The organism is Hymenobacter segetis, from assembly GCF_054776495.1.
In genome coordinates, this window is the sequence record NZ_BAAHBV010000003.1 from 1 (window position 1) to 461373 (window position 461373).

General features: G+C 60.6%; 381 protein-coding genes and 5 tRNA genes (1 of these 386 only partly in view). 186 read left to right on the forward strand and 200 right to left on the reverse strand.

Features of this window, described 5'->3' with window-relative positions; all coding sequences use genetic code 11:
• Nucleotides 1-168: 168 nt before the first annotated feature.
• Entirely contained in the window at nt 169-633 is a 465-nt protein-coding gene (locus ACYU70_RS17025; RefSeq protein WP_460616052.1) for a hypothetical protein, read from the forward strand.
• Between the two features lie 75 nt (nt 634-708).
• Here the strand turns inward: ACYU70_RS17025 and ACYU70_RS17030 are convergent, their stop codons facing one another.
• The 5 genes from ACYU70_RS17030 to tsaB all read right to left on the reverse strand — a co-directional run bounded on the left by ACYU70_RS17030 (nt 709) and on the right by tsaB (nt 6262).
• A complete protein-coding gene (locus ACYU70_RS17030) occupies nt 709-2049 on the reverse strand; it encodes a serine hydrolase (RefSeq protein WP_342300962.1) in 1341 nt (446 codons plus the stop codon).
• A 68-nt stretch (nt 2050-2117) separates the two neighbouring features.
• Complete coding sequence (locus tag ACYU70_RS17035; RefSeq protein ID WP_342300963.1) at nt 2118-3389, reverse strand: hypothetical protein; 1272 nt, start codon at nt 3387-3389, stop codon at nt 2118-2120.
• A gap of 114 nt (nt 3390-3503) precedes the next feature.
• Nucleotides 3504-4832: an APC family permease gene (locus ACYU70_RS17040; RefSeq protein ID WP_342300965.1), complete on the reverse strand. Its 1329-nt coding sequence runs from the start codon at nt 4830-4832 to the stop codon at nt 3504-3506.
• A gap of 121 nt (nt 4833-4953) precedes the next feature.
• Complete coding sequence (locus tag ACYU70_RS17045; protein WP_342300966.1) at nt 4954-5481, reverse strand: DUF2480 family protein; 528 nt, start codon at nt 5479-5481, stop codon at nt 4954-4956.
• A 79-nt stretch (nt 5482-5560) separates the two neighbouring features.
• Nucleotides 5561-6262 (reverse strand): tRNA (adenosine(37)-N6)-threonylcarbamoyltransferase complex dimerization subunit type 1 TsaB, encoded by a 702-nt coding sequence (gene tsaB, locus ACYU70_RS17050; protein ID WP_342300967.1) that lies wholly within the window; start codon nt 6260-6262, stop codon nt 5561-5563.
• A 36-nt stretch (nt 6263-6298) separates the two neighbouring features.
• Between tsaB and ACYU70_RS17055 the strand changes: the two genes are divergently transcribed.
• Nucleotides 6299-6850 (forward strand): suppressor of fused domain protein, encoded by a 552-nt coding sequence (locus ACYU70_RS17055; protein ID WP_342300969.1) that lies wholly within the window; start codon nt 6299-6301, stop codon nt 6848-6850.
• A 51-nt stretch (nt 6851-6901) separates the two neighbouring features.
• Here the strand turns inward: ACYU70_RS17055 and ACYU70_RS17060 are convergent, their stop codons facing one another.
• The 3 genes from ACYU70_RS17060 to rpmH all read right to left on the reverse strand — a co-directional run bounded on the left by ACYU70_RS17060 (nt 6902) and on the right by rpmH (nt 9390).
• A complete protein-coding gene (locus tag ACYU70_RS17060; protein ID WP_342300971.1) occupies nt 6902-8596 on the reverse strand; it encodes a S41 family peptidase in 1695 nt (564 codons plus the stop codon).
• Nucleotides 8597-8626: 30 nt separating this feature from the next.
• Nucleotides 8627-9073, reverse strand: a complete 447-nt coding sequence (locus ACYU70_RS17065) for a ribonuclease P protein component (RefSeq protein WP_342300973.1) — start codon at nt 9071-9073, stop codon at nt 8627-8629.
• 158 nt (nt 9074-9231) lie between these two features.
• A complete protein-coding gene (gene rpmH / locus ACYU70_RS17070) occupies nt 9232-9390 on the reverse strand; it encodes a 50S ribosomal protein L34 (protein WP_035563087.1) in 159 nt (52 codons plus the stop codon).
• 143 nt (nt 9391-9533) lie between these two features.
• Between rpmH and ACYU70_RS17075 the strand changes: the two genes are divergently transcribed.
• Nucleotides 9534-11267 carry a M61 family metallopeptidase gene (locus tag ACYU70_RS17075; protein WP_342300977.1) on the forward strand — a complete coding sequence of 578 codons (1734 nt, stop codon included), beginning with the start codon at nt 9534-9536 and terminating at the stop codon, nt 11265-11267.
• 78 nt (nt 11268-11345) lie between these two features.
• On the opposite strand, the gene ACYU70_RS17080 is transcribed toward ACYU70_RS17075, so the two are convergent.
• The 3 genes from ACYU70_RS17080 to ACYU70_RS17090 form a co-directional block, all read right to left on the reverse strand.
• Nucleotides 11346-11594: a hypothetical protein gene (locus ACYU70_RS17080; protein ID WP_342300981.1), complete on the reverse strand. Its 249-nt coding sequence runs from the start codon at nt 11592-11594 to the stop codon at nt 11346-11348.
• Nucleotides 11595-11734: 140 nt separating this feature from the next.
• Nucleotides 11735-12676: a PfkB family carbohydrate kinase gene (locus ACYU70_RS17085; RefSeq protein ID WP_342300982.1), complete on the reverse strand. Its 942-nt coding sequence runs from the start codon at nt 12674-12676 to the stop codon at nt 11735-11737.
• 109 nt (nt 12677-12785) lie between these two features.
• A tRNA-His gene (locus tag ACYU70_RS17090) sits at nt 12786-12859 on the reverse strand.
• Between the two features lie 238 nt (nt 12860-13097).
• Between ACYU70_RS17090 and ACYU70_RS17095 the strand changes: the two genes are divergently transcribed.
• Nucleotides 13098-14507 carry a DEAD/DEAH box helicase gene (locus tag ACYU70_RS17095; RefSeq protein ID WP_342300983.1) on the forward strand — a complete coding sequence of 470 codons (1410 nt, stop codon included), beginning with the start codon at nt 13098-13100 and terminating at the stop codon, nt 14505-14507.
• Nucleotides 14508-14606: 99 nt separating this feature from the next.
• Here ACYU70_RS17095 and ACYU70_RS17100 read toward each other — a convergent pair whose 3' ends face one another.
• Both ACYU70_RS17100 and upp read right to left on the reverse strand, forming a co-directional pair.
• Nucleotides 14607-15056, reverse strand: coding sequence for a hypothetical protein (locus ACYU70_RS17100; protein WP_342300984.1), 450 nt, complete (start codon nt 15054-15056; stop codon nt 14607-14609).
• Between the two features lie 118 nt (nt 15057-15174).
• Nucleotides 15175-15885, reverse strand: a complete 711-nt coding sequence (gene upp, locus ACYU70_RS17105) for a uracil phosphoribosyltransferase (RefSeq protein ID WP_342300985.1) — start codon at nt 15883-15885, stop codon at nt 15175-15177.
• Nucleotides 15886-16153: 268 nt separating this feature from the next.
• On the opposite strand from upp, the gene ACYU70_RS17110 reads away from it, so the two are divergent.
• From ACYU70_RS17110 to ACYU70_RS17135, 6 genes are all read left to right on the forward strand, one after another.
• Nucleotides 16154-18166 (forward strand): capsule assembly Wzi family protein, encoded by a 2013-nt coding sequence (locus tag ACYU70_RS17110; RefSeq protein WP_342300987.1) that lies wholly within the window; start codon nt 16154-16156, stop codon nt 18164-18166.
• Between the two features lie 6 nt (nt 18167-18172).
• Nucleotides 18173-20017, forward strand: coding sequence for an ABC transporter ATP-binding protein (locus tag ACYU70_RS17115; protein ID WP_460616054.1), 1845 nt, complete (start codon nt 18173-18175; stop codon nt 20015-20017).
• A 38-nt stretch (nt 20018-20055) separates the two neighbouring features.
• On the forward strand, nt 20056-20565 hold the full coding sequence (locus ACYU70_RS17120; RefSeq protein WP_342300622.1) for a hypothetical protein: 510 nt from the start codon (nt 20056-20058) through the stop codon (nt 20563-20565).
• A 140-nt stretch (nt 20566-20705) separates the two neighbouring features.
• Nucleotides 20706-21296, forward strand: coding sequence for a D-sedoheptulose 7-phosphate isomerase (gene lpcA, locus ACYU70_RS17125; RefSeq protein ID WP_342300620.1), 591 nt, complete (start codon nt 20706-20708; stop codon nt 21294-21296).
• A gap of 251 nt (nt 21297-21547) precedes the next feature.
• Nucleotides 21548-23083 carry a YifB family Mg chelatase-like AAA ATPase gene (locus ACYU70_RS17130; protein ID WP_342300619.1) on the forward strand — a complete coding sequence of 512 codons (1536 nt, stop codon included), beginning with the start codon at nt 21548-21550 and terminating at the stop codon, nt 23081-23083.
• Between the two features lie 6 nt (nt 23084-23089).
• Nucleotides 23090-24124, forward strand: a complete 1035-nt coding sequence (locus ACYU70_RS17135; RefSeq protein ID WP_342300618.1) for a quinone-dependent dihydroorotate dehydrogenase — start codon at nt 23090-23092, stop codon at nt 24122-24124.
• Here the strand turns inward: ACYU70_RS17135 and ACYU70_RS17140 are convergent.
• Together ACYU70_RS17140 and ACYU70_RS17145 are read right to left on the reverse strand one after the other, a co-directional pair.
• Entirely contained in the window at nt 24066-24752 is a 687-nt protein-coding gene (locus ACYU70_RS17140) for a DUF2306 domain-containing protein (RefSeq protein WP_342300617.1), read from the reverse strand. The genes ACYU70_RS17135 and ACYU70_RS17140 overlap by 59 nt on opposite strands.
• A 132-nt stretch (nt 24753-24884) precedes the next feature.
• The gene (locus tag ACYU70_RS17145; RefSeq protein WP_460616055.1) at nt 24885-26036 is read right to left on the reverse strand and encodes an acyloxyacyl hydrolase; all 1152 of its coding nucleotides are present in this window, start codon (nt 26034-26036) and stop codon (nt 24885-24887) included.
• A gap of 200 nt (nt 26037-26236) precedes the next feature.
• Between ACYU70_RS17145 and ACYU70_RS17150 the strand changes: the two genes are divergently transcribed.
• From ACYU70_RS17150 to ACYU70_RS17170, 5 genes are all read left to right on the forward strand, one after another.
• Nucleotides 26237-26926: a porin family protein gene (locus ACYU70_RS17150; RefSeq protein ID WP_342300615.1), complete on the forward strand. Its 690-nt coding sequence runs from the start codon at nt 26237-26239 to the stop codon at nt 26924-26926.
• 205 nt (nt 26927-27131) lie between these two features.
• Nucleotides 27132-27734, forward strand: coding sequence for a porin family protein (locus ACYU70_RS17155; protein ID WP_342300614.1), 603 nt, complete (start codon nt 27132-27134; stop codon nt 27732-27734).
• A gap of 148 nt (nt 27735-27882) precedes the next feature.
• Nucleotides 27883-28485 (forward strand): porin family protein, encoded by a 603-nt coding sequence (locus ACYU70_RS17160; protein ID WP_342300612.1) that lies wholly within the window; start codon nt 27883-27885, stop codon nt 28483-28485.
• Between the two features lie 143 nt (nt 28486-28628).
• A complete protein-coding gene (locus ACYU70_RS17165; protein WP_342300610.1) occupies nt 28629-29273 on the forward strand; it encodes a porin family protein in 645 nt (214 codons plus the stop codon).
• A gap of 91 nt (nt 29274-29364) precedes the next feature.
• Entirely contained in the window at nt 29365-30021 is a 657-nt protein-coding gene (locus ACYU70_RS17170) for a porin family protein (protein WP_342300609.1), read from the forward strand.
• A gap of 55 nt (nt 30022-30076) precedes the next feature.
• Here ACYU70_RS17170 and ACYU70_RS17175 read toward each other — a convergent pair whose 3' ends face one another.
• Entirely contained in the window at nt 30077-31441 is a 1365-nt protein-coding gene (locus tag ACYU70_RS17175) for a dipeptidase (RefSeq protein ID WP_342300608.1), read from the reverse strand.
• A gap of 239 nt (nt 31442-31680) precedes the next feature.
• Here ACYU70_RS17175 and ACYU70_RS17180 point away from each other — a divergent pair, with 239 nt between their 5' ends.
• Nucleotides 31681-33201 carry a serine hydrolase gene (locus ACYU70_RS17180; protein ID WP_460616056.1) on the forward strand — a complete coding sequence of 507 codons (1521 nt, stop codon included), beginning with the start codon at nt 31681-31683 and terminating at the stop codon, nt 33199-33201.
• A gap of 35 nt (nt 33202-33236) precedes the next feature.
• On the opposite strand, the gene ACYU70_RS17185 is transcribed toward ACYU70_RS17180, so the two are convergent.
• The 3 genes from ACYU70_RS17185 to ACYU70_RS17195 all read right to left on the reverse strand — a co-directional run bounded on the left by ACYU70_RS17185 (nt 33237) and on the right by ACYU70_RS17195 (nt 40300).
• Nucleotides 33237-33803 carry a hypothetical protein gene (locus ACYU70_RS17185; RefSeq protein WP_342300605.1) on the reverse strand — a complete coding sequence of 189 codons (567 nt, stop codon included), beginning with the start codon at nt 33801-33803 and terminating at the stop codon, nt 33237-33239.
• Between the two features lie 24 nt (nt 33804-33827).
• Nucleotides 33828-34472, reverse strand: a complete 645-nt coding sequence (gene plsY / locus ACYU70_RS17190) for a glycerol-3-phosphate 1-O-acyltransferase PlsY (RefSeq protein WP_342300603.1) — start codon at nt 34470-34472, stop codon at nt 33828-33830.
• A gap of 209 nt (nt 34473-34681) precedes the next feature.
• The gene (locus tag ACYU70_RS17195) at nt 34682-40300 is read right to left on the reverse strand and encodes a hypothetical protein (protein ID WP_342300602.1); all 5619 of its coding nucleotides are present in this window, start codon (nt 40298-40300) and stop codon (nt 34682-34684) included.
• Nucleotides 40301-40633: 333 nt separating this feature from the next.
• Between ACYU70_RS17195 and ACYU70_RS17200 the strand changes: the two genes are divergently transcribed.
• Complete coding sequence (locus ACYU70_RS17200; protein WP_342300600.1) at nt 40634-41665, forward strand: Gfo/Idh/MocA family oxidoreductase; 1032 nt, start codon at nt 40634-40636, stop codon at nt 41663-41665.
• 77 nt (nt 41666-41742) lie between these two features.
• Here ACYU70_RS17200 and ACYU70_RS17205 read toward each other — a convergent pair whose 3' ends face one another.
• From ACYU70_RS17205 to ACYU70_RS17290, 18 genes are all read right to left on the reverse strand, one after another.
• Nucleotides 41743-43758 carry an alpha/beta hydrolase family protein gene (locus tag ACYU70_RS17205; protein ID WP_342300599.1) on the reverse strand — a complete coding sequence of 672 codons (2016 nt, stop codon included), beginning with the start codon at nt 43756-43758 and terminating at the stop codon, nt 41743-41745.
• A gap of 4 nt (nt 43759-43762) precedes the next feature.
• A complete protein-coding gene (fbp, locus tag ACYU70_RS17210) occupies nt 43763-44773 on the reverse strand; it encodes a class 1 fructose-bisphosphatase (protein WP_342300598.1) in 1011 nt (336 codons plus the stop codon).
• Between the two features lie 154 nt (nt 44774-44927).
• Nucleotides 44928-45395 (reverse strand): nuclear transport factor 2 family protein, encoded by a 468-nt coding sequence (locus tag ACYU70_RS17215; protein ID WP_460616057.1) that lies wholly within the window; start codon nt 45393-45395, stop codon nt 44928-44930.
• A 118-nt stretch (nt 45396-45513) separates the two neighbouring features.
• Nucleotides 45514-46878, reverse strand: coding sequence for an MFS transporter (locus tag ACYU70_RS17220; protein ID WP_342297789.1), 1365 nt, complete (start codon nt 46876-46878; stop codon nt 45514-45516).
• A 72-nt stretch (nt 46879-46950) separates the two neighbouring features.
• Entirely contained in the window at nt 46951-47607 is a 657-nt protein-coding gene (locus ACYU70_RS17225) for a beta/alpha barrel domain-containing protein (RefSeq protein WP_342297787.1), read from the reverse strand.
• Between the two features lie 12 nt (nt 47608-47619).
• The gene (locus ACYU70_RS17230) at nt 47620-48630 is read right to left on the reverse strand and encodes a sugar kinase (protein ID WP_342297785.1); all 1011 of its coding nucleotides are present in this window, start codon (nt 48628-48630) and stop codon (nt 47620-47622) included.
• 121 nt (nt 48631-48751) lie between these two features.
• Entirely contained in the window at nt 48752-50185 is a 1434-nt protein-coding gene (gene uxaC / locus ACYU70_RS17235; RefSeq protein WP_342297784.1) for a glucuronate isomerase, read from the reverse strand.
• A gap of 148 nt (nt 50186-50333) precedes the next feature.
• A complete protein-coding gene (locus tag ACYU70_RS17240) occupies nt 50334-51986 on the reverse strand; it encodes a UxaA family hydrolase (RefSeq protein ID WP_342297783.1) in 1653 nt (550 codons plus the stop codon).
• A gap of 139 nt (nt 51987-52125) precedes the next feature.
• Nucleotides 52126-53661 (reverse strand): tagaturonate reductase, encoded by a 1536-nt coding sequence (locus ACYU70_RS17245; RefSeq protein ID WP_342297781.1) that lies wholly within the window; start codon nt 53659-53661, stop codon nt 52126-52128.
• Nucleotides 53662-53716: 55 nt separating this feature from the next.
• Complete coding sequence (gene pelA, locus ACYU70_RS17250; protein WP_342297779.1) at nt 53717-54832, reverse strand: pectate lyase; 1116 nt, start codon at nt 54830-54832, stop codon at nt 53717-53719.
• Between the two features lie 29 nt (nt 54833-54861).
• Nucleotides 54862-56631, reverse strand: coding sequence for a RagB/SusD family nutrient uptake outer membrane protein (locus ACYU70_RS17255; RefSeq protein WP_342297777.1), 1770 nt, complete (start codon nt 56629-56631; stop codon nt 54862-54864).
• A gap of 22 nt (nt 56632-56653) precedes the next feature.
• Nucleotides 56654-59908, reverse strand: coding sequence for a SusC/RagA family TonB-linked outer membrane protein (locus tag ACYU70_RS17260; protein WP_342297775.1), 3255 nt, complete (start codon nt 59906-59908; stop codon nt 56654-56656).
• A 42-nt stretch (nt 59909-59950) separates the two neighbouring features.
• Nucleotides 59951-60793, reverse strand: a complete 843-nt coding sequence (gene kduI / locus ACYU70_RS17265; RefSeq protein ID WP_342297774.1) for a 5-dehydro-4-deoxy-D-glucuronate isomerase — start codon at nt 60791-60793, stop codon at nt 59951-59953.
• 72 nt (nt 60794-60865) lie between these two features.
• Nucleotides 60866-61636 carry an SDR family oxidoreductase gene (locus ACYU70_RS17270; RefSeq protein WP_342297772.1) on the reverse strand — a complete coding sequence of 257 codons (771 nt, stop codon included), beginning with the start codon at nt 61634-61636 and terminating at the stop codon, nt 60866-60868.
• 415 nt (nt 61637-62051) lie between these two features.
• Nucleotides 62052-63008 carry a pectinesterase family protein gene (locus ACYU70_RS17275; protein WP_342297771.1) on the reverse strand — a complete coding sequence of 319 codons (957 nt, stop codon included), beginning with the start codon at nt 63006-63008 and terminating at the stop codon, nt 62052-62054.
• 404 nt (nt 63009-63412) lie between these two features.
• Nucleotides 63413-65104 carry a sodium/sugar symporter gene (locus tag ACYU70_RS17280; RefSeq protein WP_342297769.1) on the reverse strand — a complete coding sequence of 564 codons (1692 nt, stop codon included), beginning with the start codon at nt 65102-65104 and terminating at the stop codon, nt 63413-63415.
• Between the two features lie 254 nt (nt 65105-65358).
• Nucleotides 65359-67287: a glycoside hydrolase family 88 protein gene (locus tag ACYU70_RS17285; protein ID WP_342297768.1), complete on the reverse strand. Its 1929-nt coding sequence runs from the start codon at nt 67285-67287 to the stop codon at nt 65359-65361.
• Between the two features lie 147 nt (nt 67288-67434).
• Entirely contained in the window at nt 67435-69798 is a 2364-nt protein-coding gene (locus ACYU70_RS17290; protein ID WP_342297766.1) for a glycosyl hydrolase family 28 protein, read from the reverse strand.
• A 401-nt stretch (nt 69799-70199) separates the two neighbouring features.
• On the opposite strand from ACYU70_RS17290, the gene ACYU70_RS17295 reads away from it, so the two are divergent.
• From ACYU70_RS17295 to ACYU70_RS17305, 3 genes are all read left to right on the forward strand, one after another.
• A complete protein-coding gene (locus ACYU70_RS17295; RefSeq protein WP_342297764.1) occupies nt 70200-71276 on the forward strand; it encodes a T9SS type A sorting domain-containing protein in 1077 nt (358 codons plus the stop codon).
• A gap of 270 nt (nt 71277-71546) precedes the next feature.
• Entirely contained in the window at nt 71547-75335 is a 3789-nt protein-coding gene (locus ACYU70_RS17300; RefSeq protein ID WP_342297762.1) for a beta strand repeat-containing protein, read from the forward strand.
• A 186-nt stretch (nt 75336-75521) separates the two neighbouring features.
• Nucleotides 75522-78131: a pectinesterase family protein gene (locus ACYU70_RS17305; RefSeq protein WP_342297760.1), complete on the forward strand. Its 2610-nt coding sequence runs from the start codon at nt 75522-75524 to the stop codon at nt 78129-78131.
• A gap of 208 nt (nt 78132-78339) precedes the next feature.
• Here ACYU70_RS17305 and ACYU70_RS17310 read toward each other — a convergent pair whose 3' ends face one another.
• On the reverse strand, nt 78340-80856 hold the full coding sequence (locus ACYU70_RS17310; RefSeq protein WP_342297758.1) for a TonB-dependent receptor: 2517 nt from the start codon (nt 80854-80856) through the stop codon (nt 78340-78342).
• A gap of 397 nt (nt 80857-81253) precedes the next feature.
• On the opposite strand from ACYU70_RS17310, the gene ACYU70_RS17315 reads away from it, so the two are divergent.
• Nucleotides 81254-82285 (forward strand): LacI family DNA-binding transcriptional regulator, encoded by a 1032-nt coding sequence (locus tag ACYU70_RS17315; protein ID WP_342297756.1) that lies wholly within the window; start codon nt 81254-81256, stop codon nt 82283-82285.
• A 78-nt stretch (nt 82286-82363) separates the two neighbouring features.
• On the opposite strand, the gene ACYU70_RS17320 is transcribed toward ACYU70_RS17315, so the two are convergent.
• From ACYU70_RS17320 to ACYU70_RS17330, 3 genes are all read right to left on the reverse strand, one after another.
• Nucleotides 82364-84913 (reverse strand): TonB-dependent receptor, encoded by a 2550-nt coding sequence (locus ACYU70_RS17320; RefSeq protein WP_342297754.1) that lies wholly within the window; start codon nt 84911-84913, stop codon nt 82364-82366.
• Between the two features lie 158 nt (nt 84914-85071).
• Nucleotides 85072-86508, reverse strand: coding sequence for a hypothetical protein (locus tag ACYU70_RS17325; protein ID WP_342297753.1), 1437 nt, complete (start codon nt 86506-86508; stop codon nt 85072-85074).
• 134 nt (nt 86509-86642) lie between these two features.
• A complete protein-coding gene (locus ACYU70_RS17330; protein WP_342297751.1) occupies nt 86643-87059 on the reverse strand; it encodes a hypothetical protein in 417 nt (138 codons plus the stop codon).
• Nucleotides 87060-87388: 329 nt separating this feature from the next.
• Between ACYU70_RS17330 and ACYU70_RS17335 the strand changes: the two genes are divergently transcribed.
• The 3 genes from ACYU70_RS17335 to ACYU70_RS17345 are packed head-to-tail and all read left to right on the forward strand — an operon-like array spanning nt 87389 to nt 90754.
• On the forward strand, nt 87389-88669 hold the full coding sequence (locus tag ACYU70_RS17335; protein WP_342297749.1) for an efflux RND transporter periplasmic adaptor subunit: 1281 nt from the start codon (nt 87389-87391) through the stop codon (nt 88667-88669).
• 24 nt (nt 88670-88693) lie between these two features.
• Nucleotides 88694-89515 (forward strand): ABC transporter ATP-binding protein, encoded by an 822-nt coding sequence (locus ACYU70_RS17340; protein ID WP_342297747.1) that lies wholly within the window; start codon nt 88694-88696, stop codon nt 89513-89515.
• A gap of 18 nt (nt 89516-89533) precedes the next feature.
• On the forward strand, nt 89534-90754 hold the full coding sequence (locus ACYU70_RS17345; protein WP_342297746.1) for an ABC transporter permease: 1221 nt from the start codon (nt 89534-89536) through the stop codon (nt 90752-90754).
• Nucleotides 90755-90956: 202 nt separating this feature from the next.
• Here ACYU70_RS17345 and ACYU70_RS17350 read toward each other — a convergent pair whose 3' ends face one another.
• The 11 genes from ACYU70_RS17350 to uvrA (ACYU70_RS17400) form a co-directional block, all read right to left on the reverse strand.
• Nucleotides 90957-91850, reverse strand: coding sequence for an alpha/beta fold hydrolase (locus ACYU70_RS17350; protein WP_342297744.1), 894 nt, complete (start codon nt 91848-91850; stop codon nt 90957-90959).
• Between the two features lie 179 nt (nt 91851-92029).
• Nucleotides 92030-93529: an acyl-CoA synthetase gene (locus ACYU70_RS17355; protein WP_342297743.1), complete on the reverse strand. Its 1500-nt coding sequence runs from the start codon at nt 93527-93529 to the stop codon at nt 92030-92032.
• A 136-nt stretch (nt 93530-93665) separates the two neighbouring features.
• A complete protein-coding gene (locus ACYU70_RS17360) occupies nt 93666-95282 on the reverse strand; it encodes a sodium:solute symporter family transporter (RefSeq protein ID WP_342297741.1) in 1617 nt (538 codons plus the stop codon).
• Nucleotides 95283-95390: 108 nt separating this feature from the next.
• Nucleotides 95391-96395: a 3-oxoacyl-ACP synthase III family protein gene (locus ACYU70_RS17365; protein ID WP_342297740.1), complete on the reverse strand. Its 1005-nt coding sequence runs from the start codon at nt 96393-96395 to the stop codon at nt 95391-95393.
• A 4-nt stretch (nt 96396-96399) separates the two neighbouring features.
• Complete coding sequence (gene fabG / locus ACYU70_RS17370; RefSeq protein ID WP_342297739.1) at nt 96400-97143, reverse strand: 3-oxoacyl-ACP reductase FabG; 744 nt, start codon at nt 97141-97143, stop codon at nt 96400-96402.
• Between the two features lie 330 nt (nt 97144-97473).
• Nucleotides 97474-99255 carry a T9SS type A sorting domain-containing protein gene (locus ACYU70_RS17375; protein WP_342297737.1) on the reverse strand — a complete coding sequence of 594 codons (1782 nt, stop codon included), beginning with the start codon at nt 99253-99255 and terminating at the stop codon, nt 97474-97476.
• 236 nt (nt 99256-99491) lie between these two features.
• A complete protein-coding gene (prmA, locus tag ACYU70_RS17380; protein ID WP_342297735.1) occupies nt 99492-100322 on the reverse strand; it encodes a 50S ribosomal protein L11 methyltransferase in 831 nt (276 codons plus the stop codon).
• Nucleotides 100323-100446: 124 nt separating this feature from the next.
• Nucleotides 100447-100797: a hypothetical protein gene (locus ACYU70_RS17385; RefSeq protein ID WP_342297733.1), complete on the reverse strand. Its 351-nt coding sequence runs from the start codon at nt 100795-100797 to the stop codon at nt 100447-100449.
• 107 nt (nt 100798-100904) lie between these two features.
• Nucleotides 100905-101669 (reverse strand): triose-phosphate isomerase, encoded by a 765-nt coding sequence (tpiA, locus tag ACYU70_RS17390; protein WP_342297732.1) that lies wholly within the window; start codon nt 101667-101669, stop codon nt 100905-100907.
• An 85-nt stretch (nt 101670-101754) separates the two neighbouring features.
• Nucleotides 101755-102636: a hypothetical protein gene (locus tag ACYU70_RS17395; protein ID WP_342297731.1), complete on the reverse strand. Its 882-nt coding sequence runs from the start codon at nt 102634-102636 to the stop codon at nt 101755-101757.
• 196 nt (nt 102637-102832) lie between these two features.
• The gene (gene uvrA, locus ACYU70_RS17400) at nt 102833-105676 is read right to left on the reverse strand and encodes an excinuclease ABC subunit UvrA (protein ID WP_342297729.1); all 2844 of its coding nucleotides are present in this window, start codon (nt 105674-105676) and stop codon (nt 102833-102835) included.
• A 165-nt stretch (nt 105677-105841) separates the two neighbouring features.
• Here uvrA (ACYU70_RS17400) and ACYU70_RS17405 point away from each other — a divergent pair, with 165 nt between their 5' ends.
• The 7 genes from ACYU70_RS17405 to ACYU70_RS17435 all read left to right on the forward strand — a co-directional run bounded on the left by ACYU70_RS17405 (nt 105842) and on the right by ACYU70_RS17435 (nt 114951).
• Entirely contained in the window at nt 105842-107239 is a 1398-nt protein-coding gene (locus ACYU70_RS17405) for an alpha/beta hydrolase family protein (RefSeq protein ID WP_342297728.1), read from the forward strand.
• A 179-nt stretch (nt 107240-107418) separates the two neighbouring features.
• Nucleotides 107419-108903 (forward strand): alpha/beta hydrolase family protein, encoded by a 1485-nt coding sequence (locus ACYU70_RS17410; RefSeq protein ID WP_342297727.1) that lies wholly within the window; start codon nt 107419-107421, stop codon nt 108901-108903.
• Nucleotides 108904-109010: 107 nt separating this feature from the next.
• Entirely contained in the window at nt 109011-110066 is a 1056-nt protein-coding gene (locus tag ACYU70_RS17415) for a ComEA family DNA-binding protein (protein ID WP_342297726.1), read from the forward strand.
• Nucleotides 110067-110230: 164 nt separating this feature from the next.
• Nucleotides 110231-110872, forward strand: a complete 642-nt coding sequence (locus tag ACYU70_RS17420; RefSeq protein WP_342297725.1) for a (2Fe-2S)-binding protein — start codon at nt 110231-110233, stop codon at nt 110870-110872.
• A gap of 6 nt (nt 110873-110878) precedes the next feature.
• Nucleotides 110879-111865 (forward strand): FAD binding domain-containing protein, encoded by a 987-nt coding sequence (locus ACYU70_RS17425; protein ID WP_342297723.1) that lies wholly within the window; start codon nt 110879-110881, stop codon nt 111863-111865.
• 13 nt (nt 111866-111878) lie between these two features.
• Nucleotides 111879-114212 (forward strand): xanthine dehydrogenase family protein molybdopterin-binding subunit, encoded by a 2334-nt coding sequence (locus ACYU70_RS17430; RefSeq protein ID WP_342297721.1) that lies wholly within the window; start codon nt 111879-111881, stop codon nt 114210-114212.
• 127 nt (nt 114213-114339) lie between these two features.
• Nucleotides 114340-114951, forward strand: coding sequence for a nucleotidyltransferase family protein (locus ACYU70_RS17435; protein ID WP_342297719.1), 612 nt, complete (start codon nt 114340-114342; stop codon nt 114949-114951).
• A gap of 123 nt (nt 114952-115074) precedes the next feature.
• On the opposite strand, the gene ACYU70_RS17440 is transcribed toward ACYU70_RS17435, so the two are convergent.
• Complete coding sequence (locus ACYU70_RS17440; RefSeq protein ID WP_342297717.1) at nt 115075-116349, reverse strand: MFS transporter; 1275 nt, start codon at nt 116347-116349, stop codon at nt 115075-115077.
• A 130-nt stretch (nt 116350-116479) separates the two neighbouring features.
• On the opposite strand from ACYU70_RS17440, the gene ACYU70_RS17445 reads away from it, so the two are divergent.
• From ACYU70_RS17445 to nth, 4 genes are all read left to right on the forward strand, one after another.
• The gene (locus tag ACYU70_RS17445; RefSeq protein WP_342297715.1) at nt 116480-116884 is read left to right on the forward strand and encodes a hypothetical protein; all 405 of its coding nucleotides are present in this window, start codon (nt 116480-116482) and stop codon (nt 116882-116884) included.
• A 298-nt stretch (nt 116885-117182) separates the two neighbouring features.
• Nucleotides 117183-117821, forward strand: a complete 639-nt coding sequence (locus ACYU70_RS17450) for an RNA polymerase sigma factor (RefSeq protein ID WP_342297713.1) — start codon at nt 117183-117185, stop codon at nt 117819-117821.
• Entirely contained in the window at nt 117799-117990 is a 192-nt protein-coding gene (locus ACYU70_RS17455) for a hypothetical protein (RefSeq protein WP_342297711.1), read from the forward strand. The genes ACYU70_RS17450 and ACYU70_RS17455 overlap by 23 nt, the downstream gene beginning before the upstream one ends.
• 210 nt (nt 117991-118200) lie before the next feature.
• A complete protein-coding gene (gene nth, locus ACYU70_RS17460; protein ID WP_342297710.1) occupies nt 118201-118878 on the forward strand; it encodes an endonuclease III in 678 nt (225 codons plus the stop codon).
• Between the two features lie 99 nt (nt 118879-118977).
• On the opposite strand, the gene ACYU70_RS17465 is transcribed toward nth, so the two are convergent.
• A complete protein-coding gene (locus ACYU70_RS17465) occupies nt 118978-120180 on the reverse strand; it encodes a glycosyltransferase family 4 protein (RefSeq protein ID WP_342297708.1) in 1203 nt (400 codons plus the stop codon).
• Nucleotides 120181-120193: 13 nt separating this feature from the next.
• Complete coding sequence (gene gldB, locus ACYU70_RS17470) at nt 120194-121216, reverse strand: gliding motility lipoprotein GldB (RefSeq protein ID WP_342297706.1); 1023 nt, start codon at nt 121214-121216, stop codon at nt 120194-120196.
• 79 nt (nt 121217-121295) lie between these two features.
• On the opposite strand from gldB, the gene ACYU70_RS17475 reads away from it, so the two are divergent.
• On the forward strand, nt 121296-121988 hold the full coding sequence (locus tag ACYU70_RS17475; RefSeq protein WP_342297705.1) for a porin family protein: 693 nt from the start codon (nt 121296-121298) through the stop codon (nt 121986-121988).
• 78 nt (nt 121989-122066) lie between these two features.
• Here the strand turns inward: ACYU70_RS17475 and ACYU70_RS17480 are convergent, their stop codons facing one another.
• From ACYU70_RS17480 to ACYU70_RS17490, 3 genes are all read right to left on the reverse strand, one after another.
• Nucleotides 122067-123674 carry an Rne/Rng family ribonuclease gene (locus tag ACYU70_RS17480; RefSeq protein ID WP_342297703.1) on the reverse strand — a complete coding sequence of 536 codons (1608 nt, stop codon included), beginning with the start codon at nt 123672-123674 and terminating at the stop codon, nt 122067-122069.
• Nucleotides 123675-124017: 343 nt separating this feature from the next.
• Nucleotides 124018-124938, reverse strand: a complete 921-nt coding sequence (locus ACYU70_RS17485) for a tetratricopeptide repeat protein (RefSeq protein ID WP_342297701.1) — start codon at nt 124936-124938, stop codon at nt 124018-124020.
• Nucleotides 124939-125065: 127 nt separating this feature from the next.
• On the reverse strand, nt 125066-125407 hold the full coding sequence (locus ACYU70_RS17490; RefSeq protein ID WP_317170162.1) for an HU family DNA-binding protein: 342 nt from the start codon (nt 125405-125407) through the stop codon (nt 125066-125068).
• A gap of 157 nt (nt 125408-125564) precedes the next feature.
• On the opposite strand from ACYU70_RS17490, the gene mutY reads away from it, so the two are divergent.
• From mutY to recG, 4 genes are all read left to right on the forward strand, one after another.
• Complete coding sequence (gene mutY, locus ACYU70_RS17495; RefSeq protein ID WP_342297700.1) at nt 125565-126647, forward strand: A/G-specific adenine glycosylase; 1083 nt, start codon at nt 125565-125567, stop codon at nt 126645-126647.
• Between the two features lie 140 nt (nt 126648-126787).
• Nucleotides 126788-127222: a single-stranded DNA-binding protein gene (locus ACYU70_RS17500; RefSeq protein WP_342297698.1), complete on the forward strand. Its 435-nt coding sequence runs from the start codon at nt 126788-126790 to the stop codon at nt 127220-127222.
• Between the two features lie 157 nt (nt 127223-127379).
• Nucleotides 127380-127964, forward strand: coding sequence for a gliding motility lipoprotein GldD (gene gldD / locus ACYU70_RS17505; protein WP_460616058.1), 585 nt, complete (start codon nt 127380-127382; stop codon nt 127962-127964).
• 9 nt (nt 127965-127973) lie between these two features.
• A complete protein-coding gene (gene recG / locus ACYU70_RS17510) occupies nt 127974-130073 on the forward strand; it encodes an ATP-dependent DNA helicase RecG (protein ID WP_460616059.1) in 2100 nt (699 codons plus the stop codon).
• A gap of 63 nt (nt 130074-130136) precedes the next feature.
• Here recG and ACYU70_RS17515 read toward each other — a convergent pair whose 3' ends face one another.
• Nucleotides 130137-130364, reverse strand: a complete 228-nt coding sequence (locus ACYU70_RS17515; protein ID WP_460616060.1) for a hypothetical protein — start codon at nt 130362-130364, stop codon at nt 130137-130139.
• 361 nt (nt 130365-130725) lie between these two features.
• Between ACYU70_RS17515 and ACYU70_RS17520 the strand changes: the two genes are divergently transcribed.
• Together ACYU70_RS17520 and ACYU70_RS17525 are read left to right on the forward strand one after the other, a co-directional pair.
• A complete protein-coding gene (locus ACYU70_RS17520) occupies nt 130726-132180 on the forward strand; it encodes a hypothetical protein (protein ID WP_460616061.1) in 1455 nt (484 codons plus the stop codon).
• Between the two features lie 214 nt (nt 132181-132394).
• A complete protein-coding gene (locus ACYU70_RS17525) occupies nt 132395-136993 on the forward strand; it encodes a fibronectin type III domain-containing protein (protein WP_460616062.1) in 4599 nt (1532 codons plus the stop codon).
• A gap of 79 nt (nt 136994-137072) precedes the next feature.
• On the opposite strand, the gene ACYU70_RS17530 is transcribed toward ACYU70_RS17525, so the two are convergent.
• The 8 genes from ACYU70_RS17530 to ACYU70_RS17565 all read right to left on the reverse strand — a co-directional run bounded on the left by ACYU70_RS17530 (nt 137073) and on the right by ACYU70_RS17565 (nt 147777).
• A complete protein-coding gene (locus tag ACYU70_RS17530; protein ID WP_342297128.1) occupies nt 137073-138542 on the reverse strand; it encodes a fibronectin type III domain-containing protein in 1470 nt (489 codons plus the stop codon).
• Nucleotides 138543-138789: 247 nt separating this feature from the next.
• The gene (locus tag ACYU70_RS17535; protein ID WP_342297127.1) at nt 138790-140580 is read right to left on the reverse strand and encodes an acyl-CoA dehydrogenase family protein; all 1791 of its coding nucleotides are present in this window, start codon (nt 140578-140580) and stop codon (nt 138790-138792) included.
• A 174-nt stretch (nt 140581-140754) separates the two neighbouring features.
• Entirely contained in the window at nt 140755-141069 is a 315-nt protein-coding gene (locus ACYU70_RS17540; protein ID WP_342297125.1) for a 50S ribosome-binding protein YggL, read from the reverse strand.
• Nucleotides 141070-141507, reverse strand: a complete 438-nt coding sequence (locus ACYU70_RS17545; protein ID WP_342297124.1) for an energy transducer TonB — start codon at nt 141505-141507, stop codon at nt 141070-141072.
• A gap of 131 nt (nt 141508-141638) precedes the next feature.
• Nucleotides 141639-142823, reverse strand: coding sequence for a thiolase family protein (locus tag ACYU70_RS17550; RefSeq protein ID WP_201983696.1), 1185 nt, complete (start codon nt 142821-142823; stop codon nt 141639-141641).
• A gap of 23 nt (nt 142824-142846) precedes the next feature.
• The gene (locus ACYU70_RS17555) at nt 142847-145252 is read right to left on the reverse strand and encodes a 3-hydroxyacyl-CoA dehydrogenase/enoyl-CoA hydratase family protein (RefSeq protein WP_342297121.1); all 2406 of its coding nucleotides are present in this window, start codon (nt 145250-145252) and stop codon (nt 142847-142849) included.
• A gap of 108 nt (nt 145253-145360) precedes the next feature.
• Nucleotides 145361-145840, reverse strand: a complete 480-nt coding sequence (locus ACYU70_RS17560; RefSeq protein ID WP_342297119.1) for a MarR family winged helix-turn-helix transcriptional regulator — start codon at nt 145838-145840, stop codon at nt 145361-145363.
• A 137-nt stretch (nt 145841-145977) separates the two neighbouring features.
• Nucleotides 145978-147777: an AMP-dependent synthetase/ligase gene (locus tag ACYU70_RS17565; RefSeq protein WP_342297117.1), complete on the reverse strand. Its 1800-nt coding sequence runs from the start codon at nt 147775-147777 to the stop codon at nt 145978-145980.
• Nucleotides 147778-147975: 198 nt separating this feature from the next.
• Between ACYU70_RS17565 and ACYU70_RS17570 the strand changes: the two genes are divergently transcribed.
• The 4 genes from ACYU70_RS17570 to ACYU70_RS17585 all read left to right on the forward strand — a co-directional run bounded on the left by ACYU70_RS17570 (nt 147976) and on the right by ACYU70_RS17585 (nt 150953).
• Nucleotides 147976-149133 (forward strand): formimidoylglutamase, encoded by a 1158-nt coding sequence (locus ACYU70_RS17570; RefSeq protein WP_342297115.1) that lies wholly within the window; start codon nt 147976-147978, stop codon nt 149131-149133.
• A 9-nt stretch (nt 149134-149142) separates the two neighbouring features.
• Entirely contained in the window at nt 149143-149388 is a 246-nt protein-coding gene (locus ACYU70_RS17575; RefSeq protein WP_342297114.1) for a cytochrome b5 domain-containing protein, read from the forward strand.
• Between the two features lie 72 nt (nt 149389-149460).
• Nucleotides 149461-150261, forward strand: a complete 801-nt coding sequence (murQ, locus tag ACYU70_RS17580; RefSeq protein ID WP_342297135.1) for an N-acetylmuramic acid 6-phosphate etherase — start codon at nt 149461-149463, stop codon at nt 150259-150261.
• A 107-nt stretch (nt 150262-150368) separates the two neighbouring features.
• Nucleotides 150369-150953: a hypothetical protein gene (locus tag ACYU70_RS17585; RefSeq protein WP_342297112.1), complete on the forward strand. Its 585-nt coding sequence runs from the start codon at nt 150369-150371 to the stop codon at nt 150951-150953.
• 125 nt (nt 150954-151078) lie between these two features.
• Here ACYU70_RS17585 and ACYU70_RS17590 read toward each other — a convergent pair whose 3' ends face one another.
• The 3 genes from ACYU70_RS17590 to era form a co-directional block, all read right to left on the reverse strand.
• The gene (locus tag ACYU70_RS17590) at nt 151079-151351 is read right to left on the reverse strand and encodes a hypothetical protein (RefSeq protein ID WP_342297110.1); all 273 of its coding nucleotides are present in this window, start codon (nt 151349-151351) and stop codon (nt 151079-151081) included.
• 157 nt (nt 151352-151508) lie between these two features.
• Entirely contained in the window at nt 151509-152837 is a 1329-nt protein-coding gene (gene der / locus ACYU70_RS17595; RefSeq protein ID WP_342297109.1) for a ribosome biogenesis GTPase Der, read from the reverse strand.
• Between the two features lie 158 nt (nt 152838-152995).
• Nucleotides 152996-153892, reverse strand: coding sequence for a GTPase Era (gene era, locus ACYU70_RS17600; protein WP_342297107.1), 897 nt, complete (start codon nt 153890-153892; stop codon nt 152996-152998).
• 227 nt (nt 153893-154119) lie between these two features.
• Here era and hemH point away from each other — a divergent pair, with 227 nt between their 5' ends.
• Both hemH and ACYU70_RS17610 read left to right on the forward strand, forming a co-directional pair.
• Nucleotides 154120-155166, forward strand: coding sequence for a ferrochelatase (hemH, locus tag ACYU70_RS17605; RefSeq protein ID WP_342297106.1), 1047 nt, complete (start codon nt 154120-154122; stop codon nt 155164-155166).
• Nucleotides 155167-155298: 132 nt separating this feature from the next.
• A complete protein-coding gene (locus ACYU70_RS17610; protein ID WP_342297104.1) occupies nt 155299-156492 on the forward strand; it encodes a T9SS type A sorting domain-containing protein in 1194 nt (397 codons plus the stop codon).
• Nucleotides 156493-156504: 12 nt separating this feature from the next.
• Here ACYU70_RS17610 and ACYU70_RS17615 read toward each other — a convergent pair whose 3' ends face one another.
• The 4 genes from ACYU70_RS17615 to glmM all read right to left on the reverse strand — a co-directional run bounded on the left by ACYU70_RS17615 (nt 156505) and on the right by glmM (nt 160611).
• A complete protein-coding gene (locus ACYU70_RS17615; protein WP_342297102.1) occupies nt 156505-156957 on the reverse strand; it encodes a PRC-barrel domain-containing protein in 453 nt (150 codons plus the stop codon).
• A gap of 93 nt (nt 156958-157050) precedes the next feature.
• Complete coding sequence (locus tag ACYU70_RS17620) at nt 157051-157728, reverse strand: hypothetical protein (RefSeq protein ID WP_342297101.1); 678 nt, start codon at nt 157726-157728, stop codon at nt 157051-157053.
• A 174-nt stretch (nt 157729-157902) separates the two neighbouring features.
• Nucleotides 157903-159072, reverse strand: coding sequence for a cysteine desulfurase family protein (locus ACYU70_RS17625; protein ID WP_342297100.1), 1170 nt, complete (start codon nt 159070-159072; stop codon nt 157903-157905).
• A 141-nt stretch (nt 159073-159213) separates the two neighbouring features.
• Nucleotides 159214-160611, reverse strand: coding sequence for a phosphoglucosamine mutase (glmM, locus tag ACYU70_RS17630; RefSeq protein ID WP_342297099.1), 1398 nt, complete (start codon nt 160609-160611; stop codon nt 159214-159216).
• Nucleotides 160612-160686: 75 nt separating this feature from the next.
• Between glmM and mazG the strand changes: the two genes are divergently transcribed.
• The 8 genes from mazG to ACYU70_RS17670 all read left to right on the forward strand — a co-directional run bounded on the left by mazG (nt 160687) and on the right by ACYU70_RS17670 (nt 168165).
• On the forward strand, nt 160687-161544 hold the full coding sequence (mazG, locus tag ACYU70_RS17635) for a nucleoside triphosphate pyrophosphohydrolase (RefSeq protein WP_342297098.1): 858 nt from the start codon (nt 160687-160689) through the stop codon (nt 161542-161544).
• 267 nt (nt 161545-161811) lie between these two features.
• Nucleotides 161812-162693 carry a MotA/TolQ/ExbB proton channel family protein gene (locus ACYU70_RS17640; protein ID WP_425293324.1) on the forward strand — a complete coding sequence of 294 codons (882 nt, stop codon included), beginning with the start codon at nt 161812-161814 and terminating at the stop codon, nt 162691-162693.
• A gap of 89 nt (nt 162694-162782) precedes the next feature.
• On the forward strand, nt 162783-163415 hold the full coding sequence (locus ACYU70_RS17645; protein ID WP_198069142.1) for an ExbD/TolR family protein: 633 nt from the start codon (nt 162783-162785) through the stop codon (nt 163413-163415).
• Nucleotides 163416-163468: 53 nt separating this feature from the next.
• Nucleotides 163469-164005, forward strand: a complete 537-nt coding sequence (locus ACYU70_RS17650; protein WP_342297095.1) for an ExbD/TolR family protein — start codon at nt 163469-163471, stop codon at nt 164003-164005.
• On the forward strand, nt 164002-164829 hold the full coding sequence (locus ACYU70_RS17655; RefSeq protein WP_211532026.1) for an energy transducer TonB: 828 nt from the start codon (nt 164002-164004) through the stop codon (nt 164827-164829). Before ACYU70_RS17650 ends, ACYU70_RS17655 begins: the two co-directional genes overlap by 4 nt.
• Before the next feature lie 380 nt (nt 164830-165209).
• Entirely contained in the window at nt 165210-165482 is a 273-nt protein-coding gene (locus ACYU70_RS17660; RefSeq protein ID WP_342297093.1) for a hypothetical protein, read from the forward strand.
• Nucleotides 165475-166467 carry a PstS family phosphate ABC transporter substrate-binding protein gene (locus tag ACYU70_RS17665; protein ID WP_342297091.1) on the forward strand — a complete coding sequence of 331 codons (993 nt, stop codon included), beginning with the start codon at nt 165475-165477 and terminating at the stop codon, nt 166465-166467. The genes ACYU70_RS17660 and ACYU70_RS17665 overlap by 8 nt, the downstream gene beginning before the upstream one ends.
• 54 nt (nt 166468-166521) lie before the next feature.
• On the forward strand, nt 166522-168165 hold the full coding sequence (locus tag ACYU70_RS17670; protein ID WP_342297089.1) for a tetratricopeptide repeat protein: 1644 nt from the start codon (nt 166522-166524) through the stop codon (nt 168163-168165).
• 75 nt (nt 168166-168240) lie between these two features.
• On the opposite strand, the gene ACYU70_RS17675 is transcribed toward ACYU70_RS17670, so the two are convergent.
• The 14 genes from ACYU70_RS17675 to ACYU70_RS17740 all read right to left on the reverse strand — a co-directional run bounded on the left by ACYU70_RS17675 (nt 168241) and on the right by ACYU70_RS17740 (nt 181727).
• On the reverse strand, nt 168241-169293 hold the full coding sequence (locus tag ACYU70_RS17675) for an RluA family pseudouridine synthase (protein ID WP_342297088.1): 1053 nt from the start codon (nt 169291-169293) through the stop codon (nt 168241-168243).
• Nucleotides 169294-169366: 73 nt separating this feature from the next.
• Entirely contained in the window at nt 169367-170008 is a 642-nt protein-coding gene (locus ACYU70_RS17680; RefSeq protein ID WP_425293323.1) for an OmpH/Skp family outer membrane protein, read from the reverse strand.
• Between the two features lie 41 nt (nt 170009-170049).
• A complete protein-coding gene (locus ACYU70_RS17685; protein WP_342297084.1) occupies nt 170050-170727 on the reverse strand; it encodes an OmpH/Skp family outer membrane protein in 678 nt (225 codons plus the stop codon).
• Nucleotides 170728-170765: 38 nt separating this feature from the next.
• The gene (gene bamA / locus ACYU70_RS17690; protein WP_425293322.1) at nt 170766-173291 is read right to left on the reverse strand and encodes an outer membrane protein assembly factor BamA; all 2526 of its coding nucleotides are present in this window, start codon (nt 173289-173291) and stop codon (nt 170766-170768) included.
• Between the two features lie 9 nt (nt 173292-173300).
• Nucleotides 173301-174047 (reverse strand): isoprenyl transferase, encoded by a 747-nt coding sequence (locus ACYU70_RS17695; protein ID WP_342297080.1) that lies wholly within the window; start codon nt 174045-174047, stop codon nt 173301-173303.
• A 132-nt stretch (nt 174048-174179) separates the two neighbouring features.
• Nucleotides 174180-174893 carry a type IX secretion system protein PorG gene (gene porG, locus ACYU70_RS17700; RefSeq protein WP_342297078.1) on the reverse strand — a complete coding sequence of 238 codons (714 nt, stop codon included), beginning with the start codon at nt 174891-174893 and terminating at the stop codon, nt 174180-174182.
• A gap of 90 nt (nt 174894-174983) precedes the next feature.
• Complete coding sequence (locus ACYU70_RS17705; protein WP_342297076.1) at nt 174984-175865, reverse strand: DUF6089 family protein; 882 nt, start codon at nt 175863-175865, stop codon at nt 174984-174986.
• Between the two features lie 138 nt (nt 175866-176003).
• Nucleotides 176004-176897 carry an NAD kinase gene (locus ACYU70_RS17710; protein WP_342297074.1) on the reverse strand — a complete coding sequence of 298 codons (894 nt, stop codon included), beginning with the start codon at nt 176895-176897 and terminating at the stop codon, nt 176004-176006.
• 80 nt (nt 176898-176977) lie between these two features.
• On the reverse strand, nt 176978-178408 hold the full coding sequence (locus ACYU70_RS17715; protein WP_342297072.1) for a BamA/TamA family outer membrane protein: 1431 nt from the start codon (nt 178406-178408) through the stop codon (nt 176978-176980).
• Nucleotides 178409-178438: 30 nt separating this feature from the next.
• Nucleotides 178439-179113, reverse strand: coding sequence for a CBS domain-containing protein (locus ACYU70_RS17720; RefSeq protein ID WP_342297070.1), 675 nt, complete (start codon nt 179111-179113; stop codon nt 178439-178441).
• Nucleotides 179114-179248: 135 nt separating this feature from the next.
• Nucleotides 179249-180031, reverse strand: coding sequence for an alpha/beta fold hydrolase (locus ACYU70_RS17725; protein ID WP_342297068.1), 783 nt, complete (start codon nt 180029-180031; stop codon nt 179249-179251).
• 11 nt (nt 180032-180042) lie between these two features.
• Nucleotides 180043-180639, reverse strand: coding sequence for an anthranilate synthase component II (locus tag ACYU70_RS17730; RefSeq protein WP_342297067.1), 597 nt, complete (start codon nt 180637-180639; stop codon nt 180043-180045).
• Nucleotides 180640-180641: 2 nt separating this feature from the next.
• Nucleotides 180642-181172, reverse strand: coding sequence for a CvpA family protein (locus ACYU70_RS17735; RefSeq protein ID WP_342297066.1), 531 nt, complete (start codon nt 181170-181172; stop codon nt 180642-180644).
• Between the two features lie 93 nt (nt 181173-181265).
• Nucleotides 181266-181727: a GatB/YqeY domain-containing protein gene (locus ACYU70_RS17740; protein ID WP_342297065.1), complete on the reverse strand. Its 462-nt coding sequence runs from the start codon at nt 181725-181727 to the stop codon at nt 181266-181268.
• Nucleotides 181728-181889: 162 nt separating this feature from the next.
• On the opposite strand from ACYU70_RS17740, the gene ACYU70_RS17745 reads away from it, so the two are divergent.
• The 3 genes from ACYU70_RS17745 to ACYU70_RS17755 all read left to right on the forward strand — a co-directional run bounded on the left by ACYU70_RS17745 (nt 181890) and on the right by ACYU70_RS17755 (nt 186225).
• Nucleotides 181890-182603 (forward strand): pyridoxine 5'-phosphate synthase, encoded by a 714-nt coding sequence (locus tag ACYU70_RS17745; protein ID WP_342297064.1) that lies wholly within the window; start codon nt 181890-181892, stop codon nt 182601-182603.
• A 114-nt stretch (nt 182604-182717) separates the two neighbouring features.
• Nucleotides 182718-183755 carry a tRNA 2-selenouridine(34) synthase MnmH gene (gene mnmH / locus ACYU70_RS17750; RefSeq protein WP_342297063.1) on the forward strand — a complete coding sequence of 346 codons (1038 nt, stop codon included), beginning with the start codon at nt 182718-182720 and terminating at the stop codon, nt 183753-183755.
• Between the two features lie 160 nt (nt 183756-183915).
• Nucleotides 183916-186225 carry a T9SS type A sorting domain-containing protein gene (locus ACYU70_RS17755; RefSeq protein WP_342297062.1) on the forward strand — a complete coding sequence of 770 codons (2310 nt, stop codon included), beginning with the start codon at nt 183916-183918 and terminating at the stop codon, nt 186223-186225.
• A gap of 74 nt (nt 186226-186299) precedes the next feature.
• On the opposite strand, the gene ACYU70_RS17760 is transcribed toward ACYU70_RS17755, so the two are convergent.
• The gene (locus ACYU70_RS17760; protein WP_342297060.1) at nt 186300-187295 is read right to left on the reverse strand and encodes an AAA family ATPase; all 996 of its coding nucleotides are present in this window, start codon (nt 187293-187295) and stop codon (nt 186300-186302) included.
• 310 nt (nt 187296-187605) lie between these two features.
• Here ACYU70_RS17760 and ACYU70_RS17765 point away from each other — a divergent pair, with 310 nt between their 5' ends.
• Genes ACYU70_RS17765 through ACYU70_RS17775 form a run of 3 tightly spaced genes read left to right on the forward strand, consistent with a single transcriptional unit; the run spans nt 187606 to nt 188965 of the window.
• A complete protein-coding gene (locus tag ACYU70_RS17765; protein ID WP_342297059.1) occupies nt 187606-187824 on the forward strand; it encodes a PID-CTERM protein-sorting domain-containing protein in 219 nt (72 codons plus the stop codon).
• Nucleotides 187825-187881: 57 nt separating this feature from the next.
• A complete protein-coding gene (gene xrtX, locus ACYU70_RS17770; protein ID WP_342297058.1) occupies nt 187882-188466 on the forward strand; it encodes an exosortase X in 585 nt (194 codons plus the stop codon).
• Nucleotides 188459-188965: an XrtX-associated membrane protein gene (locus ACYU70_RS17775; protein WP_342297056.1), complete on the forward strand. Its 507-nt coding sequence runs from the start codon at nt 188459-188461 to the stop codon at nt 188963-188965. The genes xrtX and ACYU70_RS17775 overlap by 8 nt, the downstream gene beginning before the upstream one ends.
• A 224-nt stretch (nt 188966-189189) precedes the next feature.
• Here the strand turns inward: ACYU70_RS17775 and ACYU70_RS17780 are convergent.
• The 3 genes from ACYU70_RS17780 to mutS all read right to left on the reverse strand — a co-directional run bounded on the left by ACYU70_RS17780 (nt 189190) and on the right by mutS (nt 192259).
• Nucleotides 189190-189272: transfer RNA gene (locus tag ACYU70_RS17780), tRNA-Leu, on the reverse strand.
• A gap of 86 nt (nt 189273-189358) precedes the next feature.
• Nucleotides 189359-189434 (reverse strand) — tRNA-Gly (locus ACYU70_RS17785).
• A gap of 131 nt (nt 189435-189565) precedes the next feature.
• Nucleotides 189566-192259, reverse strand: coding sequence for a DNA mismatch repair protein MutS (mutS, locus tag ACYU70_RS17790; protein ID WP_342297133.1), 2694 nt, complete (start codon nt 192257-192259; stop codon nt 189566-189568).
• Between the two features lie 249 nt (nt 192260-192508).
• Here mutS and ACYU70_RS17795 point away from each other — a divergent pair, with 249 nt between their 5' ends.
• Both ACYU70_RS17795 and ACYU70_RS17800 read left to right on the forward strand, forming a co-directional pair.
• Nucleotides 192509-193042: an RNA methyltransferase gene (locus ACYU70_RS17795; RefSeq protein ID WP_342297054.1), complete on the forward strand. Its 534-nt coding sequence runs from the start codon at nt 192509-192511 to the stop codon at nt 193040-193042.
• Between the two features lie 45 nt (nt 193043-193087).
• Complete coding sequence (locus ACYU70_RS17800; protein ID WP_342297053.1) at nt 193088-193498, forward strand: hypothetical protein; 411 nt, start codon at nt 193088-193090, stop codon at nt 193496-193498.
• Between the two features lie 87 nt (nt 193499-193585).
• Here the strand turns inward: ACYU70_RS17800 and ACYU70_RS17805 are convergent, their stop codons facing one another.
• Nucleotides 193586-194359: a TerC family protein gene (locus tag ACYU70_RS17805; RefSeq protein ID WP_342297052.1), complete on the reverse strand. Its 774-nt coding sequence runs from the start codon at nt 194357-194359 to the stop codon at nt 193586-193588.
• Between the two features lie 94 nt (nt 194360-194453).
• Nucleotides 194454-194945 carry a YajQ family cyclic di-GMP-binding protein gene (locus ACYU70_RS17810; RefSeq protein ID WP_342297050.1) on the reverse strand — a complete coding sequence of 164 codons (492 nt, stop codon included), beginning with the start codon at nt 194943-194945 and terminating at the stop codon, nt 194454-194456.
• Between the two features lie 104 nt (nt 194946-195049).
• On the opposite strand from ACYU70_RS17810, the gene ACYU70_RS17815 reads away from it, so the two are divergent.
• Entirely contained in the window at nt 195050-195508 is a 459-nt protein-coding gene (locus ACYU70_RS17815) for a GNAT family N-acetyltransferase (protein WP_342297049.1), read from the forward strand.
• Here the strand turns inward: ACYU70_RS17815 and ACYU70_RS17820 are convergent.
• Complete coding sequence (locus ACYU70_RS17820; protein ID WP_342297047.1) at nt 195505-195810, reverse strand: Mpo1-like protein; 306 nt, start codon at nt 195808-195810, stop codon at nt 195505-195507. The genes ACYU70_RS17815 and ACYU70_RS17820 overlap by 4 nt on opposite strands.
• A 113-nt stretch (nt 195811-195923) precedes the next feature.
• Between ACYU70_RS17820 and ACYU70_RS17825 the strand changes: the two genes are divergently transcribed.
• On the forward strand, nt 195924-196403 hold the full coding sequence (locus ACYU70_RS17825; RefSeq protein WP_342297045.1) for a PaaI family thioesterase: 480 nt from the start codon (nt 195924-195926) through the stop codon (nt 196401-196403).
• A gap of 75 nt (nt 196404-196478) precedes the next feature.
• Here ACYU70_RS17825 and ACYU70_RS17830 read toward each other — a convergent pair whose 3' ends face one another.
• Both ACYU70_RS17830 and ACYU70_RS17835 read right to left on the reverse strand, forming a co-directional pair.
• On the reverse strand, nt 196479-197486 hold the full coding sequence (locus tag ACYU70_RS17830; RefSeq protein ID WP_342297043.1) for an NYN domain-containing protein: 1008 nt from the start codon (nt 197484-197486) through the stop codon (nt 196479-196481).
• 386 nt (nt 197487-197872) lie between these two features.
• Nucleotides 197873-198613, reverse strand: a complete 741-nt coding sequence (locus ACYU70_RS17835) for a metal-dependent hydrolase (protein ID WP_342297041.1) — start codon at nt 198611-198613, stop codon at nt 197873-197875.
• A 243-nt stretch (nt 198614-198856) separates the two neighbouring features.
• Here ACYU70_RS17835 and mfd point away from each other — a divergent pair, with 243 nt between their 5' ends.
• Genes mfd through ACYU70_RS17855 form a run of 4 tightly spaced genes read left to right on the forward strand, consistent with a single transcriptional unit; the run spans nt 198857 to nt 204976 of the window.
• Nucleotides 198857-202276 (forward strand): transcription-repair coupling factor, encoded by a 3420-nt coding sequence (gene mfd / locus ACYU70_RS17840; RefSeq protein WP_425293321.1) that lies wholly within the window; start codon nt 198857-198859, stop codon nt 202274-202276.
• A gap of 9 nt (nt 202277-202285) precedes the next feature.
• On the forward strand, nt 202286-202975 hold the full coding sequence (locus tag ACYU70_RS17845) for a DUF6624 domain-containing protein (protein ID WP_342297038.1): 690 nt from the start codon (nt 202286-202288) through the stop codon (nt 202973-202975).
• A 10-nt stretch (nt 202976-202985) separates the two neighbouring features.
• A complete protein-coding gene (locus ACYU70_RS17850; RefSeq protein WP_342297036.1) occupies nt 202986-203438 on the forward strand; it encodes a GNAT family N-acetyltransferase in 453 nt (150 codons plus the stop codon).
• Between the two features lie 59 nt (nt 203439-203497).
• The gene (locus ACYU70_RS17855; protein ID WP_342297035.1) at nt 203498-204976 is read left to right on the forward strand and encodes a PAS domain-containing protein; all 1479 of its coding nucleotides are present in this window, start codon (nt 203498-203500) and stop codon (nt 204974-204976) included.
• Nucleotides 204977-205034: 58 nt separating this feature from the next.
• On the opposite strand, the gene ACYU70_RS17860 is transcribed toward ACYU70_RS17855, so the two are convergent.
• On the reverse strand, nt 205035-205739 hold the full coding sequence (locus ACYU70_RS17860; protein ID WP_342297033.1) for a DsbA family oxidoreductase: 705 nt from the start codon (nt 205737-205739) through the stop codon (nt 205035-205037).
• 286 nt (nt 205740-206025) lie between these two features.
• Between ACYU70_RS17860 and ACYU70_RS17865 the strand changes: the two genes are divergently transcribed.
• From ACYU70_RS17865 to ACYU70_RS17880, 4 genes are all read left to right on the forward strand, one after another.
• Nucleotides 206026-207024 carry an aldo/keto reductase gene (locus ACYU70_RS17865; RefSeq protein ID WP_342297032.1) on the forward strand — a complete coding sequence of 333 codons (999 nt, stop codon included), beginning with the start codon at nt 206026-206028 and terminating at the stop codon, nt 207022-207024.
• A gap of 307 nt (nt 207025-207331) precedes the next feature.
• A complete protein-coding gene (gene proB, locus ACYU70_RS17870; RefSeq protein ID WP_342297030.1) occupies nt 207332-208423 on the forward strand; it encodes a glutamate 5-kinase in 1092 nt (363 codons plus the stop codon).
• 1 nt (nt 208424) lies between these two features.
• Nucleotides 208425-209675: a glutamate-5-semialdehyde dehydrogenase gene (locus tag ACYU70_RS17875; protein ID WP_425293320.1), complete on the forward strand. Its 1251-nt coding sequence runs from the start codon at nt 208425-208427 to the stop codon at nt 209673-209675.
• A gap of 89 nt (nt 209676-209764) precedes the next feature.
• Nucleotides 209765-210250 (forward strand): YdeI/OmpD-associated family protein, encoded by a 486-nt coding sequence (locus ACYU70_RS17880; RefSeq protein ID WP_342297028.1) that lies wholly within the window; start codon nt 209765-209767, stop codon nt 210248-210250.
• A 9-nt stretch (nt 210251-210259) separates the two neighbouring features.
• Here ACYU70_RS17880 and ACYU70_RS17885 read toward each other — a convergent pair whose 3' ends face one another.
• Complete coding sequence (locus ACYU70_RS17885; protein ID WP_342297027.1) at nt 210260-211906, reverse strand: hypothetical protein; 1647 nt, start codon at nt 211904-211906, stop codon at nt 210260-210262.
• Nucleotides 211907-212156: 250 nt separating this feature from the next.
• A complete protein-coding gene (locus tag ACYU70_RS17890) occupies nt 212157-212603 on the reverse strand; it encodes a DUF2141 domain-containing protein (RefSeq protein ID WP_342297026.1) in 447 nt (148 codons plus the stop codon).
• A 196-nt stretch (nt 212604-212799) separates the two neighbouring features.
• On the opposite strand from ACYU70_RS17890, the gene ACYU70_RS17895 reads away from it, so the two are divergent.
• The 3 genes from ACYU70_RS17895 (at nt 212800) to ACYU70_RS17905 (ending at nt 215292) form a co-directional block, all read left to right on the forward strand.
• Nucleotides 212800-213252: an META domain-containing protein gene (locus ACYU70_RS17895; RefSeq protein WP_342297025.1), complete on the forward strand. Its 453-nt coding sequence runs from the start codon at nt 212800-212802 to the stop codon at nt 213250-213252.
• A 76-nt stretch (nt 213253-213328) separates the two neighbouring features.
• The gene (locus ACYU70_RS17900; protein ID WP_342297023.1) at nt 213329-214660 is read left to right on the forward strand and encodes an NAD(P)/FAD-dependent oxidoreductase; all 1332 of its coding nucleotides are present in this window, start codon (nt 213329-213331) and stop codon (nt 214658-214660) included.
• Between the two features lie 164 nt (nt 214661-214824).
• Nucleotides 214825-215292: a DUF2721 domain-containing protein gene (locus ACYU70_RS17905; RefSeq protein ID WP_342297022.1), complete on the forward strand. Its 468-nt coding sequence runs from the start codon at nt 214825-214827 to the stop codon at nt 215290-215292.
• 110 nt (nt 215293-215402) lie between these two features.
• Here ACYU70_RS17905 and ACYU70_RS17910 read toward each other — a convergent pair whose 3' ends face one another.
• Nucleotides 215403-215999, reverse strand: coding sequence for a DUF4136 domain-containing protein (locus ACYU70_RS17910; protein WP_342297021.1), 597 nt, complete (start codon nt 215997-215999; stop codon nt 215403-215405).
• 205 nt (nt 216000-216204) lie between these two features.
• Between ACYU70_RS17910 and ACYU70_RS17915 the strand changes: the two genes are divergently transcribed.
• Complete coding sequence (locus ACYU70_RS17915; RefSeq protein WP_342297020.1) at nt 216205-216987, forward strand: amidohydrolase; 783 nt, start codon at nt 216205-216207, stop codon at nt 216985-216987.
• 177 nt (nt 216988-217164) lie between these two features.
• Here the strand turns inward: ACYU70_RS17915 and ACYU70_RS17920 are convergent, their stop codons facing one another.
• The gene (locus ACYU70_RS17920) at nt 217165-219468 is read right to left on the reverse strand and encodes a T9SS type A sorting domain-containing protein (RefSeq protein WP_342297018.1); all 2304 of its coding nucleotides are present in this window, start codon (nt 219466-219468) and stop codon (nt 217165-217167) included.
• Between the two features lie 108 nt (nt 219469-219576).
• Between ACYU70_RS17920 and ACYU70_RS17925 the strand changes: the two genes are divergently transcribed.
• Nucleotides 219577-220875 carry a UDP-N-acetylmuramoyl-tripeptide--D-alanyl-D-alanine ligase gene (locus tag ACYU70_RS17925; protein WP_342297017.1) on the forward strand — a complete coding sequence of 433 codons (1299 nt, stop codon included), beginning with the start codon at nt 219577-219579 and terminating at the stop codon, nt 220873-220875.
• A gap of 219 nt (nt 220876-221094) precedes the next feature.
• On the opposite strand, the gene rfbC is transcribed toward ACYU70_RS17925, so the two are convergent.
• Entirely contained in the window at nt 221095-221640 is a 546-nt protein-coding gene (gene rfbC / locus ACYU70_RS17930; protein WP_342297016.1) for a dTDP-4-dehydrorhamnose 3,5-epimerase, read from the reverse strand.
• A 189-nt stretch (nt 221641-221829) separates the two neighbouring features.
• On the reverse strand, nt 221830-222945 hold the full coding sequence (locus ACYU70_RS17935; RefSeq protein WP_342297015.1) for a glycosyltransferase family 4 protein: 1116 nt from the start codon (nt 222943-222945) through the stop codon (nt 221830-221832).
• 171 nt (nt 222946-223116) lie between these two features.
• On the opposite strand from ACYU70_RS17935, the gene ACYU70_RS17940 reads away from it, so the two are divergent.
• From ACYU70_RS17940 to ACYU70_RS17950, 3 genes are all read left to right on the forward strand, one after another.
• A complete protein-coding gene (locus ACYU70_RS17940) occupies nt 223117-223413 on the forward strand; it encodes a c-type cytochrome (RefSeq protein WP_342297013.1) in 297 nt (98 codons plus the stop codon).
• A gap of 172 nt (nt 223414-223585) precedes the next feature.
• A complete protein-coding gene (gene hflX / locus ACYU70_RS17945; RefSeq protein WP_342297012.1) occupies nt 223586-224917 on the forward strand; it encodes a GTPase HflX in 1332 nt (443 codons plus the stop codon).
• 115 nt (nt 224918-225032) lie between these two features.
• Nucleotides 225033-226130: a hypothetical protein gene (locus ACYU70_RS17950; protein WP_342297011.1), complete on the forward strand. Its 1098-nt coding sequence runs from the start codon at nt 225033-225035 to the stop codon at nt 226128-226130.
• 105 nt (nt 226131-226235) lie between these two features.
• Here ACYU70_RS17950 and ACYU70_RS17955 read toward each other — a convergent pair whose 3' ends face one another.
• Nucleotides 226236-229094 carry a TonB-dependent receptor gene (locus tag ACYU70_RS17955; protein WP_342297009.1) on the reverse strand — a complete coding sequence of 953 codons (2859 nt, stop codon included), beginning with the start codon at nt 229092-229094 and terminating at the stop codon, nt 226236-226238.
• 359 nt (nt 229095-229453) lie between these two features.
• Here ACYU70_RS17955 and ACYU70_RS17960 point away from each other — a divergent pair, with 359 nt between their 5' ends.
• Complete coding sequence (locus ACYU70_RS17960; protein WP_342297007.1) at nt 229454-229891, forward strand: CHRD domain-containing protein; 438 nt, start codon at nt 229454-229456, stop codon at nt 229889-229891.
• 117 nt (nt 229892-230008) lie between these two features.
• Here the strand turns inward: ACYU70_RS17960 and ppk1 are convergent, their stop codons facing one another.
• The 3 genes from ppk1 to ACYU70_RS17975 form a co-directional block, all read right to left on the reverse strand.
• Nucleotides 230009-232081, reverse strand: a complete 2073-nt coding sequence (gene ppk1, locus ACYU70_RS17965; RefSeq protein ID WP_342297006.1) for a polyphosphate kinase 1 — start codon at nt 232079-232081, stop codon at nt 230009-230011.
• A 164-nt stretch (nt 232082-232245) separates the two neighbouring features.
• Nucleotides 232246-232740: a SixA phosphatase family protein gene (locus ACYU70_RS17970; RefSeq protein ID WP_342297005.1), complete on the reverse strand. Its 495-nt coding sequence runs from the start codon at nt 232738-232740 to the stop codon at nt 232246-232248.
• Between the two features lie 212 nt (nt 232741-232952).
• On the reverse strand, nt 232953-236252 hold the full coding sequence (locus ACYU70_RS17975) for a right-handed parallel beta-helix repeat-containing protein (RefSeq protein ID WP_342297003.1): 3300 nt from the start codon (nt 236250-236252) through the stop codon (nt 232953-232955).
• Nucleotides 236253-236490: 238 nt separating this feature from the next.
• On the opposite strand from ACYU70_RS17975, the gene ACYU70_RS17980 reads away from it, so the two are divergent.
• A complete protein-coding gene (locus tag ACYU70_RS17980; RefSeq protein ID WP_342297002.1) occupies nt 236491-237438 on the forward strand; it encodes an HNH endonuclease in 948 nt (315 codons plus the stop codon).
• A gap of 58 nt (nt 237439-237496) precedes the next feature.
• On the opposite strand, the gene ACYU70_RS17985 is transcribed toward ACYU70_RS17980, so the two are convergent.
• Both ACYU70_RS17985 and ACYU70_RS17990 read right to left on the reverse strand, forming a co-directional pair.
• Nucleotides 237497-237925 carry a hypothetical protein gene (locus ACYU70_RS17985; protein ID WP_342297000.1) on the reverse strand — a complete coding sequence of 143 codons (429 nt, stop codon included), beginning with the start codon at nt 237923-237925 and terminating at the stop codon, nt 237497-237499.
• Nucleotides 237926-238123: 198 nt separating this feature from the next.
• The gene (locus ACYU70_RS17990) at nt 238124-238450 is read right to left on the reverse strand and encodes a hypothetical protein (RefSeq protein ID WP_342296999.1); all 327 of its coding nucleotides are present in this window, start codon (nt 238448-238450) and stop codon (nt 238124-238126) included.
• A gap of 278 nt (nt 238451-238728) precedes the next feature.
• Between ACYU70_RS17990 and ACYU70_RS17995 the strand changes: the two genes are divergently transcribed.
• Nucleotides 238729-239310: a hypothetical protein gene (locus ACYU70_RS17995; protein WP_342296997.1), complete on the forward strand. Its 582-nt coding sequence runs from the start codon at nt 238729-238731 to the stop codon at nt 239308-239310.
• 367 nt (nt 239311-239677) lie between these two features.
• On the forward strand, nt 239678-240331 hold the full coding sequence (locus tag ACYU70_RS18000) for a hypothetical protein (RefSeq protein ID WP_342296996.1): 654 nt from the start codon (nt 239678-239680) through the stop codon (nt 240329-240331).
• Nucleotides 240332-240467: 136 nt separating this feature from the next.
• Here the strand turns inward: ACYU70_RS18000 and ACYU70_RS18005 are convergent, their stop codons facing one another.
• The gene (locus ACYU70_RS18005) at nt 240468-240776 is read right to left on the reverse strand and encodes a hypothetical protein (RefSeq protein ID WP_342296995.1); all 309 of its coding nucleotides are present in this window, start codon (nt 240774-240776) and stop codon (nt 240468-240470) included.
• Between the two features lie 71 nt (nt 240777-240847).
• Complete coding sequence (locus ACYU70_RS18010; RefSeq protein ID WP_342296994.1) at nt 240848-241270, reverse strand: hypothetical protein; 423 nt, start codon at nt 241268-241270, stop codon at nt 240848-240850.
• A gap of 128 nt (nt 241271-241398) precedes the next feature.
• On the opposite strand from ACYU70_RS18010, the gene ACYU70_RS18015 reads away from it, so the two are divergent.
• Together ACYU70_RS18015 and ACYU70_RS18020 are read left to right on the forward strand one after the other, a co-directional pair.
• On the forward strand, nt 241399-242163 hold the full coding sequence (locus ACYU70_RS18015; RefSeq protein WP_460616063.1) for a DUF6348 family protein: 765 nt from the start codon (nt 241399-241401) through the stop codon (nt 242161-242163).
• A 41-nt stretch (nt 242164-242204) separates the two neighbouring features.
• On the forward strand, nt 242205-242666 hold the full coding sequence (locus tag ACYU70_RS18020) for a hypothetical protein (protein ID WP_342298604.1): 462 nt from the start codon (nt 242205-242207) through the stop codon (nt 242664-242666).
• A 51-nt stretch (nt 242667-242717) separates the two neighbouring features.
• Here ACYU70_RS18020 and ACYU70_RS18025 read toward each other — a convergent pair whose 3' ends face one another.
• Nucleotides 242718-242990, reverse strand: a complete 273-nt coding sequence (locus tag ACYU70_RS18025; protein WP_342298602.1) for a hypothetical protein — start codon at nt 242988-242990, stop codon at nt 242718-242720.
• A 168-nt stretch (nt 242991-243158) separates the two neighbouring features.
• Between ACYU70_RS18025 and ACYU70_RS18030 the strand changes: the two genes are divergently transcribed.
• The 5 genes from ACYU70_RS18030 (at nt 243159) to ACYU70_RS18050 (ending at nt 246416) form a co-directional block, all read left to right on the forward strand.
• Nucleotides 243159-243623: a phage tail protein gene (locus tag ACYU70_RS18030; protein ID WP_342298600.1), complete on the forward strand. Its 465-nt coding sequence runs from the start codon at nt 243159-243161 to the stop codon at nt 243621-243623.
• A 12-nt stretch (nt 243624-243635) separates the two neighbouring features.
• Complete coding sequence (locus ACYU70_RS18035) at nt 243636-244073, forward strand: phage tail protein (RefSeq protein WP_342298598.1); 438 nt, start codon at nt 243636-243638, stop codon at nt 244071-244073.
• A gap of 570 nt (nt 244074-244643) precedes the next feature.
• A complete protein-coding gene (locus ACYU70_RS18040) occupies nt 244644-245396 on the forward strand; it encodes a hypothetical protein (protein ID WP_342298597.1) in 753 nt (250 codons plus the stop codon).
• 141 nt (nt 245397-245537) lie between these two features.
• Nucleotides 245538-245867: a hypothetical protein gene (locus ACYU70_RS18045; RefSeq protein WP_342298595.1), complete on the forward strand. Its 330-nt coding sequence runs from the start codon at nt 245538-245540 to the stop codon at nt 245865-245867.
• 144 nt (nt 245868-246011) lie between these two features.
• Complete coding sequence (locus tag ACYU70_RS18050) at nt 246012-246416, forward strand: hypothetical protein (RefSeq protein WP_342298592.1); 405 nt, start codon at nt 246012-246014, stop codon at nt 246414-246416.
• Between the two features lie 71 nt (nt 246417-246487).
• On the opposite strand, the gene ACYU70_RS18055 is transcribed toward ACYU70_RS18050, so the two are convergent.
• From ACYU70_RS18055 to ACYU70_RS18085, 7 genes are all read right to left on the reverse strand, one after another.
• A complete protein-coding gene (locus ACYU70_RS18055) occupies nt 246488-247207 on the reverse strand; it encodes a hypothetical protein (RefSeq protein ID WP_342298591.1) in 720 nt (239 codons plus the stop codon).
• A 541-nt stretch (nt 247208-247748) separates the two neighbouring features.
• Nucleotides 247749-248105 (reverse strand): hypothetical protein, encoded by a 357-nt coding sequence (locus ACYU70_RS18060; protein WP_460616064.1) that lies wholly within the window; start codon nt 248103-248105, stop codon nt 247749-247751.
• 539 nt (nt 248106-248644) lie between these two features.
• A complete protein-coding gene (locus tag ACYU70_RS18065; protein ID WP_342298589.1) occupies nt 248645-248953 on the reverse strand; it encodes a hypothetical protein in 309 nt (102 codons plus the stop codon).
• A 501-nt stretch (nt 248954-249454) separates the two neighbouring features.
• Nucleotides 249455-250141 carry a hypothetical protein gene (locus ACYU70_RS18070; protein WP_342298587.1) on the reverse strand — a complete coding sequence of 229 codons (687 nt, stop codon included), beginning with the start codon at nt 250139-250141 and terminating at the stop codon, nt 249455-249457.
• A 389-nt stretch (nt 250142-250530) separates the two neighbouring features.
• The gene (locus tag ACYU70_RS18075) at nt 250531-252546 is read right to left on the reverse strand and encodes a GEVED domain-containing protein (protein ID WP_342298585.1); all 2016 of its coding nucleotides are present in this window, start codon (nt 252544-252546) and stop codon (nt 250531-250533) included.
• 290 nt (nt 252547-252836) lie between these two features.
• Nucleotides 252837-254135, reverse strand: a complete 1299-nt coding sequence (locus ACYU70_RS18080) for a M43 family zinc metalloprotease (RefSeq protein ID WP_342298583.1) — start codon at nt 254133-254135, stop codon at nt 252837-252839.
• A 198-nt stretch (nt 254136-254333) separates the two neighbouring features.
• On the reverse strand, nt 254334-258470 hold the full coding sequence (locus ACYU70_RS18085; protein ID WP_342298582.1) for a metallophosphoesterase: 4137 nt from the start codon (nt 258468-258470) through the stop codon (nt 254334-254336).
• Between the two features lie 209 nt (nt 258471-258679).
• On the opposite strand from ACYU70_RS18085, the gene ACYU70_RS18090 reads away from it, so the two are divergent.
• Nucleotides 258680-260035, forward strand: coding sequence for a Pycsar system effector family protein (locus ACYU70_RS18090; protein WP_342298580.1), 1356 nt, complete (start codon nt 258680-258682; stop codon nt 260033-260035).
• Between the two features lie 55 nt (nt 260036-260090).
• Nucleotides 260091-260164, forward strand: a tRNA-Arg gene (locus tag ACYU70_RS18095).
• A gap of 28 nt (nt 260165-260192) precedes the next feature.
• Here the strand turns inward: ACYU70_RS18095 and ACYU70_RS18100 are convergent.
• Complete coding sequence (locus ACYU70_RS18100; RefSeq protein WP_342298579.1) at nt 260193-260681, reverse strand: HNH endonuclease; 489 nt, start codon at nt 260679-260681, stop codon at nt 260193-260195.
• Nucleotides 260682-260727: 46 nt separating this feature from the next.
• Between ACYU70_RS18100 and ACYU70_RS18105 the strand changes: the two genes are divergently transcribed.
• The 5 genes from ACYU70_RS18105 to ACYU70_RS18125 all read left to right on the forward strand — a co-directional run bounded on the left by ACYU70_RS18105 (nt 260728) and on the right by ACYU70_RS18125 (nt 265712).
• On the forward strand, nt 260728-263058 hold the full coding sequence (locus ACYU70_RS18105; RefSeq protein ID WP_342298578.1) for a GH92 family glycosyl hydrolase: 2331 nt from the start codon (nt 260728-260730) through the stop codon (nt 263056-263058).
• Between the two features lie 33 nt (nt 263059-263091).
• A complete protein-coding gene (locus ACYU70_RS18110; protein ID WP_342298576.1) occupies nt 263092-263751 on the forward strand; it encodes a hypothetical protein in 660 nt (219 codons plus the stop codon).
• 274 nt (nt 263752-264025) lie between these two features.
• Nucleotides 264026-264832: a PhzF family phenazine biosynthesis protein gene (locus ACYU70_RS18115; protein WP_460616065.1), complete on the forward strand. Its 807-nt coding sequence runs from the start codon at nt 264026-264028 to the stop codon at nt 264830-264832.
• 27 nt (nt 264833-264859) lie between these two features.
• Nucleotides 264860-265321: a DinB family protein gene (locus tag ACYU70_RS18120; RefSeq protein ID WP_342298574.1), complete on the forward strand. Its 462-nt coding sequence runs from the start codon at nt 264860-264862 to the stop codon at nt 265319-265321.
• A gap of 82 nt (nt 265322-265403) precedes the next feature.
• Nucleotides 265404-265712 (forward strand): hypothetical protein, encoded by a 309-nt coding sequence (locus ACYU70_RS18125; RefSeq protein WP_342298573.1) that lies wholly within the window; start codon nt 265404-265406, stop codon nt 265710-265712.
• Between the two features lie 12 nt (nt 265713-265724).
• Here ACYU70_RS18125 and ACYU70_RS18130 read toward each other — a convergent pair whose 3' ends face one another.
• Nucleotides 265725-266303 (reverse strand): YdeI/OmpD-associated family protein, encoded by a 579-nt coding sequence (locus ACYU70_RS18130; protein ID WP_342298571.1) that lies wholly within the window; start codon nt 266301-266303, stop codon nt 265725-265727.
• Between the two features lie 504 nt (nt 266304-266807).
• Here ACYU70_RS18130 and ACYU70_RS18135 point away from each other — a divergent pair.
• The 4 genes from ACYU70_RS18135 to ACYU70_RS18150 all read left to right on the forward strand — a co-directional run bounded on the left by ACYU70_RS18135 (nt 266808) and on the right by ACYU70_RS18150 (nt 271012).
• Complete coding sequence (locus tag ACYU70_RS18135; protein WP_342298570.1) at nt 266808-267854, forward strand: hypothetical protein; 1047 nt, start codon at nt 266808-266810, stop codon at nt 267852-267854.
• A 12-nt stretch (nt 267855-267866) separates the two neighbouring features.
• On the forward strand, nt 267867-268313 hold the full coding sequence (locus ACYU70_RS18140; protein WP_342298568.1) for a hypothetical protein: 447 nt from the start codon (nt 267867-267869) through the stop codon (nt 268311-268313).
• A 42-nt stretch (nt 268314-268355) separates the two neighbouring features.
• On the forward strand, nt 268356-269999 hold the full coding sequence (locus tag ACYU70_RS18145; RefSeq protein WP_342298567.1) for a sensor histidine kinase: 1644 nt from the start codon (nt 268356-268358) through the stop codon (nt 269997-269999).
• Nucleotides 270000-270178: 179 nt separating this feature from the next.
• Nucleotides 270179-271012: an alpha/beta fold hydrolase gene (locus ACYU70_RS18150; protein WP_342298566.1), complete on the forward strand. Its 834-nt coding sequence runs from the start codon at nt 270179-270181 to the stop codon at nt 271010-271012.
• A gap of 166 nt (nt 271013-271178) precedes the next feature.
• On the opposite strand, the gene ACYU70_RS18155 is transcribed toward ACYU70_RS18150, so the two are convergent.
• Complete coding sequence (locus ACYU70_RS18155; protein WP_342298564.1) at nt 271179-274052, reverse strand: hypothetical protein; 2874 nt, start codon at nt 274050-274052, stop codon at nt 271179-271181.
• Between the two features lie 224 nt (nt 274053-274276).
• Here ACYU70_RS18155 and ACYU70_RS18160 point away from each other — a divergent pair, with 224 nt between their 5' ends.
• Together ACYU70_RS18160 and ACYU70_RS18165 are read left to right on the forward strand one after the other, a co-directional pair.
• A complete protein-coding gene (locus ACYU70_RS18160) occupies nt 274277-274828 on the forward strand; it encodes a YceI family protein (RefSeq protein ID WP_342298562.1) in 552 nt (183 codons plus the stop codon).
• Nucleotides 274829-274960: 132 nt separating this feature from the next.
• The gene (locus ACYU70_RS18165; RefSeq protein WP_342298560.1) at nt 274961-275362 is read left to right on the forward strand and encodes a hypothetical protein; all 402 of its coding nucleotides are present in this window, start codon (nt 274961-274963) and stop codon (nt 275360-275362) included.
• 77 nt (nt 275363-275439) lie between these two features.
• On the opposite strand, the gene ACYU70_RS18170 is transcribed toward ACYU70_RS18165, so the two are convergent.
• The 3 genes from ACYU70_RS18170 to ACYU70_RS18180 all read right to left on the reverse strand — a co-directional run bounded on the left by ACYU70_RS18170 (nt 275440) and on the right by ACYU70_RS18180 (nt 277407).
• Nucleotides 275440-276444: a fatty acid desaturase gene (locus tag ACYU70_RS18170; RefSeq protein ID WP_342298559.1), complete on the reverse strand. Its 1005-nt coding sequence runs from the start codon at nt 276442-276444 to the stop codon at nt 275440-275442.
• Between the two features lie 88 nt (nt 276445-276532).
• Nucleotides 276533-276952, reverse strand: coding sequence for a hypothetical protein (locus tag ACYU70_RS18175; protein WP_342298558.1), 420 nt, complete (start codon nt 276950-276952; stop codon nt 276533-276535).
• Between the two features lie 56 nt (nt 276953-277008).
• The gene (locus ACYU70_RS18180; protein WP_342298556.1) at nt 277009-277407 is read right to left on the reverse strand and encodes a hypothetical protein; all 399 of its coding nucleotides are present in this window, start codon (nt 277405-277407) and stop codon (nt 277009-277011) included.
• A 320-nt stretch (nt 277408-277727) separates the two neighbouring features.
• On the opposite strand from ACYU70_RS18180, the gene msrA reads away from it, so the two are divergent.
• From msrA to ACYU70_RS18195, 3 genes are all read left to right on the forward strand, one after another.
• Nucleotides 277728-278402 (forward strand): peptide-methionine (S)-S-oxide reductase MsrA, encoded by a 675-nt coding sequence (msrA, locus tag ACYU70_RS18185; RefSeq protein WP_342298554.1) that lies wholly within the window; start codon nt 277728-277730, stop codon nt 278400-278402.
• Nucleotides 278403-278570: 168 nt separating this feature from the next.
• Nucleotides 278571-282803, forward strand: coding sequence for a PAS domain-containing sensor histidine kinase (locus tag ACYU70_RS18190; protein WP_342298552.1), 4233 nt, complete (start codon nt 278571-278573; stop codon nt 282801-282803).
• A 193-nt stretch (nt 282804-282996) separates the two neighbouring features.
• On the forward strand, nt 282997-284151 hold the full coding sequence (locus ACYU70_RS18195) for a methionine aminotransferase (RefSeq protein ID WP_342298550.1): 1155 nt from the start codon (nt 282997-282999) through the stop codon (nt 284149-284151).
• Between the two features lie 33 nt (nt 284152-284184).
• On the opposite strand, the gene ACYU70_RS18200 is transcribed toward ACYU70_RS18195, so the two are convergent.
• Nucleotides 284185-284454, reverse strand: a complete 270-nt coding sequence (locus tag ACYU70_RS18200; protein WP_342298549.1) for a hypothetical protein — start codon at nt 284452-284454, stop codon at nt 284185-284187.
• A gap of 291 nt (nt 284455-284745) precedes the next feature.
• On the opposite strand from ACYU70_RS18200, the gene ACYU70_RS18205 reads away from it, so the two are divergent.
• Nucleotides 284746-286284 carry a family 43 glycosylhydrolase gene (locus ACYU70_RS18205; protein ID WP_342298547.1) on the forward strand — a complete coding sequence of 513 codons (1539 nt, stop codon included), beginning with the start codon at nt 284746-284748 and terminating at the stop codon, nt 286282-286284.
• A 213-nt stretch (nt 286285-286497) separates the two neighbouring features.
• Here the strand turns inward: ACYU70_RS18205 and ACYU70_RS18210 are convergent, their stop codons facing one another.
• The 3 genes from ACYU70_RS18210 to ACYU70_RS18220 form a co-directional block, all read right to left on the reverse strand.
• Nucleotides 286498-287184 (reverse strand): hypothetical protein, encoded by a 687-nt coding sequence (locus ACYU70_RS18210; protein ID WP_342298545.1) that lies wholly within the window; start codon nt 287182-287184, stop codon nt 286498-286500.
• 129 nt (nt 287185-287313) lie between these two features.
• On the reverse strand, nt 287314-293478 hold the full coding sequence (locus tag ACYU70_RS18215) for an alpha-2-macroglobulin family protein (protein WP_342298544.1): 6165 nt from the start codon (nt 293476-293478) through the stop codon (nt 287314-287316).
• Between the two features lie 242 nt (nt 293479-293720).
• A complete protein-coding gene (locus ACYU70_RS18220) occupies nt 293721-294317 on the reverse strand; it encodes a DinB family protein (protein ID WP_342298542.1) in 597 nt (198 codons plus the stop codon).
• Between the two features lie 171 nt (nt 294318-294488).
• Here ACYU70_RS18220 and ACYU70_RS18225 point away from each other — a divergent pair, with 171 nt between their 5' ends.
• A complete protein-coding gene (locus ACYU70_RS18225; protein ID WP_342298541.1) occupies nt 294489-295412 on the forward strand; it encodes a hypothetical protein in 924 nt (307 codons plus the stop codon).
• Between the two features lie 151 nt (nt 295413-295563).
• Here ACYU70_RS18225 and ACYU70_RS18230 read toward each other — a convergent pair whose 3' ends face one another.
• Nucleotides 295564-296790 carry a putative sodium/potassium/calcium exchanger gene (locus ACYU70_RS18230; protein ID WP_342298539.1) on the reverse strand — a complete coding sequence of 409 codons (1227 nt, stop codon included), beginning with the start codon at nt 296788-296790 and terminating at the stop codon, nt 295564-295566.
• Nucleotides 296791-296987: 197 nt separating this feature from the next.
• Between ACYU70_RS18230 and ACYU70_RS18235 the strand changes: the two genes are divergently transcribed.
• On the forward strand, nt 296988-297182 hold the full coding sequence (locus ACYU70_RS18235; protein ID WP_198069229.1) for a cold-shock protein: 195 nt from the start codon (nt 296988-296990) through the stop codon (nt 297180-297182).
• A 136-nt stretch (nt 297183-297318) separates the two neighbouring features.
• Here ACYU70_RS18235 and ACYU70_RS18240 read toward each other — a convergent pair whose 3' ends face one another.
• Together ACYU70_RS18240 and ACYU70_RS18245 are read right to left on the reverse strand one after the other, a co-directional pair.
• Nucleotides 297319-297810, reverse strand: a complete 492-nt coding sequence (locus ACYU70_RS18240; protein WP_342298537.1) for a gliding motility lipoprotein GldH — start codon at nt 297808-297810, stop codon at nt 297319-297321.
• Between the two features lie 37 nt (nt 297811-297847).
• Nucleotides 297848-299515 carry a regulatory iron-sulfur-containing complex subunit RicT gene (locus ACYU70_RS18245; RefSeq protein ID WP_342298535.1) on the reverse strand — a complete coding sequence of 556 codons (1668 nt, stop codon included), beginning with the start codon at nt 299513-299515 and terminating at the stop codon, nt 297848-297850.
• 479 nt (nt 299516-299994) lie between these two features.
• Here ACYU70_RS18245 and ACYU70_RS18250 point away from each other — a divergent pair, with 479 nt between their 5' ends.
• Entirely contained in the window at nt 299995-300804 is an 810-nt protein-coding gene (locus tag ACYU70_RS18250) for a M57 family metalloprotease (protein WP_342298533.1), read from the forward strand.
• 202 nt (nt 300805-301006) lie between these two features.
• The gene (locus ACYU70_RS18255; RefSeq protein WP_342298532.1) at nt 301007-301771 is read left to right on the forward strand and encodes a M57 family metalloprotease; all 765 of its coding nucleotides are present in this window, start codon (nt 301007-301009) and stop codon (nt 301769-301771) included.
• A gap of 85 nt (nt 301772-301856) precedes the next feature.
• Here the strand turns inward: ACYU70_RS18255 and ACYU70_RS18260 are convergent, their stop codons facing one another.
• From ACYU70_RS18260 to rsfS, 7 genes are all read right to left on the reverse strand, one after another.
• Complete coding sequence (locus tag ACYU70_RS18260) at nt 301857-304343, reverse strand: S8 family peptidase (protein WP_342298531.1); 2487 nt, start codon at nt 304341-304343, stop codon at nt 301857-301859.
• A gap of 314 nt (nt 304344-304657) precedes the next feature.
• A complete protein-coding gene (locus ACYU70_RS18265) occupies nt 304658-305824 on the reverse strand; it encodes a zinc-dependent alcohol dehydrogenase (protein ID WP_460616066.1) in 1167 nt (388 codons plus the stop codon).
• A 114-nt stretch (nt 305825-305938) separates the two neighbouring features.
• Nucleotides 305939-306832 (reverse strand): hypothetical protein, encoded by an 894-nt coding sequence (locus tag ACYU70_RS18270; protein WP_342300700.1) that lies wholly within the window; start codon nt 306830-306832, stop codon nt 305939-305941.
• A 55-nt stretch (nt 306833-306887) separates the two neighbouring features.
• A complete protein-coding gene (locus ACYU70_RS18275; protein WP_342300702.1) occupies nt 306888-307670 on the reverse strand; it encodes a UDP-2,3-diacylglucosamine diphosphatase in 783 nt (260 codons plus the stop codon).
• Complete coding sequence (locus ACYU70_RS18280) at nt 307667-308329, reverse strand: LutC/YkgG family protein (protein ID WP_342300703.1); 663 nt, start codon at nt 308327-308329, stop codon at nt 307667-307669. Before ACYU70_RS18280 ends, ACYU70_RS18275 begins: the two co-directional genes overlap by 4 nt.
• Nucleotides 308330-308452: 123 nt before the next feature.
• Nucleotides 308453-310576, reverse strand: coding sequence for an ATP-dependent zinc metalloprotease FtsH (gene ftsH / locus ACYU70_RS18285; RefSeq protein ID WP_342300705.1), 2124 nt, complete (start codon nt 310574-310576; stop codon nt 308453-308455).
• A gap of 238 nt (nt 310577-310814) precedes the next feature.
• A complete protein-coding gene (gene rsfS, locus ACYU70_RS18290) occupies nt 310815-311195 on the reverse strand; it encodes a ribosome silencing factor (RefSeq protein WP_342300707.1) in 381 nt (126 codons plus the stop codon).
• Nucleotides 311196-311262: 67 nt separating this feature from the next.
• On the opposite strand from rsfS, the gene ACYU70_RS18295 reads away from it, so the two are divergent.
• The 5 genes from ACYU70_RS18295 to rlmB all read left to right on the forward strand — a co-directional run bounded on the left by ACYU70_RS18295 (nt 311263) and on the right by rlmB (nt 318751).
• On the forward strand, nt 311263-312021 hold the full coding sequence (locus ACYU70_RS18295; RefSeq protein ID WP_342300709.1) for a biotin--[acetyl-CoA-carboxylase] ligase: 759 nt from the start codon (nt 311263-311265) through the stop codon (nt 312019-312021).
• Between the two features lie 257 nt (nt 312022-312278).
• Nucleotides 312279-312941, forward strand: a complete 663-nt coding sequence (locus tag ACYU70_RS18300) for a T9SS type A sorting domain-containing protein (RefSeq protein WP_342300711.1) — start codon at nt 312279-312281, stop codon at nt 312939-312941.
• A gap of 194 nt (nt 312942-313135) precedes the next feature.
• Nucleotides 313136-316147 (forward strand): DUF2723 domain-containing protein, encoded by a 3012-nt coding sequence (locus ACYU70_RS18305; RefSeq protein WP_342300714.1) that lies wholly within the window; start codon nt 313136-313138, stop codon nt 316145-316147.
• A 319-nt stretch (nt 316148-316466) separates the two neighbouring features.
• Nucleotides 316467-317738: a GWxTD domain-containing protein gene (locus ACYU70_RS18310; RefSeq protein WP_342300716.1), complete on the forward strand. Its 1272-nt coding sequence runs from the start codon at nt 316467-316469 to the stop codon at nt 317736-317738.
• Nucleotides 317675-318751: a 23S rRNA (guanosine(2251)-2'-O)-methyltransferase RlmB gene (gene rlmB / locus ACYU70_RS18315; RefSeq protein ID WP_342300717.1), complete on the forward strand. Its 1077-nt coding sequence runs from the start codon at nt 317675-317677 to the stop codon at nt 318749-318751. The genes ACYU70_RS18310 and rlmB overlap by 64 nt, the downstream gene beginning before the upstream one ends.
• A 189-nt stretch (nt 318752-318940) precedes the next feature.
• Here the strand turns inward: rlmB and ACYU70_RS18320 are convergent, their stop codons facing one another.
• A complete protein-coding gene (locus ACYU70_RS18320) occupies nt 318941-320023 on the reverse strand; it encodes a mannose-1-phosphate guanylyltransferase (RefSeq protein WP_342300718.1) in 1083 nt (360 codons plus the stop codon).
• Between the two features lie 91 nt (nt 320024-320114).
• A complete protein-coding gene (locus ACYU70_RS18325) occupies nt 320115-321128 on the reverse strand; it encodes a KpsF/GutQ family sugar-phosphate isomerase (protein ID WP_342300719.1) in 1014 nt (337 codons plus the stop codon).
• Between the two features lie 350 nt (nt 321129-321478).
• Between ACYU70_RS18325 and recQ the strand changes: the two genes are divergently transcribed.
• Complete coding sequence (gene recQ, locus ACYU70_RS18330) at nt 321479-323683, forward strand: DNA helicase RecQ (RefSeq protein ID WP_342300721.1); 2205 nt, start codon at nt 321479-321481, stop codon at nt 323681-323683.
• Nucleotides 323684-323846: 163 nt separating this feature from the next.
• On the forward strand, nt 323847-324347 hold the full coding sequence (locus tag ACYU70_RS18335; protein ID WP_342300722.1) for an EamA family transporter: 501 nt from the start codon (nt 323847-323849) through the stop codon (nt 324345-324347).
• An 8-nt stretch (nt 324348-324355) separates the two neighbouring features.
• Here the strand turns inward: ACYU70_RS18335 and ACYU70_RS18340 are convergent, their stop codons facing one another.
• Nucleotides 324356-324778 carry a BrxA/BrxB family bacilliredoxin gene (locus ACYU70_RS18340; protein ID WP_210516910.1) on the reverse strand — a complete coding sequence of 141 codons (423 nt, stop codon included), beginning with the start codon at nt 324776-324778 and terminating at the stop codon, nt 324356-324358.
• Between the two features lie 225 nt (nt 324779-325003).
• Here ACYU70_RS18340 and ACYU70_RS18345 point away from each other — a divergent pair, with 225 nt between their 5' ends.
• On the forward strand, nt 325004-328987 hold the full coding sequence (locus tag ACYU70_RS18345) for a S8 family peptidase (protein WP_460616067.1): 3984 nt from the start codon (nt 325004-325006) through the stop codon (nt 328985-328987).
• A gap of 91 nt (nt 328988-329078) precedes the next feature.
• Here ACYU70_RS18345 and ACYU70_RS18350 read toward each other — a convergent pair whose 3' ends face one another.
• A complete protein-coding gene (locus tag ACYU70_RS18350; RefSeq protein ID WP_342300473.1) occupies nt 329079-330743 on the reverse strand; it encodes a M28 family peptidase in 1665 nt (554 codons plus the stop codon).
• Between the two features lie 357 nt (nt 330744-331100).
• Between ACYU70_RS18350 and ACYU70_RS18355 the strand changes: the two genes are divergently transcribed.
• The 3 genes from ACYU70_RS18355 to ACYU70_RS18365 all read left to right on the forward strand — a co-directional run bounded on the left by ACYU70_RS18355 (nt 331101) and on the right by ACYU70_RS18365 (nt 334334).
• Nucleotides 331101-331457, forward strand: a complete 357-nt coding sequence (locus ACYU70_RS18355) for an ASCH/PUA domain-containing protein (RefSeq protein ID WP_342300474.1) — start codon at nt 331101-331103, stop codon at nt 331455-331457.
• Nucleotides 331458-331611: 154 nt separating this feature from the next.
• Nucleotides 331612-332775: an ABC transporter ATP-binding protein gene (locus ACYU70_RS18360; RefSeq protein WP_342300475.1), complete on the forward strand. Its 1164-nt coding sequence runs from the start codon at nt 331612-331614 to the stop codon at nt 332773-332775.
• Nucleotides 332763-334334 (forward strand): ABC transporter permease/substrate-binding protein, encoded by a 1572-nt coding sequence (locus ACYU70_RS18365; protein WP_342300477.1) that lies wholly within the window; start codon nt 332763-332765, stop codon nt 334332-334334. Before ACYU70_RS18360 ends, ACYU70_RS18365 begins: the two co-directional genes overlap by 13 nt.
• A gap of 216 nt (nt 334335-334550) precedes the next feature.
• On the opposite strand, the gene ACYU70_RS18370 is transcribed toward ACYU70_RS18365, so the two are convergent.
• On the reverse strand, nt 334551-338636 hold the full coding sequence (locus ACYU70_RS18370; RefSeq protein WP_342300478.1) for an HYR domain-containing protein: 4086 nt from the start codon (nt 338634-338636) through the stop codon (nt 334551-334553).
• Between the two features lie 474 nt (nt 338637-339110).
• Here ACYU70_RS18370 and ACYU70_RS18375 point away from each other — a divergent pair, with 474 nt between their 5' ends.
• A complete protein-coding gene (locus ACYU70_RS18375; RefSeq protein WP_342300481.1) occupies nt 339111-339632 on the forward strand; it encodes a GNAT family N-acetyltransferase in 522 nt (173 codons plus the stop codon).
• Nucleotides 339633-339650: 18 nt separating this feature from the next.
• On the opposite strand, the gene ACYU70_RS18380 is transcribed toward ACYU70_RS18375, so the two are convergent.
• Nucleotides 339651-340709 (reverse strand): ferredoxin--NADP reductase, encoded by a 1059-nt coding sequence (locus ACYU70_RS18380; RefSeq protein ID WP_342300482.1) that lies wholly within the window; start codon nt 340707-340709, stop codon nt 339651-339653.
• Nucleotides 340710-340739: 30 nt separating this feature from the next.
• The gene (locus ACYU70_RS18385; RefSeq protein WP_342300484.1) at nt 340740-343400 is read right to left on the reverse strand and encodes a M1 family metallopeptidase; all 2661 of its coding nucleotides are present in this window, start codon (nt 343398-343400) and stop codon (nt 340740-340742) included.
• A 44-nt stretch (nt 343401-343444) separates the two neighbouring features.
• Between ACYU70_RS18385 and pxpB the strand changes: the two genes are divergently transcribed.
• The 16 genes from pxpB to ACYU70_RS18465 all read left to right on the forward strand — a co-directional run bounded on the left by pxpB (nt 343445) and on the right by ACYU70_RS18465 (nt 361489).
• Nucleotides 343445-344191: a 5-oxoprolinase subunit PxpB gene (pxpB, locus tag ACYU70_RS18390; RefSeq protein ID WP_342300485.1), complete on the forward strand. Its 747-nt coding sequence runs from the start codon at nt 343445-343447 to the stop codon at nt 344189-344191.
• On the forward strand, nt 344188-345189 hold the full coding sequence (locus ACYU70_RS18395) for a 5-oxoprolinase subunit C family protein (RefSeq protein WP_342300487.1): 1002 nt from the start codon (nt 344188-344190) through the stop codon (nt 345187-345189). The genes pxpB and ACYU70_RS18395 overlap by 4 nt, the downstream gene beginning before the upstream one ends.
• A gap of 165 nt (nt 345190-345354) precedes the next feature.
• Nucleotides 345355-346137: a LamB/YcsF family protein gene (locus ACYU70_RS18400; protein WP_342300489.1), complete on the forward strand. Its 783-nt coding sequence runs from the start codon at nt 345355-345357 to the stop codon at nt 346135-346137.
• On the forward strand, nt 346134-347330 hold the full coding sequence (locus ACYU70_RS18405) for an NRAMP family divalent metal transporter (protein WP_342300491.1): 1197 nt from the start codon (nt 346134-346136) through the stop codon (nt 347328-347330). The genes ACYU70_RS18400 and ACYU70_RS18405 overlap by 4 nt, the downstream gene beginning before the upstream one ends.
• A gap of 143 nt (nt 347331-347473) precedes the next feature.
• Nucleotides 347474-349087 (forward strand): glycerol-3-phosphate dehydrogenase/oxidase, encoded by a 1614-nt coding sequence (locus tag ACYU70_RS18410; RefSeq protein ID WP_342300492.1) that lies wholly within the window; start codon nt 347474-347476, stop codon nt 349085-349087.
• Nucleotides 349088-349204: 117 nt separating this feature from the next.
• Nucleotides 349205-350674 carry an NCS1 family nucleobase:cation symporter-1 gene (locus ACYU70_RS18415; protein ID WP_342300494.1) on the forward strand — a complete coding sequence of 490 codons (1470 nt, stop codon included), beginning with the start codon at nt 349205-349207 and terminating at the stop codon, nt 350672-350674.
• A 149-nt stretch (nt 350675-350823) separates the two neighbouring features.
• A complete protein-coding gene (locus tag ACYU70_RS18420; protein WP_342300495.1) occupies nt 350824-351561 on the forward strand; it encodes a hypothetical protein in 738 nt (245 codons plus the stop codon).
• A gap of 145 nt (nt 351562-351706) precedes the next feature.
• Complete coding sequence (gene uvrA, locus ACYU70_RS18425; protein WP_342300496.1) at nt 351707-354241, forward strand: excinuclease ABC subunit UvrA; 2535 nt, start codon at nt 351707-351709, stop codon at nt 354239-354241.
• Nucleotides 354242-354500: 259 nt separating this feature from the next.
• Nucleotides 354501-355778 (forward strand): tyrosine-type recombinase/integrase, encoded by a 1278-nt coding sequence (locus tag ACYU70_RS18430; RefSeq protein ID WP_342300497.1) that lies wholly within the window; start codon nt 354501-354503, stop codon nt 355776-355778.
• 32 nt (nt 355779-355810) lie between these two features.
• The gene (locus tag ACYU70_RS18435) at nt 355811-356647 is read left to right on the forward strand and encodes a hypothetical protein (RefSeq protein WP_342300498.1); all 837 of its coding nucleotides are present in this window, start codon (nt 355811-355813) and stop codon (nt 356645-356647) included.
• A gap of 124 nt (nt 356648-356771) precedes the next feature.
• On the forward strand, nt 356772-357098 hold the full coding sequence (locus ACYU70_RS18440; RefSeq protein ID WP_342297906.1) for a helix-turn-helix domain-containing protein: 327 nt from the start codon (nt 356772-356774) through the stop codon (nt 357096-357098).
• A 460-nt stretch (nt 357099-357558) separates the two neighbouring features.
• Entirely contained in the window at nt 357559-358650 is a 1092-nt protein-coding gene (locus tag ACYU70_RS18445; RefSeq protein WP_460616068.1) for a hypothetical protein, read from the forward strand.
• A 170-nt stretch (nt 358651-358820) separates the two neighbouring features.
• On the forward strand, nt 358821-359909 hold the full coding sequence (locus ACYU70_RS18450; protein WP_342297910.1) for a DUF6371 domain-containing protein: 1089 nt from the start codon (nt 358821-358823) through the stop codon (nt 359907-359909).
• Nucleotides 359910-359977: 68 nt separating this feature from the next.
• A complete protein-coding gene (locus ACYU70_RS18455) occupies nt 359978-360565 on the forward strand; it encodes a hypothetical protein (RefSeq protein ID WP_342297911.1) in 588 nt (195 codons plus the stop codon).
• 175 nt (nt 360566-360740) lie between these two features.
• Nucleotides 360741-361109 carry a hypothetical protein gene (locus tag ACYU70_RS18460; RefSeq protein ID WP_342297913.1) on the forward strand — a complete coding sequence of 123 codons (369 nt, stop codon included), beginning with the start codon at nt 360741-360743 and terminating at the stop codon, nt 361107-361109.
• An 11-nt stretch (nt 361110-361120) separates the two neighbouring features.
• Complete coding sequence (locus ACYU70_RS18465; RefSeq protein WP_342297915.1) at nt 361121-361489, forward strand: hypothetical protein; 369 nt, start codon at nt 361121-361123, stop codon at nt 361487-361489.
• A gap of 222 nt (nt 361490-361711) precedes the next feature.
• Here ACYU70_RS18465 and ACYU70_RS18470 read toward each other — a convergent pair whose 3' ends face one another.
• The gene (locus ACYU70_RS18470) at nt 361712-362602 is read right to left on the reverse strand and encodes a hypothetical protein (protein WP_342297917.1); all 891 of its coding nucleotides are present in this window, start codon (nt 362600-362602) and stop codon (nt 361712-361714) included.
• 593 nt (nt 362603-363195) lie between these two features.
• On the opposite strand from ACYU70_RS18470, the gene ACYU70_RS18475 reads away from it, so the two are divergent.
• The 3 genes from ACYU70_RS18475 (at nt 363196) to ACYU70_RS18485 (ending at nt 365688) form a co-directional block, all read left to right on the forward strand.
• On the forward strand, nt 363196-363573 hold the full coding sequence (locus ACYU70_RS18475) for a hypothetical protein (RefSeq protein WP_342297919.1): 378 nt from the start codon (nt 363196-363198) through the stop codon (nt 363571-363573).
• Nucleotides 363574-363640: 67 nt separating this feature from the next.
• Nucleotides 363641-363808: a hypothetical protein gene (locus ACYU70_RS18480; RefSeq protein ID WP_342297921.1), complete on the forward strand. Its 168-nt coding sequence runs from the start codon at nt 363641-363643 to the stop codon at nt 363806-363808.
• A gap of 470 nt (nt 363809-364278) precedes the next feature.
• Nucleotides 364279-365688 (forward strand): T9SS type A sorting domain-containing protein, encoded by a 1410-nt coding sequence (locus ACYU70_RS18485; RefSeq protein ID WP_342297922.1) that lies wholly within the window; start codon nt 364279-364281, stop codon nt 365686-365688.
• Between the two features lie 88 nt (nt 365689-365776).
• On the opposite strand, the gene ACYU70_RS18490 is transcribed toward ACYU70_RS18485, so the two are convergent.
• The gene (locus ACYU70_RS18490; protein WP_342297924.1) at nt 365777-367171 is read right to left on the reverse strand and encodes a T9SS type A sorting domain-containing protein; all 1395 of its coding nucleotides are present in this window, start codon (nt 367169-367171) and stop codon (nt 365777-365779) included.
• Nucleotides 367172-367702: 531 nt separating this feature from the next.
• Here ACYU70_RS18490 and ACYU70_RS18495 point away from each other — a divergent pair.
• The gene (locus ACYU70_RS18495; RefSeq protein WP_342297926.1) at nt 367703-369478 is read left to right on the forward strand and encodes a T9SS type A sorting domain-containing protein; all 1776 of its coding nucleotides are present in this window, start codon (nt 367703-367705) and stop codon (nt 369476-369478) included.
• A 72-nt stretch (nt 369479-369550) separates the two neighbouring features.
• Here the strand turns inward: ACYU70_RS18495 and ACYU70_RS18500 are convergent, their stop codons facing one another.
• Nucleotides 369551-369985 carry a hypothetical protein gene (locus tag ACYU70_RS18500; protein ID WP_342297928.1) on the reverse strand — a complete coding sequence of 145 codons (435 nt, stop codon included), beginning with the start codon at nt 369983-369985 and terminating at the stop codon, nt 369551-369553.
• Between the two features lie 135 nt (nt 369986-370120).
• Here ACYU70_RS18500 and ACYU70_RS18505 point away from each other — a divergent pair, with 135 nt between their 5' ends.
• The gene (locus ACYU70_RS18505; protein ID WP_342297929.1) at nt 370121-370588 is read left to right on the forward strand and encodes a hypothetical protein; all 468 of its coding nucleotides are present in this window, start codon (nt 370121-370123) and stop codon (nt 370586-370588) included.
• Between the two features lie 82 nt (nt 370589-370670).
• On the opposite strand, the gene ACYU70_RS18510 is transcribed toward ACYU70_RS18505, so the two are convergent.
• Complete coding sequence (locus tag ACYU70_RS18510) at nt 370671-370964, reverse strand: hypothetical protein (RefSeq protein ID WP_342297931.1); 294 nt, start codon at nt 370962-370964, stop codon at nt 370671-370673.
• Between the two features lie 122 nt (nt 370965-371086).
• Here ACYU70_RS18510 and ACYU70_RS18515 point away from each other — a divergent pair, with 122 nt between their 5' ends.
• Nucleotides 371087-371224: a hypothetical protein gene (locus ACYU70_RS18515; protein ID WP_342297933.1), complete on the forward strand. Its 138-nt coding sequence runs from the start codon at nt 371087-371089 to the stop codon at nt 371222-371224.
• An 18-nt stretch (nt 371225-371242) separates the two neighbouring features.
• Here the strand turns inward: ACYU70_RS18515 and ACYU70_RS18520 are convergent, their stop codons facing one another.
• On the reverse strand, nt 371243-371512 hold the full coding sequence (locus tag ACYU70_RS18520) for a hypothetical protein (RefSeq protein ID WP_342297935.1): 270 nt from the start codon (nt 371510-371512) through the stop codon (nt 371243-371245).
• Between the two features lie 143 nt (nt 371513-371655).
• On the opposite strand from ACYU70_RS18520, the gene ACYU70_RS18525 reads away from it, so the two are divergent.
• The 4 genes from ACYU70_RS18525 to ACYU70_RS18540 all read left to right on the forward strand — a co-directional run bounded on the left by ACYU70_RS18525 (nt 371656) and on the right by ACYU70_RS18540 (nt 373383).
• Entirely contained in the window at nt 371656-371895 is a 240-nt protein-coding gene (locus ACYU70_RS18525; protein ID WP_460616069.1) for a hypothetical protein, read from the forward strand.
• Between the two features lie 134 nt (nt 371896-372029).
• A complete protein-coding gene (locus ACYU70_RS18530) occupies nt 372030-372515 on the forward strand; it encodes a hypothetical protein (RefSeq protein WP_342297938.1) in 486 nt (161 codons plus the stop codon).
• 122 nt (nt 372516-372637) lie between these two features.
• A complete protein-coding gene (locus ACYU70_RS18535; RefSeq protein WP_342297939.1) occupies nt 372638-372898 on the forward strand; it encodes a hypothetical protein in 261 nt (86 codons plus the stop codon).
• A 2-nt stretch (nt 372899-372900) separates the two neighbouring features.
• The gene (locus tag ACYU70_RS18540; protein WP_342297940.1) at nt 372901-373383 is read left to right on the forward strand and encodes a hypothetical protein; all 483 of its coding nucleotides are present in this window, start codon (nt 372901-372903) and stop codon (nt 373381-373383) included.
• 56 nt (nt 373384-373439) lie between these two features.
• Here the strand turns inward: ACYU70_RS18540 and ACYU70_RS18545 are convergent, their stop codons facing one another.
• From ACYU70_RS18545 to ACYU70_RS18565, 5 genes are all read right to left on the reverse strand, one after another.
• Nucleotides 373440-375281, reverse strand: coding sequence for a hypothetical protein (locus ACYU70_RS18545; RefSeq protein WP_342297941.1), 1842 nt, complete (start codon nt 375279-375281; stop codon nt 373440-373442).
• A gap of 208 nt (nt 375282-375489) precedes the next feature.
• Nucleotides 375490-375762 carry a hypothetical protein gene (locus ACYU70_RS18550; protein ID WP_342297942.1) on the reverse strand — a complete coding sequence of 91 codons (273 nt, stop codon included), beginning with the start codon at nt 375760-375762 and terminating at the stop codon, nt 375490-375492.
• Between the two features lie 34 nt (nt 375763-375796).
• Nucleotides 375797-376936, reverse strand: coding sequence for a Fic family protein (locus tag ACYU70_RS18555; protein WP_342297944.1), 1140 nt, complete (start codon nt 376934-376936; stop codon nt 375797-375799).
• Between the two features lie 505 nt (nt 376937-377441).
• A tRNA-Met gene (locus ACYU70_RS18560) sits at nt 377442-377514 on the reverse strand.
• 149 nt (nt 377515-377663) lie between these two features.
• Nucleotides 377664-378764 carry an acyltransferase family protein gene (locus ACYU70_RS18565; protein ID WP_342297945.1) on the reverse strand — a complete coding sequence of 367 codons (1101 nt, stop codon included), beginning with the start codon at nt 378762-378764 and terminating at the stop codon, nt 377664-377666.
• Nucleotides 378765-378883: 119 nt separating this feature from the next.
• Between ACYU70_RS18565 and ACYU70_RS18570 the strand changes: the two genes are divergently transcribed.
• From ACYU70_RS18570 to ACYU70_RS18600, 7 genes are all read left to right on the forward strand, one after another.
• Nucleotides 378884-380140 (forward strand): TCR/Tet family MFS transporter, encoded by a 1257-nt coding sequence (locus ACYU70_RS18570; protein ID WP_342297946.1) that lies wholly within the window; start codon nt 378884-378886, stop codon nt 380138-380140.
• A gap of 68 nt (nt 380141-380208) precedes the next feature.
• Entirely contained in the window at nt 380209-380637 is a 429-nt protein-coding gene (locus ACYU70_RS18575; RefSeq protein WP_342297947.1) for a hypothetical protein, read from the forward strand.
• A gap of 154 nt (nt 380638-380791) precedes the next feature.
• Nucleotides 380792-381172, forward strand: a complete 381-nt coding sequence (locus ACYU70_RS18580) for a BlaI/MecI/CopY family transcriptional regulator (protein WP_342297949.1) — start codon at nt 380792-380794, stop codon at nt 381170-381172.
• A 2-nt stretch (nt 381173-381174) separates the two neighbouring features.
• Complete coding sequence (locus tag ACYU70_RS18585; protein WP_342297950.1) at nt 381175-382767, forward strand: M56 family metallopeptidase; 1593 nt, start codon at nt 381175-381177, stop codon at nt 382765-382767.
• Between the two features lie 156 nt (nt 382768-382923).
• On the forward strand, nt 382924-385020 hold the full coding sequence (locus tag ACYU70_RS18590) for a M13 family metallopeptidase (RefSeq protein ID WP_342297951.1): 2097 nt from the start codon (nt 382924-382926) through the stop codon (nt 385018-385020).
• A 178-nt stretch (nt 385021-385198) separates the two neighbouring features.
• Nucleotides 385199-387043 carry a T9SS type A sorting domain-containing protein gene (locus ACYU70_RS18595; RefSeq protein ID WP_342297952.1) on the forward strand — a complete coding sequence of 615 codons (1845 nt, stop codon included), beginning with the start codon at nt 385199-385201 and terminating at the stop codon, nt 387041-387043.
• A gap of 189 nt (nt 387044-387232) precedes the next feature.
• Nucleotides 387233-388996 carry a T9SS type A sorting domain-containing protein gene (locus ACYU70_RS18600; protein WP_342297954.1) on the forward strand — a complete coding sequence of 588 codons (1764 nt, stop codon included), beginning with the start codon at nt 387233-387235 and terminating at the stop codon, nt 388994-388996.
• Between the two features lie 214 nt (nt 388997-389210).
• Here the strand turns inward: ACYU70_RS18600 and ACYU70_RS18605 are convergent, their stop codons facing one another.
• The 4 genes from ACYU70_RS18605 to ACYU70_RS18620 form a co-directional block, all read right to left on the reverse strand.
• A complete protein-coding gene (locus ACYU70_RS18605; protein WP_342297956.1) occupies nt 389211-390281 on the reverse strand; it encodes a chorismate mutase in 1071 nt (356 codons plus the stop codon).
• Between the two features lie 53 nt (nt 390282-390334).
• On the reverse strand, nt 390335-391180 hold the full coding sequence (locus ACYU70_RS18610; RefSeq protein WP_342297957.1) for a prephenate dehydrogenase: 846 nt from the start codon (nt 391178-391180) through the stop codon (nt 390335-390337).
• Nucleotides 391177-392355 carry a pyridoxal phosphate-dependent aminotransferase gene (locus tag ACYU70_RS18615; RefSeq protein WP_342297958.1) on the reverse strand — a complete coding sequence of 393 codons (1179 nt, stop codon included), beginning with the start codon at nt 392353-392355 and terminating at the stop codon, nt 391177-391179. The genes ACYU70_RS18610 and ACYU70_RS18615 overlap by 4 nt, the downstream gene beginning before the upstream one ends.
• 143 nt (nt 392356-392498) lie before the next feature.
• On the reverse strand, nt 392499-393401 hold the full coding sequence (locus ACYU70_RS18620) for a prephenate dehydratase (protein ID WP_342297960.1): 903 nt from the start codon (nt 393399-393401) through the stop codon (nt 392499-392501).
• A 571-nt stretch (nt 393402-393972) separates the two neighbouring features.
• Here ACYU70_RS18620 and ACYU70_RS18625 point away from each other — a divergent pair.
• The gene (locus tag ACYU70_RS18625) at nt 393973-395064 is read left to right on the forward strand and encodes an NADH:flavin oxidoreductase/NADH oxidase (protein ID WP_342297961.1); all 1092 of its coding nucleotides are present in this window, start codon (nt 393973-393975) and stop codon (nt 395062-395064) included.
• Between the two features lie 86 nt (nt 395065-395150).
• Here the strand turns inward: ACYU70_RS18625 and ACYU70_RS18630 are convergent, their stop codons facing one another.
• Nucleotides 395151-395690, reverse strand: a complete 540-nt coding sequence (locus tag ACYU70_RS18630; RefSeq protein ID WP_342297963.1) for a DinB family protein — start codon at nt 395688-395690, stop codon at nt 395151-395153.
• A gap of 48 nt (nt 395691-395738) precedes the next feature.
• Here ACYU70_RS18630 and lysA point away from each other — a divergent pair, with 48 nt between their 5' ends.
• The gene (gene lysA / locus ACYU70_RS18635) at nt 395739-396983 is read left to right on the forward strand and encodes a diaminopimelate decarboxylase (protein ID WP_342297965.1); all 1245 of its coding nucleotides are present in this window, start codon (nt 395739-395741) and stop codon (nt 396981-396983) included.
• Between the two features lie 148 nt (nt 396984-397131).
• On the forward strand, nt 397132-397821 hold the full coding sequence (locus tag ACYU70_RS18640) for a DUF1345 domain-containing protein (protein ID WP_460616070.1): 690 nt from the start codon (nt 397132-397134) through the stop codon (nt 397819-397821).
• A gap of 55 nt (nt 397822-397876) precedes the next feature.
• Here the strand turns inward: ACYU70_RS18640 and ACYU70_RS18645 are convergent, their stop codons facing one another.
• From ACYU70_RS18645 to ACYU70_RS18660, 4 genes are all read right to left on the reverse strand, one after another.
• Nucleotides 397877-398209 carry a hypothetical protein gene (locus ACYU70_RS18645; RefSeq protein ID WP_342297968.1) on the reverse strand — a complete coding sequence of 111 codons (333 nt, stop codon included), beginning with the start codon at nt 398207-398209 and terminating at the stop codon, nt 397877-397879.
• 157 nt (nt 398210-398366) lie between these two features.
• Complete coding sequence (locus tag ACYU70_RS18650) at nt 398367-398783, reverse strand: hypothetical protein (RefSeq protein WP_342297971.1); 417 nt, start codon at nt 398781-398783, stop codon at nt 398367-398369.
• A gap of 128 nt (nt 398784-398911) precedes the next feature.
• Complete coding sequence (locus ACYU70_RS18655; RefSeq protein ID WP_342297973.1) at nt 398912-399763, reverse strand: pirin family protein; 852 nt, start codon at nt 399761-399763, stop codon at nt 398912-398914.
• A gap of 163 nt (nt 399764-399926) precedes the next feature.
• Nucleotides 399927-401270: a Gfo/Idh/MocA family protein gene (locus tag ACYU70_RS18660; RefSeq protein ID WP_342297975.1), complete on the reverse strand. Its 1344-nt coding sequence runs from the start codon at nt 401268-401270 to the stop codon at nt 399927-399929.
• A 190-nt stretch (nt 401271-401460) separates the two neighbouring features.
• On the opposite strand from ACYU70_RS18660, the gene ACYU70_RS18665 reads away from it, so the two are divergent.
• From ACYU70_RS18665 to ACYU70_RS18680, 4 genes are all read left to right on the forward strand, one after another.
• Nucleotides 401461-403551 (forward strand): ExeM/NucH family extracellular endonuclease, encoded by a 2091-nt coding sequence (locus ACYU70_RS18665; RefSeq protein ID WP_342297977.1) that lies wholly within the window; start codon nt 401461-401463, stop codon nt 403549-403551.
• Between the two features lie 188 nt (nt 403552-403739).
• Nucleotides 403740-404348, forward strand: a complete 609-nt coding sequence (locus ACYU70_RS18670) for a pentapeptide repeat-containing protein (protein WP_342297979.1) — start codon at nt 403740-403742, stop codon at nt 404346-404348.
• A 248-nt stretch (nt 404349-404596) separates the two neighbouring features.
• Entirely contained in the window at nt 404597-405634 is a 1038-nt protein-coding gene (locus ACYU70_RS18675; protein WP_342297981.1) for a LacI family DNA-binding transcriptional regulator, read from the forward strand.
• A 144-nt stretch (nt 405635-405778) separates the two neighbouring features.
• A complete protein-coding gene (locus tag ACYU70_RS18680; protein WP_342297982.1) occupies nt 405779-407440 on the forward strand; it encodes an MFS transporter in 1662 nt (553 codons plus the stop codon).
• Between the two features lie 92 nt (nt 407441-407532).
• Here ACYU70_RS18680 and ACYU70_RS18685 read toward each other — a convergent pair whose 3' ends face one another.
• The 8 genes from ACYU70_RS18685 to ACYU70_RS18720 all read right to left on the reverse strand — a co-directional run bounded on the left by ACYU70_RS18685 (nt 407533) and on the right by ACYU70_RS18720 (nt 413179).
• Nucleotides 407533-407964 carry a hypothetical protein gene (locus ACYU70_RS18685; RefSeq protein WP_342297983.1) on the reverse strand — a complete coding sequence of 144 codons (432 nt, stop codon included), beginning with the start codon at nt 407962-407964 and terminating at the stop codon, nt 407533-407535.
• Between the two features lie 95 nt (nt 407965-408059).
• On the reverse strand, nt 408060-408404 hold the full coding sequence (locus ACYU70_RS18690) for a DUF433 domain-containing protein (RefSeq protein ID WP_342297984.1): 345 nt from the start codon (nt 408402-408404) through the stop codon (nt 408060-408062).
• Nucleotides 408405-408451: 47 nt separating this feature from the next.
• Nucleotides 408452-409090, reverse strand: coding sequence for an HAD family hydrolase (locus tag ACYU70_RS18695; RefSeq protein ID WP_342297985.1), 639 nt, complete (start codon nt 409088-409090; stop codon nt 408452-408454).
• A gap of 69 nt (nt 409091-409159) precedes the next feature.
• Nucleotides 409160-409927: a creatininase family protein gene (locus tag ACYU70_RS18700; RefSeq protein ID WP_342297987.1), complete on the reverse strand. Its 768-nt coding sequence runs from the start codon at nt 409925-409927 to the stop codon at nt 409160-409162.
• Between the two features lie 32 nt (nt 409928-409959).
• Nucleotides 409960-410511 (reverse strand): GNAT family N-acetyltransferase, encoded by a 552-nt coding sequence (locus tag ACYU70_RS18705; RefSeq protein ID WP_342297989.1) that lies wholly within the window; start codon nt 410509-410511, stop codon nt 409960-409962.
• A 108-nt stretch (nt 410512-410619) separates the two neighbouring features.
• A complete protein-coding gene (locus ACYU70_RS18710; protein WP_342297991.1) occupies nt 410620-411861 on the reverse strand; it encodes a TPM domain-containing protein in 1242 nt (413 codons plus the stop codon).
• A gap of 73 nt (nt 411862-411934) precedes the next feature.
• Entirely contained in the window at nt 411935-412558 is a 624-nt protein-coding gene (locus ACYU70_RS18715) for a NanQ anomerase/TabA/YiaL family protein (RefSeq protein ID WP_342297992.1), read from the reverse strand.
• A gap of 69 nt (nt 412559-412627) precedes the next feature.
• On the reverse strand, nt 412628-413179 hold the full coding sequence (locus ACYU70_RS18720; RefSeq protein ID WP_342297993.1) for a GNAT family N-acetyltransferase: 552 nt from the start codon (nt 413177-413179) through the stop codon (nt 412628-412630).
• Between the two features lie 178 nt (nt 413180-413357).
• Between ACYU70_RS18720 and ACYU70_RS18725 the strand changes: the two genes are divergently transcribed.
• Together ACYU70_RS18725 and ACYU70_RS18730 are read left to right on the forward strand one after the other, a co-directional pair.
• Nucleotides 413358-415418 carry an ExeM/NucH family extracellular endonuclease gene (locus ACYU70_RS18725; protein ID WP_342297994.1) on the forward strand — a complete coding sequence of 687 codons (2061 nt, stop codon included), beginning with the start codon at nt 413358-413360 and terminating at the stop codon, nt 415416-415418.
• Between the two features lie 47 nt (nt 415419-415465).
• A complete protein-coding gene (locus tag ACYU70_RS18730; RefSeq protein ID WP_342297996.1) occupies nt 415466-415894 on the forward strand; it encodes a hypothetical protein in 429 nt (142 codons plus the stop codon).
• A gap of 30 nt (nt 415895-415924) precedes the next feature.
• Here the strand turns inward: ACYU70_RS18730 and ACYU70_RS18735 are convergent, their stop codons facing one another.
• The 3 genes from ACYU70_RS18735 to ACYU70_RS18745 form a co-directional block, all read right to left on the reverse strand.
• Entirely contained in the window at nt 415925-416839 is a 915-nt protein-coding gene (locus ACYU70_RS18735) for a bestrophin family protein (RefSeq protein WP_342297998.1), read from the reverse strand.
• A 106-nt stretch (nt 416840-416945) separates the two neighbouring features.
• Nucleotides 416946-417329 (reverse strand): DUF6799 domain-containing protein, encoded by a 384-nt coding sequence (locus ACYU70_RS18740; protein WP_342297999.1) that lies wholly within the window; start codon nt 417327-417329, stop codon nt 416946-416948.
• Nucleotides 417330-417369: 40 nt separating this feature from the next.
• Nucleotides 417370-418767 carry an FAD-binding oxidoreductase gene (locus ACYU70_RS18745; protein ID WP_342298001.1) on the reverse strand — a complete coding sequence of 466 codons (1398 nt, stop codon included), beginning with the start codon at nt 418765-418767 and terminating at the stop codon, nt 417370-417372.
• 226 nt (nt 418768-418993) lie between these two features.
• Between ACYU70_RS18745 and ACYU70_RS18750 the strand changes: the two genes are divergently transcribed.
• Both ACYU70_RS18750 and ACYU70_RS18755 read left to right on the forward strand, forming a co-directional pair.
• Nucleotides 418994-419218, forward strand: coding sequence for a DUF433 domain-containing protein (locus ACYU70_RS18750; RefSeq protein WP_342298003.1), 225 nt, complete (start codon nt 418994-418996; stop codon nt 419216-419218).
• Nucleotides 419215-419559: a DUF5615 family PIN-like protein gene (locus ACYU70_RS18755; protein WP_241936341.1), complete on the forward strand. Its 345-nt coding sequence runs from the start codon at nt 419215-419217 to the stop codon at nt 419557-419559. The genes ACYU70_RS18750 and ACYU70_RS18755 overlap by 4 nt, the downstream gene beginning before the upstream one ends.
• Nucleotides 419560-419630: 71 nt before the next feature.
• Here ACYU70_RS18755 and ACYU70_RS18760 read toward each other — a convergent pair whose 3' ends face one another.
• From ACYU70_RS18760 to ACYU70_RS18790, 7 genes are all read right to left on the reverse strand, one after another.
• A complete protein-coding gene (locus ACYU70_RS18760; protein WP_342298005.1) occupies nt 419631-419990 on the reverse strand; it encodes a hypothetical protein in 360 nt (119 codons plus the stop codon).
• A 146-nt stretch (nt 419991-420136) separates the two neighbouring features.
• Complete coding sequence (locus tag ACYU70_RS18765) at nt 420137-420589, reverse strand: hypothetical protein (RefSeq protein WP_342298007.1); 453 nt, start codon at nt 420587-420589, stop codon at nt 420137-420139.
• Between the two features lie 136 nt (nt 420590-420725).
• Nucleotides 420726-421433 carry a hypothetical protein gene (locus tag ACYU70_RS18770; protein WP_342298009.1) on the reverse strand — a complete coding sequence of 236 codons (708 nt, stop codon included), beginning with the start codon at nt 421431-421433 and terminating at the stop codon, nt 420726-420728.
• A gap of 311 nt (nt 421434-421744) precedes the next feature.
• Nucleotides 421745-423343: an RNA-directed DNA polymerase gene (locus ACYU70_RS18775; RefSeq protein WP_342298010.1), complete on the reverse strand. Its 1599-nt coding sequence runs from the start codon at nt 423341-423343 to the stop codon at nt 421745-421747.
• Nucleotides 423344-423438: 95 nt separating this feature from the next.
• Nucleotides 423439-425820 carry a ribonucleoside-diphosphate reductase subunit alpha gene (locus tag ACYU70_RS18780; protein ID WP_342298011.1) on the reverse strand — a complete coding sequence of 794 codons (2382 nt, stop codon included), beginning with the start codon at nt 425818-425820 and terminating at the stop codon, nt 423439-423441.
• 368 nt (nt 425821-426188) lie between these two features.
• Nucleotides 426189-426818 (reverse strand): YceI family protein, encoded by a 630-nt coding sequence (locus ACYU70_RS18785; RefSeq protein ID WP_342298012.1) that lies wholly within the window; start codon nt 426816-426818, stop codon nt 426189-426191.
• Between the two features lie 137 nt (nt 426819-426955).
• A complete protein-coding gene (locus tag ACYU70_RS18790) occupies nt 426956-427915 on the reverse strand; it encodes a ribonucleoside-diphosphate reductase small subunit (protein WP_342298013.1) in 960 nt (319 codons plus the stop codon).
• 16 nt (nt 427916-427931) lie between these two features.
• Here ACYU70_RS18790 and ACYU70_RS18795 point away from each other — a divergent pair, with 16 nt between their 5' ends.
• From ACYU70_RS18795 to rpmA, 3 genes are all read left to right on the forward strand, one after another.
• Entirely contained in the window at nt 427932-428207 is a 276-nt protein-coding gene (locus ACYU70_RS18795) for a hypothetical protein (RefSeq protein ID WP_460616071.1), read from the forward strand.
• 216 nt (nt 428208-428423) lie between these two features.
• Nucleotides 428424-428729, forward strand: coding sequence for a 50S ribosomal protein L21 (rplU, locus tag ACYU70_RS18800; protein ID WP_342298016.1), 306 nt, complete (start codon nt 428424-428426; stop codon nt 428727-428729).
• Between the two features lie 81 nt (nt 428730-428810).
• Nucleotides 428811-429086: a 50S ribosomal protein L27 gene (rpmA, locus tag ACYU70_RS18805; protein ID WP_168671389.1), complete on the forward strand. Its 276-nt coding sequence runs from the start codon at nt 428811-428813 to the stop codon at nt 429084-429086.
• 78 nt (nt 429087-429164) lie between these two features.
• Here rpmA and ACYU70_RS18810 read toward each other — a convergent pair whose 3' ends face one another.
• From ACYU70_RS18810 to hemW, 5 genes are all read right to left on the reverse strand, one after another.
• Nucleotides 429165-429872, reverse strand: a complete 708-nt coding sequence (locus ACYU70_RS18810; protein ID WP_342298017.1) for a hypothetical protein — start codon at nt 429870-429872, stop codon at nt 429165-429167.
• 252 nt (nt 429873-430124) lie between these two features.
• Complete coding sequence (locus ACYU70_RS18815) at nt 430125-430901, reverse strand: cyclase family protein (protein WP_342298019.1); 777 nt, start codon at nt 430899-430901, stop codon at nt 430125-430127.
• 42 nt (nt 430902-430943) lie between these two features.
• Nucleotides 430944-431624, reverse strand: a complete 681-nt coding sequence (locus ACYU70_RS18820; protein ID WP_342298021.1) for an alpha/beta hydrolase — start codon at nt 431622-431624, stop codon at nt 430944-430946.
• Nucleotides 431625-431630: 6 nt separating this feature from the next.
• On the reverse strand, nt 431631-432062 hold the full coding sequence (locus ACYU70_RS18825) for a hypothetical protein (protein WP_342298022.1): 432 nt from the start codon (nt 432060-432062) through the stop codon (nt 431631-431633).
• Nucleotides 432059-433207 carry a radical SAM family heme chaperone HemW gene (gene hemW, locus ACYU70_RS18830; protein WP_342298024.1) on the reverse strand — a complete coding sequence of 383 codons (1149 nt, stop codon included), beginning with the start codon at nt 433205-433207 and terminating at the stop codon, nt 432059-432061. The genes ACYU70_RS18825 and hemW overlap by 4 nt, the downstream gene beginning before the upstream one ends.
• Before the next feature lie 205 nt (nt 433208-433412).
• Here hemW and ACYU70_RS18835 point away from each other — a divergent pair, with 205 nt between their 5' ends.
• Both ACYU70_RS18835 and ACYU70_RS18840 read left to right on the forward strand, forming a co-directional pair.
• Nucleotides 433413-435275, forward strand: a complete 1863-nt coding sequence (locus ACYU70_RS18835) for a BamA/TamA family outer membrane protein (RefSeq protein ID WP_342298025.1) — start codon at nt 433413-433415, stop codon at nt 435273-435275.
• A gap of 216 nt (nt 435276-435491) precedes the next feature.
• A complete protein-coding gene (locus tag ACYU70_RS18840; protein WP_460616072.1) occupies nt 435492-435878 on the forward strand; it encodes an Hsp20/alpha crystallin family protein in 387 nt (128 codons plus the stop codon).
• 200 nt (nt 435879-436078) lie between these two features.
• On the opposite strand, the gene ACYU70_RS18845 is transcribed toward ACYU70_RS18840, so the two are convergent.
• Entirely contained in the window at nt 436079-436402 is a 324-nt protein-coding gene (locus ACYU70_RS18845) for a hypothetical protein (RefSeq protein ID WP_342301511.1), read from the reverse strand.
• A 5-nt stretch (nt 436403-436407) separates the two neighbouring features.
• Complete coding sequence (locus ACYU70_RS18850) at nt 436408-436683, reverse strand: VF530 family protein (RefSeq protein ID WP_342301513.1); 276 nt, start codon at nt 436681-436683, stop codon at nt 436408-436410.
• Between the two features lie 97 nt (nt 436684-436780).
• Between ACYU70_RS18850 and ACYU70_RS18855 the strand changes: the two genes are divergently transcribed.
• A complete protein-coding gene (locus tag ACYU70_RS18855; protein WP_342301515.1) occupies nt 436781-437629 on the forward strand; it encodes a glycoside hydrolase family 25 protein in 849 nt (282 codons plus the stop codon).
• Between the two features lie 186 nt (nt 437630-437815).
• On the opposite strand, the gene ACYU70_RS18860 is transcribed toward ACYU70_RS18855, so the two are convergent.
• Nucleotides 437816-438034 (reverse strand): hypothetical protein, encoded by a 219-nt coding sequence (locus tag ACYU70_RS18860; RefSeq protein WP_342301516.1) that lies wholly within the window; start codon nt 438032-438034, stop codon nt 437816-437818.
• A gap of 72 nt (nt 438035-438106) precedes the next feature.
• On the opposite strand from ACYU70_RS18860, the gene ACYU70_RS18865 reads away from it, so the two are divergent.
• From ACYU70_RS18865 to ACYU70_RS18875, 3 genes are all read left to right on the forward strand, one after another.
• Complete coding sequence (locus tag ACYU70_RS18865; RefSeq protein ID WP_342301518.1) at nt 438107-438544, forward strand: septal ring lytic transglycosylase RlpA family protein; 438 nt, start codon at nt 438107-438109, stop codon at nt 438542-438544.
• Nucleotides 438545-438599: 55 nt separating this feature from the next.
• A complete protein-coding gene (locus ACYU70_RS18870; protein WP_342301520.1) occupies nt 438600-438797 on the forward strand; it encodes a hypothetical protein in 198 nt (65 codons plus the stop codon).
• Nucleotides 438798-439105: 308 nt separating this feature from the next.
• Nucleotides 439106-440668, forward strand: a complete 1563-nt coding sequence (locus ACYU70_RS18875) for an alpha/beta hydrolase family protein (RefSeq protein WP_342301521.1) — start codon at nt 439106-439108, stop codon at nt 440666-440668.
• An 11-nt stretch (nt 440669-440679) separates the two neighbouring features.
• Here the strand turns inward: ACYU70_RS18875 and ACYU70_RS18880 are convergent, their stop codons facing one another.
• The 3 genes from ACYU70_RS18880 to glgP form a co-directional block, all read right to left on the reverse strand.
• Nucleotides 440680-441093 (reverse strand): hypothetical protein, encoded by a 414-nt coding sequence (locus ACYU70_RS18880; RefSeq protein ID WP_342301522.1) that lies wholly within the window; start codon nt 441091-441093, stop codon nt 440680-440682.
• Nucleotides 441094-441199: 106 nt separating this feature from the next.
• Complete coding sequence (locus ACYU70_RS18885) at nt 441200-441862, reverse strand: SOS response-associated peptidase (RefSeq protein WP_342301524.1); 663 nt, start codon at nt 441860-441862, stop codon at nt 441200-441202.
• Nucleotides 441863-442028: 166 nt separating this feature from the next.
• Entirely contained in the window at nt 442029-443681 is a 1653-nt protein-coding gene (gene glgP, locus ACYU70_RS18890) for an alpha-glucan family phosphorylase (protein WP_342301526.1), read from the reverse strand.
• 521 nt (nt 443682-444202) lie between these two features.
• On the opposite strand from glgP, the gene ACYU70_RS18895 reads away from it, so the two are divergent.
• The 5 genes from ACYU70_RS18895 (at nt 444203) to ACYU70_RS18915 (ending at nt 451943) form a co-directional block, all read left to right on the forward strand.
• The gene (locus ACYU70_RS18895) at nt 444203-445642 is read left to right on the forward strand and encodes a hydrolase (protein ID WP_342301528.1); all 1440 of its coding nucleotides are present in this window, start codon (nt 444203-444205) and stop codon (nt 445640-445642) included.
• A 173-nt stretch (nt 445643-445815) separates the two neighbouring features.
• Nucleotides 445816-447708 carry an alpha-amylase family glycosyl hydrolase gene (locus tag ACYU70_RS18900; protein WP_342301530.1) on the forward strand — a complete coding sequence of 631 codons (1893 nt, stop codon included), beginning with the start codon at nt 445816-445818 and terminating at the stop codon, nt 447706-447708.
• A gap of 75 nt (nt 447709-447783) precedes the next feature.
• Entirely contained in the window at nt 447784-448491 is a 708-nt protein-coding gene (locus ACYU70_RS18905) for an SDR family oxidoreductase (protein WP_342301532.1), read from the forward strand.
• Nucleotides 448492-448607: 116 nt separating this feature from the next.
• Nucleotides 448608-450431, forward strand: coding sequence for an alpha-amylase family protein (locus ACYU70_RS18910; RefSeq protein WP_460616073.1), 1824 nt, complete (start codon nt 448608-448610; stop codon nt 450429-450431).
• Between the two features lie 93 nt (nt 450432-450524).
• Complete coding sequence (locus tag ACYU70_RS18915) at nt 450525-451943, forward strand: MFS transporter (protein WP_342296760.1); 1419 nt, start codon at nt 450525-450527, stop codon at nt 451941-451943.
• A gap of 77 nt (nt 451944-452020) precedes the next feature.
• Here ACYU70_RS18915 and ACYU70_RS18920 read toward each other — a convergent pair whose 3' ends face one another.
• From ACYU70_RS18920 to thrA, 5 genes are all read right to left on the reverse strand, one after another.
• Nucleotides 452021-453325 (reverse strand): protoporphyrinogen/coproporphyrinogen oxidase, encoded by a 1305-nt coding sequence (locus ACYU70_RS18920; protein WP_342296762.1) that lies wholly within the window; start codon nt 453323-453325, stop codon nt 452021-452023.
• A 247-nt stretch (nt 453326-453572) separates the two neighbouring features.
• The gene (locus tag ACYU70_RS18925) at nt 453573-454274 is read right to left on the reverse strand and encodes a c-type heme family protein (protein ID WP_342296763.1); all 702 of its coding nucleotides are present in this window, start codon (nt 454272-454274) and stop codon (nt 453573-453575) included.
• Between the two features lie 59 nt (nt 454275-454333).
• The gene (gene thrC, locus ACYU70_RS18930) at nt 454334-455629 is read right to left on the reverse strand and encodes a threonine synthase (protein ID WP_342296764.1); all 1296 of its coding nucleotides are present in this window, start codon (nt 455627-455629) and stop codon (nt 454334-454336) included.
• Between the two features lie 159 nt (nt 455630-455788).
• On the reverse strand, nt 455789-456721 hold the full coding sequence (locus tag ACYU70_RS18935) for a homoserine kinase (RefSeq protein ID WP_342296766.1): 933 nt from the start codon (nt 456719-456721) through the stop codon (nt 455789-455791).
• Between the two features lie 89 nt (nt 456722-456810).
• Nucleotides 456811-459285, reverse strand: coding sequence for a bifunctional aspartate kinase/homoserine dehydrogenase I (thrA, locus tag ACYU70_RS18940; RefSeq protein ID WP_342296767.1), 2475 nt, complete (start codon nt 459283-459285; stop codon nt 456811-456813).
• 349 nt (nt 459286-459634) lie between these two features.
• Here thrA and prfA point away from each other — a divergent pair, with 349 nt between their 5' ends.
• Nucleotides 459635-460708 carry a peptide chain release factor 1 gene (gene prfA / locus ACYU70_RS18945; protein WP_342296769.1) on the forward strand — a complete coding sequence of 358 codons (1074 nt, stop codon included), beginning with the start codon at nt 459635-459637 and terminating at the stop codon, nt 460706-460708.
• 228 nt (nt 460709-460936) lie between these two features.
• Nucleotides 460937-461373, forward strand: partial view of a hypothetical protein gene (locus ACYU70_RS18950; RefSeq protein WP_342296770.1) — the 5' portion only. It continues 1126 nt past the right edge of the window; 437 of the gene's 1563 nt are visible here — the first part of the coding sequence; its start codon is at nt 460937-460939; the stop codon falls past the right edge of the window.

Consider the following 461373-nt stretch of genomic DNA (forward strand, 5'->3'; position numbering starts at 1 on the left):
CTTGCATGTATTAGGCCTGCCGCTAGCGTTCATCCTGAGCCAAGATCAAACTCTCCATTGTAAAATGTTCTACACCATGGCGAACCATGGCTGATGTCGAGTGCGAATCCGACTCGTATTGACGAGTTCTATGTATTCGTGTTACGCTTGTAATTTTTACTACTTGTCTTGCGACTCGTAGCCCTTACTATTTGTCTTTTCCAAACATTCAAAGAACGTATGCCTCTTCCATTTGAAGTGACCGTGTGGCTGTTAGCAGCCGGTGTTTCTTCTTTTCGTCTCCCTTCTTGCGATTGGGAGTGCAAAGGTAAGAGGATTCTTTTAACCGACAAGCAAAAGAGAAAACTTTTATTTTTCTTCGTCTCGCTTTTCAATCCGTTTCCGCCTCCTGTCGAAGCGGGCTGCAAAGGTAAGGCGCTTTTTCGGCTTTCGCAAGCACTTTCGAACTTTAATTTTCGAAGGCTTTTGCGAAGCGGCACGGCGGGCAATACAAGTACGGCGAGCGTGAAGTTCCTTACCGATCAACTTTCTGTTGGAGCAGTTGCTTTGGCAGAACCCGTAGTCCGTTTGACGATTTGGGACTGCAAAAGTAGGGGGATTTTCTGGGTTTACAAGATGTGGTGTGAAGATTAGGGCTTGCGGGGGCTTGGGTGACGAGGGTTTGGTGTAATGGGGTTTTAGGAATCAGTGACTTAGCGGGAGGGAAATTTAACGAATTGGCTCGGGGGCGAAGAATTCGGTAAGGTTGGGATGGTATTGGCGGGGGCGCTGGGACTCATATTGCTGGATTTGATGGCCTAGTTGGGCGAGGAATGGGAGGCCGATGCTGTCGTATTCGTAGGCACCGTCGTTGATGATGCCGTCTTGGTTGACGTAGAGGACGGCGCTGAGGAGGAATTCGGACTGGTGGAGGGAGTCGGCGAAGTAGGCGACATCGGCGAGGTAGCCGTGCGACATGCCGACGATGTTGTAGATGCGGAGGGCGGATTGGTGGGGGATTTCGGGGTTGCGGCCGTAGTAGAGGTATTTTTTGTAGGCGTCGAAGTAGCGGGCGGGGACGTAGGGATGGAAGCCGGACTCGTGGGGGGTGGCGTGGAGGTAGCGGCGGAGGAAGGCGTAATCGGTTGGGGTGAGGCGGAGGCGCTGGTCGGCGGGGACGGATTCGGGGAAGAGGATACTTTGGAGGAGGGCGGTGATGGCGGGGAGTGGGAGGTGGTTGGCGGTGGTGAAATCGTAGGGTTCGGGGATGATTCGGCGGCCGGCTTGGTGGGCGCGGCCTTTGAGGACGCGGCCGAGGGGACTGGTGTAAGGGATGGGGTTGAATTTGGCGGGCTCCTTATATAGGGTGTCGCCTTGGGGGGTGTGGAAACTGATGGGGTTGGTGTGGCGGTTGGCGGCGGTGTCGCAGGGGGCGAAGCGGCGGGTGATGCGGGTGGTGGAGTAGCCTAGTTCCTGCAGGCGCTGGTTGAGAGGGCGTTGGCCGAGAAATTCGTAGAGGCGGTTGTAGGCGATGTTGTCGCTGACGAGGAGCATTCGCTTGATGTAGTTGCCGACGGTGGCGGTGCGGTCGGAATCAGCGGGGGCGGCGAAAGGGACGGGGGTTTGGCAGCGGTAGGCGGTACCGGTGGCCATGATGGTGCGGCGATTTATTCCCGGTTTGTGGAGGTCATTGAGCTTTTCGAGGGAGAGGGCGACTACGGGGAGTTTGACGAGGCTGGCTGGGTTGAAGTATTGCTGGGGGTTAAGGTGGTAGGTATGGGGGGTGAAGGTGGGGTGGTTCTGGGCGTCGCGGTTAATTTGGGTATAGATGATTTGAAGCTCGTATTGGGGATTAGTGGCAACTCTCTTTAATATGGGACTGGTTTGTATTAGGGAGTCTAGTAGTGGGGAGTCTCCTGGCGTTAACCTCACCCCCCGGCCCCCTCTCCAAAAAAGAGGGGGTGCCAGACGACTTGTGGCGGCTAGGGTTATTAGGGTGGTTATTGTTAGCAGGAAGGCTACTCCTATTATATAGTATAGAGTTGAGCTGGATTGGCGGGGTGTCTTCATAGGATATTGAAACAGAAAGGGCCGTGATGTTGCCACCACGGCCCTGTGGGGCTGATTTTATACGAAGGTTAGTCGGCTAGGGGGACCAGGCGCTTGGCGAGGAGGAGGTTAGAGTCGGTTTGACGCCAGTTGTAGCCGGTGCCGAAGGGGAGCGGCTTGGGTTTGTGGAGGGTGTCGCGGTAGGCCGCGGTGAGTTCGGGTTGGTATTGCTTGGCAAAGAGGTTGATGGGGCGGCGGTAGGTGCCGTAGTAGTTGAACTGCCAGGCGCCTTTCTGGAAGTACTTCATGGCGATGCCGGAATCATCTTGCAGGATGTAGCGGCTGCGGCGGAGGACGGTGCGACGGACTTTATTGAAGTACGACTTGTGCATGAGGTAGGTGGCCGACTTCACGTAGGTGGTGAGGGGACCGAGGTGGCGCACAAATTCCAACGGGGCGCTTTTGGCGGTGAGCTTCCAGTCGCTGAGGTCGGCGGAGAAGTAGTAGACGGTTTTGGGCTGGCCGTCGGGGCCACGGAGCTTCATTTCGACGCCGGGGATGGATTTCGGGTCGGGGGTTTGGGTGGTGTCGGTGGGGGCGTCGAGGAGTTTGCCGGCGGCATCGAGCTGCACGGGGCGGATGGCGGTGATTTGGTTGCCAGTGCGGGCGGCGAAGAGCATCATTAATGGCAAAGCGCCGTCCAGTTCAACGGATTTCAGGTCGACGGCCATGTCGTTGGTACGGAAGAAGCTGAAATTGAGCACCGACCAGAGCGATGTTTTGACGGTGGGCAGCAGCTTGGGGTTCTCGAGAGAGGCGCGGGCGGGGACGGTGCCGACGGGCTCCAAGCCCATCAGGACGTAGGTTTGGCTGGTGGGGAACATCGTGACGACGTTCAGGAAATCGGGGCCGCTGAAGGGGTAGAAGATGGTGGGGCTGCTGGCGTGGACCGAATCGAGCTCGGTATTGGCCCACTGGGTCATGCGGGTGGTGTGGGTGGCGCGGTATTTATCCCAGCTTTTGTCCTGGTCTTTGGCGAATGCCTGCCAGGCGGGCGTGGCGGCCAGAGCGGTGAGGTCGCTGTGCCGGCTGGGCTGGAGGCCGCCGAGAAACATGGCCACGTCCTGAGCGTAGGCAGTATCCGGGGCGGTGAGGCGGTTGGGGCGCGCCTGAATGGCTTTGGCGTCGGCGGCGACTGGCGATGCTGATTTGGTGGAGTCGATGGCATCGGCCGTAGTGGCCATGGTTTCTTCCTTAGCGGAAGAAGTGGCGGTTTCCGTTTTTTTATTCGACTCGGAGCAAGCGGAAAGCAGGAGCAAGGCGGCGGGCAGGAGCCGAAGCGCGGCGGTGCGGAGGAGCATTATATAAAGGAGTGATTGAAGGTGCAAGTTACGGAGGGCTCACCCCCCGGCCCCCTCTCCTTGGGGAGAGGGGGAGCCAAGCGGGTTGTGTCGGCGCTAACGTTTTTGTCGAAATCAGCCTTGAGAAGCGGGTGATGGCACCGCCAGCCGCGTGGTGATGAAGTAAACCAGCGCGCCGACGGCCAGTGTAGCCAGTCCGTAGAGCGACTCCCACGGCTTATCGCGCAGGATGAAGGCCAGCGTCCACCCGCTCAGCACGAGGAAAATGAGGGGCGTAACGGGGTAGCCCCAGGCTTTATAAGGACGCGGCAAATCGGGCTGACGGAAGCGGAGCACGAACAAGCCCAGCACCGTGAGGAAGGTGAACAGGTTCAATACAAAGCCCGCATAAACCAGTACGCCTTGGAAACTGGGCTTCAGAATAAAGGCCAAGGTAATGGTCGTTTGCAGGAACAATGCCCGCACGGGGATGCCGGCGCGGCTTTTGGGGGCCAGGAAGCGGAGGGCGAAGATGTCCTCACCCATCGTCTGGACGATGCGGGGGCCGGCGAAAATCATCGAACTGATAGTGGAAACGAGCAGCGCCGCGATAACGCCGCCCATCAGCCGCCCGCCGAGGGGGCCAAAAAGCGAAGTAGCGGCTACGAAACCGACTTCGACCTGCCCCTTCAACCCGGCCAGCGGCGTGGAACGCAGGAACACATAATTCAACCCTACATATAATAGGAGCACGACGGCAGTGCCCGCCAACAGGATGCGCGAGAGGTTGCGCTTGGGGTTTTCGATTTCGCCGGTGACGTACACGGCGGCGTTCCAGCCGGAGTAGGCGTAGCTCACATACACGAGGCTCACGGCGAAAGCGGGGCTGAGCAGGGCTTGCCAGCCGGCGGCATCGGGCAGGAAACTAATAGGCTGCCCCTCCCCCATCACCATGCCCGCGCCGATGAATATCACCAAAACGACCACTTTCAGGGCGGTGATGATGATTTGGAGGCGACTGCCGACACGGGTGCTACTCCCGTGTACTAGCGTAAGAGCCAATACCACGGCTACCGAAAGCCACTGTGGATGCAGGCCCGGCCATACGCTTTTGGCGTATTCGCCCAGCGCCAGCGCGGCCAGGGCCGTGGGGGCCGCGAAGCCCACCGTGGCCGATACCCAACCGGAGAGGAAGCCTAGCGCCGGGTGGTAAATCTTACTCAAATAGTGGTATTCGCCCCCAGAACGGGGCATGGCCGCCGCCAGCTCGGCGTAGCTCACGGCCCCACAGAGGGCAATGAGGCCGCCCACCAGCCATAGCATAAGCAGCGCAAAACCGCTTTGGATGCCCATTACCTGGAAGCCGAGGCTGGTGAAAACGCCCGTGCCCACCATGTTGGCAATGACGATGGCCGCGCCGGTGAGGAAAGTGATTTTATATAGAGTGCGGTTAAGCTCGGGCATGATGCAAAGATGCGAAGCATTATTGCGGCCATCTGTCATGCTGAACGCAGTAAAGCACCTTACCGCGTCCGAACGAGTGTTCCAACGTAAGGTGCTTCACTGCGTTCAGCATGACAGATGACTATTCCACCACGCTGGCGGCTTTTGGCTTTTTGTAGAGCGGCACGGTGCTGCACGGCTCGCCATACATCACGCTGCTGGTCACGGGGAGGAGCTTTTGCATGATGGCCACGTAGGCGAAGGTGGGCACGGGCACGTTGCCGCAGCCTTTCACCACCACTTTGGCGTCGCGGTATTCTTCGGTATCAATGGCGGCGATGGCTTCTTCGAACAGCGACTGCTCCAGGGCATCGAGGTTGCCGAAGACGTAACGGTGGGCGTGGTTCTGGAGTTTGGTGGCGAGCAGCATGTACGCCCAGGTGGGCACAATGGCATCGGCCGAGCAGATGATGGCGACGTTTTTGCCGTCGTACTGCGTCCAGTCGTTGGTTTTCACGAACTCGCGGAAGTCCTTTTCGCGCAGCATGAGGCCGTGGAAGAGGTTGTCCTTAATGTCGTACACCACCCGCTCGCCGGGATGGAGCATTTCTTCCAGGTTGAGGGTGACGAGGCCGGAGTTGGCGACACGGTTGACGAAGAGGGGTTCCATATAGTAGCGCGGACTTTTAGTCCGCGATGGGTAAGGATTGATAAAGGTTCGGCGTTGACTCGCGGACTAAAAGTCCGCGCTACTTCGCTTTCGGCGTGGTCGTGTACACTTCTTTCAGATAAAACGGCTCGTAATACGCTACGTCCTGAAATTCCTGCCGATGATAAGCGGCGACGGCCAACGCCCCCACCGCTACCGCCGACGGCTCGATACCCGCCAAAAAACCAGCCTGCACCGACTCGCCCAGCACCGCCTGAAACTTCGCCGCGCCGTTGCCGAAGAATAACACGGAATGGTGGGCCAATTGTTCGGCCAGCGTATCGGCATCGAGGATGAGTGGCGTGGGCGCGAGCACCTCCCGGCCGTCGTGGGTGTACAGCGCGGTGTACACTTCCTGCCGCCGGGCATCCAGCATCGGGCAGAACAGGAAATTCTCGGGCCGGGCGGTGCCGGCGGCCACCTGCGCGGCCAGCGCCCGCAGCGTGCTCACGGCCACCAGCGGAATATCAAGCGCGAAGCACAGGCCCTTGGCGGCGGCGGCCCCGATGCGCAGGCCGGTATAGGAACCGGGCCCGTCGCTCACGGCCACGGCGGCGAGGTCGGCCAGCTGGTGACCGGTATTTTCAAGCAGCTGCTCGATGAGCACGGTAAGGTGGGTGGAGTGCGACTTATCGAGCCGCAGCTCGGACTGGCCGACCAGGGAGCCGTCGGCCACGCGGTGCAATGCTACCGAGCAGACGGGCGAAGAGGTTTCGAGGGAGAGGAGGAGGGATTTGCTCAATGTAGATTTGAAATTTCCGGCGCAAAATTATTGACGATGTATAATCTGGAGCTACTTAAGCAGCACTTAGAAACTAATTGGGGCAAGAGTACCGATAAGAAAGACCAGATTCCAGACCCGCTTGAGAAGATGTCGGAGGATTTTTCTGTACTGGAATTTCCTCCATCGGAAAAGCACGACTTCTGGATTTACTCTACGCTTGGAATGTCAACTGATAATCCAGACAACTTGATTGAGTTGCATGTTTATTCTAACAAGCAAGATTCGGCGCTGATTGAGTTGCTTACCATTTCTGCTTCCTTCCACCGGAATGAGGCTCCTCTTGGCTTACATCATACTGTCAATTTCGGACGGCCTTGGCAAGATGATTCGGCATGCAGCTTCGGTTTCATTTCGCTTCCTTATATGGATGGCGAAGCTTTAGAGATATTCGATTTTGAAGATAGTCATCTGCACAACCTTTGGCTTCTACCAATTACAGAAAGCGAAAGGGATTACAAGATTGAGAATGGATGGGATGAGTTGGAGCAACGTTTTGAAGACAATGGGCTTGATTACCTGAATCCACAACGCTATTCATGTGTATAAAAAAAGCAGGCACCTTTCAGCGCCTGCTTTTCTACTTAACGCAGTTCAAAATTACTTCGTACCAGCCGACTTGCGGGCGCTGGCGGCTTGGCCCGTGGGCTTCAACAGCGCGGCGTAGCGATTCGGGTCGTTCAGGACGGCCACGGCGGCGATGATGTTGGGGTCGTCGTCGAAGCCGGCTTCGGTGCGGCCCTTCTCAAAGTAGTAGCGCGACACGATTTCCTGCTCCAGCAGTTCCTTGATTTCGGGCTTGAAGCGTTGCAGGTCGTTGGCCTTGTTCACGGTCACTTTCTTGCGGATGGCTTCGAGCTCCAGCTTCACGTCGTCGTAGTGCTTTTCCTCTTTTACCTTCTTGCTGAGGTCGGTGAGGGCCTTTTCGGCATCGGTGCTGTAGCTGATGTTCTTGCCTTGCAGGTAGGTTACGAACTTCTGGTAGTCCACGTCCGAGAGCTTGAACTGGCGGGCGGGCACGATGGTGGAGTGCTCGGCGCGGTAGCGGGTGGCGTAGTCGAAGAGGTAGCTTTTCTGGAGCAGGATACGGGTGATGTCGGCGATTTCGCGGTCCTGCACCTCAATATCGGGGGCTACGCCGCCGCCGTCGTACACGGTGCGGCCGGCGGTGGTTTTGAAGGCCGTGCGCAGCGAATCGGGGAATTTGCCCAGCGTGCCATCGTCAGCGCGGTGGGCATAGTCGATTTCCTGGATGCAGCGGCCGCTCGGGATGTAGTATTTGGCGGTCGTCACCTTCAACTGCGAGTTGTAGCTGAGGGGGCGGGTGGCCTGCACGAGGCCCTTGCCGAAGGTGCGCTCACCCACCAGCACAGCGCGGTCATAATCCTGCAACACGCCCGATACGATTTCCGAAGCCGACGCCGAGCGGTTGCTCGTGATGATGGCAATCGGAATCTGGGTATCGAGCGGCACGTCGAGGGCCTTGTATGTTTTGTTCCACTCCGTCACCTTTCCTTTGGTACTTACCACATCAAGTCCCTTGTCGATGAACAGGTTGGAGATGTTCACGGCCTCATTCAGCAGGCCGCCGGGGTTGTCGCGGATGTCGAACACGATTTTCTTCGCGCCCTGCTCCTTGAGCTTGGTCACGGCGGCGCGCACTTCCTTGCCCGCATCCACCGTGAAACCGCCGAGCTGGAAGTAGCCCACATCGCCGGAAATCATGCCAGTATAAGGCACATTATCCACCTGGATTTTATCGCGGGTGATGTCGATTTGGATGGGTTTATCCTGGCCGTAGCGCGTCACCATCAGCTTCACCATCGAATTGGCTTGGCCCTTGAGTAGCTTGCTGATGTCGGCGTTCGACTTTTTATCGACCACCACGCCGTTGATGTCGAGGATTTCATCGCCGGGGAGCAGGCCGGCTTTTTGGGCCGGATAGCCTTCATAGGCGCTTTGCACCACGGTTTTGCCGTTGCGCTTCACCACCGAGGCCCCGATGCCGCCGTACTGCCCGGTGGTCATGGTGCGGAAATCCTCAATGTCGTCCTCCGGAATGTAGTTGGTGTAGGGGTCGAGCGAGCGCAGCATGGCGTCGATGCCCGTTTTCACCAGCTTGGCGGGCGTGACCTCGTCAACGTAATAGGTGTTGACTTCCTTGAAGAGCGTGGCGAAAATGTCCAGGTTCTTGGCAATCTCGAAGTACCGCTCATTATCGGAAGCGGCTCGGAAAGAAACCAAACCCAGCGTGCCCACAGCCAGGGTAGCGAGTAGCTTTTTGCGGATAGTCATACGAAATACAGGTAGCGGGTCAACACGAATCTAGGGGGTCGGCGGTGAAGCGGGTACTTCAATAGTCGTGCCCAGCAAACGATGGAAAGCGGAAATTAATTTTTTTTCCACCAACGTTAGCGGACTTTTTTCCTTCCCCGTGAAGATAATACCCAGCAGAGCGATTTCGTGCCCGTTGGGTTGCTCCGTAAGCCGATATTTATTGAGCCGATATGCCTCGCGGATGAGCCGCTTGAGCCGGTTGCGGTCGACCGCCCGCTTGAACGTGCGCTTGCTCACGCTGATGAGCACCTGTGGCGGGGCCGTGGTGGGCGCAGCCGCTTTTATCCAGACGATGCGCAACGGGTAAACGCCAAAAGAGGAACTCTGCTTGCTGAAAAGCTCTTCGATGAGCTTCTTGCGGCACAGGTGTTCCTCTTTCGGGAAGGTATATTTTCGGGCCGCCAGCGGGGCGCTGGTAGCAGTTGGCTCGTTCACGTTGCTTACCTGTTGGGCCGCTGTTTCGGCAGCAAAGCCCTATGTTGGAAACGCCTAAAATAGCGAAGCCGCATTGCAGCGACAGAAATAACGCTGTCTCAGCAATGCGGCAATCGGCTAGCTTACAGCCCGAAGCTGTGCGCTAACGGCTAAAAAGACTAGCGCTTGTGCTTGCCTTCGTCGGATACGGTGAGGCGCTTGCGGCCTTTGGCACGACGACGAGCCAGCACGTTGCGGCCGTTAGCGGATTCCATGCGGAGACGGAAGCCGTGCTTGTTTACACGCTTGCGCTTCGAGGGCTGATAGGTACGTTTCATATCAAAAAATCTTAAAAAGACGAGTTTCGAGTTGGGCCGGCAAAGGTACGGGCTTTGTCTGGAAAAGACAAGGGCCTCAGCCACTTTTACGTGGAGGACGTTAGCCGGCAGTAGCTTTAGGCCCGTTTAACCCCGTTTTGGCGATGATTCACTACCACGTTTCCTTCGAAAACCCGCTCACGTTTTACCTGCAAATCCAGCTCACGCTGGACGTTGCGGCCGATGCCACCGCCCCGCTGGAGCTCCAGCTGCCCGCCTGGCGCCCCGGCCGCTACGAGTTGCAAAACTTCGCCCAGAAGATTCAATGCGTGGTGGTTGAGGATGCCGCCACCGCCCAGCCCCTCCCCTACCGCAAGCTCACCAAAGACCGGTGGGAGGTACCCAACGCCGCCGGCCGTACCGTGCGGGTGCGCTACAACTTCTACGCCCACCAGATGGACGCCGGCGGCTCCTGGCTCGATGAGACGCAGCTGTACCTGAACCCCGTGCAGGCGCTGATGTACGCCGAGGGCCGGCAACTGGAGGAATGCGAATTGACGCTGGCTATTCCCGAGGGCTGGCAGGTGGCTTGTGGGTTGAAGCAAATCACGCCGAATGTGCTTTCCGCAAGGGATTTCGACCAATTGGCGGACTCGCCGCTGATTGCCAGTCCCACGCTCACGCACCAGGAATACGAGGCGGGCGGGCTGCCCTTCCACGTCTGGGTACAGGGCGAGGCGCTGGTGAACTGGCCGAAGCTACTGGCTGATTTCAAGGCTTTTTCGGAGGAACAGTTGACGCTATTCGGCGGCTTTCCGGTGGCGGATTACCACTTCCTGAACCAGTTTCTGCCCTACAAGCACTATCACGGCGTGGAGCATCATAATTCAACGGTAATCACCTTGGGGCCGGCTGAGCTAATTATGAGCGAGGGCTTGTATAAGGAATTGCTGGGCGTGAGCTGCCACGAGCTATTCCATACTTGGAATATCAAGAGCATCCGGCCCGCCGAGATGCAGCCCTACGACTACAGCCGCGAGAACTACTTCCGCACCTGCTTCATCGCCGAGGGCATCACGACTTACTACGGCGAGTACCTACTGGCCCGTAGCCACGTCCGCACGCCCGCGCAATATTTTGAGGAGTTGAACATCGTACTCCGCAAGCACTACGACGACGCTGGCGGCGAAAACCTCTCCCTGGCCGATGCCAGCATGGACCTCTGGCTGGACGGCTACAAGCCCGGCGTGCCCGACCGTAAGGTGTCGGTATACCACAAGGGTGCGCTGGCGGCTATGCTGCTTGATTTGACGCTCCGGCAGCTTTCCGGCCACGCCCGTAGCCTCGATGACGTGATGCGGCGGCTGTACGAGGAGTTCGGTAAAACCGGCATCGGCTACATGGAGGCCGACTACGTTCGCATTGTGAACGAGGTGGCCGGGCGCGACATGCACCCCTATTTCGACAAGTTCATCTACGGCACCGCGCCGCTGCAGGAGCCGCTGGACCGGGTGCTGCACACCGTGGGCTGCCAGCTGCTGGTGGGCGAAAACGCCTCCGCATCGGAAGGCCACTTTGGTTTCCGCACGGTAGTGAAAAACGAGCGCACGGAGGTAACCGCCATCTGGCCCAACTCGCCCGCCGCCGCGGCCCTGACCGTGGATGATGAAATCGTGGCCGTGAATGGCCGCCGCGTAGACATGAACCTGCAAAGCCTGCTCAGCACCGGCGCGCCGGCTTACGAGGTGAGCGTGTTCCGCCAGAACCGGCTGCTGACGGTGACGCTGGCCGCCACGCCGGGCGTGAGCTTTGGTCAACGCTATGCCATTGATAAGCTGGAAACGGCCGATGCGGCGCAGCAGCGCGGGTTCGAGCAGTGGCTGGGGTGGGAGTTTTGAGGGAGGACCAAAACACAGAAAGGCCCTGCTGGAATGCTCCAGCAGGGCCTTTCTGTGTTCTTTAATGAAGCTGGCGGCTTAATGCTTTGAGTCGCCGCCCTTGCCCACTTTGCCCGTATCGACGGACATCGGATTGTTGCGCTGGGGATTACTCCGAATATTCTTTACCCCTTTTCCAGCGGTGTTGCCGTCGGTGGTGTTGCCGTGGGCCGAAACATTGCTCACGTTCGGGGCCTGCACTTGCGTGCTCTTCCGTTTCGTGTTAGCCGCCGGATTGACGGACGTTTTATCGTTTTGCAGGTCAGTGTCTTTCTTAGCGTGTCCCATGGCGAGTTCAAGGTTAGATGGACGATAGAAAGTTGTACCCTTCTGCGGCAAAAAAAGTTGCGCCCCAAGGCAATACGTCGTAACGCATTTCCTTGGGGCGCAGCTTTCAAAATCAACCTATCAGAACCGTGTCAGGCGGGTTACGCGGGCTGGCTGGTCAGCACCGAGGCTGGCATCACCTTCACCAGCTCGGCAAACTGCGCTTCACGGGCTTCTACTTCTTCAGCGCTGAGATTCAGCAGACGCTCGGTGCCGAATTTCTCGACGCAGAACGAGGCCATGGCCGAACCATGAATCACGGCGCGCTTCATGTTTTCGAAGCTGATGTCGTCCGTCGCGGCCAGGTGGCCGATGAAACCACCCGCAAAGGTGTCGCCGGCACCAGTTGGGTCGAATACTTCTTCCAAAGGCAGCGCGGGCGCGTAGAAAATTTTGTTTTTATGAAAGAGTAGCGCGCCGTGCTCGCCCTTCTTGATGATGAGGAATTTCGGTCCCATGCCCATGATTTTCTTGGCGGCTTTCACCAACGAATACTCGCCGGAAAGCTGGCGCGCCTCCTCATCGTTGATGCTCAGCACGTCTACCATTTCAATGGTGGCGATGAGCTCTTCGAGGGCGATGTCCATCCAGAAATTCATCGTGTCCATCACAATCAGCTTGGGGCGGTTCACGAGGCGCTGGATGACGAGGCGCTGCACCTGCGGGGCCAGGTTGCCCAGCATGAGGTACTTGCAGTCCTGATAAGCATCCGGGATAATGGGGTCGAAATCGGCCAGCACGTTGAGCTCGGTCACGAGGGTTTCGCGCGAGTTCAGGTCTTTGGAATAGATGCCCGACCAGAAGAACGACTTCTCGCCCTGCTTGATTTGCAGGCCTTCCACGTCCACGCCGTGCTCTTCGAGCAGCAGGATATCGGACTGCGGAAAGTCATCGCCCACCACGGCCACCAGCTTCACGGGCTTCAGCGAGTAAGACGCCGAGAGGCTGATGTAGGTGGCGGCACCGCCGATGATTTTATCGGTTTTGCCGAAAGGCGTTTCCAAGGCGTCGAATGCGACGCTGCCGATGACGAGCAGGCTCATGCAGGTAAAATGTGGTGAATAAAAACGGTCGAAGTTAAAGCCGCATTAAAACGGATTCATTGCAAGCAACAAAAAAGTCCCCGGATAATTCCGGGGACTTTTTCTGATGGGTAAATAATGGGGCTCGAACCCACGACCTTCGGAATCACAATCCGACGCTCTAACCAGCTGAGCTATATCTACCAGGTTGGTTTTGGTGGTGCAAAGATAGAAAAAGAAGCGGGATTGAACAAAAAAAGTTCTTCGCTGAACAGCTGATGCTTTTGAAAGAACGTCATGCAGAGCATAGCGAAGCATCTTTACCGCTATAGTAATCAGCCGAATTGCAACGAAGCGGTAAAGATGCTTCGCTACGCTCTGCATGACGGTCAATTTTCATCCTGCTACCAGTTGGCCGCCGCAAAATCCCGACCTTTGCCGGATGGAACCCAATATCACCCCATCGTTCAACGATTTCAAACTCAACAAACAACTGCTAACCGCCGTGGCGGCGGCTGGCTTCACCGACCCCACGCCGGTACAGATTCAGACTATCCCGCTACTGCTGGCCGGGCACGACGTGCTGGGCATCGCCCAAACTGGCACCGGCAAAACGGCGGCCTTCGGCCTGCCGCTGTTGATGAAGGTAAAATATGCTCAGGGCACCAACCCACGGGCGCTGGTGCTGGCTCCTACCCGCGAGTTGGCCATGCAGATTGAGAAGCATTTGAAAGCGCTGGCGGTGAACACCGACCTGCGCATTTTTGCCATTTACGGCGGTCTGGGGCCGAAAACCCAGATTGAAACCATCGCCGAAGGCTTGGATATACTGGTGGCAACGCCGGGCCGACTGCTCGAAATTTACCTGAAAGGCGCGGTGCGCCTCACCGACCTAAAAACGCTGGTGATGGACGAGGCCGACAAGATGATGGATATGGGCTTCATGCCCCAGATTCGGCGAATTTTGGAGATTATTCCACGCAAGCGGCAGAATGCGCTATTTTCGGCCACCATGCCGGAACGGGTGACGACGCTGAGCGAGGAATTCCTGGAATTCCCGGTGCGGGTGGAGGTGAGCCCGCCGGCCAAAACGGCCTCCACGGTTTCGCAGGTGATGTATGAAGCGCCCAACCTGCTCACTAAAATTAACCTGCTGCACTTCCTGCTGCACCGCGACATTGACACCATGACGCGGGTGCTGCTGTTCTGCCGCACCAAGCAGCATGCCGACCAGGTGGCCCACTTTCTGGAGCGCAAGGCTCCGGCCGGCGAGGTGCGCGTGATTCACGGCAATAAGGGCCAGAACGCGCGGATGAACAGCATGGACTCGTTCAAGGCGGGGGAGGTGCGCTACATGGTGGCCACGGACGTGGCCGCCCGCGGCATCGACGTGCCGCAGGTGACGCACGTTATCAACTTCGACGTGCCGATTGTGCACGACGACTACGTGCACCGCATCGGGCGCACGGGCCGGGCGCTGCACACGGGCGCAGCCATCACCTTCGCCAACGAGGCCGAGATGGTGCACATCACCGAAATTGAGGCGCTCATCAACCAGAAAATTGAACTATTGCCGCTGCCGGAGGAAGTGGTGATTGAAGAAACGCCTTTCGAGGAGCAGCAGAAGATGGGGCGCGAGCTCGACGACCGCCGCAAGAAGCTGGACCCAACCTTCAAAGGCGCTTTCCACGAGAAAAAGGAGTGGATTAAGCCCGGCGTGACGATTGACAAGCGCACCGGCAAGGCTTTCGCCGAAGGCAAAAAGAAGAGCACCAAGGGCTCGAAGGCCTTTGTGGGCAAGAAGGGCGGCTCGAACCCCGGCGTGAAGGCGCTAAAGCGGCGCGGACGCTAGGTGAATTATAAATTAAAAATTATGAGTTATGAATTGAAACATTGGCATCTTCAGGAGCCCACGTTTCAATTCATAACTCATAATTTTTAATTTATAATTCTACTTGTGGTGTATCAGATGCCCGAAGTGGATGCTGGCGAAGGTGAGGGCCGCGCCCCAGAACACCGCGCTCAAAAACATGTGCAGCAGGATGCGCTGCCGGGGCACGCCCAATAGCGTGGCGATGACCGTGCCGCCGATGGGCGACAGCAGAATGGGCGTGAGGAAGGCGATGCCGCCCATCCCGAACTTGCGGAACACCTTGATGATGTTGCGCGACTTCTTAGAGAAGATGGGCTCCCGGCGCAGGCGGCGTTGCTTCTGGCGGTGCTGCATCCAGACGCGGCCCACGCCGGAAAAGATGAACACACTGGTCATCATTCCGCCCACGGTGAGGGCCAGCGTGGGCCAGAAGTGCAGGCCCATGGAAGTACCGGCCAGTGGGCCGCCCAAAAACTTGACCGTGCTCAACAGGAACACGGACGCGCATTTAATGGCGGGGTGAAGCACGACGAAACGAAAAGGCAGGCGGCGGGTGAGAGGGAAACTTCAACGCGGGGTGGGCGCATTGCAAAGATACCCCGTTTGGCGGGGCAGGGTTCCATTATCAGTACCCGGAAATTGAAGGCTACAGCTTGCTGCCGTAGGAAAGGTCGCCGGCATCGCCCAGGCCGGGGATGATATAGGCGTGCTCGTTCAACTTTTCATCGATGGCCGCTACCCAGAGGGTGGCTTCGGGAATTTCGCGGGCCACGTAGGCCAGGCCCTCGGGCGAGGCGATGACGGCGGCGATGTGCACCTGGCGCGGCGTGCCGAAACGCAGCATAGCGCGGTAGGTTTGCACCAGGCTTTTGCCGGTGGCCAGCATGGGGTCGGCCAGGATGAGGACCCGCTCGTCGAGGCTGGGGGCTGAGAGATAATCGACCTGGACCTGCACCTGGGCGGTGCCTTCGATGCGGTAGGCGGCCACGAAAGCGCTGGGCGACTGGTCGAAATAATTCAGGAAACCTTGATGAAATGGTAACCCGGCGCGCAGCACGGTGGCCAGAATGGGGAAGTCGTGGAGGAGCTTGCCGGTGGTTTCGGCCAGCGGCGTCTGGATGGCTTTGTCGGTGTAGCTGAGGTGGGCGCTGATGCGGTAGGCGATGATTTCGCCCAGGCGCTGGAGGTTGCGGCGGAAGCGGAGGCTGTCTTTCTGCACGTCTTTGTCGCGCAGCTCGGCCAGGAAATGGTTGGCAATACTAGGTTCGGCGCAGACTACGTGGATGTTGGCCATAGCCTCGGCAGCATCGTGGGCGGCGGGGGCCGAAGCGGCGGAGGAAGGAAGCGGCGTGGCCATACAAACAGGATTTTGGTGAAGGATGCCGGACAGAAGGCTGGGCCGGCACCCCGAAGTTGGCACAAAAACGGGCGGCAGGCAAGAAAGCGTACCGGAATTCGTCTTCATGGTCACGGCTCTGCGGCGGATTTGGACAGGATTCGAGGCGGGGCAACGGCGACCCTTTTCTACCCGCCAACGGCTGGCTGCGTAGGTTTGTTAAAAAATGGTGATGCCTGGCTTTTATCAGGGAAGCAAAGCATCGGTTTTATTCGGATTATCTGATTTTATGCATAAATCTCTGCTACTAACGGCTATTACGGCGCTGCTGGCCGGCGCGGCAGCGGCCCAAACGCCGGCGACTACTCCCGCTGGTGCACCCGCGCCCGCCGCACCCACCGAAAAGTCACCCTGGCTGATTTTCGACCAGCCGCTGGATACGATAGCCACCCCAAGCACCAAGCGTCAGCCCCGGGCAAAAGCGGTGCGCAACGCCACCGCGCCCCAGGCTCCGCGTTCCACCGCGCCGCGCCCGGCCCGGGTTTCGCGCAACGGCTTTGAGGCCACGCAGGGCACGAACTACGTGCCACTCGACCAGGATACTTACCGGCTGATTGACCGCTACGCCATCAAGTTTGGCTCCGATTCGCTGCGCGACCCGCACACCAGCGTGCGGCCCTACACCCGCGCCGGCGTGGCCCACCTCGGCGAGCGCATCCTGAGCCCGGACAGCGCCCAGGCCTACCGCGCCGGCAGCCTCTCCCGCGCCGACCGCTTCAACGCACAATACCTGCTGAAAGACAACTGGGCCAACTCGGCCCAGGGTGCCGACCTCAACCAGAGCGCCCGGCCGTTTCTCAACTACTTCTACCGCGACCAGACCGATTTCTACCACGTCGACAACCCTGATTTCACGCTGCGCGTGAACCCGGTGGCGCTGCTTGCTATCGGCAAAGACAATAAGGGCACCGACGGAGCCAGCTACGTGAACACCCGCGGCGTGCAGATTGAGGGCACGATTGACCAGCGGCTGGGCTTTTATGCGTTTCTGGCCGATAACCAGGAGGGTGTGCCGCAGTACGTGCGCAACCGTGTGGAGCGCGATACCATCGTGCCGCACGAAGGCTATTTCAAGCCGTATAAAGTGGCGCAACTGCGCCAGAACAGCCAGTATGATTTCTTTTCGGCGCGGGGCTACGTGACCTACGCGGCCACCAAGCACATCAACGTGCAGTTGGGGCACGACCGGAATTTCATCGGCAACGGCTACCGCTCGCTGATTCTGTCGGACTACAGCGCACCGTATTTCTTCCTGAAGCTGAATACCCGCATCTGGAAATTCAACTACCAGAACCTATTCGCCGAGCTGGCGGCGCAGAAGCGCAACGCCGACCAGGTGTACCCCAAGAAATACCTGGCGCTGCACCACCTGAGCCTGGATGTGACCGATAATTTCAACATCGGCGTGTTTGAATCGGTGATAGCCGGCTCGGCCAGCAACCGCTTCGAGTTGCAATACCTGAACCCGGTTATCTTCTACCGGGCCATCGAGCAGAACGTGGGCTCGCCCGATAACGCCATGCTGGGCATGGATTTCAAGTGGAACATTCTGCACACGGCGCAACTCTACGGGCAGGTGGTGCTGGACGAGTTCAAGCTGAGTGAAATCCGGGCTGGCAACGGCTGGTGGAGCAACAAGCAGGCGGTGCAGGTGGGGGCGAAGTACATCGACGTGGCCGGCATCCGCAATCTGGATTTGCAGGCCGAAGTGAACTACATCCGGCCCTACACCTACCAGCACGTATCCTATTACACGGCCTACACCAACTACCAGCAGCCCCTGGCCCACCCCATGGGGGCCAACCTGACGGAGGTGCTGGGCGTGCTCAGCTACCAGCCCCTGCCCCGCCTGAACCTGGTGGCCAAAGCCATTTACACCGAGCAAGGACTGGATTACGGCTACAATGCCGCGGGCACTGTCATCACCACCGGCCCGCTCAGCAACGATGCGCCCGACACCGGCCTCACCACCGGCCGCCTGGCCAACTTCGGCGGCAACCCGCTCGTGCCATACAACTCGCACCCGATGGACTACAACAACCGCACCGGCCAGGGCAACAAGAGCAGCCTGCTCCACACCGATTTTACGGCCACCTACCAGCCCCGCCTCAACCTATTTCTGGATGCCAAGCTCATTGCCCGGCACCAGACCTACTCCCTCACCCCGGCGGCTAATGTGAACGAGGTATACGCCTCGCTGGCCGTGCGCTGGAACATTGCCCAGCGTCTGCACGAATTTTAATCGGTTATGAAAACGTACCTCCGCATCTTACAGTACGCCCGGCCGCTGCTGGCATTTCTGCCGCAGTACCTGCTGTACACGGTGCTGACCATCTTCTTCAGCATCGGCAACTTCACGCTGATTATCCCGCTGCTGAGCGTGCTGTTCGACAAAACGGACAAGGTGCCGGCCCACGCGCCCGACCACCTTCCCGGCTTCAAGCCCACCATTCAGTGGGTGACGGACACGTTCAATTACTTCTTTGCCGATGTGCTCACGGCCCACGGCAAAATGGGCGCGCTAGCCTTCGTGTGCGGCGTGGTGGTGGTGTCGGTGCTGCTGAGCAACGTGTTTCGCTACATGAGCCTGCGCCTGCTGGCCAAAGTACGCGCCCGCGTTATCCGCAACCTGCGGCGCGACTTGTACCACCGCATCATCGGGCTGCAGCTGAGCTTTTTCGCGGGCGAGCGGAAGGGGGATTTGATGTCGCGCTTCACAGCCGACGTGCAGGAAGTGGAAACCTCGGTGGTGAACACCTTCACGGCCGTTATCAAGGAGCCGCTCACCATCATTGCCTACTTTCTGGTGCTGTTCCACATGTCGGTGCCGCTCACGCTATTCACGCTGGTGCTGCTGCCGATTTCGGGCGGCATCATTGCCACCATCGCCAAGCGGCTGCGCACCCAGGCCAAGCAAAGCCAGAAAACGCTGGGCACCATGCTTTCGGTGATTGACGAGACGCTGGGCGGCATTCGCGTCATCAAGGCGTTTAATGCGCAGGAGTACATCAAGGGCAAGTTTGAGGAGCAGAACGACCAGTACGCCCGCACCTCGCGCAACATTGATAACACCCGGGATTTAGCCTCGCCATTCTCCGAGTTTGCGGGGGTTTCGGTGGTGGCCGGCCTGCTGTATTTCGGCGGCACGCTCATTCTGGGCGGGCAGTCGGCGCTCGATGGCGAGACGTTTATTGGGTATGTGATTCTGTTTTCGCAGGTACTGACTCCCGCCAAAGCCTTGTCCAGCTCCTTCGGCAACATCCAGCGCGGACTTGTGGCCGGCGAGCGGGTGCTGAGCATCATCGATACCGAGCCCGCCATCCGCGACCGGCCCGATGCTATCGTACTTCCACCCTTCGAGCGCCAGATTGAGTTCTACAACCTCAGCTTCAGCTACGGCGAAACGCCCGTACTCTACGACATCAACCTGACCATTAAAAAAGGCCAGACCGTGGCGCTGGTGGGCGGCAGCGGTGGCGGCAAAAGCACCCTGGCCGACCTCCTCCCCCGCTTCTATGACCCCAGCGCCGGCCAGATTCTCATCGACGGCCACGACCTGCGCGCCTGCTCCCTGCACTCGGTGCGCGACCAGATGGGCATCGTCACTCAGGAAAGCATCCTGTTCAACGACACCATTTTCAACAACATCCGCTTCAACACCGCCGCCACCGAGGCCGAGGTAATGGAAGCCGCCCGCATCGCCAACGCCCACGAGTTCATCATCGCCAGCCCCGATGGCTACCAGACCGTCATCGGCGACCGGGGCTCGCGCCTCTCGGGCGGGCAGCGCCAGCGGCTGAGCATTGCCCGCGCCATCCTGCGCAACCCGCCCATCCTCATTCTCGACGAAGCCACCTCGGCCCTCGACACCGAGAGCGAAAAACTCGTACAAGAAGCCTTACAGCGCCTGATGCAGAACCGCACCTCGCTCGTCATCGCCCACCGCCTAAGCACCGTGCAGCACGCCGATGAAATCGTGGTGCTCCAGCACGGCCGCATCGTGGAGCGCGGCACGCACGATGAGCTGTTGCGGCGCGAGGGTGGCGTGTACCAGCGCCTGAGCTCGATGCAGACCAACGCCGCGCTGGTCTGAGAAACACCTATCTTTCGCCCTAAACCAACTTTTTCGCCATGCTCGCCCTCAAACGCATTGTCACCGTCGCCGTCATGATTTACCTGCTGTTGGCGCTGCTGTTCATTCTCGTTCCCGCCGTGCGCACCTCGGTGGCGGATATGGGCGCGGGCCTGTCGGTTCCGGAAAAGGAGCGGCAATTTTTCTACGTCATGTTCGTGATTGGTGCCGTGCTAATGGCCCTGCACCTGGTCACCGAAAACCTCGACAGCGTGATGCTGCGCCGCACCGTAACCCAGTACGAAGGCAAAATCAACGAGCTGAAAGCCAAACTCTACGACCAGCAGCAGCGCACCAGCATCACACCTCCGACTACTGGCCCGCGCACCATCGACGGCCGCAACCTCGATGCGCCCGTGGTGCGCGACCAGCCCACGCAAAGCCAGGCGGCCGGCACTACCAGCACCACTGAAAATCGGACGGTTGACCACCTGCCCCAGCCCACCTTCCCCCAGACCGACCCCAGCCTGAGCAACACCCCGCCGGCCGACCGACCACCGCTGGCCTAGCTGAATGAACTAATCGTCTGTCATCCTGAGCGGAGCGAAGGACCTTATCACGGCTGAAAGAATACCGCTCAGCCGTGATAAGGTCCTTCGCTCCGCTCAGGATGACAGATTTGAAAAACTAATTACCGACTACCCAAAAAGTGCCTGACGCCTCTCTCCCCGACCTAATCCGCGCCGAGCTGACCGAAGCCCGCGCCGTGCTCGACCGCTTTTTGGCCGACCCGGCCCACGTGGCTAGCATCGCCGCCGCCGCCGAGCTCATCGCCGCCAGCCTGCAAAGCGGCGGCAAAGTCCTCACCTGCGGCAACGGTGGCAGTCTCTGCGACGCCCAGCATTTCGCCGAAGAGCTCAGCGGCCGCTACCGCCAGAACCGCCGCGCCTTGGCCGCCATCGCCCTCACCGAAGCCTCGCACATGACCTGCGTGGCCAATGATTTCGGCTTTGAGTTCGTCTTCAGCCGCTTCGTGGAGGCCCTGGGCCGCCCTGGCGATGTGCTGCTGGCCATCAGCACCAGCGGCAACTCGCCCAACATCCTGCGCGCCGCCGAAGCCGCCCGCGAGCTGGGCATGACCGTAGTTTCCCTCACCGGCAAGGACGGCGGCCAGCTCGCCGGGCTGAGCGACGTGGAGATTCGCGCGCCGCACTCCGGCTACGCCGACCGGATTCAGGAAATCCATATCAAGGCCATTCACATCATGATTCTGATGATTGAGAAGCTAGTGATTGGTTAAAAGCCATCATGACAAGCCCCAGAGGGGCGGCATGTCGGTAGTAAAACAGCATTCCCTTCAAGTTTAAGCCCCAGCGGGGCGACACTCGTTTGCGCAAGTGTCGCCCCGCTGGGGCTCAATCGTTCTTAGTGGCACCATTGCTACCAATATGTCGCCTCTCCGAGGCTTAGTGACGGATAGTTGTAGTTGCTTCCTAGCTTTACAGCTCCGTTGCTTTCCATCATCGCCATTCCCTAACTCTACCCAACCTCATGCTTACCAAAACCTTCGGCTCAGCCGTGCAGGGCGTCAATGCCTACACCATCATCATCGAAGTGGTGGTTTCGGCGGGCACTGGTTTTAATGTGGTGGGCTTGCCGGATAACGCCATCAAGGAGAGCCAGCAGCGGATTGAGGCGGCGCTGAAGTTTCGCGGGTACCGCATGCCGCGCACCAAAACGGTGGTGAACATGGCCCCTGCCGACATCCGCAAGGAGGGCGCGGCCTACGATTTGCCCATCGCGCTGGGCATCCTGCACGCCTCACAGCAGCTGACGACGGAACGCCTGACGGAGTACGTGATAATGGGCGAAATGGCGCTGGATGGTGAATTGCGACCTATAAAGGGCGTGCTGCCCATTGCCATTCAGGCGCGCAAGGAAGGCTTCAAGGGCATCATTCTGCCCAAGGAAAACGCCGAGGAAGCCGCCATTGTCAACAACCTCGACGTGATTGCCGTGAGCAGCATGCAGGAGGCCATTGACTTCTTCGAGGGCCGGCTGGAAATCACGCCCACCGTGGTGGACACCCGCGACCTGTTTCAGCACACGGTGAACAAGTATACGGCCGACTTTGCCGACGTGCAGGGCCAGGAAAACATCAAGCGGGCGCTGGAAATCGCGGCGGCCGGCGGCCACAACGTCATCATGATTGGCCCGCCCGGCGCGGGCAAAACTATGCTGGCCAAGCGCCTGCCCAGCATCCTGCCGCCGCTGAGCATGCAGGAGGCGCTGGAAACCACGAAAATCCACTCCGTAGCCGGCAAGCTGGCCGGAGGCGGGCTGCTGAGCACGCGGCCCTTCCGCGCCCCGCACCACACCATTTCGGATGTGGCACTGGTGGGCGGCGGCGGCAACCCGCAACCGGGCGAAATCTCGCTCTCGCACAACGGCGTGCTGTTTCTGGATGAGCTGCCCGAGTTCAAGCGCACGGTGCTGGAGGTGATGCGCCAGCCGCTGGAGGAGCGCCGCGTAACCATTGCGCGGGCCAAGCTCAGCATTGAGTTCCCGGCCAATTTTATGCTCATAGCTAGCATGAACCCCTGCCCCTGTGGTTATTATAATCATCCTGAGAAAGAATGCGTGTGCGGCCCCGGCGTGGTGCAGAAGTATTTGAACAAGGTTTCCGGGCCGTTGCTCGACCGCATTGATTTACATGTTGAAGTCACGCCTGTGACGTTTGACCAGATGACGGAATCGCGCAAATCCGAAACCAGCGCCGACATTCAGGCACGTGTGGATAAGGCCCGTCAGGTGCAGGAAAAGCGGTTTACAGATTACGTCGACATCCATTCCAACGCCATGATGCCGCCCCAGATGGTGAAGGACATCTGCCAAATTAGCGAAGATGGCCGCCAGCTGCTGAAAACGGCCATGGAACGCCTCGGCCTCTCGGCTCGCGCCTACGACCGCATTCTGAAAGTAGCCCGCACCATTGCCGACCTGGCCGGCACCGATGATATTGAGATTAACCACCTGGCCGAAGCCATTCAATACCGCAGCCTCGATAGAGAGGGCTGGGCAGGATAACTCGTTATGTATAAAGCCCTCGTCAAACCCCTCCTCTTCAACCTCGACGCCGAGCGCGCCCATCACCTCGTTTTCGATAACCTGCGCCGGGCGGCGCGGGTGCCGGGCACGCCAGCTCTGCTGCGGGCGCTGTACGATTTCCAGCACCCAAGCCTGGAGCGCGAGGTTTTCGGGCTGAAATTTCCGAACCCAGTGGGGCTGGCGGCGGGGTTTGATAAGAACGCGGCCCTGACCGATGAGCTAGCCACGCTGGGCTTTGGCTTTGTGGAAATCGGGACGGTGACGCCCCGGCCGCAGCCCGGCAACCCCACGCCACGCCTATTTCGGCTGCCGCAGGATGAAGCGCTGGTGAACCGCATGGGCTTCAACAATGACGGGGCGGCCGTGGTAGCGGCGCGGCTGGCCCGGCGGCGCAACCGCCAGCTTATCATCGGCGGCAACATTGGAAAAAACAAGGACACGCCCAACGAGCGGGCCGCCGAGGACTACGTAGCCTGCTTCGAGGCGCTGGCCGAGGAGGTGGATTACTTCGTGGTGAACGTGAGCTCGCCCAACACGCCTAACCTGCGCCAGCTGCAGGAGAAAAAGCCGCTGATTGAGCTGTTGCAGCAGGTGCAGGCCCGCAACCACGCCCGCGCCACGCCGCGCCCGCTGCTCCTGAAAATCGCGCCCGACCTGACGGATTCGCAGCTCGATGACATCTTGGAAATTGCCCGCGAAACCCGACTCAGCGGCCTCGTAGCCACCAATACCACCATCAGTCGTGATAATCTGAGCACCGAGGCTAGCTACGTGGCCTCGCTGGGCGCGGGCGGTTTGAGCGGCAAACCGCTCCGGGCGCGGGCCACCGAAGTCATCCGCTACCTGCACCGGAAATCCGACGGCGGGCTGCCGATTATTGGCGCGGGCGGCATCCACTCGGCTGCCGATGCGCAGGAAAAGCTGGATGCTGGGGCTTCGCTCATTCAGCTTTACACCGGCTTTATCTATGAAGGGCCGGCGCTGGTGAGCCGGATAAATCGGAGCCTGGTGCGAGGCTAGCGCGCTGCACCCGCACGCGCTGGTGCCAGTAGCGGATAAGTGGGACTCCCAACACCGTAGGCCAGAGGAAATTGTAGGGAAACGGAATGAAGTGCAGGCTGGTGACCGAAAACGCCGATACCGCCGCGATATAAGAGGCCAGGAAGCCAGAAATGTGGTTCAGTAGCCATTGGTTTTTGGTCCAGCGGCCGGCGTTGGCGTAGCCGCGCAGCTGGCGGAAGGCCGTGCCCGCGCCGAGCACGCCGAACACGCCAACCGGAATATTGCGGGCGAAAACCGCATAAGCCACCGTGCCCAGAAACACCGCCAGCCCTACGCCTGCCACCGCCCAATCGAACGCAGCCACGCGGGCATCCCAGGCCAGTGGTTTCAGAAACAAAGAGCGGTAGCCGAAGCCCGCCATGTACAGGCTGAACACCGCCGTGAGCAGCAAAAATAGGCTGTGAATGTGCTGCGCTCCCACCAGTGCCGTGGTGCCAGCCACCGCCATCGCCCAGAAAAACACCCGCCCCCAAAGACGATGCGCGGCCCCGCCCTTGCGCACAGCCAGCGCCACCGGGGCCACAAAAAAGCCCGTGAAGCCGGCGGCAATGTGTATCCAGCGGTTGATTTCGAAGAAGGTTTCCATGCGATGCAGTCGGCAGGTGATGAATACAGCCGAAAGATGGCGCACATCCCCAGGTTTGCCACGCAAGAGTTGCCCGAAGCGTCGCCGATGGCTGCCGAAGCGGCAGAATACCTTTCCGAAAGACCTACGGCGTTAGCGGAAGTCTGCGATATGCTCGGGCCGGTGACCGGGCAGCCGGGCTCCAACTTTGAACTCGATGACATCGGCCGCGCCGCGGTGAATCTTCAAATCAACGGCCCCAAATACGGCATCGGTGAAGTGGTATTTCAGGCCCAGGCGCTCGTAGTAGGCGGTGCTCGATTTGTAGGGCGCGTACACGTAGAAGCCCAGGTGCGACACGAATGCCAGCCGGCCAAACAGCAATTCGTGGCCCACAAATACGCCTACTTTCTTCACGTCGGGCTGCTGGCCGCCGGCGCGGGTGGTATCCTCCAGGGTGGCTTTCAGGCTGCGGTCGTTGAAGCCTTCCACGCCCAGCAGCAGGTTGGATTTGCGGTTGACGCGGCGGCCCACGGCCAGCGTCAGCGAGTTCACGAGGTATTTGTGCTTGTCGCCTTCGGTGCGCTGCTTGAAGCCCAGGCTGGTGCTCACGTTGATAAAATTGGTGCCGATTTCGGCCGGCAGCGGCCCGCCCGCATTAAACGTGGGAGCCGGGCGCAGCTCGTGATAGTTCAGCCCCAGCACCACCGAGGGCAGGTTCACGCCGAAATTGGGCTTGGTGGTGGCCCCATTGGAATAGTGGTTCAGGCCGGCCCCCACCAGCAGGCCCAGGTGTGGCGTGAGGGCGTAGTCGTACTCGAACCGGAACTGCAGCGTGGCGTTCAGGGCCGAGCTGGCGATGGTGTTCTTGTGGTTGGTTTCTTGGTTGTAGGGGTTGGTGAGGTAGGCCAGGCCCGCGCCCAGCCGGAAGCTGAAATCGTGCTTCGGCCCGCGCGAAAACGTCTTGCTGATGTAGGGGCTGGCCGCGAAAGCGTAGCCCAGCACCGGGTTATGAAAGTCGTAGTACGTGAGCGCCAGGCCAATTTTGGGAAACTTGTACCAGGCGTGCCAGGGGGCCGCGCCGGTGGTCTGGCGCTGCAAATTGATTTCGAACCCCGTGGGGTGCGAGGCCACCAGGTGCCGGATGGCGTAGGTGTGCGCCATGATGATGCTGCCCTGCGCATAAGCACCTACTATAAACGGCGCGTGCGGAGCCACCCGCGCCACGGAATCCGGAGCCTGGGCGGAGGCGGCCCAGGGCATGGCCAGGCTCCACAGCAGTCCCGGCATTATAATCTTACTCACCTTCAAAATAGCGTCACCCTTCATATCGATATACTGGACCGACGTCAAAAATAAGCCTCTGTAACGCTGATTGATAGATTCGAACCAAAAAAATAACGCACCCTTTCCACAACCCTTGGCCACTGGGACCGATATACACCCTGATTTTGAGCCAAGACAACAGATTGTCTTCAGAATTCATCTTATCATTTTTATCCCTCATGAAAAAAACCATCCTATCGCTGGCGCTGCTGGCTGGGCTATCCAGCGCGGCGAAAGCCCAAACCGGCCTCAAACTCGGCCTCAAAGGCGGCTTCAACGGCGCCACATTCTCCGGCAACGACTCGAAAGGCAACCAATACAAGGCGGGCTTCACGGCGGGCGGCCTTATCAACTACGGCTTTTCGGACCTGATTTCGGTGCAAGGCGAGCTGCTGTATTCGCAGAAGGGCGCTTCCATTGACGGCATCAACTACACTACGGCCTCGGCCAGCACCACCAACGGCACGTTCAAATCGACCATTGGCTACATTGATGTGCCGATTTTGCTGAAAACCACCATTGGCGAGGACGGCAAAGGGCTGTTCTTTGAACTGGGGCCGCAGGGCAGCTTTGTAATCAACAACCGCGACTTCATCGAGGATGGCGGCGGCAAGCAGATTAGCTCCTCCAACACCAGCACCGACGACCTCAACAAAGTGGTAATTGGTTACGTGGGCGGCATCGGCTACCAGATTACCAGCGGCTTGGGCATTGGCCTGCGCTACGCCGGCGACATCTCGCAGGTCTACAAGGACGGAGCTTCCAAAAACCTCTTCTCCTCGGCGGCCAGCGGGTTCAAGGGCCAGAACCCCAGCGTGCGCAACTCGGTGTTCCAGTTGCAGGTGCACTATATGTTTGGCGGCAACTAGCCTTCGGTTTATCCGCTTAAAAAGAGGCCCGACTTCCCCGTGAAGTCGGGCCTCTTTTTTTGTTAAATCGCCGGGGCAGGCACTTTTCTGTGCGCCGGGCGCAGCAAAATCAGCAACCTATTATCACTGCGCCGGGTATAAGCCCCAAGCCTATTTATTCAGCGTTTTTGACACTGACTATCAATATCTTCACCATTTCTTCATCATGAAAAAATTCATCCTTCCCATCGTGTTGCTGGTCAGTACCATTGGCGTGGCGCAGGCGCAGCAGCCCGCCAATACGATTGGCATCAAGGCCGGCTACGGCATCACCAGTCTGTCGGGCAGCACCAGCAACGGCTATTCGTCGGTGACCCACTCGGCCTACCAGGCCGGTCTCATGGGCGACGTGTATTTTGGGGAAGCCATTTCCTTCCACCCCGAAGCGCTGTACACCAAGCAGTATTTCGATGCCAAAGACCTGCTCAACCAGAGCCGCGACGTGGACTACATCAACGTGCCGCTGCTGGCCCGCTACCACGCCGATGGCTTGTTCTTTGAAGCCGGCCCGGAAGTCAATTTCGCCCTCTCGGGCAAGGACGAAGCGGGCGCGGACATCAAAAGCCGCGACGTGACGCCGGTGGCTTTCGACTACGTGGTGGGCCTGGGTTACGAGCTGCCGGTGGGCCTTTCGCTGGGCGTGCGCTACGACGGCGGCATCAGCCACACCTACAAGGACACGGCCAACAATGGCCTGGGCGCTGGCAACCTGCGCTCCAGCACGTTCTGGTTCAACCTGGGCTACGCCTTCGGCGGCACGGGCCGCTAATAAGCTATTCCGGCACAACACCAAAAGCCCGGTTTCCGCAATGGAAACCGGGCTTTTGCGTTACAAAAGGCTTGGCCGATGGTTGCCGGCGGGCAAACGCACGCCCGGCCCGACCGTAGCTTTGCGGCATCACCTATCTACTTCGCTTATGAAAAAGACTCTTTTTACCCTCGCGCTATTGGCCGGGCTCACGGGTGCGGCACAGGCCCAGAACGTTTCGCTGGGCCTGAAAGCGGGCGCTACGTACTCCAACTTTGTGGGGGCCGATGCCGCTGGCTACAAGGACATTTTTGGTTTTCACGGCGGCGTATTTGCCAATATTGGCATCACGGATATGTTTGCCTTTCAGCCCGAATTGCTGTACTCCCAAAAAGGAGCCAAATCGCCGGCTTTAGCGGGCGGCGATGTTACCCGGCGCTTGCATTATATAGACGTGCCGCTGGCCTTCCATGTCAATGCCGACGGGCTGTTTTTTGAAGCCGGGCCACAGGTGGGGTTTCTGCTGGCGGCCCAGGATAAGTATAACGGCTCATCAACCGCCCTCGACCGCTCCAACTTCAATACCATTGATTTGGGCTACCTGGCGGGCCTGGGCTACCAGCGCAAAACCGGGCCGGGCATCGGGCTGCGCTACAACGGTGAGTTCACCAACTACCGGCAGGCCCTTACGGTGGGCAGCACCACTTTCCAAAGCCGCATCCGCAACAGCGCATTTCAGCTGTACCTGACCTATTCATTCGGCGGGCGTTAAGCCCCGGCACCCACGCAAAAAGCCCGGTTTCCGCAATGGAAACCGGGCTTTTGCGTTACCAAAGAAGTGGCAGCCGTTGGCCAGCGGGCAAACGCCCGCCCGGCCCAACCTTAGCTTTGCGGTATCACCTATCTACTTCGCTTATGAAAAAGACTATTTTAACCCTCGCGCTGCTGGCCGGGCTCACGGGTGCGGCGCAGGCGCAGCACAGCATCCGGTCGCGCAGCGAGCCTTCGAGCGGCTTGTCATTGGGCGTGAAAGCCGGAGGCTCCCGCTCCACGCTGAGAACCTACGATGGCACGGCCTACGAAGGCATTTACGGCTACCACGCCGGCGTTTTTGCCAACCTGAAGCTCAGCAAGCACTTCGCTTTTCAGCCCGAACTACTGTACTCGCAAAAGGGCGCAAAAGTCCCCACCAGTGACGCGGGCTATTTGGTTACCCGGCGCTTGCACTGCGTAGACTTGCCCCTGCTCTTCCACGTCAACACCCATGGCTTCTTCCTGGAGGCCGGGCCGCAGGTGGGCGTGCTGGTGGCCGCCCAGGACAAGCAGGGCGACGCCACCGCCACACTCAACCGGGGGCGGTACTTCACGACGGCCGATGTTGGCTTTGCGGGCGGCCTGGGCTACCAGCGCAGGTCCGGCCTGGGTGGCGGCCTGCGCTACGTGGGTGGAATCAGCAGCATCAGCAAAGACACTTCGCAAGGCACCACTGCGGTGCAGAAAGAGGCCCGCAACAGCGTGCTTCAGCTGTACCTGTCCTATTCCTTCAATGCCCTGAACTAGCCCCGCTGCCCCAGTAAAAAGCCCGGTTTCCGTTGCGGAAGCCGGGCTTTTGCGTTTGATTTGCAGCAACTTCATTTATCATCCTTTCCCCATGCCTCAAACCCGGCTCCTGATTCCCTTTTTGATAGTACTAGCGGCGGTGCCAGCCTGGGCGCAGCGCACGGGCCGGGTGGGCCTCAAGCTGGGTGGCAGCCTGACCAGCTACCGGGGCGAGGACGCGTACGCGGGCGGCAGCAACCGGGGCGGCTTTTGCGGCGGGGGTGTGCTGCATTTGCCCATCAGCCCGGCTTTTTCGGTGCAGCCCGAGTTTCTGTATTCGCAAAGAGGGGCCAGCAGTCAGTTTTTTGTGCTGCCGAATAACATGTCCGCAACGGGCAATCAGCGGCTGGCCTACCTGGAAATGCCGGTGCTGGCCAAGCTGCGCAGCCACACGGGCATTTTCGTCGAGGCAGGCCCCACCCTATCCTATCTGATAAGCGCCAGCGCCGAACTAGGCGGGCAGAACAATTACGACAACCGCTTTAATTTCAAAGACCTGGAGGTGGGCTATGCGGCCGGCGTGGGGTATCAGGGGCAGGGCACCAAGGGGCTCCTGCTCGGCGTGCGCTACACCCGGGGGCTGACGTCGGCGTTCAAAGCCGGGGCCTACCGGGGCGTCACCGGCGAGCCCGACATCTACAATCAAGGCTTTCAGCTCTACGCCGGGTTTATTTTCTTTGGCCGGCCCCAAGCCGAATTCCCGCAATAAAGCCCCGCTTTCGGGTGAAAACGGGGCTTTGCATTGAGAACTTGCTGATGGCCGCTTACTTGGCCGCCGCGTAGTTGCGGTAGAAATGCGGGATGGTTTCGATGCCTTTCAGGAAGTTGAATACGCCGAAATGCTCGTTGGGCGAGTGGATGGCATCCGAATCAAGCCCGAAGCCGAGCAGCACGGTGTCCAGGCCCAGCTCCGACTTGAACATGGCCACGATGGGGATGGAGCCGCCGCCGCGCGTGGGCACCGGGCGCTTGCCGAAGGTGGTTTCCATGGCATCGGCGGCGGCTTTGTAGGCCACGGAGTTGGTAGGAGTCACCACGGGCTCGCCGCCGTGGTGGGGGCGCACTTCCACCGTCACGCCCTGCGGCGCGATGCTGGTGAAATGCTTTTGGAACAGCGCCGTGATTTCGTCCGAAGTCTGGTGGGGCACCAGGCGCATCGAGATTTTGGCGTGGGCCTGCGAGGCGATGACGGTTTTGGCCCCCTCGCCGGTGTAGCCGCCCCAAATGCCGTTCACGTCGAGCGTGGGGCGGATGCTGGTGCGCTCCATGCTGCTGTAGCCTTTTTCGCCGTAGCTGTCGGGCAGGCCGATGCTCTTTTTAAATTCTTCTTCCGAGAATGGGGCTTTGGCCATTTCGGCGCGCTCGTCGGCGCTCAGCTCGTCCACGTTGTCGTAGAAACCGGGGATGGTGATGTGGCCGTTGGCGTCGTGTAGGCTGGCAATCATCTCGCACAGGGCATTGATGGGGTTTTGCACCGCGCCGCCGTAGAGGCCGGAATGCAGGTCGCGGTTGGGGCCGGTCACGGTTACTTCGTGGTAGCTCAGGCCGCGCAGGCCCACTTCGATGCTGGGCACGTCGTTGGCCAGAATGCCGGTGTCGGAGATGAGAATCACGTCGGCTTTCAGCTTCTCCTTGTTGGCCTTCACGAAGATTTCGAGGTTGTTGGAGCCAATTTCCTCCTCGCCCTCAAACATGAACTTGATGTTGCAGGGCACGCCGCCCTGGCCGTCGCGCATCATCATTTCGAAGGCTTTGACGTGCATATACACCTGGCCTTTGTCGTCGCAGGCGCCACGGGCGTAGATTTTCTCGTCTTTGATAACCGGCTCGAAGGGTGGCGAAGTCCACAGCTCGTAGGGGTCGGCGGGCTGCACGTCGTAGTGGCCGTACACGAGGACGGTTTTGGCTTCGGGGCTCACGATGTAGTCGCCGTACACGATGGGATTGCCGGCCGTGGGGCAGATTTCGACGTTCTGGACGCCGGCTTCTTCGAGGCGGGTTTTGAGGAAGTCGGCGGCCTTCAGCACGTCGGCGTGGAACTTGGGGTCGGCCGACACGGACGGGATGCGGAGCCAGTCCATCAGCTCGTTGAGGAAGCGGGTTTGGTTATCGGCGAGGTAATTGGCCATGCGGAGCAAGTGTGTAGGTTGGGAATGCGGAAGTAAAAGTAGCGGGCTGCGGTGGAATGAGTCTGCCGACTGGTGTAGGCTTTGGGGAGCGGAAGAATAAATATTGAGAATTCTCGATGTTTTTTATCCCATTAGTATGTATTACAAAGTACCTGACATATGTTTGTACTATCTATTACAAACCACCGCCTCAGCCGGCGACTGCCCCTCGTTTCCAATCCTCCTTATTTCCTGCGAACATGAGCCAGCCCATCAATCCCACCCGCCCCACGAACCGCCACCGGCTACCATTATTCGTCTGGGGATTTATGTTGGTTTTTTTACTGGCCGGCACCTGTTTTCAGCGCGCTGAGGCGCAGACCCCAGCCGACAGCGTGGACCTTTTCCTGGCAGCGAAAATGCGGCAGCTCCGCATTCCGGGCTTGCAGCTGGCCGTCATTCAGCACGGGCAGGTGGTGAAGCTGGGGCAATACGGGCTGGCCAATATTCAGGACTCCATCCCCGTGAGCCGCAAATCGCGCTTTACCATCAATTCCATTACGAAGGCCTTTGTGGGGGTGGCGGTGATGCAGCTGGTGGAAGCCGGCAAGTTGGACGTGGCCGCGCCCATCTCGCGCTACCTGACCGGCCTACCCGCCGCGTGGCAGCCCGTGACGGTGCGGCAGCTGCTGACGCACACCTCCGGCCTGCCCGAAATAATGGGGGATGACGACATGGTGACGGAGGCCAACGAAAACGCCGCCTGGGCCAATGTGCAGCAGAAACCAATGGAGTTTGCCCCCGGCGAAAAGTTCAGCTACAACCAGACCAATTACCTATTAGTCGGCAAAATCATCGACCAGCTCAGCGGGCAGCCCTTCGCCACATTCATCCAAAAGCGGCAGCTGAACGTGGTGGGCATGCCCCGCACGGCCCTCGGCGACTCGCACGACGTGCTGCCCAACACCACCCGCGGCTACTCCTATTCCAAGGTGGTGAACGGCGAATGGCAGCGGTCACGCGAGCCGCGCAACCTGTTTGAGGTGTACGCGCCCTCTATGCGCACGGCCTCGGGCATGACCTCGACGGCGGAGGAAATGGCCCACTGGCTAATTGCCCTGCAACAGGGCAAGCTGCTGAAACCTGCCAGTCTGCCGGTGCTCTGGGCCCCGGGCCTGCTCACCAACGGCCGGCCACAGGGCTTCAACCGCCTGCAAAACGGCTACGCGCTGGGCTGGCCCACTGTATTGCGCCCCGAGCACCGGGCCGTGGCCCCCACGGGCGGCGGCCGCTCGGCCCTATTCATCTACCCCGAAGATGACCTGGCCATCGTAGTCCTGACCAACCTGATGGGGGCCAACCCCGACATGTTCATCGACGAAATTGCCGGGTATTACCTGCCTGACATGCGCCCGGCCACCGGCTTTGGCCTGCCGCCTACCATTCGGGCCCTGCATACCCAGCTGCGCAAACGCGGCTTCAATCAGGCCGAAACCTTGGTGAAGCAGGCCCGCAAAAAGAGCCCCACGTACCAGCTGCCCGAAACCGAAGTAAACGCCTGGGGCTACTCTCTGCTGAAACTGGCCCAGCCCCAGAATGCCCTGGAAATCTTCAAGCTCAACGTGAGTCTGTACCCTCAGAGCGCCAACGCCTACGACAGCCTGGGCGAGATGTACGCCGAAATGGGCAACCGCGAGCTGGCCCGTAAAAACTACCAACGCTCGCTGGCGCTAAACCCAAAAAACACCGGCGCCGCTGAGTATCTGAAGAAGTCTTTGTAGTAACTCCTTTCCTTTTGGGCTGGATGCGCGGAAATTCACTGCCGCGCATCCAGCACCAACTCGCGTATCATTAACTCGCCCAACTGCCAGGCTTCGGACCAGTCTTTCTCGGGACTTTCGAAGGTGAGCAGGTAGAGAGTATCCGTTTTGGCGTTGGCCAGGGCCAACTGGTACACGATGCGCGGGTCGGCATCGGGCGGAGCATCGCGGTAACGCACCGTCCATTTATGAAACTGGCCTTCGACGGAAGCAGCCTTTTCCAGCACCTGCTGACCCCGGCCGAAGCCCGTGCGCATCATCAGCAGTTCGGCGTATGCGGCGGCGGCGCGCTTGGTGTGGGCCGTGGCCTTGCGCACCACTTGCAGCGAGAGTCCCGTCTGAAACTCGTCGCTTTCGCCGATTTGCTCCTGGGTGAGGTAGTAGGTAGGCGCGCCCTTCTGGCCCTCGGCCCGGTAGTACCAGCCGGCGGGCAGCAGCGCGGCGGCCTTGCCATCGGGCAGCGCCTGCCAGGCAAAGCCGGCGGGTGGATTGGTCAATTTAGCATCGTACTTCTGCGCAATAGCCGGCAAGGCAAGGAGCAGCAGAACAATAATGCGGAGCATAGGCGAGGAAGCAATAATCATCCCCTACTTCGCCCACGGCAGCGGCACCCTACTCTCCGTCCCACTCCGCAGACGGCCGATATTGGCCCGGTGGGTGTAGATGAGCAGCGCGGCCAACAGAAACCCCACGTACACCAGAAACGGCTGCGCCGGCCGGAACTGCGGCAGCAATTGCAGCAGCGCGAAGGTGACGCCCGCCGTCATGCTGGCCAGGCTCACGTAGCGGAACAGCAGCAGCATCACGATAAAGACGAGCATGCATACGCCCACCGTGGCCGGGGCCACGCCCAGCATCATACCCAGGATGGTGGCTACGCCCTTGCCTCCCCGGAACTGCGCAAATACCGGGTAGATGTGCCCCACCACGGCCATCGCGCCGCAGGCCAGCCGGTAGTACAGCTCGTGCTCGGGCGCGATGGCCCCTTGCGCCACCAGCCACTGCGGCAGAAAATACGCGGCCACAAAACCCTTCAGCGCATCAATGAGCAGCACGAAGGAGCCGGCCTTGGGGCCGAGGACGCGGAAGGTATTGGTGGCCCCGGCATTGCCGGAGCCGTGCTCGCGGATATCGGCCAGGTTGAAGAAGCGCCGGCCCACCCACAAGGCCGTGGGAATGGAACCGAGTAGGTAGGCGGCCAGGAGCGCCAGGGCGATGTAGAGGAGGTTCATAAGTTAAAGGAGGAAGTGAACGTCACTCCCCTCCTTACAAAGGAGGGGATATTTTGCTGAAAGCAAAATTGGGGTGGTTGAATCGTTGAACGTCTTGCGGCCGCAATGTCCGGGTATCGTTCAACGATTCAACCACCCCAATTTCAGCTTTACTGAAATATCCCCTCTCCGCTTGATGCGCGGAATCATCTGAGGAGGGGAGTGACGTTCTAGCTGTCGCCGAAGGGGTCGTCGGCTTTTTTCTTCTTCTGCTGCTCCTCCTCCTTCTTCCTTTTCTCCTCCTCCTTTTTCGCCTTCTCCTCTTCCTTTTTCAGCTTTTCGGCTTCTTTGGCCTGGCGAGCGGCTTCTTTTTTAGCGTCGGCGGGGTCGGGAGTAGCATCGGTGGCGGGCGTGGTCGCGGCGGGCGGGGTGGCGGCTGGAGTGGTAGCACCAGCAGCAGCCGGCGTGGTGGCGGCGGGGGTAGTGGCAGCGGCCGGCGTGGTGGTAGCCGGCGTAGTAGCAGACGGGGCCGGGGCATCAGCCGCCTTTTCCTTCGCCTTCTCTTTCACCACGGGCGGAGCCGGGGCAGGCTCGTCCAGCACGCCATCGCCGAAGGGGTCGTTGGCTTTGGCTTTTTTCTTCTTCTTGGAGGCCGGCTCAGCCGCCGCCTCGGCGGGGGCGCTGCCAGGGTTGGCGCTGGCATCGGCATCACCGAAAGCGTCGTCGCCCTTGCCCTTTTTCTTCTTCTTCTTGTCGTCCACGGTGTCAAACTTCTCGGCCGGCGGCGGGGCCGATGGGCGAGCGGCCAGCTTGCCGCTCTTACCCAGGAAATCCTTTTGGAAATGCGAACGGAAGGCATCCACGTCCGAGTAATCGCCCAGGAAGGCGCCGTAGCTGGTAGCCGTCTGGTAGTCGCCTTTGGCCTTGCCGCCTACTTCGGCGTCGAAGGCCTCGTTTTGCGACTTGGCCAGCAGGATGTTATTGGCGTAGCGCAGGTAGTACCAGCTCTGGGGCTCGGGCTCCAGGTAAATCTCGACGAGGTCGGTGCCGTTTTCGCGGCGGATTTCAATCAGGCCGTCAATCAGGGCATTCAGCGGCTGCTTGCCTACGCCCGCGATGCCAATCTGGCCCACCGAGTACCAGGCGCGCTTCTTCTCGTTCCAGCGCAGGTTCACCTTGCTCAGCAGCAGGGTGTGCATGAATTTGGGCGAGAGCTTCATGAGCGGGTCGGCGGTGCCTTTGCGCATGGTGTAGGCTTCTACCCCTTTGTCGCCGATAAACTGGCCGATTTTGTAGAGCTCATTGGTGGAGCCGTCCTGCGCTTCGGGCGAGTTTTTGGTGATTTTGGCAATCTCCAGGCCCATCGCATCAATGGCCTTGGGCGGCATGTTGATGTCGATGCCCAGCAGCGCGTCGATGGTGTAGCGGGCGCTGTCGGGGTTGGCGGTGCCCACGCCGCTGCCCATCATTTTGTAGTCCTTGCTGGAATTGATGAAGGACATTGGCCCCCGGAAGCTGATGGTGTTGGTGGAGTCGGCGTAGGTGAGCGACGCGCCTTCGTAGGCATTCACGTCGGTGGGGTCGTTGCGCGAGATGCTGTACTGGCCCTTGCGGTCGTCGTAGCGCAGCTTGCCATCTACTTTGAAGATGGGCACGTCGGTGGTATTGGGCAGGGTGGCGGCGTAGAGCGGGTACACCTTGTTGGTCTGGTCCGACATAAACAGGCCGGTCACGAGCGGCGTGCCGTCCTCGGCCTTAATGTCCTTCAGGTTCAGGCTAAAGTTCTTGGGGTCGATGGAATCCTTCACCGCAATCCACTCGGCCGAAGCGCGGTTTTTGCCGAATTGCAGCTGCACCTCGCCATCAAACACGAAGCCCCGGCGCTGCGAGTTCAGCTGCACGGCGCCCCGGTAGCCGATGCGCGGCGTGAGCTTAAACTTGGCGTTGGCATCCACGTTGGCACTAGCGATGGTGGCCGGGCCGGCGGCGGGTTCGGCGTTGTCGTCGGTCTTTTTGCGGCCCAGCAGGCCTTTGCTGCCTTTGGTGGTGCCGGCCAGCACGGCGTTGGGGTCGGGCTCGAAGTTGGTGAAGCGCAGGGCCACCGAGTCACGAGCCGTTTTGAAGCTGTAGAGGGCATTGCCGGTGAATGCCACTTTCGACAATACTTCGATGCTGCCCTTGTAGAGCTTGTGGAATTTGGCCAGCGAATCGAGTTCGATTCCGGCGTTTTTGAAGCGCTGCAAGCGGCCGTTGGCCAGAATGTTCACCTTGCCCGAATCGGGGATAATCCAGGCATCGGCGGCGGCGATGTGAGGCACGCCGCCCACCTTCATCTGGTACTTAGCCAGGTCATACACACCGGAGGAAGCCTTGAACTTGAGGCCCATCTGGTCGGGGTTGGTGGAGTAGAACGACGACTTGGTGGAGTCGGCCCCGGGCGCTACGCGCAGCTGCACCAGCTTCTTCTTGAAGTCCCAGTGCCCGCCGCTGAGCGTGGTTTTGAATTTCGAGTAGGGCAAATCGATGCTGGCCTTGCTGCCTTCCTCGCGCTTGAAGTCGGCAAAGCCGCGCTTCAAATCGTAGTCGAATGCCACATCGTTGGCCGTAAGAGCGGGCTTGTTGGCCTCACCCGATTTGATGCTGAGGGCAGCCTTTTTGCCCGAGTAGCTGTCGGATTTAAACGTGAATTCCGGCGACTTTATGAAGGACTGCGGCCCATCCAGTCGGCCGTTGCCGCCGGCATTGTGCGGCGTGAGCAGGGCCGTGCCCTTGAAATTGTAGCCGCCGGCCGTAGTGGGCGTCTTGCTCTTGGGGTCGGCTGCCGCCGAGTACAGCCGGATGGCCTCGCCCGAGCGCGGCGTGGTGAGGTACATGGAATCCTGGCGCACGTTCCAGTTCATGAGGTAGCCGGTGGGCAGGCTCATTTTGGGGATGTCGACGCCTTCAGCCTTTTTAGCCGCGATGGACCCGGTCTTGCCCACGGTCACCACCGAGTCGCGGTAGAACACGAACTGGTCGGAGGTAAACGTGCCGGTCTGGTACGTGATGGTGCCATTGGCCTGCAGGCCTTTGCCGTCCATCTTCACCTTGTTAAACACGCGGCCCCGGCCCTTGTAGAGCGGGAAACCGTCCTTCGGCACGTCGTACACGAAGCCCAGCGAGCCGTCTTCCTGCATCGTGAGCTTGGTTTTGATATCGGGAATGATGCCGCCGCTGCGGAAGGTGCCATCGAACCCGGCCGACGACTTGCCGATGCCGTTGAGCGAGTCGAGCTTGAACGGCGGAATATCAAATACCATCGTCGAATCATACGCCCCGCCCAGCACGTCCTGCTTGCCGAAGTACACGTTGGCCCCGCTCTTGGAGTCGAAGGACGGGTACTGGCCCTTCTTTTTGCGGCCCGATTTGTTCTTGGGGTCGTTCAGGTAGAGGCGGCCGGTGGAGAACTTGCCCTTGTTGGTGAGGGCGAAATCGGCGTGCTTGCCGGTGGGCTTGCCCTTGGCATTCTTGGCCTCGCTGCGAATGACGATGGAGTCAATCTTAGCCATGTCGACATAGAAACCGTCGTAGTCAAACTTGAAATCGCGCCCCTTGAAGCGCATGGCCGAGGCCACCACCGCGCCGCCGAAATTGATGTTCCGGTTCTTGCCGATGCGGATAATGGCGCTGTCTGGCTTCACGTACACCGTGGCAGAGTCGTCGGAAAAGTTGAAGCGTTCCACGCCGCGCACCAGCAGCTCGTTGGTGTTCAGGTTGAGCGTGGCATTGCGGCCCGAGCCCGAGAGCGACTTGATGGCGATGTGGTCGTAGTCCTTTTTGTCGCGGGCCGAGGCCACGTAGTGCGCGCCCTTGGGCAGGATGGTCACGTCGCCGGTCTGGGAATTCCAGGCCACATAGCCGTCGCGGGCCAGGCCGGCCATGTCGGAGCGCATGTTGGGCACCGAGGTTTTCAGGTTCTCGGCCAGTTCGCTCACGTTGATGGTTTTCACGTCGCCGTGGGCCTGGCTGTAGCCCACCAGCATCTGCAGCGGGTGCAGCCGGTTGATGCTTTTGAGCTGCTGGTAGCGGTTGTTGGTGAAGAATTCCTTGCTCTCAAAATCGGCTGAGCTCTGATTCTTTGAGGAAAGCACCGCGAAGTCGATGGTGGGCTGACGCAGGTTCCAGGTCAGGGCCTCCGTGCGGATGTCCAGCTGGTGGTAGGAGTCACTGTAGGGCGTATTTTTATACAGGCCTTCCTCCCGCGAGAGCTTCAGCTGCTGCTTGCCTTTCAGGTATTTGAGCTGCGCGCCGGGGTGCGTCAGCGAGTCTTTCGCGCCCTCGTAAATGGTGACGGCGGCGCGGCTGGCTGTAATCACCGAGTCGCCGAGCACGTAGGCCCGCGAGGCGGCTTTGAACTTGGGCTTGCCGTCGAGGCTCACCGTGAGGTTGGCCAGCGAGCCATCGAGGGCCGCGCTGAGCACCTTGCCGCCGGCCATCGAAATGCCGCCCCGGTACTGGATATTTTCGCCCAGGTTTTTGATGCGGGCATCGTTGGTGAGCGAGATGAAGCGCGGGTAGCCGGTGTCGGGTGCGCCGGGCTTGCGCCGCACGCTCTTGTAGCTGAGGGCACCTTTCACGGGCGCTTCCAGCACGGCGGGGTAAGTCAGGGTCACGGGCTGGGCGGTGAACTCGGGCTTGGTCATGTCGAAGTCGAAGCCCGCCAGCTCGGCCGTCACCAAGTTGGTTTTGATGGACCACACAAATTGGCCACCCGTGGCAATGAAACGGTTGGAATTGGGCACGGCCGTGCCACTCACCTTCTTTATAAATACCGAGTCGCCGCCGGTGGCCATAAATAGGTCGGCATCCTTCACCACGATTACCGCGCCCCGGGCGGGCGGCGGCGCGTAGGCATCGTATACTGCCGAGGGCGTGAACGACGGAGCCGGCGCATCAAAATCGGAGGAAGCCGGCGTGGTGGCGGCAGCAGGTTTGGCAGCGGCTGTGGCCGGGGTGGCTTTGGTAGCGGGCTTGGCGGCGGCGATGGCTTTTTTGGCGGGCGCTTTTTTCACGGGTGCGCCCCAGCCATCATCATCGCCCCAGCCACCGCCCGAGGGCGACGACCACATATCGGCCGTGTCCCAACCGCTACTTGATTTCTTCTTGGGCGCGGGCTTGGCGGCGGCTTTGGTTACGGGCTTGGTAGCGGCTGGCTTTTGGGCTACGGGTTTGGCGGCGGGCAGCGGCTCTTCCTTGGGAGCGGGCGTGGGCGCGCCAAACTCCAGGTTCGACTCGGGGGCCGCGATGGGCGAGTAGGCGAACGAAACGGTGCCGGCTACGGCCCGCAGCGTGTTGTAACCCGAGCGGTAGAGGTAGCCGCCGGTGAAGAAGCGGTTGGTACTGACGAGGAATTTCTCGGTTTCCTGCGGGGCTTCTTTGTCCAGGGTCTGGTTCAGCACGTCGAGGTACTGGTCCATCTGCGCGTCGCTGAGCTTGGCCAGGTTCTTCCCGTTCACGATACTGCCAAACAGCATTTCGAAATGCGGCCGGGGCTTGAACTTCTTGGCCAGCATGGTTTGCGACAGCGCGATGATGCGGGCCTGCTGCGAGCTGGTGAGGCTGTTCGAGGCCCACAATTCTTTCAGGCGGGCACCGGTCACGCGGGCGGCCGCGTTGTTGGTGCTCGCCATCATGCCCTGCACGTCGTTGATGTACTGTACGGGGTCGGTCGAGAGCTTGCCGACCTGGTAGCGCGGCGCAGCGGATGGGACCGCGCCGGCGGGCGCGGCAGGTTTGGTTTGCGCCAGCGCGGGCGCGGCAAAACCCAACAGCCCCAGCCACGCGATACAAACACCAATTACTTGCTTCATAAAGTCTGTTAATTCAGTAACAATGACCCGGTGGCCCGGCTTTAGGCTGCGGCGGGCCGGGCAGTATTGCCCGGCGTCGCCCCGCCCCTGCCGACGGCCCGCCCGGCCGCACACACAATCCAACGGGTGGTTTTTTCAACGCAAACGCCTGGCCCGAAGGATAGTGCCCGGCGCGGCCCATAAAAACCCGGTACAAGTTAGGCACAATCAAAAAAGCAATTTGTCAACGACCGGGCTTAAAGTGATTTGCCTTTTGATTATCACGTTTTTTCCCGCCAGTATCCTTTTCCTTTTTCCTCGGCTGCTAGCCCGGCCGGGCTTTACATTTGACGCATGACTTCCTCCTCCCCTATTCGCACCGCTTTGCTGGCCTACGGCATGTCAGGCAAGCTTTTTCAGGCCCCGTTTCTGGCCGCGCATCCAGGCTTCGAGCTCTACGGCGTGGCCGAGCGTACCGAGCAGCGCATGCACCGCGATTACCCCAACATCCATAGCTACCCCAGCGTGGCCGAAGTACTGGCCGACCCCACCATCGAACTGGTGGTGGTGAACACGCCCAGTAACACCCACTTCGACCTGGCCAGCCAAGCCCTGCACGCCGGCAAGCACGTCCTGCTGGAGAAGCCCGTGGCTACGTCCGTCGCTCAGCTCCAGGAGTTGCTGGCCTTGGCCCAGCAGCAGGGCCGCCACCTGCTGGCCTACCAGAACCGCCGCTGGGACAGCGACTTCCAAGCCGTGCGCCACGTAGTAGAAAGCGGCCAGCTGGGCCAACTCTTCGAAGTGCACATTCGCTACGACCGGTACAAGCCGGCTCTGCATTTCAAGAAATTCAAGGAGGAGCCCGGCCCCGGCGCGGGCCTGCTCTACGACCTCGGCCCGCACATCATCGACCAGGCCCTAAGCTTGTTTGGGCAACCGCTCAGCGCGCAAAAAACCCTGGGCAGCTACCGCCCCGGCACCCAGGTCGATGACTTTTTCTCGCTCCACCTGCGCTACCCGGCCGGCCTGAACGTATGGGTAAGCTCGGGCCTGCTCATCGCCGCCCCCGTGCCCGCCTACGTGCTGCACGGCACCCAAGGCAGCTACCAAAAAGGCCGCACCGATGTGCAGGAAGCCCAATTATTGCAAGGCATCTCTCCCCTGGCCCCCGAGTACGGCTACGAAAAGCCCGGCCAGGAAGGCCGCCTAACCCTGGCCGCGCCCGACGGCACCCTCAGCACCATGTCCGACCCAGCCGCGCCCGGCGACTACATGGGCCTGTTCGAAGCCGCGTTCCAGGCCATCCGGCACGACGTGCCCTACCCCATCCGTGACGAGCAATTGCTGTGGCAAAATGAGCTACTGGAGCAACCCGAAGTAATGTAGAGACGCATAATTGCGTCTCGTCGTCTGCGCAGGTTGAGCTATTACACCGTTCAACGATGAGACGCAATTATGCGTCTCTATGGGGTTTTCCCCACCACCAACCGCTCACCCAGCGCCCGCTCCAATTCCGGCAAATCGTAGTACCGCAGCACACCCGGCAGCACTTCCGAATACACGTTTTTGCTGGCCGGCTGCGCCATTAGCTCTTGGTACGAAGGCGGAATTTTATCCACCGTCAGGCGGGTGATGGCGGGCTGGAGCACGGCCGCGTGCAGCGCCGGCCCCACCGCCCGGCCGCTGGCGCGCAGCTCCACGGGCGCGCCGGCCAGTGGGTCAGTATTGCGCACGAACATTTGCAGGATGTCGATATCGGCCAAGCGCTGGATGGGCAGCGGGCGGCCTTCGTGCAGGGCCAGCATGGCATTTCGGTATTCGCGGTTGTAGTATTTAGGGTCGACGGCGGAGCTGGGGTCGGCGGTTTCGCCCAGGCCGCGCAGGTCGGCCAGCAGCACTGCCGTGCCTTGCTGGAGGTAGGCCTGCACTTGGGCCGCACTGCTGTCGAGCACGGCCCCTTTGCCGCCATCGGCCAGCCAGATGAGGACTTTGGCAGGCCGGGCCGGGCCGGCGGGCAGGGCCAGAAGCAGGGGCAGTGGCGGCTCGCCCGGCCGGCGCAACACGAACTTTCGCAGGGTCAGGCCGGCGCGGCGCAGGGTATCCAACGGCCGTATTTCTACCCGCGCGGGCTGGGCGTCGCTGGTTATTGCCGGGGCGTAGCCAAGCTGCTGTTGCCGCACCGCTGCCACTATTTCGGCGGCTGTAGCCGGGCGGCGGGCAGCCAGTTGCTGGGCTTCGGTCAGATGCTGAGTGGCTAGCGTGGCTTCATCCCGAAAGGCAGTGTTGACCTGGCCGGTGGCCGTGCATTGCAGCTCTTTAGTGGTTGAAACTGGCAAATTTCCCTCCCGCACCGGCGCGGCATCGCCATAAAACCAACGCCGAAACCACGCCACGGCCACCTCGCGCTTGGGCTGCGAAATGCCGTGGCCGTCATCATACGTGAATAAATCGAGTTGCTCCGCCTTACCCAAAGCCTGATAGATGCGGCGGGTTTCGGCCGTGGTAGCTTCGATTTGGGTGTAGTCCACGAAATCATAGCGGCCGGCCAGAATCAGCAGCGGCCTGGGCGCGAACATGATAGGCCAGTCGGCGATGTCGAGGTGGGCGCGGCCGGCGCCGGGCAGTTGCACGCAGCCATCGGCGGGGCCGGTCAGCTCCAGGTTTTTCTCGCCGCTGGCCACGTAGCTGCACAGCGCGGCCACTTTCATGCGCGGCTCCAAGGCCATGAAATAGGCCGTTTGGGTAGCGCCGCCCGAGTTGCCGAGGCAGCCCAGCCGGGCGGTGTCCACCTCCGGGCGCGTGAGGAGATAATCGAGGCTACGGGCGTTGTCCCAAAACTCTTCACCGGGTGTATTCTGACCCAACAGGGTAGCGTCGGCATTCATAAGCGTGTGCTCAGTAGTGCCGCCGCGGGTGAGCGACTTGCCGGCCGCATCGGTCAGCTGCATCCGCTCGCCCTGCGAGATGGGGTCAATCACGAGCACCACAAACCCGTGCTGCGCGAGCAGAATCGCCGTTTTCTGATAAGAAACCGTGGCTTTCGATTCCTGCTCGTGCCCACAGAACAGCAGCACACCGGGCTTCTTCCCCTTGCCGGCCGGCACGTACAAATTCGCCGTAACGTGGTGGTGCGGTGTGCTTTCATAGATGATTTTCTCAATCTGAAAGCCCGGCTGCTGCAGCTTGCCCGTCACCTGCGCCCGCAGTGGCGTGCGGACCGGCAGCGGCCCCAGCACCCGCCGGAACCGTGCTCGCACGCTGTCGCGGTAGGCCGCCGCGCCGGCGGCCGATTGTGCGGCGCGGTCCAGTTCGGCGGCGCGGGGCGCGTACTGCGCGTGCAACTGCTGCAACAGGTAGGTACTGAGGGTAGCCGGCGCTTTCCAGTCGAGCACGTTGGGACCGGGCTGCTGGGCCTGGGCGGCCTGACCTAAAAGCACAGCCAGCCCAATCAGCAACCCGATTTTTGCCCGCGCCGCCATATTATCAGGAAGCGGCTACGGCCTGCAGCTCCTTCACCAAATCGGCGGAGCCTACGAAGAGCGGGGCGCGCTGGTGCAGGTCGGCGGTGGGCGGCACGTCGAGCACGACATCGGCCCCGGTTACGGCCATGCCGCCGGCTTGCTCGATGAGGAAGGCCAGCGGGTAGCATTCGTAGAGCAGGCGCAACTTGCCGCCAGGCTTGTCGGCCGTGGGCGGGTAGAGGTAGATGCCGCCCGTGAAGAGGTTGCGGTGGTAATCTGCTACCAATGAGCCTACGTAGCGGGCCGTGAGGCGGCGTTCCTTGCAGGTGGTGAGGTAGGTTCGCACAAACTCGGGGTAGTCGAACCAGTTGCCCTCATTGCAGCTGAACACCGGGCCGTGTTGCGGAATCTTGATATCGGGGTGCGAGAGGAAGAATTCGCCCAGCGAGTTTTCGTAGGTGAAGCCAGTCACGCCATGCCCGGTGGTGTACACGAGCATGGTGCTGGAGCCGTACAGGATGTACCCGGCCGCAATCTGCGCCCGCCCGCCCTGCAAAAAGTCCTCCTTGCGGGCCGGCCCGCCAATGCGCGACACCCGGCGATAAATGCCGAAAATGGTGCCGATGCTCACGTTCACGTCAATGTTGGACGAGCCGTCGAGCGGGTCGATGGCCACCACGTACTTGCCGTTGTCGTTGCCGGTCTGGATGATTTCTTCGTTCTCTTCCGAGAGCACCGCGCAGGCCTCGCCGCCGTTGGTGAGGGCGCGGATAAAGCGGATATTGGCCTCCACATCGAGCTTTTGCTGGGCCTCGCCCTGCACGTTCTGCTCGCCCATGGCCCCAGTGATGCGCGAAAGGCCAGCGCGGTTCACCTCGCGGTTCACGATTTTACCGGCTAGGGCGATGTCGCGCAGCAGCTGCGAAAGCTCTCCCGTGGCGTACGGAAACTCGGCCTGCTTGCGCATAATGTAGCGCTCCAGCGTGGTGCCAACGGGCGTGGCAAGGGCATTTTCGGTAAGGGTCTGGGACATATGGGTGGGTGATATTACAATGTGTAGAACGTCGTGCTGAACTCGGCGAAGCACCTCGGCCGCGCAGTTAATTCAATCGATTGCAGCGAAGCGACAGAGATGATGCAGCGGCTCGGACGCTGGATAAGCATGACGTTCCAGGAAGGGCTTGTTGCTATGAAGCTTGTTTCTGGGCTTGCCAGAGCACTACCTGCCAGCCTTTTTTCTTGTCTTTAATTTGCACCACCACGTACTTGATGCGGGCTACGCTGGTGCTGCCATCGGGCTTGGGCGGCGAGGTGATGCGGATGGTGCCGTTCACGACGGCGGTTTTGTCGTCGTTGTAGATGCGCACGTTCAGGGCATCTATTTCGATTTTGCCGTACTGGCTTTTGCCTTCTTTAATGCTCTGGATGTACTCGATTTTGGTGTTTTCGTGGCCGTCGCCGTGGGTGTATACTAGGTCATCGCCCAGTACTTTTTCGAGCACAGCGTAGTCCTTTTTCACCTGCGCCTCAAAGCGCTGGCGCTCCAGGGCTTCCACTTCTTTTTCGGCAGTCATTTTCTTGGAATTGATAGCCTGAGCGAAGACAAGTAAGGGCAATACCAGCAACAGCGCCAGCAGTAAAGGCCGCGTTTTCATATCCTTAGAATCAGAAATGGTGTAGGGGCGGGGCCTGCCCCAGCCCTCACGTTGAACGGAATCATTACAACGATGCGAACGGGCGGGCGGGGACAGGCCCCGCCCCTACTCCGTGCAGTTATTCGTCGTCGAGCTTGATGGGCTCCATGCGCGGCACCAGCGTGAACATCAGCACCCAGGCCAGCAAATAAGCCGCACCGCAGATGAAGAACATGATGTAGTAGGCTTTTTGAATTTGCCCAATGCTTTCGAAGTACACGAACATGCGCTTCTGCACCAGCGCCGTGAGGGCGATGCCGCCCAAACCGCCCGCCATGCCGCCAATGCCCGTGACCGAGCCCACCGCCCGCTTCGGAAACATATCCGACACGGTGGTGAAAATATTGGCGCTCCAAGCTTGGTGAGCCGCCGCCGCGATGCCGATAACCAGCACCGCCAGCCACATATTCAGCCCGCCCAGCCACTGCGCGGCCACGATGGGAAGCACGCAGAAAGCAATAATCAGCATAGAAGTTTTGCGGGCCTGAAACGCGGGCATCCCCCGCTTGATAAAGCCCAGTGGCAGGTAGCCGCCCCCAATGCTACCGATGCTCGACAGAATATACACCGTGGCAGTAGGCAGGGCCAACTCCGTGCCTTTCAGCCCGTATTGCTTGCCCAGGAAATCGGGCAACCAGAACAGGTAGAACCACCAGATGGGGTCGGTCAGGAACTTGCCCGCCACAAAAGCCCAGGTTTGGCGGTAGCCCAGCAACGTGGCCCAGGAGGCTTTCGGCTTTTCCTCCGTCACGCCCTCGGTGGGCAGGCCGGCTGGAATATCGGCGTTGATGTAATCAAATTCCGCTTTGCTCAGACGCTTGCTGTTGGATGGCGTTTCGTATATCATCATCCAGAGCACCAGCCAGATAAAGCCCAGCGCCCCGGTAATCACAAACGCCCACTGCCAGCCGTAATGCGCGGCAATGAATGGCACGGTGAGCGGCGCTACAATGGCACCCACATTGGCCCCCGAGTTGAAGATGCCCGTCGCCAACGCCCGCTCACGCTGCGGAAACCACTCGGCGATGGTTTTGATGGCCGAAGGAAAGTTGCCGGCTTCCATTACGCCCAGTGCGCCACGGGCCACGCTGAAGCTGAACGTGCCCGTAGTCAGGGCGTGCGCCATTGCGGCGATGCTCCACAGCGTGGTGGCCAAGGCGTAGCCCAGCTTAGTGCCCAGCTTGTCGATAACGCGCCCCACGCCGGCCATGCCCAGCGCGTAGGCTATTTTGAAGGTCAGCTCGATGTTGGCATAGTCGGCCACGCCCCAGCCAAACGCCTTTTCCAGGTCGGGCTTGAGGTAGGAAATAACTGCCCGGTCGAGGTAGTTAATCGTAGTGGCGAAGAATACCAGCGAACAAATGGTCCAACGGTATTTGCCAATGACGGCATTGGCCGTGGCCAGCGGAGAATCAGGCGGAGCCTGCGTGGAAGATGTCATCATCGAGTTCGGGAATTTGAAACCAGGGCATTACTCGGAATCAACCCAATGGCGCGCGTTGCGCACCATCGGGCACTACTTTTTCAGGGTTTCGACCACCTGCATCAGCTGGCCAATGCTGGCAGCCAGGGTGTCGGTATCATCAGCATTTTTGAAGAGCTGCGAGCCCATGCCCACAGCATTCACACCCGCGCCAAACCAGGCCGAAAGGCTGGCCTCGGTGGGCTCCACGCCGCCGGTCACCATGAGTTTGGTGTGAGGCATGGGTCCGCGCAGGGCCTTCACGTAATCAGGACCGACCAGATTGCCGGGAAAGATTTTCACCACGGCCGCGCCTAGTTCGCTGGCGTTGTAAATCTCGGTGGGCGTCATCGCGCCGGGCAGCCACGGAATGTCGTGGGCGCGGCACACCTCGGCGACCTCGGCGGTAGCCAGGGGCTGCACCACGAACTCGGCTCCGGCGGCAATGAATTGCTCAGCCTCAGCGGCTTTGTAAATCGTGCCGATGCCCAGAATCATTTCCGGGCATTGCTGCGCTACAAAATCCTGCAGCTCGGTGAATACCGACAGGGCTTTCTCGCCCCGGTTCACAAACTCGAACACGCGGATGCCGCCCGTGTAGCAGGCCTGCAAAATGCGCTGCGTGTAGGCCGCATCGGCGTGGTAGAACACTGGCACCACCGGGTAGCGGAGCAGCGTGGCAAGGGTTTCGGCGGGAGTATGGCGGGGCATGGTTGGTCGAATTTAGCGCAGCAAACGGCCGCTGGTGTTGCCCTTCATGATTTCTTCCACCTCGGCCACGGTCACCAGGTTGATGTCGCCGTGGATGGTGTGCTTGAGGGCCGAAGCCGCCACGCCAAAGGTGAGGGCCTGCTGCGGATTGTTGTAAGCCAGCGAACCGTAAATGAAGCCGGCCATGAAGGCATCGCCGCCGCCAATGCGGTCGACGATGGGGTTAATGTCGTAGGTGACGGTTTCGAGAAACTGCTGGCCGTCGTAGAAAATGCCTTTCAGGCCATTGTGCGAGGCGCTGTGGGTTTTGCGGCGGGTAGTAACCACCTGCTTTATTTGCGGAAACCGCGCCATTACCTGGCGGGCCACCGACACGAATTTGTTGTCGGTACCGGGCTCGGGCACGATGTCGAACAGGTCCTCGGCGTCGTTCTCGGAGCAGACAACTATATCGCAGCCGGCCACCAGTTCCGCCATCACGCTCTGGGCCGTCTGGCCGTACTGCCACAGGTTGCGGCGGTAGTTCACATCGGCCGATACGGTGATGCCCAGGCGGCGCGCGGCGGCAATGGCCTGGCGCGTAGCCTCGGCCGTGGTAGCCGAAATGGCGGGCGTGATGCCCGTCCAGTGCAGCCAGCCGGCGTTTTTCAGGATTTCATCCCAATTGAATTTGGCCGGGTCGAGGTGGGCGAAGGCCGAGTTGGCGCGGTCGTACACCACTTTGCTGGGGCGCATCCCTGCTCCTACTTCCAGGAAATACAGGCCGAGGCGGTCGCCTTCGTACACGGTGGCGTCCATGTTCACGCCCAGGGCGCGGAACTGCTGGGCAGCGGCGTGGCCGAAATCATTGGCCGGGAAGCAGGTGACATGGGCAGCGGGCACGCCCAGTCCGGCCAGCGAAGCGCCCACGTTGGCGTCGCCGCCGCCGTAGGTGATTTCGAGGTTTTGGGTTTGCGCGAACCGGTAATTCAGCGGCGGCGAGAGCCGCATCATGATTTCGCCGAACGTGACAACTTGCTTCATTCTGGGGTGATAAGTAATGATTGGTTGTAGGGGCGGGGCTTGCCCCCGCCCGGTCGTTGCATCGTTCTCTGACTGTTCAACGATTCGGGCGGGGACAAGCCCCGCCTCTACTTGCTTAATTTTAGGCGGTTACGGCAGCAGCTTCCACCACTTTGCCGAAGCCGAAATACTCCTTGGCGTTGCCGTAGCAGATGTTCTGCACGGTGCGGCCCAGCAATTCCATATCAGCCGGCAGCTCGCCGTTTTCCACATCATTGCCGAGCAGGTTGCAGAGCACGCGGCGGAAATACTCGTGGCGCGGGTACGAGAGGAAGCTGCGCGAATCCGTGAGCATCCCCACGAAGCGCGGCAACAGGCCCATGTTGCTCAGGGCGTTCAGCTGCTTTTCCATGCCGTCCTTCTGGTCGAGGAACCACCAGCCGGAACCGAACTGCATTTTGCCGGCCACCGAGCCGTCGTTGAAGTTGCCAATCATCGTCGCAATCAGGTCGTTGTCGGCCGGGTTGAGGTTGTAAATGATGGTTTTCGCCAGCTTGTCCTGGCCGTCGAGCCGGTCTAAGAAGGTAGACAGAGCGCGACCCTGCGGAAAGTCACCGATGGAATCCCAGCCTGTATCAGGGCCGAGCTCGCGGAGCATCCGCGAGTTGTTGTTGCGCAGCGCGCCGATGTGATACTGTTGCGTCCAGCCCTTCTCCCAGTCCATCTCAGCCAGCAAAACCAGCACGGCAGCCTTGAACTGGTGGTTTTCGGCGTGCGTCAATTCGCTACCACCCCGAATTTTCAGGAAAATGGCGGCGGCTTCTTCAGCAGTGTATTCGGCGGCGTAGATGTGCTCCAAACCGTGGTCCGACAAGCGGCAGCCTACGGTGGCGAAGAAATCGTGGCGGCGGCGCAGGGCCATTTCGAGGTCGGCGAAGGTGTTGATTTCCACTTCGGCCGCCGTTGCCAGCTTGTCGAGGTAGGCGTTGTAGCTGCGGGCATCGTCCACGGCCATCGCCTTGTCGGCGCGGAAGGTGGGCAGCACGTTCACGCCAAAGCCGGCGGCGGCAATGGCTTGGTGGTGCTCCAGCGAATCAGCCGGGTCGTCGGTAGTGCAGAGGGTTTCGACCTGCATCTTTTTGAGCAGGTTTTGCACCGAATATTCTGGCGTCTGGAGCTTGGCGCTGCACTCGTCGTAGATGCGGCGGGCACTGTCCTTGTTCAGCAATTCGGTGATACCGAAGTAGCGCTGCAATTCTAGGTGCGTCCAGTGGTACAGCGGGTTGCGCAGCGTGTACGGCACGGTTTCGGCCCATTTCTCAAACTTCTCCCAGTCCGAAGCATCGCCGGTGATGTAGCGTTCGGGTACGCCGTTGGCCCGCATGGCGCGCCACTTGTAATGGTCGCCGTAGAGCCAGATTTGGGTGATGTTCTCGAACTGCTTGTCCTCGGCAATCTGGTCAGGCAGCAGGTGGTTATGATAGTCGATGATGGGCATCTGCTTCGCATACTCGTGGTAGAGCGTGCTGGCCGTGGCCGTCTGGAGCAGGAAATCGTCGTTGAGAAAAGGCTTCATAATCAATCAGGAAGGCAGAACCAGGGTTCTGATAAATTCGAATGATTTCAGGAGTCGAAGGTAGGCCGGGGCGGGGCGCGTTGCCCTCATGGACTGTCCTGATTCCGGTATTTATTAGCGAAAACGGTTGCGTAAATTCTTTGGAGGACTACAACGACACGCCGCGTTTCCACGGAATGAAATCGGTCTGGTCGTGGCGCACGGCGGCCACTTCCTCCCCGCTGGCCACCCGAATGACGTAATCAAGAATGCGCTCGCCGGCCTGCTCGATTGTCTCCTCGCCGTCAATCACGGTGCCCGTGTTCACGTCGATAATGTCGGGCATCCGCCGCGCCAAAGCCGTGTTGCTGGACACCTTGATAACCGGCGCGATGGGGTTGCCGGTAGGTGTACCCAGACCGGTGGTGAAGAGAACGATGTTGGCCCCCGACCCTACTTCGGCCGTCGTGGATTCCACATCGTTGCCAGGCGTGCAAAGCAGGTTCAAACCCGGCTTGGTCACCAATTCGGGATAGTCGAGCACGGCTACCACGGGCGAGGAACCGCCCTTGCGGGCCGCGCCGGCCGATTTCATGGCGTCGGTAATCAGACCGTCGCGGATGTTACCAGGCGAAGGGTTCATGTCAAAGCCCGAGCCGACAGCCACAGCTGAGTCTCCATAGGCCTTCATCAGGCTGCTGAAACGCTCGGCGGTTTCCTGGTTCACGCTGCGGTCCACCAGTTCCTGCTCCACGCCGCACAGCTCTGGGAATTCGGCCAGGATGACCGAGCCGCCAAGCGCCACCAGCATATCGGAAACGTGGCCCAGGGCCGGGTTGGCCGAAATGCCGGAGAAGCCGTCGGAGCCGCCGCATTCCAGCCCGATGTTCAGGGCCTTCAGCGGCGCAGGCTCGCGGCGGGCCTGGTTGGCAATCATCAAACCGGCGAAAGTTTGACGTAGCGCGGTGCTGATGAGAGTTTCCTCGGTGCCCAGTTTCTGCTGGTCGAGGATGTAGAGGGGTTTGCTGAAATTGGGGTCGCGCTTGGCGATTTCGTCCTGTAGCATGCTGGCCTGTGCGTTCTGGCAGCCGAGGCTGAGCACGGTGGCACCGGCCACGTTGGGGTGCGTGATGTAGCCGGCCAGCAGGCCGCACAGCGTCTGGGCATCCTGGCGGATGCCGCCGCAACCGCCCTCGTGCGAGAGAAAGCGGATGCCGTCCACGTTCGGGAATGGGCGGGCATTCTGGGCCAAGTCGGCGCTGGCTTCGAGGTCGGCGCTGAGGATTTCCTCTACTGTTTTGCCGGCTTGCATTAGTTCTACCAGCTTGCGGGTTTCGGGCTGGTAGGTTTTGCGGCGGGCGTAGCCGAGGTCAGTTATCAAAGCATCCTGCAACACCTGGATGTTGCGGTTTTCGCAGAATACCAGCGGGATAACCAGCCAGTAGTTGGCGGTGCCCACGCGGCCATCGGCACGGTGATAGCCCTGGAAGGTGCGGTCCTGCCAGGCGGTTACGTCGGGCGCGGTCCAGGCGGCGCGTTGGTGGGCGTGCTCGTCGTAGCTGTTGGTGGCGTGCTGAATATTGGCAGTGGTGAGACGACCGCCGGGGCGGATGGCCTCGCGGGCAGTGCCCACGAGCACGCCGTACATGGTCACGGGCTGGCCCGCGCTCAGGCCCAGGGGCGCGAGCTTGTGTTTGGCCGGAATGGCTTCAGCGGTGGTGATAAAGCCGTTTTCCCAAGGCACTTCGGTGCCGATGGGCAGGTCGACAAGGGCGACCAGCACGTTATCGGCGGGGTGAATGCGGGCAACTTGGTGTTTCATATCAGCGGGTAATTATCGGGAAATCGTCAGGCCAAGCGCGGCCGCAGCATCTCTGCCGCTTCGTTGCAGCGAAGGAGGTAATCTCAGGGCAGAGACACTTTGGCTCACTCACTCAGCATGACGTTTTTCTTAGGCTTAATCAGGAATTAACAACGGCGGCTTTTTTGGTAAAAAATGCGGCCAGCGTGGCGGGCGCGCCTTCTTCCAACAACTGCGCGAGGTAATGGCTTACTTTATCGGCGAAGCCGGGCAGGCGGGTGAGGTCGTGGCCCCAGAGGGCGGTGTTGCGCAGGGCGGCATTGGTCAGCTCCTCGGGCGAAAACTTGGTCCACAGCTCGGCGAAGTAGCCGGCGCGGTCGTCCTGAATGGTGTAGGGCTGACCATTGGCTTCGCCCTGGCCAGTGCTGGCTCCGGTGGCAGTGTTGCGCATGAATAGCAGGTAGGCCGCGAAGCCTAGCGCCATGTAGTGCGGCACGGCATTGTGCGTCTGGTAGTAGTGCAGCAGCGTGGGCACGTTGCGCATCTGCATTTTGGCGGTGCCCTGCATGGCGATGGCCAGCCAGCGGTGCTCCAAGTAAGGGTTGCGGAAACGGTCGAGGACCTGCATCCCGAAGCGCTGGCCTACTTTCTCATCTACTGCGAACGGGATGCCGGGCAGCAAATCAGCTAGCATCAGGTTGTGGATGAATCGCGCCAGGTCTTCGTTTTCCAGCGACTCGCGCACCGTGGTGCAGCCGGCCAGATGGGCCAGGGCATAGCTGAGCGTGTGCGTACCGTTCAGCAAACGCAGCTTCAACTCGCGAAACAGCGTGATGTCGGGCCGGATAACCACGCCCGTGGCGGCCGTGTGAAACGACAGCACCTCGCGCACCCGCTCGCCGCCCTCAATGGCCCAGAGTGAGTAGGCTTCGGCCATGGTCAGCAGGTCATCCTGGTAGCCGAGGTCGGCTTGCAGGGCTTCGTAGGCGGCGGGCTCGGGGCGGCCGGGCACAATGCGGTCGACCAGCGTATTGCAGAAATCGTTGGCCGCTTCGAGCCAGTCGATGAAGGCGCTGCCGAGGTCGTTGCGGTGCGCCAGCTCCAGCACAATGGCCTCGAGCTTGCGGCCGTTGTCGGGAATCAACTCCGTAGGCACAATAACCAAACCACGGTTCACATCGCCTTTGAAAGCCTCAAAACGAGCATAGAGCACGGCCAGCAACTTGCCAGGGAAAGACGTAGGCGGCGTGAGGTGAATGTCCTCGTTCACCAGTTGAATGCCGACTTCGGTGGTGTTCGAAATCACCACCTGCAGGTCGGGGCTGGCGGCGAATTTCAGCACGTCAGCCCACTGGCTTTTGGCCGAGAGCACGCGGCTGATGCTGGCGCACACCACGTTTTCTTCCACGGGGTGGCCGTCGTCCACGCCGCGCACGCACACGGTGTACAGGTTGTCCTGACGTTCGAAGGCCGTGGCGTCGCCGCCGTCGGTGCTTTTCACCACCACAATGCGGCCGTTGAACACGCCGTGGCGGTTGGCCTCGTCAATCATGAAATCGGGCAGGCCGCGCAGCAGCACGCCGGTGCCGAACTGCAGCACCTTTTCGGGCAGCGCAAACAGCGCCGGAGTGGGCCAGGACACGGCGGCCGAAGTAAGAGGAGTGGCCAGGGCCAGTTGTTGGGTGAGCGTGTCCATGTCGATGGGGCTGGAAATAGGATTGGTTGCTGAACGAAGCTAGAATTCGGGGCGGCTAGCGCCCTCCCGTACTCACCCGCTTCTGCCAGGCCGGATATTCTTTTTTCAATAATTTTTCGGGCCAAACGCCGGCGTAGAGGTAGCCGGCGCGGCGCTCGTTTTCAATTTCGGTGAGCTGGTAGTGCACCTGACTGTCGCGCCCCACGTAGATGGGGCGGTCGGTATCAAGCTCATAGAAACGCGCCCAGAGTACCGCGCCCGGCGTGGGCACGATAACGCGGTCGAGCACTTTCTTGGAAGATGGCAGCGTAACTTCCTTCACCGCATAGCCATCCATTTTCACTTTCTCGAACCACGCCACGGCGCTGTCGATGGCTTTGCACACTTCGGCCGAGGGCTTTTCAATGCCCATCAGAAACCGGACGATGTCCACCGACTCATCCCCGCTCAGCGAGGCCAGCTCGAAGGCGCGGGCCTTGGCCGGTTGCAGGGTTTTCTCGTCATACTGGGCGCACCAGGCCGTGGGCTGGCCCTTGCGCACATATTGGGTTTTCAGCATGCAGCTGATGCCGCGCTCCTCAGCCTTGATGGCCTGGGGCACCAGTTTGGCATCGAGGCCGGTGAAGGGGGCCTGCTGGCGGGCTACTTTGCGCAGCACTTCCAGCACGCGCACCATGGCGTTGTCGTTGTAGGTAATCTGGTGGCGGTAGTTGCTGAAATCGGGGTAATACTGCGGGAAGCCGCCGTTGGCGTACTGCATTTTCAGCAGGAAGCGAATACCGGCTTCGGCCCCGGCACGGTAGGCCGGGTTGTTGGTTTTCTGATACGCCTCGGCCAGGTAGCTGATTTCGCGGCTCGTGGCGTTGTTATCAATCGTGGCATCGTTGCGGTTTTTATCACGCAGCGTGGCAGCCCGCTCATCAGCACCCAGCGGGTGCGAGTAGTCCACCTTTTTGGTACCCACGGCCTTGGGCCAGCCGCCCACGGAACGCTGAAACACCAGCATCTTTTCGGCGATGGTGTCCTGCACCACGGCTTGCGCTGGCGCTGCCTGGACGGCCCGGAAAAGCTCCGGACCGCCCGTGGCTACCGCTTCCTGTTGGGTCGGCGTAGTTCCAAGTCCCACCTTGCCCAGCCCTGCCAGCAGGAGCAGTATTTGCAGCGTCATCATGCGTTGAATGTGAAGGCCGAAGCCCAGGATTAGTATTTAGGATTCTGGCGCAGGTTGATGTTATTGTCGATGGCCACCTGCGGGATAGGCAGCAGCTCCGACTTGCCTGGCTGAAATCCGGAAGCAAATGAGGTGGTAGATGCCACCGAAATGCTGCGCAGCCACTGTATGCCGGTGGTTTTGAAGCCCGTGGGTACCGTGGCCGGCTTGGGGCGCCGGAACGAGGTAAGCTGCATGCCTTCCCCAACTTGCTTCCAGTACACCAGGCTGGGTTTGGTCAGCGTGTCGCTCTTGAGCAGCAGCAGGTTGGCGCGGGTAGCCGCAATCCGGCTGCCCAGCAGGTTCCAGCGAATGAGGTCGTACTTGCGGATGCCTTCGCCGCCAAATTCCAGGTATCGCTCGTTTACCAGGGCCGTGAAGAACCCCACCTTATCCGTCGGCGTGGTGCCGATGCTGGTGGGGCTGGTGCGGTAGGCGCGGCGGCGCACCTGCTCCAGGGCAGCCACCGGGGTCAGGCCGTTGTAGGCGGCGGTCGGGCCGGCCAGCTCGTTCTGGGCTTCGGCAAACATCAGCAACACGTCGGCGTAGCGCAGCAGGGCCCAGTTGAAGCCCAGGTACTGAATCTGGCCCGGCACAAAGGGAACGCGCCAGTCGCGGCGGAGCTTGCCATCGGTGAGCCCCAGCAGCGTAGTAGGCGTTTGTAGGTTGGTGCTGCCGATGGAGTAGTACGTGATGGTGACATCGCGGCGGGTGTCCAGCGAGTCGAAGGCGTAGAAGTAAGTCGGCAGCACGTTCAGGCCGGGGTTGCCCTGCCCGTAGCGGGAAGCCTGGTCGATTTTCGGACCGGTATAGTAGCCCAGCTTGCTGTCGGAGATTGCCGAGCCGCCGGCCATGGCCGCTTCAAACATGATTTCGCTGTTATCAACTTTCAGCTCATTCACGTTTTTAAACAGGGTATAAAAGTTGCCGTTGAGGCTGTGCTCGCCGCTCTGGATGATTTCGGAGCACTCGTTGCGGGCTATTTCGTAAAACTGCTGTGGGTTGCTTCCCTGGCGCATGTTGCCATCGGAGCGCAGCGCGTAGCCGGCCCGGTACAGAGCAATGCGCGCACGGAGGCCCTTCACGGCTCCCTTGGTGATGTGCTCGTCGGTGGTGCCGGCCTGCGAGCGCCAGGGCACCAGGGTTTCGGCCAGCAGCAGGTCGGCCAGCAGGTGTTCGTAGGTCGCGTCGCGGTCGGCGTTGGGCAGGCGCAGGTCGGGGGTGGCGGAGGCGGGCAGGAAGGGCGCGGGCACATCGCCCCAGTTGCGAATCAGCTCAAGCATATACTGCGCCCGCAGTGTGAGGGCCTGGCCGTACATGCTTTTCATGGCCGCCTGCTCGGCAGCAGTGCCACCGGTGTAGAGCGGCGACTGCGGAATGTTCTGAATGCACACGTTGGCGCGCTCCACGCCCTGGTACAGGGCATTCCAGGGCAAATTCAGCTCGGTGTTGTTGGCATCCAGAATATAGCGGGCAATGCCGCGCCGCCCCTGGTCGACAGTGGTACCACCCGACACCTGAATGTCGTCGGAATCGTAAGGGAAGTAGGCACTGAGGCGCTGCCCGTAGGTAAAATCACCCGACAGCAAATCATAAGCTCCGGTCAGGGCGCTGGACGTGCCACTCACGCTGGTGAACACGTATTGGGAATCGACCGACGAAACCGGCTCCACGTTGAGGTAGTCTTTGCACGAGAACGTGCTGCCTAGGGAGGCAATGGCCAGGCCCAGTAGGAGGCGGCGGCTAGCTATATTTTTCATACGAATGGGTGGGATAGCCTCGTTAAAAAGTCAGGTTCAGGCCAGCCAGCATGGCGCGGCTGCGGGGGTAGGCCGCGTAGTCGAGGCCGGGCGATAGCGGCGAGCGGGGGCGGGCACTCACCTCGGGGTCGTAGCCGCTGTATTTGGTGAACGTGTAGAGGTTGCTGGCCGTGACGTAGAAGCGCACGGTGGTGATTTTGGCACGCTGCGTCAGGGCCTTCGGCAGCGTGTAGCCCAGCGTCAGGTTGTTGAGGCGCAGGAAGGAACCGTTCTCGATGTTGGCCGAGGAGGTGATGTAGCGCCCGCGCGATGGCGTGGGTGAGGTAGCATTCTGGTTGATTTGCTCCAGGCGGCCGATGTCGGTTACCAGCTGGCCGGTTACGGGGTCGTTGGTGCGGTACGTGCCGCTGTTGTAGGCGCTGCTCAGTAGGTTGGTGTTGGCGTAGAGGGCGCTCGAGAACTCCACCTTGTTGGCGTTGTAGATGTCGTTGCCCACCACCCAGTTCACGAAGATGCTGGCATCGAAGCCCTTGTAGGCAAACTGGTTGTTTAAGCCGCCCGTGAATTTGGGGTTGGTGTTGCCGATAACCGTGCGGTCGAGCTCGGTGATGAGGCCGTCGCCGTTGAGGTCCTTGAAGCGAATGTCGCCGGGGCCTTCCGGAGCAAAGGCGTTGGGATTGACGGCCACGCCGGTTTTGGGCTTCCAGGTGCGGGCCACGCCGGCCGTGTAGCCCTCAAAGTCGCTGGCTTTGTAGAAGCCGTCGGCCACGTAGCCATACACCTGGCCCAGCGGCTTGCCCACCTGAATGAGGTAGTCGGAGCTGGGACCATCGGAGCCGGCCCAGTTGGAGTTGAACAGGAAGAAATCGGCCCCATCGCCCAGGCTTTCCACCTGGTTGCGGTTGATGGACAGGTTGGTGTTGGCCGTCCAGGTAAAGTCCGGCGTTTGGAACACTGTGCCGCTCAGCTGAAACTCGACGCCTTTGTTCGAGGTTTTGCCCACGTTTTGCTGCTGCAGCGAGTAGCCCGAGGTGGAGGGCACCGCCTTGCTCAGCAGCAGGTCGTAGGTGTTGTTGTAGTAAGCATCCACCGTAAACTGCACCCGGTTGTTGAACAGGGCCAGGTCCAAGCCCACGTTGCGCGAGGCGGTGGTTTCCCATTTCAGAAACTGGTTGGCCAGGGCCGTGCTGGCCAGGCCCGGCACCAGCGTTTCGCCAAAGCCGTACTGCGACGTAGCCGGGCCGCTGGCGGGGTTGATGGGTGGCACCAATACCCCAAACTGCGACAGGTACAGCGCGTCGCCAATGCGGTTGTTGCCGGACAGGCCGTAGCTCAAGCGCAGCTTCAGGTCCGAAATCGTGTTGGTGTAAGGCTGCATGAATCCCTCCTTCGACAAGCGCCAGGCCACCGAAGCGGCCGGGAAATAGCCCACCCGGCGGCCCGGGGCGAACTTCGACGAGCCATCGGCCCGGAACGTCGCCGTGAGCAGGTACTTATCGTCGTAGTTGTAGCTCAGGCGCGAAAAGCCCGACAGCAGGCGGCTGGTGACGTTGCTGGAGCTCAGCGTGGGCTGCACGCCCGCCGGCGGGGCACTCTGGTTGATACCAGCCAAAGCGCGTTCGGCAGTGATGGTCGAGGGCAGGTAGAGCACGCCCACGTTGAGGCCGGTCGTGTTAATCTGGTACGTCTCCTGGCCCACCAACGCGTCGAAGCTGTGCTTGCCTTTGTTGAAATTGTAGGTCAGCACGTTGTTGTTGTTCACCGTCACCGTCTCGGCGGTGTTGATGGAAGCGGTGGGCATATTGCCGTTCTGGCGGGCCACCGGCGTCACCGGGCCGTTGAAGGCATTCTGAACCTGGTTGGTCGTTTCCACGCCCACGGTCGAGCGGAAAGTCAGGTTTTTGCGGAACGAATAGCTAGCCGAGCCGTTGACGTTGAGCACTTTCTGGGTATTGCGGCGGTACTCTTGGTTGATGAGCGTCACTGCATTTCCCAAACGGGCACCCGAAGTGGCCTGCGATTCATCAAAAGCATCCTGGTCCTGCACCGCGCCCCCAACGAAGTCGAAAGGCCGGTATTCGATAACGTTGCGCAAGCGCGAAGTCGTCGAGGTGCCTGTCGAGCTGGTGCCCGAGCCCTGGGTATTGGTCACATTGTAACGAGCGTTGAAACCGGCCCGGAATTTTTCACTCACTTTGCTGTCGAGGCGGAAATTCACCAGATAGCGGTCAAACCCCGAATTGAGCTGGATGCCGTCCTCGGTGTTGCGGGTCAGGCTAAGCGAGTAATTGGTGCCCTTGGCCCCCCCGGCAATAGACACGTTGTGGGTTTGCTGGAAAGCATCGCGCCCGAACACCCGCTCCTGCCAGTCAATGTTGGGCAGGTTATTAAATGAGCTCAGGCTGTCGTAGCGCAAAGTGCCGTACGTTTTCTTGAAGTCGGCTTGGGCCGTGGTGCCGGCCAGCTGGGCCCGCTCGTACTGATAGCGCACAAAGTCGCCCGGGCCGAGAATGTCCAGTTTTTTGGAAATCTGACGCACCCCCGCAAAACCAGTGTAGCTCACCGTAGTGCGGCCTTCTTTGCCAATTTTAGTGGTGATAATAACTACGCCATTGGCCCCACGAGCGCCGTAGATGGCGGTGGCCGAAGCATCCTTCAGCACATCGACCGACTGAATGTCCTGCGGGGCAATGGTGGACAGCGCGTTTTCTACCTGCACACCGTCTACCACATACAGCGGCGAGTTGTCCTGCGTAATAGAGCCGCCGCCGCGCACCCGCACCGTCACGGCTGCGCCCGGCGTTCCCTCAGAAGTAGTGAGCTGCACCCCGGCCAAACGGCCGGTCAGCGCTTCGGCCGCCGAGTTCACCGGCACGTCCTTAATCTGCTGCGCGCTCACCGACGATACCGAGCCGGTCACATCGCGGCGCTGCACTTCCTGGTAGCCAATCACCACCACATCATCCAGCTGCTTGCTGTCCGAAGCCAGCGTGACGTTGATGGTGGACTGGCTGCCCACTTTCACCGCCTGCGACACGTAGCCCACGTAGCTGAAACGCAGCGTGGCGTTGGCGCTATTGGCGGGCAGCGTGATGGAAAAGTCGCCATTCGCCCCGGTCGAGGCACCGTTGGTGGTGCCTTCCACCAGCACGGTCACGCCCGGCAGGGTTTCCCCGTCGGCCGCCTTCACAACGCCCTGAACCTGTCGGCTTTGTGCCGCCGCCAGCCCGATGCTCCCCAGGAGCAGCAGCCAGAGCAGGAGAAGATGTTTTTTCATCAGATAACTAAATTTGGGTGGGAGTTTTTGTTAATCAGCTGGTTAACGCAGCGTGTCGAGGGGCACGGCATCCATGTCGGTGTATTCGCGGTTTTCGCCGGCCATGCCCCAGATGAAGGCATAGTTGCTGGTGCCGCAGCCGGTGTGGATGGACCACGGCGGCGAAAGAATGGCCTGCTCGTTGCTCACCCACAGCGGGCGGGTTTCGGTGGACTCGCCCAGCAGGTGCAGCACGCGCTGGCCCTGGGGCATATTGAAGTAGAGGTAAGCCTCCATGCGCCGGTCATGGGTGTGCGAGGGCATAGTGTTCCACACCGAGCCCGCTTTGAGCTGCGTGAGGCCCATCACCAGTTGGCAGCTCTGGATGCCTTCGGCGTAGATGTATTTGTAGATGGTGCGCTCGTTGGCAGTTTCCATCGCGCCCATTTGCACGGGCGTGGCTTCGGCCTGGGTGCGGCGGGCGGTGGGATGCACGGCATGCGCCGGAGCCGAAAGCAGGTAAAACTTAGCCGGATTGGCCGCATCAGCGCTGGCGAAGGATACTTCCTTGCTGCCCATGCCCACATACAGGCAGTCCTGGTTGCCCAGCTCGTACACCTTGCCATCCACCGTAATGGTGCCGGCCCCGCCTACGTTGAGCGCGCCCAACTCGCGGCGCTCCAGGAAAAAGTTGGCCTTCAGCGACTCAGGGCAGGGCAGCGTCAGCGCGGCCGAGGTGGGCTGCGCGCCGCCCACAATCATGCGGTCGTAGTGCGTGTAGGTCAGCTCGATTTCGCCGGCCGTGAAGATGTTCTCAATCAGGAAATGCTCCCGGATACCGCTCGTGTTGAGGGTGGCAGTTTCGCGGGGGCCAATGGCAAAGCGCTGGGTCATCTGGGTAATCATGGGTTATGAATGTTGAGTGTTGAGTTATGCAGGGTTGAGGTTTGAATTCAACCCACAAAGCTCAACATTTCATTAGCGCCCCATCCAGCCGCCGTCGACGGTGAGGATGGTGCCGTGCACGTAGTCACTAGCGGCAGAGGCAAGGAATACGGCGGGGCCTTGATAATCAGTGGGCAGGGCCCAGCGGCCGGCCGGAATGCGCGAGAGGATGGCGGCGCTGCGTTCCTCGTCCTGGCGCAGGGCAGCGGTGTTGTCGGTGGCCACGTAGCCGGGCGCGATGGCGTTCACGTTCACCCCGCGGCCAGCCCACTCGTTGGCGAGGGCTTTCACCAAGCTGCCCACGCCGCCTTTGCTGGCCGCGTAGCTGGGCACGTTGATGCCGCCCTGGAAGGTGAGCAGCGACGCCGTGAAGATGATTTTGCCGCTGCCGTTTTTCAACATCTGGCCGCCAATGGCGCGGGCCAGGCGGAACGGCGCGTCGAGGTTGATGCTGAGCACAGCATCCCAGTCTTCGTCGGAATGCTCGGCGGCGGGGGCGCGGCGGATGATGCCGGCGTTGTTGAACAGAATGTCGATGACCGGAAAGTCGGCCTGCACTTCCTTGATGAAGCCCTGCAACTCGTCGAGCTTGCCGAAATCGGCCTGGTAACCCCGGTACTCGCGGCCCAATGCCTGCACGGCAACTTCGGTTTCGCCGCCGGCGGGCATGTGCATGGATACACCGATGATGTCGGCGCCCGCCTCGGCCAAACCGAGGGCGATGGCTTGCCCGATACCCCGGTCGCAACCCGTAACGAGGGCACGCTTGCCGGCTAAGCTAAATGCAGAAGAAAATGCGGTCATAAAAGGGACGATGTTGAGACGATAGAGCAGGGCCAACTTGCTCAAAAATGTAGCTGGGGCTGGTCCTGCTTCTTAAAGGTTTGGTGAAGCTTCAGCCAAAAGCAAGAGTTGGACAATATTTTTTTGTGCAATCGTTGCCGGGAACGATGCCATGTGCCCCTACCCGACCCATACCATGGCTTGAAATTGCCTCAGACCCCAAAAATCCAACGAAGAGCATTCACCTCATACACCCTGCTTTAACGTAGCCAAATATTGAACTTTACTAAGAAAACCTACTTTCTTAAGGTTCGCCAATATTTTGCATAAAATCCGCCAATTCCATCATACCTAAGCAAGAAAAAGCCCCGAGAACCAGCCGCTTTGACGAGGCCAAGCTCCCGGGGATACCGGTAAACAACTACCAATATGCGGCTTACTGCGGCACGCTCGGCACCCAGCCGCCCAGCACGGTTTCGCGGGTGTAGAAGGCGGCCTGCTGCGGCGTGAGCTGGTGCGACCACAGGATACGCGCCTTGGGCGCCGCGCCGGGGCCGATGGACTTGAACTCGCCAAAAAATGCGTCCTGCTTGTTGCTTTCCTTGCCCCAATGGTCCCAACCTTTGGGGGTGATGAGGTTGCTCAGCTCGCAGTTGAGCAGCACGGTTTTAGCGGCGGGCTTCCAGGGGCGGGCGATGAAAAGGGAGCCGGGCGTGCCGTCGCCCACAATCTTGCAGCGCTGGAGCACGAAGCCGTAGCGAATGCTGTCGGGCGTGGATGGTGCCATGATAACGGTGCCGCCGGCCTTGCAAAACAGGGTGCAGTCCTCGAACCACGCTGTGGCCGAGCCCAGGATAAAATCGGTAGTGCCTTCGATGTAGCAGCTCTTGTAATACTGCCGGCTGCCGTAGCCGTAGGGATACAGCGTGTCGCGGAAGCCCAGGAAGCGGCAGTTTTCGAACTGGGCTTTGTCGCCGTATACCCACATGGCCGGGCCCTGGCCCACGGTGCCGGCGGTGTTTTCGAAGGTGAGGTTGGCGGCCGAAAAGTCGTTGCCGAACACCCGGAAGCTGGCGGCTTCGGACGTGCCCAGGGGCTCGCCGTTGGCGGGGGTGCGGCCGTTGTAGTCGTCGTAGGTGAGCACGGTGGTGTTCACTTCCTCGCCCACCAGGCGCACGAAATTCTGTTTTTTGGCCAGGTTGAGCTTCTCTTTGTAAACGCCCTTGCGGATGAAAATAATGATGGGCGTGGTGTTGTTTTTAGGCACCGCATCGAGCGCGGCCTGAACGGTACGGTAGGCTCCGCTACCATCTTGGGCCACTACGAATTGTTTGGTTTGGGCAAAGCCAGAGAAGCTCAGCAGTAGCAGGGAAAAGAGGAAAAGTGCACGCATGGGTAGTGGGTGGGATTGGGGGGAGGGGCTTCCGGCGCGGGCAGCGCTTCCGGACCCTGCTAATTTATGGCACCATTCTCCACCAGTCCAAATCAATATCCCCCGAATCATTTTTCTTGCCTATTCGACTACGGAATAAGTCAATTTTATTCCTAATCAGTTTCCATTACCGCGTCTGGAGCCTAGTGCCGTTGGGCTTGGACTCCCGCCCCTACCCTACGCGCCTTACTGTGGGGGCCGAGTAATCGGCATAGAACACCGGGCTTTTGTGGACGCCGCTGCCATTTCACCAAAGTGTAAAAACACAGTGTCCCGCAGTGTTGCTCTTTCGTTGGAGCACTGCGGGACACTGTGTTTTTTCAACCCTGCGAGATACTATATGCACCCCGCAAGTGGCTACTTTACTACCAATAGATGGTATACAGCGTGGTGAGGATGACCAGAATAACGGCCGTGCCAATGGCGAAGCTGGGCTGCGGCTTGAACATGCTGCGGTCGACTTCCAGGCCGTTGGTTTTCACGCCACGGCTGGCTTCAAACAGGCTGATGATAATCATCCCAATCACGCAGAAAAGGAACACGAAACCCATCCGGTCGAGGAAGGGAATTTCGTAGATGCCAGCGGAATTTTTGACGGCGAAACCGAAAGGCGAGAGGAACGACAGGTTCACCATGCCGGGCAGGAACTTGAGCAGCAGCGAGAGCAGGAAGCCGCCGATGGTGGCAAACAGCGCCGCGCTCGACGTCGTTTTCTTCCAGAAGAAGCCCAGGATGAACATGGCAAAAATGCCCGGCGACACAAAGCCCGTGTACTCCTGAATGTACTGGAAACCGCCTTTTTTGTCGATGCCCAGGTGCGGCGCGATGAGCACGCCCAGAATCATGGCCACTACTACGGCGATTTTGCCGGTGCTTACCAGCGTCTTCTCGGAGGCCTCGGGATTGATGACTTTCTTGTAAACGTCGAGGGTGAAGATGGTGGCGATGGAGTTGGCTTTGCCGGCCAGCGAGGCTACCACGGCGGCCGTGAGGGCGGCGAAGGACAAGCCCTTCAGGCCCACGGGCAGGATGTTGAGCAGCACCGGGTAGGCGCGGTCAGGGTTCAGCTCGCCACCCGATACCATGGCCTTGCCGAACTCGCCGAAAATGTCCTGCTTGTAGAGCACGTAGGCGGCAATGCCGGGCAGTACCACAATCACGGGCATCAGCAACTTGAGGAAAGCGGCAAACAGGATGCCGGCGCGGGCCGTAGGCAAATCAGCCCCCAGAGCACGCTGCGTGATGTATTGGTTGCAGCCCCAGTAGTTCAGGTTCACAATCCACATGCCGCCTATTAGCACCGTGAGGCCCGGCAAGTCCATGTAGTTTTCATTGTCGCGCTTGAAAATCATCTGGAAGTGGTCGCCGGCGTGCTGGGTCATCATGTTGAAGCCATTGAGGACGCCCGAGGTGCCGTAGTGCTCCGCTACCAGGTTTAGGGCCAGGTAGGTGGTGGCTAGGCCGCCGAGAATCAGGAAGAACACCTGAATAACGTCGGTGAAGCCAATCACCTTCATGCCGCCCAACGTGATGACGACCGCGAAACCGGCCAGCATGTACATGCAGAACGTCAGGTTGAGGCCGGCGATGCTGCTGATGGCAATGGCCCCGAGATAGAGAATCGAAGTCAGGTTGACCACGATATAAAGCGCCAGCCAGAACAGGGCCATAATCATGGCCACCGTGCTGTTGTAGCGCTGGCTCAGGAATTGCGGCATCGTGGCGATGTTGTTCTTCAGGTAAACCGGGATGAAGAACACGGCCACGACCACCAGCGTGATGGCGGCCATCCACTCGTAGGTGGCGATGGCGAGGCCCATTTTGAAGCCGGAGCCGGACATGCCCACGAACTGCTCGGCCGAGATGTTGGAGGCGATGAGCGAGGAGCCGATAGCCCACCACGTCAGCGAGCCTTCGGCGAGGAAGTAGTCTTTGGAATCGCCTTCGATGGTGCCGTCGTGGCCGGTTTTGCGCCGGTAAATCCAGATGCCGTAGCTGGACACGATGATGAAGTAGACGAAGAAAACGATGTAATCAATCGTAGCGAGCTGGTTCATTGAACGAGGAATGGGAATTTAAAGCGACGTGACTACCAGCACCGGCGGGCGCAGCGTGGCGAGGCTATGGTAAAGTAATGTTCCGGCAAAAAAACCGCTTCTGAAAGGAAAATCTTTGTTTTAGCTGCGTAATCGTTTCCGAAACCGCCGATGCTGCCTGCTTCGCTAGTGAGTGCTCACGTTCCCAACCGCCCAAAATAAAGCCGGCCGGGAAATTCCCGGCCGGCTTTGTTGATAGCATTTAATATCCTGCTTTATTTGCTCAGCAGCCACGTTGCCAGGTCTTTTCCGGCCTGGAAATTCTCGAACGAAGCCGGGATTTTGCGGCCGTCAGTGTACTCGTTGTACAGCCACGGGTCGCCGAGGACGAAGACTTTGCCCTTGCCCAGGCGGGCCGTGGCCATAATCACCTTGCCGTTGTTGGTGACCAGCGGCTGGGCCGGCGCGGCCACGGATAGCACGGCCAGTTCCTTCACGTAGGCCGTGGTGGCGTTCTTGAAAACGGCTTTGCCGGAGGTCAAATCCACTTTACCCTGCTCGAACTGGGAGCCCTGCACCATGTTCACGCTTTGGTTGGTGAACTGTACGCCGAAGTTTTTGGCCAGCTCGTTGAAGTGCTTGATTTCGCAGTTGGCCGTGTCGTTGGCGAGGAGGACGAGGGTGCCGCCGCCCTTCACCCATTCGGTGATGGCCTTGCTGTCGGCGGGCTGGACGTAGTTGGGCTTGGGCGACTCCTTGCGCGAGTCCGGGTCGACGATGATGTACACGCTCAGGGGCTTAAGGCTGGCGGCGGTGGGGGCCGTGGGCACGGCTACCGTCTTGGCACCCAGCTCGCGGAACTCATTGCCCCACAGCCAGAAGCCGCCGTGGGTGCGCTCCTCCCAGGTGTAGTGCCACTGCTCCGGCTCGCCCGTCACGGGGCTTTTGCGCATCTCGTGGTTGAAGTAGTAGTCCAGGCCCACGGTTTTGCCCTGGCCGAGCTTGTCTTCGGCGGCAATTTCCATCTCGGTGCTGGCCAGGATGAACGGGCCGACGCCTTTCAAGTCGTTCTTGCGCAGCGGCTCGGTGAGGTAATACTCGAACGAGCCGTCGCGGTAGGGCTTGCCGCCCAGGCCGCCCACGCTCACCGTGCCGTTGAAGGCCAGCGCGCCGGTGGGCTCGGTTTCCACGAAGGTCTTCAGCAGGCCATCATAGCCCTTTTTGGCTACTTCAGCGTATTTTTTATCGAGGTAGCCCAGCCGCACACCCTTGGCCAAGGCGTAGACGAACATGCTGCTGCCGGAGGCTTCGGCATAGTTGCCTTTGCGGCCTTCCTGGCCCATTACAAGGCTCCAGGTGCCGGTTTTGGGGTCCTGGTACTTGGCCAGTGCGGGGGCCAAGCGTTGCAGGGCCTTGATGAGCATGGGCCGCTGCGGGTGGTTGGCGGGGAAATAGTCGAGCACATCGACCAGCGCCATGCCGTACCAGCCAATGCCGCGGTCCCAGAAGTTGGGGCTTTGGCCGGTGGTTTTGTTGGCCCAGGCCTGCTCCTTGCTTTCGTCGTAGCCGTGGTAGAGCAGGCCGGTTTTGGGGTCCACCAGGTGCTTTTCGATGAGGGCAAACTGCTTGGCCACGTCATCAAAGCCGGCGGCCTGGTTGAAAACCTGGCTGTAGTTGGCGTAGAACGGTTCGGCCATGTACAGGCCATCGAGCCACATCTGATTGGTGTAGATTTTCTTGTGCCAGAAGCCGCCTTCCTTGGTGCGGGGCTGGCCGTCGAGCTGCTTGCGCAGATACTGCACCGCCTTGATGTACTTCTCATTACCGGGCACCGACATCTGGCTCAGCAGCAGCAGGGCGCGGCCGGTAGCCATGTTATCGAGGTTGAAATCCTCCTGTTTGTACCGGATGATGCTGCCATCGGCCTGCACCGAGTAATCGAGATTTTTCTTGATGTAGCTGAAGTACTTGGCATCGCCGGTGCGTTCCCAGATGCGCTCCATGGCGTACATCATCAGGCCCTGCTCGTATCCCCAGCCGGCCATTTTGTTCTTGCCGATGACCATCGAATCGGGGTGCCAGGTCATGAAGGCATCGGCCATGCGCTGGGAGTAGGCGGCCGGCCGCGCCGTTTGGGCGGAGGCGGTTTCACTCAGCAGTGCCAGGCCCAGCAGCGGGAGAAGAAGACGGGTAGTTGATTTCATTTGGGTGGGTATTGTAAGTCTTGAATAAAGCCCGTCATGCAGAGCGCAGCGAAGCATCTTTACTGCGATTGTAAATCTGATTACTCTCTCGGTAAAGATGCTTCGCTGCGCTCTGCATGACGTTCAGCTTTGATTGATAATGGCAAACTAGCGCTGCGCGACGCTAACCGTTTTCTTGGCCACTTTGTCGCCCAACTGCACGTCCTTCTTCGCCAGCTTGGTGTTGGTGTTCACTAGGCGGATGTCCTTGCTGCGGTCGCCGGTCACGCGCAGGAGCAGCTCCGCGCCGTTGGTGTAGTGGATGCCGTCGAGGGTGATGTTGCGGCTGTTTTGCACTTCCATCACGGGCGTGGTTTCAGTCGAGAGCAGGGTTACGTTTTTCAGGCGAATGTTCTCGGCTTCCTGGCACAGCAGGCCTTTTTTGCTTTCCAGCACCGCGTTTTCGATGCTAATGTCCTTGATGCTCATCTCGGGCAGGCCGCGCACCAAGATGCCGGTGGTCGCGCCTTTGCAGGTGATGTTGCGGATGCGGAAGTTTTTGAACTGCGGCGTGCCTTCGTTCAGCGGTTTGGCGGCGATTACGGGCGGCGCGGTGCTTTCGCCGGCCAGCGGCACGGGGTCTTTGGCGGCGTAGTACATGTCGAACAGCACGGCCTCGCCGGCAATGTCGGTCATGTCCACGCCGTCCACGAAGATGTTTTCGACTACGCCGCCGCGGCCCCGAGCCGTTTTGAAGCGCAGGCCCACATCGGTGCCGATGAAGGTGCAGTTGCTCACGTACAGGTTGCGCACGCCGCCCGACATCTCGGAGCCAATCACGAAGCCGCCGTGGGCGTGGTACACCTTGCAGTCGCGGATGATGAAGTTTTCGGTGGGCACGCCGCGTTTGCGGCCTTCCTCGTCGCGGCCCGATTTGATGCACAGGCCGTCGTCGCCCACGTCGAACGTGCAGCCTTCCACCAGACCATTGCGGCAGGATTCGAGGTCAATGGCGTCGGTGTTTTGGCCGTACCAGGGGTTGCGGGCCGTCACGTTGCGCACGGTAATGTCTTCGCACAGCAGCGGGTGAATGGTCCAGGCCGGTGAGTTCTGAATAACGAAGCTTTCGAGCAGCACCTGCTTGCAGCGCGTGAGGCTGAGCATGTTGGGCCGCAGGAAATCTCGGATATCATCAAAGTCGCCCACGTTCAGGCTCTTGCGCGGGGTGCCGGCGGCCGCCAGCATATTGCCTTTCAGCGAAGCAGCCGAGGGGTACCAGTAGTCCTTCTTTTCATTGAGCACGCCGCCCGAGGCCACCAGTTTCTGCCACTGACTCTCATTCAGCTTGTTCTTCTTCACCGGCCGCCAGGCGTCGCCCGCGCCATCAAACGTGCCGTTGCCGGTGACGGCAATATTGGTCAAATCCACGCCCGAAATCGGGGCCTGGCTGCGGATGGCCTCCTCCCCTTCCCAGGTGGTTTTGATGAGCGGGTACTGGCTGCGGTCGGCCGTGAACTGCACGAGCGCGCCGGTGGCCAGGTGTAGGTTCACGTTGCTTTTCAGCACGATGGGGCCGGTGAGCCACAGGCCGCGCGGCACCAGCACGGTGCCGCCCCCCACGGCGCAGGCATCAATAGCCTTGCGGAACGCCTCGGTGTTCAGCATCTGGCCGTCGGCTACCGCGCCGTATTTGGCCAGGTTGAAGGTGTCCTTTTTGAATGCAGTTTGCAGCACCACGGGCAGGTCGGCGGCGAGCTTGCCATCGAACGCGGTGCGGGCGAGGTGGCTGGCCAGTGCGAGGTGCTGAGTTTGCACATCTTCGGCCACAATCTGGGCCACGCGGGTCGCGCCGTACTCCGAGAAGTGGGTGTTGTCGTTCTTGGCCGGGGCCACGGGGTTGGGCTGGTAGTAGCCGTTGAGGTAGCTCCAGAACAGCGGGCGGGTGCCGGTTTCGCCCATGGCTGAGTACATGGCCCAGCTTTTTTCGTGCAGGTCGATGAGCGGCACTTTTTGGGCTTTGGCTACTTCGCGCACCACGCCGGGGTATTCGCCGTGGTCGTCCTTGCGCTTGCCGGCATCGTCGAAATAGCGACGGCCCACGGGCGTGAGCAGCACTGGGTTCGCGCCTTTGGCCTTGGCTTCCTGCACGAACTTGGTGAGGAGTTGGCGGTACGTCGTCTGGGCCGGGGCCGAGCGGACGCTGTCCTCCACCTTCGAGTCGTTGTGGCCGAACTGGATGAACACCCAGTCGCCGGGCTTGAGGTCCTGCACCACCTTAGCCCAGCGGCCTTCGCGCAGGAAGCTTTTGGTGCTGCGCCCGTTCACGGCGGTGTTGCGGATGACCACGCCGCCGTCGAAATACTGGCCAAATTCCATGCCCCAGCCGCGCTCGGGCTTGGTCAGGTCAGCCTTGTCGGCCATGGTGGAATCACCGACCAGGAAAATCTGCGTTTTCGGGGCATCGGCCGGGCGGAAGGCTGCCGTAAGGCAAGTACCGAGCCCGGCCAGCAACGCGACCAAGGTTGATTTCATCGGAGAATAGAAAGAGTGACACGGGCCCAAAACAGGCCACGCGGGCAGTATCGCCCTATACAATATTAGGCCGCTTCCCAGCCGTTGCCCCCCTGTTCTTACCCGCTCCGGCGCTTTTTTTTGCGCAATCGTTGCCGGGAACGTTCTCGCATCGGCCCGTGGAGGCAGCGCTCAGGTCCACGTTGCGGTACTAACCGATGAATCGTTTTACCTAAGCGGCGCTGCCGTTTTCAGCGCCATCGTTCCCGGCAACGATTGCGCAACTAAACCCTTCCAAACGCATTGTTTTCTATTCCCCCGGTGGGAATTTGCGTAAAATAATGCGCCCTTATCTGGCTTGACCATGGATAACGTGGTAGCTAATCTTCGTCTTATCACTTATTAACCCACCCTCCATTTCCATGAAAAAGAATTTACGCTTCCCCCTCCTGATGGCAGGATTCCTCGGCTTGGCCGGCACGGCTTCGGCCCAAACGGCTGGCTTCGTGAAATGGCCACTTATGACGAACACTGCCGATAATGCCGCCGTACGTTCCGCCAACGTGACGCCGGGCACTCCCGTGCTGCGTCGGTTGGTATTATCCAACAATCAGTTGCCTACCGGCACTGGCAACCAGGCTTTTGCGCCGTACTCAAGCGCTGGTCAGGCCATTGCCCCCGTGGCAGATGGTGGTGGCTGGAGCACCACGGTGAGCACCACCTACCCCAATCCGGGCACCGGGGGTTCGCCCCGTCGGCGCTTCTACCAACAGTTTAGCGTAGGCGCTACGGGTGCTGCGGTGCGGTTTGACTCGGTGGTTTTCAATGCCAACGTCTTTAACTCGGCCGCTGGCAAAGTAGCCGTGGCTTGGTCGCTGACCAATTTCGTATCGGATTCGGCCAGCGTGACGGGCGGCAAAGGCCCGGCCATCAACAACTCGACCAACACCCGCGCCGGTGGGCCACTGCTTGCCACCGAGAACGGGTCGTTTGGCGTAGGCACTTCGGGCAACCCCGGCGAAATTGCCAACAACTCGGCCATTCTGCCCTCCACTTCGGGCACCACCACCAGCGTGCCGGACCTGTACACGTTTGCCTTGGCTGCTGCCACCGGCGTAACAGTGCCCGCCGGCCAAACGCTGACGGTGCGCATTTACCCAGCCGTAGGCTCTTCGAGCGGCGGCCGCTATTTCCTGATGCGCAACGTGACGCTGAAAAGCCGTCAGGCTGCACTGGCAACCCGTGCGGGCCTGGCTACCACCAACCTGGCCGCCTACCCCAACCCCGTGCAGAACCGTCTGAGCGTGCCCCACACCGCCGCCAGCCGCGATGCCCGCGTGACGGTATTCAGCACCACCGGGGCCCGCGTGGCCAGCTTCAGCGCCCAGCCCGGCACCACTGAAACGGCCGTGGACCTGAGCAACCTGAGCCGCGGCCTCTACCTGGTAGAGTACGCCGACGGTGGCCTGCGCAGCAGCGCCCGCATCATCAAAGAATAGCACACAACTGCTTCGGTATTGCAAAGCGTCTCCGGGTTGACTGGGGGCGCTTTTGCTTTTTGGGGTAAGCGGCAGCCCCGCAACCGCCGATTACAGGCAACAACCTGTCAATCAGACCATATTAAACATTACTGGCCTTTCCCGGCATCATTACCGGGAACGATTGCACAAGTATTAGTCCGGGCTTCCTTTTTTTACGACCTGATTATTCGATACTTCGCTGTCGTTTTGCTTTTCCACTTCATTTCAACCATTCAATTCCCACCGTACATGACACCACAACTACCCGTTTCCATTCGGGCCAAAGCGCCCAGCCGGCCTGGCTTCTTCCGGCGAGCCACTCCCCGGCTGCTCACCTGCCTTTCGCTCCTGCTGCCCGGGCTGGCTTGGGCGCAGGTGCAAACCCCCACGACCATTACGCCTATTAGCCTGGGCACCACGGCCTACACGCAGGACTTGAACACGCTGGCCAATACGGGCACCAGTTCGGTGCTGCCGGCGGGCTTCGGCTTTGCCGAAATCAACGTGGGCACCGGCACCACGGCCAACAGCACGTACACCGCCATCACCATCACCTCTACGGGCTCGGGCAGCTCCGGCACCGGCGATACGTACAGCTACGGGGGCGGCACCACGGCCGCTACTGACCGGGCTTTTGGCAGTGTGCGCAGCGGCAGCCTTGCTTCGCAGTTTGGCTTTGCATTCACCAACACCACGGGCGCTACCATCACCAGCCTGGCAGTGAGCTATACCGGCGAAACCTACCGCCTGGGGGGCGCAAACCCCGCCCGGGGCGCTGCCGACCGCCTGGATTTTCAGTACAGTACCGACGCTACCTCCCTCTCCACCGGCACCTACACGGATGTGAACGCCCTGGACTACGTGGGCCCGGTAAACAACGTGACCACCAGCACGGGCTACGATGGCAACGACCCCGCCAACCGCACCGCCGTGACCGGCTCCATTACGGGGCTGAGCATTCCGGCGGGCGCGACCTTCTACATCCGCTACGTTGATTTCGATGCGGCCGGAGCTGATGATGGCCTGGCCATTGACGATTTCTCAATAACGGCTTCTACCGCCAGCGCGTGCAACGCCGCGTTCAGCTACAGCAATGCCTCGTACTGCGCCAGCGGCACCAACCCCACCCCGACGGTGACGGGCACCACCGGTGGCACCTTTTCTTCGACCACGGGCCTGACCATTGATGCGGCCACCGGCACCATCACGCTCAACAGCACCACGCCCGGCACCTACACCGTAACCTACACGGTGAGCGCCACTTGCAGCAGCACGGCTACCGTTACGGTATCGGGCTCGCAGGCGGCTACTTTCAGCTACGGGGCTACGGCCTATTGCCGCACGGTGACGGCAAGCCAGCCAGTGGTATTAGCCACGGGCAGCAGCGCCGGCACGTTTACTTCGACCACGGGCCTGACCATTGATGCCGCCACCGGTGCCATCACGCCCTCGACTTCCACAGCCGGCACTTATACGGTGACCAATACCGTAGCGGCATCAGGCAGCTGCGCGGCGGCTACGGCTACCACCACGGTAACCATTACGGCGCAGCCGACGGCCAATATTGGCTACGGCGCGAGCAGCTACTGCACCACCACCACGGGCAGCGTGGCCCTGGGCCTGGGCACGGGCAGCACGCGCGGCACCATCACGACGAACCCCACCACGGGCCTCACCATTGATGCCACCGGGGCAATCACGCCTTCGACCTCTACGCCCGGCACCTATTTCATCACCAACACTGTGGCGGCCTCGGGCGGCTGCGCGGCCGTGACCGGCGGCACCACCGTTACCATCACCGCGCCGCAAACGGCCGGCTTCAGCTACCCGGCCTCGGCTTACTGCACTAGCGCTACAGGCGCGGTAGCCGCTACCCTGGCCACGGGCGCAACGGCGGGCACATTCACTTCGACCACGGGCCTGACCTTGAACGCCACGACGGGGGCCATTACGCCCTCCACTTCCACGGCCGGCACCTATACCGTAACCAACACCGTGGCGGCCAGCGGCGGCTGCGCGGCGGCAACCTCCACTGCTACCGTTACCATTAATCCGGGCACTTCGGCGGCGTTTGCTTACAGTGGCTCGACGTTCTGCCTGAGTGGAACCAACCCCACGGCCACGGTGACGGGCACCACGGGCGGCACGTTCTCTTCCACTACGGGCCTCGCCATTAACGCTACTACGGGCACCATCACGCTCAGCGGCAGCACGCCCGGCACTTACACCGTAACCTACAGTGTGGCCGGTGCCTGCGCCAGCAGCAGCTCCGCCACGGTTACGCTGACCAATGCTCCTTCGGCAACTTTCAGCTACCCCACGGCTTCGTATTGCACCTCGGGCACTACCACGCCGGCCCCGACTTTCCCGACGGGCAGCAGCGCCGGCACGTTCACGTCCACCACGGGCCTGACGATTAATGCCACCACCGGGGCTATCACACTGGCTTCCTCCACGCCCGGCACCTACACCGTGACCAACAGCATTGCGGCTGCTAACGGCTGCTCGGCCGCTACCGCTACGGCTACTGTAACCATTACCGCACCGGCCACGGCCAGCTTCAGCTACGGGGCTACCAGCTACTGCACTTCCGCCACGGGCGCGGTGGCAGTAAGCCTCGGCACTGGCAGCACGGCTGGCGCTTTCACCTCGACCACCGGCCTGACGCTGAACGCTACAACGGGCGCGATTACGCCCTCCACTTCCACGGCCGGCACCTATACCGTAACCAACACCGTGGCCGCCAGCGGCGGCTGCGCCGCCGTGACCGGCACCACGACAGTGACCATTACGGCTCCGGCCACGGCCAACATCGGCTACGGCGCGAGCAGCTACTGCACCACCACCACGGGCAGCGTGGCACTAGGCATCGGCACGGGCAGCACCCTGGGCACCATTACGGTGAACCCCACCACGGGCCTCACCATCGCGGCCAATGGCGCGATTACGCCCTCGACCTCCACGCCCGGCACCTACTTCATCACCAACACGGTGGCGGCCAGCGGCGGCTGCGCAGCCGTGACCGGCGGCACCACCGTTACCATCACCGCGCCCCAGACGGCCGGCTTCAGCTACGGCGCTACGCCCACCTTTTGCGTGAGCAGCACCACCAACCCCAGCCCCACGCTGAGCACGGGCGCTACGGCGGGCACCTTTAGCTCGACCACGGGCCTGAGCATTGCCGCCAACGGCACTATCACGCTCTCGACCTCCACGCCCGGCACGTACACTGTGACCAACACGGTAGCAGCCAGCGGCGGCTGCGCGGCCTTGACCAGCACCGCTACCGTAACCATTGCCCCGGTGCCGTCGGCGGCCTTCGCCTACGCCAACACGGCTTACTGCGCCAACGCCACGGCCGCCACGCCTACCGTGACGGGCGCTACGGGCGGCACGTTCTCGTCCACCACGGGCCTGACCATTAACGCCACCACGGGCGCTATCACGCCTTCGACCTCCACGGTTGGCACCTACACGGTGACTTATAGCGTGGCCGGCACCTGCTCAGCCAGCAGCACCCGCTCGGTGACGATAAACGCGGTGCCGGCTACGCCGACCATCACGGTTTCGGGCACGGCGGCTACGGGCATCACGCTCACGTCGAGCGCGGCCACGGGCAACCAGTTTTACCTGAACAACGGGCTGATACCCGGCGCTACGGGCCAGACCTACCTCATCAACTCCGGCACCAAGAACGGTTCCTACACCGTGACGACGACCAACGCCGCCGGCTGCACCTCGGCCTTCTCGGCCGCGACGACGGTAACGGTGACGGCCACCCGCTCGGCCGCCAACGGCCCGGAGCTTAGCCTCTACCCCAACCCCACCACCGGCCTGCTTCAGGTAGCCCTCACGGCTCCTGCCAAGGCGCTGGAGTTGTCGGTGCTCAATGCCCTCGGGCAGCGGGTGCTGGTGCGGAACGTGGCCGCCGGCGACCAGCTCGCGGTGCTCGACCTGACGGCGCTGCCCACGGGCGTGTATGTGCTGCAAGGCCGCACGGCCGATGGCACCACCACGCGCCGCTTCGTGCGGGAGTAGCCTCGTCCGTAACCCATTGAGAAAGGCCCGCCTACCCGGCGGGCCTTTTTTTGTGGCCCAGACCGAAGGCTTCGGGAACGTTGCCGGCAACGATTGCATAAATAAAGCGGCCTGCCCCAGCGCCTATTGGGCCGGGCCGTGGGTAATATTTGATAGAATTCTCACCCAACACCACACCCTATTCCTATGTCCAACTTTTTCTCTACACGCCTCTCCTGGCGCGGCTCGGTGGGCCGCTTCTGGATGCTGCTGGGCTTCATTGTGCTGGCGGCAGCCGGGCGCGCGGCGGCCTACGACGTGACCGTGGCCGCCGACGGCACCGGCAACTTCACCACCGTGCAGGCCGCCATCAACGCGGCCCCCACGGCCCGCACTACGGTCTACACCATCTTCATCAAGAATGGCCGCTACCGCGAAAAAATCAACATTCCGGCCACCAAGCCCTTCCTGCAATTGGTGGGCGAGAGTGTGGCCAACACCATCCTGACCTACGACGACGGCGCCAGCACGCTGGTGGGCGGCGTGGCCCTGGGCACCCAGAATTCGGCCAGCTTTTCGGTGAGCGCGACGGACTTTTCGGCCCTCAATATCACCTTCGAGAATGCCTTCGGCGATGGCTCGCAGGCGGTGGCGGTGCTGGTGAATGCCGACCGCGCCGTGTTCAAGAACTGCCGCTTCTTGGGCAACCAGGACACGCTGTACGTGAAGGGCTCGGGCACGCCGCAGCACTACTTCCGCGACTGCTACATCGATGGCAACGTGGACTTTATCTTCGGCAGCTCGGTGGACATTTTCGATAACTGCGTGATTTATGCCAAGTCGCGCGCCACCAACGGCGCGTCGTACATCACGGCGGCTAACACGCCCCCCGGCCAGGCTTTCGGCTTCATCTTTCACAACGCCAAAATCCCCTCCAACACCGGGGCCACGCTCTATTACCTGGGCCGGCCCTGGCAGAACTCGACCGGCAGCGTGCCCCTGACGCAGAACAAGGTGGTGTTCATTAAGCCGGTGATGGGCTCCAACCAGATTCAGCCGGCCGGCTGGACTATCTGGGATGCCGGCACCGACACCAACATCATCACCTACGGCGAATTCCGCCCCCGCTACTTTGCCGGGCGCAACGTGAACACCAGCCAGCGCGTGAGCTGGTCGCGTCAGCTGGCCGTGGCCGATACCGCCCAGTACCAGGCCAGCAGCGTGTTCAGCGCCTGGAACTACTGCGGCGTGGCCGCCAACATCTGCACCACGGTGGCTCCGGATATTGCGGTGTCGAACTTCCGCGCCACCAAGGGCGCTACCCAAACCACGCTGGACTGGAACATCAGCTGGGCCATGACCGGCATTAAGTACGACCTGCTGCGCTCGTCGGACAACGTGACGTTTAACCAGATTAACACCGTGACGGCGGCCAACGACTCGACCTACAACTTCCAGATGACCGATGCGCTGCCCACCGCCGGCAACGTGTACTACTACAAGCTGGTGGCCTCCAAGGCCGGCAAGACCACGCACACTACGGCCACGGCCATCGTCTCCAGCGTGGCCACCATCGTGACCAACGCTACGGCCCTGGGGCCGTTTGCCCAGTACCAGACCGGCACCTCGGCGGTGCAGACGTACTCGCTCTCGGCCACCAACCTCACGGCCAACCTGACGGTGACGCCCCCGGCCGGCTACGAGATTTCGCCCAACAGCGGCACCACCTGGTACGGCAGCACCACGCCGCTCGTGCTCACGCCCACGGCCAATACCGTGGCCGCTACCACCATCAGCGTGCGCCTGAACGCGGCCACGGCCGGCACCTACGCCGGCAACATCACCCACACCAGCACGGCCGCCACCCCGGTGAACGTGGCCGTGACCGGCACCAAAGTGAACACGCCCGCCCCCATCTCGGACCCGCTGAAGTGGTGGTCGTTGAAAGTAAGCGACCAGGACAGCGCGGCCATTCGCTCGGCGGCCACGTCGGCCAGCGTGCCGTTGTTCAAGCGCCTGGTGCTGTCCAACGGCACGACGGTGACGGCCTACCCGGCCCGCTCCACGCGCTACGGCCAAGCCTTCGCCGCCACGGCCGATGGCCTGTGGAGCGCCACGGCCGGCGGCCCTGGCAATGCCGTCGACCGCAAGTTTTACGAGCAGTTCACCATCACGGCCGGGGCCAACCGCGCCGTGCGGATTGACTCGGTGCTGCTGTGGTCGGCCTTCTACAACACCACCGGCAAGCTGGCCGTGGTGTATTCGAAGAGCAACTTCACCACCGACTCGACCGACGTAACCGGCGGACGCGGCCCCGCTGGCGTGCTACTGACCACGGCCAATGGCGCTTTCGGCTCGCCCATCGCGCTGGCTAACCAGAACACCGGCACTAACCAGACCTACCGCTTCGCCCTGAACAACGCCCTGGGCACCACCCTGGCCGCCGGCCAAACGCTGACCATCCGCGTGTATTTCGGCTGCGCCAGCTCAAGCTCGGGCCGCTACGCCCTGCTGAAAGACGTGGTGCTGAAAGGCCAGGCCAGCGTGGTTACCGCCACCCAGTCGGCCAAAAACGGCATGAGCCTGAATGTGTACCCCAACCCCGCCGCCGCCACCGCCACGGTGGCCCTGACGGGCTTCCAGCACGCGGCCACGCTCACCGTCCTCAACGCCCTGGGCCAGGTGGTGCACCGCCAGGCAGTGGCCACTCCCGCCACCCCGGCCGCCCTCGACCTGGCCAAGCTGGCCCCCGGCGTGTACCTGCTCCGCGTGAGCAACGCCGACGCCACCCTGACCCAGCGCCTGGTGCGCGAGTAGCGCGCCCCGCGGTTATTCAAACAAAAAGCCCTGCCGGAAACTCCGGCAGGGCTTTTTGTTTGAATTGAAGATTACAAGCCTGAGCAAATGCTTCCGCAACTCAGCGGAGGGCACCCCGCGCCCGCAGGGGGTCTTCCGGAATGTTCCGGTGCCATGGTTGCGGGCGTCGGGGGCACCCCGGAATGTTCCGGGGTGCCCCGGCGGCAGCTTACTTACCTTTCACCGTGAGCGTGCCGCTGCCCGTGGCGGGCACGCCATTCAGGCTCAGGCCCTCGGCGGCGGCCTGGAAGGTGCCGCTGCCGTCGGCGGTGAAGAAGTGCAGGTCGGCCTCTCCCTTGGCGTTGGTGCGCACGAGGGGGTTCCAGTAGAGGGTGCTGGTGCGCGGGTCGGCGGGCGGGTTGGTGAGCAGGGCGTTGTAGCGGGGCTGGTAGAACTCGCGCGCCTCGGCGAAGCCCGCCATCTTCACGATGGCGATGCCCGGCGCGGGCGCTTTGTCATTGCCTTTGTAGTTGGGGTCGCCGCGCTTGGTATAGATGGCAATGGCCCCGCCGCTACCTCCAAAAATGGCAGCTTCGGCCCCTTTGAAGACCTCCACCGATTCGACGTTGGTAGCCGGCATGGTGGAAATTAAGTCAAGGTCGACCTTCATCCCATCCAAAATGAAGAGCGGCGTGCCCGAACCCCGAATCTGGACCGACATATCCGGCGGGTTGCCGGTAATGGTGAGGCCGGCCACGCGGCCTTGCAGGAGCTGCAGCACGCTCAGGCCCGACTGCGCCGACGGAATGTCGGTGAAGTCGACCACCGTGCCACCCGTGGCCCCGTAGAGGCGGCGCGGGTCGTCGGCGGGCACTTTCACGCGCTTGGCCGTCACGGCCACGTTGCTCAGGTTGATGTTGCGAATGGCTTTCTCCGGATGCAGGTCCAGGTCGGCGGCCTGGGCCTGGCGGCTGCGGCGCACGAAGGCAGCCACGCCCGCCGGAGCGGCGGCCAGCGAGGGCAGCTGCGGTAGCGTCTGGGCGGGCACGTCCGGGCCGGCATCGGGCCGGATGATGACGTTGGTGCCGCCCTGCGACCGCCGCGCCTGGAGCGTGATGAGGGCCGTGTCGACCACTGGAAAACCGACGAAGCTGAACCGGCCCGTGGCATCGGTGGTGGCGGTGGTCACGTTTTTGGCCGGCCGCGTTTGCAGGAAGGTGAGCTGGCTGTTGGGCACGGGGCGGTTGCCGTGCTCGCTCAGCACCTGGCCCACCAGCGTGATGTCGTGCTCGGGCCCGAAGCGCACCACCGGCGGCTGGCCGGCCAGCACCTGCTTCCACACAAAGCGCCGCCAGCCCTGGGTCAGCAGCAGGTCATCCAGCGCCAGGGCGGTGCCGGCGGTGGGGCTGCGGAAGTAGTAGCCCGGGTTCTCCACGTAGCCCGCCAGGTCGGAGGTCAGCAGCAGGTTCGAGGCAATGGTTTCGGCGTTGGGGTCGAGGGCGCTGAGGCCGGCATCGCTCACGCCGAGCGAGAAGTTGGCGGCCACCGGCTGGCCGGCGGCATCGGTCACGCGCACGGCCAGCTGCACCGGCGCGTGCGGGCCGTAGCTGGGCTGGTCCGGGGTGATGCTGATGCGCAGCCCGGCCATCCCGTTCTGGGCAAAAGCCAGCCGCTCGCACTGCGGCGTGCCCTGCGCGTCAAACAACGTGAAATGCACGATGCCGTTGGGGTAGTTCTTCTTGGGCATGCGCCAAGCAGCGGGCGCATCGCCGGTGAAGGTGCGGGGGCCAGGGTAGGCCACCACGCCGCGCACCTGCGTCATGAGTTGCACGGGGCCGGGCGCGGGCGCGCCACCCGTGCCCCGGTAGCGGGCTTCTACCAGGAAGTTTTCGCCGCCGTCCACCACGTGCAGGGTGTAGCCGCTGGGCTGCACGGCGGGCAGCGGGTAGTCGGCGGTGCTGCCGTCGGGCAGGGTGAGGTGGGCATGGTAGCGCTGGCCGGTGCCGGGCACGAAGGCAAAGCGCCCCATGCCCGCGTGCCGGCTGCTGAAGGCCGATACCACCACGGCATTTTTCTCATTTAGAATCTGGCCGCGCACGTCGAGGCCCCGGCCGCTGGCGTCCACGGCTTTGCAGGCCACCACGGCGGGCAGGCCCTCCACGAGGTAGCCGCCTTCGGGCATAAACTGCACGTCGGGGCGGGCGGCGGCGGCGGCGCGGGCGCGGGCAAAGGCCGAAGTGGGCGCGGCCGCCGTGCGCGGCTCCTGCGGGCCAATGGGCGAGGCCGGCCACACGCTCAGCCGACGGCTGTACACGAACTCGTCGCCGGCGTTGCGCATCCAGTTGGTGTAGGCGCGCAGCACGTAGGTGCCGACGGCCAGGGTATCGGAAATGACGAGGTCGCCGCTAGCGCGGCCGCCCTGCAGGCGCAGGGTGCGGCGGGCCACCACCTGGCGCTCGGGCGAGAGCAGGTCGACGTGCAGCACCTGGTTGAGCGAGTCGAGCCGGTGCGCCGAGGCATCCACCACGTAGGCGCTGAACCAGATGGTTTCGCCGGTGCCGTATACCGGCCGGTCGAGGTGCAGGTACACTTTTTCCTGGCGGGCGGCGGTGTAGAACTCGGCCAGCTGCCGGGCAATGCGCGGCAGCAGCCCGTCCTCGGGCGGCCGCAGCCGAAACGCGGTGAGGCCAATGGCTACGGCCAGCCCGGCGGCCAGCATTCCTTTTTGCACACGCACTACTTTCATGGTTGAATTCAGTCGAAAAACTGCCGGCCCCTACGCACGGGCCGGCCGCTAGATTACCGCACAAAGATGGCGACGGCATGAAGCGCAGCCTACTTTCCGGCCCGGTTTCGGGCCGGGCCACCGGTATCAGGAGCCCTACTGCCGGGGTTTTAGCTGCACCTTGGCCAGAAAATCGGTACTCTTGTTATAGATTTGGGCTGCTGAAGATTTCCTGAGCGCCCACCCGGCGGCGGCTACTGCGCCTAGTCGTTGGCAGCCGAGGCGGGGGCGGGCGGGCTGGCAAGCCGTGGGTTTGCCCAATCAGGGAACCATTCGGCCCGATAATCCGGTAGTTAGCCCAGGGCCAGTGGCCCCGGCAGCGACAGCCGACATTTGTACTTCCTTACTCTAAACGCGCTTGGACCCCGTCACCATCAAGGATATCGCGCACGCTCTGAACCTGTCGACTTCGACCGTGTCCCGGGCCTTGCGCGACAGCTACGAAATCAGCCCCGAAACCAAGCGGCTGGTGATGGAATATGCCGAGCGCCTCAACTACCGGCCCAACCCCATTGCCCTCAGCCTGAAGGGCAGCAGCAGCAAGGCCATCGCCGTCATCGTGCCCCAGATTGCGAATAACTTCTTTTCGCAGGCCATCAACGGCATCGAGGCCATTGCCTACAACCGGGGCTACCACGTCATCATCTTCCAAACCCACGAGAGCTACGAGCGTGAGGTAGCCAATGTGCAGCAAGCCGTGTCGCGCCGCGTCGATGGGCTGCTCCTCTCGCTGTCCAGCGAAACTTCGGACGTGAAGCACCTCAAGGCGCTGGTCGACCAGGGCATGCCGCTGGTGCTGTTCGACCGCGTGGCGGCCGGCCTCGATGTGACCCAGGTGGTGGCCGACAACTTCGGCGGGGCCTACGCCGCTACCTCGCACCTGCTGCAAACCGGCCGGCGGCGCATTGCCCACCTCACCATTCCGCTCTACCTCAGCATTGCGCAGGAGCGGCTGGCCGGCTACCGCGCGGCGCTGGAGCAGTACGGCGTGCCTTTCGATGAAAACCTGGTGCGCTACGGCACCTTCGGCCCCGACGAGGCCGGCACCCTGGTAGACGAGCTGCTGGCCCTGTCGTCGCCGCCCGATGCCTTTTTCACGGCCAGCGACCGGCTGGCCCTGGGCTGCCTGGGCGCCCTGCGCCAGCGCGGCATCGACGTGCCCGGCGAAGTAGCCCTGCTCAGCTTCACCAATTCGCAATCGGCCCACCTGCTGAACCCGCCGCTGAGCACCGTGACCCAGCCGGCCCAGGAAATCGGCCAGCTCGCCGCCGAGCGCCTCATCGAGCTCATTGAGCGCAAGCACAAAAGCACCGGCCCCAGCGTGATGAAACTGCCCACCACGCTGGTGGTGCGCGAGTCATCGAGCCCGGTGCCGAAGCTGGTGAAGTAAAAATCATAACCCATAAAAAAAGGCCCACCGAATAATCGGCGGGCCTTTTTTTATGGGTTATGAGAACTGATTACGGCTTTATTTCGAGCCGATGGCCGGCAGCATCACCTTCAACTCAGCCGAATACAGGCGGCCGATGAAGGGCGAGGCCACGAACTCGCGCATCTTGGTATCGAACAGGTTCACGACCTGGGCCGAGGCGGTGAGGTAGGAGTTCACCCGGTAGCCGGCGCTCAGGTCCACGGTGGTGAAGCCGCCGAGGGGGCCGTAGTTCCAGGTGCGGCCGTAGCGGGCGTTTTCCTTCACGCCGAGCGTGGGGTTGGCGGCGGCGGCCACGTTGATACCGGAGTAGAAATCGTAGGCCTGCACGTAGCGGGTGAAGATGGAGCCGAAGAACTTCTTGCCGCTATAGTTCAGGGCCAGGCTGCCTTTGTGGGCGGGCGTGTTGATGGGCAGGTCGATTTCGTCCTGCACTTTGCCGTCTTTGTTGCCGTCGTTCTTCAGGTCGTCGTGGTCGAGCTTGAAGCCGAAGTACGAGTAGTTGAGTGCCAGGCTCAGCGACGACGAGAGGTAGTAGCTGAAGCCAAAATCAGCCCCGTAGGTATCAACCTGGCCGAAATTGACGTAGGTGAGCACCGTGGCCGCACCGGTTTCCGGCGTGCCGGGCACCACGTCCTTCATGGCCACGTCGCCGCGTTTCACCACTTTGCGGCCCAGCGTGGCAATGTTGATGGCTGGGCTCAGGAAGTTCTGCGAGCGGTTGTAGTAGGCGTTGGCATCGATGAAAAACTTGGGCGTCACCTTGCCCTTGTAGCCGATTTCCACGGTCTTGATGGTTTCCACTTTCAGCTTGTCAATCACGGTGCCATCGCTCAGGGTGAAGCCCTGGCCGTTGCCGAGCAGCAGGCCACCGAAGAGGTAGCCGTCGAGGTTGAGGATGGTGGGGGCGGCGATGCCCTGGCCGTAGGTCAGGCGCAGGTTCTGGTCGTTGAGGGACCACACCACGCCGCCTTTCGGAATGAAGTTGAAGCCGTACTGGTCGTGCTGGTCGGCGCGGGCGGCGGCGATGAGCTTGAAGTGGCTCGGCAACGTCAGCTCGCCCTGAGTGTAGAGGCCGATTTGGTTGATGACGATGTCGCCGTCGCGGTCAAACAGGTACGTGTGCTCGCTGAATGCCATATCGCGCTGGTACTGCGTGCCCACCACAAGGTTAAAAATGCCGAACGTGTTGTTGTACTGCACTTCGCCGTTCACCCGGCGCGAAGCATCCTTGAACACCGCGCCACGCTGCAAGGCCACGCCGGCGGTGGGCGTTTTGCCAAACCACTGCTCGGTAAAGGAGCGGCTGCGGGCCTCGTCTTCGCTGAAACCGGCATCCTTGAAGCTCAGGTAGTTCTGGGTGCGCTGGTTGATGGCGTAAGTGTCAGCAGTCTTGCTCCAGGTGTTGTACACCTGCGCAAACCAGCGCGGCGATACGTAACGGGCGTGCAGATACTGCACGCTCCAGTCCTTAATCTGGTTGCGGCCGGCGTTGGTCTGGGCCAGAAAGCTCGACTGGTTGCCGCCATAGGACAGGATGATGTCGGCCTTGTCGGTGAGGCTGTAGTAGAGCGCCGCCTCGCCGTGCAGGCTCTTGAAGGTGCGGTCCAAATCAATCTCGGGCGCGGCGTGGAACTGGCCGGTTTTGGCCGGGATAGCCGGCGTGGTGGGCGTGGCCGGCACCGCCGGGCTGGAGAAGGCGGTGTTATTGTAGTAAACGGTATCGACGTAGGGAAAATCAACGCCCCGCGTGTACTCGCCCGTCACCTTGAAGGCCAGCTTAGAATTGAGCACCTGCGCGTGCCGGAAACGACCCGAAAACACGCTCTGGTTGCCCAAACCCAGCGCCACCGTGGTGCCAGCCGAGCGGCGCGGGTCCTTGCTGATGGTGTTCACCAGCCCGTTGTGCGCATTCGGGCCATACAGCGCGGCCGACGGCCCGAGTACGACTTCAATGCGCTCAATATCCTCCTTCACTACACTGGTGAGCGGCCCCAGCGGCAGGCCGGTGGCGATGAGCGTGGATAGCCGCGCATCGTTCATTTGCAGGTTCTTGGGATTGAAAGCGCTGTTGAAGCCGCGCACGTTGATGCCCGTGCCCAGCACGCCGGTGCGGATGTAGTCGACGCCCTTCTGGCGGGCCAGTAGCTCGCCTACATTGAAGGACGGCAGCTCGTCAATTTGCTTGGCGGTGATGAGGTCGATGGTGGCCGGAGCTTCGGTGAGCTTTTCGGGGCGGCGCGAGGCCGATACCACGACTTCGCCGGCCATGACGGTGGTTTGGGCCAGGCCGATGGTGCCCAAATCAACGACATCGGAACCGACTTCAACGGTGCGGGCCGGCAGGGCTTCGTAGCCGATGGAGGACAGCACCACTTTGTAGGTGCCCGGCTTGAGGCCGGTGATGGTGAATTCGCCGGCGTTGCCGCTCGACGTGCCCGTGGTGGTGCCGGCGATGAGCACGCTCACGCCCGGCAGGGCTTCTTTGCTGGTGGCATCGGTGACGCGGCCGCGCACGCCGCCGCCCTGGGCCGCAGCCCCCAATGCCTGAACCAGCAGCAGAAAAAGGAGTAAAAATCGAGAGGCCATATGCGTTGGGATTGAAAGAGTTGGTGGGATTTTGAGTCGGAGTGCAGTAGTGGGACGAATCTACCGGCCGCCTTCACCCAATGCCTTCCCACGCCTCAAATAAGCGCGGTGGACTTAACCGCCGTCGGCCGCGCCACCTCCCCGCAAACGATTGTTTCTCAAACCGTTTCCCCCGCCTGCAACAGCATGGACCGAATGCGCCCGCACAAGTGTGGAATGCAGGATTTCACCTCATTCAACTGGTCTTCGAGCAGCCGGCGCTTGTGCGGATTGCCGAAATGCGGCTGGCCGGCGCTGCCAATCAGCGCCACCAGCTGGTCGTCGTCAATCTCATTCTCCACATAGCGGCTGATGTGGTAGTACCACTCCAGCGTGGGCACGTAGTTGGGGCGGGTGCGGTAGTCGGTCTCCTTGGCCAGCAGGTGGTGGCGGTGGCAGGCGCGCAGCAGCTTGTCGTACTTCTCCTGCAGCACCAGCGCCTGGAAGTAGGCCACGAAGAAAATGTGCCAGCGGTGGGCCAGAATCTCCTTGGCATTGTCGCGCAGGAAGCTGTCGGCCAGCTTTTCGCCGTCGGCGGGCTGGCCGTTCAGGTTCAGGCACTTGATGTAGAAGGCCATGAAGCCGATTTTGTTGCGCACGTTGTTGGTGTGCCGCACCGACGGAAACGACTGCTTCATGAGGGCCAGCGCCTCGTGGATTTTGCCCTGCCGCAGCAGAATCGCGCTGTAGTTGTTGAGGTAGTGCAGGTGGTCGGTGTTCTTCTGCTTGATGCTGAGGTAGCCGAACTCCTCGGCCTGCTGCAGCACATCGAACTTGGAGTGCAGCAACACGCTGTTGGCGTAGTAGTTGAATAGGATGCGGCGCGAGTAGAACATTCCCTGCCGCAGCATGCCATCCAGGGCCTCATACACGGCCTTCAGCTTGTCGAATTCCGAGTAGTTGAAGTACAGAAACGTGAGCCGCACCACCGCGAAATAGCGGTTCAGGCCATCCAGCGTATCGTCGTAGAAGGTGGCCAGCAGCCAGGGCTCCCACTGCCGGCTCTCGGTGGCATTGCGGGTGTACTGGCTTGTGATGTCGAGCGTGGCCTGGTGCAGCTGGCCAAACGTGGCCTTGCTCTGCTCGTACGCCGCCCGCTGCTGCTCCACAAACTGGGCCACCAGCTGGTGCTCCTTAAAGCGCATCCGCACCAGCAGAAACTGCTGGTAGCTGAGCGTCAGCTCGTAGAATTTCACGAAGTAGAAGGCCGGCTTGTCATACCGCACAATGGCCTGGAGCAGCGCCTTTTCCTCGGCCGGGCCGATGGAGTCGGTCATGATTTGCTGGTCGAGGGCGTTGAGGTGCACCAGGTGCTTGTCCACGTCGATGCTGGCCAGGCGCTGCTGCACCCACTGCATCAGGTTGGAATACTTGCGCTTGTCGATGCCGGGCCGGAAGGCCACCGGCGTGCGCGGGTGGTGGCAGTTGTAGGCCAGCGTTTCGAGAATCTCGCGGTTGTCGGCATCCTGAAACTGCTGCACCTGCTGCAGCCAGGCCACTTCGTGGGGCAGCACATCGGCGGCAAACTCGGCGAACTTCTCTAGTTTCTTCTTCACAGAATAGCGGCGTGGGTGGGCGGGGCGTCCAATTTACCGGAAATTCTGAGGGGTTGGTGGGTGGCGGGGTGAGGGCATAAAAAAAGCGCGGGGTTAGCGCGCTTTTTTGGGTTGTTTGAAACGGCAGGAAAAATTCACTGACAATCATTCAATGTCTTTTCTCTGTAGATGATGTACTCATATAGATTCACTATATCATCTTCTATTCGGTATAAGTAATAATGGTCTTCGGGCACTGCTGGTGTTACCATCAGCCTTACTTTAATGGCTTTACCCCGCTTGCTATCAAGTGTTTCTCGGAAATTTGTATCGACCACAATAGCAGCAGCAATTACTTCCTGTTTTCTAAACTTATCAGCAATTGCCTTCTCCAATAGAGCTATTGCATCCGCCGATTCAGGGTACTCGCCTCCTGGGTATGCAGCCAATGGCACAATGTCTCCCTGCTGATTGAATACACCTCCAAAAGGCCAGAATTCTTTCGCATCAGCTAAAAAAATCGTCGCATGTTGGACCATTGTGCGGAGTAGTTCAGCAATTTTTTCTTCCACAACGCAAAGCTTCTAATGAAGCACGATGATACGCACCCAAAGCGAATCCCTCTACCGCACAAGCGCCGCCACCAATTTATTAAACTCGGTCGCCTGCTCGTAATGCACGAAATGGCCGGCTTCGGACAGCAGCACTTGCTGGGCATTTGCTCTTCACAGAATAAAGGCGGCAACATCAGGCACTAGGCCAGGAGTCATGATGTTACCCAAGGTCATGGTCCCAGCATGCGGGAAGAAGCCATTGGCATTTCAGCCCCCATTGAAGGACGCTATCCGTGCAACATGCCTGACCAGCCATGTCCGCTCCTGCCTTTCCCCCGCCCATTACCGTGCCTCCGCCTGCTGCTGCGCGCGCTGCGCCGGCAGTAAAAGCGTCTGCACCGGAGTTGGCTTCGCCCACGGCGGAGCCCCAACCGAACCGGCCACGCCGCGCTTGGGTCTGGGTGGTGGTGGGCCTGTTGGTGGCGGCTGGGGTAGGCGGGTATTTTTGGCTGCGCCCGAGCGCCAATCCCTGGCAGTGGTACACCGCGCCGGTGGCCATCGCGCCGCTTGAAAAAACCGTGACTGCCACCGGCACGCTCACAGCCGTGCGCAAGGTGGAGGTGGGCACGCAGGTTTCAGGCGTGATTTCGGCCATTTACGTGGACTTTAATTCGCCCGTGCGCAAAGGCCAAGTAATTGCCGAGCTGGACAAAACCAGCCTGCGCTCGGCGCTGGCTGATGCTACCGCCGCGCTGGCAAAGGCCCAGGTGCAGACCAGCCAGACCCTGCGCGATTTTACCCGGTCCAAGGCGCTGTACAGCAAGAGTTTTATTTCCCGGGTGGAATATGAAACGGCCCGTAATGCCTACCAAACCGCTCTATCGGCCCAGCATTCGGCCCAGACCCAGCAGGACCGGGCGCGCATCAACCTGGGCTATGCTACCATCAAGGCCCCCATTTCCGGCGTGGTGGTCGACCGGCGGGTGGATGTGGGCCAGACGGTGGCCGCCAGCTTCAACACGCCCACGCTATTCACCATTGCCAACGACCTGACCCAGATGCAGGTGGAAGCCGCCGTGGATGAGGCCGACATTGGGCAGGTGAAAACCGCCCAGCCCGCCCGCTTCACGGTTGATGCCTACCCCGGCCGCACGTTTCGGGGCCAGGTGCGGCAGGTGCGCCTGCAACCCACCATCCTGCAAAGCGTGGTGACGTACACGGTAATCATCGGCGTGCCCAATGCCGACCGGGCCCTGCTGCCGGGCATGACGGCCAACCTGACCATTGCCACCGCGCAGTACCCGGCCGCACCTACGGTGCCGACCGGCGCTCTCAGCTTCACACCGCCCACCAACTTTCTAAACTCGGCTACCCGGCCGGCCCCGACTGCCAAAACCCGCTCGGCCAATTGGGGTACCGTGTGGGTGAAGGAGGGAGAAGAGCTGAAGCCGGTGCGCGTACGCGTCGGCGCATCCGATGGCCTGCACACGCAGGTAGCCGGCCCCTTGCGCGCCGGGCAGTGGGTAGCTACCGGGCAAAACCCCGGCAAGCCCAAGCCCAAGTCAGGTAGCCTGGTGCCGGCATTTTCGGGTGGTGGTGGGCCCGGCCGGCGTGGCCCGGGCATGTAAATCAGTCCTCTTCAGCTCAAGTCCATGACGACCACAGCCCCACTCATCCAGCCCGCCTTGCCTACGGAAGAGAAGCCCAACGGGCAGGCTTCCGAACGCGCATCGCGCCCCTTGCTATCGCTGCGCGGCATCACCAAAACCTACCAGACGGGCGACGTAGTGGTGCACGCCCTACGCGGCATCGACCTGGATGTGCCTACCGGCCAGATGTTGGCCATCATGGGGGCCAGCGGCTCGGGCAAAAGCACGCTCATGAACATCATCGGCTGCCTGGATGTGCCCACCAGCGGGCAGTACTGGCTCAATGGGCAGGACGTGGGGCAATTGGACCGCGACGAGCTGGCTGGCCTGCGTAACCACCAGCTCGGCTTTGTTTTCCAGGGGTTTAACCTCCTGCCCGGCACCTCGGCCTATGACAACGTGGAACTGCCCCTGCTCTATGCCGGAGAAATGCCGGCTGATGCCCGCCAGCAGCGGGTGCAGGCAGCCCTGGCCGCCGTGGGGCTGGCGGGCCGGGAGGAGGCGCTGCCCCATCAGCTCTCGGGCGGGCAGCAGCAGCGCGTGGCCATTGCCCGGGCCCTCATCAACGACCCCGTGCTGATTCTGGCCGATGAGCCCACCGGCAATCTCGACACGCGCACCAGCGTGGAGGTAATGGCCATTCTGCAGCGTCTCAACACCGAACGCGGCATTACGGTGGTACTCGTGACCCACGAAAAAGACATCGCCGTCTTTGCCGACCGCATGATAGTATTCCGCGACGGCCGGATTGTGACCGATGCGCCGGTACCCGCCAGGCAAACTGCTGCCGAGGTGCTGACCCGGCTGCCCGCGGTTGAATCCTGACCCCTCAGCCCCGTTGCCATGCGCCTGTTCGACCTCTTGAAAATCACCGCCCGTTCGCTGCGCAAAAACAAGCTGCGCTCGTTTCTCACCACGTTGGGCGTCATCATTGGCGTGGGCGCGGTCATTGCCATGCTGGCCATCGGCAACGGCACCCGCCAGAGCATTCAGCAGCAGATTGCCAGCCTGGGCACCAACGTGATAACCGTCACGCCCGATGCCGGCGCGCAGGGTGGGGTGCGGCAGGAAGCCGGCACCACGGCCACCCTCACGCAGGCCGATGCCGACGCCCTGGCAGCCAATGTCGGCCCCGCCGTGCGCTACGTTTCGCCGGCGGTGCGGGCCACGGTGCAGGCGCTGGGCAGCGGCCGCAACTGGCGCACCAGCGTCTTTGGCGCTTACCCGAATTACTTCGACATTCGGGCCCTGGCCTTGCAGGCCGGCACCCGCTTCACCGCCCGCGACGAGCGGGTGGCCGCCAAAGTATGCGTGGTGGGGACCACCGTAGCGCAGTCGCTGTTCGGTACCACCGACGTGGTGGGCCAGCACCTGCGCCTGGGCCCCGTTCCCTTCCTGGTTATCGGCGTGCTGGCCGAGCGCGGCCAAAGCAGCACCGGCCAGGACCAGGACGACCTGATTCTGGCTCCGTTTTCGACGGTGCAGAAGCGCATCCTGGCCGGCACCACCATCCGCCAGATTTTCCTCTCGGCCCGGAGCGAGGAGCTTATCCCGGCCGCCACGGCCAGCATCGGCGAGCTATTGCGGCAGCGCCACCGCCTGGCTCCCGGTATCGCCGACGATTTTACGGTACGCACCCAGGCCGATATCAGTGCCACGGCCAATACCACCAGCCGCTCCCTCACGGCGCTGCTGGCCAGCGTGGCCGGCATTGCGCTGCTGGTGGGCGGCATCGGCATCATGAACATCATGCTCGTATCGGTGACGGAACGGACGCGCGAAATCGGTATTCGGCTGGCCATCGGGGCCACCAGCGGCGACGTGCTACGGCAGTTTCTATTCGAAGCCGTGGTGCTGAGTTTGGTCGGGGGGCTGCTGGGGGTAGGTTTCGGGATAGTGCTGGCCCAAGTGGCTGGCCGCGTGCTGAACCTGGCCATTACCATTTCGGCGGCTTCGGCGGCGCTGGCTTTTGTGTTCAGCTCGGCGGTGGGCGTGTTCTTTGGCTGGTATCCGGCCCGCAAGGCCGCGCGCCTCAATCCGATTGATGCGCTGCATTATGAGTAGATGCCTGGCGTCGAGTCTCAGGTATCGATTTGCAAGGAATAATACTTGGATGATTGCTGAATAACTAGGTATTGGCAGGTTTTGCTGATGGCGCGAGTTTAGCGTAGCGTAACTCGCGCCAGCAAGGGGGCACCTCAACTAGCCTTACCTCAGTAGTAACCCAATCGTTTGTCATGCAGCGCGGCGTTCTGCATGATGTTTATTATTTTACAAACGCCGCCACCAGCTTATTAAACTCCGCCGCCTGCTCGTAATGCGCGAAATGCCCAGCCTCGGGCAGCAGCACTTGTTGCGCGTGTGGCAGTTTCGCAACCCCAGCGGCCGCCACCTGGGACGTGGTAAGCTGCGGGTGTAGCGCCCGGTTGGGAATCAGAAAATCCTCGGCCCCGAACACCACCAGCGTGGGCTGTTGCACCTGCGGCAGGCGCTCGAAAATGGGCCCGTCGAGCATGCCGGCCATGCTGTTGACCACGGTGAGGGCGTAGAGGCCGAAGTCGTCGCACTGCATCATGCGCAGGCGCTCGGTTATCCAGAGGTCCACGGCCGGGGGCATATGGTAGAAGTTGTACTTGTGGTTGGTGCGCACCTGGGCCTCGGGCGTGTGCTGAATGGACGCCACCGTGTAGAAGGCGCGCAGCTGCTCCCGCTCGGGCGCGGTGAAGGTTTCGAAGCCGGCCGGCGAGGTGAGGACCAGTTTTTGGGTATCGGCGGGGTACTTCAGGGCCAGCGTCACTGCTATTTGGCCGCCCATACTGTGGCCCACCAGCGTCACGTTTTTGAGGTGCAGGCGCTGGATAAACAGGTGGATGACCTCGGCGTAAAAATCCATGGTGCCGGGGTAGTGGCCCTTCGAGGATTTGCCGTAGCCCGGCAGGTCGAGGGCCAGGCAGCGGCTGCTGCGGCTCAGCTCCGGCAGGGTGCGCTCCCAGGCCCGCACGTAGCTGCTGAGGCCGTGGATGAAAATGAGGGTGGTGCTGCCCTTGCCGGCATCCACGTAGGCAATGTCCAGCGAATCGGCCAGCGCCACGCGGTGCTCGGGGAAGCCGTAGGGGCCGATAACCTGGCGGATGGGCTCGGTTTGCGTTGGGAGAGACATCGCCGGTAAGCTTGCGGTGAGAAGGAGAATGAATAGAACGACTGTAGAAACGCGCCCCTTGACTAACGCCGACCTTCGGTTCGCGTCTCGGCGTTGAACGACTGGCGTTGAACGATTACCTAGCGGCGCTGACGCTGAGACGCGAAGGTTCGCGTCCCTACATCGTTTTAAAAAATCGTTCATACCGCAGCCTGAAGGGCTTTTTTATTGATTTTCCCGGTGTCGTTCTTCGGCAGCTCCGCTACCAGCTCCAGGTACTTCGGCACCTTGAAGCGGGCCAGGTTGCCGGCGCAGTAGGCTTGCAGCGCTTCGCAGGAAATATCCAGCCCTTTGGTCACGACGAACGCCTTGCCGACTTCGCCCCACCGCTCATCGGGCACGCCGATTACGGCCACTTCCGACACGCCGGGGAAGGTGAGCAGGAACCGCTCAATCTCGGCCGGGTACACGTTTTCGCCGCCCGAGATGTACATATTTTTGATGCGGTCCATCACGAAGAAGTAGCCGTCCTCGTCGCGCCGCAGAAGGTCGCCGGAGCGGAACCAGCCGTCGGGCAGGGCCTTGGCGGTGGCTTCGGGGTCGCGCCAGTAGCCGGGCGTGGTCATGGGGCCGCGCAGGCAGAGCTCGCCCACTTCGTTGGGGCCTACTTCGTGGCCCTGCTCGTCAATGAGACGGGTTTCGACGTAGAAATTGGCCCGCCCGATGGAGCCGATTTTGCGCACGGCATCGTCCTGGTGCAGCGAAAACAGGTTGGGGCCGACTTCGGTGAGGCCGAAACCCTGGCGGATTTTGATGCCCTTGCGGTCCCAGGCCCGGATGACTTCCAGCGGCAGTGCCTCGCCTCCCACGATGAAGTAGCGCAGGCTGCCGAGGTCGGAAGTGGCGAAGGCGGGGCTTTCCATCATCATCTTGAGCATGGTGGGCACGCCCATGAAAATGTCGGCCCGCTCCTGGTCGAGTAGGGCCAGCAGGCGCTCGGGCTGGAATTTCTTGAGCAGCCCCACCGTGGCCCCGCGGTGCAGAAACGGCGTGAGCAGCACATTCCAGCCGCCGGTGTGGAAGGGCGGCATGCAGTTAATGGTCACGTCGCCGGGCGTGATTTCGAGGCTCAGGCTGGTGTTGAGGCTGTTCCAGAGCAGCATGCGGTGCGTGTAGAGCGCGCCCTTGGGGAAACCCGTGGTGCCCGAGGTGTAGAGGATGAAAACGGGGTCGTCCTCGTCGGGTTCGGGGCCGGCCCAGGCGGGCTGTGACGTGACCAGACCGCGCTGGCAGAGGCCGGCCAGATTTTGTAAGGGCCACACCTGCGGCACGGCGGCCAAGCCCGGCAGCGCGAGGGCTTTGTCCTGAAATTGCTCTTCGTAGATGAGCAGCGCGGGCTCGCAGTTGCGCACCAGGTAGTCGATTTCGCCGCCGGCCAGCCGGTAGTTGATGGGCACGAGGATGAGGCCGGTTTTCTGGGCGGCCACGAACAGGGCCACGTATTCAAGGCAGTGCTCGGAGAGGACCATGATGCGGTCACCCTTTTGCAAGTGGTGCGTGTGCGTGAGCTCGGCGGCGAGATGATTGGCGGCCTGATTGAGTTCGGCGTAGGTGTAGGCGCGGTCGGTGTCCAGTTCCTTCAGCGCCGTTTGGTGCGGGGAGTAGAGGGCCCACTTGGCGACCCAATCTTTGGTGTACATGATGCGGTGGGAATTTTGGGGAGGAATAAAGCTGCTCGGCCGGCTGGAGACTTGGGCAGCCTAAAAGAACGTCATGCTGAGTGCAGCGCAGCGGAATCGAAGCATGTCGCTCGCTTTTTTAAAGCGTAATTGATTACTACTGCGGCAGAGATGCTTCGGCAAGCTCAGCACGACGTTCAACACTTGATTGCACCAGTATTTGCGTTGTTGCCAGAGGCAATTCAGCCGCTCCTGCTGCTTCATCAACCCCCACCCTACGCCGCGCCAGATACAGCGCCCCGCCCACCGCCACCGAGGCCATAATGCCCAGCGCGGCCGACACGCCCGGGTTGCGCACCGGGGCTTGCATGTAAGGCGTGAGCCGCCCGAAATACACCGCAAAATGAACCAGCAGCGCCGTGACAGAGGCTACCGTAACCGCCATTCGCGGGGCATCGCGCAGAAAAATCCCGAAGCAAACCGGCACGAAAGCCGCCGCGAAATAGGCGTACACTCCCGTTTGAGCGAAGATGGCCACGCTTAGCTTGGCATTCACAAACTGGTCGTAGGACAGCCAGATGGCGATGCCGCCCAGCGCCGCAATCACGGCCCGGTTCAGCAGGATTTCGCGGCCGAAACCGCTGGTGCCGGCGAAGGCCGTAGCCGGCAGCAGCGGCTTGATGATGTCGGCCGTGATGGTGCTGGAGAGCGACTGAATCAGGCTTTCCAGCGTGGAAATGCCGGCCGAAATCAGCCCCAGAATAACCAGTAGACCGATGTAGACAGGAAACTCGCGCACTACGTAGGCCGACATAATCTTGTCCATCTTCAGCTCCTGCCCATTCAGAATCATATTTGGGAAGGCCAACCGCGCATACAAGCCCACAAACACCACCGAGAAAAATACCGTGAGTACCAGCACCGCCGTAGTGAGGTAGCGGTTTACGTCCTTTTCGCTGTCGAGCAGCAGGGATTTGGTGATGAGGTGGGGCTGGCACACGATGGCCGTGCCGATAACGATTTGGCAGATGATGATTTCAAAGTAGTCGCGGAACAGGTAGCTGCCGGGGTTGGTGGCGTGCGTCAGGGCGGGGTCGATGGCGGCCAGTTTGGCGATGAAGCCGTGCACGCCCTGGCTGAAATGCTCGTAGCCCGAGGTGAGCAGCACCACGGCCACCAGCAGCTTCAGCGAGGCCTGAATGGTGTTGGTGTACACCATCGAATTAGCCCCCCCAAACATCATGTACCCGAAAATGAACACCACCACGCCCACCAGCACCGGCAGCGGCGGCACATTCAGCGCGTTGCTGAGCACCTGCGTCAGCCCCACGCAAATGAGCACGATGAAGGTGATGAGCAGCAGCGACAGCCATCCGAAGTAGCGCGTGAGCCCCGGGCTTTGGAATCGCGAGCCAATCCATTGAGCCAGCGTGTGGGCCTTCACCGTCTGCCCGTGCTTGCGGAAGCCCTTGGTGAAAACCACCAGCGACACCATCGAAGCCAGCGGCATCACCACGCCGAAGGAGAGCATGGCGCTCAGGCCATTGATGGCCACGAAGCCGGGATTGATGATGAACGTGGCCGCGCTGGTCATGGAGGCCGCCAGCGAGAGGCCCACGGCCACGGGCGAAAATCGCACGGAGCCCACCGCGTAGTCCGACATACTCCTTATTTTCAGCGCACCGCGCACCACGAAGAAGAGAATAACCGCCGCGTAGCAGGCCAGCAGACTGGCCGTGGCGGTTACTTGTTGGGGAGTAGCGATGCCGTGCATGGGTGGGAATGTAGCGCGGACTTTGTAGTCCGCGAGTGAGCAGAGTAACTATTTTAAACCAGCCAAACGATGGCGGGTGGCACCCAGGCGCGGGCTAAAAAGTCCGCGCTACATCCGAAATGCCGCGCCGGCGAAGGCCAGCCCGCCGCCCGAGCCAATCAAAAACACCAGGTCATTTTCTTTGATATCGCCGCTAGTTACCGCCTTATCCAGCGCCATCGGGATGGCGGCCGAGCCGGTGTAACCGAATTGCTCCATGATGAGCGGGGCTCGTTCGTGCGGCACGCCCAGCCGGTCCAGCGTTTCGTGGATGGCGTGGATGTTGAGCTGCGTCATCACGTAATGGTCGACCTCACAGGGGCAAACCTTGATATCGCCCCCCATTTCCTTCGCCAGGCGCGTCCAGATATCCGGGTTGATTTCCTTCGGGAAGCGGTGCACGAACTTCAGCTTATGGTCGTTGCGGGCCAGTACCTCGGCCGTCACAGGTTGGTTTGTAGCCCCGGCATAAATGCCCATCCAGCTGGTGTACTGGCCTTCGGTGTGCAGACGGCTGGTGAGGAAGCCCCGGTCGGTATTCTCGGCCGAGGTGAGGAGCACAGCCCCGGCTCCGTCGGCAAAGAGCGTGACGGTCTTCTTATCGGTGAGGTCGAGGTACTTGCTCATGGCGTAGCCGCCGATGACTAGCACACGGTTATAGCGCGTATCCGAAACAACGTATTTAGCGGCCACATCCAGGGCCGTCACGAAGCCGGCGCAGGCGGCGTTGAGGTCGAAAGTCCCTGCTCCCGTGGCCCCCAGCCGGTGTTGCAGCACGGCGGCGGTAGAGGGCGACACGTATTCCGGCGTGTCGGTAGCCACGATGAGCAGGTCCAGTTCTTCGGGGCGCACGCCGGCGCGGGTCAGCGCCTGCCGGGCCGCGTGCTCGCAGAGGTCGGCCACTGATTCATCGGCGGCGCACCAGCGGCGGGAGTGAATGTTCACATTCTGGCGCAGCCAGGTATCCACGTCCTCGCCCAGCAGCTCGTTGAAGTAGCTGTTGGGCAGCACCCGCGCCGGAGCGTAGGAACCCGTGGCGGTGATGAGTGCGCGGCGGCCGGTAGCAGTCTGCATGGCGCTATATCGTTACGGCCCCGTCCACGCTCAGCACCGTGCCGGAGATGAAGCCGGCTTCGTCGGAAGCCAGGAAAAGGTAGGCGCTGGCAATATCCTCGGGCGTGCCCAGGCGGCGTAGCGGCGTGCGGCCTTTCAGCATATCAATGACTTTTTCCGGAATGGAATCAATCATATCGGTGGCGATGAAGCCCGGCGCTACTGCATTCACCGTGATGTTGTATTTGCCCAGCTCGCGGGCCAGCGTCTTGGTCAGGCCGATGAGGCCGGCTTTGGTGGCGGCATAGTTAGCCTGTCCGAAGTTGCCGTACAGCCCCACCACGGAGGAAGTATTGATGATGCGCCCGCTCTGTTGGGCTTCCATAAACGGGGCTACGGCCTGGGTGCAGACGAATACGCCGGTCAAATTCACATCCAGCACCTGCTGCCACTGGGCCAGCGTCATCTTGCGCAGCGTGGCGTCACGGGTGATGCCGGCGTTGTTTATCAGCACGTCGATGCGGCCGAACTGCGCATGCACGGCCTGGGCGGCGGCGGCAATCTGCTCGGGCTGAGTGGTGTTCACGATGGCCATCACGGCGTGGCCGCCGGCGGCTTCAATCTCGCTAAGCGTGGCTTCGGCTTTGGCCTTGTCAATGTCCCAGATAACCACTTTCGCGCCCTCGGCCGCGAAGCGCAGGGCCGATACCCGCCCGATGCCGCTGGCCCCGCCGGTGATGATGACTACTTTATCCTGTGCTCGTTTCATGCTGGTTCTTAATGCAGCATGAAAGTACCGGGGGCCTATACCGGGCGGTCTAAAGTTTCGAAGAAAACCCGGGTGGACTTAAGCCATTTTTTCGCAACCATGTCAACACAAGACTTTTTCTATCACCCACTTGCCCCCACACCCAAGCTCACCGACCAGCTAACGGCGACCAGGTTACGCAGCGGCTATTTGTCGTTCAGCCGCAGGCGAAACAGCAGGTCTAAGCGGCCGGATTTTCTCCCCTTTCAGCATAGCAAAGCCCCGGCCCGATGGCTCGCACCGCAGTGCAGCAACCATCAGGCCGGGGCTTTTTCGGTTTGGGTTAAGCGCCTACTCGTGCGCGCACTTGGCGGTGAGGCTCACGTTGGCATCGGTGTACACCAGCAGATAATTGCCTTTGGCCAGATTGCCGAGGTTGACGGGCGTCGAAACACCGCCCACGGCGGGCGTGAGCGTAGCCACGCGCTGGCCCACAAAGTTGTAAACCGTGATGCGCGCCTCAGCGCCGGAGCGCGGGTGCTCCACGGTGAGCTGCTCGGCGGCGGGGTTCGGGAACAGGTGCAGGGGCTCCAGCACGGCACCGGTGGGCTTGGTGCCCGTCACCACGGCCACGAGGCCATTGAGGTAGTTTTCGAGGTTGGTGTAGCCGTTGGCGGCGATGAGCTGGCGGTCGGCGGCATTGTTAGGATTGAGGCCGTTGGCGAGTTCGTAGGCGTCGGTCATGCCGTCGTGGTCCGAGTCGGCGGGCGCGGGGCCGCAGCTGAGCACGGGCCATGCCACCTGCGAAGTGGCGATGGGCGTGCGGGCCGGGAAGCCGCCCTGCACGTCAATCAGGCCGCCGGTGCGGTTCTGTACATCATTAATAATGCGCTGGTCCAGGGCATCGCGCACGGGCAGCACGCAGCCCACGCCCTGTAGCACCGAGGCGTAAGCCGCCGTCGCCGTTTGGGTATTCATGGGGGCTATGTTGAACGGCGTGAGGACTTTCGACTGCACGGTATCGGCCAGGGTACCGCCCTGCATGGTGGCCCCTTTCCAGTTGGCAGCCGTAATGGCCGGGTAGCTATCCACGTAGTTGCCGGTCATGTAAATCTGGGCATAAGGCAGCAAGGGAGCCGTGGTCTGCTTGTAAGGGTTCACCGTTTTGAACTTCGCGCTATTGCTCGTGGTAGCGGGCCCGTATTTGTAGTAGTTGTTCACCATGTTGTAGTTGCCGCCCTCGCCGCCGTACACATTGTTGGAGCCCCAATCGTAGATGACGTTGTTGCGGAAATCACAGTTCTCCGAGCCGATGGCCGCGCCGTAGCGGGTGCCGTTCCAGCGCGGGGTGCGGCTGTTGCAGTGCGCAAACAGGTTGTGGTGGAACGTGGCCCGCCGGCCGCCCCAGATGCCGCCGTAGCCGTGGCGCTCGTAGTCGGTGTCGCCCGTTTCGAAATGGTAGGAGTAGTTCAGCGGTTCCGAGATGAGGTTCCATTGCAGGGTCATCGAGTCGTTGGTGGCACCGTAGAAGGTGAAAGCCTCGTCCATGCTCCAACTCATAGTGCAGTGGTCCACCACAATATTCTTGCGCTCGGTGCTGCTCAGGGCATCCTCATCGCCGTTGCCATTGGTCATGCCGATGCCGGTTTGCTGCGGGTAGGCATCGCCCGTGCGGAAGCGCACGAAACGGATAATCACGTTGTTGCCGTTCACCGTCACCTGCCGGTCGGCCAGGCAGATGCCGTCGCCCGGCGCAGTCTGGCCCGCGATGGTGGTATTGGCCGGAATATTCATCCGGGCCGTGAGGTGGATGGTGCCGCACACCCGAAACACAATGGTGCGGTACGGTGCCACCGCAGCCGACTGGCTGATGGCGTAGCGCAGCGTGCCTTGGGTATTGGTATCGGCCAGGCTCGTCACCTCATACACCGTGGTGGGCGTGGCGGCCCGGCCCCGGCCGCCGCTCACAAACCGCCCCGCCCCTTCCACGCCGGGAAAAGACAGCTGCTGGGCCTGTACCGGCGCGCTGGCGACCAGGCCGGCCACCGTGGCCACGAGGCCCAGGCCAACCCGCGCCGCCGACCGGCCGGCGGCAAAACGAAGCGAAGAAAATGGAGCGGAGAGTAAAGTCATTGCGGGAAATAATGGGAGTCCGATGGAAGAATAGCCGGAGCAGCGCCGCTCCTCAACAGGAATGCAAGCCCGGCAATTCGGTATGATAATATTACGCCCGCAATGGCCCTTAATATGTTGCTAAGGCCCTTTTTATTCGCGCAATCGTTGCCGGGAACGATGTCACCCGGCCCGCCCAAACGCAGAACGTCCTGCTTCGGCTCCGAAGCAGGACGTTTCTTCATTATACCCTCATTCTATTCCTTCTCGAACACCGCCGATACCCAGCTGCGCAGGGTGCGATGGCGCTGGTAGCGCAGGCCGTGCTTGCTGGCCTCGGCCTGAATTTTGGGGAGGTCTTCCTCGTAGAAGCCGCTGAACAGGATGGGCCGGCCGCTGGGCAGCAGGCGGGCGTACTCGTGCATGTCCTCCAGCAGCACGTTGCGGTTGATGTTGGCCAGGATGAGGTCGAAAGGCTCCTCATTGGCGAGGGTTTCCACGCCGCCCAGGCGGCACTCGATGCCGTGGCAGTTGTTTTCGGCGGCATTGTCGCGGGCGTTTTCTACGGTCCAGGGCTCGGTGTCGACAGCCAGTACCTGGCGGGCCCCCAGCATTTCGGCCATGATGGCCAGGATGCCGGTGCCGGTGCCCATGTCCAGCACGCGCAGGCCTTTGTGGTCTACATCAAGCTGGTTTTCAATCATCAGGGCCGTGGTCTCGTGGTGGCCCGTACCGAACGACATGCGCGGCATTATCACAATGTCGTAGTCGACACCAGCCGGCTCGGGGTGGAACGGGGCCCGCACCGATACCCGCTCGGCAATGATGAGGGGCTGGAAATTCTTCTCCCACTCGGCGTTCCAGTTCTGGCGGGTGATGACGCGGTGCGAGTGACTCAGCTCGCCCTGACCCTCGTAGCGGCTCATGACTTCGGCCACTGCATCGGGGTTGAAAATATCTTCCGTAGTGTAGGCCTTGAAGCCGTCATCGGTGTCCTCAAAGGTGTCGAAACCCACTTCGGCCAGCTCAGCCACCAGAATGTCGGCCAGCTCGCGCGGTGCTTCGACGGTCAGTTCAATAAAATCCACTTCGTGTAATTATGAATTAAAAATTATGAATTATGAATTGAAAACCTTGGCTATAAGCTGACAAGCACACACCAAAGCGCCGCTCAATCAATTCATAACTCATAATTTTTAATTCATAATTCCATTAGTTGGTCTTGCAGCCGGCGAAGGAGCGCACGGTGGTGTAGTGAATGCTGAAATCGGCGCGGCTGCGGTCCGTGACCACCAGCAGCACGTAGTCGGCAAAGTCGCGGGCGGGCGCATCGGCCCACAGGCCGGCTTTGTCGGCGAACAGCTTATTGTTCTCCTTGAAAATCAACACATCAGCAAAGGCTTCTTCCGGCTCCACGTACACCGTGCCATAGCAATAGCTGCGCCGGCCGGGGTCGGTTTCGAGGTATACCGAGCCGTAGATTTTGCACGGCTCCAGCGGACCGGTGGCCGGGCTTTTGGCGGGCAGCAGGACCAGCAGGAGGGTGAGAATAAAGGAGAGCATTCGGGAAGGGTTGAGTTTTGAAGGTTGAGGGTTGAGCGTGGGATGTCAAATGCAATGCCGCGTTGCGCATTCAACCCAACACTCAACCCTAAAATTTCAACCTTGCTTTAAAACGACTGGATAATCGTCGTGAAATCAGCGGCTTTCAGGGCCGCGCCGCCGATGAGGCCGCCGTCCACGTCGGGCTGCGCGAACAACTCCTTAGCATTCTGCGCGTTGGCCGAACCGCCGTAGAGAATGGTGGTATCGAGGGCGGCCTGGGCGTCGTAGGCACGGGCAATCTGCTCGCGAATGAAGGCATGCACTTCCTGCGCCTGGGCGCTGGTAGCGGTGCGGCCCGTGCCAATGGCCCAGATGGGCTCGTAAGCAATCACAACTTGGGCAAACTCCTCATTGCTGAGGTGGAACAGGCCGTCGGTGAGCTGCTTACCGATGTAGCTGAACGTCTCATCAGCCTCGCGGGTGTCCAGCGACTCGCCCACGCAAAAGATGGGCTTGAGGCCGGCGGCCAGGGCGGCTTTCAGCTTCTGGCCCAGCAGCTCGTCGTCCTCCCGGAAATACTGACGGCGCTCCGAGTGGCCCAGAATCACGTATTCGCAACCCACTGAAGCCAGCATTTTGGCCGAAACTTCGCCGGTGAAAGCGCCGCTTTCTTTCTGGTGGCAGTTCTGCGCGCCGAGGTGGAAATTGGAGGCTTTGGGCAACTGCTGGCCCACAGCGTGCAGGAACGGAAACGGCGGGCAAACCACAACGGTGGGCGCGGGGGCTGCGCCAGCTTCGCCGGCCAAGCTAGTGATTTCGCCTACCAGGGCCAGAGCCTCGGGGTAGGTCAGGTTCATTTTCCAGTTGCCGGCAACAAGTTTTTGGCGCATAATCGAGCGGGTCAGGTATGGGTTGGGACTAGCCACAAAGCTACGGGCCAAACCGCCGGCTGCCTACCTGCGCTGCGTCACGCGGCTACTCGGTGGCACGCATGGCGTTGCGGGCGGCAATTTCGGCCTCGGCGGCGGCAGCAGCTTCATCGCGCACCTGCCAGGGCGTTTTGCGGCCGCCCAGCCGCGAGAGCACGAAGCCCGCAATGGCCACCACGGTAGCGCCAATCAGGGCGGCCCAGCCCAGTTCGGGCACTTCGCGCAGCCGCACCACCCACACGGCCACCAGCGCCCAGGCCACCACAAGCGGAAACACCATATCACGAAATACCCGGCTCATAATGAGTCCCAATGCGACCACCACGAAAATCAGCCCCAGCGTGAGCGTCACCGAAGCGCCTTCGGCCGTTTGCCAGCCCAATTGGCGCAGTCCGATGGTAATATTAATAACCGAAGCTACCGAAATCCAGCCCAAATACAGCGACAGCGGCACACCCGCCAGCGCCGGGGCCGCATCGGCAAAAATGCGCCGCCGCGCCCGCCCATACGCCACCACCAGACAGCCGAGAATGAGCAGCATCACGCCCACACTAGGAATAATCAGCTCATAGGCAAATAACACCACCCAGGCTCCCGTGGCCAGGCTGGCCAGCGTGAGCGGCTTGGCCAGCGCATCGGGCAGCGAGATTTGCCGCTGAGCCGGCAGCAGCTGCCACACCGCATAAATGGTCAGGGCCAGAAAAATCAGCCCCCAGATGCTGAAAGCGTAGCCGGCCGGCGTGAGCAGCGTGGGGTATTTGGCCGAAACCATGCCCATTGTTTGCCCAGCAAACGGGTGGGTATTCGAATAATAGTTGAGGGCAATGTTGCCGACGATGGCCAAAGCCGTGAGCCAGCGCCAAGCCCGGCCCTTGCCCGACCGATTAGCGGCAGCGTAGTGGTCCGGGGGCGTTGTAGCGGTGGGCATAAATCACGGGGGTGGGGTGAGAGGGGCGGCGAACTTACGTATTAATCCTTACGCATGGTTCTACGTTTTTTAGCTCGGCCTGATTCATGCCTTGCAGTCCACAGCCACCCCCTTGCCGGCCAACGCGTTGCCCGATGCCTGGATAATAAACCGGCCCAACTGCAATAGGCAGTTAGGCCGGTTTATTATTGACAGCTTAGGAAACCTTCTCCGCCAAGAAGCGAGCCGTATGGTTGGTGTCTTTCAGCTTCACCATCTCTTCGGGCGTGCCTTCAAACAGCAGGTGGCCGCCGTTGAGGCCGCCTTCGGGGCCGAGGTCGATAATCCAATCGGCACATTTGATGATGTCGACGTTGTGCTCGATGATGAGCACGGAATTGCCCTGCTCAATGAGCGCATTGAGCGCGCCCAGCAGCTTGGCAATGTCGTGGAAGTGCAGGCCGGTGCTGGGCTCATCGAAGATGAACAGGATTTTATCCTGCTGCAGCGTAGCGCCCTTGGTGAGGAACGAGGCCAGCTTCACGCGCTGGGCCTCGCCGCCGCTCAGCGTGTTGGCCGACTGCCCGAGGCGGATATAGCCCAGGCCCACGTCTTCGAGCGGCTTGAGGCGCTCGGCCACTTTGGGCTGGCTCTTGAAGAACTGTACGGCATCGGAAACCGTCATTTCCAGCACCTCGTCAATGCCCTTGTCCTGGAATTTAATTTCCAGAATGTCCTGCTTGAATTTGTGGCCGCCGCAGCCTTCGCAGGTCAGGTAGATGTCGGCCATGAACTGCATCTCGATTTTCACCTGGCCTTCGCCCTGGCACACCTCGCAGCGCCCACCGTCCACGTTGAACGAGAAGTGCGACGGCTTCAAACCTCGCGCCTTGGCCAGCGGCTGCTCCGAAAACAGCGTCCGAATAGCGTCGTAAGCCTTCACGTAGGTAACGGGATTTGAGCGCGACGACTTGCCAATGGGGTTCTGGTCCACAAACTCAACGTGCGACACCTGCCCGTTCACGCCGGTGAGGCGGTCGAACTTGCCGGTGCTTTCGCCCGCGCCGCCGCCCAGCATCTTCATCAAAGCCGGAGCCAGAATGCGCTTGATGAGCGTGGATTTGCCTGAGCCAGATACGCCGGTTACCACCGTCATCACGCCCAGCGGCAGCTTCACGCTCACGTTTTTGAGGTTGTTTTCGCGGGCGCCGGTCAGCTCCAGGGCATTGCGCCAGGGGCGGCGCACAGCGGGCACGGCCACTTCCATACGGCCGCTCAGGTACTGGCCGGTGTAAGTAGTCGTGTCCTGCAATAGCGCCTCCATGGTGCCCTGAAACATGAGGTTGCCGCCGCCGCTGCCGGCCTCGGGGCCGATGTCGATAATCTGGTCGGCGGCCTCCATCATTTTCTCCTCGTGCTCCACCACTACCACGGTGTTGCCGAGCTGCTGCAAGGAGCGCAGCACACCAATGAGCTGCTCGGCATCCTTGGGGTGCAGACCGATTGATGGTTCATCGAGCACATACATCGAGCCCACCAGCGCCGAGCCCAGCGAGGTGGCCAGCGAAATGCGCTGGCTCTCGCCGCCGCTTAGCGTGTTGCTCAAGCGGTTCAAAGTCAGATAGCCCAGGCCCACGCGGTTGAGGTAGCCGAGGCGGTTGGTGATTTCCGTTACGAGGCGCTCGGCTACTTTGGCGTCGTGCTCGCTCAGGCTCATGTTCTCGAAGAATTTCAGCGCCTCCGAGATGGGCAGCAGCACGATATCGGCAATGCTGCGGCCGTCGATGCGCACGTATTGCGCATCCTTGCGCAGGCGGGTGCCGCGGCAGTCGGGGCAGGTAGTGCGGCCCCGGTAGCGGCTTTGCAGCACGCGGTATTGGATTTTGTGGGTCTGCTCGGCCACCCATTTGAAATACTTATCGAGGCCGTCGAAGAACTTGTTACCCGTCCAAAGGAGTCGCTGCTCAGCCTCGCTGAGGTCGTTGTAGGGGCGGTGAATGGGGAAATCGAAGCGGATGCCGTTTTTCAGCAGCGGCTTCAGCCACTCGCCCTGCTTTTCGGTACGCCAGGGCGCAATCGCGCCTTCGTACACCGTCAGGCTCTTGTCCGGGATTACCAGGTCCTCATCAATGCCCAGCACCGAGCCGAAGCCTTCGCAGGTCTGGCACGCGCCGTAGGGGTTATTGAAGGAGAAGAAGTTGACGCTGGGCTCCTCGAAGGTGATGCCGTCCAGCTCGAATTTATCAGAGAAGGTTCTGACATCGTCCCCATTCAAATGGACCACGCAGGTGCCGTGGCCCTCGAAAAAAGCGGTTTGCACCGAATCCGACAGGCGGAACAGCAGGTCCTCGTCATCGGGCCGCAGCACGGCGCGGTCTACCATTATGTACACGTCGCCCTTCACCTCGGGCTGGCCCTCCCCTATCAGGTCCTCGATTTGCGAAGTCACGCCGTCGACCACCACGCGGCTGTAGCCTTTTTGCAGCAGCAAATCCAGCTCCTTGCTCATGGCCCGCGTCTTGTCGGGGCGGTGCAACGGGGCCAGAATCATAGCCTTGGTACCCTCGGGCTGCGCGGCCAGAAAATCGACCACATCGGCCACATTATCCTTGCGCACCTGCTCGCCGCTGACGGGCGAAAACGTCTTGCCCACCCGCGCAAACAGCAGCTTGAGGTAGTCGTAAATCTCGGTGCTGGTGCCTACCGTCGAGCGGTTGTTCTTGATGCTGACCTTCTGCTCGATGGCAATGGCCGGCGAGATGCCCCGGATGTAGTCTACATCGGGCTTGTCCATGCGGCCCAGAAACTGGCGGGCGTAGCTGCTCAGGCTTTCCACATACATCCGCTGACCTTCAGCATAAAGCGTATCGAAGGCGAGGCTGGATTTGCCCGAGCCCGAGAGGCCCGTGACGACGATAAACTGGTTGCGCGGCAGGGCCACGCTGAGGTTTTTGAGGTTGTGAACCCGAGCGTTTTTGATGAGGATAAATTCGCGGGGGTCGAGATTATCAATGGCGTTGTCGGCGGGGGCCGAAACCTGCAAAGCGTCTTTTTTGGGCATAAACGAACTAACAGCGGAGAGGGGCCGGAAGGTTTCGGCCCAAAGCAATTGCTTGCTGCTACGAAGGTACGGCCGGCACGAAGGCAGGAATAAATTGTTTTTTCATAATTAGAAACTTGTCTAATTATCTTCGTAACATTGCGTCATCACTCAACAGCCCTTGTCATGCACACGCTTACCCGCTTTTTCCTCGGCACGGCCGCTGCCGCGCTGCTCCACGCTACCGGCGTCAGTGCCCAAACCAGCCTCACCGGCGACTGGGCCGGCACGCTTGGGCCGCTGGAATTCACCGCCCACCTCACCGACCCGGCCGGCGGGCCGCGCACGGCCACGCTGGATATTCCGGCCCAGCACGCCAACGGATTGGTGCTGCAGTTCACCGCGCCCGCCGACAGCGTGTACTTGCGCCTGCGCCAGCCGGCCGCGCAGTTCGCCGGCCGCCGCTCGGCCGACGGCCAGCGCCTGGAAGGCGAGTGGCAGCAGGGCCTGCGCTCGTTCCCGCTCACGCTCAGCCGCGCCGCCGCTGGCTCGGCCAAGGCCGCCCCCGCGCTGCGCCCCCAAACGCCGCAGCCGCCATTCCCCTACCAGTCGGCCGAGGTGGCTTTCAAGAATGAAAAGGCCGGCATCACGCTGGCCGGCACCTACACCGTGCCCGCCGATATGGGCCCGTTTCCGGCCGTGGTGCTGCTCACCGGCTCGGGGCCCGAGGACCGCAACGAAACCATCCTCGGCCACCAGCCCTTTGCCGTGCTGGCCGACTACCTCACCCGCCACGGCATCGCCGTGCTCCGCTTTGATGACCGGGGCGTGGGCCAGAGCGGCGGCACGCTGGCCGGCACCACCAGCGCCGACTACACCACCGATGCCCAGGCGGCGCTGGCGTGGCTGCGCGCCCAGCCCGGCATCCGCAAAAATCAGGTGGGCTTAATCGGCCACAGCCAGGGCGGCACGGCGGCCATCGGGGCAGCTATTCAGCCGGCGGGGCCGGATTTCCTGGTGTTGCTGGCCTCGCCGGCCCTGCCGGGCGATGAGTTGATTGTGCAGCAGGCGCTGGCTTTGGCGAAAGTGAGCAAGGTTGAGTCAGTGCAGCTTATGTATATAGAACGAGCTCAGCGGCAAGTCATTGACATTATCGAAAAAACGCCTGATAATGTCCAGGCCCGCGCCAAGCTGCTTCCGCTGCTCAATCAAACCAATTCGACCGACCCTTCGGTACTATCTCAGCTCAATGCGCAGATTGACGTGGCCATCTCGCCCGACTACCGCCACCTGCTGGCCGACCGCCCCGCCCAGACGCTGGCCAAAGTGAAGTGCCCGGTATTGGCCCTCGGCGGCAGCAAGGACCGACAGGTGCCCGCCGCCGCCAACCTGACCGCCACCACCGCCGGCCTCAAAACCGCCGGCAACCGCGACGTGACCGTGCAGGAATTGCCCGGCCTCAACCACCTGTTTCAGACCGCCCCCACCGGTAGTCCGGCCGAGTACGGCACCATCGAAGAAACCTTCGCGCCGAGCGCGCTGGCCGTGATTGGCGACTGGATTGCGCGGCACACCAAAAAATAGATTTCCTGCACCTGCCTGCCTCCAATGCCAACGGCCGCTCTTACGAAGCGGCCGTTGGCATTGGAGGCAGCGGCGTTGATAAGCAGAAAGTCGCATTTGCGATAAAAAACATTTGTTGTACTTTTCGACCTTGATTTCCCTTCAAACCACATTATCTACCCTTTTTATATTCTGATTCCATGATAAGATTATTACTGATTGCCCTGGCTTTTCTGGGTTTGATAGTCCATGCACCTGCCACGGCGATGACCGCGCCGCCCGTGCCCACCCCACTCAACGGCCAATGGAAAGGTCCGTTGAAGCTACTCGGCGGTGAAATTTCCATAATCATCACCATCGTGCCGCTCACCAATGGCACCTACTACGCCGCGCTGGATGCGCCCCAGCAGCGCATCAGCCGCATGCCGGTGGATGTGCAGCTGAAGGACGACAACCTGACCCTGCGCATCGAGCAGGCCGGCAGCAGTTTCGTGGGCAAGGTGCTGGAGGATGGGGCCACCCTCAGCGGCACCTGGAAGCAGCCCGGCCTGACGGCTCCCATGGTCCTCACGCGGGCCGTGGCCTCGCCGCAGGCCGTCACCAAATTCAAAGCCACGCCGCCCTACCGCGAGTCCGATGTCACGTTCATTAACCCCGTGACGAAAAACCGCATGGGCGGCACGCTCACTATTCCGGCCGGTGAGGGACCGTTTGCGGGCGTGGTGCTGCTGTCGGATTCCGGCCCGCAAACCCGCGACGTGGACGTGAACGGCTACCGCATGTTTGGCCAGCTGGCCGACTACCTCACCCGCCACGGCATCGCCGTGCTCCGCTTCGATGACCGCGGCGTGGGCAAATCGACCGGCAGCTACGCCAGCGCCACCACCGCCGATTTTGTGACCGATGCCCAGGCGGCGATGACCTTTCTGCGCAGCCAGCAACTGGTGGCAGCCCACCGCGTGGGCCTACTCGGCCACGGCGAAGGAGCCAACGTGGCCCTGCTGGCCGCCGCCGCACCGGGCCGCGCGCCGGCTTTCGTGGTGTCATTGGCCGGCTATGGGCAGCTCGGCAATGAGGTGCTGCGCCGCCAGCAGGGCGAAATCATGCGCCTGATTGGGGCCGACCCCTCGCAGGTGAAAGCTGCCCAGGACGTGTACCAGCGCACGGTAGATGTCATTCGCCAGACGCCCGACAACGTGATGGCCCGCCCCAAAGTGGCCTCGCTGCTATTGGGAGCCAACATGGGCATCGATGCCAGCATGGCCCGTGCCCGCGCCGTGCAGCTCACCTCGCCGTGGTCGCGCTACTTCTTCGATTTCAACCCTCAGGCCAAGCTGCCCAACGTGCAATGCGCGGTGCTGCTGCTCAATGGCACTTCCGATTTGCAGGTCTCGGCCAAGCGCAATATGGTGCCGCTCTACAAGGCTCTGCGCCACGCCAAGCGCACGGCGGCCGAATACAAGCTCGACGGCATCAACCACTTATTTCAGCCCGCCCCGGCCCAGTGGCCGATGATTAACGGCGTGCAGCAGGCCGTTTTCTCGCCCGAAGGACTGAAAATCATCCACGCCTGGGTGGCCCAGGAAACCCGCCCGCCCGGCGACCCGCTGCCCGTAACGGTGAAACGCCCCGCCACCCAGCGCAAGGCCAGTCGCACGCCCAGCCTCAGCCGGGCCCGCAGCTAACTGGTTAGATAATTCGGCGTTACCGTCGTTTTGCCTATACTTGCCCCCGCAAGCCGGGCCGCCTTCCCATACCCGGTGGCTTGCGGTTTTTCACACTCCTCTACCCGATGGCTGCTCTACCCCCGCCGCGCCCAGGTTGGTCCTGGCTCAATTCCCGCCCCATTCGCTGGATTCGGCATTATTTCGGCTATTCGCGGGGCGAGGCGCGGGGCATGGTGGGCATCCTGCTGCTGATGCTGGCTTTCATCATCGCGCCCATGCTCCTGCGTCCGGAGCTGCCGCAGTACCTGCCCGCTGCCGACCAAAAAGGCCTGAATGAGTTGGCTACCCAGCTCAAAGAGCACCGCGCCACCGACCAGACCTACGCCAGTCGCTACCCGAAACGGGAGTATAAAAAATTTGAGCGCAACGGCCCGCGCTATCCCCAAGTGGCGCAGGTAAAGCTTACGCCCTTCGACCCCAACACCCTCACCGCCGAAGGCTGGGAGGCGCGGGGCGTGCCGCACTTTGTGGCCGCCCGAATTGAGAAATACCGCGCGGCATCCGGGGGCTTCAAGGCGAAAGCTCAAATCAAGAAAATGTACGGGCTCGAAGACTCGGTTTATCAGCGGCTGGCCCCGTTCATGCAACTACCCGACGAGGCACCCAAACGCGACTACGTCGCCAACAACAAGCCGGGCCCAGATGGCAAATTCCCGCCCTTCGCCAGCGCCGACGGCACGCCCGCCAAATTCCCCCGCAAGCCGCGCAACCTCCAGCCCTTCGACCTGAACCTGGCCGATACCACGCAGCTGATGCAGATTCGCGGCATCGGCGCGGGCCGAGCCAAGTGGGTGGTGAAGTACCGGAACCAGCTCGGCGGCTACCTGCGCGAGGACCAGCTGGACGAGGTGTTTGTATTGAAAGATGCCCCGGATTTGCGCGACAGTCTGAAGAAATACACCTTCGTCGCGCCCAACTACGTCCCGAAAACGGTGAACGTGAACACCGCCAGCTTCGATGAGATGTACTTGCAGCCTTATATCGGCAAGCCCCGGGCACGCATCATCGTGGCTTACCGGCAGCAGCACGGGCCTTTTAAAACGGTGGAGGATTTGAAGCAGATTCCCATCCTAAAGCTGGCTGATTGGGAGAAGATGCGGCCCTATGTGCGTTGCGAGTAGTGGGCTGCATTGGGAAACATCCTCAGAAATCAGGGCTAGTAAGTAACTATTGGGAATGGTAGTATCGTAGTAGGTGGTTGAACTTAGCGAGGCTGCGCTGCCGGGCCTGCTCAACCTATTGGGGCCGCTATGGTTACCCATAACCACCACTTACTTCCCTTACCATGACGGATAATTTCACGCCTGATTCGGCCGCGCTGCCCGACGGCCCGGCCCCGAACGACGGCCGCCGCTCGTTTATCAAACAGGCCACCGGCCTGCTGGGCCTGGCTCTGGCTCCGCCCCTCGTCAGTCAGGCCGAGCGGCTCACCGCTATGTCCCGGAAAGTGGAGGGTGTGAGCGAAATGCGTCTTAAGGTGAACGGCACCCTTCGCACCATCCAGGCCGAACCCCGGGTGACGCTGCTCGACGCACTGCGCGAGCGCCTCGACCTCACCGGCTCCAAAAAAGGCTGCGACCATGGCCAATGCGGGGCCTGCACCGTGCTGGTAGACGGCCGCCGCGTGAACAGCTGCCTCACCCTGGCCGTGATGGTGCAGGGCAAGGAAATCACCACGGTGGAAGGCCTCGCTAAGGGCGAAGAGCTGCACCCGCTGCAAACCGCCTTCATCGAGCACGACGGCTTCCAGTGCGGCTACTGCACGCCGGGCCAGCTTATGTCGGGCGTGGCCTGCTTGAAAGAAGGCCATGCCAAAACCGACGCCGACGTGCGCGAATGGATGAGCGGCAACCTCTGCCGCTGCGGGGCTTACCCCAACATCGTGGCCGCCATCCGGCAGGTCGAGCAAAGCGGGTTCAAAGGCTAATTCATTATGAACAACTTCACCTACCTCCAAGCCACGCAGGCGAAAGACGCCACCGCTGCTGTGCGCGACGATAAGAATGCCGCCTTCATCGCCGGCGGCACCACTTTGCTCGATTTGATGAAGCTGAATGTGGAAAACCACGACCAGCTGGTGGACATCAACATGCTCACCTTCAAAGGTATCGAGCAAACGGCCGACGGCCTGCGCATTGGCGCGCTGGAGCGCATGAGCGACGTGGGCGAGCACCCGCTGGTGGTGCAGAACTACCCCGTGGTGTCGCAGTCGCTGCTGCTGGCAGCCTCGCCGCAGCTGCGCAACATGGCCAGCATCGGCGGCAATCTGTTGCAGCGCACCCGCTGCGGCTACTTCCGCGACACGGCATTTCCGTGCAACAAGCGCGAGCCCGGCTCCGGCTGCCCGGCGCAGGACGGCGAAAACCGGGGCCTCGCCATCCTCGGTACCAGCAAATCCTGCATTGCCACCTTCCCCGGCGACCTCGCCGTGGCCCTCGCCGCTTTGGATGCGGTGCTGCTGCTGGAAAACCCCAAGGGCAAGCAGCGCCGCGTGCCGCTGGTCGATTTTCATCTCGTGCCCGGCAATACGCCCCAGAAAGAAACCGTGCTGGAACCCGGCGAGCTGATTGTCTCGGTGACCATTCCGGCCGCCGCGCACGCCCGCAAATCATTGTACCTGAAGGTGCGCGACCGGACTTCCTACGCCTACGCGCTGGCCTCGGCCGCCGTGGGGTTGGATGTGCAAGGCGGTACCATCCGCTCGGCGCGGGTGGCGCTGGGTGGCGTGGGCACCAAGCCCTGGCGCTCATTAGCGGCTGAGAAAATCCTGACCGGCGCGCCGGCCACCGAAGCTACTTTCCGGGCCGCCGCGGCAGCCGCCGTGCGCGACGCCCAGCCGCGCGAGCAAAACCGCTTCAAAGTAGAGCTGGCCCAGAATACGCTGGTGCGCGCCCTCACCGACGTGGCCGCCAAATCCTAACCTTCCCCGAGCCATGTACGAGAACGAACCAGCTTTCTTCGAAACTTCCCCCACGCCCGGCGTGGTGGGCAAACCGCTCAACCGCGTGGACGGGCGCGACAAGGTGATGGGCCGGGCCAAGTATTCGGCCGAATACCCGCTGCCCGGCCTCACCTACGGCGTGCTCAAAACCAGCGACATTGCCAAGGGCCGCATTCAGAACATTGATACCAGCGCCGCTACCAAAGAGCCCGGCGTACTGGCCATCTACACCCACCAGAACCTGCCCAAGCTGGCCAAAACGCCCAACGACCCCGAGGGCAAAAAAGCCATTGGCGCGCCCATGGGCTTCCTGCCGATGACGTCGGACGTGATTCACTACGCCGGCCAGCCGGTGGCGCTGGTGGTGGCCGATACCTTCGAGCGCGCCACCCACGCCGCCCGCCTGGTGCGTGTGACTTACGCCACCGAACAGCCCATCGCCGCCTACACCGACCCCAAAGCCCAGCTTTTCAACCCCGAGAAAATTCAGGACGGCAAGGCCGACGGTTACACCCGGCGCGGCGATGCCCGCGCCGCCATGGCCAGCGCCCCGGTGAAGCTGACGGCCGTGTACACCCACGCCATCAACCACCACAACCCCATGGAGCCGGGCGCGACCACCGCCATCTGGGAAGCGGCCGACCGCCTTACGGTGTACGAATCGACCCAGGGCGTGACGCGCACGCAGAAGTCGTTGTCGGCCTACCTGGGCCTGCCGCAGGACCAGGTGCGGGTCATCACCAAATACCTGGGCGGCGGCTTTGGCTGCAAAGGCTCGTGTTGGCCGCACACCATTCTCACGGTGCAGGCCGCCAAGGCGCTGGGCCGGCCGGTGAAGCTGGTGCTCACGCGTCAGCAGCAGTTTACGAGCATGGGCCACCGCGAAGACCAGACCCAGACCCTGAGCGCCGGGGCCACGAAGGAAGGCAAGCTGCTGGCCCTGATTCACGAGAAAACCTCCACCACTTCGCCCTGGGACAACTACGCCGAAAGCAACAGCAAAATCATCAACATGCTGTACGAGTGCCCTACGTTTGAGGCGCACTACGAGCTGGGCCGGGCCAATGTGATGACCTCCACCTTCACCCGCGCCCCCGGCGAGGCCCCCGGCTCCTTTGCCATCGAGTGCATGATGGACGATTTGGCCTATCAATTGGGCATCGACCCCATCGAAATTCGCCTGCGGAACTACGCCGAGAAAGACCCCAGCACCGGCCAGAAATGGAGCAGCAAAAGCCTGCGCGAGTGCTACGCCCGCGGGGCCGAGCTCTTCGGCTGGAGCAAGCGCAACCCCAAGGCCGGCGTCACGCGCGACGGCCGCCAGCTCGTGGGCTGGGGCATAGCCACGGCCAGCTACCCGGTGCACAACTCCTCGGGCACGGCCCGCGTGCGCCTCTACGCCGACGGCCACGCCGTAGTGCAAAGTGGCGCTACCGACCTCGGCACCGGCACCTACACTGTGATGACCCAAGTAGCGGCCGACTCCCTGGGCCTGCCACCCGAAAAAATTCGCTTCGAGCTGGGCGATACCAAGCTACCCACCGCGCCCAACTCAGGCGGCTCGGTGGCGGCGGGCACGGTGTCGTCGTCCGTCTACATGGCCGCGCAGGACGTGTGGGAACGGCTGACGAAAGTGGCCATTAAAGACCCAAAATCACCGCTCTTCAAAGCGAAGCCCGAAGACGTAGCAATGGAAAAAGGTCGCCTTCAGCTGAAAAGCAACCCGACCAAAGGCGAGGACTTTATGGCCCTGATGAAGCGGGCTGGTATGGACGACATCGAGGGCAGCGGCAGCGGCAAGTACGGCGCGGGCTACGAAGTGGGCCAGAGCGCCAACGCCGCCCCCGATGCCCACAAGGACGAGGCCGGCCAGCACTCCATGCACTCCTTCGGCGCGCACTTCTGCGAGGTGCACGTCGACCCCGACTTGGGCACCGTGCGCGTTACGCGCTGGGTGAGCGTGCACGGGGCCGGCCGCATTCTCAATGCCAAAACGGCCCGCAGCCAGATTATCGGCGGCAGCATTTTCGGCATCGGCGCGGCCCTAATGGAGGCCACCGCCCGCGACCAGCACTACGCCCGCTACACCAACGCCGACCTGGCCGACTACCACATCCCCGTGAATGCCGACATTCCGGAAATGACCGTGGAATTCATCGACGAACACGACCCCTACATCAACGCCATGGGCGTGAAGGGCATCGGCGAAATCTCGATGGTGGGCGTATCGGCCGCCGTGGCCAACGCCGTGTTCCACGCTACTGGCAAGCGCGTGCGCGACCTGCCCATCACCCCCGATAAAGTCTTGGGCACGAAGGCCGTTTAAATAAGAACTTTCCTTCAGAACGTCATGCTGAGCGCAATCGAAGCATCTCTACCGCAATACTAAATCTGATTAGTTGCGCGGTAGAGATGCTTCGACTGCGCTCAGCATGACGTTTTTATTAGCTCCAATGACGACTCTCGTCCCTCACTCTCCTGTGGCGTTGCTGTTGCTGGCCGCCGGGGCATCCACCCGCATGGGCCAGCCCAAGCAACTCCTGCCCTACCACGGCCGCACCCTCCTGCGCCACGCCGCCGAAACGGCCGTGGCCAGCGGCTGCGCGCCCATTGTGCTGGTGACCGGCGCGCTACACGAAGAATTAGTAGCCGAAGTCGCGGGCCTGCCCATCCGGGCCATTCATAACCCTGACTGGGAAACGGGCATGGCCTCCTCCATCCGCGCCGGCCTGGCCGCCGTGGCCGAAACCCGGCCCGCCGCTGTGCTCATCATGCTCACCGACCAGCCCCTGCTGACGCCGGAGTTGCTGCATGAGTTGATGGCGCGGCAGCAGCAAACCCAAGCGTCCATCGTGGCCGCGGCCTACGGCGATACGCTGGGCGTGCCCGCCATTTTTGCCAAAGCGGTGTTTCCCGAGCTGCTTCAGTTGCAGGGCCAAGCTGGGGCCGGGCGGCTCATTGCCGGCTATGGGGCGGCGGTGGAGCGGGTGCCTTTTCCGGCCGGCTTGCTCGATGTGGACACGCCGGAGGATTATGCGGCGCTACTGACAAAACCAGTCGGCTAACCGCCGTACACCCGGAAAATCGGGCGGTGGCCCGGAACAAACGCGCCGGGTGCTCCGCCCACCGGGCGGTGGCCCGGGATAAATGCGCCGGGTGCTCCGCCCACTGGGCGGCGGGGCGGCATGTTATTTCGTGCCCGATTCCAGCTTGCGCAGCTTATCGGCCCGCCAGGTGGTGATGGCCACCACCAGCAGTGTCATCAGCCCGCCAAACACCACCGAGCGCACCGTGCCCAGCAGCCGCGCCGCCGTGCCGCTCTCGAAGGCCCCGATTTCGTTGCTGGAACCAATGAAAATGTTGTTTACCGCCGACACCCGGCCCTTCATGTATTCCGGGGTGTAAATGTGGATGAGCGTGGAGCGCACAATCACCGACACGGAATCGAATACGCCCGTGAGGAACAGCAGGAACAGCGACAGCCAGAAATTGGTGGACAGCGCGAAGGCAATGGTGGCCAGCCCAAAGCCCGCCACCGCCCACAGCAGCTTGCGCCCGGCCCGCCGCCGCAGCGGGTAATACGTCAGGAACACCGCCATCAGCACCGAGCCAATGGCCGGCGCCGCCTCCAGCTGCCCGAAGCCCTTCGCCCCCACCTTCAGAATATCCGACGCGAACACCGGCAGCAGCGCCACCGCCCCGCCAAACAGCACCGCGAACATATCCAGCGACAGCGCCGCCAGCACCAATTGGTTGCCGAAAATGAAGCGCAGCCCGCTCAGCACGCTGTCTTTCAGGTTGAGGCGCTCGCCTTCCATGGGCGGCAGCGGCCGGTTGGCAATGCGCGCAAACTGGAACAGCGCCAACGCCAGCAGCGCCGTGCTCACCACGTAAGAATTGGTGATGCCCACGGCCGCAATCAGGTAGCCGCCAATGGCCGGCCCCAGCACCGCCGAGCCTTGGTAAGTGGTGCTGTTCCAGGTGATGGCGTTGGGCAGCAGCGCGCGGTCGGGCAGCAGCTGTGGCATGAAGGAAAACAGCGCCGGTCCCATGAATCCCCGCGCCAGTCCGCTCACAAAAATCACCCCGTAGAGCGGCAGCGTGTACAGCGAATCCTTCGCTAGCAAATGAATGCCGTACGGACTGGCAAAAACCGCCAGCGCCGCCGCGCACAGCACCAGCACTGCCAGCGCCACCACCACAATGTTCTTGCGGCGCATCGAGTCGGCCACGTACCCGGCATACAGTGACACCACAATGCTCGGCACGGCCTCCGACAAGCCAATCAGGCCCAATGCCAGCGGGTTATTGGTGAGGTGATAAATCTGCCAGCTCACCACCAGCCCTTGGATGCGCGTGGCCACCGTGAGCAAGGTGCGAGCCGACACCAGCCGGCGAAAATCAGGCACGCGCAGGGCCGCGTACGGGTCATGGGCCGGCGAAGAATCAGCAGATGGCAGCATAAGCACACAAAAACCGCCTGTGCGGCGGCCGGCCACAAAGGTAGCCCCGCCCCAGCCTTGGCAGGTTGGTTTGGCCACCCCATTTCGCCTACCTTGCAAGCTGACATTCACCGCGCTTTCGTCCCCGCTCATGCAAGATTTCGGCCTGGAAATAACGCCCCGCCCCGACTTGCCCGCCATCGTGGCCCGGTGGCAGCGCGAAATCACCGAGTCTGAACTCCAGCACGGCTACCTCGGCATCCTCGCCGCCGGCGATGTCCTCGGCTGCTGGCGCTGGCTGCTCGACCTGCGCCGTCGCGAGGAATTGGCCACTCCCGCCCTCACCGCTTGGGTTAATGCTGAGTTCTTCCCCCGGCTCCTGCACCGCTACCCCGCACCGGTGCGTATTGCCTTCCTCATCTCGCCTCTGCGCGCCGCCACCGAGCAGTCGGCCAGCTCCGCCGCTGCCATCAGCGCCGCGGCTCACCCCGAACAAGGCTACCAAACCGCCCTCTTCACCGACGAAGCCACCGCCTACCACTGGCTCGCCCAATGAACTGCGATACAGACGGCCCAAATTTTTTACCCGATTCGGAAACTTTTTTTCAAAAAAACACCTAGGTATTTTTTCCAAAAAATGCCCTAGATGAAGTTTTGAGGAAGGTTGCTCGAAATCTTCAAAAAGATTGCGGCATTTTTCCACCAATACCTATTGCGTAATTGGATTCCCTTTCTCTACATTTGGTCTGATTCTAGCGGGGTAAAACCTACCACCGCCCGTCGCTCCCAATTTTTTTCTCGGTAACTGCATACTATGGCATAAAGCTCTACGTTCTCCTATTCCGTAGCCCTTTATGGACCTCATGCAACCGAGCGACTCCGCGCTCATCTCGCTCTACCTGGCCGGCCAGGAATCCGCCTTCGCTATCCTGCTGGAGCGGCACCGCAGTCGTGTGTTCACGACCATCCTCCTCATCGTGCGCGACGAGGACGTGGCCGAGGACCTGTTGCAGGACACGTTCATCAAGGCCATCCACACCATGAAAAGTGGCCGCTACAACGAGGAAGGTAAGTTTGCGCCCTGGATTTGCCGCATCGCGCACAACTTGGCCATCGACTCGTTCCGGCGGGGCAAGCGCGTGCCCCACATCAGCCTCACCGATAACGAACGTTTAAACAATACCCTAACCATTGCCGACGACGGCCCGGACGATATTCTGGCCCGTGAAGAAACCCACACCCGCCTTCGGGCGTTAATCCAGGAACTGCCCGCCGCCCAAAAGGAGGTGCTGCTCATGCGCCATTACGGCGATATGAGCTTCCAGGAAATTGCTGATGCCACTGGCGTGAGCATTAACACGGCGCTGGGCCGGATGCGCTATGCGCTGATAAACCTGCGGAAGAAAATGACCGCAAATTCCCTGCATCATTATGATTCAAATATTACCCCATTCGACACTGCTCCAGTATGTGTACAACGAATTGCCGGCTGAAAGGCAGCGCGAGGTAGAGGAGGCATTGCAGCACGACCCGGACTTGGCCGCGACCTGCGCCGACCTCCTTTTGGCCCAGCGGGCGCTCGACGGAGTACGTCGCGAGCCCCGGCCCGAAACCTCCGAGGCCATTTTGCGCTACTCGCGCACTTTCTTGAGCAAGTCCTGAGCTCCTTCAATTTCTTGTGGCGGCCGCTCCACACCCCGCGCTGGCGGAGTTAGGCGGTTAGTCAATACCATTTCCACGGTCATGCTGAGCGCAGCCGAAGCATCTCTACCGCAGCAGTAATCCTGTCGATTGGGTTTACTATTGCGGTAGAAATGCTTCGGCTGCGCTCAGCATGACCGTTTTATTTTTGCTTGATATCCGCCCCACCGCATGACCCGCGCCAACCGCTTCCGCTACTTCCTCGACTACTTTACCACCAACTTCCCGGAGCCCAAAACCGAGCTAGCCTATGGCAACCCCTATGAGTTAATCGTGGCCGTAGTACTCAGCGCACAATGCACCGACAAGCGCGTGAACCTAGTGATGCCCGCGCTACTGGCCGAATTCCCCACCGCCGCGCACCTCGGCGCTGCCTCCGCCGATGAAATTTTCCCCTTCATCCGCAGTGTTTCCTATCCGAATAACAAGGCCAAGCACCTTTCCGGCCTGGGTCGAATGCTCACCGAAGATTTCGGCGGCGAAGTCCCTAGCCTCATTGATGAGCTCCAGCGCCTGCCCGGCGTGGGCCGCAAAACAGCCAACGTGGTAGCATCCGTCATTTACAACCAGCCTGCCATGGCTGTCGATACCCACGTTTTCCGGGTATCGCACCGCTTGGGCCTCGTGCCGAAAACGGCCACCACGCCCTTGGCCGTGGAAAAGGCGCTGGTACGCTACATCCCGGAAGAGCTAATCAACAAAGCCCACCACTGGCTGATTTTGCATGGTCGCTACATCTGCGTGGCACGCTCGCCCAAATGCAGCATTTGCCCGCTGGCCCCCAGTTGCGCTTACTTCGAGAAGAATTTTGGGAAAGCGCTGGCTTACGTTCCCATTCCGGAAGCTTAAAGCTGAACGGCTACAATTGCGCTTTTAGCAGCTTTTTTAGCACACAAAGTTCAATTACTAGTTCTAGAAAGCACAAACGGCTTTCGACTTGGCACAAAATCAATTGGCAGCTGCTTCCAGTATCCGTTGCACCTGCGCAGCCATGCGCTGACGGTCGAATTCCTGCACAGCTAAGGCATGACCGTTAGCACCGGCCTTGGCCAGCACCTCTGGCTGATGTAGCAGCTGCTGGAGTTGCGCTGCCATTGCCGGAGCATCGCCAGCGGGCACGTACCATCCGCAAGCGTGCTGCTCCACCAGTGCCTTAGTCCAGCCCGCATTAGTCACCACTACCGGCGTGCCCACGGCCAGCGAGTCGTACAGTTTCGCTGGCGAATTGGAATCCAGCACCGGCAGCCCTAGAAAAGACACCACCGATACATCGGCCAACGCAAACCAGCTGAACACCTCATGCCGCGCCTGCCCCCGCACCAGCCGGATGCGCCCCGGCCAGCGCGCCGCCGCCGCCGCAATCAGCGGCTCGAAAAACCCGTGGCCCAGAAACAGCCACACCACTTCCGCATCGGCGGCCACCATTGTTTCAGCCGCCGCCACCAGCGTTGGGATATCATTGGCCCGCCCAAAGGTGCCCGCATATAGCACCACGCGCTTGCCGGCCAGGCCCTGCTCCTGCCGAAGATGGGCCACGACCGTCGGCGTGGCGCGGGCCGCCAGTTCCAGGTCGGTGCCATTGAGCACGGTGGTTACTTTCGAAGCCGGAATGCCCAAATCCGTTACGTAGCGCGTCATATTGGGCGAAAGCGGCAGGATGTGCCGGGCACTTTTATACAGCCGTTTTTCCAACTGATAAAGCTGCTGCCGGGCCAATGCCGTGGGCACAGCCCCCATCGCAATGGGAAATGCTGGCCACAAATCCTGTACCTCAAACACCCACGGCACCCGCCGCCAGCGCGCCACCTGCGCCGCTGCCCAAGCGGCAGTCAGCGGCGTACTGATGCCCCAAATCACGTCCGGCTTGTCAATTCGCAGCCCCTCACGCACAGCCCAGCCCGCATACTGCGCGAAAGCCAGCGCCCGCCGCGCCGGCCCCATTTTATTGTCATACCGCACGTCGGCTTCGCGGACTGCTACCCCTTCCGGTACCCAGGGGAATTCCTGCGTCAGCCGCTGCCCTTTCCAGGCGGGCGTAGTCAGCAGCGTCACCCGGTGCGTTTTGGCAATGTGGGCCAGCAGCGTGTAGTGCCGACTGGTGGCCGGACAGTCGGGATTGGTGTGGTACTGGCTGAAAACGGCGATGTGCATTCTACAATGAATGCTACCGTTTGGGCCGGTAGTGCGAGTCGTTAAGAATGCGCTGGGCATTCTTCTCGGCCATCAGGCGCCCCAGCGTCACGTCAGGATGCTCGGCCACATACTTGCGGATAATCTGCAGGCCCACCCACTGGCCCACGCGGCCGGGGCAGGTTTTGTCGATTTCGGGCACGTTGGGCCGCTCGCCCACGTACTTCTGGAGCAGAAACGGCATGGTGGTATAAAGCAAATTCTTCTCTAGAAAATGGCCCCACACCCTGCCTTCATTGGCATCAAGCCCAATCATCTCGCGCTTGGTATAGCCCATCAAGACCGAATCGGGCGTACAGGGCAGCACCAGACTGGCGAAATACAGCGACTTGCCGGCATGCACCATCGCATCAAGCATAGTGTTGGCCGTGAGCTCGTGCTTGTTGTATTTGCTGGCCACATCTTGGGCCAGCAGCGGCATGAGGCCGGTTGGCGTGTAGCGGCGCAGCATGTACTGCGGCAGGTCGGGCCGCTTGCTGGCTTTAGGGCCGATAAACCAGTCCAGACTCATCACCAGCAGGCTGTCATTCACATAGATATCCTTGGCCAGAAAGCCGCTCACATAAGTAACCGTGGGCGGCACTCGGAAATCAGGAAAATAGTGATGCACCCGCCGGAACATCTCACCCAGGTCGTGGCGCAGGGCGGTGCTATCGGGAAATGCGGCAGCCGTCTCCTTGCCCACTTGCTGCAAAGCCGGGTTGGTAGCTAGGCGCACCAGACTACTATCCAGCGCCTTTTCGGTAGCCGGCTGGCGCTGCAAATAATAGCGGGCGAATACCGGATTGGCATCCATAAACTGCTGCGCCTGCGCCGGAGTCTTTAGCTGAAAAAAGGCTGGCTCCAGCCGCTTAATCCGCACAGGCACGGCCGCGGCATCTTCGGCCGCGTCGGGGCGGCAGCCTTCGGTTGGGCCGCTTTTGCAGCCGCCAAAACCAAGGCTGATTCCTAAAAAGAGGGGCAGCCAGCGCCGCCAGGCAAAATTATTCGTATTCACGCACGTTACTTTGAGGTAAAATTAGCCAAAACCTGTTGGCTGCCGGCTGTTGCCGACGGCAATTGAACGATAAACCCGTATGAAAAAACTATTGCTCGCGCTTTTCACGCTCGCCGCTACCATTGGCAGCGCCTCGGCTCAGGTCGAAATCGGCCTCAAAGTTTCGCCGTCCATCACCAGCCTGCGGGCCGAATCCACGTCCAAAAACAGCTTTGCCAGCGATGGCAGCCAGTTCGGCTTCAGTGGCGGATTGGTGGTCGATTATTTTTTTGGCGAAAATTACGCCTTCAGCACGGGCCTGGAACTGGCGGGCAAGGGTGGCAGCATCCGCTATACCGACTATCTGAATAGTGGCGTGGGCAACGGCAACCCCTTTCCGGTTTCAATGAAAATCAGTACGCAGTACCTGCAAATACCGCTTACAGTAAAGCTCTTCACCAACGAAATTGCGCCGGCCACACGCCTTTATTTTCAGGTGGGCGGCTCCCTCAACGTGCCCATCGGCACACGCATCAACGGCAACAAGTTCTATAACGACCCCGTCACTGGTACTGAAAACAAAGCCGGCGACTACATCTACTTCTTCGATGCCGATGCCCTTGTAGCTGCCGGTGCCGAGTACACGCTGGGCAAGAGCACGAAGCTATTCGCCGGCCTCGGCTACCATCGCGGCCTAGTTGACATCGACCATTACTTCGAAAGCAAACGCGGCTTTTCCGACGTAACCATCAAAAACAGTTCGTTCGGCCTAGACTTAGGCATCAAGTTCTAGCCCTATCGCCAAACGCCAACAAAAAGCCCCAGCCTCTAAAGAAGCTGGGGCTTTTTGTTGGAAAGTAATTTCACTCACTTAATCCACAATCTCAACCTCGCGGTCCTGCAAACGGCTCATGGCGGCGGCCGACGAACGCAACTGGATTTCCTCGCCCCGCTCGTCTTCGATGCGGTAGTCGGTGAGGCCCAGGCTGCTGTCGTTCACCACTTTCACCCACTTGTAGTATTTGAGGTACCACTTCATCTGGCGCGAAATCAGGCCTTTGGTGTAGTAAGCGTACAGGAACGGGTGCACCGACAGCGTGATGCCCGACTGGTTCTGGTTCACCAGCAGGTCGTCGATGCTGTTGTCGATGTCGTCCGTCACCTGGATGGAGGCCGAAATCTTGCCCGTGCCGCCGCAGGTGGGGCACACCTCGCCGGTCACGATGTTCTCGGCCGGCCGCACCCGCTGGCGGGTGATTTGCAACAGGCCGAACTTGGTGATAGGCAACACGGTGTACTTCGCCTTGTCAAGCTTCATCACGTCGCGCACGGCGTCTTCCACTTTCTTGCGGCTTTCGGCCGAGCGCATGTCGATGAAATCGACCACGATGATACCGCCCATGTCGCGCAGGCGCAGCTGACGCGCCACTTCTTTGGCCGCCAGCATGTTAATCATCAGCGCGGTGGCTTCCTGGTCGTTCTCCTGGTTGCTCTTGCTGCCCGAGTTCACGTCGATAACGTGCAGGGCTTCGGTGTGCTCGATGACAAGGTAACCGCCGCCGGGCACGGTCACGGTCTTGCCAAACAGCGTTTTCAGCTGCTTTTCAATGCCGGTTTGCTCAAAAATCTTGATTTTCGAGTTGTGCAACTTCAGCAGGCCAAGCTTGTCCGGCGCGATTTTTTGCAGGTAGTCCCGCATCTCATCGTACATCGCCGGAGCATCCACGGTGATGCTGTCAAACGACTCGTTCAGCATATCCCGCACCATCGATGAGGTGCGGCCGAGTTCGCCGAGCACTTTGTCGTTGGGCTTGGCGGTGCGCAGCGTGGAATATAGTTGCTCCCACTTCGCCACCATGTCCTGCATATCCTTGTCAAGCTCAGCCACTTCACGTCCTTCCGCCACGGTGCGGATGATGACGCCGAAATTTTCGGGCTTGATGCTGGCGATGAGCCGCTTGAGGCGGTCACGCTCGGCCTTGCTCACGATTTTCTTGCTGACGCTGATGGTGTTCGAAAACGGCATCAGCACGAGGTAGCGCCCGGCCATAGAAATGTCGGTGCTCACGCGGGGGCCTTTGGTCGAAATAGGCTCCTTGATGATTTGGACAACGATTTGCTGCCCTTTCTTGAACACGCTTTCCGCCTTCCCCACTTTTTCGAGGACGGGTTCAAACGTGAATTTTTCCAGCCCGGCGCTGGGCGCCCGGCCGCTCTGTACCGTGCGCGCCCACTTCGTGAAGGAAGGGAATTGCTCGCCGAGGTCGCCGTAGTGCAAAAACGCGTCTTTTTCGTAGCCAATGTCTACGAACGCTGCGTTCAGGCCGGGCATCACCTTTTTCACGGTGCCCAGGAAGATGTCGCCTACTGAGTAGTTGGTGTCGTTGCGGTCGAAGTGGTATTCAATCAGCCGCTTGTCCTGCAACAACGCTATTCGCTCGCCTTCCTGAGTAGAATTAATGACTAATTCATTACTCAAAGCCTTGATTTAGTTAAAGTAACCTGCCGGTAATGCCGTCGAAGGCCTACCCCGAAACCGGCAAAGGGAAGCCAGAACCTGACGGTTCTGGCTTCCCTCGCGAGCCACGGGAAAAGCATCTGGCGCGGCCCCACTCGGGAGGCTACGTGAGAGATAGGCGGCTGGCTCCCTTCCCGTTAGGAAAACTGCCGGCCGCCGCTACGCCCCGTGAGGCTTACTTCTTCTTGTGGCGGTTCTTGCGCAGGCGCTTCTTGCGCTTGTGGGTGGCAATCTTATGACGCTTTCTTTTTTTACCGCAGGGCATGATGCTTGGGGGTTAAGTTGGTGATTGATTGTGTCGTAGCTATTTCAATTTGGCAATTTCCTCTTCTACCGAAGCGGCCAGCGCGGGGTCGTTGCTGAGGCTTTTGGCGGCGAGGAAGGCCTGCTTGGCTTCTTCTTTGGCGCCAGTGCGGGCCAAAGTTACGCCGAGGTAAAACTGTCCGTTCACATTTTTCGGATTGACTTTCACCAAATCCTGGAAACGCTTCACGGCTTTGTCGAACTGGTTGCTTTGCACCGCGAGTATCCCCATGTTATACAGGGCTTTCTCGTTGCGGGGGTCGGCTTCCAGCACTTCGCGCAGGTAGGTTACGCCCTGCACGGGGTTTTCGGAGGCCATGTAGGCCATGCCGAGGTTGGTTTTGGCGTCGAGGTTGCCGGGTTGGTCCTTCAACACCTTGGTGTAGAGCTCCCGCGCCTTGCCACCGAGCAGTTTCACCCGCTCATCGGTAGCCGCAAAGCTAAACGCCTGGAAGTAGGCATCGGCGGCCTGCTGCCAGTTTTGGGCGCTGGGCTTGGCCAGGGCCACCTGCTCCAGGTAGTAGCCAGCGCTATCGAAACGCTCCACGTCGTTGTAGCGGCGGGCCAGGGTGGTAGCCACCGTGGCTTTGGCATCAGGCGTGGCAGCAGCCTTGTACTCGCCTAGCAACCGCGCCAGTTCCTGCCGTTGGGCGGGGCTGGTGGTGGTGTGCGGAGCGGCATTGGGGCCTTTGTTTTCGGTAGCGGTAGCGGGTACCGGCCCCGAGGAAGCCTCGGTTTTGGAGCCATTGGTGGCCATGCCGCCGCCGTCACGGTTGGCCGTGGCAGCAGCGTCCTTGTTCAGCTCCGATTTGCTCTCTTTCGGCTTCATGATGCCCTTGGGCAACACGTATAAGCCGCCAACCAGCGCGAGCGCGGCGGCGACGAGGACCAATTGATGCGGAGCGGTGCGAGTAGTAGCCATTAGCTGAAAAAAGCCGGCCGCCGGGCTTTCCCTTGCGGAAAAGACACCGGCGGCGCGGCCGGCAATTCATTGTAGTTAGGAAACTGGCAGGAGGTTAATCCACCGGCCAGCTTCTTAACAAACAAAATTAGGCTTTGGCCGCAACGGCTTTCACCTTCTTGCTGTTCTTAATCTTAGCCACGAAGGTTTTCGACGGCTTGAAGCTCGGAATGTAGTGCTCCTCGATGATGAGGGACGTGTTTTTCGAGATGTTGCGGGCTACTTTACGAGCACGCTTCTTGTTTACGAACGAGCCAAAGCCGCGTACATAAATGTTGTTGCCCTCGGTCATCGAATCTTTCACGACTTTGAAGAAGGCTTCAACAGTCATCAATACATCAGCTTTCTCGATGCCGGTCTTCGTGGAGATTTCGGCGATTACCTCAGCTTTAGTCACGTTGGTATGGTACTTAGAGTGGTTGAAAAAAATACAGTTTTAGGCAAAAAAGTCCCAAATTCCAGCGTAAGCCCTTGCCCGGTAAGCGGTTCGCCCTTGAATTGGGGCCACAAAGGTAACCCCATTTTTTTGTTTTACCAATCAACCCTTCTAAACTAGGTGTTGGCCCAAATTATTCGCTTTCAAAATTTTGACCGTAAAAACCGCTCACCCTTCCTTTCTGGCCTCGGCCCTACTGGCTTGGTACCCACGCCACCAGCGCGACCTGCCCTGGCGCCACACCCGCGACCCATACGCCATCTGGCTCTCGGAAGTTATTCTGCAGCAAACCCGTGTGGCGCAGGGCCTTCCCTACTACGAAACCTTCCTGGCGGCCTACCCTACCGTGCACGACATGGCCGCCGCGCCCGAGGCCGAAGTGCTGCGCTACTGGCAGGGCCTGGGCTACTATTCCCGGGCCCGCAACATGCACCGCACGGCCCAGCAGGTGGTGACGGAATATGCCGGAAAGTTTCCCGGCACCTATGCCGAATTGCTGAAGCTGCGCGGCGTGGGGCCCTACACGGCGGCGGCCATTGCGTCGTTTGCCTTCGACGAGGCAGTGGCCGTGCTCGATGGCAACGTGTACCGCGTGCTGGCCCGCATTTTTGGACTGCACTCCGATATCGCCGCGCCCAGCTCGCGCAAGGAATTCCAGGCCGTGGCCGACCAGCACATCCCCGCCAGCACGCCGGCCGATTTCAACCAGGCCATTATGGAGTTTGGGGCCATTCAGTGCACGCCGGCGAAGCCCGACTGCCTGTTTTGCCCCATGCAGCACCAGTGCTGGGCATTTCAGCACGGGCAGGTGGCGCTGCTGCCGGTGAAAAGCAAGGCCAAGGCGTCGCGCACGCGCTACTTCCATTACTTCGTGCTGCGCCACGGCGAGCAGACATATCTGCGGGAGCGCCGCGAGAAGGACATCTGGCAAGGCCTGTATGACTTTGCGCTGGCCGAAACCACCGTCGCGGAATTACCTGCTGCTGAGCTACTGCGCCATTTGGAGGCGTTGGGTGCCAATCTAGACACCAGCCAGGCTGCCGAGCCCAGCGCGGCGTACCGGCACGTATTGAGCCACCAGAAGCTGGAGGCTCGTTTTCACCCGATGGCGCTGGCAGAGCCGTTGCCGGATGCTACGTTGCGGGATTTGGGGCTTCGGGCGTATTCAGCGGCGGAGATTGAGGCCTTGCCCAAGCCGAAGCTGATTGCTAATTATTGTGACCAAAACCTTTAAAATACCTTTGCCTAAATAAATTAGATTTTTCAGCCTTTATTTTTAGCAAAAAATATTGCCTGGCAAATTTAATTTCTTATCTTTGAGACAGAAAAGGCCGGGTGGCTTTTTCAATTCTGTATTTCCTAACGTGCAATAATATGGCCGGAGTGAACAAGGTGATTTTGGTAGGCAACTTGGGCAAAGACCCCGAAGTGCGCCATTTGGAAGGCGGTGTGAGCGTGGCTCACTTCACCCTCGCCACCAACGACTATTACAAGGACAAGCAAGGCAACCGCGTGGAACGCACCGAATGGCACAACATTTCGGCGTGGCGCGGCTTGGCCGACATGGCTGACAAGTTCCTCAAAAAGGGCCAGCAAGTGTATATCGAGGGCAAACTGCGCACCCGCCAGTACCAGGACAAGGACCAGCAGACGCGCTACATCACGGAAATCATCGCCGATGAGATTTCGATGCTGGGTGGCCGGCCGCAAGGCGCTGCTCCGGCTGCGGGCGAGGCTAATGGTACCGCTGTTGCAGAGCCGCAGCACAGCTTCCGGCAGGAGCCGGAGCTGGACCAGCTGCCCTTCTGACTGACGAATGGGGGACTGACCGGCCTGTGGCTGCAACTGTCCCGCGCAATGATTGAGATGAAGCCCTGGCACTGTGCCGGGGCTTTTTTCGTTGCGGTGGCAGTTACCTTTGAAACTACGAAGGCTGGGCTATTTTAGGGCCGGGGCCGCTTTTTGCATGAAATATCTTTCAACCTTACCGGTGCTGACTGGGCTGGTACTACTGGCGGGCTGCTCGTCGGCCCCGGATTTTACGCCCAAGCCCAAAGGGTACAACCGCATTGACCTGCCGGCGCACCGCTACCGGATGCTGCCGGCCGGCCATCCGTACGAGTTCGAATACTCGACGCAGGCCGTGATTAAGCGGGATTCGTCGTACATGGCGCAGCCGCACTGGCTGAACGTGTACTACCCTAAGCTGCACGCCAATGTGCAGATTACTTATATGGATGTGCAGCGCGACCGCCGCCTCTATAATAAGATGATGGAGGATGCGCGCAAGCTCACGGGCAAGCACGAAATCAAGGCCACAGCCATTGATGAGCGGATTTTGAAGACGCCGAGCGGCATGCGGGCTTCGGTGTTTGAGTTGCAGGGCGAGGTACCGAGCCAGTTTCAGTTTTATACGACGGATAGCACCCGGCACTTTTTCCGGGGCGCGCTGTATTTCCGCACGGCTACTGCGAATGACTCGCTGGCTCCGGTGATTGAGTACGTGAAAACGGATATGGTGCGGATGCTTAACACGTTGAAATATAAGTAGGGACGGAGAATGAGTAATTTCTTCAATACCCGGCTCGAATTCCTGCGCTCGGTGGGCAGCCTGCAACGGGCGCAGCTGCTGGGCAAAGAGCTGGGGCTGTTTACCTACGGCGACCTGATTCAGCGCTACCCGTTCCGATACCTAGACCGGACGCAGGTGTATAAGGTGGCCGACCTGAACGACGACCTGCCTTATGTGCAGGTGCGCGGTATGCTGCGCGGCAAGGAGTTGGTGGGCGAAGGGCCGAAGCAGCGCTTGACCGCCAAGGTGGGCGACGGCACCGGCGAGCTGGAGCTGGTGTGGTTCAAGGGGGTGAAGTGGGTACAGCAGGTAGCCAAAAACAATCAGGAATACATTGTTTTTGGTAAGCCGACGATGTTCAACGGGCGGCCGCAGATGGCGCATCCGGAACTGGAGGAAGTGAGTGAGGCCAAGCCGGGGCAGAGCTTTTTGCAGCCGGTTTATAACACCTCAGAGAAGCTCAAGAACTACCACCGCGTTGATAGCAAAGCCATTATGCGGATGGTGGCGGAGCTGCTGCGGCTGGCCATGCCGCACATTACGGAGTCGTTGTCGCCGGCGCTGATTGAGCGGTATGGGCTGATGGGCAAGGCGCAGGCTTTGCAGCAGATTCACTTTCCGCAGAGCGCGGAACTGCTGGCAGCGGCACAGTTCCGACTCAAGTTTGAGGAGCTGTTTTATGTACAGCTCAAGCTGTTGCGCCAGCGCGACCAGCGCAAGGTGACGCTAGCAGGCCAGATTTTTAATCAGGTACCGACGCTGGTGGACTTCTATAAAAACCACCTGACGTTTGATTTGACGGGTGCGCAGAAGCGCGTTATTCACGACATTTACAAGGACTTCTGCACCGGGCAACAGATGAACCGGCTGCTGCAGGGCGATGTGGGCTCGGGCAAAACCATCGTGGCCTTCATCGCCATGCTGATGGCAGCCGACAACGGCGCCCAAAGCTGCATCATGGCCCCGACCGAGATTCTGGCCGACCAACACTATGTGGGCCTGAAAGTGTATGCTGATGCGCTGGGCATCAAGATTGGCAAGCTCACGGGTAGCACCCGCACGGCCGAGCGCCGCGTGCTGCACGAGGCCTTGCGCGACGGCACCATGCACATGCTGGTGGGCACCCACGCGCTGCTCGAAGACGTGGTGCAGTTCCGCAATCTGGGGCTGACTATTATGGACGAGCAGCACCGCTTTGGGGTGGCGCAGCGCTCGAAGCTGTGGCAGAAAAACCCACACGTCATCCCGCACGTGCTGGTGATGACGGCCACGCCCATCCCACGCACGCTGGCCATGACTTTGTACGGCGACCTGGACGTGAGTGTGATTGACGAGCTACCGGCTGGCCGTAAACCCATCGTGACGGTGCATCGGTTCGATGCCAACCGACTGAAAGTGTTTGAGTTTATCCGCGACCAGGTGAAAATCGGGCGGCAGGTGTACATCGTGTATCCGCTGATTGAGGAATCGGAAACGATGGATTACAAGGACCTGACCGATGGCTACGAGAGCGTGGCGCGGGCCTTCCCGGAGTTCCAGATTAGCATCGTGCACGGGCGCATGAAGGCTGAGGAGAAGGACTATGAGATGCAGCGCTTCATCAAGCGTGAAACCCAGATAATGGTGGCGACTACCGTGATTGAGGTGGGCGTGAACGTGCCCAACGCTTCGGTGATGGTGATTGAATCGGCCGAGCGGTTCGGGCTTTCGCAGCTGCACCAGCTACGGGGCCGGGTGGGCCGCGGGGCCGACCAGAGCTATTGCATCCTAATGTCGGGCTTCAAGCTGAGCAAAGATGCCCGCACCCGCCTCGAAACGATGGTGCGAACCAACAACGGTTTCGAGATTGCCGACATCGACTTGAAGCTGCGCGGCCCCGGCGACCTGATGGGCACCCAGCAAAGCGGCGTACTCGACCTGCTCATTGCCGACCTGGCCAAGGATGGCCGCATCCTGAGCGAAAGCCGGGCGGCGGCCCAGACACTGCTCAGCGAAGACCCAAACCTGGCAAATCCGGAGAATGCCAACATCCGTCACCACATCGAAAGCCTGCCGGCCACGGCTGTGAACTGGAGCCGGATTAGTTAAACGTTTGTGTTGGGCAGAGGGCAAAAAAAAACGACCTTTTGAAAAGTCGTTTGGCTGTTCTGTCTAGAACATCTCAGCGATGAGTCCGCTACCGCTCTGCTGCGGCTGGGTCTGCTGTCGGGCGGGCTGGACTGGCTCGGAAGTAAGCACCTGATGAACCAGAATTACTGAAGAATTGGGTTTGGCAACGGGTTCAACTGTTTGGGCTACGGTAACTGGGGCGGACTCCTTAACGAGCCTACCACCGATGATGAGGGCCGACAACAGCGTGAACTTAAGTAGTGATTTCATAAGGATAGTAGATACTGGCGGTTGCAAAGGTAAGCCAGAACTGTAGTTTGTTCAAAAAATACGTTAAAAAGGCCAAATACCTCGTCTAGTTGCAGCAGCTACAAGTTGAAGCAGGGCTGGGCACCGAGGGCTGTAAATTGGTTCCGATTGAACCCTGAAAGCCGACACGAAGTAAACGGTGTCCCTGTACGAAAGTGACAGCGGGAGTGTTATGCTTAGAATACTTTTTTGTTAGCTGGTCTGCCTTTAAGCTGAGGGCATAACTGGTAAAAAGCAAAGTCAAAAGGTAAAAGCAGGTACTTTTGGACCCATCGGACCGTTGAAATCCACTTTTCCTATGTTTCTAATACGCCAAAATTTTATGTTGCAGCGCGCAGTAATAATCGGGTTGATGAGCGGAGCCCTGTTGGGCAATGCCCCATCGGCCGTGGCCCAGAAGGTGAAGTCAGCCCCCTTCAGCTACCTGCCTGAGCAGGGCACCGACCGCTACGATATGCGCGTGCCGCAAAAAACGCTGGCCCTGGCCGATGGTTCGGGCTTCGTGATTCTGGCCCACCAGAGCGCGGGCGGCTATGCGGTGGAACGCTACGATATTGACCTCAAAAAACAGTGGAGCACCACCATTCCGGTGGGGCCGGGCGAGACACTGGAGGCCTTCGGGCGCGGCTCGCAGCAGGCCTTGGTGGTATTGCACCATAAGGATGACAATAGCCAGAACCTGACGGTGGTGCCCATAAGCCTGCAAAGCGGCCAGAAGGGCGCAGCCAAAATGGTGATGAGCGCCCCCGCCCGCGACCGCCGCCCGGGCGTGAGTATCTCGCCCGATGGCAGCCGGCTGCTGGCCTTCCGCTACCTCACCAGCAACCAGCAGGTGAAGAGCATCGCGGCCACGCTTTTTGACCAGAACCTGGCGCAACTGGAGGAGAAAACGTATGATTTCCGGACGCTGAGCGACTTTTTCTCGCCGGCCGTGCACGTGGCGAATGATGGCACGCAGTACGTGACGCTCATCAGCGAGGGCATGAAGAAGCTGACGGTGCGCCGCTATCCGGCCGGGCCGTCTACCGAAATCAAGGTGCTGGGCGTGCCGGTGGGGGGCGTGTTTGGCGGGAGGGCGGTGACGGTACGCGACGCCAAATTCACGGTTTTGAACGATGGCAGCCTGTATGCCGCCGCGCTGTGCGCCGACTACCAGACCGGCGAATACTACAGCCTGAAGGTGGTGAAATACGATTTCAGCGGCAGCGGCGACATGAAGTTTTCGCCGGAGTTCCGCTTTACGCCGGCCTACCTGACGGAGGTGAGCAAGGCCAGCGGGCTGGAGGTGAAACGCCTCGATGACATCTACCTGGGCGAGCTGCTACTGACGCCGGAAAAGCAGCTGGTGGTGGTGGCCGAGAAGCACTTTGAGGAAGGCGGCAGCGAAGCCCCGGTGCACGCCCGCGAACTGCATCTATTTGGGTACAATGAGTTTGGCGCGCCCACCTGGCATAGCATCGTGGCGAAGGACCAGGTGGCCCCGGCTGTGGACTCGTATACCGGTATTGGGTTTCGGGCGGCGGTGTTTGGCGGCACGGTGCAGCTGCTCACGCTGGAAAACATCAACAAGAAATCGGACCTGTACCTGCGCCGGGTGAATGCCCAGACCGGCGTAGTGAGTGCGCCTGAACGCCTGAAACTGAACGTGGCCGACGACCAACAGCTGGCTTACGTAAAGGATTTTACGGCCTGGCTCGGCGAGAAAACCATCATCGGCGTGAGCCGGCCCAGCAAGAAATCGGCGGCCTTACAGTTGGAGAAAATCGTGGTGAAATAAGGACGAGGCTATTGCCTTGGGTGAGCTGAAAAACAGGTAATCAGGCAAATCTGAAATTGGGGCGGAATTGCGCAATCGTTCCCGACATCGTTCCCGGCATCGATTGCGAGAATATAGTTGAAAAGGGGTATTGGGCTACGGTCGAGTTAGGTTGACCTTGCCGGGAAGTCTTCTTTGCTGAAGATGTATTATCCCACCCTCTGTTCTTCTTTTCATGCTTAAATTTTTACTTGCTGCGGGCAGCGCGACCAGCCGGGAGCGTCGCCTTGGCTCACACGTTGCGCTGCTCTTACTGACGGGTTTTGGGCTGATGCCTGCCGGCGCGTGGGCACAGTCGGTACCCGTGGCGCAGTGGGCGCTTACTAGCAACAACGCGCCGACTTATGCTGCGCCGGGTCTGACAGCTGGCACGCCCACGCTCAAGCGGCTGGTGGCCTCCAACGGTACGACAGTAGCGGCGGTTACTGCCAACTCGACCACCTACGGGCAAGCCACGGCCCCCACGACTGACGGGCTGTGGACGACGCCCGGGGGCACGTTGAGCCGGAAGTATTATCAGCAGTTCACCCTCACGGCTGGCACGGCCAGTGCTGTGCGGCTCGATTCGCTGGTGCTGACGGAGGCATTTTATTCGACATCCAGCAACACGAAGCTGGCCGTGATGTTCTCCAAATCCGGCTTTGCCACCGACTCGACGGAAATAGCCGGTACGGGCACGCTGAATAATGGGGCATTGACGTTCCCCAGCAGCGGGCTGGGGGGCTTTGCCAAAGCGGTTGGGGTGCTACAAAACAATGCCGGCCCGACCGCGCCTACCAATACCTACCGCCTGGCCCTGAACACAACCGGGGGCGTGACCCTCGCTGCCGGGCAAACGCTGAGCATCCGGCTCTACAACGCCTGCGGCAGCGGTAGTAACGCAAAGTACGTGCAACTGAAAAACCTCGCCGCCGTGGGACAGGCACTGACTGTGGGTGCCATCACCACCACTACGGCCCAGGTATCGTTTGCCACGCCAGCTGCAGGGGGCTATGCCTACGCCATCAGCACCAGCCCCACTGGGGGCACGGCCACGCAAACCACCGCGCCCAGCGCGGGCAATAACTACGTGGCTACTTATACAATAAGCGGGCTGACTTCTAACACGGCCTACACGGCCACCGTGACGGCCACGCCCTCGGGCTCGCCGGCTGGTCCGGCCTTGCCGGTGGCGGCCATCACCAGCCCCGGCTTCACCACGGCTAACGCCGCCTGCCCCGACGTGAGCGGCGTGACGGTGGGCAGCATCACCCAGACCGGGGCCAGCGTGAGCTTCACGCCCGGCAGCGGCAATACCTCGTTTGTGGTTTCCTACACGCCCTCGGGCGGCAGCGCCACTACCATTAGCCCCAACCCCACCGCCTCGCCGGTGGCGCTGACGGGCCTCACGGGCGGCACCAGCTACACCGTGACGGTGCAGAGCGTGTGCGCCAGCGGCTCGGGCACGGCACAAGCAGCCACTTTCACTACCCTCACCTGCGCCGACCCCAGCGGGGTGGCCGTGAGCGGCATCACCAGCACCTCGGCCAGCCTGGCGTTTACACCCGGCAGCGGCAACAGCAGCTACGCCGTCACCTACTATCCTACCGGCTCGCCCGGCGCAGGTGTGACGGTGAGCCCTACCCCCACCGCCTCGCCGGTGGCCCTCAGCGGCCTGACGCCGGCCACCAGCTATACCGTGACGCTGCAAAGCACCTGCGCCAATGGCGCGGTGGGCAACGTGCTGACCCGCACCTTCACTACCCGGCTGACCAGCTCGCCGGTGTTGCAGCAGTTTCCGCTCACGGCCAACGCCAGCGATGACCCGGCAGTGCGCTCGGCGGGCGTGATGGCCAGCACGGCCACGCTCACTCCCTCGACCACGACTCCGCTGGTGCTGTCGGATGGCAGCTCGAAGGACGGCGAATCTACTTTCCTACCGGCCTATTCTTCGTTGGGCCAAGGCATTGCTCCTAATGCCGACGGTACCGGCTGGAACGGCACCGTGAGCCTGACCCGCTACGAGGAGTTTACGGTGACTGCTGCCCCCGGCGGCAACGTGCGCGCCGACTCGCTGGTGTTCAGCGCGGGCGGCTATGGCTCAACCATGAACGTGAGCGTGGCGTACTCGACCGACGGCTTTGCCACGGCCGGCACCTTCATCGCGGGTTCGCAGGCTGCTCCGGTGGCCCTCAACAAGGTGAGCAGCGCCGGCTACTCGGTGCTGCGCCTGCCCCTGACCGGGCCGGCCGGGGTGACCATTGCGGCGGGGGCTACCATTTCGTTTCGCCTCTACTACGCCCTGGGCACCAGCAGCGCCCGCCACGCCCTCACCAAAAACCTGTACGTGACCGGGGTAGCCACGGCGGCCTGCCCCGCAGCCACCGCATTCAGCGTTAGCAACGTGACGGCCGTCAGCGCCCAGCTCAACTTCACGCCGGGCGCGGGCAACACCAGCTACACCGTGACCCTGACGCCGCAGGGTGGCAGCACCACCACGCTGACGCCCGCGCCCACGGCCTCGCCGGTGGCGCTTACGGGCCTCGACGCCTCGACCACCTACACGGCCACGCTACAAACCAACTGCGGCGGCACGCCCGGCTACGTGCAAAGCGTGAACTTCACGACGCCGGCCGCCAGCTCGGCTGTGCTGCAACAGTGGCCCCTCACGGCCGATAACGCTGACAACGCCGCCGTGCGCTCGTACGCCGTAACGGCCAGCACGCCCGCCTTTACCGGCCTGGTGGCCTCTACTAACACCACCAGCAGCTCGCCACCCATCCCGGCTAACTTCACGACTTACGGCCAGGCATTTGCGCCGGCGGGTAATGGCGGTGGCTGGTCGGGCTCCGTCAGCTCCGGCGCGCTGGGAGGGGCGCTGTATGAAGACTTTACCCTGACGGCGGCCAGCGGCAGCAGCCTGCGGGCCGATACGCTGGTATTTTCGGCCGCTTACTACAACACGAATGCCGGTGCAGTGGCCGCCGCGTACTCCACCGACAACTTCACCACCAGCACCTTCGTGCTGGGCACGCTGGCCGCGCCCGTGGCCGCCACCAACTACAACACCGCCAGCAGCCTGGCTACCTACCGGGTGGTCCTGGGCGGTGTTACCCGCGCCAGCGGCCAGACCCTGAAAGTGCGTCTCTACTTTGGGGCGGGCACCAGCAGCAGCGGCCGCTACGCCCTGCTGCGCAACGTGTACTTCGCCGGCGAGGGCTTCGTCAACAACCTGCCCAACCTGACCATCGGCGACACCCGCGCCGTGAGCAGCGCCACCACCTACGGCAACGTAACGGTGCTGTCCGGCGGCACGGCCACCCTTACCGGACCGCTCACGGCTCAGGGAGCCATTACGGTACAAACCGGCGGCGTGCTCAACACCAATTGCCAGCCTCTGACGGGCCTCGCCACCTTCGCCCTGAATGCCGGGGCCGAGCTGCGCATCTGCGACCCGGCCGGCATTTCGGCCGGCGCGGCCAGCGGCGCGGTGCAAACCACGGGCACCCGCTCGTTCAGCGCTGATGCCATTTACACGTACACCGGCACGTACACCAATGGTGCGAACCAGGCGACCGGCGACGGACTGCCCGCCACGGTGCGCAGCTTGAAAGTCAACCTAGCCACGGCCACCGATACGCTCCAGCTCAACAGCGACGTGACCGTGAACACCGGCCTCGTGCTCAGTCGGGGCGTGCTCAAGGGCTACCTGCCCGATGGCTCGGGTGCCCACCTACTCACGCTGGGCCGCAACGCCACCATTAGCGAAACTGCTACCAGCTTCGTGCTGGGCCAGGTGCAGTCGGCTACGCTCAGCTTCGTGGCCGATGGCAATTCCACTGGTTTCGGCGGCCTTGGCCTCACCCTCACGGCCCACACCACCGGCGGCGCGGCCCTGCCCGGCAACACCTACGTGGTGCGCACCACGGGTACGCCGGTCTACGGCATCACGCCCACGGCCGGGGCCAATGCGGGCATCACCAGCCGGAGCATCCGCCGCCAGTACCGCATCGTGCCTACCACCGAAACCGGCCTCAACATGGACCTGGTGTTCGGCTTCTCACCCAGTGTGGCCGAGCTGAACGGCATCCCCGCCGCCAACCTCCAGCTATTCAGCCGGCCTATTGCCGGCGGCCTGTGGCGGCCCGAAGGCGGCACCGCCAGCGCCAACAGCGTCACCCTGACCAACCTCACCCACCTCTCCGACTGGACGCTGGGCAACAAAGCGGCTCCCCTGCCCGTCACCCTCACCCGCTTCGAGGCCGAGCGCCAGGGCCAGCAAGCCGTGCTCACCTGGGCCACCGCCACCGAGCAGAACAGCAAAGGTTTCAACGTGCAGGTTTCGGCCGATGGCCGCGAGTTCCGTTCGGTCGGTTTCGTGCCCAGCGCCAGCGCCAACAGCCTGCAGGCGCAGTCCTACCGCTACATTGATGCCCCGGCCAACCCCACGGGCACCCGCTACTACCGCTTGCAGCAAGTCGATTTGGATGGTACCAGCACCTACACCGCTCCCAAAGCCGTGGTGTTTGGAGACGCCAGCACCCTCATCCTAACCGCCAGCCCCAACCCGTTCAGCGAAACCCTGACGCTGACCACGCAGGCTGCTTCCGCCTCCACGGCGCTGCTCACATTCACCGATGCCACTGGCCGTATCGTGCTCAAGCAGGTAGCAGAAGTGCCCGCCACCCTCAACAAGCTGCGTATTTCCGGCCTTGCACCCCTACCCCGGGGAATTTATGTGTTGCATATCACGCTGGACGGCAAGGCTCAGCATTTGAAACTGGTGAAAGAATAAGAGTCGTCCACTGATAATTAGCCAGCAAAAAGGCCGCTCCTGAATCCAGGAGCGGCCTTTTTGGTAATAGCATGTCCGTCTACTCCACGGCCAGGCGCTGGCTGGCAGTTTGGCCGGCGGCGGCTACCCGCAGTGTGTAGAGGCCGGGGGGCACATCGGCGAGGTCGAGCTGGGTGCGGGTTTCGCCGGCTTTCGGCAGCGCGATGGTTTGGGTGCGCACGGCCTGCCCCAGGGCATTGAGGAGGGTAAGGCGGGCCTGGGCCGCGCCGGCCACGGCCGGCAGCACCAGGCTGGCGCTGCGGTGCGCGGGGTTCGGATACACCTCCACGGTGCCGGCCCCCAGGGCGGCGCGGGCCGCCAAAGCCCCCCGGAACACGAACGAAACCGGCGTGGTGCCCACGGCATAAGCCACGCTGCTGCCCGTGCCGCACCCACTGATGACCCGGATGTAGTAGGTGCGGCCCGGCACCAGCCCGGTGAGCACGGCGGGCGAGGCAGTGGTAACGACCACCGAAGAATCGGGGTACGCATAGCTAACGATTCGGAAGGTGGTGTTGCTGGTGCCGGGCGTGAAGGTGACGGTGGCCGTGGTGGGGCTGGTGGCCGTCACCACCACGTTGGTGGCCGGGGCGCAGTTATTGAGGTACGGGGTGGTGAAGTTGACCGTGGCCGGCTGCGACTGGTAGCCGCCGGTGCCGCAATTACTGAAAATCTCGGCCGTGTAGCTGGTGCCCGGCTGCAACGTGGCGAACACAATGGGCGAAGCCGTGGCCGTTTGGCGGTACACCGTGCTGCTGCCCACCGCGTGGTACTGCACAAAATACGAGGCCACCCCCGGCACCGGCGTGAAGCTCACCGAGGCCGTGTAGCTGGTCGTGGTGGTGCTCACATTGCTGATGGCCGCGCAGCCCGGGGCCACGTACTGCGAGCTGAAGAAGCCGGTGGCCCCCGCCGATGTCCCACTGGCGCAGTGCGCCACGATGGTGAACCCGTAGGTAGCTCCCGCCGCCAAACCGGTGAACACCACCGGCGACCCGCTCACCGTCATCGCCCCGATGGTCGTCGTGTCGTTGTACAAATGGTAGCGCACCGTGTAGTTCAGCGCCCCCGCCACCGGCGTGAAGCTAACCGTGGACGTGCTGGCCGTGGAGCTGCTATTCACCAGGTTGGTGACCGCGCCGCACCCCACCGTGCCCCCGCCGCTGGTGTAAAGCCCCGTCCAGGACGAGGCCGTGGTGAGGCCGCCCGCGCAGTTGCTCACCACCGACACCCGGTAATACGTCTGCCCCCGCAGGCCCGTGATGGTGACCGGCGAAGTGGTGGTGTTGACGCTCATCACGTTTGTCATCAGCGAATCATACACCCAATAGTAGCGCACCGTGTAGCTGGTGGCCGTGGCCGAGGGCGTGAAGCTGACGGCCGCCGTGCCGGGGCTCAGGCTGCTGGCCGCCACGTTGGTGGGAGCGGCACAGGTCTGGGCCTGGGCCAGGGGCCGCAGCCCAAGCAGGGCCATCACCAGCAAGAAGCAAAAGGTAGCAATGCGTTTCATAAAGAGAGAAAAAGAGTGGAAAAGAAGAACCTAAACCCAACCGCTGCGCCGGGCTTTTCTTCCGGACCAGCCGCAACAGCAAAAGGTTGCCGGAGCCAGTCACCTTTTATTGGTACGGCCCAATTCACCAATGAGTTAACACTCCTCTCCCCCAGCCCCACCAACGCAAAAAGGCCGCCCCTGAACCCAGGAGCGGCCTTTTTTTTTAGTTTATCAGATTCCTCGCTGCGCTCGGAATGACCGGTATTTACACCGCGTACTCGTTGGCCGTAATCAGCTTGGCAGCGATGCGGCGACGGGCTTCTTTCACGTTCAACAGCTCCGTTTTGGTGAAGCGCTTCAGGCCCATGAGCAGCAGGCGCTGCTCGTCGCCCTCGGCCATGCTGCCGATGGCATCCTTGCCGGCTTTCTCCACGATGTCCACGGCATCGGCCAGGTACACGCGGGCGATGTCGGCTTCTACCGACATTACCTCTTCGCCTTTGGCGGCGGCTTCCTTCTCCACGCGGAGCAGGGTGCTCTCAGCGATGTAGGTTTTAATGGCCATATCGGCGATGTTCATCAGCAGCTCCTGCTCCTTGGCGAGGGTAGCGGTGAACTTCTGCACGGCCGAGCCAGCCACCATCAGAATGGCCTTTTTCAGGTTGGCGATGGTCTTCATCTCTTTGCTGAACAGGCCGGTTTCCTCGTCCTGGCTCATGCTCGGGATGCTCAGCAGCTCCTGCTGCACGGCCTGGGCGGGGCCCATCAGGTCGATTTCGCCTTTCAGGCCCTTCTTCAGAATCATGTCAACGGCCAACAGGCGGTTGATTTCGTTGGTGCCCTCGAAGATGCGGTTGATGCGCGAATCCCGGTAAGCGCGGTCCATCGGGTAGTCGGCCGAGAAGCCGTAACCACCGTAAATCTGCACGCCTTCATCCACCACGTAGTCGAGCACTTCCGAGCCTTCCACTTTCAGAATGGCGCACTCCACGGCAAACTCGCGGGCCGCGCCCAACAGAGCTTCGTTGGCACCTTTGCCTTCGGCGATGAGCTGCTGCTCCATGCGGTATATGTCGGAACCCGCACGGTAAATGGCCGATTCCACGGCGTAGATGCGGATGGCCTGCTGCGCCAGCTTGTAGCGAATGGCACCAAACTTCGAGATGGGCATCTTAAACTGCACCCGCTCATTGGCGTATTTCACACTCAGGTCAGCGGCCATTTTGGTAGCGCCCAGGCAAGCCGCGGCCAGCTTGATGCGGCCGATGTTCAGCACGTTGAAGGCGATGAGGTGGCCTTTGCCAATCTCGCCCAGCACGTTCTCCTTCGGCACCTGCGCATCGGTCAGGAACACCTGACGGGTCGAAGACCCCTTGATGCCCATCTTGTGCTCCTCGTTGCCGAGGCTCAGGCCGGGCGTGTTTTTCTCCACGATGAAGCCGGTGAACTTGTCGCCGTCAATCTGGGCAAACACGATGAATACGTCGGCAAAGCCGGCGTTCGTAATCCACATTTTCTGGCCGTTCAGCACGTAGTGCGTGCCTTCGGCGTTCAGCACAGCCTTGGTCTTCGCGCCCAAAGCGTCGGAACCGGAGCCGGGCTCGGTGAGGCAGTAAGCGCCCATTAAGGTACCATCGGTGAGGCCGGGCAGGTATTTGGCCTTTTGCTCATCGTTGCCGAAGTACAGGATGGGCAGCATTGCTATGCCCGTGTGCGCCGCAAACGCCACCGGGAACGAGTGGCCACCGCCCACGCCCTCGGTCACCCGCAGGGCCGTGGTGAAGTCCATGTCCAGCCCGCCGTACTGCTCCGGAATGCTCACGCCGAACAGGCCGAGCTGGCCGGCTTTCTCCATCAGGCCACGCATCAGGCCTTCCTCGTGGTTGTCGAGGCGCTCCAGCAGCGGCTGCACTTCGGCGGCCACGAAGTCCAGACAGGTCTGGTGCATCATGACCTGCTCTTCGGTAAAGTCGGCCGGGGTGAAGACGCTCTGGGCATCGGTCGGCTTGATAATGAATTCGCCGCCCTTCAGGCTGGCTTGCTGCGTTACTTCCATGACGGTTTGGGGTGGGGTGTGGAGTTGAATAGTGTTAGGCTAGCCTACTAGTTAGAGAAACAATTAGCCAGCCGGTTTAGTGTTGCAAGTTAAGAAAAAATGTTAGGCACGCCTACTATATCGGCGAAAGAAAACCCCGGTTGAGCGGGGTTTTCTTTTTGTCAAATTGTGCTGCTACTCGAAAGAGCCATGCCAAGCGTCCACCAGCGGACTCACATTTACTGCTGATACTTCCGGCTGCTGGTGTAGCCAAGTCTCAATGGCTTTCCGGTCAGCTTCGGTAGCAGTTCGGCGCGAATCAGTACCTACAAAGAAGTTATTGAGCCCGCCGCCCATGAGCAAATGGTTGGCTTCTACTACTTCGACCAACTTATCCCAGAAAGTGAAGTAAGCTTCGTCGCTTCCAAGCTCAGCTAAATCGAACTTCACAGAGAAGCCCATCTCCTGAAACTCCCGTAGCCGAAGCTTCTTTCGCAGCCGCTTTTTCATCTATTGAGGCTTAATACAGCTTATCGGAATCGTCAGACGGACTGGTACTGCTTGACCATCATGGTAACCAGGGCTTAACCGAGGCAGACTTCTTACGGTTGCCAGTAGTGCATTGTCAATGATGGGATTATTGCTGCTTTTCGATATTTCAGCATTTCGCACCTGTCCATCAGTACCGACTACAAATGTTACGTGGATGCCTGAATAACGAGTATCCCCGTCATCGGTAAATGCCGGTATCTGCAACCGTTTTGAAAACTCATTCACAATTCCTGTAACCCCACCACCCCCAAGCAATTGCGGCATCTTTTCCACGTAAGTGTACACATGTGTGGAATCAACAGCTTCTTTTGAAACTGGCAGTTTTTGAGCGCAGGCTGCTAGTGAAGGCACAATCAGCAGAAAGAATAAACTGAGAATCTGTTTCAGAACTGCCATTTGCTCATGCTGTTTGTTGAGCTGAATGTGTGAAGCATCTCTAACCTTTTACAATCAATCTCGATTACTCTCGCGGTAGAGATGCTTCACTGCGTTCAGCATGACGTTCTGATTGGCGGCGATACAGAAGGTTACTTCAGCAGCTCGTAGATGCCGGCGACGCCCTGGCCACCGCCCACGCAGGCCGTGACAATGCCGTACTTCTTGCCGCGCTCGCGCAACTCGTCGAAGAGTTGGATGCTGAGCTTGGCGCCGGAGCAGCCCAGCGGGTGGCCGAGGGCGATGGCGCCGCCGTTCACGTTCAGTTTCTCGGGGTCGATGCCGAGCTCGCGCACCACGGCCAGCGACTGCGAGGCGAAGGCTTCGTTCAACTCAAACAGGTCGATGTCTTCGAGTTTCAGGCCGGCTTGCTTGAGCACTTTCGGCACGGCTTTGATAGGACCCATGCCCATGATGCGCGGGTCAACGCCTTCGGTGGCGTAGTTCACCATGCGGGCGATGGGCTCCAGGTTCAGCTCCTTCACCATGCGCTCCGACATCACGAGCACGAAGGCCGCGCCGTCGGATGTCTGGGACGAGTTGCCGGCCGTGACGGTGCCGTTGGCGGCGAACACGGGGCGCAGCTTGCCCAGGGCTTCTACCGAGGTGTCGGCGCGGGGGCCTTCGTCGGTATCTACCACGTAGGAGCGGTTTTTCTTCTTACCGGTGGCCTGGTCCACGTAAGTTTCCTCTACCGTGATGGGCACGATGCTCTTGGCAAACTTGCCGGCCGCAATGGCCTTGATGGCCTTCTGATGGGAGTTATAGGAGAATTCGTCTTGGTCCTGGCGGCTGATTTTGTAGTCGTTGGCCACAGCTTCGGCGGTGAGGCCCATTCCCATGTAGTAATCCGGGTGCGCCATCGCCAGCTTGTAGTTGGGTACGGTTTTCCAACCCACGGTGGGCACCATGCTCATGCTCTCGGTGCCGCCCGCGATGATGCAGTCGGCCATGCCCGAGGAGATTTTGCCCACCGCCATGGCGATGGTCTCGACGCCGGAGCCGCAGTAGCGGTTCACAATGAGGCCGGACACGTTGATGGGCAGGGCCAGCAACGAAATCAGGCGGCCCATTTGCAGGCCCTGCTCGGCCTCAGGCACGGCGTTGCCGACGATGACATCGTCAATGCGCGTGGGGTCAAGGGCCGGCACCTGGGCCACGAGGTGTTTGATAACGGCAGCGGCGAGGTCGTCGGGCCGGGTGAAACGGAGGCCACCACGGGGGGCTTTGCCCACGGCCGTACGGTAGCCTGCTACGATATATGCGGTATTAGACATGGTCTTTATCGAATCAGAATGAATTAATTGCGCAGCGGCTTACCCGTCGTGAGAATCGACTGAATCCGCTCCAAGGTCTTGCGCTCGCCGCACAGCGACAGGAAGGCCTCACGCTCCAAGTCCAGCAGGTACTGCTCGCTCACTTCGGTAGGCGACGACAAGTCCCCGCCGCACATCACATAAGCCAGTTTGTCGGCAATGAACTGGTCGTGGGTCGAGATGTAGTTGCCCTGCTGCATGGCGTACACGCCGGTTTTGAACATGGCCAGTGCGCCTTTGCCGTGCACTTTGATGTTGGTTTTCTGCATCGGCTGGGTGTAGCCGGCATCCGCCAGGTCCAGCGCGGCCGATTTAGCGGCGGCGATAACGCGGTTGCTGTTCAGCACCACTTCATCGCCCCGGCGCAGGAAGCCCAGGTCGAAGGCCTCAGCGGCGGAGGTTGAAACCTTGGCCGTGCTGATGGTCATATAGGTGTTGCGCAACAGGTTGAATTCGGGCTCACCGTCTTCGTATTTGAGGGCGGTGCGCAGGGTCATTTCCTTGGTGCCGCCGCCGCCGGGAATCAGGCCCACGCCGAATTCCACGAGGCCGATGTAGGATTCGGCGGCTGCTACCACGCGGTCGCAGTGCAGGTTCAGCTCGCAGCCGCCGCCCAGCGTGAGGCCGTGCGGGGTGCCCACCACCGGGATGCTGCTGTAGCGCATCCGCATCATGGCCTGCTGGAACTGCTGAATCATCATGTTCAGCTCGTCGAAATCCTGGTCGAGCGCCTGCATGTAGACGAGGCCCAGGTTGGCACCGGCCGAGAAGTTCGGCGCGTCGTTGCCCACCACGAGGCCACGATAGCCGGCTTCGGCCATCTCCACACCTTTTAGCAAGCCTTGGATGACATCGGTGCCCAGCGAGTTCATCTTCGAATGGAATTCCACGTTCAGAATGCCATCGCCTAGGTCGATGACCGATGCACCGGAGTTTTTCCACAGCACTTTGCCGCTGGCCCGCAGGTTGTCGAGAATGATGAAATTCTCCACGCCCGAAATGGCCTGGTATCTCTTGCTGGCCTGGTCGTAGAACTTCCGCACGCCGTCTTCTACCTTGTAGAAGGTAGCATTGCCGGCGGCCAGCATTTCCTCTACCCACGGGGCTACGGTGCGGCTGGCCGCTTTGGCCAGGTCCACGCCGGCCTGCACACCCAGCGCATCCCAGGTTTCAAACGGGCCCAGTTCCCAGCCGAAGCCAGCGCGCAGGGCGTCGTCAATCTTATAGAGTTGGTCCGAAATTTCCGGCACGCGGTTGCTCACGTAGGCAAACAAACCGCCGAAGCTCAGGCGGTAAAACTCGCCGGCTTTGTCCTTGCCGCCCACCAGCACCTTGAAGCGGTCGGCCAGCTTCTCGATGGTTTTGGTCATTTCCAGCGTGGCGAATTTCACCTTTTGGCTCGGCTTGTACTCCAACGTGTTCAAATCCAGCGCGTGGATTTCCGACTTGCCGCCCTCCCCTTTCACTTTCTTATAGAAGCCCTGGCCAGTCTTGTCGCCCAGCCACTTGCTCTCGCCCATCTTCTTCACGAAATCGGGCAGCACGAATACGTCTTTGGCCTCGTCATCCGGCAGGCCCTGGGCCAGGCCGTTGGCCACGTTGATGGTCGTATCAAGGCCCACCACATCGGAAGTACGCAACGTGGCCGACTTCGCGTGGCCGATTACCGGGCCAGTCAGCTTATCGGTTTCCTCCACGGTTAGGCCCAGCTTCTGCATGGTTTGCATGGCGTCGAGCAGGGCCCACACGCCCACGCGGTTGGCAATGAAGCCGGGGGTGTCCTTGGCCAAAACCACTGTTTTGCCCAGGTACAAATCGCCGTAATGCTGCAGGAAATCCAGCACCTCCGGCTTGGTGTCCGGCGTCGGGATGATTTCCAGCAGCTTCAAATAGCGCGGCGGGTTGAAGAAGTGCGTGCCCGCGAAATGCTGCTTGAAATCCTCCGAGCGGCCCTCCGCCAGCAGGTGAATCGGGATGCCGCTGGTGTTGCTGGTAATGAGCGTACCCTTCTTGCGGAACTGCTCCACCCGCTCGTAGAGGCTCTTTTTGATGTCGAGGCGCTCGATAACCACCTCAATCGTCCAGTCGCAGGTGGCGATGTCCTTCAGGTTATCATCGAAGTTGCCGGTTTTGATGCGGCTGGCATCGGCCTTGCGGTAGAGCGGCGACGGGTTGGCAACGATTGCAGCCTGCAAAGCCGCATTCACAATGCGATTCTTCACCGCCGGCGCGTCGAGTTTGAGGCCCTTCTTTTCTTCGTCGGGCAGCAGCTCTTTGGGCGCGATGTCGAGCAGCAGCACCTGCACGCCGATGTTGGCGAAGTGGCAGGCAATGCGCGAGCCCATGACGCCGGAGCCGAGCACGGCCACTTTCTTGATGATTCGATTCATCCTCTTTTGGGGGTGATGAGGTGGGTGGTAATGAGTTTCTGGAAAGAATGAGAAACCGTCATGCCGGTATTGTTGAGGCATGATAGTCTATTCCATTTATTGCGAGGCTTAAGAAGCCGAAGACTCGGTACGTAACGGCTTCAGCACAAATTCTTCAAACAGGGTTTTGCCCTCAATCATGCTCGTAATCTGGGCCGCGACTTTGAAGAAAACATCCAACTGGCTCTGCGGGATTTTCTCCCGGATTTTCAGGTTGAAGTGCCGCACCGTCTGGCGCGAAACCTCTTTTTTCTCCAAGCCGAGTTCGGTCAGGAAAATGCGCACCGAGCGTTTATCCACCGAGTCGGCCTGTTTGTAAATCAAGCCTTTTTCCTCCATGCTACGCAGGATGCGGGTGAGGCTGCGGGTTTCGAGGCCCAGCAGCGGGGCGATTTTGGTGGCCGGCGTGCCGCGCTCCTGGTCGATATTGAGCAGCACGAAGCCAATGCTGGTCGTAATATCGTTTTGCGCGGCCTGGGTGTTATACATCCGCGAAATCGCGTGCCAGGCCACTTTAATGTTATAATCGACGGTTTCTTCGGGTTTCATGGGCGGGCTGATAGTGCGGTAAACTTACGAAAAATTTGTTAGGCTTGCATAACACTTAGCAAAAAAGCAGCGCGGACTTTTAGTCTGCGAATGGATTGCCCCACTCGCGGCCTAAAAGTCCGCGCTGCTTTATTTGCCTAATGGGCCGTCCGCTCGTGCGGCTCCTTCTCGGCCCGCGCATACATTCCCTCAATCGCATCCTTGTGGTTTTCGGTGATGACTTTGCGCTTCACCTTCATCGTGGGGGTCATTTCACCCGTTTCTACCGTCCACTGCTCGGGCAGAAGGGTGATTTTCTTCACTTGCTCCCATTGGGCAAAGCTTTGGTTGTACTTCTTTACGAGGCCCTCGTAGAGATCTACGATTTTTGGGTTTTTCACCAGCTCTTCGTTCGAGGCATCGGGCACGCCGTTGCGCTTGCACCAGCCTTTGAGGTCGGAGAAGGACGGAATGACCAGCGCGGCGGCAAACTTCTGGTCGGCCCCCACCACCATGGCCTGCTCGATGAGCGGGTCTTCCTTGAGCTTGCCTTCGATGACCTGCGGGGCGATGTACTTGCCGCCCGACGTTTTGAACATCTCCTTCTTACGGTCGGTGATTTTCAGAAACTTGCCGTTCACCAACTCGCCGATATCGCCGGTGTGGAACCAGCCTTCCTCGTCAAATTCCTTGGCCGTAAGCTCGGGCTGATTGTAGTATCCCTTCATCACGGAGGCCGACTTGGTCAGGATTTCGCCGTCGGCGGCGATTTTCACCTCCACATTATCGATGAGCGGGCCCACGGTGCCAATCATGTTATTCTCCGGCTCGTAGCCGCCCACAGCAATTACGGGCGAGGTCTCGGTCAGGCCGTAGCCCTCCATCACCCGGATGCCCGCCGCCCAGAACACGCGGGCCAGACGCGGCTGCAAGGCTCCGCCGCCGCTCACAATGCAGCGCAAGTTGCCGCCCAGCGCCTCGCGCCATTTATTAAAAATGAGCTTATTGGCCAGCGCCAGCTGAGTATTATAGAGAAAGCCCTGGTCTTTTTGGGTATCGTATTTCAGCCCCAAATCCAGGGCCCAGAAAAACAGGCTTTTCTTGATACCCTCCAGTTCGTGGCCCTTCTGCACGATTTTATCATACACTTTCTCCAGCAGGCGCGGCACGGTGGTAAAGATTTCGGGCTTCACCTCGCGCAGGTTGTCGGCGATGACGTCCATGTTTTCGGCGTAGTAAATACTCACGCCGTTTATCATGTACAGGTAGGTCACCATGCGCTCGAAAATGTGGCAGAGCGGCAGGAAGCTGAGCGCCTTATCTTCTTTCGTGACGGGCACGAAGCGCTGCGAGTTGCGGCAGTTGCTCAGGATGTTATCATGAGTGAGCATCACGCCTTTGGGCTGGCCGGTGGTGCCGCTGGTATAGATGAGCGTGAGCAAATCGTCGGGCTCGACGGCGGCTTTCAGCGGTTCCAGGTCGGCGGCATTCCCTTTTTTGCCAATTTCTAATAGCTCACTGAAGTGGCGGGCCCCTTCAATTTTATCGAAGGTGAAGATGTTTTCGGCGGGAATATCCAGGCCCTGCGTGGCCTCTTTCACCTTGTCGAACAGCTTTTTATCGGCCACGAACACAGCCCGCACGCCGGCATCGGTGAAGATGTACTTGTAGTCTTCAACGGTGATGCTCGGGTACATCGGCACGCTGGTGGCCCCGATTTGGGAAATGCCGAAATCGGCCATCATCCACTCCGGGCGGTTCATGCTGATAATGGCCACTTTATCGCCGCGCTTGAGGCCGAGTGACATGAGGCCCAGCGACACCAGATTGGCTTGGTCCTGTAGCTGCTGGCTGCTGATGGGCACCCATTTACCGTCGATTTTGGAGGCCAGGGCGTCGGACTTGGGCGACTCGGCAATTTGGTGGGCTAGGATATCAAAGGCGCGACGAACGTCCATGGGTGGGGTCGGATAAGGCGTATTGCGTGAAATTCAGCTTAAATAAAGCGCTTTTTTTGGGGCTACACGATGGCAGGCTAACCACATCTGTGGCATTGCTCTTACGGCTAAAAACCAAATTGACCGCGAAAACGCTCAAAAAGCCCCAAAATCCGGCTTTTTTCGGCGTAATTTTGAGCTCTAGCATTCCCGCTCCCAATGAATCTGGCCCTGTTTTTTGACCCGCTGCCGGAAACGCTGACCGAAGCCTCGCCCGCGCCTACCACGCTGGCCGCCTACGCCACCCGCTTCACCGAAACTTTTCCCGACTGGCGCACCGCCGACCTGGCCCTCATTGGCCTCGATGAGTGGCGCGGCAGCGCGGCCGGCCCGCCCAATGCCCGCCGCCACGGCCCCAACGAAGTGCGTCAGCGCTTCTACCAGCTGCAAAAAGGCTCAGGAATGCTACGCCTGGTCGACCTCGGCAACCTGCGCCCGGGCCTCACTTTGGAAGACACCTACCAGCGCCTCCGCGAAATCATCGGGGCGCTGTTGGAGGAAAATACGGTGCCCATTCTGCTCGGGGGCAGCCACGACCTAGACTACGGCCAGTTTCTGGCCTACGAAGCCCAGGACCGCACCATCAATGTAACGATAGTGGACTCGCGGCCCGATATGGCCGAGCCCGGCCCCGGCACCCCGCCCGAGGAAAGCCACCTGCGCCGCCTGCTGGTACATGAGCCCAACATCGTGTTCAGCCTGGCCCACCTCGGCCACCAGCAATACCTCACGCCGCCCGAAGTGATGGTGGCCCTCGAAAAGCTGCATTTCGATACCATGAGCGTGGGCGAGGTGCGCGCCGACCGCCGCCTGGCCGAGCCGCTGGTGCGCCAGGCCGACTTCATGAGCGTAGACATTGCCGCCATTCGCTGGCAGGACTCACCGGGCTATTACCCGGCTAACCCCTTCGGCCTGGGCAATGAGGAAGCTACGCAGCTGTGCTGGTACGCTGGTCACAACGAGCAGCTTAGCTCCTTCGGCCTCTACGGTTACCGCGCCGATGTGGACCCGAATGGCCTGGCCGCCGCCACCATCGCCACCATGCTCTGGTACTTCGTGGAAGGTTTCTATCACCGCAAGCCCGAAACCGGCTTCGGCACCTTCCGCTTCCTCACCTACACCGTGGTGCTGCCCGGCAACCCCGACAAGCTGGTGTTCTACAAGTCGCGCCGCGCCGAAAAGTGGTGGATGGAAGTGGAACGCCTCGGCGACAATGCCACTAAGCGCGTGGTGCCCTGCACGTATGAGGACTACCTGAACGCTTCGCAGGGCGACCTGCCGCAACGTTGGATTCGCTTGCAGGCGCTGTTGAGCTAGATTTCGTTGATGGAAACTTTGCCCCTACCCTCCTACACCATTCGTCAACTGGCCCTGCGGAACGGCCAGGACCGCGACGAAATCTGGGTGGCGTACCAGGGCCAGATTTACGATGTGAGCCGCTCGCGCTTGTGGCGGCGCGGCAACCACTACGAGCACTGGGCCGGCCAGGACCTGACGGCCGAACTGGACAAGGACGCGCCCCACACCGCCAACGTATTCGATAATTTCCCCGTCATTGGGGTATTGCTGTAGAACATGCTTTAGCTTGTTCACCATCTGAACTTCTTTTTTCTCTGAACATGCCAAAGCATGTTCTCCACTATGATGACCACCGAAGCGCCCTCCGAATTCAATCACCTCGAAACGCTGTCGACCACCGAGCTGCTGGCCGGCATGAATCGCCTAGACCACACCGTTCCTGATGCCGTAGCCAAAGCCCTGCCGCAAATTGAGCGGTTGGTAGAAGCTACGGTGGCCCGGCTACGCGACGGCGGGCGGCTGTTCTACATCGGGGCGGGCACCAGTGGGCGTCTGGGCGTGGTCGATGCGTCGGAGTGCCCACCTACGTTCGGGGTGCCGACCGAAATGGTGGTAGGCATCATGGCGGGTGGCGACGGGGCCATCCGGGTGGCGGTGGAAGGTGCGGAAGACGATGCTGAACAGGCCTGGAAAGACCTGCAGGCGCATAATATCACCGCGAAAGACGTGCTGGTGGGCATCGCAGCTTCGGGCCGCACGCCCTACGTCATTGGCGGGCTACAGCGGGCCCGGGCGGCCGGTTTAGCAACCGGTTGTGTGGTGTGCAACGCTGGTTCGGCAGTGGCGGCGGCAGCCGAGTTTCCGGTGGAAGTGGTGACGGGGCCGGAGTTTATCACGGGCAGCACTCGCCTGAAAGCCGGTTCGGCCCAGAAAATGACGCTCAACATGCTCACCACAGCCACTTTTATCCGCCTGGGCTACGTGCGCGGCAATAAGATGGTCGACATGAAGCTATCCAACGTGAAGCTGGTGGACCGGGGCGAACGCATGCTGATGGATGAGCTCGGCATCGGGCAAACCGAGGCGGCGGAGTTGCTCAAGCAGCACGGCAGCGTGCGCGCGGCACTGAATGCGGCCCAGCAGTAGCATATGCTTTAGCTTGTGTCTCACAGGCTTATTTTTTCGGGCGAACGATTCAGCATTTATGGCGTTTCTAGAGACGCATCAGCTATAACCGGTGCGTCCTCTGCCCTATGCACACCATCGAGCCGCACTACAACTGGATTGAGCAATATTCCGCGTCCGAAGACCCGCGTTCGCCGCTCTTCGAAGCCGAAAACAGTCTCGACACTTACACTAATACGATTTACGGCTACTACATCCACCCGCAGTGGGACAGCCTGGGGTCGGACACGCTGTTCGTCAAAATCCTCTTTGCTGATTACGAGTTAGGCATTGCCGTCCTCGAATTTATCGGCGAGTGGAATGATGCCATCGAAAACGACATCATGGAATTGAAACGGAATATCATCGATATTCTGGTGCACGAAGGCATTCGCAAGTTCATTCTCATCGGCGAAAACGTATTCAATTTCCACGGCTCCGACGATGATTATTACGAAGAATGGTACGAGGACGTGGAAGACGGCTGGATTGCGGGCATCAACTTCCAGGAGCATGTGCTGCGCGAAATGAAGCAGTACAACGTCGACAATTACGTGAACTTCGGCGGGCAGCTCGACGACCTGCCCTGGCGCACCTACGAGCCGCGCCGCCTGTTTGAAGTAGTAGATGGTTTGCTGAACCGCCGACTTGGTCTGCCCGAAACCGATTTGTAGCGTGGACTTTATAGTCCGCGTCTGGAAACGAATCACTCGCGGATTAAAAGTCCGCGCTACGGTCCAAACGCAAAAAAGCCTCTCCGTTGCCGGAGAGGCTTTTTTTTACGCTAAAGCAGCAAGAATTACTTCTTAACTTCTTCGGTCGTGGTAGTGGTGGTGGTGCCGGCAGCGGGAGCAGCAGCGTCCATTTTGTCAGCGTTGTCCTGGATGGCTTCGCCTTTGGCATCGGCCGAGTCACGTACGGCATCAGCCTTGTCTTCCATGGCATCAGCTTTGGCTTCGCCAGCTTCTTTCACGTTTTCGCCAACCTGCTCTTGTGCATCTTCTTTCTTGCTGTCGCACGACGAGAAGGTGAACGAACCGAGGGCCAGGGCGAGGAACAATACTTTTTTCATCTTGGGGTTTGTTTTAAATGTGGTTGATTTTCAAGCAACTTCTGAAGGTTTGGCCGGAGCTTAACTTCAAATTCGGGGCTTTATACCCCGACCGTAAGAAGGTAACCCGCTGCTGAAAAAAAATTGTGAAGAATGTATGAGGCCAATATAGCCTTGCTTATTTCTTGCGGAACAGGATGCCGATGGGCACGCCCGTAAAGTCAAAATGCTCGCGCATGCGGTTTTCGAGGTAGCGCACGTAGTTGGTCTGCACGTACTGCGGCAGGTTGGCGAAGAAGGCGAACACGGGGTTGTGCGTGGGCAGCTGCGTCACGTACTTGATGCGAATCATCTTGCCTTTGAGCGCGGGCGGGCCGTATTTCTCAATCTCCTTCAGCATGATGTCATTAAGCTGCGAGGTCGGGATTTTGCGGCGCTTGTTGTGGTACACTTCGATGGCCGTTTCGATGGCCTTGTGCACGCGCTGCTTGTTCAGCACCGAAATGAACACAATCGGGATGTAGGCAATCGGCGCAATCTTTTCCAGGATTTTCGCCTCGAAATCCTTGGCCGTATTGGTTTCCTTGTTCTCCACCAGGTCCCACTTGTTCACCAGAATCACGATGCCCTTGCGGTTTTTGTCGGCCAGGGTGATGATGTTCACATCCTGAGCCTCGATGCCACGGCTGGCGTCCAGCATCACGATGCAGACGTCGCACTCTTCCAAGGCGCGTAGGCTGCGCATGTTGGCGTAGAATTCCACGTCCTCGCTCACCTTGGCCTTGCGGCGCAGGCCGGCCGTATCAACTAGGATAAACTCCTTGCCGAAGGCATTGTAGCGGGCCGAAATCGAGTCGCGGGTGGTGCCGGCAATTTCCGTTACGATGCTGCGGTCTTCGCCAAGCAGCAGGTTCACGAGGCTGGATTTGCCCACGTTGGGGCGGCCCACCACGGCAATGCGTGGGATTTCCGACTCGGGCTCTTCAATGCCCGGGTCGTCGAAGTTGGCCACCACGGCATCCAGCAATTCGCCGGTGCCGTGACCGTTGGCGCTGCTGATGGCGTAGATTTCACCGTCGCCGAGGCCCAGCGAGTAGAACTCGCCCACGCCGTTGGCGCGCAGGTTGGTGTCGGCCTTGTTGGCCACCATGTAGATGGGCTTTTTGCTGATGTAGCGGCGCAGCACGTGCGCAAACTCCTCATCGAGGCCGTGCACGCCGGCTTCGGCATCTACCATGAAGAGGATAACGTCGGCCTCTTCAATGGCCAGCTTCACCTGCTTGTTGATTTCGCCCTCGAAAATATCTTCCGAATTGTGCACGTAACCGCCCGTATCAATCACGGTGAAGTTCTTGCCAATCCAGTCGCCGTAGCCGTAGTGACGGTCGCGGGTAACGCCGCTCTCGTTGTCCATGATGGCCTTGCGCTGGCCCACGAGGCGATTGAAAAGCGTGGATTTGCCCACGTTGGGCCGCCCAACGATGGCGACCGTGTTTTGCTTTGACATGATGTCTTTGCCCCAGCCGCCGACCCGACCTAGATTCGGCAGTGCCCGGGGTGTGTTAGTTATAGATGGTCGGAATATTTGTAGCGCGGACTAAAAGTCCGCGAGTAGATTACTTTAAATAACAGTTTAGTCGCGCACTAAAAGTCCGCGCTACAGGCCTATTGATACCCGAACCGGCTCAGCGCTTTGGGGTCGGTGCGCCAGTTCTCGTTCACTTTCACATACATTTCCAGAAACACTTTCTTCTGGAAAAACTTCTCCATTTCCTCGCGCGCCCAAGTGCCTACTTTCTTCAGCGCCTCGCCGCCCTGGCCGATAACGATGCCTTTCTGGGAGTTACGCTCGACGTAGATGATACCGCGAATGCGGATGATATCATCCTCTTCCTTAAACTCTTCGATAACAACTTCGCAGCTGTAGGGAATTTCTTTTTTGTAGAGCTTGAAGATTTTCTCGCGCACCATTTCGGCGGCGAAAAAGCGTTCGGGCTTGTCGGTTAGCTCGTCTTTGGGGTAGTAAGGCGGGTGGATGGGCAGGCGCTCCATCACCAGCTGTAGCACGCCGTCGGTACCGAAATGATTGAGGGCCGAGATGGGCAGCACTTCGGCGGCGTTGGGCAGCTGTTCTTTCCAGTAGGCCAGCTTGGCTTCCACTTCTTCCTGGTTGGCCTGGTCGATTTTATTGACGAGCAGAATGATGGGCGTGTCCGTCATTTTGCGCAGGCGCTCCACTACGGGTTCCTCGTCGTGCTTCTCGTAGATATCGGTCACGAAGAGCACCACGTCGGCATCTTCGAGCGACGAATACACGAAGCTCATCATGGCATTGTGCAGCTCGTATTTGGGCTGGATGATGCCGGGGGTATCAGAATAAATCAGCTGAAAATCATCGCCGTTGAGGATGCCCAGGATGCGGTGGCGCGTAGTCTGGGCCTTGCTCGTGACGATGCTGAGCCGCTCGCCCACCAACGCATTCATGAGCGTGGACTTGCCCACATTGGGCTTGCCAATGATGCTCACGAAGCCGGCGCGGTGGGGTTTAGTTTCGGGGTTCACGATGGATGGGTTTGATAATCAGGGCCGCAAAGGTACGGCTTGCGGCGCGGAAAAGCTAGGGTGGGATGGAAATCGGGCAAGTAGCAACTCGTCTGAAACCATGCCGGTTGCCAGCTGTTTGCTGGGCAAGCGCGTGTAGCGTGGACTCTGCGAGTCCGCGTTTTGGTCGAACATCCAACCACGCGCGGACTCGCAGAGTCCACGCTACACTTCCGAACTTTGCCTTAATGAATTCTCCCGCTACTCCCGGCCGCCGCATCGGCGTGCTCCTCGTCAACCTCGGCACGCCCGACTCGCCCAGCACGCCCGACGTGCGCCGCTACCTCAACGAATTCCTGACCGATGGCCGCGTGATTGACATGGCTGCCGCCATTCGATACCCGCTCTTCCAGGGCATCATCGTACCGCTACGGGCCCCGAAATCGGCTAAAATCTACCAGCAGCTCTGGGATGCCGAGCGGGGCTCGCCCCTGCTCTACCACGGGCTCGATTTGCAAGCCAAGCTGAGGGAAGTGCTGGGCAAGGACTACGTGGTGGCCTTCGGCATGCGCTACCAGAAGCCCAGCATCGAGAAGGCGCTGGAGGAGCTGCGCGATGCGGCCGTAGACCGCATCATCGTGCTGCCGCTGTTTCCGCAGTATGCGTCGGCCAGCACGGGCTCGGTGCAGGAGAAGGTGATGGACATCGTGAAAGACTGGTGGATAGTGCCGAATATCAGCTTCATCAGCACCTTTGCCGATGACCCCGGTTTCATCAGCAGCTTTGGGGCACGGGGCAAGGCCGAAATGGCCAAGCACAGCTACGACCACATCGTATTCAGCTACCACGGCATTCCGGAGCGGCACGTGCTGAAGGGCAGCTTTAAGGGCTACTGCAAGCTGGGCACCTGCTGCGCCAGCTACAATAAGAACAACCGCTACTGTTACCGGGCGCAGTGCTTCGCAACTTCGCGCCTGCTGGCCGCCGAGCTGGGCCTGCGCGACGACCAGTACACCGTCACCTTCCAGAGCCGCCTGCAAAGCCGCCTGCGCGACCCCTGGCTCCAACCCTACACCGACGAGGTTATCAAAGAATTCCCGGCCAAAGGCATTAATAATGTGCTGGCCTTCTCCCCCGCCTTCGTGGCCGACTGTTTGGAGACGACCATCGAAGTGGGCGAGGAATTTAAGGAAATGTTCGAGCAGGCCGGCGGGAAGCACTGGCAGCTGGTGCCTTCGCTGAACTCAGAGCCATACTGGGTGGAGGCCGTGGCCAATATGATTCGGCAGAATTAGGCACGTAAACAATCGAATAGCTAAAGAAGGCGCTGTTGAGCTTAGCTCGGCAGCGCCTTCTTTTATTTTCATATTTCTATTAACGCGCCTTGTGTAACTTTAAGGTTTCTTAATCAGCAAATTCCCACCCAGATGCGCATTCGTTACACTTTAGCACTTGCTTTCGGGCTACTGGCCGGCACACAGGCTCAAGCTCAGCAAGTCGTTAAAATTCTATTTGATGCCACCAAAGCCCAAACCGCTGGCAATGCCGATTGGGTGATTGATTCTGATGTTTCGGGCAGTCCCCAGCGCCTGCCCACGCCCGCGCAAAGCACCATCACGGCCAGCACGCCGGAAACGTACTGGACCGGTGCCCTCTCCTCTTGGGGCATTGCCTTGGTGAAGCGCGGCTATCAGGTCGAAACGCTGCCCAGCAGCGGCCGCATCACCTACGGCGATGCAACGAATGCCCAGGACCTGCGCAACTACGCCACCTACATCGTGGACGAGCCCAACACGCGCTACACTGCCGCTGAAAAAACGGCCATTCTGAGCTATGTGCGCAACGGCGGCGGCTTGTTCATGATTTCGGACCACACCATTTCGGACCGCAACGGCGATGGATGGGATTCGCCCGCCATCTGGAACGACCTCATGGCCTCGGCCAGTCCCGTCAACCCGTTCGGCATCACCTTCGACCTCAATAATCTCGTCTTCACCACCGGCGTGGGCGCGGCCACCGCGCCGGCCGACTCGCTGCTACACGGCCCCGCCGGCAACCCCGTGGCGATGGAATACCATAACGGCGCCAGCATAACCCTCGACCCCACCGCCAATGCCAGCGTACGCGGAGCCTTGTTCAAGCCCGGCGCGGCCACTACCGGCACCACCGGGACCATCGTGGCGCGGGCCCGCTACGGCCGGGGCCGCGTGGTCGCCCTCGGCGATTCGTCGCCGCCCGACGATGGTTCGGGCGCGCCCGGCAACAGCCTGTATGACGGCTGGGCTGCCGAAGCCAACGGCGACCACGCCCGCATCCTCCTCAACGCCACCATCTGGTTGGCTACGCCCAACCGCACCGCCACCGCCACGCGCCGCGCCACCGAGGCTGATTTCAGCATCTATCCCAATCCCAGTACCGACGCATTTTTTATCAGCGGCAACGTGCTGCCGACGGAAATTCGCTGCCACAATGCCGTGGGGCAGGAATTTGCTGTAAGTAGCACGGCGGCCGGAGCGGGTGCCGTGCGGGTGCAAACGACTGGGCTGGCTCCGGGCCTCTACGTGCTCAGCCTGCGCCTGCCCGATGGGCAGATACTCACCCGCCGCATTGCGCGGCAATAATTTCCGACCAGTTCAGGAAGCCCGGCGGCGATTGTAGAAGCTATCTGCGTCGAATGAATCCTGCTCGTAGAAGCGCGGGTTGGCGGTGGTGCTTTCCTTGCCCAAGGCCCGCAGCATGGCTTCCTCGTACTCGCGGGTAATCTGGACTTCGACGTAGTGCGGGTAATTCAGCACGGATTCAGCATTGAGTGCGGGCACGAATACGTTGTCGCCGTCTTCATCCAGCGCAGCGGCTCCTATGGGCAGCAGAATGTGGTTTTCGTGGTCATTGAGGTTGAAACGGCTATCCAGCTCTACGTCCAGGTAGCGCACTTTCATGGCCTCGGGCTCCACAATCAACTCGAAGACGGTGCCCAGGGCCTGGCCATCGGAGCCGCGCACGGTCCAGCCGCGCACGTCGGGGTTGCCATCGGCCACTTCAAAATCGGTGAGGTCGCGCAAGCGGCGCAGGACGGGAGTTTCCATGGGAAGGTTAGTATTCGGTAGTGGGTAGTTAGTAATCAGATATAAGGTGGAATGGGCAGCTGACTACTGATTGCCCACTACTGAATACCGCTTTTACTGTTTCGGCTCGCTGAGCACGCGCACGGCAGCGGCAGCCTGGGTCAAAAACTGCTGATTCTGGCGTTGCTCAGCCGCCGTGGCGCTGCGGCCGGATAGCTGGCCCGCGAGGCTTACCAACGCATTGGCCTGCTCTTCCAATTCGGGATAAGCCTTTTGCTGCATGGCCCGGATAAGGCCTGCCACCGCCACAAAGCCGGGGCGCAGGCTGGTATTGGGCTCGCCGAGGCGGGCGGTGGCGCTGGTTAGGTTGTCGCGCTGCTCGGTGGTGGTAGGGTCGCGCAGGTCGTCGCGGTCGGTGAGCGACACTAGTACGCCAGTCAGTTTTTGCAGTCCATTGCGGGCATAGTCGGGCGCGGCGGGGTCAGAAGCGGCTTGCGTGGCCAGAGAGGCCGCCGTTTCGGTGCTCCCGGCATCCTGGGTGGTGTCGCCCTGCGGAATGGCATCAATGGCGGCGCGACGTGTGGCCTGGTCTACAGCCGCGGCGGCGACCAACGTGTCCGGAGCAGTAGCGGGAGTAGCTGCTTCGGGAGTAGCCACGGGCGGCGCGGGCTCATCGGCCGGGTCGGGACGCAGGAAGAAATAAGCGGCCACTGCCACCACTACGGCCGCCAGCAGCACCAGCAGCCACGGGCTGGGCGAAGATTTTTTGCGTTGAATATTGATATCAGCCATGCAGAAATAAGTTGTCGACGTAGTTTACGGAAGGAGCCGAAAAGTAGTCATCATTAAGCCAGGCAACACGGTTTGCCAAGGCACCCAATCTCAGGCCTCGTCAAAGACCTAAAAAAAAGTCCGGCTACATCTGAAATGCAGCCGGACTTTGTCTATTTAAACGAGGCAAGCCACCTACACTGCCACCGGCCGGTATAGCTTGGCCAGCACGGCCACGGCATAGTCTACTTCGGCTTCGGTATTCATCTTGCTCATCGAGAAGCGCACGGTGGCGCGGTCGGGGTCGCAGCCCAAGGCCTCCAGCACGTGCGAGCCGGCCTGCGCCCCGCTGGTACAAGCCGAGCCACCCGAAGCCGCCACCTTACTGATATCAAGGTTAAACAACAGCATTTCGCTGATGGCCGACGGCGGCAGGCTCACGCTCAGCACCGTGTATAGGCTCTTGTCGGCGTATTCCGACAAGCCGTTGAACTGCACATCCCCCACCTCAGCGCGCAGCTTTTCGATGAAGCGGGTTTTCAGGGCCTGCACCTGCGCGTGGTGAGCCGCCAGGTCGCGCACCGCAATTTCCAGCGCCTTGGCCAAACCCACGATGCCGTACACGTTTTCGGTGCCCGAGCGCACATTGCGCTCCTGCGAACCGCCGTGGATGAGCGGGCTCACCTGCAAGCCGCTGCGGGTGTAGATGAACCCCACGCCCTTCGGCCCATGAAATTTGTGCGCCGAACCCACCATAAAGTGATTTTTCAGCTGCTGCACGTCGTGCCGGTAGTGGCCCATCGTCTGCACCGTATCGGTGTGAAAGATGGCATCGTACCGGGCACAGATATCGCCGATGGCAGCAATGTCGTTGAGGTTGCCGATTTCGTTGTTGGCGTGCATCAGGCTCACGAAGGTGCGCGACTGCGTGGCCAGTAGCTCTTCCAGATGGCCCAAATCCAGCGCGCCCTGCGCGTCATGTTTCACATAGTGCAACTCAATCTCGCCGCTCTTGGCCAGCGCCTGTAAGGGGTGCAGCACGGCGTGATGCTCCAGCGGCGAGGTGATGGCGTGCTTCAGCCCCAGCGTCCGCACACTGCCAAAGGCGGCGTAGTTGTCGGCCTCGGTACCGCCGCTGGTGAAGATGATTTCGGCCGGCGCGGCATTCAGCAGGTGCGCCACCGTCTTGCGGGCATTCTCGATGGCGGCACGCACCTGCCGGCCGGGGCCGTGCAGGCTGCTGGGGTTGCCGTAGTGATTCTGCAGAAATGGCAGCATAGCCTCCAGCACTTCGGGGTCGAGGGGCGTGGTGGCAGCGTTGTCGAAATAAACGAAAGCGGGGGCGGTGGGGGAAGTTGTCGTCATAGATGTCATTTCAGCAGAAAAAGTCAGAAGCCGGGCGTGGGTGCACCCGGCTTCTATCAAGCTATACACAAATACAAATTTCGGCTTTCAAACTGAAACCAGCCCACAGTAGCCGCTCTAATTGGGCAGAACACCGACTAATTAACTCTTGGCAGCAATAATCTCCTTGATATCACCAATAATTTTCTGGGCCAGATAATCGGCCGTAGAATTCGAATCCGATTCGGCGTAGATGCGAATAATGGGCTCGGTGTTGGATTTGCGCAGGTGAACCCACTCCTTATCGAACTCAATTTTCACGCCGTCAATCGTGTTCACCGGCTGCTTGGCGTAGCGCTGCTCCATTTTGGTCAGCACATCGTCGGTATTGATGTCGGCCGTCAGCTCAATCTTATTTTTTGAGATGAAATAGCTCGGGTACGAGTTGCGCAGGCGGCTCACCGTGAGGCCAGTTTTGGCCAGGTGCGTCAGGAACAGCGCAATGCCCACCAAGGCATCGCGGCCGTAGTGGAGCTCGGGATAGATGATACCGCCGTTGCCCTCACCGCCGATTACGGCGTTGGTTTCCTTCATTTTAGTCACCACGTTCACCTCGCCTACGGCGGCGGCCGAGTAGCTGCCGCCGGCCTTCTCCGTCACATCGCGCAGGGCGCGGGTGCTGCTCAGGTTACTCACGGTGTTGCCACCGCCCAGGCTTTTCAGCACGTAGTCGGCCACGGCCACCAGCGTGTATTCTTCGCCGAACATTTCGCCGTTTTCGCTCACCAGCGCCAGGCGGTCCACGTCGGGGTCCACCACGATGCCGAGGTCGAAGCCGCCTTTTTCCAGCACTTTGGCGATGTCGCGCAAGTGCTCGGGCAGCGGCTCAGGGTTGTGGGCAAAGTCGCCGGTGGGCTCGCAGTGCAGCTTCTCAATCGTCGTCACGCCCAGCGCTTCCAGCAGCTGCGGCACGGCAAAGCCGCCCGAGGAGTTCACCGCATCCACCACCACCCGGAAGTTGCGGGCCTTGATGGCCGCCACATCCACCAGCGGCAGCGCCAGAATGGCCTTGATATGCTTTTTGAGGAAAGTCGCGTCCGTAGTGTACTGGCCCAGCTTGGTCACGGGCGCAAAGTCGAAGTCCTCGCTTTCGGCCGAAGCCAGCACCTGTTGTCCATCAGCTTCCGAGATGAATTCGCCGGTTGCGTTCAGCAGTTTCAGCGCGTTCCACTGCTTCGGGTTGTGCGAGGCGGTGAGAATAATGCCGCCGGCCGCCTTCTTGGCAGGCACCGCCATTTCCACAGTGGGCGTGGTGCTCAGGCCCAGGTCGCACACATCGAGGCCGAGGCCTTGCAGTGTAGCAGCCACCAGGCGGCTCACCATATCGCCCGAAATGCGGGCATCGCGGCCGATGACAATCAGCTTGCTATCGGTATTCTGGGTTTTAACCCAGGTGCCATACGCCGCAGCGTACTTCACCACGTCGAGCGGCGTGAGGCCCTGGCCCACCGGCCCGCCAATGGTGCCACGAATGCCGGAAATAGATTTTATTAAAGTCACGGAGGTAGTTAATTTGAAAGACCAAAATTAGGCATTAGCAACCGGTTGGCGTCACAGAGTTTTATCTTTGGAATAATGGAAAACCTTACGCCCCCCACTAGTTCCCTGTTGGCCAGCACGCGCCGCCCGGCCCAGCTCGAAGCTTTCGGCCGCCTGCTCGACGTGCTCGACCGTCTCCGCACCGAATGCCCCTGGGATAAAAAGCAGACGCTGCAATCCCTGCGGCACCTCACCATCGAGGAAACCTACGAAATCAGCGACGCCATTCTGCGCGACGACCTCCCCGACCTCAAAAAGGAGCTCGGCGACGTCATGCTTCACCTGACTTTCTACGCCCGCATCGCCGCCGAACGAGGAGCGTTCGACATCGCCGATGTGCTTAATGCACAGTGCGAAAAGTTAATTTACCGCCATCCGCACATTTACGGCGACGTGCAGGCCGACGATGAAGAGACGGTAAAGCGCAATTGGGAGCAACTCAAGCTCAAGGAAAAAGGCAATACCACCGGAGTTCTCGGCGGCGTGCCCACCTCCCTGCCCGCGCTGGTGAAAGCCATGCGCATTCAGGAAAAAGCCCGGGGCGCGGGCTTCGATTGGGAGCAGCCCGAGCAGGTATGGGACAAAGTGCAGGAAGAATTAAACGAGTTTGGCGCGGAGTACAACCACGGCAATCCCGACCGGATGGACGCCGAAAAAGCGGCCGACGAATTCGGCGATTTGCTCTTTTCGCTGGTCAATTTTGCCCGCTTCGCCGGCATCAATCCCGAGGAAGCACTAGAGCGCACCAACCGCAAGTTTATCAGCCGCTTTCAGTACCTGGAAACCGCCGCCGCCGCCAATAATGAGCGCCTCGCCGACCTCTCCCTGGCCCAGATGGATGTGTACTGGGAAGAAGCCAAACGCCGCCCAACTCAACCCAAAGGCACAGTTTAGCGTTGGGGAAACTTCATCCAACTTTCATTGCAATTCTAGTGGGTGCAGGCAAGTTTTCTTTGGTCAGGCCGCACTTTTTGGTTAGGTTTGCCCAGCTAAGACGGCTCGTCGGGTAGTTTAGACTTCGGTAAGTGCTATTTTAATCCTCTCATTACGGGATTATCGATTGTCTTTTTGCCGTCGCCTGCGCTCCCAACCAACTTTTTGCATTTTCTTTACCCACTCAATTCAACTACTTCACTCAATAACCCCAAACACTCCGGCACAATGGAACAGAAAAATGCCATGAATACGAGCCCACGGCCCGCCGCAACGGCCGCCAAAGCCGAAGCCCAAAGCAGCGGTGGCGCCTCGCTGTTCTCCGTGATAGTTATCATTTTGGCCTTCATCATCAGCTATATCGTTTACAAATTTGTTTTCGGTGATGGTAGCCACTTCCAGGGCGGTAACAGCGAAAACAACCCCAACCCCGGCGATTACCTCGGTGTGATTTACAAGGGCGGTGTTATCGTTCCGTTCCTGCTCACCATGTTCCTCTGCGTTATCACGTTCTCGATTGAGCGCATGCTGACCATCGCCAAGGCTAAAGGCTCGAAAGGCATTGAGAGCTTCGTACGCACCGTGCGTCAGAAGCTGAACGCCAACGACATCAACGGTGCCCTGGCTGCCTGCGACGCGCAGAAAGGCTCGGTTGCCAACGTGGTGAAAGCCGGTCTGATGAAGTACAACGAGATGACTCGTGAGCGCAACATGACCACCGACCAGAAAGTACTGGCCATCCAGAAAGAAATCGAGGAAAGCACCGCGCTGGAACTGCCCATGCTGGAGAAAAACCTGGTTATCATCTCGACCATCGCTTCGATTGCAACCCTGACCGGTCTGCTCGGCACGGTATTCGGCATGATTCGCGCCTTCGCCGCTCTGGCGCAGGCTGGTACTCCCGACGCAGTTGCACTGGCAAACGGTATCTCGGAAGCTCTGATTAACACGGCACTGGGTATCGGCACCTCGGCCCTGGCCATCGTGGCTTACAACTACTTCACCAGCAAAATTGACGAGCTGACCTACAGCATCGACGAGGCTGGCTTCAGCATCATCCAGACGTTCGCTGGCCAGCACGGCCAGACCACGGCTACCCAGACGGTTTAATTCCGTTTGCGCAGCTACTGGCTGATGCACTAAAACGCGGGGCGATTCGTTCTTCGGAATGAGTCGCCCCCTTTTAACCCCACCTCGCAATGCCCAAAGTAAAACCGCACCGTACCTCGCCGTCGCTCGATATGACGCCGATGGTGGACCTGGCTTTCTTGCTGGTGACATTCTTCATGCTCACCACCAAGTTTGCCCCCGAAGAGACTGTGGTGGTGGACACGCCGTCATCGACTTCGGAGCTTAAATTGCCCGAGAACAATGTGATTACGCTGACCGTCGATGCTAAGAAGCGCGTCTTCTTTGGTGTTGATGCGCCGCAAACCAAGATTCAGGCATTGCAGAAAGTAGGCGCTAAATATGGCGTAAACTTTACCGCAGCGCAGGCCAAGGAGTTCAGCAACCTGCCCAACTTCGGCCTACCCATCAGCCAGCTGGGTTCTTACCTGAACATGGCCAAGGAAGACCGCAAGCAGGTGAATGCCCAACAGCCCGGTGTTCCGCTCGACTCGCTCAATAACCAGTTGATTGACTGGGTGCTGGCGGCTCGCACGGCTAACCAGGCCATCTTCCACAAGCCTACCTACATCGCCATCAAAGGCGACGGCAATGCTGATGTACCCACGGTGCAGCAGGTTATCAAGGTATTGCAGGAGAAGGATATCAACCGCTTCAACCTCATTACGGACATGGAAAACAAGCCCGTAGCCGCCGCCAAATAATATTGGCTGCTCCTACTGCTTCAGTTTCTAATCTCCTCACTTAACTAAATCCCATGGCAGAAATTCAAGGCAAAGCCGACTCCGGTGGAAAAGGTGGGAAGAAGCGGGCCAAGAAAATGTCGACCAAAATCGACATGACCCCAATGGTGGACTTGGCCTTCCTCCTGCTCACCTTCTTCATGCTGACCACCACCTTCGCCAAGCCCAACGTGATGCAGCTCACGATGCCGGTGAAGAAAACGGACGATGTGGAGGACACGAAAATCAAGGCCTCGCAGGCCATGACCATCATCCTCGGCAAAGACAACAAGGCGTATTACTACTTCGGTCTGAATACGCCCAATGACAAAACCGTAGCCAAGCCCGAACTGAAGGTGACGAACTTCTCAGCCAATGGCATTCGCCAGGTCCTGTTGGACCGTCAGCGCCAGAAGCCGGAGCCCATCATCCTCATCAAAGCAACCGAAGACGCCAAGTATAAAAACATGGTGGATATTCTGGACGAGATGAACATCACGAACCAGAAGAAATACGCGCTGGTGAAGGTACCCAAAGACGACCTGGACCTTATTAAAGACTCAGCCCTATGATGGACAATGCGCAAATTGCCAAGGCCAGCTTAAACGACATCGTTTTTGAAGGCCGTAATAAGGCATACGGTGCTTACGTACTGCGTCGCTTGTACCAGCGGCACGTTACCCGGGCACTGATTATTGCTACGTCGGTATTCGCGCTCCTCGTGTTTTTCCCGCTCATCGCTCAGTATCTGAAAGACAAGATGCCGAAGGAAGCTCCGAAAAACCTCAAGGAGAACGTGCTGATGGACGCTCCGCCTCTGGATGAGACGAAGCCACCGCCCCCCCCTCCTCCCCCCGAGGCACCGCCACCCCCTCCCCCCAAGCTCACCACCATCAAATTCACCCCTCCGGTGGTGAAAAAGGATGAGGAAGTGAAGAAGGAAGAGGTTCCGGACCAGGAAGAGTTGAAGGACAAGACGGTAGCCACCGTAACCGTAAAAGGTAATACGGATGCTCCCGACCTTTCCGAACTCTCCGGAACCGGCGACAAAGTGGTTGAAGAAGTGGTTGAGAACAAAGTCTACACCTACGTAGAACAGATGCCTCAGCTGCCCGGTGGTGGTGGTAACGCCGCTATCGTGAATGCCATCCAGAAGGCGGTGAAATACCCCCCTCTGGCGCTTCGCAACCAGGTTGAAGGTCGCATCTTCGTTAGCTTTACGGTGAACCCGCAGGGCGACGTTTCGGATGTGAAAGTGGTAAAAGGCCTCGGTTCGGGTCTTGACGAGGAAACGATTCGGGCGGTGAAAACCCTGCCCAAGTTTATCCCCGGTAAGCAGAACGGCCGTGCAGTAAGCGTTTCGTTTACCGTACCGATTACCTTCAAAATTCAATAGGTTTTTAATTCGGAGTTAGCTCTGAATTAGTAAAAACCCTGAATTGAGCTTCATGGCTCGGTTCAGGGTTTTTTTATTGCATTCAAACTCAGCGTAACATGAGAAAATCTGCGCCTTCGAATACCGTTTAATTGTGGTAAGTCGTTGAATGCTTCTTATTGGAGAATCAATTTCAGTGGCCGCTTGATTCAAGAAATACCTTGGCTCACGAAGCAAATAATGGTGCAAATCCGTTAAAGTCAGAAAAATGCAGGTTTCTATGAAAAGCAGCGTTTTTTTGGCTTTTTTGTAGCCCGGTTCAGGACCTTCACTATTGCCCGTCGAACCTTTACCCAGTTTTTTTGGGTTTATTATATATTCATTTCTGAATTTTCCTGTTTATGCTCAACCTGCCTACTACCGAGGAGCGGCTCGGTAAGTCGCCCCAGCGGCTGGTGCGTTACTTTGTGCTCCTGATGGCCGTGGTATATATGGGACTTGGCGTGTGGTTGTGGTGGTCGGCCAATAGCCCTTCTGCCGGTGCAATCATTCAGCTGGGCCCAATAGCCCGCCGGGTTCTGGGTTCCGTTTTCATTCTCTATGGCCTGCTTCGCTTTAGCCGAGGCTACCAAGAGCATTTCCGCAAAAAAACCATTTCTGACGATAATGATTAAGCGCGCTCACTTTTTGACTGCTGGTGTTACGGTGCTGGCCGGAGCCATTGCCATTGCTTCCTGCAACGGCCCAGGCTCGCCAGGAGCCCAGGACACCCCTACCAGCGGAAACGTTGCGGTGAGCGTCGATGAAACATTTGCGCCCATTCTGCAGGCGCAGATAGACACGTTTGCTAAGCTCTATCCGAACGCTCACGTCAAGATGAGCTTTCAGCCGGAGGAAAAGGTGATGCTGGACCTCATCAACGACAAGGTGAAGCTGGCCGTGGTATCGCGCGAGCTGAATGCGGAGGAGCAGGCCGATTTTGCCAAGCAAACCATTGTGCCGCGCACTACGCGCATTGGCATCGACGGTTTAGCTATTGTCCTCAATCGCAGCAACCCGGACTCGTTGCTGACGGTGGCGCAGCTGGCGGATATTTTTACGGGCAAAACCAGCAAATGGAGCCAGGTTAGCGGCAAGAAAGGACTAGCGGATATCAATGTGGTATTTGATGCGAACCGGAGCAGCACGACGCGTTTCGTGCGTGACTCGGTGACGCACGGGGCCGCACTTACCAGTCGGGTTTTTGCCGCCACATCGAACCCCGCTTTGCTGGATTATGTTGCAACTCACCCCAGCGCCATTGGGGTGGTGGGCGTGAACTGGATTTCGGACCGGGACGACCCGGCCGCCATGAAGTTTGCCAATAAGGTGCGGGTGGCCAGCATCACGGCCCGGCCCAATCCCAAGCCGAACGACTTCATTCAACCCTACCAGGTGTATCTGGCGGAAAAGACGCCGGAGCAGCTGGCGCAGGACCCGGATTTGCAGAATTACCCGCTCCGGCGCAACCTTTACGTCATCAGCCGGGAAGCGCGGGCAGGATTAGGCACAGGGTTTGCATCTTTCGTGGCAGGCAAGAATGGTCAGTTGATTTTTCAGAAGTCGGGTTTACTACCGGCTCAGATGCAGGCCCGAATAATTACCACGCCTAAACTGTAAGTGCGCTTTTCGCGTAACAATTTCTCATTGCTTTTTCATCCTTTTTCTTCTCCTATGAGTTTCAAGCCCTGGAAACAGCCGCTGCTCGCTGCCGTTGCGATGGTAGCAGGTACTACGGCGGCCACCGCCCAAAACGTGCAAACCGCCCAACGCGACATTGAATTGGGTCGGTATAACGAGGCCCGCGCCATTTTGCGCCCCGGCTCCACGCCCGAAACTGCTTTCGAGCTGGGCCGCCTGTATCAGATGCGTGATATGCCGGATTCGGCTGCGTTCTTCTTCAACAAAGCCGCTGGCTCTACTCCTTTTGGTCAGGTAGCAGCTGGCCGCGCATTGCTGGCCAAAGGTCAGGTTTCTCCAGCTGAGGCTCAGTTTGATGCCGCTGCCAAGGCAACCAAGAACAAAGACGGCAAAGTGCTGACGATGATAGCACAGGCATACGGTGAGTCTGACGGTAAAAATACCGGCAAGGCCCAGACGTATATGGATGCGGCTCAGGCCGTTTTCAAAAAGGACGACCCGGCGCTAATGGTTGCTCGTGGCGATGTATTCCTGCACTCCGACCAAGGCGGTGGCGAGGCCATGACCAGCTATGACCGGGCTATTGCTGCTAACCCCAGCTACGCTCAGGCCTACTACAAGAAAGGTGCATTGAGCGTGCGTTCGCGCAACTTCAACGCGGCCCGTGAAAGCCTCAACAAGGCAATTGAACTGGACCCCAGCTACGCCCCGGCCTACCGTGAGCTAGCCGACATGTACTATTATGCCGGGCAGTATGACCTAGCCTTGAGCACATTCAAGAAGTACACCGACTTGGCCGAGAATTCGCCCTCGACGAGTGCTCAGTACGCGTCGTTTCTCTACCTGACCAAGAAGTACCCGGAGGCGCTGACTGAGGTAAACAAGGTGCTGCAAAGCGACCCCAACAACCTCACAATGAACCGCCTGAAGCCGTATTTGCTATACGAAACCGGTGACTTTGCTGGTGCTTCGACTGCTATGGATGCGTACATGAAAGTTGCCCCGGCTGACAAGGTCATCCCGGAAGACTTGGCTTACAAGTACAAAATCATGAGCAAAACTGGTAAGGGCACCGAAGCCATTGCCGGTATCAGCGACATCATCAAGAAAGACCCGAGCAAGGCTTGTGACTTCCAGAATGACCTGGCTGCCATCTATGCCAACCAGAAGGACTACAAAGGTGCCGCCCGCGTGTACAGCTACAAGCTGACCAACTGCAAAGGCGACCTGACCGACCAGTTCCGCTTGGCTACCGCCCTCACCGGCGACAAGCAGTACACCCGTGCTGACAGCGTTTATAACATCATCCTGACGGCTAAGCCTACGTATGGTCCCGGCTATCTGGCCCGCGCTAAGGTGAATTCGTACCTCGACCCCGAAGCCAAACAAGGCTTGGCCAAGCCGTATTACGAGAAATACATCGAGCTTTCGAAGGCTGAAGGTGCTGACCCCACCAAGTTCAAAGAAGGCGTAGTGGAAGCCAATGGCTATCTGGGCGTATATAGCTTCCAGAAAGGCGACAAAGCGGCCGCTAAAGGCTACTTCGAGCAAGTGCTGGCTTTGGACCCGGAGAACGCAGGTGCTAAGAATAACATCAAGATTCTCAGCGCCCCCACCAAGGCCACCAAGACTACTACTACGAAGACCGCAACCAAGACCACGGTTAAGAAGAAGTAATTGCTTTGGCAATTAGTGTAAAAAGGCCCCTCCGCAGCTGCGGAGGGGCCTTTTTTTTGTATTATCTCTTATAGTTTAGCTGGCCCAGGCCCGCCATTTTTCCAGTACGGCGGCGAAGTCCTCTGGTAGCTCGGCTTCAAATAGCAGCTGCTCGCCGGAAGTAGGATGTACGAAGCCAAGGGAGCGGGCGTGCAGCGCCTGACGCGGCATCAGTTGGAAAGCATTTTCTACAAATGCCTTGTATGTTCCGTTGCTCTGGCCCACGCGAATTCGGTCGCCCCCGTAGGTTGCATCGGAAAACAATGGATGGCCGAGGTATTGCATGTGGGCGCGAATCTGGTGGGTCCGGCCGGTTTCCAGTACGCAGCGCACCAGCGTCACCGGGCCGAAACTCTCCAGCACCTCATAATGCGTCACTGCGGGCTTCCCTTGCTCGCCGCCGGGATAGACGGCCTGCACCTTGCGGTCGCGCACGCTGCGGCCGATATGGCCCGTTATCGTGCCCGTAGGGCCGGGCGGGGTACCCCACACCAGAGCCAGATAGCTACGCTGAATGGTGTGGTGGAAAAACTGCAACGACAAATGCGTCATGGCAAACTCAGTTTTGCCAATTACCAGCAGGCCCGACGTATCCTTGTCGATGCGGTGCACCAGCCCTGGCCGGATTTCCCCATTGCGCCCCGTGGGCAGGTTGGCGAGGTGATGCGCTAGGCCATTTACCAGCGTGCCCTGCCAGTGGCCATAGGCCGGGTGCACGACCAAACCGGCCGGCTTGTTCACGATGAGCAGTTCCGCATCCTCATAGCGAATATCCAGGGGCATTTCCTCGGGTATCACGCGGCCTTCACGCGGCGGCTCGGGCAGCGTGACGGTGATAATATCCTGCGGCTTTACCCGGTAATTGGGCTTTACGGCCACCCCATTCACCTCTACGGCCAGCGCCCGGATGGCTTCCTGCACCTTATTGCGTGACGTATTACGCAGCCGACTGTGCAGGAACTTATCAATCCGCAGCATTTCCTGGCCGCGGTCTACTACTATGCGGTGATGCTCATAAAGCTCATCTCCACCTTCTTCATCGGCCTCACTATCGAGCAGCTCATCCGCCTCAAATTCGTCGTCTATCATTTCCCAAAGTCGTGGTATATGAAAAAAGCCGGAGCGAGTGCTCCGGCTTTTTTAGGCAGGCGGCGGTTGCCGCTTACTTCTTGGTTTTGGTCTTGGTCTTGTTCACACCAGGCGCAACGGGCGCAGGGGTAGCCGGCGAGGCCGGGCCCGATTTAATGGGGGCCTGAGCACCGGGCGTGATGCCCATTTTCTTCAGCACGAGGTCCGAAATATCGCCGTCCTTGGGCGCGTGCAACAGCAGCGGGCTGCCACCACCATCGGAGTTGAACACGTAGGTGAAACCGTTCTCGTCAGCCACGAGGTCGATGTTCTTTTGCAGCTTGTCCAGAGCGGGCTTCAGCAGCGTCTGCTGCTTCTGCTGCAACGACTGCTCGGCCGTGCGCTGAAACTCCTGAATGGACTGCTGCAAGCGCTGCAACTCCTTTTCGGTGTCAGCCTTCACTACCTCCGTCATGGTGCCGGATTTCTGCTGGTAGTCCTTCACTTTGGTTTCGAACTCGGAGCTTTTGCTTTTCAGCTGGGCCGCAAGCTGGTCGTTGTAGGTTTTGAGCTCCGACTCAATCTGCTTGCTTTCGGTCATCTGGGATAACACGTACTGAACATCGGTGTAACCAATTTTCAGGGGGGCCTGGGCCTGCGCGGAAGTGGCAGCCAGGGTTCCGGCGGTCAGCAGAGCGGCGGCGAGCGTCAGACGAAAGATTTTCACGAGATTCATCAAAAAGGAAAAGGGTCAGAAAAATATTGGGGCAAAGGTAATTACTTCTTATTAGTCGGCCGCGCTGGCTTGGTTACCGGCTTGGTACCGGGCGCAGCTTCGGGCGTACCCGAGTCCGATTCAAAGTTAGGGTCTACCGGCGTTTTGGGCGGGGCCACCGTCTTTACCGCGCCTTTGGGGCCGGGCTGGTTGCGGTCCTCGGCACCCAGGCCCAGTTCTTCGAGCACAAATTCAGTATAATCGTGAGCAGGGTTGGTATAGAGCATGGTCAGGTCGCCGGATTTATCGAAAACAACAGCCAGTGATTTCTTCTTGGCCACCTTTTCCACGGCCTCAAATACCTTATCCTGCACCGGCTTATTCAGCTCCTGGCGCTTTTTGAACAGTTGGCCTTCGTAGCCAAACTGTTTGTTGCGGTAGGCTTTCAGCTCCTGCTCCTTGAGCAAGATTTCGTCCTGCCGTTTCTTTTTCATGGCCTCCGTGAGCACCACTTCTTCGTTCTGATAGTTGCGATGAAGCTTGTCGAGGTCTTTTTGCTGGGCTTCAATTTCTTTCTGCCAGGTATCCGACAGCAGATTCAACTCCTGTTGGGCCTTGGCGTATTCCGGCATTTTGGCCATGATAAACTCCGAATCGACCCAGCCAAATTTCTGAGCCTGGGCTTTCGGGGCAACAATTAGCAACAACAAGGCCAGTAGCAGGCCACCAAAATTCTTCATACGGGAGGAAACGTGAAACTCCGCTCGCTAGTGCCTTGCTAGCGAATTTGCTGGCCAATGATGAAGTGGAAGTGGTTGGGGTCCTGCTTGGTGCCGGCAGGCGTGCCCACGGGCGGAATCACAGAGTCGAAGCCGTGGCCGAAGTCGAAGCCCAACAAACCGAAGGCCGACATGAAGATACGAGCACCTACGCCCGCCGAACGGTACAGCTTGTAGGGGTTGTAGTTCTGATAGGAATCGAAGGCATTACCTGCTTCAGCAAAGCCCAGCACGTACACCGTAGCGGCTGGGTTGAGGCTGACGGGGTAGCGCATTTCCAGCACGTACTTGTTGAAGGCAATGCCGCCGGCCTGATTGGCCTGCGCCGTCGGAATGGCGAAGGCCGCGTTGGGGTCGTCATAACCACGTAGGCCCACGTAGTCGGTACCCACCAAATAGTTGCCGCCGCCGTTGTAGCCCAGGCCCGCACCGCCCATTTTGAAGCGTTCGAACGGCCCTACGTCACGCTTCGAATTGTACGTTCCCAGGTAGCCAAAGTGTGCGCGGGTGTTCAACACCAACTTGCCCACAATCGGAGTAAACCACGACGCATCGAACATCCATTTGTGGAATTCAATCCACTGGTTGTTGCTGGGGTGGTCCGGGTTAATCAGCGAATAAGGCGGCGTCAGGTTCACGCTCAGGCTTAGCGACGAGCCCCGGCGGGTGTAAGTCGGATTATCGATGCTGTTGCGGGCCAGCGTGGTGTTCAGGGTAATGTTATTGAACGTACCCGAAGCTGCCCCGGCAATAACCGCGTAGTTCTGCGTCTGGTACTGGCTATACGACAGCGAGTTGCTGAGCGTGAAGTAGTCATCCGGCACGCGCAGCTGGCGGCCCAGGCCCACCGTGGCGCTGTTTACTTTGATAAACTGGTCCGAAGCCGCATCCAAGGCCGCACCGGTCCGCTGCACACTGTGGTTCAGGCTGAACGAGAACGAGTTTGGCCGACGGCCACCCAGCCAAGGCTCCGTAAATGACAGGGAATAAGCCTGATACTGCAGACCATTGGCCTGCACGTTGAGCGACAGGCGCTGGCCATCGCCGGCTGGCACTGGCGTCCAGTTGCGCAGCGTACCCGCTTTGCGCAGCGAGAAGTTGTTGAAAACCAGGCCCACCGTGCCAATAAAGCCGGCATAGCCACCCCAGCCGCCCGACAGGGTAACCTGGTCCGAAGGCTTCTCTACCACCGTGTAGTTGATATCAACCGTGCCATCGGCTTGGTTGGGGATGGGGTTGATGCCGATTTTTTCCGGGTCAAAATAGCCCAAAGTGGCAATTTCCCGCTGCGAACGGATGAGCAATTCACGATTGAATTTATCGCCGGGCAGCGTGCGCAGGGTGCGGCGCAGCACGTGGTCGCTGGTTTTGGTATTGCCCGAGATGTTAATGTCTTTGATGTGGGCTTGCACGCCTTCGTTCAAGCGCATCTCGATATCAATCGAGTCGCCTTCAACCTTGGTTTCCACCGGGTCGATGGTGAAGAACAGGTAGCCGTCGTTGAGGTACAGCGAAGAGATGTCCTGCCCGGTTGGGTTGTAGTTCAGGCGCTTATCCAGTATTTCCTTGCTGTACGTGCTGCCGGGTTTGATACCTAGTACGTTAGCCAGCGTCTTATCGTCGTAGAGGTAGTTGCCGTTCCACGTAATGTGGCGGAAGTAGTATTTGGGGCCTTCGTCTACGGTAATGCGCAGGGCCAAACCTTTCTCGTCGCGCGTCAGCGTATCGCTCACAATGGTTGCGTCGCGGTAGCCTTCGGCATTGTAAAACTCTAGCAGCTTCTTCTTGTCCTCTTCGTACTCACTACGCTGAAACTTGCCAGGGGTCAGGAACTTATATGGCTTGCGCTCCTTGGTTTTCTTGAGCTTGCCTTTCAGCTTCCGGTCAGTAAAGGCTTTATTACCTTCAAAAGTAATTTCGTGGATGCGCACTTTCGAGCCTTTGTCCACGTCAATGCGCAAAGCCACGCTATTCGACAAGCTCGAATCGGCAACCTGCACAATGTTCACCTTAGTATCCAGGTAGCCTTTGTTCACAAAGAACTTGCGCACTTGCGTCCGCGCATTGTTCATCAGGGCATCCGTTACCACCTTGCCCCGAATCAGCGTAATTTTCTTGGTCAGGTCTTCGGTTTGCCCCTTTTTAATACCCGTGAAAGTAAACTTCGACAAGCGCGGCCGCTCCTTCAGGTTATAGTCGAGGAAAATCTTGTTGCCCTCGATGCGGGCCACCGTCACACTCACGTCGCCGAGAATACCCTGGGCCCACAGCTTGCGGATGGATTTGCCAATCTCCTCCCCCGGAACACTAATGGGGTCACCCACGCGCAAACCAGTCAGGCCAATCAGCGTATTGGGGTCGAGGTAACGGGCACCGCTAATGGTGATGCCCCCCAGCTCGTACTTTTTGGGCTCATCAGCTCCGGCAGTTCCCTGGGCCTGCACATGCATTGGCTGGGCTACTAGGCCTGCCAACACAGCCACCACAAGCGCACACTTGATAAAAAAATTACGCACAATAAACATTACAAAAATTTAAGATACAGTGACTTGCTCACTGGTTTTGCCAAACCGCCGCTCCCGGCGCTGATACGCCCGAATGGCCTCCTGGAAATGCTCCTTCCGAAAGTCCGGCCACAGCAAATCGGTGATGTACAACTCAGTATAGGCCAGCTGCCATAGCAAAAAATTACTAATCCGCTGTTCGCCGCTGGTTCGGATAAGAAGTTCCGGGTCCGGCATTTTAGCCGTCACCAAGTAGCTCGCCACCGTGGTTTCGGTTATCTGGCTGGGCTGGAGCTGACCGGTAGCCACATCGGCAGCCATCCGCTTGGCCGCCTGGGTAAGGTCCCAGCGGCCACTGTAGCTCAGGGCGAGCACCAGCGTCATGCGAGTGCCCTCCTTGGTCAGTTCCATTGCCTCGGCCAACTCACGCTGGCAATTTTTGGGCAAAGTAGCCAAGTCGCCAATGGCTTCCAGGCGAATGCTATTCTTCAGCAGCGTAGCCGTTTCCTGCCGGATGGTGTGCACCAGCAGCTGCATCAGCGCCATTACTTCCAGCGCCGGGCGATTCCAATTCTCCGTAGAAAACGCGTATAGCGTCAGATAGCGCACCCCTAATTCGGCCGCTTCCTCCACAGTTTCACGCACGGCAGTGATGGCGCTCTGGTGACCAAAGACGCGCAAGCCTCCACGTTGCTTGGCCCACCGCCCATTGCCATCCATGATGACGGCGACGTGAGCGGGAATATTTTGAGTATCAATTTCGGCCTTGCCGGTCATCTTTGCGGTTTCGCTAAAAGAGCCCGCAAGTTACGGAAATGGTTGCATTTAGCAGCCGAACACCAATACTGGCCTTCCGCTATATACCTCTCACATTTATACAGGAGCCACCTACCGCATTAAAGCTAACTACTACTTTAGCAGCTTCTTATTCTTTTTATATTGGTCGGGGCAGCGGATTTTATAGAACGTATAGGATAAGCTGACACCACTATAATAATACCAATCCTGGTCATGAACATTTACCAGCAGTGGGTCTTGCGTACTCAAATGGTCGAGTTGGTCCGTAAATGTTTTGCGCACCCCCACTTCCAGACCCAGATTCAGGTGTTCCGAAAGGGCATACTTCATACCCACTCCGGCCGGAATAGCCAGTCCCAACATGCTGCCTTTCTGGTTAAAGCTAGCCTGTAGAAGCGGGTTGTTGGATACCGTAGTGGTATTGGCGTAAAATCCGGCCAGGCCGGCAAATAGATATGGCGTGAAATGCACCTTATCGGTCCGGTAATGATAATCCATGAAGTTGTACTCCACTACCGCCGATGCTTCGAGCACGCTGCCTTTGGTATTGGCCTGGCGGTAGGCCTGGAGCGGGGGCACTCCGCCATTCACACCCGTCACATTATCGTCAGCCCCCCGCAGGAAGCCGGCGGTGAAGCCTCCCCGTAAGGTGATGGGCACCGATACATCCTTACGATAAAAGGCGGTGAAAGCGGGCCGACTGTTTTGCAGCTGAAAATCGGGTGATATTTCGCCCCGATAATTGGTAGCGCCAATACCAATACCTATTTCGCTGGTATTCTGAGCGTTGGCCGAAGCGCAAAAAAACGTACTCCCCGCCTGCATGAAGCAAGCGAGGAGTACGTTTTTGAAACCTGAATTCGTCATTTAGTAATTGCTGACTCGGAAAGAGAAACCTAAGCCAGCAGTCGCTGGCTAGCGGAATTTGGGGTTCTTGATGCGGGGCGTCAAGATGTAGTTCAACGTTACACCTGTTACGATGTACCAGTCGGTTTTATTGCCCGAGTCGCCACGCTGCTCACCAGCATTGTCGAAACCGGGGAACTTGGTGCGGTCCTTAGTGATGTTGTGGCCAAAATAAGCCGCTGCATCAGTGGTTAGCTTGGACTGGTCAGCATATTTGCCTCCTACGTCGTCAAGGTAATCGGTGAATGTTTTGCGCCAGCCGATTTCCAGGCTTGCATCAAAGTTGCGGTTGATGCGGTAGCGGATACCACCACCGAACGGAATCGAGAGCTGCGTCTTGCCGTAGGCAGTTGCCTGACCTTCGGTTTTCAGCGGCTGCAGGTCAACATAGTTACCAGTACGGTTATCCAGGCCTTGGGGATTGGAGTAGAAACCGGCTACACCAGCAAAAACGTAAGGCACAAAGTCCGGACGCTTGAGGTAGTTGTTGCGGTTTTCGATAAGGTCAACGATGGCAACGGCCGAAGCTTCCAGAATATCATTCCGGAAATTCATGTTGCGGTTGTTGCGGAAGCGAGCATCCGGGTCCTGGTCGTTAACGAACGAGTCATCGCCCGAGATACGACCGTAAGACAAGCCGAAGCGGCCCGACAAACGTGGGTAGAAGCGACGGGTAATAGAAACGCCAGCACCAACCCGGGTAGCGCCTAAACGCAAGCTAGTGAAGCTAGTTACGGGCGTCAAATCCCCGAAGTAGTTCATAGCATTCAGGCTGAAGCCTATGGAGTTGTATTGCTTCCGCTTGCTGAACTGCTGGGCATCCGCCTCTGGTGTTGCCACCAAAGCCAGCCCGAGCACTACGGCCGTAGAATACGTGAAAATATTTTTCATAAGGCAACTAAAATGATGATACTAGGTTCGGCGGGTAAGAGCAGTGCAGAGAGCGCACAGTTTCAGACGGTGACAAAAGTAGGGCTAATCGGGAACTAAAAAAAGTTTCGACAATTTTTTCAACAAAAAACTCTGTTTTTAAACCTGGATGCCGGCTGGGTTCCGGCGGTCGAGGCCCCAATTGAGTTTGCTGCGCAAGGTACTGAGGAAGTTAACGTGATTGAGTTTTACTAGACGAGCATTGAAAGCTTCTCGGCGAACGGCTATCTGGACGGACGCTTCGACGGGCAGGGAGCGGGAGTCGAGCGCCAGCATGTAGCTGGAACTGCGGCCTTCAATTTCGAAGGAAATCACGCTCTGGTCGGACACCACCAAGGGGCGCACATTCAGATTGTGGGGGCATACGGGAGCAATGATAAAATTGTTTGTCTGGGGTAGCATTACCGGGCCGCCGCAGCTCAGGGAGTAGCCGGTGGAGCCGGTGGGCGTGGCTACCACGAGGCCATCGGCCCAGTAGGAATTCAGGTATTCGCCATCGATGTAGGTGTGAACGACAATCATGGACGAGGTGTCGCGCTTGAGGACGCTGAACTCGTTGAGGCCGAAATTGAGGCTCCCGAACACGTCGGGGTCGGTATCGACGCGAATCAGGCTACGCTCCTCGATGGTGAAATGGCCTTTGAAGAGGGCATCGATGGCCTGGGAAATGCGGTCGGGGGTGATGGTGGCCAGGAAGCCCAAGCGGCCGGTGTGGATGCCGAGAATCGGAATCTGGAGGCTACCAACGTAAGTGACGGTGTCAAGCAGGGTGCCGTCGCCACCGATGCTGAGCACGAACTGGACGCCGCGCAGCGAGTCGCCGCGGTGAAACTCGGTGGTGCCTTCGGGCAGGCGCAGACGGTTGTCGAGGAAGGTGCGGAAGGCTTCGCCAATGCGGACTTCGGCCCGGCGGGCGGCCAAATCGTCGAGCAGGGCCTGAATGGCCGGGGCGGCTTCGTCGTCGAAAGGCTTACCGAAAATGGCGATTTTCATGCGGAGGGGAGAGCGGATTACGTAACGCGGCGGCGGGCTTACGTAACAAATAAATAACCTGAGTGGCGAAGATAGAGCGGCTAAATCGGGAATTCGGCCCGGAAAAAGTAGCCGGTTTGTCCTAATCCGTTGAGGGTGTATTCGGCGGTAAACACGCGGTCGTAGTAGGTGACGAGGTGCAGGCCGAGGCCGACGGCACTCAACAGCTGATTGGGCAGGCGGTTTTGGGGCAAGGGATGAGGGGCGACGACGTAGCCGGCATCGGCAAAGATATTGATATAGAGGGCGAGCGGGATGGTGTTGACTTTGGGGTTGTCGATGGATTGCAGGCGGATGGGCTGGGGCCGCAGCAGCGGGTACGAGATACCCTGCTGCAACAGGGCGTAGTGGCGGCCGTCGATAACGTACTGGTCGTAGCCGCGCACCAGGTCGTCATAGCCGAGGGCGCGGCTGTCGGCGTAGGCAAGCTGGCGGGTGAGGCGGGCTTGGCCGGTGAGGCCGACGCTGTAGTAGAATTCGCGGCCGAGGGCCAGGTAGCGGGTGTAGTTGAGGTGCAGGGTGGTGATGCTGGGCGTTGTGCCGTCGAGGAAGACGCGGTGCGTGAGCGCGGCCTGGGCATACTTGCCGGTGAGCGGGTAGGCGAAAGTATTGCGCTGGTTGCGGGTGCTGGTGAGGTTCAGGTCGAGGTATTCGCGCTGGGTGCGGCCTAGGTAGTAGACGGGGTTGTGATAATTGACCGAGTCGCTGATTTGCTCGCGGTGGTAGGACACGTTGATGGCCGTGAGAAACTGGACGGTGTGCCGAAAGCGCAGGCCACCCGTGACGTAGAAGCGCTGAATGGGGAAGCTTTCATCGGCCCGGAATGGGGTGAGGCGGTCGGCCAGCGTGCTATAGTCGAGGGTGTGGCTTTGGAAATAGGACGCGCCTACGCCGAGGCCCAGCCGCCGATAGTGGCCCAGGCCGGGGGCTTCGTAGAACAGCTCGTATTTGCGATTGAAACCTAATTGCAGGTTGGCGATGAGCTGTTCGTTGCGGCCGCGAAAATTGCTGCGTACAAGATGCACACCGTAGTCAACGCGCCGCCAGCGGTCGGCGCGGTCGAGCCAGGAACGCAGGTTGCGGTCGGCCAATGAGAGAATGGGCACCGGGAAGGTGTACCACCGCTCCTGCACCCCGAACACGATGAGCAGTCGGCCACCGGTGCAACTGGATTGCACCACCACGGCATGAAACAGTTGGAGATTGAACAGCCGGCGGCGGTTGGACTCGAGGCGGGCCGGCAAGTCGGCCAGGGCCAGGGTATCGCCTTCGTGAAAGTCGAGCTCAGCCCGTAGGATGCGGTCTTTGGTGACGGCATTGCCCGCGAAAAGGATGGTACCGACTGGTGCCCGTTCGATGCCTGGGCAGGGCACGATTCGCACGAGCGTATCGGCGGGGGCGACCACGGGGCGTAGCGGACGCGGCAACGTATCGGCCTGAGCTGGCACCAGACTAGCCAGCAGCAGTCGCAACGAAAGAAGGATTCCGAACAGCACCCGACTTTACACGCTCAAGTAGCGCAGGAGGGCATCGTAGCGCTCCTGCTCGTCGTCGTTGGCAACGGCGGTGCCGCTGAACTGGGCCGTCACGACGTAGCCGAACCGCTCCAGCGTGGCCGTGATGCGGGTCAGGTTGTCGGTATTCAGCTTCAGCGTGAGGCGGATGCGGTGGGGGTCGACTTCATCCTGAGCGACCAGGGCACTCATGATTTTGGCGTTGTTTTCCTCGACATAGCGGCTGATTTGGGTGAGCGAATAGTCGCGCTCCTCCATGGTGAGGACGATGATGCCACCCTGGCCGCCGGCCGGTTGCTGCCCGAAAGCAGCCAGCGCATCGGCAATGGTGACCACGCCGGCGTATTCCTGGTGCTCATCGACGACGGGCACGAGCTGGATTTTATTTTCAATGGCCAGCTCCATCACGCGGTAGAAGTGCTGGTCGGGGCGCACGAAGGCATCGGCGTAGCCCAGGGGCATTTCGGAGAGGGGTGTTTCGGGGTCGTCGAAATCGGCGAGGTCGGCTTCGGTGACGAGGCCGCGATAGTGCCGGTTGTCGAGCACGGGCAGCTGGGCCACGTGAAATTCATCGAGCCAGCGCGCTGCCTTGCCCGCCGAATCGGTGCCCTTGAGGGGCGGAATCATTTCGTTGAGGAGGTCTTCGGCAAGCAGGGCGGGCATATTAGTAGCAGTTTAGGAGGGATGAGATATAGATGCCGAATTGGGTGAAAAGAAATAAGTGAAAGGCATAAATTATCACCGGGCGGGTGATGGAATAGTGAACAACAATCGGGCCGGCAGAAGGATATCGGCCTTTTAGGCAGCCAGGGCGGGGGTGGCTTCGGTAGTACGCAAAAAGTGGCGCAGGTAGGCATTGAAGCCGGCGGGGCGCTCCATCATGGGGGCGTGGCCGCAGTGGTCGAGGAAGCGTAGCTCGGCGTGGGGCAGCAGACGCTCGAACTCGTGGGCTACGGGCGGCGGCGTGATGGTATCATTCAGGCCCCAGACCAATAGCGTGGGCACGGTGATTTTAGCCAGTTCCTTGCTCAGGTTGTGGCGCTGGGCCGAGCGCGCGATAGCAATTATGCGCAGGCACTTGGCATTGGAGTTGGTCACGTTGAACACTTCATCGACCAGCTCCTGGGTGGCTACTTTGGGGTCGTAGAAAGTATAGCCCACCCGCTCCTGCACGTAGGCGTAGTTGCCGCGCTTGGGGAAGGAGCCGCCCATGCTGTCCTCGAACAGGCCGCTGCTGCCGGTAAGCACCAGCCGGCTGACGCGGGCGGGGTTTTTCAGGGTGTAGACCAAGGCGATGTGGCCGCCGAGGGAGTTGCCGAGCACGGTGAACGTGGCCGGTAATTCAAGGGCTTTCACGAACCCTTCGACGTAGGCGACCAAGCCCGGTACACCGGCTTGGGTTAGGGGCATGTCGTAGACGGGCAGCAGGGGGATTATGACGCGGTAGTCGGGCGAGAACTCTTGCACTACATCCTGCCAGTTGCTCAGGGCCCCGAACAGGCCGTGCAGCAGCAGCAATACCGGCCCCTGGCCTTCATCCACAAATTCGTACCCGTGCTGGTGCTGGCGGCGCAATTCCATCTCGTATTTCCTCAATTACCGGCGGTTTTGGCAATGATACAACAGCGGAGCCAATTGCCCAAAATTGCCAGCCCGTGCGGGGTGAGCAGGGCTTCGGGATGAAACTGCACGCCGTAGAGCGGCAACGTGCGGTGGCGCAAGGCCATAAGCTCGGGGGCCGGGCCAGTGGTGTGGGCCAGGGCCTGGAGCACGGCCGGCAGGGGCTCGGCGAGAATGAGCGAGTGGTAGCGCGTGATGGGTTGCACGGCCGGCAGCCTGGCAAAGAGCGGGTCGGAGGTATCGCAGCGCATGTCGGTGACTTTGCCGTGCATGGGGCGGGCGGCCCGCACCACTTCGCCCCCGAAAAACTCACCCAGCGCCTGGTGGCCCAGGCACACGCCCAGCATGGGCATTTGCTGATGAAACGCGTGGATAACGGCCGGCATAACGCCGGCTTCGGCCGGGGTGCCGGGGCCGGGCGAGAGCACGACGCCATCGAACTCGGGCACGTTTAGCTCGGCCAAGGGCACGTCGTTGCGGCGCACTACGACTTCGGCCCCCAGTTGGCGCAGATAATCGGCCAGGGTGAAGGTGAAGGAGTCGAAGTTATCAAGCAGCAGCAGGCGCATGGTCAGCTTTTAACAAACGCCGCCCGCATTCGTCCCAGCAGGTCCTGCCCAACGGGCAGCACGTAGCCCGTGATTTGCAGGGCCAGCGGCGTGGCCTGCTTTACAATGGGCAGGATTTGAGAGCCCGCCACCAAATTGGGCGAGAGAAGCATCAGGCCCGATATTCGGGTGCCGTAGAGCAGCAGGCTCAAGCCCAGCAGCCACTTAATGACGCCGGCCGCGCCGCCCAACAAATTATCGAGCACGCCCAGCGGGGTGAGGTGGACGGCGGTTTTGAGCAGGCCGCCCAGCAGGTGCACACCCCACATAATGGCCACGAACACCAGCGCGAACGACACCAGCGGTAGCATTCCGAAGGCATCGCCCACGTACTGCCGCACCAGCGGCACGGCGGCCGAGAGCAGGCTCAGCCCGCCCACCACGCCCAGCACGAAGGCCAGCAGCGACACCACTTCCAGCACCAGCCCGCGCCGATAGCCCTTCACGGCCCCGATGCCGAGCGGGAGGAGCAGGAGGATGTCGAGGGCCGTCATTGCTTACAATGGGTGAATGAGTGAATGGGCGAATGGCTGAATTATCAAGCGAGTTTATTCACTTATTCAGCCATTCGCCCATTCACTCATTGATTATAGGTTCGTGTTGTTCAGCAAATGCCCGAGTACGTCGGAGATGCGCTTGCCGTCGGCCTGGCCGGAGAGCTCGCGGGCGGCTACGCCCATTACTTTGCCCAGGTCGGAAGGGCCAGTGGCACCTACGCGCTGGATGATGTGGACCAGCTTCTCCACCAAATCGGCTTCGGTGAGCTGGGCGGGCAGGTATTCTTCGATGATGGCCAGTTCGGCGAGCTCGGTTTCTTCGAGGTCGGAGCGGAACTGCTCTTTGTAGATGGCGGCGGCGTCGCGGCGCTGCTTGGCGGCTTTGTTGAGGAGCTTGAGCTCGGCTTCGGGCGTGAGGCCGGCTTCGCTGGCGCCCTCGGCGGTTTCGGCCAGCATGATTTGCGATTTGATGCTGCGCAGGGCGGTGAGGCGCACCTTGTCTTTGGCGAGCATGGCTTGCTTGATGGCGGCGTCGATAGTGGTTTTGAGCATGGGATGGATGGTTGGGCGGGTTAGCGCAGGTTGTACGAGGGAAATACGGCCGGCCGCGCCCGACGGTGGCACCAGACGTAATTTCGCCCCGAAGCTACGGCAACCAGCCGGCAAGGATGACAACCGGCCCGCGCCCTCTCCTACCCTTCTTTCTTTAATTCCATGACCAAGCTCAGCGTCAACATCAACAAACTGGCCACCCTGCGCAATGCCCGGGGCCACAACCGCCCCGATATTCTGCAGGCCGCCCGCGACATCGAGCGCTTCGGGGCCGAGGGCATCACGGTGCACCCGCGTCCCGACGAGCGTCACATCCGCTACCAAGACGTGCGTGACCTCAAGCACATCGTGACCACCGAGCTGAACGTGGAGGGCAACCCCACCCCCGACTTCCTGGACCTGTGCCGCGAGGTGCGCCCCGAGCAGGTGACGCTGGTGCCCGACGCGCCCGACGCCATCACCTCCAACGCGGGCTGGGACGTAGTGACGCACCAGCAGTTTCTGCGCGAAGTGGTGGCCGAGCTGAAGTCCTTCGGGGCCCGCGTGAGCATCTTCCTCGACCCCGACGTGAACCTGGTGGAAGCCGCCGCCAGCACCGGCACCGACCGCATCGAGCTCTACACCGAAGCCTACGCCGTGCAGTACCTCGCCGACCGCGAAGCCGCCGTGGCCCCCTACCGCGCCACGGCCGCCCGCGCCGGCCAGTTGGGCCTGGGCGTGAACGCCGGCCACGACCTCGACCTCGACAACCTGGCCTGGCTGCACCAGCAACTGCCCGAGCTGGCCGAAGTGAGCATCGGCCACGCCCTGGTGTGCGACGCCCTGTATCTGGGCCTCGAAAACACGGTGCAGCTGTACCTGCGGCAGCTGAAGTAGCACCCGCCGGCGGCGGCGGGCCATGCCCAAGGGGGTAAGTGGCACCCGCCGCCGGCGTCCGGCGTCTCCGAAGTGCGGCCGGTCCTTTTCACTATAAGCACGTACACATCCGCCATGCCCCGCCATCCTCTTTCTGAATTCCAAGACCTCCCCTACCCGATTCTCGACGTGCGGGCCCCCATTGAGTTTGCCCAGGGCCACGTGCCGGGCGCGCTCAACCTGCCGCTGTTTACCGATGAGGAGCGGGCCCGCATCGGCACCACCTACAAGCAGGTGAGCCAGGAGCGGGCCGTGCACCTGGGCCTGGAGTTTTTCGGGCCGAAGATGTCCCAGATGGTGAAGCAGGCCAAAAAGCTGGTGCCCGGCAAGGAAGTGCGCCTGCACTGCTGGCGCGGCGGCATGCGCAGCGGCGCGGTGCTGTGGCTGCTGGAGCTGGCCGGCTTCAAAGTCCACCTGCTCGACCACGGCTACAAGGACTACCGCCGGGCTGTGCTGGCCTCTTTTGCGCAGCCCCGACAATGGCGGGTGCTAGGCGGCCTCACCGGCAGCGGCAAAACCGACGTGCTGCACGAGCTGGCCACCACGCCCGACCAATTGGTGCTCGACCTCGAAGGGCTGGCCCACCACAAGGGTTCGGCCTTCGGCAGCATTGGGCAGCCAACCCAGCCCACGCAGGAGCAGTTCGAGAACAACCTGGCCGCCGCCCTGGCCCGGCTGCCTACCGATGCACCTATTTGGGTAGAAGACGAAAGCCGGCAGATTGGCCGCCTCACCATCCCGCCCGGGCTGTTTGCCCAATTGCAGGCCGCCCCGCGCTACGTGCTGGAAGTGCCCCGCGCCGCCCGCGTGGCCAAGCTGGCCGCCGAGTACGGGGCCGAAGACCCGCAGCTGCTGGCCGAGGCCATCGAGCGCCTGCGCAAGCGCTTGGGCGGCTTGGCCACCCAGCAGGCCCTGGCCGCCGTGGCGGCCGGCGACTTCCCGCTGATGGTGGAGCTGGTGCTCGATTATTATGACAAGACCTACACCTACGGCCTAGCCCCGCGCCCCGAGGAGCCGCCCCGTACTTTCGTACCGGTACCCGGCTGCGATGCCGCCGCGAATGCCGCGCGGCTGCTACACGCCGCTGCCGAAACGGCCCAAACGTCGCGGTAAAAGCGCTGTCAGTCGATAATTGTGCAACAGTAGCCGGCACGGCACCGTCATTTGCCGGTGCACTAAGGCTGCGGCCTTTTCTATTGATTACCCATTGGATGCCGGCCCCGCGCATCCTATTTTTTTACCTTTTTTTATTCCCCACTTCTCCACCCTCCTCATGTTAACAAACTTACAAACCCGGCTTAAACACGCCGGCCGGCTGCTGCCGTTCGCGTTATTGCCGTTTGCGGCCCACGCCCAATTGGGCTATGACCCGGCCAATGTGGTGAACACCGCCGGCACCTACACCGACCTGGCTGCTACTGGCACCGCCATCGCCACGGCCAATACCGACGACGCCAACTCGGCCGCCCAGCCGATTGGCTTCACGTTTACTTACAACGGCACGGCCTTCACCCAATTCGTGCTGAACACGAACGGCTTCCTCAAGCTCGGAGCCACGGCCCCGTCGGCGGCCGACTTGTTTTTGCCGGAATCGGGCACGGCTACGCAGGAAGACCCCATCTACAGTGCCGATGCCGCCGATGTTAACATCATCGCGCCCTTCAACTTCGACCTGACCGCCGGCTCGGCCGCGGGCGGTACCGAGTACCGCGTGGCCACCACCGGCACGGCCCCCAACCGGGTGTGCACCATCCAGTGGAAAAACGTGGCCGATAAAACCCTGGAATACGACCTGCAATACGGCTCGATGAATTTCCAGGTGAAGCTGTACGAAACCACGGGCAACATTGAATTCGTGTACGGCACCACCACCCAGGGGCCAAACCCGGATGACTACCGGTTTGCCGTGGTGGGCATCAAAGGCTCGGGCATTGCGAACGGGCAAACCGTGCTGGCCGACCGCTCCAGCTCGGCCGCACTGTGGAGCACCACGCCTTTCATCACCGGCTACTACGACTTCACGAATAACTTCTACAATTATCGGGGCTCAGTTCGGCCCGATGTAGGGCGTACCTACCGCTTCGTGCCCGGCACCGCCACCGCCCCCACGGTAGCGAATGACGACTGCGCCACGGCCACGGTCCTGACGCCCGGCACCACCTGCACCCCCACGACCGGCAGCGTAGCCGGCGCCACCCAGTCGCTGGCACCCATCCTTTGCGGCGGCTACACGGCCACGGCCGCCCAGGATGTGTGGTATAGCTTCACGGCCACCGGTTCTACGCACACCATCGCCATCACCGGTGCCTTTGATGGCGTGATGGAAGTGTTTTCCGGCGCTTGCGGCGCGCCGGTTAGCCTGGCCTGCTCGGATGCAAGTGGCAACAACGAAACCCTGACCCTGACCACGCTCACGGCCGGCACCACGTATCTGGTGCGTTACTACTCCTACTTCGCCAGCCCCGCCAGCGGCGCGTTCTCCATTTGCGTCACGGCGCCGGCCGCGAATGATGCAGCGGTAAGCGCCATTTATACCCTCGGGCAGCTCTCGCCTTATGTGTCTCCCCACGCGGTGCAGGCCGTGGTGAAGAACGTGGGCACCGCTGCCCAAACCAATGTGACCGTGACGCTGAACGTGACGGGAGCCAATACCTTCACCAACACGCAGACCGTGGCCAGCCTGGCCGCCGGCGCTTCGGCCACCGTGGTATTCGCCGCCTACCCCAGCGGCACGATTGGCACCAACACCGTGACCGTCAGCGTCAGCGTACCCAACGATGCCGTAACCACCAATAATTCGCTGGCCGAGCCCCAAGTTGTTTCCGCCAATGGTCTGAGCTACGTATCGCCGGCCACCACCACCTTTGCGGGTGGCATTGGCTCGAACTCTACCACGGTGACCACGGCCGCCTTCTACGCCAAATACACCGCCAGCACCGCCAACGCCGCCGTGACGGCCGTAACGCCCACCTTCGTAGGCACGGCCACCGCCTCGAACAACTATCAGGTGCTGGTAGCAGCCGTATCCGCTACCGGTACCCCCGGCACGGTGCTATACACGTCTCCCGCCCGGGTGCGGCCGTTAGCCGGTGGTGCCGATGTGGTGACCATCCCGGCTACTGCGGTTACCGGTGATTTCTTCGTAGGGGTGCGCCAGCTCACGACCACCAACCTAGGCCTGGCTTACCAGACCGAGTCGCCGTTACGCCTGAATACCTTCTATGTTTTTGATGGCACCACATTCGCGGACCTGGGCAGCCTGGCCGGCGTTACGTTCCGCCCGGCTTTGGCCGCAACGCTGAGCACCATCACGGCCACTACCAACGCCGCCCTGGCCGCCACCGTGAGCCTGTACCCCAACCCCGCGCGCCAGAGCTTCCAGCTCAGCGTGCCCACCAGCCTGCGCACCGCCTCGGCCACGCTAAGCAACGCTCTGGGCCAGGTAGTGCAGTCGCGCCAGCTGAGCCTGCCTGCCGCCGGCGGCACCGCCGATTTCAACGTGAGCAGCCTTGCCCCCGGCATCTACACGCTGGCCCTGAAATCCGGCACCGACCTCGTAGTGAAGCGCGTGGTAGTGGAATAACCACCCCCACACTGCATAAAAAAGGGCTGACCGCATGGTCAGCCCTTTTTTATTGCCCTTGCTGCATCGTGCATCTAGCTGATGGGCACCTTCCGCAGAATGGCCTCAATCAAATCCTGGGTGCGGATGCCGTCGGCCTCAGCCTCGTAGGTGAGCAGAATGCGGTGGTTGAGCACATCGGCCGCCACTTCCTTAATGTCTTCGGGCAGCACGTAGTCACGGCCTTCGAGGTAAGCCACGGCCTTGGAAGCGCGGTGCAACGCAATGCTGGCCCGGGGACTGGCCCCAAACTGCACGGCCTGGGCAAATTCGGGCAGGTCGTAGTCGGCGGGCCGGCGGGTAGCAAACACCAGCTCAATGAGGTAATTTTCCAGCGTATCCGAAATCTGTACCTGGTTGATTTGCTGACGGATGCCGAAAATATCTTCCTTGGTCAGAATGGGCTGCACGTCCTCCACGAAGCTGAGGTTGGCCATGCGGCGCATAACCTCCAGTTCGTCGGCCTTCTTGAGGTAGTCCACGTGCACCTTCAGCATAAAGCGGTCCACCTGGGCTTCGGGCAGCGGGTAGGTGCCTTCCTGCTCCACGGGGTTTTGGGTGGCCAGCACCAGAAAAGGCAGGTCGAGCGGATATGTGGTATCGCCGATGGTCACCTGCTTTTCCTGCATGGCTTCGAGCAGGGCGCTCTGCACCTTGGCCGGCGAGCGGTTGATTTCATCGGCCAGCACAAGGTTGGCGAAAATCGGCCCCTTCTTCACCTCAAAAACCGACTGGTTCTGGTTGTAAATCATAGTCCCCACCAGGTCCGAAGGCAGCAAATCCGGCGTGAACTGCACCCGTTGAAAGTGCAGGTGCAACACCTTGGCCAGCGTCGAAATGGTGAGGGTTTTGGCCAGGCCCGGCACCCCTTCCAGCAGGATATGCCCGCCAGTAAACAGCCCAATCAGCAGGCGGCTGAGCAGGGGCTGCTGCCCCACCACCACCTTGCCCATCTCCGCAAATACCTGGCGGATGAGCGGATGATAATCAATGGGTGCCGCTGGCACGGAAGTATCAGAAACAGGGGTCATACGTAAGATAATGGGCAAAACAGTAGCTGCAAGGTAGGCACAACGCCGGTGCTAGCGGGTACCAGAGCATCCTATTTCTTAAGCCCTGCCAGGCTTCCCAGTTGATAGTCCGAGCCTACTCAACCGAGACTATTTTGCATACTAATACCTTGATAATAAGAACTTAATTGAGTCATACACGTATCGAACAACAAAGTCAGCCCATAATTTGGCATCATTTAGAGGTATAATTAAAAGATTCTTCTACTTTTACACTCTCCTACTTTCACGTGCATTTATCAAATTTACCCCACTGTTTGGCACCTTACGTATGAAGTTACTTCTCCTCAAGCGCTTACTGCCGGTGCTCGCACTGGTAATGACCTCCAGCGCCATTGCCCTGGCACAGGGAACGAATCCGAATAACGGCGGCCCCGGTCCCGACCCGGACCCCATCGACACCCCTATTGACGGCGGCGTGTCGCTGCTGCTGGCCGGCGGCGTGGCCTACGGCCTCAAGCGCCTACGGGTACGGCGCAAACAGGCTTAATGGTCCTGGCCCAGGGTAGTTGCCCTGGCGCTGCTTTGCACCTTACTCTTGCGGCTTATGGCTGATTTTTTGGCTGCCTCCCCCACTGCACACAACGCTGGCAATCGGCTTCTGCTCCGCTTTCTGCTGGCGGCCACGGCGATGTATCTGGTCTGGTTTTTTGGCTACGAGCGGTGGCTGTCCCTCGATGGCCGCCTGGATACCGCTTTGTGCGCCAACATTGCCCGGGCCAGTGCCCGGGTGCTGCAAACTGCTGGTTTCGATGCCGCCGTGGCACCGCACAACGCCTACCTGCTGCTGATGAGCGGCCACCCCTCCGTGATTGTAGGCATTCCTTGCAACGGGCTGGTGCTTTATGCGCTTTTCGCGGGGTTTGTGCTGGCTTTTCCTGGCTCCTGGCGCCGGAAGCTATGGTTCATTCCGGCGGGCATTGCGCTTATCTGGGTACTGAACGTGGTGCGCGTGGCGGCCCTGGCTATCAACCACCATTACGCCCATAAATCCGTCGACTTCAACCACCACTACACGTTCACCTTCGTGGTGTATGGCTGCATTTTCGGACTTTGGATGCTGTGGGCCAAACGCCTAGCAACAACAAATAGCCCGCGCCCTGCCCCGCCAATTGCACTTGCCAGTGCCTGACCTGCCCCTGGCCCGGCCGGCAACACGCTCCCGGCCAGCGGGCCGCAGGGCACTGGTAGCGCTGCTCCTGCTGGCACTGCTACTCATTGGCGTGTATGATGAGCAAACCCTCTCCTTTCTGACCAACATGTGGCAGCGGCTGTTGGCCGCCATTGGCCTCCAACACATGGCAGCAGCCATGCAGCAAGGCATTAACGGCGGAATCACTAAGCGGCTGCTGCCCGCCGTGGCCACCTACGCGGCCCTTTACCTTGGCATTTGCTTGCTGCTGCTTCGGCTGCTGTTGGCCCCAGCCCAGTGGCGCGTGGCGGTGGCACTTTATGCTGGCACGCTGGCTGTGTACGTGGGCATTGTGCTAGTGGGCAAGCTGGCTGGCGATGCTGTGTGGGCCTACCGGCTCAGCCGCCAGATTCTGGACTTCGTGGTAAGCCCACTGCCGTTGGCAGGCCTGTATGTGCTATTCCGGGCAGGATTCGGCCCACAGATGCCCCGTGTTTAGAGTCTATCAATGTGCTGTGAATGTTAGTAACGGCGGTGATGCTCTCAGGCGCACCAATCGGTAGCAACATCATGTTCCACGCTCCCCAATGGCCTTGAGCGCTGTGGATACTAGACTGTTGCGTCAACTACCATCCTCAAAATGGGCTCTACTGTGAGCTAATAACACAATAAAAGCCGGCCACTTTGCGAAGTGGGCCGGCTTTTTTGCGTCCTTATATTTTGTACCGGAGACGGGACTCGAACCCGTAAGCCCGTGAAGGCAAGGGATTTTAAGTCCCTCGTGTATACCATTCCACCACTCCGGCAGGCTTGGCGAATGCCAAAACTACTCTAAAAAATCTGGACTCTGTTTAAACAAAAAACGCCGTCCGAAGACAGCGTTTTTTGTTTTTGGAGCGGGAGACGAGGTTCGAACTCGCGACCTCGACCTTGGCAAGGTCGCGCTCTACCAACTGAGCTACTCTCGCAGGAGGTTCAGAACAATTTTCGTTGTGCTGAATGGTGCGACAAAGGTAGGGCGATTTTTTGAGGAAGCAAGTAGCAGGTGTGGAAATATTCATCCCAGAGGCCTTTCTGCTTCATTTTCAGGCCGAAAAATTTAACCTTTCCCTAATGTCAGCTTCAATTCGTTCAGCTTCATCAGCGCTTCGATGGGCGTGAGCGTGTTCACATCCAGGTGCTGGAGCAACTCGCGGATGCGCTCCAGGGCCGGGTCGCTCGGCTCGAAGATGCTGAGCTGGGCGCGGGGGGCAGTGGCTACGGCCGTAGTGGCACGGGGTTTGGGCTGAGCAGGCTCACGGGGCGGCGGCACGGCTATACCGGCGCGCGTGGCATTGCCATTGGGCTCAATGCCGGCCAGCACATCGTCGAATTCTGTCGGCATGTTGTCCTCGGCACCGGCGCTGGTGCGCTCCACTTCGAGGTGATGCATGATTTCGTTGGCGCGCAGGACTACGCTGGTGGGCATGCCGGCCAGCCGCGCCACGTGGATGCCGAAACTATGCTCGGAGCCGCCGGGCTGGAGCTTGCGCAGGAAGAGGATGCGGCCGTCGGCCTCCTTCACGGCTACGTTGTAGTTGCGGACGCGGGAGCAGTCGTCGGCCAGCTGGTTGAGCTCGTGGTAGTGGGTGGCGAAGAGGGTTTTGGCCTTGGCTTTGGGGTTGTTGTGCAGGTGCTCCACGATGGCCCAGGCGATGCTGATGCCGTCGTAGGTGCTGGTGCCACGGCCGATTTCGTCCATCAGCACCAGGCTTCTGTCCGATAGGTTATTGAGGATGGAGGCGGTTTCGGTCATCTCCACCATAAATGTGCTTTCGCCCTTGCTCAGGTTGTCGGAAGCGCCAACGCGGGTGAAAATCTTGTCGATGATGCCGATGGTGGCGGCATCGGCGGGCACGAAAGAACCGATTTGGGCCAGCAGCACGATTAGGGCCGTCTGGCGCAGCAGGGCAGATTTGCCGGCCATGTTGGGGCCGGTTATCACCACAATCTGCTGGTCGTCCTGGTCGAGGCAGATGTCGTTGGGGATGTAGCTTTCGCCGGGCGGCAGCTGGCGCTCGATGACGGGGTGGCGGCCGGCTTTGATGTCGAGAAGGGTGCCGTCGTTCACCACGGGCTGCACGTAGCGCTGCTGCCGCGCCGTGAGGGCGAAGCTGGCTAGGCAATCCATTACGCCAATGGCGCGGGCATTTTGCTGAATCTGGGGCACGAAATCAAGCGCCGCCAGCACCAAGTCGTTATAAATGCGCTGTTCAATCACGAAGAGTTTTTCCTCGGCGTTGAGGATTTTCTCCTCGTAGGTTTTCAGCTCCTCGGTCACGTAGCGCTCGGCGTTCACCAGCGTCTGCTTGCGAATCCATTCGGCGGGCACCTTGTCTTTGTGGGCGTTGGTGACTTCGAGGTAGTAGCCAAACACTTTGTTGTAAGCTACTTTCAACGACGAGATGCCGGTATTGCGCTGCTCGCGCTGTTGGAGTTGCAACAGGTAGTCTTTGCCCGAGAAGGCCAGGGCGCGCAGCTCATCCAGCTCGGTATCAATACCCGCATTCAGCACGCCGCCTTGGTTGGTGAGGATGGGCGCATCGGGCTTGATTTTGGCGAAGATTTCCTGGCGCAGGTTGGCGCAGGGGTTGAGCTGCTCGGCCAGTTTTACCAACGCCTTCACGCCGGAGGCGGCCAGCCGCTCGCGCATGGGCGCCACGGCTTCGAGGGCGCGGGCCAGTTGGAGCAGCTCGCGCGGGTTCACGCGGCGCACGGCGACTTTGGAAATCAGGCGCTCTAGGTCGTTGATTTGGCGCAGGTGCTGAGTGAGGTCGGCCAGCAATTCTTCATCGGCAACTAAAGCCGCCACGGTATCAAGGCGGCGCTGAATCTGGCTTACTTCTTTGAGCGGCAACACTATCCACTTGCGCAATAAGCGTGCTCCCATCGGCGTGAGGGTCTGGTCGAGCACGTCGATAAGGGGCACGCCGCCGGGGTGCTGGGCGTGCACCAGCTCCAGGTTGCGCACCGTAAAGCGGTCGAGCCATACGTACTTGTCCTCCTCCAGCCGGCCGAGGCTGGCAATGTGCTGGATGTCGGTGTGCTTGGTTTCGGCGAGGTAGTGCAGGATGCAGCCGGCCGCAATCACGCCTTCTTTCAGGTTGTCAACACCGAAGCCTTTCAGCGACGTGGTGCGAAAGTGGCGGGTGAGAATGTCGTGGGCGTAGTCAGCCCCAAAAACCCAGTCATCGAGCGCGTAAGTGCAGTAGTCGGGGCCAAAGTTTTGCTCAAAATCACCCCGGCTTTTTTTGCAGAAAAGCACTTCGGCGGGACTGAAATTCTGCATCAGCTTGCCCAGGTAATCCAAGGTGCCCTGGGCGGCCAGGAATTCGCCGGTACTGATATCGAGGAAGGAAATCCCGGCTTCTGTTTTGCCGAAATGGATGGCGGCGAGGTAGTTGTTGGAGCGGCGTTCGAGCACGTTGTCGTGCATGCTCACGCCGGGCGTCACCAGCTCGGTAATGCCGCGCTTTACCAGGCCCTTGGCTTCTTTGGGGTTTTCGAGCTGGTCACAGATGGCCACGCGCTGGCCGGCGCGCACCAGCTTGGGCAGGTAGTTATCAAGCGAGTGATGCGGGAAGCCAGCCAGGGCCACTTCGCTGCTGCTACCCGCGCCGCGCTTGGTGAGCGTGATGTCGAGAATGCGGCTGGCCGTGACGGCATCTTCGCCGAAGGTTTCGTAAAAATCGCCCACCCGGAATAGGAGCACCGCGCCCGGATGCTGCTGCTTGAGCTGGTAATACTGCTTCATCAGCGGCGTTTCGGTCACGGCCGGGATGGGCACGGTGAAGTGGTCGGGGCCGACGGACTTGATAACGAATTCTTTTTTGGGTGCAGGCAAGGCAACGGCGCGCGACCTTTGCAGGGCGCAGCTTTTTGATGTGAACAAGAGGGAGCGGCAGTTTCCGAAGTTGTGAACGCAGCTTGACGAAGCGCATCAAACCTGCCTGCCACCCTATTTTAAACCGACAAAGCGAACCGCAAAGTTCGCGCTATTTCCATGCGAAAACTCACAATGGCCGAGCTGAACCGGGCCTCGGTTGATGACTTCAAAAGTACGCCCAAAAGCCCCGTGGTTTTGGTGCTCGACAACGTGCGCAGCATGCACAACGTGGGAGCGATATTCCGCACGGCCGACGCGTTTGCGCTCGAAAAAATCTACCTCTGCGGCTACACACCGCGCCCGCCGCACCGCGAAATCACCAAAACGGCGCTGGGCAGCGAGGAATCTATGGCCTGGGAATACGCAGCCGAAACCGTGACCGCCGTGGCCGCCCTCAAAGCCGCCGGCTACCACGTTGCGGCCGTGGAGCAAACAACTGGCAGCGTCTCGCTGCCGCAGTTTCGGCCCGAGCCCGGCCGCCCGCTGGCGCTGGTGATGGGCAACGAAGTATTCGGCGTGGACGATGCCGTGCTGGCGTTGTGCGACGTGGCCGTGGAAATCCCGCAGTTCGGCACCAAGCACTCGCTCAATGTGGGCGTGGCCGCCGGCGTGGTGCTTTGGGACGCGCTGGTGAAACTGGGCGTGGTGTAGCGGCAACCATTGACGGGCGCGCCGGTTTCCCTGCTTTCGCCCGCCATGTCCGTCCCTGAATTCGCCCGCCCCAATGCGGCCCTGCTGGCCCTGCGCCCCGTCGTCGTCACCGAAACGACCGACGCAGATGGCACCGTTGGGGCTTTCCTACACACCACGCTACGCCCAGTGATGAAGCTGCAAAATGACCTGCTGCTGGCCGTGGTGGCCGATTTCGTGTGCGACCACCACATCACCCTCCGTCCCACCGACCAGCACCACCAGCTAACCGAGTTGCTGACCCGCAATACCAAACTGCGCTATACCGTGGTGGGCCTGATAACTGGCTTTTTCACGTCTGATGAATATGCCTTCTACCGCCAGCAGCGCTCCGAACTGAACCGCCGCCTGCTCGAGATGGCCCAGCGCCGTGTCCTCGTCCAAGCGAATGAAGTAGCAGCAATGGCCATCGTGTAATTCTCACTGAAGCCAAAAGGCGCAGAAGTTGCAGAACGTTCTGCGACCTCTGCGCCTTTTGGCTGCGCTTTCTGGAGTAAAAATTTCTTAGTCGTACTGTGAGTCGCGCAAGTGTACGGGCTTGGTTTTCTTGCGCAGGCGCAGGTTCAGCACTTCCACCGTCAGCGAGAAAGCCATGGCGAAGTAGAGGTAGCCTTTTTCGATTTCCTTGTGGGCGGCTTCCATCACCAGCATGAAGCCAATCATGATGAGGAACGACAGCGCCAGCATCTTGATGGTCGGGTTGTTATTCACAAAATTGGCCACCACGCCGCTGAAGCTCAGCATGATGCCCATAGCGCAAATCACGGCTGCAATCATCACCAACACGTTGTCCACCAGGCCCACGGCCGTGAGGATGGAATCGAAGCTGAACACGATGTCAATCACCACGATTTGCAGAATGATGCTCATCATCGACGCGCCTTTGCCGCCCATGGTTTCCTCTTCCTCCTCGCCCTGCAGCTTGGTATGAATCTCGGTGGTGCTCTTGTACATCAGGAACAGGCCGCCGGCCAGCAGAATCAGGTCGCGCCCGGTCACGCCAAACGGCTTGTCGTCCAGCCACGGGAAATTGGGCAGGTTGAACAGCGGGTTGCGCAGGCTCACAATCCAGGAAATACTCAGCAGCAGGCCGATGCGGAACACCAGCGCCAGCAGTAGGCCGATGGTGCGGCCCCGCGCCTGCTGCTCCTTCGCCAGCCGGTTCACGACGATGGAAATGAAGATGATGTTGTCAATCCCCAGCACGATTTCCATGAACGTGAGGGTGAGCAAGCTAACCCAGGTAGCGGGGTGGGCAAAAGCCGAAAAATCGTACATTAAGTAACTCTGGGGGTGATATCTGGGGTTGTGAAAAAGCTTAATCGGAGCAAGCAGCCCCGGCATTACAGCTTTCCCACCTTATTTCCTCGCGCTAGGATTTCATGTTCACGAATTGCAGCGGCAGGCCGATATCGGCCTTGCGGAGCACGGCAATGGCCGCCTGCAAATCGTCGATTTTCTTGGCCGACACGCGCACCTGGTCGTCCTGCATCTGGGCTTCTACTTTCACCTTGGCATCCTTGATGGCCTTGATGATTTTGCGGCCGAACTCCTTGTCCACGCCGGCGCGCACCTTGATGGTCTTCTTGATTAGCTGGCCGCTGGGCTGCTCATCGGCCGAGAAGTCGAGGCTGGTGCCGTCGATGCCCTGCTTCACCACGCGGCCGAGCAGGATGTCTTCCAGCGCCTTGATGCGCATCGAATTCTCCGACGACAGCAGGATGGTGTTTTCCTTTTTATTCAGCTCGATGCCGCCCTTGGTGTCGCGCAGGTCGTAGCGGGTCTGGAGTTCTTTTTGGGCCGTATTTACCGCGTTTTCGAGGGTTTGCGGGTCAACTTTGCTCACGATGTCGAAGGATGCCATGGCGGGTGGGGCGTAGTTTTGAGAAGATTAAACCGGGATTGGCCGGGCCGCAAAGGTAACGCCCCGCATCGGCCTTGGTTGCGCTCACACTTCACGTTTCCCTCATGAATTCAGCCACCGCCATCCAGCCACCCCACACCCCCGCCGAGTGGGCCGCCTACTATGCCCTGCGCTACGCCGTGCTGCGCCAGCCCTGGCAGCAGCCCCCCGGCTCGGAGCGCGTGCCGGCCGATGACGAGCCCGGCACCATCCACGCCCTGCTGCTGGCCGAAACCACCGGCCCGCCCGCCGCGCTGGCCGTGGGCATGCTCCAGCCCACCAGTGATGAACAGGGCCAAATCCGCTTTATGGCCGTAGCACCGGAGGCGGCGGGCCAAGGCTTGGGGCAGCGCGTGGTGGCTTATCTGGAAGCACAGGCGCGGGTGGTGGGCTTGCGAGAAATCGTGCTGCACTCCCGCGAAAAGGCCGTGGGATTTTATGAAAAGCTGGGCTACGCAGTGGTCGAGCCTTCGCACCTGCTGTTTGGTGAAATCCCGCATTTTCTGATGCGGAAGCAGCTTTAGAATTTCTCGCGGCCGCGCCACAAGTCGAAATACATGCGGAAATCGCCCAGCAGCGAATACCACGGGTGCTGGAAGGTGGCTGGCCGGTTGTGCTCAATAAAGAAATGGCCGACCCAGGCAAAGCCATAAGCCGCCACCACGCCGGCCGCCAGCCAGTTCCAGTTGCCAGTACGCAGCAGCATCACGAGGCAGATGATAAACAGCGTAGTGCCCACGAAATGCAGCACCCGCATACCCCGCCGACTATGCTCGCGCAGGTAGCGGGGATAAAACTCGGCAAACGTGAGTGGCTGCAAGGACATGGCGGGAATCAGAAAGAGGGGAAACTACGGCTTTTCGCCCCCGAAAAATGCCGCACTCAACAAATCAAGCAAATTTTTCGGCAAACTTGCCGTGGCAATTCCCGCCCTCACCCATGTCCGACAAAGCCCCTGTTCTCCCCGACCTCGCCACCATGGTGGCTGCTTACAACCAGATGAACCACTACGGCCGCACCAACGGCATGGAGCTGACGGTGAGCACGCCCGGCCAAATCGAATACCGCATGGTCATCCGCGACGAGCACCTCTCCTCCCCCAACACCTGCCACGGCGGCGTGCTGGCCGGCCTGATGGACGCGGCCCTGGGCGCGGCCGCCCTTTCCCTGGCCTTCACCAAAATGGAGTTGGTATCCACCGTCGAATTCAAGATGAACTACCTGCACGCCGTGCATTTACACGATGAATTGGTAGCACGCGGCGTAGTCGACCATAGCGGCAACTCGCTGGTGGTGAGCAGCTGCGTAGTCTACCGCGTGAAGGCGGGCCACAGCGATGTAGCCGTAGCGCGTGGCTTAGGCACTTTCAACCGCTACCCGGCCTCCAAACGCGACTTTGCGCAACTGTTGATGGGGTAGGCATTACCTTAGTTAAGACAAAAAAGCCCGCCAGAATTATCTGGCGGGCTTTTTTTATCTTAACGAGTAGTCGAATTACAGCTCGGCGGTGGCGTGTACGCCTACGGGCTCGTACTCGTCGTCGCCGTCGGTCATTTGCGGGGCGGGCACTTTGCGCACGTTGCGGGCGCAGTCCTCGTCGCGGTGGTTGCGGCCCACGGTGAACTCGACCCAGTCGCCTTCGCGCAGGTCGTTGAAGTCACCTTCGGTCAGGTCGGCGTAGCTGAAGAACAGGTTGTTCGGGGGCATTACCACGAAGCCAAAGCCGTTTTTCAGGTTTTTGATGGTGCTCATGCCGAGCGTGCCCACGGGGCCGGCGGCGGTGGGGCCGGTGGGACGGGCCAGTTTGGGCGCGGCAGCGGTGCTGGGCGCAAAAGCGGCGGGCTCCGACTGGTTCACAAACATGGCTTCCACCACCTCGTCCTGCTGGGCGAGGCCGCGGTCAATCACGTCGTGCATGGCCACGGGGTAGGTCACCTGCTCCAGCAGCTGCTGCGAGGCGCGCGTAACACGGGTTTCACCCTTGAAGTCTTCGTATTTGAAGTCCCAGTTCAGCAGCATCACGCGGGTGCCCACGGTGTTGAGCTTGCGGATGAGGGGCACGTAATCGGAATCGCCGGCGATGAGCACGACCACGTCGAGGGTTTTGTGCAGGGCGAGTTCGAGGGCTTCGAGGCTCAGCCACACGTCGATGCCTTTTTCCTGGAGGCGGCCGTCGCGGGTTTTGAGGGCCATGTAGTGCGTCTGCACGCCCAGGTTCATCAGGATGTCGTCGAGCAGGCGGTCGTGGAACAGACGGTCCTTGTCGCGGGCTTCGGTGGCGGAGAGGCGGCCGCGGAAAAAGTGGGCATCGGTGATTTGCGCCAGGCGCACGTCAACATCTTCTTCCTCAGCAACTTGGTGGCGAATGTACTCGTGCAGGCCTTCCAGACTAATGCGGGCTTTGCGTTCGTGCTGGAAATAATAATAGTCGCTAATTTTTAAGAAATAGTTGCCGTCATAAAAGACACCAACCCGAATCAAGGGGCTGTTCATCTGGTTCATGGGATGCGTTAAGTAAAGTTAGAGAAGTGTTTTGAGTGGGACTAGGAGTGTGAATCAAGAGAAATGCCGGAACCACACGCGACAAATTACTCGTCACCCGTTCCAGCTTTCAGTATAGTCAGTAGGCAACCCCAGGCAGCAAAGCGGCCCGATAGAAGGCGGCCGTTGATGGGATTAAAATGTAGCTTAATTGATTTTAAAGGATACCGGCTGGCGAAAACGATTGAAAACGCAGAATAATAACACGATTCAATACAAAATCGACCCTATTTTACCAGCATATCTGCTGCGAAGCTAACGGTCTTAGCTGACTTATGCAACAGCGCCCACAATCAAGCGGATGGCGTTTCTGGTACCACTGCGCCAATCGGCGGAGCCGCGCCCGGCTAAAAGCCCATGTGCCCCACCACCAGCCCCAGCACCAGCAGCGCATAGCCCACGCAAATGCCCACTTCCAGCAGGTTGCCGCTGGCCGAGCCGGTGCTGATAAGCGGCACTTTAAAGGAGAACTCCGAGATGGGCAAAAACCACCTCACACCCGATTTGGTGAGGGTATCGGCCACCAGATGGGAGGCGTAGCCGCTGCCCGCGTACAGGGCCACGCCGCGCCAGCCGAGGTGCTGGTCGGCGAGGTAGCCGATGTAGGTCCAGAGCGCGGTGGCCCAGATGGTGTGCGTCCAAGAGCGGTGCGCGGTGAAGGGCGCCAGCGCCACAAACGTGCCCAGCAGGCTTAGCCACAATTGCTCGGTATAGAGGCCGGCCACCACCGTGCCCAGGCCCGTGAACAACAGCGCCAGCCGCCGCGTGGAGCCGCCCTGCATCCCCACGCCAATCAGCCCAAAGGCCAGCGCGCCGGTGTAGAACAGGCGTTGCTCGGCCCCAGGCCGCAGCTGCAGGTAGGCGTAGGCGGCCAGGGCCAGCGCTGCGGCCACAAAGGCCCAGCGCACATAAGTCTGGGTGAAACCGAGGCGCTTGCTGAGGCGGCTATCGGGGTGGTCGAGGTCGGGGGCGAGGCTGGAGAAGCCGGCCAGGGCAATACCGGCCAATGAGAACGGAATGCCCGGGGCCAGCCCGGCCACGGCCACGCCGGTGATGAGGCCGATGGCCAGGTGAGAAGAGCCGCGCATGCAAGGAATGGGGAATTGGGGGCACGAAGCTACCAGTTGTCCTGCTGAGCACCGCGAATTAGCGCGTGATTATCGCAAATCGATTAGTGGTCAATTCCACATTATTCAGATTCTTCGTGCCGCTCAGAATGACGAGGCTAGTCCGGAAACCTTCGTTACCATTGCGGTGTATTTACCCCGCTGCCCGACCGGATTTTCATCTGGCCGGGCTACTTCATTTGCCCTGTCCTAGCCTGATTCTTTGTGCAAGTAGCTGACTTTCTTCGTTTATATCGCCTTTCCCCCGAGCTCCAGGTGCTGGCCTCCCGCTTGCGCGAAGCCGCCAAGCCCAACCCCAGCAGTCTCCGCCTGCACCTGCGCGGCCTAGTGGGCAGCCAGGACGCGGTGGTAGCGGCCGCGGTGGCGCACGCCCAGCACCCGCACGTGTTCATCATGCACGACAAGGACGAGGCGGCGTATTTCCTGGCCGATTTGCAGCACCTGCTGCCGGAGGGACCGGAAGTGCTGCTGTTCCCAAGCTCCTACAAGCGGCCCTACCAGTTTGACGAAACCGAGAATGCTAACGTGCTGATGCGCGCCGAGGCGCTGAACCGCATCAACACGACGCGGGCGGCCAGCACGGGCAACAGCGTGTTTATCGTGACCTACCCGGAGGCGCTGACGGAAAAGGTGATTAACCGGCAGAGTTTGGTTAAAAACACGTTCAATGCGAAGGTGGGCGACAAGCTGGACGTGATTTTTTTGGGCGAGCTGCTGGGCGAGTACGATTTTGAGAAGACGGATTTCGTGTACGAAGCGGGGCAATACGCGGTGCGCGGCGGCATTGTGGACGTGTTCAGCTACGCGAATGAATTGCCGTTTCGGCTCGAATTATTCGGCGATGAAATTGAGAGCATTCGGACGTTTAATCCCGAGACGCAATTATCGGTAGAGGCGCGGCCCAGCATCAGCATTATTCCCAATGTGCAGACCAAGATGCTGACCGAAACGCGGGAGGCATTCTTTGATTTCCTGCCCCGCACGGCCTGTATCTGGGCCAAAGACGTGCGTCAGACGCTGGACGTAGTGACGGAATTATTCGAGAAAGCGGAGGCGAATTTTCAGCAGATGCTGAGCGAAAGCGGCGGCATGCAAATAGTGAGCAAGCCGGGAGATTTATTTGAATCGGGCAAGAGCTTTAAGAAGCTGCTCGATGAATTCGCGGTGGTGGAATTCGGAAAGCGGTTTCATTTCAAAAACGCCGACACGTTTCAATTTAGCGCCAAGCCGCAGCCGAGTTTCAATAAGGAATTCGAGCGAATGGTGAAGAATTTGAAGGAAAACCAGCTGCGTAATTTCACCACGATAATTACCGCCGATACCGTGCGGCAGGCCGACCGGCTGCGAACGATATTTGACGAGTTGGACAACAACGTGCAGTTCCAGCATTTGCTGATGGCGCTGCGCGAAGGCTTTATTGATGAGCAGCTTGAATTGGCCGTTTATACCGACCACCAGTTGTTTGAGCGCTATTACCGGGCGCAGGAAGCGCGGAAATTCTCGAAGAAAAAAGCGCTGACTTTGCGCGAATTAAAAACGCTGCAACCGGGTGATTACGTGACGCACCAGGATTATGGAATTGCGCGTTTCGCGGGCCTGACGCAGGTGGAAATTAACGGGCAGATTCAGGAGGCTATTCGCCTCGTTTATCGGGATGATGACTTGCTGACGGTTAGCATTCACTCGCTGCATAAGATTGCGAAATACAGCGGCGCGGAGGGCTCGCCGCCCACGATGAGCAAGCTGGGCTCGCCGGAGTGGGAGAACAAGAAGAAGTCGGTAAAGAAGAAGGTGAAGGACATTGCGGCCGACCTTATTCGGCTCTATGCCAAGCGGAAGACTGCGCCGGGCTTCGCGTTTTCGGTGGATGGATTTTTGCAGGCGGAGTTGGAATCGAGCTTCATTTACGAGGACACGCCCGACCAGGCCAAGGCCACGGAGGACGTGAAAAACGACATGCAGCAGCCCCACCCGATGGACCGGCTGATTTGCGGCGATGTGGGCTTTGGCAAGACGGAAATTGCCATTCGGGCGGCGTTCAAGGCCGTGGCCGATGGCAAGCAGGCGGCCGTGCTGGTGCCGACGACTATTCTGGCGATGCAGCACTACAAGACCTTCCGCGACCGGCTGGCCACGCTGCCGGTGACGGTGGAATACATCAACCGGTTTAAGTCGACGAAGCAGATTAAGGAGACATTAGGGCGCGTGGCGGAGGGCAAAACCGATATTCTGATTGGCACGCACCGGCTAACCAATAAGGACATTAAGTTTAAGGATTTGGGCATCCTAATTATTGACGAAGAGCAGAAATTCGGCGTCAAGACCAAGGACAAGCTCAAGGAACTGAAGGTGAACGTGGACACGCTCACGCTCTCGGCCACGCCGATTCCGCGTACGCTGCACTTCTCGCTGATGGGAGCGCGCGATTTGAGCGTGATTGCCACGCCACCGCCCAACCGGCAGCCGGTGAACACGGAGCTGCACGTGTATGACGAGATTCTGATTCGGGACGCGGTGGCGCGGGAATTGAAGCGCGGCGGGCAGGTGTTTTTCGTGCACAACCGCGTGAAGGACATTGAGGAAATGGCCGGCACGATTCTGCGACTAGTGCCGGATGCGAAAATCACCTTCGCCCACGGGCAGATGGACGGCGAGATGCTGGAAAAGCGCATGATGAAGTTCGTGGAAGGCGAGTACGATGTGCTGGTTTCAACAAACATCATCGAAAGTGGGCTCGATATCCCCAACGCCAACACCATCATTATCAACCGCGCCCACCTGGCCGGCCTTTCAGATTTGCACCAGATGCGCGGCCGCGTAGGCCGCTCCAACCGCAAGGCCTACTGCTACCTGCTGACGCCGCCAGTGGCGCAGCTGCCGGCCGATGCCCGCAAGCGCCTGAGCACGCTGGAGGAGTTTTCGGACCTCGGCGCGGGTTTCAACGTGGCCATGCGCGACCTGGATATTCGCGGCGCGGGCAATTTGCTGGGCGGTGAGCAGTCGGGCTTTATCAATGATTTGGGCTACGAGACTTACCACCAGATTTTGGACGAGGCGGTGACGGAATTGAAGGAAACTGAATTCCGCGACCTGTTTCTGGGCGATGCGAACTCGCAGCAGCGGCTGCAGCTGGCGGCCGGCGCGGGCCGCGTGCAGGAGTGCAACGTGGAAACGGACCAGCAGGTGCTCATCCCCGAAAAGTACGTGAGCAACGTCTCGGAGCGATTACAACTTTATGCCAAGCTCGACCGCGCCCAGAAGCCGGAGGAGCTACGCAAGCTGCTGGCCAGCATGGTGGACCGTTTCGGGCCGATGCCACCGGAGGTAGAGCAGCTGGCCGACATTGTGCGGCTGCGCTGGCAGGCCTGCAAGGTGGGCTTCGCCAAAATCACCCTCAAGCGCGACACGCTGAAGGGCTACCTGCCCGCCGACGACGACCACAAGGCCTACTTCCAGGGCGAGCAGTTCGGCACCATCCTCAACTACGTGCAAACGCACCCGCGCACGGCCAAGCTGAAGGAACACAAGGCCCAGCTCATTGTGACGTTTGAGGAAGTGCGGTCCATTCAGCAGGCCAAGCGCGTGCTGAGTGAGCTGGGCAGCGAGGAGGCAGTGACGGCGTAATTTGACAGCATGAAATCTCTGTTTTTCGTCTTGCTGCTGGGGCTGCTGCCACAACTCGCCGCTGCCCAAACGACGCCGCAGAATGCGCGCCTGAAGCACGAACTGGACAGCATATACGCCGTGGACCAGAAGTGGCGCAGCATGCTCTTCGACCCACACCAGCGGCACCGGCCCGACTCGCTGGCCCGTGCGCTGGGCGTGACGCGGGAAAGCCTGCCCACCTACATCCCGGGCCAGATGCTACGCACGGATTCGACCAATCTGGTGCGGGTGAAGCAGATTTTGAAACAGTACGGCTACCCCGGCAAGACGCTTGTGGGCGAGCCCACGAACGAGGCCGCGTGGTACGTCATCCAGCATTCCGACGACATCGACCACTACCTGCCGCTCATCAAAAAGGCTGCTAGCAAGGGTGAATTACCGTTTTACCTCTACGCCCAGATGCTGGACCGCCAGCTGATGCGCGACGGCAAGGCGCAGATTTATGGCACCCAGGCGTTTGGCTACAGCGTGCTGAACCCCCAAACCGGCCGGCGCGAGGCGCAGCCGCCCTTCGTGTGGCCTATTCAGGAGGCGGCCAGCGTGAACGAGCGCCGAAAAAAGGCCGGCTTCCCAACCACTGTAGAGCAGAATGCCGCTAATTTGGGGATTCAGTACCGTGTATTGACGTTGAAAGACGTTGAGAAAATGCCCAAATAGAACCCCGCTTATGACCATTCGCTGGCATTGCCTTCCCTTCGCCGCCCTTCCAAGCCTGATTCTCTACGACCTGCTGCGCCTGCGCTCCGAGGTGTTTGTGGTAGAGCAAAACTGTGCTTTTCAGGATATTGACCGGCTGGACATGGATGCCCACCACCTGCTGGGCTACAACGAAGCCGGCGAGCTGGCCGCCTACGCCCGGCTCTTCGATGCGGGCAAGAGTGGCGAGCAGGCCAGCATCGGCCGCGTGATTGTGGCGCAGCCCTTCCGGCAGTACGGCCTGGGCCGCGAACTGATGCGGCAGGCGCTGGCCTTTTCGGATTCCTTATTCGGCCCACAGGCCAATAAAATAGGGGCGCAGCAGCACCTGGAGCGGTTTTACAACGAATTCGGTTACGAGCAGTCGGGGCCGATGTATGTGGAGGACGGCATTCCGCACATTCCCATGGTGCGGCCCGCCTAGCCAAGTTGTTAAAATCTGCGTATTTCGCACTCCATTATCGCCGTCCTCACATCTGATTTATGCCCACCCTTGCTTCGGACCTGTTATCCATCTTTAGTGCCCTGCCCAGCGCCAGCCTGCTGCTTTCGCCCGAACTGCTGATTGAGGCGGTCAGCGACACGTACCTGACCGCAACCGGCATGAAGCGTTCCGATATGATTGGGCGCTACGTATTCGACGTATTTCCCGACAACCCCGATACCCCGGAAGCACACAGCGTGCGCGATGTGCGCGCCTCGATGGAGCAGGTGGTGGCTACCGGCCAGCCGCACGAGCTGCCCGTGCAACCCTACGACACGCCCGACCCGGCGCAGCCCGGCCAGTTCATTGAGCGCTACTGGCAGTCCCGCAATGCGCCGGTGCTTGATGAGCAGGGCCGCGTAACGCACCTGCTCCACACCGTGGTCGACATCACGGCCCAAACCCGCGATGCCCGGCAGCTACACGATGCGCAGGTGCGCGAGCAGGCAGCCCGCGAAGCCGCCGAATGGCAGCGCGGCGAGCTGGCCCGCATTTTTGAGCAGGCTCCAGTGGCCATTGCCACTTACCGCGGCCCCCAGTTCGTCATTGAGCTGGCCAACCCCAAGGTGTTGGAGCTATGGGACCGCACGCCGGCGCAGGCCATCGGCACGCCGCTGTTCGAGCTGCTGCCCGAGATTACCGGCCAGGGCTTCGATGACCTACTGAATGAGGTGATGGCCACCGGCAACCCGCACGTAGCCAAGGAAATGCTCTCCACCATTGTGCGCAATGGCCAGCCCGAGTCCGTGTACTGGAACTTCGTGTACCTGCCGCTGCGCGAAGACGACGGCACCATCACGGGTGCCATGGTGGTAGCCACCGAGGTGAGCGAGCAGGTGCAGGCCCGCCAGCAAATCCAGGACCTCAACGACCAGCTCGCGGCCGTGAACCGTGCCCTGCACGAAAGCAACGCCGAACTGCTTACCAATCAGGAGGAAGTATTGAAAGTGCAACAGCTGCTCGAAGGCAGCGTGGCCGAGCGCACCAAGCAGCTCGAAACCGCCCTGGCCGATGCCGAGCAGCACCGTACTTCCGCCGCCCAGCAGCAGCGCCTGCTGAGCCAGATTCTGGGGCAGGTGCCGGCCAGCATTGCCACGCTCACCGGGCCGGAGCACCGCTTTTCATTCTTCAACGAGCACTACCAGGAGCTGTCCGGCGGCCGCACCCAGCTGGGGCTCACGGTGGCCGAAGCACTGCCGGAAGTGGTGGAGCAAGGCTTCATCGGCCTGCTCGACCAAGTCTATACCACGGGCGTGCCTTTCCAGGGCCGCGAAATGCCCGTCCAACTCTACGACCCCACTACGGACCGCCCGGAGCTCCGCTATGTCGACTTCACCTATCAGCCGCTGCTCAGCGAGCAGGGCGCTACGCTGGGCATTCTGGCCTTCATCGTGGATGTGACCGACAAAGTGCTGGCCCGCCAGCAAGCCGAAGCGCTACAGGAACAGCTGCGCTCCGGGACGCAACCAATCCACTAATATTATTAAAAAAGCCTCAGCAGTGTTTGCTGAGGCTTTTTTAATGATGTTTTTTTCGCTACACTTCGCAGCCGTCGGGGCCGCAGGCGTCACCGTCGGCCACCATGGTCAGGGCGGGTTTGGTGGGCTTGAACTCATCATACACCTTCTCCAGCACTTCGGCGAATAGCTCGCTGGGTTGCGCGCCGGACACGGCGTATTTGTCCTCAAATACGAAGAAGGGCACGCCGCGCACGCCGATTTGCTGGGCCTGATATTCATCGAGGCGCACCGCATTTGCGTAGGTGCCGGCCGTGAGGGCTTCGCGGCTTTCGGTGGCATCGAGGCCGACTTCGGTGCCGAGCTTCACCAGCGTGTCGAGGTCACCGATATTCTGGCCTTCGAGGTAGTAGGCGGCCATCAGGCGCTCTTTGGTGGCATCCTGCTTGCCGTGGTGCGCGCCGAGATGGATGAGCTGGTGCGCCAGAAAGGTGTTGGCCGGAATGGTTTTATCGAATTGATAATCCAAGCCCACTTCCTTGGCGGCGGTGGTCATGTAGTCGTTCATTTTGCGGCCTTCCTCCACCGAAACGCCCTTTTTCTTGGCCAGCGACTCGTGGATGCTCTCGCCGGGAATGGGCTCGAAGTCGGGCGTGAGCTGGAAGCTGTGCCACACCACTTCCACTTCGTCGCGGTGCGCGAAGTCTTTGAGGGCATTTTCAAACTTGCGCTTGCCGATGTAGCAGAACGGGCACACCACATCGGACCAGATTTCAACTTTCATATCGTTGGGTATTTTGAAGCAATGGAAGTGGCTAAAAGAAACTGATGGGGCGAAAAGTTTCGGGTGAAGATTGAAGATGATTGGAACGTCATGCTGAGCGCAGTCGAAGCATCTCTACCGCACAACGCAATTCATTTAGTATTGCAGTAGAGATGCTTCGACTGCGCTCAGCATGACGTGCTTTTCCTTCCTCTCTTCCCTTGCTCCACAACCTTCATCCCCAAAGCCCGGTTAACACCCCCGGCCCCAACGCGGCCATTTTCCTTCAACCCGACCATCAATCCTCATGGAATATCAAAAACTAGGCTCCTCCGACGTTTCCGTTTCGCGCATCACCTTTGGCAGCTGGGCAGCCGGCGGCTGGATGTGGGGCGGCACCGAGCAAAACGACGCCGTGGGCGCCATCCACGCCAGCTACGAACTGGGCGTGACCAGCATCGACACCGCGCCGGTGTATGGCATGGGCTTCAGCGAGGAAATCGTGGGCGAAGCCATCAAAAGCCTGCCGCGCGACAAGGTGCAAATCCTTACCAAATTTGGCATGCGCTGGGATTTGGCGAAAGGCGATTTCGCCATGAAAACCAAGGACAACGACGGCCACGACCTCGACGTGTACAAGTACGCCGGCCGCGACAGCATCATCAAAGAGTGCGAGAACAGCCTGCGCCGCCTCGGCACCGACTACATCGACCTCTACCAGCAGCACTGGCCCGATGTGACCACCCCGATTGACGAAACGATGGAAGCCGTGAGTCGCCTCATCGAACAAGGTAAAGTGCGGGCCGCCGGCGTGAGCAACTACTCGGTGGCCCAGATGCAGGAAGCCGAAAAGACCCTGAATATTGTTTCAAACCAGGTGCCTTATAGCATGCTGCGCCGCGATATTGAGGCCGACGTGGTGCCGTACTGCATCGAAAACAACAAGTCTATTCTGGTCTACAGCCCCTTACAATTAGGACTGCTCACCGGCAAAATGAAGCCCGGCCAGGAGTTCGGCGAAGGCGACCTGCGCAACGGCAACCGCTTCTTCACCCCCGAAAACGTGAAGCGTGTGAACACCGTACTCAACAAAATCCGCCCGCTGGCCGAAACCAAAAACGCCACCCTCAGCCAGCTCGTGCTGCGCTGGACGCTGGCGCAGCCCGGCATATCGGTGGCGTTGGTAGGGGCGCGCAACCCCGAGCAGGCCGTGCAAAACGCCCGCGCCATGAATTTCCAGCTCACGTTTGAGGAGGTGGATTTTATCAACAAGCAGCTGCGGGAGCTGGCACCTGCCATCGCCTAGCCGCCATCCGCCCAAACCAAACAAGTTGCCCTCGGACCCAAACCAGTTGGGTTCCGGGGGCAACTTGTTTGGGTCCGACCCGAACCGGTTGTCTTCCGAACTGAACCGGTTGCTCGCTGAGCATAACTAGTTGCCTTCGGAACCGAACCAGTTGCCTTCGGAACCTAACTGGTTGTCTTCATAACCGAACTGGTTACCTTCCGAGCTGAAGCAGTTGTCTCCGGAACTGAACCGGTTGTTATCGGAAGGCAAGTGCGGGCGGGCAGAGCGGCGGGCACATCTTTGCAGGGCTATTAACGCATTGCCCATGCCCCTCCCCTATCGCCGCCTCGTCGTCAAAATCGGCTCCAACGTCCTCACCCAGGACAACGGCTTGCCCGACCTGCCCCGCATGGCCCACCTCGTGGACCAGATTGTGCAGCTCAAAGCCCAGGGGCTCGAAGTCATCGTGGTATCATCGGGCGCGGTGGCAGCGGGGCGCAGCCTCATCACCGTGCCGGCCCAAGCCGATGCCGTGCGCAGCCGCCAGCTCCTGGCCGCCGTGGGCCAGGTGAAGCTGCTGAGCACCTACGCCGAGCTGCTGGCCAAGCACGGCCTGCTCTGCGCCCAGGTGCTGGTGACCAAAGAGGATTTCCGCGACCGGCAGCACTACCTCAACATGCGCAACTGCTTCCAGGAGTTGCTCCAGCAGCAGGTCATTCCTATTGTGAATGAGAACGATGTCATTTCCGTCACGGAGCTGATGTTTACGGACAATGACGAGCTGGCCAGCCTCATCGCGGCCCAGCTCGATGCCGATGCGCTGATTATTCTCAGCAACGTGGACGGCATTTTTACCGGCGACCCGCGCCTGCCGGACTCCGAGCTGATTCGGGAAATCGCGCCGGCTGATACTGGTTTCGAGCAGTTCATCACCGCGCAGCGCTCGCAGTTTGGGCGCGGCGGCATGCTCACCAAGTGCCACATGGCGCACAAAGTGGCCAAGCTGGGTATCAGCGTGCACATTGCCAACGGCAAAACGACGGATATTCTGCCCGGCGTGCTGGCCGGCACTGCGCTCAGCACCTGGTTTCGGCCCAGCAAAACGGCCTCGGGCAAAAAGAAATGGCTGGCCCACGCGCATAGCGCCGTGAAAGCCACCGTGCGCGTGAACGCCGGGGCCCGCGCCGCCCTCAGCACGCCCGGCAAGGCCGTGAGCCTGCTGCCGGTGGGCATTCTCGGCATCGAAGGAGAATTTAAAAAAGGTGATATTGTACAGATTGCCGACGAAGCCGGCCTCTCGCTGGGCCTCGGCATTGCCGAATACGGCCTCGATAAGGCCTTGGAGCGGCTGGGGCACCAGCACCAGCGCCCGTTGGTGCATTATGATTACCTGTTTCTGAATCCTGACCTCGCCTAACGTGGACCTGAGCCCGCAATTTCAAGCCACCCGGCAGGCCAGCCGCCTGCTGGCCGCCTTCGCCCCCGCCGCCACCGATGCGCTGCTGCGCGACCTGGCCGATGCGCTGGTGGCCGAAACCAGCTTTCTGCTGGCCGAAAACACCCGCGACCTGGCCGGCATGCCCGAAACCGACCCGCGCCACGACCGCCTCCGCCTCACGCCCGAGCGCCTGGCCGGCATCGCTGCCGACCTGCGCACCGTGGCCGCCCTGCCCTCGCCGGTGGGCGCAATTCTCAGCCAGAAAACAATGCCGAATGGCTTACAGCTAAGCAAAGTGCGGGTACCGCTGGGCGTCATCGGAATTATCTACGAGGCCCGTCCCAACGTCACCATCGACAGCCTGGCGCTGTGTCTGAAAACCGGCAACGCCTGCCTGCTGAAGGGCGGCTCGGATGCCGCGTTTTCCAACGCCGCGCTGCTGGCGGTGGCCGCGCCCGTGCTGGCCCGCCACGGCCTGCCGCCCGCCGTGGCCACGCTGCTGCCGCCCGAACGCGCCGCCACCGAGGCGCTGCTGCGGGCCGTGGGATTTGTCGATGTGGTGATTCCGCGCGGCAGCCAGGTGCTCATCAACTACGTGCGGGAAAATGCGCGGGTGCCCGTCATCGAAACCGGGGCCGGCGTGGTGCACACTTTCTTCGATGAAACCGGCGACCTGACCAGCGGCGCGGCCATCATCGCCAACGCCAAAACCCGTCGCGTGAGCGTGTGCAACTCGCTGGATTGCCTGTTAATCCACGCCAGCCGACTGGCCGATTTACCGGCGCTACTGGCCCCTTTGGTTGCCGCCGAAGTGCAGCTGTTTGCCGATGCGCTGGCCTACGTCGCGCTGGCCGGTCACTATCCGGCGGCCTTGCTGGCTCCTGCAACGGCGGAGCATTTCGGCACCGAGTTTCTCTCCCTGAAAATGGCCGTAAAAACCGTGGCTTCGCTGGATGAAGCGTTGGAGCACATTGCCCAATTTGGCTCGAAACACAGCGAAGCTATTATCTCGGAGGATGCGGTGAACCTCGAAACCTTCCTCAATGCCGTGGATGCGGCGGCCGTGTATGCCAATGCCTCCACTGCTTTCACCGATGGCGGGCAGTTTGGGCTGGGGGCCGAAATCGGCATCAGCACCCAGAAACTGCACGCCCGCGGGCCGATGGGCTTGGAGGAATTGACGAGCTACAAATGGCTAGTGCGCGGCACCGGACAAATCCGAAATTCATAAAGGATGTAGAGACGCATATTTGCGTTTTGTCGGCCGCGCCATTCATATTCGTTTAACGACGAGACGCAAATATGCGTCTCTACACTCCGATGTCTTCACCCATCCATTTCCGCGCCGTGCTGGAGCCGGGCGGCCCCAGCTTCATGCCCACCCAAACTATCGTGGTGCCGGCTGAAGTGCTCGAAGTCCTCGGCGGTAAGGCCGCGAAGCGCGTCATCGTCACCATTCGAGGGCAGGCGCTGCGGCTGGGATTGCTGCCCTTGGAAGGCGGCGGGCGCTACCTCATGCTGAACAAGGATGTGTGCAAAGCCGTGGGCATTGCGCTGGGCCAGGAGCTGGAAATCAGCATAGCCCCCGACCCAAACCCCGACCACGTGGACCTGCCCGACGAGCTAGCCGAAGCCCTGGCCGCCTGGCCTGAGGCCGAAACAGCTTTCAACAATTACAGCGGAGCGCACCGCCGGGCCATGGCCCGGCTAGTAGCCGAAGCCAAACAGCCCGCCACCCGCGCCCGCCGCGCCGTAACGCTGGTGGAACGACTGGGTCGCGGGCTGCATCCATTTCGGGGCGACTAAGCGCCGGTTCTAGCGCTTCTCGATGCGCTGCACCGCGCTGCCCACCTTCAGCACGTACAGCCCGGCAGGAATGCCGGCCAGCGAAATTTCCTGGAGCTGGCCGCCCACCAGCGTGTCGTGCCGCAGCAGTTGGCCCGTCGTCAGGCTTAGCAGGCGCATTTCGCAGGGTGTGGCCGTCGCGGCGGTCAGGTCGAGAGTGAGGCGGTCGGTGGCGGGGTTGGGATAGAAGTTGAGGGATTCGTAGCTCGCCTTGCGGCCTACGGTTACGACCGGCGAGTATTCGGCGCTGCCATCCAAATCAACCTGCCGCAGGCGGTAGTAGCTCAGGCCGGCCAAGGGCGCGGCATCGGTGGTGGCGTAGTCGGTGGCGGTGGTCGAATTGCCCTGGGCCGCTACCTCGCGCACGGTGCTGAATTCCTTGCCGGTGGCGCTGCGCTCTACCACAAACCAGGCGCTGTTGCGCTCCGTGGCCGTATTCCAGCGCAGCTGCACGGTGCCTTTCACCGCTTCGGCCGTGAATGCCGTGAGCTCAACGGGCAGGGGCCGCAGCGAGCAGAAACTAGTGCTGGGACCCACGCTACCCGTTTGCGAGTCGAACCCGATAGCATTGCCGGAATCACAGAAATCGAGGCGGCCCACCATGCCAAAGGCCCCCGCATTGGAGGAATAGCCGGAAGTGGTGAAGCTGCCCCGATACGGCGCGGCCGGCCCCGTCATGCTCCCGCCGCTCATGTTGGCGAAGTTGGCGGTGGTCGAAACCACGCCGGCATTGCTCACGGTGCCGTAGTTCACAAGTTGGCCCGTTACCCGGAACGTGGCCCCGCGGCTGTTGGTCAGCAGCGAGTTGGCGCTGATGTCGCCCATGCCCTGCGTCAGGGTCATGGCTCCGCTGTTGGTGATGGTGGTGTTGCTGCCCATGCCCAGGGCGCGGTCGAGCGTAGCCGTGGCGCCCGCGTTGTTGACGAAGCTATTAGGGCCGGTACTAGGGAAGTTGAAGCCCCGCGTCCAGGTCGCGCTGTTGTTGATGGCCAGGGCCGTACCGGGGTTGAGGTTCGTCGTCCAGCTGCCGCTGAAGTGGTTGATGGTAAGACTGCCGGAGTAGTTCAGGTCGGAGGCCGTCCAGTTGCCCCGGTTGTTGATGACGGTGGTGCCGGTGGGCGTGAAATAAGCCGTCCAGGTGCCGTTGTTGTTGATGGTGCCGCTGGGCAGGCCGTTAATCTGGCTGCCCCAGTTGGCGTAGTTATTAATCACGATGCCGCTGGCGGCGAACCGATTGTCTACGTACCCGGTCCAGGTAGCATTGGTCACCGTGGCACTGCCGTTGTTGATGGTAACCGGCGCGTTCAGCGTAATATTCTGCGAGGTAACATCGCCCAGGTTGGTGATGACCGTGCCGAGCACGCCGCTTTTCACCAGCACCGTCCCGGTTATATCGCCCCCGTTGTTGACGATGGTCGCGTTATTGCCCTCTATGGTTATCGTACCCTCGTACTTCACGTTGAAGCGAATGGAGATACTTTCTCCGGCTTTCAGGTTGAAGTCGCTTTTTTTAGTCGAATTGCCCACGTCATACGTCTGAGCCTGAGCCTGCCCGGCAGTGCCGGCAATGGCCAGCAGCAGTATCCCGGCGTACCCGCAACGGCGGGCGACCTGCATGAAAGAACCTGAACGGAGGCTGAGTAAAGTTCGCATCATAAAGCCAAAATAAAAGTGTGAAAATCCAAACCGAGCTCAAACATAAGCACACTCTTAATATATAACCTCATCAAGAATTTGTTTAAAAAATTAAGTACAATCAATTAATGCAATATGTACTATATAGACCATTATTGCCACCAAAAAATCATAAAAAAAGCCACTGCATTTGCAGTGGCTTTTCAACTAAGAACATGATTGTCTTTACGTTTTAGTCTTTCAGCACGATGCTTACCACCTTGCCGGGCTCGCCTACCGTGAACTTGCATTCATCGAAACCGGGCGCGGCCACGGTGGGGCGCACGTTGTTGGAGAAAGCGTAGGGCTCGGTGGGGATGCCGAGGAAGTTTTTGTCTATTTTATCGTTGTTGTTCAGGTCCTGGGTGATGGCCACGGCCCACTCGCCCCTGGGCAAATCGACGGGCAGCGTGAATTCGCTCTTGCCCTGGGGATTTACGGATTTGGAGAAGGCCCACTTGCCGCTTTTCAGGAAGCCTTCGCGGGTGTTGTAGAAATACAGCCGGACGGCGGCGGTGGTAGATACCAGCGACGACACCACCACCGTAACGGAAGAGGTTTCGGCGGGCGGCGGGGCGGGCACGGCGGCCCCCAGCAGGCTGCCGCCAATCAACAACGAGCAAAGCGATAACACGTTCATAAGCGAATAATTGACTGGTGACGAATGGAGGACGATACGGACCCAACGCCCCTGCTTACGCAAAGGGTTCGATAACAACTGATTTCGCCCGGCTAAATCGTCGGTTCGCCGAGGTTCTGCGGCCTTGGGCGGCAATACCGGCCAACTTATTCGTTTTCCTGCTACTATTGTGCTCCCACGCTTGCTTACTCTGCTGATGACTACCCGCCGCCTTTTCCCCCTGGCTTTGTTGATGACTTTCGCGCTGGCCAGCTGCGAAAAAGACGAGGCTGCCCTGCCCACTCAACCCGCCGCGCTGCTGCAAAGCCATTGGCAGCTGACGCAGATTGACGCCTTCCCGGTGGCGGCTTCCAGCTACTCCGAAACAAGCAAATCCTACCTCGAATTTGTGGAGCTGGGCACCTGCACCGTGGGCCTGGGGCCGTGCAATAATTTCAGCGGGCGCTACAGCCTGGCGGGTGGCGGGCAGGAGCTGCACATCACGCCCCAGATTTCGACCCGCGCCACCTGCCCCGTGCAGGACCTCGAAACGCGCTACCTCGACAACCTGGCCCTAACGGCGCGCTACGAAATCAGCGGCGACGAGCTGCGGCTGTATGATGCCACCGCGCCCGCCCCGCGCCTGCTGTTTCGGCGCAAGGCGCAGTAGGGCGGGCAACCTCGGGCCGGCAAAGTAGGTAAGCAGCCCAATGGTGGGCCAGCGTCTGGCCCGCATCTTTACCGCCATGGAAGGGTTAACGAAAATTGACGACCTCGGCAAGCCGCGCGTGGTGATTGTGGGCGGCGGCTTCGGCGGCCTGGAGCTGGCCAAGGCTCTGGCCGATGCACCCGTGCAGGTGGTGCTCATTGACAAGCAGAACTACCACGCCTTTCAGCCGCTGCTGTACCAGGTGGCCACGGCCGGGCTGGATGAGGGCGACATCGTGTCGCCGTTTCGCAAAATCCTGAACGGCCAGGAAAATTTTTACTTCCGGCTGGCGGAGGTTACCTGTGTTAATCCTGCTGAGCAGGTGGTGGAAACCACCATCGGCCTCATCCGCTACGACTTTCTGGTGCTGGCCACGGGCGCGAATACCAACTACTTCGGCGATGCGGTGATGGCCAAAAACGCCATCGCCATCAAGAGCGTGGAAGATGCGCTGGAGCTGCGCAACACGGTGCTTTCCAACTTCGAGCAAGCCCTGCAACTCGGCGATTATGAGCAGCTGAACAGCATGCTGGACTTCGTGATTGTGGGCGGCGGCCCCACGGGCGTGGAGATTGCGGGGGCGCTGAGCGAACTGCGCACCCACGTTTTCCCGAAGGACTACCGCGAAATCGACTTCAAGGAAATGGACATCCACGTGGTGCAGAGCGGGCCGGTGCTGCTGAAGGGCATGTCGGCCAACGCCTCGGCCAAGTCCTTGGAATACCTCAAGAAGCTGGGCGTGCAGGTGTGGCTCGATACGCGGGTGAAATCCTACGACGGCTACACCGTGACGCTCAACAACGGCCAGCAACTCATTGCGCGCACGCTGATTTGGGCGGCAGGTGTAACGGGCGCGCCCATCGTTGGCCTCAACGCCGACTGCTTGCTGGCCGGCAACCGCTACCTGGTGGACGGCTACAACCGCGTGCACGGCTACGAGAACATCTTCGCCATCGGCGACATTGCAATGATGAAAACCGAGGCCACGCCGGAAGGCCATCCCATGGTGGCGCAGCCCGCCATTCAGCAGGGCGACTGGCTGGGCCGCAACCTGACACGCCAGCTCAACGGCCAGCTCATGGAGACTTTCGTGTACCACGATAAGGGTGCGATGGCCACCATCGGCCGCAACCACGCCGTGGCCGATATCAAGCTCTTCGGCCGTGAATACCACCTCGACGGCTTCATTGCCTGGCTGGCCTGGAGCTTCATCCACGTCATGTCGCTGGTGAGCTTCCGCAACCGCGTGGCCGTGTTCTTCTCCTGGGCCTGGAATTATTTTACCCAAGACAAGGGCCTGCGCTACATCATCGGCAAAACCAAGGCTCCGCTGGTGGAAAAGGATATGGAGGAGAAGGCCATTGTGTAGCGACTGAATTGAACGTTTAAATAAGCCCGTCATGCAGAGCGTAGCGAAGCATCTTTACCGCAGTAGTAATCCAATTGACAGGATTAGTGATGGCGGTAAAGATGCTTCGCTGCGCTCTGCATGACGTTCTATCTGCATGACGTTTTAATAATTAACACGCAACCATGCCCCTCACCGGCACGCTCAGCATCCTCACCGATATGTTTGCGCCGGCGGTGTTGGTGTCGGCCTGCGCCTCGCTTATCCTCACCACGTCACAGCGCCTGAGCCGCAGCGTGGAGCGGCAGCGCGAAGTGGCGCGGCTGCTGCACCACCACCAGCGCCACCAGCCCGCCCCGGAGCCGGCCGAACGCACCCACCTCCGGCAGCAGCTGTCGTTTGCCATTCGGCGGGCGCGGCTGCTCCAGCAGGCCATGACGGTGCTGCACCTCACGTTGGGCGTGTTCATCGCCAGCATTCTCACCATCGGGGTATTCGAACTCACCCACAGCGCCGCCACCTGGGTGGTGGCCGTGCTCAGCGTGCTGGGGGCCGGGCTGCTGCTCTACGCCAGCGTGCTGCTCATTCGCGAGTCCCGCCTCGCCCTGGCCGATGTGGCGGAAGAAACCGAGTACCTGACGCGGCTGGAGTAATGTCCGTAGTTAGTCATATGTATCATTATGATGGCCGTTAGCGGTACTCCTAACTAAACAACAACGCCCGGCCAGTACGGCCGGGCGTTGTGCATAGCGAGTGCCTAGGTTCAGGAGCCTATTTTCTCCTTCGGAAACTTGTCGAGGATGTCCTTGGCCGCCCGGGCAAACTGCTTGCCCAAGCGGGCGGGGTTGTCCACGGGGTCGGCCACCGAGCCGCGCCAGACGAGGTTGTTGGTTTTCGCATCGATGAAATCGAGCACCAGCGTGCCTTCGCGGTACTGCTCGGTGTGCGTCGTCTGGTAGTAGGCCGGCGAGTACCAGTAGCCATAGTTTACGGGCAGCAGCATACCCCGGTAGCGCACCAGGTAGGGATAGACGTAGCCCACGGGCGGCGGGTCGGTGACGGTGCGCTCGGCCTGCTCCACAAAAAGGTGGGTGGTGATGTAGAAATCGGGGTTGCTCGCTACCTCGCGGATGCCGCGCCTGGCCAGCTCGGCGGCAATGGCCTCGCGGATGCGCTCCTGCGCAATGGGGCTGCGCAGCAGCGGGTTTTGGTCGCCGGAGGTTTTCACCTCGGTATCGGCCCAGGCAAAGGAGTGGTATTGGTTGAAATTGACGCCCGGCTGTTGTTCCACAGTCACGGCCGAGGAGCAGGCGCTGAGCCAGCCAAGCAGCAGCAGCGCCCAAACGATGGAATGTTTCATAGGGATAGTGCAGAAGAATGGTGGACGAGAGATAATTAAGGATTTTACCCGCTTGGCCGGGCAAAGGTTATGGCCCAGTTTATTGCCCGACGACTTTGCCAGGGCACTTTTATCGCCTGCTGATGCCCGCCCCCCACTGCCGGCCCCACAGGGCCTGCCAACGCGCCAGCGCGTAGTTTCAGGGCCGCAATAACTGCCGCTTCCTATGTCCGACCTCACCGTTTCCTTCATCCAGACCGCGCTGCACTGGCACGATGCCGCCGCCAACCGCGCCGCCTTCGACCAATACCTGGCCCAGCAAACCATCCCCGCCGACATCATCGTGCTGCCCGAGATGTTCACCACCGGCTTCAGCATGGAAGCCGCCGCCCAAGCCGAAACCATGCAGGGCGAAACCGTGGCCTGGATGCGCCGCCGCGCCGCCGACCACGACGCCGTCATCACCGGCAGCGTCATCATCGAGGAAGACGGCCACTTCTACAACCGCCTGCTCTGGGTGCGCCCCGACGGCAGCCTGAGCTGCTACAACAAGCGCCACCTCTTCACGCTGGCCAACGAGCAGCTCACCTACACGCCCGGCCACGAGCGCCTGGTGGAGGACTGGCGCGGCTGGCGCATCTGCCCGCTGGTGTGCTACGATTTGCGCTTCCCCGTCTGGAGCCGCAACCACCCCGCCGCGCCCTACGACCTGCTGCTTTACGTGGCCAACTGGCCCGCCGTGCGCCGCCCCGCCTGGATGACCCTGCTCCGCGCCCGCGCCATCGAGAATGTGGCCTGCACCCTGGGCGTAAACCGCATCGGTGAGGACGGCAAAGGCCACGCCTATTCCGGCGACTCCGCGTTGATTGATGCCAAAGGCGAATATCTGGTGGAAGCCCACGACCAGGACGGTATTTTCACCCACACCCTGAGCCGGGCCGAGCTGGATGATTTCCGTAGCAAGTTCACCGCGTTGAATGACGGGGACGCGTTTGAACTGGTGGAATAATTTGCAATCCGCCGGCCAGCCCCGTAGGGGCGACATATCGGTAGTATAGAAACGGCATAAACGGCCAAAGCCCCAGCGGGGCGACATTCGTTGAACGAGTGCCGCCCCGCTGGGGCTTTTTCCAACCAAACAAGCTGGTTTTACTACCGATATGTCGCCCCTACGGGGCTTGCCTTTCTACCGCACCAGCAGGCGCTGCACGGCGGCCCCGTCAACTCCCTCAGCGCGCACCAGGTACACGCCGGCGGCCAGGCCGGTGAGGGTGAGTGAGTGGCGGCGCTGGGCGGCATCGGCGGCCAGCACCACGCGGCCGGTGAGGTCGAGCACAGAGACGCGGGTGGGCAGCGCGGTTTCGACGGTGGCCGTGGCGGTGGCGGGGTTGGGATAGATACTCAGGGCCAGGGCGCGGGCGGCCTCGGTGCGGGTGGCCGTGATGGTGCGGTTGCGGGTGCCATAGCTCAGCACACCGCCGGCCTCGGTGCCCACGAAGAGCTCGGGCGCGCCGTCGCCGTTGATGTCGGCAGCGGCCAGGGCGCAGTGCGAGTAGTCGCCCAGGCCCAGGCGGGTGGGCTCATAGATGGCGGTGAGGGGATTGTACTGCAAATCGGTGCGCTCGGCGAACAGGGCGGGCGACTGGTTGCGGTAGTCGGAAAACAGGCGCAGGTAGCCAGTAGCATCGGCTGTGAGCAGGTCGGGGCGGCCGTCGCCGTCGAAGTCGGCCACGGTGGGGCTCAGGTTGGCGGGCCGGTCGCCGGTGGCGGTACGGATGCGGCCGTAGTCGTTATTCACCAGCACAAAGGCGCTGTCGAGCGGGCCACGGGCGCGGTTGCGGAAATAGCGCAGGGCCATGCCCGGCTCGCGCACCTCGTTGGTGCCGATGAGCAGGTCGACGTAGCCATCATTATCCACATCGGTGAAGCAGGGCATGTCGTCCTTCGAATAGGGTATCAGGCCGGTGCCGGTGGTGGCGAACTGGGGCTTGATATCGACGGCATTGGCCGCGCTGAAGGCCACGGGCCGGCCGGCGGCGGCCGTATTCAGAATGTAGTAGATGATGTTGGTGCCCCGGTCCCAAACGGAGTAGGCCAGGTCGAGGGCCCCGTCGCGGTTCAGGTCGACGAGCACGGGCTTGATGCTTTGCAGGCTTTGGGTGGACAGGCCCAGGTAGTCGCTGTTCATGAGTTGGAACACCGGCCGGGCGCGGGTGCCCACGTTGCGGTAATAGGTGAGGTTGGCGCGGTACACGTTGCTCACGCGGTCGGCCCGGTTGCCGATGAGCATATCCGGCAGGCCGTCGCCGTCGATGTCGCCGAAGGTGGGCGCGGCGGCCTCGCTCACGTCAATCATGTCGTTTTGCAGGAAGCCAGCCGGCTGGCTGGTATAAACCGGCGCGCCGCTGGCGGCCGAGTTGGTGAACAGCTGCACGTGGTTGCGCATGCTCACCAGGTCAGCCACGTTGTTCACCATGTTGGGCGCTACCACCAAATCCAGCTTGCCATCGAAGTTGGCATCGAACGAATAGCCGGCCGGAAACACCGGCACCCGCACCGGCGTAGCCGCCGACGGGAAACTGGCGCTGACACCCGCCTGCGTTACCACCGGCACCGCTGCAGTGCCCGAGTTGATTAGGCGCGTCAGCTCGGGGCAGTTGTCGCGGCCGTCGAGCAGGTCCTGGTCGCCGTCGCCGTCCAGGTCCACCAGCAGCAGGCTATGGCCGCCGGTGTGGGTGGGCCGGGCCGCCGTGAAGCATTGCTGGCCATTGAACTTGTATTCGGCGCAACCGCCGCAGGACTGGATATCGGCCCAGTGGTCGGTGGTGAGCGTGAAGGTGAGGGCGCTGCCGCAGGTGCCCGGGCTGGTGTTGATATACTGCTCGATGAACGACGCGCTGATGAAATCATACGTCATGATGTCGAGCTTGCCGTCGCCGTTCACGTCCTGAATGGCGGGCAGGTTGTAGCCGCCCACGGTGAGGTTGGCCGTGCCCGTGAAGTTGCCGCCGAAGCGAATCTGGTTGGTAGCCAGCGAAAAGCTGGGCTGGCCGTTCACCAGCGCGTTGCGGAACACCCGGATTTCGCCGCCATTGATGAAGGTGAACAAGTCGGCGCGGCCGTCGCAGTCGTAGTCGCGCAGCAGTGCCCAGCCACGCAGGTCACTGGGAAACAGGCTTTCGTACTGGGGGGCGTACTGCCAGCGGCGGCCGTTGGGGGCCGTAGGCGCGGCCACGCTCAGGAAGGTGTAGCAGCGGCTGCTCTCGTGGTCGAAGGCGAACAGGTCCTGCTGGCCGTCATTATTCAGGTCGATGGAGCTGAACTGGGGCGTGTTGAAGCCGCCGGCCCAGGCATTGCGCAGGGTGTCGGTGCCCTGCACCACTTTGGCCGTGGCCCGGCTCTCAAACCCAAAAGCCGCACTGCCCGACTGGGCCCGGGCTACCCCGGAAAAAGCCAGCGAAGCCAGCACCAACGCGTAAAAACGATTCATCAGAAAGGAAGTAGCTAAATGGCGAAAAAGGATTCGCGGGGCGCGGAACAAAAATCACGCCCACCTTTGCAGCAAGTTACACCCGGTTAGCTTTTCCAGTTCCGCAGCATGTTGCTCTATTCCCGTTATTTGGCCGCCGGCGGCCTTGTCAGCACCGATTCGCGCCAGCCCCAGCCCGGCACCCTGTTCTTCGCCCTCAATGGCCCCAGCTTTCGCGGGGCTGACTTTGCCCCGCAGGCGCTGGCCGCCGGAGCCAGCCACGCCGTGGTCGACGATGTGCTGCTGGCCGCTTCGGACCCCATCCACTACACCTACGCCCCCGACCCGCTGGTGGCCCTGCAGCAGCTGGCGCGGCACCACCGCCGACAGTTCCGCATTCCGGTGCTGGCCATCACGGGTTCCAACGGCAAAACCACCACCAAAGAGCTGCTCACGGCCGTACTGGCGCAGAAATTCAAGGTCCTGGCCACAATTGGCAACCTCAACAACCACATCGGCGTGCCGCTCACGCTGCTGCGCCTGCGCCAGGGCGAGCACGACTTCGCCGTGATTGAGATGGGGGCCAACCACCGGGGCGAAATCGCGGCCTACTGCGAGTGGGCCGAGCCCACCCACGGCCTCATCACCAACATCGGCAAGGCCCATCTCGAAGGCTTTGGCGGGGCCGAAGGCGTGGCCCTGGGCAAGGGCGAGCTGTTCGACTACCTCACCCGCACCGGTGGCACGGCCTTCGTGAACACCCTGGACCCGCGCCTGCCCAGCCTGGCGGCGCAGGTGCCCACCATCCTCACCTATCCCCGCGTGATGGATAACTACCCCGCCACGCTGCTCTCGGCTGCCCCCGCCGTAGCCCTGCGTCTGGGCGACAATACCGAAGTGGTGGCCCAGCTCACCGGTGACTACAACTTCCCCAACCTGGCCGCCGCCGCCGCAGTGGGCCAGTATTTCGGGATTTCAACCGATAAAATCGCCGCCGCCCTGGCCCGCTACAACCCGCAGAACAACCGCTCGCAACTGGTGCGTACCCCCGCCGGCAACGAGCTGGTGCTGGATGCCTACAACGCCAACCCCAGCAGCATGGCGGCTGCCCTGCGCAGCTTCGCGGCGCGCCCGGTGGCGGCCGGCCAAACCAAGCTGGTGCTGCTCGGCGATATGTTCGAGCTGGGCGACGACAGCCCCGCCGAACACCGCAACCTCGGCCAGCTGCTGGCGGAGCTGCAGCTGCCGCAGGTGCTGCTCATCGGCCCGGAAATGGCGCGGGCGGCGGCGCTGGCTCCCACCGCACAGCACTTCGCCACCAAAGCCGAAGCGGCCGAGTGGCTCCGCGCCCACCCCGTGCGCAACCGCCAGGTGCTGGTGAAAGGCAGCCGCGGCATGGCTCTGGAGACGCTGGTGGAGCTGCTGTAGCCCTGTCATTGCGAGGCCGCAGGCCGTGGCAATCCGTCCTCTCTCTGCGTCCAGCTTTGAGATGTGACACAGCCCTTTTCAACAACAGAAAGCCCCAATACTGTGAAGTAATGGGGCTTTCTGGTAAAAGAACATTTCTGGTGTTTGACAGGACGGATTAGCTACGCTGACTTAGGTTGCCGCGTGCTGCGCTCCACTCGCAATGACAAACGGCCTGCGTTAGAACGGGCTCACGAAATCCTTGAAGGCCGGCAGCTCATTATCCTTGCCCGACACGAGCGGATGCACCTCGGTGCCCCAGTTGATGCCCAGGTCGGCATCATCCCAACGCAGGCCGCCTTCGGTGGCGGGGGCGTAGTAGTCGGAGCACTTGTAGAGGAAGATGGTGTTGTCTTCCAGGGCCATGAAACCGTGGGCGAAACCGGCCGGAATGTAGAGCATGTTGCCCCGCTCGGCCGCGAGTTCCACCATCTGGTGCTGGCCGTAGGTGGGCGAATCCTTGCGTAAATCAACCGCCACGTCGAGGGCGCGGCCCTGGCCTACGCGCACCAGCTTGGCCTGCGCGTGGGGCGGGCGCTGGAAATGCAGGCCGCGCAACACGCCTCTTTTGGAGTTCGACTGGTTGTCCTGCACCCAATGGGCGGTAGCCCCGGCCTCGGCCATAAGGCGCTCGCTAAAGGTTTCGAAGAACACGCCCCGGTCGTCGGCGAAAACGCGGGGGGTAAACTCAATCAGGCCGGCGAGGGGGAACGTCTTTACTTCCATTGGGGCAAAGGTAGAAGATTGGGGAGGATGGTTTGGTGCGGGGGAAGGGGAATTGAGCGGAAAATGAGGGATTCCCGTCTGTCATCTTGAGCGGAGCGAAGGACCTTATCACATTCGCAGCAATTGGGTTACTGCAAACTATTCTTCGGCGATAAGGTCCTTCGCTGTGCTCAGGATGACAGACTTACGCTACTTCCGCCCCACCGCCGCCACGGCCGCGATATACTTATCGAGCACCAGCCGCTCGTCGAACTTGGTTTCGGCGAGGTAGCGGCTGTTCTGGCCCATGCCCTGCAGGTCGGCGTCGGGCAGGCGCAGCACTTGTAGCATTTTGGCGGCCAGGTCTTCGCCGCTGCGCACCTGGCAGAGGTAGCCGTTGCGGCCGTCCACCACGGTTTCGCGGCAGCCGGGCACGTCGGTGGTCACGATGGGCTTGCCCACGGCCGCCGCTTCGAGCAGGGTTTTGGGAGTGCCTTCGCGGTAGCTGGGCAGCACCACGCAGTCGGCTTTGTGCAGGTGGGCGGCCACATCGTCGGACCGGCCCAGGTATTCGATGTCACCGGATTTCAGCCATTCCTCAAACGTGGCGCGGGGCACGCCCACGCCGCCGGCCTCATCGAGCCCGCCCAATAGCTGGATGCGGGTGCCGGGCACGGCCTGCCGGATAATTTTAGCCGCCTCGAAGTATTCGACCACGCCCTTTTCATAGAGCACCCGCGCCACCATCAGAAACACGAACGGGGTTTGGCGCACGAAGCCGGCGGCGGGCCGGAACTTGGTAGTATCGACGCCGGAACCGGGCAGCAGGTCGGTGATACCGCGCTTCACCAGGCGGTTATCGAGGAAAAGCTGCCGGTCGTCGCCGTTCTGGAAAAACACTTTGGCCGGGAAGCGGAACGCGAAGCGGTAGAGGCCCAGCGCGACTTTGCTCACGAAGTTTTTGATGATGAACACCGTGCCCAACCCGCTCACGTTATTGATGCTGGGTATACCCGCGATGCGGGCCGCGATGCTGCCGTAGATGTTGGGCTTGATGGTGTAGTGCAGCACCACATCGGGCTGCTCGCGCCGGTAGATGCGATAGAAGCGGCGCGTGAGGGCGGCATCCTTGATGGGATTGGTGCCCTTATTCTCCATCAAAATGGGCACGAAGCGGCAGCCCAACTCGGTTTCGAGGCGCGCCGAGTAGTCATCGGGCGGGGCGATGGCCAGCACTTCGTGGCCGGCGGCCTGCAGGGCCCGCACAAGGCTGGCGCGGAAATTCCAAATATTCCAGCTGGTATTGATGACGATGGCGACGCGCAAAACGGTGAGTAGTGAGGAGTGAAATGGTGAGTTCGGGGGCAAAGGTCGGCCTTACGGATTTTACCTCCGCTCGTTTATATCCGAGGCAGTCAGAGGCTCACTATTTCACCAACTCACCATTTCACCAAAATACGCCGGTACTTTGTGGGCTCTTTGCGTGTTGTGCCTGCTATGAACCTTCGTCTTTCGGTCTTCTTGTTTCTTTTGGCACTGCTGCCGCAACTGGTTTCGGCCGCGCCACCGGCGCTGCCCGGCCAAGCCATTTTCCAGAAAAACTGCGTGCGCTGCCACGGGGCCAACGGCAAGCGCGGCCTCAACGGCGCGCACGACCTCACCAAGAGCAACCTCAACGAATTCGGCCGCACCTACCTCGTCACCAACGGCATGGGCAAGATGCCGGCCTTCGGCAAAACGCTCACGCCAGCGCAGGTGCAGCAGGTAGTGGCGTATTCGCTTACTTTGAAGTAAGGCCCAAATTTGTCATGCTGAGCGCAGTCGAAGCATCCCTACCGCATAACTAATTCAATTGCTGCAACGAAGCGGCAGAGATGCTTCGACTTCGCTCAGCATGACGTTCTTTTTGGTTGGATTTGCGTTTATAGCCGAATCCAGCCCATCCAATACTGACAACAACATTCCCATGGCAAATACCCAATCCGGCGGCCGCAAGCCCGGCAACAGCACCCGCCACGTCGGCGCCGTCGACGGCGTGAAAGGCCGGGCGGGCCGCATCCTGCTGAAGGCGGCCGACAACGGCACCTACGAAACCGCCAAAGAGCACGAAACCGCCGTGCTCATCTCCGTGCCCCCGCGCCGGCAGTCCGAAGCCCAGACCACTGAATACCTTGATGAGCTGGCATTTCTGATTGAAACGGCCGGCGCTACTGCCACCAAACGCTTCGTGCAGCGGCTCGAAAAGCCCGATATCCGCACCTACGTGGGCGAGGGCAAGCTGGCAGAAATCAAGGCCTACGTGCAGCACGAAGGCACCAGCATGGTCGTGTTCGATGATGACCTCTCTCCTTCCCAGCTCCGCAACCTGGAGGCCGAGCTGCTGGTAAAAATCGTGGACCGCTCGCTGCTCATTCTCGATATTTTCGCGTTGCGGGCCAAGTCGGCCACTTCGCGCACGCAGGTCGAGCTGGCGCAGTATCAGTACCTCCTCCCCCGCCTCACCGGCCTCTGGACTCACCTGGACAAGCAGCGTGGTGGCGTGGGCATGAAAGGACCCGGTGAAACGGAGATTGAAACTGACCGTCGCATTGTGCGCGACCGGATTGCCTTCCTCAAGGAGAAGCTCGAAGACCTAGACAAGCAGAGCCACACCCAGCGCAAGTCGCGCGGCGGCAACATCCGGGTAGCGCTGGTGGGCTACACCAACGTGGGCAAAAGCACCCTGATGAACGTGCTGGGCAAGGCCGATGTATTCGCCGAAAACAAGCTGTTCGCCACCGTGGACGCCACCACGCGCAAAGTGGTGCTCGAAAACACGCCGTTTCTGCTCTCTGATACGGTTGGGTTTATCCGCAAGCTGCCCACCAAGCTCATCGAGAGCTTCAAGAGCACGCTGGACGAAATCCGCGAAGCCGATTTGCTGCTGCACGTCGTGGACATTTCGCACCCCAATTTTGAGGAGCAGATTCAGGTGGTGAACGATACGCTGGTCGACATCGGCGCGGCCGACAAGCCCACACTGCTGGTGTTCAACAAAATAGACCAGTACAAGCACGACGACGTGGAGCACGACCCCTTCGGCGAAGTGCTGGATGCCGAGGACGACGGCACTGCTCCGCGCCCGCCGCTGGAGCAGCTGCAAGCTACTTATATGGCCAAGCTGCACGACCCGGTGGTCTTCATTTCGGCCCAGGACCGCACCAACTTGGACGAGCTGCGTGAGCTGCTGGGCAAGCGCGTGGCGGCCCTGCACCAGCAGCGCTACCCCTACCAGGCCAACACTTGGGCCAGCGAATAGCCCCATCGGTTCGGCAGCATTATCAAATTGTTGCCGGGCCGATTGGGCATGAACGTTACGTGAATATTATCGTAAGGGCGAAGGCCGGGCTACATCAGGCCCGGCCTTTTCTGTCATGAATCAGGTACGCTTTCTTCGTTTGGGTGCTCTACTGCTGCTGGGTTTGGGCCGAGCCGCCGCGCAGGATATCCCCGTGTACCCGCCGCCCGCGCCGCTCGATACGGCCGGGGCCGGCCGCTCCGATGCCCAGACCTTTGCCAACTCGCAGGTGGTGGGCATGGGGCCGAGCAAGGGTCTGATTGTGAAGTACGAGCGGATTCCGGGCAATTTCAGCCTGAAAAGTACGGCCGTGGGCGGGGGTTCTGACTACAATACCCAGGTTAGCAAAAACGCCAACCTTGTCATCAAGGCCTACGCGCCGCTGCTCAACCACCCGCACCTCAAGCTCATTCTAGGCCTGAACTACGACCGCCAGGAATTCCAGTTCAGTACGCCGGCCACTACCGACCAGTACGGCCTCTACAGCAACATCGAAAACAAGGGGTTGAGCGTGATTGGCGCGCAGCTGGCCGTGATTCGGCCGGTGGATGCGGTGCACTGGTACCTTTTCCGCACCAAAACCGAGCTTAACGGCGACTATAATTCCGACGAGCTCAGCGTGAGCGACTACCTCAAAGTCACTTCCGAATTCATCTACGGCTGGAAGCGCAGCCCCACGTTTGCCTGGGGCCTGGGCGTGCAGCTGGGCTACAACCTGGGCCGCCAGAGCATCTACCCCGTGCTGGTGTACAACCGCTCCTTCAACCCGCGCTGGGGCGTGGAGGCGCTGTTTCCGGCCCGGGTGCTGGTGCGGCGCAACCTGTCGTCCAATTCACTGCTGTTTGCCGGCTACGAGGTGGCCAGCAACAACTACAACCTGAAGCTGCGCACGCCCTTCGCCGCGCCCAACAACCCCAAAGTCACCTCGCTGGAGCTGCGCCAGATTGACTTGAAATTCCGCCTGCGCTACGAGCACGAACTCCTGTCCTTCCTCTGGACGGGCATCGAAGCCGGCTACCGCTACAACTACCAGTTCAACGCCTTCGACCGCACCAACAGCACCCGCGACCGCCTCATCAACAGCCAGCTCGGCGGCACGCCCTACGCCAGCCTGGACCTGTTCATCGTGCCGCCCCGGAAGCTGCTGCAAAAGGCTGAACGCAGCCGGAAGTAGAAATAAAAGCAGTAGGATGCGGGGCTTGCCCCCGCCCGGCATTGAACGATGATACCGTTCAACGCCGGGCGGGGGCAAGCCCCGCACCCTACTGCTTTTTACTACCTAAATCCCGAAGTTATACACCGCCTTCAGGTACAGGAAAGCTCCGTTGAAGCCCATTTGCACCGGAGCATATGGGTACACGTCGTGGTTGGCGGGGAAGGGCGACGGCACACCGTAGCGGTTCTGGAAATACCGCTCGAAATCGCCTCGGCTGGCGAAACCGCCGGGTGCCACGCCGTTGGAAGCCGCCTCGTTGAGGGTATTGGGCTTCACGTTGAAGAGGTTTTGCGCGCCCAAGGTCAGCGTCAGCGCCTTGGCGGGCTGGTAGCTGATGAGCAAATCGGTCACGGTGCGGGGCTTGAACACCAGCAGGTAGCTGCCGAAATCGTACCGGGCCGGGTCGGGGGCCACGTCGTAGTATTTTACTTCGCCGAAGTACGTATTGCGCAGGCCGATGCCGAATTTACCCAGGCTGTAGTTCACGCCGAGCAGGATTTTGCTGGCCGGGTTGCCGGTTTCGATGAGCGAAAGCTGGCGCGGGTCGATGTAGTTGGTGGTCGGGTTGTCGTCGGTTTGCAGGCTGCTGAAGTTGGCCGGGATGTTCTGGGCGCGGGTGCGGGTCTGGTTGAAGTTGGCCGCCGCCGTCACCGTGAGCTGGCCCTTGCCGAGGGCATGGCGGTAGCTGCCCACCACGTCGATGCCCTGCGTGCGGGTGTCCAGGTCATTGGTGAAGAACTGGGCCTGGCTCACGCGGTTGTTGGCCAGCAGCTGGGTAAACTCCGGGCTGATGCCCGAACCCGGCCGCAGCAAGCCCGACAGCGTGATGCGGTTGTCGATGTCAATCAAATACGCATCGGCCGTGAGTGAGAACGACGGCGTGGGCGTGAGCACCAGACCGGCGCTGTAGCTCCGCGATTTTTCGGGCGTCAGGGTGGGTACCTGGGCTTTCTGGGTCAGTTCGTCTTGGTTGTTGAAAATGCCGGAGTACACCACCCCGCTCACGCCGGGGCGCTGCGTAATCTGGCGGTAGAGCACCTGCTGGAGCGACGGCGCCCGGAAGCCCGTGTTGAACGCGCCGCGCACGGCCAGGAAATCCGCCACCTTCACCCGCGTCGTGGCCTTGTAAATAAAGGCCGAGCCGAAGGTGGAATAGTTCTCGTAGCGCAGCGCGCCGCTCACGCTCCAGCGCTTGGTTACGTCGGCTTCCACGTCGAGGAAAGCGCCCACGTTGGTACGGCTGCCCACTACCGCCGAGGCCTGGCCAAAGCCGCTGAAGCCCTGCGCGCCCTGCTGGGCCAGCGAGTTATTGTCGTACTCCGCCTCGGCGCGCTCATCGCCGCGCATGATTTCGTAGCGGTCGGCCCGGAACTCGCCGCCGAAAGCCACGTTGGTGCCGGCCAGCACTTTATCAAAAAAGCGGTTGGCCGTGGCGTTGGTCACGTTTTGCAGAAACTGGAAGCCGCCGGCATTGGCAAACACCGTGGGCGACTCCGAGCCCAGCGACGCATTCAGCGTGTTGGCCAGGTCGTAGTTCATGCGGTTGTAGCCAGTGGTGTTGCTCAGGTCCAGGGTCCAATGGTTGGGGCCGCTGCGGCCCAGCACCACGCCCACCGTGCCCGCGCCGTCATGGATGCGCGTGTTCACCTCGGGCTGGTAGCCGTACGGAAACAGCTCCTTCACCACTTCGTTGGGCTGGGTGGCGGGCAGTACCCACGGCGTATTGGCCTGCCCCCGGCGGAAGTTGTAGCTGCCGAAACCGTAAAACGCCAGGGCTTCCGATACCTCCACCCGGGCATTGAACAAGCCGCGCACGTTGCGCACGCGGGCATCGCCGTTGTGCTGCTCAAAGTCTTTGTAGGTCTTGCCGGCGGCCGCCAGCGCGGCCTGCTCAGCGGCCGGGTTGTTGGCCACGAATACGGGGCTCACCAGCGGGTCGCGGGCGTAACCGCGGGTGGTGCGGCCGCGGTAGTCAGCGTCGGCGGTCAGGTTCAAAAACCCTTTTTCTCCCAAGCGGAAGCCTTTATTCACGCCCAGCAGCGTGGCCAGGCCGTCGCCCTCCGAAGTCACGCCCGAGCTCAGCAGCACGCTGCCGCCGTGGTTGTCACTCTTCAGGTTGATGTTCATTACGCCGGCAATGGCGTCGGAGCCGTACTGGGCCGCGGCACCATCGCGCAGCACTTCCACACGCTCCACGCCCAAGCTAGACAAGGTGTTGAGGTCGGTGCCCACGCTGCCCAGGCCGCGGTTGCTCAGCAGGTTTACCAGGGCGGTGGTGTGGCGGCGCTTGCCGTTCACGAGCACCAGCATCTGGTCGGTACCCAGGCCGCGCAGGCTGGCCGGGTCCACGTGGTCGGAGCCGCCGGCCCCCGTCTGGCGCGTCGAGTTGAAGGCCGCCACCGTGTATTGCAGCAGCTGCGTGAGGTCGGTCTGGGGCACGGTGCGCACCAGTTCGCTCATTTCCACCACATCTACCGGCACCGCCGATTCCAGGGCGGTACGGTCGCTACGACGGGTACCTACGGCTACGGTTTCGGGGTTCAGCGTCACGGTGAGCACAGTGGCTTCACCGGCCTTCAGAAACACGTTGGTGATGTTCTGCACCCGGAAGCCGGGCTGCTGCACCTGCACCACGTAGGGCCCGCCAGATACCAGCCCGCCAATGGTGAACGTGCCCGTCTGGCTGGCCTGCACGGTGCGGCGCTGGCTGGTAGCCAGCGAGATGATTGACACCGAGGTATTAGGCTGCACCTGTCCCTGGGCAGAGGTGACCTGGCCGGTCAGGGTCGACGAGCTGCCGGCGGTGGTGGCCCCGGCACCCTCGCCTGGGGTAATGGGAGTTTGCGCCTGGGCGGTGGCCGGTAGCAATGCCGGACTCAACGAAACACCCAATAGGAAACAACGCAGGGTAAAATTATTCATGCGAAAACGGGAGGAGAAAAAAATTATAAAAAGACTAAATGTTGAACCCAGCGCAGAAAAAAGAGTCGTAAACGAAACACTTTTAACGCAACAGCAAGCCGGAATAATCTTATTCTGCTTTTATAAACAGCCAGTTGCAGACTTATTACTGTCCAGGTAAAATCTTGTTTTAGAGACCGAAAAGGGAAAACTGTTATTTGTCCCAAATTGGGAAAAAACAGGGTCAAAGCGCAATAGAGTGTAACTGCACGTCCCCATTATGGAATAATACCCTAAACCTTTTCCTTTTGTTTAAGTTATAGTCACAATAACTTAAACTTTTTTCAAAGCCCAATTAGACACCAACTCAATTTCAAAAAATGAAAAAGTCCTACATTATCTTCGCAGCATCCGCATTGAGCCTCTTTACTGCCTGCAGCAAAAAAGACGACGCCACGCCCGCAGCTAGCACCACCACCAATCTAACGGCTGCCATCAATGGGACGCAGCAGGTGCCGGCCAACAGCACCACTGCCGCCGGGACCTTTGCAGGTGTATACACCAGCAGCAATAAGCAGCTCACGTACACCGTTACGTTTTCTGGTTTTACGCCTTCGGCGGCTCACATCCACTCGGGCGCCCCGGGCGTCAACGGAGCAGTGGCCATTCCATTCTCTTCGCTGACGTCGCCCATCACGGGCACGGTAACGCTCACGGACGACCAGGCTACCCAGCTGCTCAACAATGGCATGTATGTGAACATGCACTCGACGGCTTTCCCGAACGGCGAGATTCGCGGCGACATCAAAAAGAAGTAATCAGCCGGGTCAGCTATCGGCTCATTATTGCCGGTGGGACAGCCCAAGTTGAGTCCGCAAAAAAGGCCCGCTATGCTGATAGCGGGCCTTTTCTTATTAACAGCGGCCGAAGCTGCGCTATTTGCGCTGGCGGCGCTTCTGGCCTTTCAGCCAGGCATAGGTGGCCTCCTGAGCGCGCAGGGGCTTTTCGCCCTCTACGGCCGGGATGAACGCATTCTCGAAATCGCGGGCCTTCACGTTGTCGTTGCGCTGGAAATCGAGCAGGTGGCGTACCTCGGCACGCAGGCTTTCGTCGAGGATGGGGAAGGCGACTTCCACGCGGCGGTCGAGGTTGCGGGTCATCCAGTCGGCGGAAGACACGTAGACTTTTTCCTCGCCGCCGTGGCCGAACACGTACACCCGGCTGTGCTCCAGAAAACGGTCGACGAGGCCGCGCTGGCTGATATTTTCACTGAAGCCGGGCTGGCCCGGCACCAGCCGGCCAATGCCGCGCACGATGAGCTCGACGCGCACGCCGGCGTGGCTGGCCTCGTAGAGCTTGGCAATCATGCCCTCGTCCTCCACGGCATTCACTTTGAGGATGATGTAGGCCTCGTGGCCTTTTTTGGCCTGTTTGATTTCGTAGTCAATCAGGGCACAAAGGCCGGAGCGCAGGCCGAAAGGGGCCACCAGCAGCTGGTGTAGCTCGGGCACGGTGGCTTGGTCGCGCAGGTACTCAAACACGGCGGCTGATTCCCGGGTCAGCCGCTCATCGGCCGTGAACAGGCCGTGGTCAGTGTAAAGCTCGCTGGTGCTTTCGTTGAAGTTGCCGGTGCTGAAATAGCCGTAGCGGCGCGTGGTTTCGTCGTCCTCGCGGCGAGTGATGAGCAGGAGCTTGCTGTGCACTTTGAGCTCGGGCGGGGTGAAGACGACGTGCGCGCCGGCCCGCTTCAGCTTATCGGCCCAGAAGAGGTTGGATTCCTCATCGAACCGCGCTTTCAGCTCGACTACCACGGTGACCTGCTTGCCGTTTTTAGCGGCTTTGAGCAGGGCTTTTACTACGGCACTTTTGCTGGCCACGCGGTAGAGCGTGATGCTGATGCCGGACACGCGCGGGTCGGCGGCGGCTTCGCGCAGCAGGCGCGTCACGTAGTCGAAGGACTGGTAGGGAGGGTGCAGCAGGTGGTCGCGCTGGCCGATGGCCGCCAGCAGGCTGCCCGTGCGCGGCAGCGTGGGGTGCGGCAGCGCCGGCCGGGGCGGGTAGTGAAAGTCGGCCTCGCCAAAATTGGGGAAGCCGAAGAAGTCGCGAAAATTGTGGTAGCGGCTGCCCTCCACCAATTCTTCGTCGGTGATGCCGGTTTTCTGCTTGATGGCGCGCAGGACTTCCTTCGGCATCTGGGGGTCGAAGAGCATGCGGGCCGGGAATCCGGTGGTGCGCTTGGCCAGGCTGCTGCGGATTTTCTCCATCAAATCGCCCGAAACCTCTTCTTCGATGTCCAGCTCGGCATCGCGTGAGAGTTTCACTGCATTGACTTCCACCTGCTGATAAGCAGGGAACAGTCCGGCCGCCCCTACGCGGATTACGTCGTCCAGAAACAGGACGTAACGCTCCTCGCCCTCATCGGGCAGGCGCACGAAGCGGCCGCCGTGGCGCTTGGTGGGCAGCTCCATTATCAGCACCCGCTCGTCGGCGTGCTTGTTCTTGGCTTTGCTGGTGGCAGCGTTGGGCTGGCTCAGGAAGAAAGTGAGGTAGACGGCCTGGTCCTTCAGGAAAAGGTGGTGCAGGGTATCATCGAGGGCCACGGGCGAGAGCAGGTCGCGCACGTTTTTCTCAAAGTAGCGGGCCGTCCACTCGCGCTGCTTATCGGTGAGCTCGGCCTCCGTGAGCAGGTGGATGTGGTGGCGGTTGAGCTCGGGCAGCAGCTGCCCGCGGAACGTGGCCCCGAATTCCTCCTGCTGCCGTGCCACCTCGGCCAGCACCTCTTTGAGCTGCCGCTTGGGGCTTTCGCCGAGCTTGGCGCGGGTTTTCTTTTTGAGCTTAGTCAGCCGTCGTAGCGTGGCCACCCGCACCTTGAAAAACTCGTCGAGGTTGCTGCTGAAAATGGCCAGGAACTTGAGGCGCTCCAGCAGCGGCACGGTATCCGTCTGGGCTTCTTGCAGCACGCGGGCGTTGAAACGCAGCCAGCTCAGGTCGCGGGAAAGGGTTTTCAATTCTTGGAAGTCGATTAAGAATGAGCAGAACGTCCTGCTGAGCTTGTCGAAGCATCTCTACCGCTTCGTTGCAAGAGCATTGATTACTTCTACGGTAGAGATGCTTCGACAAGCTCAGCATGACGTTCTTTTTTTGTTACCCCGGCCTGATTAGTGCTCCGTTTCTACTCCGCGTTGCGCGGGTAGTCGTAGAAATAAAACTCGGCGTTTACCTTGCTCACTTCGGCCCACTGCTCGCACTCGAAGCGCAGGCAGACCACGGCGGCGGTGGGCATCTCATTGATGCTGGAGGGAGAGAGGGTGTTGGCCGTTTCGGTGATGGTGGGGTTGTGGCCCACCACCAGGGCCGAGGCGGCCGAATCGGGCAAATCCTTAAGAATGGCCAGAAAATCGTCCACGTCGGCCCCGTAGATGCCGGACTCGACCACGATTTTATCGTGCGGGTACTGCATTTCGCGGGCCACCAGCACGGCCGTGCTCATGGCGCGCACGGCGGGCGAACTCACAATCACATCGGGGCAGATGCGGCGCTTGGCCAGCGCCTGGCCCATCAGGGGGGCATCGTCGCGGCCACGGTCGTTGAGCGGGCGTTCCTGGTCGCTGAGCTCATCGAAGCTCCAGCTGGATTTGGCGTGGCGAAGGAGATAGAGGGTTTTCATACGGGCGAAGCTAACGGGCTTTTGCTTACCCCGGGCATTAGGAAAAGGTTATGAGGGGCGGAGAAGTCTGCTTGAGAAGTCTTAACAGCTGAACGGTCGTGTTAATTGAACAGTCATGCTGAGCGGAGCCGAAGCATGACCGTTCAATATAGAAGCCGCAACAAAAAAGCCCCGCCGCCAACCTGGCGACGGGGCTTTTCCCAGCTTTCCGATTATTCCACAATCAGCTTTTTCACCACCACTCCCACTTCCGTAGTCAGGCGCAGGGAGTAGACGCCGGGCGCCACGTTAGGCAAGGCCAGCGCGTGGGCAACCGCACCAGCGGGCAGCACCTGCTGGCGCACCACCCGGCCCAGGGCATCAACCAAAGCGGCCGTTACCGGCTGGCGGTTTAGGCTGAGCGGGAACTCAATGGTCACTTGATTTTTGGCCGGGTTGGGGTATAATGCTACTTGCTGAGATAAAGCCGCCGACGCTACTGCCAGGGCCGACCGCGCCGCAAATACCAGCTCGAAGCGTGTGGTGTTGAGCGCGGCGGCATTGGTCACCGTGAACTGGTACGTGGGCTGCTGCGTGAGGTCGGTGAGGGTGCCGAGCTGCACGTCGCGCAGGTACACGGCGGTGGTGTTCAGGTTTAGCAGTTGGTTGGCTGTGAGGGTGTAGGTGCCCGCCTGCGGCACGCCCACGGCCAACGGCACCACGCGCTGAGCGGTGCCGAGGCCGGGCTGGCCGTCGATGCTGAGCTGGTGGCCAGCCAGGCTGGTTGATAAGTTAAGACCGGAAGGGTTGGGCAGCTTCTCGGCGTCGTAAGCAGCATCGAAGCCGCTGGTAGCCCCGTTTTCGAAGTAAACCGTGGCCTCGTCCACCAGCGGGCGGCCGACGCCTTGCAATGTGAGCTGCACCAGAGGCCGGGTTTCGGCGGTGGTGCGCTGGAAGGTGGTGGCGCTGGGCGCGGTCAGACGCTGGCTGTTGCGGAAGGTGAGGCTGGCCGAGGATTGGCCGGCCGCCACGCGGGCGAAAAACGCCTGCCCCACCGGCAGCACCGGGTTGCCGATGCCATTAATGTAGCTGCGGTACTGCCCCGCGTACTGGGCGCTGCTGCCGAATACATACATGGCGGCCTCCAGGCCCGGGCGGTCGGCGGGCGCTACCAGGGAGTAGTCGAGCGGGGCGGGGTACGGGTTGCCCAGCAGCTGCCAGCCGCCGTCGGGGTAGCTGGCGCGGTTGCTGGGCAGGGCCAGCGCCTGGTCGCCGCTGGTGAGGGTGCCCTGGAAATCGACCAGCTCGCCGGCTCCGATATTCACGGTGTAGCCCCGGCCCACGGCCAGCGCATCGGTCAGCGCATCCGGCGAGAACCAGCCTTTATCGAAGCTACTCATGGTATTGGTGAGGGTCAGGCGGCTGTCGTCGTAGCCGTACACGGTCGGGAACGGCCGCACGCTGCCCGGAGCGGCGGCCGAGTTGTAGGCGGGGTTTACCACGGGAGTGAAGCCGCTGGTAGCCAGGTCGGCCACGGTGGTATTACTCACCGGCGCCGCGTACTGGCGGTAGCCCAGCCCGGCGTTGCCGCTCGGGTCGATGGCGCGCTGCACGGTGGCCGTGCCCAGTACCCGGCCGCCGCTGTTCACCACCAGCGCGTCGGTGGCCACGCCACCGCTCACACTGGAGAGCAGCGTCAGGACTTTGCTGTTGGTGGCCAGGTTGCCCACCAACGTGAGCACGCCCCGGATGCTGGTTGTGGTGCCGAGGGCGGCGCCACCGGCCCCAATGGTCAGGTTTTTATAGGTGCTGGCGCTGCTGCCGCCCAACAGCTGGTTGACGGTGCCGCTGGTAGCCAGCGTGCCCTCGGTGGCGGCGAAGGTGCCGTTGTTGGTCAGGTTGCCGGTAAGGCTGAGCGTGCCGCCGCCTTGGTTGAGCATTGCCCCAACGCTGATGGTCAGGTTTTGGGCCGTGGCAGTGCCTGCGGCGATGGCCGGGTAGCGGGTTGCGGCCGGAATAAGGGCATCGAGGGTGGCCGTGGGCACGCCGCCGGTCCAGTTGGCGGCGTCAAACCAATCGGTGCTCACCGCGCCGGTCCAGATGGTGGGGTTGGCCGTTTCGTAGGCCCCCAGGTCGGGCGCGGTGCCGCTGTAGGGAAAGCCCACGTCGACGCCGGCGTCAATCAGGTCGCTGCCGGGGGCCAGGCGGAGCAGGCTGGTCACGGGCAGGCTGCCGTCGGCCTGGCGCGGGGCCCGCAACAGGGTGGTGTCCAGGCTCACGAAGTCGCTGGGGTCCACCGTCACGGCGGGGTTCAGGAAGGTGTTGTGGTCGGTGGTGTTGGCCCCGGGCGTTGCGTCGTAGTTGTTCAGGTCGCGGGTGGCGGCGTTGGTGGAGCGGGGCAGCAGGCTGATGTTGTTGCGCAGCGTGTGGTGGTAGCCGGGCACATCGGTGAGGTAATCGGTAGAATTACGGGCCTTGCGGTTCAGCATGTCGAAGTTCACGGCGTTGTTATAGGCCGTGTTGTTGAGCCAGGTGCTGCCCTCCAGGTGGTGGTTGGAGTAGAAGCCGTTCGACCGGTTGCGCACCGACACGCAAAACCGGACGGTGTTGCTGGGCACCGGCGACGGGATGCCGGTCAGGGCCGTCGAGCCGTAGCCGCCCGCCTTGAAGCCGTTGCCGTCGCCCCGGGTCGCGAAGTTCTGGGTGTAGCCGTTGTAAAAGGCCCAGCAGTTCTCAAACGTGGTGGCGGTGTAGGCCGAGATGCAGTCGTAGCCGTCGTCGCTGTTTTGCCAGGCGCGGCAGCCGCGAAACACGTTGCCCGTGTAGTCTATCCGGTTGGGGTGGCAGCCGAAGCCGTCCACGTTGCCGCCGTTGGCGGTGCCGGTGGAGTTGGGCGCGTTGATATTGTCGTTGTTGCGGTAAGCGTCGCAGTTCAGGATGAGGTTGTTCGGGCCCCGGGTCAGGTAAAAGCCGATGGCCTGCCCGTCGTGCATACTCAGCCGCTCGTAGATGTTGTTGCCGAATTGCCCGCTCTGCGAAAAGCAGATGGACAGCGTGTTGGTGGTGCTGTTAACGGACGGCACCCGCACGCCCACCACTTCCAGCCCCCGAATGTGGATGTACGAACCCGTCACCTCAAACGCGCTGAGGCGGTAAGGGCCGACGAAAGGAGCGCCGGCATTGGTGACGTTGGGGTTAACGTTGGCGTAGTTGAATACCGGCCGCTCGCCCGGGTAGGCCCAGTAGTTGATGCGGCCGGCCGTGGCCGAGCCGCTTTTATTCAACAGCGTGACGTAGGCATACGGGGCACCGTATCCCGCTATCTGCGAATTCTGCATCATGTAAACACCGCCGCGCACCCACACCGTATCGCCGGCCGACACCGCCGTCTGGGCCTGCTGAATGGAGAGGAAGGGTTGTTGAATGGTGCCGCTGTTGGTGTCGCTGCCCGTGGGGGCCACGTAAAATTTAGCGGAAAACGCCGGACCACAGCTCAGCGCCAGCAGTAGGGCAAGAAAGTAGTGTTTGAACATAGGATTAGGATGGGAAGTGATGATGGGTTGAACTTACCAGCGTCCTTTGCCCCTACTCTCCTGCACTGTTCTGACTGCCCATCAATCACTTCGTCCGCGGAGCCCGCCACAGATGCAAGCGACGCCCGGCGTACCTTTTCCCGATTCCTTTTCCAGCTCGCCCGCGCCTTCCCGGCTGGCTCCGGCCCGGCCGGGACCACTGCCCGGGGCCCGGCCCCCTGCCCTCTCCTGCCCTCTCATGCTCTCTACCTACCTCCGCCGCTTCCAGCACCTGCGCGTGGCCACCAGCCGCCAGCACGGCGAAGCCCCCTACAAGCCCGCCCTGCTGCTGGCTGTACTCGAAGGCGTCGCCGACGGCTCCATCACCGGCAACCGCATCGGCATCACGCCCGAGCTCATCGCGGCCTTCAAAGCCATCTGCACCGATTTGGGCACCTCGGCGCTGTTCACGGCCGCCAACTTCGCCCTGCCCTTCTACCACCTGCGCTCCGACGGCTTCTGGCACCTGCACACCTGGCCCGGCCTCGACATCCTGCTCACCCGCTCGGGCTCCATCCGCAGCTTCCGCCACCTGCGCGACGTGGTGGCCTACGCCGCCCTCGATGCCGACCTCTGGCTGCTGCTGCAAGCGCCCGCCCACCGGGCGGCCCTCACGCAAGCCCTGCTCACGCGCTACTTCCCCCAAACGCAGGGCCGCTACCGCGCCCGCGCCGGCCAGGAGGCGCTGGCCGGCATCCGCCGCCAGATGCTGGAAGAGCCCGCCGCCCTCTACCGCACCCACGTAGCGCCCGCCGATGAGCTCGACCTCACGGTGCGCAGCGGCGTGTTCAAGCGCGTGGTGCTCGAAGCCTACGACTACACCTGCGCCGTCTCGGGCCTGAAGCTACTCAGCACCCGCAGCAGCCCCGTGCCGCTGCTCGATGCCTGCCACATCGTGCCCTGGGCCGTGAGCCACGACGACACCCTGCCCAACGGCGTGGCCCTCTGCCCCAACCTGCACCGCGCCTTCGACCGCCACCTGTTCTGGATTGATGCCGACTACCGTGTGCGCCTGGCCGAGGATTTCGGCGAGCTCAGCGGCGGCGACTACGGCGTGCGCCGCTTCGAGGGGCAGGAGCTGCGGCTGCCCCACCGGCCGGAGTGGTGGCCGGGGCGGGGGAATCTGGCGGCGCAGGCGGGACACTGACTTGCCGTTTGTTATTTTGACCGTTTTCCTGAACACTGGTCTTTACTATCGGGACCATTCAGACACTTCGTTCCCGTTTCCGGGTGATGTAAAAAAGCACCCACAAGAGGGCGGTGCTCGGAAAGGGTAACAGGAAACGCACATCCATTGAGTAAAAGGCAAAGTATTGCTGCGCTATCAATACAAAGAAGATATAGCTCTTGAGCAGCGTGTCGACCACCAGCAGCAGGAATGCCCCCGTTCTAATGCGCCGTTTAGCAGGGAAGAGCGCACTGCTATACAGTAGTAGTGCCGCGGCCGCCGGCAGGAAAAACAGGGCGGACTCAACCAGGAGCCCTATCCGGCTTCCCTCATGATATATATAGCGGAGGGCTTCATATAAGCTTCTATGAGAAGGTACACAAAGTGCCCAATACCACCCGAACAGCAACATCCCACTAAGCAGGAGCAATACGCCTTTGTGCTTTACAGGGAGTGCATACTTCATACGGATGAGGGGTAGTCCCACGGATATATTGTTGTCGTAACGTTGCCGCAGGCACAGATATGTTAAACATACCCTCCTTCAACTGAACAGAGCTCGTTCAAGGCACGACGGTATCGATTACAGTGAGTCAGCAGCAGAGTGATTGGGACAAAACGAGAAAAGGGTTTTAAAACCTCGTTTCGGGGCTGCTGGTGAGGCTTAAGCCACAGCCATGACGCTGCTGCTGGTGCTGCGGGCCGGGGCGTTGATGAGAGCCAGGGCTTTCTCGTGCTTCCACTTCTTACCCTCGTGCTCCCGGTCCTTTTCGCGTTCCTGGGCTTCGTGCTGCCATTTCTTGGCTTCGTGATGCCGGTCCTTTTCACGTTCCACCGCGCTGCGGTCATCTTTCAGCCGTTCAGTTCGCCGGTCAAGCAACTTCGTGAGCAGCGTATTGAGCAGGGACTTGAGCCCCAAACCAGCGGCACCAGCAGCCACGCCCTTAAGCGGGATATTGGCCAGGAAAGCAAGGAAAGCGGTTAACGACATGAGCAAGTGTGGGGGCAGTGCAGCGCAAACGTCCCCCCAAGCCCCGGCGAGCCGGAAACCAGCAGCATCAAAACAGGCAGGAAGGAGGGGTTTTTCATCGTAATACACTCATTATTAGATATAAAATTTTCGTGTATCTGGCCGGTTACGGCGTATGGTATGATATCGCGTTCTGCATTCTGAATTGGTACTCCGAAATTCGGCATTAAAGCGCAGCGGTTTATCTGATAGAGGGAGAAAGCATTAGGAATCGGTGCAACACACCGTTTATTTGAACCATGAGTATGCCTTCGCGCTGCGGTGCCTTCTTTTTCCTCATGGCCGGGCCACTGTTCATGCGCTGCGGGGCGCCGTCCGGCGCCGGGCACGACATCCAGGTACTGGAACTGCTGCATTTTAACGGCCAGAACGAAACGTGGGCCTACCGGATGGATTCGGTTGGCCGGGTACAAGCGCTGCACCTCAACGTGGACGCGCCCGACTCCGCCGTCCATTGTTTTGCCCTGTCAGAACCCCAACGACGGCAAGTGCTGACCTTAACTCAAGAGGTGGTGCGCTTGGATTCAATCGGGACGGGCGGCATTCGAATTGAGCCAACGGACGGGGCAATTGTCAAGGTGCTGGTCTACCGCAAAGGCCAACGCCTTTTCTCGTACTGCAATGCCCCCGTTGCGGCCTACGCGGATCCCCAGGCAATCGTCTTTCACTTGGCACAGGCGCTGCGCGAGGCGGGCGCGTCGTCCGGGAAGCCATCGCCGTGCGCCGGGGCCTTCTCCGCGCCGGTTCTCGCCCAAGGCCTGGAGGACCTCTTTCATTTTCCGCTCCCCGACACGCTGCCCGAAGGCGCCGTGCAGGAGTGACCAGTCAGGCTTGTGACTGGTTAACACCTTCCACAAAGGCTCCAATTTCTGAACGAAGCACGTTCAACGTAGTACCGTTTAAGTAAACTTGGAATACTGGAGCCATCAGCGGTGTTTACAGGCTGGAACCTGGCGTAGTACCAGTGGCGCTGTCGCTCGCGTGTAGGAGGAAGTAACTGTAGTCCTCCGCGGGCATCTGCCCCGCGGCGGGGTGGGCCCGTCCCGCGGGCTCCTTGCTCCGCCTGTTGAACGGACGCCATCGCCCCAGAAGGGAAGCAGCATATTGCCTTCCCCTCCTTCGTTGACTTATATTTCGAGGCCGTGTCTGCACATCGGCTAATCGGTCTGCCGATGATAAGAAAAGAACATGAACCTTGCGTTGCCCCCTGCTATCTTTTTTTGCGGCCTGCTAACCGTGGCCTGCTTCGTGGCTTCGTGTGGCAATGACCCAAAAACCACAGGAAGTGCCGCGGTCTCCACCGGCGAATTGTCGACGGCGAACGATTCGCTTGCTCGCACCAACGGAGTTGAGGTGTCCATTGCTCCAGCAGAACCTATTCCCCGTAAAAAGCAGCCAGTGCCCGCCGGACGGCAGGACACCCGGATAATAAGCGATTTTGTTCTCGATCCTTTCTGTCGCGAGCTGCACGAGCAAGATATCGCAGGTGTAATGTCTCGAAGCGCCAGCATCGTGAAATCCACCATGCAAAATCATTACGATGACAACGCCACGGATACGTTGATTACGGTGACGAAAAATCAATCCAAGATTGTGTTTCGTAAAAGCCCCTACAACTTCTTATTGGACGAACTTTTCATTAGTGACAAGCGCTTGGCCCGGATGTGCCACGGAATTGACATTGGCATGCCCAAAGCAAAATTTATAAAAGCCATCTGCGAAGACTGCACACTTAACGGGTATCCAGACACCATTCGCGTAAGCAATGAAGAAGTAGACCGTGACTGTCGGGTCATTTTTCGAAACGATGTCCTTGTGTCCGTGCGCCTCTACCCATACTAAAAAGGAGCAAGGGTTAGCCCGGCAATGCCCGGCAGGCCCTTCGGGACAACAGGGCCGGTGCTTAGAAGTGATTTTAGTCTCACGAAGCCAGAAATCACGGTCCGTAAACGCCACCGTTTGGCTGAACGTCTGTCAACTATTGCCGGTGCATCCTAGTCGACCGGGGATATTCCGGCGAAGGCAGGGTAACGAGGTAAGTGGGGGTGAGCAGCAAGCGGGTGGGCATTCCCCGCAGCGGGCCCTCCTGGTACGTGAGGCGGATGGTATCTCCCTGCAGGGTGTAGCGCCCTTCGTGGTAACCCAGGCCCATTTCCACTGCACACTCCCCGTTGGTGAACAGGCGAACGGTATACGAGCCCACCACTAAGTCTTCAAAGGCCGAATACCGGAGGGCTCTGCTTTCGCAGCCGGTGACCCCGGACAGGACCAGCGTGGAAACTCTCATTCACCAAAGCTAGACGCTCCTATTTTTGAACGGAGCGCGTTTAAGCCACGACCCTTGAAGCGGTAGGGCGCTCAATTGTAGGTGATGGTGATGCCGCTGCTGGCGCTCTTCTCGTCATAATCCGCGGTGACGGTTCCCCAGGAAAAGCGCCCTTCGCGTCCTAGCTCTTCGCGCACCCAGTGTTTCAATGCCCCTAAGCGTTCCCTTTCAGCGCGTTCCGACCAGTTTTCCCAACTCCCAAGTAGTGCCGTTCGCTCGGGCGAAATGCCCACCGAAATCATCTGCAAGCAATTCTGGCAAAAACAGAAGTGGAAGTGAACGTAGTTCGGCCCTACCGGGACGTTGTGCGTCGATAACCACTTCCAGCCGTTGTGCAAGTCGCGCACCTCCGTCGATTCGCCCACGACGAGAGCAGCGACCGTTTCCAACGAATCGCCGGCGCAGATGCACACCGAAGGGGCTAAAGTCAAGTGGCCGGTCTGTTGGTCAATCATGCGCTCGATTCATCACACCAAAGAAACGCTCCATTTGCTCGTTCGACCGTAAAAGTGAACAGAGAATCAGATGGTGGCTTTTCTAGTACTATTGCAGCCCCCTTGCTTCTTATGCGTGGGATGCTTCCATGAGCTTGTTTGAGCGCCTCCGGCATTTTTTTCGTTCCCCGCCCCCCGCTGCTGCGCCACGCGCCACGCCCGAGGACCCGGCTACCCCTGCGCTGCTGGAAGCGCTTCGCCAGGGCCTGCGGTCCGCCATCGAGTCCGCCGCGCCCGACCTGCGCGTCGTCAGCCGCGGCGACGCATGGGAGCTGGCCCCACTGGGCCTGCCCCTTACCTCGACGGTGTTCCGCGTGGACCGCCACCCGGGGGCGGTGCTCTGCACCCTGGGCGTGCGCGTGCACCACCCCGAGTACTTCCCGACGGCCATCGACGACTGCCTGGTGGGCTACGGCACGGACCCCGCCGAAGCGGTCGCCAATGGGGCCCGGATTTACGTGGACGGGGTCCTGGCGGCGGTGCTGCAGGCCTTAGACGGCCGGCACGACCCGGTCTTGGACTGGGTCGCCCTCCCGGAAGGCACGCGCTGGCACCCGGTCGCGGGACCGCTGCAGGTGCAAGGGGCGTGGACCGGGGTGGCGGACCTAGACCCGGACCACTTCGTGCAGCTGCTGGCCCCGCTGGTGCAGGCCCTGCCCCTGCACCGGCCCTTTCATTGGGTCAAAGTCTACCAGAGCCGGCAGCCCAACGGGGACTTCATCGGCGAATGCCTGCGCGACAACGCGCCGTGGGAGGCCGCCCTGCCCCTTTTACAAGCCGATGCCGCCACGTGGCCCTGGCAGGCGCAATTTGCGGGCAAGAAGCAGTTTCTATTATTCCGGCGTTGTGGGTAAGCCGTTGCCTACTCAGTGCACCGTTTACTTAAACCAAGGAGATGAAGAAACTTCTTTATTGGACGGCTCTACTGGCTGGCTGTAATTCAGATTTAGGCACTCCAGCGCAGCTAGACAGAGAAAGTGGGTTTGGTGGAGTCCCCTTCGGCAGCTCACCCGCTTTGCTAACGAACGCAACCGTGTATTCTGCACATGGGGATGAGACGACATTTATTCAGCATACTCTCCGCAGAACCGACGGAAGCTTCAACCTTGCAGACAGCTTAGGTTTCGCCATATACTGGGACTACAAAAAAGGGAAACTGCACAAGGTCAGCGCATCTGCTGTTGGTCAGGGCATACCCGCTGTTTTAAAGGAACTACACCGCCGATTTGGTCCCGAGACCGTGCGTAACGATACCATGTATTGGAGCGGTGAAACCGTAATAGCTACCGCATACTGCAAGTCTGTTGATGTGGATGTGCTCTTACTAACTGTAGAGCAAAAGCCGCAGGCTCCATAGAGCAGGACTGTTGGGGTATGAAGAATACGCTCCTTTCCCTGAACAGACCGTTTAGCCCGCGTAAACTTCTTTCGTCCAAACAAGCCGTTCATTGACGAACTCACGGGTTTGAAAATACTCGGTCAACAAGTCATCGTCCACTGCTGTGGAAGCGCCGCCAAAATGATGCTCGCCGGCTAGCGCGACCACTATCAGCGCAGGGTTGGCTTGCTGCAGGGACTGCCGTAGGTCAAGGAGTTGCTGAAAAGAGGTTCCTTTGCGCGCTTTGATGTACCGTATGATTCTTTCCCTGAAGCGTACTTCCGCAATAGAATAGAGGAGCATTGGAGCAGCATGAGTGAGCACGCGAATATACTCCTCTGCCATTCGGACCGTTTTCGTAAACTACTGTGCCGATTTACTTGTCCAATACGGCGGAATCAGGATGCGTTTCTGCAGGGTATATTGCGGTAGAAAAGAAATTGCGTCTTACCATCAACGCTCCTTTCACTTATGGCAGACGATAGCAGCGCCCAAAGCCAAACCATCTGGCCCTTAGCCAAATTCTATTTCCAGGTCGATGGCTTGGGCGGCGGCGTAGGCAACTACTTCAACGAGGTGACCGGCCTCGATACCGAAACGCAGGTTATCGAGTACCGGCACGGCAACAGCACGAACTTCTCAACCATCAAGATGCCCGGCTTGCAGAAAGTCGGCAACGTGACGCTCAAGAAGGGCATCTTTGTGAAGGACAACAAGTTCTGGACCTGGTATAACACCATCAAGATGAACACCATCAAACGGACGACGGTGGTCATCAAGCTATTCGACGAGTCGGGGAAACCCACCATGACCTGGACGCTGAACAACGCTTGGCCGACCAAGATTACGGGCACGGACTTGAAGTCGGACGGCAACGAGGCGGTCATCGAAACCCTGGAGCTGGCTTACGAAACGCTGACCATCGCCAACGGTTAATCGCGACGCTACATGAGCCCAGGCAGCTTTTATTTCCAGCTTCAATTCGGCGCCATATTCACCCCGGCCGACAACGCCTTTCAGGAGGCTACGGGGCTGGCGGCGGAACTGGAAATCGAGGAAATTCAGGAAGGCGGACAGGCTTATAAGCACCGCATGCCCAAGGGCACCAAGTACGGCAACCTGGTGCTGCGGCGCGGGTTCGTGAGCTTCAACTCCCCGCTAACCACTTGGGTTGAGGCTTCGATAAACACCGATTTCTCGAAGCCCATTAAATGCACCGATGTGCTGCTGAGCCTGCTCAACGGCCAGAACGTGCCATTGGCCACCTGGCATTTCCGGGAAGCGTGGCCCGTGAAGTGGTCGATGTCGGATTTCAAGTCCCAAGAAAATGCCCTTGCCATTGAAACCCTAGAGTTTGCCTATGCTGAGTTTCATCGCGTCGCTTAACCAGACGTGGCTATTGCAGAAATAGGTGTTTGGCCCGCAGCACCTTGTGAACTTGCATAGGTCTAAGAGAGCGCAGACCAACCGTCTGCTTCTACAATAGCTACGACCGTTTGGTTGAACGCCGATGCTTTTCTCAAGCAGGTTACGCTGACGGCGTTTGCCACCGCCCGTGCGTTTTATTCAACTACCTAGCGCAACGCGACCAACCTGCGCTGCCGCGATGACGGGGGTAAAGACTTGTTCGCTGCCACGCAAAGCCAGCAGCAAGCTTCCGTGTACCGGACAGCCCGGTACTACCCGGTCAGCTTACCAGCGTATTTTCAGCCGCACCGCGTGGCGCCGGACGCTACGGCCCCAGCAGGGCTGGTGGAGTATCGCGCCACGCTGAATCAACCGCAGGTGCAACGCTTTGCCCAAAACGAGCTACTTTGTTTCACCCAGTCAGGCCGGCTGGAATGAGCCGCTAACCCACGCCTCCTGCCTTCGCTTCAGCTACCGGCCCCGCGGTACAACCACTGGCCGGCCCCGGCTAGGCGGTTAGCCGCTACCGTTTCCGCTTCCCGTTTTCAGATGAAAAAACATTTCTACCCGCTGCCCCTCGCGGCCCTGCTGCTAGCCCACCCGGCCCACGCCCAGCACACCGAAGTGGTGGAACGCGCTGGCGCCAACCTCTCTTGGTACGGCGGCCCCGACGCGGCCCCCACCTCCTTCATCAACCGCCACTCGCAGGACGGCTTGTACTTCGGCGACGCTTACACCAACACGCCCTACGGCACCCGGGCCGGCCTGGGCCTGGGCTTGGGCTTGCGGGTGCTGCGCGTGGGCGAGCGGGGCCAGCTCTGGGCCTACGACCTGGGCTACGACTGGCAGCGCGTGGGCACCGACATCACCAGCGTCAGCAACGTGGACTGGTCGGCGCGCACGCAGCAGGGCAGCTACCAGCGCTACGCCGCCGACGGCCGCACCTACCTGCACTCGCACAACATCAGCCTGTTCGTGGGCTACGGCCACCGCTTCCAAGCGGGCACCCTGCACCTCGACGCGCTGGCCGGCCCCGAGCTGGCGGCTGTGCTGGCCAGCCGCGAGCACGGCCAGGGCACCTTCAACAACGGCTACCGCTGGACCACCGACGCCCAGCGCTCGTCCGCGGGGGTAGATGGCCGCCTGCGGGCCGACCTCATCGCCTGGCACGGCCGCACAGGCCTTAACGCCAGCTACTCGCTGGGGCTCATCAGCGCGCAGGCAAGCCTGGTGGGTGGCCCCGCCCGCCAGTCATTTGGGCAAACCGTGCGCTTTGGCATCGCCTATTTGCTGAATAATTAGTGCGAACGGCCTTGGTTAAAAGTTAGGTCCAAAAGGTAAGTGGTATCCGCTGGGAATAGGGAGCAAAGACGGACCAGAAGTTCTGCAACAGCCACGACCGTTTGGCTGAACGCCCTTAGTATCGCGTAAAATCGCTCTTCAATGAGAGAACTGACAGAAGAGGAGGCATTGCAAGCAGTGGCCTTTATGGAAAAGCTCGTCGTGAGTTTAGGAAGTCTTGGGCGGCATTACTCCGACAATGACGAAGACCTAGCTTGGGCACTATTGTACCTGTTTAAGCCCAAATTGGTGAACGAGGCGGCTAAAGTGCGTGGGATGCTTTTCAGTAAATACAACACAGAACTGGCGGAAGGAGAAGACATGGACGAACTCGAGAAAATCCTTGAGGGTATGCCTTACCCGATAACGCCAACCCCTAAACAACTCGCTCGTTTCCGCCAAAACCGCCTGAATAAGCAGAGGTCAGAATAAAGCTCGTTTCGATTTACGAAGCGCGTTTACGCCACGACCGTTTGGCTGAACAGATACTTGAGGACTCATTTCGCCCACCCTCATACAGTGAGCTGGGGTTTTTCGTAGCTTGACGCTCCGCAGTCCCCTTCCCCGCGCCCTTCGATGCAACCTGACCCGCAACGCAATCCTTACGTCCTGGCTTCTAATATTCTGTTTGCGGGCTTGGCCTTGTCCACGGTCTGCTGGTTGCTGAGCAAACAGTTCTATCCACAGCCGGCCGTGGCGCACCCGTTGAGCCCTTGGGTGTTGGTTGGCGCTGGCTTATTGATGCTGGGCTGGTACTACGCCATTCGGCTGGGGCAGCGATGGGCGCGGGTCTTGCTGCTCATCCTTTTTGTGACTAGCGTGGCGCTAACCCTGACCTACCATCCCGAGCGGGTGATGCACCAGTTGCGCACCGATTGGCTGTTCGCTTTAAGCAACGGGGTAAACTATGCCTCGCAAGTGTGGGCGCTGATTCTCCTTTTTCGGACGCCTCGCCCGTCCCCCGTACCCCAGCCAAGATAGTCCATTTGTTGCAAGAGATTAATGTTGAGTACCGTTAAAGTGAACGGGTGAGAAGGAGTATCGCTATCTGCTTACTCCTTCGAGAAGCTAAAGCCGTACAGGTACTTGCTTTGAGCAGATGCAGAGGGTTCTACTACAAAGGTGAAATCGGTATTCTGTCCTCCTCGGACCAACACCCCCGCTAGCCTAACTAATTGGTGGGTGCCGTCGTCCAAATTGCGCTGCATCGTTTCAAAGCCCTGCAAACTAAACGCCTTCACTGGACCGTATTGGCGGCCGACGGCGACTAGTGTTGGTTTGGTCTTTTGCCACTCCTGTGGGGACGCGGCGAGCGGGTTGCCACGGGTCAAAAACCGGTCATACTCCCCCGCGCGCAGGTCGTCCACGGCAGGAGCGACTAATGACATGGCTTGTTCAACCCGCGCCAAGTCTTGGGTGGCAAACTCGTGGGTGTTGCTGCCGCCCGTTGCTTCAATGTTGATTCGGATGAAGGCGTAATTCTTCTTTTCGGCTGGTGAAAGAGCATGAAAAAACAAGTACGCGCAGTTGGACGCAGGCAGGTCAAAGGTGGCAAAGTGTTGCTGGATTTTATCAGCGGCACCGCTAAGCTTGAGTTCGTAAAACTTGCCTTGCACTTTGTCTTCGGTGGAAGATGACATTCCTTTCGCGTACACGACTTGGCCCCCGTAGAACGCCAGCACTTCGTCCACGCCCTTGGATTCGGTTGCGGAAGTGCAACCCGCGAACGAACCGGTGAGCACGAAGAACAAAAGAAAGAAAACACCTTTCATACGAACAGTTAAAGGGGAAAGCATCCCAAACGCACGGCTCCAAAAGTAGCGCCTGAGCACCCCAACGTAACCCTCCTTTGCGATTGGGACCGTTTGCCTAAACGCCCATCCGGACGCCGTGAATGTAGCTTTGAGCAACTAGCGATGTCTCCCTTTAGTGATGTTTACGAATCACTAGTCGCAACTGAATTCATACAAATGGCCGGTTCGACCATGCTTAATCCTAAAAGTAGTTGAATTGGCCTTTTTCACTATCGAATCGCCAATAGCGATTTTGCTATAGAAGTTGATTGTATCACTATAGTGCGTGAAAATATAAGATGTCTTGTTCTTGTTGAGGACGACAACCGTGTGCGTATTTCGACTTTGACGCTCGATATGTTTGTCGATTACGATGCCCTTGAACGGCTCACGCTTGATGGAAGAGCTGCAATAATCACATCCGCTTGTGATGATTAAGGTGAGCAGTGGAAGCAGGGAAACGATTCTTACAATGACCATAGACTGGATGGAGTATTGACGTTTTCGTTGAATGAGCTGCTTAATCGTTCTGCGCCATGCAATCTGGGGCATACGCTACGTAGTCCGGGTGTTGCGGGTCGATTTTGATGTAGCACGAGTCGCTCCTGATTCGCGTCAGGCACGTCACCGTGCCTGAATATCGCTTTCCCCGGTAGCGGTAATCCACCTCCACGATAAATTCGGTGCTCCGAAAGGAAAGGGTGTATGCCCGCGCCTTGACGCAGACGCCGTTTGTGCCGGCGTGGTAGTTGCCGATTTCTTGTCGCAAGCCGCGGGCCACGAGCAGGGCCAAAGCACCCAAGGTGAGGCTCCAGCCGACTTTCTTGTTCATGGGACCGATGGACGAGCTTTGAGGGATGGGCGTAAAGGAACGCAAGAAAGGGTATTGGAATTGGTGCAGATAACCCCTTCTTTCTTTGAACGTGCCTCGTTTACCTTGGGACCGTTCAAGTGAACGACAGGGCGCCCATTCCCTTATTTGATTCGGCCCGTTCGTCTGAGGGTGATTCTCATCCGTTTTGGTGGCGCTTTCAGGACGCAGCCTAATTCGAGCAAGTACTTCCGGGCAGCATTTACAGCGTTGGCTCGTGCGGCTATCCCGCCAATGCAGCGGCTGCTGTAATGGTTGGAACTATCAATCTGCACTTCCTTATCGTCTTGCATGTCGTAAACGCACCACCACCACGACTTTTTCTCCATCCATTCGGCCCGCAGCAACAGCCCCGCCCAATTGGCGGAACAATCGTCCGAGAGGTCACCTCGCCATATGATGCGCCCTTTCGCTAGTGCTTGTCGCTCAGCTGTTGTCATGTCCCTTGAAGAGTGGGTGGGGGAGTAAAAGCGGCAAGAACGCTCCTTAAACTGAATTGCTGCGTTTACCTTGCCACCGTTTTTGTGAACTGAATTAGGTGAAGTTCAAGCCTGGGGAGGTAAGCCTGCCAAATCCTTGAGCAAGGCCCACGCCATTGTCTCGTTGAGCGGGCCGTTTACTTCTGGGTCAGTGGTGCACTCCAACACGTCCTGAACTTCCAAGGGGACAAACTCGACGTGATTGCTCAAGCCCAGCGCATCGGCCACGTAGCCCACGATGCTCACGCTTAAGTCACCCGTTAAATAGGCGTGCAACAGCATCCGGACATCAGCGGCTGTCACGGCTAGCGGTTGGTCTTCGTGCAGGTAGATGGGGATGCTTCCCCCCAGCGGTGCCGTCGGCACTGTTCCCACGGCCGCAGCAATGGTGGAAGCGGGAAGTTCACCTTGAAAATAACGGGCTATGAGGGAAAGGCTAAGCATAGGCAGACAAACCTAAAGTAACGCTCCTTTGCTTGAACTACTCTTTAGTCTCGTCCACAGAGATGCAAAAATAGCCTTGCGTCATAGATGGAGTTTAAGAAACCCGTTCACGAATCAAAGTTTACGAAACACTGAATTGGGATGAGTTTCGTGAACTCTTGCCCTCCAACAAACGGACGTATTCTGGAGCGTTTTTAGAATACCCAAACGGCCCGGAAACACAGGTTTTCCGAGCCGTTTTTTAGCTGCTTTATCAGCGGCATCCTTGTCAAAAATCATCGGCTTGGCCCCCATCGTCAGGATAGCAGCGGCGCTGGCGATGACAGATGCCAGCCATCGTTCTTGCCCTTTCTTACGCGCAGCCGCTCGTTCACGCACGAAGCCCCGGCCGCTCACGCAGCCGGGGCTTCTTCGTTTCTCAACCCGGCGCTGCTACGCTGCTTTTTTCGTATCGCTGGTTTTGCCGCCCTTGCCCGCGTCCACGATAACGCGGGCCTTCTCGTACTGGGTCACCAGCTCCGGGAGGGCGCTTTTCAGGTTGGGCACCCGCACGTCCAGTTTATTGATGGCGGCCCGGGCCTCGCCCAGGTGCAGCACCGCGGCTTCGCGCAGCACGCTGCCGCCGGTTATCTGCTGGCGGGCGGCCCCTACCAGGAGCTTGTAGTCCACGGTGCGGTCGTGCAGGGCCTGGAGCAGGGCCGCATCCACCAGTTCGTCGGCCAGCTCATTGGCCAGAGGCTGGGCGGTGGTGTACAGGTCTTCCAGGGCCGCCACCTGGGTGAGGCCGCGCAGCTTGTCGATGTCCGAGCGGGTGTAGCCGGCCGCCTTGGCCAGCGCCGGGTGGCCGCCGTCCTGATACAGCGCCTTCAGGCCCTGCACCACCGGCATCGCCGCGTCGAGCGCCGCCGTTTCGGCCACGTCGTGGGCTTCGGTGTAGCCTTTGCTGCTGATGCCGCTGCGCTGCTGGGCCTTGCCATCCAGGGCCGCCAGGGCCGTTTCCAGGGCCGTGTAGTCGGGCAGCATCTTTTTGTAGAGCTTCTCCCAGCTCGGTTTACTGTCGCGCAGCAGCTTGAGCACGTTCAGGGCCATGCCTTGGTAGTTGATTTCCGCGTCGGTCATTGTGGGTAAAAAGGAAAGATGAGTACACACCAGCCAATCTCAGCTGGCGGCCCTAATGTAGAAGGATTTTTCCGCCCTGTGCCGTCGCTCAACGCCCTCTTTTTCAGCCGCCTTATTACAAGCACGCATTTCATCCTCCCAACTAGCACATTCTTGATATGAAGTAATACATTCTCAATACCAAGCAATGGATTATCACCCTAAAGTAGCATATTCCTAATACCAAGTAATACATTCCCGGACTCAAGTAATATATTCTCAATACAAAGCAGCACATTCCCAATACAGAGCAGCAGATGCGCGGCTCCGAGCTAATCGCCACTTCCTCCCACACAAAAAAGCCCCGACCAACCGGCCGAGGCTTCTTTGTTTTCAGGAGCTCAGAAAGACTATTCCTTCACGAAGCGCTGGTGCGAGGTTTTGCTGCCGTCGCTCACGCTCAGCGTGTAGATGCCGGTGCGCAGCGAGGCCACGTTCAGCTGGCCATCCACGAAGGACAGGCCCTTGATTTCGGTGCCGCGCACGTCGTACACGCGCACCGAGAACGCCTGCTCGGGGTCCATGTTCAGCGGACGAGCGATGCTCAGCACGCTGGTGGCCGGGTTGGGGTACAGCGTGTACTGGTCGGCCAGGCCGGTGGTGCCGCTGGTGCGCACCGTGGTGCCGTCGAGGCGGGCACCGCCGGTGATGTTCACCGTGTAGTCCTCCGTTTCGCCGTAGCTGTAGCTGCCGCAGCTAGTGGTGGCGCTGTTGTCGCTCAGCACCACGCGCAGGCGGGTAGCGCCATTCTTGGCCGTAGTGGGCACCGTGAACGAGCCCGTGCGGGTAGTAGCAGCCGTGCTGGCTGCCGCCGACACCACCAGCTCACCGGCATCGGTAAACACGCCGTTCTGGTTGTAGTCGATGTACACTTTCACATACTCCGAGTAGGCCGAGCCCGTGAAGCCCGCCGAGAAGCTGATGGTCTGGGCCGAGCCGGCCGCGAGGCTGGTGCTGCTGGCCGTGCCGTTGTAGTAGCCGGCATCGGCGCCCGACGTGCGGCTGATGCTGCCCAGGGCCACGTAGTCGATGTACTCATAGGCCACGCTGGTGCCCTTGCTGGCGCAATAGGCAACGGTGCCGCCGGTGGTGGTGAAGCTGGCAATGCCGCTGTAGGCGCTGCTGCTGCCGCTGCACACCGTCTGCACCTGGTACTGGTAGGTAGTGCCGGCGGTGAGGCCGGTGAGGGATTTGCTGGTCGCCGTCTGGTTCACCGTGGTCCAGGTAGTGGCCCCCGATACGCGGTACTGCAGGTTATAGGAAACCGCGCCGGTAGCCGCCGCCCACGATACCGTGGCCGAGGTATTGGTGAGGCTGCTGGCCGCCAGGCTGGCCGGCGTAGGGCAGGTGCCGCCCGAAGGAGCTACACCGCCCATCGAGGTGAGCAGGCTCACGCGAGCGCCGCCGGTGCCAAACAGCGCGTTCATGCGCGAGCTCTGGCCGGTCGAGAACATGAACATGGCGTTGTCGTCCACGTAGTCCATGTAGTTCATGAACATATCGCCGTTCGGGCCGTTCGAGCACGACACGTGCGGGAATACGGGCTTGCCGTAGTTCTCAGCGCCCTGGTTGGGGGTATCGCTCACGTTGTCGGTGCCGGTGCAGGCCCCGGAGTCATCGCCCCAAATGTGGTTCAGGTTCAGCCAGTGGCCCACTTCGTGGCTGGCGGTGCGGCCCAGGTTGTAGGGCGAAGTCACGGTGCCGGTGCGCCCGAAGTACACGGGCGAAATCACCACGCCGTCGGTGCTGGCCGCGCCGCCGGGAAACTGGGCATAGCCCAGAATGCCGCCGCCGATGGTGCCCACCCACAGGTTGAGGTACTGGCTGGAGTTCCAGGCGTTGAGGCCGCCCGTGCTGGTGCTCTTGATTTTATCGGCCGTGCCCCAGCTGGTGGTGGTGCTGCTCTTGCGCTCGATGCCCGTGGTGGCAAGGCCACTGGGGTCGCGCTTAGCCAGCACGAACTGGATGCCCACGTCGGCCACCTGGCCGGCAAAGGCGCTGGGGGTTTTGGTATAGTCGGCGTTCAGCTTGTGGTAGTCCTCGTTCAGCACGTCAATCTGCGACTGAATCTGGGCATCGGAAATATTCTCGGAAGTCGTGCTGTACAGCACGTGTACCACCACCGGAATGGTCAGCGTAACGGCAGCCGTAGCGTTGGTCGCCTGGTTGCTTTTGGCAAACTGCGCCGCCTGGTTGTTGATGGCAGCCATGCGCTGGGCCAGGCCGGGGTCGGCGGCGAGCTGGGCGGCCAGCACTTCAACCGAAGCGCAGGTACGATGCGGGGCGGGTGCCTGCGCACTAGCCGAATTAGAAGTGAGCGCAAGACCCAGAAGGCCCAACGCGGCAGCGTAAACATTTGCTTTCATTCAAATGGGGGTTTGGTGGTGAAAATTGTTTTTGGACCGGCAAGCTATTGAAAATATTGCAACGTTATTCACAAAATTCCGGCATTCATGGCAATATTTTTAAGGTTTTACACTATTCATATATTAGTTTGATAATTAAGCTGGAATTTTAGCTTTTTTCCCTCATCCCAACTGTAAATTTTTCTAATCTCCACACTACTAACCCGCTAATCAACCGCACTGGTCCCCAGCAAAAACAACGACGCCCTGCCCAAAGGGCAAGGCGTCGCACAAACAAAAACCGGAAGCGGCTACTCCTTCTCGAAGCGCTGGCGGCTCACCTCGGCCCCGGTGCCGATGGTGACGTAGTACAGGCCCTTGGGCAGGTCGCTCACGCGCATCTGGCCGCGGCCATCGTAGCGCACCTGGGTCATTTCGTGGCCCGTCAGGTCATACACGCGCACGGCGTACCGGGCGGCATCGGCCCCGCGTGGCAGGTCCAGCGTCAGCACATCAGCGGCGGGGTTGGGGTAGAAGGAAGCGGCCGAAGACGTGGCCAGCGTGCGCGGCGCAGTGCCGCCCGGCGACGTGAGCAAGCCCACGCGGGCCCCACCGGCAGCAAACAGCGCGTTCATGCGCTGGCTCTGGCCAGTCGAGAACATGTACATGCAGGCATCGTCGGTGTAGTCCATGTAGTTCATGCTCATGTCGCCCGAGTTGGAGCAGGACACGTGCGGGAAAGCCGGGCAGCCGTAGTTCTCAGCGCCCTGGTTGGGGGTATCGGCCACCTGGTCCGAGCCGGTGCAGGCCCCGGAGTCATCGCCCCAGATGTGGCGCAGGTTCAGCCAGTGGCCCACTTCGTGGGTGGCGGTGCGGCCCAGGTCGTAGGTGCTGGTGTAGGTGCCGGCGGCATATTTGGCGCGGCTGCCGAAGGCCGAATACAGAATCACCACGCCATCGGTGCTGGCCGAGCCGCCGGGAAACTGGGCGTAGCCCAGCAGGCCCTGGCCGAGGTTACAGGCCCACAGGTTGAGGTATTTGGTGGCATCCCAGGCATCATCGCCGCCGCGCTTGGAGTTCTTCACGGCATCGTTGGTGCTCCACGACGAGGTTTTGGTGGCTTTGTGAATGATGCCGGTGGTGGCCGCACCGGTGGGGGTGCGCTTGGCCAGCACAAACTGCACGTTCACGTTGGCCACCAGACCGGCGTAGATGCCGGGCGTTTTGGTGTAGTCGGCGTTCAGCTTCTGGTAGTCCTCATTCAGCACGGCAATCTGCGACTGCACCTGGGCGTCGGAGATATTCTGGGCGGCCGTGTTGTAGAGCACGTGCACCACCACCGGGATGATGACCGTGCCGGCCGTGCTGCGCTGCAGCGCTGGGTTGGCCAGCAGCTGTTGGGTCTGGGCTTCGATGCGGGCCATGCGCTGGGCCTGGGCAGGGTCGGCGGCGAGCTGGGCGGCCAGCACTTCCATCGTGCCGCAGGCGCGGTGCGTGATGGGGGTAGTGGTTTCCATCCCGGTGACTGGCGCGAGGCGCTGGGCATCCTGGGCTAGGGCGGGAGCGGCGCTGGCCAACAGGGCCAGCGCGGAGAAGTAAAGTTTGTTCATGTAGTGGTTGGGCAATAGGGTAAAAAAATGGTTGAATCGGGATACCAATTTAAGAAAAAAAGGTTACGTTTTCGCATTTTTATTACCAAATCATTAGAAACACAACCCAATACCAAATAAAACTGGCAATAGAATGCAGAAAAGTCTGCTTCTATTGCCAGTTAAGCAACTTATTAAATTTACGCGGCGGGCTTCGGCTTAGAACAGGAAGTCGAACCCGACAAACACCAGCTTCTCCTCCCCTACCGAGTAGGTAGCGTTGATGATGGCGGCCTTTAGGATATCGACGTAAATGCCGCCGCCAAAACCGCTGTGGAAGGCATTGAGGCCGGTGTAGGTACCGGTGTCGTTGTCGGAATATACCCGGCCGATATCAGCCAGGCCCATCACCCCAAACTTGCCGGGGAAGAGGTAGGCGTTGAAGGAAAACAGCTCCAGGCGCGGCTCGAAGTTGGCATAGATGGCCGTGCGGCCCGCGAAACGCGTGCGGCGGTAGCCGCGCAGGTTGGTGGTGCCGCCCAGCGTATTGGCCTGGTAGAAGCGGTAGTCGCCGTAGTTGTGCTGGTAGCCGATGCGGCCGGCATACGTGAGGTGGAAAGGGAAATTGGGCGTGAGGTAGGCCCGCACCTCTGAGGTAAAGCGCCCGAAGCTCAGGCTTTCGCTGTTGAGCTGCCAGTTGTACTGGTACTCGTTGTTCCAGCGCAGACCGATGCGGGGGTTTTTAGCCGAAGAGCTGGCATCCAGATTCAGGTACACCAGGCCGCCGAGGTACTGGTTGGTCTGGAAGTCGGAGGAGCGCACGCCAAAGCGGCGGTTCTCGTAGGTGGTCACGCCGGCTTTGTTGGTCAGGCTGTCTTTGATGATGGAGCCGATGGGTTCCTTTTCGATGCGGAACTGGTCGTACTGCGGCCCGATGCCGAACTTGAGGAAGCTGAACATCTTGCGCTCAAACGTGGGCGCGATGGTGAAGCGGTCGAAGCGCACGCGGTAGGCGCTGTTCACGGTGCGGTTGGTCACCACGCCGCGGGTTTCGTCCTCGGTGGCCAGGTTCGCGGTGTTGTTGCCGATGCCGAAGAAGTTATATAGCAGCTGCGGGCCGTAGAACTGCGCCGCGATGTGCAAATCGGTCTTCTTAAAGATGCGGGTAAAATGGCCCGAATAGCGGATGTTGTAGGCATCGCGGGCCGGCGCAAAATTGGCCGTGATGGTCTGCTCCCACGAGTACGGCTCGCGGCGGAAACCGTAGTGGCGGTAGGTCACGCCGCCGCCCAGCAGGATGCCGTCATCAATGTTGTAGCCGAAGTACAGAGCCGGCCCCAGGTAGTCGAGGCGGTAGTCTTTCAGGTCGAAGCGGTGCGGGTAGTCGTAGCGGCTCACCTCGTAGCCGGGCTCCAGGCGCTTGCGGGCCTCGGAGCTGGCCACAATGACGTTGCCGGTGTCGGCGTCGTAAATCTGGGTTTTGTGGAGCAGGCCGCCCACGTGGTCGCGGGTAGTGATGGAGTCGTGGCCCGTGCCGGCGATGATGCGCAGCTTCACGCCCCGGTTCACGTCGCCTTTCACATCGTACACGTCCTTGCCGGCGATGCCGTAGAGGCGCACCTCGTCGGTCACATCATCATCAAACGTGCGGTCGTAGAGGATTTTGGTCAGCTTGCCGTCCTTGTTAATCTTCTGCATCACCACATGGGTTTTGCGGTTGCTGAGGCGCTCCACGGTGAATTTCTCGTTTTTCTTCGAGCCGCGCACTTCCACTATTTCGGCCAGCACGTCGGCGTACTTGCCGGCCAGGTCGGGCAGCAGGTCGCGGCGGCTTTTCAGCTTGGCGATGATTTCCTTGCCGTGCAGGTCATAGATTTGCTTGGGCCACTTCTCCAGGAAAGCCTTCTCAATCACCTCGTCGGTGAGGTGGGTTTTCATGTACTCGGCTTCCTTAATCCAGTCTTCGCGGGTCACGGCGCTCATAAACACCCGGTCGTTGCTCATGCCGGTCTGGTTCAATCCCTTGTAATCGGCGTAGTCGTAGCCGAAGTTCTGGAAATTGCGGATGGCAAACTTGCGCGAAATCAAATACGGCAGCACGCCATCGCCCTTGAAGAAGGCAATGTCGCGGTCCTCGGGCACGGCCGTGAAGGTGCGGTCGCCTTCCTTGTCCTTTATTTCGCTCCAGCGCCACTGGTCCTCGTGGCGGTCCCAGTCGCCAATCCACATATCGAAGAGGCGCGAGCGGGCAAAAGCTTTCTGGTTTACCTGGTTGTCGTTGTCGTCAAGCAGGCGGCTCAGCATTTTCTCGGTGCCCACCAGGTTTTTGGCGAAGCCGAGGCTTTCCACGTTGTCCTGGTTGTCTTTGGAATCTTCCTCCAGCGCCGCGGGCAGGTTGGCAAACTGCGCGTAGTACTGCCCCAGCAGCGGGTCCTGCGGGATGTAAACGGGAACGGGGTTGGTGTGCAGAATGCCGGCCGCCGTGCCCAGCGGCGGCAGCACAAATGAGGCGAACGGGTGCTGGGCCGAAATCTGGTCCTGCAGCACGGCCTTGGCCAGGCCGGTGCGCAGCTGCTCGGGCAGCACGGCGGCGGGGTCTTTGTCGATGCCGCGCAGGGTGAAGTTGTGGCCTTCCTCGTTGCGCACTTTCAGCGAAGCGGTTTGCTTGCCGCCGCCGGTTTTGTAGGGCATCAGGCCGCCCTTGTCGTTGGCCAGGTCCAGGGTGCGGAGCTTCACGGGCGTGGCCCACTCCTTGCGGTAGTGCTCGCCCAGCAGCCAGTTGTGGAAGGCCCCGTGCTTGTCGTAGTTCGCATTGATGGCCACCGTCACCGAGCTGTCGCGGAAGTCGGGGCGCTTGGTCGGAATCGGGGCTTTGGCAATGGCGGCGGCCTCCTTTTCCTTCTTCTTCTCCTTGTCTTTTTTCTTCTGCTTGATGGCCTCTTCGGTCTGGAGCAGCTTTTTGCCGCCGGGCAGGCCGTTAGTGGTGATGAGGGCCGTTTCGGAGATGGGCTGAGCGGGCGCGGTGGCAATGGCGCCCGTGGTTTTGGCGTACATCGGCGTGCGGAACACGCGGCGGGCCGACTGGCCGTTGCCCTCCGGAATGAAGTATTCGGTCCACACCTGGCCGTCGTCGTAGTAGTTCACCACGGCAAAGCCCTTCTCCTTATCCGAAAAAAGCGCCCCGCCGCCATCGCCGGGCTTCACGTGCTGGGTTTTGCAGCCCGAGCCGCTGGTGATGAAGTGCGTGCTGCCTTCGGTATAGTATTGCAGGTTGTGCTCGTGCCCGGCGGCGTACACCACGTTCGGGTATTTGGCAAAAATATCGAGCAAACCCTTGCGGTAAGCCTGGTAGAGCGGGTGCGGAATATCCTGGCTGATGCCGCCGTATTTCCGCGCAAACGGGTAAATGGAGCCAATAATGGGCAGCGGCACAAACGCATATTTCAGCACGATGCTGAGCGGGAAAATATGGTCGGCCAGCGTGAAATAGCCGCCGTGAATGCCGTCGGAAAACAGCGGGTGGTGGGCAAACACCATGATGTGCTTGTCCTTGTTGCGGGCAATAATTTCCTCCAGCGCCGCAAATACGTCGTCATTGTTGTCGGCCCCGCAGGCCCCGTTCAGGCCGAAAGGGCGGTTGGTAGCCGGGGTCAGAAACCACTGCGAATTCAGGGCGATGAGCACGAGGTCATCCTGCACGCGCACCTCAAACGGGCCGGGACAGCCATCGCGGGGCAGGAAAAAGTCGCCGGTGTAGGCAAACTGCGTCGAATCCTTGCGCATGTATTGCTCCACGAAGGCCTGCTCGCGGTTCACCTGTTCCAGCCCGCCGGCCGCGCCCTGAATCCAGTCGTGGTTGCCGGGCGTCATGTATTTCTCGCCCGCATAGCCCCGGAAAATATCGAGCTGGGCCGTGAGGCGCTCCTCGGCAAACTTGCGGTCGTAGGACCCTTCCGGCGGCATGCCGAAGTTGTACACGTTGTCGCCCAGGAAGATGGTGGTGCTGTTTTTGCCGGCCTGCAGAATGCGCTGGCGCAGGTAGTTCAGGCTGGGCTCGCCGCCCTTGGCCTTCGGAATGGGGTTGCCCACGTCGCCAATCAGAAACACGCGGTAGCGAATCCGGCTGGAATCGGGCGGAATGTTCTTCTGCCAATTCACGCCGGCCCGGCGGTAGTTGGGGCGGCTGACGTGCGGGTTCTGGTCCGACTCGCCGGGCTCGGGCGCTTCCCGCTGAGTGCCCCGCGGCTCTTTGGGTTCTTTGAGTTCTTTTGATGATTGAGGGGCGGCGGGCTGCGCAGAAACCAGCAGCGGCAGGCAGCAGGCAAGCAGAAAAGAGAGGCGGCGAAGTAGGTGCATGAAATAAATTTACGAGGCGAAGAATGGGCCACGCCGCAGGGCCCGGGCAAATACGGAAATAACGCGCCCGCCCGGCTGTGGGCCGGCGCTGTAGCGCCCGTTACGCAAAGCACGGCGGTGCGGTTTGGCCCGGTTTTTAACTTCCGGCCCGCGCTTCGCGTTGAAAGCCGGCGGACCAGCCCAATGCGCCGGCCGTAGCTTCGCGTATCATGAAAGAAATTACCCCCGAATCCGTCGAAACTTCTGCGGCATCCGCACCGGCTGCATCGGTGGAAAATCCGGCTCCGGCCGCACCTGAAGCGGCCCCCGCCACCGAGCTGCCGCTGGAAGCCGAGGCCGATAAATCGCCCAAAGCCAAAGCCTCGCCGCTGGTGAAAGAGGCGCAAGCCTACATCACCGACCTGTTTGCCAAGGAGCTGCCGGCCAAGCTCACCTACCACACCATCGGCCACACCGAGGCCGTGGTGAAGGAATGCCGCGCCCTGGCCCCCGCCGCCCAGCTCAGCGACGAGGACACCGAGAACCTGCTGCTGGCCGCTTGGTTTCACGATGCCGGCTACCTCGATGTGTATGACGGCCACGAGTTCCGCAGCATGGAACGCGCCGGGGCCTGGCTCGCCGAGCACGGCCTGCCCAAAGCCCGCATCGAATTAATTCAGGGCCTGATTAAAACCACGCACCGCGACTCGCCCCCCGAAACGGAGCTGCAAAAAATCCTGTCCGATGCAGATATGAGCAACCTGGCGCGCGACGACTACCGCTCTCGCGCCGAGCTGCTGCGCACCGAGTGGGAGCTGGTGCTCAACAAAACCTACACCACGCCCGAGTGGACGGAATTGCAGCTCAACTTCATGCTGGCCCACAAGTACCTTTCCGAAGCCGGCAAGGAGCGGTATAAGAAGGCCCTGAAAAAGAACATCGAGGACCAGCGCGACCACCTCAAAAAGAAGGAGAAAAAGGACAAGAAGAAGACCAAGGAAAAGTCCGACACCTTCGCCGAGCCCAAGCGGGGCATCGAAACCATGTTCCGCACCATGTATTCGAACCACATGAAGCTGAGCGACATGGCCGACAAAAAGGCCAGCATGATGATTCAGCTCAACGCCGTGCTCATGTCGGTCATCATCACCTACCTGGGAGCCAAAATGGGCAAGGCCGGCGCCCTCGGCCCTATGATGAGCGGCAACCCCGTGCTGGGCATTCCCATCAGCATTCTGCTGGTGACGGCCTTGGGGTCGGTTATTACAGCCATTCTCTCGGCCCAGCCCGATGTGACCAGCTTCGCCTGGCTAAAGAAAAGCCCCGAAATCGCCACTAATCGCCGCGTCAACCTGCTGTTTTTCGGCCAGTTTACCAAGCTCAATCTCGACAATTTCCAGGGCGGTATGCGCGAGTTGATGCGCACGAAGGACATGCTCTACACCAACATGGTGACGGACATCTACTACCTCGGCGAGGTGCTGACGCGCAAGTACCGCCTACTGCGCACCAGCTACACCATCTTCATGGTCGGGCTGATTCTCACGGCGCTCTCGTTCGGCATCGCACTGCTGTATAAGATGTAGGGCTGACTACAGGTTCACAGACTTGGGTTATCTTTGCAGAAGAATCCCATTACCTGGGCCTGTAGCTTAACTGCATAAAGCAAGCCTCTCCTAAGGGCTAGAGTACAGGTTGGATTCCTGTCAGGCTCACTTAGTTAGACCCCGCACTATCAGCCTATCACTGGCTGGGTAGTGCGGGGTTTATTGCTGAAAGGCTGTGGTCGTATTCCCAATGGCAGTTCGGGCAAAGCACCAGAATATTCTCTGGCCCTGACACCTCTTGCACCATGACGGAATCAGGGAAAGCGCTAATGGGCTGAATGTGGCAATATTCAACGTGTTTATCATAGCCGTATGCCTGGCAAGTGCGTGGCCTGTGCGCGTTCAACAGCCGGGTGATACTGTTCAGGTAGCCCCGGTAATAGCTGGGATGCTTGATAGCGTCTTTCGCTTTGAGCTGTGCCACCGTTAGCAATCGGTAGTCAGCTTTGCGCTTGCCGTGCACCGCGCAAAACTGCCGGCTGCCCGGAATCAGCGTGTCGCACTCTTGGCATTTGCGCGTCAGCTGCCGCTTGGGGGCCTGTTGGTTAGTATGGATGGCCGCATGCGACCGGGAGCAATATTTGGGGTTCGCCGTGGCAATGCCGCAGTGCAGGCAATTATTCATGCCTCAAATTACTGGATATTGCTGCTTCATTCCCTGCCCCGCCGCAATGAAGAAACTCCTGCCCCTGCTGTTGCTCACCGCAACTACAGCTCAAGCCCAAAAAACCACCCAGCCCGAAAACCTCGTCCAATACGCGCACCCCATGGTGGGCACGCAGAAGATGGGCCACACCTACCCCGGCGCCACCGTACCCTTCGGCATGGTACAGCTCTCGCCCGATACCGACACCATCAGCTACGAGCTGAACGGCAAGTACAACCCCGACATCTACAAGTACTGCGCGGGGTATAACTACGACGACCGCACCATCGTCGGCTTCAGCCACACGCACTTCAGCGGTACGGGGCACTCCGATTTGGGCGACTTCCTGCTCATGCCCACCACCGGCCCGCTCCAGCTCAACCCCGGCACCGCCGACCGGCCCCAGAGCGGCTACCGCTCTGCCTTCTCGCACCAGAACGAGGTGGCCGAGCCGGCTTACTACCGGGTGAAGCTCGACGACCACAACATCCTCGCCGAGCTCACGGCCACCACCCGCGTGGGCTTCCACCAGTACACGTTTCCGGGGACTGAGCCGGCGCACATCATTCTGGATATGATGGCCGGCATCTACAACTACCCCGACAAGAACGTGTGGAGCTACGTGCGCATCGAAAACGACTCGCTCGTGACCGGCTACCGCCAAACCACTGGCTGGGGCCGCACCCGCACCGAGTACTTCGCCATGCAGTTCTCGAAGCCCTTCAAAAGCTATGGCGCCCGCAAGTACGACCCCAAGGAAGTGTACCGGGGCTTCTGGGGCCGCTTCGACCAGACCAAAAACTGGCCCGAGCAGGCCGGCCGCCAGCTGCGCCTCTACTTCGATTTCAATACTGTGGCGGGCGAGAAAATCAAGGTCAAGTTTGCGCTCTCGTCCGTAAGCGCAGCCGGGGCGCTGGCCAACATGCGCGCCGAGCTGCCCGGCTGGAATTTCGACCAGACCCGCCGCGCCGGCCAGCAGCTCTGGCAGCAGGAGCTGAGCAAAATCACCATCCAAACGCCCAACCGGGCCGATAAGGAGAACTTCTACACGGCCCTCTACCACGCCTGCCTCAGCCCTACTGTTTACGAAGATGCCAATCGTGGGCAGTATCGGGGCCTTGACCAAACGACTCAATTCAGCTACTCTGGGTTTCATTCCAGAAACGGCTTTACCAATTACACCACCTTCTCGCTCTGGGATACCTTCCGGGCCCTGCACCCGCTGTTCAACCTTATCCAGCCCAAGCGCAACGCCGACATGGTGAAGAGCATGCTGGCTCACTACGACCAGAGCCCCGAGCACATGCTCCCCGTGTGGAGCCACCACGCCAACGAGAACTGGTGCATGAGCGGCTACCACAGCGTATCCGTAATTGCTGATGCTGTTATTAATGGCGGTGAGCTAACAGCTGACGATGCCGAGCGCGCTTTGGCCGCTTGCGTAACTACTGCCCGCCACCGCTGGTATGATGGCCTTGGCGAATATATCAACCTCGGCTATGTGCCCAACGAGCGCAGTGGCACTTCTGTATCGAACACCCTCGAATATGCCTACGACGACTGGTGCATCGCCCAGCTCGCCCAGAAACTCGGCCACGCCGACCTCTACCAGGAGTTCAGCAAGCGCGCCACCAACTGGCAAAACGTGTTCGACCCGCGCGCCAACGCCATGCGCCCGCGCCTGGCCGACGGCAGCTTCCGCCCCACATTCGACGTGCTGAGCACCAACGGCCAGGGCTTCATCGAGGGCAACGCCTGGAACTACACCCTCGCCGTGCCCCACGACCCCGCCGGCCTCATTGCCCGCATGGGCGGCAACCGCCGCTTCGTGCCCCACCTCGATTCGCTCTTCACCATGCACCTGCCCGACTCGTTCTTCGCCGAAACCGAGGACATCACCCGCGAGGGCATCATCGGGGGCTACGTGCACGGCAACGAGCCCGCCCACCACGCCGCCTACCTCTACAACTACACCGACCAGCCCTGGAAAACCCAGGCCCAGGTCCGCAACATCCTCGCCCGCCAGTACCACCCCACCCCCGACGGCCTCGGCGGCAACGACGACTGCGGCCAGATGAGCGCCTGGTACCTCTTCTCGGCCCTCGGTTTCTACCCCGTCGCCCCCGGTTCGGGCCAGTACGCCCTCGGCAGCCCCCTCGTGCACGGAGCCGTGCTGCACCTCGAAAACGGCCAGTCCTTCACCATCCAGGTCAAAAACCAAAGCGCCAAAAACGTCTACGTGCAGCAAGTCACCCTCAACGGGCAAAAGCTGACACAGCCGTTTCTGGCGCAGCAGGACGTGGCGAAGGGTGGCGGGCTAGTGTTTGTGATGGGAGCGCGGCCGGCGCGGAAGTAGATTTAACTTCCCTTACAAGTCTTAAGTTGAGCCATGACTGAGCAATGGATAGAACACAAATGGATATTTGAGCCGGATGGCGGCTTGTTAGATATTTATGTTCAAGAAGTGGATATTGATGTTTGGATGCAATTAATTGACTTTATCAATAAAAATTACAACCCGCATTTCGGTCCTTTGGAAGAAGGAGACACTAGGCCCGGCATTGATAAAGACTATATAAAAAGAATGTTTGTGGATGAATCAGGCGAGCTTGACCGCAAGACCAGTTCATTCACAATTGAAGGCATAACTGTTAACTGCCATTTCTTCTTACAAGATGAAATTGAGTTTGATATTGACCCCCGAGAATTTAAAAAACAGATTCAAATTGATGCTATTATAAAATTCATGCAGGCTGTTAGCTGGAATTTAGAGAGAGAAGTAATTCTGACCGCAGAAGGAGCAGCAGAATATCCATTAATCACCATAAACGTTGGTGAAGGCCTTCTCAAAATTTCTACTCAAGCAGAACTTAAAAAGATATATGATAGAAATCACACAATCTTTAGCAGGATAAGAGCCATGTATTTTCGCAGCCTTATCAAGCTAATACCTTTGTTTAGCAACTCTAAATTTAGAGATTGGCTAGTGTCTTATGTTATAGGTTTAACTAATGCCAATAACATTCATACAGCTACCAAGAAGAAGTAATTATCTATCTGCCTTGAAACGCAAAAAAGCCGCCCGCTCCCCAACCGGAAGCGGGCGGCTTCATTTCCAATCCTTCCGAAACTTACGCCTCGCCCGGTTTCTCCTTGCCGCTGCCGCCGCCGGAATTGAGAATCTTGCGGGCCTGCGTGTAGCCGTCGTAGAGCGGGCGGTCGAGCAGCTTGCAGGCTTTCATGTAACTCTGGCGGCCTGGGGAGCCTATTACCTTCGCTTTCCAAAAAAGCACCTCCGCTTTTGCTTCCTGCCGAAACCGCCGATGGAAACGTATATCGTGGATTCTTTTACCAAAGAACCCTTCAAGGGCAACCCGGCTGGCGTGTGCTTTCCCCGGCAGGAGTTAAGCGCCGAGGCCATGCTGAAAATAGCGCAGGAATTTGGGCTTTCCGAAACGGCTTTCGTGCGCGAAACCAGTGCCGCCGGCAGCTACGCCATCCGCTATTTCTCGCCCAGGCAGGAGATTCCGCTTTGCGGCCACGCCACCCTGGCCGCGGCCAAAGTGCTGTTCAGCAAAACGCCGCAAACGGAAATCCACTTCCTCACCCACGAGCAGGTCGACCTGGCCATCACCCGTCACGGCGACGACATCACCATGACCTTCCCGGTGTATGATACCGTGGCCGCCACCGCGCCGCCGGCCCTGCTGGTCGCCCTGGGCCTGCCCACGGTGGTCAACACCGCATTCAGCCCGAAGAACAAGATTGTCCTCCTCGAAATCGCCGACGACCAGCAGCTGGCCGCCCTCCGGCCCGATTTCGCCGCCCTGCTCCAGTCTCACACCGGAATCAACGGCGTGCTGGTGACAGCCTCCGGCAGCTCGCCGGCCTATGACTACCACTACCGCTACTTCTGGCCCTGGGCCGGCACCAACGAAGACCCCGTCACGGGCGGCGTGCAAACCTTCCTCGCCAAGTACTGGGCCACCCGGCTCCACAAGCCGGTGATGCAGGCCTTCCAATCATCCGGCCGCACCGGCTCCATGCAGGTCGAGCTGCAAGCCGATAAGGTGTTGCTCACCAGCCAGGCCATCATCGTCCTCGAAGGCCAGCTGGTGGCCTTCGATTAATCGTTCCAGCCCATACCCCCATCCGCCATGCTCATCGCCATCCTCAAAACCCTCTTCGACCGCGACCTAGCCAAGCTACAGCAGGAAATCGAAGCCTATCAAACCGAAGAATTCCTGTGGCGCACCGCCCCGGGCATCAGCAACCCGGCCGGCAACCTTTGCCTGCACCTGCTCGGCAACCTCAACACCTACATCGGGGCGGCGCTGGGCCACAGCGGCTACATCCGGCACCGCGACCTGGAGTTCTCCGCCCGCGACATTCCCCGCGCCGAGCTGCTCGCGGGCATCGCCGCCACCCGGCGCGTGGTGGAGGCCGCCCTCACGCCCTTGCAAGACGACCAGCTTGCCACCGAATACCCTCTCGTGGTATTCGAAGCCCCCACGTCGCTGGGCTACATGCTGATGCACCTCACCACTCACCTGGCCTACCACCTGGGCCAAATCAACTACCACCGCCGATTACTGGATAGTCATCTATCCGAAGATTAAATGCTACGACCGGCGTAGCGCCGCAATGCCGCTAATTTTAGCTACAATCTCACCCTGCCAACCCGCCGCCAACGCCGAACCCATGACCGCCGAAGAAGCCCTTTACCTTGCCATCGGCCAGGCCCTGCCCGACGCCGAACAAAGCCAGCTATTCGGCAAGCCCTGCTTCAAAACCAGCGGCAAAGCCTTCATCTGCTTCTTCCAGAACGAAATGGTATTCAAGCTCCCCGGCGACTACCACCACGAAGCCCTCAGCTTCGACGGCTCCCACTTATTTGACCCCTCCGGCAAAAGCCGGCCGATGAGAGAATGGGTGCAGGTGCCCGCTGCCTACCAGGACCAGTGGCCGGCCTACGCCCAGGCCGCCCAGCAGTACGTTGGCGGGCACTAGCCTGGCGAAGAACTAATCATCCAACCCCTTCCCGTTGAGGATTTGCGGCATCCATTTCTCAACCCTTGCCGCCCGGGTTTTGGCCTGCTTGGCGGCCGAGAAATGAAGGAGATACGCCCGTTGCCGGCCCGGCGTCAGGGCCGCAAAAGCCGTTTTCAAGGCCGGGATTTCAGTTAGCTTATCATGAAATTCCTCCGGAATCAGGGACTCCGCACTCGTTTTGAAATCCACTTTCAAACCGCCCTTTTCCACCTCAATAGCCTCCCGCACATAGGATTTCAGGGTAGCTTCCAGCGCCACAATTTCCGGGGCATTGGTAAACCGAATCTGGCGCGTCGCCCGCGTATTCTCCGTTTGCTGGATTAGAATACCCTGGGCATCCTTCAACAGGGCCCCTTTGAAGAACAAAATCGCACAGTATTCTTTAAATACGTGCAGTAAGCAGATGTTCTTTTGCTGCAACGTGTAGCAAGGCACGCCCCACTTCAATTCCTCGGCCAGCCCACAGTCTAGCACGAACGTTCGCAATTGCTCCAGTTCTTCCAGCCACTTCTTGTTTTTACTGAAATAGAAATCGACGGCAGGATTCATTCTATTCATTTGTTGATTGATGGCAATGCGTTATCCGCTTGTTTAGTGCAATTACGCAATAAACCCGGCCCGCTCTCCAACCGGAAGCGGGCCGGTTCTTTTTCACAAGAACTGAAACTCACGATGCGGCCGGTTTCTCCTGCCGTCCGCCGCCGGAGCTGATAACCTTATGGGTTTGCATATGGCCGTCGTGCAGCGGCCAGTGTAGCAGGATGAAGGCATTCAGGCCTTCGTCAAGGGTGCGCTATGGCCAGACGGCACCCTGCTTTTCCCACTGTCATCATTTCCAAGCCAGATGTCCTGCCTGGGGATAGCTGCATTGTATTGCCCATATCATAATTTTTGGTACTAAAGGACGCTATTCTTATACTATCTTTGGCATTTTAGCCACATAGTACCTTTTCAAATCAAAATTATTATAGTATTGTCGGTACGATACTTAAGGGAGCAGTTCAGTTGCGCCTTTGCTCCCGCCAGCCCAGCCCCCGTTCGAAAGCGAAGCGTATGAAAATAACCCCTTACTCACTTACCGCTTTGCTGCTGCTTGGGCTGTTGCTGGGCATCGTACCACGCGCCAGGGCCCAACGAACGCAAATCAAGGGGTTTGTCGATGCCCTGGCTTACTACCAAAATGGCAAAGTAAACTTTGGCCTGGGCGAGCAGGACTTGTTCATCACCTCCGAGATAACAGAGCGGCTGTCGTTTCTGGGCGAAACCGTGTTCAAGTTTTCGCCTGAGTCGCCCACCGATTTCAATATCAGCGTCGAGCGCATTATTCTGAAATACAACTACTCCGGCAACCATAGCGTGCTGCTGGGCAAGCACCACACACCCATCAACTACTGGAACGACACCTACCACCACGGCCGGGTATTCTTCCCCACCATCGACCGGCCCCTGCTATTTGCCCAGGGCATTATCCCGCTCCATACCACGGGCGTGAGCTTGCAGGGGCAGAACCTGGGCCGCCTCCGTTTCGGCTACGATGCGATGGTGGGCAACGGCATCGGGTCGGGCGATGTGGTGGACAACAACCCGTTCAAGTCGGTCACGCTGGCCGTGCACGTGAAGCCCACCGATGGCCTGCGGCTCGGGGCCTCTTACTACCACGATGCCATTTCGAAAGGCAGCACGGTGCACAACCACTCGGGCGGAGTGATGCCGGTGGCCCTGACGCGCATCAATCAGGACATTATGACGGCCTCCGTCTCCTACAATGATTCGGTTTTCACGAAGAAGTTCGAGCTGCTGGCCGAGAGCAGCATGGTCAGCAACCGCTCCGACAGCCTCGGGCAGCAGCGCGCCGTGGCCACCTACGTGTACGCGGGCCTGCGCCTGACCGAAAAGTTTATCCCTTACATCCGGGTCGATGACATTCGGTTTGCCAACCAGGAGGTGTATTTCATGCCCAACAAAACCCAATCCTTCGTCGGGGGGCTGCGCTACGAGCTCAGCTACCTGGCCGTGCTGAAGCTGGAGTACCAACGGGCCAAAAGCCCCCTGTACCCCACCGCCGACAAAGTAACCTTCCAGATTGCCGTGGGCTTTTAACTCGTTATGGATATGGCTTGGCTCTACCGATTTACGTTCTGCGTGCTCCTGCTCATCGGGTGCGGCCACCCGCCCGCGCGGGCACAAGACCAGAACCTCGTGGTGATTGGCAACAGCAAAGGGGTACCGCCCGAGATGAAGCTGGCGCAGCTGAAATCCACGATGAAAGGCGAAAAGCTGCGCTGGCCCGACGGGAGCAAAGTGGTAATCGCGCTGCTGAAAACCACCACGCCCATTGGCCAGAGCACCAGCAAAAAAATCTATAACATGAGCGCCAACGAGCTGAATAAATACTGGCTGGCGCTGGTGTTCCAGGGCAAAGCCGATGCGCCCAACTTCTTCAGTTCCGAAGCCGAGCTGGCCGAATTTGTGGCCCAGACCACCGGCGCCATCGGCGTGGTGAACCAGCCCCTGGCCAGCAGCAAAACCATCACCATCGACGGGAAGAAATCTTTATAGCAACGGCCCCTCCACGGCCTGCTCCACCAGGCCCTACCCCGCATGGCAAACCGCGCCCGCAACCCTCTTCTACTGCAGCTCGTCCGGCACCTGCGCCTCACGGTCAAGACCAAAATCTGGCTGGCAGTGACGAGCATTGTCCTGCTGTTTTCCTTCTTCGTGCTCTTCTACCTGCCCGCCATTCAGGAGCAAAGCCTGCTGAACAACTTCAACAAGGATGTGCAAAACCAGGCTAATACTGTGGCGTTGGGCGTGAAAATTGCCATGACCGAGCAAAATTTCCAGGGTGTGCAAACCGCCATGGACTTTGTGAAGCAGGACCCGCTGCTGCAGTTTGTGAGCCTGGTCCAGACCGATACGGTTTGGGATGCCAACCACACCCAAAGCCACATCACGCGCACGGTATTCAAAACCTACCCCGAGCGCAAGAAAATAAACGTGGACGCGGTTTCCAATGACTTCACGGTCGTGAAACGGGCCGGCTTTAGCACGCCGATAATGAGCGGCGAAATCTTGCTGGCTTCCTCCACGCAGGAGATAGTGCAAAACAAGCGGCATATTCGGCTTACCTCGCTGTTTTTCAGCTTCGTGGTGTTCAGCATTGGCATCGGCATCGGGTTTGTGCTGGCGAAGAACATTTCCGTGCCCGTGCTGAAGCTGCGTGACGCCGCCACCAAGGTGGGCCGGGGCGACCTCACGCAGCGCGTGCCGAGCAATTCGCGGGATGAGATTGGGGAGCTGGGCACAGCCTTCAACAAAATGGTTACCGACCTCTCAACCACCCGCCACGAGCTGGAAGCCCGTAGCAGCGAGCTGTTGGTTGAAAAAAAGAAGTCCGACGACTTGCTCGAAGGCCTCAAGAAAACGCTGGCCGACCTGCGCGAAACCCAGGAGCAACTAATTCGGCAGGAGAAGCTGGTGTCCATCGGCCAGCTCACCAAGGGGCTGGTCGACCGGCTACTGAACCCGCTGAGCTACGTGAATAATTTTGCCGAAATGTCGAATGAGCTCCTCGATGAGTGCCGGCAGCTGCTCGGCCAGGAGCCCTACGCCACCGATGCCTACGTCCAGACGGAGCTGGTGCCGCTGCTGGCCCTGATTGAAAGCAACACCGGCAAAATCAACGACCACGGCGCGAGCATGACGCGCATAGTTCGCAGCATGGACAAGCTGCTCCAGGCCAAATCGGTGCAATTCGTCGAAGTCGATATCAATGCGTTTGTTGATGAGCAGCTGGCCGCGTATCGCAAGGAGGTGGATGAAGACGACCGCACGATTCCCGTGGAGCTGGTGAAAGACGCCAACGAGGAAAACGTGTCGGCGCGAATTGTACCCGCCGAAATAAGCACGGTCTTGTTCAGCCTGCTCAATAATGCACTGTATTCGGTGCGCGAAAAATCCCGGCTAAACCCGGCTTTTCAACCCCGGCTCACGGTCACGACGGCATTTCAGGCGGCCGAGGTAAAAATTCAGATTCGGGACAATGGCCCGGGCATCTCGGAGGTTGAAAAGGGGCAGTTATTCTCTCCTTTCTTCACCACCAAGCCCACCTCCAAAGGCACCGGCCTGGGGCTGTTCATCAGCCAGGATATTGTAAAGAACCACAAAGGCCACATCACCGTGGAAACCCAGCCCGACGTGTGCACCACTTTCACCATCAGCCTACCTACGGTAGCCTATGCATAGGGCAGGGTCGGATTTTACCGAAACAGCCAGCGGCACCATCGACCAATCATTATAAAAAACCCGGAAAGCATTAGTTCCAAAACCTTTACTAGTGACATTAATCAGCCTATCAATCCAAGAAATCGAAATTTGTAGTATGTTAGTCGTCCAATTATTTAACCCTTTAGTTTAGCCACCCAATGGCCCCCTCCGCTACTCCTATTCTTGACCGCAGCAACGTTACCATTTCCGGCGCTACCGGCCCCGGCACCCAGGCCATTGTCTTCCTGCACGGCCTCGGCGGCGACCAGCACGACTGGCGCCTCATCGCCCCCGCCTTTGAAGACCAGTACCAGGTCATCCTCCTCGACCTGATTGGGGCGGGCCAGTCCGACCTCAGCGCCTATCAGCCCGCCACCACCCACAGCACCCTCGCTGGCCACGCCACTGACCTGCTGGACGTACTCAGCGCCCTGGCCCTGCACGATGTCGTATTCGTGGGCCATTCCGTGGCCAGCATGATTGGCGTGATTGCCGCCGTGCGCGAGCCCCAGCGCTTCGCCAAAATGGTCCTTATCTCGCCCTCGCCCCGCTTCATCAATGAAACCGGCTATGCCGGCGGCTTTGAGCAAAAGGACATCAACGAGCTGTTGGCCGCCATGGAGGCCGACTATAACGGCTGGTCGCACGGCTTCTCGCCCGTGATGGTGGGCCAGCAGGACAGCCCCGAGCTGGTAATGGCGCTCACCAACAGCTTCGTGCGCACCAACCCCGAAATCGCCAAGCATTTCGCACGCGTCACCTTCTTCTCCGACACCCGCGCCGAGCTCGGCTTCCTCACCATACCCACCCTCATCATCCAGTCGGCGCACGATGTCATCGCCCCCCTCGCCGTGGGCCACTACATCAACGAGCAGCTGGCCGACAGTCGCATGGTAGTCATCGAAACCAACGGCCACCTCCCTCACCTCTCGGCCCCCCAGGAAACCCTCTCCGCCATGGACCATTTCCTGCACCACGAAACGGTGCTGTAGGGCGGTTGGGTAGTCTAGCCTATTTTAGAACGTCATGCTGAGCGGAGTCGAAGCATCTCTACCGCGCAACTAATCCCAATCGAAAGGAATAGTATTGCGGTAGAGATGCTTCGACTACGCTCAGCATGACGTTCTTTTTTGCTCGTTTCCTCTACCCTCCTCCCCCTCACAGCCGAATACTAAACGCCAGCGGCTCCACCGCCCAGGCCCCTACCGCCCCCCGATACACCACTCGCACCCCCGCCTCCACCGGCGTGCGCAACCGCAGCACATTAAACAGCACCAGCAAATCGCCCCCCACGTTGCGGTAATTAAGCTGCGCCGCCGCCCCCCGGAAATCATTGCCCTGCGCGAAATCGCCAAATAGCGTAGCCCGCAGCCGCTGCACATACAGCAGCCGCCCCAGCTCCCAGTGCGTGTAGCCCAGCGGCAGGAAATAATCTACGCTGCTCACTCCCAGCCGGTCAAAACTGGTGTAACCCTCGCCCCTTGGAAACGACACGGCGGGTGCAAACTGGTACTGCATCTGGTCCTGCCACTGGTAGCCGGCGCGCAGCCGCAAGGCGTGGTGCTGCCCCAGCCCCGGCAGAAACACGCTGCCCTGCGCCGCCAATTGCCGCGCTTCCAGACCCGTCCCAAACGGTGTGGTGCGCCACGTGCCCAGAAAAGTGTAGCCCAGCGTAGGCGCAATTCCCCGCGCCGGCGCCTTGCGCTGCTTCACGTAGCTGAGGGTGGTTTGCAAAGCATTGAGGGGCGAATTGGGGCTGACCTCAGAGAGCTTGCGGGCTGGCAGGTCGTAGCCATACACCTGCTCGTGCAGGAAGTAGGTACCCAGCGACATGGCCTCCAGAAATTTGGAATGCGTGAGGTTGAGCGGCAGCCGCAGCCCGGCCGTGAGGCGAGCGTACTGCCACTGGTCGCGGTAGACAGCACCCCGATAGATGATGGCTGCATCGCGCCCGCCATACGTCACGTCTGCATCCAGCACCGGGAAACGGCCTTGGTAGCTGAGCGCCCCCGTCACGTTGAAGGTGCGCTCCACCTGGTCGTAGCCCAGCCCGGCGAAGGCCTGCGTGGTGTTCAGCAAATCCTGCGAGCGCAGTCCTACGCTCACCGTGTTGCCGCTCGGGCTCTGCACCACGCCGTAGCTGAACAGGTTGAAAGCGTGCGCCAGCGGCTGGTAGCGCCGCACCCCATAGCGCGGCAGCACGGAATCGGCCCGCGTGGCCAGCAGGTGCGGCACCAGCCGCCCCGCCGGCTCCTGCGCCGTGAGGGCCGCCGCGTAGGGGCCGGGTATATCGGCGGTAGCCGTGGGCACGGGCACCCAAGTCGTAGTATCAAGCGGCATCTCAACCACTCGCGCCCCGGTGGCCCGGTAGTCGTGGAAGGCCAGCGTGCGTCCATCGGGCGAGATAGCCGCTTGGTACGCCCCAAACGGCCGCGCCGTGACGCGGTAGGTCTGCCCGGTGCGGGCACTCACGGCGTAGATGTTATCGATACCCGATTGGGCCGAGTTGTAGAGCACGAAATCGCGCCAGGGCTGTGGATTAGCCAGGTTGAGGTTGGTCACGGGCAGCAGGGCTTTTGAAGTGCCGGTGCTGGGGTCAATAACCGCAATGGTTTTGCCGGCGGCGCTCAGCGTCACGGTCACCAGGCGGCGGCCGTCGGGGTGCCAGCGGGGCTGCTGGTAGAAGTCGTTGGCGGGGTTGGGCAGGGCCTGGATTTCGGTTCCGGTTTGGGCATCGAGAATGACGAGGGCATGGTGGTAAGCGGCATCGGTGCGGGCGGCCACCAGCCGCCGCCCATCGGGTGAGAGGGCGGCAGCCGAGTAGCGCTGCCCCTTGCCGATGCGCGTAATTCGGCCAGTTTTCAGGTCCAGCACCTTCAGCTCCGAAGCAATGCGCTGGCCCCAGCGGGCATTCTGCTGGTACTCGGGCCATACAGCCCGGCCACCGCTTACCGACAGCATTTCGGGGATGTTAATCTGGCCCGGCACGTAGGCCACCTGCTCGCCTCCGTGCCGACTCAGCAGCACGAAGCGCGGGATGATGGCGAGGCCGGTTTTCAGGGCCAGCACCGTGCTGTCATTCACGTACTGCGGGTATTGGTACTGGGTGAAGATTTTCCCAACCCCAACCTGCTTCAGCTCCCGCACTGGCGTAGCGGCCGGCTGCTCCCGCTGCTGCACCCACCACAGCGAGTCGATTTCCGCCATGCTGCGGGCGTACACCTGCTCCACCCGCAGGCCGGTGGTGCGCCGGATGCCGTTGGAAAACGAGAACGGGTAGAACGGAAACCGGTAATACTTGTCCAGCACTTTGGCCCACACATCGGGGCCATAGTGGGTTTTCAGGTAGGAAGTCATGAAGTAGCCCAGCACGTACCAATCGGGCACATTGTCTACCAGCGAGCCGTTCACCGCCTTCTGGTAGCTGTAGTTGAAGCCGCTGTGCAGGTTGGCCCGCAGGCCCACGTTGAAATTCGGGATACGCCCGCGCCCGCTGCGCGTCAGGGCCGTTTCGGTGCCCACCGCGTCGCCCTCAAAAAACCACTGCGGCACGCCCACCGCCGCAATGCCCAGCGCCCCGTCGCCAAACAGCGGCCCCAGCACCCGCCCCACGCCCTGCCGGGCCTTCTCGAACTGCCCCACGTGCCGGAACTCGTGCACCGCCAGCCCATCGAGCCAGTCCACCGTGCCCAGCCCAAACCCCTGCTGCGGCGTGGTAAAAAACTCCGCGTGCCGGGGCAAAAACGTCACGAAGCCGTTGCTGACCGTGGTCTGGTTCTGCATCACCACCGCAATGGGGCGCGGGTTCACGCCCAGCGTGGCCACATCCGGCCCGTGCAGTTGCTCCAGCCGCGCCGCCGTGCGCTGCGCCGCCGAGTCGATGCCGCCCGCATACAGCACCCGGAAATGCGGCGTGCGCACCTCGCGCCAGCGCAGCTCAGGCGGGTTTTGGGGAAGGATGGGCAGGCTTTGGGCGCGGGCCGGCGCGGTAAGAATCAGGCTCAGCAGCCCCTGCAACAACAAACGACGCATGCGTAGCGGGTGGAATCGGCGGGAATAGATAAATTGGGCATTAAAGAACGTCATGCTTCAGCTTTGCTGATGCTGGCGGCGCCTGACGCTGTGCCTAAGTCCACGCATCTGAACTTTCGTGAAGCAAATGCGTTAGGCTAAAAAAATAATTGATGTAGCAACATCAAATGTAGCAACACCGGTTATCTTTGTATTCTCAATTCACCGTTTCAACCCCCAACGTCATGTCCGAAACCACCGCCACCGCCACCAAATGGGTGCTCGACCCCACGCACTCCGAAGTACAGTTCAAAATCAAGCACCTGGTTATTTCCACCGTTACCGGCTCGTTCAACACCTTCGCGGGCACGTTGGAATCGGCCAGCGACGACAACTTTGAGAACGCCAAAGTCGAGTTTTCGCTCGATGTGGATAGCATCAACACCAACCAGGAGCAGCGCGACGCCCACCTGCGCGGCGAGGAGTTCTTCGACTCGGCCAAGTTCCCACACATCAAGTTTGAGTCGACCTCCTTCGTGAAAACCGGCGGCAACGAGTACAAAGTGACCGGCAACCTGACCGTGAAAGACGTGACCAAGCCCGTAACCCTGGAAGCCGAATACGGCGGCTCGGCCGTCGATTTCTACGGCAACCACAAGGCTGGCTTCGAGGTAACCGGCAAAATCAACCGCAAAGAATTCGGCCTCACCTGGGGTGCCGTGACGGAAGCCGGCTCCATCGTGGTGGGCGACGACGTGAAGCTGATTTTCAACGTGCAGTTCGCCAAGCAGGCGTAATTGCAGTTCGTTACTGCTTGAAAAGCGGCGGCTTCTTCGGAGGCCGCCGCTTTTTTGTGGGCCATGCAACGCCGCACGGCAACTGCCGGTCAGGGCTATAATTCCGGTTATTTCACTTTTCCAGCCCTGCTTATGCTTCGCCTCTCATCCTCTCTCTGCCTGGCCGCGCTCACGGCCGGCTCGCTCCTCGGCTGCAAAAAAGACTGCGCTAAACCGCAACCCGACTGCTACAACGGCACAGTGGTGGCCACTACCTGCATGTTGGGCGTTTTGGTTGATGTTGACCCGGCTTATCCCATCGGGGCCCGGGCGGTTTCGGTGTACGGCAACCGCTTTTTGGGCAACAACGTGGTGGCCGTGGCCAACTCCGCCAGCCTGGGCAATCTGGGCCATCGGTTGTACTTCACTTATACCAAGGCCTCGACTGGCCCCGGCATGGCATGTCTGGCGGCCGATGGCACGACCACCCCGGTGCCCTTCGTCACGCTCAGCAACCTCTCCACGGTATCCTGTGACTCGGTTCGCACGAACTAAGCGCCCGTCTGGCTTTCGATTATTGACCACAAAAAAGGCGGCCTAATTGGGCCGCCTTTTTTTGTGGTTCGATGGCCTTACGCCGACAGCAATTCCTTATCCGGCACGCTCTGGTCCTTGAGGGTGGCGGTGCCGCGCTCCTTGCGCATGATGCGCGAGTAGAGGCTGATTTCCTGGTCGAATAGGAATTTAAAGAAGAGCTTGGTGTAGCTGGTGTGGGCCAGCAGCGGCTCGTAGAACTCGGGCGCAATGGCCTTTATTTTGGGCAAATTATTCCACGGAATGCTGGGCATGTCGTGGTGCTCGTTGTGGAAACCCACGTTGAGGTTGATGCCATTGAGGCGGCCGTAGTAGGAATAGGTTTCCTGCGAGTCGCTGAGGGTGAGGTAGTGCTCCTGAATCCAGCGCGCCCCCAGCGGGTGCAGGCCCACCGAGAACCAGAAGCTGAGGAACAGATACAGCAGCGCCGTCCAGCCGAAGAAGTACACGATGGCCGCATCGAAAGCAATCTGGGCCACAATGTTGGCGGCCACGTAGCGGTCGATGGTAGCTACCTCGCGGCAGCGCGCCGTGCGAATCACCTGAAACAGCGGGAAGAAAAACAGCCAGATGGCCTTGCCAATGCTGTAGTTATGAATCAATTTGGCCTCGTACCAGTCGGGCAGGTCGGCATCCAATTCGTGCACACCCTGAAAAACGTGGTGCTTGATGTGGAAATTCTTGAAGCTGATGGCCGTAGGAAAAATCGACGGAAAATTGGCCAGAATGCCGGTGGCCACGTTCTGCCATATCTTCTTGAAAACCAGATTGTGGGCTGCTTCGTGAATAACTACAAACAGCGTGTGCGAGAAAAACGCGCCCACCAAATAGGCTGCCGGAATGGTCCAGTACCAGGCTTTATCCCGCAGGAAATACGCCAGGGCCACCTGGGCCACCACGCAGCCCAGCCCAATGAGGAAGGTGGTGGGGTTGCGCGTCATCAGCTGCTTCACCTCGGGGTGGGCCTTGATGATTTGGCGGGTGCGGATGCGGTGCGGCTCGGGGGCCGTGGCCACGGTGAAAGCGGTAGGAGCTGATGCCATAAGAAGCAGAAAGTGGGCGCAATGAATAGCGACGCGCCCGGCCTTTCAGACAAAAATACGGCAAATAGGTTCAGCTTGGGCCGCGAGTTTAGGGCTGAAGGCGCAGCCAGTCTTCGGCGTCCTCCAGGCGGGCAAACATTTTTATTTCAAACTGGTCGCTGATGCGCTGGTGCAAATCCTGCATCGAGAGCTGCCCGAACACGCCCGGGGCCAGCACTTGGGCAAAGTAGCGCAGGCCGGCCTGCATGATGCGCGGCGTCCAGACCTGGGCCACCCACTCGTTGGCCTCCACGAAGCGGCCCACCAGCTCGCGGTGGTCGTTGAGCAGCTTGGCGCAGGGCTCAGCCCGCAGCATGTCGATGTAGGCCAGGCCGCCGGTCTGGATGGTGGCCAGGGTTTGCACCCCCGACCACTCCGCATGAATCCAGTTATTGACCCGGTCGCGGGTGGCCGTGAGATAGATGTGGCCATCGGGCCGGCGAAAGGTGAGGGTATCAGCAGATTCCACGGGAAGGACAGTGAAAAAAGTAATGGAAACCCAAACCTCCTGCAAAATTCCAGCGGTTACATCTGCATCAGCCAGGCTTTGGCGGTGTCGATGTCGTCAAAGGTGGCCACCACTGGCTGGCCGCCCGTGAACTGCAGGGTGAGGTCGGTGGAGAGGCGGCTGTAGAGGTTGGGCGAGTATATCCAGGCGAAGTATTGCAGGCCGGCGGCGGTCATGGCCGGGAACCAGTCTTTGCCGGCCCACTCGGCGGCCTCGCTCCACATGCTGGTTACGCGGGTATTGTCGTTCAGCACTTTGTGGCAGCGCTGCACCTGCATCAACCGCAGCATTTCCTGGCCGCCGAGCTGCACGCTGGCCAGGTCCTGGTTGCCGTGCCAGTCGGCCAGAAGCCACTCATTCAGATGGTCGTAGGAAATAGTGATGTGGGGTGCTTCAAGTAAAGTTTGTAAGGACATAGCAACAGGTTGGACGGCAATTGCGCCTGCTACGTGAAGTACGTAGCAAAGGATACGCACCGGGAGCACTTTCACTTTTTCTGAACAGCCCGCACCCTTCCAAACCATATAAAAGGTTTTAGCATCGCCATAAATACGGATGCGCCGCACGGTTGCGCTTGCGTCCGTGGCCAACATCAGGCAACCCCGCCCAACCCGGAGCGCGCCCGGGGCCGTACATGGCATGCAAAGAGCTGGGCACAGGCTGTAAGGCCGGCCCCACAGCCGCGTCTACCGACGCAGCAATTCCTTTTTGGCATTCCTCTTTCGTCATCATTTTCATGAAAAGTCAATTGAAATCCTTGTTTGGCATTGGCCTGCTGGCCTTCACGTTTGCCTGCGGCTCGCAGCAGCCCGCCGATGCCCAGAACCCGCCGCGCTCCACGGCTGGCTTCGCCCCTACCAACCTGACGGGCCTGGCCGTGGCCACGTTTGCCGGCGGCTGCTTCTGGGCGCAGGAGGAGGCTTTTGAGGAGATAAAGGGCGTGAAGCAGGTGGTGAGCGGCTACGCCGGCGGCACCAAGGCCAACCCCACTTATGAGGAAGTGGCCGACAAAACCACCGGCCACACCGAAACGGTACAGATTTACTACGACCCCAAAGTCATCAGCTACCAGAAGCTGGCCGACATTTTCTTCACCGCCTCGCACGACCCCACCCAGCTGAACCGCCAGGGACCGGACGCCGGCCCGGAGTACCGCTCGGCCGCGTTCTACCGCACGCCCGAGGAAAAGAAAATTCTGGAAACGACCATTGCCAAAGTCAACGCCTCGAAGGAGTACGACAGCAAGATTGTGACCCAGGTGGTGCCGTTCCAGAAGTTCTGGCCCGCCGAGGACTACCACCAGGGCTACTACCGCCTGCACCCCGAAAGCCCCTACATCGCCCACGTATCGGCGCACAAGGTGGAGCACGTGCAAAAGCTGTTTCCCAACGACCTGAAAAACCCGTTGTAAAAACCTGTTATAGCCGCCGGCTGTTCAGTGGGCGCGCTGCCCGAAAAGCCCTGGCCCGCAATGGCTGGGGCTTTTTGGTAGCCGCTGTGCACCCGCTCCCAGCGGCCTATCTTTGAAAGTGGAAGTGGCCTGCTGGTGGTCTGCTTCGGTTGAATGCCCCGTCCGTTTATGTCTGTTGCTACCGCGCCCGCGCTGGATTTTGAGCTGCTGTTTTCGCTGCTGCCTGCGCCCCACGGCGTGCTGGCTCCCGATGGCACGGTGCTGCACCTGAACGCGGCCCTGGCCGCTCTACTGCCGGCGGGCACCGCGCCAAGCGCCCTCATCGGGCAGCCGCTGGCGGCCCTGCGCGCCGCGATTGAAACGGGCGGTGGCCTGCTGGCGGCCAGCACCGCCTGGGCTTCGGCGCTGGCCGCCGCACTGGCAGGCGTAACGCAGGTATTGATGCCCGAACCGGCAAACACGGCCCCGGCGCACGGCTATTGGCAGGCTACGCTCCAGCCCATTCCGCCGGAGCGGGCGCAGTATGTGCTGTTGCGCCTGCTGGATGTGACGCCGCAGCTGCACAGCCAGCAGGTGGCCGCGCAGGAGCAGGAACGGTTCCGGTTTCTGGCCGAAAGCCTACCACAGCTAATCTGGGCCACCAATGCGCAGGGCCAGGCCGACTATACTAACCAGCGCTTCATCGCCTACACCGGCCACGATGTGCTGCAAATGGCTCCGGCCGACAAAACGACTCTGTGGCAACAGATTATCCATCCCGACGACCTGGCCCGGATGTATGCGCAGTGGGGCGCGGCGCTGCAAAGCACGCAGCCCTTCGAGCTGGAATTCCGGATGCGTGGCGTGGATGGGGAGTACCGCTGGTTTCTCTCGCAGGTGGTGGCGCAGCGCGGGGCCGATGGGCAGGTGCAGCGCTGGTTTGGCCTGTGCACCGACGTGGATGCCCGCAACCGCGCCCAGCTTCAGGTGGGCACTCAGCAGCGCCACATGCAGCGCATCCTCGACCAGTTGCCGCTCACCGTCACGACGATGGAAGCGCCTGATTTCCGGTTCACCTTTCTCTCGGCCCGCGCCCGCCAGATGATGGGGCCGCGCGCCAGCGTGGGCGCTACCGTGGCCGAGAGCCTGCCCGAAATTGCCGAGCAGGGCTACCTGAAACTGTTGCAGCAAGTGGTGGCCACCGGCCAGCCCCTGCTGGGCCACGAGGAGCGGTCAATCCTGACCGACCCCGCCACCGGCGAGCCGCAGGAACACTACAACAACTTCGGCTACCTGCCGCTGGCCGGCGAGCCGGGAGCCGCCCCCGGCGTGCTGGCCTACAGCCTCGACGTGACGGAGCAGGTGCAGGCCCGCCAGCGCAACGAAGCCCTGCTGGCCCAGGCTCACACCGCCGACCAGCGCCTGCGCCTCGTGACGGAAAGCCTGCCGTCCATCACCTTCATCAGCGACCAGGCCGGGGAGGTGCTCTACCTCAGCCCGCAGTGGTACGCTTACACCGGCACCCGGCCGGAGGATGACCTGGCCGAGGCCTGGGTGACCTGCCTGCACCCCGACGACACCGCCCGCGTGGCCACCGAGTACGCCGCCGCGCTGGCGGCCGGCACCCCGTGGCGCTACGAATTGCGCCTACGCCGCCACGACGGCGAATTCCGCTGGTTTGTGAGCCAGGGCGTGCCCGAGCCGCTGGCTGATGCCGTGGGCCGCTCCCGACAGTGGTTCGGCTCTGACCTCGACATTCACGAGCTGCACGAGGCCCGACAGCGCCTCGAAATCAAGGACCAGCAGCTGAGCCAGATTCTGGCCCAGGCTCCGGCGTTCATTGCCACGTTTGAGGGGCCCGACCACCGCTACTCGTTTTTCAATGTCGGCTACCACGAGCTGATGAGCCCGCGCCCCCGCCTGGGCCAGCCCGTGGCCGAGGTGCAGCCCGAAGTAGCGAAGCAGGGCTTCCTGGCGTTGCTTGACCGCGTTTATCAGACCGGTGAGCCGTTCAGAGGCCACGAAATGCTCATCCGGTTGCCCGGCCACCACCCTGCCGAACCTTATACGGAGCACTACTTCGACCTGAACCTGGTGCCCCTGCGCGATGACCAGCACCAGGTGTACGGCGTGCTGAATTTTGCGCTGGAAGTAACTGAGCGCGTGCATGCCCGCCAGCGCGCCGAGACCCTGGCGGCCGAAATGAACCGCCGCAACGAGCAGGTGAGCACTATCACGACTTCGGTGCCGGTGTTCATTTTCAACTTCGACCCCAGCGGCTCCATCACCTACACCAACCCGTATTTCTACGAGTACACCGGCCTAGACCCGGCCGGCCCGGCCAATTCGGCTTGGGAATCCCTGCCGCCCGACGACCGCGCCGCCGTGAGTGCCGTGGGCCAGGCTGCTATGGCCGCCGGCCAGGCTTGGGAGGCCACCTTCCGCTGCCGCCGGCGCGATGGCGAGCTGCGCTGGTTTCAGACCAAAGCCCAGCCCTACACCGATGCCGCCGGGCACCTGGCCGGCTTCAGCGCGGCCACAGTGGAAATCCACGACCTGCACGAGCGCACCGAGGAGCTGACCCGCAGCCGCACCGACTTCGCCGCCCTGGCCGACAACATCTCCCAGCTGGCCTGGATGGCCGATGCCACGGGCCGCATTTTCTGGTATAACCAGCGCTGGTACGACTACACCGGCACGACCTTCGAAACCATGCAGGGCACGGGCTGGCAGGCCGTGTATGACCCCAACCTGATGGAGGGCATCAACGCCCACTACCTGGCCGCCATCCGGGCCGGGCAGCCCTGGGAAGACACGTTCCCGCTGCGCCGCCACGACGGCGAGTTCCGCTGGTTTCTGAGCCGCGCCCGGCCCATTCGCGACGCGGCCACCGGTGAGGTGGTGCGCTGGTTCGGCACTAATACTGATGTGACCGAGCTGCGCCGCCTGCAAACCCAGCTGGCCGAGAGCGAGGAAGAGCAACGTATTCAGGCCGAGAGCATTCCGCAGCAGGTGTGGACGGCCCGGCCCGATGGCACCGTGGATTTCTACAACCACCGCACGGCTGCCTACCTGGGCGAAGCCATGGAGAAAAACGGCGCGGCGCACTGGCTCAGCTTCGTGCACCCCGACGACCGCGCCCACATGCAGGAGCGGTGGCAGGCCGCCATTGCCAGCCAGCGCTACTACGAGGCCGAGTTCCGCCTGCGCCGCTACGATGGGCAGTACCGCTGGTTTCTGGGCCAGGCGCAGGCCCGCCGCGCACCCGGCGGCCAGATTCAGAAATGGTACGGCACCAACACCGACGTGCATCAGCAGCGCCTGCTCCAGGAGCAGGTGCTGGCCAGTCAGACCCGCTTCAAGCAACTGCTCGAAGCCCTGCCCCAGATGGCCTGGACCTCGCGCCCCGACGGCAGCGTGAACTACTACAACCAGCGCTGGTACGACTTCACGGGCAGCACCTTCGAAACCATGCGCGACTGGGGCTGGGAGCGGTTCATCCACCCCGATGACCTGGCCAACACCATGGTTCGCTGGAAGCACAGCGTGGCCACCGGCACCGATTTTGAGGCCGAGCACCGCTGGCGCGACCAGATGGGCCACTACCGCTGGTTTCTGGCCCGCGCCGAAGCCATCCGCGACAAAGACGGGGCTGTGGCCCTGTGGGTGGGGGCCAACACCGACGTGCACGACTTTAAGCAGGCGCAGGAGCAGCTCGAAGCCCAGAATGCCCGCCTCACGCGCACCAATGAGGACCTCGACAACTTCGTGTACACCGCCTCGCACGACCTCAAGCAGCCCATCAACAACATGGCGGGCATCTTTGATGAGCTCACCCGCACGGCCTATTTCCGCGACCCCGACGCCATCAAGCTCATCAGCTACTTTGAGCGCGCCCTGGCCCGGATTTATGCCACCATCGACGACCTCAGCGCCATTGTGCAGGTGCAACGCCAGCAGCAGGAGCTACCCGCAGAAGCCGTGGACCTCAGCCAGCTGGCGGGAGAAATAATGGCCAGCCTGCACGACCAGATTGAGCAGACAAAGGCAACTTTTGAGCTGGACTTTGCCACTTTCCCGGCAATTGATTTCGTGCGTCCCAACCTGCAAAGCGTCCTGTTCAACCTCATCAGCAATTCGCTGAAGTACGCCGCCCCCGGCCGGCCGCCGCGCATCCGCCTCAGCAGCACCCCCGATGCCCTCACCGGCCGCCCCACCCTCACCGTGCAGGACAACGGCCTGGGCATCGACCTCGAACGCTTCGGCCCGCAGTTGTTCCAGCTATTCCGCCGCTTCCACGCCCACGTCGACGGCACCGGCATGGGCCTCTACCTCGTCAACCGCATCGTGCAAAACCACGGCGGCCGGCTTGAGGTGAGCAGCGTGGTGGATAAGGGGACTACGTTTCAGATTTATTTGTGAGGCGCTGAACAGTTGCGGTGTTTGGATAGCGGAGTAACCAAAACGTCATGCTGAGCGAAGTCGAAGCATCTCTACCGCAGCAGTAATCCCTTTCGATAGGATTTACTTGCGCGGTAGAGATGCTTCGACTTCGCTCAGCATGACGTTCTTTTGAAATCCTAACTTCTCCTCACCACTCTCTCCCCTCCCGCCCGTGCTCCAGTCCAAACTCCCCGACGTTGGCGTCAGCATTTTCACCCAAATGACCCTGCTGGCCCAGGAAACCGGGGCCATCAACCTCGCCCAGGGCTTCCCTGACTACGACCCGCCGCAGGAGCTGCTGGAGGCACTGGCCCGCCACGCCCTCACCCCCGGCCACCACCAGTACGCCCCCATGCCCGGCCTGCCCCGGCTGCGCGAGGCCATTGGCACCCAGGTAGCCCGCCTCCACGCCGACGCGCCCGCCCCCGACCCGGCCACCGAAATCACCATCACGGCCGGAGCCACCGAGGCGCTCTATGCCGTGCTGGCCGCCGTGGTGCGCCCCGGCGATGAAGTGGTGGTATTTGAGCCGGCCTACGATTTGTACGGCCCCGCCATCCGGCTACAGGGCGGCGTGCCGCGCTACGTGCGCCTGCCCGCCCCACACTTCCGGCCCGACTGGGACGCCGTGCGCCGCGTGCTCACGGCCCGCACCCGTCTGGTGATAGTGAACACGCCCCACAACCCCAGCGGGGCCATATTCACGGCCGACGACTGGCACGAGCTGGCCCGCCTCCTGGATGGCACCGACGCGCTAGTGCTCAGCGACGAAGTGTACGAGCACCTCGTATTCGACGGCACGCCGCGCATGAGTGCCCGCCAGCACCCGGCCCTGCGTGAGCGCAGCTTCGTGCTCTCGTCCTTCGGCAAAACCTACCACGCCACCGGCTGGAAAGTGGGCTACTGCATCGCTCCGCCCACCCTCACGGCCGAAGTGCGCCGCGTGCACCAGTTCCTCACCTTCGCCGTGAGCACGCCCACCCAGCACGCCCTCGCCGACGCGCTTGAAGGTGATGCCACCGATGCCCACGCCCGCCGCCTGGCCGGCTTCTACCAACAGAAGCGCGACGAGTTCCGCGCCCTGCTCGACGGCGCGGGCTGGGACCTGCTGCCCGTGCCCGGCGGCTACTTCCAGCTGGCCCGCTACGATGCCTTGTCGCCCGCCAGCGACCTGGCCTTCGCTCAGTTTCTGGCCCGTGACAAGGGCGTGGCCGTGGTGCCCGTCTCCGCTTTTTATCATGATGGGTTCGATGATGGCCTCATCCGGTTCTGCGTCGCCAAAGAGTCGGCCACGCTGCAAGCGGCAGCGGCGCGGCTCCGCTCGTAGCCCGCGCCGGACTTTTTTTGAAGCCGATAAATTTCAACTGCCCGCTTTTTTTGAAGAAGCGGGCAGTTTTGTTTTTGACTTCCAAAAACTTGCGGCCAATTCCTGTCGAGTCATCTGGATATGGCCTTGTAAAGTCATTGCGATATCCGCAAGCTGCTCTGTTGCGAGTTGATACCTGCGACATGAAAAACCATTGTTTTGGTTTACACCCCCTTCCCAAAACAGTGGGCGAATGAAGATAAACTCATCAATATCATTTGCACCCCCTTTTCTACGGAGGGACTTCAGCAAATCTTCATACATCCCCGATTCTTGGAAAAAATCATTTTATAATATATCTATGCTCATACCATTGAAATATTGGCCCGAAGTATGGAGTTAGTATTTCACATCCTATCAAAGCCGCAAAAAATCATCTTTTAGCCGTTTACTTCATCCAATATTGCCTGCCATTCGTCGATTATTTTCCGACATTCGGCTCATTAAAACTCTTTCGCCATTCACTATTTATTACAAATTATTACCTTTCGAAATCTTGAAAGCTGAACCATAAAATATTTCAGCTTTTTTCTATTCTCCTAACACATCCCACCCGTGTCATTTGAACTAGAAATGGCGGCCCGCCTCGCAGCTGGCGCCCCCGGCGTTTCGCCCGCCCCATCCCGCGTTTCCTACGACCACGTCGTATTGCCCGGCGACTTCCCCGACCCCACCGTCACCAAAATCGGCGATACATACTGGGCCAGTGCCACCTCGGCCGAGTGGGGCGCGGTGTTCCCCATCTTCACCTCTAAGAACCTGCTGGACTGGGAGCTGGTGAGCCACGTTTTCCCCGAAAAGCTGCCCGATTGGGCTGGCTCCAATTTCTGGGCGCCCGAGTTTTACTACGAGAACGGCCGCACCTACATGTACTACACCGCCCGCAAAAAGGGCGGCATGCTGTGCGTGGCCGTGGCCAGCGCCGACCACCCCGCCGGCCCCTACACCGACCACGGCATATTGGTAGGCCAGGAAGCCGGCTCCATCGACGGCTTCGCCATGCCCGATGAGCACGGCGACCTCTACCTCATCTGGAAGGAAGACGGCAACTCCTGCCACCAGGACACGCCCATTTGGGCCCAGCGCCTGAACGATGAGCGCACCGCCCTCATCGGCGAAGCCACCGAGCTGTTTGGCAACGACGTGAAATGGGAAGGCCCGCTGGTGGAAGGCTCGGCCCTGGTGCGGCACAACGGCTGGTTCTACATGTTTTATGCCGGCAACAGCTGCTGCGGCAAGGGCTGCAACTACGCCACCGGCGTGGCGCGCTCGCGCAACCTGTTGGGCCCCTGGGAGAAGCACGAGCAAAACCCCATCCTCGACCGTAATACCACCTGGAAATGCCCCGGCCACGGCACCGTGACCGAGCTGGACGGCCGCTGGTTCCTGCTGCACCACGCCTACGCGGCCGAAAGCCACGAGTTTGTGGGCCGCCAGGGCCTCCTCAGCGAGTTTACCTGGAATGCTGACGAATGGCCCGAGTTTGTGAACCGCAGCCCCCAGGCCCCGGCCCTGGCTAACATGGCCCGCTTCAACGTGGCCGATGAGTTTGGGGGCGACCGCCTGGGCTTGGAGTGGCAGTGGCCCATTGGCCAGCAACCCGCCACGGCCGTGCGCCACGGCCAGTTGCACCTCGCCGCGCACGACTCGCGCCTCGGGGCGCTGCTGGCGCGCCGTACCCACGCCGCCACCTACAAGGCTGCCACTACCATTGATTTCGCTAAGCTGCCCATCGACACCTTCGCTGGCCTGGCGGCAGTGGGCGACCCCTACAACGCCCTGGCCCTGATGGCCGGCAACGGCCAACTCCAAATCTGGCACCTGAAAAGCGGCAAGCAGCAATGCCTGGTCACTATTTTTATCGATGCCTGCCCCACCCTCACGTTGCGCCTCGAAGTGTGGGGCGGCCAGCGCTACCGCTTCGCCTACAGCACCGACGGGGCCACCTGGCAGCCCCTACCAACCGAAAATTTTACTCTGAACGGCACCTACCTCCCGCCTTGGGACCGGGGCGTGCGCGTGGCCCTAGTGGCTCAGGGCGCAGCCGGCAGCACGGCCACGTTCAACAATTTCATCATCCGCAACCAGCGGTAAGGCTGAAACTGTTGGATAAAGAAGAACGTCATGCTGAGTGCAGTCGAAGCATCTCTACCGCAGTAGTAACCCACTCGTTTGGATTTACCATTGCGGTAGAGATGCTTCGGCTGCGCTCAGCATGACGTTCCGGGTTGAATCCATTCTAACTGCCTCCAAACAGCAACGCCCGACACTACTGTGCCGGGCGTTGCTGTTTCAAACTACCGTGTTCTAGCGGCGGTGCTTGGTCTTGCTCTTCGTTTTGGAGGGCGTGGATTTCTTGGTGGTTTTGTGAGCCGTGCTCTTTTTGGCACTGCTTTTCTTGGCTTTCGAGGAGCTGCTGTGGCTGCTTTTGCTTTTGGCTTTGCTACTCTTGCTCTTCGAAGTGCTTTTGCTGCTGTGCGCGGCCGACTTGCTCTTGCTTTTCGACTTGCTTGCCTTGCTTTTGCTGCTGCTGTGCGACGTTAATTTGTGAGCTTTCGATTTGCTGTTGCGGCTGCTATGGCGGGCGGCGCGGCGGGCTTCGGCCCGGGCCTCGGCGCGTGCTTCGGCTCTGGCCTCGGCGCGGGCTTCTTCGCGGCGGGCGGCGGCGCGACGGGCGGCACGGGCTTCGGCATGGCTGGCCTCGTAGCTGCGGGCGGTGCGGGCCGAGGTGTTAACGGCTTCGTCGGTGGCCTCGGCGTAGTGGGCGGTGGCGTCGGTTTCGGGGGCGGCGGTGTTGTCTTCGGTGCTGGCTTTGGGGGCTTCGGCTACGATTTTCTTGCGACGCACCGGCATCAGAAAATCACGCTCGGCGCGCTCGCGGAGGCTGAGGTTTTCCTCGCCCGGCAGCTTCGTTACGGGTGTTTGTTTCTCATTTTGGGCTTGAGCACTGCCCCAGGTGAGCAGCAGCAAAAGGAAGACAAATAGGTGCTTCATAGACGAATAAAGAAATAACAACGGAAGACAAAGCTACACAGCACCCCGGTTAAATGCAAGGCAAAAGTGGTTTTAAACGCTGTCGGAGCCATTTCAGCCGCCTAAGGGCCTATTTTGCCCGCTCGGCGGCTACGGAGCCACCCGCAGCCGCACGCCGGCCGACTGCGCTCCAAATTCGGGAGCATACAAACACTGTACCTGGCTCAGCCCGCCCGAAAAATCGCCGGCCTGGCTGGCGCGCAGCCGGTACTCGAACACGTGCGTACCACGCGGCACTTCGCTCAGGAAAAAGTTGGTGGCCGCGTCGCGGGGCGACTCATAGTAGCCCAGGCCATTCTGGTAGCGGTAGCCGCTGGTCTGGCCGATAGGCTCCAGGCCGGCGGCGCGCTGGTCTTTGAGGTGCACGTATTCGAGGGCGCGGTCGGTGCGGAGCACGAGGCGCACCACCAACGCATCGCCGATTTTGAGGGGCGAGGTGGGCGTGAGCTTTTCAAGCACTGGGCCGCCGGCGGTGCGGGTTTCGCGGTAGAGCTGGCGCTCCAGGCTGAGCGGCGTGACGGCGGGTGTCACCTTGTCGATATCCTCGAAATACTGCCAGTAGAGTGCGCCCCAGGCCACGCCCGCGTCGGGCTTGGTGATGGTGACTTTGCCCTGGGCGGGCTGCACCTCGGCGGCGGGCCAGCTGGTTTTGAAGTAGCCGGTGCCGGCCTGGGCGGCTTCGGGTTTGATGGCCTGGCCGCCCACCGTGATTTGCAGGGGCTGGGTGGGCGCGAGCCAGTCGGTGCCGCGCAGCAGCAGGGCGTAGCAGGCATCGGCGGTGGCGCGGGTGCTTTCCCAGCTGTGGGTCTGCTTTTGCTTCAGCAGCCAAAGCTTCATTTCATCGACGGATTTCTGGTCGATTTTCACTTCATCGAAGGCTTCGATGAGCGTGGCCTGTGTTTCGGTGGGGGCTTCGCGCCAGTAGTAGCCGCCGCGCACTTCCTTCCAGTACATGCCCAGTTCGGGCGAATGCAGGGCGTTTTCGGCGAGGGCACGCAGAATCTCAGCGGCGGCCGGGGCTTTGGCATCCTGGCGGAACAGGGCCAGCGCCAGTTGCGCTTGCAGGTAGCGCGTTTGCGCGGGCCAGAATTTAGCGGCCTGCTCGCGGTAGTAGGTTGTGGCTTTTGCAGCGGTGGTTTCGGCCGGCTGGGGCCAGAAGCTGCGGGCGTAGAGGGCCTGGATTTGCTGGTCACCGAGGTGGTTTTCGGCCAGCTTCACGTTTTTCTGGCGGCGCAGGTCGGCGTAGTCTTTGGCGAGGCTGGCATCGAGGTAGCGCAGGGCATTTTGCAGGATGTCGCGGCCCACGGCATCTTTCCCGGCATCAAACGCGCCCAGCTTGTGCAGCTTGCCGAAGCCGGCCACGATGAGCTGGGTGATGTACCGGTCCTCCGGCATTTTATCGAACCACGGGAAGGCCCCGCCGGGCAGCTGCATGCGCTGAAGCTTGAGCAGGGCGCGGGCGGTTTCGCCCTTGAGGCGGGTTTCGTCGAACAGTTCCGTGAGGCGGGCCAGGCGGGCGGTTTCGCCCTGCGCGTCGCGCACCCAAGGCGTTTCCTGGAGCAGCAGGTTTTTTAGCTCCTGGTTCTGGGCCAGCTTGCTTTCGAGGGCGTTTTTCTGGGGAGCGGTGCCGCTCTGCGCCTGCCGCGTCCACTCGGTCAGGATGGTTTTGAAGCGCGGGTTCGACTTGAGAATCTGGGCCGCGATGAGGTTGGCGTAGAGGCGGCTGAATACCTGCTCCGAGCACTCGTAGGGGTACTCTATGAGGTAGGGCAGGCTCTGCACGGCGTACCAGGCGGGGTTAGCTGTCATTTCCAGCGTGAGCGAGTAGTTGCGGCGCGTGGGACTGATGGTGCTGGCGAGCTTCTTCAGCTCAAATTCCCGCGTGCCGGGGCCGACGATGGGCAGCGGTAGGCTCTCGGTAATGAGAATGCGGTTGGGGAGGACAGGGAGGGTGTTTTCCTCACCATCGGAATAGTCAGAGCCATCTACGCGGAGCACGGAAGCTGCTTTGGTTTTCTTCCGAGCTTTCTTATTTTCTTCCGGCGCGTTTCCAGCGGATGAATAAGCTTCTGCTACTACTTTATACGTCACGGCGGCTGGCGCGAAATCATTAGGTAGGCTAATCTCCCAGCCCAGCGCCACGCTCTGGTGCGCGGCGGCCGACACGGCTTGCTGCGCCGGGCCTTTCAAGAGCTTGCTGGTAATATCCTGGCCCGTCGCGGCATCGAGCAGGGACAATTGCGCAGTGCCGCTGGTAGCGTGGTCGGTCAGGTTCGAGAACTTGGCGGGAAAGGTGAAAGTGTCGCCCTGCCGCAGGAAGCGCGGCGCGTTGGGCGTAATCTGGATTTCCTTTTGCGTCACGAGCTGGCGGGCGAGCTGGCCGCTGTGCAGGCTTTTGTCGTGGGCCAGAGCCAGCAGCTGCCAGCGCGTCACGGCCTCGGGCATCTGGAATTCGAGCACGAGGTCGCCGTTTTTGTCGGTGCGCAGGGCCGGCTGCCAGAAGGCCGTTTCGCGGAAATCGGTGCGGGTGGGCACTGTGGAGAGGTCGGGGGCGGCTCTTGGCACATCAATATCTCCCCGAGTCATTGGCGGGGGCGGTGCCATTGTTGCCGAAGCCATTGGTGCCGGGGCGACCATAGTTCGGTCTGCCACCACTACTTCGGAAAGTTGAGCGCCCTGTTTTTGATTGCTCATCCGCAGTACGGTCCTGCCTCCCGGCCTTCCATAACCAACGATAATTGAGCCGTGAAGCACATCCCAGGTGTTCAATTCCGGGTAGGCTAATGCGGTTGGCTCCATATCAGCATCAGTCGCGGCGTAGGAAGTCGAATTCACCTCCCCAAAATTTCCCTGCCACCCAAACCGCGCCGGGTAATACCCCGCGCCAAATTCCAGCCCCATAAAACTATGCGGGCGGAAAATATCCAGGCTCTGGTCGTATAGCGTAGCCAGCAATTCGGCATCAGCCGCTTTGCCGTTGGCCTGATGGATGGTGACGCGCCAAGTTTCCTTCTGGCCGGGCTGGAGCCGGTCGCGGAACGTGGCGATGGACAGCTGGAGTGGCTGCGGCTTCTCGGCCACTTGCACGGTGGCATCGTGGCGGTAGAGGCGGTTGTCGCGCACCTGCGTGGTGTGGATGTAGAGCGGGCCGACGGCCGTGGCCGCGCCGCTTTCGATGCTTAGGCGGCGCTGTTCCCCAGCTTTCAGCGTGAGCCATTCCTGGCGCAACAGCTTGCCTTCGCGCTCCACCTCCAGCAGAATGCGCGCTCCGGATTCGCTGCTGCCCAGCAGAATTTCCGTGGATTGGCCGGGGGCCACGGTATCGGCCAGGGCCACAAACCAATCGGGCGTGGCAAAGGGCACGGTGGCGGCCTGCGAGTCGTAGAGCATGAAATCGAGCTTCGCTTTGGCCGAATCAGTTCCGGCGGCGCGGGCTTCGAGGCGGTAGCGGCCGGTGGGCAGCTGGGCGAGGGTAGCTTTCAGGTCCAGCGTGGGGCTGGCTTTGGTGTCGAAGGGCAGGGTTTTTACCAGCTCCGCGGGGGCTTCGTTTTCCTCCGCTTCGGGAGCCGGGCCGGGCACGCCGGGCGGGTTCGGCCGGAAGCGGCGGGCCAGCAGGCGCAACGTGCCGGCGGCGGGCAGCGGCTCGCCGGTAGCGTTGGTGCTAAGCAGTTTGATGGCGGACAGATGTTGCTTATCCAGCTCATTGGGGCCGGTGAGCTGCAAACTGAGCGGGTTGCGGCCGATGGGCAGGCTGCGGGTGCCGGTGCGGGTTTCGCCGGCCGCATCGGTCACGTCGGCGGTTATCTCGAACAGGTAGCCCGGCTCCCAGCGGCGGCCCGCCGGCTTGGGCACCAGCGGCGGCGTGAACGTGAGGCTGAACCGGCCCTCGGCATCGGTGGTAGTGGTGCCGTGAGCAATTTCCTGGCTGCCCTGCCCCCGGCCCGGCGCGTAGATGCCGCGCCCGCCAAAGCCATAATCAAACAGCGGAAACAGCTCACGACGCGTCACGCGGTAGCGCACCGCCGCGCCGTCGGTGGCCTGCCCGGCGTAGGCCCGGGCGCGGCCATTGATGGTGAGCGGCTGGCCCAGCTGCGGCCGGCCCGGCACCGAGTCGATGCTGACCAAAAAGGTGGGCCGCTTGTAGTCCTCCACCGCGAAGCTGAGGCTGCCGTGGTCGGTTTGCAGGCTCATTTCGCCATTGAGCAGGCCCGTAGGCAGCACCACCGAGCCGTTGAACGAGCCGAAATCGGAAGTCGTGAAGGGCAGCGTCTGCACGGTCTGGCCGTTCACGTCTACCAGCCGCACGCTCACCGCCTGGCCAGTCACGAGGCTGGTTTTGGCGCGCAGGGTTTCGGTCAGAATGCCTTTGAAATACAGTATCTGGCCGGGCCGGTAAATGGCGCGGTCGGAGAACAGGAAGGTGCGGCGCTGGGCTTGCTCCAAGGTGGGCCTGTCTGGATAATAGCTATTCCGATAGTCTACCTTCAGCGTATCAATCCCTTTCCAAACCTGCAAGGCCACCAGCCGCTCATGGGTTTCAGCGGGGTTGGGCGCGGGCAGCTCTGCTTCGCCCGATGCAGCAGTGACGACCACATCGCCCAGGCGGGAGACCTGCTTTCTAGTCTTCTGGTCGTACCGGTCATAAATCGCCCGGGTCTGCACATTGGCCAGTGGCATTCCACTCTGCCGGTGCAAAAGCAGCAGCTTTGCGGCCGACTCAGCCGGGTCGCCCCTGCTTACCAAACTCAACTCACTAGCTCCTAAGAATCCGTAGCTCGTCACCGCACCCGGCCGCTGCTCCGTCGGTTTCGCCGCCTGGTTGCTGATGATGACCAGATAATACCCGATGGGCAGCGCCGCCCCCGCCGCCCCAAACTTCTGCTCCTTGTAATCCTGCGGATGCGGGGGTACCGGCACCGCCCAGGCCGCCGCCGGCGCGGCCCGCAAGGCACGGGCGTAGCGCTGGGCCACGGTGCGGTTCTTCTCGTCGTACTGCCCCGACTTCTCCCATTCGCTCAGCGAAATCCGATACGCCCAGGCGTGCAGCTCAGTCACGTTGCGGGCCGTCAGGTCCAGTCGCCAGGGCTGGTTGGGCACCACGATATCGACCGCCGAAAACGTCAGCTCCGGCTGCTCAATCTGCGCCCGCAGCTGCCGCGCCCGCGCCGCGCCGCGCGATTTCGGAAACCGCGCCTCGGCCTCCCGCGCCAGGCCCACGGCGGCCACGTTGTTGCCGGCCTCACGCACCGCCTCGGCCCGCCGGGCCATAAATTCTGTGCTGATGGGCAGCGCCTTGTACGTCTCGGCCATTCGCACTAAAGCCGGCTCGTACTGCGCCGCCAAATCGGTATTCTGAATGAGCGAATGCAGGTAATCAATCCGGTTCAAATCCACATCGGCCAGCGCGGCCACATTCTGCGGCACCAGCTGCTGGCGCGAAGCCGTGAGGCGCTGCAACAGGTGCAGCGCGTGCAGCTGGCCGTTCAGCGAGTCGGCATCCGGGGCCAGCAGCCGTAGCGCGGCAAACTCGGCCGCAGTTCCAAACAGTTTGGGGTCCGTGAGCTGGAATTGCTGCTCGGGTCGGGTCACGTACAGCTCCTGATTTTTCAGGCCTTCGATGGCGCGCTGGGCCAGCAGGTCGTACAGCGTGGGACGCAGAGCGCGGCCCTCGGCATCGCCGCCAGTGGCCAGGTCGCCGAGGTCGGCCAGGGTGGTTTTCAGTTGTTTTTGCGGCTCATCTTCTACCGATTGGTAGTAGTGCCGCACGATAGCCGCGCCCAGCCGGCCCATGTCCCAGGTGGCGAGGCCGGTGCCGCCGTCGGCGGTTTGCTGGTCGTCGGTGGTGGGGGTGGCCCCCGCCGTGCTCTGGTAGAGGCGGTAGCGGTTCTGGTTGAGGTAGTTGGTATACTGCTCGGCCAGTAGCGAGTGCAGGATGGGCCGGGCCGGGAAGGCGGCCGTTTTCACATCAGCTTCCAGCAAGGCAATTGCTTTTTCATCAGCATCCTCCTGCTTGGCTTGCAGCAGACGGATTTTATAGAGCAGCGCCCGCACGTAGGCGGCACTGTTGTTTTCCTTTTTGGCCTGCTGATAAATGGCCTCTACCAGCGGCGCAGCCGTGGCGGTCTGGTCCTTTTTCAGCAGCGCGTCAATCTTCTTCCAGCGGGCGGCGTAGGGGCCGGGCGGCGGGCTGGGAGCAGCAGAGTCGGCACTGAAAATCATGGTCAGGAGCAGGCAGGCAAACAGGAACAAACGCATAGGCGGGGCGGGCACAAGCAAAGGTTGGAGCCATAAAGATGCCCGCCCCGGCTTTATTGCACAGAGCGGGCCATTTTTTAGCCTGCCGTAGCGCGAACTTTTAGTTTGCGCCACAGCCCCAACCTGCGGCGCGGAGACGCGAACTAAAAAAGTCGTGCTACAAAAAAAGCGCCGGGCAGCCCGGCGCTTTTCACAGTTTCATCGTTGCTAGGCCAAAATTTTACCGATGGCCGGTGCATTTTTCAGGCTGCCGAGGCGCTGGCCCCCACGACATTGCCGGCCAGCACGGCCTCGGCCTGGGCAATGTGGCGCTGCATGTGCACCACCAGAAATTCGAGCTGGTCAGTCAGGCGCAGCAAAATCAACGGAAATATGGCGTTAGGAATCCGGATGGCATTGGCATTTACCTGCCGGGCCAGCAGCGTGAGGCGCAGCAATTCATCCACCTGCCGACTGAAAACCTCCGCCACCGTACGCGGCAGCCGGGTGCCCGTGGGCGCATATCGCTGGGGCGAAGTGTAGGTTTTCTCGCTGGCCGGCGTGCGCATGGCATCGATAAATTTCTTGCCCAGATAGCCCTGCTTGGCCACGGCGGCCGGCTTCGAGCCCCGCTCCTGGGCCCGCTTGATGCGGGCCGCGATGCTGGGTAAGTAGTAGCCACCCACGATGTTGAGGTGCTCCAGACACTGGCCCGCGCTCCAGCGGCTGGGGCCGGGGCGACGGTTCAGTTCTTCGGCGCTCAGGGGACGAAAACGCTGCTGCGCCTTCACCCGCAGCATCAGCAGGTCATTGGTTAGCTGGTCAAAGAAATCAGAAGTGGCACGAGCGGCAACGGGCATATAAGCAGAGGCTAACGAGTCGTAAACATACAATTTAGCAGCGGATTCCGAATAATTTACGGTGGATTCCCGCCCCGCCAAGCTCAACAATCCGGTTCGGGCTGGTATCTTGGCGGCATGGTAAAACAATGTTTTTCGTATTGTAGTGCACTAATTGCCTTGGCAACTGCTTTGCACAGCGAAGTTCGGGCACAGGCCGTGCCCAATGCCGGCGAGCGGGTCGAAAGTCTGGTCACCTTCGGCGCACAGTCGGACAAGATGTGGGGCGACGATGATTTCACCCAAACCTTCTTCTTCCTCATCCCCGAAAAACAGCGCACCCCGGTCTATATCCGCGTATTCGACCCCGACTGCGGCGGCAAAAACGACGACCTGAAAGGCTCCGCCAACACCACCACGTCGTTCAGTCTCTACGGAGGTCCGGGCACCTTCAGCGGCCCCCAGGCGCGCGACCCGCGCCCCACCAACCCCGTGCCCACCGGCCGCCTGCTCAAGAGCCAGACCTTCGGCAACGAGCCGAAATATGATGGCAAGTGGTACACCTTCGGCCCGCTCAACCCGCTGGAAGGTGAGATGGTGGACGAGTTCAAGGGCCACGTTTTCAAGCTGGTGGCCCGCGGCCTCACCGGCAACGACGGCAACCTGTACCGCTACTTCTTCAGCACCAGCCCTACCGAGAACGTGTCGGTAGAAGGTGGCAATGCCTTCACCTACGAGTACTGCTTCCGCCTGCCGGCCACGGCCAGCAAAACCACCGTGCACCTCTACCCTTTCGTGAACGACAAGGTGGTGAGCATCAAACAAAGCAATTTCGACGCCGACAATGCAGCCACGCTCAACGTGTTCAGCATTGCCAAAAACGGCCAGCCCGGCACCATGAGCGGCGACGGCGTCTGGAGTAGCAGCGTCTTCCAGGTTTCGCCCAAAGAGCACGGCCTCAGCCTCGATTTCCGCCTCACGTCCACCAAGCCCGCGCCCAACGACATGGTGTTCTACGTGACTGACCAGTACGAAACGGCCATGCCGTTTTTCGCCATTCCGCTGGGCGGCCCGCCGCGCTACCAGTACGATATCAACGTGAAAGTGCACCGGTAAGCGCCGGATATAAGCACCAAACCAGAACGTCATGCTGAGCGCAACCGAAGCATCTCTACCGCAGTAGTAAATCCTGTCGATTGGATTACTCTCGCGGTAGAGATGCTTCGGCTGCGCTCAGCATGACGTTCTTCTTTAAGGCCTTTCGCGCTTATTCGTCCGCCTCGCCGTCGCGGCCGGCATTGCGTTTCGGAGCACCGTGGTCGGCATTGTCCTCATCGTCGGTGCGGTTTTCCTGACGGGCTGCCGAGCCGTAGTTCTGAGCCGTGTCTTCGGCGCGCTGCTCGCCTTTGGCGGGCGAGCCGGCGGTGCTGCCGGCTTTGCTGTCGTCGTAGGCATCATTATAGGAACCGCCGCGCGAGCCAATGCCCTGGGCGGCGTCGCCCTTGTTGGCCTCGGGCTGGGTGTAGCCGTTGCGCTCGCTGCCGGTGTTGTTATCGGGCAGGCTGTTGGGCTGGTCGCGGCCCCGGTCGCCGTAGCCTTGGCCGCGCTGGTCGGCCATTTCGGGCTGATTGGTGGAATAAGTGCCGGAATCATGGCGGCCTTCTTTCTCGTTGGCACCGCCTTCGGCAGGCATATAATCCGTTGTCTCGTTGCGGTGTTCGCCTTCGACAACATTTCCGGTGCGCTGGCCAGAGGCATCGCCGGAGCGGAGCGACGTGTGGCCGTAGTCAGCCGCAAAACCAGTGTCGACGCTTTTGGGTGAGCCGTTATCGTTAAATCGAGGGTTGCCAGTACTTCCCATCGAGTCTGTCGCGGCACCGGCTTCGAAACCGTATTCGGTGCGGCTGTCGGGGCGGGCGTCGCGGCCGTCGTAGCTGCGGTAGGCGTTGTCCTGCTCGCCGGGGCGGCCAGGGCCGCCGTAGTACTTGTCTTCGGCGGTGTTGTTGGGCTCGTAGTCGGCCAGGCGGTTCTGGTTGCCGAAGCCGCCGTGGGTGGTGCCGCCCAAGTCCTGCGCGCCAAACTCGCCCCGGTTGGGGTCGCTGTCCTGGTTCTCGCGGCGGTCCTGGTCATTATAGCTGCCTTGGGTGCTGTTGCCGAAGTTGCCGCCGTATGCACCTTCCGGCACTAGGTGAGCAGGGTCGGCTGCTTTGTTTTCCTGGGGCTGGCCGTCAGCATCCACGGCTCCCTGGGCTATGCTTGTTTCGGCATCCGCCAGCGTTTCGCTCGTTATTGGAGTAGGCGTAGCGTGGCTGGTGGGCGGCTTGGGCGGGCCGCCGGGCTGGCCCACACCTTGGCCGGGCGGGGTATGCTTGGTAGCAGTGTTGCCCACCGGCCCGTCGATGCGGTTGCCGGCAATGTCGTTGGGCTCGGTATTCAGATTTTCTTCGGCGTTGGTCATGGCGGTGGGCTGATTATTAGGAAGTGGGGAGGGCATTAGCCAAAGGCTACTCATCTATACGCACCGCCGAATCCGTTGTTTTCGAAGCCGGCCGGGCGCGGGGGTGGGCACGGTTTTCGGCGGTGTCATTTTACCTTTGTCCGGCAGCGGCCCGCCGCGCTCCCATTCCCGGGCCTTCACCGGCCGGATGCGGAGCTTCAAAATCCGATTCATTTTACCCTTACCCCACGCTTATGCTTACCGGCACCGTTAAGTTTTACAACGACACCAAAGGCTTCGGCTTCATCATTGCCGACGACAATCAGGAAGAAATCTTCGTGCACCAAACCGGCCTCATCCACGAAATCCAGGAAGGCGACCGGGTACAATTCAACATCAAAGCCGGCAAAAAAGGCCCCAACGCCGTGGACGTAACCCGCGTGCAATAAAATAGAGACGCTGGTATCAGGCAGTCGGAAATCAGACGGCCGATGCCGCGGCATTTATTTAGAAAGCAAAAGGCCGGCTCCGCACAATGCGGAGCCGGCCTTTTGCTTTGTCAGTCAATTACGACCTGACCATTAACTACTTTTTCGCCACATGCTTGGCCACGCGCACGCCCACGGCCATAAGGCCGGGCAGCTGGTCCTGGCGCATATACTGCTCCAGGGTCAGGGTGTAGTTACCGGGCTTGGCGAAGTGCTGGTTGGGCAGGGCCAGGGCTTGCAGGTCGTAGATGTCGCCGGTGCCGCTGCCTTTGGGCTCGCCGGTTTTGGGGTCCATCAGCAGGATTTGGTGTAGCAGCGGCGGGCCGGCCGGACCAGCGGGGCCGGTCAGCGTGTGCTTCACATACAGGTTATAAAAACCATAGGCCGAGGCGAAACGAACGTTGAAAAACACGTCGTAGCGCGCCGTGGTATCCTCAATGGCGAAGGTGAAAGCGGGCTTCTGCTGCACGTCCCACGAGTACTTGGGGAAGTCCGTATTCTGCTCAAATACCCGGTTAGGGTCGCAGGCCGTGAGCAGGCTCAGGAGCCCGCCCACTACGGCCAATTTCCATGCAAAACGCTGATTCATATCAATAACTGGCATTCAAAAACAAAACAGCGTTGAACTAAGAACCAGCCGGAGCCGGGGCTGAGCCGGGCGCGGCACCGCCTTCGCTGGCCGGGCCACGGCCACCGCGGCGGTTGCGGCCGCCCCGGCCTTCGCGGCGCTCGCCGCCGTCGGCGCGGCGCTCACCGCCCTCGCGGCGCGGGCGCGGCTCACCTCCACCTTCGGCGGCGGGGCGGGGCGTAGCTCCAGCGGTGGAATCAGTACGACGGGGGCTGTCGGGACGGCGGTTGCGGCCGCCTTCGGGGCGTGGTTCGCCGGCTTCGCCTTCGGGGCGGGGCGCGTCGCTGCGGTTGCGGCCGCCACGGCGGTTGCTGGGGCGGGCGGCGGCACCACGGCGGCCACGCTGCTCGGCGGTATCGCCCAAGGCAGGTACCGGGTTGTCGATATCACCGGGACCGGGGCTGGTCATTTGCTCGGGCGGACGGGGGCCACCGGGCGCGGCACCGGCGGGGCGGCGGCCATCGCGGGCGGGCCGGCCTTCGCGGGGCTCACGCGGCGGGCGGCTTTCGCGGCCTTCACGCGGCTCAGTGCCGGGCTCCTGGGCGGCGCGGGGCTCCCGCTCGGCGCGGGGCGCCCGGGGCTCACGGCCTTCGCGGGGAGCACGGGCTTCGGCAGTTTCGGCTTCTTTTTCGCCTTTGCCTTTTTTGCGCTTGCTGCGCTTGGCGCTCGATTTGATTTTATCGTCGAGGCGGTCGAGTGAGCCTTCCACGATGGCGGAAACTTCAGGCTCGGGCGCTTCCTCACGCGGGGGCAGCAGGCTTTCGATGACCTCGCCGCGCTTATTCATTTCCAGCAACTCGCGCACACGGGCCGTGTCAAGCATCACCCAGTTGTTATCGCCCTTAAAGGCAAACCACATGCGGCGGCGGAAGATGTCGGTTTTCTGCAAGAAGGCTTCGCCCTTGTTGGTTTTCAGCGGGCGCTGCACCTGCGGGATGTCCTTGAGGGCATCCAGATAGGCATCCAGCTCATAGTTGAGGCAGCACTTGAGGCGGCCGCACTGGCCGGCCAGCTTCTGCGGGTTCAGGCTGAGGTTCTGGTAGCGGGCGGCGGTGGTGCTCACGGTTTTGAAGTCGGTGAGCCAGGTCGAGCAGCACAGCTCGCGCCCGCAGATGCCGAGGCCGCCGATGCGGCCGGCTTCCTGCCGCAGCGAAATCTGGCGCATCTCCACGCGCACCCGGAACTCGTCAGCCAGGCGGCGGATGAGCTCGCGGAAATCCACCCGGTCCTCGGCCGAATAATAAAAGAGGGCGCGGGTACGGTCGGCCTGGTATTCCACGTCGCTCAGCTTCATGCGCAGGCGCAGTTCGCTCACCATGGCGCGGGCCCGGAACATGGTGCCGGTTTCGAGGTCACGCACGGCCTGCCACCGCTCCTCGTCATCGGGCGTGGCAATACGCAGGATGTTGCGGATTTCCTTCGAGTCGGTGGACACCTTCTTCTTGCGCATTTGCAGGCGCACCAGCTCGCCTTTCAGCGAGACGTGGCCGAGGTGCCAGCCGGAGCCGGCGGCATCCACCACCACGGCATCGCCGGTCACGAGGGGCAGACGCAAATCATTACGCATAAACTCCTTACGGCCGCCTTTAAAGCGCACCTCCACAAGGTCGAACCCGGCAAAGGAGTCGGGGATTTCCACGTCCTGGAGCCAGTCGAAGACATTCATGCGGGTGCAGCCACCGGAGCTACAGCCCCCCTTCGAGCCGCAGCCCCCTACTTTGGTGGTGCCGCAGCCCCCACCGGTTGAACATGATGCACAAGCCACGAGTCAGACAATTATATAGTTGGGCGAAAAGCTGGTTTTCGCGAAAATTCGGTTCCTAGCAAAGATACACAAATAGCACAGGGCGCTTCCGATGGGCTAAGAACAGGGTTAGAACCGCTTCTACCCTAGCCTGGCCGGCCCCAATGCCGGCCGCAATGCTCCCAATCAGTCGTGTAATTATTACAATAGTTTATTATACTGGCACTTACAAAATTTTGTCATTTTTCATAATTAAAACCACCAAATAATACCCTCATTACATTCAAACACGGTTTTCATTAAACTATTTTTAACATAATGGTTTTTGAATGATGTGATTCGCAATTTCATCCACATATATTCGCCCATTCTTCACCAAAACCTCACCACCAAAAAGTTCTATGAAAAATTTCAAACTTTTCACTCTCCTTGCGCTGGCCGGCGCAACTCTATCACTCTCGTCGTGCAGCAAAAAGGAAGAAGCCACTGCGGCTCCTACAGTTGCTTCGGCGGATGCCATGGCCCAAATCAAAGCCCTGGGCTTTAGCACGCAGGATGTTAAAACCGTTGATGCCGGCTACGTGGTAGAAGGCGACATCCTGCTGACCCCGGAGCTGCTGGCCAGCGCCCCCGGCTACTCCACCCTGCGCGTGGGCGACCAGGAGCAGTACCGCACCACCAACCTGGTGGGCAGCCTGCCGCGTGTGCTCACGGTGAGCATCAGCAGCTCGTTTAACTCGTATTATGTAACGGCCATTGATGAGGCCATCCGGCGCTACAACGCAGCCGCTCTGCGGGTGACGTTCCGCCGCATCACCTCGGGCACGGCCGACCTGCCCGTGAAGTATTCGTCGAACCTGGGCACGGGCGTACTCGGCCAGTCGGGCGGCTTCCCCAGCGGCGGCAACCCCGCACCGGGCTTCACACTGGTTCCTAACGTAATCAACAGCACGAACACCAACTACATCGCCACCATCATGGCCCACGAGATGGGTCACTGCATCGGCATGCGCCACACCGATTACTACAACCGCGCCATTAGCTGCGGCGGCAGCGCTTCCAACGAAGGGGCCAGCACCGTGGGCGCTATCCTCATCCCCGGCACGCCTTCGACGGCTGAGTCGAACTCGTGGATGCTGGCCTGCGTGGGCAACGGTGTGAACCGTCCCTTCACCGCCAACGACCTGACGGCCCTGAACTACATCTACTAGCCTCGGCTGGTGTTTTCAGAGAAAAAGCCTCGACTTTCATAAGTCGAGGCTTTTTTAATTGCCATAATCTTACTGGAGCATTATTAGCACAATTGCATAAATTATTGCTTATTGCCCCCATATTCTCACCATCACTTCATCTTTCCCACCATTTGTTATGATGACAAACAAATTATTTGCAGCCGGCCTGTGCCTTGCCTCAATGCTCGCTTTTTCGTCCTGCTCGAAAGAAAAAGAGTCGACTCCCCAATCCGAAAGCATCAACACCGAGGTAATGGGCCAAATCAAAGCCTTGGGCTTTAGCACAGATGACGTGCGTACCGTGGATGGTGGCTACGTGGTAGAAGGCGACATGCTGCTGACCCCGGAGCTGCTGGCCAGCGCCCCCGGCTATTCTACGCTGCGCGTGGGCGGCGAGGAGCAATACCGCACCACCAACTTGGTTACCGGCCTGCCGCGCACGCTGACCGTGAGCCTGTCGAGCCAGTTTCCGGCCGCCTACGGGCCGGCCATCGACGAAGCCATTGCCCGTTACAATAACGCCAACCTGCAGTTGCACCTCACCCGCGTCACCACGGGCACCGCGGACCTGCCCGTGAAGTATTCGGCGGACCTGGGCCCGGGCGTACTGGGCCAGTCGGGCGGCTTCCCCAGCGGCGGCAATCCTGCGCCGGGCTTTACGCTGGTTCCCAGCGTAATCAACAGCACGAACACCAACTACATCGCCACCATCATGGCCCACGAGATGGGTCACTGCATCGGCATGCGCCACACCGACTACTACAACCGTCAGTATAGCTGCGGTGGTCGTAAGGCCAACGAAGGGGCCAGCACCGTGGGTGCCATCCTCATCCCCGGCACGCCCTCGACGGCCGAGCCGAACTCGTGGATGCTGGCCTGCGTGGGCAACGGTGTGAACCGTCCCTTCACCGCCAACGACCTGACGGCCCTGAACTACATCTACTAGCCTCGGCTGGTGTTTTCAGAGAAAAAGCCTCGACTTTCATAAGTCGAGGCTTTTTGCTGTTTCCCCGCAGCACAATCCGGCGGGCTTATTGAATGACAATTCTCAGGACTTGCCCGGCCTGGTTGTCCTGCTGCACCCGGAGCAGGTACAGCCCCGGCTTTAGCCCGGTGGTTTCTATCAGGTTAATCAGCCCTTCGGCGGTGGCGGTGCGCTGGTACCGGCCCAGCATATCGTAGAGGCGGATGGCCACGGGGTCCGCGCTGTTGGCCACCACGGTGAGTAGGGCACCGGTCTGCACGGGGTTGGGATAGGCCTGAATCAGGCCGGCTTGCAGCAGGAAGGCCTCTTCGGTGTCGCTGTAGAACTGCTGGCCAGCCACGTTGTCTAGGCGCACGCGGTAGAGGTAGCGGCCAGCGGCGGGGTGGTTGGTGAAGGTGAACGTGGTGCTGGTGAGCGGGCTGATGGTTTGCACGGCCTCAAAGCTGCCATCGGGCCGCTGGCGTTCCAGCGTGGCCGATTTCAGGTGGTATATCGTGCCGAGGATTACGTCGAGGCGGATGGTTTCATCGACCAGCTGCCTGGGCAGGAAGGAGCGGAAATAGCACGCCGTGCCTTGCGTGGTGTAGTTGATGGTGGTGCCCGGCTGGCCCACGCGCCCGCCCACCACGGGGGCCACGGCGTAGTAGAGCACCGGCACCTGGGCCCGGCCGAGCACCAGCGCCGTATCGGCCGTTTGCGCCAGGGGTTCCAAATAAGTAGCGCCCAATTGGTACACCTGATAGCGGGCCACGCCCGGAATGCGCGCCCATTCCAGCAGGGCCTCTTCGGGGCAGGCGTAGCCGACCTGCAACGCGGGAGCCCGCGCGATGGCGAATGTGTCGGAGATGAATTCACTACTGCCGCTTACCAGCCGCAACTGGGCCAGCGTGGCGGTATCGGGCACGGCCCAGGTGGTGCGGCCGGCGGCCAGCGGCACGGACGCATTCAGCACGCGCCAGCCGGGACGGCCCACGGGGCGGTAGTCGAGGCGGGCGCTGGCGGTGGCCGGGCCGCTCCACTGCCAGCGCAGATTGGCGGTGGTGGTGGGGCGTAGGTTGTCGGGGCGCACGGGATAGGTCCAGGTGAGGCCGGGGGGGCTGAATTCGTAGGCCAGGCTGAAGGCTTGGGGGCCTTGCGGCACAGCAAAGCCGCGCACGTGCAGCTCGTAGGTGCCGGCGGCGGGCAGCGTGAGGGTGATTCGCTCGGCGTTGTTGAGATGGTCGGGGCGGCGGCGGGCGGGGCGGGCCAGCGAGTCGGCGTTCGGGTAGGCGCTCAGTACCCAGGGCAACCAGCGCTGGCCGGTGCTCACGTTTACTAACTCCAGGTCGAGGTCGTTGACGAGGGCCGTGGCGGCGTTGGCGGTGGCGGCGGGGTCGCTCCAGGCCAGCGTGGCTTTCAGCTGCTGCTGGCTGGCGGGCACGGTGATGCGGAATACCTGGTCGGTGCCCTGGCTGGCGCTACCGCCGAAGAAGCGGCCGGCGCGCATGGTGCTCACGGCTCCCAGAGCATCGGCCTGCCCGAAGCCGCTGAGGTAGTCGATTTCGGCTGTGCCGAGGTCGTCGGCGCTGTTCAGGAGCACGGCTTTGACGAGGGCGGCGGTTGGCAGGGTACCGGCGTGCAGGTCGCGGTACTGCTGCTGGAGCAGGATGCTGATGCCCGACACCAGCGCCGCCGCTTCGGATGAGCCGCCTTCGCCGTAGGCCACCAGCTCGGGCTTGATGCGGCCATCGTAGGCCGGGCCGCGCGAGCTGAGGGCGGCCACCTGCCCGCTGGGGTCGGTGGCACCCACGGTCAGCGTGTTTTTCGACATCTTGAACTGCCCGCTGACGTTGGCGAACCGGGCAATGTCTTTATAAACGCCGCTGGGACTGGCCGATGCCCCCACGTTGCCCGACGAAAAGACGTGCAGTAGCTGCGGCAGCTGTTGCGTCTGCTGGTCGTAGGCCTGCGATTCGAGGCCGTAGTAGTTTTCGATGCCCACGCCGTAGGAATGGTTTTGCACCGACACGCCGGCCTGGGTGAGCTGGGTGGCATCGTCGGGCAGCAGGCGGGCGAAGTCGGAGGTGGCCAGCCGCACGGCGCGGGCCGCGCCCCGGCCCAGCGGGTCGGAGTTGCCGGCCCCGCCCAGCAGCGTGGCCATGGCCGTGGCGTGGTCAGAATACGGCTTGGCGAATGCGCTGGGGTTCACCACGCGACCTTTCAGGTCAATGTCGTCAGGGTCGAAGGGCAGTTCTTTCACGGAGGCGGTGAGGCCCTGCCCGGTGAGGTCGGGGAAGCGGGCGTGCACCGCCGAGATGACGTTGACCGATAAGTCGGAATTGCCCAGGCGGCGCTCCTCGTGGGCGCGGCGGTCGGCCACGTCCACAAACTCCACGCCCGGCGCGGCGGCCAGCTGAGCCGGCGTGAGGCCGGTGATGGAAAGCGTACGGGCATCATTTCCGGCTGGCGCTACCTGCGCGACGGGCTGGTGCTGCCGCGCCCACTGCCGGAAGGCGGGGCCGTCGGCCACGCGAATGCGGAGCGGGCACGGCATATTGGCGGTGGAGGTGGCTTGTAAGCCCGGAGCCAGCTTTGCCAAAGCCAAACGGGCAGCAGGCACCTGAGCACTGAGCAACTGCGGCAGCAATAGCATCAGCAGCAATGCCCATCGGCCATAGCGCGAAGAATTTGAACCAGATATTAATTCACGCCGAGAATTCCCCATGTAATCAGCTTATCAGATGAAATTGGCGGCTCAAATGGCCTTTGCCAAAGGTAAAACAATCATACATTCCCACCTGCCACCAAAAGAGAACGGAACCCGCTTACGTGGGTTCCGTTCTCTTTTGGTGGCAGCCATTTGCCAAACTACTCGCCGGGCTTCAGCACCACTTTGGTGCAGTTGTCCTTCTTGTTGCGGAAGATGTCGTAGGCGTGCGGGGCCTGCGAGAGCGGCAGGCGGTGCGAAATGATATCGTCGAGGCGCACGTCGCCGTTGGCTACGTGGGCCAGCAGCTTGTCGATGTGCTTGTGGGCGGGGGCCTGGCCGCCTTTCAGCGTGATGCCCTTGTCGAAGAACTGGTGGATGGGGAAGTTGTCGAACGGCGAGGAGTACACGCCCAGCACCGACACGAAGCCGCCCCGGCGCACGGCGCTCATGCAGGCCAGCAGCACCTTGTCGGAGCCTTTTTCTAGGTTGGCCACGGCTTTGGCACGGTCCAGCAGGTTGCGGTCGGGCTCGAAGCCCACGGCCTCCACCACCACATCGGCCCCGTAGCCCTTGCTCATGCTGCGGATTTCATCGACCACCTGCTTCTGGTTTTCCCAGAGAATGCCCTCGGCGCGGGCCGACTCCTTGGCCTTGTCCAGGCGGTACTGCTGGGTATCGACAATAATAACGCGGCTGGCCCCGCGCAGCCAGGCCGACTTGGCGGCCATGATGCCCACCGGGCCCGCCCCGAAAATGGCCACGATTTCGCCGCCCCGCACATTGGCCCAGTCGATGCCGGTGTAGCCGGTCGGGAAGATGTCGGTAACGAAGAGCACCTGCTCATCGGTGAGGTTGTCCGGCACTTTGCGGGGGCCGAAGTCGGCGTAGGGCACGCGCACGAACTCGGCCTGGCCGCCGTCGTAGCCGCCATACAGGTCGGTGTAGCCAAACAGGGCGCCGCCTTTTTCGGTCATCAGGCCGCCTTCGGGGCCATAGTGGTCGGGGTTGGAGTTTTCGCAGTGGCCGGGCAGGTCGTGGTTGCAAAACAGGCAATGGCCGCAGGCCACCGGGAAGGGCACCACCACACGGTCGCCGCGCTTGAGGTTTTTCACGCCTTTGCCCACTTCCTCCACAATGCCCATGAACTCGTGGCCGAGGGTCATGGGCTTGGGCTGGGGAATGCTGCCGTTGTAGATGTGCAGGTCGGAGCCGCAGATGGCCGTGCTGGTCACGCGCAGAATAATATCGCGCGATTCCTTGATTTCGGGGTCGTCCACGTTATCAACGCGGACATCTTTGGCACCGTGGATGCGGAGAGCTTTCATAGAGCGGGATTTAGGATTGAAACAGAAGAACCTGCTCTCCTAACGGCCTGCTTTTCGGGCGGGTTACTATAGCTCAGGCCGTCTGGCTGTTAGCCTCCACCGTAGCCACGCGCCTTACATCTGATATACAGCCACGCCCGCCGCCGTAAAAATATAGGCATAAGTTTCGCCCACCAGCACCTGCCGCACCGCGCTGGGGTCCATGCCGGCGGGCAGGGCCACGCGCCGCTCGGTCAGGTTGTAGAGGTGGAAAAAGTGGATGGCCCCGGCGTCCAGAAAATACAGCTCATCGCCCCGAAAGCCCACCGTGCTCAGCCCTGGGAAAGGGAGCTTCTTCTTATAATTCCCGAGGTTGTCGAACACGTACACGCCCGTGCTGCGGTCCACGAGGTAGGTATTGTTCTGGTACTGCCGGATGAACCGGAAATCGGGTCGCGAGCGGCCGATAATCAGGTCCAGCGGCGTACTCTGCACTAAGCGTAGGGTGTTGGGGTCGAATTCGCGCAACACCAGGTTGCTCTCATCGAGCAGCCAGATAAAATTATCCGGGGCCAGCGTGGCCACCCGCACCGTGCCATCGAGGTAATCCGCCAGCCGCACTTCGCTGATGAGTGAGAGGAACCTATCGAGCAGCACGAGCTGCTGCCGGTCATCGTTGAATACGAGCGTGCTGGTCACGTTCCAGGCCTCTACCTGGGCTACGTGGCCGGGCTGGGCGGGCGCGTAGGTGTTCAGGGGCAGGCCCTCGGGGCCGTATTGGCGCAGGTTGTTATCGGCATCGGCCACGTAGAGCGCGCCGCGCCGGTCCAGCGACGCGGCTCCCGGGTTGGGCAGCTTGATGAGGCGCAGCAGCTTCCAGGCGGCCACGGTGGGCGCGGCCGTGGCATCGAGCGCGGGCGCGGGGGCCGGCTGCACGGGGGCCACGGTTTCTTTGGAAGCCGGCGCGGCCGAGGCGGCGGAAGGAACGGTGGTTTGGGCGCGGGCGGCAATGCCCGACAGTAAAAACACTGCGAGACACTGCGTTTTTAAACACTGCGAAACACTGCGTGAAATGCCGTCCACGCTACTGTTCAAAATGCCGCAAGGCCAGCTCGTTGCCATCATACACGCCGTAGCTGCAATAATTGACCCACTCCCCCAGATTCACGTAGCGGCTGCCGGGGGCTACTTCCACATCCAGCGGCAGGTGGCGATGGCCGAAAACGTAGTAGTCGTGGTGCAAACGCGTTTCCAGCTCGCGGCAGTATTGGAGCAGCCATTCTTCGTCACCGAAATACACGGTATCGTCCTTGCCCACCTGCATCCGGCTGCGGCGGCTCCACTTATTGGCCATGCCGATGCCGAAATTGGGGTGCAGCCGCGCAAACAGCCACTGCGCCATGGGCGAGGTGAAGACGTGTTTCAGCGCTTTGTAGCTGTAGTCCTTCGGCCCCAGTCCATCGCCGTGCCCGATGTGAAACATCTTATCGCCAATCCGTTGCGACACCTCTTGGCGCAGCACCGGGATGCCCATTTCCTGGGTGAAGTAGCCGAACATCCACATATCATGGTTGCCGGTGAAGATGGTAATGGGCAGGCCGCCATCCGTCAGCTCCGCCAGCTTGCCCTGCAAGCGGCTGAACCCGCGCGGAATAGCGTGCTTGTACTCAAACCAGAAATCGAACAGGTCACCCAGCAGGTAGATGGCCGCCGCGTCCTTCGCCGCCTCATCCAGCCAGCGCACGATGCGCTTCTCCCGTGCCAGCGAGGTGGCCGCATCCGGTGCGCCCAAGTGGAAATCGGATGCGAAATACACCCGCTTGCCGGGCGGCAGGATAAGGTCAGAAAGTAAATGGGGGGACTTCATTCGGGTGAATTTTCAGCGTCGTCCTCTAGCAGGAACAACGCGATGCGGCGCGGGCCATGAGCCCCGAGCACAAGGGTTTTTTCAATATCGGCCGTGCGGCTGGGGCCGCTGGTGAGCGACACCATCGAGGGCAGGGCCGCGCCGTAACGGCTTTGCATCACGCGCAGGGCCTCCCCTATCTCGTTCACCACCTGGCTGGGACGGGCCAGCACCAGGTGCTGGTCGGGGTAGATGCTCAGCCGCCGCCCGCTGGCCGTGGCGGCCGACACCAACACGCTGCCCGTGCGCGCCACCAGCGCTTCGCAGGAGGTCAGGCTCAAATCAGCTTTGGCAATGAATTCTGTTTCATCGGCCTGAAAAGCAATGCCGGCCCGATACAGCAGCGCCTGCATCTCGGGCTCCCACACGAAAGGCGCGCCCACCTGCTGGCGCTGCCGGAAACCCGCCACCTGCGCCGCCAGGTGCGGCAGCGACTCGCAGTAGTAAAACTCGCCGCCCACGCGCTGGAAGCTTTCGGCAAATGCCACCACGGCATCGGCATTGTTTAAGGGCGGATGCACAGGCGCTGCAAAATCAGGACGGGGCGGCAACGAGGCGGGACCAGCCGCCAGCCCTTGGCGAATGCGGGCTAAAACGGCATCGCGGGAAGAATCAGCCATGACGAGAGAGTTGCGGGTTGAAGCTGCCAAAGGTAACCGTTGCCCGATAACCGTCCTCTTATTACAAAAAAGCCCGCCTCCTGAACGGAAGCGGGCTTTCTATTCCATTTAAGTCGGACTGGACTACACGCCGGCTACCGCGTTGTTGTTCGGAGCCGAAGCTTCGTTGTTGCGGTTGTTGTCGTCCACGCCGGGCAGGTGCAAATCGGGCAAGTCACTGCCGATTTTGCCACCGGCGGCCTGTTCGCCTTTCACTTCCGAAGCGGTTTCGCTGCGGTCGGTGCCAGCCATGTGGGCTTGGTAGTTGGTCTGGGTTTCGAAGGGACGCGGGCCCACGAGGCGGGTCAGGTCTTCCTGTTGCAGCACTTCTTTCTCCAGCAACTCTTTGGCTACCACTTCCAGCTCGTGGCGGCGCTCGGTGAGAAGCTCCTTAGTGCGGGTGTAGGCGTTTTCGATGATGGTGCGAACTTCCTCGTCAATCATCTGCGAAGTGGCTTCCGAATACGGCTTCGAGAAACCGTACTCGTTCTGGCCCTTCGAGTCGTAGAACGACACGTTGCCGAGCTTGGCATTCATGCCGTACATCGTCACGATGGAATAGGCCATCTTGGTGATGCGCTCCAAGTCGCTCAACGCACCGGTCGAGATTTTACCGAACACCAGTTCTTCAGCAGCGCGGCCACCCAAGGCCATGCACATCTCGTCGGTCAGCTGCTCGGTGTTGTAGAGAAACTGCTCCTTAGGCAGGTATTGGGCGTAACCCAGCGCCGCCACCCCACGAGGCACAATGCTCACTTTCACCAAGGGGTCAACGTGCTCCAGGAACCAGCCCGCGATGGCGTGGCCAGCTTCGTGGTAAGCCACAATGCGCTTTTCGCCGGGCGAGATGATTTTGTTCTTCTTCTCCAGGCCACCAATCACGCGGTCGATGGCATCGGTGAAATCCTGGTCGGTGATGAATTTCTTGTCGCGGCGGGCGGCGATGAGGGCCGCCTCGTTGCAGACGTTGGCAATTTCAGCACCAGCAAAGCCCGGAGTCTGGGCCGAAAGACGGCGGGCATCCACATCGGGGCCCAGCGTCAGTGGCTTCAGGTGCACCTGGAAAATCTGGGTGCGGCCGTTGATGTCCGGCTTGTCAATGCTGATTTGACGGTCGAAACGGCCGGGACGCAGCAGGGCCGAATCCAGAGTATCGGGCCGGTTAGTGGCGGCCAGAATGATAACGCCGGAGTCGGTGCCGAAACCGTCCATCTCTACCAGCAACGAGTTCAGCGTGTTTTCGCGCTCGTCGTTGCCGCCGGGCATCGAGCCCTTGCTGCGCGAACGGCCCACGGCGTCAATCTCATCAATAAAGATGATGCAGGGCGCTTTGGCTTTGGCCTGCTTGAACAAATCCCGAACCCGGGCTGCGCCCACACCCACGAACATCTCCACAAAGTCGGAGCCCGAAAGCGAGAAGAACGGCACGTCGGCCTCGCCGGCTACGGCTTTGGCCAGCAGGGTTTTGCCGGTGCCGGGAGGGCCTACCAGCAGCGCGCCTTTCGGAATCTTACCGCCGAGGATGGTGAACTTGCTGGGATTCTTGAGGAACTCCACAATCTCCTGCACTTCCTCCTTGGCTTCTTCGAGGCCGGCCACGTCTTTGAAGGTAATTTTCACCTTATCGCCGCCTTCAAACAGGGCAGCTTTGCTTTTGCCGATGCTGAAAATCTGGCCGCCGGGGCCGCCAGCGCTGCCCATGCGGCGCATCAGGAACCAGAAACCGACAATCATCAACACAATGAAGCCGTAGGTGCCGATGTAGTCGCCGGGGCTCGACCGCTCCTCAATGTTGAGGGGCAGGCGCTGGGCGGCGGGCACATCCTTCTGCAAAGCGTCCAGGTTTTCTTGGAACAGCTTGGCATCTACCACCGGGAAGTAGAACTGCGAGCCCACGCCCGACGCGCCAAACGGCGTGCGACGCGTGAGTTCCTGCCGGTATTTGGCCTGCGCCGCCTCCTTCAGGGTCACTTCTACCACCTTCTGGTTGCTCACGATGGTGACGGCCTGCACATCGCCGGCCGCCAGCATGCTCTCGAAGCGCTGCTGGTTGATTTTGGCGGGCGAGTTGAGGTTATTCACCCACATCACCCCGAACAAAAACACCAGCAAACCCGCCAGCACCCACAGCTGCAAGCCCGGCCGCGGGCTAGGCACCGGGGCAATGGGCTTCTTCTTTTTATTGTTATTCAGATTTTTATCCGACATGAAAATAGCTACTTAAAACCGAGGATAGGTAGGAGCAAAACACCACGCCGAAAACAAATGTTCGGCAAAAAGGCAGACGTTCGGGAAGCAGTTTTATTTTACAGCGAAGCGGCTTTTCTGTCATCCTGAGCGCAGCGAAGGACCTTACCGCGCCTGTGCCGTTTGGCATTACTGCAAACCGTTTGAGCGTAATAAGGTCCTTCGCTGCGCTCAGGATGACAGGTTCGAACCAAACGACTTACGCCGGCTCCGATTCGATGTAGCTGATGTTGGCATCGCCCCACAGCTCCTCGAGGGCGTAGAACTTGCGGCGGTCGCGCAGGAAAACGTGGACCACTACGTCCACATAATCGAGCAGCACCCACTCGCGGTTGGTGCGGCCTTCGGTTTGCCAGGGGCTTTCGCCAGTTACTTTTTCGATTTCTTCTTCTACCGAGCGGGCCACGGCTTCGAGCTGCGTATCGGAGTTGGCCGAGCAGATGATGAAATAATCGGCAACGGCATTTTTTAATTCCTTCAAGTTCAGCACCACGATGTCGGATGCCTTCTTGTCTTGCATGCCGCGAACGACCAAATCTGCCAATGTGTCTGAATCCTGACGGACCAACGTGCTTTTCATATTGTCTTGTTAGGTGTGAGCTTTACAGCCGAAAGTCTACGAAGTTAACGATACGCGAAAGAAGGCCGTGGTTGTCACCCCAAAAACCCTGTTCACGGGCCAGCAATTAGTATGGTTGCCGGCCTGCCCCTCGACCAATTCGGAGGCTCAGAATTTGATTGTCCAAAACCGGGCCAGCGAAGGCTGCACCGTCATAACGGACTTTCAGACCGCCGGCCGGGGCCAGCGCGGCAACCAGTGGGTGGCCGCCCCCACCGAAAACCTGATGCTGTCGGTGGTGTGGCAGCCTACATTTTTGGCCGCCACCGAGCAGTTCCGCCTCAGTCAGGCCGTGGCGCTGGGCGTGCACGACTGGGCCGCCGCCCTGCTCGGCCCCGACCCGAAGCTCAAAGTAAAATGGCCCAATGACCTGTATTATGGCAACCAAAAGCTGGGCGGTATATTAATTGAGAACAGCCTGAGCGGCACAAAAATTCAATATAGCATCATTGGCATTGGCCTGAACATCAACCAGCAAGCGTTTGAACTGCCCACGGCCACGTCGTTTACCCAACTCACCGGCCGCGCCTACGACCGCGCCGCCCTGGCCGCCCGCCTGCTGGAGTGCCTGGAGCGGCGCTACCTGCAACTGCGGGCCGGGCAGGTGGGGGCGCTGCGGCGCGATTATTTGCAGGCCCTGTACCGCTACCAGGAAGTTCACCCGTTCATTATCGATGGCCAACCGGTCAGCGGCCAGATTGTCGGGGTGGAAGATGATGGCCGGCTGGCAGTGGCCATCGGAAATGAGCTGCGGCGGTTTGGCTTGCAGGAAATTCGGCACGTCTAGCAACCCTGACCGCCTGTTTCAGCATCAGGCTGATAAATTGGGGAACAGTGAAAAAAAATAATTCTTTTAGGCAACTAATTCCCAGCTTCCGCCGAGTTGTCAGTAACATTGGCTTCAAACACTTACTTTTCCACCGTTCTATCAAACCGAAATAATTTTCGGGGTGTTGATTTGAGGGATAAGGAATTCGGCACAGTGCTTGTCAATCGTTATCCGCAACCTTTTCCATTTTCGCCTCCACTTTTTCTGCTTCTGATATGAAACTCTTTACTCGTTCGATGGCTGCATTGGCCATGCTAATTTTGTCGCTGGCCCCTACGTTGGCCGCCAACATCACCATTTTGGTGGGCGACAATTTTTACCACGGGCCGGGCAATACCGACCCGAACAAGCAAAACGACATCCGCAACATCACGGTAGGGGATGTGGTGACGTTCAGCTACCCTACGGGCAATTCCAGCCACCCCACGATGTCGGACAACGGGGCCTTTGCTACGTTTCAGATGAATGCCAGCAGCCGCTCTGTTACGCTGCCGGCGTTTAACACAGTGGGCTCTAACCCTTACCATTGCATGGCGCACGGCGGGCCGCTGGTGGGCCAGTACGGCATTCTCAATGTGGTGGCGGCCGGCCCCACGGCCACGCTTGATGCCCGCACGGCCGGTATTGAAGTGAATGTGTACCCCAACCCCAGCCGCGGCCAGGTAACGGTGCAGCTCAACCAGAAAGCCGGCATCGACTACAAGCTGCGCCTGAGCAACATCATCGGCCAGGAAGTCCGCACCGTAGCCCTCAAGCCCGAATTGACTGCCGCCGGTCTGCCGGTCGATTTGAGTGACCTGCGCACCGGCGTGTACTTCTACAGCCTGCTCGTAGATGGCAAAGTGGCCAGCACCAAGCGCCTCGTCTTGCAGAATTGAACCAACTTCATTTAATCGTTTGACCAAAAAGCAGCCTCGGGCTGCTTTTTGTGTTTCTAGCCCGAATTGGTTTCGCGCAAGCATCAGTGCAACGGTGCATTGCCTACTTTTGCCTTTTCACCGATTTGCTCGTTGCTTCTTCCGGTAGTGTGCGGCCTGCGCATTTGCCGGTGTCTTGTGTCCCATTCGTTTCTATGCGCTCCTTTAAAAGCCTGAACAATCTCGTCGGCTGGCTCGTGTTTGCCATTGCCGCCGTCACCTACCTGCTCACCCTGGAGCCTACCGCTTCGTTTTGGGACTGTGGCGAGTTCATTGCCTGCTCCTACAAGCTGCTGGTGCCTCACCCTCCCGGAGCGCCCACGTTCCTGCTGCTGGGCCGCCTGTTTTCGCTTTTCTCGTTTGGCGATGTGACCAAGGTAGCGGTGCTCATTAATGCTTTGTCAGGATTAAGCAGCGCCTTCACCGTCCTGTTTCTGTTCTGGATTATCACCCGCATGGCCCGCAAGCTGGTGCTGCGCGAGGCCACTGGCAACAGCGGTCTGGCCGCCGAAGCCATCGAGCCGAGCGGCTACCAATCCCTGCTCATTCTGAGTGCGGGCGTGGTGGGCGCGCTGGCCTTTGCCTTCTCCGATTCATTCTGGTTCAATGCGGTAGAGGGCGAGGTGTACGCCATGTCGGCCCTTTGCACAGCGGCCGTGGTCTGGATTATGCTGAAGTGGGAAGCTCATTCCAACGAAGCTGATTCGGATAAGTGGCTCATTCTGATTGCCTACGTCATTGGCCTCAGCATTGGGGTTCACTTGCTGAATTTGCTGACACTGCCGGCTCTGGGCTTCATTTATTACTACCGCCGCACTGCCAATCCTTCGCTGAAAGGTGGCATCATTGTGATGGTGGTGAGCATGATTATCGTGGGCTCCATCCTAGTGGGCATCATCCCCGGCCTGCCCACGCTGGCCGGCAACTTCGAGGTGTTCTTCATCAATACCGTTGGACTACCCTTCAACTCGGGCCTGTTCATCTTTCTGATTGTCTTTATCGGGCTGATTTGGTTCGGCTTCCGCCTCTCCTTCCAGCGCCGCAGCCAGCTGCTGAACACTGCCATGCTCTGCTTCGTGTTCATTTTGATTGGATACTCCTCGTACCTGATTGTGCCGATTCGCAGCTCCTTTCAGCCTACTATTAACGAAAACGACCCCGAGGATGTGCTGAGCTTCGTGAGCTACCTCAAGCGCGAGCAGTACGGCTCGCGCCCGCTACTCTACGGCCCGCAGTTCAACGCCCAGCCGGTGGACTACGCCGAGGGTGCGCCCCGCTACGCCCGCGACCTCAAGACCAACACCTACAAGGAGATTCTGCCGCGCCAGCAGGAGCCGGTGTACCGCGACGAGGACAAGATGCTGCTACCCCGCATCTACAGCTACGAGCCCGACCAGATTGCCAACTACAAGAAGTGGGTCGACATTCAGGACGGCGTGAAGCCGACGATGGGCCAGAACCTGGGCTTCCTGATGCGCTACCAGATGGGCCATATGTTCTGGCGCTACTTCATGTGGAACTTCGTGGGGCGTGAGTCCGACGTGCAGCAGGCGGGCGTGGTCACGCCGTTCAGCCCGAGCGCGAAGTCGCTGCCGCCCCGCATCGGCGAGAGCCCGGCGCACAACAACTTCCTGGCCCTGCCGCTCATCCTGGGCCTCATCGGCCTGTGGTTCCAGAGCCGGCGCGATAGCAAGGACGCCTGGGTGACCGGTCTGCTGTTCCTGATGACAGGTTTGGCCATCGTGATTTACCTCAACCAGCCGCCGCGCGAGCCGCGTGAGCGCGACTACACTTTCACCGGGGCCACGTTTGCCTTTGCCATCTGGATAGGACTGGGCGTGCTGGGGCTGGCCGAATTATTCGGCAAAGTGGTGAAGGCCGACGGCCTGCGGGCCGGCCTGGCCCTGGCCGTGGGCCTGCTGATTCCGGGCATCATGGCCGCGCAGGGCTGGGACGACCACGACCGCTCGAACCGCTACAACTCGGTGGATTCGGCTAAAAACCTGCTGAACTCCTGCGCCCCGAACGCCATCCTGTTTACCAACGGCGACAACGACACCTTCCCGCTCTGGTACGCCCAGGAGGTGGAGGGCTTCCGCACCGACGTGCGCGTGGCCGTGCTGAGCTACCTGAACACCGACTGGTACATCGCCCAGATGAAGCGCCGCTCCTACCTCTCGCAGCCCTTCCCCATCTCGATGCCCGCCGCGGCCTACGCCCAGGGCACCAACGACATGCTGCCCTTCGCCGCCAACCCGGCCGTGCCCAGCGTGAACCTCAAGGAATTCATTGAGCTGGTGAAGAGCAACAACCCGCTGCTGCAGGTGCAGTACCAGGAAAACGGCCCCAGCATGATGAGCTTCCCGACGCCCAACTTCTTCCTGCCCGTGGACACAGCGGCCGTGAAGAAGCTCGGCATCATCCCCAAAGACCGGGAAGGCCAGCTCGTGAGCAAGATGGAGTGGAGCATGGGCAAGCGCGCCATCGAGAAGAAAAACCTGGTGATTCTGGACATGATTGCCACCAACAACTGGCAGCGGCCCATCTACTTCAGCAGCACCGTGGCCCCGAGCGACTACATGAACCTCCAGCCCTACTTCCAGCTGGAGGGCATGGCCTACCGCCTGCTGCCCCTGAAAGACCCGAACTACGACCCCCGCTCCGGCGACGAAGGCTTCGTGGAGAAAGACCTCACCTACCAGCGCCTGCTGAAGGATTTCAGCTACCGCGGCCTGCAGAACCCGCACATCTTCTACGACGAGAACAACCTGCGCTTCCCGGCCAACTACCGCGACAAGTTCGCCCGCCTGGCCAACGCCTACCTGGCCTCAAACAACGTGGCCAAGGCCAAGGAAGTGGCCGACAAAGCCATGGAACTGATGCCCGACAACACGATTCCCTACGACTACTACTCGCCCCAGCTGGTGCCCGCGCTAGTGGCAGGCGGTGAGAAAGCCAAAGCCGACCAGATTCTCGACACCATGACCCAGCGCTCGGAGCAGATGCTGGCCTACTACGCCACCAAGCCCGATGGCAGCCTGTTTGAGGACGACCAGCGCGGCTACCTCCTCGGCCTGCAAAGCGTGTACCGCGCCGCAGAGCTGGCCGGCGACAAGCCCCGCAGCGAAAAGGCCCTGGGCCTGATGAACCAGTATTACCCACGCTAAGCCGTCGGTAGCATTGCCAACAGAAAAGGCCGGCCCGCAATGCGCGGGCCGGCCTTTTTTAATAATTCCTCGACTGCCTTGGGAACGGGGTGACATAGGCAGTCGAGCGCCTCGGGAGCACTTGGCACGAGGTGACAAATGCTCCCGAGGCGCTCGACTGCCTCCGGCAAGAAGTGACATGAACACATTCGGGCCTCACTTGCTCCTAACCCGATGAGTTGGGAGCAAGTGAGGACCGCCGAAGCATTCGGCACCAAATACCTCACTTCGGGCGGATTCTTCGTTGGCCTTCCTGTCCGTTTTCCCGTAGCTTTAGGATATGCTGGTTCGCTTGCTTTTGTTGGTTGTTTTTGTGCTCACGGCCTTCGCGCCTCTGGCCCCGCGTCCCGACTACGCCGGCCTCTACCGCGACGCCCCGCACCTGGACGTGGACACCCGCCGCGAGGGCGACAGCCTGCGCCTCTACCTACGCTTGCCCGCCCCCGCCCGCCTGGGGCCGGGCCACCCGCTGCGCCTGGCCGCCTGGCCCAGCTACGAAGCCAAGCTGCCGCTGTGGCAGGACAGCATAGCGCGCCGCCGGCAGCACCCGCGCCCCGAGGCCGATGGCAGCCTGCGCCTCAGCTTCTGCATTGCCGCCGCCCGTGTGCCCGCCGGGGCCATTATGCAGCTCACCACTGCCCCCGCCGATGCCAAAGACGACTATCAGGAGCCCACCACCACCGCCTGGCTGCGCCTGACCGAAGCCGTGCTGGCCCGGCCCTTCGTGCTCACCGATTCAGTGGGGCAGCCGCTGTCCCGCCGCTACGTGCGGGCCGGCGAAACCTTCGGCGTGGACAGCTACGGCCTGATGCAGCCCGTGCGCTGGAAGCGCTACGCCGTGACGCCCACCCCCGCCCTACCGCCCATGACCAGCCCCGCCGCCATGCCCGCCGGCCCGCGCCTGCTGCCCGTCCTCGACTCGGCCGAAGCCCGGCCCGGCGAGCCGCTGCGCTTCCGTGAGCCCGGCCTGTATGCGCTGAAGGTGGGCGGCGCGGGCGGCATGCCCACCCGCACGCTGGCCGTGCTGGTGGGGGCCAATAACTACCCCGCCCTCACCACGGCTTCGGAACTGATTGAGCCGCTGCGCTACCTCACCACCAGCCAGGAGCGTCAGCGCCTCACCGACGCGCCCGACCCCAAGCGGGCGGTGGATAAATTCTGGCTCGACATTGCCAAAGGCAACCAGCGCCAGGGCAAGGAATTGATTCGGCAATTCTACGGCCGCGTCACGGCGGCCAACCGCCTTTTTGCCGCCCACAAGGCCGGCTGGCTCACCGATAGGGGCTTGCTGTACGTGGTGCTGGGGCCGCCGCCAAGCGTGCGGCGGCTGTTCAACGGCGAGGAACGGTGGTTTTATTCGGAGGGCGGGCTGGGCGGCGGGCCCATCACCTACACCTTCCGGCCCCGGCCGAGTACCTTTGCCCCTGATTACTACGAATTGGTGCGCCGGCCCGAGTACGAACTGCTCTGGTATGCCGCCGTTGAAAAATGGAGAACCCCACTGACCGCCCTGACCGGCCCGAACGCCCCAACCGACCTGCCCGCCCGGTAGCCGGCCGCCGCTTTTACGATGGTGCCAACCGCCCCGTCACCCCGAAACAGTTCCGCCCCGACCGTGGCGGCTCTGAGTTCGACGAACGCCCCGCCCGCCCCCGTGGCCGCGGCGGCTCCGACAACCGCGACGAAGCCGCTGGCGACCGCACCGGCCGCTCCGACCGCAACGAGTCGCGCCCGCCCTACCGCGAGCGTAGCGAAAGCAGCGAACGCGGCAGCAACGCCGGCGGCGAGCGTCCCCGCTACGAAAACCGCTCGGCCCAGCCGGCCAGCATCGACATGCTCTTCGGCCTGCGCCCCATTCAGGAAGCGCTGAACGCGGGCCGCACATTGGAGAAGATTTTCCTGCTGCGCGGCACCAAAAACAGCCTCGTAACGGATATCTCGGCGGCCGCCCGCGCGGCAGGAATCCAGGTGCAGCTGGTGCCCGTGGAGAAGCTCGACAACCTGACCCGCAAGAACCACCAGGGCGCGGTAGCCTTCGTGTCACCCATCGACTACGCGCCGCTGGACACCATCGTAACCGGCCTGTTTGAGGAAGGCAAAGTACCCTTCCTGCTGCTCCTCGACCGCATTACCGATGTGCGCAACTTCGGCGCCATTGCCCGCACAGCTGAGTGCTTGGGCGTGCAGGCCATCGTAGTGCCCAGCCGGGGCGCGGCCCAAATCAACGGCGACGCGCTGAAAACGTCGGCCGGGGCGCTGAATATTCTGCCTGTCTGCCGCGAGAATAACCTGCACGAAACCATCCGCTTCCTCCAACAGTCCGGCATCACGGTAGTGGCCTGTACCGAGAAAGCCGACGAAGCCGTAGGCACTGCCGAAGTCGATTTCACCGGCCCCGTGGCCGTCCTCATGGGCTCGGAAGAAGACGGCATTTCGCCCGACCTCCTGAACCTAGCCGACGTGAAGCTGAAAGTGCCCATGATTGGCCAGATTCAGAGCCTGAACGTGGGCGTAGCTGCCGGCATTATGATGTTTGAAGTGGCCCGCCAGCGTGTGAACGCCTAGCTGATTTGAAAAGCCCCAGCGGGGCGACATATCGGTAGTAAAACCATCCTATTTGGTTGATAAAAAGCCCCAGCGGGGCGACATTCGTTGAACGAGTGTCGCCCCGCTGGGGCTTTTTGAGTTTTTGCTCGTCGGTTACTACCGATATGTCGCCCCGCTGGGGCTATCGGATATATTCCGGGCTGGTCCCTAATTGTACCCCCCACCCTTCTTCGCCTTCACATCCGCTACGAAATCCTTCACCCGCTGCTCCTCGCTGCGCTTGCAGATGAGCAGCACGTTGTCGTACTCGGCCACGATGTAGTCCTCCAAACCCTGCACCACCACGAGGCGGTCGGCGGGGGTTTTGATGACGCAACCGGTGGTGTCGTAGAGCAGCACGTCGCCGCTCACCATGTTGTTATTTTCGTCGTGGTTGCCGATGCGGTGCAGCGAATCCCAGGTGCCCACGTCGCTCCAGCCGAAATCGGCCGGCAGGACGTACACGTTATCCGCCTTTTCCATCACGCCATAGTCGATGCTGATGTTGCGGCAGCGCGAGTAGGCGCGGCTGATGAATTCCTCTTCCTCGGGCGTGCCCAGCTGGTCGGCACCTTCATCAAATACTTCGGCGATGTCGCTTAGGTAGTGGTGGAAGGCATTGATAATGACCTCAGCGCGCCACACAAACAGGCCGGAATTCCAGAGGAAGTCGCCGCTGTCCACAAACATGCGGGCCAGCTCCAGATTGGGCTTTTCGGTGAAGGTTTTCACCTTGTGCAGTTGGCCGCCGGGCAGGCTCTGGTCGTCCATGTACTGGATGTAGCCGTAGCCGGTATCGGGCCGCGAGGGCTGGATGCCGAGGGTGATGAGCACGTCGCTGGCCCGGGCGGCGGCCACGGCGATGCCAATGAGACGGCGGAACTCGTCTTCGCGCAGCACGGCGTGGTCGGCGGGCGTCACGATGATAGTGGCTTTCGGGTCGCGCTTGGCAATGCGGTAGCTGGCGTAGGCGATACACGGCGCGGTATTGCGGCCAATGGGCTCGCCCAGAATCTGGTCGGCTGGCAGCTCAGGCAGGTGCTCCTGCACTAGGTCCACGTAGTCGCGGTTGGTTACCACAAACACGTTCTCGGGCGGGCAGATGCCCTTGAAGCGGTCCACGGTGAGCTGGAGCATGGAGCGGCCCGTGCCCAGCACGTCATGAAACTGCTTGGGATGGTTGGTGCGGCTGAACGGCCAGAACCGGCTGCCAATACCGCCAGCCATGACGACGATGTAGGTGGAATTCATTGGGCAAATGTAAAGGAGAACGGAGTACAGAGTACGCCCCGAAGGGCTTCTGTTAAATTAACAAACATTATATATAATAAAATAAATACAATCAGACCAATCCTTCTCGGAGCAAATCATGCAGGTGGATGAAACCGGCAAACCGGCCGTCCTCCGTCACCACCAGCTGCGTGATGTTGCGGCTCTGCATCCGCGCCAGGGCTTCGGCGGCAAAGTCTTCCACATCAATCGTAGCGGGCCGGGGTGTGAGGATGTCGCGGGCCTTGAGCTTTTCCAGGTCCGAGAAGCTGCCCAGCATCCGGCGCAGGTCGCCGTCGGTGATGATGCCGGCGAGCTGGCCGGCCCCGTCGAGTACGGCGGTAGCCCCGAGGCGCTTGCCGGAGATTTCGAGCAATACATCCTTTAGCGGCGCGTCCTCCTGCACCTGGGGGCGCTGGTTCTGACGGCTGAGGTCGCCCACTTTCAGGTAGAGGCGCTTGCCGAGGGTGCCGCCGGGGTGCAGCCGGGCAAAGTCGGCGGCCGTGAACTGGCGGCTTTCGAGCAGGCACACGGCCAGGGCGTCGCCCAGGGCCAGGGCGGCGGTGGTGCTGGTGGTGGGGGCCAGGTTGTTGGGGCAGGCCTCCTTGGTTACGGGGGCGTGCAGCACGTAGGTGGCCTGCTGGGCCAGGTAGGAGTCGGCGTTGCTTACGAGCGCGGCCAGCGGCACGCCCTTGCGGCGCAGCAGCGGCACCAGCACCTTGATTTCGGGCGTGTCGCCGCTCTTGCTGATGGCGATGACGAAATCCTCGGGCTGAATCATGCCCAAGTCGCCGTGAATGGCATCGGCGGCGTGCATGAATAGGGCCGGCGTGCCGGTGCTGTTGAGCGTGGCCACGATTTTGCCCGCGATGTGGGCGCTTTTGCCAATGCCGGTGACTACTACACGACCCTTCAATTGCAGAATAGCTTGCACGCAGGTCACGAAATCGGGGGTGACGGCCAGGGCATCGGCCACGGCGCGCACGGCGTCGGCCTCTTCGTACAACACCTGGCGGGCAATGGCAAGCACATCGGCGGCAACGGGGGCCGCACCGGTAGCATTCTCGGAATGAAGAGTAACAGGCATGGATAAGACACGAAATGTTATTGCAAAATTGGGGGAAAGAAGCTAAGCCCGCCTTCCCTGGCTAAAACCAGGTTGCTCAGGCTAAAGGATAATTTGCCTCAAGCCAACAACCCAATTACGTCAACTTGAGTCGTTCGCAACTTCAGAAACAGCTTATTCCTGGAGATGGATGAGTCCGAAAGCCCGACATTACTAAATAGCTTCTGCCCGTTTTGAAAGAGCTGGCAATATGAATAAATTGTTTTCCACAATTCATGAAAAACACCATTTTTCATGCTAAAAATTGAGGCTATTGCTTATCTTCGTTATGAACCGCGAGTCGGTACGCATTTCATTAATGCTTTCGTCCTATGTCATCAGTTGCCCTCCAAGAAGCCCCGGTCCTCACGGCCGATTTGAAACATACACTTAAGGAAGTATTCGGCTACGGCCAGTTTCGGGGCACGCAAGAGGCTGTTATTCAAAACGTACTTGCCGGGCACAACACGTTTGTGATTATGCCCACCGGCGCGGGCAAAAGCCTGTGCTACCAGCTGCCGGCCCTGGTGGTGCCGGGCACGGCCATCGTCATTTCGCCCCTCATCGCCCTGATGAAGAACCAGGTCGACCAGCTCGGAGCCTTCGGCGTTAATGCTCAGGTGTACAATTCGACCCTGACCAAAACCGAGATGAAACGGGTGCAAAAAGACGTGATGAGCGGCGAGGTTCGCCTGCTCTACGTGGCCCCCGAAAGCCTGACCAAAGACGACACCATTGACTTCCTGCTGAAATCGACCATTAGCTTCGTAGCGATTGACGAGGCCCACTGCATTTCGGAGTGGGGCCACGATTTCCGCCCCGAATACCGCAAGATTCGCGGCATTATTGATAACCTGGGCGGCAACGTGCCGATTATCGCCCTCACGGCCACGGCCACACCCAAAGTGCAGCTGGACATCCAGAAAAACCTGCACATGGACGACGCCAGCGTCTTCAAAACCAGCTTCAACCGCACCAACCTCTACTACGAGGTGCGCGCCAAGCACAACACCAAAAAGCAGCTGATTCAGTACGTGAAGCAGCACAAGGGCAAGGCGGGCATCATTTACTGCCTGAGCCGCAAGAAGGTGGAGGAAATTGCCGAACTGCTGCGCGTGAACGACGTGCGCGCCCGCCCCTACCACGCCGGCCTCGACCAGCAGGTTCGCATTGATAATCAGGATGCTTTCCTGAATGAGGAATGCGACGTGATTGTGGCTACCATCGCCTTTGGCATGGGCATCGACAAGCCCGACGTGCGCTTCGTGATTCACTACGATGCGCCCAAATCCATCGAGGGCTACTACCAGGAAACCGGCCGCGGCGGCCGCGACGGTCTGGAAGGCAACTGCCTGATGTTCTACAGCTACGACGACATTCTGAAGCTGGAAAAATTCAGCAAGGACAAGCCGGTGACGGAGCGCGACAACGCCCACCAGCTGCTAGCCGAAATGACCAACTACGCCGAAAGCGCCGTGTGCCGCCGCCGCCAGCTGCTGCACTATTTCGGCGAGCAGCTGGATACTGACTGCGGTTTCTGCGACAACTGCCGCCACCCCAAGGAGCGGTTTGAGGGCGAAGCGGCCGTGGGCCTGGCCCTACGCGCTACGGTGCAGACGGAGGCGCGGTTCAACCTCAACCATATCGGCCAGGTGTTGCTGGGGCTCAACAACCCGCACATCGAGAGCTACGCGCACAATGCGCTGCCGGTGTATGGCCAGGGCAAGGAGCTGGGCGATGCGCAGTTCTGGCACTCGGTGCTGCGCCAGTGCCTGCTAAACGGCTTTTTGGAGAAGGACATTGACAGCTTGGGCTTGGTGCGCATCACGGACAAGGGCATGGATTTCATCGAAAACCCGCGCTCCATCACCCTCACCCGCGACCACAACTTCGACGAGGAGCAGAAGGCCGACGAGGAAAAGGAGGAAGTGCAGCACGCCGCCGGCCACGACGAAGCCCTGTTTACCCAGCTCAAGGAGTTGCGCAAGCAGGTGGCCAAGCAGAAAAACCTGCCGCCCTACGTCCTCTTCCAGGACCCGAGCCTGAAGGAGATGGCCACCACCTACCCCACTTCGCTGCACGACCTCACGCACGTATCGGGCGTGGGCCAGGGCAAGGCCCAGAAGTTTGGCGCGCCTTTCGTGGCCGCCATCAAGAAGTACGTGGAAGACAACGACATCGAAACCGCCGAGGACGTGGTGGTGAAGTCGGCCGTGAACCGCTCGAAAATCAAAATCTACATCATCCAGCAAATCGACAAGAAGATGATGCTGGAAGACATCGCCTCGTCCAAGGGCATTTCGATGGCCGAACTGATGGAGGAAGTAGAGCACATCTGCTACTCCGGCACCCGCCTGAACATCGACTACTACCTGGAAGAAATGGTAGAGGAAGAGGTGCAGGACGAGATTTACGACTATTTCATGGCGGCCAGCACGGATAACATTGCGGTGGCGATGAAGGAGCTGGGCGATGATTTCACGGAAGAAGAGCTGCGTCTGGTGCGCGTGAAATTCCTGAGCGAGGTAGCGAACTAGGCCGCTTCGAATTAAATAATAGACGAAAAAGCCGCTCTAATTAGAGCGGCTTTTTCGTTTTCTGAGGCACTTTGCAGTTTTATCTCACGAACCCTGTTTAACTGGTCGCGTATTGTCAGAAGTGCTCAGCGCGCAGCTAAGCAGGTGCTTTTGGAGCCTTAATATGTGGATTGTCTTCGCGTTGCTGGCCGCCCTGGCCTCAGCCTCGGTAGTCACGTTGTCGAAAGCCGCGATTAAGGATGTGCCGCCCAGCTTGGTGTTTGCCATTGAGGCCGTGCTAATTTTGCTGGTATCGTGGGCCACGGTGCTGTTTCAGGATTTGGTGCCGGATATTGCCCGGATTGAGCGCAAAACCTGGCTGGTGCTGGTGGTGGCGGGCATGCTCACGGCCGTGTCGTCGCTACTGGTGTTTCGGGCGCTGTCTATTGGTGATGCTTCGCGGGTGTCGCCGCTCACCAATATTTCGCTGGTGTTTTCCGTGACGCTGGCGGCAATTTTCCTTCGGGAAAAACTGAGCTGGCAGGTGATGCTGGGGGCTGGCCTGATGGCCAGCGGCGCCATCCTGATTGCGATGACCAAACCGGCCGACAGGAACGAAAACATCAAAAAAAATGGCCGTCCCGCAACCGGAACGACCATTTACAAATCCAAGCCAGCGGCTTGATTATCGACTTAGCAATACTCTTCGAACGCGCCTTGCAGGTTGTTCACGATGCGCATGGCATCGGAGCCTTCGATGTGGTAGCGCTCAATCATGTGCACCAGCTCGCCATCTTTGAACAGGGCGATGCAAGGGGATGAGGGCGGGTATGGGAGCAGGTGCTCGCGCATTTTGGCCACGGCGTCGGTTTCCATGCCGGCGAACACCGTCACCAGTTTGCCGGGCTTTTTGTCGGCGCTGGCGAGGGCCATTTTCAGGGCGGGGCGGGCTTTAGCGGCGGCGCAGCCGCACACCGAGTTCACGGCCACCAGCACGGTGCCTTCATTCGAGGCGAGAGCGGAATCAACCTCCTCGGGGGTCATGAGCTGCTCGAAACCAACTTCGGTGAGGTCCTGGCGGATGGGGGCCACCATGTATTCGGGATAAACTGCCATTGTCGTAAGTATTATTTAAAAAGCGGCGCGGCCGCGGGCGGGTACAAAAGTACGGCATGGGCCGGACTGTCCCACATAAGTTCGCAGTGGGCCAAAAGGTTCGGACGCTAGCTCCGGTGCGCGGCCGATGATTTTAATTCATTGGAGTAAGCACGTTTACAAAGATTTGCCATACCTTGTTGTTCCACAAATCTTTCTGGTCTTTTTACCATTTAATTTCATCATATGAGATTTTCTCTACCCTCCTATCGGCTGGGAATGAAGGTGCTGCTGGGCCTGACGGCCTGGGCCAGCCTGGGCCACCCGGCATCGGCCCAGGTGCAGCCACGCCCCACATCCGAAGTGCTGCGTACCCAGCGCAAAACCGTGGCGACGGCCACTACCAAGGCTCCCGCCAAAGCCAGCCCGCGCCTCGACGCCGAACTTCAGCGCCTGCTGGGGCAGGCCAGCGGCACCAGCCAGACGGAAGCCCTTACTACCAGCCAGTTGCGGGCCAGCCACCCGCACCTGCGCTTTGGCCAGCAGGCGGGCCGGCCCACGGTGCTGGTGCACATCATGGCGAAGGACGTAGCGGCGCTGCTGCCCAGCCTCCAGAGCCGGGGCTTTGAGGTAACCGCCTCTTATCCGAAGCTGCATTTTGTGGAAGGCATGCTGCCTATCAGCCAGCTAGCCAACGCCGATGCGTTGGTTAGCAATGGCTTGCTGGGCATCATGGCCTCGTTCGAGCCTGAAACCGATGGCGGCCTGGTGACCAGCCAAGCCGACTACGTGCTGGAAGCGGCCCGTGCCCGCGCCACCCGCCCCAAGCAGGTGACGGGGGCCGGCGTGACCATTGGCGTGCTCAGTGATTCGTTCAACTACCTGGGCGGGGCGGCCACGGACGTGGCCTCGGGCGACCTGCCCGCCGCCGGCGTGCGCGTGCTGGTCGAGAGCGGCTCGACCGACGAAGGGCGCGGCATGTGCCAGCTCATTTATGACCTGGCCCCCGGCGCGGCGCAGGTGTTCAGCACGGCCAATGGCGGCGAGGGCACCTTTGCCCAGCACATCCGCGACCTGGCCAGCGCGGCTGGTGGCGCCTGCAAGGTGATTGTGGATGATGTGCGCTACTTCACCGAACCGTACTTTCAGGATGGAGTTATTGCCCAGGCGGTTACCGACGTGGTGAACACGTCGAACGTGACGTATTTCGCTTCGGCCGGCAACTACGCCGACAAAAGCTACGAAACCACCGCCCCGCAATTTGTGGCCAACGCCAACGGCGTGCGCTGCCTCAACTTCGACGTATCGGGCACTACCACCGACCTCACGCAGCGCATCACCATTGCCAACGGGGCCACTTTCTACCCGGTGCTGCAATGGTCCGACCCGTTTTACACCACCAACGGTGTGCGGACGGACCTGGATATGTTCATCCTTGGGATAAGAAGCACGGGCGTCGTGGACACCGTATTCCGGAGCAACACCCGCAACCTGCTCACGCAGGTGCCCATGGAGCCCATTTTCTTTACTAACTCCGCCGCCATCGGCACCACCACCTTCGACCTGGTAATTGTGTGGAAAGCTGGCATTCAGCCCGCCCGCCTGAAGTACGTAAACCGGGGCAGCGCCAGCCCCTCGGAGTGGCTCACCGGCAGCCACACTTCCTACGGCCACTCCTCGGCGGCCGAGGCGTTTGCCGTGGCCGCCGTGCCCTACTACAACCAGCGCGTGCCCGAAAGCTTCACCTCGAAAGCCGGGCCGATTACCTATCTGTTCTCGCCCACGGGCGTAGCACTCAGCGCCCCGGTGGTGCGCCAAAAGCCCAACATTGCGGCCGTGGATGGCACGAACACCACGTTTTTTGGCAGTGACTATGAAAATGATGGGTTCCCGAACTTCTTCGGCACCTCGGCGGCGGCCCCGCATGCGGCGGCGGTAGCGGCGTTGCTGCGCTCGTCGGAGCCGGCCCTTACGCCCACGCAGGTGTATAGCCGTCTGGTGGGAAGCGCGCGTCTCCTCGGAACGACGGCGACTGATGCGCTTACCGGCCCCGGCCTGATTGATGCCTTCACGGCGCTGTATGGCCCCGTGGTGGCCGCCACGCCGCCCCTGGCCGAAGACCTCGAAAAAGGGGCCCTGCCAGTGAGCTGGAACGTGAACGGCTACGGCGCGGCCCGCCCCCAGGTGCTGACGCTGGCCCCGGCTTCGGGCGTGCAGAGCCTGGTGCTGGACGCGCAGCCGGGCATCAACTCGGTGTTTTCGCTAAACGAGGCCACCTTGTTTTTGCAGGGTGCCACGGCCACCAATTTGCAGCTGACGTTCCGCGAGCGCAAGTTCTCGGCTGAAACGGACGAGCTGATGCCCACGCAGTTCACGGGCCGCAGCAACACCGACGGCGTGGCTATGAGCGTGGACGGCGGCACCAACTGGTACCGCATCTTCGACCTGACCGGCACCAACGCCACCACCACCTTCCAAACCAAAACGGTGGACCTGACGGCCTTCGCCTCGGCCAACAGCCTCACGCTGGGCAACGACATCCGCATCAAGTTTCAGCAATACGGGCGCGGCGGCGCAACGGCCACGGCCGGCAGCGGCCGGGCTTTTGATGATATTGTGGTGGGCAGCCGCACGCCCGCGCCCGCTCCGTTGTACACCTACAGTCTACCCACCACCGGCTGCCCCGGCCTGCAGGTGCAGTACACCGATTCCTCGTTGTTCCGCCCCACTTCCTGGGCCTGGACCTTTGCGGGCGGTACACCGGCTACCTCCACCCTGCGCAACCCCAACGTGACCTACAACACGCCCGGCCGCCACAGCGTGACGCTGAGCGTGAGCAACGCCGCCGGCACCGTGGCCCGCACCGATACCGGCGTGGTAGTGATATCGGGCCGCGCCCCGGTAGCCACCATCACTAATACCAGCCTCGTCATCTGCCCCGGCGAATTCGTCACGTTTGGCAGTACGGCACTGTATTGTCCCAGCACCTACGCCTGGACCATTCCGGGCGGCTCGCCTTCTACTTCAACCACGGCTACCCCGCGCGGCGTGAGCTTCGCCACGGCCGGCAACTACACCGTCACCCTCACGGTGACCAATGCTTACGGCAGCAGCACCAGCTCGGTGCTGGTGGAAGTGGGGGGCAAAGCGCCGACGCCCACTATCACCAGCACCAATCCCGGCATTTGCCGCGGGGGCACGGTCACGTTTGGCAGCACCACGCTGAACTGCCCCAGCACCTATGCCTGGAGCTTTCCGGGCGGCTCGCCGGCCACCTCCACCAGCGCCAACCCCGGCGCGGTTACCTACGCCACCGCCGGCAACTACACTGCTACGCTGATTGCGACTAACCCGTATGGCAGCACGACGACCACGCTCATCGTGGACGTGGACGGCCAAGCGGTACCCTTCATCGAGAATTTCAACGCGGCGGCAACCCTGCCGCGCGGCTGGTCGCTCGTTGCGCCCACTCCGGCTTACTCATGGGGCCTGCTTAACAATATTATCGGGCGCACCGGCACGGCCAGCCGGGTTGCGGTTGTGCCGTTTGCCAGCGACCCCAACCGAGGCGAACGCATTGCGGCGTACACGCCGGCGCTCAACCTGACCCGTGCCGGCACCTCCGCGCTCACCCTCCTGTTCGACCTGGCCTACCGCCCTTTCTCCAGCACTGCCGGCGGGACCGTGACGGACAATGACTCGCTCAGCGTGCAGGTGGTCGATGCCTGCACCGGCCTTGTGCTGGGCCGCCCCTACGCCAAAAGCGCCCTCACCAACCTGCCCACCGGAGGCAGCCTGCCCACCTTCACCCCTGCCGCCGCCAGCGACTGGCGCCAAGAAACCGTGGACCTCACGCCCTACCGCGGCCACAGCGTGGTCCTGCGCTTCATCGGCCGCAACCAGTACGGCAACAACCTGTACCTCGACAACGTGCAGGTATACGACGGCGTGCTGTCCCTCACCTCGGTGGCCAATGCCGTGGGCTTCGAAGCCTGGCCCAACCCCACGCCCAGCGGCACGGCGCTCAACCTGCGCCTGCCCGCCTTCACTGGCAAGGTGAGCCTGCGGCTGATTGATGCCCTGGGCCGCGTGGTGTGGCAGGAGGCCGTGCAGCAAACCGGCGCGCCGCTGGAGCGCACCCTGCGCACCGGCCTGGCCCCCGGCCTCTACGACCTGCTGTACACGCCGGCCAGTGGCACGCCTGCCGCCCGCCACCTCGTGCTGGAATAGCGACTCCTTGTTTTCGACAAAAAAGGCCGGGCGACTATCGCCCGGCCTTTTTTGTTGGCTATTCTGAAGGTGAACGGGACAATTCCGGTTCTTACCGGCGGCCGTAGCGCTGGCCGAAAAAGTCACCCTGGTTCCAGATGGGCCGGGCGGGGTCCTGTGCCACCTGGTAGCCGATGAGGAAGCACAGCTGCACATACTTGCGACCGGCCTCAAAGTCAAAACGGCCGTTGATGTCGTCCTGCGGTTTGTGGTAGGTCACGGCGCGCCATTTCTGCACGTCTTCGCTGAGGTTGTTGCGGCCGTCGGCGGTTTTGTTGCCGTATTTGATGTGCAAGGCCGGAATGCCGGCCGTCACGAAGCTGTACTGGTCGCTGCGGATGAAGCGGTTCTGTTCCGGCTCGGGGTCCTGCTCCAGGTCGATGGCCATGTAAGCGCAGGCCTTTTTCACGGGCTCGATGAGCGTGGAATGCGGGGCTCCCAGCGCCACCACGCTCAGTAGCGGGGCAATGAGGGTGGGCATATCCATATTGATATCGGCCACGATTTTGGCCTTGGGCACGGTGGGATTGGCCGCGAAGGCCGACGAGCCCAGCAGGCCCAGCTCCTCCCCGGTCATGAAGGCGAAGAGCATGGTGCGCTTCGGCTTTTCCTTGAGCTTGGAGTAGATTTTGGCGATTTCGAGCACGCACGAAACGCCCGAAGCATTGTCGTGCGCGCCGTTGTTGATGGAGTCGCCCTTCACCGGCGCGGTCACGCCCAAGTGGTCGAGGTGGGCCGAATGCACCACGTACTCATCGCGCAGCTTCGCATCGGAGCCCACGAATTTGCCCACCACGTTGTAGCTCTCAATGTCTTTATAAGTCGATTGCGCGCTGGCGCTAATCGTCGTTTTCAGCCCCGCCGAGGCTGGTTTGCCACTGCGAATGGCCGCGAAGGCCTGCGTGGTGTCCAGCCCCGAAGTTTGCAGCATACGCTGGAGCGTGGCCGCGCTCACCGCCCCGTAGAACTGCTGCCGACTGCCAACCGCGAAGGTGCGCGACACCGCCACCTTGCCATCGGCCCCGAGCACGCTGTAGGTGCCGGTTTTGAGGTCGGGCAGCGCGCCGGCGTGGGCCGAAGCCAAGATGAACCCCACCGCGCCGTGGTTGATGGCCGCCTTCAGCAGCCCGGCCAAATCCTGGCTGGCCGAGGCCACGGTGGAGGCAAACGTGCGGGGCGCGCCGCGCACAATCATCACCACCTTGCCCTTCACATCGAGGCCGGCGTAATCATCATAGCCCAACTCCGGCGCGCTGATGCCGAAACCGGCGAAGGCCAACGGCGCATTCTGCACGCTGGTGGCGGGCAGTTCGGGGCTGGGGTACACCACGTAGTCCTGGCCGGCGGTGAGGGGCAGCGTGGCTCCCTGCGCATCGCGGGCCGCGAAGGTGGCCCCGGGCTGCAGGAAGGCGCGGCGCAGGCGCACTTTCTGGATGAATGTGCCGCCCTCGCCGGCGGGCTGCACGCCCAGGGTTTTCAGCTGCTGCGTCACGTAGTCGACGGCCATCTGGTAGCCGGGGGTGCCGGCTTTGCGGCCCAGCAGGCGGTCGTCGGCCAGGTAGGCGATGTGGGCTTTGATGTCGGCCGGCTTTACTTGTTCGAGGGCGGCGGCCACGGGCTTAGGCACGGTGAGCGGGGCCGTAGCTGATTGGGACTGCGCATAGGCCGAGCCGCTCAGCAGCAGCGCGGCGGAGAGGGACGAAAGGGAGATTCTCATGCCGTAAAGAAACGTAAGGGGCAAGCATTCGAGGAAAAAACATAACCTGCGCGTAACAGCAGGACACCAGCAGTATCGGAGGCAGAACGGGGCGTTCCACAATCGTTTTTGCCGGCCCCATTCCACTAAAAAGCTCTTGGCCGCGCCGGCCAAACGAGCCAGGGCATTGAAATAATCAGGACGAACTATACTGAAAGGCTTCGCGTTAGTAGCCCTTGTCCCTGTTTTATTAACTATCTTGAGATATAAGCCCGGCATTATTCGGGTGAGCCCCGGCCGCAGCGCAACGCCTTTACAGGCTGCTACTGCCCGCCCGGTTGGCCAGTTGGCCGGCTCCTTTGCTAAATAATTATCGCCATGACTACTTCCCTGACTTCCTATTCCGATGCCATTGCCCCCCAGTTTCAAATCACTGACCCCACGCATCGGCAAACCCACGACCTCAAGACCTGGCCCGAGTGCTTCGCGGCCGTGAAAGCGGGCAATAAGCCCTTCGACGTGCGCCGAAACGAAGAAAACTTCCAGGTGGGCGACTTGCTGATGCTGCGAGAATTTGACCCCGATACCGAGCAGTACACCGGGCGCACCATTACGCGCTGGGTGAGCTATGTGCTGCAGGGTGGCCTGTTTGGCGTGCAGCCCGACTGGTGCGTGCTGGGCTTTAGCGAGCTGGCCCCCATCCCGACGGGCATGACCGATATCCGGCTTTGGTAACAGTGCGGAGAGTTAGGGGTTAAGAGTTGAAAAATCTGTCATCCTGAGCGCAGCGAAGGACCTTGCCACGCTCACATCGACTACCTGCGGCAAAAGTGCGACCGTGATAAGGTCCTTCGCTGCGCTCAGGATGACAATCAAAAGTTCAATCTCCATGCCCGTTATCCGCGCCACTGGCCTGCGCAAGTCGTTTGGCGCGCACACCGTGGTCAATGATGTGTCGTTTGAAGTGGCAGCCGGCGAGACGCTGGTGCTGCTGGGCCCCAGCGGCTGCGGCAAAACCACGCTCCTCAAGCTACTCAACCGCCTGATTGAGCCGGACGGCGGCACCGTGGAAATCAACGGCGCAAACGTGCTGACCCAGCGCCCCGAGGAGTTGCGGCGCGGTATGGGCTACGTCATTCAGCAGGTGGGCTTGCTGCCGCACTACACCGTGGCCGAGAATATTGCGGTGGTGCCGCGCCTGCTGGGCCACGCCCCGGCCGCCATTGCGGCGCGCACCGAGGCGCTGCTCACGCGGCTGCATTTGCCGCCGGGGCGCTATGCCGGGCAGCTGCCGCACCAGCTTTCGGGCGGGCAGCAGCAGCGGGTGGGGCTGGCCCGCGCCCTGGCCGCCGACCCGCCCATTGTGCTGCTCGATGAGCCCTTCGGGGCCCTCGACCCGGTGACGCGGGCCAGCATCCGGCGCGAGTTTCGGGAGCTGGAGGAATTGAAAAACAAGACCGTGGTGCTGGTGACGCACGATGTGACGGAAGCCTTCGAGTTGGCCGACCGGATTATGCTGCTCGACGGCGGCCGGATTCAGCAGCTGGGCACACCGCGTGAGCTGCTGTTTCGGCCGGCCAATGGCTTTGTGCGGGACTTTTTCGCGGCCGAGCGGCTGGCGTTGCAGCTGCGCACGCTGACGCTGGGTGATGTTTGGCCGGATGCGCAGGCTTTTCCCTCCCTAATCGACCATCAAAGAGTCGATTTCGAGGGTCTGACCTCCGCAATCGAGCCAAAAAGAGTCGATATCGAGCTAATGAAGGTCGATATCGACCCTTCGACCCGCGCAATCGAGCCAAAAAGAGTCGAAATCGGGGGTTCGACCCTCGAAATCGAGCCAAAGAGGGTCGAAATCGGGGGGTCGACCCTCGATTTAACCGATACGACTACCGTGTTAACCGATACTACCGTGTTAACCGATACGACTACCGTGCACGATGCTTTGGAGGCGCTGACTAGTACCACGCCGGCGACCGCATCTTTTACGGTAGCACAATTAATGGCAGCCTTCGGCGAGGCGCTGCAACGGGAGGAGGACGCATGGAAACGCTAACGGCCCTGTTCACTTTCTGGCGCGAGCAGGCGGGCAAGCTGGGCGAGCAAACGGTGCAGCACATCGGCCTCACGGCTGGCTCGCTGCTGCTTGGGGTGCTGCTGGGCGTGCCACTGGGGCTGTTTTTGTCGCGCCGGCCGCGCTGGGCTCCGGCGGTGCTGGGCCTGGCCGGCGTGCTTCAGACGGTGCCGAGCATTGCCCTGTTGGGGTTTCTGATTCCGCTGCTGGGCATTGGGCCGAAGCCGGCCATTTTCGCGCTGTTCCTGTATTCGCTGCTGCCCATCATTCGCAACACGTTTGAGGGCATCCGGGGGGTGCCGCCGGCGGTGGTGGAGGCCGCCCGGGGCCTGGGCCTGACCGATGGACAGGTGCTGCGGCAGGTAGAATTTCCGCTGGCGCTGCCGGTGCTCATGGCCGGCATCCGCACGGCTACGGTGATAAACGTGGGGGTGGCTACGCTGGCGGCCTACGTGGCGGCGGGCGGGCTGGGCGAGTTCATTTTCGGCGGCATCGCGCTCAATAATCCGGTGATGATACTGGCCGGGGCGCTGCCCGCCGCCGGGCTGGCGCTGGCGTTTGATGCGCTGCTGGGCGGGGTGCAAAAGCTGAGCACCAAGCGCCTGGGCCGGGTGGGCGCGGCACTGCTGGTGGCGCTGCCGCTGCTGGGCGGGTTGTATTTGCTGCCCCAGGCCAAGGGCCGGCTGCGGGCCGGGTTCAGCCCCGAGTTTGTGGGGCGGGCCGATGGGCTGCCGGGCCTCACCCAGACCTACGGCCTAGTGCGGCTGCCGAGCGTGGTGCTGGCCCCTGCGCTGGTGTACGAGGCCGCCCGCCACGCCGACGTGGACGTAATCGACGGCTACAGCACCGACGGCCGCATCCGGGCCTACGGCCTGCGCGTGCTGCGCGACGACCGCCGGGTGTTTCCGCCCTACTACGCGGTGCCCGTGGTGCGGCCAGAACTGCTGCGCCAGCACCCGGAGCTGGGGGCAATTTTGGCGAAGCTGGATGGGCAGATTTCCGACTCGGTGATGACCGATTTGAACTACCGGGCCGATTATTTACATCAAGACCCGAAAGCCATTGCCGAGGCCTTTTTGCGGCGGCGCGGGCTGTGGCGGGCGGCGCGGGCGGCCGTGGCGGGCGCGCCGGTGGTGCGGCTGGGCTCAAAGATTTTCGCCGAGCAATACATTCTGGCCGAGCTGTACGCGGCCCTCATTCGGGGCAATACCGACCTGGCGGTGGAAACCAAAACCGGGCTGGGCGGCACTACCATCTGCTTCGAGGCCTTGAAAAGTGGAGCCATTGATATGTACCCCGAGTACACCGGCACGGGGCTGCTGGTGCTGCTCCAGCCCCGGCCGGCGGTGGTCGATTCGCTGGGCGGGCGGCCGGCGGCGGTGCTGGGCTACGTGCGGGCCGAGTTTCGGCGGCGCTTCGGGCTGGAATGGCTGGCCCCGCTGGGCTTCAACAACACCTACGCGCTGCTGATGCGCGGGCGGCAGGCGCGGGAGTTGGGTATTGGGAGCGTATCGGACTTGGGCGGGTACCTGCGGCGGTGAGGTGGGTTGGTGGGTTAAAAGAACGTCATGCTGAGCGCAGTCGAAGCATCTCTACCGCAGCAGTAACCCCTTTCGATTGGATTAGTTGCGCGGTAGAGATGCTTCGACTGCGCTCAGCATGACGTTCTGTTTTCTGCCTGACTACTACTCATCGGACACAAAAAAAGTCCCCGCTGGCAATGCCGACGGGGACTTTTCAAAACCTACTACCCGGGCTTAGCGGGCGATGAGCAGGCGCAGCATTTCGGCTTTGCCATTCACCACCAGCTGGCACTGGTAGAGGCCGGCGGCCAGATTCTGGCTGTTGAGGGTGAGCGAGTAGAGTTGCCCGCCGTTCACGGCCCCGTCGTAGAGGCTGGCGACGCGCCGGCCCATGCCATCGTACACGACTACGCTGGCTTTGCCATCGAGCGGGGTGCGGAACGATACCGTGGCCTGGTCATTAGCCGGGTTGGGGTAGGCCGACAGCTCGTTGATGCTACCGCTGGTAGCGGCCACGGCCGGAGCCGTGCCACGAGCCGCCGTGGTGCAGGCCCCCAGCTGGTCGCCGGCGTGGCCGGTGAGGTGGGCGGGCACGGCATTGGGCGAGATGCAGATTTCGTGGCCGTTGTGGCACACCACTACTTTATCCTTATCGCAACGGGCATCCACTACGCGGAGCGTGACGGTGGCCGTGGCCGTGCAGCCGTACTGGTTGGTGGCCGTCACGGTGTAGGTGAAGGTACCGGCCGTAGTGGCCGTGAACACGGGGTTGGCCAATTTGGTGCTGCTCAGGCCGGCGGCCGGGCTCCAGGCGTAGCTCACGCCGCCGGTGGCGGTGAGGGTAGCACTCTGCGAGCCGTAGCCGAGGTAGAGGTTGGTGGCTACGCCGCCGGTGTACACATTGCTGGCCGGGGCCACGGCAATGGCCGGAGCCGGAATGCTGCCCACCACCGTTACCACGGCCGGGGCGCTGGCCACGTTGCCGTGGATGTCGGTCACGGTCAGGGTCACGGGGTTGTTGCCCAGGTTGGCGCAGCTGAAGCTGGCTTTGTTTAGCACCAGTGTGGCGATGCCACAGGCATCGGTGCTGCCATTGTTCACGTCGGCGGCGGTTACTGAAGCGGCACCGTTCACCAGTGTCACGGTCACGTTGCGCACGGCCACGGTCGGGGCCGTCGCGTCGTTCACCGTCACGCTGAAGCTGTCGGTGCTGGTGTTGCCGCTGGCATCGGTGGCGGTCAGGCGCACGGTGGTAGTGCCCACGGCAAAGGTGCTGCCCGAGGCCGGGCTGGCTACCACCGTGGCACCGGCGCAGTTATCGGCAGCCGTGGTGGCAAAGGTGACCACCGCGCCGCACTGCGAGGCCGGGGCGCTGCGCACAATGGCGGCGGGCACGGTCAGCACGGGGGCTTCGGTGTCGTTCACGGTCACGGTCTGGGTGGCGGTGGCCACGTTGCCGCTGGCATCGGTGGCGGTCCAGGTCACGGTAGTTGCGCCTTTGGCGAAGGTCGTTGGGGCGTTGTTGGTCACGGTTACAGCGGAGCAGTTATCAGCCGCAATAGCGTTGCCTAGGGCTACGCCCGTGGCGCTGCACTGGCCGGGGTTGGTCGAAACCGACACAGCAGCGGGGGCCGAGATGGTGGGGTTTTCCACGTCTAGAATCGTCACCGTCTGCGTGGCGGTGGCGGTGAGGCCGGCCGCGTCGGTGGCCGTCCAGGTTACCGTGGTGGTGCCTTTCGGGAAGGTAGCGGGCGCGTTGTTGGTCACGGTCACGCCGGTGCAGTTGTCGCCGGCCACTGCGTTGCCCAGGGCTACGCTGCTGGCCGTGCACTGGCCCCGGTCAGCCGACTGCGATACCGTGGCAGGGGCCGAAATCGTGGGGGCTTCGGTATCGTTCACCGTCACGGTCTGCGTAGCGGTGGCAATAAGGCCGGCGGCATCGGTGGCAGTCCAGGTCACGGTAGTAGTGCCTTTCGGGAAGGTGGCGGGCGCGTCGTTCCTTACTACTACGCCGGTGCAGTTGTCGCCGGCGGTGGGGGTGCCCAGCGTCAGGCCGGTAGCCGAGCACTGGCCGGCATCGGTCGAAACAATCAGACTGACGGGGGTCGAAATCGTGGGCGCTTCGGTGTCGTTCACCGTTACGGTCTGGGTGGCGGTGGCCTTGTTGCCGCTGGCATCAGTCACCGTCCAGGTCACCGTGGTCACGCCTTTGGCGAAGGCGGTGGGAGCATCGTTGGTAGTAGTCAGGTTAGAGCAGTTGTCGGCAGTTGCTGGCGTACCCAGGGCCACGTTGGTAGCCGAGCACTGGCCGGCATCGGTGCTCACCGTCACGGCTACGGGAGCAGTAATGGTGGGCAGCTCGTTGTCCTGCACGGTTACTACAGCGGTAGCCGTACTCACGTTGCCGTTGGCATCGGTCACGGTCAGGGTTACCGGGTTGGGCCCCACGTTGGCGCAGGTGAAGGTGGCGGGCGAAACCGTCATCGCGGCGATGCCGCACGAAGCCGTCGAGCCGTTGTTGACCTGGCTCTCGCTCACGGTTGCCTGGCCGTTGGCATCAAGCACCGCGCTCACGTCCTGCGCCACAGCCTGCACCGTGCAGTTGTTGATGGTGATGGTGAACGTCTGCTCGGGCACCGAGGCATAGGAGTGATGGAAGGCATCTTCGGCTTGCAGGCGCACCACGAGCGTACCGGCGGCCGAAGCCGGCGGGGTGCCCGACAGCACCGCCGTTCCCGTGGCGGGGTTGGCGGTCAGCGTCAGCCACGAAGGCAGCTGCAAGGTTTCGCTGATGTCCACCGCGTCGCCGTAGGCCAAATCGGCATCGCTCGTGCTAATGGTATAGGTGTAGAGCTGGCCCACATCGGCGCGCGTTACGGGGGCGGAAGTGAATACGGGCAAGTTGTTCACCACGTAGTTCAGCTCGTGAGTTATCTGCTCGTTGTGGGTTTCGCTGGCCGTGAACACGAACGTGTGCTCACCCCAGTTGCTGGGGGCGGGTGTCCAGGAGAAAGTGGTGCTGGTGGGGTTGCCGGCCGTGCTGGGCTGTTGGCCGAGGGCGGCACCGGCGGGCAGGGCCACCAGGGTGCCATTGCTCAGCTTCTCCTGCACCGAAATGATGGTAGCCTGGTCGCTGGGGTCGGCCACGGAGGCCTGCACGGGGTGCGAAAACGACACGCCCGGTGTCAGCACCAGGTCGGTACCGGCGGCCGGGGTAGGCGGCACGTCGAAACGCGGCTTCAGGCTCACGATAATGGAAACGGAAGTGGCCGTTTGTGCACCCACGTTATTTTCGGCCGTGAAGTTGACCACGAAAGTACCGAACTGGCTGGCCGTGGGCGTCCAGGAAAAGGTGTGCTGCACCGGGTTGGCAAACACGCCGAACGCCGGGCTGACTACCGCGTTCGAGGGCACGCCCACCGCGCTCAGGCGCACACTGCTGCCCGCATCTATGCTGGTGGCTTTCACGGTGAAGCTCACCGGCTGGCCGGGCGACACGTTGAATACGCGCTGGTTGGCCGGCGTTACGGCGTAGTCGAACTGGGGCGGGTTCGATGCCGCCACCACTTGCATGATGAAATCAACCAGCACCTCGGTGCGGCCGTTGGAGATTACGACGGCCGTGTTGTACAGCTGGCCGGCGGTTTTGCCCACGGTGTTGAACGTCACCTCGCCGGATTGGGAATTGATGCTGATACCGGCCGGCTGCGTGCCCGACCAGTCGCCGGAGCCCGAAGCCAGGCGGAACGAGAGCGGGCGGCCGTCGGGGTCGGCGGCGGGCACAATGAACTTGGCGGTGGCCAAGCCCAACGGCACATTCACCACAGCCGGCACGGTGGCCACGGGCGAACTGTTGCCCCCGCCCACGTTCACCACCGAGCTCACGTACCAGAGGCCGTTGGCATTGTTTTGCAGCGAGCTGATTTTGTTGCCGCCTGAATACACGGCCTTGAAGCTGCCGGTGTTGACGTAGCGGTGCACCAGCGTGCCCGTACCGTATTGGTAAACCCCGTTGATGTTGGTGTACGTGATGGGCACCGTGCCCGCGGTAGTGCCGTCACCGAAGTTGATGCTTATCGCGCTGGTAGTCGTCAGGGCCCAGCCGGCGCTCACCTTGAACTCGATGGTGTGGCCCGTAGCATCGGACTGCACTACCCGCCACGACATGTCGCCGTAGCGGAAGTGGGTAGCCTGCGCGGTGGGCGCCAGGCCAAACCCCAGGAGGCAACAAAGCAGCAGCAAGCGCCAAGCCGCATTCAGCGACGGCAAGCCGGCTTTTGTTGCTGAAGCAGTGAAAAAATGAGTACGGGTGTTTTTCATACAAAAAGTGAACAGGTGGGAAAATGAAGCAAAAAGAAAATTGAACAAGTGCCGAAAACCCTACAGAAGGTAATTTGTAGTTTTATTCTATAGAATTTTAAGACTATTGCTATAAGTAGTCGACAAAACTACAATTACATTCATTTATAGTGCAAATAATAAAATATCTGAACATGGTAAGTACAACTTTATTATTTGACATTATTTGCAATTTTTATCTTTTAAATTGCCTATAATCCATCAACAGTGGCCTCAACAGCCCAGATTATTAGCAATACCAGCCAGTCCTGCTTTCACTATTTATCACTTACTTATTCACAGAAAAACACAATAATTATTTTCAGATTCTACGCGCAATGTAGGCAGGTTAAAATTTAATTATTTTACTATTATATATTTTAATATTAACTAAAAACAAAGGATATTTCAAGGCGCTAAAGCGCATCTGTTTTCTGCCGCCCGTAATTTTGGGGAATGAAAAGCCCGTTTGCTCTGGCCCTTGCCACTCCCGCTGATGCCCCCCGCCTCACCCAGTTCGTGAATGCCGCCTACCGGGGCGACACCGCCCGCCAGGGCTGGACCACCGAAGCCGACCTGCTCGACGGCCAGCGCATTGATGAAGAAGGAATGCTGGAGATGCTGGCCCGGCCCGGCGCAGCCATCCTGCTCTGTCAGAACGAAAGCGGTGAACTGCTGGGCAGCTTTCACGCGCAGGCCAAAGGCGAATTACTCTACCTTTCCATGCTGGCCGTGAACCCCACCGGCCAGGCTCAGGGCGTGGGCAAGTTCCTACTGAACGCGGCCGAAGACTACGGCCGCCGGTACGGCTGCACCACCAGCAAAATGACGGTGATTTCCGTTCGCACCGAGCTGATTGCCTACTACGAGCGGCGCGGCTATCATCTCACCGGGGCCACCGAACCCTTCCCCACCGACCCGCGCTTCGGCATTCCGAAGCAGCCGCTGGTGCTGCTGGTATTGGAGAAGCCGCTGTAGAGACGCATAATTGCGTCTCTACCCCGCTTTTTGGTCGAAATCCAGCTGCACGTCGCCGCCCACGGGGTAGCCGGTGCAGGTGAGCACCAGCCCGCGGGCCAGCTCGCGGTCGGTGAGGACTTCGTTGTTGCTCATCCAGACCTGGCCCTGGGTGCAGCGCACGGCGCAGTTACCGCACTGGCCCACCTCGCAGCTGTAGGGCAGGCGCAGGCCGTGCCGCCGGGCGGCTTGCAGAATGGTGACGGGAAACTGCACCCGCAGCCGGTGCGGCTGGCCGCGCATGAGCAGCGTTACCTCGTGTGGCGCGGTATCGGGCGGCTCGGCGTGGGCGGGGGCCACGGCGCTGGTGAAGAACAGCTCGCGCCGCATGAGGCTGAGCGGCAGACCGGCTTCGTGCAGGCCGTAGGTGGCCATGCGCATGAAATTGATGGGGCCGCAGAGGTAGGCCAGAGTGCCTGCTGGGAAGCCCGGCACGAGCTGCGTCACGAGGGCTTGGAGCAGTTCCTTGTGCAGGTGGGCGCGGTAGAGGATGGGGTCGTTGCTGAAAAACAGCTCCAGTTGCAACCGCGCCGGGAAAGCCCGGGCCAGCGCGCGCAGTTCGTCCAGAAACAGGGCATCGGCGGCCGTGCGGTTGCTGTAGAGCAGCAACACGGCCAAGTACGGCTGCTGCGCCAGCACCGTTTTTAGCAATGAAAAAAGTGGCGTGATGCCGCTGCCAGCGGCCACGAATACGAGTTGCTGGTAGGCGCTCACATCAGGCGGCAGGGTGAAAAACCCGCCCACGCCGCTGGTGCGCAGCACATCGCCCACCCGCACCTCATCGACCAGCCAGCGCGAAAACAGGCCGTTATCCACGCGGCGGATGGTGATGGCGGGCAACTCATCCAGTGCCGGAGCCGAACTGAAGGAGTACGAGCGCCGGACTTCGGCCCCGTACACCTCGCGCACCAATGTCAGGTATTGGCCGGGCTGATACGGGAGGGTTTCGCCGGGCTGCGGCTGCAATACCAGCGTGCGGGCCGTGGGGCCGTGCTGCCGGATTTCGACAATCGTGAGCTGCTGATAGGCGTTCGACATGGCTTCGCACGAAGTAGAAGGACAGCGGATTTAGAACGGCTTGGCGGGGCCCGACTGCACCAGCTTCTCGGCCCGAAACAGGTCATCGCTCGCCTGCAAAAGCTTAGCGCGGAGCTGGGGGTTGTAGTCGGGGTGGGCGGCCAGGAAGCTGCGCACGGTGGCTGCGGCCGTGGCCGTCTGGTAGCTGCCCAACGTGGCCTGGAGCCAGGAATACGGGAAGAAAATATCGCCAGTGAGCTGGATTTCCTGCAACAAATCGAGGCTGGCGGGCAGGTATTTCTCCGACGTGGCCTGGCGCAGCGGGTGGTGCAGGTAGCCCAACGCGGCCGTAACCCAGGCTTCTTTGGCGCGGCCAGTTTTGTCTTTCAGGCTGGCAAAGAAGGCATCGCGGGTAGCCTCGTCCGGCGATAGCGCGGGCATGAGGAATTGCAGGCGCTGGCGGCGGTCGGCGTTGGTGATGCGGGCAAGCTGGGCGGGCAGGATGGGCTCGGGGGCCGCGTAGTCGCGCACGGCCAGCGCCAGGGCCAGGGCGGTGTAGTCGTCCTCGGTCAGCTTGACCTTGGCGGGGGCCTTTTGGGTTTGCCAAATTTGATAGAGGCGGGTTTGGGCCGGCTGCGTGAGGGCGATGGATTGGTAGGTTTTGAAAAGCTGCTTCTGGGAGTTGGGCGAGGGGTTTTTCTGCAAGGCCGCCCACAGGTCCTTCTCCAGTCCCGGCCCCACGGCCAGCCGCTGGGCGGGCGTGAGAAACTGCCAGAAGATGGCGCTGGCCTGGCCCGTGAGCAACTTCAGGTTCAACTCCTCGGGCTCCAGGGTGAGGGCCTGGCGGTAGGCAGTGAGCAGTTTCAGCGGCGTGATTTCCGGCCCGATGAGCATGTTCTCATATAGGTTGACGTAGCTGGCGGCGCGGGCCACCGGGTTTGCCAGCCGGGGCACGGTGGTGAGCAGTTCCGGCGCGGCCGGAAACACGCCGTAGCCCAGCCCCGTGGAATTGAACACGATGCGCTTCGGCAGAAAAGGAATTCGGATTCCCTTTTCCTTGCCATCCATCTTCACGCTCAATTGCTGCTGCTCGCCGCTGGCCGACTCAATCAGCACCTCAAACTCCTGCGGCCAGAGCCGGTCGGAGCCATCCTCAGCGGTTTGCGTCATGTAGAGGCCGTAGCGCTGGTCGTGGCCGCCGCTGATGCGGTAAGTGAAGACGGGGCGGCCGGGCTGGTTCACCCACACCTGGTTCCAGGCCTGCAGGTCGGCAGGGGTGCGGGCGTCGAGGATTTTGATGAGGTCGGGCCAGGTGGCGTTGCCGTGGGCGTAGGTTTTGAGGTATTCCTGCAGGCCGGCCTGGAAGGCTTCGGGGCCCATCAGGCGCTCCAACTGGCGCATCATGATGGGCGCTTTGTGGTAGATGATATTGCCGTAGAGCGAGCCCGCGTCCTGCAAATTGGCCAGCGGCTGCCGGATGGGGTTGGCCCCGGCCGTGCGGTCGATGCCGTAGGCGGCGGGGTAGTGGTCGATGACGAATTTGAGGTCGTAGTTCGAGTTTTTGACGGTCACCTGCGTGATTTTATCAGCCATGAAATTGGCAAACACCTCCTTCATCCACACGTCGTTGAACCACTGCATGGTCACCAAATCGCCGAACCACATATGCGCCGTTTCGTGCGACACAAGATTGGAGCGGGCCAGCACCTGGTCCTGGGTCGCGCCCTCGTCCAGAAACAGCGTCGAGGCCTTGTAGTCAATGGCCCCGACGTGCTCCATCCCGCCGTACTGAAAATCGGGAATCGCCACAAAATCAAACTTCTGAAACGGGTACGGCAGGCCGGTGTACTGCTCCATAAAGGCCAGTGCATCGGCGTGCAGCTGGAAAATGGGGCCGAGGCTGAGGCGCAGCTTGGCGGGGTCGGTTTCGCGGTGCAGAAAGCTCATGGGCCGGCCATTCATGGTCCGGTCGAGGCGCGAGAATTTACCCGCCGCAAAGGAAAACAGGTAGGTGCTGATGCTGTCGGAAGTGGCGAAAGTGTAGGTTTTAAACCCTGGCACTCTGCCATCGAGAGTAGATTCAGTGGAATCAACCAGCGGCGCATTGGCCACGGCCTGCCACAGCCTGGGCACCGTGAGGGCCAGTGTGAACGTGGCCTTCAAATTGGGCTGGTCAAAGACCGGGAAGACGGTGCGGGCGCGGTCGGGCACCAGCAGGGTGTAGAGATAGTCCGGGTTGCGGTTGAGCGAGAGCTCGCCGGCCCGCAGGCCAATTTTCACTACGTTGTGGCCCAGGTGCAGGGCGGCGGCGGGCAGCACGAGGTGCTCGTCGTGATGGTCGATGGCCAGCGGCTGGCCGTTGAGGGTGAGTCGGTGCAGGTACTCGGTGGGCGCTTTGAAGTCGAGCTGCACCGGGTGACGGTTGTCCTTCAAGTTAAACGAAACCTGCTCAACGACTTCAATCGGCTCGGCTTTTTGCGCCGGGATGGCGAAGCTGAGATTGTAGGCTACGCTACTGATGGTGGCCCGGCGCGCCTGGGCCAACACCTCAGACACCCCGGGCGTTATGGGCGGGTCGGGCTCAACGGGCGGCGTGGGCTGGAGGGTAGTCGTCACGGGCGTACTGAACATGGGCGCACGGTGGCAGGCCACCGCGCCCAGCGCCAGCAGAACCGCCCCGGCCCTGCCATATTTACGAAAGCGAAATGTCATTGGAATAGGCCAGTGCTGAGAGCTTCAAAAGTAACCGCCACTTCGTGAGTACCGCCCTGCCGCCGTCCGAGATGCCGCCAGTGCGCCTCTATCCGCTGGGCGATGCGGCCGTGGTGGTGGAATTTGGCGGCGGTATCAGTCCGGCCACGCACCGGGCCATTGCGGGCTTTAGTGGCCGGCTGGCCCGGCAGCCATTTGTGGGCCTGCGCGAGGTGGTGCCCGCTTTCACCACGCTCACCGTGTATTACGACCCGTGGCTGGTGAGCGAAAACGGCCAATACGCGCCGCATGCGCGAGTAGTGGAACAACTGAAAAAGCTACTGGCCGCTGCCGAAGAATCCGAAGCCGCTACCAAAACCGAAATCGTAGAAATCCCGGTGTGCTACGGCGGCGCGTTCGGGCCGGATTTGGAGTTCGTGGCTGCCCACACCGGGCTTTCGGTGGCCGAAGTCATCGCCCGGCACACTGCCCCGGACTACCTGGTGCATATGATTGGCTTCGCGCCCGGCTTCCCATATCTCGGCGGAATGGATGAGCGGCTGGCCACGCCGCGCCGGCCGGAACCGCGCCCGCTGGTGCCGGCCGGCACGGTGGGCATCGCGGGGCCGCAAACGGGGATTTACTCGCTGCCCACACCGGGTGGCTGGCAGCTCATCGGGCGCACGCCGTTGCGGCTGTTCAATCCGGAATGGGCTGCGCCCAGCCGGCTTCGGGCGGGCCAACGACTGCGCTTCGTGGCCATTTTGGAGGCGGAGTTTGTGGAAATTCAGCAGCAAGAGCTTCAGCCATGAGCCTGCGCATCCTCCGTCCCGGTCTGCTGACTACCGTGCAGGACCTCGGCCGTTTCGGCTACCAGCAGGATGGCATCATCGTGAGCGGCGCGGCTGATGCGCTGGCCCTGCGCGTGGCCAACCTGCTGGTGGGAAATGAAGAACCGGTTGCCGGCCTCGAAATAACCCTACTCGGGCCGAGAATACGCTTTGAAGCCGACCACCTCATCGCCCTCACCGGGGCGCACCTCTCCCCCACCCTCAACGGTCAGTCGATGGGCCGGAACCGCGCCATTTGGGTGGCGGCGGGTGCGGAGCTGGCATTTGGACCGGCGGTGGCGGGGTGCAGGGCGTATCTGGCGGTGGCGGGCGGCGTGGCCGTGCCGCTGGTGCTGGGCAGCCGCTCCACGTATCTGCGGGCTGGCTTTGGCGGGCTGAATGGCCGGGCCTTGCGGGCCGGTGATGAGCTGCCAATTGGCGAGCCTTCTGCTACCAGCGCGGCAATTCGGGCCGCCCTTTTCAATAGCCAGAAAAACTGGGTTCAAGCCCGTTTCACGCCCGGCCCAGGCCTCTGCCCCGCGCCCCGGCCGGAGCCGGTTATCCGCGCCTTGCGCGGGCCGGAATACGCGCAGTTTTCAGCCGAAAGCCAGCAGGCGTTCTGGTGCCAGCCATTCACCATCAGCACCGAGGCCGACCGCATGGGCTGCCGCCTGCAAGGGCCGGGCCTTAAGCGACTCGAAACCACGGAGCTGCTGTCGAGCGCCGTCACGTTCGGGACGGTGCAGGTGCCGGCCGGCGGGCAACCCATCGCGCTGCTGGCCGACCACCAGACCACCGGCGGCTACCCGCGAATCGCGCAGGTGATTTCAGCCGATTTTGCGGCGCTGGCGCAGGTGCGGCCGGGCCAGCGGCTGCGGTTTCAGGAAGTGATGCTGGCCGAGGCGCAGGCGCTGTACCTTGCGCAGGAAGCGCGGGTACGCGGGCTGCGGCGCGGGATTGCCACGGTTTTTAGAAGCTGAAGGGCTTTAGCTTCCTAAAGCCGGAACGTCATGCTGAGCGTAGCCGAAGCATCTCTACCTCAATACTAACCCAATCGGCTCAACGAAGCGGTAGAGGTGCTTCGGCTGCGCTCAGCATGACGGACTTTCGTGATGTTCTTTTACGCCAAATCTATCAATCCCTATATGCCCCCAACCCACTCCGTTGACCTGAACTGCGACATGGGCGAAAGCTTCGGAGCCTGGACGCTGGGCAACGATGCCGCGCTCATGCCCTTCATCACCTCGGCCAACATTGCCTGCGGCTACCACGCCGGCGACCCCGCCGTGATGAAGCAAACCGTGCGCGCCGCCCTGAAGCATAACGTGGCCCTCGGAGCCCACCCCGGCCTGCCCGATTTGGTGGGCTTCGGCCGGCGCAACATGGATATTTCGGCCGAGGAAGCGTTTGATATGACCGTGTACCAGTTGGGCGCGCTGCATGCCGTAGCGAAGGCAGAGGGCGGCCAGCTCCACCACCTCAAGCCCCACGGCGCGCTCTACAACATGGCCGCCACCAACGCCGCCCTCGCCACGGCCATCGCCGAAGCCGTTTACAAGGTGCAGCCCGAAATGGTGCTCTACGGCCTGGCCGGCTCCGAGCTCACCAAGGCCGGCGAGAAAATCGGCCTAAAAACTGCTCACGAAGTCTTCGCCGACCGCACTTACCAGGCCAACGGCACCCTCACCCCGCGCCGCCAGCCCGATGCCCTCATCACCAGTGCCGACGCGGCCATTGCCCAGGTGCTGCGCATGGTGCAGGGCGGCGGCGTGCGCACCCAGCAGGGCACCGACGTGGCCATTCGGGCCGATACCGTGTGCCTGCACGGCGACGGCACCCACGCCCTCGAATTCGCCCAGCGCCTGAACAAGGAATTGCGCGCCGCCGGCGTGCAGCTGCAAGCCACCGCCCCCAGAAGCGCCCGATGAAGCCGAAGTTTCGCGCATTCGGCGGGGCCAGCCTGGGGGCGGCCTTTCTGATGGCAAATTCGTCCATCGGCCCGGGCTTTCTCACCCAGACCACGGTGTTCACCCAGCAGCTGCTCACCAGCTTCGGGTTTGTCATTCTGATTTCGGTGGTGCTCGATATCGGGGCGCAGCTCAACACCTGGCGCATCCTCACGGTGAGCGAGTTGCGGGCCCAGGATTTGGCCAACCGGCTGCTGCCGGGGCTGGGTTATTTTCTAGCGGGCATGGTTATTCTGGGCGGCTTCGCCTTCAATATCGGCAACATTGCGGGCTGCGGGCTGGGGCTGAATGTGCTCACCGGAATGTCCTTTGAGCAAGGCGCGATAATTAGCTGCGGGGTGGCGCTGCTGCTGTTTTGGGTGCGCGAAATCGGGAAGATGCTGGACGGGTTTACCAAGATTCTCGGCACCGTCAAGATTCTGCTCACGCTGGGCATTGCCTTCAGCGCGCACCCGCCCCTATTGCAGGCGCTGCACCACACGCTGCTGCCCGTCAAAATCAGCGCCGCCGCCATTGTCACCATCGTGGGCGGCACGGTGGGCGGCTACATCACGTTTTCGGGCGCGCACCGGCTGCTTGATGCCGGGATTAAAGGACTTGGCAGCCAGTCGGAAGTGACGCGCAGCGCCGTCAGCGGCATTGTCATTTCCACCATCATGCGGTTTGTGCTATTCCTGGCAATTGTGGGCGTGCTCAGCCACGGGGCCATTCTGGAAAAAGACAACCCGGCTGCGGGCGTGTTCCGCTCGGCGGCGGGCGAGGTGGGCTTTCGGGTGTTCGGGGTAATTTTGTGGAGCGCGGCCATTTCGTCGGTGGTGGGCGCGGCCTACACGTCGGTGTCGTTTTTCAAGACCTTCCACCCGGTTTTTGCGCGGTATGAGCGGGCTTGCATTTCGATATTCATCATCTTATCAACCAGCATTTTTGTCTTCATCGGCAAGCCTACGCAGCTGCTCATTTTCGCCGGGGTCATCAACGGGCTGATTCTGCCCATCGCGCTGGGCATTGTGCTGGTAGCCGCCACCAGCCGCCGCCTGATGGGCACCTACCACCACCCCCGCTGGATGCTGGCCGCCGGCTGGGTGGTGGTGCTGGTGATGGGCGGCCTGAGCGTGCCCGTGCTGGTGGAGCAGGTAGGCGGGTTGCTGCGGTGAGTGGTGGGTGAAAAGAACGTCATGCTGAGCGCAGACGAAGCATCTCGCGTGTGGTAGTAACTCAATCGATTGGTTTACTTCGGCACGCGAGATGCCTCGGCTCCGCTCGGCATGACGGCCTTATTTCGTTTAAATTTTCACCCATGCCCACCCCCAACCCCTTCCACCGCGAAACCCTGCTCCAGCAACTCACCGCCACTCCAACCTGGGACCTCATCGTCATCGGTGGGGGCGCTACGGGGCTGGGCGTGGCGCTGGATGGCCTCAGCCGGGGCTACCAAACGCTGCTGCTGGAGCAGGCCGATTTTGCCAAGGGCACCAGCAGCCGCAGCACCAAGCTGGTGCACGGCGGCGTGCGCTACCTCGCGCAGGGCGATATCGGACTGGTGCGCGAGGCCCTGCACGAGCGGGGCCTGCTGCTGCAAAACGCTCCGCACCTGTGCCATAATCAGGCTTTTATTATTCCGAATTACACCTGGTGGGGCGGCCCGTTCTACACCATCGGCCTGAAGCTGTACGACCTGCTGGCGGGCCACCTGAGCCTGGGCGCATCCACCCACCTCAGCCGGACCGAAACGCTGCGCCAGCTGCCCGGCCTACGCCCGGCCAACCTGCGCGGCGGCGTACTCTACCACGACGGCCAGTTCGACGATGCCCGCCTGGCCGTGAACCTGGCCCAGACCTGCATAGAAGGCGGAGGCACGGCGCTCAACTACTTTCCGGTGCGCGGCTTGCTGAAAGATGCCCAGGGCCACGTGGCCGGCGTGCGCGCCACCGACCAGGAAACCGGGCAGGAATATGAGATAAAGGCGAAAACCGTAGTGAATGCCACCGGCATTTTCGTGGATGAAATCCGGCTGCTTGACGAGCCGCAAGCCGCGCCGCTGTTACAGCCCAGCCAGGGCGTACACCTGGTGCTGGACCAGTCGTTTCTGCCCGGCGCGGCGGCCCTGATGATTCCGCACACCGACGACGGCCGGGTATTATTCGCCGTGCCGTGGCTGGGCCGCATCGTACTGGGTACCACCGATACGCCCGTGCCCACCGCCAGCCTGGAGCCCCGCGCCCAAGAGGCCGAAATTGACTTCCTGCTGCGCACCGCCGCACAGTATCTCACCCGTGCCCCCACCCGCGCCGACGTGCTCAGCATCTTCGTAGGACTGCGCCCGCTGGCGGCAGCCACGGCGGGCTCGAATAAAACAAAGGAGATTTCGCGTAAAACAAAGGAGATTTCGCGCCGCCACAAAATCGTGGCTTCAGCCAGCGGCCTCATCACCATCACCGGCGGCAAGTGGACCACCTACCGCCGCATGGGCCAGGATACTATTGACCAGGCCATTGCCCTGGGCCGGCTGCCGCCTGCCGCCAGTCAGACGGAACATCTGGCCATCCACGGGGCCGGCGCACTGGCTGAAAAAGCGCCCTCACCGGCTCATTTGGCCGCCTACGGCAGCGACCAGCCGGCCCTGCGCCAACTCATTGCAGACGTGCCCGCACTGGGCGCAAAGCTGGATGCGCAGTTTGAATTTCTGCAAGCCGAAGTGGTGTGGGCCGCCCGCCACGAGCTGGCCCGCACCGTGGAGGACGTGCTGGCCCGGCGCGTGCGCCTGCTGTTTCTGGACGCGGCGGCCGCCCGGCGCGCGGCCCCCACCGTGGCCGCTCTGCTAGCCGGGGAATTGGGCCATGATACCGCCTGGCAGGCCCGGCAGGTGACAGCGTTTGCAGAGTTGGCGCGGGGCTACCAGTTGGCCAGCTAGCCTGGGGCAGTAGGCAGTGGCCCAGGCAACACGATTATTTTAGGAATCAAAACGGGCTCAGCGAGTTAAACCAGCGCGTTTTCCCTACATTAGCCCGGCCTTTTTACGGATAATCGCATGAGCACCTCTACGGAAACTTCCACTACGCCCGCCCCCGGCCTCACTAGTCTTGACCTGGCCCCGGTGCCTTTTGCCGAGCGCACTTGGGGCACGGGGCACTACGCCGCGCTCTGGATTAGCATGAGCCTGTGTATTCCGACCTATATGCTGGCCAGCTCGCTCATCGAGGGCGGTATGAACTGGTGGCAGGCGCTGCTCACCATCTTCCTCGGCAATACCATTGTGCTGGCCCCCATGCTACTCAATGGCCGGGCCGGGGCGCGCTACGGCATCCCGTTCCCGGTGCTGGCCCGCGCCAGTTTCGGGGTGCGCGGGGCCAATGTACCGGCCCTGCTCCGGGCCATCATCGCCTGCGGCTGGTTCGGGATTCAGACCTGGATTGGGGGCTACGCGCTGTATCAGATGGCCGTGCTGTGGATTCCTTCACTGGGCACGCTGCCGGCCATTTTCCCGGCCAGCTGGGCGCTGGCCACAGGGCCGGCGCTGGTATTTCTGCTGTTTTGGGCCTTGAATATGTACGTGGTGTACCTCGGGGTCGAAAGCATTCGCAAGCTGTTGGTTTTTAAAGCATTTTTCCTGCCACTGGCGGCGCTGGCGCTGCTGTGGTGGGCCATATCAGCCGGGCATGGGCTGGGACCGATTTTGGCGCAGCCGAGCAAATTCACGTCCAGCGCGGCGTTCTGGGCGTTTTTCTTTCCCTCGCTCACGGGCATGGTTGGGTTCTGGGCCACGCTGTCGCTGAATATTCCCGATTTCACGCGCTACGCCGTGAGCCAGCGGGCGCAGCAGCTGGGGCAGGCGCTGGCGCTGCCCGCGTCCATGACCTTGTTCTCGTTCGTGGGCGTGGTCGTGACTTCGGCCACGTTCATCATCTACGGCAAAACCATCTGGGACCCGGTGGTGCTGGCCGGGCGCTTCGACAGCAAGCTGCTGGTGAGCTTCGCCATGATTGCCGTGGCCCTGAGCACGCTGGCCACCAACATCGCGGCCAATATCGTGAGCCCGGCCAACGACTTCGCCAACTTCTCGCCCGAGCGCATCAGCTTCAAGGCCGGTGGCTACATCACCGGTGTGCTGGGCGTACTGATATTTCCCTGGAAGCTGATTGCCGACCCGTCGGGCTACATTTTCACCTGGTTGGTGGGCTACTCGGGACTGCTGGGGCCCATCGGCGGCATCATGATTGTTGATTATTACCTCATCCGCCGCCAGCAGCTCGACGTGCCCGATTTGTACCAGTACCACGGCCGTTACGCCTACCGCGGCGGCTTCAATCCGGCTGCGATTATCGCCCTCATCATCGGGGTGCTGCCCAACGTGCCGGGCTTCCTCACGGCCATCGGCGTGCTGGACAAGGGGACGGTGTGGCCGGCGCTGGTGGCGGTGTATAACTACGCTTGGTTCGTGGGTTTCGCGGTGTCGGGGCTGGTTTATTTGCTGCTGATGCGCGGGCAAACGGCAGCCTAGCCTGCAAGTCGAGCAGTAGATGCCGTTCCATACGCTTCCTCCACTGCGGTATAGCGGTTGAGATGGCCTTAATACCGGCTTGCCGATGGTAGAGGCGGAATGCCGGGCGCTACTATCTTGCGCCCCCTTCCCTCCGCTTCCTTCCATTCATGAAAGCAAACTTTCTACTGCTGTGCGCGGCGTTGCTGGCATCTTCCTGTCAGAAAAACGAACACCCCACCCCTACTCCCGGAGCTGAAGACCCTGATTGGGTGAAGCTGCGAATTCCAACGCCTTGGGACGGCGACGAGGCCTACTCGGTTATCGGCGACCTCGACAAAACCCTGCTGGTAGCCACTACCGAGCGGCTGAGCGCCACTTCCGACCAGGGCAAAACCTGGCGGACATTGAAAGTATTCAGCCGGCCTACTTATGGCTTGCTGCTGCGCAACGACACCCTGTTTGCGCTTAGTGCCCGCGCTACTACCCCGCAGGGCCAGTCCGTGGCCACGGTAGCCGACCAGTTCAGCACGGACTTTGGACAGACTTGGGCCTACCCCGTCGATGCCAACTACTACCGGCTCCGGGCCATTTCCCAGCCGTTTGGGCAGGTGGGCGCGGTGGGCATCAGCTACGAAATCCGAGAAAATGCGGTGCCAATATCCGGCCAAGCTAATTCCACGGCGCTGCTGGCTACCGATTTGCTGCGTACCGATGCGGCTGGCCAGGTGCAAACCCTGCGCCTGCCCGCCCGGCACTACCTCAAAAACCTCGCCCTCGATGCGCAGCACCGCCTGTACGTAACCGCCTCCGGCCTGCGCTTCGATGACCGCACGGGCACTGTGTACGACCCGGCAAAGTCAGAAAAATCGGCTGTTGTGTACGTTTCCCGGCGGCCATTGCCTTAGCGCTACTCCATCGGCACGTTGCAAACCGCTCTTTTCCAAATCAGTAGCTGGGGTACGGTTCAGCACGGGCTGGCATCGATGAACGGTTATTGTACTGCCGCCCCCGGAATTCCCGTATGACGGCTGGTACAACCCGATTCTGAAAATGAACAAGCCTGCTACTGCTACCTCCCATTCCGGCTTCGTGCGCGTGCGCGGTGCCCGCGAGCACAACCTCAAAAATATCGATGTCGACATTCCGCGCGATGCGCTGGTGGTGTTCACCGGCGTGTCGGGCTCGGGCAAGTCGAGCCTGGCGTTTGGCACGCTCTACGCCGAGGCCCAGCGGCGCTATCTTGAATCGGTGTCGCCGTATGCGCGGCGGCTGTTTCACCAGATGGCCGTGCCCGAGGTGACGGCCATTGACGGGCTGCCGCCGGCCGTGGCCCTGCAGCAGCAGCGCGGCGCGCCCAGCACTCGCTCGTCGGTGGGCTCGGTCACCACGCTCTCCAACCTGCTGCGGATGCTGTACTCGCGGGCCGGCGACTACCCGGCCGGCCAGGGCATTATCTACGCCGAAGCCTTTTCGCCCAACACCGCCGAGGGGGCCTGCCCCACCTGCCACGGCCTGGGCCGCGTGTACGAAGTGACGGAGCAAAGCATGGTACCCGACCCCACACTCACCATTCGGGAGCGGGCCATTGCGGCCTGGCCCCAGGCCTGGGGCGGCCAGAACCAGCGCGACATCCTCGTGAGCATGGGCTTTGATGTGGACACGCCCTGGCAGGATTTGCCCCAGAAGGACCGCGACTGGATACTCTTCACCGAGGAGCAGCCCGTGCTGCCGGTGTACCCCGGCTACTCGCCCGAACAAACCCAGCGCGCCATCAAGCGCCGCGAGCCGCCGAACTACATGGGCACCTTCACGGGCGTGAAAAAGTACGTGCTGCACACCTTCGCCACCACCCAAAGCGCCCTGATGAAGAAGCGCGTGGCCCAGCACATGCTGGGCTCCGACTGCCCCACCTGCCACGGCAAGCGCCTGCGCCGGGAGTCGCTGTCGGTGAAGTTTGCCGGGCTGGATATTGCCCAGATGTCGCGCCTGCCCCTTAAGCGGCTGGCGACGCTGCTGCAACCCTTCGCCGAAGGCAAAGCCGGGAAGCAGAAGCACGATGTGGAGCACCCGGAGCAGGCCATCGTGGCCCGGCGCATTGCCGAGGATTTGGCGGCGCGCCTCACCGTGCTGCTCGATTTGGGGCTGGGCTATTTGTCGCTGGAGCGCGGTACGCCCACGCTTTCGCCCGGGGAGTTGCAGCGCCTGCGGCTGGCCACGCAGCTGTATTCCAACTTATTCGGCGTGGTGTACGTGCTCGATGAGCCCAGCGCCGGCCTGCACCCGGCCGATACCGAGGCGTTGCTCACGGCGCTGGACGGCCTGAAAAGCGCGGGCAACTCGCTGTTTGTGGTGGAACACGATTTGGACGTAATCCGCCAGGCTGATTGGCTGGTGGACGTGGGCCCGGCCGCCGGCGAGAAGGGCGGTGAAATCCTCTACAGCGGCCCGCCCGAAGGCCTACGGCTCGTTCTCGAATCGCAGACGCGGCAGTTCCTCTTCGATGCTCCCGCCCTGCCCGAAACGCCCCCCCGCACCCCCACCGGCTGGCTGAAACTGGCCGGCGTGACCCGCAACAACCTCGAAAACCTCGCTGTGGAATTTCCGCTGGGCGTGTTCACCACCGTCACGGGCGTGTCGGGCTCGGGCAAATCCAGCCTCGTGAGCCAGGTTTTGGTGGAGTTGGTGGCCGAAAGCCTGGGCCAGAATATCGAAGCCGAAGAAGAGGAAACCGACCCGCTGGCCGCGCCCGCGCCAGCCACACTCGGCGGCCACATCACCGCCGGTCTGGACAAAATCAAGCGGCTGGTACGCGTCGACCAGAAGCCCATCGGCCGTACGCCGCGCTCCAACATGGCCACCTACACCGGCCTGTTCGACCACGTGCGCAAGCTGTTCGCCGCCACGCCCGAGGCCAAAAAGCGCCGCTACGATGCCGGCCGCTTCTCCTTCAACGTAGCCAAAGGGCGCTGCGAAAACTGCTCCGGCGAAGGCTTCGTGATGGTCGAGCTGCTCTTCCTACCCAGCGTGTACGCACCTTGCCCGGTCTGCCACGGCGCGCGCTACAACGCCAAAACCCTCGAAGTGCAGTACCACAACCGCAACATCGCCGAAGTGCTGGGCCTGACCGTGGACGACGCTTGGGAATTCTTCGCCAACGAGCCCGCCATCCACCGCGCCCTCACGGTGCTGCGCGAGGTGGGCCTGGGCTACCTGCGCCTCGGCCAGCCCGCCACTGAGCTAAGCGGCGGCGAGGCCCAGCGCATCAAGCTTGCCACCGAGCTCCAACACATTGGCCGCGGCAACACGCTCTATGTATTGGATGAGCCCACCACAGGCCTGCACCCTTCCGACATCGAAAAGCTGATGCTGCAACTGGAAGGCCTGGTAGCTGCCGGCAATACCGTCATCGTGGTGGAGCACGACATGCGCGTGGTGGCCGGCTCCGATTGGGTAATTGATATCGGCCCCGGCGCGGGCGAGGACGGTGGGCGCGTGGTGGCAGCTGGCCCGCCGGCCGAGGTGGCGCTGGTGAAAGCCAGCCGAACTGCGCCATATCTGAGGCGCTTTCTGGCAGAAGCTCTCTGAACAGCGGGCAAAGAAAAAGGCCGTTTCCACATTGGAAACGGCCTTTTATGTAGCGGGGACTGGAATGCAACCTGCATTTCCACCCCGACTGCAAGCGAGTGGAAAAGCAGCTCAAACACGCTTTAAACGGCTTTCTACAATTCCACTTGTCGGGCTGAATCAATCTAAACACGGTTAAGATCTCCTAGTGTGTACCCTTGCGTGTACCCCGATAAGGGTACACGCCCTATATTTATAGCGGCAACCACAGACACTCGCAATGGCAACCGTATCGTTTCACCTGAAAGAGCCCGGGGTAGACCGCCCCACGGCCATTTATGCCCTGCTGACCATTGACCGACGGCACCGCATCAAGGTCTACACCGGCCGCAGCATCCACCCCGACAAGTGGGTAAAGGCCGAACAGCGGGCACAAGTGCGCGGCAAGGGCAACGAGCTAAACGGGCTGCTGAACGATGCGCTGAACGATATGGAAAAGCAGTTGCTTTTAACCCATGCCGAAAGCCTAGCCACCGGCACCTTGCCCACGGCCGCTGCCCTACGCGAAGCCGCCGCCCCCGAACGCCCCGACGAGCCCGCACCCGTTCCGGTTGGCGGGTTGTTCTGGCAACGGTACGAAGAATGGGTAGCCTACACCCGCGCCGCCGGCACTGTTCGCACCGCACAAGCCCACGCCACCGCCGGGCGGCACCTTCGGGAATTCAGCGAGGCGCAAGGGTATGCAATCGACTTTGAAACCCTTACCCCTACCGTGGGCGATAGATGGGCCGCCTATTTGCTGAACGTGGCCGGGCTTACCGACAACACCATCAACAAGCATTTGGGCCGCCTCAAATCGTTTATGAAGTGGGCAGCCAGACGGGGCTACACTGACAACGCCGCGCTAACACAAGTGACCTGGGCGCGGCGTGAGCCCGATGTAATGGCCCTGAGCGCGGCCGAGTTGACGGCCCTCGAATCCTTGCCGCTTGCCGTGGGCTCCCGCCTCGAAAAGGCCCGCGCCTGGTTTCTGTTGGCTTGTTACAGCGGCTTGCGATACTCCGACCTCGTGAGCATTAAGCCTCAACACCTACGGCCCGCCACGGCCACGCTTCCGGCTCACTTGCGCCTGACCGCAAAGAAAACCCGCGCCGTGGTGAACGTGCCGCTGAGCGCCCGCGCCCTCGAAATCGTAACCCGCCTGCTGGCCGGTGAACTTGCCACAGTGAAGAATGGGCCGATTACCAACCCTGTCCTAAACCGCTTCCTGAAAGAATTGGGCAAGCTGGCCGGCATTGATTCGCCCATTGAGGTAATCCGGTACCGGGGCGGTATTGCCGATGTAACCACGGCCCCGAAGTACGAGCGCCTGACCGTACACACCGCCCGCCGAACCTTCGTAACCCTGAATCTAGGCAAGGGTATGAGCGCCGAGTTTGTAATGAAGCTGACCGGCCACACCTCTTACAAATCCTTTCAGCGTTACGTGAACCTCACGCCCCAGCGAGTAGCCGAAGAATTTGCCCGTTTCCATGAAATGCCCGAACAGGCTCAATAATTGTCATACAAATCACTGTATAACTGACAGATATGTACGGATATTATGAAGGTTTAAGGGAAATGGCCCGGCATCCCAGCTTCTTTACGGACGCGATGCGCGAAGAACTGTCACTGTTGCGGCAACAGTTAGAAGATGGAACGGATGATGAGAACTTCCCGTGGGAAAGGCACGACAGTTTACTACTACGGCAAAGGCTTTCTAACCTACCCGAACACTTTAAAAGCCTTGCTTTAGAACGCCTAAGAGAGTTGGTAAAGCTTAAGAGTGAAAATTACACCGAGATAGCGCGGGCGCTCACTATCCCGGTGACTCCAGCCAACGCCAGCAGGCTCGCAAATCGCCTAGAAGGCTTGAAGCAAACAAGGGATAGGCTGGATAATGCGCTTAAAACCCACAAGCAACTTGAAGAATTAGAAAAGGAATTGTTTGTACCAGAATTGGCTTCGGCCTCCCCTGGAAAAAGCCCCGCGCCTGCTTCCAACCCAGCCCGAACTACAATAGAAGAACTTTGCATAGCTCCTTTTACAAAATCAGACCTAGACCAATTATTGCAGCAGCTTCGGCTTATTGACTCGCAAAACAACTGCTTAACAAACAATCTTGAAGGCAAAGCAGCAGGATTGCGAAGCAAGTTCACGGCTGTCTACAGGGTTCTACAGCGGGCACGTCTAATGGATTCCACGGCCAACGATGCAGAATGGGCTAATGCTTTTCGGAGCGCATATCATGCAGAAATTGGTGAAGCGGCCCAGAAACACGAACTGACCGCCCACGGCCACGCTGCCTCAACGTCTTCGCAGCCTTTCAAAAAAGGAGTGGCCGAGGTTACTACCTGGGTGAGTAATTGGCGCGAAAATCAATCCTAAAAAGGCTTGCGGCACCATCTATTGCCCCCTATTGCCTGCTAATACAAGGCTTTTTCATTAGCAGGCAATAGGGGCTTTTGCTTTGTAAAACTCGACCGGCGCACTCCCCGGCGAACACATACAAATGCAGGCAATTATCCCTGTGGGCGTTGATTACGCCCAACTACTCGAAGACGTGCGGGCCATGTTTCGCCACGAATTCAACAACGCCGCCCCGGCTGCTCCCGTTGCTGGCACCCCGCCCGCCGACGAGCTACTAAGCATCCAAGAGGCGGCCGGAATGCTAGGCGTAACGGTGCAAACCGTACACGAATGGAAGCGGCGCGGGCTACTGAAGTATCACAAACTGGGCAGCCGTTCCTATTTAAAGCGGGCAGATGTATTGGCCGCCCTGCAAGGCTACCAACGCAGCGAAAAAACTGGGCGAGGCACTAACAAAAAGGGCCAGTAACCATGAGTGGCTCTGACCCTTACAATGCTTTTTCTTTGCCTGGACAGCAAGACAAAGTTACCACAATCGAACCGATAAATCGAGAAGAAAACGCGAAATTATTCGCGTTTAGCCCCGAGGGCCTCCGTAATGTTTGCCGCCGCTTTGGTATCACTGACGAGAAGCTTGAGGCAACACTGTTAGACTATGTGCGGCCCGGCGAATACGCTATCGAAGCCGAACGCCGCGCCGCTGATATAGCCCGTGTGCTCGGAGCCATTGAGGCCGTGGTAAAGTCCGCGCCGAAACACAAAGCTGCCATGAAGGGCAAGCAGAAAGGAGGCGCTACATGCTAGGCACCACCGCCCCTACCTATAAGCCTGCTCTGCTTGCTCATTTCAATCAACTTGCCGACCAGCCACAAACGGCAAACAATTGGCAGCCCCCTACGGCAAAGCCAAGTCCCCCACCGTTCAATTGGGTGCCGCAACTACTCGAAAACCGCGAGAAGCTACGGCACCGTAGCACTGAGGCCGTGCGCTTTGCCGTGCCTTTGGTTTTTCAAGATGACGAACCGGTTATTTGGCCGCGCACCCTCAACTTGATTCAGGGCCAGACCGGCTCCCATAAAAGCCGTGTAGCAGCTTTGTTCGCCACGGTCATGATAGCAGCCGGGATTCCTGCATGCGATGCAGTGGGCTTAGCCCGCCACGGCGAGGAAGGTCAATCTTACACGCTCTGCTACGTTGATACGGAACGGAACGCGAGCGATGATTTCCCCTTCGCCATCCAGCAGATGCGGGAACGCGCCGGGTACGCCCGCAACGAGCACCCGGCCTGCTTCGACTTCATTACCCTAGAGCCTATCCCCCGGGCTGAGCGCTTAAAGGCACTGGGGCAGTACCTCGAATACGTCCGGGGCAAGTATCAGAACCATTTGGTCATTGTGTTGGACGTTCTAACCGACTGCATTTCCAGCTTCAACGATGAGAAGGAAAGCCTGCTGCTAGTGGATATGCTCAACCGGTTTATCAATAGCCGGGACGTTACGTTTCTCTGCGTCATTCACGAGAACCCTGGCGGGGTGAAAGCACGGGGCCATTTGGGTACCGAAGCTCAGAACAAGGCCAGCACCGTCTTGCAGGTGGCGTACATGAAGCAAGCCAACGGCGAGGCCACCGACGTGATAGAGATGCGCTATCTGAAGCGCCGCAATGGTAGCCCTGGCCTCTCCTTTCACGTTGCCTATGACGAGGCCACGAAGGGACTGATTCGGGCCGATGCAACTGCTGTGGCACAAGCCACCGCGAGCCGCCGCGCCAAGGCCACACCCAACGAATTAGCACCCGCCTTAGCCACCGAGCTGGCGTTTGGACCGTTGGCTTCTGGTGAATTAGAAAAGCGCCTGGCGGCTCGCTTGGGAGCTAGTGCCCGAACCATTCGTGAAAGGATAGCCGAGCTAGCCGCTACTGCCGAAAAGCTGCCCAATATGGCTGGCTGCGAGTGTGTGTTGACTAAAGCCAAAGACGGGAAAGAAACTCGCTATTCGCTGACACCCGTCGGGGCCGACTGATGCCCAAAGACGTTGGCACGTTGGCAAAAGCATATAGGCGCTTTTCCAGTCTGCCAACGTCTTTACTGCCACGCTGCTACTACCGGAACGTTGGCACATTGGCAGACCCCATATAAGACTTTGCCAACGTGCCAACGTCTTTTCACCCTACTACCCTCCCCTTTCAATTAATGCCATACGAACGTTTTACTCCTTTGCCTTGGGCTGGAAAAAAGTCCCGCCTTACCTGCCCCAATTGTGACCGCCCGCACTGCTTCCGGCCCTATGTTGATACCGAAACGGGTCAGCTACTGCCCGACATATACGGCATGTGCGACCACGAGGTGAGCTGCAACTACAAGCTCAGCCCGTACTCCCGCCCGGCTGGTGGTGGACTGAGCTACGCCACAGCCACGGAACGCAACGACGAGCCCCAATGGTCACCCCTACTGCCAACGCCGCGCCGTGCCGTGCTCGCTGCCTGCCCGGTTGATGCGCTGACCATCCCGGCCGATGTATATGCCGCTTCACTGGGACACTACGAGGCCAATACCTTGGCCGTGCTATTGCGCGAGCACTTTGGTTGGGGCATAGCCGCCGAATTGCTTCAACGCTTTCACTTGGGCACCTCTGCCCACTGGCCGGGAGCTTGTGTATTCTGGCTGCTCGATGAACAAGGCCGGGCGCGGGGTGGGCAAGTAGTGCTCTATGATGCTACAGGCCACACCGTAAAGACCCCGCACCGGCACACCACTTGGGCGCACACAGCCCTGAGCACCGCCTACACCAAACGCGGAGAGGCCGCCCCGTCCTGGCTAAGCGATTACGCTGCCCACGCCCAAAAGAGCCCGTGCCTGTTTGGCTTGCCGCAACTGACCACAGCCCCGCTGCACATGCCGGTGGCTCTGGTGGAATCCGCTAAAACTGCCATTCTCGCCACGCCCTACGCACCACGCTTTATTTGGCTGGCTACGATGGGGCTGAGCTACCTCACGGCCGAACGGCTGGAGCCTTTGCGGGGTCGCCGCATTGTGCTTTTCCCCGATGCCGGGGCCTACGAGAAATGGCAGACCAAAGCCATCTCGCTGCAAGCGGCAGGTTTCAACATCAGTGTGTCAGCCGAACTGGAAACTACCGCCACCGAAGCAGAAAGAGCGGCTGGGCTGGACGTGGCCGATGTGCTACTGAGGGAATGGCAGGGCTACCCGCCAAACTGGGACGATTTGCCCCCGCGCCCCGCTGAGCCTAGCCAAGCAACGCTTCTATCAAATGCGGCTTAACTCCGTGCCAGTGGGCACACCCCAACCCCATCCATCGAATCAACACATTTACCCCAAACCTCAAACCCATGCGTACCAATACCCCCAAACTCCCCACCACCCTTACCCAAGCCCTGACAGCGGCAGAAGATACGCTGACCGCCGCTTACCACCTCAAACTTGCTGACTTGCTGAGTAGCACCGCCACCGATGCCGAGCGTGTGCAGCTCCTTGCCGAGTTCGGCGGCATCGCTGCGGCCGGCAGTGAGTTGGACTCCATCATTGCCCCTCTCGGTGGGCTGCGCGACCTGTGCCGAAAGAAGAAGCCCACGGCCAGCACTTACGAACTTGTGCGGTATTTGCTCGACACCGAAGCCGCGCCGCTGTCGGCTATCACCACTGACGTACTGAATCACCTCTCGTACCTGGCCGCCGTCGTGGCCGAAGACCGGGCCGCCTACCAGTACAAGCCCGACGAGGCTTTCCCAAAGCGTAACCGCGACTTGCACCCGCGCAAGCTCACGGTGGGTGAAACTAACCAAGCCATTGCTGATGCCCGCGAACGTGCTACGGCTGCCAAGACACTACTGGCGGGGCTGCCGGCCATCCTTACCCGCGTGCGGGAACTGGCCGAAGCCGGCAATGACCTCACGCCCGCAGCCGCCTGGCTTAAGTAGGTGGCATCCCAAATCCCACCGTCCCAAAACATATACTAACGGGATGGTGGGATATGGGACGGGCCTCAAATGGGCTGATGCAAATTCTGTGGTTGTGTATGCGAACGACGACTAGGCTATCCATCTCTTTTCTGCAATTCAATTCCCAATACCAAACATCTCACCACGCGACACTGTGCCGAAAACCACTCCCCTAACCGCCGAGGCTAACACCCTGATATTGATTACCGCTGAGGCCGAGGCGCGTAGAAAAGTCGCCAGGCAAGCCAACGTCCCAAGCGGTGCTCTGCCTGTCCTTGCCTTGGTGGTTTACCGGCGCGAGCAAAGCAAAATCACCCGACCCGCCGCTGTGTACGCCGCCAACATTGCCAATGAGGCCCTAATCAGGAGCTACATCCGGCAGTTGGTGGCCGCTGACCTCTTGGCCCTAACCGTGCGCCGAGGCCGCCGCACTTTGGCTCCCACATTGGCCGGGTTGGGATTAACCGCCAAATACTACAGAGCAATCCGCGAAGGCTGCCACCAAATCAACACCCAAGACTAAATCATGTCAACATGAACAACAGTACCCCACCACTATTTTACCTCTCAGAGCCTCAATTACTGCCCATCATGCGCCGTGCCTGTCACCTGTACGCTTTCCTGCTTCCACCTTGGCAAAAACCCGACGAGCAATGCGCCTTGTTTTGCGCTACAATGCTTGCAGCGGGTTCAGTGGGCAATATCGTTTTCTGTCTAGGCCGGGCTTTCTCGGCAAAGATGCTTCCGCTATTGGTCGAGGCAGAAGCCTTCGAGCTAGTCATGGGACTAGAAAATGCTATCGCCCATGGCCGTAGCCTACTAGATGAAGCGGGCAGCCTCGATGCGGAAGGCTTGGAACTGGACCCCGCCATGCAAGCAGCAAGGAGGGCTGATATTATTTAAAAGCCTTTGAGTAGCTTGGCAGCTCACATTTCATAACTACCCCAAATGGCAGACAAAGACGCCCATTTAACCCCAGATGAAACCGCATCCCTTACGTTGGACATGGTGGGCCACTGGGCGGGTTGTAAGGATGCCGAGTTAGCCGCCTTTATTCGCCAGCAGCGGCGGTAGGCGACGAAACACAAAACGTTGACAAACAATATATTGTTATTGCTTAAAGCTTTACTCCGTCTTATTTCCGAACGTTTGAGGAAAGTCCCTATCCCTATCCCTATCCCTAGCCCGTTTAAGCATACGAGCTTGCCGAGCTTTCACTTGGTTTTGGTATTCGTCTACGGGTGTCTGCTGAAATGGAGATGACTTTATTTCCGTGATTGCGCCTTGACTCATTGAGTCCAATCGTCTAAGCATCCTGTCTTTTTGCAAGGCAGCAATTGCATCACTTAAAGGAGGTATTTGCAGCGGTTTTAGTGGCAATTCTTCGGCCGTAGCTGACTGCTTGCGTTCAAGCGTATACAGTTGCTGCGCGGGGTTCATGCCAACCTGCCAAGTATGCTCAGACACAATTTTGACTTCCGGAAATCTTTCTTCTCTGTGCTTAGGTCGAATAGCTCCATAAGTAGGCGATGTACGGCGTCTTGAGCGTTGTTGAACGGGAATAATTGGAAGCTCAGATGCATTAACAGGCGCTTGACTGGGCACTACTAACGACGAGGCTGAGTCAGGCGTCGCTACGGCTGGAGGGGCTACTGATTTGTTTTCTGGTCGAACGACTGGCTTATTATCGGATGGCTTGGTTACTGGCTGGGATGTAACACCCCCGTCTTCTACTTCGAGTCCGCCAGCGGTATAACCTTTTAGTACAGTAGCTAGAATAATAACTGCGCCTAATACGGCAAAGAAGGTTCCTGGAGCTGCATTGGTGATACTCAATTTATAACCGCCCGGCCCTTCTCCAGCCGCACCGCCGGCCGATTGTCCCGGCCTAAACATCGATGGCTGGGTAAATAATCGATACCCAAGAAACAGGCAAAATATTCCCGCTGCAATGGAAATCAGCTTGTAGCAGAATACCAGCAGCATTGGCAGTTGGCCATAGTCTTGATTTTCCATAGTGCTAGAGTATAGAGATTGAATACCTATCGCCTGTTGCGAAATTTACGATATTTATTATTAATTTATATATTTTATATGTGATAATCTGCGTAAAATGAGCTGAACTCCTTTGCATGGTATAATACGCGCACGCTGTAGGGGCCGGTGGCCACCACCCCTGTGGACACACCGGAATAACTGGGTGCTTCCCACAAGGCCAGTGTCCGCTACACAAACCTAGTGGGGCCGTTCTCCCTGATGGAGTGTCCTCAAAAAAAGAGGCCGTCCCCTAGACTGGTTATCGAAAAAATAAAATTGTGGTGTAGGTGCGCTAATCGACCAGACGGGGTATCTGAGAGAGGCCGGGGCAAACGGGCAACCGGAACCATTCGACCCGGTACCCATCCTTCGAGAGCCGCCCGGCCCTGCTGGCATATTCAGGTTCCTACCTATTCTCAATTGCCAACCGGCGAGCACCTGACACGGGCGTACAACATTGCGCCACAATTAATATGCAATGCACTACGCGTGAGCAATTTACAAATAACAAAATTGGCACGACTTAGAAAGTATGGGATACTTTTGCCGCTTATCTCACCAAAGGCAACAGCATGCAAGTACCCAACTTTAGCCGGCCGCCGGCTCAACACATCATCAACTTCGGAATCGACCCACCTACTCCGCTTCAACTAGTCCTCTGGGAACACATCGCCCCTCTTATCGACTACATCCAAGCACTTGAAAAGAGGGTAAATCAAATCGAGCGGGGACAAAGTGAATGGGTAAGCACCAAGCAGGCGCTGCAAATAACCGGCATCAAGTCCGGCGATACGCTGAAGCGATTGAGAGAGCTTCCGAATGCCATTATCATTGTTCGGTTCGAGGGAAAAACCTCCAAACAACCCAAATACCTGCGTGCCTCGCTTATTGCCTACTGCGAAAGTCGCATCCGAAAACCCACGCAGCCCGGCCGAAACCTCGCTGCGTAACCGGTTAATGTTCCCTACATAACTCACGCAATCCGCCGCCACGAACCTCAACAAAGGGGTGCAGACGATGGCCGCATTCGGCGCTCAGGCCCGCAACTCCTACCCCGCGCAGAACACGCCCCGCATAGGCTCCGGCGGTCCCGCGCAGGGCTACGATTCGGGCGACCCTTATATGGGCGCAGGCGGCTTTAGCCGGCGCAATCGCTACAACATGGGAATGGGCTCCGGCCAATAACCCCGCCTCACCCTCAATGAAAGCCCGGCCCTCATCACTGGTCGGGTTTTTTGTGTCCTGGAAATCGGGAAAATAGAAATTGATGATGTAGGTGAGAGGTGTGACCAGGCGGGGCACGCAGCGAAGGCCGGGGGCTTTGGGCAACCGAAATCCCCAAACCCGGTGGGCCAGATTCAGAGGCCACGCCCCCTACTGGCCGGCAAGCGACCCATTATGTGCCGCCGTGCCGCCGTGCCGTCCACCGGCAACTTCGCAATGGGTAATCGCAATGGATGGGCGAGCAACGGGATGAGGGCAGGGAGGAAAATGGCGCAGGTTCAGAACCATAGCGGCAATGTAGCACTATGGTTAGAAAGGCTTTACCTGCTGTAAAACTTCCGGGCATCTTCCCGGCATTGCCGAGCTTTTCACCAAACCATCACCCGCCGGCCGGTAGATTTGTCCCCCTTGTTTCCCACCCATTTAATTCCATGCGTTCATTCTTTACGTTCCTTGCCGGCGGCCTGCTGGCCTTCACTGGGGCCCGCGCCCAAGCACCCGCCTACAATTTTTACTACGGCAACCTGCACGCCCACTCGGCTTACTCGGACGGCAACCAGGACTCGACCAGCTCGGGCAAAAGCACGCCACTGCAGGACTACCAGTTTGCCAGCGCCTCGCTTCATTTCGACTTTTTGGGCCTTTCGGAGCACAACCATGCCCAGGCCGGTATGCACTTGGTCAACTACGCCCGGGGCCGTGCCCAGGCCACGCAGGCCACTACGCCCACCTTCGTCGCCCTGCACGGCACGGAATGGGGTGTCATCAGCGGTGGGGGACACATGCTCGTCTACGGGATGAGCCAGCTCATCGGCTGGGAAGCTGGCAACTACAACGTGTTCGTGGCCAAAAATGATTACCAAGGCCTGATGCGACAGATTAACCGGGTGCCGGGGGCTTTTGCCCTGTTCGCCCACCCACAGAGCGGCGACTACGGCAACCTGGCCGGCAGCGCGGCCTTCAGCCCCCGCGCCGACTCGGCCTTAGTGGGTGTGCCCCTGCGCTCGGGGCCAGCCACCTCGGCCTCGACACTGTACAACACTGTGGGGACGAGCTACGAGAGCACCTACCGCACGATGCTGGCCAAGGGCTACCACGTGGGCATGAGCCTGGACCACGACAACCACGAAACCACCTTCGGCCGCACCACCCATGGCCGGCTCGTGGTACTGGCCCCGTCGCTGAGCGAGGCCAACCTGCTCCAGGCCCTGCGTGCCCGCCGCTTCTACGGCTCCGACGACTGGAACGCCCAGGTCACGCTCACCCTGGCCGGACAGCCCATGGGCACGATTGCCCGGGGACCGGCCGCCGCCGCGCTGGCCGTGGGCTACGCCGATGCCGACAACGAGGCAGTGAGCAGCATCACGCTCATGCGCGGCGTGCCGGGCTCGGGCACGCAAGCCGTGAGCGTGGCCACCGCAGCTGCCGGGGCCGTGGCCCTGAGCTACACCGACCCGGCCCCGACGGGCACGGCTTACTACTACGCCGTGATTGTGCAGGCCGATGGTGACCGCATCGTCACTTCCCCCATCTGGTACACCCGGGCCACGGCCATGGCTACCGTGGCGGCCCAAGCGTCGCTGCCGGTGGACGTGTTCCCCAACCCGGCCGTAGCTGGTGGCCCGGTGACCGTATCCTATTATTTGGAGGCGACGGCTACGGTGAGCGCCGACGTGCTCGACGAGGTGGGCCGTCCGGTGCGGGTGCTGGCTTCGGCACAGGCGCAGGGCGCGGGGCCGCACACGCTGGACGTGTCCACGGCCGGGCTGGCGGCTGGGCTCTACACTGTGCGCCTGGTGCACGATGGAGCGGCGACCTATCGCAAGCTGATGGTGGAGTAAAAGCCCTGATTGATTGAAATAAAGAAGCCCCGACCTAGTGGTCGGGGCTTCTTTATGCCTGCTTGCGCTGAATCAGTGACTAACTGAATCAGTGACTAATCTGAATGCGCTGTGTAGACACTTTGCCTTGCTGGATGATACGTAACATGTACAATCCATTGGGCAAAGAATGGACATCTAAGCCTTGTTTAGTTGATGCGCCAAACTGTTGCACGACTACTTTGCCTGAGCCATTAAGCAATTCGGCTTGCTCCACCTTTTGAGAAAGCATAATTCGTTCCGTTGCAGGGTTGGGGTAAATGGCAATAGGTTCTTGTGTAGGAGCCGCACGATACATTACGCACTGGTTCCCATCCTCGTCTTGACTGGCAATAGTCAGGCTACGATAACATGCGCCCGCAGGGCAGCTTCCGTAGCTGATATTGCATGTTACGTTTACGTTGCGGTAGATGTAAGGATAAGTAGAAACAGGCGTGAACGACATCGTACCGCCGTTTTCCGTATAATTACGCACTTCGCTTGTGTTGGTCACATCGTATCCACTGACTGACCACTGGAATCCGGTGGCGTATCGACTAAATGCCTCCGGAACTGTGAATGTGAACGTTTGCGAGTAGCAGTAGTCATCGTAGTTATTTATAGAACCTGGATTCTGCGGGTCTGCCATTGGACCAAAGTCCGTGGCCAAATCTAGTGTGCCACCGTTACCACTGGTAGGGGGGCACCCTTGGTCTACAATGGACACGTCGTCAATGACATATTGAACCGGCCCACTCCCACCGTAGGGATAATACCGGACGAATTCTAAGGAATTGTCAGATACCATAGGCGACCCTTCAAAACCAATAGCAATCCAAGCGTCCGTTGTTTGTGCTACAAACGTCCCCGTGACGTGAGTCCAATTATGAGTATCAGTGATATAATCTGCAGAAGTAATGCTGGCATAAGGCGTCGGTGCCAAAATGGTGCCTACTGCGTAGTTTCTGGTTGGCATTGCACTGTGTACTGTCAAAGACACCTTGCTTTTAGACGTAGTAGTTGGCCGCCTTAATACATAAAAATCGGCCTGATAGACATGACTAGCAAGCAAACCCGTCAGGTGCTGGCCAATGAATTCGGAAGTGGACACGCCAGGAGGGTCGCACACGATACTGGCACAACCTGTCCCGCTACGAGGAAAGAATGGCGCGTATTGATGAGGCGTCCCATCAGGGTTGGTTTCGTCGGTATTGTACTGGGTGTTTGAACTAAGAACAGGAGTAGTTGAGGTCAAATAATCAGGTGTATTACTGACATTGAACCAGTTAGACAAATCATCATAATCTGAATTTGGCGCGATATTCCTTTGCCCTTGAGGCTCATGATTGCGCGATTCGAAACTACCATTAGGAACCAAGTTTAGGCCGGTTTGGGCGGATGCTGTGCCAAATGCTCCTAAACCGAGGGCCAAAGCAGCAAGGGTTGAATGTAGGGCTGTTTTCATAAGGGCAAATGGGGTTTGTGAAAAGTATTCACAAATCTTACCCGCACATGACTCATCTATCAAGGACAGTTCGCCCCTGTTTGCGACTATAATTTTTCCATTATCCCTATCATTATTTCTGCCATAGCAGAAGGTGATAAAGCCATTGTGAAGTGCTGAGTTGGCGCTTCTTTCAGCAGGAAAGTCGAATCGGTGACATTGCCTTACCAGCGCTAATAATTTGAAAAAAAACGAGTGTATCCAAGTACAACAAAGTCCGGCCGGTTAGTCGGGGCTTTCTTGTAGGCCTAATTTAATTTATTACTTGTCCTATTTGGAGCAGCAGGCAGTAAATGTCATTTTTTACTTGGAAATCATATGACAAAACACTCCGCCTGCAACGCCATGGCGTGATGCCTTCATTTTATTCTATCAATATATTAAATAGGCCTAGTCGCAACCAGGGCCATATAGTCCTTTTTAGGGTGAAGAATAGCGAGCAGCTTTGCTTATTCATTTTTCACACCTTTTCACCCTTTACCCGACTACCCTATGAAGCATTCCTTATCTCTCCCCTCTGTCGGTCTGTTGCTCTTCGGGGCCGGCCTGCTTGGCCAACTGCCTGCTCAGGCCCAGACGCGGCGCTCCAATCTTCCGTCTGCCCGTCAAGCGGTTAGTCAAGACACAATCCGCCGATACGCGGCCACGTATCAGGTTCAGCAATTGCAAGAGCAGCCTACGACAACCTCGCAACGGAACGGTCCCTGCGACCTGCTGACCAACGGCGATTTTGAAACGCAGGTAGACAACACTGGGCCTACGCGCATCAATAATTTGGGCGGCGGCTACACCGTGGCCAATGGAGCGGTACCACCCAACGATATCATACCGACTCAATTGACGGGATGGCTTTCTGCTAATACTGCTGGCACTCCAGATTATTACGCCAGCAATGCCAGCCCGAGCAACCCTCAAGTCATTCCCAACAGTGGCATATATGCCACATTCACCCCTATTGGAGGTCAAGGAGGTAGCGTGGGTCTGGGTACCTACGAAACGGCCAATCGTCGCGTGTCGGAATACATCAGTACCCAAGTGCCAAACCTCAGCTCAGGGGCTCGCTATTATGCCAGTTTCCAGGTACAGGTGAGCAACGGCGGCACTTTACGGACAAGTGGCGGTGGCAACGTAAGCACTAGGGGAGTAACGAGCGGGTTTGGGATGCTTTTTTCCAATGGGGCATTGCCTTCCATGACAGTTAACGGCAGCGATGACTTCTTGCTGCCAACCGGAGCGGATGGGGTGTTAACCACCACTGCACTCACCAATGCAAACGTCGGGGTATGGACGCCCGTCTCCGGACAATTCACTATGCCTGCCGGGAGCCAGACCATAACCATTGGCCTATTCAACAGCAATTTATCCGACCGAAATAGCTTAATTCTTACCGCCAACGGCGGTACAAGTGCTGATATCGCACGGACGTACTTCTTGGTGGACGATGTCGAGTTGTTCCGCATCCCCACAGCTGGTCCACCAGCGAGCTGTTCTGGTACGGGTGTTACTATAGGGGAAGGATGCTCTATCCCAGGGGCGACCTATTCGTGGAGCCCTGCGGCGGGCCTCAACGCCACCACTAGCCTCAATCCAATAGCAAGTCCGTCTGTCACGACGACCTATACACTCACAGTCACCCTGCCGGATGGTTCAACATCTGTTTCATCTACTACCGTTGCTGCGTGCCCCTGCGCACTTCCAACCACACCGCAATTATCAGGGGATTTGAGTTCTGTGCCTTGTGAATTACAACGGGTGTACATGACCATTACCAATTTCAATCCTGCCTACACCTACACCATGGTCGGCACCGATGTCAGCCCTCGCCCGAGTGCGCTTGGGGCGGGTACGTCTGTTCCCAACAGTAGTAAGTTCTTTGTACAGGGCAATGCAACCTGGACCCCAGGAGGCACCTTTACGATTGTTGCCTCAAATAGCTGCGGCTCAAGTCCGGTGCAGCAATTTGACGTAACCTATCCGCCCTGTGACCCAAATCCTTACGAACGGTATGCCATCTCTCCAAACCCGGCCGCCGATGAAGTCGTCGTGCATACGAACGAGTCGAATTCAGCCAGCAAAGGGCGCGCAGCCAACGGCCTCACTTCCGTGCAGATATACGACAGCTATGGCACCCTGCGCTTGGAGCAACGCGGCGAGAATGCCTTAGACGTTCGCCTGCGGGTCGCCAAGCTGCCTGAGGGCCTGTATACTGTCCATCTATTACGTAATGGTAAAGTAGTCGAACGCCAGAACATCCAGATTAAGCGGTAACCATCCGCACGGCATCACATCATAACGAAGCCCTGGCCAACTGGTCGGGGCTTTTTCGTGGGTACCTCCCTTCTACTTGCGGGATTTGTGCACGGGCTTGGCAGCCGCTGGCGCAGGAGACACGGGCGGCACCGGCGCATGTAGCTCGTCATTGAGCACGGCCTCTTCCAGGGCGGCCAGCCGGGACACGATCATCTGCTGCCGCCGGCTGCGTTCCTTCTGACGCGTGGTCGCACTCTGCTCGTGCTGCTGGTGGAGTCGGCTAATCATGCCCAGTGCTTCATTTGACAGCTTCAGGTGCGTGACGAGAATACGTCCCCGGACCAACTCGCTCGGCATGTCATCCGCCGCTTTAGTGGCAATATGTTCGGCCGCGTCCTGCCGGCTGAGGCAATTCTGCAGGATGAGGTAGTAGCCCCCGCCGGCCTCGTAACGGCGGAGGGTGATGCGGCGGTTGTGGAGTCGCTCGACGACGACGTGAGCCAGGGCAGGCAGTTTGAAGCGCATGGAAAGGAGTTTGGCGCTCAACGGCTATCGAGCACATTTCGTGTGCCAAAGGAGCGAAAGTTCAGTGCTAGCACTGATGTATAAAAAATTAAATAGTTATTTATTGTTACATTATTAATATCCAAACAAATACCCATGAAAAACACCAAAGCAACTCGCCCCAGGGTTTATACGGAAAAGGATGTTGCGGCTGACCCAACCGTTAAAGAAGATGGCTACCTTCAAAAACTCGTCAAGTACATTCCTATCGAAATTGTGACGGCTTATACTGCAACCTCATCTGCCGTTCAGAATAAAAATGGGCCGCTCTTATTGGTTATCTATTACTTTTTACTGGCGCTGACCCCGCTATACACGTGGTTCCTTACGCAGGAGCCCAACAAGCCGAAACCACTATTTCAGACTATTATTTCTCCCATTGCATTCTCTGCATGGGTTTTTGCATTGGAAGGCCCTTTTGACAAGGTTAAAGAACACTGGAATGAACCCGCCATGGGCACTTTTGTACTGACTGGCACCGTGCTTATGATTCCTGTGCTGGAGAGAATATTCTTAGCCGTGTTTACCAATGGTAAGCAAGGCAGCACACCAGAACCAGCCTAGTCCTTCAGAGTGGGATGCCATTACTCCCCTACTTCGTTGCCAAGGGCCCAAGCACAAAAGAGGCCCGCTAGTGAACGTTTTGTTAGTAGCACCACTTGCACGGGTCCATCGCCTGCTGGGCCGAAGCCAGGCTCATCGGGACCACGCTGGCCCCGCACCGGGCGAGGCCCCGGCAGCCGGGCGAAGCGTGGTACTTGACCGTATTGCCGCTGTTGCAGTAGTACACCACCGGCCCGGTAGTGTGCTTGGTCTTGACCTTCACTTTGGCCGCCGCGTGGTGGGTGACGGTTTTGCGGGTCGTGCGCGGGTGATGCGTCTGGGCCGGCGCGGCGAAAGAGCACGCGAGCAGGGCCGCCTGGAGTAGCAGGTGTTTCATGGAGGCAAGCGACAAAAAAGCCCCGATGGGTGGGCTTATCCGTGACGTAACGATTTGATAACGTCCCCGTCGCAACCCTGCCGGCGGAGCGGCGGTTTACTGGATTGCCTCCTGCCCGTGCCATGAAATTCCGCACCCTACGTACGCACCTCAATGCCCTGCGTGCCCGCCAGTCGCGGGTCGTCTACGTCCTGATGAGCGGGACGGCGGCGGCCGGGTTGGTCTGGGCCTTGTGGGAGCATCACCTGCTGGCCTTTTAAACGGCTGGCCCGCCTCCCCTACAAGTCCTCCAACTCATCGAGCTCTTCCGGCAGGGTGATGTAGTGGGCGTAATCTTCGAGCGGGGCCGAGCTGACGAAAGCACGCAGGTGGGTGATGTGGTTCGCCGCCACGTCGTAGCTGAGTTCGGCCCCCCCCCCGCTGGGCAGGTGGTAGAGCAGCACCGACTCGTTCAGGCCCTCCCAGCGAGTAGCCAGGTAGGTGCCCGTTTCGTGCACGGTCGCCAGTTGCGCTTCGTCGGGCAGGGCGCGGAATTGGTAGAGGGTCATCGGGGAGCCAAGGTAGGGAGTTGGCGCAGGTAGCTGTGAAATGATGCGCAGACAATATCTTAATTAGCGTATCAAATGGTTACATTTACGTCATGACCATTCAGACCGACCAGCCCCTTCCTCGTCGCCCAGGCCGCCCGCCCGTGGCACAACCTGAGGGCCGCGACCTAGCTACTGAGGTGAACCACCTAAAGGCGTGGCTGCTTACCATGCCCGCGATAAATGCAAGTACCATCTCCGTAGCGGCGGGCTTGCTACGCGGCGACCTTGGCAATGTGCTGCGCGGCAACCGCAGCCCGCAGGCCCACAAGCTAGATGCTATATATAAGGTACTCGTACCATATGGCTACAAAAACATATCACCTGATAACAAAAATATTTAACCTAATAATGAGTGACTTACATATAAGCCACTCTTTTTTTGCCTAATTATGTTATCAATTGATACTTTAATTAAATCATTCTTCTACCTTTGTCATGTCGCCGCAACGAAGCGGCCGCGTTAACTCTGAAAAGGATGCAAACCCTGACCATCGCCGCCGACTTCGCCCCCGTAGACTTCAACAACCCCGCCATCACCTTCGGCAACTACTTGGCCCCGCTGCCCGCCGCCATCCACAACGCTTTCCCCCTTGCCCCCGACGAGCAGGGGTGCAAGATTCTCGCGCTATCGGCCGACTGCCGCCATGAAGAAGACGAGGCCACCACGGGCCGCTTCGTTGTAGCCCGCCCCGTTGCCCGCGAGGATTGGGCACGCATCGAGCACGGCACCCCGATTATCTACACCGGGCTTTACCGCTGGAATGAAGCTGACCTCGCTCAATACCCGAGCGAGGTTGGGCAGTACTCATCGCACGTTGGCACATTCATTTTGTGCGACGACAAGCGCGGGGCCTTCTATGCTTCATCGTGGGCCATGACGGGGGACGACGAGCCCCAGGACTACACCGCCGCCGATGTGTTCGAGGTGTACACTATCGAGCGGTTTATTGAGATAGTGTAGCACTGTTCAACGAAGCAAATCGCCCCGGCCTCAAGGTTCGGGGCTTTTTCTTGCCCATTACCTTGCAATCATTTGACAATCTGCTATATTCGGACCGAGATTCTACCCCATCTCCTTAGCTTATGAAGCGGTTACTCCTGGCCCTGTTGCTGCCTATCGTGGGCACCATCACCGCCGCCCCTGCCCCGCCCTACAATTCCGGCTTTGCCCAAGTAAAAGCCCACCGAGCTACGGCAGTCTATCTATGCGCCAACGGCAAGAGCGTAGTTTACCACAGTAGCCGCACCTGCGCAGCCATGCGCCGCTGTTCGCATACCGTGCGGGTTGTGTCAGTTAGTGAGGCCACGGCCACAGGCCATCGCAAGTGCATGAAATGCTACTAGATATGAAGCCCCAACTCTTAATCCTTGCTCTTTTTGCCTGCATTTCAACTGCCTACGCGCAAGCTCAACACGATGAGTTCGCGCACCTGGGGAATGCCCATGCCCGCCATACTTACTGGTGGCTTTACTCAAGTGCCACCATCCACGATAGCATGGCCGTTCATAAAGAGTGGCAGCTCGCGAGCCTGGGTGACCAGCAGAGCAAAGACGTTGTTGCGTATGTGTCAAAAGATGGGAATACTGCTCGTTTCTTCACTTTTATCGAGGGGCTGCTGATAAAGCAGTCATACCTAACAGTGCCCGGAACTACAGACTATGATAGGATGGACGGCTGGTTTGCCAGAACAATTGCACTGGGGGACGGAAGCCGATTTGACCGCAATTCAGGCTTGATATTGAACAAAAAAGCCACCAGTCAAGGTACCATGTTTACCATTGAGCCTGATTGGCAAGACGAGGCAGCTATAAAAACGAGTAAGCAATAAACAAAGCCCCGGCACATTACACGCCGGGGCTTTCTGCATCTGGTTGGAATAGAAAGCTAGTATAGGCCGCCCGTGTTTGGTTTGGGCGTGTACACCTTACCGCCCCGGCCCCAATTAACGCCCGTCGGCTTGGAGTCGCCAAAGCCCAAAGGGTCGGCCTTCTCTTTCGGTGCGGGCTTCGCGGTTAGGGCTTGCGAGTATGGCGTAACGAGCCGCCCGCCTTTCGCCCGTAGTGCATCAATAACCGCCCGCTGTTCCTTCGTGGGAATGCGTGGGTGCCACTTGCCCCCAGTAGCCTGCACGAGCTGCGCGTCAGTGTATTGGTCGGCAGGCACAATCACGCTGTATCGCTTTTCACTTGTGCCGTTGTCGTAGGTCGGGCCGCCGTTGGCGTTATTGCCAATGGCTTGCGGCTTGCCTCCCAAACCGTCGCCCGCTGTCTTTTCCTTATCCACCACTGCGCCCCGGTACTCGGTGCGTAGCTCTGCCTTGCGGGCCTGTTCGGGCGTGAGGTCGTGAATAGTGGAAAGCAGGTGTTGATACGCTTCAGCGGGCGTGGCAAATGGTTCGCGCCGGCCTACCCGCTTGCCTCCAACGTACAGGCTATAATCCCGGCTCGTGAGTTGCATTTGAATCTTGCCATTCGGCGCAGCTTTCGGCAAGTGCGTCGGTTTGCCATCCTGGCCCACAATTTCGGCGCGGGCATTGTCCACCACCACGGGCGTAAACGGCTGGCGGGCGCTCCCAAAGGATTGCCCGACGGTGGGGTAATGGTTCGCCACCAACGTAGCCGAGCCGGGCTTCGCGCCAAGCGTGCGGGCGATTGCGCCGGGCTGCTGACCGGGTTGTTCGTAGTGCGAGAGCTGAAAGCCCACGGCGGGTGTTACCATCACCTCGTCACGGCTGGGCTTCGCAGCGGCGCGGGGTTGTGGTGGGCGCGGGTTCAGTGCCTCCTCGTGGGACTGAGAGTAGGCCAGTTGCGGTCCGAACATCATCGAGAGGTGCCCGTTGCGGCTAATCTTTGGGAGGCTGGGCAACGTGGGGTCAGTCTTACGGGCTTCCTCCCTTGCTTCCCGCTGCTTATTATAGGCAGCTTCCCGCGCATCGGCCAACAACTTCACCGTGCCTTGGTCGAGCAATGCAGCTGCGCCTCCGTCGAGGTTCAGCCGGGGCGAGCCGTCGGCGTTCAGTGCGGGCTTGCCGTGCTCCATGTAAAGCAGTTGGCCCCGTACCTGGTCGGCGTAGTGCTGACCGCCCAATGTGCCCGCTTCGGCTACCTTTTGGGTAATCGTGGGCACCACGTCATGCAGCACCTTCGCCACTACGGCCGGCTCGTTGTAGGTCGTGGGGTCGTTGTCGAGGGCCGCCGCTGTGGCTTCGGGGTCGTGGGCCGTAGCCAGTACGCGCTTGCCATCGGGGCCGATTAGGGTACGCCCTAGCGCTGTGGTGTAGTTGGTGAGGTTACGGGTAGGGTCGTGGGCCAGCTGCCCTGTGCGCTCATCCCAATACCGTTGTTTTTCGGTGCCGTGAATCCGTAGGGCTTCGATTTCCCGCTTGTACTGCGCGGCTTGGCGGGCGGATTCGGTTGCGTCAATCTTGCCAGCCATTTCCTGCCGTTTGATGCCCGTCAGCACATCGTAGGCGTTCGCCGTTTGCTCATCGAAAGCAGGCTGAAACAGGCGGCCGGTTTCTGTCTTGTACTTCAAGTCTTCCTGGTGGGCCTTACCAATTTGTTCGGCCTGCTTCTGCTTGGCTTCGGCTTGCTTCTGCTGGGCAATGTCGCGGGCACGTTGGCCGGCTGCTAGTAAGGATAACGCATCAGGGCCGGTGCGCCCAAGTATGAAGGCTGCGCCGTTACCGGCACTAGGGGCAATTGCTTCGCCGTTGATTTCTGACATTTAGTAGATGATGGTCTACTTGCAAGATAACTCCTAGCACAGGATTTTTTTCTGTCAGCAATCCGTGTGCTGTAGCTGTTCATTTCGACCAAGCGGGGTTGCTGTAGAGATGCCGACCAATTAGGAAACCCGAACCTAAGAACCCGGCACTATCTTGTTAGATGCTACCATCCCTACGCGGCAAGTATCCATCAATGGCATGGCTTTTTTATTCAGTATAAGGCCCCCATTCCGGCAGTTCCACAAATATGGCGTAGTCTGGTAATCTGTCGTCCTCCCCTCCCGCCTCGAAGGCAAATAGGAACTCGATTTCGTTTTTCTCTGTGTCATAGTTGACCTCGACAAAGAAGCCGCTGGGCATCCGGTATAGGTTCACCGCTTGGTGAAAATCATCCCAGCGCCGGGCCAAGTAGGTGCCGCGCTGAAAGACGTTGGCCAGTTGCACCTCGGCGGATAGGTGGTTGAAGTCATGGATGGTCATGGGTAGGCAAGGCAGGGCGCGGGCATAAGGCTTGTTATGATGCGTTGAACGCTTTCATATACGGCTCAAATATGAATAATCTATTCCTACTTTGCCCAGTAGCCTCTCTTAGGTACCCGCTTTCCTGAAGTTGAGCAACTAACTTGTTGGCGGCGCTGTAGCTCAAGTCGCAAATAGTAGCAACTTTCTCGACAGTAACAGCTGGATTTGCGAACAAAGCCGGTAGAAGTCGTAACGCAGATGTTGCACGTTTACCGAAGCTTTTGTGAAAATCCTCTTCCATCTGAGCCTTTAGCTTCAATATTTCGGATAAGGTCTGAACAGCCTGTGTTGCTGTCTGCTCAATTCCTACTAGGAAATATTTGAGCCACTGCACTAGGTCATTCTTCTGACGTACAACAGTTAGGTTATCATAATAAAGACCCTTGTTCTTCTCAAAGTATGCTGAGAGGTAGAGCAGAGGCTTATCTAGTATTCCCTCGCTCACTAGATAAAGTGTAATCAACAGTCGACCAATCCGCCCATTACCGTCTAGAAATGGGTGAATAGTTTCGAACTGATAGTGTGCCATACCAATACGAATAAGTGCAGGCACACTGATTTCGTCATTGTGGAGAAAAAGCTCTAAATCGCCCATCATCTCATTAACATACTTATCATGAGGCGGAATAAATCCTGCATCTGCTAGGCTGTTGCCTCCAATCCAGTTCTGGCTACGTCGAAACTCCCCTGGCTGCTTATGCTCTCCCCGAACGCTGCTAAGCAGTATTTGGTGTGTTTGACGTAGAAGACGAGAGGACAGAGGCAGAGTCTTGAGTTCGTCAATGGCCATATTCATGGCTTTGATGTAATTATTAACTTCCTGCCAATCATTGCGCCGTTCAGGTTGTACCTCCTCCTCTGGCAACACTGCCTCATCCATATTGGTCTGTGTTCCCTCAATACGACTAGATACCACTGCTTCCTTCGTGACGTGAAGCTGAATGAATAGACCAATATTAGGGACCAGTCTAGCGAAGGAATTCAACTCACCTAGCTTCACCGCTGCCTTTTCTAGCAAAGCATTAAGCGATGCTGTACGCCAGGTCCATTCCTGATTGATAGTTGCTGGAACGAAATAGCGGTATGCCATTCCCTTCTCAAGTCTGCCCGCTACAAAGTCTTCTAGGTTCATGTGTATCTATGCTTAAGGAAGTGTACACGAAACTACAATAAGAAAGTTGTTATTATACTTTAACCCACCCAAAGTATAATAACAACTTTCTTATTATAGTTTCGTGTATCATGCACTAAACTACTTGACTAAGAGGAAGCACACTAAAGAAGCATTGCTTAAAAACGTGATTATCAGCGAATAATACACGCATAGAACTATCGAGAACGTTCGCAGGATAAGTTATTGATAGTTATTTCTATAATGAATGAAACTTTTTATAAAAGTTTCATTCATTGAAAACACTGTGACATAGACGACATAGTGTTTCGCACACTATGTCGCACACTGACAATAAAAAAGCCCCTCACAAGATTGTGAGAGGCTTTTATGTGGCAACAGTTGAAGCCACACAAATGAAGCCACACAAAAAGCCTTTTGCATGTCTAGGTTTAATAGTGTGTACCCCTACGCGTACCCTAAGAAAGAAAAAAGGCCGTTTCCTTATTGGAAACGGCCTTTTAGGTAGCGGGGACTGGACTCGAACCAGTGACCTTTGGGTTATGAGCCCAACGAGCTACCAACTGCTCCACCCCGCACTGTTTGGTTCTGCAAAGGTAGAAAAATTTTCTTGTAAAACAAGCCCTCCGTAATCATTTCGCCCTTTTGACGTGTTTTTCTTCTGCTACGGCCGGCGACGCGCCGGCATTTCGAGGGATAACGCACAGGTTATCGGCACTTTGGTTAGCTAAGCTATTTCAGCAGCCACGACAGACGGTTTCTGATACTGGAAGCGGTTTTTGAACCGGTCGAGAGGTTCTTCCATGAAATGCCAGGAAGCGGCGGCCAGCCCGGCCAGCACCGGGCCCAGCACCAGCAGCGTGGGCAGCGGCCCCATCCAAGTGGTGCGCCCGGCGGCATCGGGCACGAAATGGTACACCAGCCGCTGCCAGAACACGAACAGGGGCAGATGGTAGAGGTAGAAGCCGTAGCTGCGCCGGCCCATCCACTGCGCCACGGGCTGCAAGAGGCCGAGCCGCCGGGCGGCGTCCGGGCTGCCCAGCAGCCAGTTGATGGTGAGGAAAGCCGCCCCGGCAATGCACGTCCCGAAGCTGCCGTGCCAGGCCAGCGCCCACGGCCCGCCATCGAACACCCGCACGCCCACGGCCCAGCCGCCCCAGGCCAGCAGTACCAGCCAGCCGCTGCGCCACCGTGCCAGCCAGGCCTGGCGCTGGCCCAGCCGCAGCAGCGTGCCCAGCGCAAACAGGTCGAGGCTGGAGGGCAGCAGCAGGTGCATCATGCCCGAGCCGAACTGCGTCAGCCAGAACAGTCGGAACGCCCAGGCCACGGCCGCCAGCCCTAGCAGCGGCCACACCCGCCGGCCCACCAGTCCCAGCACCAGCGGCCAGAGCAGGTAAAACTGCTCATCTACAGCCTGGGTCCAGTAGTGGCCGCAGCCGTCGCCCCAGCCACGCATTTTGTAAAACAGCAGGTTGGCTCCCGGCAGCAGAAACCAGCCCAGGTGCTGCTGCACGGTTTCGAGGGGCAACAGGTAGCAGCCGGCCAGGGCCAGATAGTAGGGCGGAATGATGCGCAGCACCCGCCGAATGAAAAACGTGCGCAGCTGCGGGCCCCAGCCGCCGGGCGCACCCACGTAGGCCCCGTACTTCCAGATAATGCCCGACACCAGGTAGCCGCTGAGTACGAAAAACAACGCCCGGCCCATCTCGCCAAACGGAAACGGCGGGTGCACCCAGTGCTGCAGCACCACCACGCCCACGGCCACGGCACGCAGGCCATTGAGCTCGGGGCGAAAAGCAAGGGGCGAGGACGGCGGCGCGGTGGGCATATCGAATAAAAGGCCCGCGAAATTACGCGGCAGCCAGCCGGCCCGAATCGGGTAGCCGGCTTTATGCGGACCTTTGCCCTCCCACCCGGCCGCCCTGCGGCTTATTTGCCCGCTTGCTTATGTCTGACAAACGCTCTCCTGCCCTTGGTTTCATTTTCATCACCATCCTGATTGACGTTATCGGGCTGGGCATCATCATTCCGGTGGTGCCCAAGCTCATCGAGCAACTCACGGGCGAGGGGCTGAGCCGGGCCGCCATCTATTCGGGCTGGCTCACGTTTGCCTACGCCAGCGCGCAATTTTGCTTTGCTCCGGTGATGGGCGGCCTCAGCGACAAGCTGGGACGGCGGCCGGTGCTGCTGACCTCGCTGCTGGGCCTGGGGCTCGATTATGTGTTCGTGAGCTTCGCCCCAACGCTGGCCTGGCTGTTTGTGGGGCGCGTGATTGCGGGGGTGGCGGGGGCCAGCTTCACCACGGCCACGGCCTACATTGCCGATATCAGCACGCCCGAGAAACGGGCCCAGAACTTCGGGCTGGTGGGGGCAGCGTTCGGCATTGGCTTTATTGTGGGGCCGGCCATGGGCGGGCTGCTGGCGCATTTTGGCCCCCGCGTGCCGTTTATGGTGGCCGCCGGCCTGAGCTTGTGCAATGTACTCTACGGCTATTTCGTGCTGCCCGAGTCGCTGGCCCTGGACAAGCGCCGGCCGTTTGAGTGGCGGCGGGCCAACCCCGTGGCCTCGCTGCTGCGGCTGGGCAAGTACCCGGCCGTGTCGGGGCTGGTGGCCTCGCTGGTGCTGCTGTACCTGGCGGGCTCGGCCACGCAGTCGGTCTGGACGTTTTACACCATGCTCAAATTTGGCTGGACCGAAAAGTTAGTAGGCATTTCGCTGGCCGTCATCGGGCTGTTTACCGGGCTGGTGCAGGGCGGGCTGGTGCGCGTGGCCATTCCGAAGCTGGGCGCGGCCCGCGCCATCGTGACTGGGCTGCTGTGCTACACGGTGGGCTTCGTGCTGTTTGCCTTCGCGCCCAATGGCTGGCTGATGCTGGCCTTCCTGGCGCCCTACTGCCTGGGCGGCATCTCGGGGCCGGCGCTGCAAAGCACCATTTCGGGCCAGGTGCCGGCCACCGAGCAGGGCGAATTGCAGGGCGCGCTCACCAGCCTCATCAGCGTGACGGGCGTAGTGGGGCCGCTGATGATGAGCTATTTGTTTGGCGAGTTCACACACAAAGGCGCGCCGATATACTTTCCGGGTGCGCCCTTCATTCTGGGGGCGGTGCTGGCGCTGGCCAGTGTGGGACTGGCCGTGCGCTCGCTCCGCAAACACCCGCCGGTGGCCATCAGCGCGGTGCCGGCCGAGGCTATGCCGGCGCACTAGCGGCGCAACGGCAAAATCCCGACTGCCGCCCGGGCCGTACTTTGCCGTTCCATTATTTTGCCCAGCCTATGACGACCGAAACGCCGCAGACCCTGCTTGAGCTTACTCACCGGCCCGATTTGGATATTCTCGTTGGCCGTTGGGCTTACCAGCCGGTTGAGCAGGAACTCCCGGCCGTATACCAGCACGTTGAGGCCGTGGCCTTGCAGGAAGACTGCCGTTTCTGGCTTCAGGACATTCGTCGCCGCACCCTCAACGACCCGCACACGACGGGGTGGCTGCTGAACGACTTTTTTCCGCGCATGGCCCGGCAGCTGGGCGGCCGGCTGTTTGTGGCTTACCTGGTGGGGCCGGCCCTGCACGCATCCATCGTGCAACACCCCAATTACATCTCGGCCGAGGCCTATGACGACAAGCCCTTCGCCATCTCATTTTTTGGCGATGAGGGCGCGGCCATCCGCTGGCTGCAAATTCAGCAAACCGACAAGGTGCACTGAGCCAGCATTATTCCTGACTAACTTTTTATACACTCAAAAGGCTGTTTCCTTATCAGGAACAGCCTTTTTTGCTTTTAGCCAAAATTATTTCAAGGCAGGGGCAATCGCAATTACGAAAACTTCGTAGATTTACGACATAATCGTATCACAGCTTATGTCCACCTCCCTCGAACGCCTCACCCAACCCGAAGAAGACGCCCTGCGGGTGCTCTGGCCGCTGCCCGCCGGCAGTTTTGTGAAGGATGTGCTCGACGGCCTGCCCGCGCCGCCGCCGCCCTACACCACCCTGGCCAGCACCCTGCGCAACCTGGAGCGCAAGGGCTACGTGCGCGCCGAAAAGCTGGGCAACTCCTACCGCTTCGTGCCCCTGATTTCGGCCGATGACTACCAGCGCCGCTCACTGGGCACGCTGGTGAAACAGCATTTCCAGAACTCCTACAAGGACCTAGTGTCGTTTTTCGCGCAGGAAAACAAGGTGAGCGCCGCCGATTTGCAAGAGATTATCAAGCTCATCGAAAGCAAAAAGGAGGACTAGCCATGCTGCCGATTCTCGTTTACCTGCTGAAGGCTAATGTGGCGCTGCTGCTGTTTGCGGCGGCGTATTTCGGGCTGCTGCGTCGGCTCACGTTTTTCACCTTGAACCGGGCTTACCTGGTGTTCGCGCTGCTGTTTGCGGCGGGGTACCCGGCCCTGCCGCTGCCGGCTCTGCTGCCGGCCGAGGCCACTCCCACCGTAGTCTTTGCGATGGTCGAAGCTACGGGGGCCGCTGCTGGTGCCGCTCCGGCGGGGCCCGTGGCCCCAGCGGTAGATTGGGCCGCCGTGGGAGTGGCCTTGTACGCGGCGGGCGTGGCCGTGCTGCTGGCCCGGCTGCTGGTGCAGCTGCTGGCGCTGGCCCGGCTGCGGGCGCGGGCGCGGCCGGCGGTGGTGCAGGGCCGGCCGGTGCGGGCGCTGGCGGAGGCGGTCAGCCCGTTTTCCTTCTGGCAAACCATTTACCTGAACCCCGCCCAGCACCCCGCGCCGGAACTGGCCGCCGTGCTGCGCCACGAGCAGGTGCACGTGCGCCAGTGGCACACCCTGGACGTGCTGCTGGCCCAGCTGGCCCAGGCGGCGGCCTGGTGCAACCCGGCGGCGTGGCTGCTGCGCCGCGCCCTGCTCGACAACCTCGAATACCTGGCCGACCAAGCCGTGCTCGAAACCGGCCTGGTTGACCGCCGGGCTTACCAGTATAGCCTGCTACGCCTCAGTCACGCGGCGGCCGGGCCTTCCCTTGTTTCCCATTTCACATTTCCAACCCTCAAAAACCGTGTTATCATGATGAATTCTCCTGCTTCTGCATTGGCCCAGACCGGGCGCTACCTGCTGGCCCTGCCGCTGGCGTTGGGCCTGGCCCTGGGCGTGGGCGCGGCGCTGTCGCCCGCCGTAGTGGCCGCGCCGTCGGCCGCTCAGGCTGCTGCGCCCGGCCCGGCCGTGTACTACCTCGATGGCAAGCTCAGCGACAAAGCGGCGGTGTACGCCCTCGACCCAAAGAGCATTGCCTACATCCACATGCTGGATGAGAAGCAGGCCCGGCAGGTGTTTGGCGCGGCTAGCGGGGCGGTGGCCATCGTGGTCACTTCTACCAACCAGAACTCGGACGCCGTACTGGCGCTCAACAAGAAAGTGGATAAAGTGGCCCCGCTGATGCCGGCCACGCCTGAGCAAAAAGCCGCCATTGCCGCCGCCCAGGAGTATTTGCAAAAGACCTATCCCAATGCCAAGGTGAATTTCATTGGACCTGACCGCAAGGCCGGGGCTGACGCGCCGCGCTACCGCGCCCAGTTTGAGGACGGCGGCCAGACCAGGCAGCAATATTTCGACGCGAAAGGCCAGCCCGTGGGTGCGCCCACCGCTGGCAAGCCGGTTGGCGCAGTGGCCCCGGCGGCCCAGCCTATCCCCTACCTGGCCGCGCCCGCGCTGGCATACATCACCAAGAACTACCCCGATGCCCGCCTGCTGGCCATGACCGAAGTGCCGGCCGCCGCTGGTAATCCATCGACTTACAAGGCGGAGCTGGCCGTGGGCCGCCGGCCGGTGAGCCTGCTGTTTGATGAGCGGGGCGGGTTTATTTCGGAGGTTTCCTCGGCGCGGTAGGGCTGGTTGGTTTATCAGGACGGTGAAAAGAACGGTCATGCTTCGCCTTTGCGCTACATGACCGTTCTGCTTTTTAGGCAAGGCTCCGTGCAATCATTGGGCAACGGCCTGGGTCTTTGGCGCTACTTTGCGCTTCAAAACCTTGCCCGCCCATCCATGAAAAAAAACCCTACTTATCTCGGCTTAGCCACGGCGCTGGCGCTGGCCGGCTGCACCAGCACCAAGCCGGCCACTACTGCGACCACGGCCACTGTCACGCCGGTAGCCGCCGCGGCCCCGGCCCCCAAAGGCGTAGGCCTTGACATGGCTGACATTGACCGGGCGGTGAGCCCGTGCGACGACTTCTTCCAGTTTTCGGGCGGCAACTGGCTGCGGAATAACCCCGTGCCGAGCTACGCCAGCAGCTGGGGGCCGCGCAACCAGCTCGGCGACCGCACGCAGGCGCTGCTGCGCAGGATTCTGGAAGACGCGGCGGCCAACCGTAGCGCCGCGCCCGGCAGCAATGCCCAGAAAGTGGGCGACTTCTACGCCGCCGCCATGGACACGGTGGCCATCGACCGGGCCGGCCTCACGCCCATAAAGCCGGAGCTAGACCGCTTGGCCGCCGTTCGCGACGCGGCCGGCCTGCGCGCCGAAATCGCGCATTTGCAGGACATCGGGGCCAGCGTATTTTTCCAGGCCGGGGTGGACGTGGACGAGAAAAACACCACCCAGTATGCCGTGCAAATGGGCCAGGGCGGCCTTACCATGCCCAACCGCGACTTCTATTTCAAGGAGGATGCGCGGACGGCCAAGGTGAAGACGGCCTACCGCACGTACATGGCCCAGCTGTTTGGGCTGCTGGGCGAGGCCCCGGCCGTGGCCCAGCGCAACGCTGCCACCGTCGAACGCATCGAAACGCGGCTGGCCAAGGCCTCGCGTACGCCAGTGGAACTGCGCGACCCGCAGGCCAATTACAACAAGCTGACCCTGGCCGCCGCCCAGCAGCGCTACCCCGCCCTCGACCCCAAGGGCTTGCTGGCGGGCATGCAGCTGGGCAAAGCCCAGGAAGTCATCATCGGTCAGCCGGCGTTTTTCGATGAGGTGAATGCAGTGCTGAAAACCGAGCCCCTGGCCGACCTCAAAACCTACCTGCGCTGGCATGTAATGCGCGTGGTGGCCAACGCCCTGCCCACGCCCTACGCCGAAGCGGCCTTTCATTACAACCAGGCCCTGACCGGGGCCAAGCAGCAGGCCGCCCGCTGGAAACGCATGCAGTCCGCCACCGACCAGACCCTGGGCGAGGCGTTCGGCCAGCTCTACGTCGACCAGGCGTTTTCGCCCGAGGCCAAGGCCAAGGCCCTCGAGATGGTGGCCAACATCAAGGCCAGCATGGCCGAGCACATCAAGACCAACACTTGGATGAGCGCGCCCACCAAGACCGAGGCCCTGAAGAAGCTGAACGCGCTGCGCGTGAAAATCGGCTACCCCGACGTGTGGAAGGATTATTCGGCCCTAAAAATCTCGCGGGAGAGCTACCTGAAGAACATTCTGGCGGCCCGCGCCTGGGAGAGCCGGCGCGAGGCGGCCCACTTCGGCCAGCCCATCGACCGCAACGAGTGGGGCATGACGCCGCCTACCATCAACGCCTATTACAACCCAGCACTGAACGAAATCGTGTTTCCGGCCGGCTACCTCCAGCCCCCGTTCTTCGACCCCAAGGCCGATGACGCCATCAACTACGGGGCCATTGGCGGGGTGATGGGCCACGAGATGACCCACGGCTTCGACGACCAGGGCCGGCAGTACGACTCGGAAGGCAACCTGCGCGACTGGTGGACGCCGGCCGACGCGGCCGAGTTCACGAAGCGCGCCGCCGTGGTGGGCAAGCAGTACAGCGCCTTCTCGCCCCTCGATTCGGTGCACGTGAACGGCCAGCTCACGATGGGCGAAAACCTGGCCGATTTCGCCGGCCTCACCGTGGTGTACGGGGCCCTGGAGAAGCAATTGCAGCAGCGCTACGGCAACGGCCCGCGCCCTAACTACGACGGCTTTACGCCCGAGCAGCGCTACTTCCTGAGCTGGGCCCAGCTGCGCCGCACCAACATCCGCCCCGAGGCCCTGCGCCAGCAAATCGCCACCGACCCGCACTCGCCCGGCCAGTACCGCACCATCGGGCCCATCATGAACATGCCGCAGTTTCAGCAGGCCTTCGGCTGCCCCGAGGGCAGCAAGATGACCCGCAGCGCGGTGGATAGGGCGGTGATTTGGTAGCGCACTATTTGGTAGCGCACTAAATCATCAGGGCGGATGAAATGGAGAAGCCCCAGGTGCCAGGCATCTGGGGCTTCTCCATTTTTTTTCGGCGTGGAAGCAGCCTTTTAGCGGGCTGCGCGGTCTGCGGGGTATTGTTGTAATCGTATCCTTGTTAACACATTTTACTTTCCAAACCATGAGACACATTACTCCTCTCGCACCGGGCCGCTGGCTGGCCGGGTTGCTGCTCCTGCTGACTGGGCCTGTGGCCCGGGCCCAGGCCCCGACCTGGCAAATGGCGGTGGCGACCAACCAAACCGGCAGTTATCGCCCCCAAGTGAGCGCTACTGCCACCGATGCCAGCGGCAATGTCTACCTCACCGGGAATTTTTCGGGCACGACCAGCTTTGGTTCTATCACGCTCACCAGCGCACCTCGCATTACCACTCCCGGCAGTACATCTACCTATGACGCCGATATATTTGTAGCCAAGTGGAGCCCAATCAGTAATGATTTTGTGTGGGCCCAGCGCGCTGGCGGAGGTGGGTATGATGCGGCATCTGCCATTGCGGTGGTGGGCACCAATGTATACATAGCCGGAGCCTTTAGTGGGCCTACCGCTACATTTAGCGGCACCACGCTGGTGAATACTACCTACGATGGTACCTCATCCACCGTCTACAATGGCACCGATTTATTCGTGGCCAAGCTCACTGACCTGGGTACCACGGCCAGCTTTACGTGGGCCCAACGGGCCAGCGGCACCAGCAACGAGTTTGCCACCGGCCTGGCCGCGAGTGGCTCCAATGTGTACGTGACCGGGTGGTTCAGCTACAGCCCCGTCACCTTCGGAACGACTACGCTAACGGACTACAGTGCCTTGGGCCACCCGTTTGTGGCCAAGCTGGTGGATAATGGGGCGACGGCCAGCTTTGCCTGGGCCCAGCAGGGCGGCGGCCCGAACGGCAGCGTAGCCACCGCCCTGGCGATAAACGGCCCCAATGTGTACGTAACCGGGCATTTCAGTGGCGCTACGGCTACGTTTGGCCCTTTTACCTTAACCAATGCCAATACCGTCACGGGTCCCATATACGGCAATAGGTCCGATGTTTTCGTGGCGAAGCTCACCGATGCGGGCCTCACGTCCAGTTTTACCTGGGCCCAGCAGGCCGGGGGGGTTGGCTTCGACCAGGCGCTGGCGCTGGCCGTCAATGGAACCAGCGTCTACATCGCCGGGTACTATGGCAGCTACAGCTACAGCCTGAGTGGCGACCTGGGCAATACGCCCGCCACTTTTGGCAGCACCAGCCTGCCCAGCATTGGCGAATACGATGCCTTTGTGGCGAAACTTACCGATGCCGGGGCGACAGCCAGCTTTACCTGGGCCCAACGGGCCGGCGGGACGGGCATCGATTCGGCCACGGCCATTGCGGTGCGGGGCAACAACGTGTATGTAGCCGGAACGTTCCGCAGTACCCAAATCAGCTTTGGAGCCACCACGCTGGCCAAGGCCAGCGGAGCCAGCAACTACTACCGGGATGTATTTGTAACCAAGCTGCTTGATGCCGGCAACGCTAGCAGCTTTGCCTGGGCGCAGCAAGCCGGCAGCTCCACCGACGACTTTGCCACCTCGGTGAGCGTAACCGGTGCCGATGTATATGTGGGAGGAGCCGTTGGCCCAACGGCCAGCTTTGGCAGCCATAGCATCAATAATTCTACTACGCAAGCCGCCTTCCTCGCCACCCTCACCGACCCCACCCTCACCGCCACCAGCGCCGCCCAAAGCAACTTAAGTTTCGCCCTCGCCCCCAACCCGGCCCGCACTGCCGTCGCCCTCACCCTGCCCGCCCTGCCCGGCACCGCCACGGCCACCCTCACCCTGCGCGATGCCCTGGGCCGGGCCCTGCGCACTGAAACCCTAGCCCTGCCCGCCGCCGGCCTGCGCCACGAGCTGGACCTGCGCGGCCTCGCTCCCGGCATCTACGCCGTGCAGGTGCTGGCCGGGCCGGCCACCGCTACGCGCCGCCTCGTGGTGGAATAAACCCTGGCTTTTGCTGCTCATCGGGCTTGAATCTCACTTAAATCGTCGGACCTTTGCTTCCTGATTTGGCAGCCTTTAGCTTTATTCCGGCCCTTGTTATCGAAAAGCCCCGGTGCCCGGCATCGGGGCTTTTTTGCGGCCCAACTTTACCCGATATGCTACGTATTGTCGTGCATATCTCTTATTAAAATGAAATACGTTATCAATTTCTTATCAGGCAGCTGGTTGGCGGGCGTACTGCTGCTGGCCGGGTTGCTGGCCGGATCCGCGGCCCAGGCCCAAACCCCTGCCCCCCTCTGGCAGTCGGCCCTGGTAGTGGGCGGCGGCAGCTCCAATCTATCCATTAAAGCCACCACTTCCAACCTCAGCGGCGACCTATACGTGGCGGGGTCTTTCTCCGGCATTGTTACCATTGGCAGCACCACGATGATTAGCACCGGCGGCACCGACGGCTTCGTGGCCAAGTGGAGCCCGGCTACCAGCGCCTTCGTGTGGGCCTACCGCTTCGGCGGCTCCGACCTCGACCAGGTAACGGCCGTGGCCCTAAGCGGCACCCGCGTGTACGTGGCCGGCACCTTCATCAGCCCCAATGCCGCCTTCGGCACCCTCAACCTGGCCAACTATGGCAGCGCCAACTCGGTGACCACCGATGCCTTCGTGGCCCGCCTCACCGATACCGGCTCTTCGGCCACCGTCGATTGGGCGCAGCAATTTGGTGGCACCAGCCAGGACGCGGCCAATGCCCTAGCCGTGGCCGGCACCAGCGTGTTTGTGGGCGGGCAGTTTGCCAGCGCCACGGCCCAGTTCGGCAGCACCACGCTGACCAGCTCCAATACCGGCACGGCCTACGACGGTTTCGTGGCCAAGCTGACTGATGGCACCACCAGCGCCAGCGTGAACTGGGTGAAGACCATCACGGGCTCGGGCAGCAAGTACGTCAACGCCCTGGCCCTGAACGGCTCCAGCGTGTACGCCACCGGCTCCATCGGGGGCCAGAATGCCACCTTCGGCGCTACCACCGTCCCGAACGGCGGGGCTTCCAATGCCTACGTAGCCAAGCTGACCGATGCGGGCACCACCGCTACCTGGCAGTGGGCGCTGCGGGCCAACGGCGCGGGCACCGACCAAAGCAATGCCCTGGCCGTGAACGGCCCCGTGGTGTACGTCGCCGGCACCTTCTCCAGCACGGCGCTGGCCACGGGCAGCCACACCATCACCAACGCCGGCCCCACCGGCACCACCGATGCCTTCGTGGCCGCCGTGCAGGATGCCGGCAGCACGGCCGTCTGGAGCTGGGCCCGCCAGGCCGGCGGCCCCGACGACGACAAAGGCACCGGCCTGGCCCTCTACGGCAACAGCGGGGTGTATCTGGCGGGCAGCTTTGCCAGCAGCACGGTCACCATCGGCAGCACGACACTGGCGGCCGGCAGCGGTGGCGCCCTGGTGGCCCGCCTCAGTGACGATGGCACCAGCGCCACTGTCGACTGGTCGCAGCGCGGCGGTAGCCCTACCAACACCACCGCTTCGTGCGTCACCATGAGCGGTACCCGCATGTACCTGACCGGCAATTTCCAGAACACGGCCACTTTCGGCAGCCAGACGCTCAACAGCTCCTCGGCCGGCCAGTCCACCAATTTCATGGCCCACCTCATCGACCCCTCCGCCCTCACCACCACGGCCACTACCTCGGCCCTGAGCGGTTCGGACTTTGCGCTCTACCCCAACCCGGCCCACGGTACCTCCACCCTCACGCTGCCCGCGCTGCCCGGCACGGCCACGGCTATCCTCACCCTGCGCGATGCAATGGGCCGGGCCATCCGCACCGTAACCGTGACCCTGCCCACCGCCGGCTTGCGTCAGGAAATGAACCTGACCGGATTGCCGTCCGGCATCTACGCCGTGCAGGTGCAGGCTGGACGGAACACCGCCGCCCGCCGCCTAGTGGTGGAGTAGACGCTGTCGGAGCGCGTCGCGTCTGTCATTGCGAGCATTACGCGCATCAAGCGGCGACGAAGCAATCTGTCCTGTCAACACCAGACATTTTCTTATACCAGAAAGCCTCGGCACTGCACAGTACCGGGGCTTTTCACATCTCAGGGCTTCGCACATTGTACCGGATTGCTTCGGCTACGACTCGCAATGGCAGCACTGCTGCAATGACAAACAACTATCCTTCCATCACCTTATTCTGGCGATTGATGGACTCCAGATGCACGGCAGCCAGGTATTGCTCCACAAAGTCACTGGTGAGGCCTACCGAGGCCCCTTGGCGCTGGGCGCGCTCCAGCACCTCGTTCCAGCGGCTGGTCTGAAGGATGGTTATGTCGTTTTCCTTCTTGTAGAGGCCGATTTTCTCGGCCACAGCCATGCGGCGGCCCAGCAGCTGCATAATCTCGGCATCGAGCTGGTTGATTTGCTCGCGCAGGCCGGAGAGAGCGGTGAGGAACTCGCGCTGGTCGGTGGTTTCGTGCCGCCACACCAGGTCCTGAATCAGGTCGCGCAGCACCTCCGGGGTGATTTGCTGCTTGGCATCGCTCCAGGCGTGGTCGGGGTCGATGTGGCTTTCAATCATGTTGCCATCGAAGCCCAGGTTGAGGGCCTGCTGGGCCACGGCAAACAGTGTATCGCGCCGGCCGCAGATGTGGCTGGGGTCGCAGAGCAGCGGCATTTCGGGCATCCGGCGCTTCATCTCGATGGGCAGGTGCCACATCGGCGCGTTGCGAAAATCGGTGTTGCCGTAGCTCGAAAAGCCCCGGTGAATAAGGCCCACGTGCGTGAGGCCAGCCTTTTGCAGGCGCTCCACGGCCCCTACCCACAGCTCCAGCTCGGGGTGAATGGGGTTTTTCACCAGCACCGGCACGTCCACGCCGCGCAGCACATTGGCAATCTCCTGCACCGAAAACGGGTTGCCCGTGGTACGCGCGCCCACCCACAGAATGTCCACGCCAAAGGCCAGGCAGTCCTCCACGTGCTTGGCCGTAGCCACTTCCACGGCAATGGGCAGGCCGGTTAGCTCACTGGCTTTCTTGAGCCAGGGCAGCCCTTTCGTGCCCACTCCCTCGAAGCCGCCGGGCTTGGTTCGGGGCTTCCAGATGCCGGCACGCAGGGCCTGTACCTTGCCGGTAGCAGCCAGCCGCTGGCAGGTTTCGAGCACCTGCTCCTCCGTCTCAGCCGAGCACGGCCCGGAGATGAGGTAAGGCTTGTCATCGGGCTGGCGATTGAACAGGGCGGATTTCATGGTTGGGTTCATGGTATTGCTTTTAGTATTGATTGATTTCTTGATTTCGTCTATCACGGCAGAATCTTCCGAATGTGATTAGCCTGCCGAATCTGCTCGGCCAGCCCGTCGTAATCTTCCCGCGCCAGCAGCTCGCGCAGGTGCTGTAACTGATGCAAATGCTCATCAAGCACATCGAGCACGTTGAGCCGGTTTTGCCGGAAAATGGGCACCCACGTAGCCGGCGCGCTCTTGGCCAACCGCACCGTCGACTCGAACCCGCCGCTGGCCAAATCGAAGATGCGCTGTTCCTCTTTCTCCTTCTCCAGCACCGTGAGCGCCAGGGCAAATGAGGTGATGTGCGAGATGTGCGACACGTAAGCCGTGTGCACGTCATGGTCGGCCCCGTTGAGGTACAGCAGCCGCATGGGCAGCGCCTGAAACAACTTTTCCACCAGTTGCACGGCGTCATCATCGCTGTGCTCCACATCGCAAAGCACCACCGTTTTCCCCTCAAACAAGCCCGAAACCGCCGCTTCCGGTCCCGAGTGCTCGGTGCCGGCCATGGGGTGCGCGGCCACAAAACGGCCCCGGTGCGGGTGCCCGGCCACCGCCGCCAGCAGTGCCTGCTTGGTCGAGCCGACGTCGATAACCACCTGCTGCGGCGTGATGATGTCCAGCACCGGTGGCAACACGGCCACCATGGCATCCACGGGCACGGCCACCACGATGAGGTCGGCGCGGCGCACGGCAGCCGTCAGGTCGGTTTCGATTTCATCAACCAAGCCCAACTCTAAGGCGCGGCGCGCGTGGACCGGGCTGTTTTCAACGCCGATGAGGTGCTGCGCCAAACCGTGCTGCCGCAGGCTCAGCGCCAACGAGCCGCCGATAAGGCCTAATCCGATTACAGTAACTTTCATGATTTGACAGACTGAGAAGCAACTTGAATGCGCTCCAGCGCCTCGCGCAGCAGCGCTTCCGGCTGGCACAGGCTGGCCCGGATGTAGCCGTTGCCATTGCTGCCGAAAATGCCGCCCGGCGTGAGAAACACGCGCGCCTCGGCCAGCACGGCATCGCTCAGGGCGAAGCCATCGGCGAAGCCAGCCGGCACCGCCGCCCAGATGAACAGGCCCGTCTGGCCTGGCGCGGGCGCGCAGCCCAAAGCTTGCAGCAGCTCTACCACCAGCTCGCGCCGGGCGCGGTAGGTGGCGTTCAGCTCTTGAAACCAGTCGTCGCCCAGCGCAAGGGCCGCCACTGCCGCCTGCTGCACCGGCAGAAACATGCCCGAATCCATGTTACTCTTGAAGCGGAGTACATCGGCGATAACATCGGCGCGGCCGGCCAGCAGGCCCACGCGCCAGCCCGCCATATTGTGGCTCTTACTTAGCGAGTTCAGCTCGATGGCCACTTCGCGGGCCCCGGGCACGGCCAGCAGGCTCACCGGCGGCGTTTCGTTGAGGATGAAGCCGTACGGGTTGTCGTGCACCAGCAGAATATCGTTGGCTTTAGCAAACGCCACGAGGCGTGTGAGAAATGGCAAATCTGCCCCGGCTCCGGTGGGCATGTGCGGGTAATTCACCAGCATGAGCTTCACGCGGGAGAGGTCCGTGGCGGCCAGCGCATCCAAATCGGGCAGCCAGCCGGCGGCGGCCGTTAGGTCGTACTCACGCACCTCGGCTCCGCAGATTTCGGCCACGGCTCGGTAAGTCGGGTAGCCGGGGTTGGGGATGAGCACGGCGTCACCCACTTCCAGAAATGTCATCCCGATGTGCATCAGGCCCTCTTTCGAGCCCAGCAGCGGCAGAATTTCCGTGGCCGGGTCCAGCGTCACACCGTAGTGGCGCTGGTAGAAATCGGCCATTGCGCCGCGCAACGCCGGGGTACCCTGGTAGCTCTGGTAGCCGTGCGCGTTGGGGAGCGCTGCCGATTTGGACAGCGCTTCAATTACGTTGGGGTGCGGCGGCAAATCCGGACTACCAATGCCCAGGCTGATGATATTGGCCCCGGCCGCGTTGAGCGCGGCCAGCTCACGCAGCTTGCGCGAGAAGTAATATTCGCCGGTGTGGGCCAAGCGGCTGGCAATGGGGATATTCATGGTATCAGGTTGAGTTGTTGAGCAAACTCTCCTCCTTACCAAGGAGGGGATGTTTTTGCGCCAGCGAAAACGGGGGTGGTTGTGGGCGTTGAACGGTGGGCGCTAGGTTCGTTCGGAAAATTGTTCGGGCATCGTTCAACGTCTTAACCACCCCAGCCAGCGCTTCGCGCCGGCGTCCCCTCCTTGACAAGGAGGGGAGTTTGCTCGCCCATCGCCTCGGCCATGCTGCCGCGCCGGTAGGCTCCCAGCACCCGCAGCTCCTCCGTCACGGGCTCCAAATCCCGCAGCAGCGCTTCCAACTGGCCGATTTCCTCAAACTCTACATCGGCGTGAAATCCATAGTGCCAGGGTTGGCCCGGCCGGGGGCACGATTGCAGCTTGCTCAAATTCAGTCCGTGGGCAGCCACGCGAGTGAGCACGGCGGCCAGGCTGCCCGGCGCGTGCGGCGCACAGAAATAGAGAGAGGCTTTGTCGGCCTGTGGGTCAGCAACCGCCGTTGCGGCGCGCTCCAGCACCAGAAAACGGGTGTAGTTGTGCGGGTCGTCGTGAATGGCAGGGGCCAGGATTTGCAGGCCGAACTGCTCGGCGGCCTGCGCGCCAGCTACCACGGCCACGCCGGGCGTGCGCTGCTCGGCCAGGAGCTGGGCGCTGTGGCCGGTGTCGTCGGTTTCCACCAGCTTCCAGTGCGGGTGGCGGTCGAGGAACTCGCCGCACTGGCGCAGGGCCATGGGGTGCGAGTGTACGGCCTGCACTTCTGCCAGCGTGGTGCCGGGCAGCGCCAGCAGGTGCTGGTGAATGGGCAGGTACACCTCGCCGGTTACGCGCACGGCGTGGCGCTCCAGCAGCAGGTAGTTGGGCAGGATGCTGCCGGCCAGCGAGTTTTCCATGGCCATAAGGCCGGCATCGGCGGTGCCGTTCACGACGTGCGCCACCACCGCGCCGAAGGTGGCGCAGGCCAGCAGCGCCGGCTGCGCGCCGAAATATCGACGGGCCGCGACTTCGTGGAAACTTCCCTGGAAACCCTGAATGGAAACGTGCTGGGGCATGATGCGTGCGATTTATTGGGCAATAAAAAAGGGCCTCCGTTGTGCGGTGGCCCTGGGCTTGTTGGGAGGCAGTGTGGTGGTTAACACTGGCAACAAAGGGCCGGCTTCTTCGGATAGAAGAAGTAATAAGCGTAATAAAAAAAGACGTGGTGCAGGGTGGTCATCGAAAAACCGGGCATTAAAAAAGCGCCTCCCGAAGAACGAGCGGCGCTGGAGAAGTTTGTGGGAGTTAGCTACAAACGGCGGCTCGTTCTACGCGGTGGCGTAGAAGTAATAAAAGCCAAAAAAGTAGCGCGTCTGGAGCATGGTTGGGTGCGTTTGCGGTTGCAAGGTAGGGATGGATTTGGGAAAAGCAAATTTCGACGGAATTCGTTCGCGCTGAATTAAGCACGTCATGCTGAGCGCAGCCGAAGCATCTCTACTGCCTCGTTGTTTCGATTGAATTATTTCTGAGGTAGAGATGCTTCGACTGCGCTCAGCATGACGTTTTGGCCTTACCCACCCACGTAACACCATAACCCAAACGCCCCAAAACGGGTTTACTCAGCTTCGCATCTCCCCTAGCATCTTTATGATTAAGCTATTTGAACCCCTCGCGCTCCGCAGCGTCATCCTGAAAAACCGCATTGTGGTATCGCCCATGTGCCAGTACAGCGCCGAAGACGGCTTTGCCAACGACTGGCACCTGGTGCACCTGGGCAGCCGGGCCGTGGGCGGGGCCAGCCTCATTATTCAGGAAGCCACGGCCGTGTCGCCAGAGGGCCGCATCAGTCCTGAAGACCTCGGCATCTGGAAAGACGAGCACGTGCCCATGTTGCAGCGCATCAATGCCTTCATCGCGGCGCAGGGCAGCGTGCCCGGCGTGCAGCTGGCCCACGCCGGCCGCAAGGCCAGCACCTACCGGCCGTGGTCGGGCGAGGGCGTGATAATAGAGGGCGAAGGTGGCTGGCCGGTGGTTGGCCCCACCGATGTACCATTCAACGACAACTACCCGATGCCGACGGCCCTTGATGCGGCCGGTATTCAGAAGGTTATTGCCGATTTCCAGGCGGCGGCCCAGCGGGCGTTGGCGGCGGGCTTCAAGGTGATTGAGCTGCACGCGGCCCACGGCTATTTACTGCACGAGTTTCTGTCGCCGCTGAGCAACCAGCGCACCGACGAGTATGGCGGCACGTTTGAAAATCGCATCCGGCTGCTGCTGGAGGTGGTGGCCGCCACCCGCGAAGTGTGGCCCGAGGACCTGCCGCTCATCGTGCGCCTCTCCGTGACGGACTGGACCGAAGGCGGCTGGAACGCCGACGAATCAATCCAGTTGGCGGCCATGCTCAAAACGCGCGGCGTAGACCTGATTGACTGCTCCACGGGCGGCAACGTGCCCAAAGCGCCCATCCCCGTGGGCCCCGGCTATCAGGTGCAGTTTGCCGAGCGCATTAAGGAAGAAACCGGGATTCTGACCGGCGCGGTGGGGCTCATCACCACGCCGGCCGAGGCTGAAGCTATTGTGGCCAGCGGCCAGGCTGATATCGTGCTACTGGCGCGGGAGTTTCTGCGCGAGCCATATTTCCCGCTCTTTGCCGCGCAGGATTTGGGCGCGGAGGTGCAGTGGCCGGCGCAGTACGAGCGTGCCCGGCCGCGGGTGACTTCGGCGGCGGGCCCGCGTTAGAAGTAGGGTGCGGGGCTTGTCCCCGCCCGTCGTTGAACGGCACGTTTTGAAGTAGTTCAACGACGGGCGGGGGCAAGCCCCGCACCCTACATTTTTACCCATTTTGCCGTTACCAGCAGCTGGCCCAGGTGGCGGGTGGTGTGCTCAGCGGCGTGCATCAGCAAGCCGATGACGGTGGACGGCAGTTGCGCCCGACCCACTCCACGCCCTTCCGTTAGCGTTATTTCATCAGTGCTCCGAAGCTGCGCCAACGCGTTATCTACCTGCACGCTAAAGCACTGCACCAGCTTCTGCACCGCATCATTCTCAATAGCTAAAGGCGGATTCTCAGCGGCTAAAGCTGCTAGTTGATTCTCCGAAAGCGCTTCACCCCGGGCGTAGGTGAAGATGCGGTCGAGCACGCCGGTCAGGTGCTGGAGGTGGAAGCCCACCGAAGCCACCCCGCTGGGCCGCTCGTTGAGCAGCGCGGGCGGGAAATCCTGCATCCCGGCATTTAGCTCTTCGCGGGCTTGCAGCAGGGCGTGCGCGATGGGCTGAAGTAGCGGCGGCATATCAGGCAGCGGGCCGCGCAGCCAGACTTCGCGGGTTTCGGGCGGTGAGAAGGCGGGGAACGTTGGGCTACTCATTGGTTGTACGGTATTCGGAGCGGCTGCTTAGGCCGTACTTTTGTGATTATGTCAGGTATTAACGATGCGCTGCGCGCTGCGGCCGACCAGTTCGGCACCCCTCTTTACGTCTACAATGCGGCCACCATCACGGGGCAGTATAAGAAACTGGTGAAAGCCTTCGCGGGCCATAAAACCCGGTTTTTCTACGCTTGTAAGGCGCTGAGCAACGTTTCTATTCTGCGGCACATCCACAGCCTGGGTTCGGGTCTCGACTGCGTGAGCATCAACGAAGTACGCCTGGGACTGCACGTAGGCTTCGCGCCGGAAAACATTCTGTTTACGCCCAACAGCGTGACGTTTGAGGAATTGGTGGAAGCCAAGGAATTGGGAGTGAATCTAAACATTGATAACATCTCGCTGCTGGAGCGGTTCGGGGCCACGTTTGGCGGCTCTTACCCAGTGTGCGTGCGCCTGAACCCGCACATTGAGGCGGGCGGCAACTACAAGATTCAAACCGGCCACATCGACTCCAAGTTTGGCATTTCGATTCACCAAATGCGGCATTTGGAGCGCGTGGTGAAGGGCACCGGCCTGCACGTGCGCGGCCTGCACATGCACACGGGCTCCGAAATCAAGGACGTGGGCGTGTTCCTGCGTTCGCTCGAAATTCTGTTCGACGCCGCCGGCCGCTTCCCCGACCTCGACTTTCTGGACCTCGGCTCGGGCTTCAAAGTGCCCTACAAGCCCGGCGACCCCGAAACCGACGTGGCCACCCTGGGCAAACAGGTGGCCGAAGCCTTCAAGACCTTTGAGAAGGAATACGGCCGCCCGCTGGAATGCTGGTTCGAGCCCGGCAAGTACATGGTAAGCGAATCCGGCTACCTGCTGGTGAACGTGGCCGTGGTTAAGCAAACCACTGCCACGGTGTTTGCGGGCGTGAATTCGGGCTTCAACCATCTCATCCGGCCCATGTTCTACGACAGCTACCACCACATCAGCAACCTGACCAACCCCAAGGGCACGGAGCGCCTGTACACAGTGGTGGGCAACATCTGCGAGACGGATACCTTCGCATGGGACCGGCTGCTGCCCGATATCCGCGAAAACGACCTGCTGGCATTTCACAACGCCGGGGCCTACGGCTTCGAGATGAGCAGCAGCTTCAACTCGCGCACCCGCCCCGCCGAAGTGCTCCTGACCGAAGCCGGCGAGCTGCGCCTCATCCGCAAGCGCCAGACGTTTGAGGACCTGCTGGCCGGGCAGATTGATGTGGCGGCCGAAGTGCCCGCCCAGCCGGTACCAGCCGCCTAGCCCGCAGCCCGACGAACGCCGGGCCAAATATTCAAGCCGCGCTATTTTTACTATCTTAGTAGAGCCTTCCCGATTGCCGCTGGCGGTTGGGGATGCCACGGTCCGATGGTTCACTAGCGGTTTTTCGGCTATGGCTTCTACTGCCGTAATGATGCGCTCCGCTTTGCGGCATTCGCGCCGGGGCCTGATTGCGCGCCTGCTGCAGCTGCTGCTGGCGCTGGGCGTCGCGGTCGTTTTTTACTTATCATCCCCGGCTGATTTCAAGTTTATTACCCGCTTCCTCGTGGCTTGGGATGGGTTTGTGCTGAGCATTCTGACCATCAGCTGGATAACCATTTTGCAGACGCACTTTGCCGATATGCGGAGCATTGTGAAGTCGCTGCACCCCAGCCGTACCTGGGCCTTGCTCTTGGTAGTGGTATTCTTATGCTGCACCGTTTGTATTGTGGCCGTGCTGCTGCTGCTGCATGACATCCGACAGCTGCCCATTGAAGAGCGCATCGAGCACATCCTGGTATCAGCCGTGGCGATAGTGGGTACCTGGTGCCTGATGCACACGCTGTTTGCGCTGCATTATGCCCACACCTACTTTAGCCTGCTGCCCGATATTAAGGAGAATGCCTGGCATACCGGGCTCGTGTTCGCAGGCGCGCCGCCTGCCTCGTATTGGGATTTTGTCTATTTCGCCTTCGTGGTGGGAATGACGACCCAAACCTCCGACGTCACCGTTACCACGCTGCGCATGCGGCGGCTGGTGCTGTTCCACAGCATGCTATCCTTCGCTTTCAACACCACCATTCTGGCCCTGAGCATCAACATTATCTCGGGCCTGCTGTGAGTCCGGCGGAGGGCACACACGGCCAAACACTCGTGAATTTAATCGCGACCAGAACCTATTTGGCCCGCCGCAGCAAATAGCCCGTTTGAGAATCAACGTAACCACCCGTGGCCTGATTAATCCTCGATGGCAGTGTGTTGAGCCCGATGCATTCCCACCCCAAACTGCTCATGTAGTTGAGGGCCGCCACAACATTACCGAGCTTACTGATAGCCGCATCGGCGTGCACCATTTGAAGGTCGACCACGGCATTTTTGACGTTCTGCCCGTAATCCAGCCGCACATCCGTATCGGAGTAGTGTGAGCCGGTGCTCACCAGAATACAGTACTGCGACTGGGCAACCGTGGTTGGGCTGGCGGTGGGGGTGGTCTGGGCAGAAGCAGACATGCTTGTCACGGCAAGCATTAGCACAAGGCAGAAGGATTTGAGCATAACCAGGCTGGGAAAGAGTTGGAATCAAAACTACACAGCGAGCCCATTATTATCGGCACGGCCGAATCATTACCCTGAATTAGCCCGGCACTATGGCATGCTACTGCCAGTTTCAGCGCTGCTCTGTCAGCCAGGTCACGGCCTCTGCTTCTATTTCGAAGGTGCGGTAGGTGTGCGGCAATTCCCGCGAAGCCATGATGAACTGATTGGTAGCCAGCCGGGCAAATACGTTGTGGGCCACCAGAATAGCGCCAAAACGGTAGCCGTTTTCCCGCACGGTGCGGGGCAGCCACTCGTTGGTCATCCAGTCCTGCTCGACAGGGTTGTAAGGGGCCATCTCACGCTGGTCGACCAGAATTTTGCTCCACTTTCGCCGGCTCAGCGCTTGGGCCGTGTGGGTGAGCAAGGCCCGAAACTGAGCCACCTCGCGGGTTCCGGCGCGGTATTCCAAGCGGATGTAGCTGGCGGGCTCTTCCCAAACGCGCCCGGCGCTATTTTCAAAATACAGGGAACGACTGGGAGTAAGCATCAACTAATTACAAACGAGAAAACGGCCTCCCAACTTTAGCAACCGGCGCAAAGCATCGGCGCGCAGCAGGTCGCACGCCTCAACCACTAACCCTGGGCAGAGGTTATGAACCCGGCACTTTTTTGCGGTCAGCCGTTCCAGCTCCCGAACGCGCCGCGCTGGTAGTCGCGGTAAGCCTGCTGAATCTCGGCCTCCGTGTTCATCACAAACGGCCCCGCCGATACCACGGGCTCGCCAAACGGCTGGGCATGACCCAGTAGCACCACGCTCGCCTCGTGGGCAGCGATGGTCAGCTCGTCGCCGTCGTGGTTGAATTCGACCAGCTGCAGGGCCTTGGTTTCGGTATCGTTTACGCGCAGCGTGCCGCGTACGGTGTAGAAAAAGATATTGCGCGCCGCCGCGATGGGCAGCGTAACGCGGCTGCCGGCCGGCAACTCCAGCCAGGCCAGCGCCACGTCGGCCAGCGGCTGCACGGCCCCGGCGGTGCCCGCCCACTCGCCCGATACGGCGTGGATGACCACGCCATCGGCCAGCGTCACGGCCGGGATTTCGTCTTTTTGCAGGCCGATGTAGCGTGGGGCCGTCATCTTGTCCTTGGCCGGCAGGTTCACCCACAGTTGCAAAATTTCGAGCGGCCCGCCGTGGGCTTTGAAATTATCGGAGGAAACTTCGGCGTGAATCAGGCCGCTGCCGGCCGTCATCCACTGAATGCCGCCGGCCTCAATCACGCTTTCGTGCCCGCTGCTGTCCTTGTGCAGAATGTCGCCTTCGAGAATGAAGGTGACGGTTTCGAAGCCCCGGTGCGGGTGCGGGCCGAAGGGCAGGCCGCGGTTGTGGGGCCGGTACACCTGCGGCCCGTGGTGGTTCAAAAACAGAAACGGGTCGATGTATTCGACCGAATTGGTAGGCAGGGCGCGGTAGGTGGTGAGGTCGGCAATGGGCGCGCTCACGGCGCGGTGCTGTTGCTTGATGGTGCGCATGACTGGGCGGGTTTATCGATTTATGGAACGGCGCAATACGGCCGTCATGCAGAGCGCAGCGAAGCATCTTTACCGCAATAAGTAAATCTGATTACTGCTGCGGTAAAGATGCTTCGCTGCGCTCTGCATGACGGGTTACTAAAGCTGGTAGCCGGCTTAAAGTTTACGCCTCGTCCTTCGGCGCCTCGCCCCGGAAAGCGTCTATTTTAGCCACGGCAGGCAATTTTACCGGCCGGTTTTCGCGGGCCGACTGGTAGATGGCTTCCATGATGCGCTGGTCCTGCAAGCCTTCTTCACCGGGCGTGTAGGGGGTTTTGTTCTGGCGCACGCACTCGGCCATGTGGTCCATTTCGAGGGCAAACTGGTCTTTGCCGGGGTCGTTTGGCGTCTCCTTCATCTGCTTGCCGTCGGGCGCATGGATACGCTCCTGGTGGAGGCCGTGGTAGGGGAAGGCCGGGTCCATTTCGATGCTGCCGGTTTCGGCATACACCGTGTAACTCTTGTTGTTAAAAGAGCCGTAGCCCGTCATGCACTGCGAAATCACGCCGCTGGGAAAGCGCAGCGTAAAGCTCACATTCTCTTCTATTTCCTTGAACCGGTCGTCGCCCGACGTGCTGTAAATCTGGGCCGAAACCTCGGTCGGCTCCTCGCCCAGCAGGAAGCGCGTGGTGTTGAGGCAGTACAGTCCCACATCGGGCAGCGAGCCGCCGCCGGCCAGGGCCTTTTTGTGCCGCCACTGCTGGTCGTGGGCCTGATTTTGGGTGTTCATCATCTGCAGCATTTTGGTCGCGCCGTAGGTTTTATCGCGTACCAACTTCTGCACCTGGCGGTTCAGCGGCTCGTACTGAATGCGGTAGGCAATCATGAGCTTTTTACCGGCCTTTTTGCAGGCCTCAATCATTTCCTCGCACTCCTTCACGGAATTAGCCATCGGCTTTTCGCAGAGAATGTGCTTGCCAGCTTTGGCCCCGCGCAGCGTGAATTCGTGGTGCATGGAGTTGGGCAGCACGATATAAATCACCTCCACTTCGGGGTTGTCCTTGATTTTATCGTAGGTCTGGTACGAGTAGCAGCTGCTGGCTTTGATGCCGTACTGCTTGGCCACTTTGGCCATTTTGTCGGCGTCGCCGCTCACCAGAGCCACCGGCTTGGCGTGCTTGCTCTTGCCGAAAGCGGGCAGAATCTCATTGAGCGTGAGGTGGCCCAGGCCCACCAGCGCGTAGCCCACGCGGCGGTCGGGCGCGTCGGGGTTGAAAGGGTCGGCACCTTTGGGGTCGGTAGGCGCTTCGAGGGGCGGCAGCTTGATATCGAGCGGGCCGGTGGCGGGCGGCGCGGCGGCTTCGGCGGCTTTGTGGGCTTCGGCGGCGGCGATAGGTAGTGCGCTGGCTACGCCCACGGCCAGCAGGCCGCGCCCGGCGTGGTTGATAAAGTGGCGGCGGGACTCATCATAGCCGTTTTCGGCTTCGGCGCTGAAGGCGGTATTGAAAGCAGTATTTTCCTGGAACATGGGTTTTTAACGGGGAAAGGCAAGGATTTAATATCAACAGCCCTGCTTACGTACCCGGCCTGGCCCAGAGTTGCCGCCCGCCGACGTATGGCTGAGCTTATTGCTGCGGTTTGACGCAATCGATTCCAACCACCGAAACGCTAGTATATTTATAGCCCCGCATTGGGTTTTCTTAATTTTCCACTTGCTGATGAAGGTTTTTACCCGCTCGTTTTTCCCCTTTGTTGTTGCCTTAGCCGCCGGTAGTCTGGCTCCGGCCCTGGTGCAGGCCCAGACGGTCACACCCATCGGCACCATTCAGGGCACCGGGGCACTGGCCACGGCGGGCACCTACACCATCGAGGGCGTGGTGACGGGCGTGTACGCCGACCTGAGCCCGGCCGGCTTCTACATCCAGAACGACGCGGCCAGCGCCGACGGCAACCCCGCCACTTCCGATGCGCTGTTTGTGGTGCAAACCAGCCCCACGGTAGCCGTGGGCAACCGCCTGCGCATCACCGGCGTGGTGCAGGAAGACTTCGTCTCGCCTTCATTCGGCCAAGCCGTACTCACCGCGCCCACCATCATGGTGCTGGCAGCCAGTAGCCCACAGCCCGCTTTTCGCGTCATCGACAACGCCACCTTTTCGATGGCTGATGCCGAGCCGTTGGAGGGTATGCGGGTGCAGTTTTCGGCCCCCATCACGGTGTCAGACGTAGCAGCGCTGAAATCGCGCGGCGAGCTGAATATCTCCCTGCGCGGCCTCGTGTACCAGCCCACGCAGTTCGTGGACCCCAACGACAACCCCGCCAGTGGCACCAGCAGCAGCGGCACCAGCAACGTGGCCGCCGTGAACGCCTATCAGGCCGATAACGTCAACAAAAGCCTGTTGCTCGACGACGGCCGCGCCGCCACCAACCCCACGCCCATCCCCTACCTCGATGCCGCCACCCAAACCGTGCGGGCGGGCAGCACCGTGGCCAGCCTGCGCGGCATCATGGGCTACGGCAACAGCAAATGGCGCATCCAGCCCCTGGCCGGGGCCGACGCGCCGGCCGTGGTGACGGTGCGCCCCCCGGTGCCCACCTTCGGGCCGATTGACGTGAAAATCGCCAGCATGAACGTGCTTAACTTCTTCAATGGCAACGGCCTGGGCGCGGGCTTCCCCACCTCACGCGGGGCAGCTACCTTTGATGATTTCCAGCGCCAGCGCAGCAAAATCCTCGTCGCCATCTCCCAGATGAACGCCGACGTGGTGGGCCTGATGGAGGTGGAGAACGACGGCACCGGGGCCAACTCGGCCGTGCAGGACCTGGTGAACGGCCTGAACCAGCTCATGGGCGCGGGCACCTACGCCTTTGTAAATGACGGCGGCGCGAACTCCCAGCCCAACGATACCGACCTGATTCACTGCGCCATCCTATACAAGCCGGCGGCGGTGACGCTCTCCGGCCCGGCCCTGCTGGCCACCGTAACCGGCGTGTTTGAGCGCCCGCCCCTGGCCCAGATTTTCATCACCAACCGCACCACGGCCGCGGCCCGCGACACGTTTGCCCTCGTCGTTAATCATCTTAAGTCGAAGGCCAGCGGCAGCGGAGCCAACGCTGACCAGTTCGACGGCCAGGGCCCATCTAACCTGCGCCGCAAGGGCCAGGCCACGGCCCTGGTGCAGTTCATCAACAACACCGTGAAGCCCGCCGGCACGCGCTACGTGGTGAGCGTGGGCGACTACAACGCCAACTACGAGGAAGACCCGATGGACATTCTGCGGGCCGCCGGTTTCGTGCTGCCCAGCCCGGCCAGCAGTGCCTCCTACCTATACAGCGGCCTGAGCGGCAGCCTCGACCACGCCGTGCTCAGCGGCAACCTGACGGGCCACGCGGCCGTGGAAAAGTGGCACATCAACGCCAGCGAGCCCGAATTTCTGGAGTACGACATCGCCGGTGCGGCCACCGACATCACCAGCCCCTTCCGTTCGTCGGACCACGACCCGGTGCTCATCGGGCTGAATTTCCGCACCACCGTCACGGCCACCGGCTGGGCCGCCACGAGCGGGAAAATCGACGTTTTCCCGAACCCCGCGCCCGGCGCGTTCAACCTCCGCATCAGCGGCTTCGCGGCCCAGCCGATGACGCTGGAAGTGGTGTCGGCCCTAGGCCAGCGCCTGCTCACGCTGCATGGCACGGCCGAGGAGTTGCAGACAGAAATCGGGCCGCGCACGGCCCGGCTGGCGGCCGGCACCTATGTGCTGCGGTTGAGTGGGGCTGATTTCAGCCAGGTGCAGCGCGTGGTGAAGCTGTAGCTTTGCCTAGGCGAAACGACTCGCCCGAACTCTTAAAAAAAGACCGTCATGCTGAGCGGAGTCGAAGCATCTCTACTGTGCAAGTAATTCATTTACTATTGCGGTAGAGATGCTTCGACTCCGCTCAGCATGACGGTCTTTTTATCAGCAGGACGCTCGTTCTTGCTGTTTATAAAAAACCCATCCCGATGGCCATTAAGCCCCGCCGCAAGCCCACTGTCCTCCGCAAGCCCACTCATTTTCCCGAAGACAATGTGGCCGAGCGCTGGGATGCCCGCCACCTGCTGGGCCACACCGAATTTGATGAATTCCGCTTTGTGAACTGTGATTTCAGCGGGGCTGATTTTAGCCGAATACGCTTCACCGACTGCCTTTTTGAGCACTGCAACCTGAGCTCGGCCAAGCTGGCGGGTACGGCCCTGCAAAACGTGGCTTTTGCCGATTGCAAGCTACTGGGCCTGCAGTTCACGGCCTGCCGCGATATGCTGTTTGGGGTGCATTTCGACCAGTGCCAGTTGCGCTACGCCTCGTTTGCGGGGCGCGTGATGCCGGGCACGCGCTTCGTGGGCTGCACGATGGAGGAAGCCGATTTTGCCGATGCCGACCTTTCGGCGGCCGTGTTTCAGGGGTGCGCGCTGGCCGGGGCCGTGTTCCAGAACACGCGGCTGGCGGAGGCGGATTTTCGCAGCGCCACCGGGTTTGTTATCGGCCCCGAGAGCAACGTTATCACCGGGGCGCACTTCACGCTGCACGGCCTGCTGGGCGTGGTGGCCAAGTACAATTTGGTGGTAGAATAACCCGGCCTTTGGCAGCCGCTAAACTGCCGGTTTCGATTTCGGCTAGTAGATTGCGGCAGAATTCCCATCTATGCCCGAAAGCCGCCATTTGATGAACGAGTGGCCTCCTACTTTCGGTTAATTGTCAGCACCCCGCGCCGTGGTACGGTTGGGCCATCGGGTCCTCGTTTTCGGCCGGGGCAGAGCCTGTTGCCGTTGGTCATACTGGCCAGCGCGCGGGTATTTCCTCACTTCGCTACAACGACCAGATGGCTAATCGCCGCGCTTCCATTACCGACCTGGCTAAGACGCTGGGCCTCTCGCCTTCCACCATTTCCCGCGCCCTGAGCGACCACGACGACGTGAGCGAGGCCACCAAGGCCCGCGTGCGCAAGCTGGCCGAGGAGCTGCACTATCAGCCCAACCAGCTGGCCGCTGCCCTGCGCCGGGGCCGCAGCAACACACTGGGCGTGCTGGTGCCGCACATCACCGGCCACTTTTTCCCACTGGTGGTAAACGGCATCGCCACCGAAGCCGCCAAGCTGGGCTTCAACGTGATGATTTGCCAGTCGAACGAAGATGCCCAGCAGGAGCAAAAGAATATCGACCTGCTGATGAACTCGCAGGTCGAAGGCATCCTAGTGTCCTTGGCCAACACCACGCAGAGCTTCGGCCACTTCGAAGCTGTGCGCCAGCAGAACATTCCGCTGGTGTTTTTCGACCGCATGGTGGAGGATTTCCAGGGCAGCAACGTGAGTGCCGTGGTGATTGACGACTATCAGGGCGCGTACCAGGTGGTGACACACCTCATCGAGCAGGGCTGCACACGCATCGCGCACTTCACCGGCCCGCTCCACCTGAGCATCCACAAAAACCGCCACCAGGGCTACCGCGACGCCCTCACCGCCCACGGACTGCCCATCGACGAAGACCTGATTGCCTGCTTCGACATGAACCAAAAAAGCGGGGCCCAGGCCATGCGCCAGCTCCTGAAGCTGCCCCAGCGCCCGGACGCCGTGTTTTCGAGCAACGACCTAGCCGCCGTGGGAGCCCTGCAAGTCGTGAAATCCCAGCGCCTGCGCGTGCCCGAGGACGTGGCCATCGTGGGCTTCAGCAACGAGATGTTCACCACGCTCACCGAGCCCATGCTGAGCAGCGTGGACCAGCGCTGCGAGCAAATGGGCAAAACGGCGGTGCAGCTGCTGCAAAAGATGCTGAAAAGCGGCCCCAACCGCGTGGGCCCGCCCAAGCCCATCGTACTCAAACCCAAGCTGCTGGTGCGCGAGTCGTCGCAGAAGCGACGGTAGGTGTAGCGCGGACTTTTGGTCCGCGAGTGCAGGGTCTTGCCGGCGCGGACTAAAAGTCCGCGCTACACCTTCACGGTCCCAAAGCCGTAGGAAGCCATTTGTGCTGTTTCGCTGTTATCAATGGCGAAATCCTACCGCTGCCTGATGTCTGATTCCGTCGCTACGCCGCCCGCTCCCCCCTCCCCCGTCACACTCTGGACCCCGTTCATGTACGCCCTGTTCCGGGCCATCTGGATTGCGGGGCTGGTATCGAACGTGGGTACCTGGATGCAGAACGTGGCCGGCGTGTGGCTCGTGACCACCCTCACCACCTCGGCCCTGCTGGTGGCTCTGATGCAAACCGCCACCTCGTTACCAGCCTTTTTGCTGAGCATGCCGGCCGGCGTGATGGCCGATTTGGTGGACCGCCGCCGGCTGCTGCTGCTCACGCAGGGCTTCATGGCGGTGGTGGCTACCGCACTGGGCGTACTGACGTTGAATAACGGCATTTCAGCCTACGGGGTGCTGGGTTTCACATTTTTGCTGGGCATGGGCGCGGCGTTGAATGCCCCTATCTGGCAATCAATTGCTACGGAGTTGGTGCCGCGCCCGGCGCTGGGGTCGGCCATCACACTGAATGGCGTGAGCAACAACATTGCGCGGGCCATCGGGCCGGCCATTGGCGGGGCCATCATTGCGTACTACTCATCGGGCTGGGTGTTTTTGCTGAATGGGGTGTCGTTTTTGGGCACTTGGGCGGTGGTGTATTTCTGGAAGCGCCAGCCCACCGTGACCAGCGGGCCGGCCGAAAACTTCATCGGTGCGCTGCGGGCCGGGATGCGCTACGTGCAGTATTCGCCGGCCATTTATGGGGTGCTGGTGCGCACATTCGCCTTTTCGTTCGGGGCGGCGGCCATGTGGGGGCTGGTGTCAGTAGTGGTGGCGCGGCGGCTGCACCTGAGCTCGGGGCACTACGGGGTGATGCTCTCGTGGCTGGGCGCGGGAGCCGTGACGGGGGCCATCATTATGGGCCGGGCGGGCTCGCGGCTCAATTTCAACCAGCGCGTACTACTGGGCGTGCTGGCCTTTGTGGGCACCAATACGGCGTTGGCACTGGTCAATCAGATTTATATTTTGTACGCGGTGATGTTCGTGTCGGGCATTGCCTGGCTGCTGGTGATGACCAGTTTCAGCACCACCGTGCAGCTGAGCGTGCCACGCTGGGTGCAGGCCCGCGTCATCAGCGTGTACATGCTGGTGTTTCAGGCCGGCTTATCGGTGGGCAGCCTGGTGTGGGGCGAGCTGGCCGACCACCTCACCCTGGAGATTTCGCTGCTGGCCGCCGCCAGCTGGATGCTGGCCAGCACCCTGCTGGCCCTGCCCTTCCCCATGCGCTCGGCCGAGGGCCTGAACCTAGACCCCGCCGACGACCGGCCCCACACCGTGGGCAGCGGCACCATCGACCCCGACGACGGCCCCGTGCTCGTCACCATCGAGTACCACGTGGAGCCGGCCAACTGGGCCGCCTTCCACGCGGCGGCCGAGCAGCTCAAGCGCCTGCGCCTGCGCGACGGGGCTTTGCGGGCCGGCGTATTTGCCGATGTGAACGACCCCACGCGCATTTCCGAGTTCTTCTACCTCGCCACCTGGGGCGAGCACCAGCGCCAGCACCACCGCTTTACCCGCGAAGACCAGGTGGTGGAGGCCGCCGTGCGCCGCCTCCACACCGGCCCCGATGCGCCCCGTGTGACGCACCTGCTGGCCTTCCCCAACACCTCGAACGTGGAAGAAGCCACGCCCATTTCCACCCTGGAAAGCCAGCGTTGAGAAACAGGTTTGTCATTCCGACGCAGGAGGAATCTGAGTGAAACTATCTGACGGTTTTACTCAGATTCCTCCTGCGTCGGAATGACAATGCCCTACTTCCTGGACTGGCGGCGCTGCTCGTCGAGCCAGGCATTGGCTGCGCCTTCGTCGATGAAGCGGGCGTACTGAAACGGGTCGGTGGTGTTGGGTGAGCTCAGGGGCAGGCCGGCTTCCTCTTCCAACTCGCGCAGATGGTTGGGCAGCACGAGGAAGGCCACGCACAGGCGGGCGCCCATTTCGCGCTGCACCTTGGGCAGGAAGGTGGTCACGACCCACTCGGGGCCGTTGCGGCGGCGGTCAACGCGGCGGCGAGCGTCCATCATCCAGTGCGAACAGTTGTGCTCCAGCGCGGCTATGCGCATGGTTTCGTAGCCTTCATGCAGTTGCTCATCGGTGATGGAGCACAGCCAACGGCCAATCAGCAGGCAGGAATCCGGCCGGTAGGCCACGTGCAAAAAGGCAGTAGAAGCTAATTCCTGATACATAACTGGCGGCAGAGGAGGCGGCCAAAGCTACACAAAATAGCTCGGCATTGGCGCGGGCGGCATTAGGCCCAAATCACCTTTGCCCGGCAACTACACTACGCCGGATTGTTGACTGAATTGCGCTCCCAGAGCTGCTTCAGAAATTCCTGCTCGGCCAGCCACTGGCCCTGCCGCCCCAGCAGCCACTGCTCCGATTTTTCATCCTGCGGCGCTTCGACCACGTGGCCCAGCGGCTTGAGGCGGCCGGCAGCAAAGGCCAGGCAGGCCCGAAAATCCTCCGGTTCCAGCGCCGGGTGTTTGGCCTGGATTTCGTCAATAGTCAGGCCGGAAGCCAGCCACTCAAGCACTTGCCACACGGGATAGCGCAGCCCCCGCACGGTGGGCTGCCCTTCACAGATTGCCGGATGAATAGTGATGCGGGGAATGGCCGGGAAATTCATCCCCCAAAATACAGCCGCGCGCCGAAGTGCGCAACCCTGATAGGCTGCTACAGCAATTTCTCTAAATCGCCGGGGCAGTTGATGCGCAGCGGCGCTTCGGCTTCGCTGAGCTGGCCGAAGCCGTAGGTAGCGAAGATGAACGGTACACCGGCCGCGTCGCTGGCGGCCAGGTCGCCGGGCGTATCGCCCACATACACGGGCGCTTGCAGGTCATATTCAGCAATGATTTCGCGAATGTTTTCCGATTTCGGCAGCAGCTTGGTGCCGAAGCACTGGTGGCCTTCGAAGTAGCGCGCCAACCCGCTGTGCTTAAAAAACCCTTCGATGTAGCCCTGCTGGCAATTGCTCACGATGAACAGCCGGTAGCCCTGATTCAGCAGGTAGCGCAGGGTGATTTCGAGGCCGGGGTAGAGCGCGCCGCCGTGCTCCACAGCCGCGGCCAGCTCCTGCCGGGCGCAGAGGGCGCGGTATTCGTCGAGCTTTTCGGCGGGCAGGTTGGGGAACAGGCGCTCGTAGACCACGGTGTAGGGCTGGCCGGTCACGGCCTGCACTTGGGCCAGGGTCACGTCATTGTCGATGTAATCGACGCTGCTTTTGGCGGCCTGGAAGGCTTTGGTGATGGCTACGGAGGCATCCCACAGAGTGCCGTCGAGGTCAAATATTACGCTGTCGAATTGGTCGGGCATTGGGCAAGGGAAACGGAGCGGGCGACTGGTTTCGCCCGGTTCCTAACCGGCGGGGGCAGGCCGGGGTTCTTATTCGTACAAATCCTGCGGGTCGGCGGCGGCCAGCTCCACCAGGAATTGGGCAATGTTGGTGGTCACGACTTCGAGGAAGGCCGCGCCTTTTTCGGCGGTGGCGGCGGCCGGATTGCCCACGCCGGTATCGGCCGAAACCTGGCTCCATTCGCGCTGCGCCCAGGCCCAGCCCTGGCGCAGCGCCGCAATGCGGAACTGCTTGGCCGCGCCATCGCCGGCTTCGGACAATGGACTTACCAAATCGGGCGTGAGGTGCATCATCACACTGGTTTCCAGCTCGTCGGCGTGGTCGCCGGGCGCGGAGAAATATTGGTTGCGGTCAGCCGCTTTGAACCAGTTGAGGGTGCTGAGGAATACGTTGGGGAAATCGGCTTGCAGCTCCCGCAGAATCTGGCGGAAGTCGTTGCCGCCGTGGCCGTTTAGAATCACCAGCTTGGGGATGCCCTGCCGGGCCAGCGTGTGCACGATGTCGCCCAGAATGGCCAGCTGGGTGCTGGGGTTCAGGTTCATATCAAGGGTGATGTCGAGCTGGCCGGTATTCACCCCGAACGGGATGCACGGCAGTACCACCACCTTTGCGCCCTGGTCCCAGGCCTTGCGGGCGGCCTCGGCGGCCACGTAGTCCGACTGGATGTTATCGGTAGCGTAAGGCAGGTGGTAATTGTGCGCCTCGGTGGCCCCCCAGGGCAATATCACCACTTCATAGTTGGCTTCCTGAACGGTTTTCCAGGTGGTTTCGGCGAGGATGTAGGGACGTGGGGCCATGGTGGGAAGGGGAATAGATTTGACAGAAACACTTACGCCGCGCCAGGCCGCTCCAGCAGCACGATGGGCTGGTCGTGGTACGTGGCGCGGGCGTATTCGTGGTAGCCGAATTTAGCCGCCAGGCGCAGCGAAGGCTCGTTTTCAGGATGAATGATGCACACGGTACGCACCGGCCCGAAATGGCTTTCGCCCCAGGCCAGCACGGCTTCCACAGCTTCCGAGGCGTAGCCCCGGCCGTGGATAGCGGGGTCCATCACCCAGCCGATTTCCGGGGCGTCGCCCAGCGGCGGCTCGATAGCGCGCTTCAAATGCAGAAACCCGACGGCTCCTACAAAGCGGCCACTCTCCTTTTCCTCCACCGCCCAGAATCCGTAACCCGTTATCAGCCAGTGGCCGGCGCTGCGCAACACCAGCTTCCACACTTCTTCGGCGGGCATGGGCTCGGGGGTGAAGTAGCGGTGGTAGGCCAGCTGCCGGCTCATGGCAAACCAGGCATCGAAGTCATCGGCGCGGAAGCCGCGCAGGCGCAGGCGGCTGGTTTCCAGCACGGGCACTACCGAGGGGGGCGTGTGGGGTAAAGACATGGCGGCAACTTACGGCCGACCGGCCAGATTTGTGGCTTTCATAAAGCAAAAAGCTCCCGCACCAACCGGTACGGGAGCTTTTGAAATGCTCTGGAATACCGCGTTACACTACCACGAGCCGCTGTTATCATTGCCGCTGTCGAAGCCCCCGCCGCCGGTGTCGTTGGACGAAGTATCGTCGTAGGACGAGTTATTGTCGTCGGAGGAGAAGTAGTCCGATTTGTTATCGGCCGCCGTGTTGTCGTCGGAGAAATAATCGGGGGCCGAGTTGTCGGCTGTGCCGCCGTCGCGGTTGGAGAAGTAGTCGCTGGCAGCGCCCGTACCCGCCGCTCCGGCTGCGCCCGCGCCGGTGTTGAAATTGCTATTATTGTTACCGTAGTTTGATAGGTTCTGTCCCGACGTGTCGTGGCCCGAGGCCATGCGATTGCCGAGGTAAGCGCCGGCCGCCGCAGCCGCGCCGGTGGCCAGCATCCCGCCAATGCCGGGGCCGCTGCTCTGGTTCGGGGCCTGGCCGTAGTTGCCTGGATTCTGGCCGTAGCCGCCGACAGGGCCGTTCGGCCGGTTGGGCAGGAAATCGGGCGTGCCGTTCGAGTTATTAGCCGCCGCGCTCCGGCCCTTAAACATCCGGATTACAAACCACAGAATACCGCCGATAATTAGCGCGCCGATGAGAAGCGTACCCATGCCCAGCCCCGGCGAAGATGGCTCCGCCGCCGGCACCGGGTTCACCGGCTCGGAAGTGGTGGCGGGGTACTGGTTTTCCTGCGAGAGATTGGTGGAAGAATTGTCTGTAGCCATATTGCTACCCGCCACACCCGAGGCGGCAGCATCAGCCGTCTGGTCTTTTTTGGGAGCCGAGCTGGGGTTGGCCGTCACCATCAGCGTGTTCAGACCCGTGCGTAGACCGGCGAAATAGTTGCCCTGCTTGAAGCCGGGCGTCATCTCATTGATAACCCTAGCGGTGACTTCCGGCGTGATAACATTGGCCAAACCGTTGCCGGGCTGGATGGTGACTTTGTGCTCCTTAGCGCCTATCAGCACCACGATGCCGTTGTTTTTATCGCGCTGGCCCACACCCCAGGCGGTGCCGAGGGCGCGGCCATAGTCGGCCACGTCGCGGCCGCCCAGGGTGGGCACGGTCACTACCACTACCTGGGTGCCGGTGTTATCGGCATAGCGGCGCAGGCCGGCATCCAGCTTCTTGGCATCGGCCGGCTGCATGAGTTGGGCCTCGTCGTTCACGAATTTGAACGGTGTGGGCCGGGGCGGCATGGCATCGGTCTGGGCCAGCGCGGGTTGCGCCAGCCCAGCCGAGACAAATAGAAAGACGAAAAACAGGAGACGGGACATAGCTCAGCGGGTTGAAGTGAAGAAGGAACGTGCGTTTGCGGACCTTCTACGACTGTTGCCGCCAATTGGCTGCCTACGAGGCCACCCGGACTTTCAGCACCAGCTTTTTATCCTTCTCCACACCGTCGACTTTGATATTGGGCCGGTGCACATCCTGCGGGAAAAAGATGTAGATGGTGCCCGGCTTGGCTTCGTAGAGTTTGCCGTCGGCGCTGTAGTTGGCCACGTCACGGGCCTCGTCGTAGGGCTTGATTACGGTGGCTTTGGCTATGGGCACCACGCCGATTTTCTCGGCACCCTGCACCACGTACTGCATATCGATGTACTTGCGGTGCGACTCCCAGTTGGTTTTATCGTACTCTTTGGTGGGGTTTTCGGTCACGGCGGCCGTCACGTTTTCACCATCCACCGGGTACTTGCCGGGTGTGAGCTGGTCGAGGTTGGTATCGCGGAAGTAGGCAAAAGCCTTGTCCCAAACCGCCTTGTTGGCGTGGTACTGCTTCGCAAACTCGACCTTATCAATCGACTCCTGCACGTTCAATTTCAGGCCGTTGGCCCACTCGCGCTTTTTAAACCACTTTTCGGCTTTTTTCTTGGTCCAGGTTTCGGCGGCGGGCGCGGTTTGGGCGCGGGCACCGAAGCCCAGGGCAGCCACGCCCAGCATCAGCAGGGCAGTTTTCAGGAGGGGATTTTTCATTATTGATAAGGGGAGGAAGCGAAAATTGGGAGCGGAAAGATAACCGCCCACTGGCAGCTTCCGTGCCAGCTACGCCGCTTTAGCCACGGGCTCGATAGCGCGCTCGAAGCGCGGGCGGCCATCTGCACTGCTGACAGCGACCACGAAGCCGTTGCGCAGCAGCACCTGCTGAGCAGCGGCATTATCGGCGGGCGGGTGGGCGATGAGCTGGCGCACCAGGCCGGTATCGGCGGCTTGCTGCACCAGGCCGGCCACCAGCTCGGTGCCGAGGCCCTGGCCGCGCCAGTCGGCCGCGATGGAATAGGTGATTTCGGCCGTGCCATCGGCATCGGGCCGGCCCAGGAAGCCGCCCGCGCCCACCAGGGTGCGGGGCGCGGTATCGTCGGCTTTGCGCAGGGCGTACCAGGCGTACCAGCCGGCGGCGTCGCGCCCACCAGCGGTGAGTTCTTCCAGAAATTGTTCCTGGGCCGGGCGGTCATGCTGGGCGGGTGGCCAGTCGGCGGGCAGGGCCGCGCCGAGGAGCACGGGGAAATACTGGGGCTTGTGAAGCTCGGCGGTGAGCAGCGCGCGGCTGGCGGCGAGAATCTGGAGGTGCGGGGTCTGGGTGATGAGCGGAATCATAGGCTGCATTATACGGCGCGAATGGGCGGTGGGCGGCGTAGCGGCGGCACTTTTGCGGGTGGCCGGGTGCGCAGGCAACCGCAGCGGTACTTTATTCAGCCGAAATTGGAGAATTAGCGAAGTCCAACCCTTCCCGATATCTTTACCCCCCTCGCCCCTATTCTTTTCGCTCTACGCCATGACCTCCAAACTACTCCTCTACACGGCTATTCTGCTGGCAACCCGCACGGCTAGTGCTACTTCCATTGGCTCGATTCAGGGCACGGGCGCGGCGGCCAAGGCCGGCAATTACACCGTGGAGGGAATTGTGACGGGCATTTACGACAACCTGAAACCGGCCGGCTTCTATATTCAGGATGACAAAGCCACGGCCGATGGCAACCCGGCCACTTCCGATGCCATTTTCGTGATTCAGGCCGACCCCAACGTGAAGGTGGGCGACAAGGTGCGCGTGACCGGCATGGTGCGCGAGGACGATGCCGCCCCCTCCTTCGGCCAGGCCGTGATAACGGAGCCGGGCTTCGTCGTCATATCCTCGGGCAATGCGCTGCCGGATTTCGTGCGCATCGTCAACAGCGAGTTTGCGGCTGATAAGGCTGAGCGCTACGAAGGGATGCGGGTGCAGTTCACCGCGCCCCTCACCGTCACCGACAATTACTTCCTGAAGCAGCGCGGCGAGCTCACGGTTTCGGCCGAAGGCCTGACCTACCAGGCCACGCAGTTCATCGACCCCAACGACAACCCCGCCACCGGCACCAGCAGCAGCGGCACCAGCAACCTGGCCGCCGTGCTGGCCTATCAGGCCGCCAACGACAGCCGCAGCCTGGTGCTCGACGATGGCAGCTCGGCCACCAACCCCACGCCCACGCCCTACCTCGATGCCCGCTTCCGCACCGTGCGCGTGGGCAGCACGCTGAGCAACATCGGCGGTATTCTGGCCTATAGCTACGGGCGCTGGCGCCTGCAGCCGCTGGCCGGGGCCGATGCTCCTGTGATTAACGTGGTGCGGCCGCTCACGCCGCCCGCCTTCGGCCCGCTCGATTTGAAGCTGGCCAGCTTCAACGTGTTCAACTACTTCAATGGCGACGGCGCGGGCGGCGGCTTCCCCACCCCGCGCGGGGCCAAAACGGCGGCCGACTTCCAGCGCCAGCGCACCAAAATCATCCTGGCTTTGCAGCAGATGAACGCCGACATCATCGGCCTCACCGAGATTGAGAACGACGGCAACGGCTCCACGGCAGCCATTCAGGACTTGGTGGATGGCCTGAACAAGGCCGTGGGCGCGGGCACCTACATTTTCGTGAACGACGGCAACGCCGAGCGCCAGACCAACAACACCGACCTCATTCACTGTGCTATTCTTTACAAGCCGAGCGTGGTAGCGCCGCTGGGGCCGCCCATGGTGGCCACCGTGCAGGGCGTGTTTGAGCGGCCGCCGCTGGCGCAGGTGTTCATCACACGGCGTAAGGAGCGGCCCGATACGCTGGGCTTCATCGTGAACCACTTCAAGAGCAAGAGCAGCGGCAGCGGGCCCGATGCCGACCAGAACGACGGCCAGGGCGGCTCCAACGCCCGCCGCAAGGCCCAGGCCCGCGCGCTGGTCGAGTTCATCAACAAAACCGTGATGCCGGCCGGGGCCACGCGCATCGTGAGTGCCGGCGACTACAACGCCAACTACGAGGAAGACCCCATCGACATCATGCGGGCGGCCGGGCTGGTGCCGGCCACGCCACCCACCAGCGCGTCCTACGTGTTCAAGGGCCTCACCGGCTCGCTCGACCATGCCGTGGTGACGCCCAACCTGGTGGGTTTCGTGGACGTGCAGAAGTGGCACATCAACTCGGCCGAGCCGCCCGTGCTGGAGTACGACCAGGCCGGCGAAGCTACCGACATCACCACGCCCTTCCGCTGCTCCGACCACGACCCCGTGCTTATTGGGGTGAATTTCGCGGGCATTCGCAACGCGAATTCCAGCCGTACCAACCGCCTTTTCGTGTACCCCGGGCCGGCGGCCGGGCCGCAGGCGTTCAGTCTGGCCGATGTGCCGGCCAGCGCCGGCGCGCTCACCCTCGATTTTGCCATGCCCCAGGGCGGCATCCGGCTGCTCTCGCTGCACGGCACGCCGGCCATGCTGGGCAGCCAGCTCAACGGCTACACGGCCCACCTCGCGCCGGGGATCTACGTGGTGACGCTGCGCGGCCAGGGCTACCAGAAAACCCAGCGCGTGATGAAGGAATAGCGGCCCACGCGCCAACCTGGGCGCGAGCCGGCCGTACCTTTGTCGCAATGCCTACCGCTTTGCCCAGCCTGTATTTTGAAAATAGCGCGGGCGAAGTGCTGACGGACCCCGCCGGGTTTCTGCGCACCAACTGGAGCAGCCAAAAGCGCAACCCGGAAGCTACGCGGGCTATTTTCGAGAATATGCTGCGGGCGCTGCAACACCGCGGCTGGAGCCGCATCCTCGTCAATCAGCAGCGCATGATTCCCTTCACGCCCGAGGAGCAGCAGTGGATTGCCCACGACTGGCTGCCCCGGGCCGTGCAGGCCGGCTACCGCCACGGGGCCGTGGTGGTGTCGCCCAACGTGCTGGTGCGGTTGGCCACGGCCTTCGTCACCACCAGCATTCAGGGACTGCCGCTGATGTACCGCTCGTTCGATACCGATTTGGATGCCCGGCGCTGGCTGGAGCTACAGCCCGCCGCGCCACAGGGGTAGCTGGTTGGTGCGGCAGTTCTGCGGTTTGCTTTAGTCGAATACGTAGCGGTGCGGATGCACCGGCGCGGGCGGGGCAGGCTCACTCACCATTTCCAGCAATGTCGCTTCAATGGTGTGGCTCATGGTATTCAGGGCCAAATCATTGTCTTCGAGCCCGAACGGCTCTTCGATTTCGCGCATGATGGCATCCAGCGCCATAAACGTATAGCCCACGAAGGCCACGATGAGCGGCGTAATCCAGCCGGTACTATCCACCAGCCCAAACGGCAGCAGGAAGCAATACAGGTACACGGTGCGGTGCAGCAGTACGCTGTAGGTGTACGGAATGGGGGTGCCGGCCAGCCGCTCGCAGGCCCCAACGATGTCGGAAAGCTGGTTGAAATTGTGGTCGAATGCCAACTGCGTGGTGGTATCCAGCTGGCCGGCTTCCCTGCCCTGCTGCACCCAGCGGCTCATTTCCAATAGCAGCCACACGGGCTGGAAGGTGGCGGCCTGCGTGGCCTGGGCCAGCGGGCCGGGCAGCAGGCGGGCCAGGTCGGGGCCGGCATCGGTGCGCCGCAGCTGGTGCTTGAGGGCGTAGGTGAAGGCGATGAGCAGCCGCACGAACTCCCGCACGGCACCCAGGGGCTGGCCGCTCAGCGTGAGGGCCTGCCGGGCCAGCGAGCGGGTAGTGTTCAGCAGCGCGCCCCACTGCTTACGGGCTTCCCAGAAACGGTCGTAGCTGGCGTTGTTGTAGAATCCCAGAAAGATGGCCAGCGTGAAACCAAATAAGGAGAAGGGTGCGGCGCTCAGGGGCACTTTGTAGGCGGGCAGCTCTACCCGGGCGGCCAATACGGCTATCGACAACGCCAGCAGCACCGCCAGCCGCGGCAGTATCTGGGGTAGCACCGAGCCGTGCCAGGCAAAGAGCAGGCGAAACCAATTGTCTTTCTCACGAATAATCATGGCTGGCATACGGCGGATGCGGCCGCCGGGCTATTTCCCAAAACCAAACCAGCCGCCCCGGGTACCGGGGCGGCTGGGGTATGCCGCTACTTATTGCGCCAGGGCCCTACATTTTCATGGCGCTCGCCTTATGGCCGGGCTTCATTTTGCCGGGGTGCTTCATGTGGTCCATGGCCTTCATTTCGCCGTCCATCATCATGCACTGGCCTTCTTTCATGGTCATGGCAGTGCCGTCCTTCAGGGTGCAGGTGCCATCGGGCTTGCACACGGTGCCGTTGGCCATGGTCATGTCTTTGGTCATGGGCACCATCTTGCCGCCTTCCATCATCATCATCTTGCCGTCTTTCATCATGCAACATTCTTTGGCCATCTTGCCTTTGTGCATAGGTTTGGCGGCTACGGGCTTGGCGGCGGGGGTGGCCTGGGCCTGAGCCAGGGTACAGGTGCCGCTGAGCAGCAGCGCGGGCAGCCATTTCAATAGGGTTTTCATAGGAATGGGGTTTTGGTGAACGTGGTGAAAGATGAGTGGCTTACTGCCCATCCGGCTGGTAGCCGGCGGGCGGAATGTTCTGGTTCACCCGGAACAGGTTGTGCGGGTCGTAAGTGGTTTTAATGGCCACCAGCCGCTCGTAGTGCGGGCCGTAGGTGGCCTTCACGCGGTCGGCCCCTTCTTCCATCATGAAATTGACGTAAGCGCCCCCGGCCGAGAAACGGTGCATGGCCTCCCAATACTCTTTAGCCCAGCGCGTGATAACCGCCGCCCGGGCGGGTTCGGTTTCGGCCCCCAGAATGACCATCGACCAGGTGGCGTTGCGATAGGCCCAGGCGGTGGCATCGGGCGCTACGCGGGCCGCCGCCCCGTTGATGGGGTAGAGGTGCATGGTGGAAAGCGGGCTGGGCAGCATCTCGGCGAAGTGCAGGTGAATATCGATGGCCTCGTCGGGCAGCTCGTTGATGAAGTCGGCCTTCCAGTAATACTGAATATTGGGGGGCGTCAGGGCGTCGAACATGCTTTGCAGGGCCGGCACCGGCAGGTTGCCCAGCAGGTCGAGGGCCGGCGGCCAGGCCTTGCGGATGGGCGCGAAAACCTGCTCGGCCTTCTCCATCGGCCCGCTGTAGTTCCACACGATGCCGCACATCTTTTTGCCGTGCAGGTGCTCGGGGAAGGGCGGGCCGGGCGGCACCGTGAGGAAGGCAAAAAAGCCGTTCAGCTCATCAGGAGCGTCTTTTATGAAGGTGCGGTACCACTGCATCACGGGCTTGGCATCGCTCAGCTCCCAGAGCATGGGGCCGGCGTACACGGTGCTGATGGGGTGCGAGCGGAACAGGAACGAGGTGACGATTCCGAAGTTGCCGCCCCCGCCGCGCAGGGCCCAGAACAGGTCGGGGTGCTCCGTTTCGGAGGCTTTCACCATGCTGCCGTCGGCCAGCACCACGTCGGCCTCCAGTAGGTTGTCGATGGAGAGGCCGCAACGGCGCGTGAAGTGCCCCATGCCCCCGCCCAGCGTGATGCCGCCAACGCCGGTGGTCGAGATGATGCCACTCGGCACCAGCACCCCGAAGGCGTGCGTGACGTGGTCGAGGTCGCCGAGGTGGCAGCCGCCTTCCACCCGCACGGTTTTGTCCACGGGGTCGACGTGGATGCCGTTTAGCTGCGAGAGGTCGATAACCAGGCCATCGTTGCAGAGGCCGAGGCCGGCCCCGCTGTGGCCGCCGCCCCGCACCGCCACCAGCAGGTGGTGCTCGCGGGCGTAGTTCACGGCGGTTATCACGTCGGCATCGTCGGCGCAGTAGGCGATGGCGGCGGGCCGCTTATCAATCATGCCATTGTGCACCCGGCGGCTGGCGTCGTAGTCGGGGTGGTGGGGTTCGATGAGCCTGCCGCGCAGGTCCATGGTGATGGGGGAGGCGATTTCGTCGACGAGCATGACCGTAAGATGGTAAGGGCGCGGGGGCGCCGGGTGAAAGAATCGGGCCTGGGTAGCCGCCGCCCGCCCCGCAGCAAGCCATAACTGGGCTACCGATTGACAATATATAAAAATAACTATTAATTAATTTAAAATACCAGTTTTATATCGTTGCCCATCGCCCAAAACGCAAACCAGCCGCCCCCGAAGCGGAAGCGGCTGAGAGAAACGCTAGTATCTTCACCACATGGAATCCTTGCAGCATCGCATCACCACCAACCCGCGCCAGTGCGGCGGCCGGCCCTGCATTCGCGGCATGCGCATCCGCGTGGCCGACGTGCTCCAACTCTTCGCCGCCGGCCTCACCGCCGAGCAGATTCTGGCCGAAATGCCCGACCTCGAAGCCGCCGACCTGCAAGCCGCCCTACAATACGCCGCCCGCCAGCTGGACTACCCGCGCCTCGCCGCATGACCTTTTGGATTGACGCGCACCTCTCGCCGCTCATCGCGGCCTGGATAAAGTGGAAATTCCCCGTTGAGGCCGTCGCGCTCCGCACGCTGGGCCTGCGCGATGCCGAAGACGAAGAAATATTCCGGGCTGCCAAAGCCGCCGGGGCCGTCGTGCTCACCAAAGACGCCGACTTCCGGCAATTACTTGACCGTTTCGGGCCGCCGCCGCAGGTTATCTGGCTCACTTGTGGCAACACCTCCAACGAGCGGCTGCAAGAAGTGCTGCTGGCCACCCTGCCCGCCGCGATAGAGCTATTGGAAGCCGGGGAGCCCTTTGTGGAAATCGGCAACGTGCTGCCTTAGCCTCCCCCCCAAAACGCAAACCAGCCGCCCCCGGAACGGAAGCGGCTGGCTGATACCTGGCGGACTCGCTACTAGCGGCGGCGGGCGGGCACGGTTTCGTAGCGGGTGGTTTTCTTTTCTTCGGTGACCACGGTGGGGTGGTCGCCGGCACCTTTTTCTACGGCATCGGCTTGTTTTTCGAGGTCGTGGGCTTTGGCTTCGGCATCGGCCCGCACTTGTTTGGCATCGGCGCGGGCGCGCTCGGCGTCGGCTTTGGCCTGGGCTTCGATGGCGTCCTGGCGGGCGCTGTCGGCCTGGCGTTGTTTTTCTTGTTCCTGGCTGCAGCCGCCCAGGAGCAGGCCGGCGGCGAGGAGGTAAGTGAGGCGGTTGGTCATGGCAATGCGGCGCTTGTGGGGCGGCGTGAAGGTGAGAATAGTAGCGCGTGTACGCACTGGCCAGGCCAAATGTTGATTCGGCGATATACGGCCCGCTATTCAGCTTCCCCACCGGCTACCCGCCGGGCCACTGGCCAGCGTGAGCGGCCCGGTGGCCCCAGGTGCCTGCCAGGCCGTGCGCCGGACGCCGCGCCACGCGCGAGCTACGGCTTGAGCAGCTTTTGCTGCGCCATATTGCGCGTTACCCACCCGGCCAGCCGGTGGGTTCGTTCGTACTTGTTCACTATTTCCGCTTCGTTGCCTTTGGTGTAGCGAACGTAGCGGCTCAGCAAAGCCACTGTTCCGCCCAGGCCGGCCATGATGACCACCACCGGAAAGGGAGAGCTGGAGGGGTTATTGTCAATCTGGCTTACGGCATACAAGCCCACGGTTGCGACCGTGACCACCAGCGCTACCGGCGCGGCGGCCAGCGCCACCCCGCTGGATTTGCGCTTGGTTTGGAACAGCTCGTGCAGCGCCGCCACGGTATCGGCCCGGGTGAGCGCGGGCCGGCTCGCCGCCAGGGGCGCAGCCGGAACCTGCTGGGCAAAGGCCGACGAGCCCCATCCCAAACAGAACAAAACCAGCAGCCAGCAGATATTTTTCGGATTAGCCATGAGTGTGCAGAGAAAGCCCGAATATATCATCATAACATTATATATCAAGCAGAGATGCTAAACCCCGCCCCCCAACACCAAACCAGCCGCCCCCGAAACCGGGAGCGGCTGGCCGATGCGATACCTAACCCAACCCCTAATACACCTCCTTCTGGAAGCCGAAGGCCCGCAGCACGCCGCGCTGGGCATCCTCGTCGGGGTAATTGGCCTTGATGCTGCCCACCAGCGAGCCCAGGGCCACGCGCAGGGGCGCTTCGAGGGCGTTTTTCTGGCCCACGGCGGCCGAGGCCGCGCCGCGCATTTCGCCGCTGTCTTTGGCCAGTTGGGCGTACTCGGTGGCGATGGGCTGCCAGAAGGCAGGGCCGAATTTCTTCTTGTCGTACTTGTGGGCCGTGAGGGCGGCCACCAGCTTGCCCAGGGCCAGGGCGCGGGCGGTGCGGGCTGACGGCAGGCGGAAGTTCTTGCCCTCGCGGATGATGCCGAACTCGGCGTAGTAGCCCTCGCCGCCGTCCTCGTCGTGATCTTCGGCCAGGTAGCCTTTCACGAAGCCCAGGTTTTTGGTGATGAGCTTGTCGAGCGTTTTCAGGCGCTTCGACTGCGGGCTCAGGCCGTCGCCGGCCCCGTCGGCGGTGCTGAGGCTGGCGGCGTAGGCGGCAGCCTGTTTTTCAAATTCGGCCTTGCTCACGAAGAGCAGCGCGGGTAGCTCGGAGGCGAGCCAGGCTTTGGCGGCGGCGGTGCCCAGCGTGGCCAGGGCTAGCTGGCTGGTGGGCAGCCGTTCTTTCTTGTTGGGCTTGGCTGGGGTAGCGGGAGTAGCAGCCGAAGCGCCGGGTGTGGTGGGCGACATGGAAATGGGGTTAAAAGGGTTGAAAATGAAAGGGATTCTGCCGCCAATGTATTTCAATTCCCGCCCATTTCCAACCCGCCGCCCGCCCCACTGCTCAAACGGCTGCCCGAATGCCTCGTGGGACCGCCCCAACGCCTAGTCGGGTGCCCGTTTGCCTCGCGGGGCCGCCCCAATGGCCAGTCGGGCAGCCGAATGCCTCGTGGGGCCGCCCCAACGCTCAGTCGGGCGCCCGACTGGCCGTTGGGGCGGCCCCACGGCCCCCAACACCAAACCAGCCGCTCCCGGGGCGGGGGCGGCTGGGGAAGCTGGAGCTACTTTCTCCTAGTCTTCATTTTTAACCTGTTTTCAGTGTCACTGACGTAAGAAATAGCCGATTTATTGTGGTAGGACACATTTTCCAACCTCTTAAATACTGTATTCCTGCGTCCCTTTTCATGCTTTACTAAGCAACAAATCAATTCAGCCTGTTCCAATTCAGTAGCTGTTTTGCACAACTCTTCTAGCCTCTCAAAATCAGATATGTCGCCATGATTTCCAATGAACTTTCTAGCTACGGATTTCAGATAGCGAGGGGACTGAGGATTAAATGCAATAGCTCTGATTCTGCATACCACATCCCAAGGCAGAATCACATTTTCCCGGTTGTTTAGCCACGTTATCAGTTGATAATTCTGATAACAATAAACCGTTTCCTCCGAGCAGAAATAAGACCCTATGATTGAATTGGCCCTCGGGTAATCTATACTATCAAGGTAGGCTAGCACATTGCCTGTCTCCTCTGGATGTTCAGAGAGCATATACACACAGTGGTCAGCTGCAAAATCATCTTTCGCTTCTCCTAAACGCTTAAGAAGAAAGTGGTAAATGGTCTTGTTGTATACTTTAGGGTCAGCTAGTATATGTTGACTAAAAGCTTCTTTGATAATATCAATCGGGGTCGCTTTTAAATGAACCGGCTTAATTATGACAGGCGGGTCTTCTTCTACCATTACCCGATTGTAGTCGTCAGGCATTAGGACTACTGGCTTTAAAATAACAGGTTTCTTTTGCTTAGCCCGTTCGGTCACATCAGCAATGATATTGTCAATGTGTTCAAAACTATACTTGGCTTCCTCCGCGTCTAATATCTCCGTTTTACCCGAGTGCAAAATCAGGCCTTTTTTACGCATTGCTGATGCTAAAAAGACAATAGCCCTCTTTGCATCTTGGTAGCTAGAGCAGAAAATTCTTATATCATCTACATATCTAGCATGCTTATACCCTTCATTGTAAAGCAGTTTATCTAGAGAATCTAAGTAGAGTTTCGCAAGAAGGTCCGATGGCACACATCCTTGGGGCAAGCCTTTGCCTGGTATCATCGCCCACGTATCAAGACAGGTTCGTAAGAGCTTTATGTAGTCCTCATCAACACCTGTACTTCTAACATCTGACAATAAAACTGCGTGGTCGATATTTTCAAAAAAGCCTGATATATCAGTTACCACTACATACTTGTATTCCTTGATTAGGGATAGGCTCTTAGTCCGAAAGTTTGACCAGCCGGGATAATAACTCAATATCCAGTCACCTTCCGCCCTATTCATGATATTGGAACAGTCTATTTTGTACCGAGCCCAATCAACTCTATCATGAATGGCATCAAACATCCCGCCCATTATCCCATAATAGACCAATAGGTCATCAGTCGAGAGTAGCGTACCAGGACGAACGAGGTGCTTGCCTTTAGGCACATCACATATCTCAGGAGTAGTTGGGTTGTAAACGTTTTGAACTAGCTTCAAGTGCATTGTAGCTAACCAGTCTTGTAGCTTATTCTCAATAAGCCCAACCTCAAAAGGAGGCACGACAAACCCTCTGTCTTTTATCTCACTTCTCAGCCTTTTCCAAGCTAACGCTAGGTTTAGAAACATGGGTAATATGTTGAATCTCGAGGTGTGGAAAGGACACAAAAAAGGGAAGGGTTATTTTCCAACAACCCTTCCCTTTTTAACTACTTGACTTTAAACTACGACCCGCAGGCCTCGCAGCCCTCCGGGTTATCCAGCGAGCAGCTCATGTCGCTTTGGTTCTGCTCGACCAAGGCCATAGGCTCCAGGGTTTCGGCGGCTTGCTTTTCCACCGTGAACTTGATGGCGTCGGCGGCGGCTTTGGTGCGCAGGTAGTACATGCCGGTTTTCAGGCCGCGCTTCCAGGCGTGGAAGTGCATGCTGGTGAGCTTGCCGAAGTTCACGTTTTGCACGTGCAGGTTCAGGCTCTGGCTCTGGCAGATGTAGGCCCCGCGGTCGGCGGCCTGGTCGATGATGCGGCGCTGCGAAATCTCCCACACCGTCTTGTACAGGTCCTTGATGTGCTGCGGAATGCGGGCAATGCCCTGCACCGAGCCGTTGGCGGCGATGATTTCCTGCTTCATCTGGTCGTTCCAGAGGCCCAGGGCCACCAGGTCCTTCAGCAAGTGCTTGTTCACCACCATAAACTCGCCGCTGAGCACGCGGCGCACGTAAATGTTGCTCGTGTAGGGCTCAAACGACTCGTTGTTGCCCAGAATCTGGGCGGTGCTGGCCGTGGGCATGGGCGCCACCAGCAGCGAGTTGCGGGCCCCGTGCTTCACCACCTCGGCGCGCAGGCTCTCCCAGTCCCAGCGGCCCGAGTCGGGCGTCACGCCCCAGAGGTCGAACTGGAACTTGCCCTGGCTCAGGGGCGAGCCGGGGAAGGTTTCGTAGTGCCCGTCCTTGATGGCGAGGTCCTTCGAAGCCGTCATGGCCGCGAAGTAGATGGTTTCGAAGATGTCCTTGTTCAGGCCCGACGCTTCGTCGCTCTCGAAGGGCATACGCAGGGCAATGAACGTATCGGCCAGGCCCTGCACGCCCAGCCCGATGGGCCGGTGGCGGAAGTTCGACTTCTGCGTTTCGGGCACCGGGTAGTAGTTCACGTCAATCACCTTGTTCAGGTTCAGCGTGGCCTGGTAGGTCACCTCGTACAGCTTGGCGTGGTCGAAGGTGGTGTTGCCCTTGGCGTCCGTCACCAGGTAGCGGGGCAGCGCCAGCGAGGCCAGGTTGCACACCGCAATTTCGTCCTTGTCGGTGTACTCAATAATCTCGGTGCACAGGTTGCTCGACTTAATCGTGCCCAGGTTTTGCTGGTTCGATTTGCCGTTGGCCGCGTCCTTAAACAGCATGTAGGGCGTGCCCGTCTCCGTCTGGCTTTCCAGAATGGCAAACCACAGCTCCTGCGCCTTGATGGTCTTGCGGCCCCGGCCTTCGCGCTCGTACTTCATGTACAGCTTCTCGAATTCCGGCCCCCAGCTCGTGTCGAGGCCGGGGCATTCGTGGGGGCACATCAGGGTCCAGTCGCCGTTTTCCTCCACGCGCTTCATGAACAAGTCGGGCGTCCAAAGGGCGTAAAACAAGTCGCGGGCGCGCATTTCCTCCTTGCCGTGGTTCTTCTTCAGGTCCAGGAATTCGAAAATGTCGGCGTGCCAGGGCTCCAGGTAAATGGCGAACGCGCCCTTGCGCTTTCCGCCGCCCTGGTCCACGTAGCGAGCCGTGTCGTTGAACACCTTCAGCATGGGCACCAGCCCGTTCGAGTTGCCATTGGTCCCCTTGATGTAAGAGCCCGTGGCCCGCACGTTGCTCACCGAAAGCCCGATGCCGCCGGCCGACTGCGAAATCAGCGCGCAGTTCTTCAGCGTATCATAAATGCCGTCGATGGAGTCGTCCTTCATCGTCAGCAGGAAGCAGCTCGACATCTGCGGCTTCGGCGTGCCGGCGTTGAACAGCGTCGGCGTAGCGTGCGTAAACCACCGCTCGCTCAGCAGATTGTAAGTCTTGATAACCGAGTCAATGTCCTCCTTGTGGATGCCCACCGACACGCGCATCAGCATGTGCTGGGGCCGCTCCACCACCTTGCCCTCCAGGCGTAGCAGGTACGAGCGCTCCAGCGTCTTAAAGCCGAAGAAGTCGTAGTTGTAGTCCCGGTCATAAATAATGGCCGAGTCCAGCGTGTGGGCATTCTTATGAATCACCTCCCACACATCGGTGGCGATGAGCGAGGCGTTGTCGCCATTCTTCGGGTCCTCATAAGTGTAGAGGCGCTTCATGGTCGACGAGAAGGACTTCGACGTCACCTTGTGCAGGTTGCTCACGGCAATGCGGGCCGCCAGAATGGCGTAGTCCGGGTGCTTGGTGGTGAGCGAGGCAGCGGTTTCGGCGGCGAGGTTATCGAGCTCCACGGTGGTCACGCCGTCGTAGATGCCGTCAATCACCTTCTTAGCCACCTCAATCGGCGACACGAAATCCATGTGCAAGCCGTAGCACAGTTTCTCAATCCGCGCCGTGACTTTGTCAAACTTCACGGATTCGCGGCGACCGTCGCGTTTAATTACTAGCATACCAGTGGTGTTTGGTTGTGGGTTTTTGCTTATATAAGAATGTCGCCGGCGCGGCACAGGGCCGGCGGCAAGTCGTTCATTCAGTTGTGGAAAGGGCAAAGAGAACGGCGGCAGTTGGTAGAGCCGTTTAGTTATTCAATCCCGGAAATTACCGCTTGGTTTTGGGGAGGGCAAGGAAAAAATGGGGAAGTTTTCCACAAAGGGCCCAAACGGGACGCCAGGCCATTTTTTCAAAAAACCTCCACATTGTAGCAGCCATATCCAGCTATTGATTCACCTTTCAACGGCGTTTGCATCGGGGTTGCTACCCACAAAAAAACCCGCCGCTGCAATCGCAGGGCGGGCTTTCCTTTCAAGCTAACACCAGGTCATTTGGCGATACTCGCCGTGCCCGTCGGCCCCGGCTGGCAGGTCAGTATCACACTGATATCAATGGATTTGGCGATATTATTCCGTACCAACGCCGGGATTTTAATCTTGTAGTCGGCCGGGGCCACGCTGAATTTGGACGTCACCACCAAGTCGTTGCCGCGCAGCTGCAAGGTGCCCGGCACCCGCACCTTCCGCTTCACATTGTGAATGGTGAGCTGGCCCTGCACGTACACCGGCTGCGGGCCGCTGCGGAGCGTCGCCTCGTCGGGCCGGGTCACCAGCGTGCCGGTGAAGCGCGCCCGCGGATACTTCTCACTCTCGGCGTAGTTCTCGTTGAAATGCTCCTGCATCAGCGAGTTCTTAAACTGAAAGTCCTTCATCAGCATCGAAAATGCCAGCTGCCCCGTGTTCAAATCGAAGATGGCCGCCACTCGTGAGTTCAGCGCCTCAATATCCTCCAGCGGCGCAGTGGAGAAGAAGGTAGTTTGCCCGTTGGCCGTGGTGTAGCGCTGGAGCATGGCCGCCGTGGGCGCGGTCGCGGCCGCAGGAGCGGGATTGGCCGGCGCTTGGGCATAGGCACCGGGCATCACCGCACTCAGCAGTAGTAGCAGTAAAGCGTATTTCATGCAATGAAAGGAATGATAGGTGGAGGACTAAAACTAAACACAGAAGGCCCCGCGCGGCGCGCGGAGCCTTCTGGTCAGCAACTCGCAGAATGTTCTCACCGGGTTGCCTGTCAGTCCGCTTTTCTTGTTGCCGAGGCCTAGAAGTCCTCGTCGAGCGAGAACACATTGTCGTTGCGCTCGCTCATCACGCCGGCCTTCTGGTACTCGGCCACGCGCTTCTCGAAGAAGTTTGTTTTGCCCTGCACCGAAATCATTTCCATGAAATCGAAGGGGTTGGTGGCGTTATAAATCTTGCCGCAGCCCAGCGACACCAGCAGGCGGTCGGCCACAAACTCGATGTATTGCGCCATCGTCTTGGCGTTCATGCCAATCAGACTCACGGGCAATGCATCCGTCACAAACTCCTGCTCAATGCGCACCGCATCGGCAATGATGGCCTGCACCCGCGCCTCGGGCAGCTTGTTCTGCAAGTAGCTGTAGAGCAGGCAGGCGAAGTCGCAATGCAGTCCTTCATCACGCGAAATCAATTCGTTCGAGAACGTGAGGCCGGGCATCAGGCCACGCTTCTTCAGCCAGAAGATGGAGCAGAACGAACCAGAGAAGAAAATGCCTTCCACCGCCGCGAAGGCAATGAGGCGCTCGGCGAAGTTCTCCGAGTTAATCCACTTCAGGGCCCACTCGCCTTTCTTCTGCACAGCGGGAACCGTTTCGAGGGCGTTGAAGAGGTAATCCTTTTCCTTAGGGTCTTTGATGTAAGTATCAATCAGCAGCGAATAGGTCTCACTGTGAATGTTTTCCATCATAATCTGGAAGCCGTAGAAGCAGCGCGCCTCGGGCATCTGCACCTCCTGCATGAAGTTCACGGCCAGGTTCTCGTTCACGATGCCATCGGAAGCGGCGAAGAAGGCCAGCACGTGCTTGATGAAGTGGCGCTCGTTGTCGTTCAGGTTGTTCCAGTCTTTCTGGTCCTGGCTCAGGTCGATTTCCTCGGCCGTCCAGAACGAGGCCTGCGACTTCTTGTAGTACTGCCACACCTCATCGTTCTGGATGGGAAATAGCACGAAGCGGTTGGGGTTTTCGGCGAGGAGCGGTTCCATAATATCTCGGGGCTTGATGGCGGTTTTCGGCGTGGAAGACGGCAGGCTAACCCCCACGTTCGGGCAGATGTTTGGCCCAAACGTCAGAAACGCGGCCGGCCTTCCAACACCAAATATAGGCCCGCCCGGCAGGCCGATTGCCCACCCGATTAGCTTTTTTATTCGCTCTTTTTTAGCTAAGTCCACATTTTTTTCAGGCCAGTTGCAGGAGTTTTTGCCGGGTTTCTTAGCTGAGCTTAGAATTGAAATCCCCTTCAAAATCAGCCCTTTTGCCCCCACTTATCCACATTAGCCCTGTGGATAAACCCACTTGTCCCCAAACCGACTGTTTTTTGGTCTGATTCGCTCCGTTTTTTAATCTGGGCTTAATCTGCGCTTCATCCACGGCAGGGCGCTTTTGGGGCGGCCGATGCCGGGCAGCCAATGATGATTAAGAACTTAGGGTTTGGATTTCCCAAATCAAAGTCGTACTTTTGCCTTCCCATTTCAGAAAAACCCGCGAAAGCTGATGTACGCAATTGTTAACATAGCTGGCCAGCAGACCAAGGTTGAGGCCAACAAATTCGTTTACGCTCACAAACTGGCCGGCAACGTTGGCGACGTAGTAACGCTGGGCAACGCCCTGCTGACCGACGACAACGGCACCATCACCGTCGGTGCGCCCGAGTTGAAAGTAGCCGTAACCGGCACCATCATCGCCCACGTAAAAGGCGACAAAGTTCTGGTCTTCAAGAAGAAGCGCCGCAAAGGCTACCAGAAAATGAACGGCCACCGTCAGTCGTTCACCAAAGTAATGATTAACAGCATCGGTTAGTCTGAGCTTTTGGCTCGCTACCTGATTCAATCTTAACCCAGCCGCTACCGGTTCATTGCCAGTAGCTTAAGCTTAAATACCATGGCTCACAAGAAAGGTGTCGGCTCGTCCAACAACGGCCGCGAATCGCATTCCAAACGTCTCGGCGTAAAAATCTTCGGTGGCCAGGCCCTCGTTGCCGGCAACATCATCGTGCGTCAGCGCGGTACTGCTCACCACCCCGGTGCCAATGTTGGCATGGGCAAAGACCACACGCTGTTCGCGTTGGTTGACGGCGAGGTTCAGTTCCGCAAGGGCCGCAAAGACCGTTCGTTCGTGACGGTTATCCCCCGCGAAGTAGTTTCGGTTCCGGCTTAATTGCCCACCGATTGTAAGTTAAAAGGGCTGTTCTAACCGGGCAGCCCTTTTGGCGTTGTGGCTTTGCTGCCAGTGGGTTCAGGGCTGGCTGGCTTTGGCCGCGTGGTGCTGGTTGGCGAAGTAAACCCGCAGGTTTACCTGCGCGGCTACGTCCCAGGGCGGGCGGGTGCCAGCCTCGGCTGAGTAAGCCGGAGGCGCTTCGATGCCGAGGCCGGCATTGAGGTCGTAAAGCAGGCGGTGGCTGGGGCCACGGTGCTGCGTGCCACATAGCGCAAACAGGGCGGGCGTGACGCGGCCCACACTCAGGCCCCGGCCCCGCCGCCCGCGCCGGCTGCTGAGCTGCGCGAGTTCGGCGCTGGCTTCCAAGGCTACGTAGTTGCCCCAGGGCTCGGGGCTGGCTTGGGCCTCGGCAGGTTGGTTGAAGTAGTAACGAGCTCCCAGACTTACGCTGGTGCCGGGCGTGGGCAGCAGCGGCGAGCCGCGCCGGCCACGCGGGGCCCGGCCGGCCGAGATATCGGCTTCGGCCTGCGCGTAGGCGCTGAGCCGGGGACGCAGGCGGTATTCGAGGCCGAATGAGATGGGCAACAGCAGCTGCCAGCTGCGGGCATCGGGCAGGTAGAAGAGGTGGGTGAGGCGCAGGCCGCTCTTCAGCAGCAGCCGGGGGCTGGGCGCTGAAGCTGGCGGGGCGGCGGTGGGCGCTGTTTGGGCCCGCGCAGGAGCGGCCAGCGCGGGCAGCAACCCGATACCCAACGCAAAAACGCGCAACCGATGAGCTAGCAATGGCATTGGAAAGAAGGAAGCAAAGCGGTTGAAAACCTGAGCCCGGCTTAAGTCAGCAATGCGCTAACTCGCAGCATTCAAGCAATATCGGGCTTATCTAGCAGTCATTGCAACCGGGGCTGGGTGAGCGCTGGCCCACGCCCAGCCTAACGCCCAAAATACCGGTTGAGATTGAATTGGGTGAGGGGATGAAGTGGCAATTCACCGGACGGATTTAGCCAAAGTCACTCTGGTTGCAGCAGTAGCGGCAGCGACAAGTCAGGCCGCTGGCAAACTCAACCGGTAGAGCACGGGCTTGCTGGGGCTGGCATCGAGCTCCAGACTGGTGATTTGGATGTTGAGCAGGAAGAGGCCGTCTTCGATTTCATCGGGCACGAAGATGAGCTCGGTGATGGTGGCTTCGCGGCGCGGCTGGGCGGAGTATTGCCAGAAGGCGTGGTGGGCTAGGAGCTGACCGGCATCCTCTTCGCGGTCGACGCTGGGCAGGTCGAGCAGCAGGTGCTGGATGTTGTATTCGACCAGCCACTCAGCCAAGGCGGGCTCGATGTAGGTGGGGTTGGTGCCGGAGTAGTGGCGGTGGCGTTTGGCGGCTTCGTTGGGTAGAGTGCGCAGGACGAGGGCTTCGGGGAGGGCGCGGTTGGGCTGCTGTTGCAGCGCGGCCTGCACGTCGGCCAGCATTACGACCAGGTCGCCGTTGGGCTGGGGACGCGGGGCCACGCTCACCAGCCGGGCCACGAACAGGAAGCGGCGCAGGCACTGGTTGAGCGTAATGGCCGGGTCGGGCGAGATGTGGCCGTAGCACTCGGTGTGCGTGCCGTTGCCGTGGGGCGTGACGTGGATGCGCTGGTAGTTGGTGCTGCCGCCCAGCGCCACGCTGCCCACAAAGCTGCCCACCCGAATGGTATCGAACTGCACGGGCTCGGCCCAGAAGCAGTTCACCTGGTCCTCGCCGGGAGCCAGCGGCAGGGAGATATCGAGCGGGGCGGCGGGGTTGTAGGTGTAGGTGCGGCCGGCGAAGGGATAGGTGGGAAGCACTTAGCGGATAGTTTAAGGGTGGGCAGGTACCGATGACGCAGCTTACGCAACGGCGGAAAGGGCTGCAGTTTCAGCCGCAAGTTGGTTCAGAATCCGACTGATTGCGGCGGCCTGACTGATGATGATAAGGTGGCCGCCGGGCAAAATGTACTGGCTGTGCGCGGTTCTGGTGGGTAGCAGCCGGTCCTCGGTGCCGTGGATGCGGATGGCAGCTGGCGAGGTGCGGCCCGGCCATTGCAGGAGCCGCGCAATAGCCCAGCGTGTGAAACCCGGGTCGGTATCCTGCAGAATCTGGCGGAGCAGCTGGTAATCACGTCCGGTTTTCACGCCGAAAAACCAACCGGCCACCCGCGGTAGCCGAGGCAACAGCTGTGGCGGCACCAAGTGATATAAGCCCGTGATTCGGGCCAGCTTCCCAATCCAAGGTAGTTCTGATGGCCCCACAAAGCTGGAAATGAGCACTACCCGCGCCAAAGGGCGCAGCTGCGCCACTTCCAGCGCCAAAACGCCGCCGAAGGAAACGCCCAACAGCCAGCACGCCTGTTCCGGTGGAATTGCCGCCGCGAGGCGAGCCGCGTAGTGCGGCAAGTCTTCGGCTGAGTTTTGCGGCAAAAGCCAGTGTAAGACGTGGACTTCGCCCCGCAGGCGCAGAAACTGAAATACCCGCTCATCGGCACCGAGGCCGGGAATAAGGTAAAAGATGGGCGGCGAAGCGGCCATCATGCCACCTTACATATCGAGGCGCACGAATACGCCTTCGAGGTAGAAGATGTTGTGGGGCTGCGGGTCATCGGGGTCGTCGCCTTCCAGCTCGCCGTCTTCGGTAGCGGGGTAGGTAACAGACAGTTTCAGGGCCACGCTGGGCAGGGGCACGGGCGGGCGGTCGTCGGCGTTGAATTCGAGCAGGGCGGGCCAGTCGGCGGCGGCCAGGGCATCGGCTACTTCTTCCTGGAGGGCTTCGGCGCGGGTATGAGCCAGGCTGAGGAGGGTATCAAGCGCCTTGAAGGGCAGCGCGAGGTGGAAGAAATGGGTGTCGTTATCGAAAAACGTGGTAGCCCACACGGTCACGTCATCGGTGTTATCGAAGACAATGGCCACGACGTAAATCTGCTCCACGAAGAAGTCGGCGTCGTCGGCAATGCTGTCGCTCAGTAGTTTCATTCGGCTACGGCAGGGGTTTGGAACAGCTCCAGCGTGATGTGGTCGGCCAGGAGCTTGCCCGCGTCGGTCAAGGTAAGGACTTCGTTTTGGATAGTGGCCCAGCCGTTGGCTTGCAACTCGGCGAGGTAGGCGGCGCGGGTGCTGGGCAGGTCGAGGCCGTGGTGGGTGCGCAGGTGGGCCAGGTCGCAGCCCCGGGCGGTGCGTAGGGTGGTGAGCAGGTACTCGTTGGCGCGGTCGGTGGCGGTGAGTTCGTCCACGGTCACGGGCACATCACCACGCTCCAGCACGGCGGCCACGTATTGTGGGTTGTTGGCGAGGGTGAACTGGCGGTTCCGGCCGTCGTAGCTGTGGGCGCTGGGGCCAAGGCCGAGGTAGGGCACCCCGCGCCAGTAGTTGGCGTTGTGGCGGCTCTCGCGGCCGGGCTGGCAGAAGTTACTGATTTCGTACTGCGTGTAGCCGTGGGCGCGCATGGCGGCCAGCAGCATCTCAAACTGCGTGGCCACGAACTCATCGGGTGCGGGCCGGAAGGTGCCTTTTTGCAGGCGGTGGCCGAAGGCTGTGCCCGGCTCGATGGTGAGCGCATAGGCCGAAACGTGGGGCACGCCCAACGCGAAAGCATTAGCCAAATCAGCTTCCCAGATGTGGTGGCCGGGCGCGGGCACGCCGTAAATCAGGTCAATGGAGATGTTCTCGAAGCCCGCGTCCTGGGCGCGGCGCACGGCGGTGGTTGATTCTTCGGCGGTGTGGGCGCGGTTCATCATCCGCAAATGCGGCTCGTAGAAGCTTTGCAGGCCGATGCTGAGGCGGTTGATGCCGGCGGACTTTAGCTCGTGCAGCTTGGCGGCACTGAGGTCGTCGGGGTTGGCTTCAAGGGTTATTTCGGCCTGCGGCGATACTGCGAAATGGCGGTGAATGGCGGCGAAAATCTGGTTTAATTCGTCCGCCGTGAGTAGCGATGGGGTGCCGCCGCCGAAGTAAATGGTTTCTAAAGCAGTGCCCGCGCCGAGGTAGTCGCGCCGCAGCTCAATTTCCCGCACGATGGCATCGACCAAGCGGCTTTTCAGCCCCAGCGAGGTGCTGAAATGGAAGTCACAATAGTGGCAGGCCTGCTTGCAGAAAGGAATGTGGAGGTAAAGGCCGGCCATGATTGTGCAGATTCGAGGAGCAAATTGCCCCGCCACAAAGGTACCGCTTCCCAGATGCCGCCGACCAAGGAGTTCAATACCCTTGTCAGGAATGTGCGTGTCAGAAAATAATTTCTGACACGCACATTCCTGACAGCCCACCAGGCACCGGCCGGGAGTTTTACCTTCGGGAAATTAAACACCGTCCTCTGCGTTATCCCCCCGAATGACTATGTTTCTACTGCGCTTTTGGGGAATGCTGCTGTTCGGCTGGCTGGCCACGCCGTGGCTGGCCGCCGCCCAAACGCCCGGCCTCGACCCCAATGTGCCCAACCAGCCCGGCCTAGCCACCCCTACCCTGCCGCCTCGTGCCACGCCGGCTTCGGCGGCGGCCACGCGCCGGGTACTAGCCCACCCGCGCCTGCTGGTGCTCGAAACTGAAGCCGCCGACCGGCCCGTGCTGCGCCGCTACAAGGTGCGCGCCAGCGTGCCCGATTCCCTAAGCGCGTTGCGCGAGGTGCGCGAGCTGGTGTTGGGCCTGCAAGGGGATTCCTACCTAACCGCCTCGGCCGATGAGCTGCACTGGAGCCGCGACACTGTGCGGGTGCGCCTGTACGTGGGCGAGCAGTTCCGCTGGGCCTACCTGCGCAACGGCAACCTCGGCGACGGCCTGCTGACCCGCGCCGGCTACCGCGAAAAGTTCTTCCGGGGCACGCCCTTCGTGCCCGAAGACTGGGTGAAGCTCCAGGAGCGCATCCTCACCGAAGCCGAAAACCAGGGCTTCCCCTTCGCCTCCGTCGGCCTCGATTCCGTGCATCTCAGCGGGCACGACATCGCGGGCCGCGTGGTGCTTAAGCGGGGCCGCGTGGTGGTGTTCGACTCGCTCCAGATTGTGGGCAACAGCAAGACCAAGAAGCGCTTCCTGACTAAGTACCTTCAGATTTTTCCGGGCCAGCCCTTCAGCCAGCAGCGCGTGGCCGCCGCCGCCCAGCTATTGCGCCAGCTGCCCTACGTGAAGCTGCGGGCCGAGCCCGAAGTACGCTTCGCCCTGGGCCGGGCGCGGGTGTACCTGCTGCTCGACGACCGGCCGAGCAACCAGTTCGACGCCATCGTGGGCATTCTGCCGAACTCGAACGCCAATCAAACCGGCGTGCAATTCACCGGCGACGTCACCATCAACCTGCGCAACATCAAGGGCGGCGGCAAGCAGCTGGGCCTGCAATGGCGCAAAACCGACGCCATCTCGCAGCTGCTCGATGCCCAATACGTGCACCCCAACTTCTTCGGCACGCCGCTGGAAGTGGCCGGCACCTTCAACCTTTACAAGCAAACCAACGCCTTCCTCACGTTGCGGCCGCGCCTTCAGGTGACCTACCCCACGGCGCGGGCCGGCCGCGTCAGCTTTTTCACCGAGCAGCGCAACTCGTTTCTGCTCGACACCACGCTGCGGCAAAAAACCGTGCTGCCCGATACCATTGATTCCCAGTACAATTCCTACGGTATCGGCTACGCCTGGAATAGTCTTGATGACTTATTTTTCCCGCACCGCGGCTACCTCGTGAATGCCCAGGGCGCGGTAGGCACCAAGAAAATCATCAAAAACGGCGAGCTGAAGCCCGAGCTCTACGACGGCATTCCGCTCAATTCCACCCAATACTCCTTCGGACTGCGCGCCGAGCGCTACTTCCCGGTGAAGCGGGCGGGCGTATTGCTGCTGCGCCTGCGCGGCGAGGGCCTGCTCAATCCGCGCCTGTTTGTCAACGACTTGTTCCGGCTGGGCGGTCTGAATTCCTTGCGTGGCTTCAACGAAAACCAGTTCTACACCAGCTCCTACGCCGTGGCTACGGCCGAGTTTCGGCAGTTCATCGGGCCCGATTCCTACGCATTTCTATTCACCGACCAGGCCTACCTGCGCCACGACATCGAAAACGACCGGTTCAGCGACCAGCCCACCGGCGTGGGCGCGGGGCTGAGCTTCCGCACGGCAGCGGGCTTGTTTCAGTTCGTGTACTCGGTAGGGCGGGCCAATAATCAGGCTTTCGAGTTGAAATCCTCCAAAATCCACTTCGGGTTGACCAGTCGGTTTTAGTAGGGTGGAAAACGAGTCAACAGGGGGCAATTGCGCCATTTCGTCCGGAATTTTTGGCCAAAATACCGGGTCCCGGTCATCCTGGCCGAAATCAGGAAATCTTCATAAAAACGGCCGTCAATATGGCTGATATTCAGCGCAGATAAGCCGTGATTCAGATTGGTACATCGTTTGTAATTACCCGTCCGAAGCCGCCTCTATTTGCGGCTCCCTGCCATGAAACTTATCAGCTCGAAATTCATCCATAGCATTGCCCCTCAGCTCGACCTGCTCAACACCATCGGTGGGGGCGTGGCCCAGCCACAGCTTCGCATCGACCGCCACCCGAAAGGCGTGATTGTGCGCGTGGCCATGCCCACCGTGTCGGCCAACAGCTTCCGCGTGGTGCTGAACCAGCAGAAACTGACCGTATTCAGCGACTACCGCCACGAACCCGACGACCAACTGGCCGCCCCGCTCTTCGTCCAAACCCTCGACCTGCCCACCAATCTGGATGTGGCCCGCATCGATGCCATTCACGAAGGCCAGGAGCTGCGCGTGCGCATCCCCTTCCTGAACCCCAACGACCATCAACGCGAAATCGACATCAAGCGCAACGAGTAGAGTTAATCCGTGGTGAGAGCCGATGGCCGTTTACCTGCCGACGGCTCCGCTGCCGCTCCTCGCCACCGCTTTTTATAACGCCGGGACCGACCGGCACCGCAGTCCTATTTATATAGCCGGGACCGACCGGCCACTTTCCGAGTCTTTTGGGTTTTTACTCTTGAGCCACCGCCCGCAGCGGTGGTTTTGTTTTTTCGGGCCTACCCGAACAGCGGGATAATCAGCACGAAGCTCATCACCACGGCGAGGTAAAACCAGCCCATCATCTGGCCCCGGTAGCGGCGCGGCAGACGGTTGCTGAGCACCAGCATGGCCGCGATAACCAGCGTGAGGTGCGCCACAAAAAACACCATCGTCTTCACCCAATTGCTCACGATGGTGTTTTCGGGCTGGTTCTGGTTGCTTTCGCCCAGGCCCGAAGTCAGGTATTGCAGGCCATAAAAGGCCACGATTTCAAAGGCGATGAACAGCCCCAGACCCGCCAGCAGCGCCGGCCTGGACGATTTTTCGGAGACGTCGGCCATGATGCTTACGGGCGAGGGCGGCCCTGCACTTCCGCGCTACGGGCCTTAATGTAAAGCTCCTCGACCTTGGTGCGGGCCCAGGGCGTGCGGCGCAAAAACGTGAGGCTGGACTTGATGCTCGGGTTGTCGGCGAAGCAGTTCATGCGCAGGCGCGCATCGAGCTCGGGCCAGCCGTAGGCGGCCACGAGGTACTCCAGAATCTGCACCAGCTTTATGCCGTGCAGCTCGCTGATGAGGTGGCCGGTTTCGTCGCGGGCATCGGCGGCGCGGAGGAAAGACATAGGCGAATTTGGTGGGCTGAAAGCGCAAAGTTCGCGAAAAGCCGGGGCCCGGCGCACGATGGCGCGCGGCGCGGCGTTATTTTTGGAGCCCCTGCCTATGCCGCCATTGTCCAGCACCGCACCCGTTGCCCAGCCCGCCCGGCCCGCCGCGCCCCGGCGGCCGTGGCGGCGCGGCCTGCTGGCAGCGGCCCTGCTGGCCTTGCTGCTGGGCGGCACCTACTACCTGCGCCACCAGGTGCAGCTGAACCGCTACGCCCGCCGGGCCTGGGCCACGTTCACCAAAAACGGCCTCACCGGCCGCGAAAAAACCCCGCTGCTGGCCGGCTACTCGGTGCACGGCATCGACGTCTCATCATACCAGGGCCGCATCGACTGGCCCGAGGTGGCCCGCAACCGCGTCCGGTTTGCTTTCATCAAGGCCAGCGAGGGCGCTACGATGCGCGACCCGCGCTTCGCTCGCAACTGGCGCGAGGCCCGCAAAGCCGGCGTGCTCTGCGGAGCATATCACTACTTCCTGCCCAACCGCGATGGCAAGGTGCAGGCCAATCTATTTGCCAAAACAGTGCCCCTCGCCCCCGGCGACCTGCCACCCGTACTCGACGTAGAAGCCGCTAATTTCCACGACGTGGCCGTGCTGCGCCGCGAAGTGGCCCGCTGGCTGCGCCTCATCGAGGCGCATTACGGCGTCCGGCCCATCCTCTATTCCAACCACAGCTTCTACAAGCGCCACCTCGCCGGGCACTTCGACGACTACCCACTCTGGCTGGCCCACTACGAAGTGGAGCGCCCCACCCTGCCCCGCAGCAAGTGGATAATCTGGCAGCATTCCGACGAAGCCTACGTGCCCGGCATTCGCGGCGTGGTCGATTTCAACGTCTTCCAGGGCAATTTCGAGTCGTTGCAGGCGTTGCGGATTCCGGCGGCCCCGCCCAAGCCGGCCCACTAAAAAGCTATTTGAATAAGCCACGAGTTGTCATTCCGACGCAGGAGGAACCTGGGTAAAACCGTCAAAGCAGAACCCTCATATTCCTCCTGCGTCGGAATGGCAACCTTCTAAAAAAAACCGTCCGGCCCGGCGGCTTCCGCAGAAGCAGCCAGGCCGGACGGCCGTAGTTTGCCCGAGGCCAAGGACCTACATTTTCTCCTTGGTCTCCATTTTGGCGTCCTTCTTCACGACCTTGCCTTCTTTTTTAACCATTTTGTCGCCGTGCATTTTGCCGGCGTGCTTCACCATCTTGCCTTCGGTCTTTTCTTCTTTTTTCATCATCTTGCCATCACCTTGCTGCGCGTGAGCAGCCATAAACGTGAACGACAGGGCGAGGGCCGAAGCCACTTTCAGGAAATTTTTCATTGGTTGTGTTGGGGAAAAATAGGGTTGTGTGAGAATTACAACCGAAAGATTATCACCTAAAATAAAGGTTGGATGAAGTTGAATAAACAAGCCAAAATTCTGCACCGCGGGCTATTATACCTGCTGTTTTTGCTGGCCTTGGGGCTGGCCTCCTGCGGCGGCAGCCACACCGTGAGCAAGGGCACAAAGGGCGCCCGAAACAGTGTTCAATCGGGCCTGGGCTCCTACTATGCTGACAAGTTTAACGGCCGGCCCACCGCCAGCGGCAGTACCTACCGCCCCGGCCAGATGACGGCCGCCCACAACACGCTGCCGTTCGGCACCCTCATCCGCGTTACCAACACCCGCAATGGCCGCTCCGTGGATGTGACCGTAACCGACCGCGGCCCGCACACCAAAGGCTACATCGTGGATGTGTCGCACCGCGCCGCCGTGCAGCTCGGCATCATCGAGGCCGGCGTGGTTCCGGTGCAGGTCACCGTTATCCGCGAAGCCGCCGACAACCGTTAGTCCGCCGGCCCGTCTTCACCTTATATCTTCGTCCCCCCTCGACTACCCTACTGCCATGAATATCCGCAAAAAAGTAACCTGGACGCTCCCCCCCGGCGTCAACCGCTACGCCGCCCTCGACCTGTGGGTGCCCGCCGCCGAGGACGAAGACTGGTCCGACGATGAAATCCAATACGTCATCACCGAAGTAGTGGAAGCCGAAACTGATGCCGCCGGCCTCGAAATTTTGGCTTGGTACAGCAAAATCATGTAAGCCAATACGCTGTTGCCGGGCTTGCCTCGCCGCCCTCCCCTTGCTGCTGCCCGCAGCCACTGGGGAGGGCGGCTTTTTTGTGCGCGGGGCTCTGCTATTCGCTGCTTTGAGCGGCCTTATTGCTACTGCCTGGGATGAATTATAAAAACAATGGTTTTTTATAAATAAAACTTTAATGATATTTTTTATTCATAAATCATTTTATTTTTAATTTATTAAACAAGATTTAATTGTACTTTTGAGTCAATCGGGTTTTGGCGAATACGCCTCCTTTCCGCTTGACCCGGACACACTAAACTGCATTTGCTATGAATATCAACTATTTACTAACTAAAATCATTGGCTTGACGGTTGTCAGCACGTTAAGCCTGGCAACTATTAAGGCAGCGCCCATCGGAACGGGCCAGATGCTGGGCCAATGGGCTGGTGCTCTGCCTGTACCTGGCGGCAGCCGCCAGGTATTTATCAGTGTGAGCGCACAGGCTGATGGTACGCCTACGGCCGTGCTCCGCATGGACGCGGGACGGCTCCACAACAGCCCGATGCGCGTGGTGAGCACCGCCGACAGCGTGGTTTTTTATGCCGATAAGGCGGGCTGCCGCTTTGCCGGCCAGCCTGTGGCCAACGGGCAGCGACTGCGCGGCCAATGGCAGCAGCCCGGCTTCCGCGCTATGCTGGTGCTGGACCGCGTGGCCGCCGACAAAACCGCTGAAGCAAGCATAGCCCTGGCCCCCTTTAAGGAAGCCCCGGCTTACAAAACCGAAGAAGTACACGTGAGCAGCCCGAGTAGTCCCAGCCCCGAAATTGGCCTGGGCGGTACGCTGCGTTTGCCCACCGGCACCGGGCCATTTCCCGCCGTGGTGTTGCTGCCGGATGTGAACACCCCGGAATCAGCCACGGGCGATTATAGCCTACTGAATGCCCTGGCCGACTACCTCACCCGTCAGGGCGTGGCCGTGCTGCGCCTCGATGACCGGGGAACAGGCCGCTCGGTGGGGGTATCTGCGGCCACAGCGGGCACCCAGCTGGTGGCCGATGCGCAATCGGCTATGGCCTACCTGCGGGCCAAGCCCGGCATCGACCCACTGCGCGTGGGCCTGCTGGGGCATGGCGAAGGGGCCAACGTGGCCTTATTGGCTGGGGCACAGGCACCCGCGCCCGCATTCCTGGTGGCATTGGGCGCGGCCGGCGTGAATGGGCAGGAGCTGCTGGCCCGGCAAACCTCGCTGGTGAACCAGCCCGGCGAGCCCGATACCGCCCAGATAAAGTGGGCTGCCACGGCAGCGCAAGCAATGGCAGTGGCCCGGCGCGAAGCCAAACAGCAGCTAGCCACCGGTGCCAATCCTGCCCAAACCCAGCTGCGCATTGCCCAGGAGCAGCTGCGCCTGACCACCGAAGCCCGCAAGCGCAATGATGCGCTGTATAAGCGCCAGTACGCGCTGCTCGAAATCATCCGTCAGACGAGTGATAATGCCCAGGCGCAGGCCATTGTGGCCAATATGTTGAAGCAGATTTATCCGTCGCTGACCTCGGCGGCGGCGCAGGCCCGGGCCGGGCAGCTCACCAGCCCGTGGTACCGCTCCTTCCTCACCTTCAATCCGCAGGCAGAGCTGGCCAAAGTAGCCTGCCCCACCCTGCTCCTGCACGGCACCGCCGACACGCAGGTGCAACTAGCCGCCAACCTGCCGGCGCTGGAAAAAGGCCTCAAAGCCAACAAGCGCGTGAACGTGCAGAAGCTCGACGGCCTGAACCACGAGTTTCAGGCGCCCCTCAGCGAGCAGGCCCTGGCAGCAGGCACCACCGTACGCCCCACGGCGGCTACCGATGCCCTCGAAACTGTGGGCGAATGGGTGATGCAGCAGGTGAAATAACAAACGGTACGCTACGCGGCCGAAGGCGAGCGAAACGCCTCGCGCAGCCAGCATCCAGCCAAAGCCGCCAGCCCGCCAACCAAACCAGCCACAAGGCCGGCCACCAGCACCAGCGCCACCGATGAGCCGCCCAGGGGCAGCAGTTGCGCCACGCGGTGCGCCAGTAGGCCACCATTCTGATAGGCCAGCCAAGCGGCGGGCAGTATCCAGCTCAGCCCACCTCCGCTAAAGCCGGCCCAAAAGGCTACGCGGCCCGTGGGAGCAATTGCCAGCCCCACTACAAACGCCACCACGGCCAGGCTCCACCACGGCAGGTCTAGCTGCACGGCCGAGGCCAGCACGAGAATGAGAATCGGTAAAAGCCAGGGGTTGCGCCAGTTCATGCGGACAAAGTAACGCAGCAGGGGCGGGAATAAGAACGTCATGCAGAGCGTAGCGAAGCATCTTTACCGCTCAACGCAATCAAAAGAATTAGTGACTGCAGTAAAGATGCTACGCTCTGCATGACCCGCAATTACTGTTCAGGACTGCTTAAGCTGCCGCCAGTACCTCCGGGTCGTTATTCGCCGGCGAGTTTACGCGCTTGCTGATGACGTATTCCTGCATGGCGGCCGCATCATACGGCTGCAACAGCTGCTGGTGCGCCGACAGGCTCAGGCCATCATCGAGCCAGGCCTTTTCGGCGGCGCGGGTGGGCAGGATGACGGGCATCCGGTTGTGGATTTTGGCCATCAGCGCGTTGGGCTCGGTAGTGATGATGGTGAAGGTGGGGTGCAGTTCGCCGGTGCTGCGGTCCAGCCACTCATCCCAGAGGCCGGCGAAGGCGAAGGGCTGTTCATCGCGCAGCAGGATGCGGTGTGGCACCTTGCCCGCGGGCGTGGCCTGCCACTCGAAGAAACTATCGGCCAGCACAAGGCAGCGCTTCCGCCCCAGCAGCTGCCGGAAACTGGGCTTTTCGGCCAGCGTCTCGGCCCGGGCATTGATGGGCTTGGGGCCGGCGGCCGGGTCCTTGCTCCAGCTGGGCACCAGGCCCCAGCTCAGCAGCTGAATCTGGCCGGGCGCGGCGTTGGTGATGATGGGCAGCCGCTGCGAGGGCGCGGCGTTGTAAGTAGTCGGCGCGGGCTCGGTGAATTTGGCGTCGAAGCGCTTTTCAATGACTGGCGCGGGGGCGATGAAGGTGTAGCGACCACACATGGCGGAAAGGAAGGATAGTGAAAATTGCCTGTCATCCTGAACGCAGTGAAGGACCTTACCACGTTCGAACGAGTCGCTGTTTATACGACAATCGGTCAAACGTGGTAAGGTCCTTCACTGCGTTCAGGATGACAAATGGAGCTAACGTCGCCCCATCGACTCCTGCTTACGCCTTATACAGTAGCTCGTAGTATTCCTTGGCCATGCGGCCGCTTTCAAACTCCGGCTCCACGTCCTTCATGGCGGTTTTCACCACTTTCAGGAAGTTTTTGGGCTGGTCGTAGTATAGCGGCAGCACGGTGTTTTCGAGCACGTCGAGCAGGGCGGTGGCCTCGGCATCGTCCTTCACGTTATCGGGCAGGGTCACGTCGACAATCGGAATGAGGAAGCCATTTTCACCGTCGCGGCAGAATTCGGGAATCCAGCCGTCGGCGATGCTCAGGTTCACGCTGGCGTTCATGGCGGCGGTCATGCCGCTGGTGCCGCTGGCCTCCCGGGGGAAGCGGGGCGTGTTCAGCCAGATGTCGGAACCCTTTTTGAGGGCGGCCGACAGACCCAGCTCGTAGCCGGTGAGGACGGCGCAGTTCTTCAGATTGGCCGTGCGCTTGATGATTTCATTGAACAAAGCCACTGCGCCGAAGTCCTTCGGGTAGGGCTTACCGGCCCAAATCATCTGGATGGGGTGCTTGGAATTGTTGGCCAGCTCCACGAAGCGCTCGAAGTGGCGCAGAATCAAATCGGCGCGCTTGTAGCCGGCGAAACGACGGGCCCATACGATGGTGATGACGTTGGGGTCGAAGACGTTGCCGGTCTGGTCGGCCACGATTTTGAACAGGTCCTTTTTCAGCTCCTGCTTGCGGGCCAGCAGGGCGGCATCGTCCTTGCCTTTGAGGGCGGCGGCCAGCTGCGTGTCGCGCCAGTAGGTGCCGTTCTGGCTGTTGGTGATGGGGATAATGGGACAGATACCCTCGTAGTGGCCCCACATTTCGTTGGCCACGGTGCCGTGTACCTTGCTCACAGCGTTGGCCTTACGCGAGAAACGCAGCGCGGTGAGGGTATAGTTGAGCGCGTCGCCGTGGCCGATTTGGGCCACGCGGCGCACCTCGTCTTCCGGCATCGTGCCGAAGAAGGTCATGTCCGTGAGCAGCTTCATGGGGCGCTCCTCGTTGCCGGCCAGCTCGGGGGTGTGCGTGGTGAAAACCAGGCGTTTCTGCACCTCGGCCAGGTCGCGGCCGTGCTTCTCGTAGAGGTAGAAGGCCAGCGGCAGGCCGTGGCCTTCGTTGAGGTGGTACACGTCGGTCTGGCGGCCGAGCACGTCGAGCAGCTTGCCGCCGCCCACGCCCAGCAGGATGCTCTGGGCCACGCGGGCCGCCGCGTCCGGGTCGTAGAGGTGGTGCGAGATGGTGCGCGAGAGGAAGTCGTTCTGCTCAATATCTGTGGTGAGGAAGAACATCGGCACGGTCCCGAATACTTCCGGAGCCAGGTACAGAGCCTTCACCTGCACATCGGCCCCGTGGATGGTGATGGGGAAAATGATGCCCGTATCCTGCAGGAACGAATAGTGCTTCTGGCGGAACTCGGCGCGCATGCTTTGGTCGGCGTTGCGGTCCTGGTCGTAGTAGCCGAAGCTCCACAGGATGCTGATGCCCACCAGGTTCTGCTTCAGCTCGAAGCCCGAGCGCATGTGCGAGCCAGCCAGAAAGCCGAGGCCGCCGGAATAGGTTTTCAGGGCCTGGTCGACGGCAAACTCCATCGAGAAGTACGCGGCGGCGGTCTTGAATTTGGCGGCCGGCGTGTAGGGTTTAAAGGTAAAAGCCATTAATAAAGGGCTAGGGCGCGGGCCGGAGCGCACGCCAGAATGGAGGTTTCGGGTTGGAAAAAAGAAGCGCCGCCTGAAGCGCAGCTTCCGTTGAGGGCGCAAGGTCCGAAGCATTCCGGAAAAATCGCAACCACTTGATATTGAGGCACGACTTACGCAAACGTTAGCATTTGGCCCAACGGCAACAGTGTCAAGGCAATATCAGCCAGCGGGTTACTACCAAATTTTCTTCGTGCCCCGTGCAAAGAGAGCATCTTTTTGTTCCCTGACACCATTGCCGCCTTAGCAGCAAACACTTGCCTTTGTCTGCCAAGCATCAATTATGAAGAAATAATTAATTTTTTAATTATAGTAACATATTTTCTAATTTTAATAAAATCAATCTACTGAAAAGGCATTTAATTAATGATAATTCAAAAAAAGCCACAATCTTTTAACATATCCCATTGCAATACCCCTAGTTGATTACACTAGCTTTGGCGCTTCACTCCCAAACTTTTAACCCATTTCACACCATGCGCATGACACTTTCTGTTCGCTACCTGGTGGCGCCCTTGCTGGGTGCTCTCCTGTTCGCCAGTTGTTCGAAATCGGAGCTAACGCCGGAGGCCCCGGCGGCGGCTACGGTGTTGCAAAATGTATCGGCACCGGGCTTCCCCGAAGGCTTTGAAACGGGTACCAAAACGGCTTACACCACGGGTAGTGTCACGCTCGGCTCGGGCTCCTGGACGCTGAACGATGCCCTCATCGGCAACACCACGGCCGATGCCAAAACTGGCACCTGGTCGGCCCGGGTGCGCAACAGCGGTTCGCTGAGCATGAATTTTGACCTGACCGGCGGGGCCGGCGTGGTCACGGTGGCGCACGCCCTGTATGGCACCGACGCCAGCGGCACCTGGGAGCTGTGGGCCAGCGCCAACAGCGGCAGCAGCTACGCTAAGGTGGGCAGCACCATCACCACGAGCAGCACCACGCTGAGCACGGCTTCCTTCACGGTGAACATTGCCGGCAACGTGCGCCTGCAGGTGCGCAAAACCGACGGCAGCACCAACCGTCTGAACTTCGACAACATCACGGTGGAAAGCTATGGTACCGGCGGTGGCGGCGGCGGTGGTACTGGCGGCAAGAAATTCCTCTTCGATGCCAGCCACGCGGAGCTGGCCGGCAACGCCGACTGGGCCCTGGACGTGGACGGCGGCGTGACGCCGCGCTACCCCACGCCAGCCGCTTCGGGCATCACGGCCAGCACTTCGGAAACGTACTGGACGGCCGCCCTCTCCTCGTGGGGCGTGGCGCTGGTGAAGCTGGGCAACTCGGTGGAAAACCTGCCCTCGGGCACGGCCATCACCTACGGCAATACCTCGAACCCTCAGGATTTGGCCAACTACAATGTGTTTGTGGTGGATGAGCCGAATACGCTGTTCTCGGCTACCGAGAAAACGGCCATCATCAACTTCGTAAAAAACGGCGGCGGCCTGTTCATGATTTCGGACCACGATGTATCGGACCGCAACAATGACGGCTACGACTCGCCCGCCATCTGGAACGATTTGATGACGAATAACTCGGTACAGGCCAACCCCTTCGGCTACAGCATCAACCTCACCAATATCTCGGAAACCACCAGCAACGTGCTGGCCAGCGGCACCAACACCATCCTGAACGGCTCGCAGGGCGCGGTGACGCAGCTGAAATTCTCGAACGGCGCGACGATGACTAAGACCTCCGGCTCGGCCGCCACACCGCTGATTTGGCAGAGCACCGCCTCGCAGGGCAACACCAACATCATGTGCCTGAGCAGCACCTACGGCACGGGCCGCGTGGTGTGCATCACCGACTCGTCGCCGGCCGACGACGGCACCGGCAGCCCCGGCAACACCGTGTACCCCGGGTGGACCGAAATTGCCAGCCACGCCAAGTTGCACATGAACGCCTCGCTCTGGCTGGCCAAGCAGCAGTAAGCCACTTGGCTGAAGCGAATAGTGAAAGCCCGCTCCCAGGTTTGGGGGCGGGCTTTTTTGTGGGCTTGATGTGAGCGAAAAATATATTCCGAAAGTGGAAACGGTTGCGCATGAAGCTCCTTCCGGGAAAGCCGTACTTTTGGCCCTGCCGTTATTCTTACGCCCTTTTTGCCATGAAATTCCCACAATTTCTGCTCGTCGCTACCGGGCTGCTGATGCCGCTGCTGTCGCCGGCCGCAACCGGTGCTGCTGGTCCCGCCGCTACTCCCAGCGCCACTGCGAAAGCCGCCCCCGGCGTGCGCATCGACCCGACTTACTGGTGGGTGGGCATGAAAAACCCCAAGCTGCAATTGCTAGTGAATGCGCCCGGCATCGCGGGCAGCACGGCCACCCTGGCCACCTACCCCGGCGTGACCCTGGACAGTCAGCAGAAGCTGGAAAGCCCGAACTACCTCGTTGTCAACCTCACCATCAGCCCAGACGCCAAGCCGGGCCAGCTGAAACTGAGCTTCAAAGGCAGCAAAAGCCTGACATATACCTACGAACTGCGCGCCCGCAATACCGACCCGCAGCGCACGCAGGGTCTCACGCAGGCCGATTTCATCTATATGCTGATGCCGGACCGCTTCGCAAACGGCGACCCGAAGAACGACGTGGTGAAAGGCACCCGCGTGAATCACATTGCCCGCGACTCGATGTACGCCCGCCACGGCGGCGACCTGAAGGGCATTCAGAACCATTTCGACTACTTCAAGAAGCTGGGCGCGACGGCCATCTGGCCCACGCCCATCATCGAAAACGACATGCCCAAGGCCAGCTACCACGGCTACGCGGTAACGGACTGCTACAAAATCGACCCGCGCTACGGCACCAACGCCGAGTACCAGCAGTTCGTGAAAGCCGCCCACGCCGACGGCCTGAAAGTGGTGCAGGACATCGTGCTCAACCACTGGGGCAGCTACCACCATCTGTTCCTCGACAAGCCGGCGGCCGACTGGTTCCACGCCTTCCCCAAGTTCACTCGCAGCAATTACAATGCTTTTGCGCTGAACGACCCCTACGGCTCGAAGCGCGACTACACGCTGTTCAACGACGGCTGGTTTGATACCACGATGCCCGATGTGAACCAGGGCAATCCGCTGGTGGCTACTTACGTGATTCAGAACTTCCTGTGGTGGGTAGAATCGACGGGAATTGATGGCTACCGCATTGATACGTACCCCTATTCCGAACCCAACTTCCTCATGGCCTGGGGCAAAGCCATTGGCGAAGAATACCCCAAGCTGGCCCAGTTTGGCGAAGCCTGGGAAGGAACGGAGGCCGAGCAGGCCTTCTTCGCCCAGAACATCCTGCCGCCGGTGAACGGCTTCAAGTCGAACCTGCCCGGCGTGCTCGACTTCCAGATTTGCTTCGCGATTTCGGATGCGTTGAAAACCGAAAACGGCGACCTGAGCAAGCTCTACCACGCCCTGCAGGGCGACTGGCTGTACGTGGACGCCACCCGCAACGTGACCTTCCTCGACAACCACGACATGAGCCGCTTCTACTCGGTGATTGGCGAGGATTTCGGCAAGTTCAAAACCGGCATTGCCTGGCTGCTGACTTTGCGCGGCACCCCCCAACTCTACTACGGCACCGAGGTGCTGATGAAGAACTTCTCGAACCCCGACGGCAAAGTGCGCGAGGATTTCCCCGGCGGCTGGGCCGGCGACAAAACTAACTACTTCACTACGCGGCCCAGCGGCCAGGCCGGCGAGGCGTTCGACTACGTGAGCAAGCTGGCCAACTACCGCAAGGCCCACCCGGTGCTGAGCAGCGGCAAGCTGATGCAGTTCATCCCGCAGGATGGCGTGTACACCTACTTCCGCTACAACGACGCGGGCGAGTGCGTGATGATTATCGCCAACAACACGAAGGACGAAAAGAAGGTGGATGGGACTCGGTTTGCCGAGCGCACCGACGGCTTTTCCTCGGGCATGGAAGTGGCGAGCGGAGCTACTATTTCCGACCTAAAAAACCTGACCGTGCCCGCTCATACGGCCTGGGTGGTGGAACTGCGGAAATAATCCGACGGTTCGTTTAAACTGCTTCGCCTGCTGCACTGGCAGATTTCCTTTCATTGTTGCTAACCCTGCGCGCCCATGACCGACCTCACCGACCAAGTTGCCATCGTCACCGGCGCGAGCCGTGGCATTGGCAAAGCCATTGCGTTGCTGCTGGCCCTGCAAGGCGCCAAAGTAGTGGCAGTGGCCCGCAGCGAAGACGAACTCTTGGAGCTGGGCCAGAAAACGCAGGGCCTGTGCATCGTGGCCGACGTTTCGGACGAAGCCGACGCCAAGCTCGTCGTGGCCGAGACGCTGAGCCGCTACGGCCGCCTAGACATTCTGGTGTGCAACGCCGGCGTGGGCTCGTTCAACGAGCTGGAGCAGTTCGACGCGGCCGAGTGGGACCGGATTTTTGACACCAACGTGAAGGGCACTTTCCTGCTGTGCAAGGCCGCCGTGCCGCATTTCAAGGCCCAGAAAAAAGGCCATATCGTGGGCATTACCTCCGATGTGGCCAAGCGCACCTTCGCCCACGGCACGGCCTACGGGGCCAGCAAATTTGCCCAGGATGCCGTACTGGCCAGCCTGCGCAAGGAAGTGCGGCCGCACGGCATCAAGGTGAGCACCATTTATCCAGGGCTGGTCGACACCTATTTCAACGACACCACGCCCGGCAGTGTGGAGAACGAGAAAACCCACCTCCGCCCCGCCGATATCGCCCAGGCCGTGCGTTACGTGCTCGAAGCGCCCACGCACGTGGTGGTGGATGAGCTCATGCTGCACCCGCTCACGCAGGAGTGGTAATTTTCAATGGGTGAATGAGTGAATGGCTGAATGGGCGAATAATTTGTCTGGTACCTGCTTTATCATTCACCCATTCAGCCATTCACTCATTCACCCATTGACTATCTTGCCGCATCATGAAAAAACTGTTGCTGGCCGGCGGCCTCCTCTCTTTGGCTGCTTTCTCGTTGCCCAACCCGCCCGTGGACAAAAAACACCCCCAAGCCACCGACCCGAACACCACCGCTGAGGTTCCGAAGGATAATAAGCTCGTCATCTACCAATTGATGACGCGCCTGTTCGGAAACAAAGTGGCGCTGAACAAGCCCTACGGCACCATCACGGAGAACGGCTGCGGCAAATTCAACGACATTACCGATAAGGCCCTCGAAGAAATCAAGGGCATGGGCGTGAGCCACGTGTGGTACACCGGCGTGATTGAGCACGCCACCATGACCGACTACACCAGCGCCGGCATCCCAGCCGACGACGCCGACGTGGTGAAGGGCCGCGCCGGCTCGCCCTACGCCATCAAGGATTACTACGATGTGGCCCCCGACCTGGCCGTGACGGTGAAAAACCGCATGTCGGAGTACGAAGCCCTCATCAAACGTACCCACGACCACGGCCTGAAAGTCCTCATGGACTTTATCCCGAACCATGTGGCGCGGTCTTATAAGTCGGATGCCAAGCCCCAGGGCGTGGTGGATTTGGGTGCTAATGATGACAAAAGCAAGGCTTTCGCGCCCAACAACAACTTCTACTACCTGCCCGGCAAAGCCTTCGTGGTGCCTGCCAACTACAACCCGCTCGGCCCGCTGAAAGGCCCGCGCGAGGACGGCAAGTACGCCGAGAACCCCGCCAAAGCCACCGGCAACGACGTTTTCTCCGAAGCACCGAGCGTGAACGACTGGTTCGAAACCGTGAAGCTGAACTACGGCGTGGACTACGTGAACGGCCGCAAAACCTACTTCGAGCCCGTGCCCGATACCTGGAAGAAGATGCGCGACATCCTCGTGTTCTGGGCCGGCAAGAACGTGGACGGTTTCCGCTGCGACATGGTGGAAATGGTGCCCGTCGAGTTCTGGGCCTGGGTCATTCCGGAGCTGAAAAAGGCGAAGCCCGGTCTCGTGTTCATCGGCGAAGCCTACAACCCCAAGGAATACCGAACCTACCTGGAGAAAGGCCATTTCGATTTCCTGTATGACAAAGTGGGCCTCTATGACGACCTGCGCAAGCTGATGCGCCAGGAAGGCACCACCGAGGACATCACCAAAGTATGGAAAGAGGAAAGCAACGGCTTCTCCTCGCACATGCTGCGCTTCCTGGAAAACCATGACGAGCAGCGCATTGCCTCGCCGGATTTCGCCACCGACCCGCGCCGCGCCATCCCGGCCATGGCCGTGGCGGCTACTCTGGCCAGCGGCCCAGTGATGCTCTATTTCGGGCAGGAAGTGGGCGAGCCCGCTCGCGGTACCGAAGGCTTCAGCAGCGAGGACGGCCGCACCAGCATCTTCGACTACTGGGGCGTGCCCGAGCACCAGAAGTGGCTGAACCAAGGCAAGTTCGACGGCGGCAAGCTCAGCCCCGAGCAGAAAAGCCTGCGCGACTACTACCGCCGCCTCCTCACCCTCACCAGCAGCAGCGAGGCCATCCGCAAGGGCCGCTTCTACGAATTGCAGGACGCAAACAACCTGGGCAAGGAGTACAACCAGCGCCACCTCTACACCTACCTGCGCTACACCGACAAGCAGCAGCTGCTCATCGTGGTCAATTTCAGCGCCGACAAAACCTACAAGCCTACCCTCAACATTCCCGCCGAGGCCATGACAGCCATGGGCCTGAGCACCAAGAAATTCTACACCTACACCGACCTCCTCGCCGACGGTGAGCCCCGCAACGCCCTCAACCTGACGTTGGCCCCGCTCTCAGCCCATATTTTCGAGATAAAGGCTCGGTAACACTGCCTGATTATTCCGGCGAATCAGTAAATTCGATAATCGCACTGCGCTCATTTTCAGGGCGCATCTCCCACATTTCTTCTCCACTTCCACATGGCTGCTCCCACCGCCGTCGCCACCTCCTCCAGTACCCGCGAAAAACCCCGGCTTAGCTTCTGGCAAATCTGGAACATGAGCTTCGGCTTCCTTGGCATTCAGTTCGGCTTTGCGCTGCAAAACAGCAACATGAGCCGAATTTTTGAAACCATGGGGGCCAAAACCGACGAAATTGCCTTCCTGTGGCTGGCCGCGCCCATCACGGGCCTACTGGTGCAGCCCGTCATCGGCTACCTCTCCGACCGCACCTGGAGCCCGCGCTGGGGCCGCCGCCGGCCGTTCTTCTTCGTGGGGGCGCTGCTGGCCTCGCTCGCGCTAATCGTGATGCCCAACGTGACGGCCCTGTGGATGGCCGCCGGGATGCTCTGGATTCTCGATTCGAGCATCAACATTTCGATGGAGCCTTTCCGGGCGCTGGTCGGCGATTTGCTGCCCTCGCAGCAGCGCACCACCGGCTTCGGGGCCCAAACGTTTTTCATTGGCGTGGGGGCCATCGTGGGCTCGTCGCTGCCCTGGATGTTCGCCAACTGGTTTGGCATTTCCAATACGCCCGAGCCCGGCCACATCTCGCTTTCGCTGAAATACGCCTTCTACGTGGGCGGCCTGGTGTTCTTCCTAGCCGTGCTCTGGACCATCCTGCGCACCAAGGAATACCCGCCCGAAAACCTGGCCGAATTCGAGGCCGAGAAGGCCCGCACCGCTGGCTTCGCCAACGGCTTGAAAGAGTCGTTCGAGGGCATCTTCCACATGCCCAAAACCATGCGCCAGCTGGCCGTGGTGCAGTTCTTCTCGTGGTTTGCACTGTTTTCGATGTGGATTTATACCACCCAAGCCGTCACCAGCCACATTTTCCACACCACCGACACCACTTCGGCCCTCTACAACAAAGGCGGCGACTGGGTGGGCGTGTGCTTCTCGGTGTATAACGGCCTGTCGGCGGTGGTGGCGCTGCTGCTGCCCGTGGTGGCCCGCGCCACCAGCCGCCGCTTCACCCACATGCTGGCCCTAGTGATGGGCGGTGTGGGGCTAATTTCGATTTATTTCATCCAGGATTACCACTACATTCTGGTGTCGATGGTGGGCGTGGGCATTGCCTGGGCCAGCATCCTGAGCGTGCCCTACGCCATGCTGGCCGGCGCGCTGCCGTCCAACAAAATGGGCTACTACATGGGCGTGTTCAACTTCTTCATCGTGATTCCGCAGGGTGTAGCCGGCCTGATTCTGGGGCCGCTGACGAAGCACGTGTTTCACGACCAGCCCATCTTCACGCTGGTACTCGGCGGCGCGTCCATGATAATCGCGGGCCTGCTGACCCTGCGCGTACACGACGCCGACGACATCCGCCTCCCCGCCGAGCCAGAGCCCGCCGAATCCCTCGGCTACGATGCCCTGCCCCCCGCCAACCCGCAAGTGTAACTGTTATTTTTGAATACAAAAAGGCCCGTTTCTTCAGTGAAACGGGCCTTTTTTATTGTGATACAACTCTGGTCAAATTAGCTTTTGACAATCATCTCGGCCACTTCGCGGCCGGTGGCCAATGCCGCGTTTAGCGAGGGATAGGAGGTCCAGTCGCCGCAGCGGTAGAGGTTGTCGGCCAGTTTCAAGGGTTGCTCCACGGGCTGACCGGGCAGGTACACGGGCAGCGCTGCCGGAATGCGATAGGTGCGCAGATGCTCCCACTGCCGGGCGGCCGTCCCGAACCAAGCGGCCAGCTCCTCACGCAGGCGGGCCGTCAGCTCCTCTTCGCCAAGGCTGCGCTCGCCGTGGGTGCTCACCGATATCAGGGCGCGGCCGGCTGGGGCGTACGCGCCGCTCACATCGGAGGGGAAAGCCACGTTGTGAGCCAGGCACGAGGAGGCCGCGTTCAGGCGCAGCAGCTTGTCGTTGCGGCCCGGCGAGTGGCCGCCGGGCGTGGCAAAGTACGTGCAGGTGGTGATGCGGGCCGCCGTGGGAAAGCCGGCCGGCTGGGCGGTCAGGCTGTCGTCGGGGTTGCCGCTGCGGCCGCCCAGCAGGCGCAGCGTACTTAGTCCATCGGTGGCCAGCACCACGGCCGAACCTTGCACTACCTGGCCGGTGGTGAGGCGGACATGCGTGCCATCGACCACGCCGGCTACCGGCGAATTGAGCCGCACGGTGCCGACGGGCAGACGGGCCGCCAGCTGCTCGGGCAGCTGCTGCATGCCCAGGGCGGGAACGGCCGCCTCGCCGGTCACGAACTGCTGGAACACGAACTCGAAGAAATTGCTGGCCGTGGTCAGCTCCCTATCGAGAAAAACGCCGCCGAAAAATGGCTTGAAAAACGAGTTTATCATCTGTTCGCTCCAGCCGTAGCGTTGCAGGAAGCCGAGGGTATCGGTGGCCGGGCGGGCCAGCAGTTCCTCGGGCGTATACTTCAGCACGTGCCGCACCAAGCTGAGGATGCGGAGCTTGTCGGGCAGCGTGCCGATGGGCGATTTGAGGGCCGAAAGCGCCGCCAACGGCGCTTGCAGTGGGTTTTGCAGGGTGGTTTCCTGCCCATCGGCCAACCGTATGACGGCCCCGGAGCGGAAGGCTTTCAGATTGAGTACGCCGTAGTCGAAGATGCGCCGGGCCTCGGGGTAGTTGGTGAGCAGCACCTGAAAGCCGCGGTCGAGCCGGAAGCCTTCGGGGGTAATATCGGTGCGCACGCGGCCGCCCACGGCGTCGGCCGCATCCAGAACAAGCACGGCGTGGCCAGCACGGTGCAGCCAGGTGGCGCAAGCCAGCCCGGCCATGCCCGCGCCGATGATGATAACGGGTTTGGAATCAGAAGAAGTCATAAGGAAACAGCAGACAGGGTTTCGCGCAGCGTTTCCTTGTTTCACGTCACGGAGCGCGAAAGGTTGGGCTTACCGCAACTGTTTGGCGTGTATTGTTTTCATCGACTGTCATCCTGAGCACCGCGAAGGACCTTATTACATCAAACATTTTGCAGCAATTCTAACGGCGCAAATGTGACAAGGTCCTTCGCTGCGCTCAGGATGACAGGAATGCCCAACTGGTAGCAGTGGCCTGATGCCCTCGCCCTCAAAACAGCTTCGGCATCTTGTGCTCCTTCCATTTCTTGCGCGTTTTCATCGTCCAAAACTCGGCCACGCCGGGGCGTTGCAGGCTGAGCTGCCACGCACCCATGGGCTGGCCCAGCCGGTAGCCAGTGGCTTGGTCCTGCGGGAATTTCTGCTTGATAACCGCGTAATCAGCCGCCGAAATATCCTTGCCGACTTCGCCGTGGCACCGCAGGCATAATTGGTTATTAAGCACAATAGGCCGCTGATAGAAAAACACCTCCTGCGACAGCCGCTTGATGGTGCGCACCGTGTCGGGCTGCATTTCTTCGGCCAATAGCGGGACCTGGCTGGCAGGGTTGCGCGGCCGCTCGCTCACGCGGTGGGCCGTGGCCTTGAGCACGCCGGCCAGGGAATCGACGGCCCCGTAGGTTTCTGGTTTGCAGAAGGCCATTGCGTGGGCCACGCCCCCGGCGGCCAGCTCGCGGGCCAGGGTACGGCGTAGCAGCGAGTCGGCGGTGGCGGTGAGGGAATCGCCGGCCCAGCGGGTGGCGTGCAGCAGGTCCTTAGGCATGATGCGCTTCACCTCCCAGTTTTCGGCCTCGATGCCAATGCGCTTGCTGTCCTTGAGGTGCTCCACTTGGTCGGGGCGGCAGGCGGTGAAGGCCAGGGCCAACGCCGGCAGGGCAATTTTATACAGCAGGTTTTTCACGGAAGCAGGCATTGGGCTGATTTTACGCAAAGGTCCGAACCGCCGCCCCAATGGCCCAAGCTGCCGCCCGGCTACATCAGGTAGGCTTTCAAATCTTCGTAGTTAACCGCCAGCGACACGCTTCGTTTGGCCCGCCCCTGCAAAGCCTGCACCACGGCCGGCAGTTCGATGGCCCGGCCGAGAATGGGCTCTACTACATCAGGAAATTTCACGGGGTGGGCCGTGGCCAGAATCAGGCCCGCTGAGCCCGGGTGCTGGGCCTGGTAGCGGCGCAGGGCCGTATAGGCCACCGCGCCGTGCGGGTCGAGCAGGTAGTCGTCGCGCTCCCACACCTGCCGGATGGCGGCTACGGTATCGGCGTCGGTCACGGTGTCGGCGCTGAGGGCGGCGCGTAGCTTGTTCAGGTCGTTATCGAACAGCTCCAGAATACGCACGAAGTTGCTGGGGTTGCCCACGTCCATGGCATTGGAGAAGGTGGGCACGGCCGGGCGCGGCGTGAACGTGCCCGTGCGCAGGTACACCGGCACTGGCTCGTTAGCGTTGCAGGCCGCGATGAAATGCCCCAACGGTAGCCCTGAGGCTTGGGCCAACAGCCCTGCGCACAGGTTACCGAAGTTGCCGCTCGGCACCGAAACCACCGGTGCGGGTGCCCCAACCGGCCACTGCTGCATGGCAAAGCAGTAGTACAGTTGCTGCGGCAGCCACCGCGCCACGTTGATGCTATTGGCCGACGTGAGAAAGCGCTTCTGCGCTAGCTCGGAGTCCAGAAACGCCTGTTTCACCAGCGCCTGACAGTCATCGAAAGTGCCGGCTACTTCCAGCGCCGTGATGTTCTGGCCTAGCGTGGTGAGCTGCTGCTCCTGCACCGGGCTCACCTTGCCCGAGGGGTAGAGGATTACCACCTCCACACCCGGCACGCCCAGGAAGCCGCTGGCCACGGCCCCGCCGGTATCGCCGGAAGTGGCTACCAGCACGGTCACGGGCGGCGTGTCGCCGCGCTGGGCGAAGTAGCCCAGACAGCGGCTCATAAACCGCGCCCCCACGTCCTTAAACGCCAAAGTCGGCCCATGAAACAGCTCCAGCGCCGACACCTCCGCCGCCACCGGCACCAGCGGAAACTCAAAATCTACCGCCTCGGCGCAGATACGCTGCAAGTCGGCCTCGGCGATGGTGCTGCCCACGTAGGGCCGCATCACATTAAAGGCCACGGTGGCCTTGCTCAGGCTACGCAGCTCGTGCAGGAAGCCGGCCGAGAATTTCGGAATGCTTTCGGGGAAATACAGGCCGCCATCCGGGGCCTGACCGGTGATGGTAGCGGTGCGGAAATCAACCAGCGGCGACTGGTGGTGGAGGCTGTAGTATTTCATTTTTTGTTATCTGTTATCTGCAGAAAGCCCGTCATGCCGAGCGCAGCCGAGGCATCTCGCGTGCTGTAGTAACTCATTCGTGAAGCCGATAATAATTAGCGGTAGCACGCGAGATGCCTCGGCTACGCTCGGCATGACGGGCTTTTTATTCTCTGAAATCTATTCCTCCTCAACCGCCCGTGCTCCCGTCGTGCCCACCGGCCCCACGTACACGTTGCATTCAATCTTCAGCTCCGTAAACACGCTGCCCATCGCCTCGCCCACGGCCTGCGCCGTTGCCTCCGTCCGGTTCAGCATGAAAATCGAAGGCCCCGAGCCCGAAATACCGCCACCAATGGCCCCCGCGGCCAGCGCCCGCATCCGTGCCTCCGCCAGGCCGGGGATGAGCGGCAGCCGCGCCGGCTCCACGATGTAGTCGTCGAGCGAGCGGCCGATGAGGTCATAATCAGCTAGCAGGAATCCTGATACCAGGCCCGCCACGTTGGCCCACTGGCGCACGGCCAAGCCCAGCGGCACGGTGGCCGGCAGCACCTTGCGCGAGTCGCTAGTTTTCACCTCAATCTGCGGGTGCACCACCGCCACCCACAACGGCGGCGCGGGCAAGGCAATAATATCAATGACCGGCTCCAGCGCCCGCACCACCGTGAAACCGCCGAAAATGGCCGGCGCGATGTTATCAGCGTGGCGTGCGCCGGAGGCCACGGCCTCGCCTTCCATCGCAAAATCCACCAGCTGCATTTTGCTGAAGCGGTTGCCCAGCAGCGCATTGGCAGCCACCACGGCCCCGGCGGCACTGGCCGCGCTGCTGCCCACCCCACTGCCCGGCTTGATACCTTTGGTGATTTCCAGCTCGAACCCCACGGCTTCCGGCACCTGCTTTAACAAAGCCAGTAGCGCCACTCCAGCCACGTTGTGCAGCGGGTCGGTGGGAAGGTTGTACGGGTCGTGGTGCTGAATGCGGATGCCCGGCTTATCGCTGCGGGTGAGACGAATAATGTCGTAAGGCTCGGCCAGGGCCAGGCCGAATACATCGAAGCCGCAGCCCAGATTGGAGAGCGTGGCGGGGGAGTGAACGAGAACGGAATCAGGCATAGTAGCGCGGACTTTTAGTCCGCGAGTAAGCAGGTTGAGTAATGGTTAGACGAGCATAGAACCACATAGTCGCGGACTAAAAGTCCGCGCTACAGCCTTGCGGCGCGAATGATATCCGCAAATACGCCCGAGGCCGTGACCTCCGCCCCTGCCCCAGCGCCCTTCACCACCAGCGGCTGGTCCACGTAGCGGTCGGTGTAGAAGAGCACCACGTTGTCCTTGCCGCGCAGGTCGTACAAATCGTGTCCGAGCGCTACAGTTTGCAGGCCCACGGCGGCGTGCCCATCAGCGTAGCGAGCCACGAATTTCAGGCGCTTGCCGGCGGCAGTGGCGGCGTCATAGAGGGCACGGAAGTGGGCTTCGTGCGCCGCCATCTGGGTGTAGAAGGCTTCCACATCGCCTTCGAGGCATGCGGGCGGCAGGAAGGTATCGATTTCGATTTCGCTCATTTCCATTACCTGGCCGGCTTCGCGGGCGAGGATGAGGATTTTGCGGGCCACGTCCGAGCCGCTCAGGTCGAGGCGCGGGTCGGGCTCGGTGTAGCCTTCGGCCTGGGCCTGGCGCACCACCTCGGCGAAGGGCCGGGAGCCGTCGTAGTTGTTGAACACGAAATTGAGCGTGCCGGAGAGCACCGCCTCCATGCGCCGCACCACGTCGCCGCTGCGCGTGAGGTCGTTCAGCGTGCCGATGATGGGCAGGGCCGCGCCCACATTGGTTTCAAACAAGTAGCTGGCGTTGAATTCCTTCGAGAGGCTTTTGAGCTTGGCATAATGCGCGTAGTCCGACGACGCGGCCACCTTATTACAGGCTACGATAGCCACGCTTTTGGCCAGCAAGTCGGCGTAGATACTGGCGGCGGCCGGGTTAGCCGTCACGTCCACGAAGATGGAATTGCGCAGGTTGCGGGCGATGATGAGTTGGGTGAATTCCTCCAAAGTTTGGGCCGGGGCTTGCGCCAGTTCCTCGGGCCAAGCAGTCAGGTCGAGGCCGTTTTCATCGACCAGGCAGTGGCGGCTGTTGGCAATAGCCACCACGCGCACCTGCAAACCCAGCTTTTCGAGCAAGTGCGACTGCTGCCGCGCCAGCTGTTCCAGCAGCTTGCTGCCCACGTTGCCGGGGCCGAGGATGAACAGGTTGACCTGCTTCTTGGTGGCCTCGAAAAAGGCCTCGTGCAGCACGTTGATGGCCTTGCGCACGTCGGCGGCACGAATCACCGTCGAGATATTCTTCTCCGACGCGCCCTGCGCGATGGCCCGGATATTCACCCCATTCTGCCCCAGCGCGCCAAACAGCTTGCCGCTGATGCCGGGGTGGTTTTTCATGTTCTCGCCCACCAGCGCCACGATGGCGAGGTCGGTTTCGGGCCGCAGCGGCTCGATGCGGCCGGCCGCGATTTCCGTGGCAAACTCCTCATCCACGGCCAGCTGGGCGGGCGCGGCATCCTGCGCGTTCACCCCCACGCAAATGGAATGCTCGGAGGAGCTTTGGGTAATGAGAATCACGTTGATGCGCTCGCGGGCAAGGGCTTCAAACAGCCGCTTCGAGAAGCCGGGGATGCCCACCATGCCGCTGCCTTCCAGATTTAGCAGCGTGAGGTTGCCGATGCTGGAAATGCCCTGCACCACGGCCGGCGTGCGCGGCGGCTCCACTTCCACCAGCGTGCCGTAGTCGTCGGGGGCGAAGGTATTTTTTATCCAGAGCGGAATTCCGCGTTGCATCACTGGCTGAATAGTAGGCGGATAGAGCACCTTCGCGCCGAAGTGCGACAGCTCCATGGCCTCCTGATACGAGATGTGCGCAATAGGCCGGGCGCTGCGCACGAGGCGCGGGTCGGCGGTCATCATGCCGCTCACGTCGGTCCAGATTTCCAGCACTTCGGCATCAAGGGCGGCAGCGAGCAGGGCGGCCGTGTAGTCGGAACCGCCCCGGCCCAGCGTGGTGGTAGTACCGTGGGCATCAGCCGCGATGAAGCCGGGTACTACCCAGATTTTTGCCAGGTTTTCGGCTTTAAAGGCGGCTACTTTCTCTTCCGTGGTGGCCATATCAACTTCGGCCGTGCCGAAGCGCGAATTGGTGCGGATAAGCTGCCGGGCATCGGCCCATATGGCATCTAAACTCTGCACTTTGGCCACAGACGCAATGAGGTGCGACGACAGCAGCTCGCCGTAGCTCATGAGTTTATCCAGCGTTCTGGTTGATAATTCACCCAACGCGAAAATGCCGTTGCACAGGCTGGTCACCTCTCCAAACTGGGCTACCAACTGGCCTTCGGCGGCCGTGTGCGCGGCGGGCAGCAGTTCCTGCACGGCCGTGTGCGCGGCGGGCAGCAGTTCCTGCACGGCCGTGCGGTGGCGGGCGGCCAGCTGTAATAAAGTATCGCGGTAGCCCGCGTCGCCCGCAGCGGCGGCCCGGCCCGCGCCAATCAGGGCATCAGTAGTCCCGCCCAACGCCGATACGACCATGACGACTGGTGCGCGTTCAGCGGCTCTGGCTACAATGGCCAGCGATTTGCGGATATTCTCGGCAGAGGCCACCGACGTGCCTCCGAATTTCAACACTTGCATTGCAGTTTCTGGTTGGTGAAGTAGCGGTGCCGCTTGGGTGGGAAGTGCGAAACCAGAAGAGTTTGAGAGCTTGAACGAGTATGGCTGAGGGCGTAAAAAAAGCTGTTTGGCGGGGTGAGCACCGGGATGAAATAGCTGTGCTACCCCACCGCCCGGCCCCGGCCGCGCCCAAACAGACGGGCGCAATGTAGGGCGCGCCGGGGCCATTTTCCGCATCCATTCGGCGGTTTGTTTGGTGCGCTGGCTTGCTAGTAGTATTCACCTGACTAAGCCAGCGAACCAACGTACTGAATAGCGGTGTTTAGAATCCGTATCTTTGCCCACTATCTGATTATTTCCCGAACACCCGATGCTCGATAAACTAGAAGCCATCAACCAGCGCTACGAAAACGTCAACGAAGAGCTGATGCAGCCCGACGTGATGTCGGACCTGAAGCGCTACAAGTCCCTGAACAAGGAGTATAAGGAGCTGGGCAAGATTGTGGCCCAGTACCGCAACTACCAGCAGGTGCTCAGCAACATCGAAAACGCCCGCGAAGTCATTGCCACCGAAAAGGACCAGGACTTCCGCGAGATGGCCAAGGCCGAGCTCGACGAGCTCCAGCCCGAGCAGGAGCGCCTCGAGGAAGTGATTAAAGACCTGCTGCTGCCCAAGGACCCCAACGACTCGAAAGACGTCATCATGGAAATCCGGGCCGGCGCGGGTGGCGACGAAGCGGCCATTTTTGCCGGTGACTTGCAGCGTATGTACATGCGCTTTGCCGAAAAGCAGGGCTGGAAAATGGAGCTCATCGACGCTATGGACGGCACCGCCGGCGGCTACAAGGAAATCATCGTGGCCGTGCGCGGCGAGGATGTGTACGGCAAGCTGAAGTTCGAATCGGGCGTGCACCGCGTGCAGCGCGTGCCGGCCACCGAAACCCAGGGTCGTATCCACACCAGCGTGGCCTCCATCGTGGTGATTCCCGAAGTGGAAGAATTCGATGTGGAACTGAACATGAGCGACATCCGCAAGGACTATTTCTGCTCCAGCGGCCCCGGTGGCCAGTCGGTAAACACTACCTACTCGGCCGTGCGCCTCACCCACTTGCCCTCCGGCCTCGTGGCCCAGTGCCAGGACCAGAAATCGCAGCTCAAAAACTTCGACAAAGCCTTGGCCGTGCTCCGCTCCCGCGTGTACGATATGGAGCTGGCCAAGAAGAACGAGGCCGACGGCATCGTGCGCAAAAGCATGATTGGTGGCGGCGACCGTTCGGATAAAATCCGCACCTACAACTACCCGCAGGGCCGCGTGACTGACCACCGCATCGGCTACACAGTGTATAACCTGGCCAGCGTGATGGAAGGCAACGTGGACGACTTCGTGGAGCAGCTCCGCATCGCCGAAAGCGCCGAGCGCCTGCAGGAAGGCGTGACGAAATAAGCAGAACGACCAACTCCCCTCCTTACCAAGGAGGGGAGTTTTTGCGAAGCAAAAACGGGGGTGGTTGCGGGTGTTGAACGATGCCGGAACTGCTTGCGCATAATGCTCTCATATACTTATTTCCCAGCGTTCGGCGTTCACGCCCACAACCACCCCAGCGTCCGCTACGCGGCCGCGTCCCCTCCTTGGTAAGGAGGGGAGTTTGCCCCGCCTGCCCAACGCCTGCTTATGCGCCACCTCTTCCCGCTGTTTCTGGTCCTGAGTTGTTTGCTCACCTTCCTGCCCGGTTGCGAGCCGAAAGAGGATTTGGTGCAAACCTCCGGCAGCCTGGAGTTTGCCACCGACACGGTGAAGTTTGACACGGTGTTCACCACCATCCAGACGGTGACGAAGCGGCTGTGGGTGTACAACCGTAACAGCGGCGCGGTGAAAACCGATGTAAGCCTCGCCGGCAAGCTGGGCACCACGTACTCGCTGATTATTAACGGCGATGCCGGCCCGAGCATCAGCGGCATCACCATCCGGGGCAAGGACAGCCTACTAGTGCTGGTGCGAGCCGTGCTGGGTGACAACGGCAAAGACATTAAACCTTTCTTGTTGGAAGACCAGGTGAATTTCCGCACCAACGGCAACGAGCAGAACGTGAAAGTGCTGGCCTTCGGCCA

Bases quoted from the DNA above. Each gene is read 5' to 3' on its own strand.
- ACYU70_RS18300 (WP_342300711.1), top strand. From the start codon at position 312,279: ATGAAACTCTTTACTCGTTCGATGGCTGCATTGGCCATGCTAATTTTG.
- ACYU70_RS18320 (WP_342300718.1), bottom strand. From the start codon at position 320,023: ATGAATTCCACCTACATCGTCGTCATGGCTGGCGGTATTGGCAGCCGG.
- ACYU70_RS18530 (WP_342297938.1), top strand. From the start codon at position 372,030: ATGCAAACCCTGACCATCGCCGCCGACTTCGCCCCCGTAGACTTCAAC.
- ACYU70_RS18840 (WP_460616072.1), top strand. From the start codon at position 435,492: ATGAAACTTATCAGCTCGAAATTCATCCATAGCATTGCCCCTCAGCTC.
- ACYU70_RS17035 (WP_342300963.1), bottom strand. From the start codon at position 3,389: ATGCTCCTCCGCACCGCCGCGCTTCGGCTCCTGCCCGCCGCCTTGCTC.
- ACYU70_RS17910 (WP_342297021.1), bottom strand. From the start codon at position 215,999: ATGAAACATTCCATCGTTTGGGCGCTGCTGCTGCTTGGCTGGCTCAGC.
- ACYU70_RS18790 (WP_342298013.1), bottom strand. From the start codon at position 427,915: ATGGAACCGCTCCTCGCCGAAAACCCCAACCGCTTCGTGCTATTTCCC.
- ACYU70_RS18255 (WP_342298532.1), top strand. From the start codon at position 301,007: ATGCTCGCTTTTTCGTCCTGCTCGAAAGAAAAAGAGTCGACTCCCCAA.
- ACYU70_RS18260 (WP_342298531.1), bottom strand. From the start codon at position 304,343: ATGCCGTGCCCGCTCCGCATTCGCGTGGCCGACGGCCCCGCCTTCCGG.
- ACYU70_RS18045 (WP_342298595.1), top strand. From the start codon at position 245,538: ATGAGAGAACTGACAGAAGAGGAGGCATTGCAAGCAGTGGCCTTTATG.
- ACYU70_RS17415 (WP_342297726.1), top strand. From the start codon at position 109,011: ATGGCTGCTCTACCCCCGCCGCGCCCAGGTTGGTCCTGGCTCAATTCC.
- rpmA (WP_168671389.1), top strand. From the start codon at position 428,811: ATGGCTCACAAGAAAGGTGTCGGCTCGTCCAACAACGGCCGCGAATCG.
- ACYU70_RS17465 (WP_342297708.1), bottom strand. From the start codon at position 120,180: ATGCACATCGCCGTTTTCAGCCAGTACCACACCAATCCCGACTGTCCG.
- ACYU70_RS17220 (WP_342297789.1), bottom strand. From the start codon at position 46,878: ATGATGACATCTTCCACGCAGGCTCCGCCTGATTCTCCGCTGGCCACG.
- ACYU70_RS18165 (WP_342298560.1), top strand. From the start codon at position 274,961: ATGCTTCGCCTCTCATCCTCTCTCTGCCTGGCCGCGCTCACGGCCGGC.
- der (WP_342297109.1), bottom strand. From the start codon at position 152,837: ATGTCAAAGCAAAACACGGTCGCCATCGTTGGGCGGCCCAACGTGGGC.
- ACYU70_RS17755 (WP_342297062.1), top strand. From the start codon at position 183,916: ATGTTAACAAACTTACAAACCCGGCTTAAACACGCCGGCCGGCTGCTG.
- uvrA (WP_342300496.1), top strand. From the start codon at position 351,707: ATGAACAAGCCTGCTACTGCTACCTCCCATTCCGGCTTCGTGCGCGTG.
- ACYU70_RS18215 (WP_342298544.1), bottom strand. From the start codon at position 293,478: ATGCGTTTGTTCCTGTTTGCCTGCCTGCTCCTGACCATGATTTTCAGT.
- ACYU70_RS17200 (WP_342300600.1), top strand. From the start codon at position 40,634: ATGACTTCCTCCTCCCCTATTCGCACCGCTTTGCTGGCCTACGGCATG.
- ACYU70_RS18870 (WP_342301520.1), top strand. From the start codon at position 438,600: ATGAATATCCGCAAAAAAGTAACCTGGACGCTCCCCCCCGGCGTCAAC.
- ACYU70_RS17805 (WP_342297052.1), bottom strand. From the start codon at position 194,359: ATGTACGATTTTTCGGCTTTTGCCCACCCCGCTACCTGGGTTAGCTTG.
- ACYU70_RS18700 (WP_342297987.1), bottom strand. From the start codon at position 409,927: ATGGCCCCACGTCCCTACATCCTCGCCGAAACCACCTGGAAAACCGTT.
- murQ (WP_342297135.1), top strand. From the start codon at position 149,461: ATGACCACCGAAGCGCCCTCCGAATTCAATCACCTCGAAACGCTGTCG.
- ACYU70_RS17225 (WP_342297787.1), bottom strand. From the start codon at position 47,607: ATGCCCCGCCATACTCCCGCCGAAACCCTTGCCACGCTGCTCCGCTAC.
- ACYU70_RS18020 (WP_342298604.1), top strand. From the start codon at position 242,205: ATGAAGAAACTTCTTTATTGGACGGCTCTACTGGCTGGCTGTAATTCA.
- ACYU70_RS18110 (WP_342298576.1), top strand. From the start codon at position 263,092: ATGACTGAGCAATGGATAGAACACAAATGGATATTTGAGCCGGATGGC.
- ACYU70_RS18620 (WP_342297960.1), bottom strand. From the start codon at position 393,401: ATGCCCCAGCACGTTTCCATTCAGGGTTTCCAGGGAAGTTTCCACGAA.
- ACYU70_RS17975 (WP_342297003.1), bottom strand. From the start codon at position 236,252: ATGTTCAAACACTACTTTCTTGCCCTACTGCTGGCGCTGAGCTGTGGT.
- ACYU70_RS17720 (WP_342297070.1), bottom strand. From the start codon at position 179,113: ATGCCCGCCCTGCTTGCCGAAGACCTCCTCAACGAAATGATTCCGCCC.
- ACYU70_RS17285 (WP_342297768.1), bottom strand. From the start codon at position 67,287: ATGAAATCAACTACCCGTCTTCTTCTCCCGCTGCTGGGCCTGGCACTG.
- ACYU70_RS18875 (WP_342301521.1), top strand. From the start codon at position 439,106: ATGAATATCAACTATTTACTAACTAAAATCATTGGCTTGACGGTTGTC.
- ACYU70_RS18630 (WP_342297963.1), bottom strand. From the start codon at position 395,690: ATGAGTAGCCCAACGTTCCCCGCCTTCTCACCGCCCGAAACCCGCGAA.
- ACYU70_RS17885 (WP_342297027.1), bottom strand. From the start codon at position 211,906: ATGCAGGTCGCCCGCCGTTGCGGGTACGCCGGGATACTGCTGCTGGCC.
- ACYU70_RS18685 (WP_342297983.1), bottom strand. From the start codon at position 407,964: ATGTATCAGGAATTAGCTTCTACTGCCTTTTTGCACGTGGCCTACCGG.
- ACYU70_RS17430 (WP_342297721.1), top strand. From the start codon at position 111,879: ATGTACGAGAACGAACCAGCTTTCTTCGAAACTTCCCCCACGCCCGGC.
- ACYU70_RS18820 (WP_342298021.1), bottom strand. From the start codon at position 431,624: ATGATGGCCGCTTCGCCGCCCATCTTTTACCTTATTCCCGGCCTCGGT.
- ACYU70_RS18515 (WP_342297933.1), top strand. From the start codon at position 371,087: ATGAAATTCCGCACCCTACGTACGCACCTCAATGCCCTGCGTGCCCGC.
- thrA (WP_342296767.1), bottom strand. From the start codon at position 459,285: ATGCAAGTGTTGAAATTCGGAGGCACGTCGGTGGCCTCTGCCGAGAAT.
- ACYU70_RS17940 (WP_342297013.1), top strand. From the start codon at position 223,117: ATGAACCTTCGTCTTTCGGTCTTCTTGTTTCTTTTGGCACTGCTGCCG.
- ACYU70_RS17675 (WP_342297088.1), bottom strand. From the start codon at position 169,293: ATGATAGACGACGAATTTGAGGCGGATGAGCTGCTCGATAGTGAGGCC.
- ACYU70_RS18705 (WP_342297989.1), bottom strand. From the start codon at position 410,511: ATGTCTTTACCCCACACGCCCCCCTCGGTAGTGCCCGTGCTGGAAACC.
- ACYU70_RS18030 (WP_342298600.1), top strand. From the start codon at position 243,159: ATGGCAGACGATAGCAGCGCCCAAAGCCAAACCATCTGGCCCTTAGCC.
- ACYU70_RS18100 (WP_342298579.1), bottom strand. From the start codon at position 260,681: ATGAATAATTGCCTGCACTGCGGCATTGCCACGGCGAACCCCAAATAT.
- ACYU70_RS18580 (WP_342297949.1), top strand. From the start codon at position 380,792: ATGTCCACCTCCCTCGAACGCCTCACCCAACCCGAAGAAGACGCCCTG.
- ACYU70_RS18180 (WP_342298556.1), bottom strand. From the start codon at position 277,407: ATGTCCTTACAAACTTTACTTGAAGCACCCCACATCACTATTTCCTAC.
- ACYU70_RS18465 (WP_342297915.1), top strand. From the start codon at position 361,121: ATGAACAACAGTACCCCACCACTATTTTACCTCTCAGAGCCTCAATTA.
- ACYU70_RS18755 (WP_241936341.1), top strand. From the start codon at position 419,215: ATGACCTTTTGGATTGACGCGCACCTCTCGCCGCTCATCGCGGCCTGG.
- ACYU70_RS18365 (WP_342300477.1), top strand. From the start codon at position 332,763: ATGGAAACGCTAACGGCCCTGTTCACTTTCTGGCGCGAGCAGGCGGGC.
- ACYU70_RS17085 (WP_342300982.1), bottom strand. From the start codon at position 12,676: ATGAGCCTGCTCGTCATCGGCAGCGTCGCATTCGACGCCTTGGAAACG.
- ACYU70_RS18500 (WP_342297928.1), bottom strand. From the start codon at position 369,985: ATGCGCTTCAAACTGCCTGCCCTGGCTCACGTCGTCGTCGAGCGACTC.
- ACYU70_RS17955 (WP_342297009.1), bottom strand. From the start codon at position 229,094: ATGAATAATTTTACCCTGCGTTGTTTCCTATTGGGTGTTTCGTTGAGT.
- ACYU70_RS18650 (WP_342297971.1), bottom strand. From the start codon at position 398,783: ATGCTTACTCCCAGTCGTTCCCTGTATTTTGAAAATAGCGCCGGGCGC.
- ACYU70_RS17740 (WP_342297065.1), bottom strand. From the start codon at position 181,727: ATGCTCAAAACCACTATCGACGCCGCCATCAAGCAAGCCATGCTCGCC.
- ACYU70_RS17985 (WP_342297000.1), bottom strand. From the start codon at position 237,925: ATGAAGTATGCACTCCCTGTAAAGCACAAAGGCGTATTGCTCCTGCTT.
- ACYU70_RS18230 (WP_342298539.1), bottom strand. From the start codon at position 296,790: ATGCCCTCCCCACTTCCTAATAATCAGCCCACCGCCATGACCAACGCC.
- ACYU70_RS18680 (WP_342297982.1), top strand. From the start codon at position 405,779: ATGTCTGATTCCGTCGCTACGCCGCCCGCTCCCCCCTCCCCCGTCACA.
- ACYU70_RS18000 (WP_342296996.1), top strand. From the start codon at position 239,678: ATGAACCTTGCGTTGCCCCCTGCTATCTTTTTTTGCGGCCTGCTAACC.
- ACYU70_RS18835 (WP_342298025.1), top strand. From the start codon at position 433,413: ATGACTATGTTTCTACTGCGCTTTTGGGGAATGCTGCTGTTCGGCTGG.
- upp (WP_342300985.1), bottom strand. From the start codon at position 15,885: ATGGCCACGCCGCTTCCTTCCTCCGCCGCTTCGGCCCCCGCCGCCCAC.
- ACYU70_RS17185 (WP_342300605.1), bottom strand. From the start codon at position 33,803: ATGCTCCGCATTATTGTTCTGCTGCTCCTTGCCTTGCCGGCTATTGCG.
- recG (WP_460616059.1), top strand. From the start codon at position 127,974: ATGAGTAATTTCTTCAATACCCGGCTCGAATTCCTGCGCTCGGTGGGC.
- ACYU70_RS18590 (WP_342297951.1), top strand. From the start codon at position 382,924: ATGAAAAAAAACCCTACTTATCTCGGCTTAGCCACGGCGCTGGCGCTG.
- ACYU70_RS18025 (WP_342298602.1), bottom strand. From the start codon at position 242,990: ATGCTCCTCTATTCTATTGCGGAAGTACGCTTCAGGGAAAGAATCATA.
- ACYU70_RS17565 (WP_342297117.1), bottom strand. From the start codon at position 147,777: ATGGACGTTCGTCGCGCCTTTGATATCCTAGCCCACCAAATTGCCGAG.
- ACYU70_RS18105 (WP_342298578.1), top strand. From the start codon at position 260,728: ATGAAGAAACTCCTGCCCCTGCTGTTGCTCACCGCAACTACAGCTCAA.
- ACYU70_RS17385 (WP_342297733.1), bottom strand. From the start codon at position 100,797: ATGCTCTCCTTTATTCTCACCCTCCTGCTGGTCCTGCTGCCCGCCAAA.
- ACYU70_RS17820 (WP_342297047.1), bottom strand. From the start codon at position 195,810: ATGTCCTTGCAGCCACTCACGTTTGCCGAGTTTTATCCCCGCTACCTG.
- ACYU70_RS17685 (WP_342297084.1), bottom strand. From the start codon at position 170,727: ATGAAGAATTTTGGTGGCCTGCTACTGGCCTTGTTGTTGCTAATTGTT.
- ACYU70_RS18450 (WP_342297910.1), top strand. From the start codon at position 358,821: ATGCCATACGAACGTTTTACTCCTTTGCCTTGGGCTGGAAAAAAGTCC.
- ACYU70_RS18495 (WP_342297926.1), top strand. From the start codon at position 367,703: ATGAAGCATTCCTTATCTCTCCCCTCTGTCGGTCTGTTGCTCTTCGGG.
- ACYU70_RS17575 (WP_342297114.1), top strand. From the start codon at position 149,143: ATGGAAACTTTGCCCCTACCCTCCTACACCATTCGTCAACTGGCCCTG.
- ACYU70_RS17830 (WP_342297043.1), bottom strand. From the start codon at position 197,486: ATGAACCAGATGAACAGCCCCTTGATTCGGGTTGGTGTCTTTTATGAC.
- ACYU70_RS18660 (WP_342297975.1), bottom strand. From the start codon at position 401,270: ATGTTCCAGGAAAATACTGCTTTCAATACCGCCTTCAGCGCCGAAGCC.
- rplU (WP_342298016.1), top strand. From the start codon at position 428,424: ATGTACGCAATTGTTAACATAGCTGGCCAGCAGACCAAGGTTGAGGCC.
- ACYU70_RS18850 (WP_342301513.1), bottom strand. From the start codon at position 436,683: ATGTCTTTCCTCCGCGCCGCCGATGCCCGCGACGAAACCGGCCACCTC.
- ACYU70_RS18885 (WP_342301524.1), bottom strand. From the start codon at position 441,862: ATGTGTGGTCGCTACACCTTCATCGCCCCCGCGCCAGTCATTGAAAAG.
- recQ (WP_342300721.1), top strand. From the start codon at position 321,479: ATGTCATCAGTTGCCCTCCAAGAAGCCCCGGTCCTCACGGCCGATTTG.
- ACYU70_RS17420 (WP_342297725.1), top strand. From the start codon at position 110,231: ATGACGGATAATTTCACGCCTGATTCGGCCGCGCTGCCCGACGGCCCG.
- ACYU70_RS18860 (WP_342301516.1), bottom strand. From the start codon at position 438,034: ATGAAAAATTTCCTGAAAGTGGCTTCGGCCCTCGCCCTGTCGTTCACG.
- ACYU70_RS18690 (WP_342297984.1), bottom strand. From the start codon at position 408,404: ATGAATTTCCCGGCCATTCCCCGCATCACTATTCATCCGGCAATCTGT.
- ACYU70_RS17275 (WP_342297771.1), bottom strand. From the start codon at position 63,008: ATGCGTGCACTTTTCCTCTTTTCCCTGCTACTGCTGAGCTTCTCTGGC.
- ACYU70_RS17745 (WP_342297064.1), top strand. From the start codon at position 181,890: ATGACCAAGCTCAGCGTCAACATCAACAAACTGGCCACCCTGCGCAAT.
- ACYU70_RS17620 (WP_342297101.1), bottom strand. From the start codon at position 157,728: ATGGCTGATATCAATATTCAACGCAAAAAATCTTCGCCCAGCCCGTGG.
- ACYU70_RS18610 (WP_342297957.1), bottom strand. From the start codon at position 391,180: ATGAAAGTTACTGTAATCGGATTAGGCCTTATCGGCGGCTCGTTGGCG.
- ACYU70_RS17950 (WP_342297011.1), top strand. From the start codon at position 225,033: ATGAATCAGGTACGCTTTCTTCGTTTGGGTGCTCTACTGCTGCTGGGT.
- ACYU70_RS17795 (WP_342297054.1), top strand. From the start codon at position 192,509: ATGCGAAAACTCACAATGGCCGAGCTGAACCGGGCCTCGGTTGATGAC.
- ACYU70_RS17960 (WP_342297007.1), top strand. From the start codon at position 229,454: ATGAAAAAGTCCTACATTATCTTCGCAGCATCCGCATTGAGCCTCTTT.
- ACYU70_RS18115 (WP_460616065.1), top strand. From the start codon at position 264,026: ATGGAAACGTATATCGTGGATTCTTTTACCAAAGAACCCTTCAAGGGC.
- nth (WP_342297710.1), top strand. From the start codon at position 118,201: ATGACCCGCGCCAACCGCTTCCGCTACTTCCTCGACTACTTTACCACC.
- ACYU70_RS17980 (WP_342297002.1), top strand. From the start codon at position 236,491: ATGCTCTCTACCTACCTCCGCCGCTTCCAGCACCTGCGCGTGGCCACC.
- ACYU70_RS18125 (WP_342298573.1), top strand. From the start codon at position 265,404: ATGACCGCCGAAGAAGCCCTTTACCTTGCCATCGGCCAGGCCCTGCCC.
- ACYU70_RS17360 (WP_342297741.1), bottom strand. From the start codon at position 95,282: ATGCACGGCATCGCTACTCCCCAACAAGTAACCGCCACGGCCAGTCTG.
- ACYU70_RS17725 (WP_342297068.1), bottom strand. From the start codon at position 180,031: ATGGAATTGCGCCGCCAGCACCAGCACGGGTACGAATTTGTGGATGAA.
- ACYU70_RS18400 (WP_342300489.1), top strand. From the start codon at position 345,355: ATGCCCCCAACCCACTCCGTTGACCTGAACTGCGACATGGGCGAAAGC.
- ACYU70_RS18570 (WP_342297946.1), top strand. From the start codon at position 378,884: ATGTCTGACAAACGCTCTCCTGCCCTTGGTTTCATTTTCATCACCATC.
- ACYU70_RS17660 (WP_342297093.1), top strand. From the start codon at position 165,210: ATGCTCAACCTGCCTACTACCGAGGAGCGGCTCGGTAAGTCGCCCCAG.
- ACYU70_RS17440 (WP_342297717.1), bottom strand. From the start codon at position 116,349: ATGCTGCCATCTGCTGATTCTTCGCCGGCCCATGACCCGTACGCGGCC.
- ACYU70_RS17865 (WP_342297032.1), top strand. From the start codon at position 206,026: ATGGAATATCAAAAACTAGGCTCCTCCGACGTTTCCGTTTCGCGCATC.
- ACYU70_RS17590 (WP_342297110.1), bottom strand. From the start codon at position 151,351: ATGAAAAAAGTATTGTTCCTCGCCCTGGCCCTCGGTTCGTTCACCTTC.
- mutS (WP_342297133.1), bottom strand. From the start codon at position 192,259: ATGAAGCAGTATTACCAGCTCAAGCAGCAGCATCCGGGCGCGGTGCTC.
- ACYU70_RS17610 (WP_342297104.1), top strand. From the start codon at position 155,299: ATGCGCATTCGTTACACTTTAGCACTTGCTTTCGGGCTACTGGCCGGC.
- ACYU70_RS17880 (WP_342297028.1), top strand. From the start codon at position 209,765: ATGTCTTCACCCATCCATTTCCGCGCCGTGCTGGAGCCGGGCGGCCCC.
- rlmB (WP_342300717.1), top strand. From the start codon at position 317,675: ATGGAGAACCCCACTGACCGCCCTGACCGGCCCGAACGCCCCAACCGA.
- ACYU70_RS18480 (WP_342297921.1), top strand. From the start codon at position 363,641: ATGGCCGCATTCGGCGCTCAGGCCCGCAACTCCTACCCCGCGCAGAAC.
- ACYU70_RS18170 (WP_342298559.1), bottom strand. From the start codon at position 276,444: ATGGCATCAGCTCCTACCGCTTTCACCGTGGCCACGGCCCCCGAGCCG.
- ACYU70_RS18235 (WP_198069229.1), top strand. From the start codon at position 296,988: ATGCTTACCGGCACCGTTAAGTTTTACAACGACACCAAAGGCTTCGGC.
- ACYU70_RS17450 (WP_342297713.1), top strand. From the start codon at position 117,183: ATGGACCTCATGCAACCGAGCGACTCCGCGCTCATCTCGCTCTACCTG.
- ACYU70_RS17525 (WP_460616062.1), top strand. From the start codon at position 132,395: ATGCTTAAATTTTTACTTGCTGCGGGCAGCGCGACCAGCCGGGAGCGT.
- ACYU70_RS17735 (WP_342297066.1), bottom strand. From the start codon at position 181,172: ATGACGGCCCTCGACATCCTCCTGCTCCTCCCGCTCGGCATCGGGGCC.
- ACYU70_RS17045 (WP_342300966.1), bottom strand. From the start codon at position 5,481: ATGGAACCCCTCTTCGTCAACCGTGTCGCCAACTCCGGCCTCGTCACC.
- ACYU70_RS18280 (WP_342300703.1), bottom strand. From the start codon at position 308,329: ATGGCTGATTCTTCCCGCGATGCCGTTTTAGCCCGCATTCGCCAAGGG.
- ACYU70_RS17695 (WP_342297080.1), bottom strand. From the start codon at position 174,047: ATGACCGGCAAGGCCGAAATTGATACTCAAAATATTCCCGCTCACGTC.
- ACYU70_RS18725 (WP_342297994.1), top strand. From the start codon at position 413,358: ATGACCTCCAAACTACTCCTCTACACGGCTATTCTGCTGGCAACCCGC.
- ACYU70_RS17270 (WP_342297772.1), bottom strand. From the start codon at position 61,636: ATGACCGCATTTTCTTCTGCATTTAGCTTAGCCGGCAAGCGTGCCCTC.
- xrtX (WP_342297058.1), top strand. From the start codon at position 187,882: ATGGCTGATTTTTTGGCTGCCTCCCCCACTGCACACAACGCTGGCAAT.
- ACYU70_RS18140 (WP_342298568.1), top strand. From the start codon at position 267,867: ATGGCTTGGCTCTACCGATTTACGTTCTGCGTGCTCCTGCTCATCGGG.
- ACYU70_RS17375 (WP_342297737.1), bottom strand. From the start codon at position 99,255: ATGACTTTACTCTCCGCTCCATTTTCTTCGCTTCGTTTTGCCGCCGGC.
- porG (WP_342297078.1), bottom strand. From the start codon at position 174,893: ATGCAGGCGGGGAGTACGTTTTTTTGCGCTTCGGCCAACGCTCAGAAT.
- pelA (WP_342297779.1), bottom strand. From the start codon at position 54,832: ATGATGACGCTGCAAATACTGCTCCTGCTGGCAGGGCTGGGCAAGGTG.
- ACYU70_RS17160 (WP_342300612.1), top strand. From the start codon at position 27,883: ATGAAAAAGACTCTTTTTACCCTCGCGCTATTGGCCGGGCTCACGGGT.
- ACYU70_RS18595 (WP_342297952.1), top strand. From the start codon at position 385,199: ATGAGACACATTACTCCTCTCGCACCGGGCCGCTGGCTGGCCGGGTTG.
- fabG (WP_342297739.1), bottom strand. From the start codon at position 97,143: ATGAAACGAGCACAGGATAAAGTAGTCATCATCACCGGCGGGGCCAGC.
- ACYU70_RS18470 (WP_342297917.1), bottom strand. From the start codon at position 362,602: ATGGAAAATCAAGACTATGGCCAACTGCCAATGCTGCTGGTATTCTGC.
- ACYU70_RS17485 (WP_342297701.1), bottom strand. From the start codon at position 124,938: ATGGCTACTACTCGCACCGCTCCGCATCAATTGGTCCTCGTCGCCGCC.
- ACYU70_RS18010 (WP_342296994.1), bottom strand. From the start codon at position 241,270: ATGATTGACCAACAGACCGGCCACTTGACTTTAGCCCCTTCGGTGTGC.
- ACYU70_RS17810 (WP_342297050.1), bottom strand. From the start codon at position 194,945: ATGGCATCCTTCGACATCGTGAGCAAAGTTGACCCGCAAACCCTCGAA.
- ACYU70_RS17355 (WP_342297743.1), bottom strand. From the start codon at position 93,529: ATGTACACCAAAGATTGGGTCGCCAAGTGGGCCCTCTACTCCCCGCAC.
- ACYU70_RS17165 (WP_342300610.1), top strand. From the start codon at position 28,629: ATGAAAAAGACTATTTTAACCCTCGCGCTGCTGGCCGGGCTCACGGGT.
- ACYU70_RS18745 (WP_342298001.1), bottom strand. From the start codon at position 418,767: ATGCTCGTCGACGAAATCGCCTCCCCCATCACCATGGACCTGCGCGGC.
- ACYU70_RS17800 (WP_342297053.1), top strand. From the start codon at position 193,088: ATGTCCGTCCCTGAATTCGCCCGCCCCAATGCGGCCCTGCTGGCCCTG.
- ACYU70_RS18730 (WP_342297996.1), top strand. From the start codon at position 415,466: ATGCCTACCGCTTTGCCCAGCCTGTATTTTGAAAATAGCGCGGGCGAA.
- ACYU70_RS18895 (WP_342301528.1), top strand. From the start codon at position 444,203: ATGACACTTTCTGTTCGCTACCTGGTGGCGCCCTTGCTGGGTGCTCTC.
- ACYU70_RS18505 (WP_342297929.1), top strand. From the start codon at position 370,121: ATGAAAAACACCAAAGCAACTCGCCCCAGGGTTTATACGGAAAAGGAT.
- ACYU70_RS17500 (WP_342297698.1), top strand. From the start codon at position 126,788: ATGGCCGGAGTGAACAAGGTGATTTTGGTAGGCAACTTGGGCAAAGAC.
- ACYU70_RS18340 (WP_210516910.1), bottom strand. From the start codon at position 324,778: ATGGCAGTTTATCCCGAATACATGGTGGCCCCCATCCGCCAGGACCTC.
- ACYU70_RS18915 (WP_342296760.1), top strand. From the start codon at position 450,525: ATGGCTGCTCCCACCGCCGTCGCCACCTCCTCCAGTACCCGCGAAAAA.
- ACYU70_RS18200 (WP_342298549.1), bottom strand. From the start codon at position 284,454: ATGTATGAAGATTTGCTGAAGTCCCTCCGTAGAAAAGGGGGTGCAAAT.
- rpmH (WP_035563087.1), bottom strand. From the start codon at position 9,390: ATGAAACGTACCTATCAGCCCTCGAAGCGCAAGCGTGTAAACAAGCAC.
- ACYU70_RS18070 (WP_342298587.1), bottom strand. From the start codon at position 250,141: ATGACCGACGCGGAAATCAACTACCAAGGCATGGCCCTGAACGTGCTC.
- ACYU70_RS18900 (WP_342301530.1), top strand. From the start codon at position 445,816: ATGAAATTCCCACAATTTCTGCTCGTCGCTACCGGGCTGCTGATGCCG.
- ACYU70_RS18055 (WP_342298591.1), bottom strand. From the start codon at position 247,207: ATGAAAGGTGTTTTCTTTCTTTTGTTCTTCGTGCTCACCGGTTCGTTC.
- ACYU70_RS18075 (WP_342298585.1), bottom strand. From the start codon at position 252,546: ATGAAAGCAAATGTTTACGCTGCCGCGTTGGGCCTTCTGGGTCTTGCG.
- hemH (WP_342297106.1), top strand. From the start codon at position 154,120: ATGAATTCTCCCGCTACTCCCGGCCGCCGCATCGGCGTGCTCCTCGTC.
- ACYU70_RS17130 (WP_342300619.1), top strand. From the start codon at position 21,548: ATGCTTACCAAAACCTTCGGCTCAGCCGTGCAGGGCGTCAATGCCTAC.
- ACYU70_RS17555 (WP_342297121.1), bottom strand. From the start codon at position 145,252: ATGAATCGAATCATCAAGAAAGTGGCCGTGCTCGGCTCCGGCGTCATG.
- ACYU70_RS17990 (WP_342296999.1), bottom strand. From the start codon at position 238,450: ATGTCGTTAACCGCTTTCCTTGCTTTCCTGGCCAATATCCCGCTTAAG.
- ACYU70_RS18565 (WP_342297945.1), bottom strand. From the start codon at position 378,764: ATGCCCACCGCGCCGCCGTCCTCGCCCCTTGCTTTTCGCCCCGAGCTC.
- ACYU70_RS17305 (WP_342297760.1), top strand. From the start codon at position 75,522: ATGTCCAACTTTTTCTCTACACGCCTCTCCTGGCGCGGCTCGGTGGGC.
- ACYU70_RS18810 (WP_342298017.1), bottom strand. From the start codon at position 429,872: ATGCCATTGCTAGCTCATCGGTTGCGCGTTTTTGCGTTGGGTATCGGG.
- ACYU70_RS18775 (WP_342298010.1), bottom strand. From the start codon at position 423,343: ATGTTTCTAAACCTAGCGTTAGCTTGGAAAAGGCTGAGAAGTGAGATA.
- ACYU70_RS17705 (WP_342297076.1), bottom strand. From the start codon at position 175,865: ATGAAAAATATTTTCACGTATTCTACGGCCGTAGTGCTCGGGCTGGCT.
- ACYU70_RS18420 (WP_342300495.1), top strand. From the start codon at position 350,824: ATGAAAGCAAACTTTCTACTGCTGTGCGCGGCGTTGCTGGCATCTTCC.
- ACYU70_RS18665 (WP_342297977.1), top strand. From the start codon at position 401,461: ATGAAGGTTTTTACCCGCTCGTTTTTCCCCTTTGTTGTTGCCTTAGCC.
- ACYU70_RS18360 (WP_342300475.1), top strand. From the start codon at position 331,612: ATGCCCGTTATCCGCGCCACTGGCCTGCGCAAGTCGTTTGGCGCGCAC.
- ACYU70_RS17475 (WP_342297705.1), top strand. From the start codon at position 121,296: ATGAAAAAACTATTGCTCGCGCTTTTCACGCTCGCCGCTACCATTGGC.
- ACYU70_RS18765 (WP_342298007.1), bottom strand. From the start codon at position 420,589: ATGGCTAATCCGAAAAATATCTGCTGGCTGCTGGTTTTGTTCTGTTTG.
- ACYU70_RS17230 (WP_342297785.1), bottom strand. From the start codon at position 48,630: ATGAAGCAAGTTGTCACGTTCGGCGAAATCATGATGCGGCTCTCGCCG.
- ACYU70_RS17925 (WP_342297017.1), top strand. From the start codon at position 219,577: ATGTTGCTCTATTCCCGTTATTTGGCCGCCGGCGGCCTTGTCAGCACC.
- ACYU70_RS18210 (WP_342298545.1), bottom strand. From the start codon at position 287,184: ATGAAGCACCTATTTGTCTTCCTTTTGCTGCTGCTCACCTGGGGCAGT.
- uxaC (WP_342297784.1), bottom strand. From the start codon at position 50,185: ATGAAGCCTTTTCTCAACGACGATTTCCTGCTCCAGACGGCCACGGCC.
- ACYU70_RS18090 (WP_342298580.1), top strand. From the start codon at position 258,680: ATGAAAGAAATTACCCCCGAATCCGTCGAAACTTCTGCGGCATCCGCA.
- ACYU70_RS18780 (WP_342298011.1), bottom strand. From the start codon at position 425,820: ATGCTAGTAATTAAACGCGACGGTCGCCGCGAATCCGTGAAGTTTGAC.
- ACYU70_RS17905 (WP_342297022.1), top strand. From the start codon at position 214,825: ATGCCCCTCACCGGCACGCTCAGCATCCTCACCGATATGTTTGCGCCG.
- ACYU70_RS18345 (WP_460616067.1), top strand. From the start codon at position 325,004: ATGAGATTTTCTCTACCCTCCTATCGGCTGGGAATGAAGGTGCTGCTG.
- ACYU70_RS17760 (WP_342297060.1), bottom strand. From the start codon at position 187,295: ATGACCCCTGTTTCTGATACTTCCGTGCCAGCGGCACCCATTGATTAT.
- ACYU70_RS17300 (WP_342297762.1), top strand. From the start codon at position 71,547: ATGACACCACAACTACCCGTTTCCATTCGGGCCAAAGCGCCCAGCCGG.
- ACYU70_RS17650 (WP_342297095.1), top strand. From the start codon at position 163,469: ATGGCAGAAATTCAAGGCAAAGCCGACTCCGGTGGAAAAGGTGGGAAG.
- ACYU70_RS17350 (WP_342297744.1), bottom strand. From the start codon at position 91,850: ATGTCTCTCCCAACGCAAACCGAGCCCATCCGCCAGGTTATCGGCCCC.
- ACYU70_RS18190 (WP_342298552.1), top strand. From the start codon at position 278,571: ATGTCTGTTGCTACCGCGCCCGCGCTGGATTTTGAGCTGCTGTTTTCG.
- ACYU70_RS17515 (WP_460616060.1), bottom strand. From the start codon at position 130,364: ATGAAATCACTACTTAAGTTCACGCTGTTGTCGGCCCTCATCATCGGT.
- ACYU70_RS18540 (WP_342297940.1), top strand. From the start codon at position 372,901: ATGAAGCCCCAACTCTTAATCCTTGCTCTTTTTGCCTGCATTTCAACT.
- ACYU70_RS18220 (WP_342298542.1), bottom strand. From the start codon at position 294,317: ATGCCCGTTGCCGCTCGTGCCACTTCTGATTTCTTTGACCAGCTAACC.
- ACYU70_RS17180 (WP_460616056.1), top strand. From the start codon at position 31,681: ATGAGCCAGCCCATCAATCCCACCCGCCCCACGAACCGCCACCGGCTA.
- ACYU70_RS17585 (WP_342297112.1), top strand. From the start codon at position 150,369: ATGCACACCATCGAGCCGCACTACAACTGGATTGAGCAATATTCCGCG.
- ACYU70_RS17520 (WP_460616061.1), top strand. From the start codon at position 130,726: ATGTTGCAGCGCGCAGTAATAATCGGGTTGATGAGCGGAGCCCTGTTG.
- ACYU70_RS17205 (WP_342300599.1), bottom strand. From the start codon at position 43,758: ATGGCGGCGCGGGCAAAAATCGGGTTGCTGATTGGGCTGGCTGTGCTT.
- ACYU70_RS17915 (WP_342297020.1), top strand. From the start codon at position 216,205: ATGTCCGACCTCACCGTTTCCTTCATCCAGACCGCGCTGCACTGGCAC.
- ACYU70_RS18855 (WP_342301515.1), top strand. From the start codon at position 436,781: ATGCCGCCATTGTCCAGCACCGCACCCGTTGCCCAGCCCGCCCGGCCC.
- ACYU70_RS18385 (WP_342300484.1), bottom strand. From the start codon at position 343,400: ATGACATTTCGCTTTCGTAAATATGGCAGGGCCGGGGCGGTTCTGCTG.
- ACYU70_RS18245 (WP_342298535.1), bottom strand. From the start codon at position 299,515: ATGAATGTCTTCGACTGGCTCCAGGACGTGGAAATCCCCGACTCCTTT.
- ACYU70_RS17995 (WP_342296997.1), top strand. From the start codon at position 238,729: ATGAGTATGCCTTCGCGCTGCGGTGCCTTCTTTTTCCTCATGGCCGGG.
- ACYU70_RS18645 (WP_342297968.1), bottom strand. From the start codon at position 398,209: ATGTCTGCTTCTGCCCAGACCACCCCCACCGCCAGCCCAACCACGGTT.
- rsfS (WP_342300707.1), bottom strand. From the start codon at position 311,195: ATGAAAAGCACGTTGGTCCGTCAGGATTCAGACACATTGGCAGATTTG.
- ACYU70_RS17640 (WP_425293324.1), top strand. From the start codon at position 161,812: ATGGAACAGAAAAATGCCATGAATACGAGCCCACGGCCCGCCGCAACG.
- lysA (WP_342297965.1), top strand. From the start codon at position 395,739: ATGTCAGGTATTAACGATGCGCTGCGCGCTGCGGCCGACCAGTTCGGC.
- ACYU70_RS18015 (WP_460616063.1), top strand. From the start codon at position 241,399: ATGAGCTTGTTTGAGCGCCTCCGGCATTTTTTTCGTTCCCCGCCCCCC.
- ACYU70_RS18555 (WP_342297944.1), bottom strand. From the start codon at position 376,936: ATGAACCTAGAAGACTTTGTAGCGGGCAGACTTGAGAAGGGAATGGCA.
- ACYU70_RS17155 (WP_342300614.1), top strand. From the start codon at position 27,132: ATGAAAAAATTCATCCTTCCCATCGTGTTGCTGGTCAGTACCATTGGC.
- ACYU70_RS18545 (WP_342297941.1), bottom strand. From the start codon at position 375,281: ATGTCAGAAATCAACGGCGAAGCAATTGCCCCTAGTGCCGGTAACGGC.
- ACYU70_RS18080 (WP_342298583.1), bottom strand. From the start codon at position 254,135: ATGAACAAACTTTACTTCTCCGCGCTGGCCCTGTTGGCCAGCGCCGCT.
- ACYU70_RS17345 (WP_342297746.1), top strand. From the start codon at position 89,534: ATGCGCCTGTTCGACCTCTTGAAAATCACCGCCCGTTCGCTGCGCAAA.
- plsY (WP_342300603.1), bottom strand. From the start codon at position 34,472: ATGAACCTCCTCTACATCGCCCTGGCGCTCCTGGCCGCCTACCTACTC.
- ACYU70_RS18600 (WP_342297954.1), top strand. From the start codon at position 387,233: ATGAAATACGTTATCAATTTCTTATCAGGCAGCTGGTTGGCGGGCGTA.
- ACYU70_RS18150 (WP_342298566.1), top strand. From the start codon at position 270,179: ATGGCCCCCTCCGCTACTCCTATTCTTGACCGCAGCAACGTTACCATT.
- ACYU70_RS17240 (WP_342297783.1), bottom strand. From the start codon at position 51,986: ATGAAACACCAAGTTGCCCGCATTCACCCCGCCGATAACGTGCTGGTC.
- ACYU70_RS17295 (WP_342297764.1), top strand. From the start codon at position 70,200: ATGAAAAAGAATTTACGCTTCCCCCTCCTGATGGCAGGATTCCTCGGC.
- ACYU70_RS17665 (WP_342297091.1), top strand. From the start codon at position 165,475: ATGATTAAGCGCGCTCACTTTTTGACTGCTGGTGTTACGGTGCTGGCC.
- ACYU70_RS18910 (WP_460616073.1), top strand. From the start codon at position 448,608: ATGAAAAAACTGTTGCTGGCCGGCGGCCTCCTCTCTTTGGCTGCTTTC.
- ACYU70_RS18085 (WP_342298582.1), bottom strand. From the start codon at position 258,470: ATGCACCTACTTCGCCGCCTCTCTTTTCTGCTTGCCTGCTGCCTGCCG.
- ACYU70_RS18395 (WP_342300487.1), top strand. From the start codon at position 344,188: ATGAGCCTGCGCATCCTCCGTCCCGGTCTGCTGACTACCGTGCAGGAC.
- ACYU70_RS17095 (WP_342300983.1), top strand. From the start codon at position 13,098: ATGGAACCCAATATCACCCCATCGTTCAACGATTTCAAACTCAACAAA.
- ACYU70_RS17890 (WP_342297026.1), bottom strand. From the start codon at position 212,603: ATGAACGTGTTATCGCTTTGCTCGTTGTTGATTGGCGGCAGCCTGCTG.
- thrC (WP_342296764.1), bottom strand. From the start codon at position 455,629: ATGAAATACTACAGCCTCCACCACCAGTCGCCGCTGGTTGATTTCCGC.
- ACYU70_RS18035 (WP_342298598.1), top strand. From the start codon at position 243,636: ATGAGCCCAGGCAGCTTTTATTTCCAGCTTCAATTCGGCGCCATATTC.
- tpiA (WP_342297732.1), bottom strand. From the start codon at position 101,669: ATGCGCCAAAAACTTGTTGCCGGCAACTGGAAAATGAACCTGACCTAC.
- ACYU70_RS17815 (WP_342297049.1), top strand. From the start codon at position 195,050: ATGAATTCAGCCACCGCCATCCAGCCACCCCACACCCCCGCCGAGTGG.
- ACYU70_RS18135 (WP_342298570.1), top strand. From the start codon at position 266,808: ATGAAAATAACCCCTTACTCACTTACCGCTTTGCTGCTGCTTGGGCTG.
- fbp (WP_342300598.1), bottom strand. From the start codon at position 44,773: ATGTCCCAGACCCTTACCGAAAATGCCCTTGCCACGCCCGTTGGCACC.
- ACYU70_RS18905 (WP_342301532.1), top strand. From the start codon at position 447,784: ATGACCGACCTCACCGACCAAGTTGCCATCGTCACCGGCGCGAGCCGT.
- ACYU70_RS17310 (WP_342297758.1), bottom strand. From the start codon at position 80,856: ATGAAAGTAGTGCGTGTGCAAAAAGGAATGCTGGCCGCCGGGCTGGCC.
- ACYU70_RS18670 (WP_342297979.1), top strand. From the start codon at position 403,740: ATGGCCATTAAGCCCCGCCGCAAGCCCACTGTCCTCCGCAAGCCCACT.
- ACYU70_RS17855 (WP_342297035.1), top strand. From the start codon at position 203,498: ATGCCCACCCTTGCTTCGGACCTGTTATCCATCTTTAGTGCCCTGCCC.
- msrA (WP_342298554.1), top strand. From the start codon at position 277,728: ATGAAAAGTCAATTGAAATCCTTGTTTGGCATTGGCCTGCTGGCCTTC.
- ACYU70_RS17560 (WP_342297119.1), bottom strand. From the start codon at position 145,840: ATGAAACCCGAAGAAACCGTCGATTATAACATTAAAGTGGCCTGGCAC.
- ACYU70_RS17120 (WP_342300622.1), top strand. From the start codon at position 20,056: ATGCTCGCCCTCAAACGCATTGTCACCGTCGCCGTCATGATTTACCTG.
- ACYU70_RS17540 (WP_342297125.1), bottom strand. From the start codon at position 141,069: ATGAAAAAGCGGCTGCGAAAGAAGCTTCGGCTACGGGAGTTTCAGGAG.
- ACYU70_RS17900 (WP_342297023.1), top strand. From the start codon at position 213,329: ATGGAAGGGTTAACGAAAATTGACGACCTCGGCAAGCCGCGCGTGGTG.
- ACYU70_RS18250 (WP_342298533.1), top strand. From the start codon at position 299,995: ATGAAAAATTTCAAACTTTTCACTCTCCTTGCGCTGGCCGGCGCAACT.
- ACYU70_RS18350 (WP_342300473.1), bottom strand. From the start codon at position 330,743: ATGAGAATCTCCCTTTCGTCCCTCTCCGCCGCGCTGCTGCTGAGCGGC.
- ACYU70_RS18735 (WP_342297998.1), bottom strand. From the start codon at position 416,839: ATGATTATTCGTGAGAAAGACAATTGGTTTCGCCTGCTCTTTGCCTGG.
- ACYU70_RS18585 (WP_342297950.1), top strand. From the start codon at position 381,175: ATGCTGCCGATTCTCGTTTACCTGCTGAAGGCTAATGTGGCGCTGCTG.
- ACYU70_RS18005 (WP_342296995.1), bottom strand. From the start codon at position 240,776: ATGAGAGTTTCCACGCTGGTCCTGTCCGGGGTCACCGGCTGCGAAAGC.
- ACYU70_RS18355 (WP_342300474.1), top strand. From the start codon at position 331,101: ATGACTACTTCCCTGACTTCCTATTCCGATGCCATTGCCCCCCAGTTT.
- ACYU70_RS17765 (WP_342297059.1), top strand. From the start codon at position 187,606: ATGAAGTTACTTCTCCTCAAGCGCTTACTGCCGGTGCTCGCACTGGTA.
- ACYU70_RS18920 (WP_342296762.1), bottom strand. From the start codon at position 453,325: ATGACTTCTTCTGATTCCAAACCCGTTATCATCATCGGCGCGGGCATG.
- ACYU70_RS17625 (WP_342297100.1), bottom strand. From the start codon at position 159,072: ATGACGACAACTTCCCCCACCGCCCCCGCTTTCGTTTATTTCGACAAC.
- ACYU70_RS17825 (WP_342297045.1), top strand. From the start codon at position 195,924: ATGTCCGACAAAGCCCCTGTTCTCCCCGACCTCGCCACCATGGTGGCT.
- ACYU70_RS17280 (WP_342297769.1), bottom strand. From the start codon at position 65,104: ATGAACCAGCTCGCTACGATTGATTACATCGTTTTCTTCGTCTACTTC.
- ACYU70_RS18675 (WP_342297981.1), top strand. From the start codon at position 404,597: ATGGCTAATCGCCGCGCTTCCATTACCGACCTGGCTAAGACGCTGGGC.
- ACYU70_RS17140 (WP_342300617.1), bottom strand. From the start codon at position 24,752: ATGGAAACCTTCTTCGAAATCAACCGCTGGATACACATTGCCGCCGGC.
- ACYU70_RS18615 (WP_342297958.1), bottom strand. From the start codon at position 392,355: ATGAATATCCCCATTGCCAGCCGCTTGGCCCACACCGGCGAATATTAC.
- ACYU70_RS17255 (WP_342297777.1), bottom strand. From the start codon at position 56,631: ATGAAAAATATAGCTAGCCGCCGCCTCCTACTGGGCCTGGCCATTGCC.
- ACYU70_RS18785 (WP_342298012.1), bottom strand. From the start codon at position 426,818: ATGAAATACGCTTTACTGCTACTACTGCTGAGTGCGGTGATGCCCGGT.
- ACYU70_RS17135 (WP_342300618.1), top strand. From the start codon at position 23,090: ATGTATAAAGCCCTCGTCAAACCCCTCCTCTTCAACCTCGACGCCGAG.
- hflX (WP_342297012.1), top strand. From the start codon at position 223,586: ATGGCAAATACCCAATCCGGCGGCCGCAAGCCCGGCAACAGCACCCGC.
- ACYU70_RS17445 (WP_342297715.1), top strand. From the start codon at position 116,480: ATGCAAGATTTCGGCCTGGAAATAACGCCCCGCCCCGACTTGCCCGCC.
- ACYU70_RS18240 (WP_342298537.1), bottom strand. From the start codon at position 297,810: ATGAATCAGCGTTTTGCATGGAAATTGGCCGTAGTGGGCGGGCTCCTG.
- ACYU70_RS18435 (WP_342300498.1), top strand. From the start codon at position 355,811: ATGTACGGATATTATGAAGGTTTAAGGGAAATGGCCCGGCATCCCAGC.
- ACYU70_RS18720 (WP_342297993.1), bottom strand. From the start codon at position 413,179: ATGATTCCGCTCATCACCCAGACCCCGCACCTCCAGATTCTCGCCGCC.
- ACYU70_RS17435 (WP_342297719.1), top strand. From the start codon at position 114,340: ATGACGACTCTCGTCCCTCACTCTCCTGTGGCGTTGCTGTTGCTGGCC.
- hemW (WP_342298024.1), bottom strand. From the start codon at position 433,207: ATGGCCGGCCTTTACCTCCACATTCCTTTCTGCAAGCAGGCCTGCCAC.
- kduI (WP_342297774.1), bottom strand. From the start codon at position 60,793: ATGATTACCCAGATGACCCAGCGCTTTGCCATTGGCCCCCGCGAAACT.
- ACYU70_RS18325 (WP_342300719.1), bottom strand. From the start codon at position 321,128: ATGCCTGTTACTCTTCATTCCGAGAATGCTACCGGTGCGGCCCCCGTT.
- mazG (WP_342297098.1), top strand. From the start codon at position 160,687: ATGGAAAACCTTACGCCCCCCACTAGTTCCCTGTTGGCCAGCACGCGC.
- ACYU70_RS18120 (WP_342298574.1), top strand. From the start codon at position 264,860: ATGCTCATCGCCATCCTCAAAACCCTCTTCGACCGCGACCTAGCCAAG.
- ACYU70_RS18935 (WP_342296766.1), bottom strand. From the start codon at position 456,721: ATGCCTGATTCCGTTCTCGTTCACTCCCCCGCCACGCTCTCCAATCTG.
- mnmH (WP_342297063.1), top strand. From the start codon at position 182,718: ATGCCCCGCCATCCTCTTTCTGAATTCCAAGACCTCCCCTACCCGATT.
- ACYU70_RS17260 (WP_342297775.1), bottom strand. From the start codon at position 59,908: ATGAAAAAACATCTTCTCCTGCTCTGGCTGCTGCTCCTGGGGAGCATC.
- ACYU70_RS17550 (WP_201983696.1), bottom strand. From the start codon at position 142,823: ATGTCTAATACCGCATATATCGTAGCAGGCTACCGTACGGCCGTGGGC.
- ACYU70_RS17860 (WP_342297033.1), bottom strand. From the start codon at position 205,739: ATGAAAGTTGAAATCTGGTCCGATGTGGTGTGCCCGTTCTGCTACATC.
- ACYU70_RS17425 (WP_342297723.1), top strand. From the start codon at position 110,879: ATGAACAACTTCACCTACCTCCAAGCCACGCAGGCGAAAGACGCCACC.
- ACYU70_RS17195 (WP_342300602.1), bottom strand. From the start codon at position 40,300: ATGAAGCAAGTAATTGGTGTTTGTATCGCGTGGCTGGGGCTGTTGGGT.
- ACYU70_RS18375 (WP_342300481.1), top strand. From the start codon at position 339,111: ATGAAAAGCCCGTTTGCTCTGGCCCTTGCCACTCCCGCTGATGCCCCC.
- ACYU70_RS17535 (WP_342297127.1), bottom strand. From the start codon at position 140,580: ATGGAAGTAACGCAGCAAGCCAGCCTGAAGGGCGGCGAATTCATTATC.
- ACYU70_RS18475 (WP_342297919.1), top strand. From the start codon at position 363,196: ATGCAAGTACCCAACTTTAGCCGGCCGCCGGCTCAACACATCATCAAC.
- ACYU70_RS18485 (WP_342297922.1), top strand. From the start codon at position 364,279: ATGCGTTCATTCTTTACGTTCCTTGCCGGCGGCCTGCTGGCCTTCACT.
- ACYU70_RS17170 (WP_342300609.1), top strand. From the start codon at position 29,365: ATGCCTCAAACCCGGCTCCTGATTCCCTTTTTGATAGTACTAGCGGCG.
- ACYU70_RS18750 (WP_342298003.1), top strand. From the start codon at position 418,994: ATGGAATCCTTGCAGCATCGCATCACCACCAACCCGCGCCAGTGCGGC.
- ACYU70_RS18310 (WP_342300716.1), top strand. From the start codon at position 316,467: ATGCTGGTTCGCTTGCTTTTGTTGGTTGTTTTTGTGCTCACGGCCTTC.
- ACYU70_RS18795 (WP_460616071.1), top strand. From the start codon at position 427,932: ATGGCGGTTTTCGGCGTGGAAGACGGCAGGCTAACCCCCACGTTCGGG.
- ACYU70_RS18335 (WP_342300722.1), top strand. From the start codon at position 323,847: ATGTGGATTGTCTTCGCGTTGCTGGCCGCCCTGGCCTCAGCCTCGGTA.
- ACYU70_RS18405 (WP_342300491.1), top strand. From the start codon at position 346,134: ATGAAGCCGAAGTTTCGCGCATTCGGCGGGGCCAGCCTGGGGGCGGCC.
- ACYU70_RS17080 (WP_342300981.1), bottom strand. From the start codon at position 11,594: ATGGGACACGCTAAGAAAGACACTGACCTGCAAAACGATAAAACGTCC.
- proB (WP_342297030.1), top strand. From the start codon at position 207,332: ATGCCCCTCCCCTATCGCCGCCTCGTCGTCAAAATCGGCTCCAACGTC.
- ACYU70_RS18145 (WP_342298567.1), top strand. From the start codon at position 268,356: ATGGCAAACCGCGCCCGCAACCCTCTTCTACTGCAGCTCGTCCGGCAC.
- ACYU70_RS18575 (WP_342297947.1), top strand. From the start codon at position 380,209: ATGACGACCGAAACGCCGCAGACCCTGCTTGAGCTTACTCACCGGCCC.
- ACYU70_RS18155 (WP_342298564.1), bottom strand. From the start codon at position 274,052: ATGCGTCGTTTGTTGTTGCAGGGGCTGCTGAGCCTGATTCTTACCGCG.
- ACYU70_RS18265 (WP_460616066.1), bottom strand. From the start codon at position 305,824: ATGAAAGCTCTCCGCATCCACGGTGCCAAAGATGTCCGCGTTGATAAC.
- ACYU70_RS17970 (WP_342297005.1), bottom strand. From the start codon at position 232,740: ATGAAAACCCTCTATCTCCTTCGCCACGCCAAATCCAGCTGGAGCTTC.
- ACYU70_RS17645 (WP_198069142.1), top strand. From the start codon at position 162,783: ATGCCCAAAGTAAAACCGCACCGTACCTCGCCGTCGCTCGATATGACG.
- ACYU70_RS17055 (WP_342300969.1), top strand. From the start codon at position 6,299: ATGTATAATCTGGAGCTACTTAAGCAGCACTTAGAAACTAATTGGGGC.
- ACYU70_RS18925 (WP_342296763.1), bottom strand. From the start codon at position 454,274: ATGCCTGCTTCCGTGAAAAACCTGCTGTATAAAATTGCCCTGCCGGCG.
- ftsH (WP_342300705.1), bottom strand. From the start codon at position 310,576: ATGTCGGATAAAAATCTGAATAACAATAAAAAGAAGAAGCCCATTGCC.
- ACYU70_RS18415 (WP_342300494.1), top strand. From the start codon at position 349,205: ATGAGCACCTCTACGGAAACTTCCACTACGCCCGCCCCCGGCCTCACT.
- ACYU70_RS17040 (WP_342300965.1), bottom strand. From the start codon at position 4,832: ATGCCCGAGCTTAACCGCACTCTATATAAAATCACTTTCCTCACCGGC.
- ACYU70_RS17115 (WP_460616054.1), top strand. From the start codon at position 18,173: ATGAAAACGTACCTCCGCATCTTACAGTACGCCCGGCCGCTGCTGGCA.
- ACYU70_RS18455 (WP_342297911.1), top strand. From the start codon at position 359,978: ATGCGTACCAATACCCCCAAACTCCCCACCACCCTTACCCAAGCCCTG.
- glgP (WP_342301526.1), bottom strand. From the start codon at position 443,681: ATGGCTTTTACCTTTAAACCCTACACGCCGGCCGCCAAATTCAAGACC.
- ACYU70_RS17920 (WP_342297018.1), bottom strand. From the start codon at position 219,468: ATGAATCGTTTTTACGCGTTGGTGCTGGCTTCGCTGGCTTTTTCCGGG.
- ACYU70_RS17850 (WP_342297036.1), top strand. From the start codon at position 202,986: ATGACCATTCGCTGGCATTGCCTTCCCTTCGCCGCCCTTCCAAGCCTG.
- ACYU70_RS18275 (WP_342300702.1), bottom strand. From the start codon at position 307,670: ATGAAGTCCCCCCATTTACTTTCTGACCTTATCCTGCCGCCCGGCAAG.
- ACYU70_RS18550 (WP_342297942.1), bottom strand. From the start codon at position 375,762: ATGACCATCCATGACTTCAACCACCTATCCGCCGAGGTGCAACTGGCC.
- ACYU70_RS18880 (WP_342301522.1), bottom strand. From the start codon at position 441,093: ATGACGTTCTTATTCCCGCCCCTGCTGCGTTACTTTGTCCGCATGAAC.
- ACYU70_RS18430 (WP_342300497.1), top strand. From the start codon at position 354,501: ATGGCAACCGTATCGTTTCACCTGAAAGAGCCCGGGGTAGACCGCCCC.
- ACYU70_RS17680 (WP_425293323.1), bottom strand. From the start codon at position 170,008: ATGAATCTCGTGAAAATCTTTCGTCTGACGCTCGCCGCCGCTCTGCTG.
- ACYU70_RS17570 (WP_342297115.1), top strand. From the start codon at position 147,976: ATGAATCTGGCCCTGTTTTTTGACCCGCTGCCGGAAACGCTGACCGAA.
- ACYU70_RS18050 (WP_342298592.1), top strand. From the start codon at position 246,012: ATGCAACCTGACCCGCAACGCAATCCTTACGTCCTGGCTTCTAATATT.
- ACYU70_RS17340 (WP_342297747.1), top strand. From the start codon at position 88,694: ATGACGACCACAGCCCCACTCATCCAGCCCGCCTTGCCTACGGAAGAG.
- ACYU70_RS18640 (WP_460616070.1), top strand. From the start codon at position 397,132: ATGATGCGCTCCGCTTTGCGGCATTCGCGCCGGGGCCTGATTGCGCGC.
- ACYU70_RS17710 (WP_342297074.1), bottom strand. From the start codon at position 176,897: ATGAAAATCGCCATTTTCGGTAAGCCTTTCGACGACGAAGCCGCCCCG.
- ACYU70_RS18655 (WP_342297973.1), bottom strand. From the start codon at position 399,763: ATGCGCACCATCAAGCAACAGCACCGCGCCGTGAGCGCGCCCATTGCC.
- ACYU70_RS18845 (WP_342301511.1), bottom strand. From the start codon at position 436,402: ATGGCCGACGTCTCCGAAAAATCGTCCAGGCCGGCGCTGCTGGCGGGT.
- ACYU70_RS17545 (WP_342297124.1), bottom strand. From the start codon at position 141,507: ATGGCAGTTCTGAAACAGATTCTCAGTTTATTCTTTCTGCTGATTGTG.
- ACYU70_RS18825 (WP_342298022.1), bottom strand. From the start codon at position 432,062: ATGAAACTACTGAGCGACAGCATTGCCGACGACGCCGACTTCTTCGTG.
- ACYU70_RS17730 (WP_342297067.1), bottom strand. From the start codon at position 180,639: ATGCGCCTGCTGCTGCTTGATAACTTCGACTCCTTCACCTTCACCCTG.
- ACYU70_RS18710 (WP_342297991.1), bottom strand. From the start codon at position 411,861: ATGTCCCGTCTCCTGTTTTTCGTCTTTCTATTTGTCTCGGCTGGGCTG.
- rfbC (WP_342297016.1), bottom strand. From the start codon at position 221,640: ATGGAAGTAAAGACGTTCCCCCTCGCCGGCCTGATTGAGTTTACCCCC.
- ACYU70_RS17845 (WP_342297038.1), top strand. From the start codon at position 202,286: ATGAAATCTCTGTTTTTCGTCTTGCTGCTGGGGCTGCTGCCACAACTC.
- ACYU70_RS17895 (WP_342297025.1), top strand. From the start codon at position 212,800: ATGACTACCCGCCGCCTTTTCCCCCTGGCTTTGTTGATGACTTTCGCG.
- ACYU70_RS18305 (WP_342300714.1), top strand. From the start codon at position 313,136: ATGCGCTCCTTTAAAAGCCTGAACAATCTCGTCGGCTGGCTCGTGTTT.
- ACYU70_RS18040 (WP_342298597.1), top strand. From the start codon at position 244,644: ATGAAAAAACATTTCTACCCGCTGCCCCTCGCGGCCCTGCTGCTAGCC.
- ACYU70_RS17215 (WP_460616057.1), bottom strand. From the start codon at position 45,395: ATGAAAACGCGGCCTTTACTGCTGGCGCTGTTGCTGGTATTGCCCTTA.
- ACYU70_RS18160 (WP_342298562.1), top strand. From the start codon at position 274,277: ATGTCCGAAACCACCGCCACCGCCACCAAATGGGTGCTCGACCCCACG.
- ACYU70_RS17395 (WP_342297731.1), bottom strand. From the start codon at position 102,636: ATGCCCACCGCTACAACGCCCCCGGACCACTACGCTGCCGCTAATCGG.
- ACYU70_RS18410 (WP_342300492.1), top strand. From the start codon at position 347,474: ATGCCCACCCCCAACCCCTTCCACCGCGAAACCCTGCTCCAGCAACTC.
- ACYU70_RS17365 (WP_342297740.1), bottom strand. From the start codon at position 96,395: ATGCAGACTGCTACCGGCCGCCGCGCACTCATCACCGCCACGGGTTCC.
- ACYU70_RS18865 (WP_342301518.1), top strand. From the start codon at position 438,107: ATGAAGTTGAATAAACAAGCCAAAATTCTGCACCGCGGGCTATTATAC.
- ACYU70_RS17670 (WP_342297089.1), top strand. From the start codon at position 166,522: ATGAGTTTCAAGCCCTGGAAACAGCCGCTGCTCGCTGCCGTTGCGATG.
- uvrA (WP_342297729.1), bottom strand. From the start codon at position 105,676: ATGCCCAAAAAAGACGCTTTGCAGGTTTCGGCCCCCGCCGACAACGCC.
- ACYU70_RS17150 (WP_342300615.1), top strand. From the start codon at position 26,237: ATGAAAAAAACCATCCTATCGCTGGCGCTGCTGGCTGGGCTATCCAGC.
- gldD (WP_460616058.1), top strand. From the start codon at position 127,380: ATGAAATATCTTTCAACCTTACCGGTGCTGACTGGGCTGGTACTACTG.
- ACYU70_RS18510 (WP_342297931.1), bottom strand. From the start codon at position 370,964: ATGAAACACCTGCTACTCCAGGCGGCCCTGCTCGCGTGCTCTTTCGCC.
- ACYU70_RS17030 (WP_342300962.1), bottom strand. From the start codon at position 2,049: ATGAAGACACCCCGCCAATCCAGCTCAACTCTATACTATATAATAGGA.
- prfA (WP_342296769.1), top strand. From the start codon at position 459,635: ATGCTCGATAAACTAGAAGCCATCAACCAGCGCTACGAAAACGTCAAC.
- ACYU70_RS18740 (WP_342297999.1), bottom strand. From the start codon at position 417,329: ATGAAAACCCTATTGAAATGGCTGCCCGCGCTGCTGCTCAGCGGCACC.
- ACYU70_RS18770 (WP_342298009.1), bottom strand. From the start codon at position 421,433: ATGTCGCCCACCACACCCGGCGCTTCGGCTGCTACTCCCGCTACCCCA.
- ACYU70_RS18490 (WP_342297924.1), bottom strand. From the start codon at position 367,171: ATGAAAACAGCCCTACATTCAACCCTTGCTGCTTTGGCCCTCGGTTTA.
- ACYU70_RS18625 (WP_342297961.1), top strand. From the start codon at position 393,973: ATGATTAAGCTATTTGAACCCCTCGCGCTCCGCAGCGTCATCCTGAAA.
- ACYU70_RS17410 (WP_342297727.1), top strand. From the start codon at position 107,419: ATGATAAGATTATTACTGATTGCCCTGGCTTTTCTGGGTTTGATAGTC.
- ACYU70_RS17245 (WP_342297781.1), bottom strand. From the start codon at position 53,661: ATGGACACGCTCACCCAACAACTGGCCCTGGCCACTCCTCTTACTTCG.
- ACYU70_RS17060 (WP_342300971.1), bottom strand. From the start codon at position 8,596: ATGACTATCCGCAAAAAGCTACTCGCTACCCTGGCTGTGGGCACGCTG.
- ACYU70_RS17075 (WP_342300977.1), top strand. From the start codon at position 9,534: ATGATTCACTACCACGTTTCCTTCGAAAACCCGCTCACGTTTTACCTG.
- ACYU70_RS17405 (WP_342297728.1), top strand. From the start codon at position 105,842: ATGCACACGCTTACCCGCTTTTTCCTCGGCACGGCCGCTGCCGCGCTG.
- ACYU70_RS18695 (WP_342297985.1), bottom strand. From the start codon at position 409,090: ATGCCCGACCAATTCGACAGCGTAATATTTGACCTCGACGGCACTCTG.
- bamA (WP_425293322.1), bottom strand. From the start codon at position 173,291: ATGTTTATTGTGCGTAATTTTTTTATCAAGTGTGCGCTTGTGGTGGCT.
- ACYU70_RS17615 (WP_342297102.1), bottom strand. From the start codon at position 156,957: ATGGAAACTCCCGTCCTGCGCCGCTTGCGCGACCTCACCGATTTTGAA.
- ACYU70_RS17175 (WP_342300608.1), bottom strand. From the start codon at position 31,441: ATGGCCAATTACCTCGCCGATAACCAAACCCGCTTCCTCAACGAGCTG.
- ACYU70_RS18370 (WP_342300478.1), bottom strand. From the start codon at position 338,636: ATGAAAAACACCCGTACTCATTTTTTCACTGCTTCAGCAACAAAAGCC.
- ACYU70_RS18440 (WP_342297906.1), top strand. From the start codon at position 356,772: ATGCAGGCAATTATCCCTGTGGGCGTTGATTACGCCCAACTACTCGAA.
- ACYU70_RS17835 (WP_342297041.1), bottom strand. From the start codon at position 198,613: ATGCGCGGCTCTTCTCACCTGGCCATCGGCCTCATCACCGGCGTGGCC.
- ACYU70_RS18605 (WP_342297956.1), bottom strand. From the start codon at position 390,281: ATGAAATCCGCCCTGTTCAATCGCCAGCCCGATGACAAGCCTTACCTC.
- ACYU70_RS17290 (WP_342297766.1), bottom strand. From the start codon at position 69,798: ATGAAATCAACCTTGGTCGCGTTGCTGGCCGGGCTCGGTACTTGCCTT.
- ACYU70_RS18130 (WP_342298571.1), bottom strand. From the start codon at position 266,303: ATGAATCCTGCCGTCGATTTCTATTTCAGTAAAAACAAGAAGTGGCTG.
- ACYU70_RS18380 (WP_342300482.1), bottom strand. From the start codon at position 340,709: ATGTCGAACGCCTATCAGCAGCTCACGATTGTCGAAATCCGGCAGCAC.
- ACYU70_RS18715 (WP_342297992.1), bottom strand. From the start codon at position 412,558: ATGAAAAATCCCCTCCTGAAAACTGCCCTGCTGATGCTGGGCGTGGCT.
- ACYU70_RS18520 (WP_342297935.1), bottom strand. From the start codon at position 371,512: ATGACCCTCTACCAATTCCGCGCCCTGCCCGACGAAGCGCAACTGGCG.
- ACYU70_RS17655 (WP_211532026.1), top strand. From the start codon at position 164,002: ATGATGGACAATGCGCAAATTGCCAAGGCCAGCTTAAACGACATCGTT.
- ACYU70_RS17320 (WP_342297754.1), bottom strand. From the start codon at position 84,913: ATGGCCTCTCGATTTTTACTCCTTTTTCTGCTGCTGGTTCAGGCATTG.
- ACYU70_RS17110 (WP_342300987.1), top strand. From the start codon at position 16,154: ATGCATAAATCTCTGCTACTAACGGCTATTACGGCGCTGCTGGCCGGC.
- ACYU70_RS18535 (WP_342297939.1), top strand. From the start codon at position 372,638: ATGAAGCGGTTACTCCTGGCCCTGTTGCTGCCTATCGTGGGCACCATC.
- ACYU70_RS17530 (WP_342297128.1), bottom strand. From the start codon at position 138,542: ATGAAACGCATTGCTACCTTTTGCTTCTTGCTGGTGATGGCCCTGCTT.